General features: G+C 57.6%; 407 protein-coding genes, 3 pseudogenes and 6 riboswitches (1 of these 416 only partly in view). Of the genes and pseudogenes, 97 read left to right on the top strand and 313 right to left on the bottom strand.

Going from position 1 to position 461,373, the window contains the following annotated elements; genetic code table 11:
- Nucleotides 1-12,692, top strand: partial view of a non-ribosomal peptide synthase/polyketide synthase gene (locus EV586_RS06430; protein WP_165898362.1) — the 3' portion only. 124 nt of this gene lie to the left of the window's left edge; 12,692 of the gene's 12,816 nt are visible here — the last part of the coding sequence; its start codon lies off the left edge, out of view; the stop codon is at nt 12,690-12,692.
- Between the two features lie 4 nt (nt 12,693-12,696).
- Nucleotides 12,697-26,250: a non-ribosomal peptide synthase/polyketide synthase gene (locus tag EV586_RS06425; RefSeq protein ID WP_132944247.1), complete on the top strand. Its 13,554-nt coding sequence runs from the start codon at nt 12,697-12,699 to the stop codon at nt 26,248-26,250.
- A 227-nt stretch (nt 26,251-26,477) separates the two neighbouring features.
- Here the strand turns inward: EV586_RS06425 and EV586_RS06420 are convergent, their stop codons facing one another.
- Nucleotides 26,478-32,771, bottom strand: coding sequence for an amino acid adenylation domain-containing protein (locus tag EV586_RS06420; protein ID WP_132944246.1), 6,294 nt, complete (start codon nt 32,769-32,771; stop codon nt 26,478-26,480).
- Between the two features lie 153 nt (nt 32,772-32,924).
- A complete protein-coding gene (gene helD / locus EV586_RS06415; RefSeq protein WP_132944245.1) occupies nt 32,925-35,234 on the bottom strand; it encodes an RNA polymerase recycling motor HelD in 2,310 nt (769 codons plus the stop codon).
- 273 nt (nt 35,235-35,507) lie between these two features.
- Between helD (EV586_RS06415) and hppD the strand changes: the two genes are divergently transcribed.
- Nucleotides 35,508-36,632: a 4-hydroxyphenylpyruvate dioxygenase gene (hppD, locus tag EV586_RS06410; RefSeq protein WP_481937753.1), complete on the top strand. Its 1,125-nt coding sequence runs from the start codon at nt 35,508-35,510 to the stop codon at nt 36,630-36,632.
- A gap of 46 nt (nt 36,633-36,678) precedes the next feature.
- Here hppD and EV586_RS06405 read toward each other — a convergent pair whose 3' ends face one another.
- A complete protein-coding gene (locus tag EV586_RS06405; protein ID WP_243652950.1) occupies nt 36,679-37,530 on the bottom strand; it encodes a M15 family metallopeptidase in 852 nt (283 codons plus the stop codon).
- Nucleotides 37,531-37,711: 181 nt separating this feature from the next.
- On the opposite strand from EV586_RS06405, the gene EV586_RS06400 reads away from it, so the two are divergent.
- From EV586_RS06400 to EV586_RS06380, 5 genes are all read left to right on the top strand, one after another.
- Complete coding sequence (locus EV586_RS06400) at nt 37,712-39,217, top strand: MDR family MFS transporter (RefSeq protein WP_132944243.1); 1,506 nt, start codon at nt 37,712-37,714, stop codon at nt 39,215-39,217.
- Between the two features lie 57 nt (nt 39,218-39,274).
- Nucleotides 39,275-39,976 carry a response regulator transcription factor gene (locus tag EV586_RS06395; RefSeq protein WP_132944242.1) on the top strand — a complete coding sequence of 234 codons (702 nt, stop codon included), beginning with the start codon at nt 39,275-39,277 and terminating at the stop codon, nt 39,974-39,976.
- Nucleotides 39,977-39,978: 2 nt separating this feature from the next.
- Nucleotides 39,979-40,968: a sensor histidine kinase gene (locus tag EV586_RS06390; RefSeq protein WP_132944241.1), complete on the top strand. Its 990-nt coding sequence runs from the start codon at nt 39,979-39,981 to the stop codon at nt 40,966-40,968.
- 92 nt (nt 40,969-41,060) lie between these two features.
- A complete protein-coding gene (locus EV586_RS06385) occupies nt 41,061-41,831 on the top strand; it encodes an ABC transporter ATP-binding protein (RefSeq protein ID WP_132944240.1) in 771 nt (256 codons plus the stop codon).
- Nucleotides 41,806-43,725: an FtsX-like permease family protein gene (locus tag EV586_RS06380; RefSeq protein ID WP_132944239.1), complete on the top strand. Its 1,920-nt coding sequence runs from the start codon at nt 41,806-41,808 to the stop codon at nt 43,723-43,725. The genes EV586_RS06385 and EV586_RS06380 overlap by 26 nt, the downstream gene beginning before the upstream one ends.
- A 33-nt stretch (nt 43,726-43,758) precedes the next feature.
- Here the strand turns inward: EV586_RS06380 and EV586_RS06375 are convergent, their stop codons facing one another.
- From EV586_RS06375 to EV586_RS06365, 3 genes are all read right to left on the bottom strand, one after another.
- Nucleotides 43,759-44,322, bottom strand: a complete 564-nt coding sequence (locus EV586_RS06375; protein ID WP_132944238.1) for a hypothetical protein — start codon at nt 44,320-44,322, stop codon at nt 43,759-43,761.
- A 17-nt stretch (nt 44,323-44,339) separates the two neighbouring features.
- Nucleotides 44,340-46,601 carry an RNA polymerase recycling motor HelD gene (gene helD, locus EV586_RS06370; protein WP_132944237.1) on the bottom strand — a complete coding sequence of 754 codons (2,262 nt, stop codon included), beginning with the start codon at nt 46,599-46,601 and terminating at the stop codon, nt 44,340-44,342.
- A 102-nt stretch (nt 46,602-46,703) separates the two neighbouring features.
- Nucleotides 46,704-47,891, bottom strand: coding sequence for a cytochrome P450 (locus EV586_RS06365; RefSeq protein ID WP_207893861.1), 1,188 nt, complete (start codon nt 47,889-47,891; stop codon nt 46,704-46,706).
- Between the two features lie 196 nt (nt 47,892-48,087).
- Here EV586_RS06365 and EV586_RS06360 point away from each other — a divergent pair, with 196 nt between their 5' ends.
- Nucleotides 48,088-49,233: an MFS transporter gene (locus tag EV586_RS06360; RefSeq protein ID WP_132944236.1), complete on the top strand. Its 1,146-nt coding sequence runs from the start codon at nt 48,088-48,090 to the stop codon at nt 49,231-49,233.
- A 36-nt stretch (nt 49,234-49,269) separates the two neighbouring features.
- On the opposite strand, the gene cls is transcribed toward EV586_RS06360, so the two are convergent.
- The 3 genes from cls to EV586_RS06345 are packed head-to-tail and all read right to left on the bottom strand — an operon-like array spanning nt 49,270 to nt 51,378.
- Nucleotides 49,270-50,709 carry a cardiolipin synthase gene (gene cls / locus EV586_RS06355; protein WP_132944235.1) on the bottom strand — a complete coding sequence of 480 codons (1,440 nt, stop codon included), beginning with the start codon at nt 50,707-50,709 and terminating at the stop codon, nt 49,270-49,272.
- A gap of 13 nt (nt 50,710-50,722) precedes the next feature.
- A complete protein-coding gene (locus EV586_RS06350) occupies nt 50,723-51,037 on the bottom strand; it encodes a DMT family transporter (RefSeq protein ID WP_132944234.1) in 315 nt (104 codons plus the stop codon).
- Nucleotides 51,037-51,378 (bottom strand): DMT family transporter, encoded by a 342-nt coding sequence (locus EV586_RS06345; protein ID WP_132944233.1) that lies wholly within the window; start codon nt 51,376-51,378, stop codon nt 51,037-51,039. Before EV586_RS06345 ends, EV586_RS06350 begins: the two co-directional genes overlap by 1 nt.
- A gap of 65 nt (nt 51,379-51,443) precedes the next feature.
- Nucleotides 51,444-51,558, bottom strand: a riboswitch (guanidine-I (ykkC/yxkD leader).
- Nucleotides 51,559-51,685: 127 nt separating this feature from the next.
- Here EV586_RS06345 and EV586_RS06340 point away from each other — a divergent pair.
- On the top strand, nt 51,686-52,453 hold the full coding sequence (locus EV586_RS06340) for a DODA-type extradiol aromatic ring-opening family dioxygenase (RefSeq protein ID WP_132944232.1): 768 nt from the start codon (nt 51,686-51,688) through the stop codon (nt 52,451-52,453).
- Nucleotides 52,454-52,517: 64 nt separating this feature from the next.
- On the opposite strand, the gene EV586_RS06335 is transcribed toward EV586_RS06340, so the two are convergent.
- The 3 genes from EV586_RS06335 to EV586_RS06325 all read right to left on the bottom strand — a co-directional run bounded on the left by EV586_RS06335 (nt 52,518) and on the right by EV586_RS06325 (nt 56,214).
- Complete coding sequence (locus EV586_RS06335; protein WP_481937752.1) at nt 52,518-54,167, bottom strand: MDR family MFS transporter; 1,650 nt, start codon at nt 54,165-54,167, stop codon at nt 52,518-52,520.
- A gap of 139 nt (nt 54,168-54,306) precedes the next feature.
- On the bottom strand, nt 54,307-55,779 hold the full coding sequence (locus tag EV586_RS06330; protein WP_132944231.1) for a hypothetical protein: 1,473 nt from the start codon (nt 55,777-55,779) through the stop codon (nt 54,307-54,309).
- 12 nt (nt 55,780-55,791) lie between these two features.
- Complete coding sequence (locus EV586_RS06325) at nt 55,792-56,214, bottom strand: acyl-CoA thioesterase (RefSeq protein WP_132944230.1); 423 nt, start codon at nt 56,212-56,214, stop codon at nt 55,792-55,794.
- A gap of 94 nt (nt 56,215-56,308) precedes the next feature.
- Here EV586_RS06325 and EV586_RS06320 point away from each other — a divergent pair, with 94 nt between their 5' ends.
- Nucleotides 56,309-57,433 (top strand): MFS transporter, encoded by a 1,125-nt coding sequence (locus EV586_RS06320; RefSeq protein WP_132944229.1) that lies wholly within the window; start codon nt 56,309-56,311, stop codon nt 57,431-57,433.
- A 24-nt stretch (nt 57,434-57,457) separates the two neighbouring features.
- Here EV586_RS06320 and EV586_RS06315 read toward each other — a convergent pair whose 3' ends face one another.
- Nucleotides 57,458-58,294, bottom strand: coding sequence for a pirin family protein (locus tag EV586_RS06315; RefSeq protein ID WP_132944228.1), 837 nt, complete (start codon nt 58,292-58,294; stop codon nt 57,458-57,460).
- Nucleotides 58,295-58,350: 56 nt separating this feature from the next.
- Between EV586_RS06315 and EV586_RS06310 the strand changes: the two genes are divergently transcribed.
- A complete protein-coding gene (locus EV586_RS06310) occupies nt 58,351-58,710 on the top strand; it encodes a glyoxalase superfamily protein (protein WP_132944227.1) in 360 nt (119 codons plus the stop codon).
- Nucleotides 58,711-58,762: 52 nt separating this feature from the next.
- Here EV586_RS06310 and EV586_RS06305 read toward each other — a convergent pair whose 3' ends face one another.
- Genes EV586_RS06305 through efeO form a run of 3 tightly spaced genes read right to left on the bottom strand, consistent with a single transcriptional unit; the run spans nt 58,763 to nt 62,681 of the window.
- Nucleotides 58,763-60,526 (bottom strand): FTR1 family iron permease, encoded by a 1,764-nt coding sequence (locus tag EV586_RS06305; protein WP_132944226.1) that lies wholly within the window; start codon nt 60,524-60,526, stop codon nt 58,763-58,765.
- Between the two features lie 16 nt (nt 60,527-60,542).
- On the bottom strand, nt 60,543-61,826 hold the full coding sequence (efeB, locus tag EV586_RS06300) for an iron uptake transporter deferrochelatase/peroxidase subunit (RefSeq protein WP_132944225.1): 1,284 nt from the start codon (nt 61,824-61,826) through the stop codon (nt 60,543-60,545).
- A gap of 3 nt (nt 61,827-61,829) precedes the next feature.
- Nucleotides 61,830-62,681 carry an iron uptake system protein EfeO gene (efeO, locus tag EV586_RS06295; protein WP_132944224.1) on the bottom strand — a complete coding sequence of 284 codons (852 nt, stop codon included), beginning with the start codon at nt 62,679-62,681 and terminating at the stop codon, nt 61,830-61,832.
- A 324-nt stretch (nt 62,682-63,005) separates the two neighbouring features.
- Between efeO and EV586_RS06290 the strand changes: the two genes are divergently transcribed.
- Nucleotides 63,006-63,404 (top strand): DUF4878 domain-containing protein, encoded by a 399-nt coding sequence (locus tag EV586_RS06290; RefSeq protein WP_132944223.1) that lies wholly within the window; start codon nt 63,006-63,008, stop codon nt 63,402-63,404.
- An 18-nt stretch (nt 63,405-63,422) separates the two neighbouring features.
- Nucleotides 63,423-63,854: a hypothetical protein gene (locus tag EV586_RS06285; RefSeq protein ID WP_132944222.1), complete on the top strand. Its 432-nt coding sequence runs from the start codon at nt 63,423-63,425 to the stop codon at nt 63,852-63,854.
- 53 nt (nt 63,855-63,907) lie between these two features.
- On the opposite strand, the gene EV586_RS06280 is transcribed toward EV586_RS06285, so the two are convergent.
- Complete coding sequence (locus EV586_RS06280) at nt 63,908-64,519, bottom strand: class I SAM-dependent methyltransferase (RefSeq protein ID WP_132944221.1); 612 nt, start codon at nt 64,517-64,519, stop codon at nt 63,908-63,910.
- Nucleotides 64,520-64,673: 154 nt separating this feature from the next.
- On the opposite strand from EV586_RS06280, the gene EV586_RS06275 reads away from it, so the two are divergent.
- The gene (locus EV586_RS06275) at nt 64,674-65,393 is read left to right on the top strand and encodes a class I SAM-dependent methyltransferase (RefSeq protein WP_132944220.1); all 720 of its coding nucleotides are present in this window, start codon (nt 64,674-64,676) and stop codon (nt 65,391-65,393) included.
- Nucleotides 65,394-65,447: 54 nt separating this feature from the next.
- Here the strand turns inward: EV586_RS06275 and EV586_RS06270 are convergent, their stop codons facing one another.
- From EV586_RS06270 to EV586_RS06245, 6 genes are all read right to left on the bottom strand, one after another.
- Nucleotides 65,448-71,102 (bottom strand): OmpL47-type beta-barrel domain-containing protein, encoded by a 5,655-nt coding sequence (locus EV586_RS06270; RefSeq protein ID WP_132944219.1) that lies wholly within the window; start codon nt 71,100-71,102, stop codon nt 65,448-65,450.
- A 55-nt stretch (nt 71,103-71,157) separates the two neighbouring features.
- A riboswitch (cyclic di-GMP riboswitch) is annotated at nt 71,158-71,260 on the bottom strand.
- Between the two features lie 204 nt (nt 71,261-71,464).
- Nucleotides 71,465-71,905 (bottom strand): hypothetical protein, encoded by a 441-nt coding sequence (locus EV586_RS06265; RefSeq protein WP_132944218.1) that lies wholly within the window; start codon nt 71,903-71,905, stop codon nt 71,465-71,467.
- A gap of 2 nt (nt 71,906-71,907) precedes the next feature.
- The gene (locus EV586_RS06260; protein ID WP_132944217.1) at nt 71,908-74,103 is read right to left on the bottom strand and encodes an MMPL family transporter; all 2,196 of its coding nucleotides are present in this window, start codon (nt 74,101-74,103) and stop codon (nt 71,908-71,910) included.
- 71 nt (nt 74,104-74,174) lie between these two features.
- Nucleotides 74,175-75,551 (bottom strand): sensor histidine kinase, encoded by a 1,377-nt coding sequence (locus EV586_RS06255; RefSeq protein ID WP_132944216.1) that lies wholly within the window; start codon nt 75,549-75,551, stop codon nt 74,175-74,177.
- A complete protein-coding gene (locus tag EV586_RS06250; protein WP_132944215.1) occupies nt 75,548-76,228 on the bottom strand; it encodes a response regulator transcription factor in 681 nt (226 codons plus the stop codon). Before EV586_RS06250 ends, EV586_RS06255 begins: the two co-directional genes overlap by 4 nt.
- 102 nt (nt 76,229-76,330) lie before the next feature.
- Nucleotides 76,331-76,891, bottom strand: coding sequence for an FAD-dependent oxidoreductase (locus EV586_RS06245; RefSeq protein ID WP_132944214.1), 561 nt, complete (start codon nt 76,889-76,891; stop codon nt 76,331-76,333).
- A gap of 180 nt (nt 76,892-77,071) precedes the next feature.
- Here EV586_RS06245 and EV586_RS06240 point away from each other — a divergent pair, with 180 nt between their 5' ends.
- Nucleotides 77,072-79,399, top strand: a complete 2,328-nt coding sequence (locus EV586_RS06240) for a bifunctional diguanylate cyclase/phosphodiesterase (protein WP_132944213.1) — start codon at nt 77,072-77,074, stop codon at nt 79,397-79,399.
- 265 nt (nt 79,400-79,664) lie between these two features.
- Here EV586_RS06240 and EV586_RS06235 read toward each other — a convergent pair whose 3' ends face one another.
- The 16 genes from EV586_RS06235 to EV586_RS06160 all read right to left on the bottom strand — a co-directional run bounded on the left by EV586_RS06235 (nt 79,665) and on the right by EV586_RS06160 (nt 95,100).
- Nucleotides 79,665-80,747, bottom strand: coding sequence for a toxic anion resistance protein (locus EV586_RS06235; RefSeq protein WP_132944212.1), 1,083 nt, complete (start codon nt 80,745-80,747; stop codon nt 79,665-79,667).
- A gap of 11 nt (nt 80,748-80,758) precedes the next feature.
- Nucleotides 80,759-81,409, bottom strand: a complete 651-nt coding sequence (locus EV586_RS06230; RefSeq protein WP_481937757.1) for a hypothetical protein — start codon at nt 81,407-81,409, stop codon at nt 80,759-80,761.
- A gap of 82 nt (nt 81,410-81,491) precedes the next feature.
- Nucleotides 81,492-82,277 (bottom strand): HAD family hydrolase, encoded by a 786-nt coding sequence (locus EV586_RS06225; protein ID WP_132944210.1) that lies wholly within the window; start codon nt 82,275-82,277, stop codon nt 81,492-81,494.
- Nucleotides 82,274-83,389, bottom strand: a complete 1,116-nt coding sequence (locus EV586_RS06220; protein WP_132944209.1) for a cysteine protease StiP family protein — start codon at nt 83,387-83,389, stop codon at nt 82,274-82,276. The genes EV586_RS06225 and EV586_RS06220 overlap by 4 nt, the downstream gene beginning before the upstream one ends.
- A 22-nt stretch (nt 83,390-83,411) precedes the next feature.
- The gene (locus tag EV586_RS06215; RefSeq protein WP_243652948.1) at nt 83,412-84,788 is read right to left on the bottom strand and encodes a phosphoribosyltransferase family protein; all 1,377 of its coding nucleotides are present in this window, start codon (nt 84,786-84,788) and stop codon (nt 83,412-83,414) included.
- The gene (locus EV586_RS06210; protein ID WP_132944208.1) at nt 84,733-85,920 is read right to left on the bottom strand and encodes an HpcH/HpaI aldolase/citrate lyase family protein; all 1,188 of its coding nucleotides are present in this window, start codon (nt 85,918-85,920) and stop codon (nt 84,733-84,735) included. Before EV586_RS06210 ends, EV586_RS06215 begins: the two co-directional genes overlap by 56 nt.
- Before the next feature lie 79 nt (nt 85,921-85,999).
- Nucleotides 86,000-86,731 (bottom strand): TerC family protein, encoded by a 732-nt coding sequence (locus tag EV586_RS06205; RefSeq protein WP_132944207.1) that lies wholly within the window; start codon nt 86,729-86,731, stop codon nt 86,000-86,002.
- Between the two features lie 25 nt (nt 86,732-86,756).
- A complete protein-coding gene (locus EV586_RS06200; RefSeq protein WP_132944206.1) occupies nt 86,757-88,004 on the bottom strand; it encodes a TerD family protein in 1,248 nt (415 codons plus the stop codon).
- Between the two features lie 65 nt (nt 88,005-88,069).
- Nucleotides 88,070-88,651 carry a TerD family protein gene (locus tag EV586_RS06195; protein ID WP_132944205.1) on the bottom strand — a complete coding sequence of 194 codons (582 nt, stop codon included), beginning with the start codon at nt 88,649-88,651 and terminating at the stop codon, nt 88,070-88,072.
- A 53-nt stretch (nt 88,652-88,704) separates the two neighbouring features.
- Complete coding sequence (locus EV586_RS06190; protein ID WP_132944204.1) at nt 88,705-89,286, bottom strand: TerD family protein; 582 nt, start codon at nt 89,284-89,286, stop codon at nt 88,705-88,707.
- Between the two features lie 36 nt (nt 89,287-89,322).
- Nucleotides 89,323-89,919, bottom strand: coding sequence for a TerD family protein (locus EV586_RS06185; protein ID WP_132944203.1), 597 nt, complete (start codon nt 89,917-89,919; stop codon nt 89,323-89,325).
- Between the two features lie 30 nt (nt 89,920-89,949).
- Nucleotides 89,950-90,726 (bottom strand): VWA domain-containing protein, encoded by a 777-nt coding sequence (locus EV586_RS06180; protein ID WP_132944202.1) that lies wholly within the window; start codon nt 90,724-90,726, stop codon nt 89,950-89,952.
- Nucleotides 90,727-90,930: 204 nt separating this feature from the next.
- Nucleotides 90,931-91,569 (bottom strand): NUDIX hydrolase, encoded by a 639-nt coding sequence (locus EV586_RS06175; RefSeq protein ID WP_132944201.1) that lies wholly within the window; start codon nt 91,567-91,569, stop codon nt 90,931-90,933.
- A 182-nt stretch (nt 91,570-91,751) separates the two neighbouring features.
- Nucleotides 91,752-92,387 carry an ABC transporter ATP-binding protein gene (locus tag EV586_RS06170; RefSeq protein WP_132944200.1) on the bottom strand — a complete coding sequence of 212 codons (636 nt, stop codon included), beginning with the start codon at nt 92,385-92,387 and terminating at the stop codon, nt 91,752-91,754.
- Complete coding sequence (locus tag EV586_RS06165; RefSeq protein WP_132944199.1) at nt 92,384-94,027, bottom strand: ABC transporter permease; 1,644 nt, start codon at nt 94,025-94,027, stop codon at nt 92,384-92,386. Before EV586_RS06165 ends, EV586_RS06170 begins: the two co-directional genes overlap by 4 nt.
- Complete coding sequence (locus tag EV586_RS06160) at nt 94,027-95,100, bottom strand: Fe(3+) ABC transporter substrate-binding protein (protein ID WP_132944198.1); 1,074 nt, start codon at nt 95,098-95,100, stop codon at nt 94,027-94,029. The genes EV586_RS06165 and EV586_RS06160 overlap by 1 nt, the downstream gene beginning before the upstream one ends.
- A gap of 162 nt (nt 95,101-95,262) precedes the next feature.
- Here EV586_RS06160 and EV586_RS06155 point away from each other — a divergent pair, with 162 nt between their 5' ends.
- The 3 genes from EV586_RS06155 to EV586_RS06145 all read left to right on the top strand — a co-directional run bounded on the left by EV586_RS06155 (nt 95,263) and on the right by EV586_RS06145 (nt 98,313).
- On the top strand, nt 95,263-95,823 hold the full coding sequence (locus EV586_RS06155; protein WP_132944197.1) for a methylated-DNA--[protein]-cysteine S-methyltransferase: 561 nt from the start codon (nt 95,263-95,265) through the stop codon (nt 95,821-95,823).
- A 99-nt stretch (nt 95,824-95,922) separates the two neighbouring features.
- Nucleotides 95,923-97,983, top strand: a complete 2,061-nt coding sequence (locus EV586_RS06150; protein ID WP_132944196.1) for an aldo/keto reductase — start codon at nt 95,923-95,925, stop codon at nt 97,981-97,983.
- 129 nt (nt 97,984-98,112) lie between these two features.
- Nucleotides 98,113-98,313, top strand: a complete 201-nt coding sequence (locus EV586_RS06145) for an FDLD family class I lanthipeptide (protein WP_132944195.1) — start codon at nt 98,113-98,115, stop codon at nt 98,311-98,313.
- 106 nt (nt 98,314-98,419) lie between these two features.
- Here EV586_RS06145 and EV586_RS06140 read toward each other — a convergent pair whose 3' ends face one another.
- From EV586_RS06140 to EV586_RS06105, 8 genes are all read right to left on the bottom strand, one after another.
- Nucleotides 98,420-99,100, bottom strand: coding sequence for a YjjG family noncanonical pyrimidine nucleotidase (locus EV586_RS06140; protein ID WP_132944194.1), 681 nt, complete (start codon nt 99,098-99,100; stop codon nt 98,420-98,422).
- Nucleotides 99,087-99,539 carry a DMT family transporter gene (locus EV586_RS06135; protein WP_132944193.1) on the bottom strand — a complete coding sequence of 151 codons (453 nt, stop codon included), beginning with the start codon at nt 99,537-99,539 and terminating at the stop codon, nt 99,087-99,089. The genes EV586_RS06140 and EV586_RS06135 overlap by 14 nt, the downstream gene beginning before the upstream one ends.
- Nucleotides 99,532-100,200, bottom strand: a complete 669-nt coding sequence (locus EV586_RS06130; RefSeq protein ID WP_132944192.1) for a Crp/Fnr family transcriptional regulator — start codon at nt 100,198-100,200, stop codon at nt 99,532-99,534. Before EV586_RS06130 ends, EV586_RS06135 begins: the two co-directional genes overlap by 8 nt.
- Before the next feature lie 29 nt (nt 100,201-100,229).
- Nucleotides 100,230-100,658 (bottom strand): DMT family transporter, encoded by a 429-nt coding sequence (locus tag EV586_RS06125; protein ID WP_132944191.1) that lies wholly within the window; start codon nt 100,656-100,658, stop codon nt 100,230-100,232.
- A 101-nt stretch (nt 100,659-100,759) separates the two neighbouring features.
- Entirely contained in the window at nt 100,760-101,581 is an 822-nt protein-coding gene (locus EV586_RS06120) for a pentapeptide repeat-containing protein (protein WP_243652947.1), read from the bottom strand.
- Nucleotides 101,582-101,635: 54 nt separating this feature from the next.
- Nucleotides 101,636-101,896 carry a metal-sensitive transcriptional regulator gene (locus tag EV586_RS06115; RefSeq protein ID WP_132944189.1) on the bottom strand — a complete coding sequence of 87 codons (261 nt, stop codon included), beginning with the start codon at nt 101,894-101,896 and terminating at the stop codon, nt 101,636-101,638.
- Nucleotides 101,897-102,024: 128 nt separating this feature from the next.
- Nucleotides 102,025-102,813 carry a sulfite exporter TauE/SafE family protein gene (locus tag EV586_RS06110; RefSeq protein ID WP_132944188.1) on the bottom strand — a complete coding sequence of 263 codons (789 nt, stop codon included), beginning with the start codon at nt 102,811-102,813 and terminating at the stop codon, nt 102,025-102,027.
- Between the two features lie 187 nt (nt 102,814-103,000).
- Nucleotides 103,001-104,572 (bottom strand): MDR family MFS transporter, encoded by a 1,572-nt coding sequence (locus EV586_RS06105; protein ID WP_132944187.1) that lies wholly within the window; start codon nt 104,570-104,572, stop codon nt 103,001-103,003.
- Between the two features lie 166 nt (nt 104,573-104,738).
- On the opposite strand from EV586_RS06105, the gene EV586_RS06100 reads away from it, so the two are divergent.
- The 5 genes from EV586_RS06100 to EV586_RS06080 all read left to right on the top strand — a co-directional run bounded on the left by EV586_RS06100 (nt 104,739) and on the right by EV586_RS06080 (nt 109,794).
- Nucleotides 104,739-105,218, top strand: coding sequence for a MarR family winged helix-turn-helix transcriptional regulator (locus tag EV586_RS06100; protein WP_132944186.1), 480 nt, complete (start codon nt 104,739-104,741; stop codon nt 105,216-105,218).
- A gap of 10 nt (nt 105,219-105,228) precedes the next feature.
- The gene (locus tag EV586_RS06095) at nt 105,229-105,855 is read left to right on the top strand and encodes a LysE family translocator (protein WP_132944185.1); all 627 of its coding nucleotides are present in this window, start codon (nt 105,229-105,231) and stop codon (nt 105,853-105,855) included.
- Nucleotides 105,856-105,955: 100 nt separating this feature from the next.
- Nucleotides 105,956-106,828: a PEP/pyruvate-binding domain-containing protein gene (locus EV586_RS06090; protein WP_132944184.1), complete on the top strand. Its 873-nt coding sequence runs from the start codon at nt 105,956-105,958 to the stop codon at nt 106,826-106,828.
- Between the two features lie 22 nt (nt 106,829-106,850).
- Nucleotides 106,851-108,464, top strand: coding sequence for a PEP-utilizing enzyme (locus EV586_RS06085; RefSeq protein WP_165898359.1), 1,614 nt, complete (start codon nt 106,851-106,853; stop codon nt 108,462-108,464).
- The gene (locus EV586_RS06080) at nt 108,457-109,794 is read left to right on the top strand and encodes an MFS transporter (RefSeq protein WP_243652946.1); all 1,338 of its coding nucleotides are present in this window, start codon (nt 108,457-108,459) and stop codon (nt 109,792-109,794) included. The genes EV586_RS06085 and EV586_RS06080 overlap by 8 nt, the downstream gene beginning before the upstream one ends.
- Nucleotides 109,795-109,831: 37 nt before the next feature.
- Here the strand turns inward: EV586_RS06080 and EV586_RS06075 are convergent, their stop codons facing one another.
- The 3 genes from EV586_RS06075 to EV586_RS06065 all read right to left on the bottom strand — a co-directional run bounded on the left by EV586_RS06075 (nt 109,832) and on the right by EV586_RS06065 (nt 114,432).
- Nucleotides 109,832-111,274 carry an MDR family MFS transporter gene (locus tag EV586_RS06075; protein WP_132944182.1) on the bottom strand — a complete coding sequence of 481 codons (1,443 nt, stop codon included), beginning with the start codon at nt 111,272-111,274 and terminating at the stop codon, nt 109,832-109,834.
- Nucleotides 111,275-111,442: 168 nt separating this feature from the next.
- Nucleotides 111,443-113,800: an MMPL family transporter gene (locus EV586_RS06070; protein ID WP_132944181.1), complete on the bottom strand. Its 2,358-nt coding sequence runs from the start codon at nt 113,798-113,800 to the stop codon at nt 111,443-111,445.
- A gap of 20 nt (nt 113,801-113,820) precedes the next feature.
- Nucleotides 113,821-114,432, bottom strand: a complete 612-nt coding sequence (locus tag EV586_RS06065; RefSeq protein ID WP_132944180.1) for a TetR/AcrR family transcriptional regulator — start codon at nt 114,430-114,432, stop codon at nt 113,821-113,823.
- 185 nt (nt 114,433-114,617) lie between these two features.
- On the opposite strand from EV586_RS06065, the gene EV586_RS21285 reads away from it, so the two are divergent.
- The gene (locus tag EV586_RS21285; protein ID WP_207893860.1) at nt 114,618-114,743 is read left to right on the top strand and encodes an FDLD family class I lanthipeptide; all 126 of its coding nucleotides are present in this window, start codon (nt 114,618-114,620) and stop codon (nt 114,741-114,743) included.
- A 61-nt stretch (nt 114,744-114,804) separates the two neighbouring features.
- On the opposite strand, the gene EV586_RS06060 is transcribed toward EV586_RS21285, so the two are convergent.
- Complete coding sequence (locus tag EV586_RS06060; protein ID WP_132944179.1) at nt 114,805-115,665, bottom strand: AraC family transcriptional regulator; 861 nt, start codon at nt 115,663-115,665, stop codon at nt 114,805-114,807.
- 110 nt (nt 115,666-115,775) lie between these two features.
- Here EV586_RS06060 and EV586_RS06055 point away from each other — a divergent pair, with 110 nt between their 5' ends.
- Entirely contained in the window at nt 115,776-116,822 is a 1,047-nt protein-coding gene (locus EV586_RS06055; RefSeq protein ID WP_165898357.1) for an SGNH/GDSL hydrolase family protein, read from the top strand.
- A gap of 97 nt (nt 116,823-116,919) precedes the next feature.
- On the opposite strand, the gene EV586_RS06050 is transcribed toward EV586_RS06055, so the two are convergent.
- The 5 genes from EV586_RS06050 to EV586_RS06030 form a co-directional block, all read right to left on the bottom strand.
- Complete coding sequence (locus tag EV586_RS06050; protein WP_132944177.1) at nt 116,920-121,551, bottom strand: non-ribosomal peptide synthetase; 4,632 nt, start codon at nt 121,549-121,551, stop codon at nt 116,920-116,922.
- Between the two features lie 341 nt (nt 121,552-121,892).
- The gene (locus EV586_RS06045; RefSeq protein ID WP_243652973.1) at nt 121,893-123,158 is read right to left on the bottom strand and encodes an MFS transporter; all 1,266 of its coding nucleotides are present in this window, start codon (nt 123,156-123,158) and stop codon (nt 121,893-121,895) included.
- A gap of 15 nt (nt 123,159-123,173) precedes the next feature.
- Nucleotides 123,174-123,875: a SagB/ThcOx family dehydrogenase gene (locus EV586_RS06040; protein WP_132944175.1), complete on the bottom strand. Its 702-nt coding sequence runs from the start codon at nt 123,873-123,875 to the stop codon at nt 123,174-123,176.
- Nucleotides 123,876-123,888: 13 nt separating this feature from the next.
- Nucleotides 123,889-125,115: a YcaO-like family protein gene (locus tag EV586_RS06035; RefSeq protein ID WP_132944174.1), complete on the bottom strand. Its 1,227-nt coding sequence runs from the start codon at nt 125,113-125,115 to the stop codon at nt 123,889-123,891.
- Complete coding sequence (locus tag EV586_RS06030) at nt 125,112-125,900, bottom strand: TOMM precursor leader peptide-binding protein (RefSeq protein WP_132944173.1); 789 nt, start codon at nt 125,898-125,900, stop codon at nt 125,112-125,114. The genes EV586_RS06035 and EV586_RS06030 overlap by 4 nt, the downstream gene beginning before the upstream one ends.
- A 954-nt stretch (nt 125,901-126,854) precedes the next feature.
- Between EV586_RS06030 and EV586_RS06025 the strand changes: the two genes are divergently transcribed.
- Together EV586_RS06025 and EV586_RS06020 are read left to right on the top strand one after the other, a co-directional pair.
- Nucleotides 126,855-128,018, top strand: coding sequence for a chromate transporter (locus tag EV586_RS06025; protein WP_132944172.1), 1,164 nt, complete (start codon nt 126,855-126,857; stop codon nt 128,016-128,018).
- Between the two features lie 171 nt (nt 128,019-128,189).
- The gene (locus EV586_RS06020; protein ID WP_243652945.1) at nt 128,190-129,392 is read left to right on the top strand and encodes an MFS transporter; all 1,203 of its coding nucleotides are present in this window, start codon (nt 128,190-128,192) and stop codon (nt 129,390-129,392) included.
- Nucleotides 129,393-129,420: 28 nt separating this feature from the next.
- Here EV586_RS06020 and EV586_RS06015 read toward each other — a convergent pair whose 3' ends face one another.
- The 6 genes from EV586_RS06015 to EV586_RS05990 form a co-directional block, all read right to left on the bottom strand.
- Nucleotides 129,421-130,260 (bottom strand): hypothetical protein, encoded by an 840-nt coding sequence (locus EV586_RS06015; RefSeq protein WP_132944171.1) that lies wholly within the window; start codon nt 130,258-130,260, stop codon nt 129,421-129,423.
- Entirely contained in the window at nt 130,257-130,763 is a 507-nt protein-coding gene (locus EV586_RS06010; RefSeq protein ID WP_132944170.1) for a zf-HC2 domain-containing protein, read from the bottom strand. Before EV586_RS06010 ends, EV586_RS06015 begins: the two co-directional genes overlap by 4 nt.
- Nucleotides 130,764-130,788: 25 nt before the next feature.
- Nucleotides 130,789-131,322: an RNA polymerase sigma factor gene (locus EV586_RS06005; RefSeq protein ID WP_132944169.1), complete on the bottom strand. Its 534-nt coding sequence runs from the start codon at nt 131,320-131,322 to the stop codon at nt 130,789-130,791.
- Nucleotides 131,323-131,406: 84 nt separating this feature from the next.
- Complete coding sequence (locus tag EV586_RS06000) at nt 131,407-132,000, bottom strand: undecaprenyl-diphosphatase (RefSeq protein WP_132944168.1); 594 nt, start codon at nt 131,998-132,000, stop codon at nt 131,407-131,409.
- 108 nt (nt 132,001-132,108) lie between these two features.
- Nucleotides 132,109-133,377, bottom strand: coding sequence for a VTT domain-containing protein (locus EV586_RS05995; RefSeq protein WP_132944167.1), 1,269 nt, complete (start codon nt 133,375-133,377; stop codon nt 132,109-132,111).
- A 31-nt stretch (nt 133,378-133,408) separates the two neighbouring features.
- Entirely contained in the window at nt 133,409-134,077 is a 669-nt protein-coding gene (locus EV586_RS05990) for a phosphatase PAP2 family protein (RefSeq protein WP_243652944.1), read from the bottom strand.
- A gap of 327 nt (nt 134,078-134,404) precedes the next feature.
- On the opposite strand from EV586_RS05990, the pseudogene EV586_RS21440 reads away from it, so the two are divergent.
- A pseudogene (locus EV586_RS21440) lies at nt 134,405-134,590 on the top strand (helix-turn-helix domain-containing protein); the annotation flags it as partial.
- Between the two features lie 1,037 nt (nt 134,591-135,627).
- On the opposite strand, the gene EV586_RS05980 reads toward EV586_RS21440, so the two are convergent.
- Both EV586_RS05980 and EV586_RS05975 read right to left on the bottom strand, forming a co-directional pair.
- Complete coding sequence (locus EV586_RS05980; RefSeq protein ID WP_132944166.1) at nt 135,628-136,233, bottom strand: hypothetical protein; 606 nt, start codon at nt 136,231-136,233, stop codon at nt 135,628-135,630.
- A gap of 114 nt (nt 136,234-136,347) precedes the next feature.
- Nucleotides 136,348-137,013, bottom strand: coding sequence for an RNA polymerase sigma factor (locus EV586_RS05975; RefSeq protein ID WP_132944165.1), 666 nt, complete (start codon nt 137,011-137,013; stop codon nt 136,348-136,350).
- 327 nt (nt 137,014-137,340) lie between these two features.
- Between EV586_RS05975 and EV586_RS05970 the strand changes: the two genes are divergently transcribed.
- The 4 genes from EV586_RS05970 to EV586_RS05960 all read left to right on the top strand — a co-directional run bounded on the left by EV586_RS05970 (nt 137,341) and on the right by EV586_RS05960 (nt 140,126).
- A complete protein-coding gene (locus tag EV586_RS05970; protein WP_132944164.1) occupies nt 137,341-138,018 on the top strand; it encodes a hypothetical protein in 678 nt (225 codons plus the stop codon).
- A 406-nt stretch (nt 138,019-138,424) separates the two neighbouring features.
- Nucleotides 138,425-138,751, top strand: coding sequence for a helix-turn-helix domain-containing protein (locus EV586_RS21435; RefSeq protein WP_243652943.1), 327 nt, complete (start codon nt 138,425-138,427; stop codon nt 138,749-138,751).
- Nucleotides 138,634-139,608 (top strand): IS21 family transposase, encoded by a 975-nt coding sequence (gene istA / locus EV586_RS05965; RefSeq protein WP_243652942.1) that lies wholly within the window; start codon nt 138,634-138,636, stop codon nt 139,606-139,608. The genes EV586_RS21435 and istA (EV586_RS05965) overlap by 118 nt, the downstream gene beginning before the upstream one ends.
- Nucleotides 139,605-140,126, top strand: a complete 522-nt coding sequence (locus EV586_RS05960; protein ID WP_132944163.1) for an ATP-binding protein — start codon at nt 139,605-139,607, stop codon at nt 140,124-140,126. The genes istA (EV586_RS05965) and EV586_RS05960 overlap by 4 nt, the downstream gene beginning before the upstream one ends.
- On the opposite strand, the gene istB is transcribed toward EV586_RS05960, so the two are convergent.
- On the bottom strand, nt 140,070-140,843 hold the full coding sequence (istB, locus tag EV586_RS05955; RefSeq protein ID WP_132944162.1) for an IS21-like element helper ATPase IstB: 774 nt from the start codon (nt 140,841-140,843) through the stop codon (nt 140,070-140,072). The two genes, EV586_RS05960 and istB, sit on opposite strands and share 57 nt — an antisense overlap.
- The gene (gene istA, locus EV586_RS05950; protein ID WP_132944161.1) at nt 140,840-142,063 is read right to left on the bottom strand and encodes an IS21 family transposase; all 1,224 of its coding nucleotides are present in this window, start codon (nt 142,061-142,063) and stop codon (nt 140,840-140,842) included. Before istA (EV586_RS05950) ends, istB begins: the two co-directional genes overlap by 4 nt.
- 17 nt (nt 142,064-142,080) lie before the next feature.
- On the opposite strand from istA (EV586_RS05950), the gene EV586_RS05945 reads away from it, so the two are divergent.
- On the top strand, nt 142,081-142,551 hold the full coding sequence (locus tag EV586_RS05945; RefSeq protein ID WP_243652941.1) for an ATP-binding protein: 471 nt from the start codon (nt 142,081-142,083) through the stop codon (nt 142,549-142,551).
- A gap of 34 nt (nt 142,552-142,585) precedes the next feature.
- Here the strand turns inward: EV586_RS05945 and EV586_RS21045 are convergent, their stop codons facing one another.
- A complete protein-coding gene (locus EV586_RS21045; protein WP_165898355.1) occupies nt 142,586-142,738 on the bottom strand; it encodes a hypothetical protein in 153 nt (50 codons plus the stop codon).
- Between the two features lie 302 nt (nt 142,739-143,040).
- Between EV586_RS21045 and EV586_RS21815 the strand changes: the two genes are divergently transcribed.
- Nucleotides 143,041-143,322 carry an IS3 family transposase gene (locus EV586_RS21815; RefSeq protein ID WP_132944160.1) on the top strand — a complete coding sequence of 94 codons (282 nt, stop codon included), beginning with the start codon at nt 143,041-143,043 and terminating at the stop codon, nt 143,320-143,322.
- 217 nt (nt 143,323-143,539) lie between these two features.
- On the opposite strand, the gene EV586_RS05935 is transcribed toward EV586_RS21815, so the two are convergent.
- The 16 genes from EV586_RS05935 to EV586_RS05860 all read right to left on the bottom strand — a co-directional run bounded on the left by EV586_RS05935 (nt 143,540) and on the right by EV586_RS05860 (nt 170,169).
- A complete protein-coding gene (locus EV586_RS05935) occupies nt 143,540-144,697 on the bottom strand; it encodes a hypothetical protein (RefSeq protein WP_132944159.1) in 1,158 nt (385 codons plus the stop codon).
- Between the two features lie 3 nt (nt 144,698-144,700).
- On the bottom strand, nt 144,701-150,505 hold the full coding sequence (locus EV586_RS05930) for an ATP-binding protein (protein WP_132944158.1): 5,805 nt from the start codon (nt 150,503-150,505) through the stop codon (nt 144,701-144,703).
- An 846-nt stretch (nt 150,506-151,351) separates the two neighbouring features.
- Entirely contained in the window at nt 151,352-153,184 is a 1,833-nt protein-coding gene (gene glmS, locus EV586_RS05925) for a glutamine--fructose-6-phosphate transaminase (isomerizing) (protein WP_132944157.1), read from the bottom strand.
- Between the two features lie 437 nt (nt 153,185-153,621).
- Nucleotides 153,622-154,974 (bottom strand): phosphoglucosamine mutase, encoded by a 1,353-nt coding sequence (glmM, locus tag EV586_RS05920; protein ID WP_132944156.1) that lies wholly within the window; start codon nt 154,972-154,974, stop codon nt 153,622-153,624.
- Nucleotides 154,975-155,201: 227 nt separating this feature from the next.
- Nucleotides 155,202-156,410, bottom strand: coding sequence for a CdaR family protein (locus EV586_RS05915; RefSeq protein WP_132944155.1), 1,209 nt, complete (start codon nt 156,408-156,410; stop codon nt 155,202-155,204).
- Nucleotides 156,410-157,234: a diadenylate cyclase CdaA gene (gene cdaA / locus EV586_RS05910; RefSeq protein ID WP_279388272.1), complete on the bottom strand. Its 825-nt coding sequence runs from the start codon at nt 157,232-157,234 to the stop codon at nt 156,410-156,412. Before cdaA ends, EV586_RS05915 begins: the two co-directional genes overlap by 1 nt.
- A gap of 217 nt (nt 157,235-157,451) precedes the next feature.
- On the bottom strand, nt 157,452-158,696 hold the full coding sequence (locus tag EV586_RS05905; RefSeq protein WP_132944154.1) for an MFS transporter: 1,245 nt from the start codon (nt 158,694-158,696) through the stop codon (nt 157,452-157,454).
- A gap of 313 nt (nt 158,697-159,009) precedes the next feature.
- Entirely contained in the window at nt 159,010-159,624 is a 615-nt protein-coding gene (locus tag EV586_RS05900; RefSeq protein ID WP_165898351.1) for a zf-HC2 domain-containing protein, read from the bottom strand.
- A 14-nt stretch (nt 159,625-159,638) separates the two neighbouring features.
- Nucleotides 159,639-160,205 (bottom strand): RNA polymerase sigma factor SigW, encoded by a 567-nt coding sequence (gene sigW, locus EV586_RS05895; protein WP_132944152.1) that lies wholly within the window; start codon nt 160,203-160,205, stop codon nt 159,639-159,641.
- A gap of 181 nt (nt 160,206-160,386) precedes the next feature.
- A complete protein-coding gene (sat, locus tag EV586_RS05890; RefSeq protein WP_132944151.1) occupies nt 160,387-161,559 on the bottom strand; it encodes a sulfate adenylyltransferase in 1,173 nt (390 codons plus the stop codon).
- A 14-nt stretch (nt 161,560-161,573) separates the two neighbouring features.
- A complete protein-coding gene (locus EV586_RS05885) occupies nt 161,574-162,344 on the bottom strand; it encodes a sulfite exporter TauE/SafE family protein (RefSeq protein WP_132944150.1) in 771 nt (256 codons plus the stop codon).
- Between the two features lie 85 nt (nt 162,345-162,429).
- Entirely contained in the window at nt 162,430-163,131 is a 702-nt protein-coding gene (locus EV586_RS05880; RefSeq protein WP_132944149.1) for a phosphoadenylyl-sulfate reductase, read from the bottom strand.
- A gap of 296 nt (nt 163,132-163,427) precedes the next feature.
- Nucleotides 163,428-164,891: a cohesin domain-containing protein gene (locus tag EV586_RS05875; protein ID WP_132944148.1), complete on the bottom strand. Its 1,464-nt coding sequence runs from the start codon at nt 164,889-164,891 to the stop codon at nt 163,428-163,430.
- 687 nt (nt 164,892-165,578) lie between these two features.
- Nucleotides 165,579-166,478, bottom strand: a complete 900-nt coding sequence (rocF, locus tag EV586_RS05870) for an arginase (protein WP_132944147.1) — start codon at nt 166,476-166,478, stop codon at nt 165,579-165,581.
- 50 nt (nt 166,479-166,528) lie between these two features.
- Nucleotides 166,529-169,039 (bottom strand): ATP-binding protein, encoded by a 2,511-nt coding sequence (locus EV586_RS05865; RefSeq protein ID WP_132944146.1) that lies wholly within the window; start codon nt 169,037-169,039, stop codon nt 166,529-166,531.
- Nucleotides 169,036-170,169: a metallophosphoesterase family protein gene (locus tag EV586_RS05860; protein WP_165898349.1), complete on the bottom strand. Its 1,134-nt coding sequence runs from the start codon at nt 170,167-170,169 to the stop codon at nt 169,036-169,038. The genes EV586_RS05865 and EV586_RS05860 overlap by 4 nt, the downstream gene beginning before the upstream one ends.
- Nucleotides 170,170-170,308: 139 nt before the next feature.
- Between EV586_RS05860 and EV586_RS05855 the strand changes: the two genes are divergently transcribed.
- Together EV586_RS05855 and EV586_RS05850 are read left to right on the top strand one after the other, a co-directional pair.
- On the top strand, nt 170,309-170,608 hold the full coding sequence (locus EV586_RS05855) for a hypothetical protein (RefSeq protein ID WP_132944144.1): 300 nt from the start codon (nt 170,309-170,311) through the stop codon (nt 170,606-170,608).
- A 29-nt stretch (nt 170,609-170,637) separates the two neighbouring features.
- On the top strand, nt 170,638-171,030 hold the full coding sequence (locus EV586_RS05850; protein WP_132944143.1) for a hypothetical protein: 393 nt from the start codon (nt 170,638-170,640) through the stop codon (nt 171,028-171,030).
- Nucleotides 171,031-171,103: 73 nt separating this feature from the next.
- Here the strand turns inward: EV586_RS05850 and EV586_RS05845 are convergent, their stop codons facing one another.
- The 39 genes from EV586_RS05845 to EV586_RS05655 form a co-directional block, all read right to left on the bottom strand.
- Entirely contained in the window at nt 171,104-171,799 is a 696-nt protein-coding gene (locus EV586_RS05845) for an acylneuraminate cytidylyltransferase family protein (RefSeq protein ID WP_132944142.1), read from the bottom strand.
- Nucleotides 171,786-172,844, bottom strand: coding sequence for a nucleotidyltransferase family protein (locus tag EV586_RS05840; RefSeq protein WP_132944141.1), 1,059 nt, complete (start codon nt 172,842-172,844; stop codon nt 171,786-171,788). The genes EV586_RS05845 and EV586_RS05840 overlap by 14 nt, the downstream gene beginning before the upstream one ends.
- 23 nt (nt 172,845-172,867) lie before the next feature.
- Nucleotides 172,868-173,935 (bottom strand): N-acetylneuraminate synthase, encoded by a 1,068-nt coding sequence (gene neuB / locus EV586_RS05835; protein ID WP_132944140.1) that lies wholly within the window; start codon nt 173,933-173,935, stop codon nt 172,868-172,870.
- Entirely contained in the window at nt 173,932-175,098 is a 1,167-nt protein-coding gene (neuC, locus tag EV586_RS05830; RefSeq protein ID WP_132944139.1) for a UDP-N-acetylglucosamine 2-epimerase, read from the bottom strand. The genes neuB and neuC overlap by 4 nt, the downstream gene beginning before the upstream one ends.
- Nucleotides 175,085-176,260 (bottom strand): LegC family aminotransferase, encoded by a 1,176-nt coding sequence (locus EV586_RS05825; protein WP_132944138.1) that lies wholly within the window; start codon nt 176,258-176,260, stop codon nt 175,085-175,087. Before EV586_RS05825 ends, neuC begins: the two co-directional genes overlap by 14 nt.
- Nucleotides 176,257-177,267 carry an NAD-dependent 4,6-dehydratase LegB gene (locus EV586_RS05820; protein ID WP_132944137.1) on the bottom strand — a complete coding sequence of 337 codons (1,011 nt, stop codon included), beginning with the start codon at nt 177,265-177,267 and terminating at the stop codon, nt 176,257-176,259. Before EV586_RS05820 ends, EV586_RS05825 begins: the two co-directional genes overlap by 4 nt.
- 119 nt (nt 177,268-177,386) lie before the next feature.
- On the bottom strand, nt 177,387-177,746 hold the full coding sequence (locus EV586_RS05815) for a hypothetical protein (RefSeq protein ID WP_132944136.1): 360 nt from the start codon (nt 177,744-177,746) through the stop codon (nt 177,387-177,389).
- An 11-nt stretch (nt 177,747-177,757) separates the two neighbouring features.
- Nucleotides 177,758-178,162, bottom strand: coding sequence for a flagellar export chaperone FliS (gene fliS / locus EV586_RS05810; RefSeq protein WP_132944135.1), 405 nt, complete (start codon nt 178,160-178,162; stop codon nt 177,758-177,760).
- On the bottom strand, nt 178,159-180,051 hold the full coding sequence (locus EV586_RS05805; protein ID WP_132944134.1) for a motility associated factor glycosyltransferase family protein: 1,893 nt from the start codon (nt 180,049-180,051) through the stop codon (nt 178,159-178,161). Before EV586_RS05805 ends, fliS begins: the two co-directional genes overlap by 4 nt.
- A gap of 21 nt (nt 180,052-180,072) precedes the next feature.
- Nucleotides 180,073-180,864, bottom strand: a complete 792-nt coding sequence (locus EV586_RS05800; protein WP_132944133.1) for an Rrf2 family transcriptional regulator — start codon at nt 180,862-180,864, stop codon at nt 180,073-180,075.
- Nucleotides 180,865-180,942: 78 nt separating this feature from the next.
- Complete coding sequence (fliD, locus tag EV586_RS05795) at nt 180,943-182,469, bottom strand: flagellar filament capping protein FliD (protein WP_132944132.1); 1,527 nt, start codon at nt 182,467-182,469, stop codon at nt 180,943-180,945.
- Between the two features lie 86 nt (nt 182,470-182,555).
- Nucleotides 182,556-183,401 (bottom strand): flagellin N-terminal helical domain-containing protein, encoded by an 846-nt coding sequence (locus tag EV586_RS05790; RefSeq protein WP_132944131.1) that lies wholly within the window; start codon nt 183,399-183,401, stop codon nt 182,556-182,558.
- A 233-nt stretch (nt 183,402-183,634) separates the two neighbouring features.
- Nucleotides 183,635-183,871, bottom strand: a complete 237-nt coding sequence (csrA, locus tag EV586_RS05785) for a carbon storage regulator CsrA (RefSeq protein WP_132944130.1) — start codon at nt 183,869-183,871, stop codon at nt 183,635-183,637.
- A gap of 11 nt (nt 183,872-183,882) precedes the next feature.
- Entirely contained in the window at nt 183,883-184,263 is a 381-nt protein-coding gene (gene fliW, locus EV586_RS05780) for a flagellar assembly protein FliW (protein ID WP_165898347.1), read from the bottom strand.
- A 36-nt stretch (nt 184,264-184,299) separates the two neighbouring features.
- A complete protein-coding gene (locus EV586_RS05775; RefSeq protein ID WP_165898344.1) occupies nt 184,300-184,860 on the bottom strand; it encodes a DUF6470 family protein in 561 nt (186 codons plus the stop codon).
- 12 nt (nt 184,861-184,872) lie between these two features.
- On the bottom strand, nt 184,873-185,763 hold the full coding sequence (gene flgL, locus EV586_RS05770) for a flagellar hook-associated protein FlgL (protein WP_132944127.1): 891 nt from the start codon (nt 185,761-185,763) through the stop codon (nt 184,873-184,875).
- A gap of 30 nt (nt 185,764-185,793) precedes the next feature.
- Nucleotides 185,794-187,341, bottom strand: coding sequence for a flagellar hook-associated protein FlgK (gene flgK / locus EV586_RS05765; RefSeq protein WP_165898342.1), 1,548 nt, complete (start codon nt 187,339-187,341; stop codon nt 185,794-185,796).
- A gap of 13 nt (nt 187,342-187,354) precedes the next feature.
- Complete coding sequence (locus tag EV586_RS05760) at nt 187,355-187,855, bottom strand: flagellar protein FlgN (RefSeq protein ID WP_132944125.1); 501 nt, start codon at nt 187,853-187,855, stop codon at nt 187,355-187,357.
- A gap of 27 nt (nt 187,856-187,882) precedes the next feature.
- A complete protein-coding gene (flgM, locus tag EV586_RS05755; protein ID WP_132944124.1) occupies nt 187,883-188,149 on the bottom strand; it encodes a flagellar biosynthesis anti-sigma factor FlgM in 267 nt (88 codons plus the stop codon).
- A 133-nt stretch (nt 188,150-188,282) separates the two neighbouring features.
- Complete coding sequence (locus EV586_RS05750) at nt 188,283-188,684, bottom strand: flagellar protein (protein WP_132944123.1); 402 nt, start codon at nt 188,682-188,684, stop codon at nt 188,283-188,285.
- A 67-nt stretch (nt 188,685-188,751) separates the two neighbouring features.
- A complete protein-coding gene (locus EV586_RS05745) occupies nt 188,752-189,999 on the bottom strand; it encodes a beta-ketoacyl-[acyl-carrier-protein] synthase family protein (protein WP_132944122.1) in 1,248 nt (415 codons plus the stop codon).
- 19 nt (nt 190,000-190,018) lie between these two features.
- Nucleotides 190,019-190,786 carry an SDR family NAD(P)-dependent oxidoreductase gene (locus EV586_RS05740; RefSeq protein ID WP_132944121.1) on the bottom strand — a complete coding sequence of 256 codons (768 nt, stop codon included), beginning with the start codon at nt 190,784-190,786 and terminating at the stop codon, nt 190,019-190,021.
- Nucleotides 190,767-191,159, bottom strand: a complete 393-nt coding sequence (locus tag EV586_RS05735) for a 3-hydroxyacyl-ACP dehydratase FabZ family protein (protein ID WP_132944120.1) — start codon at nt 191,157-191,159, stop codon at nt 190,767-190,769. The genes EV586_RS05740 and EV586_RS05735 overlap by 20 nt, the downstream gene beginning before the upstream one ends.
- 87 nt (nt 191,160-191,246) lie before the next feature.
- Nucleotides 191,247-191,927 (bottom strand): ComF family protein, encoded by a 681-nt coding sequence (locus tag EV586_RS05730; RefSeq protein WP_132944119.1) that lies wholly within the window; start codon nt 191,925-191,927, stop codon nt 191,247-191,249.
- 35 nt (nt 191,928-191,962) lie between these two features.
- A complete protein-coding gene (locus tag EV586_RS05725) occupies nt 191,963-192,805 on the bottom strand; it encodes a DegV family protein (protein WP_132944118.1) in 843 nt (280 codons plus the stop codon).
- Between the two features lie 118 nt (nt 192,806-192,923).
- Nucleotides 192,924-193,496 (bottom strand): DUF5655 domain-containing protein, encoded by a 573-nt coding sequence (locus EV586_RS05720; RefSeq protein ID WP_165898340.1) that lies wholly within the window; start codon nt 193,494-193,496, stop codon nt 192,924-192,926.
- Between the two features lie 66 nt (nt 193,497-193,562).
- The gene (pnpS, locus tag EV586_RS05715; protein WP_132944116.1) at nt 193,563-195,353 is read right to left on the bottom strand and encodes a two-component system histidine kinase PnpS; all 1,791 of its coding nucleotides are present in this window, start codon (nt 195,351-195,353) and stop codon (nt 193,563-193,565) included.
- 2 nt (nt 195,354-195,355) lie between these two features.
- Nucleotides 195,356-196,048: a response regulator transcription factor gene (locus EV586_RS05710; RefSeq protein ID WP_132944115.1), complete on the bottom strand. Its 693-nt coding sequence runs from the start codon at nt 196,046-196,048 to the stop codon at nt 195,356-195,358.
- A 26-nt stretch (nt 196,049-196,074) separates the two neighbouring features.
- Nucleotides 196,075-198,321 carry an SF1B family DNA helicase RecD2 gene (gene recD2 / locus EV586_RS05705; RefSeq protein ID WP_132944114.1) on the bottom strand — a complete coding sequence of 749 codons (2,247 nt, stop codon included), beginning with the start codon at nt 198,319-198,321 and terminating at the stop codon, nt 196,075-196,077.
- 72 nt (nt 198,322-198,393) lie between these two features.
- The gene (phoU, locus tag EV586_RS05700) at nt 198,394-199,053 is read right to left on the bottom strand and encodes a phosphate signaling complex protein PhoU (protein ID WP_132944113.1); all 660 of its coding nucleotides are present in this window, start codon (nt 199,051-199,053) and stop codon (nt 198,394-198,396) included.
- 28 nt (nt 199,054-199,081) lie between these two features.
- Complete coding sequence (pstB, locus tag EV586_RS05695; RefSeq protein ID WP_132944112.1) at nt 199,082-199,861, bottom strand: phosphate ABC transporter ATP-binding protein PstB; 780 nt, start codon at nt 199,859-199,861, stop codon at nt 199,082-199,084.
- A 27-nt stretch (nt 199,862-199,888) separates the two neighbouring features.
- A complete protein-coding gene (pstA, locus tag EV586_RS05690; protein ID WP_132944111.1) occupies nt 199,889-200,743 on the bottom strand; it encodes a phosphate ABC transporter permease PstA in 855 nt (284 codons plus the stop codon).
- Complete coding sequence (pstC, locus tag EV586_RS05685; protein ID WP_132944110.1) at nt 200,744-201,643, bottom strand: phosphate ABC transporter permease subunit PstC; 900 nt, start codon at nt 201,641-201,643, stop codon at nt 200,744-200,746. It abuts the gene before it with no gap.
- Between the two features lie 140 nt (nt 201,644-201,783).
- Complete coding sequence (locus EV586_RS05680) at nt 201,784-202,680, bottom strand: phosphate ABC transporter substrate-binding protein (protein ID WP_132944109.1); 897 nt, start codon at nt 202,678-202,680, stop codon at nt 201,784-201,786.
- A gap of 204 nt (nt 202,681-202,884) precedes the next feature.
- Complete coding sequence (locus tag EV586_RS05675; protein ID WP_165898338.1) at nt 202,885-204,687, bottom strand: putative bifunctional diguanylate cyclase/phosphodiesterase; 1,803 nt, start codon at nt 204,685-204,687, stop codon at nt 202,885-202,887.
- Nucleotides 204,688-204,879: 192 nt separating this feature from the next.
- On the bottom strand, nt 204,880-206,640 hold the full coding sequence (locus EV586_RS05670; protein ID WP_132944107.1) for a methyl-accepting chemotaxis protein: 1,761 nt from the start codon (nt 206,638-206,640) through the stop codon (nt 204,880-204,882).
- Nucleotides 206,641-207,064: 424 nt separating this feature from the next.
- Nucleotides 207,065-207,160, bottom strand: a riboswitch (cyclic di-GMP riboswitch).
- 70 nt (nt 207,161-207,230) lie between these two features.
- Entirely contained in the window at nt 207,231-207,671 is a 441-nt protein-coding gene (locus EV586_RS05665; protein ID WP_132944106.1) for a glycosyltransferase family protein, read from the bottom strand.
- A gap of 67 nt (nt 207,672-207,738) precedes the next feature.
- Complete coding sequence (locus EV586_RS05660) at nt 207,739-208,434, bottom strand: response regulator transcription factor (RefSeq protein WP_132944105.1); 696 nt, start codon at nt 208,432-208,434, stop codon at nt 207,739-207,741.
- A 14-nt stretch (nt 208,435-208,448) separates the two neighbouring features.
- The gene (locus tag EV586_RS05655; protein ID WP_132944104.1) at nt 208,449-209,594 is read right to left on the bottom strand and encodes a sensor histidine kinase; all 1,146 of its coding nucleotides are present in this window, start codon (nt 209,592-209,594) and stop codon (nt 208,449-208,451) included.
- Nucleotides 209,595-210,042: 448 nt separating this feature from the next.
- Between EV586_RS05655 and EV586_RS05650 the strand changes: the two genes are divergently transcribed.
- From EV586_RS05650 to EV586_RS21035, 3 genes are all read left to right on the top strand, one after another.
- Nucleotides 210,043-211,284: a helix-turn-helix domain-containing protein gene (locus EV586_RS05650; RefSeq protein ID WP_132944103.1), complete on the top strand. Its 1,242-nt coding sequence runs from the start codon at nt 210,043-210,045 to the stop codon at nt 211,282-211,284.
- A gap of 131 nt (nt 211,285-211,415) precedes the next feature.
- Nucleotides 211,416-212,291, top strand: coding sequence for a YitT family protein (locus tag EV586_RS05645; RefSeq protein ID WP_481937756.1), 876 nt, complete (start codon nt 211,416-211,418; stop codon nt 212,289-212,291).
- An 11-nt stretch (nt 212,292-212,302) separates the two neighbouring features.
- A complete protein-coding gene (locus EV586_RS21035) occupies nt 212,303-212,476 on the top strand; it encodes a hypothetical protein (protein WP_165898336.1) in 174 nt (57 codons plus the stop codon).
- A gap of 126 nt (nt 212,477-212,602) precedes the next feature.
- On the opposite strand, the gene metK is transcribed toward EV586_RS21035, so the two are convergent.
- The 6 genes from metK to EV586_RS05615 form a co-directional block, all read right to left on the bottom strand.
- The gene (metK, locus tag EV586_RS05640) at nt 212,603-213,796 is read right to left on the bottom strand and encodes a methionine adenosyltransferase (RefSeq protein ID WP_132944101.1); all 1,194 of its coding nucleotides are present in this window, start codon (nt 213,794-213,796) and stop codon (nt 212,603-212,605) included.
- A gap of 200 nt (nt 213,797-213,996) precedes the next feature.
- On the bottom strand, nt 213,997-214,248 hold the full coding sequence (locus EV586_RS05635) for an alpha/beta-type small acid-soluble spore protein (protein WP_132944100.1): 252 nt from the start codon (nt 214,246-214,248) through the stop codon (nt 213,997-213,999).
- Between the two features lie 109 nt (nt 214,249-214,357).
- Nucleotides 214,358-215,290 carry an LCP family protein gene (locus EV586_RS05630; RefSeq protein WP_132944099.1) on the bottom strand — a complete coding sequence of 311 codons (933 nt, stop codon included), beginning with the start codon at nt 215,288-215,290 and terminating at the stop codon, nt 214,358-214,360.
- 76 nt (nt 215,291-215,366) lie between these two features.
- Entirely contained in the window at nt 215,367-215,867 is a 501-nt protein-coding gene (locus EV586_RS05625; protein ID WP_132944098.1) for a hypothetical protein, read from the bottom strand.
- Nucleotides 215,868-215,949: 82 nt separating this feature from the next.
- Complete coding sequence (locus EV586_RS05620; RefSeq protein ID WP_132944097.1) at nt 215,950-216,684, bottom strand: WecB/TagA/CpsF family glycosyltransferase; 735 nt, start codon at nt 216,682-216,684, stop codon at nt 215,950-215,952.
- Nucleotides 216,685-217,539 (bottom strand): LCP family protein, encoded by an 855-nt coding sequence (locus tag EV586_RS05615; RefSeq protein ID WP_165898335.1) that lies wholly within the window; start codon nt 217,537-217,539, stop codon nt 216,685-216,687.
- A gap of 588 nt (nt 217,540-218,127) precedes the next feature.
- On the opposite strand from EV586_RS05615, the gene csaB reads away from it, so the two are divergent.
- From csaB to EV586_RS05600, 3 genes are all read left to right on the top strand, one after another.
- Nucleotides 218,128-219,264, top strand: a complete 1,137-nt coding sequence (gene csaB / locus EV586_RS05610; RefSeq protein WP_132944095.1) for a polysaccharide pyruvyl transferase CsaB — start codon at nt 218,128-218,130, stop codon at nt 219,262-219,264.
- Nucleotides 219,265-219,362: 98 nt separating this feature from the next.
- Nucleotides 219,363-219,557, top strand: coding sequence for an aspartyl-phosphate phosphatase Spo0E family protein (locus tag EV586_RS05605; protein WP_132944094.1), 195 nt, complete (start codon nt 219,363-219,365; stop codon nt 219,555-219,557).
- Nucleotides 219,558-219,612: 55 nt separating this feature from the next.
- Nucleotides 219,613-219,930: a hypothetical protein gene (locus EV586_RS05600; protein WP_132944093.1), complete on the top strand. Its 318-nt coding sequence runs from the start codon at nt 219,613-219,615 to the stop codon at nt 219,928-219,930.
- Nucleotides 219,931-219,980: 50 nt separating this feature from the next.
- On the opposite strand, the gene EV586_RS05595 is transcribed toward EV586_RS05600, so the two are convergent.
- The 13 genes from EV586_RS05595 to EV586_RS05540 form a co-directional block, all read right to left on the bottom strand.
- Complete coding sequence (locus EV586_RS05595) at nt 219,981-221,096, bottom strand: copper amine oxidase N-terminal domain-containing protein (RefSeq protein ID WP_165898333.1); 1,116 nt, start codon at nt 221,094-221,096, stop codon at nt 219,981-219,983.
- A gap of 32 nt (nt 221,097-221,128) precedes the next feature.
- A riboswitch (cyclic di-GMP riboswitch) is annotated at nt 221,129-221,214 on the bottom strand.
- Nucleotides 221,215-221,281: 67 nt separating this feature from the next.
- The gene (locus tag EV586_RS05590; RefSeq protein ID WP_132944091.1) at nt 221,282-222,877 is read right to left on the bottom strand and encodes a stalk domain-containing protein; all 1,596 of its coding nucleotides are present in this window, start codon (nt 222,875-222,877) and stop codon (nt 221,282-221,284) included.
- A gap of 105 nt (nt 222,878-222,982) precedes the next feature.
- Nucleotides 222,983-223,951: a lysylphosphatidylglycerol synthase transmembrane domain-containing protein gene (locus tag EV586_RS05585; protein ID WP_132944090.1), complete on the bottom strand. Its 969-nt coding sequence runs from the start codon at nt 223,949-223,951 to the stop codon at nt 222,983-222,985.
- A 16-nt stretch (nt 223,952-223,967) separates the two neighbouring features.
- Complete coding sequence (locus tag EV586_RS05580; RefSeq protein WP_132944089.1) at nt 223,968-224,705, bottom strand: SDR family oxidoreductase; 738 nt, start codon at nt 224,703-224,705, stop codon at nt 223,968-223,970.
- Nucleotides 224,702-226,069: an FAD-binding oxidoreductase gene (locus tag EV586_RS05575; protein ID WP_132944088.1), complete on the bottom strand. Its 1,368-nt coding sequence runs from the start codon at nt 226,067-226,069 to the stop codon at nt 224,702-224,704. The genes EV586_RS05580 and EV586_RS05575 overlap by 4 nt, the downstream gene beginning before the upstream one ends.
- A 19-nt stretch (nt 226,070-226,088) precedes the next feature.
- Nucleotides 226,089-226,982, bottom strand: a complete 894-nt coding sequence (locus EV586_RS05570; RefSeq protein WP_243652940.1) for a decaprenyl-phosphate phosphoribosyltransferase — start codon at nt 226,980-226,982, stop codon at nt 226,089-226,091.
- The gene (locus tag EV586_RS05565; protein ID WP_132944086.1) at nt 226,979-228,343 is read right to left on the bottom strand and encodes a glycosyltransferase family 39 protein; all 1,365 of its coding nucleotides are present in this window, start codon (nt 228,341-228,343) and stop codon (nt 226,979-226,981) included. The genes EV586_RS05570 and EV586_RS05565 overlap by 4 nt, the downstream gene beginning before the upstream one ends.
- A 175-nt stretch (nt 228,344-228,518) precedes the next feature.
- Complete coding sequence (locus EV586_RS21030) at nt 228,519-228,665, bottom strand: hypothetical protein (RefSeq protein ID WP_165898331.1); 147 nt, start codon at nt 228,663-228,665, stop codon at nt 228,519-228,521.
- Entirely contained in the window at nt 228,662-229,948 is a 1,287-nt protein-coding gene (locus EV586_RS05560; RefSeq protein WP_132944085.1) for a tetratricopeptide repeat protein, read from the bottom strand. The genes EV586_RS21030 and EV586_RS05560 overlap by 4 nt, the downstream gene beginning before the upstream one ends.
- A 129-nt stretch (nt 229,949-230,077) precedes the next feature.
- Entirely contained in the window at nt 230,078-231,724 is a 1,647-nt protein-coding gene (locus EV586_RS05555) for a CPBP family glutamic-type intramembrane protease (RefSeq protein WP_132944084.1), read from the bottom strand.
- Nucleotides 231,725-231,794: 70 nt separating this feature from the next.
- Nucleotides 231,795-233,093 (bottom strand): ArnT family glycosyltransferase, encoded by a 1,299-nt coding sequence (locus EV586_RS05550; protein ID WP_165898329.1) that lies wholly within the window; start codon nt 233,091-233,093, stop codon nt 231,795-231,797.
- A 239-nt stretch (nt 233,094-233,332) separates the two neighbouring features.
- A complete protein-coding gene (locus EV586_RS05545; protein WP_132944082.1) occupies nt 233,333-234,808 on the bottom strand; it encodes a S41 family peptidase in 1,476 nt (491 codons plus the stop codon).
- 59 nt (nt 234,809-234,867) lie between these two features.
- Nucleotides 234,868-238,524 carry an S-layer homology domain-containing protein gene (locus EV586_RS05540; protein WP_165898327.1) on the bottom strand — a complete coding sequence of 1,219 codons (3,657 nt, stop codon included), beginning with the start codon at nt 238,522-238,524 and terminating at the stop codon, nt 234,868-234,870.
- A 290-nt stretch (nt 238,525-238,814) separates the two neighbouring features.
- Between EV586_RS05540 and EV586_RS05535 the strand changes: the two genes are divergently transcribed.
- Nucleotides 238,815-240,836, top strand: a complete 2,022-nt coding sequence (locus tag EV586_RS05535; RefSeq protein WP_132944080.1) for a fibronectin type III domain-containing protein — start codon at nt 238,815-238,817, stop codon at nt 240,834-240,836.
- 413 nt (nt 240,837-241,249) lie between these two features.
- Here EV586_RS05535 and EV586_RS05530 read toward each other — a convergent pair whose 3' ends face one another.
- From EV586_RS05530 to EV586_RS05515, 4 genes are read right to left on the bottom strand one after another with little or no spacing between them, the layout of a single operon-like run.
- Nucleotides 241,250-241,387: an XkdX family protein gene (locus EV586_RS05530; protein ID WP_132944079.1), complete on the bottom strand. Its 138-nt coding sequence runs from the start codon at nt 241,385-241,387 to the stop codon at nt 241,250-241,252.
- Nucleotides 241,387-241,689 (bottom strand): hypothetical protein, encoded by a 303-nt coding sequence (locus EV586_RS05525; RefSeq protein WP_132944078.1) that lies wholly within the window; start codon nt 241,687-241,689, stop codon nt 241,387-241,389. Before EV586_RS05525 ends, EV586_RS05530 begins: the two co-directional genes overlap by 1 nt.
- Nucleotides 241,690-241,704: 15 nt before the next feature.
- Nucleotides 241,705-243,255 carry a discoidin domain-containing protein gene (locus EV586_RS21570; protein ID WP_132944077.1) on the bottom strand — a complete coding sequence of 517 codons (1,551 nt, stop codon included), beginning with the start codon at nt 243,253-243,255 and terminating at the stop codon, nt 241,705-241,707.
- Nucleotides 243,248-243,742 (bottom strand): hypothetical protein, encoded by a 495-nt coding sequence (locus EV586_RS05515; RefSeq protein ID WP_132944076.1) that lies wholly within the window; start codon nt 243,740-243,742, stop codon nt 243,248-243,250. Before EV586_RS05515 ends, EV586_RS21570 begins: the two co-directional genes overlap by 8 nt.
- A 129-nt stretch (nt 243,743-243,871) precedes the next feature.
- On the opposite strand from EV586_RS05515, the gene EV586_RS05510 reads away from it, so the two are divergent.
- The 4 genes from EV586_RS05510 to EV586_RS21025 all read left to right on the top strand — a co-directional run bounded on the left by EV586_RS05510 (nt 243,872) and on the right by EV586_RS21025 (nt 246,374).
- On the top strand, nt 243,872-244,540 hold the full coding sequence (locus EV586_RS05510) for a hypothetical protein (protein WP_132944075.1): 669 nt from the start codon (nt 243,872-243,874) through the stop codon (nt 244,538-244,540).
- A gap of 143 nt (nt 244,541-244,683) precedes the next feature.
- Nucleotides 244,684-245,805, top strand: a complete 1,122-nt coding sequence (locus tag EV586_RS05505; protein ID WP_132944074.1) for a hypothetical protein — start codon at nt 244,684-244,686, stop codon at nt 245,803-245,805.
- Between the two features lie 13 nt (nt 245,806-245,818).
- Nucleotides 245,819-246,199, top strand: coding sequence for a hypothetical protein (locus EV586_RS05500; RefSeq protein WP_132944073.1), 381 nt, complete (start codon nt 245,819-245,821; stop codon nt 246,197-246,199).
- Between the two features lies 1 nt (nt 246,200).
- Nucleotides 246,201-246,374: a hypothetical protein gene (locus tag EV586_RS21025; RefSeq protein ID WP_165898325.1), complete on the top strand. Its 174-nt coding sequence runs from the start codon at nt 246,201-246,203 to the stop codon at nt 246,372-246,374.
- 213 nt (nt 246,375-246,587) lie between these two features.
- Here EV586_RS21025 and EV586_RS05495 read toward each other — a convergent pair whose 3' ends face one another.
- The 12 genes from EV586_RS05495 to EV586_RS05445 all read right to left on the bottom strand — a co-directional run bounded on the left by EV586_RS05495 (nt 246,588) and on the right by EV586_RS05445 (nt 261,088).
- Complete coding sequence (locus tag EV586_RS05495; RefSeq protein WP_132944072.1) at nt 246,588-247,130, bottom strand: hypothetical protein; 543 nt, start codon at nt 247,128-247,130, stop codon at nt 246,588-246,590.
- A gap of 25 nt (nt 247,131-247,155) precedes the next feature.
- Nucleotides 247,156-248,445, bottom strand: coding sequence for a helix-turn-helix domain-containing protein (locus tag EV586_RS05490; protein ID WP_132944071.1), 1,290 nt, complete (start codon nt 248,443-248,445; stop codon nt 247,156-247,158).
- 174 nt (nt 248,446-248,619) lie between these two features.
- Nucleotides 248,620-248,757 (bottom strand): hypothetical protein, encoded by a 138-nt coding sequence (locus EV586_RS21020; RefSeq protein WP_165898323.1) that lies wholly within the window; start codon nt 248,755-248,757, stop codon nt 248,620-248,622.
- Nucleotides 248,757-249,938 carry a helix-turn-helix domain-containing protein gene (locus EV586_RS05485; RefSeq protein ID WP_132944070.1) on the bottom strand — a complete coding sequence of 394 codons (1,182 nt, stop codon included), beginning with the start codon at nt 249,936-249,938 and terminating at the stop codon, nt 248,757-248,759. Before EV586_RS05485 ends, EV586_RS21020 begins: the two co-directional genes overlap by 1 nt.
- Before the next feature lie 314 nt (nt 249,939-250,252).
- Nucleotides 250,253-250,711, bottom strand: a complete 459-nt coding sequence (locus EV586_RS05480) for a DUF4376 domain-containing protein (RefSeq protein ID WP_132944069.1) — start codon at nt 250,709-250,711, stop codon at nt 250,253-250,255.
- A gap of 16 nt (nt 250,712-250,727) precedes the next feature.
- A complete protein-coding gene (locus EV586_RS05475; protein ID WP_207893859.1) occupies nt 250,728-252,935 on the bottom strand; it encodes a glycoside hydrolase family 78 protein in 2,208 nt (735 codons plus the stop codon).
- Between the two features lie 18 nt (nt 252,936-252,953).
- Nucleotides 252,954-253,289 carry a hypothetical protein gene (locus EV586_RS05470; protein ID WP_132944068.1) on the bottom strand — a complete coding sequence of 112 codons (336 nt, stop codon included), beginning with the start codon at nt 253,287-253,289 and terminating at the stop codon, nt 252,954-252,956.
- 157 nt (nt 253,290-253,446) lie between these two features.
- A complete protein-coding gene (locus EV586_RS05465) occupies nt 253,447-253,950 on the bottom strand; it encodes an SLAP domain-containing protein (RefSeq protein ID WP_165898321.1) in 504 nt (167 codons plus the stop codon).
- A gap of 124 nt (nt 253,951-254,074) precedes the next feature.
- On the bottom strand, nt 254,075-257,440 hold the full coding sequence (locus EV586_RS05460; RefSeq protein ID WP_165898319.1) for an S-layer homology domain-containing protein: 3,366 nt from the start codon (nt 257,438-257,440) through the stop codon (nt 254,075-254,077).
- Nucleotides 257,441-257,895: 455 nt separating this feature from the next.
- A complete protein-coding gene (locus EV586_RS05455; RefSeq protein ID WP_132944065.1) occupies nt 257,896-259,032 on the bottom strand; it encodes a glycosyltransferase in 1,137 nt (378 codons plus the stop codon).
- A gap of 20 nt (nt 259,033-259,052) precedes the next feature.
- Nucleotides 259,053-260,402, bottom strand: coding sequence for an O-antigen ligase family protein (locus EV586_RS05450; RefSeq protein WP_132944064.1), 1,350 nt, complete (start codon nt 260,400-260,402; stop codon nt 259,053-259,055).
- Entirely contained in the window at nt 260,402-261,088 is a 687-nt protein-coding gene (locus EV586_RS05445) for an S-layer homology domain-containing protein (RefSeq protein ID WP_132944063.1), read from the bottom strand. Before EV586_RS05445 ends, EV586_RS05450 begins: the two co-directional genes overlap by 1 nt.
- A gap of 141 nt (nt 261,089-261,229) precedes the next feature.
- Here EV586_RS05445 and EV586_RS05440 point away from each other — a divergent pair, with 141 nt between their 5' ends.
- On the top strand, nt 261,230-261,889 hold the full coding sequence (locus EV586_RS05440) for a YigZ family protein (protein ID WP_132944062.1): 660 nt from the start codon (nt 261,230-261,232) through the stop codon (nt 261,887-261,889).
- Here EV586_RS05440 and EV586_RS05435 read toward each other — a convergent pair.
- Nucleotides 261,873-262,406, bottom strand: coding sequence for a hypothetical protein (locus EV586_RS05435; protein ID WP_132944061.1), 534 nt, complete (start codon nt 262,404-262,406; stop codon nt 261,873-261,875). The genes EV586_RS05440 and EV586_RS05435 overlap by 17 nt on opposite strands.
- Before the next feature lie 264 nt (nt 262,407-262,670).
- Here EV586_RS05435 and EV586_RS05430 point away from each other — a divergent pair, with 264 nt between their 5' ends.
- A complete protein-coding gene (locus EV586_RS05430; RefSeq protein WP_132944060.1) occupies nt 262,671-263,249 on the top strand; it encodes an RNA polymerase sigma factor in 579 nt (192 codons plus the stop codon).
- 34 nt (nt 263,250-263,283) lie between these two features.
- On the opposite strand, the gene fabZ is transcribed toward EV586_RS05430, so the two are convergent.
- The 33 genes from fabZ to EV586_RS05265 all read right to left on the bottom strand — a co-directional run bounded on the left by fabZ (nt 263,284) and on the right by EV586_RS05265 (nt 292,798).
- A complete protein-coding gene (gene fabZ, locus EV586_RS05425) occupies nt 263,284-263,727 on the bottom strand; it encodes a 3-hydroxyacyl-ACP dehydratase FabZ (RefSeq protein WP_132944059.1) in 444 nt (147 codons plus the stop codon).
- Nucleotides 263,728-263,901: 174 nt separating this feature from the next.
- Nucleotides 263,902-264,414, bottom strand: coding sequence for a CDP-alcohol phosphatidyltransferase family protein (locus tag EV586_RS05420; RefSeq protein WP_132944058.1), 513 nt, complete (start codon nt 264,412-264,414; stop codon nt 263,902-263,904).
- Nucleotides 264,415-264,420: 6 nt separating this feature from the next.
- On the bottom strand, nt 264,421-265,257 hold the full coding sequence (locus EV586_RS05415) for a flagellar hook-basal body protein (RefSeq protein ID WP_132944057.1): 837 nt from the start codon (nt 265,255-265,257) through the stop codon (nt 264,421-264,423).
- A 19-nt stretch (nt 265,258-265,276) separates the two neighbouring features.
- On the bottom strand, nt 265,277-266,086 hold the full coding sequence (locus tag EV586_RS05410; protein ID WP_132944585.1) for a flagellar hook-basal body protein: 810 nt from the start codon (nt 266,084-266,086) through the stop codon (nt 265,277-265,279).
- A gap of 13 nt (nt 266,087-266,099) precedes the next feature.
- Entirely contained in the window at nt 266,100-267,134 is a 1,035-nt protein-coding gene (gene mreB, locus EV586_RS05405) for a rod shape-determining protein (RefSeq protein ID WP_132944056.1), read from the bottom strand.
- 98 nt (nt 267,135-267,232) lie between these two features.
- Nucleotides 267,233-267,541, bottom strand: coding sequence for a sporulation transcriptional regulator SpoIIID (spoIIID, locus tag EV586_RS05400; RefSeq protein WP_132944055.1), 309 nt, complete (start codon nt 267,539-267,541; stop codon nt 267,233-267,235).
- 196 nt (nt 267,542-267,737) lie between these two features.
- Nucleotides 267,738-268,628 (bottom strand): M23 family metallopeptidase, encoded by an 891-nt coding sequence (locus tag EV586_RS05395; RefSeq protein ID WP_165898317.1) that lies wholly within the window; start codon nt 268,626-268,628, stop codon nt 267,738-267,740.
- Nucleotides 268,629-268,733: 105 nt separating this feature from the next.
- Nucleotides 268,734-269,756 carry a stage II sporulation protein D gene (gene spoIID, locus EV586_RS05390; RefSeq protein WP_165898315.1) on the bottom strand — a complete coding sequence of 341 codons (1,023 nt, stop codon included), beginning with the start codon at nt 269,754-269,756 and terminating at the stop codon, nt 268,734-268,736.
- 97 nt (nt 269,757-269,853) lie between these two features.
- Nucleotides 269,854-271,575, bottom strand: a complete 1,722-nt coding sequence (locus EV586_RS05385) for a LysM peptidoglycan-binding domain-containing protein (RefSeq protein WP_132944052.1) — start codon at nt 271,573-271,575, stop codon at nt 269,854-269,856.
- Nucleotides 271,576-271,683: 108 nt separating this feature from the next.
- Nucleotides 271,684-272,994 (bottom strand): UDP-N-acetylglucosamine 1-carboxyvinyltransferase, encoded by a 1,311-nt coding sequence (gene murA / locus EV586_RS05380; protein WP_132944051.1) that lies wholly within the window; start codon nt 272,992-272,994, stop codon nt 271,684-271,686.
- A 41-nt stretch (nt 272,995-273,035) separates the two neighbouring features.
- Entirely contained in the window at nt 273,036-273,794 is a 759-nt protein-coding gene (locus tag EV586_RS05375) for a YwmB family TATA-box binding protein (protein WP_165898312.1), read from the bottom strand.
- Nucleotides 273,795-273,879: 85 nt separating this feature from the next.
- Nucleotides 273,880-274,128 (bottom strand): DUF1146 family protein, encoded by a 249-nt coding sequence (locus tag EV586_RS05370; RefSeq protein ID WP_165898311.1) that lies wholly within the window; start codon nt 274,126-274,128, stop codon nt 273,880-273,882.
- 114 nt (nt 274,129-274,242) lie between these two features.
- Nucleotides 274,243-275,760: an NADH-quinone oxidoreductase subunit N gene (locus EV586_RS05365; RefSeq protein ID WP_132944048.1), complete on the bottom strand. Its 1,518-nt coding sequence runs from the start codon at nt 275,758-275,760 to the stop codon at nt 274,243-274,245.
- Nucleotides 275,761-275,763: 3 nt separating this feature from the next.
- The gene (locus EV586_RS05360; RefSeq protein ID WP_243652939.1) at nt 275,764-277,284 is read right to left on the bottom strand and encodes a complex I subunit 4 family protein; all 1,521 of its coding nucleotides are present in this window, start codon (nt 277,282-277,284) and stop codon (nt 275,764-275,766) included.
- On the bottom strand, nt 277,281-279,182 hold the full coding sequence (nuoL, locus tag EV586_RS05355) for an NADH-quinone oxidoreductase subunit L (protein ID WP_132944047.1): 1,902 nt from the start codon (nt 279,180-279,182) through the stop codon (nt 277,281-277,283). Before nuoL ends, EV586_RS05360 begins: the two co-directional genes overlap by 4 nt.
- A gap of 39 nt (nt 279,183-279,221) precedes the next feature.
- Nucleotides 279,222-279,527, bottom strand: a complete 306-nt coding sequence (gene nuoK, locus EV586_RS05350) for an NADH-quinone oxidoreductase subunit NuoK (protein ID WP_087455916.1) — start codon at nt 279,525-279,527, stop codon at nt 279,222-279,224.
- A 3-nt stretch (nt 279,528-279,530) separates the two neighbouring features.
- A complete protein-coding gene (locus tag EV586_RS05345; RefSeq protein ID WP_132944046.1) occupies nt 279,531-280,058 on the bottom strand; it encodes an NADH-quinone oxidoreductase subunit J in 528 nt (175 codons plus the stop codon).
- The gene (locus tag EV586_RS05340; RefSeq protein ID WP_132944045.1) at nt 280,058-280,495 is read right to left on the bottom strand and encodes a NuoI/complex I 23 kDa subunit family protein; all 438 of its coding nucleotides are present in this window, start codon (nt 280,493-280,495) and stop codon (nt 280,058-280,060) included. Before EV586_RS05340 ends, EV586_RS05345 begins: the two co-directional genes overlap by 1 nt.
- A gap of 19 nt (nt 280,496-280,514) precedes the next feature.
- The gene (gene nuoH, locus EV586_RS05335) at nt 280,515-281,507 is read right to left on the bottom strand and encodes an NADH-quinone oxidoreductase subunit NuoH (protein ID WP_132944583.1); all 993 of its coding nucleotides are present in this window, start codon (nt 281,505-281,507) and stop codon (nt 280,515-280,517) included.
- Nucleotides 281,508-281,515: 8 nt separating this feature from the next.
- Nucleotides 281,516-282,619, bottom strand: a complete 1,104-nt coding sequence (locus tag EV586_RS05330; protein WP_132944044.1) for an NADH-quinone oxidoreductase subunit D — start codon at nt 282,617-282,619, stop codon at nt 281,516-281,518.
- 15 nt (nt 282,620-282,634) lie between these two features.
- Nucleotides 282,635-283,273: an NADH-quinone oxidoreductase subunit C gene (locus EV586_RS05325; protein ID WP_132944043.1), complete on the bottom strand. Its 639-nt coding sequence runs from the start codon at nt 283,271-283,273 to the stop codon at nt 282,635-282,637.
- The gene (locus EV586_RS05320) at nt 283,274-283,780 is read right to left on the bottom strand and encodes a NuoB/complex I 20 kDa subunit family protein (RefSeq protein ID WP_132944582.1); all 507 of its coding nucleotides are present in this window, start codon (nt 283,778-283,780) and stop codon (nt 283,274-283,276) included. It lies immediately after the preceding gene.
- A 32-nt stretch (nt 283,781-283,812) separates the two neighbouring features.
- Nucleotides 283,813-284,181 carry an NADH-quinone oxidoreductase subunit A gene (locus EV586_RS05315; RefSeq protein ID WP_087455921.1) on the bottom strand — a complete coding sequence of 123 codons (369 nt, stop codon included), beginning with the start codon at nt 284,179-284,181 and terminating at the stop codon, nt 283,813-283,815.
- A gap of 215 nt (nt 284,182-284,396) precedes the next feature.
- A complete protein-coding gene (locus EV586_RS05310) occupies nt 284,397-284,807 on the bottom strand; it encodes a F0F1 ATP synthase subunit epsilon (RefSeq protein ID WP_132944042.1) in 411 nt (136 codons plus the stop codon).
- Nucleotides 284,808-284,838: 31 nt separating this feature from the next.
- Nucleotides 284,839-286,248 carry a F0F1 ATP synthase subunit beta gene (gene atpD / locus EV586_RS05305; RefSeq protein ID WP_132944041.1) on the bottom strand — a complete coding sequence of 470 codons (1,410 nt, stop codon included), beginning with the start codon at nt 286,246-286,248 and terminating at the stop codon, nt 284,839-284,841.
- A gap of 23 nt (nt 286,249-286,271) precedes the next feature.
- Nucleotides 286,272-287,147: an ATP synthase F1 subunit gamma gene (atpG, locus tag EV586_RS05300; protein ID WP_132944040.1), complete on the bottom strand. Its 876-nt coding sequence runs from the start codon at nt 287,145-287,147 to the stop codon at nt 286,272-286,274.
- A 50-nt stretch (nt 287,148-287,197) separates the two neighbouring features.
- Entirely contained in the window at nt 287,198-288,706 is a 1,509-nt protein-coding gene (gene atpA / locus EV586_RS05295) for a F0F1 ATP synthase subunit alpha (protein ID WP_132944039.1), read from the bottom strand.
- An 18-nt stretch (nt 288,707-288,724) separates the two neighbouring features.
- The gene (locus tag EV586_RS05290) at nt 288,725-289,258 is read right to left on the bottom strand and encodes a F0F1 ATP synthase subunit delta (protein WP_132944038.1); all 534 of its coding nucleotides are present in this window, start codon (nt 289,256-289,258) and stop codon (nt 288,725-288,727) included.
- Nucleotides 289,255-289,740 (bottom strand): F0F1 ATP synthase subunit B, encoded by a 486-nt coding sequence (atpF, locus tag EV586_RS05285; RefSeq protein WP_207893858.1) that lies wholly within the window; start codon nt 289,738-289,740, stop codon nt 289,255-289,257. The genes EV586_RS05290 and atpF overlap by 4 nt, the downstream gene beginning before the upstream one ends.
- Nucleotides 289,741-289,827: 87 nt before the next feature.
- Nucleotides 289,828-290,040, bottom strand: a complete 213-nt coding sequence (gene atpE, locus EV586_RS05280; protein WP_132944037.1) for a F0F1 ATP synthase subunit C — start codon at nt 290,038-290,040, stop codon at nt 289,828-289,830.
- A gap of 95 nt (nt 290,041-290,135) precedes the next feature.
- Entirely contained in the window at nt 290,136-290,855 is a 720-nt protein-coding gene (atpB, locus tag EV586_RS05275; RefSeq protein WP_165898309.1) for a F0F1 ATP synthase subunit A, read from the bottom strand.
- Nucleotides 290,856-290,938: 83 nt separating this feature from the next.
- Nucleotides 290,939-291,325, bottom strand: a complete 387-nt coding sequence (locus tag EV586_RS05270; protein ID WP_132944035.1) for a hypothetical protein — start codon at nt 291,323-291,325, stop codon at nt 290,939-290,941.
- Nucleotides 291,326-291,613: 288 nt separating this feature from the next.
- Nucleotides 291,614-292,798, bottom strand: a complete 1,185-nt coding sequence (locus tag EV586_RS05265; protein WP_132944034.1) for an acetyl-CoA C-acetyltransferase — start codon at nt 292,796-292,798, stop codon at nt 291,614-291,616.
- 227 nt (nt 292,799-293,025) lie between these two features.
- Between EV586_RS05265 and EV586_RS05260 the strand changes: the two genes are divergently transcribed.
- Complete coding sequence (locus EV586_RS05260; protein ID WP_132944033.1) at nt 293,026-294,339, top strand: helix-turn-helix domain-containing protein; 1,314 nt, start codon at nt 293,026-293,028, stop codon at nt 294,337-294,339.
- Nucleotides 294,340-294,585: 246 nt separating this feature from the next.
- Here EV586_RS05260 and wecB read toward each other — a convergent pair whose 3' ends face one another.
- From wecB to EV586_RS05225, 7 genes are all read right to left on the bottom strand, one after another.
- A complete protein-coding gene (wecB, locus tag EV586_RS05255; protein ID WP_132944032.1) occupies nt 294,586-295,728 on the bottom strand; it encodes a non-hydrolyzing UDP-N-acetylglucosamine 2-epimerase in 1,143 nt (380 codons plus the stop codon).
- Nucleotides 295,729-295,775: 47 nt separating this feature from the next.
- Entirely contained in the window at nt 295,776-296,405 is a 630-nt protein-coding gene (gene upp / locus EV586_RS05250) for a uracil phosphoribosyltransferase (protein WP_132944031.1), read from the bottom strand.
- 95 nt (nt 296,406-296,500) lie between these two features.
- Nucleotides 296,501-297,751: a serine hydroxymethyltransferase gene (locus EV586_RS05245; RefSeq protein ID WP_132944030.1), complete on the bottom strand. Its 1,251-nt coding sequence runs from the start codon at nt 297,749-297,751 to the stop codon at nt 296,501-296,503.
- Between the two features lie 80 nt (nt 297,752-297,831).
- Nucleotides 297,832-298,398, bottom strand: coding sequence for a TIGR01440 family protein (locus EV586_RS05240; protein ID WP_132944029.1), 567 nt, complete (start codon nt 298,396-298,398; stop codon nt 297,832-297,834).
- Complete coding sequence (gene rpiB, locus EV586_RS05235; protein WP_132944028.1) at nt 298,392-298,862, bottom strand: ribose 5-phosphate isomerase B; 471 nt, start codon at nt 298,860-298,862, stop codon at nt 298,392-298,394. Before rpiB ends, EV586_RS05240 begins: the two co-directional genes overlap by 7 nt.
- Nucleotides 298,863-298,895: 33 nt before the next feature.
- The gene (locus EV586_RS05230; protein ID WP_132944027.1) at nt 298,896-299,609 is read right to left on the bottom strand and encodes a hypothetical protein; all 714 of its coding nucleotides are present in this window, start codon (nt 299,607-299,609) and stop codon (nt 298,896-298,898) included.
- Nucleotides 299,603-300,841: an AAA family ATPase gene (locus tag EV586_RS05225; protein ID WP_132944026.1), complete on the bottom strand. Its 1,239-nt coding sequence runs from the start codon at nt 300,839-300,841 to the stop codon at nt 299,603-299,605. The genes EV586_RS05230 and EV586_RS05225 overlap by 7 nt, the downstream gene beginning before the upstream one ends.
- Nucleotides 300,842-300,947: 106 nt before the next feature.
- Here EV586_RS05225 and EV586_RS05220 point away from each other — a divergent pair, with 106 nt between their 5' ends.
- Nucleotides 300,948-302,720, top strand: a complete 1,773-nt coding sequence (locus EV586_RS05220; protein ID WP_132944025.1) for an ABC transporter ATP-binding protein — start codon at nt 300,948-300,950, stop codon at nt 302,718-302,720.
- A 45-nt stretch (nt 302,721-302,765) separates the two neighbouring features.
- Here EV586_RS05220 and EV586_RS05215 read toward each other — a convergent pair whose 3' ends face one another.
- The 12 genes from EV586_RS05215 to EV586_RS05160 all read right to left on the bottom strand — a co-directional run bounded on the left by EV586_RS05215 (nt 302,766) and on the right by EV586_RS05160 (nt 311,865).
- A complete protein-coding gene (locus EV586_RS05215) occupies nt 302,766-303,452 on the bottom strand; it encodes a low molecular weight protein arginine phosphatase (RefSeq protein WP_165898307.1) in 687 nt (228 codons plus the stop codon).
- A gap of 54 nt (nt 303,453-303,506) precedes the next feature.
- Nucleotides 303,507-304,247: a ZIP family metal transporter gene (locus tag EV586_RS05210; RefSeq protein WP_132944023.1), complete on the bottom strand. Its 741-nt coding sequence runs from the start codon at nt 304,245-304,247 to the stop codon at nt 303,507-303,509.
- 13 nt (nt 304,248-304,260) lie between these two features.
- Nucleotides 304,261-304,827: a manganese efflux pump MntP gene (locus tag EV586_RS05205; RefSeq protein WP_132944022.1), complete on the bottom strand. Its 567-nt coding sequence runs from the start codon at nt 304,825-304,827 to the stop codon at nt 304,261-304,263.
- A 149-nt stretch (nt 304,828-304,976) separates the two neighbouring features.
- The gene (locus EV586_RS05200) at nt 304,977-305,366 is read right to left on the bottom strand and encodes a hypothetical protein (RefSeq protein WP_132944021.1); all 390 of its coding nucleotides are present in this window, start codon (nt 305,364-305,366) and stop codon (nt 304,977-304,979) included.
- A 153-nt stretch (nt 305,367-305,519) separates the two neighbouring features.
- The gene (locus EV586_RS05195) at nt 305,520-305,924 is read right to left on the bottom strand and encodes a hypothetical protein (RefSeq protein WP_132944020.1); all 405 of its coding nucleotides are present in this window, start codon (nt 305,922-305,924) and stop codon (nt 305,520-305,522) included.
- Nucleotides 305,925-305,932: 8 nt separating this feature from the next.
- A riboswitch (cyclic di-AMP (ydaO/yuaA leader) is annotated at nt 305,933-306,084 on the bottom strand.
- A gap of 92 nt (nt 306,085-306,176) precedes the next feature.
- Nucleotides 306,177-307,199 (bottom strand): L-threonylcarbamoyladenylate synthase, encoded by a 1,023-nt coding sequence (locus tag EV586_RS05190; protein ID WP_132944019.1) that lies wholly within the window; start codon nt 307,197-307,199, stop codon nt 306,177-306,179.
- A gap of 99 nt (nt 307,200-307,298) precedes the next feature.
- Nucleotides 307,299-307,796 (bottom strand): GNAT family N-acetyltransferase, encoded by a 498-nt coding sequence (locus EV586_RS05185; RefSeq protein WP_132944018.1) that lies wholly within the window; start codon nt 307,794-307,796, stop codon nt 307,299-307,301.
- Nucleotides 307,797-307,968: 172 nt separating this feature from the next.
- On the bottom strand, nt 307,969-308,556 hold the full coding sequence (spoIIR, locus tag EV586_RS05180; protein WP_132944580.1) for a stage II sporulation protein R: 588 nt from the start codon (nt 308,554-308,556) through the stop codon (nt 307,969-307,971).
- A gap of 268 nt (nt 308,557-308,824) precedes the next feature.
- A complete protein-coding gene (locus EV586_RS05175) occupies nt 308,825-309,004 on the bottom strand; it encodes a hypothetical protein (protein WP_132944017.1) in 180 nt (59 codons plus the stop codon).
- Between the two features lie 5 nt (nt 309,005-309,009).
- Nucleotides 309,010-309,900 carry a peptide chain release factor N(5)-glutamine methyltransferase gene (prmC, locus tag EV586_RS05170; protein ID WP_132944016.1) on the bottom strand — a complete coding sequence of 297 codons (891 nt, stop codon included), beginning with the start codon at nt 309,898-309,900 and terminating at the stop codon, nt 309,010-309,012.
- Nucleotides 309,900-310,976, bottom strand: coding sequence for a peptide chain release factor 1 (gene prfA / locus EV586_RS05165; RefSeq protein WP_132944015.1), 1,077 nt, complete (start codon nt 310,974-310,976; stop codon nt 309,900-309,902). Before prfA ends, prmC begins: the two co-directional genes overlap by 1 nt.
- Nucleotides 310,951-311,865, bottom strand: coding sequence for a DUF1385 domain-containing protein (locus EV586_RS05160; protein WP_132944014.1), 915 nt, complete (start codon nt 311,863-311,865; stop codon nt 310,951-310,953). Before EV586_RS05160 ends, prfA begins: the two co-directional genes overlap by 26 nt.
- Before the next feature lie 150 nt (nt 311,866-312,015).
- Here EV586_RS05160 and EV586_RS05155 point away from each other — a divergent pair, with 150 nt between their 5' ends.
- From EV586_RS05155 to EV586_RS05145, 3 genes are read left to right on the top strand one after another with little or no spacing between them, the layout of a single operon-like run.
- Nucleotides 312,016-313,620: a spore germination protein gene (locus EV586_RS05155; protein WP_165898305.1), complete on the top strand. Its 1,605-nt coding sequence runs from the start codon at nt 312,016-312,018 to the stop codon at nt 313,618-313,620.
- Complete coding sequence (locus EV586_RS05150) at nt 313,617-314,786, top strand: GerAB/ArcD/ProY family transporter (protein ID WP_165898304.1); 1,170 nt, start codon at nt 313,617-313,619, stop codon at nt 314,784-314,786. Before EV586_RS05155 ends, EV586_RS05150 begins: the two co-directional genes overlap by 4 nt.
- Nucleotides 314,783-315,895, top strand: coding sequence for a Ger(x)C family spore germination protein (locus EV586_RS05145; RefSeq protein WP_132944011.1), 1,113 nt, complete (start codon nt 314,783-314,785; stop codon nt 315,893-315,895). The genes EV586_RS05150 and EV586_RS05145 overlap by 4 nt, the downstream gene beginning before the upstream one ends.
- Nucleotides 315,896-315,969: 74 nt before the next feature.
- Here EV586_RS05145 and EV586_RS05140 read toward each other — a convergent pair whose 3' ends face one another.
- The 3 genes from EV586_RS05140 to rpmE all read right to left on the bottom strand — a co-directional run bounded on the left by EV586_RS05140 (nt 315,970) and on the right by rpmE (nt 317,636).
- Nucleotides 315,970-316,629: a YhcN/YlaJ family sporulation lipoprotein gene (locus EV586_RS05140; protein WP_165898302.1), complete on the bottom strand. Its 660-nt coding sequence runs from the start codon at nt 316,627-316,629 to the stop codon at nt 315,970-315,972.
- 128 nt (nt 316,630-316,757) lie between these two features.
- Nucleotides 316,758-317,369: a thymidine kinase gene (locus EV586_RS05135; RefSeq protein WP_132944009.1), complete on the bottom strand. Its 612-nt coding sequence runs from the start codon at nt 317,367-317,369 to the stop codon at nt 316,758-316,760.
- A 69-nt stretch (nt 317,370-317,438) separates the two neighbouring features.
- Nucleotides 317,439-317,636, bottom strand: coding sequence for a 50S ribosomal protein L31 (rpmE, locus tag EV586_RS05130; protein ID WP_132944008.1), 198 nt, complete (start codon nt 317,634-317,636; stop codon nt 317,439-317,441).
- A gap of 268 nt (nt 317,637-317,904) precedes the next feature.
- Between rpmE and EV586_RS05125 the strand changes: the two genes are divergently transcribed.
- On the top strand, nt 317,905-319,194 hold the full coding sequence (locus EV586_RS05125) for a helix-turn-helix domain-containing protein (protein WP_165898300.1): 1,290 nt from the start codon (nt 317,905-317,907) through the stop codon (nt 319,192-319,194).
- Between the two features lie 283 nt (nt 319,195-319,477).
- Nucleotides 319,478-319,699 (top strand): hypothetical protein, encoded by a 222-nt coding sequence (locus EV586_RS05120; protein WP_132944006.1) that lies wholly within the window; start codon nt 319,478-319,480, stop codon nt 319,697-319,699.
- 37 nt (nt 319,700-319,736) lie between these two features.
- On the opposite strand, the gene EV586_RS05115 is transcribed toward EV586_RS05120, so the two are convergent.
- From EV586_RS05115 to glpX, 3 genes are all read right to left on the bottom strand, one after another.
- Nucleotides 319,737-321,011, bottom strand: a complete 1,275-nt coding sequence (locus tag EV586_RS05115) for a radical SAM family protein (RefSeq protein ID WP_132944005.1) — start codon at nt 321,009-321,011, stop codon at nt 319,737-319,739.
- Nucleotides 321,012-321,068: 57 nt separating this feature from the next.
- Nucleotides 321,069-322,361, bottom strand: a complete 1,293-nt coding sequence (gene rho, locus EV586_RS05110) for a transcription termination factor Rho (RefSeq protein ID WP_279388271.1) — start codon at nt 322,359-322,361, stop codon at nt 321,069-321,071.
- Nucleotides 322,362-322,487: 126 nt separating this feature from the next.
- Nucleotides 322,488-323,456, bottom strand: a complete 969-nt coding sequence (glpX, locus tag EV586_RS05105) for a class II fructose-bisphosphatase (protein WP_132944004.1) — start codon at nt 323,454-323,456, stop codon at nt 322,488-322,490.
- A gap of 150 nt (nt 323,457-323,606) precedes the next feature.
- Here glpX and EV586_RS05100 point away from each other — a divergent pair, with 150 nt between their 5' ends.
- The 3 genes from EV586_RS05100 to EV586_RS05090 all read left to right on the top strand — a co-directional run bounded on the left by EV586_RS05100 (nt 323,607) and on the right by EV586_RS05090 (nt 326,278).
- Nucleotides 323,607-325,109, top strand: a complete 1,503-nt coding sequence (locus tag EV586_RS05100) for a M1 family aminopeptidase (RefSeq protein ID WP_132944003.1) — start codon at nt 323,607-323,609, stop codon at nt 325,107-325,109.
- 64 nt (nt 325,110-325,173) lie between these two features.
- Nucleotides 325,174-325,824 carry an ankyrin repeat domain-containing protein gene (locus EV586_RS05095; RefSeq protein ID WP_132944002.1) on the top strand — a complete coding sequence of 217 codons (651 nt, stop codon included), beginning with the start codon at nt 325,174-325,176 and terminating at the stop codon, nt 325,822-325,824.
- Nucleotides 325,817-326,278, top strand: a complete 462-nt coding sequence (locus tag EV586_RS05090) for a hypothetical protein (protein ID WP_132944001.1) — start codon at nt 325,817-325,819, stop codon at nt 326,276-326,278. Before EV586_RS05095 ends, EV586_RS05090 begins: the two co-directional genes overlap by 8 nt.
- A gap of 45 nt (nt 326,279-326,323) precedes the next feature.
- On the opposite strand, the gene EV586_RS05085 is transcribed toward EV586_RS05090, so the two are convergent.
- The 24 genes from EV586_RS05085 to EV586_RS04975 all read right to left on the bottom strand — a co-directional run bounded on the left by EV586_RS05085 (nt 326,324) and on the right by EV586_RS04975 (nt 351,998).
- Nucleotides 326,324-327,448 (bottom strand): N-acetyldiaminopimelate deacetylase, encoded by a 1,125-nt coding sequence (locus EV586_RS05085; RefSeq protein WP_132944000.1) that lies wholly within the window; start codon nt 327,446-327,448, stop codon nt 326,324-326,326.
- Nucleotides 327,448-328,158 carry a 2,3,4,5-tetrahydropyridine-2,6-dicarboxylate N-acetyltransferase gene (gene dapD / locus EV586_RS05080; RefSeq protein WP_132943999.1) on the bottom strand — a complete coding sequence of 237 codons (711 nt, stop codon included), beginning with the start codon at nt 328,156-328,158 and terminating at the stop codon, nt 327,448-327,450. Before dapD ends, EV586_RS05085 begins: the two co-directional genes overlap by 1 nt.
- A 48-nt stretch (nt 328,159-328,206) precedes the next feature.
- Complete coding sequence (gene fsa / locus EV586_RS05075; protein ID WP_132943998.1) at nt 328,207-328,851, bottom strand: fructose-6-phosphate aldolase; 645 nt, start codon at nt 328,849-328,851, stop codon at nt 328,207-328,209.
- Between the two features lie 26 nt (nt 328,852-328,877).
- On the bottom strand, nt 328,878-329,735 hold the full coding sequence (fba, locus tag EV586_RS05070) for a class II fructose-1,6-bisphosphate aldolase (protein WP_132943997.1): 858 nt from the start codon (nt 329,733-329,735) through the stop codon (nt 328,878-328,880).
- A gap of 62 nt (nt 329,736-329,797) precedes the next feature.
- A complete protein-coding gene (gene kce, locus EV586_RS05065) occupies nt 329,798-330,613 on the bottom strand; it encodes a 3-keto-5-aminohexanoate cleavage enzyme (RefSeq protein ID WP_132943996.1) in 816 nt (271 codons plus the stop codon).
- Nucleotides 330,614-330,618: 5 nt separating this feature from the next.
- Nucleotides 330,619-331,014 (bottom strand): 3-aminobutyryl-CoA ammonia lyase, encoded by a 396-nt coding sequence (kal, locus tag EV586_RS05060; RefSeq protein ID WP_132943995.1) that lies wholly within the window; start codon nt 331,012-331,014, stop codon nt 330,619-330,621.
- An 18-nt stretch (nt 331,015-331,032) separates the two neighbouring features.
- Nucleotides 331,033-331,404: a response regulator gene (locus EV586_RS05055; protein WP_132943994.1), complete on the bottom strand. Its 372-nt coding sequence runs from the start codon at nt 331,402-331,404 to the stop codon at nt 331,033-331,035.
- Between the two features lie 207 nt (nt 331,405-331,611).
- On the bottom strand, nt 331,612-331,788 hold the full coding sequence (locus EV586_RS21015) for a hypothetical protein (protein WP_165898298.1): 177 nt from the start codon (nt 331,786-331,788) through the stop codon (nt 331,612-331,614).
- Nucleotides 331,789-331,864: 76 nt separating this feature from the next.
- Nucleotides 331,865-332,362, bottom strand: coding sequence for a peptide deformylase (def, locus tag EV586_RS05050; RefSeq protein ID WP_132943993.1), 498 nt, complete (start codon nt 332,360-332,362; stop codon nt 331,865-331,867).
- Between the two features lie 18 nt (nt 332,363-332,380).
- The gene (locus tag EV586_RS05045) at nt 332,381-333,145 is read right to left on the bottom strand and encodes a type III pantothenate kinase (protein WP_132943992.1); all 765 of its coding nucleotides are present in this window, start codon (nt 333,143-333,145) and stop codon (nt 332,381-332,383) included.
- A gap of 16 nt (nt 333,146-333,161) precedes the next feature.
- Nucleotides 333,162-334,004 carry a carboxylating nicotinate-nucleotide diphosphorylase gene (nadC, locus tag EV586_RS05040; protein WP_132943991.1) on the bottom strand — a complete coding sequence of 281 codons (843 nt, stop codon included), beginning with the start codon at nt 334,002-334,004 and terminating at the stop codon, nt 333,162-333,164.
- 1 nt (nt 334,005) lies between these two features.
- Nucleotides 334,006-335,625 (bottom strand): L-aspartate oxidase, encoded by a 1,620-nt coding sequence (gene nadB / locus EV586_RS05035; RefSeq protein WP_132943990.1) that lies wholly within the window; start codon nt 335,623-335,625, stop codon nt 334,006-334,008.
- A 55-nt stretch (nt 335,626-335,680) separates the two neighbouring features.
- Entirely contained in the window at nt 335,681-336,625 is a 945-nt protein-coding gene (gene nadA / locus EV586_RS05030; RefSeq protein ID WP_132943989.1) for a quinolinate synthase NadA, read from the bottom strand.
- A gap of 169 nt (nt 336,626-336,794) precedes the next feature.
- Complete coding sequence (locus tag EV586_RS05025) at nt 336,795-338,495, bottom strand: formate--tetrahydrofolate ligase (RefSeq protein WP_207893857.1); 1,701 nt, start codon at nt 338,493-338,495, stop codon at nt 336,795-336,797.
- 14 nt (nt 338,496-338,509) lie between these two features.
- On the bottom strand, nt 338,510-339,592 hold the full coding sequence (locus EV586_RS05020) for an HD-GYP domain-containing protein (RefSeq protein WP_132943988.1): 1,083 nt from the start codon (nt 339,590-339,592) through the stop codon (nt 338,510-338,512).
- Between the two features lie 71 nt (nt 339,593-339,663).
- On the bottom strand, nt 339,664-341,571 hold the full coding sequence (gene ftsH, locus EV586_RS05015) for an ATP-dependent zinc metalloprotease FtsH (RefSeq protein WP_132943987.1): 1,908 nt from the start codon (nt 341,569-341,571) through the stop codon (nt 339,664-339,666).
- A gap of 49 nt (nt 341,572-341,620) precedes the next feature.
- The gene (gene hpt / locus EV586_RS05010; RefSeq protein WP_132943986.1) at nt 341,621-342,160 is read right to left on the bottom strand and encodes a hypoxanthine phosphoribosyltransferase; all 540 of its coding nucleotides are present in this window, start codon (nt 342,158-342,160) and stop codon (nt 341,621-341,623) included.
- Between the two features lie 24 nt (nt 342,161-342,184).
- Nucleotides 342,185-343,618: a tRNA lysidine(34) synthetase TilS gene (gene tilS, locus EV586_RS05005; RefSeq protein ID WP_132943985.1), complete on the bottom strand. Its 1,434-nt coding sequence runs from the start codon at nt 343,616-343,618 to the stop codon at nt 342,185-342,187.
- Nucleotides 343,599-344,066 (bottom strand): threonine/serine exporter family protein, encoded by a 468-nt coding sequence (locus EV586_RS05000; RefSeq protein ID WP_132943984.1) that lies wholly within the window; start codon nt 344,064-344,066, stop codon nt 343,599-343,601. Before EV586_RS05000 ends, tilS begins: the two co-directional genes overlap by 20 nt.
- A complete protein-coding gene (locus EV586_RS04995) occupies nt 344,067-344,840 on the bottom strand; it encodes a threonine/serine exporter family protein (protein ID WP_132943983.1) in 774 nt (257 codons plus the stop codon).
- A gap of 86 nt (nt 344,841-344,926) precedes the next feature.
- Nucleotides 344,927-345,865, bottom strand: a complete 939-nt coding sequence (locus EV586_RS04990; RefSeq protein WP_165898296.1) for a protein kinase domain-containing protein — start codon at nt 345,863-345,865, stop codon at nt 344,927-344,929.
- Complete coding sequence (locus tag EV586_RS04985) at nt 345,837-346,583, bottom strand: vWA domain-containing protein (RefSeq protein ID WP_132943981.1); 747 nt, start codon at nt 346,581-346,583, stop codon at nt 345,837-345,839. The genes EV586_RS04990 and EV586_RS04985 overlap by 29 nt, the downstream gene beginning before the upstream one ends.
- A 601-nt stretch (nt 346,584-347,184) precedes the next feature.
- Nucleotides 347,185-349,716, bottom strand: a complete 2,532-nt coding sequence (gene spoIIE / locus EV586_RS04980) for a stage II sporulation protein E (RefSeq protein ID WP_132943980.1) — start codon at nt 349,714-349,716, stop codon at nt 347,185-347,187.
- Nucleotides 349,717-350,018: 302 nt separating this feature from the next.
- A complete protein-coding gene (locus EV586_RS04975) occupies nt 350,019-351,998 on the bottom strand; it encodes a DNA/RNA non-specific endonuclease (RefSeq protein ID WP_132943979.1) in 1,980 nt (659 codons plus the stop codon).
- A gap of 81 nt (nt 351,999-352,079) precedes the next feature.
- Here EV586_RS04975 and EV586_RS04970 point away from each other — a divergent pair, with 81 nt between their 5' ends.
- Entirely contained in the window at nt 352,080-352,517 is a 438-nt protein-coding gene (locus EV586_RS04970; RefSeq protein WP_132943978.1) for a deoxycytidylate deaminase, read from the top strand.
- 62 nt (nt 352,518-352,579) lie between these two features.
- A complete protein-coding gene (gene cmpA / locus EV586_RS04965) occupies nt 352,580-352,717 on the top strand; it encodes a cortex morphogenetic protein CmpA (RefSeq protein ID WP_132943977.1) in 138 nt (45 codons plus the stop codon).
- Nucleotides 352,718-352,751: 34 nt separating this feature from the next.
- Here the strand turns inward: cmpA and meaB are convergent, their stop codons facing one another.
- The 7 genes from meaB to EV586_RS04930 all read right to left on the bottom strand — a co-directional run bounded on the left by meaB (nt 352,752) and on the right by EV586_RS04930 (nt 361,127).
- Nucleotides 352,752-353,693 carry a methylmalonyl Co-A mutase-associated GTPase MeaB gene (meaB, locus tag EV586_RS04960; protein ID WP_132943976.1) on the bottom strand — a complete coding sequence of 314 codons (942 nt, stop codon included), beginning with the start codon at nt 353,691-353,693 and terminating at the stop codon, nt 352,752-352,754.
- Nucleotide 353,694: 1 nt separating this feature from the next.
- Nucleotides 353,695-354,843, bottom strand: a complete 1,149-nt coding sequence (locus EV586_RS04955; protein WP_132943975.1) for an acyl-CoA dehydrogenase — start codon at nt 354,841-354,843, stop codon at nt 353,695-353,697.
- A gap of 28 nt (nt 354,844-354,871) precedes the next feature.
- Nucleotides 354,872-356,017 carry an acyl-CoA dehydrogenase gene (locus EV586_RS04950; RefSeq protein WP_132943974.1) on the bottom strand — a complete coding sequence of 382 codons (1,146 nt, stop codon included), beginning with the start codon at nt 356,015-356,017 and terminating at the stop codon, nt 354,872-354,874.
- Between the two features lie 17 nt (nt 356,018-356,034).
- Nucleotides 356,035-356,817: an enoyl-CoA hydratase-related protein gene (locus tag EV586_RS04945; protein WP_132943973.1), complete on the bottom strand. Its 783-nt coding sequence runs from the start codon at nt 356,815-356,817 to the stop codon at nt 356,035-356,037.
- Nucleotides 356,818-356,843: 26 nt separating this feature from the next.
- Complete coding sequence (locus EV586_RS04940) at nt 356,844-357,695, bottom strand: 3-hydroxybutyryl-CoA dehydrogenase (RefSeq protein WP_132943972.1); 852 nt, start codon at nt 357,693-357,695, stop codon at nt 356,844-356,846.
- Between the two features lie 91 nt (nt 357,696-357,786).
- Complete coding sequence (locus tag EV586_RS04935; protein ID WP_132943971.1) at nt 357,787-358,974, bottom strand: acetyl-CoA C-acetyltransferase; 1,188 nt, start codon at nt 358,972-358,974, stop codon at nt 357,787-357,789.
- Between the two features lie 119 nt (nt 358,975-359,093).
- A complete protein-coding gene (locus tag EV586_RS04930) occupies nt 359,094-361,127 on the bottom strand; it encodes a (Fe-S)-binding protein (RefSeq protein WP_132943970.1) in 2,034 nt (677 codons plus the stop codon).
- Between the two features lie 336 nt (nt 361,128-361,463).
- Between EV586_RS04930 and EV586_RS04925 the strand changes: the two genes are divergently transcribed.
- From EV586_RS04925 to EV586_RS04900, 6 genes are all read left to right on the top strand, one after another.
- A complete protein-coding gene (locus EV586_RS04925) occupies nt 361,464-362,183 on the top strand; it encodes a PH domain-containing protein (protein ID WP_165898288.1) in 720 nt (239 codons plus the stop codon).
- 16 nt (nt 362,184-362,199) lie between these two features.
- Entirely contained in the window at nt 362,200-362,820 is a 621-nt protein-coding gene (gene kynB / locus EV586_RS04920) for an arylformamidase (protein ID WP_132943968.1), read from the top strand.
- Between the two features lie 318 nt (nt 362,821-363,138).
- The gene (locus EV586_RS04915; protein WP_132943967.1) at nt 363,139-363,351 is read left to right on the top strand and encodes a hypothetical protein; all 213 of its coding nucleotides are present in this window, start codon (nt 363,139-363,141) and stop codon (nt 363,349-363,351) included.
- Between the two features lie 91 nt (nt 363,352-363,442).
- The gene (locus EV586_RS04910) at nt 363,443-364,915 is read left to right on the top strand and encodes a hypothetical protein (protein WP_132943966.1); all 1,473 of its coding nucleotides are present in this window, start codon (nt 363,443-363,445) and stop codon (nt 364,913-364,915) included.
- 148 nt (nt 364,916-365,063) lie between these two features.
- A complete protein-coding gene (locus tag EV586_RS04905; RefSeq protein WP_132943965.1) occupies nt 365,064-366,131 on the top strand; it encodes an ABC transporter permease subunit in 1,068 nt (355 codons plus the stop codon).
- A 1-nt stretch (nt 366,132) separates the two neighbouring features.
- Nucleotides 366,133-367,656, top strand: coding sequence for an ABC transporter permease (locus tag EV586_RS04900; RefSeq protein WP_132943964.1), 1,524 nt, complete (start codon nt 366,133-366,135; stop codon nt 367,654-367,656).
- Between the two features lie 90 nt (nt 367,657-367,746).
- Here EV586_RS04900 and EV586_RS04895 read toward each other — a convergent pair whose 3' ends face one another.
- From EV586_RS04895 to EV586_RS04880, 4 genes and pseudogenes are all read right to left on the bottom strand, one after another.
- Nucleotides 367,747-368,292, bottom strand: coding sequence for a peroxiredoxin family protein (locus tag EV586_RS04895; protein ID WP_132943963.1), 546 nt, complete (start codon nt 368,290-368,292; stop codon nt 367,747-367,749).
- Nucleotides 368,293-368,302: 10 nt separating this feature from the next.
- Nucleotides 368,303-368,872, bottom strand: a complete 570-nt coding sequence (locus EV586_RS04890) for a MauE/DoxX family redox-associated membrane protein (RefSeq protein WP_132943962.1) — start codon at nt 368,870-368,872, stop codon at nt 368,303-368,305.
- Nucleotides 368,872-369,627 (bottom strand): annotated as a pseudogene (locus EV586_RS21810) (ABC transporter ATP-binding protein); the annotation flags it as partial. The pseudogene EV586_RS21810 and the gene EV586_RS04890, both read right to left, overlap by 1 nt.
- 1,299 nt (nt 369,628-370,926) lie before the next feature.
- On the bottom strand, nt 370,927-371,412 hold the full coding sequence (locus EV586_RS04880) for a hypothetical protein (RefSeq protein WP_165898285.1): 486 nt from the start codon (nt 371,410-371,412) through the stop codon (nt 370,927-370,929).
- 279 nt (nt 371,413-371,691) lie between these two features.
- Between EV586_RS04880 and EV586_RS04875 the strand changes: the two genes are divergently transcribed.
- A complete protein-coding gene (locus tag EV586_RS04875; protein ID WP_132943959.1) occupies nt 371,692-372,792 on the top strand; it encodes an ABC transporter permease subunit in 1,101 nt (366 codons plus the stop codon).
- Nucleotide 372,793: 1 nt separating this feature from the next.
- The gene (locus EV586_RS04870; RefSeq protein ID WP_132943958.1) at nt 372,794-374,230 is read left to right on the top strand and encodes an ABC transporter permease; all 1,437 of its coding nucleotides are present in this window, start codon (nt 372,794-372,796) and stop codon (nt 374,228-374,230) included.
- A 66-nt stretch (nt 374,231-374,296) separates the two neighbouring features.
- On the opposite strand, the gene EV586_RS04865 is transcribed toward EV586_RS04870, so the two are convergent.
- From EV586_RS04865 to EV586_RS04820, 10 genes are all read right to left on the bottom strand, one after another.
- Nucleotides 374,297-375,493, bottom strand: a complete 1,197-nt coding sequence (locus EV586_RS04865; RefSeq protein ID WP_132943957.1) for a DUF2515 family protein — start codon at nt 375,491-375,493, stop codon at nt 374,297-374,299.
- Between the two features lie 106 nt (nt 375,494-375,599).
- Nucleotides 375,600-376,376 (bottom strand): lysine 5,6-aminomutase subunit beta, encoded by a 777-nt coding sequence (gene kamE / locus EV586_RS04860; RefSeq protein WP_132943956.1) that lies wholly within the window; start codon nt 376,374-376,376, stop codon nt 375,600-375,602.
- Nucleotides 376,373-377,944, bottom strand: coding sequence for a lysine 5,6-aminomutase subunit alpha (gene kamD, locus EV586_RS04855; RefSeq protein WP_132943955.1), 1,572 nt, complete (start codon nt 377,942-377,944; stop codon nt 376,373-376,375). The genes kamE and kamD overlap by 4 nt, the downstream gene beginning before the upstream one ends.
- Nucleotides 377,941-379,662, bottom strand: coding sequence for a lysine 5,6-aminomutase reactivase ATPase KamC (kamC, locus tag EV586_RS04850; protein ID WP_132943954.1), 1,722 nt, complete (start codon nt 379,660-379,662; stop codon nt 377,941-377,943). Before kamC ends, kamD begins: the two co-directional genes overlap by 4 nt.
- Nucleotides 379,663-379,668: 6 nt before the next feature.
- Nucleotides 379,669-380,697 (bottom strand): lysine 5,6-aminomutase reactivase subunit KamB, encoded by a 1,029-nt coding sequence (gene kamB, locus EV586_RS04845; RefSeq protein WP_132943953.1) that lies wholly within the window; start codon nt 380,695-380,697, stop codon nt 379,669-379,671.
- A gap of 5 nt (nt 380,698-380,702) precedes the next feature.
- Nucleotides 380,703-382,043, bottom strand: coding sequence for a lysine 2,3-aminomutase (gene kamA, locus EV586_RS04840; protein ID WP_132943952.1), 1,341 nt, complete (start codon nt 382,041-382,043; stop codon nt 380,703-380,705).
- A gap of 16 nt (nt 382,044-382,059) precedes the next feature.
- Nucleotides 382,060-383,100 carry an L-erythro-3,5-diaminohexanoate dehydrogenase gene (gene kdd, locus EV586_RS04835; RefSeq protein WP_132943951.1) on the bottom strand — a complete coding sequence of 347 codons (1,041 nt, stop codon included), beginning with the start codon at nt 383,098-383,100 and terminating at the stop codon, nt 382,060-382,062.
- A gap of 175 nt (nt 383,101-383,275) precedes the next feature.
- Nucleotides 383,276-384,706, bottom strand: a complete 1,431-nt coding sequence (locus tag EV586_RS04830; protein WP_243652937.1) for a sigma-54 interaction domain-containing protein — start codon at nt 384,704-384,706, stop codon at nt 383,276-383,278.
- Nucleotides 384,707-384,801: 95 nt separating this feature from the next.
- The gene (locus EV586_RS04825) at nt 384,802-385,254 is read right to left on the bottom strand and encodes a GNAT family N-acetyltransferase (protein WP_132943950.1); all 453 of its coding nucleotides are present in this window, start codon (nt 385,252-385,254) and stop codon (nt 384,802-384,804) included.
- Between the two features lie 47 nt (nt 385,255-385,301).
- Nucleotides 385,302-385,532, bottom strand: a complete 231-nt coding sequence (locus EV586_RS04820; protein ID WP_132943949.1) for a small, acid-soluble spore protein, alpha/beta type — start codon at nt 385,530-385,532, stop codon at nt 385,302-385,304.
- Nucleotides 385,533-385,964: 432 nt separating this feature from the next.
- Between EV586_RS04820 and EV586_RS04815 the strand changes: the two genes are divergently transcribed.
- The 6 genes from EV586_RS04815 (at nt 385,965) to EV586_RS04790 (ending at nt 395,885) form a co-directional block, all read left to right on the top strand.
- Nucleotides 385,965-387,503, top strand: coding sequence for a M4 family metallopeptidase (locus tag EV586_RS04815; protein ID WP_132943948.1), 1,539 nt, complete (start codon nt 385,965-385,967; stop codon nt 387,501-387,503).
- Nucleotides 387,504-387,688: 185 nt separating this feature from the next.
- Nucleotides 387,689-389,224: a M4 family metallopeptidase gene (locus EV586_RS04810; RefSeq protein ID WP_132943947.1), complete on the top strand. Its 1,536-nt coding sequence runs from the start codon at nt 387,689-387,691 to the stop codon at nt 389,222-389,224.
- A 24-nt stretch (nt 389,225-389,248) separates the two neighbouring features.
- Complete coding sequence (locus EV586_RS04805) at nt 389,249-390,820, top strand: M4 family metallopeptidase (RefSeq protein ID WP_132943946.1); 1,572 nt, start codon at nt 389,249-389,251, stop codon at nt 390,818-390,820.
- Between the two features lie 191 nt (nt 390,821-391,011).
- Complete coding sequence (locus EV586_RS04800) at nt 391,012-392,550, top strand: M4 family metallopeptidase (protein ID WP_132943945.1); 1,539 nt, start codon at nt 391,012-391,014, stop codon at nt 392,548-392,550.
- A gap of 147 nt (nt 392,551-392,697) precedes the next feature.
- The gene (locus tag EV586_RS04795; RefSeq protein ID WP_132943944.1) at nt 392,698-394,242 is read left to right on the top strand and encodes a M4 family metallopeptidase; all 1,545 of its coding nucleotides are present in this window, start codon (nt 392,698-392,700) and stop codon (nt 394,240-394,242) included.
- An 86-nt stretch (nt 394,243-394,328) separates the two neighbouring features.
- Nucleotides 394,329-395,885 (top strand): M4 family metallopeptidase, encoded by a 1,557-nt coding sequence (locus EV586_RS04790; protein ID WP_132943943.1) that lies wholly within the window; start codon nt 394,329-394,331, stop codon nt 395,883-395,885.
- A gap of 50 nt (nt 395,886-395,935) precedes the next feature.
- Here EV586_RS04790 and EV586_RS04785 read toward each other — a convergent pair whose 3' ends face one another.
- The 6 genes from EV586_RS04785 to speE all read right to left on the bottom strand — a co-directional run bounded on the left by EV586_RS04785 (nt 395,936) and on the right by speE (nt 401,016).
- The gene (locus tag EV586_RS04785; protein ID WP_132943942.1) at nt 395,936-396,628 is read right to left on the bottom strand and encodes a hypothetical protein; all 693 of its coding nucleotides are present in this window, start codon (nt 396,626-396,628) and stop codon (nt 395,936-395,938) included.
- Between the two features lie 117 nt (nt 396,629-396,745).
- Nucleotides 396,746-398,320, bottom strand: coding sequence for a methyl-accepting chemotaxis protein (locus EV586_RS04780; RefSeq protein WP_347812665.1), 1,575 nt, complete (start codon nt 398,318-398,320; stop codon nt 396,746-396,748).
- Between the two features lie 267 nt (nt 398,321-398,587).
- The gene (locus EV586_RS04775) at nt 398,588-398,749 is read right to left on the bottom strand and encodes a XapX domain-containing protein (protein WP_481937751.1); all 162 of its coding nucleotides are present in this window, start codon (nt 398,747-398,749) and stop codon (nt 398,588-398,590) included.
- 44 nt (nt 398,750-398,793) lie between these two features.
- Nucleotides 398,794-399,222 carry a YwiB family protein gene (locus tag EV586_RS04770; protein WP_132943940.1) on the bottom strand — a complete coding sequence of 143 codons (429 nt, stop codon included), beginning with the start codon at nt 399,220-399,222 and terminating at the stop codon, nt 398,794-398,796.
- 70 nt (nt 399,223-399,292) lie between these two features.
- Nucleotides 399,293-400,171, bottom strand: coding sequence for an agmatinase (speB, locus tag EV586_RS04765; RefSeq protein ID WP_132944575.1), 879 nt, complete (start codon nt 400,169-400,171; stop codon nt 399,293-399,295).
- Between the two features lie 14 nt (nt 400,172-400,185).
- Complete coding sequence (gene speE / locus EV586_RS04760) at nt 400,186-401,016, bottom strand: polyamine aminopropyltransferase (protein WP_132943939.1); 831 nt, start codon at nt 401,014-401,016, stop codon at nt 400,186-400,188.
- A 169-nt stretch (nt 401,017-401,185) separates the two neighbouring features.
- Between speE and EV586_RS04755 the strand changes: the two genes are divergently transcribed.
- Together EV586_RS04755 and EV586_RS04750 are read left to right on the top strand one after the other, a co-directional pair.
- Nucleotides 401,186-403,294, top strand: a complete 2,109-nt coding sequence (locus tag EV586_RS04755; RefSeq protein WP_132943938.1) for a transglycosylase domain-containing protein — start codon at nt 401,186-401,188, stop codon at nt 403,292-403,294.
- Nucleotides 403,295-403,416: 122 nt separating this feature from the next.
- A complete protein-coding gene (locus tag EV586_RS04750) occupies nt 403,417-404,604 on the top strand; it encodes a pyridoxal phosphate-dependent aminotransferase (protein ID WP_132943937.1) in 1,188 nt (395 codons plus the stop codon).
- A gap of 36 nt (nt 404,605-404,640) precedes the next feature.
- Here the strand turns inward: EV586_RS04750 and EV586_RS04745 are convergent, their stop codons facing one another.
- Complete coding sequence (locus tag EV586_RS04745) at nt 404,641-404,886, bottom strand: hypothetical protein (protein WP_132943936.1); 246 nt, start codon at nt 404,884-404,886, stop codon at nt 404,641-404,643.
- Between the two features lie 122 nt (nt 404,887-405,008).
- Between EV586_RS04745 and EV586_RS04740 the strand changes: the two genes are divergently transcribed.
- Nucleotides 405,009-405,599 carry a hypothetical protein gene (locus EV586_RS04740; RefSeq protein WP_132943935.1) on the top strand — a complete coding sequence of 197 codons (591 nt, stop codon included), beginning with the start codon at nt 405,009-405,011 and terminating at the stop codon, nt 405,597-405,599.
- Between the two features lie 93 nt (nt 405,600-405,692).
- Here EV586_RS04740 and EV586_RS04735 read toward each other — a convergent pair whose 3' ends face one another.
- Nucleotides 405,693-406,091 (bottom strand): hypothetical protein, encoded by a 399-nt coding sequence (locus tag EV586_RS04735; protein WP_132943934.1) that lies wholly within the window; start codon nt 406,089-406,091, stop codon nt 405,693-405,695.
- Nucleotides 406,092-406,243: 152 nt separating this feature from the next.
- Here EV586_RS04735 and EV586_RS04730 point away from each other — a divergent pair, with 152 nt between their 5' ends.
- The gene (locus tag EV586_RS04730) at nt 406,244-406,447 is read left to right on the top strand and encodes a hypothetical protein (protein ID WP_132943933.1); all 204 of its coding nucleotides are present in this window, start codon (nt 406,244-406,246) and stop codon (nt 406,445-406,447) included.
- 45 nt (nt 406,448-406,492) lie between these two features.
- Here EV586_RS04730 and EV586_RS04725 read toward each other — a convergent pair whose 3' ends face one another.
- The 10 genes from EV586_RS04725 to EV586_RS04680 form a co-directional block, all read right to left on the bottom strand.
- The gene (locus EV586_RS04725) at nt 406,493-407,890 is read right to left on the bottom strand and encodes a GerAB/ArcD/ProY family transporter (protein WP_132943932.1); all 1,398 of its coding nucleotides are present in this window, start codon (nt 407,888-407,890) and stop codon (nt 406,493-406,495) included.
- 14 nt (nt 407,891-407,904) lie between these two features.
- The gene (locus EV586_RS04720) at nt 407,905-408,135 is read right to left on the bottom strand and encodes a hypothetical protein (protein ID WP_132943931.1); all 231 of its coding nucleotides are present in this window, start codon (nt 408,133-408,135) and stop codon (nt 407,905-407,907) included.
- Nucleotides 408,132-409,307, bottom strand: coding sequence for a Ger(x)C family spore germination protein (locus tag EV586_RS04715; protein ID WP_132943930.1), 1,176 nt, complete (start codon nt 409,305-409,307; stop codon nt 408,132-408,134). The genes EV586_RS04720 and EV586_RS04715 overlap by 4 nt, the downstream gene beginning before the upstream one ends.
- Nucleotides 409,304-410,821, bottom strand: coding sequence for a spore germination protein (locus EV586_RS04710; protein WP_243652970.1), 1,518 nt, complete (start codon nt 410,819-410,821; stop codon nt 409,304-409,306). Before EV586_RS04710 ends, EV586_RS04715 begins: the two co-directional genes overlap by 4 nt.
- 712 nt (nt 410,822-411,533) lie before the next feature.
- Complete coding sequence (locus EV586_RS04705) at nt 411,534-411,911, bottom strand: DUF423 domain-containing protein (RefSeq protein WP_132944574.1); 378 nt, start codon at nt 411,909-411,911, stop codon at nt 411,534-411,536.
- Between the two features lie 29 nt (nt 411,912-411,940).
- Complete coding sequence (locus EV586_RS04700) at nt 411,941-412,288, bottom strand: toprim domain-containing protein (RefSeq protein WP_132943928.1); 348 nt, start codon at nt 412,286-412,288, stop codon at nt 411,941-411,943.
- A gap of 6 nt (nt 412,289-412,294) precedes the next feature.
- A complete protein-coding gene (locus tag EV586_RS04695; RefSeq protein WP_132943927.1) occupies nt 412,295-413,140 on the bottom strand; it encodes a sulfurtransferase in 846 nt (281 codons plus the stop codon).
- A 102-nt stretch (nt 413,141-413,242) separates the two neighbouring features.
- A complete protein-coding gene (locus tag EV586_RS04690; protein ID WP_132943926.1) occupies nt 413,243-414,064 on the bottom strand; it encodes a ComEA family DNA-binding protein in 822 nt (273 codons plus the stop codon).
- A gap of 124 nt (nt 414,065-414,188) precedes the next feature.
- Nucleotides 414,189-415,934 carry an ABC transporter ATP-binding protein gene (locus EV586_RS04685; RefSeq protein ID WP_132943925.1) on the bottom strand — a complete coding sequence of 582 codons (1,746 nt, stop codon included), beginning with the start codon at nt 415,932-415,934 and terminating at the stop codon, nt 414,189-414,191.
- Nucleotides 415,891-417,690, bottom strand: a complete 1,800-nt coding sequence (locus EV586_RS04680; protein WP_132943924.1) for an ABC transporter transmembrane domain-containing protein — start codon at nt 417,688-417,690, stop codon at nt 415,891-415,893. Before EV586_RS04680 ends, EV586_RS04685 begins: the two co-directional genes overlap by 44 nt.
- A 425-nt stretch (nt 417,691-418,115) precedes the next feature.
- On the opposite strand from EV586_RS04680, the gene EV586_RS04675 reads away from it, so the two are divergent.
- Both EV586_RS04675 and EV586_RS04670 read left to right on the top strand, forming a co-directional pair.
- On the top strand, nt 418,116-418,733 hold the full coding sequence (locus tag EV586_RS04675) for a GNAT family N-acetyltransferase (protein ID WP_132943923.1): 618 nt from the start codon (nt 418,116-418,118) through the stop codon (nt 418,731-418,733).
- Between the two features lie 15 nt (nt 418,734-418,748).
- On the top strand, nt 418,749-419,624 hold the full coding sequence (locus EV586_RS04670; RefSeq protein ID WP_132943922.1) for a carbon-nitrogen hydrolase family protein: 876 nt from the start codon (nt 418,749-418,751) through the stop codon (nt 419,622-419,624).
- 33 nt (nt 419,625-419,657) lie between these two features.
- Here EV586_RS04670 and EV586_RS04665 read toward each other — a convergent pair whose 3' ends face one another.
- Nucleotides 419,658-420,500 carry an aldo/keto reductase gene (locus EV586_RS04665; protein ID WP_132943921.1) on the bottom strand — a complete coding sequence of 281 codons (843 nt, stop codon included), beginning with the start codon at nt 420,498-420,500 and terminating at the stop codon, nt 419,658-419,660.
- 56 nt (nt 420,501-420,556) lie between these two features.
- Nucleotides 420,557-420,709: pseudogene (locus EV586_RS04660) on the bottom strand (MFS transporter); the annotation flags it as partial.
- Nucleotides 420,710-420,836: 127 nt separating this feature from the next.
- Here EV586_RS04660 and EV586_RS04655 point away from each other — a divergent pair.
- Both EV586_RS04655 and EV586_RS04650 read left to right on the top strand, forming a co-directional pair.
- The gene (locus EV586_RS04655; RefSeq protein WP_132943919.1) at nt 420,837-421,448 is read left to right on the top strand and encodes a DsbA family oxidoreductase; all 612 of its coding nucleotides are present in this window, start codon (nt 420,837-420,839) and stop codon (nt 421,446-421,448) included.
- A complete protein-coding gene (locus EV586_RS04650; protein WP_132943918.1) occupies nt 421,445-422,638 on the top strand; it encodes an MFS transporter in 1,194 nt (397 codons plus the stop codon). Before EV586_RS04655 ends, EV586_RS04650 begins: the two co-directional genes overlap by 4 nt.
- 39 nt (nt 422,639-422,677) lie before the next feature.
- On the opposite strand, the gene EV586_RS04645 is transcribed toward EV586_RS04650, so the two are convergent.
- The 5 genes from EV586_RS04645 to pxpB form a co-directional block, all read right to left on the bottom strand.
- Nucleotides 422,678-422,914, bottom strand: a complete 237-nt coding sequence (locus tag EV586_RS04645) for a type II toxin-antitoxin system HicA family toxin (protein WP_132943917.1) — start codon at nt 422,912-422,914, stop codon at nt 422,678-422,680.
- 2 nt (nt 422,915-422,916) lie between these two features.
- Nucleotides 422,917-423,204, bottom strand: a complete 288-nt coding sequence (locus EV586_RS04640) for a type II toxin-antitoxin system HicB family antitoxin (RefSeq protein WP_207893856.1) — start codon at nt 423,202-423,204, stop codon at nt 422,917-422,919.
- 52 nt (nt 423,205-423,256) lie between these two features.
- Complete coding sequence (locus EV586_RS04635) at nt 423,257-424,000, bottom strand: LamB/YcsF family protein (protein ID WP_132943916.1); 744 nt, start codon at nt 423,998-424,000, stop codon at nt 423,257-423,259.
- Between the two features lie 151 nt (nt 424,001-424,151).
- Nucleotides 424,152-425,165, bottom strand: coding sequence for a 5-oxoprolinase subunit C family protein (locus EV586_RS04630; protein ID WP_132943915.1), 1,014 nt, complete (start codon nt 425,163-425,165; stop codon nt 424,152-424,154).
- Nucleotides 425,162-425,881, bottom strand: coding sequence for a 5-oxoprolinase subunit PxpB (gene pxpB / locus EV586_RS04625; RefSeq protein WP_243652936.1), 720 nt, complete (start codon nt 425,879-425,881; stop codon nt 425,162-425,164). The genes EV586_RS04630 and pxpB overlap by 4 nt, the downstream gene beginning before the upstream one ends.
- A 113-nt stretch (nt 425,882-425,994) precedes the next feature.
- Between pxpB and mscL the strand changes: the two genes are divergently transcribed.
- Nucleotides 425,995-426,492 carry a large conductance mechanosensitive channel protein MscL gene (gene mscL, locus EV586_RS04620; RefSeq protein ID WP_132943914.1) on the top strand — a complete coding sequence of 166 codons (498 nt, stop codon included), beginning with the start codon at nt 425,995-425,997 and terminating at the stop codon, nt 426,490-426,492.
- 44 nt (nt 426,493-426,536) lie between these two features.
- On the opposite strand, the gene EV586_RS04615 is transcribed toward mscL, so the two are convergent.
- The 5 genes from EV586_RS04615 to EV586_RS04595 all read right to left on the bottom strand — a co-directional run bounded on the left by EV586_RS04615 (nt 426,537) and on the right by EV586_RS04595 (nt 429,843).
- A complete protein-coding gene (locus EV586_RS04615) occupies nt 426,537-426,971 on the bottom strand; it encodes a DUF350 domain-containing protein (RefSeq protein ID WP_132943913.1) in 435 nt (144 codons plus the stop codon).
- Nucleotides 426,972-426,996: 25 nt separating this feature from the next.
- Entirely contained in the window at nt 426,997-428,232 is a 1,236-nt protein-coding gene (locus EV586_RS04610) for a glutathionylspermidine synthase family protein (protein WP_132943912.1), read from the bottom strand.
- A gap of 12 nt (nt 428,233-428,244) precedes the next feature.
- A complete protein-coding gene (locus tag EV586_RS04605) occupies nt 428,245-428,733 on the bottom strand; it encodes a hypothetical protein (protein WP_132943911.1) in 489 nt (162 codons plus the stop codon).
- The gene (locus EV586_RS04600) at nt 428,733-429,197 is read right to left on the bottom strand and encodes a hypothetical protein (RefSeq protein WP_132943910.1); all 465 of its coding nucleotides are present in this window, start codon (nt 429,195-429,197) and stop codon (nt 428,733-428,735) included. Before EV586_RS04600 ends, EV586_RS04605 begins: the two co-directional genes overlap by 1 nt.
- A 172-nt stretch (nt 429,198-429,369) precedes the next feature.
- Nucleotides 429,370-429,469: riboswitch (purine riboswitch) on the top strand.
- A gap of 203 nt (nt 429,470-429,672) precedes the next feature.
- Complete coding sequence (locus EV586_RS04595) at nt 429,673-429,843, bottom strand: hypothetical protein (RefSeq protein ID WP_132943909.1); 171 nt, start codon at nt 429,841-429,843, stop codon at nt 429,673-429,675.
- Between the two features lie 112 nt (nt 429,844-429,955).
- On the opposite strand from EV586_RS04595, the gene EV586_RS04590 reads away from it, so the two are divergent.
- From EV586_RS04590 to EV586_RS04580, 3 genes are read left to right on the top strand one after another with little or no spacing between them, the layout of a single operon-like run.
- On the top strand, nt 429,956-430,834 hold the full coding sequence (locus EV586_RS04590) for a serine/threonine protein kinase (RefSeq protein ID WP_132943908.1): 879 nt from the start codon (nt 429,956-429,958) through the stop codon (nt 430,832-430,834).
- A gap of 38 nt (nt 430,835-430,872) precedes the next feature.
- Nucleotides 430,873-432,189: a hemolysin family protein gene (locus tag EV586_RS04585; RefSeq protein ID WP_279388267.1), complete on the top strand. Its 1,317-nt coding sequence runs from the start codon at nt 430,873-430,875 to the stop codon at nt 432,187-432,189.
- A gap of 58 nt (nt 432,190-432,247) precedes the next feature.
- Nucleotides 432,248-432,796, top strand: coding sequence for a DUF3231 family protein (locus EV586_RS04580; RefSeq protein WP_132943906.1), 549 nt, complete (start codon nt 432,248-432,250; stop codon nt 432,794-432,796).
- Between the two features lie 63 nt (nt 432,797-432,859).
- On the opposite strand, the gene EV586_RS04575 is transcribed toward EV586_RS04580, so the two are convergent.
- Nucleotides 432,860-433,042, bottom strand: coding sequence for a hypothetical protein (locus tag EV586_RS04575; protein ID WP_132944571.1), 183 nt, complete (start codon nt 433,040-433,042; stop codon nt 432,860-432,862).
- A gap of 229 nt (nt 433,043-433,271) precedes the next feature.
- Here EV586_RS04575 and EV586_RS04570 point away from each other — a divergent pair, with 229 nt between their 5' ends.
- Nucleotides 433,272-434,498, top strand: coding sequence for an MDR family MFS transporter (locus EV586_RS04570; protein ID WP_165898243.1), 1,227 nt, complete (start codon nt 433,272-433,274; stop codon nt 434,496-434,498).
- Nucleotides 434,499-434,534: 36 nt separating this feature from the next.
- Here the strand turns inward: EV586_RS04570 and trhO are convergent, their stop codons facing one another.
- The 3 genes from trhO to EV586_RS04555 form a co-directional block, all read right to left on the bottom strand.
- Nucleotides 434,535-435,515 (bottom strand): oxygen-dependent tRNA uridine(34) hydroxylase TrhO, encoded by a 981-nt coding sequence (gene trhO, locus EV586_RS04565; protein WP_132943904.1) that lies wholly within the window; start codon nt 435,513-435,515, stop codon nt 434,535-434,537.
- A 70-nt stretch (nt 435,516-435,585) separates the two neighbouring features.
- Nucleotides 435,586-436,818: a PAS domain-containing sensor histidine kinase gene (locus tag EV586_RS04560; RefSeq protein WP_132943903.1), complete on the bottom strand. Its 1,233-nt coding sequence runs from the start codon at nt 436,816-436,818 to the stop codon at nt 435,586-435,588.
- Between the two features lie 113 nt (nt 436,819-436,931).
- The gene (locus tag EV586_RS04555; RefSeq protein ID WP_132943902.1) at nt 436,932-438,422 is read right to left on the bottom strand and encodes an amidase family protein; all 1,491 of its coding nucleotides are present in this window, start codon (nt 438,420-438,422) and stop codon (nt 436,932-436,934) included.
- 352 nt (nt 438,423-438,774) lie between these two features.
- Here EV586_RS04555 and EV586_RS04550 point away from each other — a divergent pair, with 352 nt between their 5' ends.
- On the top strand, nt 438,775-439,455 hold the full coding sequence (locus EV586_RS04550) for a TerC family protein (protein WP_132943901.1): 681 nt from the start codon (nt 438,775-438,777) through the stop codon (nt 439,453-439,455).
- A gap of 50 nt (nt 439,456-439,505) precedes the next feature.
- Here the strand turns inward: EV586_RS04550 and EV586_RS04545 are convergent, their stop codons facing one another.
- Entirely contained in the window at nt 439,506-440,630 is a 1,125-nt protein-coding gene (locus EV586_RS04545; RefSeq protein ID WP_165898241.1) for a phosphotransferase enzyme family protein, read from the bottom strand.
- 69 nt (nt 440,631-440,699) lie between these two features.
- On the opposite strand from EV586_RS04545, the gene EV586_RS04540 reads away from it, so the two are divergent.
- Nucleotides 440,700-441,578: a GNAT family N-acetyltransferase gene (locus tag EV586_RS04540; RefSeq protein WP_132943899.1), complete on the top strand. Its 879-nt coding sequence runs from the start codon at nt 440,700-440,702 to the stop codon at nt 441,576-441,578.
- A gap of 49 nt (nt 441,579-441,627) precedes the next feature.
- Here the strand turns inward: EV586_RS04540 and deoD are convergent, their stop codons facing one another.
- Nucleotides 441,628-442,341, bottom strand: coding sequence for a purine-nucleoside phosphorylase (deoD, locus tag EV586_RS04535; RefSeq protein WP_132943898.1), 714 nt, complete (start codon nt 442,339-442,341; stop codon nt 441,628-441,630).
- A 141-nt stretch (nt 442,342-442,482) separates the two neighbouring features.
- On the bottom strand, nt 442,483-443,202 hold the full coding sequence (locus tag EV586_RS21565; RefSeq protein ID WP_132943897.1) for a D-Ala-D-Ala carboxypeptidase family metallohydrolase: 720 nt from the start codon (nt 443,200-443,202) through the stop codon (nt 442,483-442,485).
- Nucleotides 443,203-443,509: 307 nt separating this feature from the next.
- Between EV586_RS21565 and EV586_RS21010 the strand changes: the two genes are divergently transcribed.
- On the top strand, nt 443,510-443,671 hold the full coding sequence (locus tag EV586_RS21010) for a hypothetical protein (RefSeq protein WP_165898240.1): 162 nt from the start codon (nt 443,510-443,512) through the stop codon (nt 443,669-443,671).
- Nucleotides 443,672-443,730: 59 nt separating this feature from the next.
- On the opposite strand, the gene EV586_RS04525 is transcribed toward EV586_RS21010, so the two are convergent.
- Entirely contained in the window at nt 443,731-445,113 is a 1,383-nt protein-coding gene (locus tag EV586_RS04525; protein WP_132943896.1) for a glycine--tRNA ligase, read from the bottom strand.
- A gap of 396 nt (nt 445,114-445,509) precedes the next feature.
- Between EV586_RS04525 and EV586_RS04520 the strand changes: the two genes are divergently transcribed.
- Nucleotides 445,510-446,094: a GNAT family N-acetyltransferase gene (locus tag EV586_RS04520; RefSeq protein WP_132943895.1), complete on the top strand. Its 585-nt coding sequence runs from the start codon at nt 445,510-445,512 to the stop codon at nt 446,092-446,094.
- Nucleotides 446,095-446,131: 37 nt separating this feature from the next.
- Here the strand turns inward: EV586_RS04520 and pdxR are convergent, their stop codons facing one another.
- Nucleotides 446,132-447,553: a MocR-like pyridoxine biosynthesis transcription factor PdxR gene (pdxR, locus tag EV586_RS04515; protein WP_132943894.1), complete on the bottom strand. Its 1,422-nt coding sequence runs from the start codon at nt 447,551-447,553 to the stop codon at nt 446,132-446,134.
- A gap of 71 nt (nt 447,554-447,624) precedes the next feature.
- Here pdxR and EV586_RS04510 point away from each other — a divergent pair, with 71 nt between their 5' ends.
- Entirely contained in the window at nt 447,625-447,957 is a 333-nt protein-coding gene (locus EV586_RS04510; protein ID WP_132943893.1) for a hypothetical protein, read from the top strand.
- A gap of 45 nt (nt 447,958-448,002) precedes the next feature.
- Here EV586_RS04510 and EV586_RS04505 read toward each other — a convergent pair whose 3' ends face one another.
- Nucleotides 448,003-449,397: an amino acid permease gene (locus tag EV586_RS04505; RefSeq protein WP_132943892.1), complete on the bottom strand. Its 1,395-nt coding sequence runs from the start codon at nt 449,395-449,397 to the stop codon at nt 448,003-448,005.
- A gap of 110 nt (nt 449,398-449,507) precedes the next feature.
- On the opposite strand from EV586_RS04505, the gene EV586_RS04500 reads away from it, so the two are divergent.
- On the top strand, nt 449,508-450,134 hold the full coding sequence (locus EV586_RS04500; protein ID WP_132943891.1) for a pyridoxamine 5'-phosphate oxidase family protein: 627 nt from the start codon (nt 449,508-449,510) through the stop codon (nt 450,132-450,134).
- Nucleotides 450,135-450,173: 39 nt separating this feature from the next.
- On the opposite strand, the gene EV586_RS04495 is transcribed toward EV586_RS04500, so the two are convergent.
- The 3 genes from EV586_RS04495 to EV586_RS04480 all read right to left on the bottom strand — a co-directional run bounded on the left by EV586_RS04495 (nt 450,174) and on the right by EV586_RS04480 (nt 452,690).
- On the bottom strand, nt 450,174-450,674 hold the full coding sequence (locus EV586_RS04495; protein WP_132943890.1) for a metallophosphoesterase family protein: 501 nt from the start codon (nt 450,672-450,674) through the stop codon (nt 450,174-450,176).
- Nucleotides 450,675-450,680: 6 nt separating this feature from the next.
- Nucleotides 450,681-451,772 carry an isochorismatase family protein gene (locus EV586_RS21415; protein ID WP_243652934.1) on the bottom strand — a complete coding sequence of 364 codons (1,092 nt, stop codon included), beginning with the start codon at nt 451,770-451,772 and terminating at the stop codon, nt 450,681-450,683.
- Between the two features lie 84 nt (nt 451,773-451,856).
- A complete protein-coding gene (locus EV586_RS04480; protein WP_132943889.1) occupies nt 451,857-452,690 on the bottom strand; it encodes an aldo/keto reductase in 834 nt (277 codons plus the stop codon).
- A 76-nt stretch (nt 452,691-452,766) separates the two neighbouring features.
- Here EV586_RS04480 and EV586_RS04475 point away from each other — a divergent pair, with 76 nt between their 5' ends.
- Nucleotides 452,767-453,042, top strand: coding sequence for a hypothetical protein (locus EV586_RS04475; protein WP_132943888.1), 276 nt, complete (start codon nt 452,767-452,769; stop codon nt 453,040-453,042).
- Nucleotides 453,043-453,068: 26 nt separating this feature from the next.
- Here the strand turns inward: EV586_RS04475 and EV586_RS04470 are convergent, their stop codons facing one another.
- From EV586_RS04470 to EV586_RS04455, 4 genes are read right to left on the bottom strand one after another with little or no spacing between them, the layout of a single operon-like run.
- Nucleotides 453,069-453,407, bottom strand: coding sequence for an Mpo1-like protein (locus tag EV586_RS04470; RefSeq protein ID WP_132943887.1), 339 nt, complete (start codon nt 453,405-453,407; stop codon nt 453,069-453,071).
- A 37-nt stretch (nt 453,408-453,444) separates the two neighbouring features.
- Nucleotides 453,445-453,876: a GNAT family N-acetyltransferase gene (locus EV586_RS04465; RefSeq protein WP_347812664.1), complete on the bottom strand. Its 432-nt coding sequence runs from the start codon at nt 453,874-453,876 to the stop codon at nt 453,445-453,447.
- Nucleotides 453,877-453,880: 4 nt separating this feature from the next.
- On the bottom strand, nt 453,881-454,177 hold the full coding sequence (locus EV586_RS04460) for a carbon-nitrogen hydrolase family protein (protein WP_132943885.1): 297 nt from the start codon (nt 454,175-454,177) through the stop codon (nt 453,881-453,883).
- A complete protein-coding gene (locus EV586_RS04455) occupies nt 454,159-454,506 on the bottom strand; it encodes a hypothetical protein (RefSeq protein WP_132943884.1) in 348 nt (115 codons plus the stop codon). Before EV586_RS04455 ends, EV586_RS04460 begins: the two co-directional genes overlap by 19 nt.
- A 373-nt stretch (nt 454,507-454,879) precedes the next feature.
- Between EV586_RS04455 and EV586_RS04450 the strand changes: the two genes are divergently transcribed.
- Nucleotides 454,880-456,838 (top strand): hypothetical protein, encoded by a 1,959-nt coding sequence (locus EV586_RS04450; RefSeq protein ID WP_132943883.1) that lies wholly within the window; start codon nt 454,880-454,882, stop codon nt 456,836-456,838.
- Between the two features lie 804 nt (nt 456,839-457,642).
- On the opposite strand, the gene EV586_RS21005 is transcribed toward EV586_RS04450, so the two are convergent.
- The 5 genes from EV586_RS21005 to EV586_RS04435 form a co-directional block, all read right to left on the bottom strand.
- Nucleotides 457,643-457,786: a hypothetical protein gene (locus tag EV586_RS21005; protein WP_165898239.1), complete on the bottom strand. Its 144-nt coding sequence runs from the start codon at nt 457,784-457,786 to the stop codon at nt 457,643-457,645.
- Nucleotides 457,787-457,841: 55 nt separating this feature from the next.
- On the bottom strand, nt 457,842-457,979 hold the full coding sequence (locus EV586_RS21000; protein ID WP_165898238.1) for a hypothetical protein: 138 nt from the start codon (nt 457,977-457,979) through the stop codon (nt 457,842-457,844).
- A gap of 57 nt (nt 457,980-458,036) precedes the next feature.
- A complete protein-coding gene (locus EV586_RS04445) occupies nt 458,037-458,759 on the bottom strand; it encodes a zeta toxin family protein (RefSeq protein ID WP_132943882.1) in 723 nt (240 codons plus the stop codon).
- Between the two features lie 200 nt (nt 458,760-458,959).
- The gene (locus tag EV586_RS04440; protein WP_165898237.1) at nt 458,960-460,105 is read right to left on the bottom strand and encodes a C39 family peptidase; all 1,146 of its coding nucleotides are present in this window, start codon (nt 460,103-460,105) and stop codon (nt 458,960-458,962) included.
- 146 nt (nt 460,106-460,251) lie between these two features.
- Nucleotides 460,252-461,193, bottom strand: a complete 942-nt coding sequence (locus EV586_RS04435; protein ID WP_132943880.1) for an ATP-grasp domain-containing protein — start codon at nt 461,191-461,193, stop codon at nt 460,252-460,254.
- Between the last annotated feature and the right edge of the window lie 180 nt (nt 461,194-461,373).

The following is a 461,373-nucleotide window of genomic DNA, read 5'->3' as shown; positions in this document are numbered from 1 at the left end:
GACCGCTTCAGACCGCCGCGCTGGGAGCTGCCCTGCAGGAGATCGTGCGCCGTCATGAGACGCTGCGCACGACCTTCCGCCTGCAGGATGACGAACTGATGCAGATGGTGAAAAGCGAGCAGGAGCATCACCTGCCCCTGCACGACCTGACTCGGCTCGACGAGTCGGAACGGGAAGCTCAACTGATCGCCCTCGTGCGCGAGGCGGCCTGCCTGCCGTTCGACCTGAGCGCAGGCCCGCTCTTCCGCACCGACCTCTATCAAGTGCAGGACGAGGAGCATATTCTGCTCCTCAACCTCCACCACATCATCTCCGACGGCTGGTCGATGGGCGTGCTCGTCCGCGAGCTGTCGGCGCTGTACGGCGCATTTGTGGACGGCAAGCCTTCCCCGCTGGAAGAGCTGCCCTTCCAGTACGCCGACTACGCCCACTTCCAGCGCGACTGGATGCAGGGCGAGGCGCTCGACGAGATGATTCAATTTTGGAAAAACGAACTGGGCCTCGAACCGCCCGCCCTGCAACTGCCGACCGACCATCCGCGTCCACCCGGCCCGAGCGTCAGCGGCGAGACGATTGCTTTTGCCCTGCCCCGCGAACTGAACGAACCGCTGCAAGCACTGTGCCAGACGGAACAAGCTACCCCGTTCATGGTGCTGGCGGCGGTATTCCAGACGCTGCTCTACCGCTATACCGGCCAAACCGATCTCCGCATCGGCACGCCGGTCGCCGGACGCGATGCCGAAGAGGTCGAACCTTTAATCGGATTCTTCGTCAACAACGTCGTGCTGCGCGCCGACCTGACGGGCGCCCCGACCTTCCGCGAAGTGCTGCAACGCGTGAAAAAATCGGCCCTGGCAGCCTATGAGCACCAGGAAGTGCCGTTTGAGAAGCTCGTCGAAGAGCTGCAGCCGGAGCGCGATCTGAGCGTATCGCCCCTGTTCCAAGTGCTCTTCGTACTGCAAAACACGCCACTGGCCAATTTAGAGCTGAAAGGGCTCGAGTGGAGCCTGCTCGACCTGCACAGCGGCACGGCCAAATTTGACCTGACGCTGTCGATGAGCGAGACGGCAGACGGCCTGCGCGGGGAGTTGGAATACAAGACCGATCTGTTCGAACGCGCCACTATGGAGCGGATGGGCGGCCATTTTGGCAACTTGCTCGCTGCCGTCCTGCAAGACCCGTCGCGCCCGGTAAGCGAAGTGCCGTTCTTGTCGAACGCGGAGCTGGAGCAACTGTTGGTGGCGTTCAACTCCACCGACAAAGACTATCCGCAGGAACACGGTCTGCATGAGCTGTTCGAACGCCAAGCGGAACGCACGCCTGACAGCATCGCGCTGATCGACGGCGAAACGCGCCTGACCTATGCCGAGCTGAACGCGAGCGCCAATGCGATCGCTTCTCTTTTGACTGCAAAAGGCATTGCGCCGGGCAAGCTGGTCGGTCTGTACATGAACCGCTCGGCCGCCCTCGTTGCAGCTCTGCTCGCCGTGCTGAAGACGGGCGCCGCTTACGTGCCGCTCGACCCGAACTATCCGGCGGAGCGCGTGCTGTTCACGCTGGAAGACGCCAGCGTTGCCCTGCTGATCACCGAGACCGCTCATGCTGATCGCCTGCAAGGGCATGGCTGTGAGCTGCTCTGCCTCGATGCGGCCGAAGCGGAACTGGCAGCTTTTAACGGTGCAGGCAACCTGCCGGCCAGCTCCACCCCGACTGACCTCGCCTACGTCATCTATACGTCCGGCTCGACAGGTCGCCCGAAAGGTGTGGCAATCGAGCACCACAGCGCCGTGACGCTCGTGCATTGGGCGCATGAAGCGTACGCGCCGGACGAGTACGCCGGGGTGCTGTTCTCGACGTCGATCTGTTTCGACCTGTCGATCTTCGAGTTGTTCGTCCCGCTCGCGGGCGGCGGCAAGGTGATCCTCGCCGAAAATGCGCTGGCGCTGCCAGAACTGCCAGCCCGTGATGAAGTGACCTTGATCAACACCGTGCCCTCAGCCATCGCCGAACTGCATCGGATGCAAGCGATCCCGTTAAGCGTCCGCGTGATCAACCTCGCCGGGGAACCGCTGAAAGGCTCGCTCGTCCAGGCGCTGTACGGCGTGCCGACCGTCGAGAAAGTCTACAACCTCTACGGCCCGTCCGAAGACACGACCTACTCCACCTACGCCCTGATCGAGCGGGAGAGTCAAATGCAACCGCTGATCGGCCGTCCCCTGCCGCGCACCAAAGCCTACGTGCTCAGCCCGGAGCTGCAGCCCGTTCCGCTCGGCACGCCCGGTGAACTTTTGCTCGGCGGCGGCGGTCTGGCCCGCGGCTATCTGAACCGCCCGGAGTTGACGGCAGAAAAATTCATCCCGAGCCCGTTTGCGGAAGGCGAACGCCTTTACCGCACCGGCGACCTCGTGCGCTATCTGCCGGACGGTTCGCTCGACTACCTCGGCCGCCTCGACCATCAGGTCAAAGTGCGCGGCTTCCGCATCGAGCTCGGCGAGATCGAAGCGGTGCTGCTGGCGCACCCGCAGGTGCAAGAAGCGACCGTCATCGTCCGCGAAGACCTCCCGGGCGACCAGCGCGTCGTCGCCTACGTCGTCGCGGCAGGCGAGGCGCTCCCGACCGCGAGCGACCTGCGCACCACCGTCAAACAAAAGCTGCCCGACTACATGGTGCCGTCGGCGTTCCTGTTGCTGGATGCGCTGCCCCTGACTCCGAACGGCAAGATCGACCGCAAAGCGCTGCCTGCGCCCGATCCTGCAGGCGCGACGGCCGAATACATCGCGCCGCGCACCGAGACGGAAACCAAGCTGGCCGCGCTCTGGTCAGAATTGCTCGGCGCAGACCCAATCGGCCTGCACGACAACTTCTTCAGCCTCGGCGGGCATTCGCTGCTGGCGACGCGGATGATCTCGCGCGTCCGCCAGCAGTTCGGCCTCGACGTGCCGCTCTCTCTGCTGTTTGAAAAACCGGAGCTGGGCGACTTCGCCCAACATCTGGCCGGAGCAGCCGCTGCCGCCCTGCCGCCGATCGTGAAAACACAGCGCGGCGCGAACGACCTCCTGCCGCTGTCAGACGCCCAGCGGCGCATGTGGTTCCTCGACCAGCTGCTGCCGGGCCATCCCGTCTACAACATGCCGGGTGCGGTGCGCCTGCAAGGCGCGCTCGATCAACAGGCGCTGGAGCAGAGCCTGCAGGAGATCCTCCGCCGCCACGACGTGCTGCGCGCCACCTTCCATCAGGCGGACGGCTCGGTGCAGCAGCAGATCGGTGAACCGGCGCTTATCCTGCAGCAGATCGACCTGAGCGGCGTGCCAAGCGAACGGCGCGAAGAACAGGCGCACCAGACTGCCGCCGAAGAAGCGGCCCGCCCGTTCGACCTCGCCCAAGGTCCGCTGCTGCGCACGACGCTGGTCAAGCTGGCCGCCGACGATCATCTGCTGCTGATCACCTTCCACCACATCGTCTCGGACGGCTGGTCGATCGGCCTGTTTGTCGAGGAGTGGATGCGCCTCTACGCGGCGTTTACGAACGGTCAGCCCTCGCCGCTCGCGGAGCTGCCTCTGCAATATGCAGACTACGCGCAGTGGCAGCAAGAGCAGCTTTTGCCGCATGTGCTGCCGGAGCAGCTCGCCTACTGGAAACAACAGCTCAGCGGCGACCTGCCGCTCCTGCAGCTGCCGTTCGACCGTCCGCGCCCGGTCGTGCAGACCTACGCCGGCCGCCTGCACCGCTTCACCCTGCCGGCTGCGCTCACCGCCAAGCTGCACGAGCTGAGCCGGCAGGAAGGCGCGACGCTGTTCATGACCCTGCTCGCTGCGTTCAACACGCTGCTCCACCGCTATTCCGGCCAGACCGACCTGCTCGTCGGCACGCCGGTCGCAGGGCGCGGGGCGGCGGAGTTGGAAGCGCTGATCGGCTTTTTCGTGAACACCTTGGTCGTGCGCACCGACGCTTCCGGCAACCCGGCGTTCCGCGAGCTGCTCGGCCGTGTGAAAACGGCTGCGCTCGGCGCCACCGCGCACGCAGATGTCCCGTTTGAAAAATTGGTCGAAGAGCTCCAGCCGGCCCGCGACATGAGCCATTCGCCGCTGTTCCAGGCGATGTTCGCCATGCAAAACGCGCCGCTGCCGGAGTTCGGCCTGCCAGGGCTGACTTTGCGCCGCCTCGAGGTGGACAGCAACACAGCCAAATTTGACCTGACCTTGTTCGTCGAAGAGCAGGACGGGGCGTTGAACGCTGTGCTGGAGTACAACACCGATCTGTTTGACGCGGCGACGATCGAGCGCATGGCCGGACACTTCACGCAGCTGTTGACAGCGGTGACCGCCGACCCGAAGCGCTGCATCGGCGAGCTGGACATGCTCGGCGCGGAAGAGCGTGCGCTTCTGCTCGACGAGTGGAACCAACATGCGTCCGGCCTGCCCGCGACCACCCTCGTCGCCCTCGTGGAAGCGCAGGCGGCCAAGACGCCCGACCGCACCGCACTGATCGCAGGCGATGAGCGTTTGACGTACGCCGGGCTGAACGCGCGCGCCAACCGTCTGGCCCACGAACTGCGAGCGCAAGGCGTCGGCCCGGAAACGCTGGTCGGGATCTGCCTCGAACGCACCGCCGAGCTGCCCGTCGCGATCCTCGGCGTGCTGAAGGCGGGCGGCGCCTACGTTCCGCTCGACCCGAACTATCCGGCCGACCGCATCGGGTACACGCTGGAAGACGCCATGGCCGCCGTCTTGCTGACGCAAGCGAGCCTCGCCGACCGCCTGCCCCAGCACCCGGGCCAGACCTGGTGCCTCGACGCGGCCGAACTGGCTGAGCAGATCGCCGCGCACCCGTCCTCCAACCCGGACAGCGCCGTCCTGCCGCACCATCTGGCCTATGTCATCTACACCTCCGGCTCGACCGGCCGACCGAAAGGCGTCGCCATCGAGCACCACAGCGCGGCAACGATGGTGCAGTGGGCGCACAGCGTGTACACGCCGGACGAGTATGCGGGCACCTTGTTCTCGACCTCGGTCTGCTTCGACCTGTCGATCTATGAGCTGTTCGTCCCGCTCGCAGGCGGCGGTGCGGTCATCCTCGCCGACAACGCCCTGCACCTGCCTGAGCTGCCGGCGCGTGACGAAGTGACGTTGATCAACACCGTCCCGTCGGCGATCGCCGAGCTGCTGCGCCTGTCTGCCCTCCCGGAGCGCGCCGGCGTGATCAACCTCGCCGGCGAGCCGTTAAAAGGGGCCTTGGTGCAGGCGCTCTACGGAGTGCCGACCGTGCAGAAAGTCTACAACCTGTACGGCCCGTCCGAAGATACGACCTACTCCACCTACGCCCTGATGGAGCGGAACACCGCACATCCGCTGATCGGCCGTCCGCTGACCGACACCGCAGCCTATGTGTTGAGCCCGCAGCTGCAGCCGGTGCCGATCGGCGTGGCGGGCGAGCTGTTCCTCGGCGGCGCCGGACTGGCCCGCGGCTACCTGAACCAGCCGGAGCTGACCGCCGAGAAGTTTATCCCGAATCCGTTTGCCGCATCGGGCCATGAACGCCTCTACCGCACCGGCGACTTGGTGCGCCGCCTGCCGGACGGGTCGCTCGACTACATCGGCCGCCTCGACCAGCAAGTCAAAGTGCGCGGCTTCCGCATCGAGCTCGGCGAGATCGAAGCGGTGCTCAACGCGCTCGACCTCGTGCAGGAAGCGGTCGTCATCGTCCGCACCGACCTACCGTCCGACCCGCGCATCGTCGCCTACTGGGTGGCGGCCGACCGCGAAGCGCAGCCGAGTCCGGCCGACCTGCAGAGCGCCGTGCAGCACAAGCTGCCCGACTACATGGTGCCGTCCGCCTTCGTCGCGCTCGACGCCCTGCCGCTCACCCCGAACGGCAAAGTCGACAAAAAAGCGCTGCCCGCCCCGGAGGCAGGAGCGCAAGCGCAAGCGTACACCGCACCGCGCACCGCAACAGAAGCGGGAGTCGCCGCGATCTGGGCGGAGGTGCTGCACGCGGAGCAAGTCGGCGCCTGCGACTCCTTCTTCGAGCGCGGCGGCCACTCGCTGCTCGCCGCACAAGTGCTGGCGCGCCTGCGCAGCCAGTTTGGCGTCGAGCTCAAGCTGCGCGACGTGTTCGAGCACCCGACGGTGGAACGCCTCGCCGCGCACATCGACGCGCTGGCGGCAGAAGGTGCCGCACAGGAAGCGGAGCGCCTCGCCCTGCAAGAGCTGCAGGCAGCCCGCAGCCAAGCGGCCGCTGTCGCTGAAGCGGACGAGCTCGACGTCTACCAGCTCCCCGTCTCCTACGCCCAGCGCCGGATGTGGCTGCTCGATCAGCTGATGCCGAACAGCCCGGTCTACAACATCCCGGGCGCGGTGCGCCTGACCGGGCAACTGAACGAAGCGGCGCTGGAACTGGCGCTTGGCGAGATCATGCACCGCCATGAAGTCCTGCGCTCCTCCTACCTGCCCGTCGGCGAAGAGCTGCAGCAGATCGTCGCCCTCCGCGCCGAACTGCCTCTGTCCCGCGTTGATCTGACCGGGCATCCGCAAGCGGAGCGCGAAGCGCTGGCCCTGCAACTCGCCGCCGCAGAAGGCAGCCGTCCGTTCACGCTGGCAGCAGGCCCGCTCTTCCGCGCGACCTTGCTGCGCCTGGATGCGGCAGACCATCTGTTCCTGCTTACCTTCCATCACATCGTCTCCGATGGCTGGTCGATGGGCCTCTTCATCCGCGAGTGGGCGGCGCTGTATCAAGCGTTCGCCAGCGGACAGCCGTCGCCGCTGCCGGAGCTTCAGATCCAGTATGCCGACCTCGCCCACTGGCAGCAGGAACGTCTGGCCCACGGCGTGCTGGCGGCGCAACTGCCATATTGGAAACACGCCCTCGGCGGCGAGCTTCCGCTGCTGCAACTGCCGACCGACGCGCCGCGTCCGTCCGTGCAGCGCTATGCCGGCGCGACGTATCGCTTTGCCCTGCCGACCGAACTGCATGCCGCGCTGCAAGCGTTGAGCCGCCGCGAAGAATCGACGCTGTTCATGACCCTGCTCGCCGCCTTCAAAACGCTGCTCCACCGCTACTCCGGACAGGACGACCTGCTCGTCGGCACGCCGGTCGCAGGGCGCACGCATCAAGAGATCGAGCGCTCGATCGGCTTGTTCGTCAACACGCTCGTCCTGCGCACCGACGTCTCCGGCAACCCGACGTTCCGCGAGCTGCTCGGCCGCGTGAAAGAGACGACGCTCGGCGCTTATTCACACGATGAAGTGCCGTTCGAGAAGCTGGTCGAAGAGCTCGGCGCGGCGCGCGACAGAAGTTACACGCCGTTCTTCCAAGTGATGTTCGCACTGCAAAGCGCCCTGCTGCCCGACTTCGAGCTGCCGGAGCTGCACGTCTCGCGCGTCGAAGTCGACAACGGCACGGCCAAATTTGACCTGACTTTGTTCGTGGAAGAGCGCGCCGACGGGCTGTGCGCAGCGCTCGAATACAACACCGACCTGTTCACCGCCGCGACGATCGAGCGGATGGCCGGCCACCTGCTGCACCTGCTGACCGCAATCGTGCAGCAGCCGGAGACCACGCTTGGCGAACTGCCGATCTTGAGCGCGCCGGAGCGGCACCAGCTGCTCACCGCGTGGAACGACACCGCATCCGGCAGCCCGCAACTGACGCTGTCCGCGCTCGTCGAAGCACAAGCGGCCCAAACGCCGCACCGCATCGCCCTGATCGACGGCGAAACGCGCCTGACCTACGCGGAGCTGAACGAGCGCGCCAACCGCCTCGCGCACCTGCTGCAGCAAAAAGGCATCGGAGCGGAATCCCTGGTCGGCATCTGCCTCGAGCGCACGCTGGAGCTGCCGGTCGCCATCCTCGCCGTGCTGAAAGCGGGCGGTGCCTACGTGCCGCTCGACCCGAACTACCCGGCGGAGCGCATCCTGTACACGCTGGAAGACGCCAACGTCGCCCTGCTGCTGACAGAAGCAAAGCTGCTCGACCGCCTGCACCACCACACCGGTGAACGGCTCTGCCTCGATCAGTTCGGCGCAGCGCTGGCCGCTGCGCAAGCGGACAATCCGCACAGCGACGCCACGCCGAACAGTCTGGCCTATGTCATCTACACGTCCGGCTCGACCGGCCGTCCGAAAGGCGTCGCCATCGAGCATCACAGCGCGAGCACGCTCGTGCACTGGGCGCGGGATGTCTACACCGCCGACGAATACGCAGGCGTGCTGTTCTCGACGTCGGTCTGCTTCGACCTGTCGATCTTCGAACTGTTCGTGCCGCTCGCGTGGGGCGGCAAGGTCATCCTCGCCGAAAACGCCCTGCACCTGCCACTGCTGCCGGCCAAAGACGAAGTGACGCTGATCAACACCGTCCCGTCGGCGATCGCCGAACTTTTGCGGATGGAAGCGATCCCGACGAGCGCCCGCGTGATCAACCTCGCCGGCGAACCGCTGAAAGGCTCGCTCGTGCAGGCGCTGTACCGCGTGTCGACCGTGGAGAAAGTCTACAACCTCTACGGACCGTCTGAAGACACAACCTATTCGACCTACGCCCTGATCGAACGCGAGGCAACCGGACATCCGCTGATCGGCCGCCCGTTGGCCGACACGCAGGCCTACGTGCTGAACCCGCAGCTGCAGCCCGTTCCGACAGGCGTGGCCGGTGAACTCTTCCTCGGCGGCGACGGACTCGCCCGCGGCTACCTGAACCAGCCGGAGCTGACCGCCGAGAAGTTTATCCAAAATCCGTTCGACCCGAGCGGCACCGGTCGTCTCTACCGCACCGGCGACCTCGTGAAATACCTTCCGGACGGCTCGCTCGACTACCTCGGCCGCCTCGACCACCAAGTCAAAGTGCGCGGCTTCCGCATCGAGCTCGGCGAGATCGAAGCGGTGCTCAGCCAGCACCCACAGGTGGCGGAGACGACGGTCATCGTCCGCGAAGACCTCCCCGGCGACCAGCGCATCACCGCGTACGTGGTCGCCGTTGGCGACGCGCTGCCGACCGTGTCCGAGCTGCGCCGCACGGTCAAGCACAAACTGCCGGAGTACATGGTGCCGTCCGCCTTCGTGCTGCTCGACGCCCTGCCGCTCACCCCGAACGGCAAGATCGACAAAAAAGCGCTCCCCGCGCCGGCCTACACCCGCGACGATGCGGAGCAGGCGTTCACCGCGCCGCGCACCCCGCTGGAAGAGCAGCTCGCCGCGATCTGGAGCGACCTGCTCGGCGTGCAGGAAGTCGGCGCTTTTGACAGCTTCTTCGCCCTCGGCGGACACTCGCTGCTCGCGACGCAGATGATCTCCCGCGTCCGCCACCAGTTCGGCATCGACCTGCCGCTTGGCGTCTTGTTCGAGCGGCCGCAGCTCGCCGAGTTTGCGGAGCGCATCGCAGTGGAAGCTGACGCGGCAGATCGCCAAGCGCTGCTGCCGCCGATCACCGCCGGCCCGCGCGACAAGGCGCTCCCGCTGTCGTATGCACAGCAGCGCCTGTGGTTCCTCGACCAGCTCGACGCGGGGAGCAGCGCCTACAACCTGCCGACCGTCGTGCAGCTAAACGGGCCGCTGAACCGCCCGGCGCTGGAAGCGACGTTCCAAGAGATCGTCCGCCGCCACGAAGCGCTGCGCACGAACTTGATCTCCGTCGACGGCGACGGGCAGCAGGTGATCCAAGCGGACGTCCACCTCCCGCTGCCGCTGCGCGACCTGAGCGGTTTTTCCAAAGCGGAGCAGGAGGCGGAACTGAAGCGGATGATCGCGGAAGAAGCGGAGCGCCCGTTCCAACTCGCGCTCGACCTGCTCGTGCGCGCCGCCCTGTTCAAGCTTGAGGACGAAGCGCACGTGCTGGTGCTGACCATGCACCACATCGTCTCCGATGCCTGGTCGATGGGCGTGATGCTTCAAGAGGTGACCCTGCTGTACGAAGCGTTTGCCGCCGGCCATGCTTCGCCGCTGCCGGAGCTGAGCATCCAGTATGCCGACTATGCGCTCTGGCAGCGCCAGCATCTGACCGGCGCAGTGCTCGACGAGCAGCTGTCCTACTGGAAACAGGTCTTCGCAGGCGACCTGCCCCTGCTCGAACTGCCGACCGACCGCCCCCGTCCGCCCGTGCAGACCTACCGCGGCGCGGTGCGGCCGTTCACACTGTCGGCCGGGCTGACCGGAAAGCTGCTTTCCTTCTCGCAAGGAGAAGGCAGCACGCTGTTCATGACTTTGTTCGCGGCGTTCAACACCTTGCTGCACCGCTACAGTTCGCAGGAAGACCTGATCGTCGGCACGCCGATCGCCAACCGCCGCCAAGCGGAAGTCGAAGCGCTGATCGGATTTTTCGTGAACACGCTGGCTCTGCGCACCGACCTGACCGGCAACCCGACGTTCCGCGAGCTGCTGCAGCGCGTGAAAAGCAGCGCGCTCGGTGCGTATGCGCATCAGGATCTGCCGTTTGAGATGCTCGTCGACGAGCTGAAGCTGGAGCGCGACATGAGCCGCACCCCGCTGTTCCAAGTGATGTTCGTGCTGCAAAACGCGCCGCTGTCCGGTCTGCGGGCGGGCGAGCTGAACTTGCAGCCGCTCGAACTGGAAGCCAACACGGCCAAGTTCGACCTGCTGCTCTCGATGATGGAGACGGAGCAGGGCATGACGGCACAGTTCGAATACAACACCGACCTGTTCGACAGCGCGACGATCGATCGCATGGCTGCACACTTCACCGCCTTGCTCGAAACGATCGTCACGTCACCCGACACGGAGATCGGCCGCCTGCCGTTCCAAAGCGCCGCAGAGCTCGACCAGCTCCTGCACGGCTTTAATGAGACAGCGAAAACGTATCCGGACATGAATCTCCCTCTGCACTTGCTGTTTGAGGCGCAAGTGGAGCGAACGCCAGACGCACCGGCTCTGATGTTTGCAGGCGAAACGCTGACCTACGCCGAGCTGAACGCCCGCGCCAATCAGCTCGCACACCATCTGCGCGCGCTCGGCATCCGGCCGGACGACAAAGTGGGCGTCTGCATGGAGCGCTCGTTCGAGATGGTGATCGCCCTTTACGGCATCCTGAAGGCGGGCGGGGCCTACATCCCGCTCGACCCGACCTATCCGCCGGAGCGCCTCGCCTACCTGTTCGAAGATTCGCAGGCGGACGTGCTGCTCACCCAGTCGCATCTGCTCAGCCAGCTGCCGCCGCACTCCGCGCAGGTGCTGTGCCTCGACACAGAGTGGGATCAAGTGGCCTTGGCTGCAGCGAGCAACCCGGAGGTCAACGTCACCCCGGACAACCTCGCTTACATGATCTACACCTCCGGCTCGACCGGCAACCCGAAAGGCGCGATGATCCCGCACCAAGGCATCGTCAACCGCCTGCTCTGGATGCAGGAGATGTACGGGCTGGACGCGACAGACCGCGTTTTGCAGAAGACGCCGTTCTCTTTTGACGTGTCGGTCTGGGAATTCTTCTGGCCGCTGTTTACCGGCGCCTGCCTCGTCGTCGCCTTGCCGGAAGGGCACAAGGACAGCGCGTACCTGCGCGATCTGATCTCCACGGCGCGCATCACCACCCTGCACTTCGTGCCGTCGATGCTCCAAGTGTTTCTCGACGAGACGGGCCTCGAGGAGCTGAATTCGCTCCGGCGCGTGATCTGCTCCGGCGAAGCGCTGCCGTTCGATCTGCAGGAGCGCTTCTTCAGTCGCCTGCCGCTGGTCGAGCTGCACAACCTGTACGGCCCGACCGAAGCATCGGTCGACGTTACCTACTGGGCCTGCACGCAGGACAGCGGACGCAAGAGCGTGCCGATCGGCTACCCGATCGCCAACATCCGGCTCTACGTGCTCGACCGCTTCCTGCAGCCGGCGCCGATCGGCGTCGCCGGAGAGCTGCACATCGGCGGGATCGGCCTCGCGCGCGGCTATCACAACCGCGCTGAGCTGACCGCCGAGAAGTTCATCCCCAACCCGTTTGGCGCAGGCAAGCTGTACAAGACGGGCGACCTGGCGAAAGTGATGCCGGACGGCGTGATCGAATACCTTGGCCGCCTCGACCATCAGGTGAAGATCCGCGGCTTCCGCATCGAGCTTGGCGAGATCGAAGCGGCGCTGAACGACCATCCGCACGTCCGCGAGGCGGTCGTGCTGGTGCGCGAAGACCAGCCGGGCAACAAGCGCGTCATCGCGTACGCCGTCGCCACGAGCGACACCCCGCCGACCGCTGGCGAACTGCGCCAGAGCGTCAAAGACCGCCTGCCCGAATACATGGTGCCGTCGGCGATCGTCCTGCTCGACGCGCTGCCGCTCACCCCGAACGGCAAAGTCGACCGCAAAGCCCTGCCCGCGCCGGAACTGTCGCGCGACGAGCTGAGCACCGCTTTTGTCGCCCCGCGCAACGCTGTAGAAGAACAGCTGGCGGCGATCTGGACGGAGCTGCTCGGCGTGCAGGAGATCGGCGTGCACGACAACTTCTTTACGCTCGGCGGGCATTCGCTGCTCGCCACCAAGCTGATCACCCGCGTGCGCGGCCAGTTCCAAGTCGAGATCGGCATGCGCTCCCTGTTTGGAGCGACGACGATCGCCGAGCTCGCCGCCCTGATCGACCACGCGGTGCAAGAAGCGGCGCAAACGGCCGCACCGACAGCAGCAACCGACGCCGCTCCCGCTCCCGCCTCGGGCGGCAGCAGCGGCCTGACCAAGCGCTCCCGTGCGGGATACCGAATGAAGAAGGAGAAATAAACTCATGACCACCCAAGATCAAGACATCACGCTCCTCTCCGAAGCAGAGGATGAGATTTATGCGATCCCGGCCTCCTTCTCGCAACAGAGGCTGTGGTTTTTAGAACAACTGAATCCGGGGAGCACCTACAACCTTCCGGCCGCCCTGCGGCTGGAAGGCCCGCTCCACATCCCCGCCTTGGAAGCGAGTCTGCAGGAGATCGTGATGCGCCACGAGACCCTGCGCACCGCGTTCCAGGAGCACGACGGCGAGCTGATGCAGATCATCCGCCCCGACTCCGATTTTTCGCTGCCGGTGACCGACCTCGACGCCCTGCCCTCCGATGATCAGGAGGCGCAAGTCGCCGCCTTGGTGCTCGATGCGTCCAAGCGCCCTTTTGATTTGGCCAAAGGCGGTCTGTTGCGCGCCTCGCTCGTCCGCCAGTCGGACGACCTGCATGTGCTGATCCTGACCATGCACCACATCGTGTCGGACGGCTGGTCGATGGGCGTGCTGATCCGCGAGTGCGTGACGCTCTATCAGGCTTTTCTGGACGGCGAAGAATCGCCGCTTGACGAACTGCCTCTGCAATATGCCGACTACGCGCTGTGGCAGCAGGAGAACTGGGAAGAGCAGGTGCTGAACCAACAGCTGCCCTATTGGAAAGAGCAGCTGCAAGGCGAACTGCCCGTCCTGCAACTGCCGGCCGACCGTCCGCGCCCGTCGGTGCAGAAGACGTCCGGCAAGATGCACCACTTCACCTTGCCCGCGATGACGGCGCAGAAACTGAACGAGCTGTCCCAGCAGGAAGGCGCGACCTTGTTCATGACTTTGCTGTCGGCGTTCAAGACGCTGCTCTACCGCTACACCGGGCAGAGCGACCTGCTCGTCGGCACGCCGATCGCCGGGCGCAACCAGGCGGAGATCGAAGACTTGATCGGCTTTTTCGTCAACACCCTGGTCGTGCGCACCGATGCGGGCGGCAACCCGACGTTCCGCGAACTGCTCGGCCGCGTCAAAGACTCGACGCTCGGCGCGTACTCCAACCAGGACGTTCCGTTCGAAAAGCTGGTCGAGGAGCTGCAGCCGGCCCGCGACATGAGCTACTCGCCTCTGTTCCAGGTGATGTTCGTCCTGCAAAACGCCGATCTGCCGGCGTTCAGCCTGCCCGGCTTGACGTTCCGCCCGCTGAAGATCGACACGGGCACGGCAAAATTTGACCTGACCTTGATCATGGTCGAAGAGGCGGACGGCCTGTCCGCGACGCTCGAATACAACACCGATCTGTTCGACACGGCGACCGTCGAGCGCATGGCCGGCCATTTCAAGCAGCTGGTGACGAGCATCGCGGCCCATCCGGATCTCCCGCTCAGCGCGTTCAAGGTGCTCAGCGACCTCGAGACCCGCACGCAGCTGATCGACTGGAACAACACCCGCACGCCGTTCGACGAGCGGCCGGTGCACGTCCTGTTCGAACAGCAGGCGGAGCGCACGCCGGACGCGACGGCTGTCGTTTTCGGCGACACGGCATTGAGCTATGCCGAGTTGAACACGCGTGCCAACCGATTGGCGCACAAGCTGCGCCGCTTTGGCGTCGGGCCGGAAACGCGGGTCGGGATCTCCGTGCGCCGCTCGCCAGATATGGCGGTCGGCCTGCTCGGGATCTTGAAGGCGGGCGGCGCGTATGTGCCGTTGGACCCCAACTACCCGCAGGAGCGCCTTGCGTTTATGCTGGAAGACTCGGGCGTGCCGGTGCTGTTGACGCAGGAAGCGCTGCAGGACAAGTTTTCTCTCCGGCCGGAGGTGCTGTTCTGCCTCGACGCGCAGGCTGATGAGCTGGCGGCGGAAAGCGGCGCGAACCCGGAGCTCTGCACCGAGCCGCAGCACCTCGCCTACATCATCTACACCTCCGGCTCGACCGGGCAACCGAAAGGCGTGCAACTGGAGCATCGCGGGCTGACCAACCTGACCCATGCGCAGATCAAAGCGTTCCAGATCGACAGCGCGACCCGCCTGCTGCAGTTCGCCTCGTTCTCCTTTGACGCGTCTGTGTCGGAGATCTTCACCGCGCTGGTGGCAGGCGCGACCTTGTACATGGCCCCGCAGGAAGAGTTGATGCCAGGACCGGGCCTGATCTCGCTAATGCAGCAGCACGAGATCAGCGTCGTCACTTTGCCGCCGTCCGTCTTGGCGCTGCTGCCGGCAGCGGAGTTCCCCGCGCTGAAGACGATCGTCTCCGCCGGGGAAGCCTGCTCCGCCGAGCTGGTCAAACTGTGGGCACAAGGGCGGCTGTTCATCAACGCATACGGCCCGACCGAAGGCACCGTCTGCGCCACGCTGACCCAGCTGACGGCCGGCCTCTTGCAGCCGCACATCGGGCGTCCCATCGACAACGTGGAACTGTACATCCTCGATGAGCAGCTTCAGCCGGTGCCGCTCGGCGCTTCCGGCGAGATTCACATCGGCGGGATCGGCGTGGCGCGCGGCTACCTGAACCGCCCGGAACTGACCGCCGAGAAATTCATCCCGCACCCGTTCCGTCCGGGCAGCGGCGCACGCCTGTACAAGTCGGGCGACGTCGGGCGCTTTTTGCCGGACGGATCGGTCGAATACCTCGGCCGCCTCGACCATCAGGTGAAGATCCGCGGCATCCGCATTGAGATCGGCGAGCTGGAAGAGGCGCTGCGCGCGCTGCCGGGCGTGCAGGAAGCGGTCGTCCTCCCGCGCGAAGACGTGATCGGCGGCAAAGTGCTCGTCGCCTACCTCACCGCCCAGTCCGGCCAAACGCTCGCGGCGGCCGACCTGCGCGAACAGCTGGAAGCGAAAGTGCCGGCGCACCTCGTGCCGTCCTTCTTCGTGCTGCTCGACGCGATGCCGCTCACCTCGAACGGCAAGATCGACCGCAAAGCCCTCCCTGCGCCCGACCCGCGTGCGGCGGCGAAAGAATATGTCGCGCCGCGCGATGAGACGGAAGCGAAAGTAGCTGCGATCTGGGCCGACCTCTTGAACGCGGAGCAAGTCGGCATCTACGACAACTTCTTCGAGCTCGGCGGCCACTCGTTGCTGGCCGCCCAGTTGACCGCCCGCGTCCGCGACGCATTCACGCTCGACCTGCCGATGGCGGTGCTGTTCGAAGCGCCGACCGTCGCCAAGCTGGCAAAGAAGATCGCTGAGTTGCAAGGCGCAGGCACGGTTGCACTGCCGCCGCTGCTTCCGGCCAAAGACGTGCAGAACGTGCCGCTCTCCTACGCCCAGCAGCGCTTGTGGTTCCTCGCGCAGTTGGAGCCGAACAGCGGCGCGTACAACATCGCAGGCTCGCTGCGCCTCACCGGGTCGCTCGACCTGGCGGCGCTGGAGCAGAGCTTTGCCGCGCTCCTCGCGCGCCACGAGACCCTGCGCACCAACTTCATCGCCGTCGATGGCGTGCCGCAGCAGGTGATCCGCGAGCAGTCCGCGTTTGCCCTGCAGCAGATCGATCTGAGAGCTCGCCCCGATGCAGAGCAGGCGGCCGCACCGCTCGTGCGCGCAGAGATCGCCCGCCCGTTCGATCTGGAACAAGACTCCCTGCTGCGCGTGCAGCTCTTGAAGCTGACGGCGACCGAGCATCTTTTGCAGATCACGCTGCACCACATCATCGCCGACGGCTGGTCGCTCGGCGTGTTTATCGGCGAGTTCTCCAAGCTGTACGCGGCGTTCGTCACCGGCGCTGCATCTCCGCTCGCCGAGCCGGTGTTGCAATACAAAGACTTCTGCGTCTGGCAGCGCGACTGGCTGCAAGGCGAAGTGCTGCAAACCGAGCTGTCCTATTGGAAGCAAGCGATGGCAGGCCCCCTGCCGGTGCTCGACCTGCCGTCCGACAAAGCGTTTGGCGCAGCGCCGGGCTTGGAAAGCGGCACGGTGTCGGCACAGCTGCCTGCAGAGCTGACCGACCGGCTGAAGCGATTGTCGCAGCAGGAAGCCGCGACATTGTTCATGACGCTGAATGCGGCGTTCAACCTGCTCCTCAGCCGCTTGTCCGGCCAGGAGGACATCATCGTCGGCACGCCGATCGCCGGACGCAGCCATTCGGAGACGGAAGGGATGATCGGCTTCTTCCTGAACACGCTGGCCCTGCGCACCGACCTGAGCGGCAACCCGAGCTTCCGCGAGCTGTTGGCGCGGGTGCGCGAGGCGACCGTCGGCGCGTTTGCTCACCAGCACCTGCCGTTCGAGAAGCTGGTCGAAGAAGTCCAGCCCGACCGCACCGCCGGGCGCAATCCGCTGTTCGACGTGATGATCAACCTGAACAACACGCCGCAACAGACGCTCGCGCTGCCCGGTCTGACCTTAGAGCCGCAAGAAGGCATGGAAGCGCCGTCCAAGTTCATGATGACGTTGTACCTCGACGAGCTGGCAGACGATCTGCACCTGCGCCTGTCCTATCGTCAGGACCTGTTCTCGCCTGCGCGGATGCACGTGTTCCTCGAGCAGTTGACCGGCCTCTTGGAGCAGATCGCAGCAGCGCCCGAGGCCAAGGTCAGCGACTACTCGCTGGTGACGGCGGCGACACGTTCCCTTTTGCCCGATGCAAAAATGGAGCTGGACGCGCCTGCCCACCTGTCGATCCAAGCGATGCTGGCGGAACGCGCCGCCGAAGCTCCGGCACACACCGCCGTCTCCCAAGGGGAGCGCCGGTGGAGCTATGGGGAGCTGATCGCGCGCCGCGACGAACTGACTCGCGCCCTGCTGGCGGCCGGCGTGCAAAAAGGCGACACGGTCGCCCTGTACGGCCAGCGCTCCTTCGGCCTGATCGCCGCCTTGTTCGCCGTCCTGCAGAGCGGCGGCGTCCTGCTCAACGTCGACCAGAACCAGCCCCTGCAGCGCCAGCAGACCCTGCTGCAGGAAGCGAACGCCCGTCTGCTCCTGCACATCAGCGAGCGCAGCGTGGAGGAACTGGATGCGTCGCTGACAGCCTATCCGCTGCTGGCGGTCGATCCGCACTCGGGGCACGTTTTGACTGGATTGGCGGCAAACGATGCGCCATCTACCAGCCACGCGGAAGAGCTGCCCTTCCCGGAGATCGACCCGGACGACCCGGCATACCTGTTCTACACGTCCGGCTCGACCGGCGTTCCGAAAGGCGTGCTCGGCACGCATCGCGGCCTGAACCACTTCATGAGCTGGCAGCGCGAAACGTTTGCGCTGACCCGCGATGACCGCGCCGCGCAGCTGATCCATCTGTCCTTCGACCCGTTCCTGCGCGACGTGTTCCTGCCGCTCGTCTCCGGCGCCACGCTTTGCCTGCCCCGCGTCCTCGACGACCTCGGCGCCGACACCGTGCTGTCGTGGCTTGCGGAAGAGGGGATCACCGTCCTGCAGACCGTCCCATCGGTCGCCCAGTCCTGGCTGACCTATAAGACGCAGGATGTCGCGTTGCCTTCCTTGCGCTACGCCTTCTTCTGCGGCGAGAAGCTGAACGACGTGCTGGTCGCCCGCTGGCGTCAGGCCTTCCCGAGCGGGCAGGTCGTCAACCTGTACGGCCCGACTGAGACGACGATGGCCAAACTGTTCCACCTCGTACCGGACCGCCTGCTCGCCGGCACTCAGCCGGTCGGTTTCCCGCTGCCGAACACGCAGGCGCTCGTGCAGACCGCATCGGGTGCGCTGGCCGGCGTCGGTGAACCGGGCGAGATCGTCATCCGCACGCCGTTTTGCACCAAAGGCTACCTGAATGCGCCGGAAGAAACGCACAAGCGCTTCCTGCCCAACCCGGCGCGCGCAGTTGCGGCCGACCTCGTCTACCTGACGGGCGACCGCGGCCGCTACCGCCCGGACGGCGCGCTGGAAGTGCTCGGCCGCCTCGACAACGAAGTGAAGATCCACGGCGTCCGCATCCAGACCACCGAGATCGAAGCGGCGCTGCTGCACCATCCGCAGGTCGAACACGCGGCGGTCGTCGACTGGCAAGATGCCGATGGTCAGACCTATCTCGCCGCCTACGCGGTCACCCGCGCAGAAGTCACGGCGACCGAGCTGCGCAAGTTCCTCGAACAGCGCCTGCTCGCCGCGATGGTGCCGAGCGCCTACGTCTTCCTCGCCGAGCTGCCTTTGACCGCAAGCGGCAAAGTCAACCGCAAAGCGCTGCCTCAGCCGGAGCTCGGCACAGCGGCCAGCGAGACGGCCTATGTCGCCCCGCGCACCGCCACAGAAGAGCAGCTCGCTGCGATCTGGGCCGACCTGCTGAACGCAGATCAAGTCGGCGCTGACGACGACTTCTTCAGCCGCGGCGGCCACTCGCTGCTCGCAACGCAGATGATCTCTCGCGTCCGCGCCCAGCTCGGCGTCGAACTTCCGCTCGCGACGATCTTCGAAGCGTCCACCGTCCGCCTCTTCGCCGCCCGCATCGAGGCTGCCAAGCACAGCGGACAGACCGCTTCCGTTCCGGCGATCGTCCCTGCCGACCGCCAAGGGCACCTGCCTTTGTCCTTCTCGCAGCAGCGCCTGTGGTTCCTCGACCAGCTGGAGGCCAGCACCGACGCCTACCACATTCCGCTGGCGGTGCGATTGAGCGGCGCGCTGAACACCGCTGCGCTCGAACAGAGCCTGCATGAGATCGTGCAGCGCCACGAAGCGCTGCGCACCAACTTCCTGACCGCAGAAGGCACGCCGCAGCAAGTGATCCGCGAATCGGCCTTGCTCCCGCTCCTCGTCTTCGATCTGAGCGGTCTGGCGGAGGACGTGCAGGCCGCGGAGACCGAGCGGCTGATCGAAGCGGAAACGCGCCGTCCGTTCTCCTTGGCGGACGACCTGCTGATCCGCGCCGGGCTGCTCAAACTGGCCGATGACGATCATGTGCTGGTCTTGACCTTGCACCACATCGTGTCGGACGTCTGGTCGATGGGCGTGCTGATCGGGGAACTGACGGCCGTCTACGCGGCCGTTGCCGACGGCAAGCCTTCACCGCTCGCCCCGCTGCCCGTGCAGTACGCCGATTACGCCGTCTGGCAGCGCAACTGGCTGCAAGGGGACGTGCTCGCCGACCAGATCGCGTTTTGGCAAGGCGAATTCGCAGGCGAACTGCCCGTGCTGGAGCTGCCGACCGACCGTCCGCGCCCGCCGGTGCAGACGTTCCAAGGTGCGACGCACCGCTTCGAGCTGCCGCGCGAGCTGCATCAGCGCCTGCTGAGCTTCTCGCAGGCGGAAGGCGCAACGCTGTTCATGACCCTGTTCGCCGCCTTCAACACCTTGCTCGCGCGCTACTCGAATCAGGAGGACGTCATCCTCGGCACGCCGATCGCCAACCGCCAGCGCGGCGAAGTCGAAAGCTTGATCGGCTTCTTCGTCAACACGCTGGCCCTGCGCACCGACCTGAGCGGCAACCCGACGTTCCCGGAGCTGGTCGCCCGCGTCCGCCGCACTGCGCTCGGCGCGTACGCCAACCAGGACCTGCCGTTCGAAAAGCTGGTCGAGTCGCTGCAGCTTGAGCGCGACCTGAGCCGCCACCCGCTGTTCCAAGTCGTGTTCATGCTGCAAAACGCGCCGCTCACCGAAGCGGTGTCGCAAGGTCTGACCTTCCGTCCGCTGCCCTTGCAGCGCGGTGCGGCCAAGTTCGACCTGTCGCTGACCGTCACCGAGCATGGGGACGGCATGGCGGCGGCGCTGGAGTACAACACCGACCTGTTCGATGAAGCGACGGTGGCCCGTCTGGCGGTGCACTACCACAACCTGCTGGAAAACATCCTCGCCCATCCGGCGATGCCGATCGGCGAGCTGTCCTTCATGAGCGAAAGCGAGCTGCACCAAGTGCTCACCGCGTGGAACGACACCGGCATCGGGCACCCGCAGCAGACGCTCCCCGAGCTGCTCGCAGCGCAGACCGCCCGCACGCCGGACGCCATCGCGCTGATCGACGGCGAGCGCCGCCTGACTTTCGCCGAGCTGAACGCCCGCGCCAATCAGGTGGCACACTACCTGCAAAAGCGCGGCATCGGCACCGAGTCCTTGGTCGGCCTGTGCATGGAGCGCTCGGCTGAGCTGGTCATCTCGCTGCTCGGGATCTTGAAAGCGGGCGGCGCCTACGTACCGCTCGACCCGAACTATCCGACCGACCGCTCGCTGTACACGTTGGAAGATGCAAAAGCGTCCTTGCTGCTGACCCAGTCCCGTTTTGCCGAGACCTTGCAAGGGCATGGCGGCGCGACGGTCTGCTACGAAACGGCGCAGGCGGAGATCGCAGCGGAGAGCACGGCCAACCCGGTCACCGCGACCGAGCCGCACCATCTCGCCTACGTGATCTACACCTCCGGCTCGACCGGCCGCCCGAAAGGCGTCGCCGTCGAGCACCGCAGTGTGTCGACGCTCGTGCATTGGGCAAAAGAACTGCTCGCGCCGGAAGAATATGCGGGCATGCTGTTCTCGACCTCGGTCTGCTTCGACCTGTCTGTCTTCGAGCTGTGGGTGCCGCTCGCATTCGGCGGCAAGCTGATCCTCGCCGACAGCGCCCTGCACCTGCCGCAGCTGCCTGCGAGGAGCGAGGTCACGCTGATCAACACCGTGCCCTCCTCGATTGCGGAACTGGCGCGCACCGCGGCGATCCCGCCGAACGTGACCACCGTCGTGCTCTGCGGAGAGCCGCTGAAGCGGGCTGTCGTGCAGCGTTTGCACGACGTGCCGACCTTGCAGAACATCTACAACATCTACGGCCCGACCGAAGACACCGTCTACTCCACGTTCGCCAAGATGGAGCCGGGCCAGACCGGCGCGCCGGTGATCGGCCGTCCGATCGACGACACGCAGGCCTACGTGCTGAACCAGCACCTGCAGCCGGTGCCAAGCGGCGTGGCGGGCGAACTGCTGCTCGGCGGTGCCGGACTTGCCCGCGGCTATTTGCATCAGCCGGAGCTGACGGCCGAGCGCTTCATCGAGAACCCGTTTGTGCCGGGCACCCGCCTCTACCGCACCGGTGACCTCGTGCGCTGGCTGCCGGACGGCACGCTCGACTATATCTCGCGCCTCGACCATCAGGTCAAAGTGCGCGGCTTCCGCATCGAGCTCGGCGAGATCGAGATGGTGCTGACCGAGCATCCGTCCGTCAAAGAGACCACCGTCATCGTGCGCGAAGACCAGCCGGGCGACCAGCGCGTCGTCGCCTACGTGGTGCCCGCGCCGGCAACAGGCGAAGCGCTGTCGGCAGCCGACTTGCGCCAGATCGTGCGCCGGAAACTGCCGGAGTACATGGTGCCGTCACACTTCGTCGTGCTCGAGGCCCTGCCGCTCACCCCGAACGGCAAGATCGACAAAAAAGCGCTCCCGCTGCCGGAGATCGGCCGGGCCGAACAGGAAGCGGCTTATGTCGCGCCGCGCACGGCGACCGAACAACTTTTGGCGGCGATCTGGTCCGAGCTGCTCGGCGCAGAGCAGGTCGGCGTGCATGACAATTTCTTTGCGCTCGGCGGGCATTCGCTGCTCGCGACGCAGATGATCTCCCGCGTCCGCCAGAGCTTCCAGATCGAACTGCCGCTCAGCGCCCTGTTCGAAGTCTCCGTCCTCGGCGACTTCGCAGCGCGCATCGACGCAGCGCGCCAGCTGTCGGCAGGCACAGCCTTGGCTGCGATCGCCCCGGCACCGCGCGGCGACCGGCTGCCGCTGTCTTTCGCTCAGCAGCGCCTGTGGTTCCTCGACCAGCTCGACGCAGGCAGCAGCGCCTACCACATTCCGCTGGTCGTGCGCCTGAGCGGGCCGCTCGACACCGCTCTGCTCCAAGACGTGTTCCAAGCGGTCGCCGCACGCCACGAAAGCCTGCGCACCAACTTCATCACCACCGGCGGCGTCGCCGAGCAGGTGATTCAGGAAGAGGTCGATCTGCCGCTGACCGTGACCGATCTGTCCGCTCTCGACCCTGACGCACAGGAGCAGGAGACGGAGCGCCTGATCGCCGAAGAAACCGGCCGGCCATTCAAGCTGGCGACCGATCTGCTCGTGCGCACCGCGCTGCTGAAACTGGCGCCCGATCAGCACATGCTGATCGTCACCATGCACCACATCGTCACCGACGCCTGGTCGATGGGCGTGTTCATCCAGGAGATCTTCGCGCTCTACGATGCGTTCCGGCACGGGCAACCTGCGCCGCTGCCGAAGCTCGCCATCCAGTACGCCGACTACGCCGTCTGGCAGCGCGAGCATCTGCAGGGCGCTGTGCTCGACGCCCAGATCGAATTTTGGAAAAACCAGTTCAGCGGCGAGCTGCCGACTTTGGAACTGCCGACCGACCGCCAGCGTCCGCCGGTGCAGTCCTTCCGCGGCGCGGTGCATCGCTTCGAGCTAAGCCAAGAGCTGCGCGATCGGCTGCACGCGTTCAACCAGCAGCACGGCGCGACCGTGTTCATGACGATGTTTGCCGCATTCAACGCGCTCTTGCACCGCTACAGCGGGCAGACCGACCTGATCCTCGGCACGCCGATCGCCAACCGCCACCGGGCGGAAGTCGAAGGGCTGATCGGCTTCTTCGTCAACACGCTGGCCCTGCGCACCGACCTGAGCGGCGCACCGAGCTTCGCCGAACTGGTCGCCCGCGTGCGCGACACGGCGCTGGGGGCGTACGCCCATCAGGACCTGCCGTTCGAGCATCTGATCGACGAGCTGCACGTGGAGCGCGACTTGAGCCGCCACCCGCTGTTCCAAGTCATGTTCACCTTGCAAAACGCGCCGCAGCAACGCGCAGCCTCCTCCGACCTGACGTTTGAGCATGTCGAGCTGCAGCGCGGCACGGCCAAATTCGACCTCGAGCTGACCCTGATCGAGCAGGAGACCGGGCTGCAGGCGCTCTTCGAATACAGCACCGACCTGTACAACGCCGCGACCATCGAGCGCATGGCGGTGCACTTCCAAGTCCTGCTCGCCTCCCTGTTGGCCGACCCGGCGCAATCGATCGCCAAAGCGGAGATTCTGCCGCCAGACGAGCGCGAACTGGTGCTGTTCGGCTGGAACGACACCGCAGTCGACTTCCCGCAGGACGCCTTGCTCCACGAGCTGTTCGAAGCGCAGGCCGCCCGCACGCCGGAGCGCGTCGCCGCCATCTATGGCGACGACACGATGACCTACGCCGAGCTCGAAGCGCGCGCCAACCAGCTTGCGCACTACCTGCTGCAGCACGGCGTCGGGCCGGACACCCCGGTCGGCGTCTGCATCGAGCGCTCCCACGAGCTGGTGATCGCGCTGATCGGCATCCTGAAAGCGGGCGGCGCCTTCATGCCGATCGACACGGAAGCGCCGACCGCGCGCATCGCGCAGCTCGCCGAAGAAGCCAGCGCCCCGGTCGTGCTGACCCAAGCGCACCTGCGCGACAAGATGCCGGAGGACGTCTCCACGTTCCTCTGCATCGATGCGCAGTGGCCGGAGATCGCAGCGTGCCCGGCGACGAAGCCGGAGCTCGACCTGCAGCCGGAGCATCTCGTCTCCATCTACTACACTTCCGGTTCGACCGGCAAGCCCAAAGGCGTCGCTTCGACGCACCGCGGCTGGGTCAACCGCATGTGCTGGATGCAGCGCTATCACCAACTACAGCCGGATGAGACCGTGCTGCAAAAAACGACCTTGACCTTCGACGACTCGGCGGTCGAGTTCTACTGGCCGCTGATGGTCGGCGCGCGCATCGCCCTGATGGAGCCCGGCTTGCACCGCGACCCGCGCGCCATCCTCGACGCCGCGATCAAGTACCAGGCGGCGGCGATCCAGTTCGTCCCGCCGATGCTCTCGCTGGTCGTCGAAACGATCACGCCGGAAGACCGGGCGCAGCTCCAGTGCCTGCGCAACGTCGTCTCCTCCGGCGAAGGCTTGCGTCCGGAGCTCGTGCGCCTGTTCCAAGAGCGCATCGGCTGCCGCTTGCACAACACGTGGGGCGCGACCGAAGTGTCGATCGACTCCACCGTGCAGACCTGCACCGCGGCCGATGCGACCGATGAAGGATTCGTCTCGGTCGGCCGCCCGATCGACAACAACGGCGTCTACGTGCTGGACAGCAGCCTGCAGCCTGTGCCGATCGGCGTCTACGGCGACCTCTATCTGACCGGGGTCGGCCTCGCCCGCAACTACCACAACAACCCGGAGCGCACCGCCGAAGCCTTCCTGCCCGACCCGTTCGTGCCGGGCGAGCGGATGTACAAGACGGGCGACCGCGGCTACTTCCGCCCCGACGGCACGATCAAATTCGTCGGGCGTCAGGACAACCAGATCAAGATCCGCGGTATGCGCGTCGAGCTCGGCGAGATCGAAACGGTGGTCGGCCAGTACCCGGACGTGCGCGAATCGATCGTCATCGCCCACGAAGTCACGCCGGGCGACAAGCGCCTCGCCGCCTACCTCGTTGGCCCGCAGGGCGTCGAGATCGACATCGCCGATGTGCGCAACTTCATGCAGGCCAAACTGCCCGAGCACATGGTGCCGTCCTTCTTCCTCGTGCTCGACAAGATGCCGCTCACACCGAACGGCAAAGTCGACCGCCGCGCCCTGCCCGCGCCGAGCAGCGACCATTTCGCCCGCGCGGACGATTACGTCGCGCCGCGCGACGAGCTGGAAGCGCGCATGGCGGCCGTCTGGGAAGAAGTGCTCGGCGTCTCGCCGATCGGCATCCGCGACAACTTCTTCTCGCTCGGCGGACACTCTCTGCTCGCCGTGCGCCTGATGTCGCAGCTGCAGAATCAATTCAAAGACGACCTGCCGCTCGCCGCGCTCTTCCAAGGCGGCACGATCGAACATCTGGCCGAGCTCGTGCGCCAGGATCAGGCGTCCGACCACGTCTCGCCCTTGATCGGCTTCAAGACGACCGGCTCGCGCACCCCGTTCTTCGTCGTCCACGAAGGCACCGGCGGCGTGCTCGACTACGTCGACCTCGCCCAGACCATGGACGCCGAGCAGCCCTTCTACGCCTTCCAGGCGCAAGGTCTGCAAGACGACCGCGACGCCCACGCGCAGATCGAAGAAGCGGCTGCTGCCTACATCGCCGAGATGCGCACCGTCCAGCCGGCCGGCCCCTACTACATCGGCGGCTACTGCTTCGGCGGCGTCATCGCCTTTGAGATGGCCCAGCAGCTGATCGCCAGCGGCGAAAAAGTCGAACTGCTCTCGCTCTTCGACACCTACGTGCCGAAGATCGCCGAGCACGGCGACTACACCGATGAGAAGACATTCGCGATCTGGTTCGTCCGCAAGACGGCGCGGGGCAAAGGCTTCACCCTCCCGCCGGAGATCGACGAGCTGATCCACCTCGACACCGAGGAAGTCCACCGCCGCATCTTCGAGGCGGCCCAAGCGATGGACTTGCTGCCGCCAGACGTGGAACTGCTTCAGTTCAAACGTCTCCTCAAAGTCTATCGTGCGATCAAAGACGCGCACGACCGTTACACGCCCGCGACATACCCGGGCACGGTCACGCTCTTCCTCGCCGAAGAGCAGCCCACCGACATCACAGACCAGACGCTCGGCTGGGGCGCCTGCTCCGCGAACATCAACGTGATCCCGGTCCCCGGCGACCACGAAACGATCATGAAACAACCGAACGTCAAACTCCTCACCAACCACCTCAAACAACACCTCCCCCGCTAAAAAAAGACCTTGGAATGGAAAAACCACCATTCCAAGGTCTTTTCTCTGTTCTTCACTCTTTCAAAAACCTCCACCAAACACCAGAGCCCCTCGGGGGAGGGCGGGAGATGCGGAGTGGTGAAATTGAAATCTTATACCCTTCCTCTATAACGGTTTTACTCAATCAAGGGTTCAGATTTCACCGTGAACCCGGAGCATCTCCCGCCCAGACCCGACCACCCATCCCCCTACAAAAACAACTCATCCAAAGAACTTTCTTGCATCTCCAACGCCGCAATCCGCGTATCCGGAGCAGCCACAATCCCTTCCAGCAAAGCGACGAGCTGGTCGATCATCCACCCCACCGTCCCTTCCGCAAACAGTTCCGTACTGTACTCCATCTGCCCGTACAGCACGTCCCCGCCATCTAAAAACGACAAGGTCAGGTCATACTTCGCCCCGCCATGATGCGACACTTCCGGAGCGACCTCCACGCCGGGCAGTTGCAACACATCGGCCGACACGTTTTGCAGCACGAACATCACCGAGAAAAACGGCGATTGGCTGGCCGACCGCTCCGGCTGCAGCCGCTCGACCAATTTTTCAAACGGCACCTCCTGATGAGCAAACGCCTGCAAGCTCATCTCGCGCACCCGGCCCAGCAGTTCCCGGAACGTCGGGTTGCCCGACAAGTCGCTGCGCAGCACCAGCGTGTTAACAAAGAATCCGATCATCCCTTCCACCGCCGACTGCGTCCGTCCCGCCACCGGCGTGCCGACCAACAGATCGGTCTGCTCCGTCAAGCGGTACAACAGCACATCAAACGCCGCCAACAGCGCCATAAACAGCGTCACACCTTCCGCCTCGCACAGGTGCTTCACCGCTTGCGACAACTCTGCCGACAGCGCAAACCGCCGCATCGCCCCGCGCTGTGCCGGCAGCTCCGGACGCGGGTAGTCGAACGGCAGCCCCAGCTGTGGAATCGGCCCGCCGAGGAACTCCCGCCAGAAGCTCAACTGCTCCTCCAGCACCTTGCCCTGCAAATAAGACCGCTGCCAGACCGCAAAGTCTGCATACTGCGCTTCCACCGCCGGGAGCGGCGACCCGATCCCGTCCACAAACGCCGTGTACAGCGCGGCCAGCTCCTCGGCAAACGTCCCAAACGACCAGCCGTCAAACACGATGTGGTGCACATTCACGACCAGCACGTGCTCCTCCGCGCCGAGCCGCACCGCCAGCACCCGCAACAGCGGCCCTGCGCTCAGATCGAACACATGCTGTCCTTCCGCCCGGACGATTTCTGCCGCCTGTGCCTCATCGCTCGCCTCCCGCACCGCAAACGGAACTTTCACTTCCGGCAAGATCCGCTGCAGCACCTCGCCCGCGCGCTCCACAAACACCGTGCGCAGCGCTTCATGGCGCGCTGCGATCTCCTGCACGGCCCGCTCCAGCGCATCCAGCCGCACCGCACCGCGCAGACGCAGAGCCAGCGGGATGTTATACACCGGATTCTCCGGTGCCAGCTGGTTCAAGAAATACAGCCGCTGCTGCGCAAACGACACCGGCATCTCCTCCGTCCGTTCGACGCACACCAGCTTCGGCACCTGCCCTTTGGCCAGCCCGTCCTCGATGATCCGGGCCGCCACGCCAGCCGCCGTCCGATCGGCAAAAAACGCCGGCAGGGGCAGCTCCACATCGAGCAGATCGCGCAGGCGGGAGATCACCTGCGTCACCAAGAGTGAGTGCCCGCCCAGATAGAAGAAGTCCTCATGAATCCCGACCTTCTCCACCCCGAGCACTTCCGCAAACACCGCCGCCACTTTCGCTTCCACCTCATTGCGCGGCGACGCGTAGCCGCGCCCGGATTCCGCAGTCAAAACAGGCTCCGGCAGCGCGCGCAGATCGACCTTCCCGTTCGGCGTCAGCGGCAGCGCTTCCAGCACCACAAACGCTGACGGCACCATGTAGCCCGGCAGTTTCGCTTCCAGCCCGGCCCGCACCTGCTCCACCGCCAGACCCGTCCCTGTCACGTAGGCCACGAGGCGTTTTTCCCCGTCCCCGCGCGCCACGACGACGACCGACTCGACAAGACCCTGCTGCAGAATCGACGCTTCGACTTCACCGAGCTCCACCCGATGTCCGCGAATCTTCACCTGGCCGTCCAAACGGCCCAGGAACTCCAAGTTCCCATCGGCCAAAAAGCGCACCCGGTCGCCCGTCCGATACAGCCTGCCCTCCGCCCGGAACGGATGCGCCACAAAGCGCTCCGCCGTCAAATCGGGCCGCCCGCGATACCCGCGCGCCAAGCTGTTCCCGCCGACATACAGCTCTCCTGCCACGCCGAGCGGCACCGGCTGCAACCGCGCATCCAGCACATACAGCTCAACGCCGGAGATCGGCTTGCCGATCGGCGGCACCGTGCCCGCCTGCACGTCTGCACAGGTCGTGACCACCGCATTCTCCGTCGGCCCGTAGTGATTGACCAGCGCAAACGGCAGCTCCTGCGCCACCGGATGCAGCAGATCGCCGCCGGTCAGCATCCGCCGCAGCTTCAGCCCCGCCGGCATCTCCAGCGCGATCACCCGTTCCGCCAGCGGCGTCGGCAGGAAGCACAGCGTCACCTGTTGTTCCGCCAAAAACGCCAGCAGCTGCCCCGGAGACAGTCGGGTATCCTCATCGGGGATCACCAGCGTTGCCCCTGCCGCCAAGCCCGGCCACAGCTCCCACACCGAAGCGTCAAAAGCCGTCCCGGCCAGCAGCGTCGTCCGGTCTTCCCGCGTCAGCCCGTGCGCCGCGTTGTTCCACTGCACGAGGTTCCACAGCGCCCGCTGCTCCACCTCGACCCCTTTCGGCGTCCCTGTCGAGCCCGACGTGTAAATCACATACGCCAACTGATCGGCTGCGACCGTGCGGCCCGGATTCTCCTCGCCGCGCCACTGTGCTTCCTGTTCAAACACCAGCACCGGAACTGCAAGCGAAGACAGCGTGCCCCGCAGCGCTTCTGTTGTCACCAGAACGGCCAGCCCCGCATCCTCCGCCAAAAACGCCAAGCGCTCCTGCGGATACGCCGGATCGAGCGGCACATACGCCCCGCCCGCCTTCGCCACCGCCAGCACCGCGACGACCAGCTCCACCGAGCGTTCCAGCAAAATGCCCACCGTCCGCTCCGCACCGACGCCGAGCTCCATCAAGCGATGCGCCAAAGCGTTCGCCCGGCGGTTCAATTCCCCATACGTCACCTGCTGCCCGCCGTGGACAACCGCCACATGATCGTGGAAGTTTGCCGCCTGCTGTTCGATCAGCGCCAGCACACCGCCCTGCGGCATCGCCTGCGAACCCAACTCGCCAGCGCCGGAAAACTCCGTCAGCAGCCTCTCCCGCTCCCAAGCGTTCAACAGCGGCAGCTCCCCGACGGCCGTCTCCGGCCCGGCCACAGCCGCCTGCAGCAGTTCCTGATACTGCGCGATCATCCGCGCCACCGTATCCGCTTCAAAGAGATCGATGTCATACTCCCACGAGATCGTGATCCCATCTCCCGCCTTCTGCTCCTTGCGCGGCAGGACGATGATGTTCATGTCAAACTTCGACGTCTCATTGCTCAGCCCGTCGGTCAGGCGCACCGCTTCCAGCCCTTCCATCTCCAACGCCGGCATCCGCGAATCGTGGAACGAAAAAGACACTTGGAACAGCGGATTGCGGCTCAGATCCCGATCCGGCTGCAACGCCTCCACCAGCTTCTCAAACGGCAGACCGACATGCGCAAACCCTTCCAGCGCCGCCTCCTTCACCTGCCCGAGCAGTTCGCGGAAGGTCAGATCGCCCTGCACCTGCGTCCGCAGCACGATGTTCGAGACCAGCATCCCGATCATCGGCTCCATCTCCTTCAACCGCCGATTCGCCAGCGCCGAACCGACCAGGAGATCCTCCTGTCCCGTATGGCGGTGCAGCAGCACGTTAAACGCCGCAAACAGCGTCATGTACAGCGTCACGCCCTCACGCTTGCTGAACGCCCGCAGCGCATCGCACAGTTCCGCGTCCAGATCGAAGCGGAACACCTTCCCTTTGAACCGCTGCACCGGCGGGCGCGGCCGGTCGGTCGGCAGGTCGAGCACATACTGCGCTCCGCCCAATCGGTCCGTCCAATAGGCCAGCTGCGCCTGCGCCTCTTCGCCTTGCATCCAGCGCCGCTCCCACTGCGCAAAATCGGCAAACTGCACCTCGAGCTCCGGCAAGGCCGCCTGCTCGCCGCGCACCGCCGCCTTGTACAGCTGCTGCAGCTCATCCACAAACACCGTCAGCGACCACCCGTCATGCACCAAGTGGTCCTCCACATGGATCAGCACATGCTCCTCGGCGCTCAAGCGCAACAGCTTCCAGCGCACCAAGGGCAGCGCAGCCATCTCAAACGCCTGCGTGACCTCCTCGCGAATCAGCCGCTGCACTTCCGCTTCCCGCACCTCAGCAGGCACGCCGGTCAGATCGACCACCGGCAACGGCACTTCCCAAGGCTCATGGATCTGCTGATACGGACGTCCGTTCCGCTCCGGGAACGAAGTGCGGAAGATCTCATGCCGGTCGATCATGCCCTGCAAGCTCTGCTGCAGCGCGTCCACATTCAGCTGCCCCAAGTAGCGGAACTCCGCCTGAAAACTGTACGACAGATTCTCCGGCGCCAACTTGCGCAAGAACCACACGCGCTCCTGCGAAAACGACAGCTCGAGCAGCCCGTCGCGCGGCACCGGCACCAGCGCATGACCCGCGCGCGGCCCGGCTTCCGCATCTGTCTGCCCCTCGATCCGTGCCGCCAATTCCGCCACCGATGACGCCTCAAACAGCCACTGCAGCGGCACCGCCACCGGCAGCGTATCGCGCAGGCGCGCCGCGATCTTCATCGCGATCAGCGAATGCCCGCCCAGCTCAAAAAAGTTGTCGAACACCCCGATGCCTGCCACGCCCAGCGCCTCTTCATACAGCGCCGTCAGCGTTTGTTCCAGCTCTGTGCGCGGCAGCACAGCCTCCGCACGGCCGCGCCATGCCTCCGCATCTGCGGCAGGCGCCGGCAGTTGCTTGCGATCCACCTTGCCGTTTGGCGTCAGCGGTATCCGCTCCAGCTCCACAAACGCCGCCGGCACCATATACTCCGGCAATCCGTCCGCCACATGCGCCCGCAGTTCCGCCGCAGTTGATACCGCGCCTTCCTCCGGCACGACATAGGCGACCAGACGCTTGTCGCCCGGGCGGTCTTCGCGCGCGATCACCACCGCCTGCTTCACCGCCCCGTGCAGCATCAGGCGATGTTCGATCTCCCCGGTTTCGACGCGGAAGCCGCGGATCTTCACCTGCCCGTCGATCCGCCCGAGGAACTCCAGCACGCCGTCCTCGCGCAGGCGCACCAAGTCGCCGGTGCGGTACAGCCGCCCTTCGCCAAACGGATTCTGCACAAATTTCTCCGCGCTCAGCTCCGGCCGCTTCCAATACCCCGTCCCCAAGCCTGCACCGCCGATGTACAGCTCGCCCGCTTCGCCTTGCGCTGTCTGGTTCCCTTTTTCATCGACCACAAACAGCACCCGCAGTTGCAGCGGATAGCCGATCGGCACGCCGGACGTAAACCGCTCCTCCCGCGCCGGGCGGTAGTACGTGCTGAACGTCGAACACTCTGTCGGCCCGTACACGTTGATCATCTGCGTCTCCGGCAAATGCTCCAGCACCGCGTTGACGGCTGTCGTCGACAGCACGTCCCCGCCGGACAAGAGGTCGCGCACCCCGCGCAGATCGTCCAGATGATGCGCCGCCATCTCCGCAAACACGCCGGCCGTCAGCAAAAGCACCGTCACACCGTGCGTCCTGACCGCTGCGCCAAGCTCGGCCAGCGACGGCACCTGCGACGGCATGACGACCAGCTTCGCGCCGTTCAACAGCGCCCCCCACACTTCGAACGTCGTCGAGTCGAACGACACCGACGCGCAGTGCAGCATCACATCGTCCGGCCCGATCGTGCAGTAGTTCGGCTCGATGACCAGGCTCTTGATGCTGCGGTGCGGGATGCAGACCCCTTTCGGCTTGCCGGTCGAGCCGGACGTGTACATCACATAGCCGGGGTCTTCCACGTCGACCTCCACGTCGAGATTGTCTGCAGACAGCAGCGCAATCTCTGCAGCTTCCGCATCCAAGGGCACCTGCACCGCCGACGTCGCCAGCTCCAAGTGGTCGCGAAACAGCACGACCTTCGCAGCAGCATCTTCCAGCATGAACTCCTGCCGCTCCTGCGGATAGCCCGGGTCGAGCGGCACATACGCCCCGCCCGCTTTCAAAATCGCCAGCATCGCGACCACCATCTCGACAGAACGCTCCAGGCGCACCGCTGCCAGCTGTCCCGTGCCAAGCCCTTTGTTGCGCAAATGACGAGCCAATCGATTGGCCCGCCCGTTCATTTCTGCGTATGTCAACGTCTCCTGCGCCCCGACCAGCGCGACCGCATCCGGGCGCTGTGCCGCCTGCTGCTCGACCAGGCGGTGAACCGATTGATCACAAACTTCATTCATTTGCGCACACCTCGCTCCTGTAATTATCAGAGCTATTGTAACATATTAAATTAACATCGAGACACGAAAGATTGAAAAATTCCAAGATTACAATTTTTACAATTTGATAGAAACCGAAAAAGCCTCCCGACCGCACCGGTCAGGAGGCTTTGTTCACGCTAAAAACAGACTGGGTTCCCCGATGTAAAACAGATGCAGCTCATGCATCGCCCGCGTGCAGGCCGTGTAGAACAGCCGGCGCTCGCTTTCCCGGCCGTACCGCTCCTGTGAAGCGTCATAGAGGATCACCGCATCGAACTCCACGCCCTTCGCCAGATAGGCCGGGATGACGACAAGGCCCGGTTCGAAATGCACCGTCTCCTTGCCGATCAGCTTCACCTCGACCCGCCCCTGCAGCCGCTCATAGGCCGCCCGGCTTTCCTCTGCCGTCTTGCAGATCACCGCCACCGTCCGGTGCCCTTCCGCCTGCAGCTCGTGCAGGCGGTCGAGCACTTTCGCCGTCAGATCGTCCGCATCGGCCGCCCGCGTGACGGTCGGCTCCTCCCCTTCGCGGTTGAACGGCTGAATCTCCTCCCCGCCCGGCATCATCTTGCGGGTGAAGTCGACGATCTGGCGCGTCGACCGGTAGCTCTGGCGCAGCACGATCAGCTCCCGCTCCTCTTCCGGATACAGATCGGCCAGCGGGCCGAAGCCGTCCGCCTTTTGCGCATGCGCATAGATCGCCTGATTCAAGTCGCCGAGCACCGTCATCCGCGCGTGCGGGAACAGGCGCTTCAAAAAAGCGAACTGGAACGGCGAATAGTCCTGCGCCTCGTCGACAAACACATGGCGCACCTGCGTGTTCATCTCCACGCCTTCGAGCAGCTCTTTCAGATACAGATACGGCGTCGCATCCTCATAATACAGCTCGCCTTCCCGCATCTTTTCCACCGTCTGGCGGGCGAACTCGGCAAACTCCGGCGGCAGCTCCGCCCCGAGCCGGCCGGCCAGTTCCGGGTCGGCAAACAGCTGGCGGTACATCGCCGTCACGTCGAGGTGCTTCAGGCGCTTCACGCCTGTGCGCAGCGGCTTGAACTTCTTGCGCACCACCATCTCGCCGAGCACCTTGCGCTCGCGGTCAAAATCATCGAACGTGTTTTCCCGGAAGCGCTTCTGGCGGCGCAGGTGCTGGTACGCTTTCAGATACTCCTCGTTGTCGAGCAGATCGATCTCCTCCTGCACCCAGTCCTTCTCGATCTCCGCTTCGGCTGCCGTCTCCAGCTCCAGCAACAGCCACTCGGTGAGCAGGCGCATCCGGTTGGGGATCGACATCGCCGTGTCATACTCCGCATATTTGGCGGCGATCTGCTCCGCCGAGATCACTTGCTCACCGCGGAACTTGAGGTTTTTAAACACCATCCCGCTGTCGCCAAGCTGCTTGGCATAGCGCTCCAACAGGCGCATAAACCCGACCGACGCTTTATATTGAATCCCTTCTACGCGCGCCGCATAGCCCGGCTCCTCCATCGCGGTCAGCACATACTCCATCTGCAAAAACGGGTCTTCCAGCTCGAACTGGCGCCCCAAGCGCCGCTCCAGATATTCCTGAAACGTCGTCTGCTGCATATTTTCTTCGCCCAGCTCCGGCAACACGGTGGCGATGTAGCTGTTGAACATGTCGTTCGGCGAAAAGAGCACGATCTGATCGGCGCTCAGCCACTCCCGATAGCGGTAGAGCAGATACGCCACCCGCTGCAGCGCCGCCGACGTCTTGCCGCTGCCCGCCGCGCCCTGCACGACCAGCAGGCGGTTGCGCTCGTTGCGGATGATCCGATTCTGCTCCTTTTGAATCGTCGCGACGATGCTTTTCATCTGCGCGTCCGAATGGCGCCCCAGCACTTGCTGCAGGAGCTCATCGCCGATCGTCACGCCCGTGTCGAACAGGCTTTTGATCACCGCGTCGCGGATGATGAACTGCCGCTTCAATTCCATCGTGCCTTCGACGGTGCCGCCCGGCGTCTCGTATGTGGCCGGACCCGGCGAGTAGTCGTAGTACAGGGAGGAGACCGGCGCGCGCCAGTCAAAGACGAGAAACTGCTCGCTCTCCTCATCAAAATACGAGGCGGTGCCCAGGTAGATCTCCTGCAACCCCTCGCCCGGCTCGGCAAAATCGATCCGGCCGAAATACGGATTCTCCTTCAGCCGGAGCAGGCTCTTCAGCTCCTTTTGCGCATGGCGGTGCTGGCGTTCGCGCTCCCCGAGCACTTCCGACTGCTGCCGCATGCTGGCCACCGTCTCCGCCGCTTCCACCGCATTTTCAAAATTCACTTTGACGTCATCCCAGAAGTTTTTGCGGATTTCCACGATGTCCGCTTTGACGAGGCCGACCTGTTCCTGCAGCTGCTCCGTGCGTTTTCTGATCTCCGTCGTCACCCGGTCGACGCGCTGCTGTTCCTTTTGCCACTCTTGTTCGGTGATGCTCATGCCATCCGCCCCCACTTCTTTGTCTAAAGGTTTGACAAACTCTGGCGTTTTGTGGTAAGATATTATTGGGTAAATCTTTTTTAAAAGTAATTTCTTGGTGACCAACTTTCATTTTAGCATAGCATCCTGTCAAATACAAGCAACGGAGGCGCTGACGCGTCTCCGTTTTTTTGTGAGTCAAATCGTTTATCGATAAAGTTAAATTCAATCATTTAGGTTGACCGCAATATAGTAGATACATATAATTAAAATTAATAATCAGGGCAGGAGGAATTGCTTATGTCTTCGCATGCAACTCTTGATCTTCAGAAAGGGCAGGACGTGCTGCCGATCGAGTGCATCGACTATCTGGAGCTGTATTCGGGCAACGCGAAGCAGACCGCTTTTTATTTATGCAAGCTGTTCGGCTTTGACATCATCGCCTACAGCGGCCTGGAGACGGGCAACCGCGAGCGCGCCTCCTACGTGCTGGCACAAGGGGACATCCGCCTCGTCATCTCCTGCGCGTACAAGTCGGACCACCAGATCGCCCAGTTCGTGCACAAAAAGGGCGACAGCGTGCGCGACATCGCCTTTCGCGTCAAAGACCTCGAAGCGACCTATGCCAAGCTGATCGAGCGCGGCGCCACCTCCGTCCAAGCCCCGACCGAAGAGCACGACGAGCACGGCGTGTACAAAAAGGCGACCGTCGCGGCGTTTGGCGACACGGTGCACACCTTGATCGAACGGGAAGCATACCAAGGGATCTTTGCACCGGGCTATGTCGAGCAGTTTGAAAAAGGCAGCGACACCAATACCGGCATCGTCGCGTATGACCATCTCGCCGTCTTCGTCGAGGACAACGACGAGTGGGTGGCGTTTTACGACAAGGTGTTTGGCTTCCAGCTGATGAGCTCGTTCAGCAAAGACGACATCTCCACCGAGCGCTCGTCCTTGATGACCAAAGTCTCCCAGAACAACAACTCGCGGATCAAACTGCCGATCAACTCGCCGGCCGAGGGCAAAGGGCGCTCGCAGATCTCCGAGTTCATCGAATACAACGAGGGTCCGGGCATCGGGCATATCGCCTTTTTGACGCATGACATCATGGCCTCGATTGAGCATATGCAAAACAACGGCCTGCGCTTCCTGTACACGCCGCAGTCGTATTATGACCTGCTGCCGGAGCGCGTCGGCGAGATCGACGAGCCGTTCGACAAGCTGAACGAATTGAACGTACTGGTCGACCGCGATGACGAAGGCTACCTCCTGCAGATCTTCTGCCACCCGGTGCACGACCGCCCGACCTTGTACTTCGAGCTGATCCAGCGCAAAGGCTCGCGCGGCTTCGGCGACGGCAACATCCGCGCCCTGTACGAAGCGATGGAGCGCGAACAGGCCAAGCGCGGCAATCTCTAACCGCGCACAAGAAAGCCGATGCCCAGGGGCATCGGCTTTCTTGCGCTTATTTTACTTTGTAGTACTCTTCCATCGTCGTGTTTTGCGAGTAGATCGCCGTCGCCGCGTCGACGCCCAGATAGCGCAGGTGCCACGGCTCGTAGGCATAGCCGGTCACCGCTTCTTTGCCTTTCGGATAGCGGATGATGAAGCCGAACTTGTGCGAGTTCTTGGCCAGCCATTTCGCTTCCGGCGTGTCGGCGAAGCAGTCTTCCACCGCGCACTTCCCATCGCGGCCCGACACGTCGACCGCCAGTCCCGTCTCATGTTCGCTGTGGCCGGGCACGGCGCTGTAGCGGCGCGCTTCCGCCTCGCCCTGAGTCTGGACGTAGTAGTTGAACAGCGAGGTCTGCGTCGCATGCGAGCGGTACGCCGACGCCACGCTCAAGTACTGGCCGTCTTGCTCGGCCGCCGCAAACAGCTGCTTCAGCGCGGCGGCGACTTCGGCGCGCATCAGCCGCTTCTCCCCGCCGCCCCCGGCCAGAAAATGCAAGTTGGGGTCGTCGATCAGGTTCGAGGGCTGGAAGTCGTCCGGCAGACCGACCTGCTTGTTGACCAGCACGGTCAGCGAGTTCGGCGCTCCGGCGACCGGCTTGCTCGGCTGCTCGGGCGGTTTTTGCGATCCTGTGGGCTCGGTCGGCCGCTTGGACGGATCTTCTTTGGCAGGCGATTCCTCCTGCGATTGATGTTCTGCGGGATCGGTCGGCACCGGCGTCTCGGTCGGCTTGTCGTCAGGCTTCTGCTGGCCGACCGGAGGAGTGGGCGGTTTGGTCTGGGCGGTCAGCGTGTCGCAGCCACTGACCGCCAGGGCGGCGAGCAGCAGTGCGGACAGTCCGGCCGTGCGCATTCTATAGGTCAAGGTCTGGTACCTCCTGTTTGATTCGGTGTGTTGTCATGTCTAATAGGATACCAGTAAAAAGCTAGTTTTACCACGTCCGCGGCAGTTGCAGGCACATCTTGGCAAAGGCTATAATAAATCGTCTGGAAATCGTACCCGTTTTTTTCCTCTATACAACTACGGAATGAGAGGTCGTTATCTTATGGTGGCAAGAGAAAGCAAAATGAGCTTTGTCGTTGCAGGCCTGCTGCTCGGCATTTTGATGGCTGCGATGGACAACACGATCGTGGCGACGGCGATGGGCAGCATCGTCGGAGATCTCGGCGGTCTGGAGCAGTTCGTCTGGGTCACGTCCGCCTACCTCGTCGCTTCGATGGCCGGCATGCCGATCTTCGGCAAACTGTCCGACATGTACGGCCGCAAGCGCTTCTTCATCTTCGGCCTGATCGTCTTCCTCGCCGGCTCGATCCTCTGCGGTCTCGCGCAGACGATGACGCAGCTCGCGGTCTACCGCGCGATCCAAGGCATCGGCGGCGGCGCCTTGATGCCGATCGCCTTCACGATCATCTTTGACCTCTTCCCGCCGGCGCAGCGCGGGAAGATGACCGGCCTGTTTGGCGCGGTCTTCGGCACGTCGAGCATCTTCGGCCCGCTGCTCGGCGCCTGGATCACCGAAGGCATCTCCTGGCACTGGGTGTTCTACGTCAACATCCCGGTCGGCATCCTGTCCCTGATCCTGATCGCCGTCTACTACAAAGAGTCGGTCGAACACTCCAAGCAGAAGATCGACTACTTCGGCGCGCTGACGCTGATCGGCGCCGTCATCTGCCTGATGTTCGGGCTCGAGCTCGGCGGCAACCAGTACGCCTGGGGCTCGGCGCAGATCCTGTCCCTGTTCGCCGGCTTTGCCGTGCTGACCCTGCTCTTCCTGCTCGTCGAGCGCAAAGCGGAAGAGCCGATCATCTCCTTTGGCATGTTCAAACGCCGCCTGTTCTTCACCTCGAACATGGTCGGCGTGTTCTCCGGCGCGGCGTTTATCGTCGCCACGATCTACATCCCGATCTTCGTCCAAGGCGTCATGGGCGGCTCGGCGACCAACTCCGGCCTGATCCTGCTGCCGATGACGGTCGGCTCGGTCATCGCCGCATCGCTTGGCGGCGTGATCACCGGCAAGCTGCCCTACCGCACCGTGATGGTCTTCTCAGGGCTTTTGTTCCTGCTCGGCACGTACCTGCTGTCCACGCTGAGCCCGGACACGACCAACCTGCTGCTCACCTTGTACATGGTGATCACCGGTTTCGGGGTCGGATTCGGCTTCTCCGTGCTGCCTGCTGCGGCCGTGCACGGCATGGATATGCGCCAGCGCGGGCAGGCGACGTCGACCAACTCCTTCCTGCGGACGCTCGGCATGACGCTTGGCATCTCGATCTTCGGGATCATCCAGCGCAACGCCTTCACCGCCAAGCTCGAAGAGACGTTCGCCGGCATGGGCCAGGCCCCGGGCGGCACCAGCAACGACCCGCGCGCCATCCTCTCTCCGGCAGCGCGCGCAGAGATCCCCGCACCGATCTTGGATAAAATCACCGACGCGCTCTCCTCGTCGATCGCCACCACCTTCCTCTGGACGGTGCTGGCCGCAGCGCTCGCGTTCGCCTTCGCCCTGGCGATGGGCAATGCGCGCCTGCTCGATCAAAAACGAGACAGCTAAGCTGAAGACCGGCCCTGTGCCGGTCTTCTTTTACAAGCGGCGGAAAGGAGATGTCCGATGTTCAAAATCCTCATCGTCGAAGATGACAAAAAAATCGCCGGGCTGCTGGCCTCCCATCTCGAAAAATACGGCTATCAGGCCGTGCAAACGACCGATTTCAGCGCCGTGCTCGCCGTGTTCGAGCAGGTGCAACCCGACCTTGTTTTGCTCGATGTGAACCTGCCCAAGTTCGACGGCTACTACTGGTGCCGCCAGATCCGCCTGCTCTCGCGCTGCCCGATCCTGTTCCTCTCCGCCCGCGACGGCAAGATGGATCAGGTGATGGCGCTGGAGAACGGCGCGGACGACTACATCACCAAGCCCTTTCACTATGAGGTCGTGCTCGCCAAGATCAACTCCCAACTGCGCCGCGCCTACGGCTCGTACGCTTCTGTGCAGAAAGAGCAGACCGTGGCGGCGGACGGGCTGCAGCTCTTCCCGGAGCGGCTCAAACTCAGCTTCGACGAGCGGTCGGTTGAACTGGCCGCCAAAGAAGCGCTGCTCCTGCAGACCCTGCTCGAACGCCGCGACCGCGTCGTCTCCCGCGACCTGCTGCTCAGCCAGCTCTGGGACGACGGGGTCTATGTCGATGACAACACGCTGAACGTCTACATCACCCGCGTCCGCAAAAAACTCAAAGAGCTCGGCATCGAGAACGCGATCGAAACGGTGCGCGGCAACGGCTACCTGCTGCGGGTGAACTGGACGGCAGGGGTATAGCGATGAAGCTATTTCTCCGCGACCACGCCCCGCTCTGCCTGCTCTACCTCGCCCAGCTCGGCGTCACCTTGCTCCTGCTCGGTCTGTCCGGGCGCCTCGACGTCTGGCTGGCGCTGTATGATGCGCTGTTGACCTTCTGCCTGCTCCTGCTCTATCTCGCCTGGCGCTACTGGCGACTCGCCGCCTTTTACCAGCGGCTGCAAAGTCCGGTCAGCACGCTCGACCACTCGATTCAAGATCTCGGCGACGCTCCGGCGGCCGAAGCGCTGGACGAGCTGCTCCGCACCCAGTACCGCCAGTACCAGAGCGAACTGCACAGCTACGAGCGGCGGATTCGCGACCATGTGACGTTTATCAACCAGTGGGTGCACGGCATGAAGACGCCGCTCTCGGTGATCCACCTGACGATTCAAGAGGAGGACGAGCCGATCTTTCACAGCATCCGCGAAGAGACGGAGCGCCTGCGCCAAGGCTTGGAGACGGTGCTGTACACCTCGCGCCTCGACGCCTTTGAGCACGACTTCCACGTCGAGCCTGTCTCCTTGCAGCAGCTCGCCCGCAACGTAATCAACGAGCACAAAGCGTACTTCATCCGCAGCCGCATCTTCCCGGAATTGCAGATCCCCTCCGATCTGCTCGTCTACTCCGATGAAAAATGGCTCGGATTTCTGCTCGGCCAGCTCGTCACCAATGCCGTGCGCTATTCGGCCGACACGGGCGGCAAAGTCACGCTCCGCGCACACCGGCTCGGCCGGATCGCCTTTCTGGAAGTGGCCGACCAGGGCGTCGGCATCCCCGTGCAGGATCACAAGCGCGTGTTCGACGCTTACTTCACCGGCGAAAACGGCCGCCGTTTTCCCGAGTCGACCGGCATGGGGCTGTACCTCGTCAAACAGATCTGCGACCGCCTCGGCCACACCGTCGAGCTGGACTCGGAGCCGGGGCAGGGCACGACGGTCCGGCTTTGCTTTCACAACCTTACACCGATGTAAGGTTGTTGCAAGGTTGCTCGATAGTTCCAGACCGTACATCTCCTGTACAGTAGAGCTATCAACCGGAACCATTCCGGAAAGGAGCTGGAAAGATGGAACTGCTTCACGTGCAAAACGTCAGCAAAATCTACGAAGGCAACGTCTCGTACCGCGCCTTGTCCGATATCACTTTCTCCGTGCCAAAGGGTGAGTTCGTCGGCATCATGGGCCCGTCGGGCAGCGGCAAGACCACCTTGCTCAATCTGCTCTCGACGATCGACACCCCGACGTCAGGCGATGTGCTGATCAACGGCAGCAACCCGTACCACCTGCGCAAAAACAAGCTCGCCGTGTTCCGCCGCCGCAACCTCGGCTTCGTCTTTCAGGACTTCAACCTGCTCGACACCCTGACCCTGGCCGAAAACATCGTCCTGCCCCTGACGCTCGACCGCCACAACGTCCGCGACATGCAGACCAAGCTACATGAGATCGCCGAGCGGCTGAACATCACCGACATCCTGAACAAGCGCACCTTCGAAGTCTCCGGCGGCCAGCGCCAGCGCGCCGCGATCGCCCGCGCCGTCATTCACCGCCCGTCGCTGTTGCTCGCCGATGAGCCGACCGGGGCGCTCGACTCCAAGTCGTCGAAAAGCGTGATGGAAGCGATGGCGACGATGAATCGCAGCGAAGGCACGACCACCCTGCTCGTCACGCACGACCCGTTGGCGGCGAGCTACTGCCACCGCGTCTTGTTTTTAAAAGACGGCCAGTTGATCAACGAGATTCACCGCGGGGCGAGCCGGCAGACCTTTTTCCAAGAGATTCTCAACATGCTGTCGTTTTTAGGAGGGGACGCCCATGAATTTTCTGCAGTTCGCCTCTAACAACGTCCGGCGCAACCTGCGCGCCTACTCCGCCTATCTCTTGAGCAGCGCGTTTGCGGTGATGATCTTTTTCATGTATGCGATGTTTTACTTTCATCCCGGCCTCGAAGCGTCAAACATTGGCGGCAGCGCGAAGCTCGGGATGAAAGCGGGCGAGTATGTAATTTTTGCCGTCTCATTTTTATTTGTCCTCTATTCGATCTCCTCGTTTCTGAAAGTGCGGCAAAAAGAGTTTGGCGTCCTGACCATTCTCGGCGCTTCCGGGCGCCAGATCAACACGCTGCTCTTGCTGGAGAACCTGATCATCGGCGCCGCCTCGATCGTGATCGGCATCGCGGCCGGGCTGGTGCTGTCCAAGCTGTTTCTGCTGCTCGGCGCCTATGCGCTGGAGATGAACGAGCTGCCGTTTTACCTGTCCTGGGAAGCGGTGCTGTTGACGGCGGGCGCCTTTTTCGCCCTGTTTCTTTCGATCTCGCTGCTCGCCGTCGCTTTGGTGCGCAAGTCGAAAGTGCTCGACCTGCTCCAAGGCAGCCACAAGCCGAAGCCGGAGCCGAAAGCGTCCTGGTTCTGGTCGCTGCTCTGTGTGCTGGCGCTCGGCACCGCTCTGTATCTGCTGACCACCGACCTGACCGGCATCACCCTCCTGCCGATCCTCGTGCTGGGCATGTGGGGCACCTATCTGTTCTTCAGCCAACTCAGCGTCTTTTTCATGCGCCTGCTGAAGCAAAACCTCCGTTTCGTCTGGGGCGGGGCGCACCTGCTCTGGGTGTCGGAGATGGCGTACAAGATCAAAGACAACGCCCGGATGTTTTTCCTCGTCACGATCGTGATGACGATGGCCTGCTCCTCGTTTGGCATCGTGCTCGCTTTGAAACAGCAAAACGAAGAAGTCTACCGCAAGAATCCGGTCGAGCTGACCTATCTGGCCAACTCGCCGGATGCCTGGGAACAAGAGGTGCAACAGCTCAAAGCCAAGCTGGAACAGGCCGGGCTCGAGTATCAGGCGATCCCGGTCAACAGCTTCCATGCCCGGGTGGTCGAGGTGGACAACCTCTACCCGGAGTTCCTGTCCGTATCGGAGTTCAACAAGCTCGCCGCCGCGCTGGACTACCCGCCGCTTGCGCCTTTGCGCCACGGGGAAGCAGCGCTCGTCCAAGGCGCTTCCGATAACGCCATCGAACCGCCCGACCGGGTGACGACCAGCCCGGGTGATCTGCAGCTGCAGATCACGGAGCGATCCGCCGCCAAGATCGAGCAGTACGGACTGTATCTCATCCTGTCCGATGCCGACTTTGCCAAGCTGCGCGATGCCGCCCTGGAGTCGGAGTCGCGGGACAGCCTGACGATCTACTTCAACATCCCGGCCTGGTCGACGGGCAAACTGCCCGCATCAGACGCGCAGGAAGTCGTGCTCGGCAAGCGATGGGTGCAGGAGAACCGCGACTTGCTCGACCAAGACGGAGCGCACGGCTTGCTGTTCTCGCGCGCCGAGACGTACATGGGCGTGAAGGAGCTGGCCAGCCTGCTGATGTTCATCGGGTCATTTATCGCCGGCATCTTCTCCTTGTCGACCGCCTCCTTCCTGCATTTCCGCCTGTACACCGACCTGCAGCAGGACCAGATCTCCTACCGCGCCCTGTCGAAGATCGGGGTCAGCGTCCGCGAGATGCAGCGCGCCGCGACCATCCAGATGGCCGCCCTGTTCTTCATCCCGGTGCTGATCTCCGCCCTGCAGACGCTGATCTGCCTGAACCTGCTCAAAAGCGAATTCAGCCTGACCAGCATCATCGGCTCCGCGCTGATCGGCATCTGCTTCTTCGCCGCCGCGCAGTTGCTCTACTTTTTCCTGATCCGCGGCCGCTATTTGTCGCAGTTGAAAAAAGTGATGCTCTGACCACCGCAAGAAAAAGCCCCCTGCGCATCTGCGCTAGGGGGCTATGGCGGCTTCTACTTTTGTATACCAGTCGACCAGACGCTGATCTTGCAAAAATCCGATCTCGCGCAGTTCATCCCACTGCTCACTGGTCAGGCCCGAGTCGAAGTTGTACACCTCGCGGGTGACGGCGTTGATCTTGTGCAGTGTTGCTTTTATATCCGCAACATACTCTTGCCCGCCCCCGTCGATCATCGCCGAGAGCTGGCGGTCGGTGCGGAGCATGAAGTCTGTCAGATGGGACGGGTGTTTGAACGCGTCCTCGTCGAACAGGTAGGAACGGAAAGTAACCACCTCCTGCAGCGAGAGGGCTGATCGCGAGAGTGAATCCCGATTTGCTTGCAGGATTTCAGGGGGGAATGGCATGCTGCTGTCCAGCCGGGCTTCCCAATCCTGCAGATAAGCGAGCGCTGGAAAAAACTGATTCGCTTCGTTTTGGTTCATCAGCCACCACAACTTGGCATTTTCCGAACGCTCGGCGAAGTACAGCCCGCCGAACAAGACGGTCAGCACCAGCACCAGCAAGAGCGCCCACCGTTCGCGTTTTTTCACTTCCATCAGCCCCCACCTTTTCTTTATAAAAGATCCAACAGCTGCGTCTTCCCGGCCATCGAATAGACAAACATGCGGTGCAGAGGTCGGGTCATCGCGACATAGAGCAGCTTCACATCGAGCTCAGCGGTCGTGTACTCCTCGTCCAGACTGACGATAAACACCGCGTCAAACTCCAGCCCCTTCACCACGTATGACGGCACGATGACCAGATCGTGGCCGGAATAGTCTTCCTTCTCATCGAGCACGGTGACCGACAGCTCGGTGCCGAGCGCATCGATCCATTTTTTGATCTGCTTGCACTCCGCCATCGTTTTGCCGATCACGGCGATCGAGTTCATCCCGTCCGCCTTCAGGTGCGCCACGTCCGCAAGCAGCTCTGCGACCAGCTCTTGTTGCTCCGCGAACACCGCCTGGCGCGGCTCGTCTCCGTGGCGCACGACCGGCTTGGCGAGCACGAGGCCAGGGGTCTGTGAATGCACGATCACACGGTTGGCGAGGTTCATGATCTCCACCGTCGTCCGGTAGCTCTGCTCCAGCACGAGGTACTGGCAGTTCCCGCCCGGGAACACCGTCTGCAGCACCGCCTCCCAGCTTTCCACGCCGCGGTAGGAATGGATCCCTTGCGACAAGTCTCCGAGGATCGTGAACATCTCCGAGCCGAGCACCGCTTTCAAGGCGAGCAGTTGGAAAATGCTATAGTCTTGCGCTTCGTCGATCACGAGGTTGCGCACTTTCATTTCGGTCAGCAGCCCGTACAGCTGATGCTGCAGGTACAGGAGCGCTGCCGTGTCTTCCAGCTCCATCCGCTTCTTGCCGAGCAAGCCTAGGGAATGCTCCTGCAAATAGCGCAGCTCAGCTTCTGACATCTCCGTGGACAGCAGGTCGTCCCGCTGCAGAAACTCCCGGTAGTGCGCGGCCAGGTCCATTTTTCCAAACTGCGCCATGTACTCTTTGACCAGCGTTTTGGCGTCCGCTTCCACCCGTTTTAAGAGCTTCTCGCGGTCGTCCATCAGCTTGACCACTTTCGCTTTGCGCCGGGCCGGATCTTGCAGCGAGAGGGCGACTTCCAGCCGCTCGTCGTAGTGGTCGTGGATGTCTTTGAGCAGCTGCTTCTTTTTCACTTTCAAGCGGTCCTGCAGGATCTTGCGCACTTTCTCTACCCGCTTGTAGAGCGGCATGTGCGCATAGTCTTCGCGGATGAACTTCGCGACTTCTTCGGCACCGGCGATCACGCGCTTGCCGAGCTTGCAGTCCCGCTCCGGCTTCGTGCGCAGCACCACGTCTGCGAGGTAGGTGTCGATCAGTTGCTTGTACACGGCCGACCCTTTGAAGCGGGAGACGAAACGCAGCAGATCGGCATCGCCGCCGCCTTCCAAAAAGCGGAACAGCCTTTCATTCGGGTCGGTCAGCTTGAGCTTCTTGCCGATGTTCTCCTGCACAAAATCGAGGTAGGTGGTCTGGCGGACCGCTTCCACGCCCAACTCCGGCAGGACGTCGGCGATGTATTTCAGGAACAGCTGGTGCGGGGCCAAGATCATGAACTGGTCGGGATTAAAACGATCCCCGTACGTGTAGATGAGGTAGGCGATGCGATGTAAGGCGATGGTGGTCTTTCCGCTCCCGGCCGCCCCTTGGACGATCATCGGGCGGTGCATGTCGGCGCGGATGACGCGGTTCTGCTCTTCCTGGATCGTCGACACGATGTCTTTCAACCGGCTGTCCGCACTGCCGCCGAGCGATTCCTGGAGCAGTTCGTCGCGCGTCGTGATGTCGATGTCGCGGAAGTCGTGCAGTGTGCCGTCTTCGATGGTGTATTGGCGTTTCAAGTGCAACTCGGCCTGCTCCGTGCCGGTGGCCGTCTCGTAAGTGACCGCGCCGATGCGGCCTTCGTAGTAGACGTTGGCGACCGGCGAGCGCCAGTCGACGATGACCGGCTCCTGCGTGTCCGGGCGGAACAAGGACGCCTTGCCGATGTAGAGCGGCTGGACGCGCTCCGTGTCGTCCGGCTTGATGTCGATCCGGCAGAAGTAAGGCTTCTGCTGCACTTGTTGCAGTTGGCGAATGTTGCTTCTCGTCATTTCAAAGAATTGCACGTTGGTCAGCAGCGCGATATAGCCTTCCGACCCGTCGAGCGAGTTGAGATTGGCGTAGGCCTCCTTGATGTTTTCGCGAAACGCTTTCTCGTTGTGCTCGCTCTCATGCAGGACGTACTCAATGTAGCCTTTCGTATCAGCCAATCGAGTACATTCCTGACCATAATCGCGGTGGAGTTTAATCGTCATACCGATTCACTTTCCCCCTTTAGATATCTGCAGTTTTCCAAAAATCGCCTATTCAGTATATCAAAAAAGCACCTGTGGCAACAGGTGCAATTCGCAATTTGATTAAAATTGAACCTGCAGGTTCTTAAACCCGTACACGATCGGCGACGCGATCTTCTGCGGCTCCTGCCCATCCACGCGGCGCAAGTTCGGCAGCTTCGTCAAAATCGCGTTCAGCGCGATCTGCGCTTCCAAGCGGGCCAGCGGCGCGCCGAGGCAGAAATGCACGCCGTGCCCGAACGCCAGATGCTGATTCGGCGTGCGGTCGATGCGGAAGGAGTCTGCGTCCGGGAATTTGCGCTCGTCGAGGTTGGCCGACCCGATCCAGGCGATCAGCTCATCGCACTGCTTGATCTGCCGGCCGCCAAGCTCCAGATCGGCTGCGGCGATGCGGCTCATCGACTGCACCGGCGAGCGGAAGCGCAAGACTTCTTCGATCGCGCCTGTGAGCAGCGAGCGGTCGTTCAACAGCTGCTCATAGCGGGTGCGGTCTTCGAGGAAGGTGTAGATCGAGTTGGTGATCAGGTTGGTCGTCGTCTCGTTGCCTGCCACGAGCAAGAGGAAACAGAACGAGAGCAGCTCCGGCAGCTCCAGATGCTGATCATCCACTTTGGCGTCGAGCAGGGCGGAGATCATATCCTGTTCGCGCCGGATGCGGCGCTCCTGTATGATCGCGCCAAAATACTGGTGGAGCTCCCCCATCGCTTGTTGCTTCGCCCGCATCAGCGTCTGATAATCTTCACCCGCCGAGAGATCGACGCCTTGCACCATCAGATCGGACCAGTGTTTGAACTTGTCGATGTCCGCCTTCGGCACGCCCAGCAGCTCGGCGATCACGATGACCGGCAGCGGGAAGGAGATCCTCTCCACAAGGTCGATCTCGCCTTGGTCCAGCACTTCGTCGATCAGCTCGCGGGCCAGCTCTTCGATGCGCGGGGCGAGATTCTGCACCGCTTTCAGCGTGAACGCCTGCGAGACCAACGTGCGGTAGCGCATGTGCTTTGGCGGGTCCATGTTGATCAGCGTTTCCTGCTGGCCTTGGAGGTTGCGCGCCGAGGAAAAGCGCTTGTAGTCGGACAGCACCGTCAGCACATCTTCATACAAAAACACGTCCCAACAGCCGCGCGCTTCATCAAAATGCACAGGAGACGCGGCGCGCATCGCCTGTTGCCATTCCCCCGGCTCTTTCGCCTGGACCAGCCCTTGCGGTGACAGCATCAGCCCGCGGCGTCGCAGTGGTGCGTTGTTCATCAGGTTTCCTCCCTCTGGTGCTTCATATGTCGCTCCCATTTCCAATAAACTCCATTCGGAGCTCCCTGTCAATCCCTCCGATTTTTCGGCCGCACCGACAGATACTAGTACTGTGTCGAAGCACACTTGCGGCTCACCTTGAATTCCTATATATTTATGTATGTTTAGTATATCGAAATAGTTATGGAGGCTGACTATGAACCGTTTATGGACGCGGAATTTCGTCAGCATGACGCTGGCGAATCTGCTGTTGTTTACCAGCTTTTATTTTCTCATCCCCACCTTGCCCTTATTCGTGACCGAGCTTGGCGGCTCGCCGTCGCAGGTCGGCATCGTCATCGGGCTGTTCACCCTGTCGGCCGTCGTGATCCGCCCGTTTGTCGGCGGGCTGCTCGACCAGGTTGGGCGCCGACCGTTTGTGCTGTACGGCCTGCTGCTGTTTGCGTTGACGATGCTCTTGTACGACTGGATCGCAGCGATTGGGCTCCTGATCCTGCTGCGCATCTTCCACGGCGTGTCATGGGCCGCTTCGACGACGGCGATCGGCACGGCGGTCACCGACATCATCCCGCCGCAGCGCCGCGGCGAAGGCATGGGCTGGTTCGGCCTGTCGATGACGGTCGGCATGGCGCTCGGGCCGATGATCGGGCTGTGGGTATTGGACACCACGTCGTTCGACACCTTGTTCATCGTGACGACCGTGTTGGGACTGGGCGCGTTTGTGCTGGCTTTGCGCACCAAGATGCCGTTTGAGCGGCAAGGCGCCAAGGGCAAGATCGTGCTGTTCGAAAAATCGGTGCTGCCGATGATGGTGCTGACCTTTTTCCTCGCGGTGACCTATGGCGGCATCACATCGTTCCTGCCGCTGTTCGCCGAGTCGATCCGCGTGAATGCCGGGACGTTCTTCCTCGTCTACGCGATCACCCTGACCGTGACCCGCCCCATCGCAGGCAAGCTGTCCGACCGCCATGGCGAGCCGGTCGTGCTGGTGCCGGCCGTCGTGCTGATGATCCTCTCGCTGATCGTGCTGTCGCTGGCCGGCGGGCTCGGCGCGGTGGTCACGACGGCGATCTTGTACGGCATAGGCTTCGGCTCGGTGCAGCCGATCCTGCAGGCGGCGACGATCCGCCTCGCCCCGGCCGACCGCAAAGGCGTGGCCAACGCATCCTTCTTCACCGCGTTCGACCTCGGGATCGGGCTTGGCACCGTCATCCTCGGCTTCGTCTCGCAATACCTCGGCTACCGCTGGCTGTTCGGCGTCTGCACCGCCTCGGCGGTGGCCGGACTCTTGATCACCTTGGTGCTGTTCAAGCGCCTGTTGCCGCAAGCGAAAGCCGCATAAAGCAAAAAGCCCCTGATCGGGGCTTTTTCTCTGTCCTTACAAGAGCGGCGCCAACAGCCTCGCCAGCGATTCGCGAATCCGGTGCAGGCGAGAGCGGTTTTGATACTGCAGAAAGGTGTAGGTGATGCAGTCCTGCAGGTCCGCTTCGAACAGCTCGTGCAGCTTGCGCGCTTCCGCTTCGTCATACAAGAAGGCACTGATCTCAAAATTCAGCCGAAAGCTGCGATTGTCGATGTTCGCCGTCCCGACGGCGGCGACTTTGCGGTCGACGACGATCGTTTTCGCATGCAGGAAGCCCCGGTCGTACAAGTGGCACTCGACCCCGACTTTAAGCAGCGCGCCGACATAGGAGTGCGACGCCCACTGCACGAGGCGGTGATCCGCTTTCAGCGGCAGCATCAGCCGGACTTTCACGCCGGAGAGCGCGGCGATGCGCAATGCGTTCAGCACGTCCTCATCGGGGATGAAGTACGGCGTCTGCAGGCAGATGCTCTCTTTCGCTTCATAGATCAGCTTGAGATAGGCGTTGCGGATGTGCTCCAGCTCCGAGTTGGGGCCGCTGGCGACGACTTGGACGGCCGTTTGGCCGGCCGGGTGCAACGTCGGGAAAAAGCGCCGCTCCAAGCGCACCTCTTCCCCGGCGGCGGCGAACCAGTCGAGGAAAAACTGCCCCTGCAGCTGATAGACGGCGCTGCCGTTCAATTTCAGGTGCGTGTCCCGCCAGTAGCCAAACCGCTTGTCCAGCCCGAGGTATTCATCGCCGATGTTTAAGCCGCCGACAAAGCCGACCCGCCCGTCGATCACCGCGACTTTGCGGTGATTGCGGAAGTTCAGGCGCAGGTTGAGGTAGGGGATCTTCGAAGCGAAGAACGACCGCACCTCGCCGCCCGCTTCGGTCAGCCGCCGAAACGTGCGCCGCGAGATGCCGCCGGAGCCGACATGATCGTAGATCAATTTGACCTCGACGCCTTCCCGCGCCTTTTGGATCAGCAAGTTGAGCAGCTTCATCCCGAGAGCATCGCGTTTGATCATATAGTAAAGCAGATGCACATGCTGTTTCGCATCGCGAATCTCCTGCATCAAGCTTTCAAATTTCTCCTGCCCGGAAGAATAGATCGTCACCGCGTTGTCCTGGGTCAGAAACGAGTAGTTGCTGACCAGATTGAGATGCACGAGCGAGCGGTACTCCTGCAGCCCCTGGTAGTTGTCCAGATGGCTGGCTTGGATCAGCACGCCTTCGAGCAGCTTCGACTCGGTGATGTTTTTCACCCGATAGACTTTCTGCCGGTGCAGGTTCTGCCCGATAAACAAGTACAGCAGGAACCCGAGCCCTGGCAGTACGAACAGCACCAAGAGCCAGGCCCAAGTGGCCGACACATTGCGCCGTTCCAGAAAAATGACGGCAAACGCAAAAAACACATTCAACAGCGGCAGCCAGGAAAATACGTCTGACGCCACTGCCCATCCCCACCCCATGCCAACACCTCAGTCAGGAAATCAATTTCAGTCCCACAGCGGCCGCCAGCACCATGCTCATGAACAGCAGGCGGCGCCATTCTTTAGATTCCCCATAAAACAGCATGCCTAACAGCACGCTGCCCACCGTGCCGATCCCGGTCCAGACCGCATAGGCGGTACTCATCGCGATCGACTCCATCGCCAGCGTCAGGAAGCCGAAGGAGACGAGGAATCCTACCATAAGGATAGCATAAGATTTCCAATCTTTCTTCCGATTCACCCGGTTGATCCCGGCCACGCCGACCACTTCGCCGATGCCGGCCAGAAGCAGATAGATCCAGCCCATTACGCGTCCCCTCCTTCGCTTTGCTTCGCTCCCGTAACAGCTTTCAAGCCGATCACGCCGCCGAGCAGCAGCAGGATCAGCAGCATTTTCACGATATGGAACGGCTCGCCAAACACCGCCATCTCCATGATCACCGTCCCCGCCGTGCCAAGTCCCGTGAAGACGGCATAGGTCGTGCCGACGGGCAGCGTTTGCGACGCTTTGATCAACAGCCACATCGAGATCGCGATGGCGACCGCCGTCCCTGTCCATTCGAGCGGTGTCGCGGCGTGCTTCAGCCCCATCACCCAGCCCACTTCGAACACCGCCGCGATCAGCACCAGCATCCATGTCCGATTCATCTGTTCGCCACTTCCTTTCTTCTTTTACCATGCAAAAAAGCCCGGCCGAATATCAAAAGTCGATATCCTCCCGGGCTTTTATCCCTCCGTGTACACGGCAGGCGAACGCCTGCGGTGCGTTCCCTCTCGGACCAGCCCGATTGAAATCCTCCCAATCGCGGAACCCTAGAGAACGGGTGAACCATGCAATTTTCACTCTACTATAGCCACTCCTGCCGCTCCTGTCAACCACTCTTGACGCACAGTCTGTTTCTTTTGTAAACTAACTATATGAAGGAAACAAATTATCCCCCAAGGAGGAACTTCCATGGTTCCAGCACTGTTTCTGGCGCACGGTTCGCCGCTGCTTGCCATCCAAGATAATGAATACGCCCGCTTCCTGACCCAGCTCGGCGCTCAATATACCCCCAAGGCGATCGTCATCTTCACCGCCCATTGGGAACAAGAGACTCTGACAGTGTCCTATCACAATGACGTGTACGACACGATCTACGACTTCTACGGCTTCCCCGAAGAGATGTACAAGATCAAGTACCCGGCCAAAGGCTCGACTGCGGTCGCCGATGAGGTCATCGCGCGTTTTGAACAGCAGGGCATCCCTGTGCAAAAAGACACCGCGCGCGGCCTCGACCACGGGTCGTGGGTGCTCTTGCGCCGGATGTACCCGAACGCCGACATCCCGGTCGTGCAGATCTCCGTTCACCCCTTTTTGCCGCCTGACGCGCAGTTCAAAATTGGCGCGGCGCTGCAAGGCTTGGGTGCGGAAGACATTCTCGTCATCGGCAGCGGGGTCACGGTACACAACCTGCGCATGATCAAGTGGGACCAGACCGAGCCGGAGCCGTGGGCGGTCGAGTTTGACGACTGGCTGCTTGCGCAGTTCCAGGCGGGCGACCGCGACGCGCTGCACCGCTACGAGTCGCTTGCTCCGCACGCCCGCTTCGCCGTGCCGCGTCCGGAGCATTTCGTGCCGCTCTTCCTCGCCGCCGGTGCGGGCGACCACTCGTCCGCCCCGCAAGTGATCCACCGCAGCTACGAGCTCGGCACGCTGAGCTACTTGTCGCTGGCGTTCTAAGCAAAAAGGAGTTCTGCCTGAATGCAGAACTCCTTTTTCTTGCCAGCTTGCAGCTGTATGATGCTTATACTTGCGGCGCTTCCTCTGCTTGCACAGCCGCTTCTTTCTTGCCTTTTTTCGCCGGCGCGGAGAGCTTGATCTTGCCGGTGAAGAACGCGGCGATCAGACCGGCGGCGAGGAACCAGATCGACACTTCGAACACGTTGTGCAGCGACGAGAGCAGCGCGTCTTTCAAGACTGGCACCACCTGTGCGGAGAACATCCCGGCCACCTGCTCCGGCAGGCTGCCGAGGAAGGTGTCGGAGAGCAGCGAGGAGTAGAGTCCCTGCGGGTTGCTGTGCGCCATGTCGAGCAGCGCCGCTCCTTGCGGGCCGAAGCCTTGGAAGGTCGCGTCGAGCTTGTTGCCGATCAGGTCGATCGACTTGCTGTTGAACAGCGTGCCGAGGATGGCGATCCCGACGGTGCCGCCGATCGAGCGGAAAAACGTCGTCGCCGAAGTGACCGTCCCGCGAATCTCCGACGGGAACGACTCCTGCACGGCGATCCCAAGCGACGGCATGATGACCCCCATCCCGGCGCCCATGATCACCATGTAGACAGATGCACGCAGCTGGGTGGTATCGAAACCGAGCGACAGGAACAGCGCGAAGCCGGTCAGCATGATCCCCATCCCGGCGATCAGCATCGGGCGCAGCCCGAATTTGAACAGGAGACGGGAACCGATGATCGACGCGATCATCGAGCCGATCATCATCGGCGTCATCACCGTGGCGGTCTCGGTCGGCGACATGCCGACCACGCCTTGCATGAACAGCGGGATGAACATCATCGCACCAAACATGCCGAGGCTCATCAGGAAGCCGATGATGTTGACGGTGGTGAAGATGCTGTTCTTGAACAGCCCCATCGGAATCACCGGATCTTTCGCTTTCAGCTCCACAAACACAAACGACACCAGCGCGACGAGCGACAGCCCGAACAGGCCGAGAATCTCCGCCGAATCCCACGCGTACTTGTTGCCGCCAAAGGACAGCGCGAGCAGCAGCGAGACGATCCCGGTGACCAGCGTGCCGATGCCCGCCCAGTCGATGATGACTCTCTTTTTCACATGCGCGTTTTTCAGCCCCATCGCGATGAACACCATCGCCAGCAGGCCAAACGGCAGGTTGATGAAGAAGATCCAATGCCAGTTCAAGTGGGCGACGATCCAGCCGCCCGCCTGCGGGCCGGCCAGCGACGACAGGCCGAACACGGCCATGAACAAGCCTTGCATCTTCGCGCGCGATTCACCGGTCGTCAAGTCCCCGATGATCGTCATCGCCAGCGGCATCAAGATCCCGCCGCCCAGGCCCTGAATGGCGCGGTAGATCGCGAGCTGCGTCATGCTCTCCGCCATCCCGCACAGAGCGGAACCGATGATGAACACCGCCATCCCGATCAGGTAGATCACGCGGCGGCCAAACAGGTCGGCCAGCTTCCCGGCGATCGGCACGACGGCCGTCGAGGTCAGCAGGTAGGCGGTGGTGATCCACGTCAGCAGATCGAGCCCGCCCAGTTTCCCGATGATCGTCGGCATCGCGGTGCCGACGACCGTCTGGTCGAGCGACGCAAAAAACAGCCCCAGCATCAGGCCGATGATCACCAGCGTCCGCTTGCGGCTCGGCTGCGTCAAATCCATTTTATCGACAGTTGCTTCTGCAGCATTTGTTGTCATGTCTCTCACCTCTTCTACATACGTTCGTAATGACTGACGGGTCAGTCACGGCATGCAGAAATCATACAATGACCCGCGGGTCACTGTCAATCACCAAACGCGAAACAGGCGGCGTCCACTTTTTGACACCGCCCTCCGTTTAGTGCGTATGGGCATGTTTATGCCCGCCGACGCTGTCTTTGACCTTTCGTTTCCGTTTCCGCTTTTTGATGTTTTCCCGGATGCGATCGTAAGCCGTGTCATCGAGCTCCGACTCGGAATCGGCCTGGCGGTCAAACGTGTATTCGCCGCTTTTCGTTTTCCCGCGGCCCATCTTCACGTCATGCTGATCGATCATCTGCTGATACTGTGTGGCGAGCAGCTTGGCCACCGTCTCCAACTCTTTGCCCAGCGCCCCGATCTTGATGCCTTTTTCCAGCTGGGGCAGCAGTTGCGTCGACAAGGCGGAGTTGGTCACCCACAGCCCGCCCATTCGATTGCCCGTGTCGTGGCCGGAGGAGTGAAAATACAGCCGGCAGCCCATGCAGGGATATTTAGTGCCCGTCGGCAAACGATAGTCGTCTTTGTTCCACTGCGCGCTCTTCTCAATGCGAATCTCCGCATGCCGGCCGTCGAATTTTACGTCGACATCGGCCGGCACGGTGACGGTCGCGTCATCGTTCAAATAATTTTTCAGCCGGTCGTACAGCTTGAGCGCATGGCGCATCACATGGTCTTTCATCGCATCCTCGCGCTTGGTGCTTTCCAGATTGTGATGTTCCAGCAGGTCGGCCGCCAAGTCGAGGATGTCTTCCGTGCCGGTGATGCCGAGCTCGCTTTCGATCTTGCCATTCTCCGCGTTCATGTTGGATGACACCAGCACGTCGCTTTTGTTTTTCGCCAGCGCAGCCTGCACTTCGATGCCGCCCGGAAGCTCGTGCAGGAGCACGGTGGAGAGCTGCTTTTGAATCTGATCCTCTTTCGACGTCGCCGGGTCATAGCTGAACTTGGACAGATCGTCGTCTTTCATGATCATCATCGGGTTCTTCGGGCTGTTTTTGAAAATAAACCGCTTTTCCTTGCTCCGCAGATGGGCGAGCATTTTTGAAGTCTCCCCGGAGCGCTTTTGAAAGCCGGCCTGCGACTTTTTCGACCGCACATAGCGCTTGGCCATCTCCTGAGCCAGCTCTTCTTGGTCCTCGAACATGTTGTACGATTGATTCTCATCTTTGGCGACCTTGCCCCAGATGTCCTGCAGCTTCTTCTCCTCGACCCCGGCGTACCCCATCTTATTCAACACCGCCTCGGCCAAGCCGTGGGTATCCCATGCCCTTTTTTTCATCGCTTTGGATTTGAGTTTGAGCATGCGCGTCCACGTGCTGGGATATTGATGCTTTTCCTTCGTCGCACTGTCCGGATCGTACTCGATCACACGCTGGATCGGCTGCGAACTCGTCGCGGATTGCTGCGCCCGGAGCAGTTGCAGCACGGCTCGGTTGCCGATCGTCTTTTGCAGTTGCAAGATCTTCAGCTGTGCGGCGTGTCCCGCACCCCCTGACCGACTGACTGTCCTCGCGCCAGGCGTCGAAACGCCCGGCTTGCTTCCCGTTCGTCTGCTCCCCGTCTCCAGCATGGCGCCCCTCCGCTAGCTGCGCATCTCCGGAACGCCGTCCGGACCTGCGCTGTGCGCTGTCAGTTTCGCGCGGATCTCGTCCGACATCTTCACCGCTTTTTTCCCGTTAAAATCATACCCGAGCAGCGTCGCTTTCCCCCGCGCCACCCAGTTGCCCTGCTCATCGGCGATCGCGTGCTCCACCTCGAAGCTGGACGAGCCGAGCTTGCCGACCCAGCCGTAGACGGTCAGAGTTTGCGCGTACACCGCTTCGGCCAGAAAATCGCATTTGGTCGAGGCGACGATCAGGTTCCAGTTGTGCGTGTCGAGCTCCGGGTTGAACACGCGGAACAGCTCTTTGCGGCACTCTTCAAAATATGTAAAGTAGACGGCATTGTTCACATGCCCCAACGCATCACAATCGTTAAAACGCACAGCCACTTCCAGTTGGTACACAGACATTTCCTCCTTGGGTGATCAGCTCTCTCTATCATACCCTTTATGCTACAATAACGTAACAGTTTGTCATCTCAACACAAGGAGCCTGCAGATGTATTCCTTACGCGCCTTAAAAACGTACAACTACGCCTACTTCTCCCTGCTCTCGCTGTTCATCTCCTTTCTGCCCGTCTACCTCTCCGAACAGGGCGTGTCGGCCGGCGAGATCGGCGGCATCATCGGGACAGGTTCACTGATCGGCATCCTCTCCCAACCGTTCTGGGGGTATGTCAGCGACCGCACCCGCACGGTCAAAAAAGTGCTCTTGCTCACGCTCGGCCTCTCCGTGCTGCTCGGCACGGCCGCGTTTTCCCTGCCCCAAGGGGCCTGGCTGGCCGTGCTGGTGCTCCTGCTCTATTTCTTCTACCTGCCGACCGACCCGCTGACCGAAAGCATGAACTACCGCCTCGCCGACCGTTTCGGCGTGCCGTTCGGATCGGTGCGCATGTTTGGCGCGATCGGCTATGCCTCGACGTCGCTGCTCGCCGGGGCGGTGTCGACCTATCTTGGCATCGGCAGTTTCGCCTGGCTGTTTTTCGGCTACGGCGCGGCGGCGCTGTTGATCGCGCTTCTGCTGCCCGATGTGACGGCGAGCTCGCAGAAGTTCGCGTGGAAAGACTTCCTGACCTTCCTGCAAAACCGCGAGACGCTGGTCTTTTTTGTACTGGTGATGATCACCGCCTTGCCGCACCGGATGAACGACAGCTTCCTCGGCGTCTACCTGCACAGCCTCGGCGCTTCGACCGGGCAGATCGGCGTGGCGTGGTTCGTGGCGGCGGTCAGCGAGATCACCTTTTTCGCCCTCTCCGCCCGGCTTTTGAAAGCGGGCAGCGAAACCAGGTGGATCGCCTTCGCCGCCCTGCTCTACACCGTGCGCTTCCTGCTCTGCGCGCTGCTGCCGACGCCTACTGCGGTGATCCTCCTGCAAGTGATGCAAGGCGTGACGTTCGTCATCTTCTACACCGCCGCCCTGCAGTACCTCAACCGCACCGTCCCGCCGGAATGGCAGGCGACGGGGACGACGCTGCTTGCGATCCTGTTCTTCGGCTTCTCCGGCATGATCGGCTCTTGGCTCGGCGGCTGGATCTTCGGCTGGCTGGGCGGGCCTGCGCTGTACGTTGTGATGGCCGCACTGTCGTTTTGCGGACTGCTGTACGCGCTGATCACCCGCAAATAAAAAAGGAGCCGGCCGGCTCCCTTTTTATTTCCCAAACTTCCCGGCGTGAAAATCATCGAACGCCTGCTTGATCTCTTCCCGCGTATTCATCACAAACGGCCCGTGTTGCACGACCGGCTCGCGCACCGGCTCTCCGGCATAGAGCAGCACGCGCAGCGGCTCGATCGCGGTGACGGTGATTTCGCTGTCGCCTTGCCCGTCCCGGCTCAGCCAGAGCACCTGCTGCTTCCCGCCGCGCGTCTTGTCGCGGCCGAACTCGCCTGTGCCTTCCAACACGTAGCAAAATCCATTGTAGCTGCCAGGCAGATCCTGCGTGACCGTCGCGCCCGCTTCGAGCCTCATCTCGACCATCGTCACCGGCACATGGTTCAGCGTCTGGGCTGCGACCCCTTGGGAGGAGCCGGAGAAGACGCGGATCTTTGCGCCCGGCTCCTCGCGCAGCGGCATGTTGGCCGACTTCAGGTCCTGATAGCGCGGTGCGGTCAGCTTGTCCGCACTCGGCAGGTTCACCCAGAGCTGCAGGCTGTGTACCGTTTCGCCAGGCAGCGGATCTTCGGTGTGCAACACACCGCGCCCTGCCGTCATCCATTGCACGTCGCCCGGTTCGAGCACGCCGTAGCCGCCGTTGTTGTCCTCATGCTTCAACTTGCCTTCGATGACGTAGGTCACCGTCTCCAGACCCCGATGGGGGTGAAAATCGAACGTGCCCTGCTGAAACCAGTCTTCCATCATGATCAAAAACGGATCAAAGTCCGCCCAGCGCCCCGGCGCCAAGACCTGTCCGACGCGCAGGTGCGGCCCTCCGCCCGCTCTGGCGATGACGTCATAGACTTCGCGAATGCCGCGCTGCCAGTATTCCATCAGAAAACGCCTCCTTTTATGGTAAAATATACCCGAAACAGAAGGAGGGTATCAAGTTGACGCAAAAGACGAAATTCAAAGGGGTCATTTCGATCATCATGGTGGAAGACCTCGACGCGGCGATGGCGTATTATACCGAAAAGCTCGGCTTCAACGTGCAGTTCGTCTCCGAGTGGGACTACAATGGCGTGGAACGCGACGGCTTGCAGGTCCACATCGGGAAAGGCAAGCCGAACCCGGTGACTGCGCACGGCGTGCACTTCTACATCCACGTGGAGAACATCGACGATTTGCGCGAAGAGTTTCTGGCATCCGGTGCGATCACCGAAGACGTCAAAGTGGTCGACCAGCCCTACGGCCAACGCGAGCTGTATGTCCGCGACCCGTTTGGCTACCAGCTGGGCTTCTATCAATAATAAAAACACCACCGGTCGCCGCTTTGGCAGCCCCGGTGGTGTTTTTTTATGATCATGCTGCCACGCTTTGTTTCAGCCGCGCATTCTTGCGCTCGGTGCGCACCACGTTCCACAGGACGACCACGAGGACGACCAGCTGCGGCACGGTGGTTTCCCACGTTGCGTAGATGCCGAGGGACGGCGCTTGCAGCAGCGCGTCCGACAGGTGCGACGGCAGCTGTCCAGACACTTGCAGCGCGTGCACGCTGACGCCGATGAACTTGAACGCGAGGTAGTACAGCAGGAGGCTGGCGACGAGGAAGAACGGGCGGACCGGAATCCGCGCGCTCAGCTTGAGGATCGCAAACGCGATCACCGCCAGCACCGCCAGCGCCCCGCCGATGCCGATCAACAGCTGCGACAGGCTGATGCTCGGCGCCATGCCGAGGTAGAAGATGATCGTCTCCGCGCCTTCGCGCAGCACGGCGAGGCCGGCGGTCGCCGCCAGCGACCACAGCGCGCCGCGCGCCAGCACGGCGCCGAGCGTCTTCTCGATAAACTGGTTCCAGAGCTTGAGGTTCGACTTGCTGTGCAGCCACGCCCCGACCGTCAGCATGAAGACGACGGCGATCAGGCCCGTATAGCCTTCGATCAGCTCGCGGGAGCTGCCGGCCGTCGCTGTGTTGAACACGAGACTCAGCACGACCGCCAGCACGCCGGACAGCACGATGCCCGTGCCGGCGCCCGTCCAGACCCATTTGCGCTTGTCAGCGTTGCCGCTCCTGTTCAGGAACGCGAGCAGGGCGGTGATGACGAGGATCGCCTCCAAGCCTTCGCGGAACAGGATCAGCCCGGCATCCCACGCCGTGTACGACGCCGCATCCGCATACGGCTCCAGCTCCGTCTGCAGATCGCGGATCATGCTCTCCGCCTTCTTCAGATCGGGCGGCGAGGAGAGCAGGAAGCTCGGCACGGACGTCATCTTCGTTTCAATCCGCGCATACGCTTCCGGCGAACGGGTCAGCACTTGTCCTTCCACCGACGGCCAGGCAGCGATGATCTCTTCGAGCTTCGCCGCCGCAGCGGCCGCTTTTTCGTCCTGCACATCGGTCAGCGCGCCGCTGAGCAACTGCTGCAGGTCGGCGACCGAGCGGGATTCCCCGGCGGCTGCGTCGGACGTCTGCACCTTGCCGGCGACGTAATCTTCGAGCAGCCGGATCACATCCTGCAGGCTCGCCTTCGCTTTTTCCGCGTCCGGCGGTGCGGTGTTCAGCGCGATGCGCGCACCGCTGATCTTCGTTTCCACTTTGCCGTACAGTCCGACGTTTTCCTTGCGCAGCGGGCCTTCCGCTTTGGCCCAGCCGCTGATAAACGAGCTGTACGCCGCTTTCGCCGCCGCAGTATCGCCCGCTTCGGTGGACGACAGCGCCCGTTTCAGATGCGGCAGCAGCGCTTTGACATTTTCCTGCGCCTTCGCCCCGCCTTGCTCCGCCTCATGGGACGAGACGTATTCATCGACCGCTTTGGCCAGCGCCGAGACCGCCTTGTAGGCCGCGGCGCGGTCAAACGGCGTTTTGCCTGCCGCCGTTTCGGCTGCCGTCAGCGCTGCGCTGACCGCTTGGCCTGCCGCGGAGGTGTCATTCGCCTCCGCCCAAAGCGTGTTCATCTCGGCGAGATCCGCTTTCGTGCGGTCCCAGTCGTCGCCGCCCGCATTGACCAGCGCGTCGCTGGCCAGCGCGATCAGCCGGTTGTCCTGCGGGGTCGCCGCGTACGACGCGGTGGCGGTGAAGAGCAGCAGGCCGATCAAAAGAGTAGATAGCAATGATTTCAGATTCATGTCCGCTTGCCCCCGTTTAGAATAAAGTCTCCCCGATGTAGCCGCCCGCTTTGGCGCCCGGCAGGCAGGCGAAGATCGCACTGCCGACGTGCACGATGTACTCATTGAGTTTGTCTTGGGCAGCCAACGCTTGCTGCATCGGGATAAATTGACGGCGGGGGTCACGGTTGAAGCAGATGAACAAGAGTCCCGCGTCGAGCTGGCCGGTCTTCAGGTCGATGCCGCTCGAATAGGAGTAGCCACGGCGGAGAATCTTCACTTTGCCGCCCATGTTGGCGACGGCGACGTGCGAGTTCATCGGGATCATCGGTTTGCCCTTGTCGTCCTGCTTTGTAAAATCAAGCGGGGCGAATTCATCTTTCTCGCCCAGCGGCGCTCCGCTGTCGCGGTGGCGTCCGAATGTCGCTTCCTGTTCATTGAGATGCGTGCGGTCCCAGACTTCGATGCGCATGCGGATGCGGCGCATGATCATGTAGGTGCCGCCGTCCATCCAGCTCGGGCCGTCCGCCCCTTGCGCCCAGACGATGTCGTCGGCGACATCCTGCTTTTGCACATCCGGGTTGTTCGTGCCGTCCTTGAAGCCGAGCAGGTTGCGCGGCGTGGCACCGTTCGGATCGGCTGTGCGCGTGCGCTGGAAGCCGTCCTGCACCCAGCGGAGCACCGCCTTGCCGCGCGCGATCCGCGCCAGATTGCGCAGCGCGTGGAACGCGACTTGCGGATCGTTGGCGCAGACTTGCACGGCGATGTCGCCGCCCGTCCATTCCGGCTGCAGCTCGTCCCCGCCAAACGCCGGCAGGTCGACCAGCGCGGCCGGGCGCTTGCTGCCAAGGCCAAAGCGGCCGTCGAACAGCGAGGCCCCGACGCCAAATGTGATTGTGATCCCGGCCGCGTTCAGCCCCATCGCTTCGCCGGTGTCGACCGGCGGCAGGACCGGGTTGCCGCTCTCCTCGCCCACGCCTTGGCCTTGGGCAAGCTTTGCAGACGCTTCCGTCCATTTTTGGAACAGCGTGCGCAGAGCGGCGCGGTCGGTGGTGGTGACATCAAACGCGCCGAGGCAGATAAAATCCTGCGCCGGGGTGAGAATGCCCGCCTGATGCTTCCCGTAAAAAGGGACGGTGCCGCTCGCCGTTTGCGCGGCGGTGGCCTGTGCAGAATCTTTCAGCATGCCCGTGCCGGCCAGCACGCCGGTCAGCCCTCCCGCGCCAAGCAAAAGCCCGACGCCACCTGCGGCGCCGAGCTTCAGCATGTCACGACGGGAGATGGGCTTTTGCAACAAGTCGTCTTTTGTCGCGTCGCTCATCGTTTATCCCTCCAGTACGGTGCCCATTTGCGAAAGCGGTTCGGCCAGCGCGTCGACCGCTTGGCTGAGCTTGGTGGTCTGTTCCTTGCTCAGTTCGGTGTACAGCACATAGCCGTCGCCTTTGCGGTACGGAGCGAGCGATTCTTCCAGTGCGGCGAATTGCTTGTCGATCTCCGTAGCAAGAGCTGCGTCTTTTTTCTCCAGCTGCGGACGGATGACCTTGAAGATCTCCTTCGCGCCTTCCACGTTCGCAGCAAAATCATACAGGTCGGTGTGCGAGTAGCGTTCCTCTTCGCCGGTGACCTTGGTCGCAGAAACTTCGTTCAAGAGCTCCACCGCCCCCGTCACGAGCAGGTTGGCGTCGATCTCCACGCTTTCCACTTTGACGCGGAGCATCTTCACGTCTTGCAGGAGCTGGTCGGCGACCGCTTCCTGGCCTTTGACGCTGTTGTCGACCCACAGCGCCTTCTCCAGCTTGTGGAACCCGCGCCATTCGCTGTCCGGCACGTCGTTCTCGCGCGCGTCGATCCACGGATCGAAATCGCCGAGCGATTCGGCGATCGGCTCGATGCGCTCAAAGTACATGCGCGTTGGGGCGTAGAGCGCTTTCGCCTTCTCGATGTCGCCCGCCTTCACCGCAGTGGTGAACGCTTCGGTCGATTTGACAAATTCGTCCGACTGCGCGATGACGAACTTGCGGTATTCATCGACCACGCCGTTCAGATCGGCCGCAGCCTTTTGTTCCTGCTTCACCGGCTCCACAGCTGCCGGTTCCTTCTCCGCGCCGCAAGCGCCCAGCAGTACGGAAGAGCCGATCAACAGAGCCGGCAGTGTCAGTTGCATCTTTTTCAACACAGTAAATCCATCTCCTTTTATCCTACAGGCGGACTAAGCCTCACCCTATATCTCGCTCACTGAAAACCATTCTCACTAATCCTACACCCATTCTGCACCGCTGACAACAGGGTTTTTTAGGAATGGAGAAGGAGTTGGACGAACTAAAAATTTTGATGATGAAAAGGGAAAAACTCCCGAACCCAGATCTTATCTACTTCCTCAACTTTATAACTTTCATAAATAATTATATAATCTGTATTTTTTGTTGACTTAGTATAATAGTTGGGGGTATTTTATGCGTAAGATATATTTATCATTTTATCCTTTTTGGAGGTGTGTGAAATGAATCTCTCGAAGGCTGTGGTTTCATTTACTCTCGCAGCAGTGCTAGCTGGTTTTGCATTCGTATCGACTCCAACAGATGCCGCTCAAACTGCTGAAATAGAAGCAAAGCAAGCTGTCACCCATTACCTGAATGCTGTTTCTTCCGGTAATATCAACGAAATCATGAAATACAGCAAAGACGAACGAATCCCGGACGAAACGCAGAGAAAGGAAATGCTGCAACGTTTTCTCCAGAAACATCCGGTGAAGAAGTTTGAGGTTCTTTCAATCAACTATGTGAATGATGAAAACATCACGGTCACACTCACGGGCCAATTTGGAGACAACACTGAGACTCAAACCCTTCCACTTCTTAAAGAAAACAATCAGTGGAAAGTATTGATCGAGGACAAATAAACCCGGGAGGCCAAGACTATGAAGAACAAAATGTACATTGCGATTGCCGCTGCAGCAGGCTGCTTTCTTTTGAGCGGGGGCATTGCTTCCGCCGCTCCGGCAGTCGCTTATTGGGAGTTTACCGGCGCCTGGGGGACTGGCGGGAATACATATGCCATCAAGACCAACTGGTTCACAGTAACAAACAGCGCGCAGGTGGTGACGATCGCGGGCTGGCAAGATGTCACAAGCCTCGGCAACGCGAACATCGATTATACTTTGGTTCGCTATGGATTTCTCGGCAACACACCGGTTGGGATGAAGAATTTCAATACCAACTACCCCAAAAGCGGCGTTTGGTATAACTACACGTTCACGAACGCTCGAAAAGGCGAAGATCACCGCATTGAATTGATCCCTCACAGTTCTGCCGGTATGATTGGTGCCGGAAATGCCTACGACGGCTACTAAACCAATAAACAGCAAAAAAGGCTGCCTGCGCGAAGATTCGCTGCAGACAGCCTTTATTTTTTGCACACCGCAATCCCAAACGGGTAGCGGACGCCTGCGCGTTTGGGTTCGAACAGGACGCCGTGCTGGTAGTAGAACTCCACCTCGCGGAAGGCGCCGAACAGCGCGTGGAACTCGTCCTCCGTAAACTGGTGCACATGCCAAGGGCTCAGGCACGGCTTGCCGCGGCCGGCGCCGAACGGGGAGGAGAGCACGAGGGTGCCGCCGGGGGCGAGCAGATCGTAGCAGTTCGTAAGGAACTGCGCTTCGTCTGCGATGTGCTCGATCGTCTCGAAGGACAGGATGGTGTCGAACGGGCCGATCTTCTGCGGCAGGTCAGGGTCGAGCACGTCTTGGACGTCATACTTGACCAGCGGATGATAGTAAGTCTGCCGCGCATAGTCGACGACCGCCGGGTCGAGGTCGACGCCGAGCACGGAGTCGATGCGGCTTTTGCACAGCTTGGCGATCATGTGCGCGCCGTAGCCTGCGCCCGTGGCGAAATCAAGCACGGTGCCTTGGACGTAGGGCGCTGCAAAATAATAACGGGCCAGATGCTCGAGGAGCATGCCGTTGGTTGGTTTCATCAGTTCAGGAATGATGCGTTCCCCGGTATCTTCGAGCACGTGTTTCCCACCTTTTGCTAGTGAATCCTCTCTTCCCTATCCTACAGGAATTCGCCCCCCGGTACAAATTCGGTTGACAAGAAGCAAGCTGTGCGCCGAAAATTAATTATCATCACCTTTCGTAAACGAGTTAAATGAACAGGAGGCGTTCAAGATGAGCTCGCCGGAAGCGAATTGGAATCGGGTGTGGGATCGTGCAGCGCAGTCGGGCAGCTACAGCTACCTGCACTCGCGGCTGGAGCGGTCGATGGATAAGGTCGGGTATTTTATCTCGAACGGGGTCTTGTTTCGAGACGGCGACCGCGTGCTGGAAGCGGGCTGCGGGGACGGGCTGGTGCTGCTGAGTTTGCTGCGGCTGTTTGAGATTCAGGGGCACGGGCTGGACATCTCCGTCTCCGCGAAGGAGCGGGCGGAGGAGCTGATGGAGATCGAGGGCAATCGCTTTTCGTTCGACATCGGGGATATTTTGGCGATGCCCTATCCGGATGATCATTTTGACAAGATCGTGTGCCTCGGGGTGATCGAGCATTTTCACGACCCGACACAGTCGCTGCGGGAAGTGTACCGCGTGCTGAAGCCCGGCGGGCAGGTGATCATGATGACGCCGAACAAAAAGTCGCTCGGGGTGCTGGACCGCAAAGTGAAGCAGTGGATGGGCACGTGGCCGTTTGGTTATCAGACGGAGTATTCGCCGGCCGAGTTGGAGGGCTTGATGACCGCGCAGCATTTTCAGATTCGAAAGCGCGAAGGGCTGTTGCGCCGGCGGTTGCCGCATGACAACCGGACGGTGCGGGTGATCGGGAATTTTGACCGCTTGATCAATCTGTTCGTGGAGGATTGGGGATTTTTTTCGTACGTGTTTGCGACGAAATAGAGGACAGAAAAGAGGCGCTGCAGCGGTCTGCAACGCCTCTTTTTTGATGCGGAGTTACTTTTGTGTTTTGACGGTCGTTTTGCCGACGAACAGCTCGCCGTTCACGTAGCCGCGGAGTTCGACCTCCACGGTGGAGTTGGACGGCCAAGTGAAGTCGTTGCGTTCGAATTTGAACTGCCCGTTCTTCGCTTGGTTGTAGTAGCCGTTGTTGCTGGTCAGCGCGTTGACGCCGTTCAGACGCACGGTGTCGAGGTCAAAACCTTGCGTGCTGTAGCCGTTCGGCAGAGAAGCGCGGACGGTAAACACGCCGTTGTTGCCTTTGATGATGCCCGGTGTCACTTCAATCGTAGCTGTGAGGTAGACCGTAAACGATTTTTGGATCGTCGTGGTCAGGCCTGCTGCGTCGGTCGCCGTGACGGTGACGGTGTAGCGGCCCGGCTTGTTCAAGGTCAGCGAGGTCGGGTCGACCAGCACGCTGCCTGTTTGGCCGGGGAGGGCGACGGTCAGTTTCTGTACGGCGATGCCGGACAGGCTGTCGGTCGCGGTGTATTTGAGTTGCAGGGTTGTGCCAAGCGCATACTCCTGATTCAGGTCGAACGAGAGAAGCGGAGCGGTCTTGTCGATCTTGACTTCCACCATCTTCGCCTGCTCTTGGTTGCCCGCTGCGTCAACCGTGTAGAAGGTGACTTTGTTGATCCCTTCTTTGGTCACGGTGAAAGCATTGCCTTCCACGTAGCCGGAACCGTTAACGGAGTAGAACGTTTTCGCCACGCCGCTGGTGATGTCGGTTGCGGTCAAGGTGACTTTTACGTCATCCTTCGACCAGGTGGTCGGCGCGTTGGACGTGGTGGTCGGCGCGGTTTTGTCGATCTTGATTTGGATCGACTGGGCTTGCTCTTTGTTGCCTGCTGCGTCGACGGTATAGAAGGTGACTTTGTTGACGCCTTCTTGCGTCACGGTGAAGGTCGTACCTTCTGCGAACTCAGAACCGTTGACGGAGTAGTAAGTGGTTGCGACGCCACTGTGTGCATCGGATGCTGCCAAGGTGACTTTTACATCCTCTTGCGACCAGGCGGTCGGGGCATCCGAAGTGGTGGTCGGTGCAGTTTTGTCGATTTTGACTTGGATCGACTGGGTTTGCTCTTTGTTGCCTGCTGCGTCAACGGTGTAGAAGGTGACTTTGTTGACGCCTTCTTGAGTCACGGTGAAGGTCGTACCTTCTACGAACTCAGAACCGTTGACGGAGTAGTAAGTGGTTGCGACGCCACTGTGTGCATCGGATGCTGCCAAGGTGACTTTTACATCCTCTTGCGACCAAGCGGTCGGGGCATCCGAAGTAGTGGTCGGCGCGGTTTTGTCGATTTTGACTTGGATCGACTGGGTTTGCTCTTTGTTGCCTGCTGCGTCGACGGTGTAGAAGGTGACTTTGTTGACGCCTTCTTGCGTCACGGTGAAGGTCGTACCTTTTACGAACTCAGAACCGTTGACGGAGTAGTAGGTGGTTGCCACGCCGCTTTGCGCGTCGGTTGCTGCCAAGGTGACTTTTACATCATCTTTCGACCAGGCGGTCGGGGCATCCGAGGTGGTGGTCGGCGCAGTTTTGTCGATCTTGACTTGGATCGTCTTGGTCTTTTCGATGTTGCCGACGCGGTCGACGGAGTAGAAGGAGACTTCGTTGATGCCTTCTTCTGTCACCGCGACCACCGTGCCTTCCACAAAGGCGCCGCCGTTCAGGGCGTAGAACGTTTTCGCGACGCCGGTGTCGTTGTCCGTTGCGGACAAGGTGACCACGGTGCCTGCGTTGATCCACCCGGACGGTGCCGCTGCGGTGGTGACTGGCGCGATGTCATCTTGGATCAGTTGCGCGATCACGCTGTTCGACGGGTCGGACTCGCCGAACGAGTTGGAGTACGATGTGACAAGATACGTATGGTTCGCGTACGACAGATTGTTCAGCGTGTAGGACAGGGCGTTCAGGTTCTGCACCAGCAGCACCGGCTTGCCGTCGATTAGTTCATACACGTTGTAGCCGTTCGCGTAGGTGATGAAGTTCCAGGACAGGCGCGCCGAGTTGGTGCTGAGCACTTTCACGCTGGCCGTCGGTGCCTGCATGACCGGGTAGACGATCGTGACCGTCTCGCGGTTCGAAGCTGCCGATTCGCCAAAGCGCGTGCTCACCGCCGTCACTTCATAAGAGAAGGTGTCTTCCTTCAGGTTGTAGATCTGGAAGCTCGTCGCCGTCCCTTTATAAACCTGTTCTCTCGCGTTGCCATTTACTTTGTACACTCTGTATTCGTTGGCCCACGTCACCGCCGGCCAGGAGAGCGTCAGGTTGTTCGCGTTGACGATCGTCGCCGTCAGCACCGGCGGCTGTACCACCGGCCAGACGAGGTCGAACGTCAACGTGTTCGCAATCGGCGATTCGCCAAAGCGGTCGCTGTATGAGTGCACCTCGTAGGTGTACTCCCCTTGCGGCATGTTCACGAACGACAAGCTCGTGCCGGTCTGGGTCTTCGTGAGCACTTTCTCGCCATTGACGACCTGATAGATCTTGTAGGCGGTCGCGTATTGCGCAGCGCTCCAAGCAAGGGAGATATCATTGCCGTTGACGATCGTTTTCGTAAACGTCGCCGGCTTCTGCATGATCGGATGCACGAGGTTGAAAGTCAGCTCGCTGCCGACCGGCGACTCGCCAAAGCGGTCGCTGTACGCGTGCACCACATAGCGGTACTCGCCCGCCGGCATGTTCGTGAACACGGTGCTCAGCGCCGCCTGCGACTTCTTGAGCACTTTTTCACCGTCGACGATCTGATACAGCTTGTAGGCGGTCGCGTATTGCGCCGCTTCCCACTTCAAGGTGATGTCGTTGCCGTTGGCGACTGTGTTCGTCAAAGTGCCCGGCTTCTGCATGACCGGATGCACGAGCTCAAACGTCAGCTCGCTCGCTTCCGGCGATTCGCCAAAGCGGTCGCTGTAGGAATGCACCACATAGCGGTACTCGCCCGCCGGCAGGTTGGTGAACGTCACCGTCGCGCCGGCCTGTGATCTTTGCAAGACTTTTTCGCCGTTGATGATCTGATAGATCTTATACGCTGTCGCATATTGCGCCGCATCCCATTTCAAGGTGATGTCGTTGCCGTTGGCGACCGTCTTGGTCAGGTTGTTCGGCTTTTGCATCGTCGGGTGGGTCAGCGTCAAGGAGACGATGCTGCCTGCCGCCGATTCGCCGTAGCGGTCGCTGTAGGTGTGAATCACAAGCTCGTAGTCCCCGGCCGGCATGTTGGTCAAGGTGCCGGTGACGCCGGTCTGCGTTTTCAGGAGCTCTTGTGCACCGTTGACGACGCGGTAGATTTTATACGCGGTCGCATATGGCGCTGCCGTCCAGCGCAGCACGATGTCGTTGCCGTTCGCGATGCTGTACGTCGGAGCGGCCGGCGCTTGGAGCGTCGGGAACTCGACTTGGACGGTCAGGCGGCTGCTCGGCTCGCCTTCGCCAAAACGGGTGCTGACGGCGCGCACTTCATAGGTGTGCTCGCCAGCCGAAACGTTGGTAAACGTGTTGGTGAGCGTGGTGACCGTTTTCAGCAGCACCGCTGCTCCGTCGACGATCTCATAGATCTTGTAGCTGTTTGCATATTGCACCGCGTTCCATTTCAAGACGATGTCATTGACGTTCGACACGGTGTGCGTGAGACTTTCCGGAGCGGCCATCGTCGGATGCACCAGAGTGAAGCTGACTTCCGCACCCTCCGGCGATTCGCCGAGCAGCGTCGAGATGCCGGTCACCACATACGTGTACTCGCCGGCCGGCATGTTGCTGTAGGTCGCAGAGGTGGCGCTGGTCGTGCCTTTCAGCACGCGCTGGCCGTCGATGACCTGATAGATTTTGTAGCTGGTCGCATATTGCGTTACATTCCATTTCAAGGTGATGTCGTTGCCATTTGCCAGCGTGTAGGTCAGGTTGCCCGGCGTCGGCATCACTTGACCGTTCATCGTGAAGGTCAAAACGGTGCCTTGCGCCGATTCCCCGAAGCGGGCAGAAACGGAACGAACTTCATAGGTATACGTGCCAGGCGCTACACTGCTGTAGGAGACGCTTGGCGTCGTGACCGTGCTCTTCAACGTCTTCTGACCGTTGACGATCTGGTACACTTTGTAGCTGGTCGCAAACTCAGCCGGTTGCCAGTTCAAGGTGAACGACGTGGCGCTGGTGACCGCCTGCACCAAGTCGGCCGGTGGCTGCATCGTCGGATGCACGAGGTTGACCGCCACTTGGCTGCCCGTTGCCGACTCGCCGAAGCGGGCCGAGTACGAGGAGACTTCGTAGGTGTAATCGCCCGCTGCCGAGTTGGCAAACGTGACGGTCGCGGCGGTCGGCGAGCTTTTCAGCACCTTTTGACCGTTCACGATCTGATACACCTTGTAGTTGGTGTTGTTGGCAACCGCATCCCATGTCAGGACGATGTCATTGCCGTTGACGATCTTCGCGGTCACGTTCGCCGGCGCGGCCATGTCCGGGGCGTCGACTTGGAATTTGACCTGGCTGCCCACCTGCGACTCACCGAAGCGGTCGCTGTAGGAGTACAGCTGGTACGTATAGTCGCCCGAAGTCATCTTCAGGAAGGAAGTGCTCGTCCCGGTCAGCGTGCTTTTCAGGACTTTGTCACCGTCGATGACTTGGTAGAGCTTGTAGCTCGTCGCGTACGTCACCGCTTCCCAGGTCAGCGTCACGTCATTGATGTTCGTGATCGTCGACTTGAAGTTGTTCGGCGCGGCCATCGTCGGGTGGGTCAGCATGAAGGAGACGGTGCCCGCCTCTTCCGACTCGCCAAAGCGGGTCGAAGTGGTGGTGATCGCATAGCTGTACTCCCCCGCCGGCTGGTTGGTCAGCGTGACGGTGGTGCCGGTCGCAGTCTGCTTCAGCACTTTCTGCCCGTCGATCACCTGATAGACCTTGTACCCGGTGGCGTACAGAGCAGCGTCCCATTGCAGACGCACATCATTGCCGTTCAGGACGGTGTACTTCACGTTTTTCGGCGCGGTCAGTTTGACTTCGCCGACATCGACGGTCGCCGTTTGCGACAGCGCCGATTCGCCGTACAGCGCGTGCACGGCCGACACCGCGTAGGTGTAGCTGCCGCCCGCAGCGGAGGCGTTGGTCCATGTAGCTCCGGTCACGGTCGCCACTTTCGTCTGCGAGCCGTCTTCGGATACTTGATAGATGTTGTAGTTCTTCGCGTACTGTGCCGCGGTCCAAGTCAGGACGATGTCATTGATGTTGCTCGTTTTGGCGCTGAGCGTCGCCGGCGCCGCCATCTCCGGGTAGGAGATCTCGACGGTGACCGGTGCGCACGGACCCGATTCGCCATCCGGGCCCAGCGTCGAAACGACATAGCTGTACGATCCTTCGGGCATATCATTGGCGATAAAAGAGTTCGTGTTCGCTTTGCCCAAGAATCGCAGTTCCCCGTCATAGATGCCATAGATGTTGTAACCGGTCGCGCCAAAGACGGCGCTCCAGGTCAATTTGACATCGCTTGGTGTCAGGAACTGAGTGGCGAGGTTGCTCGGCGGCAACATCGTGCTTTCCGAGAGCGTGGTGACGCTCCCAGATTCTGCGGCTGCCAGTGTCTGCACTGCCGGCATCAGGAGTTGAAATACCAGCAGGAACATGGCGAGCAGCGCGATTTGGCTGTACCTTTTCCCCATGCTCTTCGTCCTTCCTTTCTTTGTGAAAAGAGGGAACCTTCTTGCGATGAATCCCCGTGGTAACCGGCTGCCATCTACACTTCCAGAATATTCCGCACATGCAGTTCAGGCCCTTGGCTTTGCGTCTCATGGTTTCCCATGATTTGCCCTTTTCACTTGTTTATCTCTCTCATATCAATGATATTTCATTTCAGACAGGTTGTGAATAAGAATCTTTTACGAACCTATTAGTTTCGTTGCAAAATGAACATTTGTGGGGGTTATTGTTTTACTATTTTTTCAGCGTGCCGTCTCGCCACTTTGCCGTTTGCAAACAACAAAAAAAAAACCTCCTTTCCAATAGAAAGGAGGTTCTGCGCGCATCAGATCAATTTCGCGCTGACCACAAACAGCACGCCGGTCACAGCGAGCGCGAAGACGCTGAGTGCGGCGGCATACCAGCCGGCGACTTTGGAGCGACCGGCCGCTTCGGCCAGCTGTTTGACGGCGCGGCGGCTCTTCCAGGTGAAGACGAGGATGAACAGCAGGATCACCGTGCCGCCGGCCTGTTCCATAAAGGACAGCCAGAACGGCTTTTCCATCCCGCGGTAACCGAGCAGCTCGATCAGCCCGACGCCGCTCGCCAGCACGACCAGTGCGGCGACGCTGGTCACACGGTTCACCAAACGCGTGCAGAAGAGCAAGAGCTTGCTTTCCTGCAGGGACTCTTTTTTCAAATACGCGAACAAGATCATCAACAAGACCGCCGACCCCAGCCACACCGACAGGCCGGACACATGCAAGAACAACAGTGCATTCGCCATCATCACACACTCCCCTTTTCCATTTCCGTTTCGAGTTCCAGTTCCAGCTTGCCCGGCCGCCAGTTCCAACGGCCCAGCAGCATCATCAGCGACGGCATCAACAGCCCGCGAATCAAAAATGTATCGAGCAGCACACCCAGCGCCACCATCGTCCCGAACGCTTTCAGCTCCAACAGAGGTTGCGTAATAAGCACCACGAAGGTCGCAACAAGAATCAACCCGGCCGATGTGATCACCCGGCCCGTCTTCACCACGCCGCGACGGATCGCTTCCGTCAGCGGTACAGCTTGCGCTTCTTCGCGGATGCGGGCGAATAGAAGCAGGTTGTAATCAACCCCGAGCGCGACCAGAAACACAAATCCGTACAGCGGGATGCGGTAGGACAGCGCTTCATAGCCCAGCAGGTGGTGAAACAATAGCCACGTCAACCCCAGCGTTGCGCCGTAGGTCAGCAAGATCGTCCCGATCATATACAGCGGCGCCACCCACGAGCGCGACGCCAGCGCCAGCAATACGGTGATCAGCGCGATGACGAGCCCAATCACGACCCACGTATCACGGCCGTTCAGCGCCCGGACATCCACTTGGGTCGGCGTTTGCCCGCCGAACAGCAGCTGATGTGTCGCCGGATCGAACCCGTTCTCCGCCAGCAGCTTTCCTCCCCGCTCGCGCAGGTCTTCCACCAGATCCAGCCCCTTCGCCTCATACGGATGGGCATCGAGCACCAGTTGCCAGCGCGCCGTAAGCTTGTCGCTCGCGAGCAGCGTCTCCCCCGGCGGAACGGTGACCTGATGCACGCCCGGCTCTGCTGCAAGCGCTTCTGAGAGTGACCGCAGCCGCGCTTGCAGCTCCTCCGAACTCAGCTCCTGCTCCGAGCGGAGCAGCACGGTGACCGGCGCCAGTTCCCCTTGCGGAAACGCACCTTCCAGCATCTCAAACCCCTGGCGCGACGAAGCGTCGGCCGGGAATGATTTCATCAGATTAAACGAATACTCGATCTGAGTCAGCACCGGGAACATCGCCATCAGCAGCAGCAGCAAGGTGAAAAACGTCCGCTTCGGCTTGGTCGTCACGACCCGGGCCGCTTTTTCCCACAGCCGGTCGCGCTTGTCTGTCTGCACGCCGACTTGGGGCACAGACGGCCAGAACGCCCGGCGTCCGAGCAGGGCGAAGACGGCCGGAATCAGCGTGATGCTCCCAAGCAAGATCACCGCCATCGCCGTGACAAAGACCGGCGCAAAGCTGCGGTACGGCTCATAGACGGCAGCAAACAACGTCGCCACAGCCAGCAAAATCGTCCCGGCGCTGAAAAACACCGGTTCGGCCACCCGCGCCACCGCCTGCTGCATCGCGGCAAATTGCGACTCCGTCTTCGTCAGCTCTTCTTTGTAGCGCGAGAAGACAAACATGCTGTAGTCGGTCAGCACGGCGAACAGCAGAATCAACATGATCGACAGCGCCTGGCTCTGCACTTCCGCCCAGCCGGATTCACCAAACAGCCCGAGCAGGCGGTTGGTGACTGTAAACAGCACACCGGCGATCAACAGCGGCGTCACTGCGAGCAGCAGCGAGCGGTACATCACGAGCAGCAAGACCAGAATCAGCGCCACCGTCGCGAGCATCAGCACCACGTCCGCATTGCGAAACGCATCCAGCGTATCGGCGGCGATCCCGGCCGGACCGGTGATCGCAACTTCGGCCTTACCGTGCAGCGCCGCCTCCACGTACGCGCGCACCTCTGCTACAGCATCATGCACCTTGTCCTGCTCCAAGCCCGGCTGCAGGCGCAAGGGCAGCATCAGCGTCGTTTTCTGCTCATTCAAAAAGCCGTTCAACGCCGCTGGCGGCATGTTGTGCAAAAGCGCCGCGCTGCTCACCCCGGCAGGTTTTTGCGGCGAGTCCAGCCAGCGCGTGACAGAAAAGACAGCGTCCCAGTCCGCCTGATCCAGCCCCTGCCGATCTTGCACGACCACCAGCGCGCTCAGCCCGTCAGCAGATGGAAAGCTCGCTTCCAACACCTGCTGCGCCTGCGTCGCCTGCGCATCATCCGGCAGCCCGGTCCCTTCCGACACGGCAATGTCGTTCGCAGACGGCGCGACGATACTCAGCACGATCGCCAGCAAAAGCCAGATGCTCACCGCCCATTTCGCACCTGCCGACGTGGCTGACCACGCCGCGATGCGTCGGATCATCTTCATCGGATCACCCTCCCTTTCGATCTTCTATTCGCATCATAAGCAAGCCAGATGAATAGAAGATGAACGGAAGATTACAAATGCGGCAGCCGCACCCGGAACGTCGTCCCCGCGCCCGGTTCGGAGGCGGCTTCCACCGTCCCGCCGTGCATTTGCACCACTTTCAGCACGATCGCCAGACCCAGCCCGCTGCCCGCGCGCTGGCGTTGGCGCGCTTTGTCCGCTTTGTAAAACCGCTCGAACACATTTTGCAGATCATCGGCCGCAATCCCGATCCCCGTGTCGGCGATTTCCACCGTCACCTCGCGCGGGCCGCGCTGCATCGTGATCCGGATCGCGCCGCCCGGTTCGGTAAATTTGATGCTGTTCGCCAGCAGATTCACCCAGACCAGATGCAAAAAATGCGGCTGGCCGGACACCGTCACCGGCAGCAGTTGCAAGTCGATGCTGAGCGCTCCTTCCGACCACTGCCATTGCAGCGACCGGACCACGTCGCGAATCTGCTCATCGAGGCGAAACGAGCTCGCCTCCCGCGCTTCCTCCGCATGGTCGAGCGAGGCGAGCGTCAGCAGCTGCTGGCTCAGCGAGGAGAGGCGTCTGCTTTCCGTCTCGATGATCGCCAAATACGCTTCCCGCTCCTCCTCCGACATCCGCTCCGTGCGCAAGGCCTGCGAGAAACCTTGGATCGAGGTCAGCGGCGACTGGATCTCATGCGACACGTTGGCGACAAACTCCTGCCGCGTGCGGTCGAGCTTGCGCAGCGACTCGGCCATCCGCGAAAAGTCCCGCGCCAGCCGCCCGATCTCATCCTGCCGCTTCACATCCAGCTCCGGCGCGAAGTCCCCTTCCGCGATCCGCTTCGTCGCCGCGGTCAGCAGTTCCAGCGGCTTGACCAGATAGCGGGTGCAAGCCAGGATCAGCACCAGCGAAAACAAAAACGTAAACAAGAGCAGCCGGGCGAACAGCACCCGGACTTCGCCAAACATCCGCTCGATGTTCGGGCGCAAAAAGACAGCATACGTCTCCCCGTTCGCCCGCAGCGGCACGCCGACCGAGTTTTGCAGCGTATTTTCAAAAAAGCCGGTCACAAACAGGCTCCCCGTATGCTCCGCCCCGCGGTACGCTTCCCCCGCCTGCACCTGCCGAATCATCTCCGCCGGGAGCGTCGTCTCCCGAAATGCATCCCCGTAGGTCCGTACCTGCATCTGCTCATCGACGACATAGAGCTGGTAATTCAGCTTCGCAATGCTCGTCAAATACGCCTCGAGATCCTGCTCCGGATTCCGCTCGTACAGGGCGGCCGTCTCGGACGCGATCTCGTAAATTTTTTGTTCATTGTAGCCTTTCATATGCAGCTGGTAATACAGGTTGGACAGCCAAAAGCCAAACAGCGCGCTGACCATCACGATCACCACCGTCATCAGCACGATCCGCACATAGAGTGATTTCACGAGGCGGTCACCTCAAGCTTGTAGCCGATGCCCCGGACGGTCGTGATCACAAAGTCTTGCTGCTGCCCGGCGAACCGTTCGCGCAGCCGTTTGATGTGCACGTCGATCGTCCGCGCATCGCCCTGATACCCCGCGCCCCAGACCGAATCGAGCAGCTGATCGCGGGTAAACACGCGGTCGGGCGCCGATGCGAGCTGAAACAGCAGCTCAAACTCCCGCCTTGGCAGCAGCACCTCGCGCTCGCCGATCCGCACTTCAAACCGGCCCCGGTCGATCACCGTCCCGCCGATGGCGACCGCATCATCGGCAGCCAACTGATAGCGCCGCAGCAGCGCTTTGATCCGCAAGACCAGCTCGCGCGGCTCGAACGGCTTGACCACATAATCGTCCGTCCCGGACAAAAAGCCGCGCTCCTTGTCTTCCGCCGCGCCTTTCGCAGTCAGCAGGATCACCGGGATGTCATAATGATCCCGGATCTCGCGGCACAGCTCCAGCCCGTCCTTGCCCGGCATCATCACATCGACGATCGCCACATGCACGCGCTCTTCCTCCAGCAAACGGGACGCCGCCGTGCCGTCCTCCGCCTGCAGCACGCGATACCCTTCCTTTTGCAAATAAAATCCGACCAGTGTGCGCAGATGCGGATCATCATCTGCGACCAGAATTGCGATTCTCATCGGTCTCCCTCCATCTCCTCTCTATGATAACAAATAAGCAGCTGGCCTATCGCAAACAAAAAACCATCGGGCTCGATCTCACCCGATGGTTCTTGGCCGTTCTTACTTCATCACATCATGCCACACATAGCGCTCGCCGTTCAGCTCGCTGACGACGTTGATCCCGACGCGGGCGCCGTCGCCGGAGGTGACGATGGTGTGGACGCTGACCCCGGCGATCGTGCCGGCCGCCCAGATGCCCGGGATGCTGGTCTTGCCGTCGCGGTCGACGACGACGTTCGTCTTGATGCGCGGCTCGCTGCCTTCGCGCGTCTCCACGCCGATCTTGTCCGCCAGATCGGCCATCGCGCCGGTGGCGAGGATGACATGTTTGGCTTCATACTGCCCGTTGTCGAGCTCCGCGCGGAAGCCGTGCTCCGTCCGGACGATGTTTTCCACTTTGCCGGTGACCCGTTCCGCTCCGAACTTCTCCATCTGCTTGCGGCCCGTCTCCAGCATGTCGGGGCCGCTGATCTCCAAGACCGCAAAATGGTTCTCCATCCACGCCCGCTTGGTCATGCTGTGATCGCTGTCGATCACCAGCGTCTTCTTCCCGGCATGAGCCGTAAAAATTGCAGCGGCCGCTCCGGCCGGACCTGCGCCGACAATTATGACATCATACATGCTCCGTAACTCCCTTCAAATGGAACTTCGATTCCCACTTTCCAGTCTGCACTTCTTATTCCAAAAGTAATCGCCGCGACCGACCGCGGAATTTTATACGAAGTAAGGAGGAATTACGTGCCATATTCAAGAATATTTGACTCATAATAAAGATTCCATTAAACGACAGTGGGTGCTCGCGTGAAACTTCGCAAGAAGATGTTTCTGCAATTTTCGATCTTGCTGGTCGTCTGCCTGTCGCTGCTGCTGCTGTTTGTGAAACAGACCTTGCTGAGCAGCTACCTGCGCATCGACGAAGCACATGCCAAACAAACGATGACCGGCGTGCTCTACGCCATCGATGATGAGATAAAAAACATCAGCACCAACCTGTTAAATTATTCGGCTTGGGACGACACCTATCAGTTCGTGCAGGGCCATGATGCGCCCGACTATCTGGAGAGCAACTACACAGTCACCACCTTTGAGACCAACCGCCTCGACCTGCTCCTGCTCATCGATGAGCAAGGCAACATCAGATACGGGCAGGGCTTCGATCAGCAGCAAAAAGCGGCCCGGCCTGTGCCCGACTACTTCCGCCAGCCGGATCAAGTGCGCAAACTGACACAGTTCGCCGATGTGAACGACGTCCATCAGGGCCTGCTCCAGATCGACGGACAGCCGATGATGGTCGTTGCGCAGCCGATCCTGACCAGCGAACGGCAGGGTCCGATCCGCGGCGCGCTGATCGCCGGCCGCTTCGTCTCCCCGGCCGAAGTGAAGCGGCTCAGCCTGCGCACCCAAGAACAGCTCTCGATCCGGCCGGCCGACCGGCAGATGCATCTGGCGGCCGGACATCCTGACGTGTGGGTTGAACATCTCTCCGGGTCGGAGAGCCGGGTCTATGGCATTGTGCATGACTGGGACGGCGGGCTCTGCTTCTTCGTCTCGCTCGATCAGGAGCGCCTGGTCTATCAGCAGGGGCTGAAAACGGTTCTCTACTTCTCGCTGTATCTGGCTGCCATCGCCATCTTCGCCATCGCCGGCGCGGTGTTCGCTTCTGAGCGCCTCGTGATCAGCCGCCTGAAGCACCTCGTGGACAACATCCGCTGGATCTCCCGCAACCAGAGCTTCTCCGCCCGGATGGAGCCGAGCGGCCGGGATGAGATCGGCGAGCTGGAAGCGGAGTTCAACCTGATGATGTCTTCGCTGCAGCAATCGCAGCAGGCGATCCGCGAGGCGGCCCTGCTCGATCCGCTGACCCAGCTCCCGAACCGCGTCGCGTTTGCGGAACGGCTGGCCGAGGCGATCGAGCGCGCCAAGCTGACCGGTGAATCGCTCGCCGTGCTGTTCGTCGACCTCGACCACTTCAAGCAGATCAACGACACGTGGGGCCACGAAGCGGGCGATCGCCTGCTGCTGACGATCGTCGAGCGGATGCAAGGCGCCCTGAGCACAGAAGCGCTGATCTCGCGGATGGGCGGGGACGAGTTCACCGTGCTGATCACCGGCTTCGCTTCGAATCAATCGGTGCACGACCTCGCCGCGCGGGTCGGCGCGGAGCTGTCCCGGCCGCTCTTCATCGCCGACCGCGAGCTGAAAGTGACGGCGAGCATCGGCTACAGCTTCTACCCGCACGACGGGTCCGACGCGGAAAGCCTGATCAAAAACGCCGACCTCGCGATGTTCACCGGCAAGGGGCAAGGCCGCAACGAGATCCTTCCCTACCGCGACGAAATGCGCCAGATGATCGAAAAGCAGGAGAAGCTCACAATGTACCTGCGCTCGGCGGTCGAACAGGAAGAGCTGTTCCTGCAGTATCAGCCGATCGTCGACATCTCCACCGGCGGCACGGTCGGCGTCGAAGCGCTCGTCCGCTGGCAGCATCCGGTCATCGGCCGCGTCTCGCCGCTGGAATTCATCCCGCTCGCCGAAAAGACCGGCCTGATCCACAACATCGGCAACTGGGTGCTGAGAAGAAGCTGCGAAGAGATGCTGCTGCTCGGCCGAAGCGACCTGCAGTTGTCGATCAACGCCTCGGCGGTGCAGTTGGAGCAGACCGGCTTTGTCGACGGTGTGATGGACATCCTGCAGGAGACGGGGTTTGATCCGCGCCGCTTGAAGATCGAGATCACCGAGAGCGCCTTGATGTCGGACATCCACGGGGTGACCGACAAGTTGCAGCAGTTGCGCAACGCCGGCATCGAGATTTCGCTCGACGACTTCGGCACCGGCTATTCCTCCCTGCACTACCTCAAGAAGTTCCCGCTCGACACGCTGAAGGTGGACAAGAGCTTCATGGACGAGATCGCCCGCGCAGAAGGCGACAGCACGATCGCCAAAGCGATCATCGACCTCGGGCGCAACTTAGGGCTGACCGTGATCGCCGAAGGGGTGGAAACGGCTGAGCAGGTGGCATTTTTGCGCGAGCAGGCCTGCTACTTCGTGCAAGGGTACTATTTCAGCAAACCGCTCGACTTCCCGGTGCTGGCCGCATTTTTGGAAACGCAACAGCTCCGCGCAACATAGCGAACCCTCCTGAATACTCAGGAGGTTTTTTGTTTGGCCGTGCTATTTGCGCTTCAAGAGCTTTGCAATCCCTTCCGCTCGTTCATAACTGCTGACCAAGATCAGCACGATGATCAGACCTCCCATACATATCGCCTCTGCCACTGAGAGAGCCCTCCTCAATGTTCGTTCTGAAGATCGTATCTGCTGACAGTCTATGTGGAAAAACGGTTCCTCTAGACCACAAAAAAGACAGCCGTTGCCGGCTGTCTACAAATCCTCGATCTTAGTCCAAAAAGCTGTTCACTTTACTCGGCAACGCTTCTCTCGCCGCCGACTGCAGTCCAAGACGATCCCCCAGTTGCTGGTTGATGACCGTCATCTTGGTGGTGTACTCTTTGCAGCTGGCGATGATTTGCTGGTTGGAACGCTCGGACAGATCCAAAGCTGCCATCAAATCGCCGATTGCCTGATTAACGCCTTCCAGCGACATCGACGGTTTGCTCAACAGCTCATTGGTCCGTTCTGTCGTCGTCTTCAGCAGGCGCGCATTCTCTTTGAATTGCTCCTCCAGCGTTTTGTTCGTGGCATCTACAGCGGCGATCACTCGCTCCTGATCCCCCAGCGCCATGGCGATCATCGCCGATACGGTGATCAAGTTGGCCGTCTTATCGATGGCGTTGTTGATCGAATCGATCAATTTGTCGTTGTTATCGTTGATCAGGTCGGTCGCTGCGATCGCCTGATTGTAGAGCATGATCATTTCTGTCATCGACTGAATGCGCGACACCACTTTGCGCAAGCCGCGTTCCAAGTGCGCCTTGCGAGACTCGTTCTCCGCCTTCGCGATCTCCAGCTCAAACAGCTCTCTCAGCTTATCGCCAAACGCGATCTTGGTCTGCAGGTTATAGATTTCTTCCATGGAGGTGCGCTTCAGTTGACGCATGTAGGCGATGTTTTCTTGCAACGTGTCTTTCCCGTCTCGAAGCCCGCTCAGGATCGCATCGATGTTCGTTTTGACAGACTGATATTTGTGAACGTAGTTCTTAAAGGGGCTTTTGCGCAACAGTTTGCCAAACACCCCTACGTTTTTGCTTTGCTGAAGCCCTTCACACTCATCGCGGAGCTTGAGAATCATGTTCGACACTTCCGCCCGCTTCCCTGACATGAGATCATTGACCGGTCGATCAAGCATCTGCAGAGTATTGCCCGCCTTCTCCTGCGTCTTCATCCCCAGCTTGCCGATTTCGTCCATCAGAGAATCCAACGTCATCGTATCGGTGTTCGATACTTGTTGAATCAATTGAGTCGCTTCCTGGACAGCTTTCTGCTCGTCCTCTTTTTTGAGCTCAATGGCCATTGTAGACATGCTCTTCCTCCTTACATATGATCAGTTTCATGATAGCGGTTATGGATCAATTCTGCCTTGGTCTGCAACTCGATCAGATCTTTATGTTCAATCGTTTCGACGATCGACGTAATCTTCATATTAATGTCTTTCAATCCGTTCAGGAGCATCCGTCGATTTTTCGTCTTCGTTTCACCGCTCAGCCGTAAGAAGGGAGTGATAAAACTGTTTAGATCTTTCAGCACCAATCTGCGAATCATATGATTGATCGATCCGTTGTTCATTTCTTGCAACAGCGGGATGACCCGTTGCAGTCGCGCAAACAACGCGAGCGATTTATCCACAATCTCATCGTCCAGGCTGTTTTTCTGCCCTTCTGAGATCACCATATCTTCTAAGATCTCTAAGTACTCCAACACCGGCGCGAATTCAGAGTCTGCCTGGACGGCCGCTTCCTGACGTCTTTCGCCCGGCATCGGCTCGACAGACGCAGAAGGCGTGGTCGGCTCCGCTCTGACCTCCGGCACGACATCCCGGATGTTTGCCTTCTTTTTGTCGCGCATCGCCCCCATCCACATGCCCGCAAAGGGGATCAACAGCGAGATCAGTTCCGGCAACAGCGGACTCGTAACCAGTGCAATCAGGTATCCGGCGGCTGCACCGGCTAACACTCGTTTCGTCATCATTTGCAGATCACCTCCAGCTTGTTGAAACTAGTATCAAAATTATAGTTTATTTTGTCGTTTTTTGCCAGTCCCTACACACTTAGGAACACAGTTCGGCCGCCAGGAGCAGGATCTCAACGGCTGCAGACACTCCTGCATCACGTGTCATTCGGTACTCCGCCTGTTCGCGGTACAGTTCGCCATGCCGCGGGATAATGGCATGTCTGGCGAAATCCAACATCCCGCGGTCGAGCAGCGAGTCCCCCGAAGCCAATCGAACTTCTTTCCCGGACAACTCCTCAAGATGCGCCAAGGCTGCCCTTTTGCTGACGGCGTGCGGTACGAGATACAGCTTGCGCCCCTGCACGGAGAGCTCCCAGCCTGAGGCTTTCAGCCGTTCCGCCACTAGCATCACCTCATCGGTCGGCATCAATTCGCGACGGATGATGATCGCATAATACATCTCATCGCAGAATCGCTCGCCCAGCACCCACTGCGGCGAGGCGATCGCTTGGAACACCGCATACGCCTCGCGAGCAGGCAGACACGTCTCCCGAATGAGACGGTGCAGATGGCGGTTCCATTCCGGATCAGGCTCGCCGTCGAACAGAATATTGCCACCGTTGCTGGTAACCGCATATTTCGGCAGAATCTGTTCCTGGAACAAGTGAATCCGGCGATATTGTTCCACCGTCCTCGTCGTGACCGGGACAAACGCCGCGCGTTCAGCTACTTCCCGCAACAGTTCCAACGCCTGCTTCGGCATATAAGAAAATGGCGTTCCATCTCTCAGCTCCACAGGGATGAGCTCACAGCTGTCACTTGCGCCCCCGAGCGATCGCTGCGAATAGATGAGCGTTTGATCAAGGTCGCTGGCAAAGATCACTCTGCATCACCCTTTCGCGACCGGATGAGCCCGCAGCATGAATAGCTGAGCTCGGGCGATACTTCCACCGGGACTTGCCGGTCGGCAGCAAGCAGCAAGATATGTTTCAGGTTGGGATTGTCCAGGGAATCGACGAGGATTTTCCAGGGAACTCTCCGCAGCAGCACCCGTGTCGTCTCGCCAACTCCCGGTTTCACCAAATTGATGTCATCAATGCCGAATTGCGCCTGCAAGCGCCTGATTTCATGCAGCCCCCGCCAACTAGCTTCTACCTGCACGCTTTGGTGCTGATCCGCTTGCCGTCTGGCCGCTTCTGCGATGGCCGGGAAATGTCGGCTTACCGTATCCACAAAAAGCCGCGATACGTCTTCACCTGCCCACTCTTCATAATATTTCGCTCCATGAAAATCATCTGGCCCAATCAGGTCCTCCCTCAGGACGGTACGACTGATCAGCCCCGATACTGTCGAATTCAAGCAGGCGCTTGGGATCAGGAAATCCTCCCTTGTCCCAAACGTTTCTGTGCATGCTCCCGGGTCTGCCAACACGGCAAGATCGCTGTTTAACTCGATGTGATGCCGCTTCGCAAAATCTGCGCATGACTCCGCCAACACCTGAGCGATCGCGCCTTTCCCCGTCCAGCCATCGACAAATTGAATCTCACAATCGGAATGCGTTTGCAAGATATACAAGATCGCGTTTTCATCGATCCCTCTTCCCCGAATGATCGAGATGCTGTAATGAGGGAGCGAGATCCCGTAGACCTGCTGCAAGTAGCGTTTGATCAGAATCCCCGCCGGCGTGCCAGCTCTCGCCAGCGAAGCAAGAACGACCTTCGTGCCGCGTTTGCGGACGATCAGCTCCGCTGCCGTTCCTGCCGCCAGCGCGACCTTTTCGGCCGTTTGCCGGAGCGTCTCATGAAACAGATCAAGGTACTCAGGAGTTGGCCGATACTCTACCGGAAGCATCTCCGAATAATGAACGCCACCTTGTATGGCTTCCTCCCGGTCTTCTGTGGACGTTTCCAAGGCGACGTTTTGCAGGTTTTTCAACAAAAAAGTGACATCATCAGGTGCATAACTTCCCATCGGTTGAGGGGCGGATCTCTTCATACAACGGCTCCTTCTCCTGCTGTCAGGACAAAATAACCACGCGAACGCACTTGATCCCCAACCTGCAGAGCTGATCGACAAACGGCTTCAGTCGTTCCTGCTCCACCGGCCGCTCCAGAAAGACAAAGAGATCGTCATAGCCGTACCGCGTCACATTATAGAGAAAATGCGGAACGTTCGGATCATCCGGACTCGGATAGGAAAACGCCTCCCAAATCGCATAGGACGGATCGACATGCGGGTGGATCGGGCTTCTTGTCGTCGACTGATACCAGACGCCCTCCCCCATCTCCGCTGCGATGCGCATCGGAAGGTACATAAATTCGCCCGTTCCGAGACAGAGCGTCTTCGTACCGGAGCGCATCTCCCTTAATCTTGCTGCCGCCTGGCGAACCTGAGTATTCGTCTGCCGATTCTCTGCTGATGCGATGCCAAAGCGCCCGGTGGCCAAGAGGTAGGGCGCAGGGTTCCGGTGCCCGGCCAAGTCAAGCGAAGACACGTCCACCTGCTCAAACAGATCTTGGAGGCGAATGACTTGCAGATCGACAGCTGAGTGCGGTTCCGATTGATCGGTTGCACCTGTTGCGAAGTTCGCCAAATCCGGGTTTCCCACTGCGCTCATTTCACCGGTCAGCACAGCTAGCACTTTGATCGAGATCCCCAGTTCCCGCTCCAGTTCAGCAAAGCGGTCACGATGCTCCGGCGTTCTCCAGTCCAGAAGCGATGCCACATAGAAGTCGTGACCCGGATGCTTGCGATTCAGTTCCCGAATGATGTTCAGCACCGTGTTTCCTGTCGTCAGTTCATCATCGACCAGGACGATCGCTTCCTTGTTTTTCGCGGGTGCTGCTGTGTAACAGCGATGTGAGGTGGCATGGGAATGCTCTTCTTCAAAATTGACAGAGGACTCGATTTCCGGAATCCATTCCCGGGTGGTGTGCACATAGCGGCAGTCTGATGAAAAAGCTGCATACATGCTGTGCCCCAATGCGGTCGCAGTTTCGGCAAATCCGATAAACGCGAGCGGTCGCGGCGGGGTCAACGTGTGCTCTTGCAAGCGCAACCATGCAGCTTTCGCCTGGTCTGGGTCACGCAGTCCTTCCAGAGCATCCGCCGGACGGAACGAAGGACCCTGCAATTCCTGTTGCAGCAGCAACGCTAACACATAGCCGCCTAACAGGCTCACTTCCGGCTGAACGGGCAAATGCTTACCCAGTATCTTGCTGACAAACAGAAACGAGCGTTTTTTATTGATCCGGGCAGCCATCGAAAACAGCGACTCCGGCGGAATCTCAAACGGATTGTTCGTCACGCGGATCTGAACTTGCAGATCCCCTGTGATCTCATACGTATGCTTGTCCGGAATAGACGACTCTTGGTTGAACGTTTTCTTGGTCATGTAACACCCCGTAGACAGCAGCTTGTGCCAGGATTCTTTTCGCCCAATTCAGATGCGGCTTAATCTCGTTCATTTTATTGGCGTGATCGCTGCGAATCACACCTCTGTTGCCGTCGCAGTTCTCCAGAATGTTGACCGCGTCCTGGTACTCTTCACAGGTAACCGCATACAGCGATTGCACAATTTTGAGTTGGCTGGGATGGATGATCGTCTTGCCGATCAACCCGTTTTCCTTATCGAGCAGCACCTCGCGAATCAGACCATAGTCGGACTGCGTGACCGGCTGCAAGCCATAGTGGCCCGCAATGCGCTCAATCCGTTCGTCTCGCACGCCTGCGCCGCTGTTTTGCCGGGAAAAATACTCCCATACCGGACCGGAAATCACGTACCCGTCTTCCGCTCGCCCCAGAATGTTCACAATGTCGGAGATGCAATTGCGAATTGTCGTGATGTCATATATCGTATGGTGAACACTTCGCCGCACTCCGAACAAGCTGGAGAAGTCGGTAGCACCGATCCGCACGTTTAAGACACGCTCTTTGTTGCGGTCCAGAATCGCTTTGATGCCAAGCAGAGTGGGGAGGCGCTGCTCCAAATACATGATTTCGCTGCTTTCCAAAATGGGTGATCCATACAAGACGGGAGCTTCCGGCGCCTTGTGCTGTTGATAGGTTTCAAGAATCCGGAAATACCGCTCTCCGTTCTCCAACGAGAATTTGGGAAAGAAGAATCCGGTGATCAATACGATCCGCTCCGCCAGCCTTTCGATCAGCGTTTCGAGTTGCTCTGGATGTCGCACTCGGATAAAGATCAAAGGGAGACTCTCCTGATCCAGCGTTCCAATTTCCAGATAGGAATCCAATTTGAACAGCTGCTGAAGCAACACTTCCTCCGCCATCTCCACCTGATGATCCCCAATCGCATCTTCCAGATCCAACACGATCGAGACGAGACCTTCATGTTTTTGATTCAGGATGTCTTCCGCAACTGTGAGCCTTGTCGCAGGCGTGTACAGAGCTGCTCCTGCGGCATAGGACAGAATGTCCCGGCTTGAAGTATTGTTAAAGTAGACGGGCGCTTGATGGAACTTCGCCATCTCTTCCTGAGTAGACAAATAGCTGAAATATCGCAAGGCTAACCCTCCCCTCGGGGGCAGAAAGTATCACTCGATTGAAAAAAAGAATCCCTCCGTTCTAGAGGGATTGGATCTGTTATTGTGCAGTCTTTTTCTTCTTCATCGAGCTGTAGTAAATCGTCCCTGCAAAAACGCCGATCAAAACGCCGAAGAAAGCAAGATGCGGAACATGGATGCCGAATACTCCGAGCATCATCTTCGCCGCAATAATCGCGATCAGAATAAACGCGGCCATCTCCAGCTCCGGGAATTTCTCGATGAGCTTCAGGAACACTTGTGCAACACCGCGCATCATCAGGACGCCGAGCAGTCCGCCCAGGAACAGCACCCACACCTGGTTGCTCAGGCCAAACGCTGCGACAACGCTGTCGATACTAAAAGCGATATCCATCAATTCAACCATCAACACCGTTTTCCAGAACGACATCGGTTTGTTTTCCGCTTCGCCCTCGTCTCCGCCTTTAAAGAGTCCTTTATAAGCGATATAGAAGAGATACAATGCCCCCGCGACTTTGACGGCAGTAAACGACACGAGATAGGTGCCAAGTCCGATGGCGAGGAAACGAAAGACATACGCGCCCAAAATCCCGTAAAACAACGCTTTTTTCCGTTGCTTTTCCGGCAGGTGTTTGACCATTACGGCCAGAACGAGCGCGTTGTCTGCGGAGAGCAAACCTTCGAGCAGGATCAAACTCGCGATGATCCCCCAGCTGACAGGATCGGAAAGCGTGCTGGTGATCGCATCCCACGAAAAGAACTGCCCGTAATTCTCAACAGCGCTTTGTATAAAGTTATAAAGCCAATCCATTGCCTAACTCCTCCAATACTTTTCTTTACTTGCTGCCCGCCTTCCAGCGCATGCCCCAGCCATAAGCACGATCAAGCTCAACGTGCCCCGCATAATACTGCACGAGACGTTCGATGCTCAGCGTCTCATCGTTGACGTTTTGAATCATCGCGATTGCACACATCGCTTTTCTGTTGTTGTGTTCATCCAGATTCACGATAATATCCGGGCCGCCCTCTTGCTTGATCGTCACCACGCCGTCCGCTTCTGACCAACTGGTAACGCCTTCGTAGATAAACGTAAAGACGAGCAACCGTTTAAACTCCTTGATCTTGTTGCCGTTAATCCGCAGATTTTCTCCTGATTTGACCGCCCCCGTGCGATCATCTCCGTCTAAGGAGATAAAGGGCAATCGGTTGAGCGAGCCAAAGCTGTTGCCCAGTGCCTGAATCAGACCTTTACTTCCGTCTTTCAATTCGTATAAACAGGCCAGATCCAAGTCGATCCCCGAGCTTCTGCGGAAGAATCCACCGCTGCTCTGTTTTTGGTTCCAATTGAGATTGACGAGAATCTCGCCCAGTTGCCCGGACTTCTTTTGCAGATTGATCTTGTCGCCGCGTTTCTCCAGCACGATCTTGTTTAGATTGATCGTCGGAACAGGTTTGGGCTCAGGCGGTACTGGCTTGGGTTCAGGCGGTATTGGCTTAGGCTTCGGTTCAGGCGGAAGGGTTTGTTTCGGCTGCTCTTGCACTTCGATGCCAAAATTGCTGCATAACGCTTGCAGTCCATCCGCGAAGCCGGAACCGATCGCATTAAACTTCCAGTCACCCTGATGCCGATACAATTCGCCAATGACGACAGCCGTCTCCGAAGTAAAGGATGTATTCTCGAGATGGAACCTCAACAGCTCTTCCCCTGTCCGTTCGTTTGCAACGCGGATGTAGAGGCTGCGCACCGAGTGAAAGTTTTGACCGCGCTTCTCCCCCTCGTAAATGGTCAGGGAAAATGCGATCTTTTCTATAGTTGACGGGATCAGGCTCAGGTTCATGCTGAACTGTCGCTGATCTCCTTGGATTTGCCGATCTTGGTAAGTGATAAAGGCGGTAGACGGATTGTTGTAAAAAATCAGGTCTTCATCTTTCGAAACTTTCCCATTGCTTCCTAACAGAAATGCGGACGTATCAAATTCAAATTCTGCAGGGCCGTGCCATCCGATCCCAACGGTGATCTGCGACAACCCTGGTACCAGCTTGGTCAAATCGGCGCGCTGGCCTTTCACGACTGTAATCGCCATAGCCAATCACCCTTCCAATCGTAATGCAGGGGTGGCCGAAACACCGGCCATCCCCGCGATGATCGTCATTCGGCGTCCAAACCGTAGTTTCTGCAGAGTGCTTGCAGCCCTCCGGAGAATCCACTGCCGATCGCCTGGAATTTCCACTCGCCTCCGTGACGATACAGTTCGCAAATGACAACCGCCGTCTCGACCGAGAACTCTTCCCCCAGATCGTAACGCAGTACTTCCTGGTTCGTTTCCTCGTCCACGATGCGCACAAACGCATTCGAGACCTGACCAAAATTCTGCCCGCGTGCATTTGCATCATGTACGGTGACGGTAATGCCAATGCGATGAATGTTGGACGGAACGAGACTCAGATCTACTTTGATCTGCTCATCATCCCCGTCGCCTTCTCCGGTCCGGTTATCACCGGTATGTTCCACCGAACCGTTCCCGCCGATCAGATTGTTGTAAAAGATGAAATCCTGAATGCCTTTCGCCTTGCCGTCTTCATGCAGCAAAAAGGCGGAAGCGTCCAAATCGAAATCATGGCCGCCGGTGTACTTGTTTGTGTCCCAGCCCAACCCGATGATCGCTTTTCTCAAGCCCGGATTGGTCTTGGTAAGATCAATTCTCTGCCCTTTGGCAAGGCTAATCGTCATGGATATCCCTCGCTCTCCGTAATTCAAACGAATCTGACGTTTAAGATGCCCATTTATCCAATATCCAGACCGTAATCACGGCACAAGCCGGCCAGTCCGTCTTTATAACCGCTGCCGATCGCGTTAAACTTCCACTCCCCGTTGTGGCGGTACAATTCACCGACCACGACAGCCGTCTCCACCGAGAAATCTTCCCCCAGGTCGTAGCGAATCAGCTCTTCGTTGCTCTCTGCGTTCAGGATGCGGGCAAACGCGTTCGACACTTGTCCAAAATTCTGACCACGAGCAGCCGCTTCGTGAATGGTGATGCAAAACGCAAGCTTTTCCACGTTTGCCGGTACGGAGCTCAGCTCAATAACAACTTGCTCGTCATCGCCGTCACCTTCGCCGGTGCGGTTGTCGCCCGTATGTACCACAGACCCGTTTTCATTTTTCGCATTGTTGTAGAAAATGAAGTCTTTCTCAGAATTCACTTTACCTGCTGCATTCACACAGAAAACGGAAGCATCGAGGTCAAAATCATTGCCGCCGTCATATTTGTTCGTATCCCATCCGAGGCCAACGACGACCTTGGTCAGACCGGGATTCGATTTCGTCAAGTCGACTTTTTGACCTTTTGCAAGAGAAATTGCCATTGTCTAGTTCCCCATTTCTTATCGAGTTGAGTGCGGTTAGACGTACTTTCTTGCCAACAGATTGATATGGGCGGCATATGCGCCTTCACCAATCGCGTTAAACTTCCATTCCCCGTTGTGACGGTAAATTTCCGCCACGATCAGCGCAGTTTTCCCCGAATAGTCGTCCGAGAGATTGAAGCGTACCAGTTCCTGGTTGTTGGCTCGGTTGACCACACGGATGAAAGCGCGTTCGATCAAGCCAAAATCTTGCTTCCTGCTTTCACATTCGTAGATGTTTACCACCATCAAGATCTTGTGCACATCGGCCGGCACTCGATTCAGATCGACAAAGATCTGCTCGTCATCGCCATCCCCTTCGCCGGTCAGGTTGTCACCGGAGTGCACGACAGAACGGCATCCGCTCGCCAGGTTATAGAAGCACACCAGATTCTCTTCCTTGGTCAACCTTCCGTTGACGTCGAGCAACAGCGCAGACGCATCGCAGTCGATATTCACATCCGGCTTCATAAAGCCGAAAAGTCCTTTTTTCGGTTGAACCGGGTCCCAGCCCAGACCAATGATCAAATTCGTCAGACCTGCATTCGATTTCGTCAGGTCTATCTTCTGACCCTTTACCAGAGAGATCGCCATCTTTGGTCACCTCCTTTCCATCCGTAACGTTTAACCCTTGATCAGACGTTTCGCTTTGGCTTCTCGCAACCAGTCGGGAAACTCATGTAATAAGCGGTCGTACAGCTGGTCATCGCTAAGCTGAGCTAAAGATGAGACCTTGAAGAAATTGGCATTGTCAACAAAGCGACCTGCCAGGTTGTCTAATTGCTCCAAATAGTGAAAATAACTTTCACCTACGCCGACGAACTGCCAAAAAATCCCCAACTTCGCTACTTCAGTCAGAATTTCTGTAGCTTCGGCCTTGTCATAGTTATCCCCGTCGGTGATAAACAATACATACACCGGCTCTGCTTCGCGATACTTCGATACATCCACCGCAAGCGCTTTCTTCGTACCCATGCCCAGAAAGCCCTTTTTCTCCACAACGGTAGTCAGCGCGCCCGGGAAGTAGTGATCGGCGATCTTGCGGATGACTCCTGCATAGTTGGTGCTGTTTTCTAAGGGAAAGCGGGATGTGATCTCCCGGTCCACAAACTGATAGAAGTTCGATTGCTCAATTTCACCAATTTCATGATGCCGAGCACCAAACAAAAACACATCGGCTGCACCGTTATCATCGAAGTTCATGGCAAGCGCCAACAACTTCTCCGTTACTTCTTGAACGATGCCAGAGCGGTACAAGCCATTCATGGAAGCGGAAATATCCAAACAAAGTGCTACACGGGCCCGTTGACCGCCCAATCCGTTTTTGGAGAGTGAGATCGTAGCCTTTTTGCTCAGATCGATGAGCTTTGTCTCTGCCTGTTGACGCAAATCAATACTCATTCGACATCCCCCTTCTGAATCAAGGTCTTGTTTAATAACTCTATCGTACTACATTTCTCTCGACAAACATACACTAATTATGTCATAAATTTAGGATAATCGCATTAATTGGAAGTTTATCGGTGATTTTATTTCGCGATTCTGTAAGAAAACTTAAAATGCCACGTCCAAAGTTGGAGATGGCATCTCAATAGATAGAAAGAACTAGGTCCTTTGACCGAACTTTTGCAAATGCGGGATCAAAAACTTGTAGTACGCTTCCGAAAACGGCACCATGTCGGCAAATGTGATCGTGCGTTCCGCCGCCTCCCAGCTCCCTTGTTCCGCAAGCTCGATCCCGGTGGCTTGCGCGCTTCCGGCGCGCGTCTCCAGCATGGTGAGGAACGCCTGCAAATCGATCCGGTACAGCCCGGTGACTTCCTCTTCCTGCAAGGAGAACGCGGCAAACGGCATGCTTGCCTCATAGTAGTACACGAAGCAAAATTCATTATCGAGCAGATCGGGCGGGATCACCGCGCCTTCTTGGATCATGCCGAGGAAGGTCAGCTTGGCCGGATCGACGTCGATGCCAAGCTCTTCCTTGACTTCGCGCAGCCCGTCCTCCACCGTCTCCCCGGCCAGCAAGTGACCGGCCGCCGAAATGTCGTAATAGTTCGGATAGGTGTCTTTGTCAGGGTGCCTTTTCTGCACCAGAAGATAAGGGATCCCGTCTTGCTCGTCCCGCCCGCCGACCCAGCAGTGGATCGACTGGTGCCAGTGCCCTTCGCGATGCACCACATGACGCGGCAGGATCTCCGTCGGGTTCATCTGTTCGTCAAAGCACTGAAACAGTTCGGTCTTCATCCGCAAGCACTCCTCTCAAGTATTCCCAGTCTAGCATGCAACAACCGGGACTGCCAGTTGTCCGCCCGCACGCTGTCGGAATCTTGCTGTCCCATTCCCGTTCTATTCTCAGCAGCCGAGCGACCGTCTATAATGTGAGCCAAGAGAAGCTGATGGCGGGACGACGAGAGGCTGCCAGCCGTCTAGAGTTCGATCGTGCGGTCGCAGATGGCGTCCACGTCCTGCTGGTCATGCGTGACGAACAAGCAGGTCATCTCCGATTTTTTCAAGATCTCGCGCAGGTCGCTGCGAATGGCCGCTTTCAGCCCGGCATCGAGGTTGCTGAACGGCTCATCCATCAGCAGGATGACCGGCTGCGGAGCGAGCGCCCGCGCCAAGGCGACGCGCTGTTGCTGACCGCCACTGAGCTCATGCGGATAGCGCTTTTCGAACCCGGTCAGCTCGACCAGCTCCAGCATCTCTTGCATCCTTGCTTTGCGCTCCTCCCGCCCGAGGCGGTAGAGACCGAACTCCACGTTTTTCGCCACCGTCAGATGCGGGAAGAGGGCGTAGTCCTGAAACACCATGCCCACGCCCCGCCGTTCCGGCGGCACGAACGCTTCCGCTCCGGTCACGATGCGGCCCAGGATGGAGATCGTGCCTGCCTGCGGTGTTTCGAGGCCTGCGATCAGGCGCAGCAGCGTGCTTTTCCCGCTGCCGCTCGGTCCGGCAATGCCTACGATCTCCCCTTTTTGGATCGAGATCGACACGCCGTCCAAGATGTTGGCCTGCCGTTTGGCGTAGGCAAACGAAAGGTTATGCGTCTCCACGATGCTCATTTCTCCACCCGCTTTCCGATTTGATGAAAGACAGCGACCGAAAGCGAACTTACGGCAATGATGCAAATCGCCGGCACCGCTGCTTCGAAGATGCGTTCATCGCTGGCATATTGATAGGTTTTGGTCGCCAGGGTCTCAAAATTAAACGGGCGCAGGAGCAGCACCAAGGGCAGTTCCTTGATGATCTCGACGAACGTCAAGACCGCCCCGCTCAGCACCGCCCCCTTCACCAGCGGCAGATCGACTTTGAAGAAGGTGGCGGTCAGTCCCCGCCCGAGCAGCCGCGACGCTTCCGTGTACTTCGGCCCCGACTTTTCGAACCCGGTCTCCACCGCCTGATACCCGGTCGCCATAAAGCGCACCACATAGGCGAAGACCAGCATCACGAGCGACAGGCTGAGCACGATCGGCGCCTGTTCCATCCCGAGCGCCGCATAGCATGGGGCCAGCACTTCATCCAGCCAGATGAACAGCGACAAGGTCCCGATCGCGAGAATGGCGCCAGGAATCGAGTAGCCGGCCGTGACCAGCTTGGAGAGGGCGTAGGTCATCCCGTTTTTCTGCATGCGCGCCGCATTGGCGACGATCACCGACAGCACGATGACCGCCACGCTGGCAAGCATTGCGACTTGGACGGTGTTCAGCGCCATCTGCACAAATTCCGGGCTCCAGACGTCCTGCCAGCTCCGCACCGCCCACTGGATCAATTGCAGCACGGGAATGGCGAACGAAACGGCAAATACGCCCCCTGCGCACAGTGTGGCCAAAGCGGCGCCAGCACCGCGCAGGCGCTTCGGGACGAGCGGATTGAGCTTGCCGGTCGAGGTGCTGTAGCGCTGCTGCCGGCGCAGCATGCGCTCGATCAGAAAGAATCCGATCAAGCCCGCCATCAGCCACGCGGCCAGCCGCACGGCCGAGTTGAGATCGTACAGGCCGAACCACGTCTGGAAGATCGCCGTCGAAAACGTGCTGACGCCGAAATAGCTGGAGACGCCATAGTCGCTGATCACTTCAAACACGACCAGGGACACCCCGCCGATCACCGCCGGGCGGGCGATCGGCAGCACGACGCGGAAGAAGATCGCCCAAGGGCCGCGTCCAAGCAGCCGGGCATTTTCCAGATACGTGCCGCTCTGCCGCTCCAGAAACGAGCGGGTGATCAGATAGACGTACGGAAAGAGAAACATCGTGAAAATAAATACGGCACCGCGCATCGACAACAGGTCGATCAGTCCCGGCTTGACCACCACGCCCCACTCGCGGAGCGTCACCTGCACGAGACCGGTGTAGCTGAGCATCGTGCTGTACGTATAAGCCGCAATGTAGGGCGGCACCGCCAAGGGCAGCACGAGCGCCCAGCGGAGGAATCGCTTGCCGGGGAAGTCGTACGCTGCGACCAGCCAGGCCAGGCCCACGCCGATCAGCGTGGTGAACAGCGCGGTCAGCCCGACCACCGTCAACGTCTCCAGCACATAGTCGGCCAGCAGATAATCGCGGATGTGCGCCCAGTTTTCGCTGGGGGCAGAAAACATCGTCAGCAGAATGGAAAAAATGGGTAACAGTATCACTGCTACCCCTGCCAGGCTGATCAACCACCAGCCGTTTGCGTATTTCCGGAAGTTGCGCCGCCAAGCAGCCATTACTTCCAGCCCACTTTGTTCATGATCAGGAGCGCCTGCTTGTTATGAGCGCCCAGTTTGGAGAAATCGATCTTCTGGGTTTTGAACTCGCCCCACGATTTCAGCAGTTCCGGCAGTTCCGCTTTCGCGTTGACCGGGAACTCATAGTTGGTTTGCGTGATCATGGTCTGCGCTTTGACGTCGGTCATGTATTCGATCAGCTTGACGGCGTTTTCCTTGTTCTTGCTGTGTTTCGCCAAGCCCATGCCGGAGATGTTCACGTGCGCGCCGGTCGTTTCCTGGTTCGGGAAGAAGACGCCGACCCCTTGTGCAGCTTTCACTTCTTCCGGCTCTTTGGAGTTCAGCATCGCGCCGACATAGTAGGTGTTCATGATCGCCACATCGCCAACACCTGCCGCGATCGCCTTCACTTGGTCGCGGTCGCCGCCTTCCGGATTGCGGGCAAAGTTCCCGACCACGCCTTTCGCCCACGCTTCCACGTTCTGTTCGCCGTTCAGTTCGAGCAGCGAAGCGACCAGCGACTGATTGTACAGGCTCGTCGAGGAGCGGACGAGCAGCTTGCCTTTCCACTTGTCGCTGGCCAGATCTTCGTAGGTGGACAGCTGTTCCGGCTTCACGCGGTCTTTCGAATAGACGATGACGCGAGCGCGGGTCGCGATGCCGATCCATTGGTTGTCAGCGTCACGCAGCTCTGCCGGCACCTGCTCGTCCACTTTTTTCGATGCGACCGGCTGCAGTACGCCCGCTTCCTTTGCGTTGTTCAGCACGCCGCCGTCGACGGTGACAAACAGGTCGGCCGACGTGTTTTGCCCTTCGCGCTTCAGGCGCTCAATCAGCTCTTCCGCTTTGCCTTCGACGAGGTTGACCTTGATGCCGGTCTCCGCGGTGAAGTCTTTGTAGATCGTTTCATCCGCTTCGTAGTTGCGCGCGGTATAGACATTTACAACCTGTTCTTTTTTCGCATCGGACGCTGCGTCTTTCGTATCGTTCGCTGTGTCAGCGCCGCAGCCTGCCAAGAGGCCTGCGAAGAGCACGGCGGTCAAGATCGTCGGGATTTTCATGTAGCGTTTCATAAGTTGTATTAGCTCCTTTATTCAACATCTGCGATTGATAATCATTATCACTGACTACAAGTGCTATTATAGTCCAGCGTCTTGACCTCGTCAATAAGCTTTATTCTCTGACTTGAATGATAGAAAATTAGTTCAATTCAACCAATAAGGAGCCATGCCCATATGAGCCAGCCCCAAACAACTGTCTACTGGTCCGCTTTCTTCCACCCCGCGTTTCAGAACCGCCCGCTCTATCTGGCCGCCACCGAACAAGGGCTGTGCCGGATCACCTGGCCGCAGGAGTCGTTTGACGCCTTGCAGGCATGGGTCGGGAAAAAGCTGCCCGGCGCCGCGCTATGCGAAGACGCCGCGCAGATGGCACCTTATCTCGCGCAGCTCGGCGAGTACTTCGCCGGCGGCCGCACCGCTTTTACCCTCCCGCTCGACCTGCGCGGCACCCCGTTTCAGACCTCGGTCTGGCGGGCGCTGACCGAGATCCCGTTCGGCGAGACTCGCAGCTACTCCGAGCTCGCCGCCGCCATCGGCAGCCCGCAGGCGGTGCGCGCCGTCGGTACGGCTAACGGAGCCAACCCGATCCCGATCATCGTCCCCTGCCACCGCGTGCTCGGCAAGAACAGCGCCCTGACCGGCTTCCGCGGCGGCCTGCAGATCAAAGAGACCCTGCTCAAGCTGGAAGGCGTTGAAGACTTTTCGGGCAAAGGGCACGCCCGGTTTCAGTTTTAACTCAACACCCTTACTATTGTTAAAAACATTTGACATCATCAACCTGTGTTCCCTAAGATCAAAGCATAGAGTACGTGATCGAGACAGGGGAGATACAGGATGCATACACAGGTTACCCCAACACCCGTTAACGCGGCCGATGCTGCGCAATTCGCCCCGGACAAAAGCCGGACTGCCACAGCAAGGACCGGCAGCCCGTCCGGCGCGCTCAGCGCTTCCTACATCCTGCAGATGCAGAAAGCGGTGGGCAACCGCGCCGCGATGCAGCTGCTTCGCGCCCGGATGCAGCCGCAGTCGACCCGGCAGCGGAAGGCAGCGCCCCGCCTGAGCGGATCGCCGCTGCAGATGGCTTGGGAGCCGGCCGAGAACAAGAAGCTGAAGTGGGACGATGTCTCGGACGGGCTGCAATGGTTCTTCGATCCGGTGACCGAATTGATGTATTTTGCCATCCTCGACATCAGTCCTCCGTATATGGAAACTCTCGCACCCTATGAAAACATGCCCCGCCCCTACAGCGAATGGACCGAAATCTGGCGGAAACAAGACTGGACGGACGATCTCCCCCCGCAAGAGGAATTGGAGCCCAGACCTGTCTTCGGCACCGACTTCCCCAAAGACCGCGATCCGTCTGTTGAAGACCTGGAAGTGATGATCGATAAGCCGGCCGCAGAGAAGCTCAACATTTTGAAAAACGCGCTCCGCTCCGGCTACCGCGTCTTTGATACGGCCGAGCTGTACGGCAACGCGGCCGACTTGATTTTTCAAGCGGCCAGAGAGCTTGAGATCCCGTTTGACGAGATCGAGATCATCTATAAAGTCGAACCGGAAAACCCGGACACCAAAGGCAGCAACCGCTCCAAACACGAGAGTCTGGGCTTCCGGCTGACCGACATGGGCAAACGCCTGCGCCATCACATGGAGACCATCCCCGAATCGGCGCACAAAGTGATCATGCTGCATGAGATGCCAGACAACCCGGACCACATTTTTGACTATCTGCAAGCGCTGTACGCGGAGATGGTCTCCGGCACTCTCGGAGCGGTGACCGGGCTTGGGGTCAGCAATGTCAGCTTGAAGCAGTTGCAGGCGATCCACGACTTCACCGTGGAGAAGAACATGATGCGCCTGCGCTATGTGCAAAACCGCTTTTCCCCGTACAACCTCAACCTGGAGATCGTCAACTTCTGCCAAAGCAACGACATCACATTTATGGGGTACGGCATTCAAGGCGGCGCAGGGCTTGGCGCCTGCAAGCAAGGCTATGCAGTCCCGCAGAAGCAGCTGCAAGTGCTGCAGGATCAGCGCTTTTTGGCCTTGGCTGAAGAATTCGGCATCGACCCGAGCCAATTGTTGCTCGCCTGGTCCAAAACGCTCGGAGTCAGCGTCGTCATGTATTCCGGCGGACACGCTGAGGAGAACTATGAAGCGCTGTCGATCCAACTGAGCGCCGGGCAGATCAGGCAGATCAACGCCCTGTTCGCCTATGACCAAGACACGACCCGCTCCGCATTCAGCGGAGTCGAGCAGGTACAGGCGCTGTACCAAGCGGCGCTCGACCCGACCGTGTGGTACATCCTCGACGGCCTGATGGCAAATCCGGACATCCGCGCGCTGATCGGCGCTGTCGTCACCAAGATCTGCACTTCTGAAGATGCGGATCAGGTCGAGCAGGAGCTCGAGAACTTTGTACAAAAGCTGGTCCGCTTCGCCACGCACATGCAGGTGCTGAAAAAGTCCAGACTGGTGCGAGACTGGCGAAGTGGCATGCAGGACGCGTTCGAAGGGCTGATCGGCCAGGTGGAGGAAGTGACCGATCTGGCCAAGGGCATCTACAACTGGAGCCAATCCGACCATCTGGAGATCGGCGGCGCGCTCCATGCGCTCGAAGAACTCAATCAGCACGTTCCGCAGCAGGAAGAAGCGGACGAGGGTGCGGAACAAGCGCCTGCGCTGGACCCGGGGACGCGGCTGACGATCACCAAAGCCACCGGCACCCTGATGAACATGGATAGCCTGCTCATCGACGCCGAATACTCCACCCTCGCAGCCGGCGACACGGAATACATCCTCTATTACGAGAAGCAAGCCCTGATCGCCAAAATCACCAATCAGTTCGGCGACGGCCGTTTGGAAGTCGAAATTCTCCGCGAGATGGAGTAAGAGCAGTAAACACCATTGCGTGTTTACTGCTCTTTCTTTTTCGGAAATTTTGTAAACAACCGCTGTTATTTGACAACATTAGTAAATATTTATAAAATAATAGATAAGAAACAAAGGGAGGTGCTCCGCATGAAATATGACCTTTTCGACCTCGACGTGCAGGTCCGCTCGATTTCTTCCTCGCAGGCTGACTCGCTGTTGCCGGCGACGACACTATGTGTCCAAACCCGCGAGGCCACCTGTTACGAAACGGTGGGCTGCGCTCCGCAGACGGTCGACTGCCTGCATACCCGGCTCAACTGCTTGACCTATACCTGCCCGACGCTCTAACACAGAAAAAAGGCTGCCCTCATCATGTGAGGGCAGCCTTTTCTGTACGGACGATCAGTAACGGCCCGGCCACGAGGACGGCGGGTTGAAAATAAAAACGATAAGATCACGTTCCCAAACAGCCCTTCAAAGCGTCCAGTCTGTCGATTTCAAACGTCGGCACAATCCCGGAACCATTTTGCTTCCCCAACGGATTGAACCAGCAGGTATCAAGGCCGGCCCATGCCCCGCCTTGAATATCTGCGCTGAGCGAGTCGCCGATGATCAGCCCCTGCTCTGCCGAGAACCCGTCCATGCGCGCAAAGACGTGCGCGAAAAACTCTGGCATCGGCTTCTGGTACCCCGTATCCTCCGAGACAAACACGCCTTTGAAATACGGGAGCAGCCCGGAGTTGCGCAGCCGGATGTCCTGCGTTTTGGACACGCCGTTGGTGACGATGTACAGGTCATACTGCTGTTGATGCAAGTCCTGGATCAGCTCCAGCGCCCCCGGCATCAACTGATGCCCGGTCTCCAAAAAGCTGCGGTACTCCCGCTCCAGCAGCACCCCGTCCGCCCCGGGGAGCAGGCGCGCAAACCGGGTGTTCACCACCTGATCACGCGACATTTTGCCCGCTTCAAACGCCTGCCACAGCTCGCCATTGATCCGTTTGTACTCCCGCTCCGCCTGCTCCGTAAGCGGAAGGCCCTGCGCGGCAAACAGCATCTGCAAAGCGGCCCGTTCCGCCGCGCGGAAATCGAGCAGCGTGTCGTCCACATCAAAAAACAGCGCCTTATACCTGTTCAACCTGCTTCGCCCCCCCTTTGTACACCAGCACTCCGCCGATGATCACCAGCACGCCGATCAGCTGCCGGCCCGTAAACGGCACCTGCTCCAGGCCAAACCACCCGAGCGAGTCCCACAGCACCGCACAGAGCAGCTGCGAGGTCAGCGCGATCGACACCGCATAGGTCGCCCCAAGCCGTCTGACCCCTTGCACCAGACTGGTCACCACCCCGACGCCGAGCAGCCCGCTGACCCAGTGCCAAGGCTTGGGATTCTCCAGCACAAACAAGGCGCGTCCTTCCAGCGCCAGCCCGATCAGCAGCGATGCCAGCGCGCCCATGCCGAGCACCCACGCCGTCGTCACCCACGTCCCGGCGCGCTCGCTGACCTTGCTGTTGAATATGTTTTGCAGCCCGACCAGCGCCCCCGCCACCAGCGCCAGCAGCAGCCCGCTACTCATACAGCTTCTCGCTGGCCAATGCGCCCAGCGCCTCCCGGTCTTTCACCACAATCAGCCCTTTCTGGCGCTCGACCAGCCCCTCTGTGCAGAACTGGCGCAGCACCCGGTTCAGATGGCGGTAGGACGTGCCGATCAGATTCGCCGCGTCCTTCAGCGAAACAGCGCGGGTCTGTTCGTTCAGCAACAGGTAGCTCGCCAGCCGCACTTCCACCGGGTACATGATGTTGAAGCTCATCGACTGCGACTTGACCAGAAATTTCTTCGTGACGATGTCCAGCAGAAACTGCAGCAGTTTGGCATCGTCTTGCGCGTACTGATGCAGCCAGCGGTGCTGAACCCCCAGCACATGGACGTCGGTGACCGCCTCCACCGTATTGAGAATCTCCGCGCCCTGCACATATTCGAGATCCCCGATCACTTCCAGCGGCGTCTTGAAGGACAGGATCAGCGTCTTCCCTTCCGCCGAAGTGGTGTAGATCTTCACTTTGCCGTCGACCAGCACGTACAGCGTGTCGGCCGCTTCCCCCTGCCTGCAGAGCAGCTCGCCCGGCCGGCAGCGGTACAGCCCGACATGCGGCAACAGCCGCTCATTAAAGATCCCGGTGATCTCATGCCGCTCCAGGTATTGCATCAAAAGTCCCCGCTCTCGCATCTCTTCCATGTCCGGATTCACCTCCCGCTTTCCTCAGCTCACAGTTTCATAATCATAACGCCCGCGATCATCATCCCGATGCCGATCACCTGCCGCCAGCCCGTCTGTTGCTTCGCCACGCCGAACCAGCCGCCTTTGTCGATCCAAAACGTCAGGCACAACTGCGCGATCAGCACGGCGGCGACCGTCACCGTCACGCCGATCTGCTGAATCGCCGCGATGTTGCCAAACACGACCACCGCACCAAACGTACCGCCCGTCAAGTACAGCGGACGCACCTGCTTCAGCCCGTGCCAGCTCCCGTCCCGTTGCAGCAGCAGCACGAACAGCAAGGCGGCCAGGCAGCCGGTGAACTGCGTCATGGCCGCCGCCTGCCACGCGCCGACGTCTGCTGATATGCGCGCATTCGCCACGCCCTGCAGCGTGATCAACGCCCCGCCGGCGAACGCGAACAAGATACCTCTCATCGTTCCTCACCTCTTCCCCTCATTAAAAGGCAGATCGGCAGGAACGAGGTAGGACATATGTCTCACATGCAAAAAAGGATGCTGAATCCAGCATCCTTCCCCTACTTCCAATGCATCGGACGAGCGAGCGACGGCGGCAGCTCTGTGTGCCGGTCACCTTTCGCCGCGTTGAGCTGCGACTGGGTCAGAAACAGGCTCCCGGTCAGATTCGCCCCGCTCAAGTCAGCATCCCGCAGGTCTGCGCCGATCAAGTCTGCCTGGCGCAGATCGGCGCCGCGCAGGTCGGCAGCGATCAGATACGCCCCGCGCAGGTTCGCGCCGCGCAAGTCGGCCCCCCGCAGCTTCGCCCCGATCAGATCGGCGCCGCGGCGGTTCAGCCGCTGTCCGCCCGCGCCTTCACGCACCCGTTCGCTGGTCCGCAGCAGCAGTCGGTTCACGTCCGCCCGGCAGGCTGCCACGTCCACGCGCAACAGCTCCTCCGCACCGAGCAGCGTCAAGCGCTCCGTCTCGGCATAAGCGGCCCGGAGCTCTTCGCAAAGCTCTGCTGCCGTCTCCAGCCGTTCCGCTTCCTGCAGGTAGCGGAGCAGTTCATGCAGCTGGCGCATCACCGGAAAAACGTCAAACATCTGCCCGGCCGATTCTGGCGCGCTCCGCCAGTCCACTCCTCCGTACGTGACCTGCGCGACTTTCTGCCCGGCGCCGAAGCATTCATAGACGGTGCACCCGCGATAGCCGCGCTTGCGCAGCGTGTCGTGCACCCCGCAGCGGAAGTCGGCCTGCAGGTTGCGGCACGGTTCCCCGCCCGCCTTGTCGACCGCAAAATCGGACGAAGCGGCATACGGCAGCGCCACACAGCACAAGCCAAAACAGTTCGCGCAGTCATCCTGCAGACTGCGCGGCACTTTCATCTGATCCAACGCCATAACATGTCCCCCTCTTTCTTCCATTTTCTCACGAGGGCATGCTTGCGGTAAACCCTATCGGCTCTTGACGAGCATTTCGACCGCTTCTTTGATCACTTTTTCCGGGACATTCCCTTTTTCGAGCTCTTCGCGAATGCAGGCCTCCAGGTTGGAGCCCACCACATAGCCGATCGTGCGGTCGATCGCCGAACGGATCGCCGTCAGCTGCGTGACGACATCCCGGCAGTCTTTTTCTTGTTCCATCATGCTCAACACCCCGCGGACCTGTCCTTCAATGCGCCGCAGCCGGTTTTTGACCGAATCGTTATAGTCCATTGGAATCGCTCCTATTAGACAAAGTAAATCGCTAGGAAATCAAGGAGTTAGAGACGCTTTCCAAGATGGTATCATGAATTCGCAATGCCTGTCTATCCGCTCATCAGGGTTGGAAGGTCGCGACAACGCTACAGGGATGTGTGCAACAGATCCGACCAGATCTTGAGTGTCGTGCCGACGATCAACAGCGACAGGATCGCTTGCAGCAGGCGCGGATTCACCTGCCGGCCGAACCGGGTGCCAAGCGGTGCCGCCAAGACGCTGGCGGCGACCAGAACGAGCGTCGGCTCCAGCAGAATGGGACCGGACGCCAGTTTGCCCGCGACCGAGCCGATCGACGAGAGAAACGTGATCGCCAGCGAAGAGGCGATCGTCACCCGGATCGGGATCTTCAAGATCTTTAGCATCACCGGCACCAGCAAAAACGCGCCGCCTGCGCCGACGATTCCGGAGGCGGCCCCGACGAGAAGCGCTGCGCCAGCCGCGAGCCCGCGATTGAACTCGACTTGCTTCAGCGGCCGCTCGATGCACCCGCGCTGCGGAAGCAGCATCATCACCGCCGCCAGCGTCGCCAGCACGGCATAGACCAGATTCACCGCCGTGCCCGGCAGGAGCATGCCGCCATACCCGCCGGCAAAACTGCCGATCAGGATCGCCGTTCCCATGCAGAGCACCAGTTTGACGTGGATGACCTTCTCTTTGCGCAACATCATCGCTCCGGCGAACGTGGCCGTAAGCACCTGCACGGCGACCATGCCGGACACTTCATGAGCGGTGAACGCACCGACGCCGAGCAGGGCCGGCAGGAATAACAGCAGCGGGTAGTTGATGATCGCTCCTCCGATCCCGAGCATCCCGGACAGAAAGGCCCCGGCAAAACCGATCAAGAACAGCGTGATGATCAACCCGATCTCCATCCTGCAACTCCCCTCCCCGCGCACTTCCATACCCCTCTAGGTATCATTTTCTACGTATAAAAAGGAGCGGCTGCTGCGCGCAGCCTGACTCCTTACGAAAGATATTGCCCTGTTTTCATTTCATGATGCATATACCGGCAAGGGTATATGGCATTTGTTTTTCATTATACGCCCATCTGCGCAAAAATCAACGTCCGCTATCGGCGGAGGAGCGCAAGGGGATTTCTTTCAACAGGAAGACCAGCACGAACGCCACACCCAAGATCCCCGCTGCGTAGAGGAAGACGGTGGACAATGTGTCCGACAAGACGGAGCGCAGCATCGTGAGCATGCTGTCGAGCAGCGACTGCAGCTGATCTGGCATCGCAGCGCGGATCGAAGCCAGCTTCGGCTGATCGAGCAGGATCTGCGGGTTGAGGAACGCCGACATCTTCTCGGCCGTCTGCGGATCGACCTGCGCGAGGCCCGCCACGGCGCCTGCTGCCATCTTTTCTTCCAGATGGCGGGTCAAGGACGAATTCATCACCGAGCCGAGCACGGCCAGCCCGATCGTCCCGCCCAAGTTGCGGAACAGCGTGGTCGTCGCCGTCGCCACGCCGAGTTGATGCATCGGAACGGCATTTTGCACCGCCAGCATGAAGACCGGCATGCTGAGACCAAGGCCAAGGCCAAACACGATCATGCTCGCCACCGCCATCGCGATGGAGTTCATGTACGCCATCATCACCATGCCGACGATCATCACGCTGATCCCGATCACCGCATAGCGCTTGTATTTGCCCGATTTGCTCATCCAGCGCCCGACCAGCGAGCTCAACACGATCATCGTCAGCGACATCGGCATGTTGACAAAGCCGGACTGGGTCGGCGTCAAGCCTTGCACGCCCTGCACGAAGAACGGCAGGTACACCATCGCCCCCATCATGCCGGCGTTCATCAGGAAGCCGACCGCGTTGGAGATGGTGACCACCCCGTTTTTAAACAAAGACAGGGGCAGCACCGGGCTTTTCACTTTGCGTTCGATCAGGACGAGGATCACAGCGAACACGACGGCCGCTGCGAACAGCCCGATGATCTGCGGCGAGCCCCAGTCGTATTTGGTTCCCGCCCACGAGAAGCCGAGCAGGAGCGCCACGATCGACAGCGACAAGAACAAGGAGCCCAGGTAGTCGATCGATTCGCTTTTCCCTTCTGTCTTTTTCGGGAACATGCGCCAGATCATCAGCATCGCCACAAAGCCGAGCGGCAGGAAGGCCCAGAACAGCCAATGCCAATCCATGTGGTCGATCATCACGCCGCCGAGCGTCGGGCCGATGACGCTGGAGAAGCCGAAGATCGCCATCATCAGCCCCGTCCATTTCGCCCGTTCACGCGGTGCGAACAGGTCGCCGACCGCCATCGTCGTCACCGACATCAGCATCCCGCCGCCAATGCCTTGAATCCCCCGGAACATGATCATCTGCACGATATCATTCGAGAGGCCGGTCAGGAACGAGCCGATCATGAACACCAAGATCCCCGACAGCAAAAACGGTTTGCGCCCGTAGATGTCGGACAGCTTGCCGACCAGCACGGTCGCCACCGTCGAGGTGAGCAGGTAGATCATGATCACCCACGAGTAATATTCCATCCCGCCAAGCATGGCGATGATTCTCGGCATCGCCGTGCTGACCAGCGTCTGGTTGATGGCCGCAAAAAACATCGATGCCATTAAGGCGATCATCACGGTCACTTTTTGTTTCTGAGATAAATGTTCCATCCCGATCCCCCTGATTTTATATTTAGGTAGGTAACCTATCTAACAGCTTATGCGAAGAGCTGTAAAGATGCAATCCTCAAAATCCGCCTTGATTGACGATTGCAGACCGTTTCCTTATCATGAAGGTACATAAGCAGACGAATCCAGTCAGACGGGCGGTGAAGTGATGGATCAAAATACGCAAGCACTACAGTTGATGGAAATGTTTTCGCGCTTTTCGCGGTCCGACTGGCGCCGGACCACCAAATGGGGGCTCAAGGCAAGCGAAATCCGCGTCCTGCTGGCGGTCAAAGAAAGACAGGACCGCGGCTATGACCGGGGCACGACCGTTTCCGAATTGAGCAAACGGCTGAAGATCACCTCGCCGTCCGTCACACAGATGATCAACTCGCTGATCAAAGAAGGCTACATCGAGCGCACCGCGCATCCCACCGACCGCCGCGTCTCCGAGATCACCTTGACGGAGCAGGGTCGGGAGATGGCGAACACCGCACACGACGCCTACCGCGTCCTGTTCAACGGCCTGATCGATCATTTGGGGCGCGAGCAGAGCGAGCAGCTGATCGACCTGCTGCACCAGACGTTCGCCTATTTTCAAGAGGTCGGCACGAAGTCGCAGCAAGAACACCCAGACTCTACACCATGAGGTGATGCAGATGTTCGATCTGTCCACAATGATCACGTTCCTGACGGTCGTCATCGGACTCTTTTTGATACCGGGCCCCGCGGTGCTGCTCACCGCCACCCGCACCGTGCAAAGCGGACGCACCGCCGGGATCATGGCCGGCATCGGCATTGCCGTCGGCGACTGCCTCCATGCCGCCTTGGCCGCTTTGGGCCTCTCCGCGCTGCTGCTCTCGTCCGCGCTGGCCTTTCAAGTCGTCAAATTCGCCGGCGTCGCCTACCTGCTCTACCTTGGCATCCGCGCGCTGCGCGAACGTCCGGCCGATCCGCAACTGCCGGCGGTCGCACCGGCCCATCCGGTCAAGTCATTCGGACTCGCCATTTTGGCCGAGCTGCTCAATCCGAAGACCGCACTGTTTTTCCTGGCCTTCCTGCCCCAGTTCGTCCACCCGGAGCGCGGGGCTACCGTGTGGCAATTTTTGATCCTCGGCCTGCTGTTTGCGCTGCTCGGCGCCGTCTACACGTCGCTGATCGCCCTCAGCATCAAGCCGCTCAGCCGGCTGGTCAAGCGCATCTCCTGGCTGCACCGCTGGAGCAGCAAGATCATCGGTTCGATCTACATCGGTCTTGGGCTGAAGATCGCCTTCCAACAGCGCTAAGCGAAAGTCTCTGAACGTTTGTTCAGGGGCTTTCTTTTTTTTGCCCGAATTAATTTTCACAAAACCTTATATAAATCTTAACGAATAAGGAGGTGACAGCATGAACGCACTCAGCCTCACCGCCTTGCAACAGGTGTCTGTGCAAACGGCCGGCTCCAAAGCGCGCCATCTCGGCGCGATGCTGGCGCAGGGCTTGCCCGTACCGCCAGGCTTTGTCGTGACGACCGATGCGTTTCAAGCTTTCTTGCGAGCCAATCCTGACGTCCAAACGGAAGCCGACTTCCTCTCCGCACCGCTGCCTGCAGTGATCGCAGAGGAGATCGCCGCGCAGTTCAGCGCGTTGCAAGAGCAAGGGGTAACGGTCGTCGCCGTGCGTTCCTCCTCGGCGCTGGAAGATCTGAACCACGCGTCTTTTGCCGGTCAATACGAGACCTATCTCAACGTTTGCAGCCTGGACAGCGTGCTCCTGCACATCAAACGCTGCTGGGCGTCCTACTTTTCCCCCGCCGTACAGCACTACGCCAAGCAGCACCAGATCTGCTTGGACTCGCTGGCGATGGGCGTGCTCGTGCAGGGCATGGTCGAAGCGGACGTCTCCGGCGTGATCTTCAGCAAGCATCCGGTGACCTGCGACCCGGACGAGATCGTGATCAACGCTTCCTACGGGCTCGGGGAAGCGGTCGTGTCGGGGCTCGTGACGCCCGACAGTTTTATCGTGTCCAAACGGACGGGCGAGATCTGCAAAGAGCTCGGTCTGAAAGAAGTCAAAATCCTGCCGGCCGCCACCGGTACCATGACGGTCGAGACCTCGGCTGCGGAACAGGAAGTTTTTTGTTTGGGCGATGGGCACATAGAGGATTTGGCAGCGTTGACCTGCCGTGTGGAGGCGTTGCATGGCCGTCCGGTCGATCTGGAATTTGCCATCCAAGCCGGGACGGTCTATCTGCTGCAGGTGCGTCCGATCACGACCTGATGAGAAGAGGGAGGCTGTGCGCATGAAGTTCGTACAGGAAGATCTGTTTTTGACGGAGGAAGACAAACAGCAAGGCTTTTGGGTGCAGGATGATACGCATCTTGCCGATCCGTTCACGCCGCTGTTCGCATCCTATTTCATTCCGGCGATGAACGAAGGGACACGGCGGGCGTTTGCCGGGATGAAGTTCCCGGTGCAGCAGTTCCGGGCGAAGATCGAAAACGGCTACTATTACCAATGGGCGATCCCGTTTGCCGGTGATCCGCAGGCGCAGGCGGCCGAACATCTGCAGTGGGGCATGGAGCGGATCCCGAAGATGCTGGCGCTGTTTCAAGGCTATGTGGAGAGTGAGCTTCTGCCGTTCTACGCCAGGCTCGATGCGTTTCGCGTACAGCCGTTTACCCGTGCGGAAGCGGCCGAGATGCTGCAAGAGCTCTACGCGTTTTACCAGCGGGCCTGGGAGCTGCACTTCGAGATCGTCATGCCGCGCATGGTCCTGCTCACCGCCTTGACCCAGACGTACGCAGAACTGAGTGGCACTGCCAACACGGCGGTCGTCTATGACTGGCTGGTCGGCGTGATGAACAAGTCGCTGGAGACCGACCAGGGCCTGTGGCAGTTGAGCCGACGGGCACGGCAATCGCCCGCGCTGCAGGAACTGCTGCTCAACACGGAGCCTCAGCAGCTTCTGGAAGCGCTCGGGCGGACCGAAGAAGGCTGCGCCTTCCTCGCCGACGTTCAGGACTTCCTCGCCGAATACGGCTTTCGCGCGACCAACTCGCATGAGTTCGTCGAGGCGATCTGGGTGGAGAATCCGACGCCTGCGCTGACCGCGATCCGGCGCTTTTTGGAAAGCGGCTACGACTTTCAGGCGGAGCTGCAAAAGACGGTCGAGCGCCGTCAGCAGGCATTCGATTCTGCCATGCATGAGCTGCCGGAAGGAGAGCAGAAGCAGCACTTCCTCAGCTTGTACCGGCACGCGTTGGAATCCTGGGGCCTGGATGAAGACCACCACTTCTACATCGACGCGATGCTTCCCGCCAAATCGCGCCTGTTCCTGCTCGCCATCGGCGATCGGCTGGTCGAAGCGGGTGTGGTCGCGGCGGCGCAGGATGTGTTTTTCTTCTATCTCGATGAACTGCTCGATGTGCTGCACGAGCCGTCTGCGCAGCAGGAGTTGATCGCCCGGCGCCGTGCCGAGTGGAAAGCCAGCCAATCCCGCAAGCCTGTCCCCGCGTACGGAGTGCCGCCGGAACATGGCCTCAATCCGGCGCTGGAAGAAGTGATGGGGCCGTCCGCACCGCAGGTGGAAGCCGCGCAGATCAAAGGGGCGGCCGCCTCGCAAGGCGTCTACACCGGCCAAGTTCGCGTCGTGCACAGCCCTGGCGATTTTTCCAGCGTGCAGCCCGGGGACGTGCTGGTCTGCAAGACGACGACCCCGGCGTGGACGGCGCTCTTTTCGGTCGTCGGGGCGATCATCACCGATGCGGGCGGCATCCTCTCCCACGCCGGAACGGTCGCCCGCGAATACCAACTCCCGGCCGTGCTGGGCACGAAAGTGGCGACTTCCCTGTTCCGCGACGGGCAGACGGTGACGGTCGACGGCACACAAGGAGTGGTGCGCTTCCATGAGTGAAGGGAGCGTGAGTGCAAGCAAAGTCCGGCTGCTGACTGCGGCGATTTTGCTTGGCACTTTCCTCGTCCCGGTCAACTCGACGATGATCACCGTGGGGCTCGGCACGATCTCGCATTCCTTCGGAGAGACGCTGGCGCAGACGTCGTGGATCATCACGATCTACCTGATCGTGATGGCCGCCACGCAGCCGGTGGCCGGGAAGCTCGGTGACATCTTCGGCTACAAGCGGATGTTCCTGACCGGGATCGCGCTGTCGCTCGCCGGGGCAGTCCTCTGCGCGTTCGCCTTCAACCTGCCGTCGATGATCGTCTTTCGCTCGATGCAGGCGCTGGGCGGCGCGCTGGCCTTGCCCAGCGGGACGGCGCTGATCCGGCATGCGGTGCCCAAGGAGCAGATGGCGTCCGTCTTCGGGCTGTTCGGTCTGCTGATGGGGCTCGGCGCTGCCGTCGGGCCGCTCGCCGGGTCGTTTCTGATCGAAGCGTGGGGCTGGCAAGCGATCTTTTGGATCAACCTGCCGTTCCTGCTCGCCTCGTTCCTCGCCGCCCTCTTCGTCATGCCTGCCACGCCGACGCGCAAGACGCCGGTCGATCTGCTCGGGTCGCTGTATCTGGCGCTCGGACTCTCCTTGATCGTGCTGTTCATCACGCATGCCGAGACGATCCACTGGTGGAGCGTGCTGCTCTTGCTCGGCTGTCTGGTGCTGTTTTTCTTCCGGGAAAAAGGGATTCCCCATCCGCTGATCGAGTTCGGGCTGTTCCGCAGCCGTTCCTATCGCAGCGCCAATCTTGCCGTGCTGACCAGCAACTTCATCATGTATGGCACCATTCTGGTGCTGCCGCTGCTCCTGCAGGAGCGCGGGGTGGATCTGCGGATGATCGGCACGCTGATGTTCGTCTATTCCCTGGCGATGTCGTTCTCCTCTTGGCTGGGCGGACAGCTGTCGAAGAAGCTCGGTCATGCGAAGATGATCGGGCTCGCCTTCGGTGTGCAACTGCTGTCGGCGCTGCTCTACCTCGGTTTCGCGCAGCAGGTCGCCATCTGGTACATCGCCTGCGCCCTGCTCATCGGCGGCTTGGGCTCCGGAGCCGGGCTGCCTGCGATGCAGACGGCCAGCCTCGAAGCGGTGTCCCCGGAGAAGACGGGCGTCGCATCGGGCGTTTTTTCCACCTTCCGCTACATGGGCAGCATGGTCGCTTCGGCGCTGACCAGCCTGATGCTCGGCTCGCTGTTTTATGTGATGATCGGCGTGGCCGTGGCCGGGATGCTTTTGGCGCTGCAGATGAAGAATGCCGATCAGCAAAAGGCATTGTCCCCCCACGAACCGGCATAAAAAAGACGCCCTCCACCGAAGTGAGGGCGTCTATTTTTTAGTGCATGGTATTCAGTTCTGCCCGCTCCACCACGACGCGGCGAATGAAGAACGCGATGACCAGGCTGAGAATCGTCACCAGCATCGCAAACCAGAAAACGCTGTGCGATCCGTTCGTCATCGCATTGGCCAGCTCCGCCGGACTGGTCGGCGCGGCAGAGCCACGCAAATACTGCTCCGATCCGCCCATCAGCAGGGAGACCGCCACCGCCGTGCCGATCGCACCGGCGACTTGCTGCAGCGTGTTCATCACCGCCGTGCCGTGCGGGTACAGCTCCGGCGGCAGTTGATTGAGCCCGTTGGTCTGCGCCGGCATCCAGACCATCGAGATGCCGATCATGATGCCGATGTGCAGCGCCACGATCATCGCCACGGAGGACGCCGTGGAGATCCCGGTGAAGCACCACATCATGGCCGCCACGATCACCAGACCCGGTATCACCAGCCATTTCGGGCCGTAGCGGTCGAACAGCCGCCCCATGCGCGGCGACAAGATCCCGTTCAGCACGCTGCCCGGCAGCATGATCAGCCCGGTGGTGAAGGCGGACAGCATGATGCCCTTTTGCAAGAACAGCGGCAGAATGATCATGCTGGACATCATGATCAGCATGCAGGACAGCACCATCAGCAGCCCCAAGATATACATCGGATACTTGAACACGCCCAGATTCAGCATCGGATCGCGCATCCAGATCTGGCGCAGAGTGAACAGCACCAGCGCGACCAGCCCGACGATGATCGAAGCGAGCACCAAGGTGCTGCCCCAGCCGCCTGCGCCTTCGCCCGCTTTGCTGAAGCCGAACACGACGCCGCCGAATCCGATCGTCGACAAGATGACCGACAGCAGGTCGATCCTCGGCTTGGTGACTTCGGTGACGTTTTCCAAATACTTCAGCCCGACCAGCAGCCCGATGATCAGGAACGGAAGCGACAGCCAGAAGATGTATTGCCAGGACAAGTATTCGATCAAGATCCCCGCCACCGTCGGGCCGGTCGCCGGCGCAAACATGATGACCAGCCCGACGAAGCCCATCGCCTCGCCGCGCTTTTCCAGCGGATAGATCACGAGGATCGTATTGAACATCAGCGGCAGCAGCAAGCCCATCCCGATCGCCTGCAGCACGCGCGCGACCATCAGCATTTCAAAATTGACGGCCAGCGCCGCGACCAAGGTGCCCACGATCATGCTGACCAGCGACCCGGTGAACAGCTGGCGCGTCGAAAAGCGCTGCAACAGCAGCCCGCTGACCGGCATCAGAATGCCGAGTGTCAACAGAAACCCGGTCGTCAGCCACTGCGCGGTCGCCGCCTCAATCTGAAACACGTCCATCAAGTTCGTGATCGCCACATTGAGCGCCGTCTCGCTGAAAAAGCCGACAAACCCGCAGATCAAGAGCGACGCCAAGATGGCACGCGTATTGTATTGCTTCTCTGTTTCCATAGTTTCTCCCCTTGCCAATCGTATGAAGTCATCCTACCACAGAATCCCCCTGGCATCCGTTACGATCCTGTAATTTTTCGAGGGAAGGCCGCTCTGCCGACACACTTGCTCCCGATCAAACTGCAAGTGAAGCCCCTGAATCCAATTCAGGGGCTTCGCAGTGCCTGCTTATCGATCAGAATTTCCCTTGGTTTTCAACTCGGCGATCAGTTTGTCGCCTTCCACATCCAAATTCGGCAGCATGCGGTCCAGCCATTTCGGCAGCCACCACGCCTTGTCGCCGAAGATCGCCATCACGGCCGGCACCAGCATGATGCGCACGATGAACGCGTCGATCAGGATGCCGACAGCCAGTGCAAATCCGATCTGTTTGATCATGATGTCATGCGCGAAGATAAACCCGGCGAACACCGAGACCATGATCACGGCAGCCGCCACGACGACGCGGCTCGCCAGCCCGTACCCGTGAATGACGCTCTCACGTCCCCGATGCCCGTGGACGTACGACTCGCGCATCGAACTGACCAGGAAGACCTGATAGTCCATCGCCAGCCCGTACAGGATGCCGGTGACCATGATCGGCATAAAGCTGAGCAAGGGACCGCCCGTGTCGAAGCCGAACATCGCGTGCAGCCAGCCCCACTGGAACACCGCGGTGGTGATCCCGAACGTCGCCAGCACGCTGAGCAGGAAGCCGACCGTCGCTTTGATCGGAACGATGATCGAACGGAACACCAGCAGCAGGATGATCACCGAGAGGATGACGATGATCCCGATGTAGAGCGGGAACACCTCCGTCAGCTTCGTCGACATGTCGATGTTGATCGCGGTGAAGCCGGTCACGCCAAGCGTCACCTTGTATTTGTCAGCCACGTTGAAGTCAGGGTCGCGCAGCTGTGTCACCAGATCTTTCGTTGCGGTGTCGGTCGGCCCCGTCTTCGGGATCAGGCTCAGGATCGCAATGTCGCCCGACTCGTTGACACCCAGCGGCGAGACGACCGACACGTTCTCTTGCTGTTGGATGTCCTGCACCAGACCGTACAGCATTTCCATCGTGACCTTGCCGGAAGTGTCCTTCGGCTCTGCGACCAGCAGCAGCGGCCCGTTAAACCCTTCGCCAAAACCATCCGAGATCGCATCATAACTCTGTCTTGACGTCGTATCCAAGTTCGCCGTCGCGCCGGAAGGGATGCCCATCTCCATCTCCGCAACCGGGATCGCCGCAACACCGAGCACCGCGATCACGCCGACGATGACGAGCCAGCGAAACTTAACAACGCCTTTCGCCCAGCCGCGCGCTACGCCGTTGCGGGTTTCCTTCGACTGTGCCCGGCTCTTCTCGCGCACCTTCTGCGAGCAGATGCGCTCTCCGACCAACCCCAGCAGCGCCGGGAGCAAAGTCAGGGCGATCAGCACGTTGAGGAAGACGGTCGCCGCGGCGACCAGCGCCATGGTCGACAAGAATTCGATGCCGATGACCAGCATGCCGCACAGCGCGATGATCACCGTCAAACCGGCGAAGAAGACCGCACTGCCCGCCGTGCCGACCGCCCGGCCGACCGCTTCGCGCGCGCTCAAGCCCTGCTCGAGAATGATGCCGCGCTGCCGGTTGACGATGAACAGGCAGTAGTCGATGCCGACCGCCAGCCCGACCATCAAGGCCAGAGCCGGCGTGATGTCGCTCATGTTCACAAAATTCGAGATCGCAAACGCGCCGCCCACGCCGATGCCGACCCCGAGGATCGCCGTCAAAAGCGGCAGGCCGGCTGCGACGACAGAGCCGAGCGTCATGAGCAGCACAACGGCCGCAACGACCAGACCGATAATCTCCGTCGGGCCGATCACCGAAGGCTTGCCTTTGATCGAATCGCTCGGCAACGCCGTGATGTCGGTGTCATCCTCGACACCCATCACCGCCTGTTTCACCGAGTCGATGACCTCTTGCGGCAACGACGTCTGCTGCTCCGTGAACTGGAACTGGAACAGCGCCACATGCCCGTCCGCCGAGATCATCACCCCCGGCACCGGCATCCCGTTGACCATCAACGGTCCATACGGAGCCTTTACGGCCGAAGCGGACTGCTGTTGTTGCTGTTGTTGCTGTTGTTGCTGTTGTTGCTGTTGTTGCTGTTGTTGCTGTTGTTGAGCCGCGCCGCCTTGGGCACCCTGTGCACCTTGACCTGCTGCAGCCGCCAAATCTGCGGGATTGATCACATACTCCTGACTGTAAACATCCTCCACAGCTTGCAAAATCGCCGGCAATCGCTCCGGCGCATCCAACCGCTCGCCTTCAGGCACCGTGAAGACCACGCTCGCCTGCCCGCCGGAAGCTTCCGGCAGCTCTTCGGCCAGCCGATCCAGCACCTTCTGCGACTCCGTGCCTGCAATTTTCATCTCCGAACTCACGTGCACGCCATTCACGCCCAGCATCGCGAGCACGATCGCAAACACCGCGATCCACGCGGCGATAAAATACCATGGTTTGTCGAACGCCCGTTTCCCCAGCTTGTACAAAAACTTAGACATGTCTAGGTGATTCTCCTTTACTAAAATCCGTTTTGCAAATGCCTGAACACAGTATCGACATATTGATCAAACGCCATCGCTTCCGGCGCTTCTGCCAACGATTGACCGGGCAGCCGTACCTCAAGGCTGTCGAGCAGCGGAAAGAAAGCTCCGCAGACCGCCCCGGCCAGCAAATGGGTGTACTCTTCGGGATAACGCCCGCGAAACAAGTCGCTCAACGCTTGCTGCGCCAACCGCTGCAACCGGTGAAAGACGCTGAGAATATACGGTTCCAGCGTCGGGTATTCTTTGGAAAGCGTCACCAGCACGCGCAATTTCCGCAGATACTCCGCCGTGAGCCGCATCTTCATCAAATGGTGCAACACTTCCAGCGGCGAGGCGCTATCCGGCAGTTCGTCGAGCAATACCCGCACTTCCTCGTCGTCATGCGTGGTCTCCACCGCCATGACCACCGCTTCCTCTTTACAAGAATAGTGGTTCGCAAACGTTCTGCGCGAGTACCCGGCGCGCTGCACCACATCCTCGACAACAAAGCCGTCCAAGCCCCGCTCCAGCGCCAGCTCAAACGCCGCATTCGCCAACGCCTGGGCCGTCGCCTCCCGTTTTATGATTCGCAAGCTGTTCTTGTTCATCGTTCCACGCATCCGCCTCTCGTTGCTTGGTTGCGAAGTTCCTCTTACTCGATCTACAGTATCACTTCGTTACCCTTTGTGCAATTATGCATTTTGGGAAGAGATATGAGCATTTGATGACATTCCGAAATTGACAATTGAAAATATTATTTATATAATAAATAAAAAGAGAGGGGGCATTCAAAATGGCGAAAGATTTCTTCGATCTCGACGTCCAAGTCAACGCAGCATCCACGCAGGAAGCGAACTCCCTGCAGCTCTTGACCCAAACCTGCACGCTGAAGCTGACCGTATGCGGAGAGTGCAACTAACCGCTGCTTCCACACACAACACAAAAAGCCAACTTTCCCCCAGCGGAGGAAGTTGGCTTTTTCAGATGTTCGTTTTTTTCACGATCGGAATCCAAGCCTCGCAGCGATAATCTTCCGCCTGTGCATCGCCCGGCAAATACACTTCTAGCTCCGGCAAACCTGCGTGCTCAAATTCGGTCGCGGGAAACCACACCTTGTAAATGTTGCGCAATCCGCTCTGCATCACCCCCGGCAGCGGTCCCGCCAAAGGGAAGATCGCCCAAGTGGCTGCCGGAATCGTTTGGACTGACCACCCCTGTGCCAACACCACGGAAGCGGCGTTCGCTTCCCTAGCGATCATGTAGGTGAACTCTTCCTCAAAACTCATGGTCAGCCCAAGCAAAGGCGTCTCCGCGGAGAGCGAACTCAACTTGTCAAACGTGCCGTCCTTCCGGCTTTCCCCCCAGAACCATGGCCTGGTGCGCCCTTCAGCGCCGCATACGAGCTCTGCCGACCTTCCGACGACGGTGAACGCTTCTTTTTCCACGATGTGATACTCCACTTCCGCGTCGCCCGGCGTGTGCGGCTCGAACGAAACGCGGGGGAAGGCTTTGATCGACACACCCGGTTTGCGAGCTGCCGACGGGGAGACACCGTGGAGCTTTCGGAACGCTTTACAGAATGACTCCGGGGTATCGTAGCCATATTTAAGCGCGACATCGACCACTTTCGTCGAGGAGACGGCCAGCTCTTGCGCGGCTAACGTCAACTTGCGCTTCCGCACATATTCGCCCAGCGTGATCCCCGACCACATATGAAACATCCGCTGAAAATGAAAGGGCGACGAATACACCGCCTTCGCGATCGTCTCCACAGGCAGCGATGCTTCCAGATTGCTTTCGATAAACTCCAGCGCTTCCTCTAACCGTTTCTGCCACTCCAAGCCGCATCACCTCACACCCATTTTACAACAAAGCATGAAAAGACAGGATCGTTTCCCTCCCCGTTGTTACACTGTGATCACATAAGAATCACACACGAGAGGTGATGGAAATGAAAAAATGGCTGTATGCTGTCGGCATCTTATGCATGGTCGCCACCCTTCTTACCGGATGCCAAACCGGCTCCAAGTCTGCTGCAGAGGAGAAGAAGCTGATCGCACCGACCAGCCCCGAGTGGCTCTATACGCATGGCCCTTGGAAGCAAGTCAACGAGCCGGAATGGGGCGACGTGATGAAGGGCTGGATGAACAGCACCGACCGCCCGCAGTTCGGCAGACGCGCCTCCATCGAAACGGACAGTCCCTTCGCCATCCTCAAACAGCGTCCCATCGGAGGCACCGTCACCATCTTGGTCGACGGCAAGCCGGCAGTCGAACAATTGATGAGCGCAAAGACGCAGGAAATCCCGATCTACAGCGGCAGCACCGGCTGGCACAAGATCGAAGTTGTCTTCTCCGCCCACAGTGAAATCGACGGGCTCTACATCAGCCAAGACGCCAAAGTCAGACAGCCTGAGCACAACCAAAAGAAGCTGGTCGTCATCGGCCACAGCTACATCGACGGCACCGGCTCCAGCAATCGGGGCTTGACCTCGATCACCCCCGTCTTGGGCGACATCCTCGGCGTGGAAAGCATCAACCAGGGCATCGGCCGAACGGATGTCGACGTGTCCGTCCCGGCCAGCGCAAAGAACAGCGGATTGGACCGGGTGCAGACAGATATCATCCAGCTCAAGCCCGACTATGTGCTTTCCGTCTACGGGTTTAACGCTCGGGGGATGACTCCCGAACAATTTCAGGCAGATTACGTCACATATTTGAAAACGATTCAAGATGCCCTGCCCGCGACTTCCGTTTTCGCCAGCGGAATGGTCTCCGTCCCCTCCTTGTCCAAAGAATCGGAGCTCACCTACAATGCCGCGATCAAAAACGCCTGTGCCAGCGTCTCGAATTGCACGTTCATCGATCTGGCAGGCAAATGGAACGAAGGCAATTACGATCAATATCTCTCGAATGACGGCGTTCACCCGAATGACGCGGGCTACCGTTTCTTGGCCGAAGAATATGCGAAAGTGATGTCCGGGGTGATCAAAAAGTAAGTTTCACACGTCTGCTCCCCACAACAATTTCAAGCAACAGAAAACGGAACCTCGTTCAAGAGGTTCCGCTTTTTTTTGCGATCAAACATGCAACCAACTAGAAGAGATCATCGAGATCGATCTCCTCCGACTCGAACAATTGCACTTGCGACAAGCGCAGATGCGGGTCGGCCGCCATCTGGCTCAACACATGCTGCAGCTGCTGCAAGAACTGTTCCACCGTCTCCGCCCGGAAGCGCAGCGGATGATACTGCGTGCTGAAGGTCAACACCCCGTCGCGCTCGATCATCTCCATGTGCAGATCGAACTGCACGGTCGGGTCCTCGCCCACGCCGGCAAACAGATCCTGTTGATCGGCCAGCAATTTCTCCAGCGGATACACGCGCACACAGACTTTTTCGTCCAGTTCCCAGACCCCGCTGTGTGCGTTCTGCCCGACGAAGACCACCGAGTACGGCGTGACATTGCTGCCGCGCAGGGCTCGCAGCTCATTGAGCACAAAATCAAACGGATAATCCTGATTCGCATAAGCGCCCAGCGCCGACTGCGTCACGCGTTCCAACGCCTGCGCAAAACTCGGATTGTCGGTCAGATCGGTGCGCATCACCACCGGGTTGACCAACAGCCCCATCAGCCCGTCGAGATCAGGATGCGTGCGCGCCGACAAAGGGGCGCAGAGCGTGATGTCCGTCGCGCCGGACACCATGGCCATCCACATCTTCAACCCGGTCATCACCGTCAAATACAACGTGTTGCCCTGTGCGCGCGACAGTTCCTTCAGACGTTCGGTCAGCGCCGCATCGAGTTGCAGGTGCACATAGCTGCTGGCATCGTGTTCAGCAGGCGGTGTCGCGAAATCATACGGCAGCGGCGGTGCCGCGACGTCGCCTGCGAGCTGCTGCAGCCAGTACGCTTTTTGCACATCGAGCTCACCGGAAGCCAGGCGTTTGTTCTGCCAGTCGGCGTACTCGACATATTGCAGCGCCGGCGGCAGTTGCGGCAGATCCGCCCCTTTCGCCAACGCCTCATAATAGGTGCGCAAGTCCTTCATGAACACGCCGGCCGTCCACCCGTCATAGGCGATCTGATAGACGCTGAGCACCATCATGTGCTGCTGCTCCGCGAGCGCGAACAGGTTCATGCGGAACAGCGGCCCCGCGCTCAGGTCATACGGAGTCAGCGTATCGGCCGCTGCAAACTCTGCCAGTGCCGCCCACTGCTCCTGTTCGCTGCGCCCGGTCAGATCGTGGAACTGGCAAGGGATCGCCATATCGTCCTGCACGATCTGATAAGGGATGCCGTCACGCTCTTCATAGGTTGTGCGCATCACGCCATGCCGCGCCACCACCGCGGCAAACGCTGCGGCGAACGATTGGCGGCAAAGCGGTCCTTCGATCAAGTACGGCAGTGTAAAGCCATACGCATGTTCCGCGTCATATTGATACTGGAACCACAACCGCTGCTGAGCGTTGGACAGCTCATACGCCGCTTGCCGCGGCAGGCGCGGGATGCCCTGCTCGTTGCGGCTGCCCGCGCTGCTCTGCTCCTGCTCGACGCGCCGGGCCAGCCCGCCGATCGTCGGCTCCTCGAAGAAAACACGCAAAGGCAGCCGCGTTTGAAACTCGCGGTTGATCCGCGAGATGATGCGCGTCGCATGGAGCGAATGTCCGCCGAGATGAAAGAAACTGTCGGCCAGACCGACCCTGTCCACACCCAAGATCTCCTGCCAGACCGCGGCGATCTGCTGCTCCACAGCTGTGGACGGCTCGATAAAGTCGGTTTGCAAGTCCGGACGGTCATCGCCCGGGTCTGGCAATTGCTTGCGGTCGATCTTGCCGCTGATCGTCGTCGGCATCTGCTCCAGCAGGAGGAAGCGCCACGGCACCATGTAGTCGGGCAAACGCTCAGCCAGATAGGCACGCAGCGCTTCGGCGGTCGTCTGCTCGGCGTCGCGCAGCACGTAATAAGCGGCGAGACGATAGCCGTCCTGACGTTTAAACGCGACCACAGCACAGATCTGCAAGGACGGATGGGTCGCCAGCACCGCTTCGATCTCGGCCAGCTCCACCCGCTGTCCCCGCACCTTGACCTGATCATCGCGGCGTCCGAGGAACATGATGCAGCCGTCCTTGCGCAAATAACCGCGATCCCCGGTCTTATACATCCGCTCCCCCGGGAAAAACGGGTCGGGCAGAAAAGCTTCCCGCGTGCGCTCCGGATCGTTCAGATAATCGCGCGCCAATCCGATGCCGGCCAGATAGAGATCCCCGGCCACGCCGAGCGGCACCGGCTGCAGATGCTCGTCCAGCACATAGCAGCGGTTGTTGTCGATCGGCCGTCCCACCGAGACGATCTCCGCTTCGAACGCATCTGCTTCCGTACAAGTATGAATCGTCGAGTCGATCGACACCTCGGTCGCGCCCCACGTGTTATGCAGGCTGCAGCCGATCCGCTCTTGGAAACTGCGCACCAGGTCCGAACGCAGCGCTTCGCCGCTCGACCCGACATGCCGCAGGCACTGCAACCTCTCGCGGTCCTCCGGCGTCACCGCATCGACGAACAGCGCCAGCATGCTCGGCACAAACGTAAGAAAAGCGGCTTGGTAGCGAATCGCCGCATCGAGAATCGCCCGCGGGTCTTTGTGCAATCCCGGTTCCAGCAGCGCGATGCGCGCCCCCACCATCAGCGGCCAATAAAACTCGCACGCCGCATCGTCGAACGTCAGCGTGGTCTTCTGCAGCACCGTCTCCTGCGCTTCCAGCTGATAGGCGCGCTGCATCCAGATCATGCGGTTCACCCAGCCCTGATGCGTGCTCGACACCCCTTTAGGCTTGCCGGTCGAGCCGGATGTGTAGTAGATCGACACCAGATGGTCAGGCGTCACCGCCACGACCGGCGCCGTCGTCGGCCGCTCCGCGAGCAGATGCGCATCGCGGTCCATCAGCACATACGAGACGACCCCTTCCGGCAATCTCGCCATCAGGCTGCTGTGCGCGACACAGACGGGAGCTTGCGCATCTTCCAGCACTTGGCGCATCCGGGCTGTCGGCGCATCCGTATCCAGCGGCAAATACGCGCCGCCCGCTTTGAGAATCCCGATCAGCGCCACCACCATGTCGAGCGAGCGCTCCAAGCACAGACCCACCGGCACGTCCGGGGCGACCCCAAGCGCACGCAGCTGGTGTGCCAGTTGGTTCGCCCGTGCCTCCAACTGCGCATAGGTCATCGTCTCCTCGCCGTAGATCGCCGCCACATGGTGAGGCGTTCGTGCCGCCTGCGCCTCAAACAAGTGGTGCAAACAAACGGGTGGGACCTCGGTCGCCGTCTCATTCCACTCATACACCACCTGCCGCTGCTCCGCTTCGCTTAACAAGGGCAGCGTGGCAATCGACCGCTCCGGATCGGCGACTGCAGCCTCCAGCAGCTGTTCAAAATGCTGAGCCATCCGCACAATCGTCAGTTCGTCGAACAGATCTGTGTTGTACTCAAACTTGGCCACCAATCCGCGATCCTCTTGGGAGATCCAGAGCGTCAGGTCGGTCTTCGCCGTCTTGTTGTCGATCACATACTGGGTCAGGCTGAGACCTGGCATCTCCCGTCCCTTTGTAAAATCGCGCTCCGAGAGGAACATCACCTGAAACACCGGCGAGTAGCTGGGGTCGCGCTCCTGCTGCAGTTCCTCCACCAATTTATCAAACGGCAACTCTCCGTTCGCATAGGAAGCGCGAGCACTTTGATCGACATGAGACAGCAAGTCACGGAACGACATCTCGCCCGACAATTGCGTCCGCAGCGCCACAGTGTTTACAAAACAGCCGATCAAGCCATGCGTTTCCTCTTGGTTGCGCCCCGCCACCGGTGAGCCGACCACGATGTCCTGCTGACCGGAATAGCGGTATAGCAGCACATTGTACGCTGCGAGCAGCGCCGTATTCATCGTCACGCCCGCCTCTTGACGCAACGACTTCAACTGTTCCACCAACGCGGGCGGCAATACATGCGAATAGCGCACCCCGTCAAACGTCTGCACCGCCGGGCGCGGACGGTCGGTCGGCAATTTCAGGAACGGCGGAGCTCCCTCGAGATGCTGTTTCCAAAAATCAAGCTGTGCCGCCACGACAGCACTCTCCATAAACTGGTTGTGCCACACCGCATAATCGGGATATTGAATCGGCAGCTCAGCGAGTTGCGGCTCCTGCCCGGTTGCAAACGCGGAATAAAGGGCGCACAGCTCCTTGCAAAACACGCCCAACGACCAGCCGTCGAAGATGATGTGATGGATGATGAACACCAGCACATGTTCCCGTTCTGCCAACTTGAACAGCGTAAACGTAAACACCGGGCCTTCGCGCAGATCGAACGGCCGGCGTGCGACCTCGGTCACCATCCGTTCCAGCTGCGCCTCGCGCTCCGCTTCCGCCACAGCGCTCAGATCGAGGATCGCCAGTTGCGGCTGCAGTTCGGAAGCGATCACCTGCACCGGCACCCCGTCATCCGAACGATATGCAGCGCGCAACATCTCGTGACGTTCGACGATCACCTCCAAGCTCCGCGTAAGCGCCGCCAGATCCAACTCCCCCTGCAACCGCATCGCCCGAAACGTGTTGTACATCGGATGCCCCGGCTGCAATTGGTCGATAAACCACATGCGATGCTGGATCGATGACAGCGTGCCGGTATCGCGATGCTCCTTTCGCTGAATGGTCAGTTCCTTCTCCAAATGGTTCATTGTTTACCTCCCGCGCAGTGCTTTCGAAACGATATTTTATTTGTTCCGGTTTTATCATCTGTCGAATTATTTCATTATAAAGCGTTGTATTTAAAAGTTTGACAGTTAGCTCCTGTTTCCTTTTCCTAAACTTGGATTTTTCGTTTCAAACATTGCGCCTCCGCTGTAACAGAAAAACCGCTCTATTTCTCCACAGGGAAATAGAGCGGCTCCGATAGGGGCGACTGGACGGTATTGCTATAGTAGCGTCGTATTCGACACGACACATTTTTTCGTGCAGTGGTAGTACGGTCCAATCAAAGTTCATGGAGTCCGAGCTACATCCGATGCGAACTGATTTTTCATGTCTTATATACTTGTTCAATCTGAATCGGTCCCTGTCTTTCATTTCTACGCACAGTTGCTACAAAGTAGAGCCCGAAAGCCACCTCCAGCAAGCCGATGACGACTGGCACGTACGTTGTTCCCAGCTCTGTCATAATGACCCCGGTGAGAAATGCACCAATTTGGATCGAAAGGGTAGTCAGTGATCCCCATAATCCAAAAACTCGTCCTCTAAATTCTGCAGGCACCTCTGTCTGCATCGTCAGCCGCTCATACGGAACATTAAAAGCTCCTACCAGTCCATATAGCGCCAAACACAGAGCACCGATCCAAAGATTTTGCGAGAAGCCGAACAACACCCAAGTCAGTCCCCAAAGCGCGTATACATAACCGCTGGTCACACGTTTTTTAAACATAAATTTGCTGTTCGCCAACCAATATCCGATGAGTACAGAGACGATACCTTCCACGACGTACAAGACGCTGAGTCCGTAATGGTCCACACGATAGATCTCAGAAACATACTGCTGCAGCATCAGGTTAAACGACCCGATCATCACACCGCATGTGACCCCCGCCGTAAGCACCATTCGCACCCACACATTTTTTTGGGACAACTGTAATCCGGCTTTAAAATCTTCGCCAAAGTTTTTCTTCAAGCTCACTTTGCGTTCCGTTTCAAAATTCTTGCTTGCGCTGTATAACAACCAAGCGGAAACGAAAAAGGCAGCCCCGTTAACAACCCAAAGCGCATTCATGCCGGTTACCGTTAACAAGATGCCGCCCAAAGAAGCGCCTGACAATCGAATCGCGCTGGTGATCGTGTAATTTAAAGAGTTGGCAACGGTGAGGTCCTCTTTTTTGATAATGTCAGGAATCACTGTCTGGCGAGCCGTAGCGTTAAACTGCTGCAATACGCCAGTGAAAAAGCGGAGCAACAGAAACAGCGCCCACGCTTTGTACCCATCCAACATCGGGACGAACACAAACCCGAAGTACGCAACCGCATGCAAGATCTCAACGATGACCATGCTTTTTTTGACATCGATCCGATCGATCCAAACACCGGAAAAAAAGTTGAAGATCATCGGCACAATGCCGCTCACGGCCCACAACAATCCAAATTCAAAGCCGTTGTCCGTAATCTCATTGAGCAGGACAAGCATCGCCAAAAATGCACCCCAACTTGTGAAACCCGTCAGGATATTTGAATATTGGAACCTTGCAAAAGCCGGATACTGTTTCCACACTTGAAAAACAACTTGTCTACTTGGTTTCACCATCACATTCACACTCGCTTACTCACTCGATTTTATCCCAACGCTATATAAGTACAGAGGAAATTCATCCGGTCCCAAGTTAAGGGTCTCCGATAACAAGTCATCATGAAACCCTCCAATCGCACAAGAACCGGCATCGCACAGTTCGCTGTTCAGTGACACGTTTTGTCCGATATGCCCACACTCCAACAACGCATAGCGATAGGCTCTTGCTCCGTACTTCAAGATCATCGATGTGAGATTTCCAGTCATGATAATCAAGAAAGAAGCGGATTTCGCAAATTGATTGACCGGTGTAAGAAATGGAAGATCACCGTGAACTTCTTTTATATATGTCAAACTTTGCATTTCACGATGGTAATGATAATAGCCCGCCTCTGCTTGGTCCACATTGAGCAGAACCAGATACAATTCTATCGGAAGTAACGCACCGGCCGATGGTGTGGTAGAGTGAGCATTTCGTACACAGAAGGAATTTTGCAAGATAGTAAACATGGTAGATTTTTGCATTGGGCACTTACTATATTCTCTTATCGAACCAATGCTTGGGAAGCGAGTTTTGCAATCCGTTTCCGGCTGCAGATCAAATGGATGTGCCGGGTAATTTTTGCTTATGGAGGTGGCTTGATAATATTTTGTTGGCGCATGTTTTCCTATTGCAGGATAATAACTGGAATTTGAGTGAAAAAGATGTACCAATTTGTTCTCGTCTAGATACATGACGAACCCTCCTTTATGGAAACGGATGCGGGAGCAAATTCATAGGTCGGCTGGCTTTCTCGCATTTCTCTTGCAACCTCTCACACTGCAACATGGTTGGCCCCACCGGTAGAAAAACGAGTGTCGGTGTTACGATTCGAATCACATTCATCCCAAGCTCTTTAACATCTGCTGTGGTCAATTCGGCAGAATATACGGGATGTCCTTGCCGTTCGAGCACATCGACAACTTCTTCAAATGTTGTACATTGGTCAGGTATGTAGCAATCCAACTGTTCAGGGATCAATTCGCAAAGAATTTCATCCAAAGCGCCAGATAAGTAATAGGCAGTATGATCCTCCAACGTTCGAATCTCCTGATAATGGTCGGGTACGTTCATCCCGTGTTGATAAATTCTTTCAAAAAACGCTGTTCCACCGCTAATCGCTTCTTCCATTGACTTTCGAATCGCCGTAGGGGAATTGAGATGTGCTGCACAGCCAAGGTAAAATCCCCGGCGCCCCTTGAATTTTAATACAGTTAAGATTGTGGTGACGGGAAATTCCGGTTGAGAAATATCATAGACAGACAGTTCGACATTGGCTTCACGGGCTACTTTCAACAACTGAAGGAGATAAGAATCGTCTATCGATGTCACATTTACTTGAGCACGTACCATACCCAGTGTCCAAAATAACATAAAGGCATCACGCTCTATGCATTCTAATAAGCCACTTGTCAAAGCCTGCTCTAGTGAACTTCCGCAGGCTAGACCTGTTGAAATCACATCGCGAAAAGGTTTGATAGCCGGGATTTTCAAATACACAGTCTCAAATGGAAGCCATGCTTCCTCTCCGGTTCGAACTCGTTTACCCTTTGTCCAGTATATTGGTGTTTGATGATCAACTGAGCGAACCTCTGATAATTGAAGATATTGCTCTTCGTGATACCTGCAAAAAACTGTGGGATCAACCCCTTGAACGGTAAGTTCCTCGTAAGTGGATCGAATCAGTTGAGACTCCACATAAATGGTTGCACTGTAGCGCTCTATAGCTTCCCCTACAGCAGACATCTGTGAGTTTCCCTTCATCAAGGAAAAGCCTGAGCCGGCAATCTCTTCACTTGAACCATCGAGTGGAGAAATAAGCGCCACATAACTATACGTTAGTGGCGAAAGAAAAGGAGAGTGGACTCGAGTCAATGTTCGTATCAATCCGCCTCTTGAATGCACGATCTCGCTTAATAACACTTCAACATTCATACAGAGGCCTCCTGTTCCTGACAACTCGGACAGTTCGGAATTCGCAGTACGCGATACGTATCAACTTCATACTGCGACAAATTTATTACTGCTTCCCTCTCGAATAATGTGATTCTAGCGTTCGTTTTAATAAATTTTAAAAGTTCCCGAACTACAAAAGGATAGATCAGTTTTTCGATTTGACCGTAACCGCCAAACATTTCTGAAGCGGAGTTAAATTTTGTGTTAGTTTGAATTCGAGTACGGCTGCAGGTATAACAGGGTCCTCCGTCCGGAAAGAAAAATGGTCCCAACAAGAGATGCGGCTCTTGCAACGAGACTTTGAACCAGGGAGTTTTATGGTGGAACGACTTTTTTTGAATTCCGTGGAAAAAGTCGTAGTTACTATCAAAATCTATAGCAACGATTAGATCGTCAGTTTCCGAAATTTGATGAGGTGATTTGATCTGGCAAACATCAACGAGTTCTTCTTGCAGCTGAATGGCTTCCAAAACTGAATCAGGCAAGGATTGTGTAGTCAGCACAATCTTCGAGTTGACTTTTTCCTTTAAAGTTACGATTTTATGGGACTCCAACAAACGAGTAACTTCATATAGCATTTGTACATCGAGATCTAAAATCTGCGCAATCCTGGAAACGGTTAGTGTTCCCGTGAAAAGCGGGACCACTCTTTTCAAAACTTTTGCATCTTCGCCGAATATTTGAAAGGCTTTCCGCTCAAACGGATCAATAAATATCAAATCTTCACCCTTACAAAGAATATCTCCGATCAGTTCAACGTACAAATGACTCCCTCCTTCGTGAAGTAAGAGACCGAAGACGATGGCGTCTTCGGTCCGTAAATCAGCAATGTGACTATTTCAGCGGGGCTTCGGAGCCGCCGCCGCAGCAACAACCGTTTTGCACGCCACACACTACTTCATTGTTGTTTTGGATTGCTTCTTCAAAATTCACAGCTTTGATTTCGATGGTCATTTGTTTCCCCTCCATGAAATGTTTTTACAAACAAAATTGATGAAAACACAAGTGGATCCAGCTTGTTATCTCTTCAAATTTGTTTGTATATTTTTTATACCACATTCCATGTGGAATTGTATACCATAATTTCTATTTTTTAAAATACAATATATTTATTCCCAATTCCGAAATATTGGCTGAAGGATGAATCATGACTACAAAGTAGGGCAATAAAGAACAGCAGTAAAATAGCAAAGAGGCAACATCTCATTAACGATACAATATGCTTGGATAAAAAAGATCTTAACTGAAAAGTTCGATGAATCCTTATTACATCGATCTCACCAACTCATCTTATGACAAGAGAGTTTTTCCTGTTATTGCAGCATCAGCTCGTGTCACGATTTTTCTGGGGGATAATGTTCATTACTGGGCATAACAAACTCTTCATGGCTAAAGGAGTTACCAATAGTTGACCGGGCTTCACCACCTGAAGAGACTCGTGTTTGAATCTCCCTATGAAGCTCCACTAGATAAGCAATGCTTCTTGCTGACCATATTGTGGACATCCCTCGGTATGGTCTTTTCTTCCACTCACCAATGGAAGACGATCACGCTTGGATTTCGTTCACTTTGGCAGTAAGAAAGCGCAGTTGATTTCCCAACTGTTGTTGATTAATTAAAAACAATTCCGCTGTGCACCCGTTTCTCCACGTGCGGGTATGCTATTTTCTTAACAAATCTATGGTAGCCTTATGAGGAGAGGAGGTTTTCTTGCATTCATGTTTCGTAACCTGCTTGAAATCTTGTTGGTATCGACAAAGCTAGGACTGACTTCGTTCGGTGGCCCGGTCGCTCATCTAGGCTATTTTCATAATGAATACATCAAGCGCCGTCGCTGGATGGACGAGCGCAGTTACGTCGATCTCGTGGCGCTCTGTCAGTTCTTGCCCGGCCCGGCCAGTTCGCAGGTTGGCATCGGTATAGGTCTGATGCGGGCGGGTCTGCTCGGCGGTTTGGTAGCGTGGATCGGGTTTACTCTGCCTTCTGTGCTCATGCTGATCCTGTTCGCGCTCCTGCTCCAAGGCAATCCGGTGGCAGATAGCGGATGGCTGCACGGCCTGAAAATCGTCGCCGTCGCCATCGTTGCACAAGCGATCTGGGGCATGGGACGCTCGCTCGCCCCTGACCGGAGCCGTGCAACCATCGCCATCCTCGCAACCGTGGTATCGCTCGCTTGGCCCAGTGTTCTGACCCAAGTCGTAATCATTGCCGTCGCGGGAGTTCTGGGCTGGTTCCTCTTCAGGCAGAACATGAACATCGACATCCCCCAGATAAACGTGCCTGTTTCACGTGGTGTAGCCGTAACAGCACTGCTTCTCTTCTTCACTCTGCTGGTCTCGCTTCCGATGATAAGTTCCCTCACCGACAGCCAGACGGTCTCGATGTTCGACAACTTCTACCGATCCGGCTCGCTTGTCTTCGGCGGCGGACATGTGGTGCTGCCCCTGCTTGAACGGGAAGTCGTGCTCACCGGCTGGGTTAGCCATGAGGACTTCCTCGCCGGATATGGTGCGACGCAGGCGGTGCCGGGCCCGTTGTTCACCTTTGCCGCGTATCTCGGCGCGATGATCAACGGGTGGTCAGGAGCCTTGCTCGCGACGGTGGCGATCTTCCTCCCCGCGTTCCTGCTGGTCGTCGGTGTCCTGCCATTCTGGGACGCGCTGCGCCGCAAATCGCAGGTGCAAGGAGCTCTGCTCGCGATCAACGCCTCCGTGGTCGGCATCCTCATCGCCGCCTTCTATACGCCGATCTGGACGAGCTCAATCCTCGCCCCGCTCGACTTCGCACTCGCCGCCGTCTTGTTCGGGATGCTCGTCCATTGGAAGCTTCCGCCGTGGGTGATTGTTCTGGCCGGGGCGCTCAGCGGGTTTTTGATTGGGTAACGGGATACGCAAAAAGCCCTCTGTCCAACGCCGGGACAGAGGGCTTTCTCCACAAAGAGATGCATGTTGTCGTATCTTCACGTCTGAGATGCACCTTGAATGTTTTTTGTGAGCCATTCGTTTATGATATAGGTAATCACATTAGCCAAAATTCGAGGTGAGCGGCTTCTTATGGATCAGACTCCGCAGCATCGTCTCTTCGGAATGAACCGGATTATTTTCGTTATCGGATTGGTTAGCTTTTTGACCGATCTTTCAAGCCAGATGATTGTACCGATTCTCCCGTTATATCTCACTACGGTTCTACACGTTCAAGTAGCAACTGTAGGTGTGATTGAAGGGATCGCAGAAAGTATCGCCAGCATTCTAAAATGGCTGTCTGGCTGGGCATCGGATCGATACGGCAAGAGCAAACCTTTAATGGTCGCAGGATATGCTCTGTCAAATCTTGTGAAGCCGTTGTTTGCCTTGAGCACGACTTGGGGGCAAATTCTCGCAATTCGACTAGCGGACCGTTTTGGTAAAGGGGTGCGAAGCACTGCCCGAGATACACTGCTGGCGAATTCCACATCAAAAGAGGAGCGAGGTCGAGCATTTGGCTTCCGACGGTCGATGGATGCACTTGGAGCTGCTATCGGTCCCTTAGTCGCAGTCGGCATTCTTGGTTGGTCAGGTGGTAATTATCAGGTCGTCTTTTGGGCGTCTGCGGTCCCAGGCATTCTCGCCGTGCTGTTGCTTATCTTCTTTTTAAAAGAGCGCAGCCGAGAGAAACTGCCTTCTACACGCAGGACGTTGCCAAAGATCACGTTTAAAAACATGAATACACGGGTGATTGGGTTTACCCTGATTGCGACGCTCTTCTCCATCGGCAATTTCTCTGATGCGTTTCTCGTCTTGCGAGCACAAGATGTAGGAATGGCCATCGCATTGATACCGCTGGCGTATTTAACGTTCAACCTGACAAGCAGCCTCTTCTCTGTACCTCTGGGGATCCTCTCGGATCGCTTAGGTCGTAAACCCCTCATCGTCTCCGGATATCTGATCTTTGCCGCCATCTATCTCGGATTTGGTCTTGTCAAAAGTGTTGGTTGGATTTGGGTCTTGTTCGTGCTCTATGGGCTTTACTATGCTGCTACTGAGGGCATACAAAAAGCGTACATAGCAGATCTGGTTCCAGAGGAACAACGCGGCACGGCTCTAGGGACATTTAACGCGTTGACAGGTATGGCGGCCCTTCCTGCCAGTGTGCTCGCCGGTCTTTTTTGGCAGAACTTCGGGCCTCTTGTTGCCTTCGGTAGCAGCTCCCTTCTTGCAGTACTGGCTGCGATTTTGTTGCTCATGCAAAAAGATGATCGTCAAGTAGAAAAGTCATGACCAAGCGGTCATGACTTTTCTCGCTCCTCTACCGCCTCGCCTTCCATTGCCACAACCACACAGTGGAAATGCCGATGGAGAGCGAGATGACAAGCAAGAGCAAGATTCCACCAAACAACGGAATGTTACTCATCGCCACGATCGCGACAGCTCCAAGGAATGTTGGTCTCCACACTCCATTGGAAAAAGGACGATCCCCCGCGATCATCTTCCCTACGTGAAACGAGACCACCGTATAACCTGCCGCAAAGAGAAGAAGTAGGACGATTATAAACAGGAGTGCAATCGGTGCACCGAGAAGCGAGAGGGCGAGCATCAAGCTGATCCCCAACCCGCCGACCAACACCACCATTCCAACCGCTCCTGTCCTCGCAATGGCAATTCGCAGGAAGGCTACCGGTTTTTCCAGCCGGTCACGCAGGGCCAACGCCAGCAGAACAGGAAGGACGACGAAAATCAAACTGAGTGTAAGCCGTACCACCCACAACCCGGCCACAACGACCAGAGCCAGCAAGGAATTGTTTAGCAGCGCATTGTCAAACGTGACCTCTGCCACTCCGTCCTCCACGTACGCCCCGTTTTGCTGTTGCACATGGCCCCCAAGCACCACGACAACCCCGGTCTTCGATGTTGAAGTCAACTCTACATCACCGTTGTACACAAACACAACATCGGTTACCCTGCCTTCGATCTTCGCATCGTGGTTCAGAACCACCAGCGTTTGCAGCGTTTGCTCTTGCGGGACAGAGGTCGGCGTATTCTTCACAATCACTTCGTTATCTGTTGCCATCACGCCAACTGGCAACAGCGCAATACAAGCGATGATGAGTACTAAGAGGCTTACTACTTTCCGGTTCAGCCTTTTCATACCATTTCACCTGTCGAAAAACCGGTTACGAGTTTTCGAACACTCCACACACTGCCAACCAGCAGACAGACTGCTACAACCAACGAACCGCCTACTACGTAGGGCGAGAGGGTAACCACAGCAGCCAAGACCGACAATCCCGTCCAAAGCCACCCGATCATGGCAAAGACCGAACGAGACAGGATCACTCCCCACGGCGAGAACAAGAATCCGGTAATAAGCAGCAGGCAGGCGACCAGACTTCCCATGCTCACCCATGCAGATTTCCGTTCTCGGCTGTTTTCCACTGCTTGTATGGTGAGCCAGATACGATCGTCGAGATCCGCCGATGGTTCAAGCGCCCCCCATTGCTGCCGAAAAGCAAGAGAAACGGCAGACAGCTCTTGATATACCTCTCTGCAAGATGCACACTCTTCCAGATGCGATCTTACTCGCGCCTCATCCTCGGGTAGGAGTTCCTGATCCATATAGGCCGACAAGTCGTCCAGCACGTGTTGCTCCATCTCACAATCACTCCTGCTTCACAGTTTATTCCGGCGCCAGGTGTTTTCTCAGATGCAATCGACCCGCGTGCAACCTCGACCGTACAGTGCCTATGGGAATCCGCAGAATCTCTGCAATCTCTTGATAATCGAACCCTTGGAGTTCCCGCAACACCAGCACTTCCCTCATCTCGGGAGACAGTCTGCCCAGGGCCTCCTCAATCGTTAAGCGTTCGAGCGAGCGGGATAGACCAGACGCTGAATCTCGCTGCTCCGCGACCTCCTCTATCCGTTCAGACGCCAAGCTGTAACGCCTTCGCTTCAAGCGATCCAGACAGAGGTTGGTGACGATTCGAGAAAACCAGGAATGAAAGGCATGCGGAGATTGGAGTTTGCCGATGGAAAAATACGCTTTGGTAAATGCCTCCTGCACCACATCTTCCGCATCCATTCGATCCTGTAAAAAACCATACGCCGTTTGGAACGCATACGTCCGAAACCGCTCGATCAGCCGGGCGAATGCTTCCTTTTTCCCCTGCATCGCAGAGAGAATCAACGACTCAAGCTCTATGTCGGTCATGACTACTTACCTCTGCAGGAAAATTTTACTATACCTCTGTAGTATGAACACAAGTGGAGTTTCTCACAACTGACTTCTTGCCCATCATTTCGTAGCAGATTGGGATGTTCGTTCAAAACCAAACAACCGGCATCCCAAGCGGGTCACGGGCAAAATCAGCGGAGAAAACTTCCAAGCGACTTTGCTCGCCACAAAGCCCACCACCACGCTTGCGAGCACATCTGTCGGGTAATGAACCCCGCAGTAGACGCGCGCGATCATCACAATCACCGCGATGATCATGAAGCTAGTCGATACCCATTTCTGCGTTCTCCCTTTTGCGCCAAAGGCGAACGCAAAGCTGCCGGAGGTGTGATCACTCGGGAACGACGCGTCCGCATCATGCGGAATCAACTTCGTGTAGGTCCCTTCATCCAATGTGACAAACGGCCGGGGGCGATACCAGACGTGAGAGATGACAACGTTCAGCAGCAAGGCCAGAATGCCTGCGACGCCAGCAACGACGAGAGCGTGCCGCTTGTTGAATTCTTTTTTTGGCAAAGTGAACCAAGCGATCACAAACAGTACCGCATATAACTCAAGCGCATACTGAGCAAAAAACGACATCACTGCATCTACGATAGGCATCTGCCCGGCAAACTGATTCAAAAAATGATAGACCGCAAGATCTACGTCCATGAATCTTCCTCCAATCTCGTCCTTACGTGTTGTGCAAGACATAGAGAAAGGACGACCGCGTGGCCGGAAAAGTTCATTGGCAAAAAAAGAGCCTGCACAGTTCCCTGTTCAGGCTCTTCGCAAATTCCGAAAGATTTCGAGCAAGAGTATGTTGAGAGTGAGCCACACGCCGCCGAAAATGTAGCCTGCGGCCACGTCGCTGGGGAACTGAAGGTTCAGGGCGATGATGCTGATCCCTGAGTAAAAAGACAGGGCCAACACCAGAACACCTAGAACGGAGCGCATCATTCCCCGCCCGCGATGGCGAACGAAAAGATACGCTGCAAACCCATAGACCGAGAGAACCAACAAAGTTTGTTCGCTCGGAAACGTGTAGACCAGACCGTCAGGACCCGACCTGTGAAAAAGTCTCCGCAACCCTTCGTCCAAAAGCTCACCGCCAAACAAAACCAGCAGCATGAAAAAGACTTCGAGTCGCCGATCCTGACCCTTTTTCCAAATCCACAACAAGGTGATCGCGAGCAACGGCACCAACACGTTGTAGGAGGCCAGATGCGCGCCCAACGTTACCCAAGTCGATTCGACATTTTCAAAGATTGCATGCACCACAAACGCTGTGACCTGATCGAATTCGAGAAACTCGTTCGCCAGCAAGTCTTGGATCATTCCTACCATGAGAGCAAACAACGCTAAAAACACCACCGCAACCCCGACCACAAAGAATCGAACCCGCCCCAAAGAGTGAAACGTGTGAAGTGCCCAACTTATAACCTGTCTCGTGATTGAGAAAATCTGCTGGCGGTATTTCCGATACAAATACACAAGCAAGACCGCAAAAGCGGCGTTGATACCTGCTAGGATCAAGTATTTTGTGATGGTGTGGTGAAACTCTTCCCACTTTGGCCCTAGTACCTTGCCCAACGTGATAAAAATACCGGTAAACAGAAAAGCGCCCAGATACGCGTTGAGAGCAAACGTGCGAAAGGAGATTCGTGTAATCCCGGCAAAATACCCGGTAATGTGTCGCACCCCAGGTATAAAATAACCGACAATCAACATTTTGTTCCCATACCGTTGAAACCATTGCGATGTTTTCTCTAACTTGTCTGGGCCCATGTGGAAACGTCTGCCGTATTTTTCAAAAAAGGGCTTCCCCAGTCTGTAGCCGATCAAGTACGAGACCGTAATCCCGGCCGAAGCCCCCAAGCCCGCAATCAGCATGCTCACCAGCCAATTAAGGTGACCCTGAAAAACAAGCAATCCAGTGTAGCTTAGCAACACTTCCCCAGGCACAGGCAGAGCGAGTAATTCTAGGAACAGGGAGCTGAACAGCACCACGTACCCGTACTGTTCAAGCAGAGTTTTTACATCGATCATGATACTCGTCTTCCCCTCCCTTTCAAGCAGATCAGGTGAGCGATTTACTCTGTTCGTATTTTTGCTCCGCAATCGATTGATAAACCCAAATGGACGCAGCCAGCCAGAAACCTCCTGCCAGATAACCTCCAATCACGTCACTCGGGTAATGGACACCCAAATAGACACGACTTATTCCGATCGCAAGCGTGATCACGACCCCAATCAATATAATGATGGTTCGACCCCATCTGCTTGGAGTATGACGCCACAGCAGAAACGTAAGCGCCCCATACATAGCAAAGGCTGTCATCGAATGTCCACTCGGAAAACTATAACCCGTGACTTCGATCAACCGATGAGTCTCCGGGCGCGGTCGATGGAACACCAGTTTAAAAGCTTGGTTTAAGACCGCTGCACCGGCAATGACCGCGAACAACAGAACGGACTCTGCGCGATGATGCAGGACAAAGTACAGATACCCTAAAATCAAACATGCAAGGATGCTAACGGATATCGTTGAACCTGCATCTGTGAAAAACTTCATCACCTGTGTAAGTTCAGGCGATTCCAGACCTTGGACCAAATGGATAGTGGCAGCGTCAAACTCATTCAATGTCTCTTTCAGCATCATGACAGTCAGAATCCCAAATCCTACGATAAAGACCAGACTGATAAAGAATGCCTTAGTAAGTTGTAGTTTTAAGTTGAGCTTCGGCAAGTGTCTTCATCCCTTCTCTCAAAATCGACTCTCGACCTAAAGGACCTTCTTAGTATCACAAAAGTTCGCTTTCTCATAAGGAAAATGTTGTTGGAGAACACAAATAACAATGTCCTCATGCGAATGTTCGCGACCATGGCACCTTCTCGCCGTCTGTGAGCAGTTCACTGACACGCTCATGGGTCCAAACAGGAGCGCTTGTAGAGACATTGTCCTTAATACATAAGTAAAAAGGAGACTGCATCTCCACAAATGTTGTCGCAAAAAATTATCTTTACTCAAAACCATCCCTGATTGTACGACCAAAATTACCCCCATTAAATGGTAGCAAGGCGTCTGTTGTTAGAAGAGTCCACCTATGCCACTGATTCCGCATTTCAGGTGGGGTATGAGAGTGCGTCTTAATTTAGCAGGGAATATTCTCGGATGTTTGGATTGCCGCCGAAAGAGGATATAAGGCGGATGTCTGGGGTCTGCAAAAAAGAAGTATGTAATCATGGATGGCGTATATGAGAATTAGAAAGTTCATTTCCAAAACTTGTACAACTCTTCTTACTACCAGTATGTGAAAGGGATGATTAATTAGTAATAGGAAAAGTGGCTGATAGTAGTTTCTCAACCGCTTTTTATTGCATTGATCGATACAAAAAAATTGACATCACTTCGTTAATTAGTCTTGGAAATATACTGCGCTAGTTCATCTTTTTTACTAGAAAAAAGAACCCACCAACTGTTTTGCCATGCCTGAATACTGCTTATCTGGTCTAGTATAATTGTGAAATTTGTCACAATACATTTTTAATACCCCGCGACATTCTGCATTTTCATTATGCGATAAACAAGTTGGTTCAATTTGAGGTGGTGCACAAGACCGTCATAACAACAGCACATAAAACAGGCCTCTATTTACCGTTTTATGACGTATTTCATGTGATTCGAATACTAGAGGCACCCCTTCATATTACAATTCAATTCCAACTGTTGCGTTATTTTCAAAGCAGAGGCGTGCCAGATTACCGCGGAACTTTGTGCTCGATCGACAACGACCTTGTTTTCGAATATATTATCAAAATTTTTCCATTAACTATATAACCCCCACTTTAAACCCTTATTTAAAGTATAATTGCATCCTTAGAGGGAAGTAATGATAACATTAGATATGTTTATTTTACACATCATATAATTACAGAAAAACACACCAATTCAATTATTGGTGTGTTTTTCAAAATCGTATGCTGCTGTAATTTCCTTACCCCATAAATGATGATCGGAAGTATTTTTCACCGTCGACCACCAAATCGATCACTTGCCCTGTACATAGTTGTTGTCTGTTACTTCTCAATTAAGTTCACTCATGAACAAATATGATCATTCGTGAACAATTTGTTTTATGAACTTACCACCTCTCTATGTGAGAGCCGCAAATCAAACACTGTTTTTGCAAGTTCGTATCACAGATCGTCTGTTAATGATTTGGTCGTTAACTCAGTTGATTCTCGGGGGTCAGTAGTTCTGTCAGCAATATCCTGTAGACAATGGTACACTTATCGCTAAATCAATCGTAGGAAATTCATTCTTCGAACTTCCTCTTGTTGTAAAAACTCCTCGAGTCGTACTTTCCTATAAGTTGGATCGATGTCATCGAGAGTCTCTAGCTCAGCAGGGGAGTAATGCAGCTTTTCCACTAAATCTTGATCAATATCGTGCTCTGCAATTATTCGCTTCGTTTTTTCGGGATAAAGATTTAATCTTTGATTCAAGTAAAGAATAAAGTTTGACGATAACTCCCAAGGCAATATTTCATCCTCAAGGATTCGATCCACGTATTCCCGGCATAATTCCGTTTCTTCCGCGATATGTCGTGGATAAATGGACATTGCAGTCATTGCCTCGTAAAGATATTCTCCAAAACTCGTATTCCACTCACAATCTTCATCCTCTGAAATCTGATTAACAGTCGAGAAACCCATCATACATTCAGCCCCAGCGATATCCGGAGCGTGGAAAGAACCCCCTCTCACTAAAAACACTTTTGCATCGACGCGGCCAACCGGCCCTCTTACTCCGCCATCCAGCAGCGCAGTTGTTATAGTTGCAAATAATTGTCGCCCACCCTGCGAACCAGAACCAAACGACATGTTTTTATAGGATTTCATTTCCACGCCTCCATCCTCGCCCATTATTAGTTGTCCCTGTTCACTTCCGTTGACAGAGGATGACCGGCTCGCACTCCCCTATTAGTGCGAGCCCTCTCCCCAGCCGCGTCACGATTACGACGTTTTCGAGTACCCCAATTCTTCAAGAAGGGGTATCATTTTTCTGCGAAATTGGTAGATCAAGTCGTCGACTTGTTTATCAGTCTTTCCCATTACCTCCGCAATTTCTTCACTACTCATGTTTCTCTGAATCCGGCAGATCGCGGCATTCAGCTGATTTTCAGACACATTGTCTGCACAGAGATTCCAGATATCGTCCACCGAAATCCCCGACAAAACTTCGCGCTCAACCGGATTGCACGTGCCCAGGAACTTATGACTGTCCCAATCCCAAACTTCGTTCTTCTTACCTTCACTTACATCAGCATCATGTCCCGTTGACGGTTGAACCCGCGGAAAGTTTTCTTGCTCACGGTCACGCCGCTGTTTCTCTTTGAAGACCACGCTTCTAACAATCCTGTTGGTCAGCCAAGATTTCAACGAGAACTCCTGATCGTAGCTGGAGCAATCCGTCGAAATTCGCAGATGAACCTGAGCTACGAGATCTTCCACATCATTATCATTGAGTTGAAGCCCGATTCGGCGAGCTTTTTTTGCAATGATGGGTGCAACATACCGGCTGACGACATCTCGATGTTGAAAATGAGTTGCCTGTCCCGTTTTCTGACCCCCGAGGTCTTCAAAGAGACGTTGATAAGCGGAGTTAACGTCCAGACTCATCTTTTAACCACGATCCTTCCATACAATATGGTGTTGCTCACCCTATTTATTGTCGTGATCTCACCGAAATCTCGTATGAAAAAGAAAAATATTTTTCGCTATGTCCATACGAGATTCTGTTGTGAGGGTGACAAGTAATATGGGCGTCAGGGTTGCTAGATGCGCATCGGCCCCAGCCTGAACCACTTTCGCACGTTGCTCTCCAAGAGCTCTGGAGACAACATGCGCACCTCTCTATTCTACACGATGATGTCGAAGTCTTTCAAATTTTCAACTAGGACGACTTCCAGATCAACGTCAAACCAAACCAAGAAAGGTTGTGCTTTTATGTCCAACGCACTGAAGCTGCAAGATGTGACCGCTGTGATCAATGGTGTCTCCCGATACAATGGTGGGGCGTTTGACACCGTGACATTCAAAACCCTCCTAGTGTCCGAAACGCCGATTGAGGACGAGTACTATGTGCCGGTTGGTGTTTCGCCGACTCCGGCCGCAGTTGCTCTCCTCAAAGAAGCGAACCTGAAGGTCATGCCGTACAAGGCTTCCACCTTGCTGGAGGGTACCGAAGACATCCAAACTGAGGCCCAAGAAGGTGACACTGCGGCAACGCAGTTGGACGCTGCGCGACTCATCTTGCTTTCCCTGCTGAAGCGCACCCGTCTCACCCCGATCAGCGCTCAGCCCGGCATGTATGTCTACGAATTGTCCTACGAGCAAAAGATCTATCCGGTAGATGGTCCGTCCGGCAACGCATATGAGGTAGAGTTCGTGGTCCCGTTCGATCAACTGGCTGTTTCTCCGAACGCGGGCAAAATCGAGGTCACAGTTCTTCTCCCGCGTCAGACCAACCTGCTGCAGGCTACCGGCGTAGATCCGAACGGCGGTGCGGTTTCTCAGCTGGTATCTCAACTCTCCAACGTTTCGCGGACTGCGGTTACCTTCGAGTACCACATTGACCCGGTCTTCAACATCCAGTACCAGCACACTGCAGGGATTCAAGCGTAGCTAGAAAAAGGGCACCCACTTTTCTGTGGGTGCCTTTTTTCTAGCTATCGAACATTCATTTTGAAGCAGATAAATTGATCAATGAGCGCCGCGGAATCGGATCACACCCCGGCTAATGCAGGCTGGTTGCAACCGCCATGCCTACTTATGACATCGCTGCATCGGCAACTCGATCTCGCTGAGCGTTAGACCGCACACCTGTCGGCTCCGTTCTGACGCCCACAATCGGTCGATCATGTCCGCTTGTTGAACCGTGGGGACGTGACATCAGCACCAGATCACACCGTAGTAAGATCTGAAATTCACTTTTACCGACTACCTGTGAACAACGGTTGTAAAATACCCAATATAAACGCTTGAAAATTCCCCACTTCCAACGGACAATCTCTCCGAGAGGAGAGAAATTATGGTCAAGAACGGGGAATTTTTTGTGCTTAAAGAGATGAAACAACGAGGAATGAGCATCACGGCCATTGCGAAAGAGCTTGGCTGTGATCGTAAGACGATTCGTAGGTGGTTACGCGAGGAGTATCCAAAAACTTACCAGCGGATAACAGTAAGACCTGAGAAATTGGCACCTTTCAAAGCTTACGTTCGAAAGAGGATGGACGAAGGATGTTTGAATGCGATTGTTATTCTGGACGAGATTCGAGCCGCAGGCTATACCGAACGGTTCGATTTGAAACCCCGCCTGGAAGACAAGCACAAGTGGACTGGGGCGAGTTTCGTGTAGATTGGCACGGTAAGAAGAAACGTCTTTATGCGTTTGTTATGGTGTTGGGTTACTCTCGAATGATGTACGTGGAGTTTACGGAGGATCAGCGTCTTGATACTTTAATCGGCTGCCATGAAAGGGCGATGAGATACTTTGGCGGCGTTACTGAAACGTGCCTCTACGACAACATGAAAACGGTCGTTTCGGGGACTGACGATCAAGGGGAAGTTGTCTCGAATGACCGTTTCGCTCGGTTCGCTTCCCATCATGGTTTCTTGCTGCGACGCTGTCGCCCCTATCGGGCTAGAACGAAGGGAAAGGTAGAGAACGGAGTAGGCTATGTACGAAACAACTTCTGGCAGAGGGTTCAGACATTCACGGATCTCCAGAACCTTAATGAACAAGCGCTCCAGTGGCTGAATACAGTTTCCAATGTGCGCCTGTACGGCACCACGCAAGAACGACCTGTTGACCGTCTCATCCGTGAGCATTTGAAATCGCCCGCAGTTGAACCTTTTGACTACGTGGATTATCAGGTTCGTAAAGTGTCGTCAGACACGCTCATTTCCTACGAAGGAAACCGCTGCTCGGTTCCAATTCGCTTTGTAGGTCACCTTGTACGTATCAAGGATGATCGTCGCGGCGGCATTCGTATCTATCACGAAGGTAAAGTCATCGCTGAGCACAGAAAGGCTACTGGACACCGAGGAGTTGTACAAAATAAAAACCACTTCGATGGAATTCGAAAAGACAGCGTCGAGAAACCGGTCGGCCAACCATCACCTCTACTTATGTCCAATCCAATACCTGAAATGGCTGTGCACCCTCTCGCCGTCTATGATCAGCTTATGGACGAGGGGGTGATGCGCTCATGATCATAAAAGAGCGCCTGCAGGCTGCCTTTCAACAGTTTGGATGGGTACGGATTCCCGACACCCTCCATGCCCATGCGGAAGAAGCAGCTAAACACAATCTAACGTATTTAGAGTTTCTAGACAAGCTTCTTCAAGAGGAGTTAGCGGCGAAACACGAGCGATTTCTTAAGACTAAGACACGCTTAGCGAAACTGCCTTACCATAAGACCATGGATCAGTTTGATTTCGAATTTCAACCATCCATTGATGAACGGCGGATTCGGGATCTGGCGACCTTACGGTTTGTGGAGCATCAGGAGAATATCATACTTCTGGGTCCACCCGGTGTAGGGAAGACTCACCTAGCGGTAGCTTTGGCCATGGAAGCGATCAGCCGACGTAAGACGGTCTACTTCACGTCTGTCAACGCCGGGGTTAAATTGACCCACTATCGCCGTTTCGAAAATGACCCCCCCGGCGATTTATTGGTCCACACTCTTTGGCATCCCGTAAGCACCAGACTTCATCTTTTCCCGTAGGCGATAGCTGTTCCCACGAATATTCACGATGTGAGCATGGTGTAGTAGACGGTCGAGAATCGCTGTGGCTAGTATCGAATCCCCGATAAGCTCTCCCCATTCCCCAAAGTTCTTGTTACTCGTCATTATGATGCTCCCACGTTCGTATCGAGCACTAATCACTTGAAAGAAGAGATTCGCTGCCACTCGATCCATCGGCAGATAGCCCACCTCATCGATGAGAAGGAGTTTGGGCCGAGTATACACTCGTAGTTGCTTGTCTAATCGGTTTTCCTCGTGAGCTTTACGTAGGTCTTCAATGAGATGCGAAAGCGTGACGAAATATACGGATAGACCATGAGTGATCGCTTCCATAGCTAACGCCACCGACAGATGGCTTTTGCCGACGCCTGGCGGCCCAAGGAAGAGGATGTTTTCTGTGCGTGTTGCAAAGCTCATGGTGGCTAGTTCACGTATCAGCCGTTCATCAATGCTTGGCTGAAATGAAAAATCAAATTCGTCAAATTTCTTGCGATAGGGGAGGTTGGCAAGTTTGGTACGCACCTCTAAGTTACGTTGCTGACGTTGTGTGATCTCTTGACCCAGAAGGTCATTCAGGAATCCGATATAGGTAGGTTGCTCTAGCGTTGCACGTTCGAGGCAAGCATCCAAGGCGGCAGCCCCTTGATGGATTCCGAGATCTTCAATTCGAGCGCGGACTTGTTCCAACTCGATCATGCTCCCACCTCCACCAGTTGCTCATACACATCGAGTGATCGTACCTCGACCTGTTCGGATGAAACCTGTATAGCCGTTGGTTGAGGATATGTCCTGCCGTTGGCAGCGGAGAGACCGGCATACTGTTTGGGACAGTTGCGAATGGCTCGTGAACGGTGAACGGCTTCATGTCTGGCGACTTGAAGGTGATCGACCCAAATCTCGATCCAACCATTACAGTCTCGGACTGCCACTTCACGCCCACTGTCTTGCCAGGGCACACCGTAGCGAACACCATCATAACTTACGAAACCGTCCCGACTAACACGTCGGGCTTCTCGACGGTACTTGGCCCAACGATCGTTCGAGGGAAGGGACTGAAGTTCCTCGCTGGAAAGTCGATCGCAGGGACGTTCGCCGGTCGTACCATGAATACGACGATTGACCTCTTCACACCAGACTCGTGCTTGTCGGTTCAGATCGCCAATATCAACAAACTGACGCCCCGGAATGAAGTTCTCCTTTACGAAGCGGACGGCTCGTTCAACTTTTCCTTTCGTCTGCGGTCGACGTACGCGGCATACTTTGGTTAGTAACCCGATGCTTGCAGCGAAATCCTCGTAGAGCGGGTGCCAGCGTGGCTTTTTGTCATCACCCATCCCAAGAATGACCGTCTTCATGTGATCGGTTAGCATGACGCGAGGAATACCATTGAAGTACTCGAAGGCATGAATCATGCAACGCAAGAAACTATGAATGTCGCAACGTTTCGTGAATTCGATGTACGTGGATCGCGAGTAACCTAGCACCATAACGAAAACGGCAACCTTACGCCTCTCTCCGTTCTCTTCCACGTAATCACACAGCCCCCAGTCTACTTGCGCATGTTCACCCGGTTTGGTTTCGTAAGGTAGAACGGCTTGCGCCTGTCTAGGCGGGCGATAGCCGCGTACATAGTCCTTGAGTATTGTTCTGCCCCCGTCGTATCCTTTCTCACGTAAAAGACGCAGCAATACTTCGCAATTGTAGATTCCGTTCGTAAAACACTGCTTCAAAAAGGGCTTGAACGGGTCAAGTTTCGACGGCCGTTCCGCAGTATCCTTAGATCGCGGAAGTTCGCGATCTCTCAGGTACTTTCGGATTGTATTACGCGAGAATCCCGTTTCTCTGGCCATGGCTCGAATGCTCTTGCCCATAGCCTTCATTTCGTGTAAATTAATCACAGTCCCACCTCTTAGCATTTGGATGTCTCCCCTCGATGACTTGGCCGTTTTCGAGGAGATATTCGCTATTTGGTGGGTCATTTCTTTTTCGGCTATGCCGGGTCAATTATACTCCGGCGGTGACAACGTCAGCTCATGACCTTGTTCAGACACTCCAAGACGCACATCGCAGTGGTTCAATTCAGCAGAAGATGCGAGCCTACACCAATCCTAACATGCTCTTGATTGATGAAATTGGGTATCGAAAAATGGATGAAACAGCTGCCCACTTCTTCTTTCAAATCGTCTCGGAGAGGTATGAAAAAGGATCCATCGTGCTAACATCCCACAAGTCCTTCGGAATGTGGGGAGATATCTTTGATGATACCGTCTTGGCGACAGCCATTCTAGACCGCCTCCTCCACCATTCCAGCACCATCAACATTAAATGGGAGAGTTATAGAGTGAAGGAAAAGAAAAAAGCGGGGTTCTTTAGGTCAGAGAATCAAGCGGATCAGAATGAGTAATCGTTCGCGCTAGATCGGCGAAACTGGGGAATTTTCAACTGATGTTGACACCAAACAGCAAAGAAAACAACTGCCACTGCAGACGCGTAGCAAAAGAAACCAGTGAAACGAGCAGAGCATTGCCGGTCAGCGTCGCCGCAAGCCACGGTAATGCGTTAAATGTCAGTCCGTCCCCCATGCTCGTCATCAGCGTCTACCGCCTCATGAAGGAGATGGGCATTCAGTCAAAAGTATGAAAAAAGAAACGTTGGTTTGATAGACAATCAGCAGGTACTACAGTTCCCAATTATCTCAACCGAGACTTCAAAGCCACCGGCCAAATGAAAAATGGGCAACGGATATCACGTATCTTTTGTTCAATAATCAGAAGCTGTATTTGTCTGTCGTCTACGACTTGTAAAACAAGGAAGTTGTTGCCTACAAGATCGTGGAAAAGGACGACCTCAAACTTGTGCTCGATACAATCCGACAAGCCAATAAAAAAGAGATGTGACAGGCACCCTTCTTCACAGTGATCAAGGGCTCCAGTACACATCTCACCAATATAACGAATTGCTCCAAACATACAACATAAAGAAGAGTATGTCCAGAAAGGGAAACTGTTTGGACAATGCTTGCGTAGAAAACTTTTTCAACCATCTAAAAAAAGAGCTGGTATACCTCAACAACTATAGAACCAAAGCAGAGGTTAAGAAGGCAAAAACCAGCTATATTCGATTCTATAATCAACGTAGACTGAAGCGGAAACTAAATGACCTGAGTCCGGTGTAATACCGAACTCAGGTCTGTGCCTAACCCGTAGGGGGGCTTATTTTCGCTGTCTACTTGACAGGGATATGTTCAAACTGGGTGCTTTTTCTTCTTTTATCCACTTTTTATCCCGCAGTCACTTCAACAAATACATCATTTCTCTCTCCTGATCTTTCACGAACACATTGCTACTCCCTTGTTCCAGCCAGTCCAACAAACAACTAGAAACTCGTAATAATCAGTCAATCATTCGTTCCAGATCATAGATTCGAGCAATCAAGTTCAAATGACCTCCTTTTACTGTCCGTAAATGAGCTAACATATTCCGAATTTCGCGCATGTTACGAACAGCGTCTCTAATATCTTCACGAATCTGACCTTGAGATCGAAGCTGATAGTAAATATGGCCAATCTCAAGATCAAATAGATCTAATATCACGAAATCTTTGTCCTGATGGGGACGGAACGGAATGGCCAACTCATCTCGAAATTTACGAATTAAAGCTTGTCTACGTTCTTCCATATAGGGAAATAGAGTTGCGAGTTGTCCCTCCCAAACACGCCTATCAAGTCCAGTTTCCTTACCTAGAATCACCAGATATGCAGAATGGATAACAGTTCGCCCTTCTATCAACTGAGTTATCCCCATTTGCCAACGATCATCCTCAGAACATTCACTTACCCAGCCTCGTTCCTCTGCGATCCTTGAAAGCACATCCCACGGACTCATAATCGTTTCCAGATTTGAAATTGCCAGTCTCTCTGCCACATGACGATCCCACTGTGCGATCTCAGTTATAACCGAGACAGCCATTTTCCTGATCAAAGTATTGTAAGATGAATCCTGAAGTAAGTTGGACACATATAACATCATGTCCAGCTTGCTTAAAACCCCTTCCCACTTTATAATTTTCAAACATTCCGCTTCTCCGGGAGCGAGAGTGGTCTGTTCCCCTTCTAGAACGATACAGAAGAGTGATCGTTCAAAAATTCTAGTTTCCTTACAGAAATGTGAATATTCCTGTATAAATTCATTCCACTTCGACAACCGTTCTACCGTCATCCCATATACCCAAACGATTTTCCCGCAAAACGAATCATCCTTAGCAAGATTTTCCGCATTGCGAATTGTTTCAGTAGTAGCAGAGGGAACAAATCTGTCATACAAGAGTTGTGCTGGAGACTTAGTTCCTGAGTCTTCCAAACGAACGTTAACATATTCCCAATCTAACCACGTATCACCATTTTCCTCCACCAATCCTCTAAGAGCTTCTTGTGGATTATCACCGGTATGGTCAGGAAAAAGAAGTACCGTATTGTTACCCGCCCGAAACTCCTCCTCCAATTGCCGTAAGTACTTTGCAGGTCCCGGAAGTTTCCACCAAAGTCTTTGCATCGACTACTCCTCCAGTATCTCGAACAGCCTGATGATCATAGGATCTAACCCCCACATGTTGTTACCCCGATTGACCACTACGCTCATTAGTTCCCCCCATTTAAGGGAACACTCTATGATCGCTTGATCTACACCCTTGCAATAACTTAGCAGTTCATCCAAACTGACTTTTTCATCGAGCCACAAAGCGCTGTATACACGGGTGATTTCAGGAACACTCAATCCGAACTCCTTAATAAGTTGTTCAGTTACTTCCCTACTTTTTATTTCACATTCAAATGTCGTCAGGTGGTTCTGTAATAAATGTGGTGACGATTTAGTGATCTCGTACAAACGGTAAAGCAGGTTCGGCCAATTGCCGGTCATGGCTTTAATTTGCTCCAAGTCCTGTTTGCGGTTCCCAAGTTCACAATCGTCCATCCATTGACCCAGTGAAGATTCTTGCCACGGTTTCAAGGTAAAGAATTTGACTCCACGCTGGAGCCAGTCATCAGTAAGCCTCGGGTTCGCTTTTAACATTGTCCAAGCCCGTTCAGGTGGGGCGACGAAAACAAACTTAATTTTTCGTTTAAAGTGCTTGTTAGCAAATTCCTCTGCTTTACTCACCCATTCTTTCCCCCATGGACAAGTAAATGGAATAAGCACTAGCATCTGTTGATCCATTTTCCTCTTTTCCATCTCTTCTTGTATAAGCCTACCGAAGGCAACTACGTTAGTTACCGATTCCGGAATATTAACCAGATGCCCATCTACACGCTTATAGAATTGGATGAAAAACTTGGTCATATAGGGAAGTCCGGCAGCAAGACTCCCAAAGATAACGGAGATTCTCTGTGTCGAGTTTTGTAAATCAAACTCTTGCTCAGCTGTCAACGGATTACGAATATGTGCCTCATCTCCTGTTGCAGAAAGCGCGGTACGAAAAGCAGATGGCTCATACTCACGAATCACGTGTCCTTTTGCGTCAAGTAGTCGCTCTACTACTTCATCTTTCGAGCCCATCAGCGACAGGAGGTTCGTGCTTCGGAGCGCATAACGGCCTTCACTAACCATACGAAGCACTCCAAGTCCACACATCTCTTCAAGCAAAATACGGAACGAGTCTGCCCCACAGTTCTTAAAACCTTCTTCCCACCAGCTGACCGCCTCTTCACGGATCCAACTGACTTCGAATCCACGCAACGCTTCTTCATGGTTCTCCAGCGATTCAAAGGCGATCACATACGAGATCAGTTCATATCGGGGATCAAGATGCAAGGTAAGGTTTAAGAACCTGTGCTTGATCTCCTTTTGCAATTCTCTGTTTTGATATGCCTCATTCACATGTTTTGAAGTGATCTTATACGGGGGAGAAGTTGCAGGGTCGAAAGATGTTGCTACCGTTTGATCAACCATGTGTCGCAAAAGCTGTTTGCAATACAACTGAAGTAGCAACGGGTAGTAGTTCGTTTGTGACAAAATCCGGGTTACCAGATCCTTTGATTCAAAATAATATCCGACGCTCGCCAATGGCTTCTCTATCAGATCCCTTGCTTGCGTCCACTCATCGCTTGACAACAGCGGACCAATACAAATAGGTTCGCCGTAATGAGCGAGCGGATCGTTCTCGTTGCGAACAGTCCTCTGAACGTTGTGAAGACCTGCAAATACCACTTTGAATCGGCGTTGGGTTCGATCCATTAGCCCCTTCAAAGAAGAACAGCGAACAAATCCGGAGCGGGATGAGTTGTCACTGCTCTCGCACCTAGCATCGATCTCAAGAAAACGATCCGCTTCATCGAGAAGAAGAAGGACTTTCCGTCGATCATCTTGGTCCAGCCATCTTTGAATGCTCGTCATCAACTTTTCAGCAGTAATAGAAGAGCTGCGCGAATCGATAACCTTAAAAGATCGAAGCTCCCGAGCAATAACGTTCCAAATATCGTCAATATTGCGATTTTCCCCAATCCCTTCCGATTTCAGATCGATCCAGACCGCGATCCGCCCTTCTTCAGGTTTATGGAACCTTCGCTCTGCTTCACGTAACAATGCCGTTTTACCCAATTGCCGACCGCCGTAAATGAACCCACCAGATGAATCCATAATCGACTGCAACTCGGCTGCCCGCCCATAAAAAATTTCCGGCGGTACCAAACCAGCGGTTGTGGTATAAGGGTCAAGGTAGGTAAAAGGCATAGTACAATTGAACATAATTGGTAATCGTAAACCAGACTGCCCGGCCAAATAGATCATAAGCAAGTCATCGACAACCAAAAACGTACTGCGTCGGTCACGACAAAGACGGGCCATATCTCGACGCCGTTTCTCCTTCATTCGACCAAAGTAAAGTGCAATGACAGGGGACCCTTGTTCTGTTTGTCCGATCTCATTTAAGATACGATCCTCCGTTTGCTGATCCCAGAAGCAGAAGATGCGATATCGCCCGTTAGCCTCAGATCCGTATTTGGATACTGGGCAGCGGTTTTGATCGACGATTACCTCAGTGCTCAACTCATAGTACTCACGGTTATGTTGGTTCTTTTGTGCTACTTGCAAAACGTTAAACCCCATGTACTGAAAAATTTTACTCAGTTCATCTCGCTTAACATTTTTACGCCGCTTTACCTCATACCACACCGAAAGCATCTCAACTGTTTGATTGGCTTGTTCCGGATCGATCTCACTCAAATCAATTGGGCCAAGTTCCTTACGGTGTTGGATAGCGCGAAAGATCTCATGCGGCTTTACTCCATTCAGGTAACTTTCCAGCAATGCATATTTCTCAATAAAGAACTCCTTAAAGGTATCAGTTACCTCATCTTCCTCAGGGATATCTTGGAAGTTCTGAATCCGAGCCAAATATTCATTGGCCGAATGAATATCCCCTTCTTCCAGTACTTTTTGAATGCGCGCAAAGGCTGGATGATGTTCATCTACACCGACCTGCTTGAACAGTGACCGGGTCTTTTGTACCGCCTGCTGCTTCAGTTCCTCAATCTCTTGCAAAATTGCTGCCAACCGCTCATGTTTATCTTGGAAAAAGTAGGTTTCTACTACGAAGTTTTCCATATGATCCACTTCATCTACGAAACTCGTACGCTCATGGTCAGTCAGCAAGTTGAAGGTGAACGATTGCTCGATCTGTTTTCTAGCATTCTCAACCGATCGTTTCAACGAATCGCGGCAATCTTTAAGATGTTTTTCTTGTTTGACTTTTAAAGCGTCGATGTCGACATCAGTAGAGTACTCCTCGTTCTGTTCCATCAACCGTAAGATCAATCGAGTGCCTTCCAAGTCGCGTAATTCATATTTCTTATCAAACGCTTTCAATAAACTAATGTCACGCACGAGAAGATGAAGGATACCGTCCTTAATGACCTTGATATCCTTTTTATTCAGCATCCAGTCCGATTTTACAGGAACAGCGGGAACTCTTAACAAAACAGCATTAAGAATTGCTCGGTGATCCGGTTCTTTAAAAATAATTGGCACATTCGGATCGAACAACTTATAGAGATTGTCGATAGCTCTCCGAATTGCTGCATACCCTGCCTGCTCAGCAACCGTCGTACAACCCTCGATCAACTCATCCACTTCCCGAATAACCTCTTTATATTGGGAACGTATCAATTCATGCAACTCTACTGCCTTTTTTTGATAGAACTCGTTATTCTGTCCCGGTCGTGAACTTAAAATTTCAATCCATTCACGAGCAAGTTCCAAAGTTTCATCTACTTTCGTATGAAACTGAGTAAAAGCACGGGCAGTTATATCTCGACCTCCGTGGCGTTTCAATTCTTGTCTGTCAGTAAACTCGATTTTACGACGAACTTCAGAGGGATCCGAATACTGTTCAACCAACCCCTTAACATCTTCCAAAGCACTTTCGTCGTTTCGCATGATGGGATCTAACATCCGATTGATTATTCCATCTGTTTCAAGCCACTTCCTCCAAACCTTCGTAGCTGGTGCAAACAGCATGGTCTGAGCAGGAAAAGAGCTAAAGGTCTCTTTGACTCGCCTACGAAGATCTTCCAAGCCCGAATCCCATGCAGAGTGGCCTCGAGCAATTTTGATAGAACTGAGGTCCAAGGCTGTGAAGCTTTTCCCGAACTCTGCAATTACTTTGCACAATTCATATATCTGTTTAGGTAGCCACTTCGGATTATACACAGACAAATAGTGCGGAGCATTCGTATTTGGAGCCAGCACGGACGGCCTTAACGTGGCCGCTATCACCATATATCTCAGTCCAATGCTCGATTCTACCTTCTCCAAACGATCCAATTTCTCGAAATCCTCTTTAAGTACCATAGAAATCGCACCCACGTTATGGCGAACATCACGAGCAAGCAAAGTGTCCTTCACTAAGTAGGAGGGGAGTTCTACCTCCTCCGGATACTTTTGTTCGATAAACTCTGCAATCCAATACGCCATTTCAAGTTTATCTTCTTTGATCAAACACCAAAGCAGAAGTTGAAGAGAATTGAAATTCTCTTCAATTTCTCCTTTTAAAATACCGTCGGCAATAGAAAAAGCAACATCCGGCAACGGAAACTGCGCCACAAATTTCTTATCGGATAGATTTGCATTTGCCTCCTCTTTCATCTCTTTTGTCAGTTTCGTTTCAATCTCACCAGATTCAGCGACCTTTTTCATTTGAATATTTCCACTCTCAAACGTATTCAAATGGTCGATGCTATCAACAACAAGTTCAAGTTGATCCACTGTAGTACCTTGCATAGCCTCGTTCAGTACACCAACTTGGATTTCCACAATTTCATCAACATGGTCCGTAATACAAGAATTATTATCTTCAGAGGAAGAGATCCCATCGAGATTGTCTTCAGCATATTCAGAAATCGAAACAGCTGCATTTTCCACTTTCTCGAAGTCCGATACTTTGTATTCTTGGCTACAAAACTGACTCTCATTTACTTCAGACACTACAGAGATTAATGATTCTACATAATTTCGACAAATCGGATTGTTTCCAACCAATTTCGTGGGTAATGTCGTTAAAGCCAATACATTTGAATATTCGATCCGATCGGAATTTACATATTCCAATTCTTCATCTGCCTCATTTACATCGTCTAAAAGTACATCTGTCGATTTAAGTGCTTCGTCTTGAAGTTCAACATGTTCTTTCGCCACTTCTACCATAACAGACTGTTGTGTTGCGGATGTGTCATTGACCAAATTAGTATGGTCTGACATTGAAATAGAATCGAGATAAAGTCGCCCGCGTTTAAAAGGGATATCCAAATGAGGGAAATTCTCCGTGAAAATTTTGTAATAAATTTCCCATATGTGATCATCAAGCGCACGTAATGGTTCAAGCAACGAAAGAGTAGCTTTATATGGTTCAACAGCAGCAAGTAACGACTGCCAATTTTCCGCAGTATCTTGAAGACATTCTTCCCGCAGTGATACTGCATTACGACGAATTTCTTGAAGGATTTCCTCATCTTGAATAGACCTTGAACGAACGAAGTTAAATCTCTCCAAATCAAGCAGAGCATCAGCAATTTGTTGCTTTTGCTTTAACGTTCCTTCAATTTGAAACATCGCGTTTTCCAGATCATCTAATGTTGACCAAGTTACATCTTCAGTCATCATAATACCATTGACAACCATAAGCGATTGCAATTCTTGTGTTATTGAATCGAATGTAGCGTACACATGAATCAATTTATCAACAAGTTCTCGGTCAGGAATCCTCCTTTTCTCGTGAATGTTTGTAAACGAAAGATGAATCATGTCAGCTAAACCCTCAAGAATGTTGTTTAACTCCTCGATATTCCTTTTAAAATGTTGGACTGTCATCTAATGATCTCCCTTACTTTTGTTAAAATCATTCTCACAAAACATATTCTACATCATAACTCATTTTTTGTCATTGTCTACAATAGTACTTGGACGTATTTCATATTTTAATACATGAAATTACGTCCTTGAGTATTGCTATTTCTTATGACATAAACAAAAGGACTGCACCTCAAAGTGCAGTTGTTGCATGACAAGAATGTTCTTTCATAATGGACTCAGGAAGCCACATTCTACCGTTGACTTGTCACCGTTTAGCGACAATAAAGTTCTTTCATTTTGTCTCTGCTACTCAATATTGAGCCAATAATGGTGACTTTTTCGTTTCGTCTACAATATAAAAAGATCCGATCTTCACCTGCCAGCTCTTTGTAAGACTTCCTCCAACTTATCAAATGTCAACAATCTCGCTCGTTCAAACGTCAATTTCTTGTACTCATTACAGTCCCAGTTTGTTGTTTGGAGAAAATATACTCCATAGCCACTGTTTATGTATAGGCTTTTCATAATCGTGGAGTGGTAATCCATACATTTCAACGTGAAGTTGCCCTTGCTGATAAGCTGCCAAGCTTTCCTGAGTCATTTAATCGAAAGTAGGAATTACCGAGTTTATTATAGGTATCACATAATATTTCTTCATCTATTGTCTGCTTACTTTCTTGTTGCTCCCAAAATGGACGCAGAACGTTCACTTGCTTATAGAACTTCATTCCAACCTTGAGATCGCTTCGCCAAAAAAGCCGCCCGTTATAAAAAAGACTGTATGCCGTGATTGATTCACGGCATACAGTCAAAAAGAAAGAACTTTTTGTCAGTCTACAGAAATAGCCTCTTTTGTTAAATCAACTACTCCACCGTCACCGACTTCGCCAGGTTCCGCGGATTATCCACATCATTCCCACGCACAACAGACGCATAGTACGCCAACAACTGCAGCGGAATCACCGAGATCACCGGCGACAGGAACGGATTCACTCTCGGGATCGCGATCACCTGATCGACCGACTTCTTGATCTCCTCATCGCCCTCAAACGCCACAGCCAGCACAAAAGCATCGCGCGCTTTGACTTCTTTGATGTTCGACAGAGTCTTCTCATACAGCTGCTCCTGAGTCACAACCGCGATCACCGGGATATCCTCCACGATCAGCGCCAGCGTACCGTGCTTCAGTTCGCCTGCTGCATACGCCTCGGCGTGCATGTAGGAGATCTCTTTCAGCTTGAGCGACCCTTCCAGCGACACGGCATAGTCCATGCCGCGGCCGATGAAGAAGGCGTGCTCTTTCTCCGCCCAGTTCTTCGCGAACGCTTCGATGGACGGTGCGGTTTGCAGCGCCATGTCGGCCAGCTCCGGGAGTTGCTTCAGGCCGCTCAGGATGCTCGGTACTTCGGTCACCTGTGCGGACTTGCGCTCTTGTGCCAGCCAGCCTGCGAAGAGGTACAGGGAGATGAGCTGGGTGGTGTACGCCTTGGTCGAGGCAACGGAGATCTCCGGGCCTGCCCAGGTGAAGATGACATCGTCCGCTTCACGCGCTGCAGAGGAGCCGACCACGTTGGTGATCGCCAGTACGCGCGAGCCTTGCTGTTTCGCTTCACGCAGCGCGGCCATGGTGTCGGCCGTCTCGCCGGACTGTGTGATGACGATGATCAGAGTGTTCTCCGTCACGATCGGATCACGGTAGCGGTACTCGGACGCGACCTCGCAGTCGACCGGGATGCGGGTCAGGCGCTCGATCGCCTGCTTGCCGACCATCCCGGCATGCCAGGAGGTGCCGCACGCTACGATGTGGATGCGGTCGATCTGATCCGCGTAGCCAGCCGGCCATGCGATCTCGTCGAACACAACTTTCTGGCCATCTTCGGAGATGCGGCCGGTCAGGGTGTCGCGGATCGCGCGCGGCTGCTCGTGGATTTCTTTGAGCATGAAGTGCTCGTAGCCGCCTTTTTCAGCGGCGCTGGCCGACCAGGTCACTTCGTAGATCTCTTTGGTCGTCGGGTTGCCTTCCAAATCAAACGTCTCTACCTTATCTGCAGTCAGAACGGCCATTTCGCCGTCGTCCAGAATGTACACGTTGCGGGTGTACTCGAGAATCGCCGGGATGTCGGACGCGATGAAGTTCTCACCGTCACCGAGACCCACGATCAGCGGGGACTGTTTGCGCACGGCGATCAGTGTGCCCGGCTCATGCTTGGTCATGATGCCCAGCGCATACGCGCCGTGGATGCGCTTCGAGATGGCAAGCACAGTGTCGAAGAAGTTGCCCGTCCACATGTCGTCGAGCAGGTGTGCCACGACTTCCGTATCCGTTTCGGACAGGAAGGTATGACCTTTCGCTGTCAGTTCATCGCGCAACTGCATGTAGTTCTCGATGATGCCGTTGTGGACGATGGTGAAGTTGCCTTGGTTGTCCTGATGCGGATGCGCGTTTTCATCAGACGGACGGCCGTGCGTCGCCCAGCGGGTGTGACCGATGCCTTGAGAGCCGGAGATGCGGTCCGGGCCGTCGACCAGTTCGGCGAGGTTCGCCAGGCGACCGACCGACTTTTTCAAGGACACGCCGCCGTTGTCAAAAACTGCGATGCCCGCGGAGTCATAACCGCGGTATTCCAGCTTGGACAGACCGTGCAACAGTACGTCTTGCGCTTGCTTGTTCCCGATGTAACCAACGATTCCACACATGTATGAAAATCCTCCTCGATTGTGGGACAGCTCACTGTTTGAACGCCTATCTAAGGCAATAGGAAATCAGGCTTATGAAAACGGTTCATAAGCAGCCACAAACAGTTTGTCCTGTTTTTTGTTAAACGCTCAGTTGTAGCCAAAGCATCTCTTGTCCCGCCAGTCACCTGCCGGATTTCGAAAACGCTCTTTCGGTGCGGCTATACACCGGGAGGCATCCGCCGATTTTCGATACTCCTCCACCTCGTCAACTGGATCGCTGTTTCCGTCCGTGCGTCCAGTTCAGGCGCTTTTTGAAAAATAGGTCTTGCTGTCTTGCACAACGCTCATCTCTCGCCCCGCATCACCTCCTACAAAGAATATATGCACGAACAGCCAAAAGGGTGGTTCGGTGTGCACCGGAAGCGGGTACACACCCTGCCCTTTTTCCATCTCTTCTATTTCTCGCCTTGTTCCTCGCGCACCACATCGGCAATTTCGTTCACGTAGCGGCGCAGGGACTCTTCTTCCGGGCCTTCTGCCATCACGCGAATCAAGGGCTCCGTACCGGACGGACGCACCAGCACGCGGCCGTCCGCGCCGAGGATCTCTTCGACGCGCTGGATCGCCGCGGCGATCTTCGCGTTCTCTTTCCAGCCGTCTTTGGTCGCCACACGCACGTTGACCATGATCTGCGGGAAGCTTTGCATGACGCTGCGCAGCGCGCTCATCGGCCGCTTGGACTCAACCATGATGTCGGCCAGGTGCAGCGCGGTCAGCAGACCGTCGCCGGTGGTGTTGTGCTGGAGCATGATGATGTGGCCGGACTGCTCGCCGCCGAGGACGAAGCCGTCCGCCTTCATCGCTTCCATCACGTAGCGGTCGCCGACTGCCGTCTTGACCACGTGGATCTCCTGTTCGCGCATCGCCTTCAGGAAGCCGATGTTCGACATCACCGTCGCCACCACCGTGTCGCCTTCCAGCTCGCCGCGCTGTTTGAGCGCGGTGGCGAGGATCGCCATCACGTAGTCGCCGTCGACGATGTTGCCGAGCTCATCGACTGCGATCAGTCTGTCAGCATCGCCATCAAAGGATAGGCCGAGCGCCGCTTGGTGTTCGAGCACCGCCTCGCGCACCACTTCCGGGTGCGTCGAGCCGCAGCCGACGTTGATGTTCGTGCCGGTCGGCTCGGAGAAGATCGAAATGACTTCTGCCCCGAGCGAGCGGAACACGTCGGCCGCCACGAAGGACGCAGCACCATTGCCGCAGTCGAGCACGACCTTCACGCCGTCAAAACGGTTGCGGATCGTCGACTTCTGAAACTCGGTGAACAACCGGCCTGCATCTACTTCTTCGTAGACCCGGCCGACTTTTTCGCCCGTCGGACGGGGCAGTTCGTCGACCGCCGCGTCGAGCAGGCGCTCGAATTCCGCTTCTTGCGCGTCGGTCAGTTTGTAACCGTCGCCGCCGAAGAATTTGATCCCGTTGTCCGGCACCGGGTTGTGCGATGCGGAGATCATCACGCCCGCATCCGCCTCCAGCGAGCGGGTCAGGTAGGCCACGCCCGGCGTGGGGATGATGCCGAGGCGCACAACGTCGACGCCGACCGACATGATACCTGCGATCAGTGCTGCTTCTAACATATCGCCCGAGATGCGGGTGTCTTTGCCCACCGCGATCTTGGCGCGTTCTTTATCGATGCCTTGTGTCAGGACGTGCGCACCGGCACGGCCCAACTTATATGCCAATTCAGGGGTCAGTTCGAGGTTGGCTACACCGCGAACTCCGTCAGTTCCAAAATATTGCGCCACGAAACGATAGCTCCTTCACTGAGAAAATGGTACTCACTCTCAATTTATTTATTGTCACACAGAACGGCGTTCTGCACAATACCCTATCTTTTCCTCCACCTTGCCCGTGCAACGTGTCTCTGAATGTATGAACTTTCAACCTCTTATATGACGCACGAGCCCAACGTTTGGTTGCACCCTTTCTGAAAAAAAGCGCCGGAGGGACCTTACCGGCTCCGGCGCACGATCTACTTTTGGATCTCCAGCTTCAAGGTTGGCGGGGTGACTTCCAGCGTTTTGACGAAATTCGGCGAGTTCACTTGCACGCGCATCTCGCCTTCGCCGCCCGGCTGGTTGGTCAGGTCGAGGAATGCGTTGATGTCCTGTGCCGTCAAAGCGTCGAGCTTGCTCTTCGCTCCTTCGACGGTGACCGACACGCGTTCGGTGGTGCCGAGGACCTTGTAGCTCTCCCCTGCTTTCAGCCCGGTGACTTTGACTTCGATGTTGTCAAACGTCCGCTTGGCAGCTGCGACGACCACGACTTCGACCTGCACTTCGGTCGGCTGCACCTCGGTCACGCCTTCCACCTGTGCGAGTTTCAGCGTCAGTTTCGTCGTCTTGTTCATCCCGGTCAGGTCGATCACCGGCGCCGGGTAGGAGTCGATCTCCGCCAGCGCGTTCGCCGTGCCGAAGATCGTCACCGTGCCGGACTGCTTCACTTCCTGCACCGCATAGCCCGGCGCGAGGTCGCCTTTGAACTGCAGTCGCAAAGGCACCGACTTGGACGGCTTGACGATCGGGATGTTCACTTCCACCCGGTCGCGGGAGAGGCGCACGCCTTGCACCGGGTCGCCTTTCTTGTTCACCGCCGTCAGCGGCACCGAGGTCTGGATCACTTCTTTCGCTTCATCCAGCGAAATCGTCGCGACCACCTGGTCGATGCTGTTCAGCGCCGACTTGGCCCCGGTGACGATCACCGTCTTCGGCGAGACGAGCGCGTCGCCCGCCACCATGCCTTCGCCCGGCTTCCCTTCCATGCGCAGCTCGATCGGGAACTCGCGGTTCTCCACCGCCTCCAGCTCGATCTGCACGGAGGCGCTTTCGATCGACACCCCTGCCGGCGCCCCGTGCACGTAAACGGGCACCTCATGCGTGCCGACGCCGAGCTTGGACGCATCGGCGACCGCCTTGATCGCGTCGCCTTGCGCCACAGCGTTCATGATGTCGAGGTAGGAGCCGCGCAAGGTCAAGGTGACTTTCGGGGCTTTGACCAGGTAGTAGTTCTGCTCGTCGTACAGCACGACCACGTTTTTCTCCAACTGCTGCTGCGGCTGGGCGGTCAATCCGGACTGTGTGCCGGTCTCGTCCGACTGCTGCACGATCAGCCAGAGCAGGATCGCAAGCACCGCCGACAGGATCTTGACCACCGTGTTGTTGCGCAGAAAACGATCCATCATCAAGACCCCGCCTTTCTGCCAAACAGCGAGAAGCCCGACTGTTTCGCCGGCGCCAGATGCGTGGTCAACAGCTCGCGGAACGACTGCTCATCGAGGTTGCGCGTGATGTCGCCGTTGACGGCGACCGAGATGGTGCCAGTCTCCTCCGACACGATCACGACCAGCGCATCGGAGACCTCGGTGATCCCGATCCCCGCGCGGTGGCGCGTGCCGAGCTCCTTGGCGATCCGCGTTGAGTCGGACAGCGGCAGGAAGCACGACGCCGCCACGATCCGATTGCCGCGCATCATCACCGCTCCGTCATGCAGCGGCGTATTCGGGATGAAGATGTTGATCAACAGCTCCGACGAGACGACCGCACCGATCGGAATCCCCGACTCGTAATAGTCGCTGAGTCCCGTTTCGCGCTCGATGACGACCAAAGCGCCGATCTTGTTTTTCGAAAGCACCTGCGTGGCTTTCGTCACTTCGGAGATCATCTTCGGGATGTCCTCCTCCTCCAGCATCGCCGTCGAGCTCCAGGAGAAAAACTTGCCGCGTCCGAGCTGCTCCAGCCCGCGGCGCAGCTCCGGCTGAAACACGACCGGGATCGCAAACAGGCCGATCGTCAAAATCTTATCCAGCAGCCAGTTCAGCGCATTGAGCTGCAGCGCGCTGCTCACCCCGGTAGCCAAAAGGATCACCACGATCCCTTTGAGCAGTTGCACCGCTCTCGTGCCGCGAATGAGCTGGATCATCTTGTACAGCACAAAAGCAACGATCAGGATGTCCAGCGCGTCAAACAGGCTGAACCCGCCTATCAGTTGTGAAAAGGAATTCTGCAAAGGAGCCACCTACTGCCTTTCAAAATCTCTTGCTTACTATGTCCGTTCCCATGCCAAACATTGCATGCATAATCTATTCTATTTCATTCGCTAGAGGGGTAGTATCTCCTTTTACAGGTTTTCGAAAAATTGTCATGCCCCCAGAGCCTTGGCCCGCGTTGCGTATCTACTAATAAGATGAACAAGAAATTGAAAAAACAGCCCCCGAGGGAGCTGTTTACGAGATGACTTTGGCTTGGCTGCTGAGCAGATCTTCCTGCAGCTGCTGCTGCGAGAAGCGGAAGACCGGGCCGCGCAGAATGATCAGAAGCGGAATGATCGATAATGAGACCGCCGTGATAAAAGCTGTTACCGAACCGAAGAACCCGGTGATCGAGCCAAGCATCGACGTGGATAGCGGGAAGGTGATCAGGATCAGCGTGCGCATCGCGCCATTGACCCGGCCCAGCATATCGTTGGGCACCGACTCTTGAATCAAAACCGTATAGGCGATGTGCAGCATCATGCCGCCGATCGAACCGGTGAACAAAGCAAACGGTGCGATCCACGTGACGGGCAGCAGGAACATCGCCACCCCGATATTGTTGATCAACAGCGCTGCGAACATCATCTTGCCTTTGGCGAGCCATTTGAACTTCTGCGGCACAAACGTGCCGACCAGCATGCCGAGGCCGTTGACCATCAGCACGAAGGATATGTAATTGTCGGGCTTCGTCAGCTCATGTTTGAGATGGAACAGCACCACAGTTAAGATGCCGCTGTCCGCAAAATTGGATAGCCCCATCACCAGCGCGATCGAAACGAGGATCCGGCTGCTGAGGATGAAGCGCAAGCCGTTTTTCGTGTCGGTCAGCACCTGGCGGGCCGAGCGCACCCCGCCCATATTCTCATGCGGGATCCGGCTCCACAAGCAGAGCAGGATCGGTGCGAAGTAGGTCAGCGAATTGATCACGAGCAACGTCGGATATTCAAGCGATGCGATCAGCAGACCGGCCAGCAGCGGCCCCATAATCGTCGTCGCCGTAAAGCAGGACGAAAGCCCTGCACTCGCTTCCAGCTTGCGGTCGGGAAACATCGCCGGCACTGCCGCGAATTCGGCGGAGCGCAGGAAGATCTGCCCGATCGACAGCATCGTGCCAAGAATGTACAGCATCCACACCTGTAACAGGTCTGTGAAATACAAGATCGGAATCATCGAGCAGCACACCGCTTGGAAGCATAGCGCACTGAAGATCACCGTCCGCCTGGACAGCCTGTCGACCAACGCCCCGGCAAATAAGGATAAAAGCACCTGTGGCAGCGCTTCACAGACGGCCATCACACTCATGTTCAACGCCGAGTGTGTCATGCTGTAGACCATCAACGGCAACACCAGAAAATACAGCTGGTTGCCGAGGTTGTTCACAATACTCCCCGTCGCGTAGAACAGGAACCGCGGCGTCCTCCAGATACTGGTAGCCATAAGTACCCACCTACTTTTCAGTTTTCTTTCTTACTTGTATCCCCAACGACCCCGTCAACACATTTGCAAACTTGTGAAAATATTTTTCAAAATTTCCCAAACAAGTAAAGCCGACGTTAAGATGGTTTCTTCTTGCATTTAAAATTATACAATAGAAGGGACGAACCTGTCATCCTTTTTCCACAGGTCTGCATAAACCCTTTTCTTTAATTATAAGTACGATCTGAACTATTAGACTTCCTTCCTAAGAAATCTTGAATGAAAATAAAAATCCCCTCCGCCCGCCGATGCAGGAAGAGAGGATTTTTATGCGTTATCGGCCTTTTCCGAACAGGTCGCGAAAGATTTCTTTCAAATAATAGCCGATCTTCTCAAACGCTTCGTCCACTTCGGCCACTTCGCCGGAGATGTCGGCCCCGGCGCTGCGGGCGAGATGCACTTGGCCGTTCAGTGCGGTGACGTTGCCGTTGACTTTGCCGCGCACTTCGATGTCGCCGTTTTGGATGACGAGATCGCCGTTGTATTCACTGCCTTCGGGCACGATCACTTTGCCGTCCGTGATGATCAGCCCGTCGGTGTGGTTGGCTTGCAACGCGAACTCCTCCGGCGTTGCAAACGATGCGCCGAGCCCGAACACGAGCAGGACGGCCGCTGCGATGCCGCTGTACTTCATGATCGGCACGCGCCAGTTGCGGCGCGGCGGCGCGACGTGCTCCAGCTTGGCGAGCACGCTTTCCGTAAAGCCGGCCGGCGCCTTGTGCCATTCGCCGCCTTCGAGGCGTTGGATCGTCGAGCCCACCTCCGTGAAGTGGGTCAGGCAGCGCTCGCAGGCGGCGAGGTGTGCTTCAAAATCGGTGCGCTCGGCTACGCTCATCTCTTCATCCAGATACCGATGAAGCAGTTCTTCGCTATGTTCTTGGCAGCTCACGTATGGGCACCTCCCTATTGCATCGGCCGGAGACAGGCACGCAGTGCCTCGCGTCCGCGATGGATGCGCGTCTTGACTGTCGAAACCGGCACCTCGAGTATTTCACTGATCTCCTGCAGAGACAGGTCGTGCATATATTTCAGAATCACGGCTGTGCGGTAGTTGTCAGGCAGGGCTTCGATCGCCGCCTGCACCTCCTGACGCGCTTCGTTGCGCACCGCTTCCTGCTCCGGCGTGTCGCCGGGCGCCTTCAGCCGCGAATACATGTCGCCTCCTTCGATCCCGTCCACTTCGGCATCGAGCGAGTAGTCCGCCTTTTTCTTGCGGATGCGGTCGATGCACAGATTGGTCGCGATGCGGTAGATCCAGGTCGAAAACTTGTGATTCGCGTTGTACTTGTTCAGGTGCGCATACGCCCGCAAAAACGCCTCTTGTGCGATGTCTTCCGCTTCCTGCGGATTGCCGAGCATGCGGTAGCCCAGGTTGAACAACTTGTCTTTGTACAGTTCGACCAGCTCCGCAAATGCCAGGCGGTCGCCTTTTTGAGCCCGTTTTACGATACGCTGTTCTATCAGTTCCATTACGTTCCTCCGCCGTCTTTAGTTCCGGCTGTCTGTACATACGAACTCGCGCCGAAAAAGTTTCATGTTCTTTTTCATTTCCCTGCTTGCTAAATAATTCCTGCTACTGAATAGCAGTTCCCCAAGGAAAAAAGACCGATGCCCCAAAAGGACATCGGTCTTTGCACGCAGGTTCAGCGCCTTACTTGACAACAGCTTTTTCACGCAGACCGCGGATCAGCACGTCGGCGACCTCCGGGCGGGTGAACTCGATGGGGAGGCTTTCCCCGGCGCGGAGCTTCTCGCGGACTTTGGTGCCGGACAGCGTGAGGTGGTCCGCTTTCTCGTGCGGGCAGGTCTTGGTCGAAGCCATCGAACCGCACTTGGTGCAGTAGAAGCTGTGCTCGAAGTTCAGCGGCTGGATGCCGAGCTCTTCGGCGGTGAAGTTGCGGAAGATCTCCTGGGCGTCGTAGGTGCCGTAGTAGTCGCCGACACCGGCATGGTCGCGCCCGACGATGAAGTGCGTGCAGCCAAAGTTCTTGCGCACCAGCGCGTGGAAGATCGCTTCCCGCGGGCCGGCATAGCGCATCGCCGCCGGGAACACGCCCAGCGCGACGCGCGCTTGCGGGTAGTAGTTCTCGAGGAGCACCTGGTAGCTTTCCATGCGCACATCGGCCGGGATGTCGTCCGATTTCGTTTCGCCGACCAGCGGGTTCAGGAACAGGCCATCGACGATCTCCAAGGCGCATTTTTGGATGTATTCATGGGCGCGGTGCACCGGGTTACGCGTTTGGAACCCGACGACGCTGCGCCAGCCTTTTTCCGCGAACAAGGCGCGGGTTTCTTGCGGGTCGAAGCGGAACTCCCGGAACTCATGATCGGCCTTCTTTTCGATCAGCCAGACCGGCCCGGCGAGGTAGACGTTCGGACGGGCATACAGCTTCGCCACGCCCGGGTGCGCGGTGTCGGTGGTGCGGTAGACCTTTTGTGCCTCGCGGGTTTTGTCCGGGGTGAATTTCTCGGTGACTTCCAGCGTGCCGTAGGTCACGCCGTCTGCGCCGACCAGCGCGACAGTTTCCCCGATCCCAATTCCGCCCGCCGTCTCTTCAGACACCGGCAGCGTGATCGGCAAACTCCAAACGGTGCCATCGGCCAGGCGCATCGTTTCGACGACAGAAGCATAGTCCGCCTGGCCCATAAAACCGGTCAATGGCGAAAACGCGCCGTTTGCAATCAGTTCCAAGTCGGACAGCGCAAACGCGTCCAGCGCGACTTCTTTCGCGCTGGCGGCGATTTTCAGCTGTTCTGCGCGCTGCTCGCCTCTCAGCACGCGGTTGATCAATGTTCCGCCATGTGGCGCAATCAGTCCATTCACTCGTACAGACCTCCTCAATTAAACAGCATCTTGAATCCGGACAAGAAGATCATCAAAAAGAGACAGGAGCGCACAGCCAGCTCCGGTATTTTCAGCGACATGCGGCTGCCGATCAGAATGCCCGGGATCGAGCCGAGCAGCAGGAAGCCGACCAGCGGCAGGTTGACGTTGCCGATCGCCAGGTGGGCGATTCCGGCGACGCCGGTGACCAGCACGGCCTGCACGATGTCGGTGCCGACCAGACGGGACGCCGCGACCGGATAGATCAGCAGCAGGAAGGCCATGAACAGCGTCCCGGAGCCGACGGAGGTCAGACCGACGATAAAGCCGCCGATCAGTCCGAGCGTGATCATCTTTTTCTTATCCGGCTTGATCGGCTCCCCGTTGTCTGCCGCCGTCTTCTGCTTCTTGAACATGCGGAAGATCATCACGAACGCGATCAGCAGGTAGGTGAAGCCGAGCATGCGGCCGACGATGCCTTCCACGCTGTCCACATATAAACTCTGCAGGTACAGGATCGTCATCGAGCCGAGAAAGGCGCCCGGCACGCTCCCGATCGAGAGCAGCTTGACGACCGTCCAGTCGACCGTCTTCTGACGCCAGTGCTGGTACCCGCCAAATATCTTTGTGATCGACGCGTAGAGCAAGTCGGTGCCGACCGCCACGGTCGGCGACACCCCAAAGAGAAAGATCATCATCGGAGTCATCACCAGACCCCCGCCCATCCCCGTCAATCCGATCAGCAATCCGACGACGAAACCGCCCAACGATACTTCCCAACTCATTCAACAACCTCCTGTCGCAAGGCAAAAACGCAAGGATGTGCAGCGGCGACGGGGTGAGCGCTCTCTCTGGCCGCGTCCGGTGCGTTTATTGGTGCAAGCCGCACTCCGTCTTCTCATGTCCGGCCCAGCGGCCAGCGCGCGGGTCTTCGCCCGGCTTGACCGAGCGGGTGCAGTGGGTGCAGCCGATGGACGGATATCCTTGGTCGTGCATTTTGTTGTACGGCACATCGTTTGCGGTGATGTAATCCCAGACTTGTTTATCAGACCACATGACGATCGGGTTGAATTTGATGAGGTTGAACTTGGTGTCGAGCTCGACGACGCCCGCTTCCGCACGGGTCGGCGACTGCTCGCGGCGAATCCCGGTGATCCAGGCATCCAGCTCGCCCAGCGCGCGCTGCAGCGGCTCGACTTTGCGGATGCCGCAGCAGCCGTTCGGGTCGCTCTTCCACAGCTCGGCACCATGCCGGTCGGACTGCTCTTCCAACGTCAGCAGCGGGGAGTATTTGATCAGGTTGGCGCTGTATTTTTCAAGGATGCGGTCGCGCACCTCGTACGTTTCTGCAAACAGGAGGTCCGTATCGAGATAGAAAATCTTCGCGTCCGGCTTGATTTTGACGATCATGTCGACAATCGCCACGTCTTCAGCGCCGAAGCTGCAGGCAAACGCGATGTTCTCCACTTTTTCAAAAGCCAGCTGCAAGATCTCTTCCGGGCTTTTGTTCAGGTACTCTTCATTCAAGCGTGCTACTTCCTCTGCGGACAAAACAAACGACTTCGTGCTCATCCTCTACACTCTCCTCCTGCAATCTCGATGAATAATCAACCCTTATGTTCCGAATAAGGATTCCTTATCACAGGGACATAAATAGCAGTCCCTTCCGCATCGGGATGACGAATGCCTACCTCCAACCCTGTTTTAACATATACACGACACGGGCGAAGGGTTCCCAAAACGGGCAAGCGTCCAATCCCGCATTTCCGAATCGGATTAATGGTATTTGATAAAACGAGTATAAACCCTCACCCATTTTCCGTCAATCAAAAAAGCACCCATTCCGGGTGCTTTTCTGGTGTTTTCGTTTATTGTACGGTGATCGAGGCCCCGGAAGTGAGGGGAGCGATCTCAGCCCCGGTCGCAGTGGCTGCCGTTCCGCTTTGCACTTCGATGTTGCCGGTGCCTGTGGCGCCAGGTTTGGCTTGGAAGGTCAGCTTGACCAGTTGGCCGGCGTTGACTGCGTTTTGAGACCCGGTATTGGCAAGGGTCAGGCGCAGTTGGCCCGGTGTGGCGGTGTCTTGGCGGACGATCTCGGTGCCCGTGGCTACAGGTACGGCGCTGACGAACTCGAAGAGCGAGCTGTCGTAGCTGACCTTGGCGTCTTCCGCGTGCATGGCATTGCCGTTTGTCACGACGATATAGGATTCAAAAGCGGTACCTGCTGTGACTGTATCTGCTACGCTCTCGATTCCGAGCTCCGGGTGAGAGTCGAGTTTACCGTACATCTCCATTTCACCGACGCCGACATAGGTGGAATGATTGGCTGCGGAGATGTTAATTCGGTACTGTTTGTAGGCATTGCTATTCGGGAAGTCAAAAAACTGCCGAACTCCGGTCAGCCAAGTCGTTTTGTCTTTCTGCGTGTCCAGTACCATCCATTTCCCTTGCGCCTCGTCATAACCTTCGAAGGTCCAGCTTTTCGGCATGTAGCTCTCGAAGCCGACGAGCGTTTGCCACATTAATGAGTATTTGCCGATCCGTTGCGGAATCTTGAAGTCATACATCAGCCAACCTTTATTCACGTACGCGCCTGCATTCCAATAGTAATTAGAGGTGACATCGCCGTCAAAAGCGTAGTATGGCAGATAATACTGCGTCTTTGGATGCGAAGAGCTGGCCGACACGTCTCCGCTTTGCGTGAGGTCGAGGGTGTAGCCGGTGCCTCCGTTCAGGAACGGAGTGGGTTCCAACGCCTGGCTGATCAGGTTGAGGTCGGCGAAGTCGACCGTGCCGTCCTTGTTCACGTCAGCGCGGGCATATCCGGCAAGGGGCGCCCCGCCATGTGCGTAGGCGGCCATCGCCAAGTCGGCCGTGGTGACCGAGCCGTCGAGGTTGACGTCTGCCGTTTTGACATTGACGGTGATCGTTTCACTGCCTAGCGATGCGACGATCTGCGTGCCGGAAGTGAACGTGCCGGAGCCTGCTGTGGTTTCGATACGTCCAGCACCCGCTTGTTCCTTGGCGCGGAAGGTCAGTTTGAGCAGTTTGGTCTCGCCCGTGGTGTTAAAAGCGGCACCCGGGCTGGTCAGGCTGAAGCGTAGCTGCCCCGGCGTGGAGGTGTCCTGACTGGTAATTTGGAATCCGGGCTGTGGGGTGACCGATACGAACTCGTAGAGGTTGGAATCGTATGCCACCGTCGCTTCCTCGACGGCCAGACTGGTCGCGTTGCGCGAGACGACGTACGTCTCAAAGAGCTGGCCACCGTAGATGGTTGCTCTCGTCGTGTCGATGTCGAGTTGCAAGGGCGAGTCCAGCGGATCACCTAACATCTCCATTTCGCCAATCGCGTTGTATGGATTGTATCGATCGTAAGTCGCATAGTTCGAGGCTGTAATATAAATGCGATATACCCTAAAGAATCGTGTATTTGTGATTTGGTACGTGCGTTTTGAACCGGCAACCCAACCCGTAACGGCATTTTGAGTGTCAAGGACCACCCACACACCTGATTCTTCATCCCAAGCTTCAAATCGCCAGGTATTGGGCATGTGGGCAGTCGTCCACTGAGAAACCATAATCGGCCACATCAGCGTGTACGCGCTAACTCGTTTGGGAGATGGGAACTCATATTGCAGCCATGATGTTTTTTCTCGATTCGACTTCCAGATGTTATAGGTACCTGAGACGACATCGTCAAACGCATACTCGGGCTTATAATCAGTATATCCATCTACTGGTGATACCGAGTTTGCTGTGGCGCTGCCGCCTGTGGTTAGATCGACCTGTGTTCCCCCTTCCGCAAAGACAGACGCAGGTGAAAGCAACAGGAACAGAGAAATTGCGGTGCATGTGACTTTGTGACTGGATCTCATTAGAAACCATCCTCCGTTAAAATATTCATACTAATCCAATTAATATTATACAAATATTTCTATTAGATCAATCCAAAGCTGTTTTGATCGTGCTTTTACAAACAAAAAAAGCACCCATTCCGGGTGCCTTTCTGGTGTTTGAAATTACATCACCGATTCGCCGAGCAGCGAGCAGAGCAGGTCGACGGCGGTGCGGGCGGTGATGTTGTGTTCGTCGAGGATCGGGTTGACTTCGACGAGGTCACAGGAGACGACTTTGCCCGACTGGTAGAGCATCTCCATCGCGAGGTGGCCTTCGCGGTAGGTGACGCCGCCGAGCACCGGGGTGCCGACGCCCGGGCACATGTCCGGGTCGATCGAGTCGAGGTCGAGCGACAAGTGGATGCCGTCCGTGCCGTTCGAGGCGATGCGGATCGCTTCTTCCATCACTTTCGCGATGCCCAGCTTGTCGATCTCATGCATGGTGAAACAGGTGATGCCGTGCTTTTTGATCAGTTCGCGCTCATCCGGGTCGATCGAGCGCGCGCCGACGATGACGACGTTCTCCGGGCGCAGCTTCGGCGCGTACCCGGCGATGTTGACCAACTTCTCATTGCCGTCGCCGATGCAGGTCGCAAGCGGCATGCCGTGGATGTTGCCCGACGGCGTGGTGTCTTCGGTATTCATGTCGCCGTGCGCGTCAAACCAGATCACGCCGAGCTTCTTGAAGTGCTTTGCGATGCCCGCGATCGAGCCGATCGAGATCGAGTGGTCGCCGCCCAGGATGACCGGGAAATGGCCTTGTGCCATCGTGTCGCTCACTTTCGATGCGAGGTCTTCCGAGACACGCGCCACTTCCGGCAGGTATTTCAGCTTCTGGTTCTCGATGTCGTGCGTCTCCGCCGTCGGCACATGGATGTTGCCTTGGTCTTTCACCGTCAGTCCGAGGCGTTCGATGCGCTCTTTCACGCTGGCATAGCGGATCGCGAACGGCCCCATGTCGACGCCGCGGCGGCCTTGGCCGAGGTCCATCGGGACGCCGATGATGCTTACCGTCTTCTTCATCGATGTGGTCCCCCTTTTTAGCATGGTGCTGGTATGTAGAACAAAGCTTATTATGTCCTCTTTATCATACCATATTTTTCAACTTTTAAATCGACGAAGCCCGTCCGGCCGCCGCCGAGTTGCTGCAGGCGCTCGACTTCCTGCTCGCGGCAGGTGAAGAGGAAGATCTGGCGGTTGTCCGCCTCTTCCAGCAGCACGTCATACACCGCGTCGAGTCGTCCGTCGTCATAGCGGCGGAACGGCTCGTCGAGCAGCAGCGGCAGTTGCTCGCCGCCCGGGATCATCCAGCCGGAGAGAGCAAAGCCGAGCGCGAAGGTGATCTGGTCCATCGTGCCCGCCGACAAGGAGGATAGCTCCACCGTGTAGCCGGAGTCGGGCGAGATCGTCGTGATCGCCTCTTCGCGGTCGAGGTAGACTTCCTGATAGCGCCCGCCGGTGATCCGCGCGGTCACTTCGGACAACCCGCCGGCAAAGCGCGGCGCGATCGCCTGGTAGAGCTCTTCTTTCACTTCGCTCCACAGCTCCTGTGCGATCAACAGCGCTTCCCGCTCTTCGGCGATGCTTTGCAGCGCCGCTTCGGCCCGCTCCTTCTCCAAGAGCAGATCGGCCGGTGCAGCCGCCCCTTCCTGCAGCGTCTCGTAGCGGGTGCTGGCGGCCGCATAGGTGGACTTTTTCTCCAGCAAAACGCGATCGGCCGTCCGCCATGCCTCGTACCGGCGCTCCACTTCCTCGCCGCTCACCGTCTCCTGCAGCAACAGCGAAGGCGGCGCAGGCCGGATGCCGAGCTGGTCGGCGATCTCGACATAGCGCTGGAGGTCTTTGTCGAGCAGTTGCAGCTCGTGCTGCAAGTCGGCCTGTTCGCGCTCCCAGACCAGAGCCTGCTCTTTGCGGCGGCGGGATTCGGCGAAGCGCGCTTCCCATGTCTCGATCTCGCGGCGCAAGGCGTCGTTGTCGTAGGACGCCGCCTGCGACTCTTCGCCGCCGATGACGCGCAAGACGCGGCGGGCGATGATGTCGCGCTCGGAGTTGGCGCGGTTGAGTTCGCCATGGAGCCATTGGAACTGCTTGTCGTACAAGGCGACTTGCTGGCGCGCTTTGAGCAGGTCGTTCCACTTTTGGCGGAACTGGCGCGGGGTGTCGACGCCGAAGTCGGCGAGCTGCTGCTGCAGGGACGCTTCCAGGCGCTCCTGCTCGGCCGACATCGCCTCCTGCTCCAGCTCGGTGCTTTTCTGCCCCTGCTTCCATTTCTCGATCTCCGCCGCCAGCTTGCCTTTCGATACATAAGACGAGGCGGTGAAAAACAAGGCGAGGAGCAGCAAGATGCCGATGTAGAGCTGCCAAAAAGTCAGCGGGATGGCGATCACCGTGGCGGCCACGCCGAGCAGGAAGCTGCGATGCGCTGTGGTGTGGCGCACTTCGAGGTCTTCCAGCTCTGCGGCGTCGCGCGGGGCGGCTCCCTGCTCGGTATGCGTTTCGTACCACTCCAGGCGGCTGGCCGTCTGTTCCATCTGGGAGAGTTTGCTTTCATCCATTCCCTTGTGCTGGGCGGCGTATTGGGCAGCCGTGCGAGATTCTTCTTCCAGCACTTGCAGGCGTTTTTGGTAGGAGTCGGTCTCCTGCTTCGCGGTGACGAGGCGCTGGAAGTCTTGCTGCACGTCGCGGAAGGCGTCTTCGCCGATGCCGAGCGGCGCGAGGGCAGCGTTGGCTTCTAGCGCCTCCTCCAACTGCAACAGCCGCCCGGCCAGTTCGCCGCGGCGTGCTTCCTGCACGTTGAGGTACAGGGCGAGCTGTTCCCCCAGCTCGCGGCGCAGGCGCTGCTCGTCGTGGACAGCTTCCTGCCACTCCGCCGCTTCGCCTTCTGCGTTCAGGCGGGCGTCGCGCTGGGAATGCTCTTGGGCGAGCGCGTCCTGATAGGCTTTGATCAGCTCCTCGCGCTGTTTGAGCGCGAGGCCGAGCGGTTTCGTCGGCGCGCGCTCGGTGCCGATCGCTTCGAGGCGCTTGGCGATCGCTTCTTCGGCATCGCGGATGCGCGACTGCTCGGGGATGATCAGCTCTTCCGCAGCTCCCCCTTGGGAGTGGCGCACGCTTTCCCGCAGCCACGACGCCCGCTCGCGCTCATCGACCGGCCCGATGCACAGCGTGTTGACAAAAAGCTCCCGGTCCGCGCCGGTCAGCTCTTTGGCGAAAGCGAGCTCTTTGTTAGAATCGACCGCAAAGCGCTTGGTGACCTCTTCGCCGGTGTCCTGCCGATAGACGCGCACCCACTCGTCTTCTTTGCGCAGCGAGCGCTCGATGCGGTAGGTGACGCCTTCCTGCTCGACCCAGAGAATGCCGCCGTAGGGGCTGCCCTGCCAGGGGCGGTATTTGGCTTCTTCTTCTAAGTAGACGGCGCGCTTGCGTCCCGGCTTTTTCATGCCGTAGAGCATGGCGACGAGAAACTGCTGCAGAGTGGATTTGCCCGCTTCGTTCGGGCCGTAGATGATGTTCAGGCCGTGGTCGAAAGAGAAGGTCACCCCGCTGTAGCGGCCGAAACCGTCGATCTGTGCTTTGAGGATCTTCATGTGTTCACCACCTTGCCGCGTTCGTAGGCGAGCAGGCCGAGTTGCAGAGCCCGTTCGAGGGTGCGGCGTTTCGCTTCGTCCGTTTCGCTTTCCAGCCGCTCGCGAAGCCGCGCCACGTAGCGGCCTTGCGCAGAATGCGCGGCAAAGGCGTCGCCGTCGATGTCAGGATGGGTGTCATCGACGAGGCGCAAGTGATAGGCGATGTCTTGCAGGCGCTCGAGGAGATCTTCGCGGTCGAGAATCAGTCCCGGATCGAGTGCCCCGCTCAAGGTGATGTCGAGCAGGTCGCGGCCTTTGGACGCGGCGGGCACCACTGTGTTGACTTTTTCGACGATGTCAAAAAGGGATTGGGCGCCGCTGATGTCGACTTCGAGGCTGCAGTACGCTCGCTGTGCGAGGGGCAGCCATTCGACGCGCGCCCCGCCACGGGTGACTTCGAGCAGGAAGGCGCCGTGTTCGCCCGGTTCGTCGTAGCCGAGCGGCTCCAGCGACCCGGCATAGGCCGCCTGCATCAGACCGGCTTGGTCAAGCAACACGCTGGCTTGGTGGTAATGGCCGAATGCGGCGTAGTCGGCGCCGATGTTTTTGACTTCTGCGGCGCTGATCGGCAGGTACGGAGTACCTTCAGGCGCGTCGAAGGAGCCGTGGATCATTACGATGTGCAGGCCGCCGTCTTCGGGGACGCGGTAGTTGCGGAAGGGATTTTCCTTGAGCCATCTGGCTCCATAGCCGTAGCCGTGTACGGTGAGATGGTACGCTTCAAATGAAACGGCCTCCACTTGCGGGCCGAAGATATGGACATTGTCGGGCCAATCCCCGAAGGAATAGGGGCCGCCCGGTTGCAGACAGTCATGGTTGCCCGGCGTGATCAGCACGGGACGGTTGAGCCCGGCAAGCAGTTGGCGCACTTCGGCGACTTCTGCTTCCGAGACCCAATCGGCTTCGAAGACATCGCCGGTGAGCAGCAACAGCTCCGCCTTCTGCTCCACGACCGCTTCCACCAGTTTGCGGAAGGTGCCGAGCAGTTCGCGCCGTCTTTTGCGCGCCTTTTCGACCGGAAACCCGCTTCCGGAAAACGGCGTGCCGAGGTGCAGATCGCCCGCTTGCATGATTCGAACCACTTCGCGCATCGTCCAAGCTCCTTTCGTTGTGTGTCTCCTTAATGACTTCTCACTCGGGCGTTCGTTTTCCTGTGCGGCAGGGCTAACCGGCGCAAAAATGTGGTAAGATAGATGGAAGATTGGCATTGCAGGAAAGGATGTGACAGACGTGACCGATTCGAACAATACGAACATCGATCCATTGCTTGAGGTGGAGCCGGTTAACGATATCGATCTGCTGCTCTTGTCGTGGGCGCAGATGGAAGCGATCGAACTGATCGTGGCGGATGAGGAAGCGGCCGAGGCGAAAACCGACTTGGTGGCGCTGTTGATGACCGACTACGGGGTGACCGATATCCGGTTGGTGGAACGAACGTATGAATATTATGAAGTAGGGTACCGTCAGGGCGGGGAGGAGCATACGACCCGCTTTGAGACGGTAGAAGTGGAGAGCATTTACGACCTGTAGGGTCGTGGCATGAGGAAGGGTGGTGCAGGATGGGCAGAGGTTTGAGGCGGGGGCTGTACATCGGGCTGATCGCGACGGTTGTCGTAGCGGTGTATGTCTGGATTAAGTATCGGCCGGACGGGTTGGCGAGTTTTGCAGAGCACTTATCGAATTCGCTTTTTCAGATTGGGCTGTTGCTTTTGATCCTCGGTGTGGTGATTTTCTCGCGGCTGTTCTCGTTCCGCAGGCGGTACAATCTGCCGGCGATCATTCCGAAGGGCAAGACGCCGGAGGATGTCGCGGAGCTGCGGGCCGAGGATGAGGAGAAGAACGCGCGGGATAAGGTCGAGCTCGCGGAGAAGGGCCGTGACGCTACGTTTTTGGTGGCGGCGGTCGTGACGATTTTGATCTCGATTTTGCTTACTTTCAACCAGATTCTTTAAAAGAAGGACGCTGCCCATGGGGGCAGCGTTTTTTGGTGGTCAGATTGGCTGGGTGGTCCCGCCCTCCCCCGAGTTACCTTTGAGCCACTCGTTGTTTTAGAAGAGCTTCGGCTAAGAAGAGGTCGAGCTCTGTGTCGATGTCGAAGGAGCGGTCGCTGGGCATAATGTGGGCGACCGTTTCTTCTGTGAGGAAGCTTTTCGTCCGCTTCAGCCACTCCGCTTCCGCCACGTAGACAGCTCCGTTTAAAGCGAACGCCTTAGGGAGGTCTTGGCGGCGGGTGACGAGCTCTTGCTGGATGAGCGGCTGCATGGCGTTGTTTGCCTGCAGGGTGTACATCCAGTAGGGGCTTTTGGCAGGCTCGGTGACGGTGACGCAACAGGGTGCCGCGGCGCGCAGCAGTTGCTCGACACAGGCGTCGATGTCCTCCGCAGTGCGCAGCGGCGACGTCGGCTGGAGCAGGATGACGTAGTCATAGCCGGGCACTTGGCTGAGGGCATGCAGGATCGGGTCGATGCCGGGGGTATCGTCGGCGGCCAGCTCCGCCGGGCGGATGAATGGGACTTCGCAGCCCCAAGCTTGAGCCGTTTCGATGATTTCCGGGTCATCGGAAGACAGGATCACACGGTCGATATACTTGGACTGCCGGGCCGCTTCGATCGACCAGGCGAGGAGCGGCTTGCCCGCAAGCTCGCGGATGTTTTTGCGCGGGACGCCTTTGGAGCCGCCCCGCGCCGGGATCACCGCGAGCACGCGCTTAGCCCCGATCAAGGAACACCTCGGCGAACTCGCCGTTCGCCCGCTCGTAATCGGCGATCTGGCCGATGTCCATCCAGTATTCGCGGATCGGGAAGACGCTCGTCTCGCTCTGCCGCCCGATCAGCTGCTCGAACAGGCTCGGCATGTCGTAAAAGCTGTCTTGCGGGATCAGGTCGATGCACTCCGGCTCTAAGACGTAGATCCCCGCATTGACGAAGAAGTGCTCGACCGGCTTCTCGACGATCCCTTGCAGGCGGTGCTTGTCCGTTTTCACCACGCCGTACGGGATCTGGAAATCGTACTCCCGCACACACATCGTCCCCGTCGCGCCATGCTCGTGATGGAAGTCGAGCAGTTGCTGGAAGTTGACTTTGGTCAGCAGATCCCCGTTCATCACGAAGAAAGTCTCTTCCGGACGCTCCGGCAGCAGCGACAAAGCACCGGCGGTGCCCATGCGCTTTTCCTCGTGGACGTAGCGGATCTCGACGCCGAAGCGCGAACCATCGCCGAAATAGTCACGGATCATCTCCGCCTTGTAGTTGACGGAGAGGTAGAATTTGTGGAACCCGTATTCGATGAAGTTCTGCATGATCGTCTCGAGCAGCGGCTTCGTGCCGACTTTCAACAGCGGCTTCGGCGTTTCGTTGGTCAGCGGTGCCAGCCGTGTACCGAGACCGCCCGCCATCAGGACGACCCAGTTGTCCTTTTGCCCGGCGCGCAGCAGGTCGGCCAGCACCTGCACCCCGATGACCAGACCGTCGCGGTCGAGGATCGGGATCTGCTGCAGGCGGCGCTGCTTCATCGTTGCCAAAATGGTTTCTTGCGTGTCTTGCGAAGACGCGGTGATCGGCGCGGTGTTCATGATCTCCGCCACGTCCCGATCCAGCGCCACGCCGCGCAAGATCCCGCGCCGTACATCGCCGTCGGTCACGGTGCCGAGCAGCCGGCCGGCCGCATCGGTGATCAGCGCGATCTGCAACGCCCCTTGGTCGATCGTCTCGATCGCGCGCAGGATGGAAGCAGACGGGGGGATCAGAATCTGTCTCCAGTTTTTCATGTCAACACTCCCTTTGCTTCCGTTTAGATCGGGTCTTCTTCCTGATAGTCGCGTTCGGCCGTTCGGCCCAGCACGTCCCAGAAGTAAAGCGGCGATTTCCCGGTGCCGGGCCGCTTGACGGTAACGTTCTCGGCGGTGAACAGTTCCCCTTTGGCGATTGCCCGGGCCGCGACGAGGCTCTTGCGCGCCACCGGCTTGTTCTTCAACTCGGACGCGACCGGCACTTTGACGGCGACGCCAAGCGCCGCTTCGATCTGGCGGATGCCGTCGACCATCGCTTTTAACTCATCAGGTTCCAGTGACGCTTGATGGTCCGGCCCCGGCAAGGTGCGGTCGAGGGTGAAGTGCTTTTCGATCAGCACCGCCCCGCGCGCCGCCGCCGCGATCGGCACGGCGATGCCTTGGGTATGATCGGAATAACCGACCGGCAACCCAAACGCCTGCCCCATCGCGTCCATCGCCCGCAGGTTGACATCTCCGTAAGGCGTTGGATATTCGGTCGTGCAATGCAACAGGGTGACTTTTTCCTGCAGCATGCGTTGGCCGGCTTCCGCTGCATAGGCCGCTTGGAACGCCTCGGCGGAAGGCTCATCCCCGCCAAGATAGCCGTATGCCAGCACCCCGAGCGCCGTCTCGACTTCGCCGAGCGTGCTCATCCCGGTCGAGACGATGATCGGCTTGCCGGTGCGCGCCATCTTCAGGAGCAGCGGCGCATTGGTGATCTCCCCGGACGGCGCTTTCAAGCGCGGCAGGTCGAATGTGCCGGCCAGCAGGTCGACGCTGTCCATGTCGAACGGCGTGGACAAAAATTGAATCCCGCGCCGCCCGCAATGCTCGATCAGCACCCGGTGCGCGTCTTCATCCAGCTCTAACTTTTTGATCATCTCGTACTGCGACTCTTGTGCGCCGGTCGTCTCTTTCTGGTACTCCGCTTTCTCGGCGGCTTTGGAGACGAGCTTTTCCGTTTTGAAAGTTTGGAACTTGACAGCGTCCGCTCCCGCTTCGACTGCCGCGTCGATCAGTTGTTTGGCAAGGTCGAGCGAGCCGTTGTGGTTGACCCCCGCTTCGGCAAGGATGTAGGTTCTCGTCATCTCTCCACCTCGTAAAATGTTTTCATCACGATTCCGTCCAGGTTGACTTGCTTCAGGTGCTCTTTGATCTTGACCGATGCATCCCCTGCGCCAAATGGCGAGGTGACGTGGGCAAGTTGCTCCTGAAAAGACGGCGACAATGCCTGCCGGATCGCCTGCGTCACATCGTCTGCCGATTCGCCGCAGTCGATCACCGAATCTGGGCGCAGGCGTCCGCGCTGCCGGTCCCCGATGTTGACCGTCGGCTTCTTGAACAAAGGCACTTCGTACAGTCCACTCGAGGAGTTCCCGATCACCGCGTCGCAGTGCTTGATCGCGCTGAGGTAGCGCAGTTGGCCGAGCGAGGTGGCAACAAATGCCCGGTCGCCTTGCGCTTGGGCATACTCATCGATCAGGTACCCGATGATCCGGCTGTCCGCGTCCGAATTGGGCTTGGTGAACAGGATCTTCGCTTGCGGAAAAGAGTCGAGCGCCGTGAGCAGCTCGGTCATCGCCACTTCCGACCCGCCTGCCGCCAGCGTCGCCGGGTGATAGGTGACCAGCAAGTTCACGTCGCCAAGCCGGAAATCGATCGACGCTTCAAACGCTTCCCGCGAGAGCAAGGGCAGCCGTACGATGTTGTCCAACCCAGGCGCCCCAAAGTTCAGCACCCGCTCCGGAGCTTCGCCCAAACGGATCACCCGCTCGCGGTACACTTCGGCCGCCGTATAGTGCAGGTGCGACATCTTGGTCACCGCATGGCGGATCGCTTCATCGACAGCGCCTTCGGTCAGCTCTCCGCCGTGCAAATGCGCGATCGGAATCCGTGCGACCAGTGCGGCCTGCACCGCCGCCAAGATCTCGTAGCGGTCGCCGAGCACGACCAGCACATCCGGTTGCAAGCGATCGAGCGCATCGGCGAAACCGATGGTAGCCAGCCCCAGCGATTTGGCGATGCCTACGGGCGTGTCGCTCGACAGCAGCATTTCCACTTTTTCGTTAATCGGAAAGCCGTCCTGCTCCATCACTTTATACGTCAATCCAAACTCTGGCGACAGATGCATGCCGGTGACGATCGTCTGCAGTTGCAGCTCCGGGTCGGCTTGAATCTCTTTCATCAGCCAATACAACAAGCCGTATTCAGCGCGGGTTCCGGTGACCACGCAGATTTTACGCTTCGTCATGTCGTCCTCCCAAAAAGGTGCTGCTCGGGATGTTGATCGTGCGCCGCTCCAAACTCTCCGCGACCGCCAAGTCCATGCGCGGACACTGCGCAAACATCGGCAGCTTGTGCATGCCCGTCCAGAACGGACGGGTCATGATGCCTTGCTCATTGGTCGCCTTGAGCAGTTCGTCGCGCAGTTGCGCCTGCGCTTCGTCCAACACGATCGCGTTCAGCCAGTAATTGCTCGTTGCAAAATCAGGCTCGGTGACAAACGTGAGACCGGCCATGTCTTGCAAAGCTTCCTGATAATGCTGCGCAAGCGCCCGCTTCTGCTCCAAAAAGCCGGGCAGTTGCTCCAACTGCGCACAGCCGAGCGCCGCGTTCAAGTTGGGCAGGCGGTAGTTGTAGCCGACCGCATCGTGGTTGTACTCCCACTTGTGCGGCACTTTCGCCGTCGTGGTCAAATGCTTGGCGCGTTGGGCCAGCCCGGGGTCGTTCGTCAATATCGCCCCGCCTCCGCCGGTGGTGATCACTTTGTTGCCGTTAAAGGACAATGCTGCGATGCGTCCGAAACCGCCGGTGTGTTTGCCTTTGTAGAACGAGCCGAGCGATTCGGCCGCGTCCTCGACCAGCTCCAGCTGGTAGCGTTCGCACAGGTCGAGCAGAGGATCGAGATCGACAGGATGGCCGAACGTGTGCATCGGCACGACCGCTTTGATCCTCCGTCCGGTCTGCTTGTTGAAGCAGCCGTCCCCGCGCACCTCGGCGATCTCCGCCAGATAGGCGTCCAGCTTGCGCGGGTCGAGTCCAAGGGTGCGCTCCTCGCTGTCCACAAAATGCGGGATGGCGCCGCAGTAGGTCACCGCGTTCGCCGTCGCGATGAAGGTCAAAGTCGGCATCAGCACTTCGTCCCCCGCTTCGACGCCGACGAGCAAGAGCGAGATGTGCAGGGCGGCCGTTCCGTTGACGACGGCGACCGCATGATGAACGCCCGTGTAAGCGGCGAGTTGTTGTTCAAACAGATCGACATACTTGCCGACCGACGACACCCAGCCGGTGTCGAGGCATTCTTTGACATAGTCCCATTCATGGCCTTGAAAATTCGGCTCGTGCAAGGCGATGAACGAACGGTCTGCAGGCAGCACCGACCGCAATTTTTCGATAAGAAGAGGGATCATCATATGTTGTAGAGATCGGCTTTGTAGCCTTTCAGGTGATCAGGATTGGTGAACCATTCGGCCGTCTCGAGCAGACCGCGCTTGAAGCCTTCGCGACCGCCGTACTTCGGCTGCCAGCCGAGCAGCTCCTTTGCTTTCGCGTTGGCTGCCCAGAGGCGCTCGACTTCCGACTTTTCCGGGCGCAGGCGCGCCGCTTCCGTCTCGATCTCCACCTTCGCGCCCATCACTTCGGCGATCAGTTCCACCGTCTCGCCGATCGAGATCTCGAAGTTGCTGCCGATGTTGATCACTTCGCCGACCGACCGGTCCGACTCGGCGACGGCGATGAACCCGTCGACCGTGTCTTTCACATAGTTGAAATCGCGGGTCGGGTGCAGCGAGCCGAGCTTCAGCGTGCGCTTGCCATTGGCAATCTGCGTGATCACCGTCGGGATGATCGCGCGGGCCGACTGACGCGGGCCGTAGGTGTTGAACGGTCGGATGATCGAGACCGGCGTGTCAAAGGAACTGTAGAACGACATCGCCATCTGATCGGCCCCGATCTTGCTCGCCGAGTACGGCGACTGCCCTTGCAGCGGATGCTCTTCGGTGATCGGGACGAATCTTGCCGTGCCGTACACTTCGGACGTCGAGGTGTGGACAACTTTTTGCACACCCAGTTCGCGGGCTGCCTGCACGATGTTCAACGTGCCTTTGACGTTGGTGTCCACATAGGTGTCCGGCGAATGGTACGAGTAGGGAATGGCGATCAAGGCCGCCAGATGCAAGACGACATCACAGCCTTGCATCGCCTGCTTCACCCCGTACGGGTCGCGGATGTCACCCGCAAAAACATCGAGGCTCCCCCGAATCGCTTGCGGAGAGTGGTCAAGCCATCCCCACGAGTTAAACGAGTTGTAGTAAACAAACGCGCGCACATCATGGCCGCGCCGCACCAACTCTTCGGTGAGGTGGGAGCCGATAAAGCCGTCCGCACCGGTCACCAGAATCTTTTTGTTGTTCAAATCCACCGCTCATCCATCCTCATCGTCTCGTTTTCCACAGTCAATCCACAGTGATCCACGCTTATCCACAGAGTTATGCACATATCCACTGCACTTTTCCACATTACTCACAAGTCTGTGGGGGATTAGTTCTTTTTATCGAAAAACATCGGTTCGTAAACCGTTTCATAGGGCGATGTATATGCGTTGTTCGCTTCCCGCATTTGACCGTCAGTTTGCATTTCTTGCAACAATTGTTGACGTTTTTGCTTTAACAGTGAAGTGATCTTCTGATTAAGGTTGTATCCTTCCCTCATCAGCGCTTGGATTTTTTCAACGTCGGTGCCTTGATGTTCCCCTTCTTCCTCAAGCAGTAAGTATTCGGAGATTGCATGTTGCCGTTTATCAAACAGGTCGACGATTTGCTCGTCCGCATTAACCGCTAAGGCTCGCTGGATGCTTTGAGTTATCTCCAAAATGTACTTTGCAAGATCCAATCGACTCATACGATTGCTCCTCATGCCTGATCGCCAGTGCGGCCGCTTTGCGCACGGACAACCTGTGCAGCCTCGTTAAAGGCTTGATGCAACTCTGTGAGATGGGAGAGCACTTCTTCCAAGATCGTCTTATCTTTCTTTAAATTCGCTTCGATCAGGCGCTGGTTAATATAGTTATAAATCGACAGTAAGTTCACTGCCACTTCCCCGCCCTTTTCTCTGTCGAGAGTCACGATCAACTCGTTAATGATGTTTTGCACACGAATGTTCTTTTCATTTGCAAGTTGGAAATTGTTCTGATCTACTCCAATCATCGCTTCTTTGCAAAAGCGGATCGCACCTTCAAACAGCATCAGCAGAAGACGTTCCGGTGTTGCCGTCTGTACCGATTGGTTTTGATATTTTTGATACGGATTGTTAATCATCGTAGTTTCTCTCCCTGTATGGTTTCTGTCTCCAGACGACGTAGCGCAACTTCCACATGATCTTTCAGCTCTTCTGCAGTTTGCACCATCCCTTGATAGAGTAACTTCGCATTCTCGGTCACCCGCATGGCTTTAGCATGATCGGTCTCATTTTCAGGAGCCTGAGCAAGTCTTCCTCTGGTAACGACTAGCAAAAGGTGTTGCATGGGAGCATCCAGCCACTTCTCTCCATTAAGCCGTTTGATATGTTCTTCTATTCGGTCCAGCATGGCGCTGATGAATGCCACCTTACCCGCACGCAAACGACGCAACTTGTAAAGTTCACGCAGTTCTTGATTTTTGATCAGTGCGAGTTTCGCGAGGCGTCTAATCTGATAAAGCGTACGGCTCATGGTACGCAGTGCCATAATGCTCGGGTTGAGATCGTCGCTTCGTCGTTCTGAAACTTTCTCTATCACGCCCTGAATATCAAAACTCTCGGTGCAATAACGGTCAACGGCTTCACGCAACGTCATGATTTCAGTCCCATGTATCTTGGCGCCGCCTTCCGTGGCATCGACAAAAGTTCTTCCCGCTTCGTATTCTTCAATCTGAACTTCGAACCATACTCGGAATGAGTCAAGCTGCGCATCTGTCAAAACAGGCATTCCGTCGATTCCTTCAACATGACGCATCATGAAGCCATTCTCTACGGTCTTAGTCATTGTCTCAAACATCGTACCCTTTGAGTAAGCTTGTCCTCCTGGATAGGCAAGATCTTGACCGATAAAGATGACAGGATCACATCCCATGCGACAAGCGGTGCTAAACGCTAACGTTGCCACCGATCCTGACACACTGAGCAGTCCCTTTGGTTCAATCTGTTTGACCACTTCAGAGACCAGCATGTCAAATATGTTGGCACTAAAGACACGCTGCCCGTATTCCTCAATGATTTTATGATGCACGTTTGGTACCATGACCAGAGGAATGCCTTCCGGTCTGACACCTGTAAAATGACGATAATTTAATTCTGAACCGTCCAGTGAGAAAATCAGGTCAGGTTGGATCCCTTTTGTCTGCAAAACGCGGTACGCGGTATCTACGCACAAGATGACAGCTTTATCTTTTATCTCATGAAGCATTTCCACATTTTTAGAAAGTGAGGGACCTGCTGACACTATGATCGCGGGCTTCTTATTGAACTTGTTTTGAAGAGCGTTGATGCCCGGATTTTTTAAGATTGCCGGCAGGTTGTACAGAATATTGCGCGGCCATTCGCGTTGAAAGTAAAGTACCGTATTCTGATCGAGTCGCGCATCCCGCATCGAACGCGACAACTCTTTTGAAAACTCTTCCAGATACTCATTTCCGTAAAAACGGCGGAATGCCGGCCATTCTAGCCAATCCATCTCGAACATCTTCTGACCGGCAAGCGCACCCATTTGACGTGCAAGTTGACGCGCAGTACCTCCGATGATCAGGTGGAGGTTTTCATCTTTTAACAGATCGCGAAGATCGACGGCTCCCAATGCAGTATCAAACACTTCCCAAGATGGTTCGAGAACAATGATGCCTTTATCTGCACCAATTGCTTCCCTCAACGCTCGGATCTGATACCCAAGTCCAAACCCAAAAAAGGCAAGATTCTTTGCATTCTTATCTGTGTGTGCAGCTGCCCAACGCTCTGCTTCCACTAGCGGCTGATAACGACTGTGAAACAGTCCGGCGGCCTCCCCACGTGACAAATACAATGTCGGCATGCCGGCTTTGCTCGCTTCTACACGGACTGTCATGTTCTGTTCGTCCAACTGCATCGAAAATAAGGACTCAAACAAGAGCGAACGCGATGCGCGTAACTCCCTCATGTTCTCCTCCCGGATCTTCATCAGTTCAAGGGTTGGATTCATGTCTGATCATGACTCCTTTCCCTAGCTTTTGATTAGATCACGAAGCACCTGCAGGCACTTGAGACCTTCTTCCGTCGTCACAGCTAACTCATATTCGAGTAAATCCGCAAGATCAGTGATGTTTTGCTGCTCCATTGCAAAACTTACCGATACAATTTGGTTTTGGTAGGTACCGGAGACAACAAGTAATTCATGATTGCCCTTCGTTGCAGCCCACTGTCCAAGACCAGCAAAGCAGGAATCTGCCCATTCTAAACCTTCGATCGCTTCAGCCAGCAACGCATGCGCTTCTTGTTCTCGTCCTGCATGAAACTGACTGGCAATCTGAATCATACCGTTTGTTAATTTCGGCAAGTATTCTTCTGCGGTTTCAATCAAATCTAAAGCAAACTCCTCCATCGTTTTTGTGCGAATCACGACTAGTTCTACCTTTTCAGACGGCACATCAAATACTCCATCGGGAAGCACGTTCACTCCGTTTAACGACATCTCCACGATGACTTTTTCTTCCTCATTCAATCGTTTGACCAGATCTGGGTACACAGTGCCAAACGATGCAGCTTGATGTTCCATCGTAATGTCATCAATTTGCAGACACAATGGTTTCACTGTTGGCATAAGGTAATATCCTCCTTTTGGTCCCCTTCTAACTGCAACGAGTTGCTGCTTTTGCAAAACGCTCATCTGCTCCCTAACGTAGGAAGGAGTAATATTTAACGCAACACTGAGGGTTTGGGAATTAATCGGATTCGCATAACAAGAGTGTCGCTCCTGCAACACTTTTATGAGGCTCTCTTGAATAATGGTTCGCACGTCCCAGGCACCCCCTTGTTTACACTAGTCGACATTTATAAGCAATAAAGAGGGGCATTCCCTGCCCCATAAGATGAATTACTGGGCACCCATTCGCGCCATCATGAACCCTGCGGCTGAATTGCTTCGCTGCATCATCATTTCCATAGAAGTAAATTGTGCTTCTAAAGTTTTCCGACGCATTTCCAATCGACGGTTAAACGACTCCATGCGATCGGTGAACCCTTTAATCTGACTATCCATTAATTCCATTCGACTTGGAACGAGACCTTTGGATCCCGAAGTTCTTCCATAAGTAACTTTAGTCGAGTCAGTGAGCATGAATAGTTTACTGTACATCATACCAGCCAAGCCATTCCCCACTCTATCGTCGTTAACGTCTAGCTTATCGTTGGCGTTGCTGTCGACGAAGAAAATTTTCATGACTTCATTGGGGTTTCTTGTCAAAGCATCCTGAAGCTTGGTGCTATCAATTGTCAGTTTCCCGGCCACGCCTTTGTCAGACATATCTACTGTAATCCCGATTGAATTGAGTGTTTTAAACATCTCGCTACCGGTGAATGCTTTACCCGTGATCTCCCGCAGAGATGATTGGATCGAAGAAAGCGCCGAGTCGCCGCGAAGCAGACCCTTGCTGAGCAATGTATCAGACTTTGCATCCGGTACCGACTGTTCATTCATCCGTGCATTCAGAAGTTCCATTGTGCTGTTATACGTATCTACAAATTCCTGAATCACCTTTTGGGATGCTTCCAGGTCTGCCGATGCTTTTAACGATACTGTTGGCTCTCCCTGTTTCAGTAACGTGAGATCAACACCCATGATTACATCGGTCAAACCAGTATTCTTGGTTCGTACGATATTGACGCCATTGACCGTAAACTCGGAGTTCAGACCAGCCACTGCACTCGTGAAAGATGCGGCTGTCGTGTTGCCGTTTGTCATCCCGAGTTTGCCAGCACCAAATATCCCTGACGTATCGTTTAAAATCTGCACTGTGCTTGCTGCTCCGGTCTCGGTGGTGTTAAATATCAAGGTATTATCGACGACCGTTGCCTTTACTTTCATCGATTTGTTCGCGGTGCTGTTTTCCAAGGCGGAGTTGATTTTCGCCGCGATGTCGGTCAGACGGTCGGAGGCTTCAATGGTGATATCCTTGGAAATCTGAGTGGCGGTGCTGTCCGCATATTTGATCTGGAAGGTCCCGGACCAGCCTAGCTCTTTCGTTGTTGGGTTGGCAAATGAGGTGATATTCGCCGACTTTGCAGTCCATGCGGTCGCCAACTGAGTTACGTTGATGCTGTAGTCACCCGAAACGATCTGCCCCGCATTTGCCATCTTAGCGGTAACGACTTTTTCATCGGAAGAGGTCAGTTTTTTGGCAAGTACTTTTTGCTGGTCTGCAAGCGCTTCAACTTTCGAACGAAGTTTAAGCAGTGTGGAGTTGATCTCTTGGTACAATCCCTTGCGTAATTCCGTCTTTTTTTGCTGCTGTTGCATTTTGACAAGTGGCTGTGCTTCAATCAACATCAATTTCTCGATCAGCGTTTTCGTTTCCATCCCGGAAACCAACCCGCCCAGGCTTCCCAATCCTGAAATGCTCACTATCAGCACCTCCTTTTTTATTTCTTAGCAAGTAAAGAAAAGGCTGGCTGGCAATGTGCCAACCAGCCGGAATGTTACGAAACCAATTAGCGGAGCAGGGACAGAACGCCTTGCGGAGCTTGGTTTGCTTGTGCCAGCATGGAAGTACCAGCTTGAGTGAGGATCTGGTTCTTCGTGAACTTAACCATTTCGGAAGCCATATCAACATCGCGGATACGGGATTCAGCAGCGGTCAGGTTCTCAGCAGCAGTTTGCAGGTTGTTGATGGTGTGCTCCAGACGGTTCTGAACAGCACCCAGCTTGGAACGCTCTTTGTTGACAGTTTCGATACCACCGTCAATTGCAGTGATCAGCTTGGAAGCAGCTTTTACAGCGTTCGAGGAGTTAGCATCGGTGATCGACTTGATCGCAGTAGAGTGGATCGAGTTGTGCAGAGCGGAACCGGTCATGGTCTTGATGGTCAGCTTGATCGTTTGGCCGGAGTTCGCACCGATTTGGAATTGCTTGCCGGTAAAGTTGCCGTCCAGCAGTTTTTGACCGTTGAACTCAGTGGTGCCAGCAATGCGGTCGATTTCAGCACGAAGTTGGAGCAACTCGTCTTGGATCTTGCCGCGGTCTTTGTCAGTGTTGGTGTCGTTGACTGCTTGAACAGCCAACTCACGCATACGCTGCAGGATCGAGTGAGTTTCGTTCAGTGCACCTTCCGAAGTTTGGATCAGGGAGATGCCGTCTTGAGCGTTTTTCACACCCATGTTCAGACCGGAGATTTGGCCGCGCATTTTCTCGGAGATTGCCAGACCAGCTGCATCGTCACCAGCACGGTTGATGCGGTAACCGGAAGACAGTTTCTCGAGGGACTTGGACAGGTTGGTGTTGTTCGCTTGCAGTTTGTTCTGAGCGAACAATGCGGACAGGTTGTTCTGAATACGCATGAATTTCATCCTCCTTGATGAGTCGAAAAGTATTTGGGGAGAGCATCCGTGCTTTCCCTTACACTGTTGTTATCGTCGCTTCACAAGAGGTTCTACACCTTCATTTCCGGGGATATTCCGTCAAAATCCGTTAAGGTTCTATATTATCTTCCAATCTCTTCTGCTAGAGTCTCATTATCTTCTTTTTTCAAGATAAAAAATCGACCGATGCATTTTGCGCCGGTCGACAGAGGTCACGATTTACTCAGGCCCTTCAAAAGTGAATTCAGTTGCGTGCGATTTGTTTTCTGCACCGCCGCCTGACGGTTTAGCTCCAGAATCTCTGCATAGACTTCCTGACGATGTACTTTTATCTGCTTTGGCGCTTCGATGCCCAGGCGGATTTGATCGCCTTTCACTTCAAGCACTGTTACGGTCACATCGTCCCCGATGCGGATGCTTTCGCCGGCTTTACGCGACAATACCAGCATCTTCTCGCCTCCTATTCGCCTGTAAACAGCGGTACGCGCGTTTCGTAGCGGCCCTGCGTGTCAATGATCTGGCAGGCGCTGGCATTTCGCTTATTAATGATAATTGGCGCCTTAAGGTTTACACAGATCTCTTCCGGGCGTTCGGCAAGCGTTGCGATGACAAGCACTTGCGCGTCTTCTTCGCTGGTCAGCTCAATGAGATTCAATTCGTTTGCGCTCGCTTCAAAGTGATACTGATGGAAAAAGGCCTCTGGTTCGACCAACACTAACGAGAGGTCGCCCGCTTCTTCTTCCAACACGTAAAACGGCCCTTCCTCGACCCTTTCAACTTGACAGGTGCGCACGTCTTCAAACCCGGGAATTCCCTGCGGAAAAACAATTTTAGTTCTCATTCTTGCCATGTCCCCCTGTGAAAAAACACCCGAGCGTTAGACCCGGGTGTCGTATAAGTTGCCTTTCAATTCAAACTCAATGTCAGGATACTGAATCATCTTGCCGGTGACGGTGCCCCACTCATGCCGAGTGTTCACCGACCACTGTTTATAGTTTACACGCACATGCCCCGGCGTAAACTCCGCCTGCTGCGGGGTGATGTCCACGCTGATCTTCGGCGGGGTGACCGCTTTGATTCCAATTGACACTCCCCCTTGTTGCAGGCGCTGCTCGGCGAGATGCCCAACTCTGGTGCCCTGGTCATAGCGGGACAGCTGATTCCCTTCGCTGACGATGCGGTCAACCCCGGCCAGCCACTCTTGATGACCGCGCGCCGCAGCATCTGCGGCGATCTGCAACACCGGCTTGTAGCCGATGTCGGCACGCATCTGCGAAGAGTCGATGTCGATCCTGACTTGGGCCGAACGCAGAATCTCCAGCTTGGGATCTTGAATCTCCAGCTCGAGCGGAGCGCGGTCGGGATGCATGTCCATCTTCGGCTGCTTGATGATGATCTCATGCTTGGCCGGAATGGAGCGAAACTCAAGGCGCACCATCACAGATCACCTCTAGCGCAAGAAGTCGATCAGGCTGGGCTGGATGATGCTGGCGCCCGTGTTCAGCGAAGCGCGGTACACGTCCTCAGCGATCTTGAACCGGGTGATCGTCTCGGCGAGGTCGGTGTCTTCCACCTTCGTCTGCAGAGTCTGCAGGTTGAGGTCGATGTCAGACAAGCGATTCTCCGCCAGCTCCAGACGGTTCATGCGGGCACCGACTCCGGCTCGGATTTCCAAGATCTCATTGATGCGGTTACCTACTTGGGTGATCGCATTCTGCACGCCCGGCTGGTTGTCGGTCAGCAGCGCATCTCGCAGGTTCTTGAGCGCGGCAAACGCGTTGTCCGGGGCTGTGTTCGCACCAAACACATCCTGCCCCAGCGTGTTCACCTCAATCATCGTGCCCGGTCCGATCTCATAGCGGATCACGCCGCCGTTCGGCTGCGCGGCCTCGGCGTTCGTCTCGTTGTACGGCTGCACATCGGTCAGCATGCCGTTGAAGACGTATGCGCCGTTAAACTGCGAGTTGCCGATCGAGACCATCTGCTTGTACAGCTGATCGACCTCGTCGGCGATCGCTTTCTTCGCCGAAGAATCGAGCGTATCGTTCGCCCCGGCCACCGCCAGCTCTCTGGCGCGCTGCATGACTTGGGTCGCCTGGTCGAGCATCTTGTCGGTGTACTGCACCCAGGAGTTGGCCGAGTCCACGTTTTTCATGAACTGTTCGTTCTGCGCCAGCTCGCTGCGGTAGCGCAACGCGTACGAGGTGCCGACCGGATCGTCGGACGGAGCATGGATCTTCTTCGACGTCGCAAGGTCGCGCTGCCACTTCTCCATCCGGGTCAGGTTGTTCTGAATGTTGCCGATCAGCCTTTGAGTCATCATTTGTCCGGTGATGCGCATGGTGGGTCCTCCTTTCCCTTCCGCTATCTATTAACGGCCTACGAGGCCCATGCGGTTGATGACGACGTCGAGCGCTTCGTCCATCGTCGTCAGCGCGCGGGCGGCTGCCGCATATGCTTTTTGGAACATCATCATGTTGGCCATCTCTTCGTCGAGCGACACCCCGCTGATCATCATGCGGCGGCCGTCGATCTGGCGCGCGATGACGTCGGCGTTGTCCTGGTTGCTCTGCGCGGTCTGCGATTTGACCCCGATCTCGGAGACGATCCCGCGGAAGTAGCCTTCGATCGTCGTGTTGATCACACCGCTGGCGTCGTTAAAGGTGATGATCGCGCTGCCGAACGCAGACATCATGATCGCCAGCGAGTTGTCGCCTTGCACGACGCGGTCGGTCGTGCCATCGTTGTACATGCTCATCGACGAGGCGATGTTGGCCGGGTTGGTCAGCATGTCCGGGTTGAGCTTGATGTTGCCGGCGTTGATCGAGGTGCCGTCGCCGACGAAGAACGCCTTGCCGGTCTCAAGCGGCGAGTTCATCGTGTAGCCGAGCTCATGCAGGCCGTTCAAACCGGCTACCAGAATCTCGGTGCCCTTCGGCAGAACGATGCCCGCGTTGTACACGGTGCCGTCCGCACCGCGCACAGAAACGCCGTTCGGCACGGTGTAGTCGTTCGGCAACTTCATTTTCACGTCGCCTGTCGCCAAAGTCTGGGCGAGCAGGTCGAGCTGGTTCTTGTAGTTCGCGACATCGGTGTTGCGGGCGTCGATCAGACCTTTGATCTCGCCGCCCGCCACAACCGGCGCCGTCTCGTTGAGCAATGTGAGCGCGTTCGCCCCGTCGATCACCACGTTGCCGCCGATCGTCAGCGAGTAGATGTTGTCCTGGTCGGTGACTTTGACATCGACGAGCTTGGAGATCTGGTCGACGAGCAGGTCGCGCTGGTCGAGCAGGTCGTTCGGCACGTCGCCGAGCACACTCAGCTCTTTGATCCGGCCGTTGATCGACTGGATCTCCTCCAGCTTGGCGTTGACCGACTTGACCTTGATCTGGATGCTTTCGGTGATGTCGGCGTCCAGCTCTTTCAGCTGCTGCGCCTGGTGGTTGAACGCTTCCGCCACAGCGACGGCGCGCTGGGCGACGATCTTGCGGGCTGCGATCGCCGCGTCCGGCGTCGACGTCTTGGACAGGTCTTGGAACGACGTCCAGAGCTGGTTGATGACGGTGCGGATGCCGGAGTCCGAAGGCTCGTTGATGATCGCTTCGACCTTGGCGAGGATGTCGGCGCGGGACGTCCACTCACCGAGCGTCTTGTTCTCGTTGCGGAACTGCGAGTCGAGGAACTGCTCGCGAACGCGGTAGATCTTGGTGATCTCGACGCCGGTGCCGACCTGGCCCGGGGCGACCGATTTGTTCATGTTCGGGTATTCGAGCGACGGTGTCGCCACGCGGTTGACCGCCTGACGGGAATAGCCCGTGGTGTTGGCGTTGGCGATGTTGTGCCCGGTCGTATTTAACGCGGTCTGCTCGGCGAACAGGGACCGCTTGGCAATTTCCAATCCGAAAAAGGTGGATCGCATCGGGGACAGCTCCTTACACTTTGGAATCGAACATCCGTCGCGGGCTGCCGTCTCCATAAGGAGACGCGTCCGGACGGCCGTATGTCGGGGTCATCATCGTGTTCTCCCCCGCCATCAGGTCGAGGGTGTTCTGGACGTACTGCAGGGACTGCCCAACCAGCTTTTTGTTCAGCTCGTGCAGGTTCTGCACCTGGCGCACCGTCTGCTGGAGCGCTTCGCCCGCCGCGCGGACCTGCAGGCGGTGCACAGGCCCGGCCACGCTCTGCAGCTTCTCCAGCGTCCAGTCCCCGCCGCTCGCAGCGGCGCCAAATGCAGTCTCCAGCGCGCTTTGGCGCTCCGCCTCCAGCTTCTGCGTCGCCGCCACCGCCTTCAATTCCTCCTGCAGAATGTCGGGCAGGTCGTCGACGCGCCCGGCGATCAGCGCATCGCGCTTCTGCTCCTGGACTTTCAACAGTTCCTGATACGCGGCCACCATCTGCTTAATCACGTCCACAACAGGTGTCAGATCGTTCATGCTGCACTCCCTTTTATCTGAAATCTCTTATCGCATAAAAGACTCGTAGAGCTTCTCCGCCACTTTTTGCAGGTCGACTTGATAGGTGCCGTTTTGGATCGACTCCTTCACCGCTGCGACGCGCTCGGCGCGCACAGCGTGGTCTTCGCCGCGCGAGATCTCCAGCGCTTCTGCTGAGATCGTCACACCGTCGCGCTGGCCGCTCGCTGCGGCCGCGCCTTTGTCCTCGCGGGCGCGCTCGGCGTTTTGGTAGGCCTGCAGCCGGTAGATGCGAGCCGTATCGTTGATTTTCATCCTGCTTCACCTCACAAATAAAAAACCGACACAATGGATACCCCTTGTATCGGCCAAAATCAGTTTTCAATAAGTATGTTCTCGCGCCCTGTCGCAAGATCAGCTGAGCTGATCTCACGGATGCTCTTCCATGCTAGTCCTTGCGTCTATGGTAATACGCACCTCGCTGCTGTTCGCTGTTGCGGTGCTCCGTCAGCTCCTGCTTGGTCTGCTCGAACCCTTTGGTCAGGCGGTCTTTGCACGGTTTGCAATACTTCCCTTCCAAAGTCGGGGCTCCGCAGCTCTCGCAGGGATAATGGAGCTCCGGATGGTCCGAAGTCGAAATGCGCCCTTCGCGAATCCATTTGATGATCAGCGAAACGGGCGTCTCCGTGGAATCGCTGAGCTCATAGATCGTGGAGCGGCGGTGTTCCCGCAAGTAATCGCGCACGGCGTAAAACTGACGCTCCTCTTCCATCCGACACTGCGGACAAACATCTAAGTGCGTTTGTTGGTTGTACAGCCGGCCACAGCCCTTACAGTTGGCAAGTCCCATTGTTAGCTACCCTCCCTCACCCATTACAGATTTATTATAGCAAACACAATTGACAGGTTCCATAAGCTTATTTTCCTAGAAATAGCAGAACCGCGTTGTGTCCGCCAAAACCGAGGGATTGACTGAGGGCGAGGTGTACGTGCCGGCTCCGTGCCCGGTTCGGCACATAATCGAGGTCGCAGTCCGGGTCCTGCTGCCCGTAGTTGATCGTCGGCGGCAAGAAGCTGTGCTCCATCGCCAGCAGACAGGCCACAGCTTCCACCGCGCCCGCAGCACCAAGCAGATGGCCGGTCATCGACTTGGTGGACGAGGCGGGGACGCGGTGCGCGGCCTTGCCGAGCGCCTGGCGCAGCGCCCAGGTCTCCCATTTGTCGTTCAGCCGCGTCGAAGTGCCGTGGGCGTTGATGTAATCGAGCTCGTGCGGGTCGCAGCAAGCTTCCTGCAAGGCGAGCCCGATCGCCGTCCGCAGCCCCTCGCCCGTCGGCACGGTGATGTGCGAAGCGTCATCCGTCTGCGCATAGCCGACGATCTCCGCGCAGGGTCTGGCCCCGCGTGCCCGGGCGTGATCGAGGCTTTCGAGGATCAGCACGCCCGCCCCTTCGCCCATCACATAGCCGTCGCGCGCGGCATCAAAAGGCCGGCACGCGGCGGCCGGATCGTCCCAGCGCTCGCTCATCGCTTTCGATGAGCAGACCCCGGCGAACGACGTCGGGGCAAAAGGGGCTTCCGCGCCGCCCGCGATCACCACCTCGCAGACGCCTTCCCGGATTAGCCGGGCCGCTTCGCCGATCGCGATCGTGCCGGACGCACAGGCGGCGGAGACGGTGCCGACATGCCCGGCCGCTCCCGCCAAACGGGCGATGCTGTGGCTGAGCACGCCGCTGCCCCAGACCGGGAAGAGCAGCTGCAACAGCTCCGGATGCTCCGCCTGTAGGCGCTGCACCCCTATTTGCCGCAGGAGGGCGGCGGCGAGTTCCAGCTCCCGCACGACGCCGCGCGAGGTGCCGAGCAAGACTCCGATGCGGCTCCGGTCCAACTTCTCTTCGGACAGCCCCGACTCCCGCCACGCTTCCTGAAAGGCGTGGGCGGCAAACTGCACGACGCGGGGCACCATGCCCGGCAGCCCGCCGACCGGCGGCATTGCTGTCCGCACTTCCCCGCCGCCTTTCGTCGGGAGCTGCGCGGTGTCGAGCTGCTCCAGCAGGCGGATGCCGCTCTGTCCCTTTTGCAGCGCCTCCAGAAAGACAGGCACTCCGATGCCAAACGGGGTCACCGCACCCCGCCCTGTGATCACCACGCGCCTCTGTTTGCTCATGCTGTCCCCTGCCCCTTCCTTACCATCCGTACTGTCTGTTATCCCCTGTAAACACCTGCCCGGAGATCGTGCCCGCTCCCTCTGCGGTCAGCCAGGCGATCAGCCCCGCCGCTTCCTCCGGCGTCTGCATGCGCCCCAGAGGAATTTTTTGCAAAAGCCGGGCTGTCGCTTCCGCCGCCAGCTGTGCGGTCAGCTTCGACTCTGTGACCGAAGGCGCGACGGCGTTGATCGTGATGCCGTGGGCGATCTCTTCCAAGGCGGCCGTTTTCGTCAGGCCGATCAGCGCGGCTTTGCTCGCAGCATAGGCGGTCTGCCCGATGCGCCCTTGGATGCCCGCATACGAGGTGATGTTGACGATGCGCCCGTACTGCCCCCGCCGCATCGCAGGGAGCACCGCCTGCATCAGCAAAAACGCCCCTTTGAGATTGACCTGCAGCACGTCGTCAAAATCGGCCGCGGTCAACTTCGACAGCATCCGGTCGCCGGTGATGCCCGCGGCGTTGACGAGGATGTCGACCCGTCCGTGCTGCTCCAGCAGCACCTGCACCGCTGCGTCGATGCTCGCTCGGTCCCGCACATCGAGCGGCACGGCCAGCGCAGGGATTCCGTGCTCGGCTTGCAACTGCCCGGCTCGCGCAACTGCCGCCTCGCGCTCCGACCGGTACCCGACAGCGACGATGTCGCCCCGGGCGGCCAGCATCCCCGCCACCGCGCCGCCGATCGCGCCGGAACCGCCGGCGATCAGCGCCACGCGGCGCAGGTCCTGCTCAGTCGCGTGTTCGCGCATACCAGATCACCCCTTCCGCCACGAGGGTCTCGCCTTGCCAGACCCGGCCGTGCCGTTTGCCGATGCCCCTTCTTTCCCCGAGCACCGTCACTTCCGCACGCAGCGGGCGGCCGGGCGACGCTTCGGCCAGCAGGCGCATCCCTTCGATCCCGGTCATCAGCGTCCGCTCCCCTTCCGGCCCTCCCGCGAGCACCGCCAGCGCCCCCGTCTGGGCCAAAAATTCCGCCGCGTACCACAGCGGCACCGTGCCCTCGGCCACGGCAGCCGACGGCAGAGCAGAGATCGCCTCCGCCCGCTCGCCGGGCACGATGTCCACGATCTCCTGCACGAACAGAAAAGGCGCCCGGTGCGGCAAAATGCTTTGCACATCCACAATTGTTAACCTCCCGATCACTCCAAGTAGACAATACCAGTCTATAGCAAAAAACCTCCCCGTCGCAAGGGAGGTTTTACGAGCTTGTTATCTCGCCGCCGTCAGCACGTACACGGCCCGCGCGCCTGCGCTGTGCAGCTTTTTGGCGCAGGCGTTGACGGTGGCGCCGGTGGTGTAGACGTCGTCGATCAGGCAGACGATCATGCCGTCGAGATCCTGCCCGGCCGTCTTGGCGAGGGCGACCGAGTTCTCCATCGATGCGAGGCGCATCGAACGGCCGCGCGACACTTGCGAGCGGGACGAGCCTTGCCAGACCAGGCCGGACACGACGGGCAGGCAGATGCGGTCGCTCAGGCCTTGGGCCAAGCGCTCCGCCTGGTTGAAGCCGCGGGCGCGCTCTTTGTCGGCCGCCATCGGGACGGGCACGAGGCAGTCGATGTGCGTGTCGAACAGGTGCGCGGCATACGCTTCGGTCAGGCAGTCGACGAGCAGGGGGAGCAGTTCGAGCCTGCGCTCTTCTTTCAGCTTGAGGATCGCGTCTTTCAGGCGCCCTTCATAGGGGCCGAACGACAGCGCGCGGTGGAAAAAGCGCTCTTTGCGCCACGAGCAATCTGAGCAGATGTCCGGCTCCGGCATCTCGCGTCCGCAAATACGGCAAAAAGGCGGGATGCCCGCCCGCAGCTGAACCGTGCAGGGGGCGCATACCGCCTCGTTGGCATCGGCCAAAGGCTGCTCGCAGAGCAGGCACTGAGGCCGTTTCGGATACACGAGATTCAGGAGACCGTTCCAGAATCCCTTGTTGCTCATTGCTGGTCGAAGATAAAGCCGAGCAGACCGGGGCCGACGTGCGTGCCGATGACCGGGCCGATCTGGGCGGTGGAGATGTCTGCCTCCGGGAATTGCTCTTGGAACTGCGCTGCGACTTCGGCTGCATCAGACGCGTTGTCGGTGTAGACGATCGCCATGGTCAGTTTTTTGCCGGCGATCTGCTTGGCCTTGATCAGCTCGGCGATGCGGGCGAGCGATTTTTTGCGCGTGCGCACTTTTTCGAGCAGTTCGAGCTTGCCGTCCTCGACGTGCAGGATCGGTTTCACCTGCAGCAGGGAGCCGATCAGCGCCGCCGCGCCGGAGACGCGGCCGCCGCGATGGAGGTGTTCGAGGGAGTCGACGATGAAGTACGCCTTGATCGTCTCGACCATCTCGTTCAATTTGGCGACGATCGTCTCCTTGTCCTGGCCCGCTTCGATCATCTCGCAAGCGGTCAGCACGAGGCGGGCCTGTCCGAATGCGGTGATCTTGGAGTCGATGACGGTGATGTCGCCTTCGACCATGCGCGAAGCGGTCTCCGCCGAATGCGCGGTGCCGGACAGCTTCGAAGACAGGAAGATGCCGATGATGCTGTCATGCGTCTCCAGCAGGCGCTCATACGCCTGCACCATCTCGCCGACAGACGGCTGCGATGTGGTCGGCAGGTTCTTCTCCACCGCCAAACGCGCAAAGAATTGATCCGAAGTGATGTCCACGCCTTCCTTGTGGCTCTCCTGCCCAAAGTTGACCATCAAAGACACCACCGTGATGCCGTATTTATGAATCGTGTCGGTCGGTAAATAGGCCGTACTGTCTGTTACGATCGCAATTTTGCTCATTATGTACCTCCTGAAAAGTAGAGGATAAATTCTGATATCTATTCCCTATTATATCTTAAATACTTCAACCGTCCAATGTGGTTTTCCCCGCATCAAAAAACAGCACCGGCAGGTGCTGTTAATTCGCCTCATACGCCAGCTGCAACAGGCCGCGCAGCTCGTCGTCGAGGTCTTCGCGCTGCTCCAGCGTGAATTTGAGCTTCATCCGCTCGTTGAAACCAAGTCCTTTCGACGGCTCCAGGCGGTCGGAGGACATGCCGTCAGGAAGGGCAACGCCGATGTGGAGTTTGCCTTTGTGGGGCTTGGCGACGGCGAATTGCTTTTTCTTGTAGAATGGCACGTAGGTCTTGCAGGGGCGCGCTTCCACGCCTTCGCCAAGCGCTTCGATCTCCGCTTTCACAAAATCATAGACGTCGCGCAGCGCTGCGTTGTCGCCTTGGAACTGGGCGTCGACCAGCTTGTCCCCGTCTTCGTAGATCGAAGCGATGCTGCCGCCGTCGAGATGGTTGAGGATCAGGTAGGCGGTGCTCTGCCCGAGGCCGTACTCTTCTTTCAGCCACTTCAGGCGGCCTTTGCCTTCCGGGATGCCGTCGCGCTTCGCTTTCTCCAGCCACTCTTCCAAGGTGCGGCCGGTGCGCTTTTGCATGCTTTGGATCATTTTTTCTTCCATGTTGCGGACCGATGAGGACATGATCAGCTCTCCCTTGCGCATTCTTCTCTCCCCAGCATACCGCTTTCCGACAAGAAAAACAGCACCCTACTTCGGTGCTGTTTTCGGCAGTGTGATCGCAAACTCGCTGCCTGCGCCCACTTCGCTTTTCACTTCGACATGCCCGTGGTGACTTTCGAGGATGTGCTTCACAATCGCCAGGCCTAAGCCTGTGCCGCCCGAACGGCGCGCACGTGCCTTGTCCACGCGATAAAACCGCTCGAACAGCCGCGGAAGGTCTTCCGCCGGAATTCCGACGCCCGTGTCGCGCACTTTCAGCACGACCGTATCGTCGCCTTGCTCCGCCACCGAAACGTACACCTGACCGCCCGACGGCGTGTAGGCGATGGCGTTGCCGAGCAGGTTGATCAAGATCTGTGCGATGCGGTCGGAGTCGCCTTCGATGATGAGCGGTTCGGCCGGCAGCGCCGTCTCCACGCTCAGCCCCAAGCTCTCCGCCTGATGGCTGTATTTCTCCGCCGTCCGTCTGACCAGCGCGGCGAGATCGAACGGCTCGAAATGGAACACCGTGTGCCCCGATTCGATCTTGGACAGCTCCAGCAGGTCGGTGACCAGCCGCTTCAACCGCTCCGACTCGTCATGGATGATCTGCAAAAACTGCCGCGTGATCGCCGGGTCGTTCAACGCGCCGTCGAGCAGCGTTTCCGAAAAGCCTTTCACCGCCGTAATCGGCGTGCGCAGCTCATGCGAGACGTTGGCGACAAACTCGCTGCGCATCCGCTCCAGCTGCCTCCACTCCGACACGTCGTGCATCAGCACCACCGCACCGGCGATCCGCCCGTTGTTCGAGGAGACCGGCGTGATGTGCACTTCCACCGTCCGCTCGACGGGGCGGTGCAGCGTGATCTCCTTTTTCTGCGCCGTCCCGACCAGAATCGCTTCGTCGATCATCGCCGACAAGCCGAACGTATAGCCGGCCTCCCAGTGCCACTTTTGCAAAAGTTCGTCTGCCGTCGAGCCGATCATCCGCTCGATCGCCTGGTTGACCAGCGTGATCCGGCCGGAGCGGTCGACGACGATGACGCCGGAGACGAGATGCTTCAAGATCCCTTCCAGCTTGCCTTTCTGCTGGGTCAGGTCTTCGATCTGATCGGACAGTCGGGCCGCCATCGCGTTGATCGAGTCGGCCATCACCCGCAGCTCATCCCGCCCGCGCTGGTGAATCCGCTCGTCGAACGCCCCTTCGGCGATCTTGCGCGTCGAGGAGGTGATCGCTTCGATCGGCGCGGCGATCCCGTGGGCGAAGCGCAACCCGAACAGGCTCGCCACCGCCGCCACGATCAACAGCGACACGCCGATCCGCCCCCACAGCGCCTGCAAGGTCTCGTGCGCGCCTTTCATCGGCACCGCCATCCGCAGCACGGCGACCGGGCCGTGGTCGCCGTAGACCGGCACCGCCATGTGCATCACGTTGTAGGTCGAATACTCTACTTTGCGCACGTGCATCCCGACATTGCCTTCCACCGCCGCCGCGATCTCCGGATAGTCGAGCTGGTTGCGCCGCGTGTCAGCATCGCCCAAGGTGTCGAGCATGACATCTCCCCGCAGATCGAGCAGCGTCACCCTTGAGGAGGCCGACATGCTCGTCTGGCGCAGCATCTCATGCACGTCTTCCTTCTGGCCCGGCGTGTCGTACGTCGCGAGCATCGGGGCCACCCACGTCGCGAGCAGAGACGTCTCTTCTTTTAGTTGCGTCTGCAGATTGTCCATGTACAGCTTCTCGATGAACTGCAGCATATACACCCCGAAAATCGACAGGGCGAGCACGATCAGCACCATGTAGGTCACGACAATCCGCCAGCGGATGCCCCGAATCATCTCTATTCACCCCGGACGAGCTTGTAGCCGACTCCCCGCACCGTTTTGATAAACTCCGGCTGTTTCGGGTCGCGCTCCAGTTTGTCGCGCAGGTGCGAGATGTGCACATCGACGATGCGCGTGTCCCCGGCAAACTCATAACCCCAGACTTTGTCGAGCAGATGGTCACGGCTCATCACGCGGCCCATGTGCTTGGCGAGGTAGTGCAAGAGCTCGAACTCGCGCGGCGTCAGGTCGACTTTTTCCCCGCGCACCGCCACTTCGTAGCGGTTGACGTCGACGACCACTTCGCCGCAGTGGAACACGCCTTCCTCGCTCGAAGCGTCATCGCTCATCCGGCGCAGCACCGCTTTCACGCGCGCCACCAGCTCGCGCGGCGAGAACGGCTTCGTCACATAGTCGTCTGCGCCCATCTCAAGCCCGAGGATGCGGTCGACCTCGTCATCTTTTGCCGTCAGCATGATGATCGGCGTGGTGATGCCGTCTTTGCGCAGGCGCTGGCAGAGCTCCATCCCGCCGATGCCCGGCAGCATCAGGTCGAGCACCATCAGATCCGGGCGCGGCATCTCCGCCATGATCTCCATCGCCCGCGTCCCCGAGTCGGCTGTGATCACCTCAAAGCCTGCCTGCTGCAAGTTGTACTCCACCAGTTTCGAAATCGATTCTTCATCATCTACGACCAGCACACGCGTCATCCCAAGACACCTCCGCAAAAGTATAGCTACGACTCCAGTTCCGCCCGTTCCCTCTGTGGTTCTTGCCCTCGCACCCGCTCCGCCAGCCGGGTATAGCGCCGCTGACCATCCTGGCTCTTCACCGCCGTTTGCAACGCCGGTTTCGTGCCGACGAGCACGACCAGCTTCTTCGCCCGCGTCACGCCCGTGTAGATCAGGTTGCGCTGCAGCATCACGCGGTGCTGCATCACGACCGGCAGGATCACGCACGGGTATTCGCTCCCCTGGCTCTTGTGCACCGTCACCGCATAGGCGAGCGACAGTTCCTCGAGCTCGGTGAGCGCATAGGTGATACAGCGCGGCTCTTGGTCATCCGGATAGGCCACGGTCAACTCGCCTTCTTCCGCATCGAGCGCCGCCACCCGCCCGACATCGCCGTTGAACACTTCTTTTGTATAATTGTTTTTCGTCTGCATCACTTTATCCCCGACGCGCAAGATCCGTCCGCCGTGCGTCAGCTCGGCCTTCTCTGCCGCCGCCGGGTTCAGCGTCGCCTGCATAGCTTCGTTCAGCGCTTCGACGCCGACCGCACCGCGCCGCATCGGGACCAGCACCTGAATGTCCTCGACCGGGTCGGCTCCTAAAAATCCGGGCAGGCGCCGTGCGGCCAGATCGAGCACCAATTGCAGCAGCGCTTCCGGCCGCCCTTCTTCGAGAAAAAAGAAATCGCCGTCCTTCGCCGTCTCCGGCAGGAGCCCGCGGTTGATGCGGTGGGCGTTTTTGACGATCAGGCTCTCCTGCGCCTGCCGAAAGATCGTCTGCAGCCGCACCACCGTCACCGTACCCGATTCGATCAGGTCCTGCAGCACGCGGCCCGCGCCGACGCTTGGCAGCTGGTCGATATCGCCGCACAGCACCAGCCTGGCGCCTGAAGGCAGCGCGCGCAGCAGTTGGAAGAAGAGCAGTTGGTCGATCATCGATGCTTCGTCGATGATGAACACCGCCCCTTCCAGCGGATTCTCTTCATCGCGCTGAAAGCGCAAGCCTTCGCCTTCAACCATCGCATATTCCAGCAGGCGGTGCAAAGTCTTCGCTTCCACTCCGGTGCTTTCGGTCATCCGCTTGGCGGCGCGCCCGGTCGGCGCGGCCAAAGTCGGCGTCACGCCTTGATGTTCGAGGGCGGCGATCATCGCTTTGACGGTCGTCGTCTTGCCCGTGCCCGGCCCCCCGGTGATGATCACCAGCCGTTCGCGCAGCACCGCCGCCACCGCCTGCCGCTGCAGCGGGGCCAGTTCCATGCCCTGCTCCGCTTCGATGTCTGCGATCAGCCGCTCGTCGTCCTGCTCCTCGCCCTCGTCCAGCGCGATCTGCACCGCGCCGTTTTGCAGCGTGCAGATCTTCTCCGCCGATTTCAGTTCGGCAAAATAGAACCCGGTCAGATAGACCAGCCGCTCCGCTCCGACCGGCTCCACGATCACGCCGCCGGAGCGCTCCCCGGCCAATCCTTCCAGCATCGCCGGCAGCAGGTCGCGGGCGGCGCTTCCGAGCAGCGATTCCGCCTTGGCGAACAGTTCGCGCTCCGGCAAGAAGACATGGCCTTCATCGGCGCCTTGGCGCAGCACATGTTTCAAAGCGGCGCGCAGACGCCCCGGCGAATCGGGCGGCAGGCCGAGCTGCAGTGCCAGCTTGTCGGCCGTCTTGAACCCGATGCCGTGCACGTCCTCGACGAGGCGGTACGGGTTATTGCGCAGCACGTCGAGCGCTTCCTTGCCGTAGCGCTTGTAGATCTTCGCCGCGATGCCAGGCGTGATCCCCCGCGCGCTGAGATAGACCATCACCGACTGCACGCCCATCTGCTCGCGCAGCCCTTGGCTGATCCCTTCCGCCTTTTTCTGCCCGATGCCTTCGATCGCCAACAGCCGTTCCGGCTCCGTCTCGATCACTTGCAGCGTGTCCGCGCCAAACTGCTCGACCAGCTTCTTCGCCGTCTTCGGGCCGAGCCCTTTGATCATCCCCGAGCACAGGAATTTCAAGATCGCATCTGACGTGACGGGCAGCACCCGCTCGAACTCGTCGAACAAGAGCTGCAGACCCCATTTTTCATGGCGGCTCCACGTGCCCGTCACCCGAATGTTGTCGCCTTCCTGCGGACCGATCAAAGTGCCGACGATCACCGCGCTGTCCTTCTTGCCGGTCTGCAGCGTGGCGACCGTGTAGCCGTTGTCGTCGTTGTGAAACGTGATTTTTTTCAAAACGCCTTCCAGCGTCACGCGTTCATTCGGGAGCAACCCCATCCGCAAACACCTTCTCTCCGTCCCTAGCCTCTCCAAAAGAGATTCGCGACAGAACTCCCGGTGTCCTGCTCGTTAGTGGTTAAGCTCTTGACGAACGCCGGAGATCATGTAGATCACCCATTCGCCGATGTTGGTCGCATGGTCTGCGATGCGCTCCAGCATCCGGCAGACCATCAAGAGCATCACCGCCTGGCGCACGTTGGCCGGGTCGGCTTGCATCATCTCTTCGAGCTCGAGGAAGATCTGCTTGAACAACGCGTCGACCGCGTCATCCTTTTGGGCCAGCGCGCGGGCGATCTCGAGGTCTTTTTTGACGTACGAGTTCAGCGCGTCGCGCAGCATGTCTTTGGTCATGTCGGCCATGCGCGGGGTGTCGACGAGCGGCTTGAGCAGCTTTTCGCCTTGCAGGCGGAGCGTCGTCTTCGCGATGTCCACCGCGTGGTCGCCGATGCGCTCCAGATCGGTGACGATCTTCATCGCCGTGCCGATCACGCGCAGGTCGGACGCCATCGGCTGCTGCAGCGCCAGCAGGCGCAGGCAAGACGACTCGATCTCCACCATCATCTCATTGACTTTGTCATCGCCGGCGATCACTTGGCGGGCGATGCTCTCATCGACCTGAGCCAGCGATTTGACGGCGAGGAAGATCGCCTCTTCGACCATCACGCCCATCTTCAGCAAATCGCGTTGCAGTTCTTCGAGCGATTGATGAAATCCTTTGCGGGTATCCATATGCATACGCCTCCCTGTTTGCTTTTGATCAACCAAAACGGCCGGTGATGTAGTCTTCGGTGCGCTTGTCGGTCGGGTTGGTGAACAGCTGATCCGTTACGCCGTGCTCGACCATCACGCCGTTCAGGAAGAACGCGGTCGTGTCGGAGATCCGTGCTGCTTGCTGCATGTTGTGCGTGACGATGATGATCGTATACTTGTCTTTCAGCTCCTGGGTCAGCTCTTCCACTTTCAGCGTCGAGATCGGGTCGAGCGCCGAGGTCGGTTCGTCCATCAGGAGCACTTTCGGCTCGACGGCGAGCAGACGGGCGATGCACAGGCGCTGCTGCTGGCCGCCGGAGAGGCCGAGCGCCGACTTGTGCAGGCGGTCTTTCGCTTCTTCCCACAGCGCCGCTTGTTGCAGGGAGCGTTCCACGATCTCGTCGAGCTCCTTTTTGCGGCGGATGCCGTGGATGCGCGGGCCGTACGCGATGTTGTCATAGATCGACATCGGGAACGGATTGGGACGCTGGAAGACCATGCCGACGTTTTTGCGCAGGTGCACCACGTCGGTGTCGCCGCCGTAGATGTTCTCGCCGTCGACGAGGACTTCGCCGGTGATCTTCACGCCGGGAATCAGGTCATTCATGCGGTTCAGCGTGCGGAGCAACGTCGATTTCCCGCAGCCGGACGGGCCGATAAACGCGGTGATCGAGCCTTCCGGGACGGTCAGATTGATATCGAACAATGCTTGGTTCTCGCCGTAGAACAGGTCGACGCCTTGCACGCGGATTTTCTCTTGGGTTGCCACATTCGTTGCAGATTTCATAGCAGTTCCTCCCCCTTTTGGTCGGTCTTATTTCCCGGATGCTTTGCGCTGCAGGTAACGGCTCGGCAGCGCGATCAGCAGATTCATCAGCAGCACGACGAGGACGAGCAGGGCGGCGGTGCCTTCTGCGATCTCCATCGCGTCGGGCACGAGCGCTTCGGAGCGGATGTACCAGAGCTGCACCGACAAGGTCGCCCCGGATGCCATCAGATCGAAGTCGGGTGCAAAACGCGACACCGACACGCCCGCCGTAAAGATCAGGATCGCCGATTCGCCAAGCGCGCGGCCGGCGACGAGCGTAATCCCGGTGACGAGACCTGGCAGCGACGTCGGGATCAGCACTTTGCGGATCATCTGCCACTTGGTCGAGCCGAGTGCTAACGACGCTTCGCGGTACGAATCGGGCACGGCGCGCAGCGTTTCTTCCGTGACGCGCACCAGCACCGGCAGATTGAGCAGCGCCAAGGTCAGCGCACCGCCCAGAATCGTGAAACCAAGGCCAAAATAGGTGACGAAGAGCAGCGCCCCGAACAGACCAAAGACGATCGACGGAACGGATGCAAGCATTTCGGTGGAAAGGCGCACCATATCGGTGAACCAGTTTTTCTTCGCGTATTCGGCAAGCCAGATGCCCGCCCCGATGCCGAACGGCAGCGAGAACAGCAGCGAGAGGATCAGAATGTAAAACGAGTTGAACAGCATCGGGCCGACCCCGCCGCCCGCTTTTACATCTTCCGGTTTGCCAAACATGAAGTCGGGCGTCAAATGCGGCACGCCGGCCGACAGGATGTACCAGAGAAACCAAGCGAGCACGCCGAGAATCAAAAATCCGATCGCCCAAAAGAAACCGGTCGCCAGCTTGTCTGTCAGTTTGGTGTTCATCTATGCGTCCCTCCTGCGTGCGACGATGCGAATGACGAGAATCAAGGACAAGGAGACGAGCAAGAGGATCAAGGACATCAGGAACAGCGAGTTGTTGACCGTCGTGCCGAAGATCGACGCCATCTCTTTAACGATCTGCGTGGTCAGGACGGACGTCGGCTCGCCGAGCCCTTTCGGCAGCACCGGCGCGTTGCCGATGACCATCTGCACCGCCATCGCTTCGCCGATCGCGCGCCCCATCCCGAGGATGACCCCGGTCAGGATGCCCGGCATCGCCGCCGGGAGCAGCACTTTGCGGATCGTCTGCCAGCGCGTGGCGCCGAGCGCATACGAAGCTTCTTCCAGCGCGCGCGGCAAGGTGCGCAGCGCGTCTTCCGAGACGGAGAGGATCGTCGGCAGAATCATGATCGCCAAAATGACCGCCGCCGGTCCCACCCCAAAGCCGGGTTGGCCCGGAAACGTCTTCGCGAACCACGGCACGAAGATCAAGAGACCGATCAAGCCGTAGACGACAGACGGAATCCCCACAAACAGGTCGGCCGCCGGGCGCATGATCTCGCGCATCCAGTTCGGCGCGATCTTCGCCATGAACACCGCCCCGCCGACTGCGACCGGCACCGCCAGCAGCAGCGCAAGCCCGGTGACCAGGAACGAGCCGAGAATGAACCCGGCCGCGCCGTACTCGCCTTCGGACGGCGTCCAGTTCGTGCTGAAGAAAAACTCCGCAATCCCCGCCTGCGGATCGGCAAACGTCTGCAGCCCCTGCTTGCCGACAAAGAGGATGATCCCAAAGATGATCAGTGACACGAAGACGGCGCTGCCCACGAACAGCCAATGCATCATGCGGTCGGAGCGGCGGCGCAGCGCGTTGAAGCTGCCTGCCGTTTCTTTTGTTGCCATGTGTTTACCCCCCACCTAGCTTTGTCTTTCTATAAGTTGTAAATTAACTGAATAATTTGTACAAATTTTACAATTTAGTCAAAACACAGGGGCAGGGACGGGCCTTTGCGCCGTCCCTACCCAGATCCTAATCGGGTGTGTTACTTTTTCAGTTGGCCGATCGGGATGAATTTCAGAGCTTCGACTTCGTTCTTTTGGAACTCGTCAGACAAGATGTAGTCGAGGAATGCCTGGCTGACTTTGTCCGGCGTGCCTTTGGTGTACATGTGCTCGACGGAGAACAGCTTCCAGGTGCCGTTCGCGATGTTTTCCGGCTTGTATTCCACGCCGTCCAGCTTCAGAACTTGGATCTTGGCATCCGCGTACGGTGCGTCCATGTAGCCGATCGAGCCGGACGTTTGTTCCACCGACGTTTTCAGCGCGCCGGTCGAGTCTTGAACCACAGCGTCTTTCGCGAAATCTTTGCCTTTCGGGATCAACGCCGATTTGATGTACTTGCGGGAACCGGAGGATTCCGCGCGGCCGATGATCGTGATCTTCTGGTCTTTGCCGCCGACGTCTTTCCAGTTGGTCACTTCGCCGGTCAGGATCTTCGCCGCCTGTTCGGAAGTGATGTCACCGACGGTCACGTCTTTGTTGGTGACCAGCACGAACGGTGCGATCGCGACTTGGTGGTCGACGAGGCCTGCATCTTTGTACTCATCGCCCGCTTCTACGTCGGAGTTGCCGATATTTACAGCGCCTTCTGCGACTTGCTTCAGACCGGTACCGGACCCGCCTGCCGCAACGTCGATCGTGACGCCCGAATGTTTGTCTTGGAATTGGGATGCCGCGTGCTTCACGAGCGGCAGCAGTGCCGAAGAGCCAGATGCCGTGATTTTGCCGGAGAGTTCTTCCTGCTTCGGAGCGTTCGAATCACCGCCAGTATTTTGGTTTTGGTTCGGTTCTGCTTTACTTCCGCAACCTACCATCAGACCAGCAGTCATCGTTGCGATCAAACCGATCGTCATCGCCTTTTTCGACACAGTTGCAAACACTTGAAAATCCCCCTTCAGGAGTTCGATGTTTTGTTTGGTGTTGCTTACAGTTCTTATCGTACCAGCGCAAGGTAAAGCTAGTTCGGTCGCTGAGTAAAGGGTTTGTAAATTCCGATCGGATGATACGCCCCGCAAGCGAACAAGGTGAATGCAAACAAAAAAGCGCCCTGCCCCGCGACGGGACAAAGCGCTTTCCTGTTCAATTCAATTCACAGCCACCTGCTCCTGTCCGTGCAGGCTGTGCAGCAGAGCTTCAAACTCCGGCGCCGGCACAGGGCGCGAGATCAGGTAGCCCTGCATCTCGTCACAGCCGCGCTCGCGCAGCATCTGCCGCTGCACGTCCGTCTCGACGCCTTCGGCGATGACCTTCAGGTTGAGCGAGTGCGCCATGGCGATGATCGCCGTGGGAATCGCCACGTCCTGATGCTCTTCCGTCATGTCGCGGACGAACGACTGGTCGATCTTCAGCGTCTGGATCGGGAACTTCTTCAAATAGTTGAGTGACGAATACCCCGTGCCAAAGTCGTCGATCGAGATGCCGATGCCGTACTCATTGATCTCGTGCATCGTCAGGATCGCCCGCTCCACGTTGTTCATCGTGATGCTCTCCGTGATCTCGAGATTGAGATATTGCGGCTCTAAGCCGGTCTCCTGCAGGATCTTCTTGATCATCGCCACCAGATTCGGCTGACCGAACTGGGCGGCGGAGAGGTTGACCGACACGCAGACCGGCGGGAACCCCGCATCCTGCCACGCCTTGTTCTGACGGCAGGCGGTGCGCAGCACCCATTCCCCGATCGGGATGATCAGCTTCGTCTCTTCGGCGAGCGGAATGAACTCGCCCGGCGAGACCATGCCCCGCTCCGGATGCCGCCAGCGGATCAGCGCTTCCATGCCGGTGATGCGCCCGGTCATCAGGCAGACCTGCGGCTGGTAGGCGAGAAAAAACTCCTCCCGCTCCAAGCCTTTGCGCAGGTCGCCGGCGAGCAGCAGCCGCTCCGCCGCGCGGGCGTTCATCTCCGCATCGTACAGCTGGTGATGGTTGCGCCCGGCCTGTTTGGCATGGTACATCGCCATCTCCGCATTGCGGTACAGCGTATGCACATCGCTGCCGTCCTCCGGGAAGCGCGAGATGCCGAGCGAGAGGTTGATGAACAGCTCCTGATCGTCCACTTGCAGCTTCTGTTTCATCACGGCAAAAATCTGCTCGGCCGCCTGCAGCGCATGATCGGTAACGCTGGCATCCTTTTCCAAAATGATCACAAATTCATCGCCGCCCAAGCGGTACAGCCGCATCCCGGACGACAGATGCGCGCGGATCCGCTTCGCCACCGCCGTCAGCACTTTGTCGCCAAAGGAGTGGCCGAGCGAGTCGTTAAACATCTTGAAATCATCCAAGTCAAAAAACAGCACCGCACCGCGCGTGCCTTTCTTCTGCGCCGTGTCGATCGCAGCGGCCAGATGCTCCATGAACAAGACGCGTCCGGGAATCCCCGTCAAGTTGTCGGTGGTCAACTGCTGATACAGCTGCTCCGACAACTCCCGCTCATTCTCCAGCCGCTTCTGCACATTGTGGTAGATCATCACCAGCAGATACAAGGCGTACACCGTGGCGGCGACACAGGTCAGACCGATCACGTCGACCACCGCTTCGGCCTGGCGGAACCTATCACCCTCAAAAAACTTTAAGAAAAGTGCGATCAACGAAATCAAAAAAATATAGCCATTCGCCAGATAGACTTTCATTCGCAGCCGGTCGGTCACCACATCATACTCGGCAAACAGATACCGGACCATCAAACTTGCCATCACGAGCGCATAGATCACCAGAACCCGCAGCGTGACCACTTCCTGATTCGGCTGCGGCCCCCACGACCAGCCAAACAACGCGGCGGCGCGTGCCGCTTCCAGCATCCACACGACCGCCATCACACACCCAAAAGAGAGCACAGCGCTGGTCACGATGCGAAACACCGAGCGGCTGACTCCCATCTGCTTTTCGATCACCCGTTCACCTCCAGCCCCCATTGCCAGCTCCATGCATATTTACGCTTCATCTACATGAATTTGAGAGTTTACAGAATCTTTGACACTACTATTATAGTAAAAATATCTGCGAAATACCAGTATCGCTTTTACACAGCGTTAATACTCTTTATTTTTCTATAAAATTATTTTGGGAAAAAATCGGGCAGAAGCTTATGACGCTTCTGCCTCGACTTGAAACCGCGATATCGAACGTTGGAGCTCCGCCGCCATTTTGCGCAGGCGATCGGCCGATGCAAACACGTCCTCCATGGAAGCCAGCTGCACGACCGACGCTTCAGCGCACAGTTGCGAGGAAGCGGCCGATTCCTGAGAGATCTGCTTCACCACGTCCACGCCGGCTGCCACTTCTTCCGAGCGGCGCGACATCTCCTGCGAGGCGTTGGTGATCTTCTGCACTTGCACCGCGACATGCTCGGCCGCCTGCAAGATGCGCTGGAACGTTTCGCCTGCCCGGTCGACCAGCACGATGCCGGCCTGCACCTCTTGGGAACCTGCGCCCATCGCCTGCACGACGCGCTGTGTCTCCGCCTGCATCTCGCGAATCAGTTCGGTGATCTGCCGGGCTGACCCTTGTGACTGCAGGGCCAGTTTCGACACTTCGTCGGCGACGACGGCGAACCCCTTGCCGTGTTCACCTGCGCGGGCCGCTTCGATCGAGGCGTTTAAGGCGAGCAGATTGGTCTGGGCGGCGATCCCGGTGATCACTTCGACGATCTTTCCGACCTGCTGCGAGCGCTTCTCCAGCGCCTGCACCGCCTGAGCGGTCGTGCCGGCCGTCTGGTTGATGAAGTTCATCTGGCGGATCGTCTGCTGGATCGCCAGGTTGCCTTGTTCCGCTTCCTGCGCCGTCTGGGCCGATTCTGCGGCGACACCGTGCGAGCGTTTGACGATGCGGGCGATCTCATGCGCCATCGCGTCCATCGCCCCGGCCGATTCCACCGCCGACTCCGCCTGGGCGTCCGCGCCGGAAGCGACCTCTTGGATCGTCGCTGCCACGTGGCGGATGCCTTCCGACGTGGTCTCCGCGTTCCGGGACAGCGCTTGCGACGCGACGGCCACCTCGCCGGCGATCGCCCCGACCTGTCCGATCAGGCGGTGCAGGTTGTCGATCATCGAATTGACCGCTTCGCCCAAGTCTGTGATCTCTTTATAGTCATTCCGGCTGCCATACCGGCTGTGCAGCTTGCCGCCGGCCACTTCCCGCATCAGCTTGCGAATCGCCAGCAGCGACTGCTGAATCTTCCGCGTGTAGAACCAGACCCCGAGATTCCCGATGACCAGTGCGGCTCCTGCCAACAGCAGCGTCAGATTGCGCAGTTCGGTAAGCGATGCAAAAATCTGCTCGTCCGACACCGCCGCCACATAGACCAGATTCCGCTCCGGCACAAATTCAAACGCATAGGTCCCACCCGCGCCGAATCCGCCATCGGCCATTCCCGCCGCTGCTCCTTCGTCCCCTTGAGCGCCGGTTCCACCTGCAGATGCATTCCCTGTTCCAAAGTCGCTGCTCTGCAGAATCCCCGACTTTTGCTGGATGATCTTCGCTTTCAGCTCTTGCCCGATCTGCAGAGCATTTCCCCGCTCCAGCGCAGGTTCGCCGTCGGGGCGGAGCAGTGTCGACTGCACGTGCCAGCCGATCTGCTCGAAGGAGCGGAGCCCGTTTTCCACGACGTATGTTGCTTCCCGCTCGAACATGCGGGAGTCGGACGTCTGCAAGAGAATCCCCACTTGCTTCGCCGTCTGTGCAGCGTGGCCTTGCAATTGAAAATCGGCGCTTCGCTTCAAGTCTTTCGCCAGCACCGCGTACACCGTGCCCCCCATCGCCAAAACGACAAGAAGCAAGAGCGCGGACACAAACAGCGTGAGCCTAGTTTGCACCGAAACGCCCTTGCTTCTCTTTTTCTTCACCATGATGTAAGCCCTCCCCCGGATGGTTGCTACTTCCAGTATGGCAAAACAACATGAAGAAATGATGAACCTTTTGTAAAGCCTGCATCAAACACCAGATGCTGCATATACTAAAGTACGGACGACATCACCAGTGTTGCGAGTGACTTTTTCATTACATGACCTCCTTCTTTTCTAATAATCGACTCCTTCCACCCGGAAGGAGTCCTTTTTTCGGTGTAAAACGCAAAATCCCCACCATGCAAAAGAGCCCTCTACGAGTTGGGGACTCGTAAAGGGCTCCTTTGTGTGGGGGGTAGGGGGATTACAAAAAGGGTAAATGAGTTATGCTACCCGATGAGTCACTGCTGATAAAAAAATCCACCTTCGGTGGGTTGCCGAGGCGGATACTTTGCAGACTGTGGGGTAACAGTCCGCGACCGTATCAATCAGCAACCTGGCAATCATGGTCAACTTAGGGAGAGTTGACGTTAGACCCATGGCTTTGCGTCGCCGCTTTTCAGCGGGTTTGCCTTTATTGATTGACTCATCTTATGGCTTTATTATATGCTCGGGGCATCCCGCTCGTACATAGGTCTAAAGTCCCGTTTTGTTCAAACCGTTTCATCGCTCCAAAACGCTGCCAGCGTCGGCACCACTTCCAGCGGCGAGACTTTGCCGCGCAGGTCGAACAAGCAGTGCACGCTGCGCCCGCGGCTGCCGAACAGCGCCGGCAAGGACAGAGCCGGGTCTTCGCCGCCCGCGCGGATCAGGCTGACCGTGCCCCGCTTTTGCGCGATCGACTCGACGATCTTGACCGTCTCATCGCGCGACCCGCAGTCGATGACGACCACTTCGAGCTCGCGTCCGCAAAACGGTTCGGCTGTCGTCAGCGTCCGGAGGATGCCTTCGATGTAAGAGGCCCCCTCCCGCACGATCAGGATTGCTGTCACCGGCACTCCCCGCCGGTTTCTCTGCGCCATAAACCGCACAGCTTTCCACAGCGCCATAAAGATGCCATACAACGCAAATCCCCAAATGAAAAGAGCGAGCACTCTTGACACCTCCTTGCAGGGTTGTAGTGTCAATATATGCCGCTCCGTTCGCCCACGTGCTTTTTGCCTATAATTTCACCCAGCAGCGTTTTGCCGCGGTGATCACCGCCTGTGTGCGGTCATCGACCGACAGTTTGCCGAGGATGGAAGAGACATGATTTTTCACCGTCTTCTCGGAGATGAACAGCGTCTCGCCGATCGTGCGGTTGCTTTTGCCTTCCGCCATCAGCTTCAGGATCTCCATCTCGCGCTGGGTCAGAATGTCCTGCCATTCGGAAGACAGTTCCGGTTCCCCCTGCTCGAAGTCGCCGTCATACACCTGGTTGGACAGGCGCTTGAACTCGTCGAGCAGCTTGGTGGTCACTTGCGGATGAATGAACGAAGAGCCGCCTGCCACCTGGCGCACCGCTTCGACCAGCACATCCGATTCAACGTCTTTCAGCAGATAGCCGTTCGCGCCGGCGCGGATCGTCTCGAAGATGTACGCTTCATCATCGTGGATCGACAGGATCAGAATGCGGATGTCCGGGTCGGCCTCCTTGATCAGCCGGGTCGCTTCCACGCCCGTGCGCTTGGGCATGTTGATGTCCATCAGCACGACCTGCGGCTTGATCTCGAGCACCAGACTCACCGCCGCTTCACCATCGCTGCATTCGCCGACGATTTCCATATCATCCTCCAGCTCAAAAATGCGACGCAGCCCCTGGCGAAACAGCGTGTGGTCATCCGCCAAAAAAAGTTTGATCTTCTGATGTTGCTCCATGACGATCGCCTCCCTTAATCCGTGATCGGTAACGTGATGTGTACGCGGGTTCCCTTGTTCGGTGCGGACTTGATCTCCACCTTGCCTTCGAGCAGTTGGATGCGCTCCTTCATTCCGATCAGGCCAAAATGCCCGTCTTCGCGGCTCTGCATCGCTTCCTCCACGGCAAACCCTACGCCGTCATCATCTATATGCACTGCGATTTGCTTCTCGGTTAGTTCCAATTTGACATTGGTCACTTTGGCCTTGGCGTGTTTCCAAATGTTGTTCAGCGCTTCCTGCACGGTGCGGAACACCGCCACTTCCAGCGCGGAGTTGAAGCGCCGCTCGCGTCCGAACACCTTGAGCTCGGTGATCACCTTGTGCTTGTCCTGAAAATCGGCGAGATAGCGGCGCAAGGTCGGCACGATGCCCAAGTCGTCGAGCGCCATCGGGCGCAGGTCGAAGATGATCTGGCGCACTTCCGACAGCGAGGCGCGCACCATCTCCTTCAGTTCGCGCAGTTCCCCGCGCACCTTGTCCACATCGCGGTCGAGCATCCGCTCGCAGATCTCGGCGCGCAGCACGACGTTCGCCATCATCTGCGCCGGCCCGTCGTGGATCTCGCGGGCGACGCGCTTGCGCTCCTCTTCCTGCGCCTGGATGACGCGCATGCCGAGGTACTGGCGCTGTTCGGCGTTTTTCAGTGCGGTGCCGAGGTTCTGCAAGTCTCCGGAGAGATAGGAAAACGCGATCGACAGCTGGGTGACCAGCGCTTCCGCCTTGTGGATCGTCTCCTCCAAGTTGCGCAGCCGGCGGTCGAGATCGTCGCGGCGGGCGCGCAGCGCATCCTCCCGTTCGCGGGTGACGAGCAGTTGCGCCTGCAGCACGTGCGCGGCGTCATACGATTCCTTGATCGTCGCCTCTGTATATTTTCCAAAGTCCTGGCTGACCTCCACCAGCGTGCGGCGGGCGAGGCGGTATTGCGCCTCCAAGCGGTCAACCTCCTGGATCGTCTCCTGCACTTGTCTTTGCACGATCGCAGATTCATCGCGCAGGGCTTGGTGTTCCTTGCGCGCGCTTTCGGCGATCTCAAAGACCTGATGTTTCCCTTCCTCGATCGCCAGCAGGGTGCCCTGTATGGCCTGGTCGAGAATCTTGGTGTCAATATCGTGCGCCAACGCAGGCGACCCCCTCGAGTGCTTCAAAGCGGTGATCTATAATAAATTCCATGTGTACGATTATATTCCTGCTAATAAAAGAAAAGGGGGGCGCAGTTGGGTAGGACTGCGCCCCCAGTGCAATGGGGTAAGGGTGATATATCATAGGGTACGATGTTCCCCCCGTTTTTATGGGGGAGTCGCTCAAAAACTCGCAAAAATTTTTTTGAACTATACTCAATCGACTTCTTCCGTAATTTAGGCTGTAAGTTTCGACAAATTCCAACTTATTTTTCTCTTATAACGTAAAATAACTATCAAAACGGAAGAAAACAAATGCGAATCCTCGCGTGAGAATCCCCACCGCTCCCGGAATGCCTCTCGGTCTTTTGATTATAAATTATCAGATTGATACGATAAATCTAAAGGTTCCTATCGTGATAAATATGGATTAAGGGAGGCTCATTTCATGAATAACTCCTCATTGGGAGAACGCATAAAGAAAGCCCGCAAAGAATCGGAGATGACCCAAAACGACCTCGCGCGCGGCATCGTCACCTCCAGCATGATCTGCCAGATCGAAAACGGCAAAGCCTATCCTTCTTATAAAGTGCTGGCTGCACTTGCCGATCGCCTGGCCCGTCCGATCGAATATTTTGTCTCCGATACGGAAACGAACGTCCGCCAACGCTCTTCCTTCACCCTCGCCAAAGCGCTGATGGCTTCCGGCTCCTATGCGAAAGCGTATTCATTGCTGAAGAGCATGCAGGATTTCGGCCAAGGGGAAGCGGAAGAGTTTCATATGACCATGGCAAAATGCTGCCAGGAGCTGGGCAAATACGACGAAGCGATCGAAATGCTCGACCGGCTGCTGGCCGAGTCGCACGGTAATCTTCATCAGGTGTTTACGATCTACCTCCGCCTCGGTGAAGTCGCCGAGCATTCCGGCCAGTACCAGCTCGCCCTCTATCATTGGAAAAAAGCGTACGAGATGCTCGACCGCGTGGAAGCCGATCCGTTCGACCGCGCACAGCTCTTGACCTCGATCGGCAACACCTACCACCGGCTCGGCGTCTCTCAAGAAGCGGTGCTCTATTTGCAGCAAGCGTTCGAGGAGCGCAAGGAAAAAGTGTCGCTGGAAGACCTCGGGCAGATGTTCCTCACCTTGTCGCTCACCTATCACGATTCGAACAATTTCGATCAGGCGTCTTTGTTCTCCGAGCGGGCGCATGCGATTTTCAGAAGTCTCAACCACTTCGACCTCGCCACCGAAGTCAAGCTTTCCCTGGCGGTGCTGATGGCGAAGCAGCACGGCAAGATCGACGAGGCGCTGCAGATCCTCGATGAGTGCACCGAGCGCTACATGAAGCAGGATGACCGCTACAACATCGGCCTGACCCAGCTCGAGACCGCCTTTGTGCTGCAGATGGCCGGCGAGACGGGCACGGCGATCAGTCTGGTCCGCGAATCGCTGGATCTGATCACAGGCGACGACTTGGAACTGGCGCGGGCGCATCGCCTGCTGGCCGACCTGTACCGGGCGGAGCACAGATTGAAAGACGCGATCAACCATCTGTCGCAGTCCTTGCACCTCTATCAAAAGCACGGCCATTCGGTCGGCATGATGGAAGCGATGCATCTGTCGGTGTCCTTGTATCAGGAGTGGGAGCAGTTCCGCAAACACTCTTTTGGCGAGCTGATTACCGCCTAATCAAAAAAAGTTGCCTAAAGCCGAGAATTTTTCTCGGCTTTTTTTAATCCGAGTAAAAAAGTGTGATATACTATCTACATGCAGAAAACTGAATAAAGGGAGTTTTGGGAGACATGGAAAACAACTTGCAAATGAATTTCCAGCCGGTCAGCCGTACAAAACCGTCATTGGCGAAGATCCTACAGCGCGTGTTCTTTATTATCTTAGGCGCTTCGCTAGTGTCGGTCGGTTTGGAAATCTTCTTGGTGCCCAACAAGATCATCGACGGCGGGATCGTCGGTGTCTCCATCATCGCATCTCATCTTTCGGGGTGGAGCATTGGTGTGTTCTTGCTGCTCTTCAACTTGCCGTTTCTGATCCTCGGCTATAAGCAGATCGGGAAGACGTTCGCATTGTCGACGCTGCTTGGCGTTATCGTGATGTCGATCGGCACAACGCTGTTGCATCCGGTGGAAGTGCTGACCGATGACACGCTGTTGGCGTCCGTATTTGGCGGGGTCATCCTCGGGATTGGCGTCGGGATGGTCATCCGCTACGGCGGGTCGCTGGACGGAACGGAGATTGTGGCGATTCTGTTCAACAAGAAGCTGCCGTTCTCGGTCGGCGAGATCGTGATGTTCTTCAACTTCTTCATCCTCGGCAGCGCCGGGTTCGTGTTTGGTTGGGATCATGCGATGTATTCCCTGATCGCGTACTTCATCGCCTTCAAGATGATCGATTTGACGATCGAAGGGTTCCAGGAATCCAAGTCGATCTGGATCATCTCCGAGAAGCACCGCGAGATCGGGGATGTGATTTTAGCCCGACTGGGCCGCGGCGTTACCTACCTGAATGGGGAAGGCGGTTACTCCGGGGATGAGAAAAAGGTCATCTTCTGCGTGGTAACCCGTCTGGAGGAAGCGAAACTGAAGCTGATCGTGGAAGAGATCGACGATCAGGCGTTCCTGGCGATCGGCTCGATCGCAGAAGTGCGCGGCGGACGTTTCAAAAAGCGCGACATCCACTAGGAGGTCCGGCCATGAAAAAGACCTGCCGTGTCTGCAAAGGAAGCGGCAAGATCACCGTGAACATTCCGATGCACATGACTGTCTTCTGTGCCCTCTGCAACGGCACAGGCACGGTCACCCTGCCCGACCACATCGTCAAGAAGCTCAAAGCGAGACGGGAGAAGTTCCAAAAAGGCGAGCAGTAGGCAGAACGCGAAAAGCCATGTATGCAAGCAGCATACATGGCTTTTTCTATATGCCCGACGGGCAAAAACAAAAGGCACACTGCCACACCTAACAAGGTGTGCAGTGTGCCTTCTGCATGACAATTCTTACAGACCAGCACCTTGGCGGAGGATCTCAGCCTTATCGGTGCGCTCCCACGGGAGGTCGATGTCGGTGCGGCCAAAGTGGCCGTACGCTGCCGTTTGACGGTAGATCGGGCGGCGCAGGTCGAGCTCACGGATGATGCCAGCCGGACGCAGGTCGAAGTTCGCTTCCACCAGCTCGACGATCTTCTCGTCAGCTACTTTGCCGGTGCCGAAGGTGTCAACCATGACCGATACCGGGCGGGCAACGCCGATCGCGTACGCGAGCTGCACTTCTGCCTTGTCGGCCAGACCTGCTGCGACGATGTTCTTCGCCACATAGCGGGCTGCATACGCTGCGGAGCGGTCAACTTTCGTCGGATCCTTGCCGGAGAACGCGCCGCCGCCATGGCGAGCGTAACCGCCGTAGGTGTCGACGATGATCTTGCGGCCGGTCAGACCCGCATCGCCTTGCGGGCCGCCGATGACGAAACGGCCGGTCGGGTTGATGAAGTACTTGGTGGAGTCGTTCACGAGATCGGCCGGCAGCACCGGCAGGATCACGTGCTCATGCAGGTCTTTCTTGATCTGCTCCAAAGTCACTTCTTCCGCATGCTGCGTGGAGATGACGATGGTGTCGATACGAACCGGCTTGTCGCCTTCGTACTCGACGGTCACTTGCGTCTTGCCGTCCGGACGCAGGTACGGCAGGGTGCCGTTCTTGCGAACTTCCGACAGGCGGCGCGCCAGCTTGTGCGCCAGCGAGATCGGCAGCGGCATCAGCTCTTCGGTCTCGTTGACCGCAAAGCCGAACATCAGGCCTTGGTCGCCTGCGCCGATCGCTTCGATCTCAGCGTCAGACATTTGGCCTTCACGCGCTTCCAGCGCCTGGTCGACGCCCAATGCGATGTCGGCAGACTGCTCGTCGATGGAGGTCAGCACTGCGCAAGTCTCCGCGTCAAAACCGTACTTCGCACGGGTGTAGCCGATCTCGCGGATCGTCTCGCGGACGATCTTCGGGATGTCCACGTACGTGGAAGTGGTGATCTCGCCTGCTACCAGCACAAGACCGGTGGTGACAGACGTTTCGCATGCCACGCGCGCGTTCGGGTCTTTTGCAAAGATCGCGTCAAGCACGGAGTCGGAGATTTGGTCGCAAATCTTATCCGGATGGCCCTCGGTTACGGACTCCGAGGTAAACAGGTAACGCTTAGCCATAAAACTGTACCTCCCCATTATGTATTGAAATCCCAAGCCACAACTGTCTGGAATCTCCTAGGATGTTCGGTTTCAAAGAATCAAGCACATATTACTGCATTTCATAGTGTGTGTCAATGATTTCTGCTTGATACATCCTAAGAAAAAAGCTCCGGGAACACCGGAGCCCTTAATAAGTTATGAAGTTTTGATTGAAAATATTAACCTAAATTGTTGTTCGCTCCCGGTTCCTGCCCGGACATCATCGCCTGAGAGTACGCGACCATCTTGCGCACCATGTGACCGCCGACCGCGCCTGCGTCGCGGGTCGTGATGTTGCCCCAATAGTCCTCACTGCCTTGGAAAACCGGAAGACCCATCTCCGATGCAATCTCGTATTTCATGTCATCCAGTGCTTTGTGTGCTTGCGGGATCAATTGGCCTTTGTTCTTGCGTCCGCTGCCAAGTGCCATCGGTACATGCACCTCCAAGGAAGATTTGAGCGACTCTAGCGTTTCGCCCGGTAAGTCTATTGTGTGCCCTTCCCGGCGTGCGTACCCTGCACAATGCTTGTCACCGCTTCTAGTTTTTCATCTGAGAGACAATCTCTTGCAACTTCGCCGGATCTGCCTTCCAATAGGAGATGCCGTATACTTCTAAGAACGTCCCCGGCACGGTGTGCGTCTCGAACTGCGCCCCTTCGCCCTGCATCGCCGTCGCCAGCTTGCCCATCTCGGAGATCGACATGTCGGTGCGCAAAGATTGGCTCATCTTGCGCAGCGAGTTCATCCAGTCCACCACGTTGGTCTGTTGTATTTTGCTCAAATACGCTTCCACGAACCGCTGCTGGCGCTCCACCCGCGCGATGTCGCCCATCGCTTCATGACGGAAGCGCACGGCGGTCAGCGCCTCTAAGCCGTTCAGCAGCTGCTTGCCAGGTTGGAGATGCACTCTGCCTTCCGGATCGTACAGCTCCTTGTCCACTTCGAACTCCACGCCGCCGACCGCGTCGATCGCCTGCTGAAAGCCTTGGAAGTCGATCATCACATAGCGGTCGATCTTAAGCCCGGTCAGCTCTTCCACCGTCCGGGTCAGCCGGTCCATCCCGCCGATCGAATAGGCCGCGTTGATCTTCTCCATCCCCGTCGGCAGCTGCACCCGCGTATCGCGCGGGATCGACAGCAAAGCCGCCTGCTTCCCGGCCGGGTCGATCTGCGCCACGATCAGCGTGTCGGTGTTCATCCCCAAGCGCCGCTGCTCTTCGCCCGAGCCCGGATCGCGGTCCATCCCGATCAGGAGCACGTTGACCGGCTCCCCTTCCACCAGCGGTGCGGTCGCTGCGGTGCGCTCGACAACCTTGCGCTCCAGATAAAAGCCGTACCCGGCGAGCCCGGTCAGGCCCATCACGATCACAAACACGAAGAGGATCAGCAAAAAGCGCCCGATGCGCAGCTTCTTTCTCGGCTTTGGCTGCGGCTTGACCTGTTTGCTGTACGATTTGCCTTGGTATGCCATTCTTTCACCCCTTAAATACCCATTGCGCGAGAGATCAAAACAGGCACTGCGAAGAATTCACAGTGCCTCTCGTCTTCTATTGAATGGTGTAGGTGCCGCGCACCATCACATACGGATCGTTCGCCACCGCCTTGATCCCGCGCCCGTCGTTGCGCGGCACGAGGATCAGATGGTTGGACGGAACGGCTGCGCCGTCCGCCAAGTCGGTGCTGTTCGACACGTCAGACAGACCGCCGGAAGAAGAAGCGATCGCCGACACCGTGCCGGAGCGGACGATGATCTCCGTGCCTTCGCCGCCTTTCAGCGTCTGGCCCGTCCGCAGCTGAATGACCTTAAACGTGTCGATGCCCGCGACCGGCGTCGTGCTGCCGCCGCCGGTGTTGCCGCCCGTATTCCCGCCGGTGCCGCCGCCTGCGCCGAGGCTTGCGATCTTCGAATCGACATAGCTCTTCGTCACGATCGGGTCGTCGGCAGAACCCGGCGTCGAACCGCTGTCCGCTTCCCCGATCTGTCCGATCATCACCCCGACTGCAAGCGTCAATACCATGGTGCCTGTAAAGGCGATGCTTCTCTTCATCTCTGTGAGTCCTCCATCCACTACGCGTTCTTTTGCGACTCACTTCGACAAAAAAGCAACCTATTCCTGCCAGACCAGAGTCCTATTTCCGCTCTTTTCCACGGTTTTTGTCGGTTAAGACGGTGATCACGAACCGGGGCAGGACGAGCTGCCGCCGCCAGCGGCTGGGCTGGGACAGCAGGCGGTACAGCCATTCGAGGCGCATGTTCTGCCAGACTTTCGGTGCGCGCTTCACCGTGCCGGCGAAGATGTCGATCACGCCGCCGATGCCGATCATCACCGGCGCGGCGAGCTCCGCCTTGTGCGCGGAGATGAACAGCTCCTGACGCGGCATGCCGAGCCCGACGAGCAACAGCGACGGGCCGAACGCCTTGATCTCGCGGAGGATGAAGTCGGTGTCCTCATCCTTGAAATAGCCGTCATGACCGGCCACGCGCAGGCCGGGGTGCTGTTTCTGAAGATTGGCGACGGCGAGCCGGTTCGAGTACTCGGACGCGCCGAGCAGAAAGACGCCGAGGCCCTCTGCAGCGGCGTGTTCGATCAGCGCGGTCGACAGCTCCGCGCCGGTGACGCGGTCGTGGAGCTTCGTGCCGTAATACTGCGACGCCCAGACAGCGCCGATGCCGTCCGGGGTCACAAGGTCAGCCTCGTGGAGCAGGCGCATCACCGTTTCGTTTTCCTGCGCGATCATGATGATCTCCGGGTTGGCTGTGATGATATGCCGGGGGTCATCCCCGTTTGTCATCGCCGTCTGCAGACGGGCGACGGTCTCTTCAAACGTCAAGGTGGAAAAAGGCACTCCTAAAATGTTTACCATCTATGCATTCCCTCGCCTCAGTTGTTCCAAAACGCCCCGCATGCGCCGACGCTCCCCCTCTCCCACAAAAAAGTACCAGAGCTGGTCCCGTTCGGAGATGGAGTTGACGCCGTCGATCTGCAGCGTTTTGATTTGATCCGGTTGGTTGTAGGCGTAGGACATCACCAGACGCACCCACTCGCGGGGCGGAACGTCTGTCTTCACATGTTCGCCGACGATGTCGGCCAGCTTAAACATGCGACCCCAGTTGTCCGGTTTGCCTCCTTGTTGAATCATAGCACGAATCACCTGCTGCTGTCTGCGCATGCGTCCCGTATCGGCCTCAGCATCGTTGCGGAAGCGGGCGTAGTCGAGCGCCAGTTTGCCGGTGGCGAGCTTTTGGCCCTGTTCGATGTGGATGGAGGTGCCGTCGGACGGGTCGTCATAGTGCATCGTCTTTTCCGCTTTCAGGTCGAGCCCGCCGATCAAGTCGACCAGTTTGCGGAAGCCGACAAAGTCGACCAGCACGGTGTGATCGACCGGCACGCCGAGAAAATCCTGCACCGTGCGCTTGAGCAAGGGCAGCCCGCCATAGCTCATCGCGTGGTTGATCTTCGTATACCCGTGCCCGGCCACGCTGACATACGTGTCCCGCGGGATCGACATCAGATGCACTCGTCCCCCCGCTTCCGGCACTGTCGCCAGCATGATCGTATCGGCCCGCGCCTGCTCCCCCTTTTTCCGCGAATCGACACCTAAGAGCAGGAACGTCTCCACTTTCTTCGTTTTCTTCTCCACAATTGCCGACCGGCCGGCAGCCTTTGGAAAGAGCGTGCGTTCGCCGGATGGACTCCCCAATCCAGACGCACGGTTCACGAATCCCGGTTCTGGATTTGAACGTCTGCCGTTCCGATCATCCGTCAGATGGCCGGCGGAATCACCGTTTCGTTGACCGGACAGACTGCCAGTTTGACCCTCAGTCTGCCCGCCTGTCAGGTTGCCGGCGGTGCCATCGTCTATGGAACCAGCGCGTGGGCCGCTCTGGAGGTAGTGCAAGTATCGGGTGGAAGTATCACTTAACTTCGATTGCGGGCTTGCGTTTGGACCCGCGATCTCGGTGGGGGGAGGCTCGTATATTTGCGTTGCCACGCGGTAAAACTGGTAGAGTCCGCCTGCTGAGAAGGCAACTGCGATACAGAGAACGACCCAACTGGCCACCCAGAAACGTTTCCGGTTCGGACTCCTTTTGCTCATCTCTGTCACTGCCCCTTTTTTCTGGTCTCCTCAATTAATATGGAGCGGGAGACCGCCTTTTACCCGCTGCAGGTTTTGCCAGCGGGGGAGGGGCGCCGGACGCTAGGTTTTGCTTTCCAACGGGGTAGCAAGCTGTTATACTAGTTCTGTATTTTCAGGCGCAGAATGGCAGAATTTGCCCGCGCCCGACAAGTAAGGAAGTGACATGCTATGCCTCGCATTCTGGTATCCGGCTATTACGGATTTGACAATTTAGGGGACGACACCGTCTTGTACGGGATCATGTCCAGCATCCGCAAACGGCAGCCTGACGCGGAGATCATCGTGCTTTCCAACCAGCCCGACCGAACCGAAGCGCTTTTTGGCATCAAAGCGGTGAATCGCTGGAACTTCGGCGTGATCATCCGGGAGCTGATGAAATGCGACATGCTCGTCATGGGCGGAGGAAGCTTGCTGCAGGACGTCACGGGCGGCCGCAGCATTCTCTATTATTTAGGTATCTGCAAACTGGCTCAGTTCATCGGCAAGCCGATCGTGTTCTATGGACAAGGCATCGGGCCGATCACCAAGCCGTTCTCTGAAAACTTGATTCGCCGCGTGGTCAACAACGTCAACCTGATCACCGTCCGCGATGAGAAATCCCGCCAGGACCTGCTCCAATACGGCGTGACCAAACCGGAGATCTACGTGACGGCCGACCCGGCGTTTGCGATCGACCCGGAACTTTTTTCAAAAGACGCCGGAGCGAAGATGTTAAAGGAATTCGGAGTGAAGACGAGCTATTTAGGCGGCATCAAGAAGGTCGCCGGGATCGCCATCCGCAACTGGCCGTCGAACAATACGTATTATAAAGTGCTGGCCGAAAATGCGGACGCGCTCGTTCGCGACGGTTGGCAGGTCGTGTTCATCCCGATGCAGTATCCGGGCGACGTCGGCGCTTCGCAGCGCGTGCTGTCTTATATGAAAGAACGCGCCGTGCTGCTCAATCGCCAGTTTTCGTTCCGCGACATCGCCAACATCATCGCCAACACCGACCTGATCATCGGGATGCGCCTGCACTCGCTGATCCTCGCCGCGCACTGTGGCGTGCCGTTTGTGTCGCTTTCCTACGATCCGAAGATCGACCGCTTCGTGCAGCGCGTCGGCTACGACTATGAGATCGACTCGGTCGCCAGCGTCACCTACGACTCACTGCGCGCCCGCATCCTCGACTGCATCGAGAACATGGAGCATTACGAAGTGATGATGCAGCCGCACGTCGAAGCCCTGCGCCAGGAAGCGGAAACGAGCGGCGAACTCGCCGTCGGCCTGCTGGGCAAACGTAAGAGCCATCCGCAACGCGTCTAGTCCTTGCTTCATTCCCGTTGAAATTTACAGTTGTTAATTACGCTGGAATCTTCTAAAATAAGGGTATGGCAAATTAATAGAAAGGACGATTTAGACGCATGCAAATTCACCTAGAGGAAATTGAGCGTTGTCGGCAGCAATTGGAAGACGTTGTGTCGAAACACCAAGGGAATCTACTCCATCCGATCGTCCTCCAAGCCAGCCAGCAGCTCGACTCGTACATTGTGAAGTACCAACACTTCAAACATAATAGAAGAAAAAGCCAAGGACAGCATACGTTCAGTCACCAATAACGACCTCCGCCTGCAGCTCGGAGGTTTTTTCTTTATCGGGAGGATGTGGGACGAGATGAAAAAGGTGTTGCTGATTGCCGCCGCCATCATTTTCTTAAATTTCTTTTTGATCGCCGGAGAGGACGCACGCACGACCAGCACCACGGCCCAAGTGATCGTGACCGCGAAGACGCCGGGCGGCCCGAAGGAGCCTTACCGGGTTACGGTGCAAAATCAAACGGGGCAGCAGACAGAACTCACCGTCGAGCGCAATGTCTGGAACCTGGTCGATCCGGCCGGCGTGTACCAAGTCAACTACACGCAGGAAGGCGACCAGCCGGCCGTGCTGACAGCGATCGCACGGGCGGTCATGGCACAGACGTCGCCGTTATAAGCGCAGCAAAAAGAGAGGGAGCGGCTCCCTCTCTTTTTCTGTGCCGTTCTTTATTTCAATGTTGCCATCTGCGAAGCGTTCTCCCAGCCGACGGTGAGGCCGAAGAAATCACCGAGGGCGCGGAGCGGTACCATGGTGCGGTCGCCGATCGTTTGCGCCGGGACGTCGAGCTTGATCTGCTTGCCGTCGACGATCGCGATGTTGTTGCCGAGCTTCAGCGTGACGTTCTTGCCGCTCTTGTTGATCAAAGTGACCGTTTTCGTCTTCTCGTCCCAGAGCACTTGCGCGTCGAGCGATTCACCGATCGCGCGCACCGGCACGAGGGTGCGGCCGTTTTGGACGACCGGTTTGACGTCAAAAGACGGCTTGGCACCTTTGACATAGACTTTTACGCCTTTGTCGCCTTTTTTGGCGAGCTTTTTGGCGAGCTCGGTGTAGACTTCCTGGTGGTTGTAGTCGAGCAGCAGGGCGCGCTCCAAGGTGGAGACGGCAGCAGCCGTGTCTTGGAGCCGGTCTTGCGTCTCCGCGAGGATGATCAAGTCGTCCGGTGCTGCTTCCCCGACCTCTTCCTTCGCCTGCAGCGCTTCCAGGATCGCCAGCAAGGCATCGCGGTCCGACTGTGAGCCGTTTTCCGACTTGGCCCACAGCGTCAGTTCGGCCAGCTTTTGCTGCAGGTTACCGACTTTTTTGCCCGCTTCGAGGTGCTTCAAAATGTTCTTGATCTTGTTCGACCAGCCTTTTTTCTTGCCTTCGATGCTGCCGCAGGCAGAGGTCGCATCGTCATCCTTGGTGCCGCCGTTCTTCACGCTGCCTTTGGAATCTTTGCCGGATTGGCCTTTGCCGTTTTTGTCAGCGTTTCCTTTGCCCGGTGCGGAGCCGCTTTTACCGGGGGAGCTTTTACTCGCTTGCGGCACGGTGGTGCCGTCGTCAGTAGCGCCATCATCCGTGCTGCCATCGTCTTCACCTGTATCGGTATCATCCTCAGTATCGTCTTCATCCTGATCGTCGTCATCTTGCGGATCGCACGCCGTCGGCGGCGGGGTGGTCGTCTCGTCTTCCGCAGGAGCGGTCGGCGGGGTGGTGGTGCCGTCAGTGGCCAGCGCAGCCGCCGGAGCGGTGGTCAGCGCAACAGCCATCAACAGCGCTAGAAAAGCAGACTTTTTCATGTGATACTTCCTCCTTTTATCGTGTCGAAACATTCGGCAGCCCGGCCGCCATCGCATTCCTGCAGTAGGCCCGTGGCTTTGCGCCCTTGCCTTTCGGTCAAGTTTGCCAGTAGGGGAATATAGTGCTACTAATGCAATTAGTATAAACAGAAAAGGACCTCCTTGACAGAGGTCCTAAGCACTATTTAATGAATCGCTTTTATATTTACGATCTCCACCCCGAGCACGCGGTTCGTCTCCGGGAACTGGTCGTTGCCGTTCGAATCGGTCTTCCAGACGTTCAGGAACGCATACTCGCCAAACGAATCCATCAGCGCCGCACCGGCATACTCGATGCGCTTGCCTCCTTCGGTGACCGGCACATCGGGCTCCATCGCAAGGAACACCATGTTGGTCGTCGGGTCGCTCTCCCCGATCGCATCCCGGACGGTCGCGCCTTCCAGCCGGCCGTCTTTGTAGATGCGCAGCGTGTGCTGCCCTGGCGTCAGGTTGAACAGCTTCCACTGGGAGCTGTTCTGCCCGAGCACGGAGAAGGTGCCTTGAAACTGACTGGTCACGTTCAGCGTCACTTCCACGCCTTTGCTCTGCTCCTGCAGCTCCTGTGCCAGCTTGCTGCGGAAGGCGTCGCCAAACTCGGTCATCGACAGCCCAAACTCGCCGCGGAAGTTCGCATCGGCCGTCCCCGTCCCCGCAAAGCGCTTCAGGTACGCCTGCACCTTGTCTTGGCCATACTGCGCCTTTAGCTCCTGCATCGCCAAGTAGTCCTGCAGTTCGAGGTTGTAATTCGCCTCGCCCAGCGCGACCAGCTTCGAGTAGCTGCCGTTGATCAGCGGCCGGTACGCCCCGTTGTTCAGCGCGCCGAGCACTTCGTCGCGAGCCAGCAGGTCCTGACGGCCGCGCAGCACTTGCGGGCCGTTTTCAAAGGCGATGTCGAGCGACGCCTGCCACGCGAACCCTTCGTTCACCCAGCTCGGCAGATCGACTTCGTTCTGGTTGAACAGCACATGAGACAGCTCATGAGCGATCGTGCGCACGCGCCCGTAGTCGGACTCCTGCTTGTGCAGCGGCAGCACGATCGTGTCGCCGTACGCCACGCCGTTCGCCCAGCTCGCCATCTGCGCCGCTTCGGTCGACGAAGCGCCCGTCTCGCGGATCAAGGCGTCCTTGTAGCCCGCATCGCTGTTCGACAGGTAGACCCAGACCGGGCCGTTGAACGAGTACCCGGCCATCTGCTGCACCTTCTGCACGATCCCCTTCTGGAGGATCTCCTGCTGCACGCTGTAGACCTGGCCTTCGACCAGCTTCGCGTCGCTGCCGATCACGCGCACACGCGGCGAGTTGAACGACGTGATGTCCACCACGCCCGCCGGGTCCCACTTGACCAGATTGCCAAACGACTCGTTGATAAAGCGCACCGGCACCATCGTCCGGCCGTTGATCAGCTTGGCCGGCACGTCGAGCGTCACCGTCTTGCCCCCGACCGTCGCCGTCTTCTTGCCGATCGGCAGGCGCATCGTCACGCCGTCGCGCTTGCCGACCACCGTCGACGTCTTCGCTTCCCACGTCACTTCCGCGCCGATGCTTTCAAAGATCATCCGCAGCGGCACCAGCACCCGTCCGTGGTCATTCACCGCTTGTACATCGAACGGCAATTTCACGCCGTCCACATAGACATCCGGCTGCGAGCTCGTGCCCGCATACGCCGGCGAATATATTCCAACTGTCAGCACGGCCAGGCCAAGCACAGCCCCGGCTAACAATTTATTCCAAAGTTTGCGCATCAAAGTCACGACTCCTCTCTCCACTCTATCATCCTACCTTCTCATTTACGAGAAAGGCAATTCATAAAGAATGGAAAAAAGAGCCTCTGCGCGAGACTCCTTCCGCTAGCCCATATATCCTTTGCGTTTCACAAAGAAGATGACGATTCCGATCAGCACCCCGAGCCACAGCGTCACGAGGCGGATCAGCAGCGTGATCGACACGGCGGTGCCTTTGGCGAGACCAAAGTACATGAACATCCCGGTCATGCTGCCTTCCGCGATGCCAAGCCCGCCGGGCAGCATCGACAGAGCGCCCGCCACCGTGCCCAGCGAGAAGATGAACACGACGTGGGTCAGCGTCAAGCCGAGGTCGAGGTTGACGATCAGCACATAGAGCGAGATGCACTCCATGAACCACGCGATCACCGACAGCAAGGTCGCGAACAAGAGCGGCTTCCAGCGCAGCAGCTCAAACGTGCTCTCGTACAACGTCAACATACTGCCCTTGTGCTTCGTCAAAACGGGAATCCGCGCCAGCCACTCGATCACCCGCAGCGAGATCGGCTTTGACTGCAAGACCAGCGTGATCACCAGCAGTCCGCCCAGCACGATGAAAAAGGCCAGCTTGCCAAACGCGAACAGGGAGATCCCGACCCCGACCAGGCAGAGCATCGCAAACAGGTCGGTCAGCCGGTCGGTGAAGACGGCGGGGGCGGAGCGCGCCATCTCCACCCCGGCCGTATTTTTCAACAGATACGACTTGAGCAGCTCGCCGAGCTTGCCCGGCGTGATCGACATCGACAGGCCGATGAAATGAATGTTCAGCGAGTCTTTCCACGGCACCTTGATCTGCAGCACCTTCAAGAAGAACTGCCATTTGAAAAAACGGACAAAATACGAGGCCAGCGTGGTCACCACCGCCAGCACGTACGTGTACCACGAGATCGAGAAGATAACATCCTTCACGTCGCGCACATCGCCCCAGAGGAAAAACAGCACCGAGACGACCACCCCGACCATGATGCCGGTGATGATCCGCGACGTGAGCTTCTGCCCTTTCCCCGCCATCAGCTCCTGCGATTTTGCTTTCATCCCGCCGCCGCCCCGCTTACAGGCTCAGGCGCTTGAAGATGCGCTCCGGAACCGATTTGATGATCAGCATGATGTAGCGCCAGAAAAACGGCGTGTAGGCGACGTCCTTTTTTTTCAGGATCATCTTGTAGATCGCTTTCGCCACCGCTTCCGGCTGCGCGACCAAAAACATGCCCGGCTGCCCGAACGTCATCTTGGTGTCGACAAAGCCCGGCTTGACGGTCAGCACGCTCACGTTCGATTTGCTCAAGCGGTTGCGCAGGCCTTGCAGGTACAGGGACAGGCCTCCTTTGGCCGAGCCGTACATGAAGTTGCTCTGACGCCCGCGGTCGCCCGCCACCGAAGACAGCACGCAGAGGAAGCCGTCCTTTCTCGTTTCAAAATAGTTGGCGGCGATGTTCAGCACCGACACGGCGGAGAGGTAGTTGGTCTCGATCACGCGCCGCGCTTCGGCAAACTCGTTCTCCGCCCGCTTCTGGTCGCCGAGGTAACCGTAGGCCAGCACGAGACCGTCCAGCTCGCCCGCCGCTTCCAGGCAGGTGGTGAAGAAATCGGCGTGGCCGTCATAATCGAGCGCATCGAACTTGTGCACCGTCACTTCCACCCCGTGGCGGATGTTGATGTCCTGCGCGATCAGCTGCAGCTCCTCCAGATCGCGCCCGGCGAGCAGCAGGTTGTGCTCTTGTTCCGCAAAATAATAAGCGAGCGCCTTGGCGATGCCCGAAGTGGCGCCCAGGATCAGTACGTTTTTCATCGCGATTCCTCCACAATCCCGAGTCTCCGCGCCTGTGAGGAGGAGAACACGTTGTTCGGGTCGACGCTCGCTTTGATCTGCTGAAACTTGCCGAGCGTCGGGTACATCTGCGCAAACGTCGCCGGGTCGGCTTCCGAATCTTTGGCAAGGTAGATGCGGCCGCCGTGCGCCATCACCATCTCGTCGAGCTCGCGCAGGAACGGGAACAAGCCGTCGTCATGGACCGGGATGTCGAGCGCCAGCGTGTAGCCTTTGAACGGGAAGGACAGGAGTCCTTTGCTCTGCTCGCCGGAGCTTTTCAGCACGGCGAGGAACGACGAGCGGCCCGATTCGCTCAAGCGCTTCAGCATCTCCGTCAAGCCTTGGCGGCTCGTCTCCGGCGGAAACACCGCCTGGTACTGCACGAACCCTTTTTTGCCGTACGCGCGGTTCCAGTTGTGAATGCTGTCCAGCGGGTAGAAGAACGTGTCATAGTCGACGATCTTGCCGACCGCGTTCTTGTTCAGGACGTTGTAATAGCCGAAGTTGAACGCGCGGATCGACAGCTGGTTCAGCACGAACGACGGGAAGTTGAACGGCACGTTCAGCTTGGGCTTCTTCTTGATCCGCAACGGGTCGGCCTGCTTGACTTTCGACGCCGGCGCATGGTTGCCGAGCATCAGCACGGAGCGGCCGAGGCGGTCGCCTTTGGACAGGCAGTCGATCCACGCCACCGAGTATTGGTACTGGTCGTTCGTCTTGGCGAACAGCTCAAACGCATGGTCGAGGTTGCGGGCCTTGATGTAATCGACTTCGATGTACGCCGACTCCACCGGGATCAGCTTGAAGCGTGCCGACAGGATCACCCCGGTCAGGCCGACGCCGCCGATCGTCGCGTAGAACAGGTCGGCATTCTCCTCCCGCGAGCAGTGGACGATCCGGCCGGACGCGAGCAAAAGCTTCAGGTCGAGCACATGCTCGGAGAACGTGCCGTCGACGTGGTGATTCTTGCCGTGCACGTCATTGGCGATCGCGCCGCCGACGGTGATGAACTTCGTGCCCGGTGTGACCGGCAGGAACCAGCCGCGGGGCAGGAAATGCTCGATGATCTCTTCGAACGACACCCCGGCCTCGCACTCCAAAATGCCCTGCTCCTCGTCAAAATGCAAAAAGCGGGCAAACTGCGTGTGCAGCAAAACGCCCGATCCTGCATTGAGCGCGGTGTCGCCGTAGGAACGGCCCAGCCCGCGGGAAATATAATTGTGTTCTCCTCCCGCCGCCAGCAGTTCGGTGATGTCCCGCACCCGGTCCGGACGATAGACGTGGCAGACTTCCGCCGGATGGTTGCCCCAGCCGGCGATCAGGCTTTCCTTCTGTTTCAGCATCGATTGTGTCCCCCAAGGATTACTCAAAATACTTCAAGATCACGACCACGGCGAGCCCGTACAGCAGCACGGTGACCAGGATGTGCTTGTCCTGAAACAGGTCGCGCTCCGGCTTCCCGCCCTTTTCCTCCATGAAGATCAGGTACAAGTAGCGGAAGATCCCGTAGATGACCAGCGGAATCGTCCACATCAGATGGATCGTGCGCCCCGAAGTAAACGTGAACAGGGCATAGCTCATGATCGTCGCCGTGATCACGATCGAGTTGAGCTGGTTGAGCAGCTCCGGCGAATAGCTCTCCAGCACTTTGCGGTGCGAGCCTTTGTTGTTCTGCAACAGCAGCAGCTCATGGCGGCGCTTCGAGATCGCCAGGAACAAGGCGAGCAGCATCGTGCAGAGCAGGAACCACGGGGTGAACGGCACCTCGATCACCAGCGCCCCGCCGATGGCGCGAAACACGAAGCCGGACGCGATGATCATCACGTCGATGATCACAACGTGTTTCAGCCTGAATGAATAGGCAACGTTGATCACAAAATAGACGAACAGCAGGATGCCAAACAGCGGCTCCAGATACAGCCCCCAGGCGATCGACACCGCCAAGAGCACCAAGCCGAACGTCAGCGCCAGATACGGATTGAGCGCACCTGACGCCATCGGACGGAAACGCTTCTCCGGGTGCTGCCGGTCCGCTTCGCGGTCGACAAAATCATTTAAGATATACACACACCCCGACACAAAGCAGAACAGGAAGAACCCGACCACCGAGCGGAGCAGCAGATCGACATTGGCAATCTGAAAGGAAAAGATCAAAGCTGCAAAGACCAGCAGATTCTTCGTCCACTGTTTCGGACGCAACTGCTGGAACAACAGCAGCACGACGTTCGCGTCGGCGCGAACCGCTTGTTGTTTCAATTCTGACACCTCCAAGATGACACACCCCGCCAGATGCTATGCAGCGCCAGCACGGCACAGACGGCCAGCAAGAACAGCACCGGGAAGTTATAGCGGGCCTGACCTTCGAACACAAAATAGACGAGGATGAAAAAGCTCACGTTCACCGTCGGCAGGATCATCCCGACCGGCAGTTTCTCCTCGCGCCGGAACAGGGAACGCAGGACCGGAAACGCCGCCAGCAGCACAAAAGCAAACGCCAGCCCGTTCATGCTGTTCAAGATCGCATCCGACACAGCCCGGAACGCTTTCAGATCGCGCTCCAGCTCGACCGTCCACTGCGGGACGCCCGGATACAGCCCGTTCATCGCCCAGCTGCCGATGTCCCACGCCCCGTTGAAGAACGTGGTCTGTACGCGCAGCATACCAAGTTTCGCAAAGTCCAGCGGATGCGACAAGATCCAGCGCTTGCCTTCCGCCTTCAGCAGCGGGTCGAGCTCATAGGCCAATTTTTCGCTGCGCTGGCCGTGCTCGAGAATCTCGTCGATCTGCGCGCGCAGCTCCGGCGACGCCGCCGCGTCTTTCAGCGGCATCCAGCCCCCATTCACATTATTGGCATTGTTATTCAGGTATAATACATAGCCCGAATTGTACGACACCGGGATGAACGAGTCATATTTCTGGTAGTTGCGATACGTCCAAGGCGCCACCGTCACCATCATCAGGAGCGCGGTGGTCAGGACGAAGGCCAAAGTGGATTTGAGATTTTTTTCACGAAGATAGTGTACGGCAGCCGCCACCACCGGATAGACGAGGAACACCGGCTTGGTCAGCGCGGCCAGCCCGATGAAAATGCCGAGCAGCGGCCAGCGCACCCATTTGTTGAACGATGCCAGCTGCAAATAGACGACAGCCGCAAACAGAAACGCCAGGAACACTTCCGCCCCGATCACGCTGACATACGCGATATAGTTCGGCAAAAAAGCGATCAGTGCGTAGGCTGCGATCGAAAGTTTCCAGCTGTTCGTCAACTTTCGAAAGATCGGATAGGTCAGCAGCAGTGTGGCGGTCGACAAGAGCAGGTTGAACGCCTTGCCCCAAAGGACGGACGTCTCCCCGGTCAGCTTGTAAAACAGGCCCAGCGCGGTCGGATAGCCCATGCCTTGGAAGGCGATCGGTTCGCCGAGGAAGGTATGCCCGTACCCGGTGGCGATGTTGACCGCAATCTCATGATACGTTTGAAAATCATAGACCGGCGCGTTCGGCACTTTCAACATCCACAGCATGCGCAGCAGAACGGCTGCGATCGTAATCAGCAAAAAGAGTACCCATTCGGTCGTGCTCCGCGTAAAGAGCGGTTTTCTTAGCTTGATCATAGGCATATGTACGTTGTCCTTTTCTTCCTATTCTACCAAATTTCCGATTTCCCGCAAAAAAAATCGCCGAGATACACCCGGCGATGGTAACATTCAGCGATTATTCAAAAATAAATGAGAGCAGCATACATCCGAGTCACTCGACACTGTGACATACGGAATCATTCTTCAGACACCTAGATTAATCAGCGATCGGAGTGGTGATCGAAGATTGAACTACGCTGTCCAAGACAGGTGTGGTAATGGATGCCGCTTCGTGAGTTTGCACGTTCACGAAAGCTACGCCAAGTGCCAATACCGCCAGAACGGAAAAGATCACTTTTTTCACAGGTAAAGCCCCCTCACCCTTAGTCCTTCCCGCATAGTGGAAGTCATTTTTTGCATGTACTCAGACGCCTTATCTAACTCTCCGCGCGCCTCGTAGATGCTTACAATATGAGAATAACATTTGGAGGCCTCGACGTGCAAGCCGTATTTTTCAAAAAGTTCCACAGAACTTAACATATACTCCAATGCTCTTTCGAAGTTTTGAAGTTCTTGATACATCACGCCCATCGTGCGGTAGACGAACGCGCGTTCACGATGTTCTTTGCCGAGCAGTTCGAGGGCGCGGAAACACCATTTTTCAGCTTCTTGATAGTTCTTTCGGCGGAAGTAAACGGTCCCGATCTCCCCGTAGACGTTCGCTACGAGATCCATTTCTTCCATCGCTTTGAACTCTTCGGCGCACTCTTCGAATTGGGCGATCGCATCGTCATACTGCCCGAGCTCGTACTGCAGAATGCCGTAGTTTTTCTTCGCCACCACTTCGTCGTAGCGGTTGTTGACGCTGCGGAACATCGTGATCGCCGTGCGGGTGGTATCTGCTGCTTGTGCGTATTCGTTCATATGGTAGTAAGCGGTCGCCAAAGCTGTATACGTTCTGCCCATCTGGAGCAGATTCGGTGTGCCTTGCAGCGCCGTGATCGCTTTTTTGTAATACTCGATCGCTTCCTGTACCTCCCCCAGGTACGCAAGCGTGGCCGCAAAGTTGTGGTACAAGGAACCTTTCGTGCTGTTGTCGAGCGATTCGCTTTTCGCCAGTTCCTTCATCGCCTGTTGGAAATAGTGCTTCGCCATGACATAGTCATGCTGCTCCATCTTGGCGCGGCCCAGCCAACGCAGGAGTTCCACCGCATGGGAGCGGTCTTTGTCGAGCGCGACTTCTTCGAGCATCGATTCGAGCAGACGGGTGGCGTTGTCGAATTGCTTGGCATAAATATACGCCGATGCGAGTTCTTTGCGCACTTCGTTGCGGTCAACAGCCGGTTCGTCCGCCAAGCCTTCGAGGACTTGGATGGCTTTTTCATATTGTTTCGCGGAAATCAAAGACTTCGCCAGCTTGTGGCGAGTGTCATGTTCCAGCTTATCCTGCATATCCATCAAGAACTGATCGATCGGCACGTCCAGTTTGCGCGAAATGCCTTCCAGCAGTTTAAAGGAGGGATTCGCTTTGTCGCTTTCGATCTGTGAGATCATGCTCGGAGTCACAAGACCCTCTGCCAGTTCGGTCTGTGTAATCCCTTTGCGCATGCGCCATTCCCTTATTTTTTGCCCCAGTGTCTTATTCATATCCGTTCCTCCCCCAGGCGGTCTATCATTCACGAAGTAGTTTACTTAACGTTAATCTTATACGATGCTTACGATAAATAAAAGTATATAATGCACATTCTGCCCACATTTTCGAAAGGCAAACCAACTTTACGCAAAATCGGACTGTTCCCTTCGCATTTTCATTAATGAAACGCCATATCCAACGACCAAGGGCAGAAATAAGAAGAAAGTGGCAGAAGCCACTTGTACAGCTTCTCCAGACAGGAACAAAGGAATGCACATCAGCACCGTATCGAACGTCACATGCGCGAAGATCACCGTCTCCAACCCGTAGTGCAAGTAGCAGTAGCCGATGATCACCCCAAAGATCGTCAGCTCGATGAAGCGGGTGTAGATCGGGTAGATCGGGTACAGCGTATGCCCGAGCGCCCAGACCATCGCCGGGAGGAGAGCGGCGATGAAAGAGTATTTGAGATAGCGCTTGAGGAACGTGACCCCGAACAGACGGTAGGTGATCTCTTCGGAGATGCCGGCGAACCACGCCAAGAGCGGGAACAGGGCGGGCACCCACATGTTGGCCGGCGACATTGAAAGGTCGTTTTCATACCAGACCCCGAAGTAGTTCTCTCCTATAAAATAGAACAGACCTTGGAACCCCATCCAGGCAAACGCGAGCGCGTAGCCCCGTTTGGCTGCCGAGCGCATGCGGTCACTCCATTCCGGGTCGCGGCGGTTCAGCCACAACGACGGCTTGACTTCGCGCACCAACATGCCGCCGGTCATCGTCAGCGGGTAGTTGCTTGCGCCGACCCAGAACGAAGTGATCACCGCCATCACGATCGCCAGCGCGCCGGTCAGGAGCAGGCCGAACATCCCGCCGCCTTCGCCGAGCGCCTGCGCCCGCAGCACCGGCCATTGGTTGACATTGCTGATCGCGTAGAGCACGAAGACGAGCAGGGACAGCCACAGGCTCGACCAGTACGGGCGCTTCTGCTGGATCAGGAACAGGAAGACGAACGCGAACACCAGCAAGAGAAACGACCCGAGCAGGCTGACCCCGGTCAGCAGGCCGGCGTACAACGTCTGGCGGTCGTGCCACTCGGTGAACGAGTCGGGCACACGATAGTCGCTCGTGACCTCATCGACCTGATCGCCGGTGAGGGACACTTCATAATAGAGCTCCGAGTCGCCGACTTGGTAGCTGCGGTCCTGCCAGGAGAAACTCATCCGATTCGAGCGGTACTCTTCATCGCCTTCCAGCACTTCCGCCTCGTCGATGATCTCCCCGTCTGTGCTGAGCAGCTCGAGGCGGCTCATGTCGACACCGAGGTCTTGCAGCGCTTGTTCGGCGCGCTGCCGGCCGGCCGTTGTTGAGATCTCAGTATTGGTTTCAGGCGTCGGGCGGGAGAAGCCGATCAGCTTGCCGCTTTTTACATCATGGTAAGTTTCGTACGTGAGGCCTCTCGAACTGTAATCATTGTAAAAGATGACATGCCAATAGGTCACAGGGGCCGTGTCCGGGGCTTGTTTGCCAAACTCCTCGTGCAGATCTTCTTTGCCGAGGTAGCCGTCCAGACTGTCGGCGCTTTCCATCACAGCGCTGGTCTTGTACTCCGACAGGTTGATGTTCTCCTGTTTCCAATGTGTCTGCGCCTTGGCGATCACTTCGTCGCGGGAGAGCATCTTCCACTCCTGCGCGGCGAACAGGTCCTGCCACGAGAAGACGAAGTACATCACCAGCCCTACGATGCCGATCATCCATAACATGCGGTCGCCCCGCTTTTTCACGCCCATGCTGTTCCTCCTTGATGCGGTTTCTTTTCTGCCAGTTTATACGGTCTGGCGCTGCCCCATGCTTTCGCTCTTACAAGACGTTATAGTTCAAAGCGAGTTCCTCCAGCCACAAGCTCAGCCCAAAGACGGCTGCAAAAATCGGCACGGCGGCTCGCGGGCTTGACCCCATCACGCGCAGCACATAGGCTGCTAACAAAATGATATACGGCATTGCCGGCAATTGGTAGCGCGTCTGCACGAAAAAGACGGAGATCGCGCCGAGGAAATACCCGGCGACCAAGACGGGCAAGAGCGCTTGGCGGTCACGCCAGCAGGCGAGCACGACGCCGACCAGCCCCAAGGACATCAAGGTCCATTGGTAGCGGGCATGGAAAGTGTCCGAGTACAGCGGGATGCGCTCCCACTCGTGGGTGGCGGCGACCCAGTCTTTTTTCGCAGACAGATACATCTGGAAGCGCATCCAGGTCAGTTCGGCGAAGTGGCCGGGATGGTCGAGAATCCACTGCTTGCCGGCAGCTTTCATGATCGCGTCGCGTTTTGCGTCCGTTTTGGTGCCGGCCATCGCTTCTTTGAACGCGGGCAGGCTGTAGATCTTATCGCTAAAAAATCCGTTGGCGTAGTCGTTGTTGCCGATCAGCAGGTTCAGCCCGGCCGTGGTGTCGACGAGCACGAATTGTTTTTGTTCCATATAGTTTCGAATCGACCACGGAGCGATCACCGCCGCCATCACCAGTACCATCAGCCCGAGCCTGATCCATGTCGGGCGGGGCAGGCGGAACGTCTTGTTCGCCAGCATTAGCCAGACGACGGCGATCACCGGCAGCAGCAGCGCGATCGAGCGGGTCAGCGTGGCGAGGCCAAACAGCAAGCCGGCGATCAGGTATCCGTACAGGTTGCCGTCTTGCGACCCGACAAGAAATGCGTAAAGAGCATAGGTAAAGAGCGCGAGAAACAGCGACTCGGTCAGCAACACGCCCGAATACCCGATCAGCGGCACATACAGAGCACCGATCAGCAAAGCCAGCATCGCGACCTTGGTGTCAAACAACCGCCTGCCGATGAGATAGACCGCAAACAGCGTCGCCACCGACAGGAGCGACTGCACGCCGTAGACCATGCGGTATTTGTGCCCAAACAACTCATACAAACCGCCGAGGAATATCACGTATCCGGGGGCGCGATAGGTGGCACCTTGTACATGATCGGTCGCAAACGTGCCTTCCTCCGCCAGCTTCACCGCCCGCTGATCATAGTCCTCCATATCTGAGACAGGCTTCACTTCCAGCCCGGCAATATAATCAAGTCGAATCCACAGGGAAAACAGCAAAATCAGTGCGATCCCAACCGGAACCCCCATCTTTCGCAGCACCGTATTCTCCCCCTCTGCAGTTCTCATGGTACTTTTTGTAAGCATACCCTATTTCACGTATATTTCCAAGGAAATAAAAAACGCACCTGACGACAGGTGCGTGTCGAAAAAGATAGGATGGCCACCGCCAATAGTACATGGCTGACGGCGGAAATGTGTGTCTTGCCTGTCTTGCATGATCTCCCCCAATAAAGGACGTCAAAAAACGATCCCTGACAGGGGGGCGTGCAACAAGTCGCTTAATCCGCCGTAATCGTGATCGCGGCACTCGTTGCCGAAACACCGCCATTCAGCACTTTCTTCAGTGCATCCACAGACAAATAACTGACACCGTTACGCACCAGAACCTGCCCTTTCAGACCGGTATCCCGCTTATCGAGGTACACGTTCCCGCTGTTCAAGACGACGCGGACCGCTTGGCTTTCCAGTTTGAACTCGACGGAGTTGGTCTTGGCCACCCAGTTGACTTCAGAGCCAAACGCTTCGGCCACATAGCGCAACGGCAGGTAGTCGCGCCCGCGCTCGGTGAGCAGCTTCGGCACATCGAGCAGTTGGATGCCGTTCAAGTTCCCGACTCCGCCCTGTTTCTGCAAGGTCAAAGTCTGCACGCGGTTCGGCAGCAAGTGCTGGATCCCGGCGTTGACCATGACGCTTGGCGAGGTCAGACGAATGTCGGGCGTCAACCCGATTTTTTGGATCGACGTGCCATCGCCGAGCTCCCAGGCATCGACGGAGACTTTCAACACACCGCCGTTGGGCAGCGTCACCGGCTCCTGCATCGTCCCCTTGCCGAACGTCTGCGCCCCGATCAACGCCGCCCGTGCGTTCACCTGCAGTGCACCGGCCAGCATCTCCGACGCACTCGCCGTCTGCTGATCCACCAGCACCGCCAGCGGCATCTCCTCCGTGCCCAGCTCGTCAGCCCCGATCACCTGCTGACCGCCTTCTTCATCATGCATGATCAGCAGAGTGCCTTCCGTCAAGAAATGGTCTGCAATCTCCAGCGCCGACAGCACCGACCCGCCACCGTTGCCGCGCAGATCGAGCACGATCCCGTTTGGCGACGTGGCTTCCAACTGCCCATAGGCATCGAAAAACTCCTTCGACGTATTCCCGCCAAACGTCAGGATGCGCAGATACCCCACGCCATTCCCCAGATCCTTCGAAGTCACAGTCGGCAGCGAGATCGCCTCCCGCACCACCTTCACTTGGCGCGGCGCTTCACTTCCGCGGGCGATCATCACCATCGTCTCCGTCCCGGCCTTCCCACGCGCCATCGACGCCACCTCAGCTGCCGTCTTCCCGGTTGCCGCAACTCCGTCGACCGCCACAATCCGGTCGCCCGCCTGCAAGCCCGCTTTTTCCGCCGGGGAGCCAGCGTAGACCTCGGTGATCAGCACTTCCCCCGACTTCGCCGCCTGCAGCGCCGTCCCGATCCCCGCATACTGATTGTCGAGCGCCCGCGTGAACGCCGCGTATTCCTCCGGGGTCATGTACGACGTAAACGGATCGTCCACCACGTCGAGCATCCCTTTGATCGCACCTTGCAGCACCTTGTCTGCATCCGGATGTGTATAATGACTGCCGACGAGCAACTGATACAGCTCGAGCAGCGTATCTGCATGCTGATCGGACTCCGCCGACACCGCGCCTGCCGGTCCCAACAGCAGCGACAAGCTCAGCGTCGAAGAGATCAGCAATGGTTTCCAACGCATGAAAAAACCCCCTTTCCAGCTCTATTCGAGCCAGACAGGGGGTTTCCTGCACTACGTCCTTACAGACGCTTCATTTTGCGCATCACTTTTTCGGTGATGATCGCCGCGTCCGCACGGTTCAGGAACGCATGCGGGTCGAAGCGATAGGTCGGCTTCTTCTGCGTGCCGGTCAAGCGGTTCGGAATCCCGACGATGATGCCTTCCTTCGCGACAGCTGTGATCGACGAGACTGCATAATAGTCGACCGTGCCAGCGTCGGTGAACAGCTTCTGCAGGTTCGGAACCTCCTTATCCGTATCCGGGTTGACCTTGAGGTTCATCGCCCGCGCGATCATGACTGCCGCTTGCTCACGGGTCAAGCTCTGGTTCGGAGCGAACAGGCGCGGACCGACACCGCGGATCAGACCGCGTCGTACGGCCGTCTCGATGTAGCGGTAGTCGTACAGCGAGCCTGCGATGTAATCTTTCGGAACGTCGTTAAACGTCAGGTTGTTCGGATCATACGACAGCGGCAGGTCCAGCATCTTGACCATCATCGTCGCGAACTCGCCGCGCGTGATGTTGTCATAGACGCCAAATTCATTGTTGTTCTTCGGCAGCATGACGCCTTTCGCAAACACCGTCTCCAGTTGGTTGCGCGCGTAGCCATGGCCGATCACATCGTTGAACGAGTAAGCGTCATAGAACACCGCATAGTAGCCAAATCCGTCAAACGAAGCGGTGACCGTCTTCTTGCTGGTGTCCACGATGCCGCCGAGGTTCTTCCACGTGTTGTTGTAGAAGCGCCAGACCGACAGCTTCGGCGCCGTCACGTTGCGGATGTCCGCATCGTACTTCAAGGTGATCGTGCCGCGCTGCGACGGTTCCATCCACTTGTTCGCAGTGCGGGTGTAGAACTCATAGCCCGTGTTGTACGGATGTTGGCCGTGGACGGTCGACCACTGCGTCGGGGTCACCGCATCGAAGTAGCCCGCATCCATCCAGAACAGCTTAGACGCGTAGCCGAAGTGCGCCGGTACGGTCAGCAGGTCGGCTGCGATATCCATCGGCGAGATGTCGCGGATATCACCGTCATTGTTGTACTTCTTCACTGTGCGGCCGTCATTGCGGTCCGCGATACCAAACAGGATGTTCTGCGAGTCGAACAAGTCCACCGTGCGCGCATCTTGGCCCGGGGTCTGGTTCACTTGGCGCAGGAACGTATTTTTCGGCAGGGTCAGGGTCAGGTCGCTGTTGAACACCTTGACCGAACCGGTCTTCGGCACGGTGGTCTTGAACTGGCCGCCGACCGTGTTCGAAGCTGCATAGTTCACTTCAAACTCGCCGTCCAGCTTCTGCGTGCCGCGCATGACGGTGAATTTGACCTTGTTGATGCCCGCCTTCATGTTGCGCAATTCATAGCGGAAGATGTCGTTCGCTTCCTTCTTCATCGCTTCCTTGCCGATCAGGACGCTGTCCGCGCCTTCCGCGAGGATCGCGATGTTCAGGAAGTTCTGGTTGATCACGCGCTCATTCGGCAGCTTCGGCGACAGGACGATGTACGGCGACAGCTCGCGAGTGATCGACAGGGTCGATGCGACGCTTGCGCTTTCCAAGTGCGCCTGGATCGTGATCGAGCGCAGGCCGGTCTTCGGCAGCTGATGCTTGACGAGACGCAGCGTGTAACGGCGCTCCAGCGGGTCGTGCGAGTCGATGTGCAGCACGCGGTCGTCATCGGAGACGAGCGTGCCCGATGCATCGTTTCCTGCGGTGATCAGTTGCGCGCCATCAACGGTGATGACCACCTTGTCCACGTTTTGCACATCGAAGACGATGTCCGCTTCCTTCTCATTGGTCACGTATTGCAGCGTACCCGTGTTCACGAACTTCAAGTTCGTGTCGTCGAGCAGCGGGGACAGCGGATCATGCGGCACCGGCTTGACATTCTTGACCACCGGTACATGTTCCGAGAACAGGTAGACGGTGACGTTCGTCGTGACCGGAACACCGTTCGCCACGCCGGAGAGGGTGATCTGGTTCGGACCGTTGACGAGCTTCATGTCGTTCGGAACGATAAACGTGAAGTTGCCTTGCGCGTCGATCGGCGTGCCGCCCAGATTGTCAATCAGGCGCACCGTGCGGCCGTTGATCTTCACTTGCACGGTCGACTGGTCCGGATCGATGCCCATGTTGTTAAAGTTGACCAGGCGGCCTTTCAACGTGGTGAATTTGCGCGGATCATTTTCATCCGCCGGGTAGGTCCCGTTGGTGTTGAACACCTTGCCATTGTACAGGTTGTTGAGCTGAATGAACGGAGCCGGAACGTAGTTCACGCGCACCGCTTGCGTCTCCGTGCCGCCCGCCGAAGTGACGGAGACGGTCAGGACTTGCTCGCCAGCCGGCATGTTGTTGATCTTGAGTGCCACGGTGCCTTTATCGGTAAGCTTCTTGCTGTAGTTGAAGACAGAAGCCGGAACCGGCGTACCGTTTTGCGTGGACGTCAAGGTCACATTGTTGATGTCGAACACGTTCTCGATCTTCGCTTCCAGCCAGATCGGCAGTTCGAAGATTGTGGTGTTGTCCACAAAGACGGTGCTGGAATCATAGACAACGCGGGTCGCATCGAGATCGCGCACGTTGTAGATCTGGTTCACCGCCGAAATGTACGCGGTGTTCGAATTGCGATAGTTGAACAGAATCGGATAGTTCGCACCTTGCGTGCCATAAGTGCCGCGCACTTTCAGCTGCCACGGACCGTTCGTCGCGATATTCGCGTTGGTCGTGGACGTATACGAGAAGATGGTGTGGCCCGCCGTCGTCGTCCCGCGAGTGACGGTGGTCGCAAGCGTGATCGGGATCGGGTTGGAGCCCTCGTACAGCTCCAGCGTGATCGTCGGGTCCGGCGGGTTGGTGTTGTCGGTCGCGAAGATGATCTGGCCGGTGATGAGGCCGTTCAGCGTACCGCCGCTGTTCGGGCCGACGGTCGGCTTGTTCTCCAGCACGACCGGGTTCGGCGTGCCCGCGCTGTTCTCAATCTGCGTGTTGTACGCCGTCGGGTAGCCGTTGAAGTAGACGAGCTGACGGTTCAGCGAATAACTCATCGTCGAGTTGCTCGCCACGATCGCCAGCGGGTTGAGACCCGGTTTCAAGTTGAGGTCGGAAACGATATACGCATCCTCGCCCGCGGAGTACGCGATGATTCCGTTGACGGTCACGCGGTCCGAGTTAGGAGCTTTCAGCAGGATAACAGCGTCAGGAGACGTGACGATCTGCGGCTGTCCCGCCTCGAGCACGCGTCCGTCGACGAGCTTGATGTCATAGAGTACAGGTACATTCGAGAAGTTTACATAGCAAACACCCGGAACTTGGTTGCCGCTCGGGTTGATCCCGAAGACGGTGATCTTGTTCAACCCTTGGAACAGCTGCACGTTCATGAACTTGAACATACTGCCGTTTTCGATGATCGGGTTGACGCCCGTTCCCCGTGAGATTTGCACAGATTGACCATTGATGATCTGTTCGACCTGATAGGTGATCGAGTTGGCCGATACGCCGTTAAACGATCCGGCCAGTTGCACCACATTGGTGTTGACCTGTGTCGGATCTGCCATGTTGGTCGAGAAGTTGGTAAAGCGGAAATATTCCGCATCCGCCTTCGCCACGCCCATCGGCAACAGCGTGATGACCATTGCCAGGATCATGAACAAACTGAGCAACTTGTGTTGCAATGGTTTCACCCTTGTTTCCTCCCTTGCACGATATTTCATGTGATAACAGATTTCGACAAGATCAGGGAGACTCCTGCCTTTTGGGACTAGTTCCTTGTTCCCAAATCTAGTTGCCTACTCTCTTTATGTCGGTCGAAATGAAAAAAAGTTTATAGCAGATTGATGGAAAGTGAAGAAAAAATAGTCTTTTTTACCAATAACAAGATAATTTGAAGAGTTTCTGGTTTTGCTATTAGAAAATATTACCTGTATTATTATATTTGTTTATATTAAAGAAATTAGAAAATGGAGGTCTTATCATGAATCGCAAAAGCTTTTCCCTGCTGCTCGTGTTTGCGCTCCTCCTGCAGATGTTTTTCGTCACAGGGGTGTCGCAGGCGGCGACCTTGCTGCCGGCACCGGGCTATGTAAGTGATTCCAATGTCACCTCGACGACGATTCCCTTGACATGGGGCTACGTCAATGGCGCCGACCTGTACGCGATCCGCGTCAACGGTTCCAACATCTATCTTTCCAATACGACTTCGTACACCATCACCGGCTTGACCCCGAACACCACCTACACCGTTGAAGTATCCGGCGTCGCCCCGAACCAGCAAGGCTGGCAGACCTGGTCGGCTCCGAAGGTGATCAAGACCGCGTACCCTGCTCCGACCGGCCTGTACATCGCCCGGGCAAACGGCACTTCCGCCCAGCTGAAATGGAATTCGGTTGCTCCCGGTGCCCTCTACATGGTCAAGATCAACGGCCAGATCTCCAATTTCATGACCGATCAGACGGAGATCACCGTCACCGGCCTGACGCCGAATACCCCCTATACCCTGTCGGTCTGCGCGATGCCGCTTGGCAACGGCTATATTGGCGACCCGGCCAACGTCTCACTGACCACCGGACTCGCCGCACCGACCGGCCTGCAAGTGACCGGCACCACCGATAAGACGGCGACCCTTGCTTGGAACGCCGTGCCGAATGCCTCCTGGTATCATCTGTTCGTCAATGGCAACTTGACCGCATCGACCGATACGACTACCTATACGCTGCAGAACCTGACCGCTCAGACGTCCTACACGATCCAAGTCGCAGCCACCACCAATGCGCCCTCCACCTACATCGGCGACCTCTCCACAACGGTGACCGCGACGACGAAAGCTCCGGCTCCGGTCGGCCCGGCTACCCCGGCGAACCTCAAGACCACCGCGAACGAAAGTAGCATCACCTTGACCTGGGATGCCGCAGCAGGCGCTGACTCGTACAAGGTGTATCAAAACGGCGCGCTCGTGACCACCGTCAGCGGCACCTCCTACACGTTTGCGAACCTCGGCGCGAACAAAACCTACACGCTCGGCGTTGCCAGCTACGACTCCGTGGCGGGCAAAGAAAGCGCAGCGGCGACCGTAAGCGCGCTGACCGCACCGTTTGCACCGAGCGACCTGACCGCTACGACCACCGAAAACAGCCTCACACTGAGCTGGGCACCGGTTGTCGGCGCAACTTCCTACAAAGTGTCCCTGAACGGCACCACCGTCAACACGACGGCCGACACGTCCTATACCTTCACCGGCCTGAATGCAGACACTTTGTACACGGTAGGCGTCTCCTCGGTCAACGCAGGCGGCACGTCCACTCTCGCGACGATCAAAGCCACCACGGCGAAGGTCGTCCTGCCGAAACTGTTCCTCGACACCCCGGTCGACGTTTCCCTGCCGGCCGGCAAGAGCCAGTCCTTCATCTTCACCCCGTCCACGACCGGCCTGCACCGCATCTACACCGGCCCGTACGGCGGAACTGGCGGCAGCAATGACACTGTGCTCGAACTGTACGCCGATGCCGCGATGACCCAGCAGATCGCGAGCAACGACGATTTTAACGGCACTCCCTTCTCGCAGATCTCGGCGAACCTGACCGCAGGCGTTTCCTACTACGTCAAGCTGAGAACTTATAGCTCGGACGTGGCACTGAACGCCCGGCTGACCGTCTCCAACGAGATCACAGTCGGCTCGACACCGATCTCGCTGAACAAGCCGATCGACTTCGACGTGGCAACCGGCTCTTCGAAAGTGTTCTCGTTCGCAGCAACGACGACCGGTGTGCATAACATCTACACCGATTACTACGCAGGAACGTCTTCGAGCGGCGCCAGCGACACCGTGCTGTACGTTTACAGCGATGAGGCGATGACCTCGCTGGTGGCAAGCAACGATGACTTCAACGGCACCTTCTCCAAGGTCAGCCCGACGCTTACGGCGGGCAAGACCTATTACATCAAAGTTGTCGGCTACAACAGCGGCAGCGTGCATGCGCGTTTGGCAGTGACGCTGTAAACGTGTACGTAATAAGCCACGGCAAGTCTTCACTTGACGTGGCTTCATTTTTTCTCGGACGTAACTTGGTAGAGCGGGTCAAGAGAGACGAGTTCAAACAGTCTGCCTAACGATACCTCCACAAATAAACGGCTTTGCCAACTTTGAAGAGATAAAGACGATCTTTGCTTTGTTTGCCTGGAATCGTAGACTTCATCGAACATTGTGGTACTCGATCACAGCCTAAACTTTTGTAGCTAGGTACTTCTGTCTATCTAATCCCGATCATGACCACTTCACATGATCAGCTGTTCGTACCACTCTACATCCAACTCAGCATTCAACTTAAAAAAGCCCCGCCATTAGGCAGGGCTAGGTGAATAAAAAAGAGACCGCTTCAACGCGCTCTCGCTCTTTTCGTCTAGTTTCTATTGTCACGAGGTGTAGGCCACTCCAACGATCTCCTCGTACTCCTCTTCCACCAGCTCGCCAATAACAACGGCTTGCTTCATATCAGACTCTGTAGCCCACTTCTCTTCCCAGCACATTTTCCAGAAGTCAAAGCTGCTCATTACTTAACACCTGCCAATCGTGCCCGGACGGCGAGTTGTCCGAGATAGTTGAGGCGTTCCTCAGTGGTTGTCTTGTTCTTCACAAAGTTCAGATGATCCACCACGTCCTTCTCAGTAAAGCTATCCAGCAGGTCATCAACACCCACCAGAAAGACGCAAGGGGCTGCCTGGATCGGCAGGCACGTAACATCCTGGAATGAAACAAAATGCGTCTCGTCTGTTAATCCTAGCTCTGCGAGCCTCACCCGAAGCTCCCGACTACGCACGTCATGCGGATTCTCGATGAAGATCAATTTTACCATTTTAAATCCCCCTTATTAGTTATTGAGGTTGTAGACAGCGATGCTTCCAATGCCTCCTGCAGATCCATTTTGACCATTCGGGGCGCCTACTCCGCCTACTCCACCTGCAGATCCATTAACAGTGATGGTCCCCAGGTTAGAAAAGGTGCCTTTGTGGATGATGGTCACGGTTCCGCCACCTGCTCCGCCACCGCCGCCACCGCCGCCGCCATCGTTGTTAGAATCACCATAGGCGACACCTACGCCTCCCACACCTGCGCTCCCTGTCGCGTTGGCATCTATTACTCCTGTACTCGAAATGGTGATGCTACCTCTCGCAACTAAAATTAACGCTCCGCCTCCTAGATTTCTGCCGATGCCACCGTCTCCAGCGGATGTAGAATTGTAATACGTGCCGAGTCCACCACCGCCGCCGCCACCGCCACCTTGAAGGCTTGAGCCCCCGTTACCACTGTTCGCAATGACACCTGTGTTACCGATTACAAGACCACCAGAACCACCGGCACCAATACCGCCATTGTTCCCTTGTAAGAATACCGGGCCAACACCCTGTACGAATCTAGTGCTTGCAGATCCTGGTCCGGATGAACCTTCGCCGCCGTTACCTCCGTAACCCCACTTGTACGTAACATACTCAAAACCGCGACCGCCGCCGCCACCTCCTCCAACCCCGCCTCCGTACCACGTCCCGAATCCACCTGCCCCCCCTCTGCCTGTGGTGGGTGCGTAACCACCACCGTTACCTCCAGCACCACCATATCCACCCTTTGGGATTACGATGAATTTGTTGCCGGATGGATCGAATTGCATGATCTTTTTAACAGCCAGCGGGAGGATCATTTGGAGTGTGGTTTCTGGATTTACAAACGCAGCCTTTCCCGAAACATCGATCACCCCGTCAAGCGTGACATCACCCTGCGAGTAGAGGAGGATGCCGCGGCATCTTTTATCTGGTGCCAAGACGGCATCTTTATTAATTGTGATGCTTCTGTAATTCATGACCAGTGTAGTTTCATCTTGATTTTGAACGGGCAGGTAGGTATACCGCATTTGTGCACTTATTTCCGCGATCTTGTAAGTTCGTCCGACATCGTAAGTGTGGACAAGTCGCCAGTAGCGAGCACTCACGGGCTGTGCTGTAAGGGCATAATCCTTTTCGACCGTCGCCGAGGTGTTGTTGACAACATTGTTTCCGAATACCGTCCAACTCGTTCCGTTATTTGAGTACTGGAGTTTCGCGGTCTCTACGCCAATTACGTTTGATCCTGTCGTAAGTTTTTTAAGATTGAACACATCGATGTAGACGCTCTGACCAAAGTCAATTTGAAACACTACTCCGTTGGTGGCCGGTACGTTAGTGGTCTGAAAGTACGTGGCAGAATCACCATCAACGAGATTAGCGACGGCACCTCCGTATGCTGTTGTAATTTGCGCTGGAGCTATCGGAACCGGATTGACATCTACAACTAGATCACCATCAGCACCTGTACCAAAGTAGGGTGCAACTGAAGCACCCGTTAGCGTATTGACGCCATGTTCCCTGAGCACTCCGGTCAACTTACTCATATGCCATCACCTCGCTTACGATTTTATTGTTGGAATCATACGTGATCGTCCATCGGATGGTGGTTGTTACAGCAGTACCTGCACCGTTGTAGAACTGCCACAGCGCAGTGCCGTAATTGAAGTTGGCGTCCGGTTTGCTGAGCGTTGACCTCATATGCAGAGTGCCGTCTTCTCGTTTATACTCGACCACCGTGTATTGTCCCATTTCGTCCGGTGCGCTGCGGTAGGCGCTGTACCCGCTCAAGTCTCTTTTCAGATCCGCAATATCAGCATTGATTGCTTGTTGTAGCAGTACTACCTTCTCTTGCGCCCCGGCGGGGGTTTCTGCTCCAATCTGTGCCGCTGTCACTCCATGAGGGTTATTCTTGTCAGCGGCATGGGCCACAACAAGTTGCTTTCCCTCTGCAATGCCTTCTTCAATCCGATTCATATCCTTCTCAGAAAGTACATCGTTGTATTTCCAATCTGTCTTTGGAACATACGGCAAGCTCGACACCTCCTAATTGGTCTTAAAATAGAACCGCTCAAGTATCTGAAAGTTGAAGACAATCTTTATGAATTCTCACCTCAAGTTCCACCTCCATCATCGGCTATACAAAGTAAGGAGGTGCTTCTCATGCCATATATCCCCAAAACCAACTGGCAATACAACGACGTGTTAACCGAAAAGGACATGAACCGCATCGAAAGCGGTCTCATCGAAGGAACTCAGCTCCTTGAATCCCACGCGGCTGACAAAAGCAACCCGCACGATGTCACTGCCGAACAACTCGGTGCGGCCAAAGTTTCCGACCTTGACGCCTATGTCAAAGCGGACGGCACGACCAACTTCACCGCAAATCCCACCATCAAAAAGCCGACCCCAGCGCTCATCTTAGACGCTTCTCGCCCTCAGAAGTCCCAGTTGCGCTGGAACGCCAATGCAACCACCGACTTGGGCGTAGAAGTTCTTGTCGACGGGGTCGTCGCCGGTACTTTCAAAAGCGACCAATCCCTGACCATCGGCAAGCTCAACACAACAGACGAACGCCTGCAGCGCTATTACGAACGCATCGACCAGGCCAGCGTGGACACGAATGGTTTTTACAAAGTGTGCGACTGGCTGCGGGAGGACGGCTCTCTGTACCTCAAGACGACGCTGTCCAATCCCGATGTAAACGGCTACTACCAGACTGACACCTGGAAGTACTACAACGCAGCGGGCACTTCGGTCGTCAAAACGGAGACCTACGCCTATACGTGGAATACGCGGGGAATAAAACTGACGGAGGTGCGCACCTCATGATCACTACCGACCTGACCCTGCGTGCCAGAGGCTTCGGTAGCGGCGGCTACCGCACCGGTGACTTCGTTCCCAGCAGCAATTTGAGCACCTTCCAAGCCACGAAATTGGCTCCTCTGCTCACTCTGTCCACGGCCCCCCGCGGGATGTGGGTCGTCAACGAAGGGAGTACCGTTACCGATGCCAACTTGCGCATCGTCGTCTTCCTGAACAACAACAGTTCGATCCTCGAAGTGAACGGGAGCGGTGCGGTGACGAGAAGTGTCAGCCTCGTGGGCAAATTCAGCGGCTCCATCACCGCCGTGAAAATGCCGACGACAAGCAGCACGCTGGAAGTCGACTGGGTCTACTTCACCACCTATGACAGCGTTGCGACGGCGAGATTCTACGCGGTCGACATGACCAACGGCAATGTCTACAACCTGTACACCAACACCACCATGCCCACCGCAGGCTGGAACTACATCGGCGTGATCGGAGACGGCACTGCGTATAACAAAGTGCTGCTCGCCTGCACGAATGTGACCCTTGAAAAAACGTCCGTCTACCCCATCGTCGCCATGAACATCGCCAAAGGTGCGCTCGGTGGCACAACTGCTCCCGCCCTCTCCAACCTGCAGACCTGCACCGTGCAGCGGCTGATGGCGGCCGCCCCGACAACCCATGGCACCGTGGCAACCCTCTACGCCTGTGAAGCAGGTGTCCTCGGTGTTACCGCCGCCTGGTCGGGCACCCAGTATTACGGCTCCAGATATCATTGGGCCATCGGGAACAACAGCACCACCCAGCCGTACGGTGGCACGTTTGGCAGTTCGCTCACTTCCACGCCCAGCCATGTCTTTTCGAATTATAGTGAATACGGGATGTATGTATTTGAGCGAAGCGACAAAGCAACCGGTTCCTTATTTTCGGTCGGCCAGAGCACCTCGGGAGCGCTTGGCGAATCCGACAAGTATTACATCGACCGCTTAGGAACAGAAGCCTATACAGGACGCCCGAAATTGGGCTCGCGGGATCTCTATCAAGGACTTATGGGCGATGTGTTTCAGATCTCTACCAGTCAAAGTTATGCCACCAACTATACCAATGGGCTTGTCGTGCAGTCCGACATCAAACCCCTCCAATTCTGGAGCCATGTCGGTCTCTTAACCACCGTGCCCGAGCCGCTGCTCAACGGCGTCTCCTCGCACCGTAATCTCTGTACCATTGCCGTCAAAGGCACCCAGCTCTACAAATACGACGGCACCTACGGCCGCATCATTCAATAGGAGCGTGAACCCTGTGGAGAAAAAACTGATCTACGTGCAAGCCGAAACCAACATCGTCACCGCTTGGATTCCGGTCGCGGCAGACGCAAAACTGGAAGACTACCAGATCGAAGGCACCGCCCAAAAAGTCTACATCGTCGATGACGTGCCCGTCCCCTCGATGGAACTGGCTGAACTGGAGACACCTGTCATCTACTTCGATGGCACCACCTTCACCCACGGCAAGACCGTCCGCGAAAAAACGATGCACGAAAAGCTGCAAGACTTCACCACCTCCCTCGACGAGCACCTGACCAATGCGAAGAAGTCCAAATCCCTCGTCGAACTACAGGCGCAGCAGAGCGCCGACTTTCAAGCCCTTATGGACTACTTAGCAGAAAAAGGAGTGTTGTAACATGACCATCCTGACCTTCCGCACCAGCACTTACGCGCGTAACATCTACATTTACGGCACCACCAAGTTCTCCGACATCCCGGCCGAGTACGTGCAGCCGGTCAAAGACTATGCCGAAGCGAATTTCAGCCGTGAACAGCTCGAACACGCCCAAGAGATGGGCTATCTCTCTTAATGAATGCCCTGCACGCTCTGGCTGCACAAAACGGATCACTCGAATCCACATAAGTGCTCCTTGCTTCGAGAAGCGACCATTTGGCCAGAGATACACCCGCAAAGACAACATTGGGCATTGCAAAGGGAAACTATCAGAATAGAATTGTAAATTTGTTCAAAAATAACGAAAAGACCTGAGTCCGCAGATCAGCGGTGCTCAGGTCCTTTTTCATTAATAATGCCAGCTAAATACCGAGTCATACCTGTAATAACAGGTTCCCTCAAACTCAATCTCTTTCTCGCTTCTGAAACCATAAATCTCATGCCATTTCTCTTGAACACCAGATACCTGCCGTGTCATCTCTTCCTTGGCACAGACAACGATCACAGCCCCCGCATGAACAAGCGCTGCGATTTCTGTTTGGTCGGTTCCTGCCGCTAGTTCCAATCGTTTCAACAGATACACTGAGCCGATCGGTATAAAGTTCCCGTCAACAGTCCCGAGAAAATCAATAAATGGCTGATTCTTTTCCAGCTCTTCCAAACTCTCCATCTCCAGAGCAAGATGACATTGCTCACCCTCTATCAATGAGATCTTGAACTTTGAGGCTGTCCAATACCATCTTCTTGATTCCTCGAGCACGGTAAATTGGAGCTGGATTCGCGAACTGTCATACGAATAAATCGACTGCAAATAGCTGCGCAGTTCGTCAAACTCCTTTTGATACCGTTGCTCCGTAACCGTTTTCCAATCTTCTTCTTGAGGTGCTGTCATCAGATCCCCCTTGATAGCTCCACCCTTATAGAGCGATACCTCGTTCGTGCAAAGCGTGAATCAAATATTCGTCCAATGACTTCATCTGCTCAAATGCCTCCTGAATGAGCCCTTGCTGATTCAACCGCTCGCATCGTTCATTGACCGCTTCCCGCAGCTCGGCCAGCATGGCGTGATTCATAAAAATACGGATCGACTTTTCCAAAGCCTTGTCCCCTTGCTCGTGATGCTCTTTGGAAAAATGAAGTCCGGCGAGCAAGCGAAAATAGGTACCCATCGCGGCATGATGCGGCGGCAACAGCTGCTTTGCTTTTTCTAAGCACGTTTCCGCTTCCTGCAACGCCCCATTCTCAACCTGTATCGTTGCCGCATCCAGCAAGACTGCGCCTGCTTCTTCCTTCTCCTGATTCGCCTCCAGTATCGAAGCGATGCTCAACAGCTCGTCCACCGTTTGCTGCCGGTTCCCTTTGCTTCGTTGCAACATGAGCAGTTTCTGCTTCCATGCGAGGAGGGTGTGCTGATCGCTTAGTTCGCCGATTGCTGAACTAGAGCGTTCTGCGTACTCGGCCGCTTTTTCAAAATCATTTTGGCGGTAGAATGACTCGGCAAGACCGAGATAGGTTTTGGCTTTCTCCTTCAAGTTGTGCAGACCTTCACTGATCTCCAAGGCTGTTTCGTAGAGGTCAGATGCGATTTTGACTTCTCCAATGTTCTCGTGAATCTCAGCCAACTGCGTGAGGATCTGTGCATACAAAAACGGGTCATGCGCATCCAGTGAGCGCATGGCATCCAGAGCCTTATACCCGTGGTGCTTGGCGATCTGGTATTCCTTCTTCCGATTCGAGAGGTCGGCCAGTTGCAGCAACACTTGCGCCACCAGATCTTGCTCCTGGCGCAGGCTGGCAGCATCCGCCATCTTGTTGAACAGCAAGGATGATTTTTCATATTCGCCGGTTTCCATATAGCACTTAGCCAGCTCGAACTCCACCTTAGACGGAGAGACCTTCGTCAATGCACTCTCCGCCAGTCGTTCCAAAAGAGGGAGCGCTGCACCATACGCTTTCGCCTTTGTCATACTCAACGCCATCTTAAATTGACTTGCTTGCTCCAAGTCCAGTTCAACATCCTTCAAAAGGTTCTCCAGCGGCGTCTCCAACTTCAGTGCCAGCCCATACAGCATCTTATAAGATGGCCGCGCCCGATTCGATTCCACCTGCGAGATCATACTCGGCGTGCAAAGCCCGGCGGCCAGTTCGATTTGGGTGATGCCTTTTCGCAATCGGAGCTCACGGATCTTATCACCAAGGGTATTCATGTCAATACCTCCACACCTTAGATTACCTTATATAAACATAATAAAACGACACACTTATCGAGAGCCGGTTTTATTGGTAATCCACATGTCTATGGAAAATAAAAACATGTCAAACGTACAATTGACATTATTAATCCCTCGTCAACCAGCAACGAGGGAGCTTTGAAGTAGTTCTTATGGGGTTTTGATAATACTCAACGGAGTGGGCGGTACTGTTTGAGCAACCTTCGCCTGATTACTACCCAGATCAATTACGAAAGACCCCAGAAGCACACCCACAGCCAGAACCGTTAGTCCCCATTGCTTTTTCATTACAGATCCCCCTCATGAAATTCGTTTCTATTATTGGAAAGCATGCGCCCCAGCTTATAATACTTTAGGACGGAATCAGAGTCATCTTTAACGCTGTAGTAGCTGGTCAGGTACTTACTTGCCATGTACCGAACTTCTTTATCGAGTTGATCGTTTTCACAGACTTTGATGGCGTACTCTGGAGTCTCCTTAGCAATGGAATACAAGAGTTGAAGCTTCCCATGCAATTCGGGATAATCCTGCGCGGGTGGGAGATGTTTTTCAATTAAAGAACTCGCTGCTTCATACTCTTTTAAGCGGACAAGCGTTTTTACGTATTCCTTTACTGCGATCAGCATGAAATAATCATGCATGATCAGTTTGTCAATCGCGGTCAGCAAAAGTTCTGCAGCTTTCTTGTAGTTCTTCGTCAAAAATTCGAAATGAGCAGTGTTAATCAAAGCCTTTCCTATTTGCTCATCGTTAGTTTGCTCGAATTGTTCAAGCGACAAATACGCATATTTTTTTGCTTCTTCAATTTCTCCCCGATCTTCACATACCTTCATGCGGGTATAATATGCTAACCCCATTGCCTCCGGAAAGTCAGCAAGTGCTTCTTCAACGACCGCAAGCATTCGCTCAATATCGCTGTACTCCCGCCGTATGGTATACGTCAACATTAAATTTGAGGTAATCAGATGGAGTTGATCGCCATCTCCATAAAGTTTCATAATCTCCTCAGCGTATTCCAGTGCCAGAGACCATGCTTCATGTGCCTCATTATATCGAGACTGAAGAAAACAGACTTTTCCGTAGTAGTTCAAACTAATGGCACGCTCAGTTGCACCAACTGCACTTTTGACCAGTGAATCAGCCAATGTGCTTGCGTGCATTAGCATCACCTTGGTCTGTCGTCGTGCTTGAAGTAAGGTGAATAGCTCTCTCTCGATCTTATATGTATCGGCCTGTTTAAGACGATCAACGCTTAAGCCTAACCCCTCTGCAATCGCCTCAAGTTGCGAAGGCTGAATCAGACGCCCTCCTGCTATCATAATACGTAAAGTTTCTCGGTTCATACCGATGTGCTCAGCAAATTTACGAATTGAGAAGGCTTCCCCCTTCTCGTTTAAGATCTCGCCAATGCGTCTACCCAAGGGGATTCTACTTACCCCTGTTGTTGCTGTATATTGAAGCGTCGACATGAGTGTCCCCCCAAATGAGCAAAGTGCAAATAGATAAAGAAATCTAAAAGTTACTCACTTGATAATTATATGTTATGCATTTGTAATTGTAAACAGAATCAATTGATACTTCCAAATTTATTGTTAATACTAAGCTCGTAGATGAAGGCATGCACCTCCGTGCGTCTGTATTTGTGCTGTTACAACAAATAGAGCCCCGCCAATAAATGGCGGGGCATGGTCTTCTCACGATAGCCCATCTCTTGGTCGAGATCGAAGAATAGCGCTTTGGTGAAGTTAGCTTGCGTATCGTCTTTTGACCGGTGCTTTAAAACCTACCAAACAATCGAAACAACTTCTTGCACATTCTTGGCTTGTTCCACTTGAGTACGAAGGAGCTCCCTCCGAATGATCATGTTCTCGCCATGATCGAAACCGTCATTCAATACCTGTCGTAACTGCTCAAGCGTGTGGGGGAGGAACCCAGCTTCCATCGTCTTGAATATTACAACTTCTTTGCTTGGTTCGTTCTCCAATCGCTTGATTGAACTCTGCAGATTGGCCTGTGCCTCCATATCTGATGGGTAGGTATGTGCCGTTCCGAGCGCCTTAGATATGAACCCTTGCCGGATGGAAAAATCACAGAGATAAACAAGTTGTGCATCTTTTGCCGCTTTGACTTCTTCCAGCGTCGCCATTTTTGTATCCAGCTCCTGAAAAAGTTGATCTGCATCCAACACAGCAGTTTTTTCTTCTCGAAGCTCTTTTAAATCTTTCGATACTAAGACTCGCATTTTGAGCTCCCCTTTCTTAGTCAAAACTGATTCCGATCGCGTCCACCTCAATCGGGCCCAGGCTGTCATTCGCTTTTATCGTAACCCGGTAATTGACAGCCCAAGTGTCCGCGTTCTTCACCGTGTTTGCGAATCTGTGGTACTGTCCATGCAAATATGCCTGTGTGCAGTCCTCCCATGAAGGTTCTGCATCGTGTCCGTTGTTACAAGCTTCAATCTTGATCGAGGCAGGCAATTTGCCATCGTTTGGTACATTCATTACGGCACTGAACACGATTCGTGCCGCTGGCAATGTTGTCGAAATCGATGTTTTCCCTTGGAACTGCAACACATTTCCGCAACGGATCTTCCTCACGGGAGTCCAAACACTAGATGCTCCGGTGGTCGCATCGATGGAAGCCATTCGCCAATAATACGTCTTCCCTTCTTGTAAGTCCGTTTGCCACGTATAGCGTACAGCTCCAGATTCATACGTACTATCCGCACCGGTGGCTGGCAGGGAAACAAATTCACCAGCAGCCGTTTTCACTTCCCAGCCGACAAGTGCCATTTCTGAGCATCTTACCTGCAGACCAGAAGTAAAAGCCTCATCCTCCGCGATCTCGATTTTATAATGCTGCGCGTCATCTTCCGGGTCATCTTCTATTGTCGCCGTAAAAACAGGTCGCTTGCCTGTTCTTATAGTGTCCCTTGGTGATACAAGTCTCGGAGTGCCTGGCGGATGATTCGTCAAGAAATAGTAACCATTGCTAAACGGACTATCCAACCCGGTGCTGTCGATCACTCTGACTTTCCAGTAGTACGTCACACCGGAAACCAAGATGTCTACCGGGACATCGTAGTAAGGAGTGGCTGAGCGAATGACTCCGCTTCCCAACACCTTCAGATCATCGAGCGCACGAAACACTTCAACCTCGTATGCGGACTGAGCATGTTGGTCTGGATCACTGTAAAACCACGTTAATCGCGGCACCAGACTTGTTCCCGTTGGCGATGAAAAGGGATCGGCAGTTCCGAATGTGGGGGTCGCAATCGGCGCATTAGAGGGCATGAAATAATTCATGGCGCTAACCGCACTGTCATCCGCCTTGTCCCATACCGTGACCGTGTAAGAATACAGTGTGTTCATTGTCAGCAGGTTTCCCGGCAACGTATACGTGTTCGTAGCACCTGCTAGCTTACCTGTATCATGCACGATGGAAGCGTCTTGTTTTCGCACGATAATCCGAAAAGCATGTTGGGTGTCGTCAGGATCCGGATCACTAAACATCCACGAAAAAGTGGGATTTAGTGTTTTTAACATCGCCGGTATCGTCGATGTTCCTTCTGGGGACAAGTTGTTTGGTGAATTGGGGGGAAGATTGATCGACAGAACGGTCATGACGATCTTTCCGTTGGCTGCCATTGGATTCGCCCCGGTAACTGTCGAGCCATTGCTGAGCGCTATCTGATTGGGATGCGCTTGCGGACATGAAGGATGGCCGGCAATGTAAGATGATCCACCACCGCCTGGATTGTAACAGTCGACTCCTGCTGGATCGCCGTCAGAAACACCGCCAGCACCTCCATACCAGCCGCCACCTCCACCGCCGCCATGATATGTACTGGCGGGTGAAGATCCTCCCACACCGAATGAACCTGCTCCTCCATTTAGCGGCGACATATCGGTCCCACCGTTTGATCTACCACCAACCCCCCCCGAAATTTGTGAACCGCCACTCGCTGCCTGATAGCAGTTTCTTCCCATGCTACCCGTCACACCTGTAAACCCACCGCCATCTCCCGCTTGATAAGAACCACCACTAGTAGTAGCACCGCCTCCTCCTGCTACGATCAAACGGGAGTTCAGTGATGTAGCGTTGTTCCATGCACCACCTGTCCAGTCTGTTCGAACATCTGTTGCACCGCCTCCTATTTTGGAGCCACTTCCTCCGCCATTAAAGGTGTTCGCATACCCTCCAACGATGCAATAAAGCATAGTGGTACCATTCTCACGTAAGTTCTTCGTGTTGAGTTCGCCGACGACATATCCACCTTTTCCACCGCCTGCTGGGGATGATTGTCCATCATGCTGACCACCGCCACCCCAACACTCGATTTTGAGAACTCCGACCTCACGATATGTCCCAATATTTAAAGACTGCATGGCACCAGTAAAGTTGATGGTAATCGTATCACCAATTGCAAATTTCGCTGGCAGATTTGATAATGTGTAATTCGCCACAAGAGCGCCCTCCTTCCATTAGGCTAAAAAAATCTTTCGTTGCTCTACATCATACTTCAGCGCCCCGTTACAGCTGGTAATGTCGTTGACATCAAGAAACGTCTCCACCAAAATGTTGGCGGTAACCCCTGTCAACTGCGCTTTTTTCATCGTTTCCACTTCAATGGCGAGATCAAGGAAGTTAAGACGTAATGAGCGCAATGCATCTTCTGCCATCTCCTGCAGCCCCACGACCTCCCGGCCTACATCCCCGATCATGACATGCGCCGCTTCAATTCCACTTTCAATGCGATTCATATCATCTTCCGTCAAAACTTCGTTATACTTCCAATCTGCCTTGGGAACGAATGACATTGTCCGACACCTCCTTTTGCGTTTACTTACTAGCCGCTCAAATCGAGAAAAGTTGAATGAAATGCAAAAAAGCCTATCTCCCAGATCTTGAGCATCGAGAGACAGGCTTGGCTTCATAATAGCGTTGACAAGTGATCTCAGCGCTACAAGTCCTATATTATTCAAATGCAACTGTGAACTGAGTAAGATCAACTTCCTTCTTTAGTACTTGTTCAGGACGCCATGCAAATGTCCAGACTCTAGATTCGCCAAAACGCAATGTACCAAAGTTTTGCGGACGAAAAACTCCTCCTGCTACCTTCTCACCTGAGGCGTCAATAAGAAAAAGGGGAAGCTCATTTAAAGTAAATTCCTCAAGTAGATCTCTTCCCTGTCGTATAAAGACACGTACAAAGTAGCCTCCAAATAAAGAGCCCGCATCAAATGGTACGAAGTTTATTTCACCCAAACGCAGTGGCGGAAGCTCCAAAAGTTTTTTTTGCAAATCTTCTTTTTGTTCCTCTGTAAACTTCGCTTCTTGTTCTTCAGTGAACGCAATCAAAGTATGAGGGAGCGTCTGAGCGTTCATCGGAATTGCAGCTTCATCAATCGCTGGCTCCGATTGTTCTTCTACTTTACGCGCAAAAAGTCGCGTGAAAAAGCTTTCTTTCTTCATTTCCATCTTTTTGCCCTCCATTGGCTTTAGATCCTGACATCAGTATATCTCATTGGAGCAATATCTTCAAAAAATGTAACACACAAAAAAGGAGTCCGGGAATCGGACTCCTTTTCGGTATAACCTCTTATTAGTTGAGGCCGGTTACTGCGAAGGTAGCAGTTGCAGAAACGTTGCCAGCTGCATCTTTAACCTTGGTTGCTACGGCATTTACCAGAGCGCCATCAGTCAGTGCTTCAGATACTTGCAGAACAACAGACTTGGACTTAGCGTTGTGAACTGCGTTAGCGATTGTAGCAGTACCTGCACCACCATCGGTGAGTACAAAGTCAGTTGCGTCGAGAGCAGCACCATTTTCGTCGGTTACGCCTTCAGAGAAGGTAACTGTTACGTAGTGGTTGCCACCAGATACACTGTATACAGCGCCGGTGATGAATGCTGCGATCGAGTCGGTTGCAGCTACAGCTGCTTGAGCGCCCAAGGAGTTACGTTGTGCGGAGTTGTCAGAAACAGCGCCAACCAAGGTAACTTTCGGGGTAGCATCAGCGTCGATCACAGAGTTCTCTTTTACAGAGATGGTTACAACATTACCTGCACTCAGAGCAACACCAGTGATGGTGTAGCCTTCAATAGTGAAGTCGGACTCTTGTACGGAAGCAACGTACAGGTCTTCGGAGAAGGTCACGGTTACTGCATCGATCTTACCATTGTTGTTAGCATCTACAGTTGCGTAGCCGGTAATTTCCGGTGCAACAGTGTCCTTAACAGTGGCTTTCGCGATGGTAACGGTACCGGAGTTTTGAGTACCGAATGCGGAGGTTACGCCATTAGCGGAGATAGTGATTGCAGAAGCGTTCAGGTCGGACAAGTTAGTAGCAAACTTGCTCGCAGCCGGAGCTTTTACAGTCACAGTTGCTTTTCCATCGTTATTCACGTAAGAAGCAGCAGTTGCAGCAACACCGTTAATCGTGAAGTTGGCAACGTTAATTGCAGTCAGAGCCGTGTTCAGCTGGAACTCGATGGTGTCTCGAGCAGTAGCTTTCACAGAACCAGCAACAACGTTTGCCAGAGCAATGTTGTCGGTGCTCAAGGTAACTTCGTTTTGGAAGCCCTCGGTTTTGTTACCAGCCAGGTCAGCCAGTTGAGCTACGAACACCTTCGAAGTGCCAGAAACGAGGCCGGCCTGAGCGGACGGGAAGGTGATAATAACGGAGCTCTTGCTTGCACCCCAAGTCACAGTCGAACCAGTCGGCAGGGACTGCTTGGCAATGCCGTTGTACGCGATCAGGTAGTTGGACGCGTTCAGAGCAGCATCTGTCATTGCTTCGGAGAAGTTGATTTGTACTTTCTTCGTGTCAGAAGCGAATACGCCAGACGGCATTACTTCCGGAGCAACCTTGTCAGTTACGCTAACAGTAGCAGTGTACGCAGCAAGTTTGTTCTTGTTGTAAGAAGTGTCCTTGATCAGGTCAGCACCAATGCTCAGGGTGTAGGAACCACCGTTCAGAATTGCAGTGTTCAGACGGTAAACGTTGGTGTTACCTTGCTTAGTTGCGGATTTGACTTCAACAACTTCGCCGTCAGCGTCTTTCAGCACATAGTTAGATGCAATGTTTGCACCTTCTACTGCTTTGCTGAAGGTTACATCGATGTTGGTGCTGTCAACTTGCTTCACGGAAGTAACAGTCGGAGCAGTCACATCAGAAGCGACAGTTGCAGTCAAAGTGGTGCTTGCAAACTTGTTGCCCCATGCATCAGCAGCAGAGCCAGCAGAAGCGTTGTTCACGAAGATCGTTGCAGTGCCAACAGCCAGCGGAGCGTCAGCGAAAGTAACGGTCAGAGTTTTGCCATCCACGCTCCACGAAGAAGTACCGCGGTAGTTAAAGATGTTATTGTAGGTGTGATATACGGAAATCGCACCAGTGTTAGTGATAGCTTTGTTGAACTTGATGACTACTTGGTTTTGAGCAACGCTGTCAATAACAGCAACCGGAGCAGTCTTATCGACAGTGTAAGTGAACTTCACATCTGCAGTCGGAACAACGAAACCAGCAAAGTCTTTCACTTGGTTAGCCGGATCAGTGCCAGCCGGGTTGATCTTGATGGTGTGTTCACCTTCCGGCAGTGTAGCGCCGATGGTCAGTTCAACCTTGTTCGGCTCGCCTACAACTGCAGTTGCAGAGGACAGGGAGTAAGTGTTGCCGTCCAGAGAGAATGCAGAAGCGTTGAGGGCACCAGCAGTTACCGGCTCGGAGAACTCAACAGTTACTTTGGACGGGCCAGTTACAGTTGCAGTGGTAACAGACGGAACAGTTGCATCGAAGAAGGAAACGGACTTGGTCACTTCTGCGAGCTTATTGTCACCAGCTACCACGTCTTTGATCTTAAGGGTTGCGGAAGCTTGTTGCGCTTCAGCGTTCAGAAGAGTGATGATAACGGATTTCTTGTCAGCCGACAGCACGAATGCGCCTTCAGCTGCATAACCGTTGCCGACAGCACCAGTGTAGGTGTAGTTAGCCGAAGCAGTTGCGGAAGCAGCGTCAACAGCTTGGTTGAAGTCTACTTTGATTTGCTTCAGGTTCAGCGCAGTTACGTTCGTAACTTCTACTGCGTTGGTAGCAGCAGTAGTTACTTCTGCAGATTTGCCACCGTAGGTAACGGTGTAGGTGGTGCTGCCTGCGAAGTCAGCGGTGAAGGTAGCGGATTTCTTGTCAGCCGACAGGGTCAGACCGGAAATAGCTACTTCAGTGTTGGTGCCTTTAACTGCAACTTTGATGTCAGCAGCGGTGAGGGACTCAACAGCTTTGGTGAAGGAGATTTCAACGGTCGAGTTGTCCTTCAGAGTAACTGCCTTCAGTTGAGCAGCCTTGTAAACTTCTTGAGCTTTCAGGAAGTTGGAAGCAACTACTGCAACTTGTTGGCGCTCAGCGTTAGCAGCCGGGTTGAATTTGTTGTTGTTGTCGCCGGACAGAAGCTTCGCTTCAACTGCGAATGCTACTGCGTCTTTCGCCCATGCGGAGATGGAGGAAGCGTCAGCGAACTTCAGGCCAGCGCCCAGGCCGGATACGTCAACGCCCAAAGCGTTTACGAATACTACTGCCATTTGTTCGCGGGTCAGGTTGGTGCCGAGGCCGAAGTTGCCGTTGCCGGTACCGGACAGCAGACCTGCTTTTACAGCTGCTTCAACTGCAGCGTAGGAGTAGTGCGTGGTCGGAACGTCGGAGAAAGTAGCTGTCTTCGGAGCGTTGGTCAGGTCAAGCTTCAGAGCTTTCGCCATGATGATTGCGAAGTCTTGACGCTTGATGTTAGCGGACGGGTTGAACTTGCCGTTTTCGCCAACGATGATACCAGCGTTCGCCAGTTCGAGGATTGCATCTTTCGCGTAAGAACCGTTGATGTCGGAGAACGACACGGACGCGGATGCAACCGGTGCTACGATTGCGGATGCTACTGCGGTTGCAGCTACAGCAGCGGTGAGTTTCTTGCTTTTGTTCACAGAGACTTCCTCCTTCTGATTGGCGAGACCTGTATGAACTCTGGCACGAAACCTCTGCAACAGTTCAGAGATTTCGACAGCTTTCATCAAATCTCTCTTGTTGAAAAATTGTGATTACCCTTGAGGTTATATTTGCTCCCATCGATCGAGCAATCGATAGGCTGGCTAGCAAGTTGTGGTTCTGGTGGCGCCAGAACCACTCCCCGGCGAGGCTCTCATGACAGCCTCACGGCGGTTAGGTTTCTCAAGGGCTCGAGCCTATGTCTGTTATATTAGCAAACTAGCATTGGTTTGTCACTACTTAGGAGACATTTTCTGACTACAATTAATGATTTAGTTCTATTTCTGCCACATCTGTTTTTGACAAACACGATCTGCTAGTTTCGCAATTTCGACATCTGCCCATAATATAGACCCCTACTCAAAGTATTCAAGCAGGGGTCGCGATATTCGTCTTATTCTGTTGGCTCCAGCAGATCTTTGTATACTTTTGTCGTTTCGTCGACGAGGCGGCGCATCGTGAAGCGCCGGTAGACCATGTCCTGCCCCGCCTGCGCCAGTTCGAGGCGGCGCGCTTTGTTCTTTACCAGGAGACAGATGCTCTCATACAGCGCCTGCGGGTCGGCCGCGGGCACCAGCAGGCCGTCTTCCTCGGTGGTGATCACTTCCGGTGAGCCGCCCACCGCCGTTGTCACGACGGGCACGCCGGCCGCCAGCGCCTCGAGGATCGACAGGGAGAGCCCTTCCGACAGCGAGGGCAGGCAGAACACATCGAGCTGCGGCAGCAGATCCGGGATGTCTTTGCGGAATCCGAGGAAGCGCACATACTGCTCAACGCCGAGCTGCTTCGCTTCCGCCTGCAGTTCGTCGAACAGGTCGCCGTCACCGAACCACGGGAAGATGACGTCTTGACGCTCCTGCACGATCTTCTGAATCGCCTGCAATAAATACGTATGCCCTTTTACGGGATGTAGACGCGCAACCGTGCCGACGATCGTCACGTCTTCGCCGACGCCGATCAGTTTCCGCAGCGCGGTCTGCGGCACGTGCTTGACCGGCTCGTCGGGCAGCTCGATGGCGTTATGGATCACGCTCATCTTCGCTTCCGGCAGGCCGATCTGCAGGAAATCGCTCTTCATCGCGTGCGACACCAGTATGAAATGATCGACGTACGGCCAGGTGATCTTCTCAAAGGTCCCGAACAGCGTGCGCTTCCACGCCGCCGGGTAGTCGAGCGCCAGGTTGCTGTGCACCGTCGTCACCGACTTGGCCGGGTAGCCTTGCGACTTGTTGGCCAGGCGGCCGATCATGTTCGCCCGCACCCCGTGGGTGTGCAGCACATGGGGCCGCCAGTCGCGAATCAGGTCTTTGAGCGGATTGAGCCCGCCGACCGACTTGGCGTCGCTCTGCAGCACGGTCGTGGGAATGCCCAGCTCCCGCACGCGCTTGGCGAACTCGCCTTCGTAGAAGGCGGCCACCTGCGGGTGAAACCCGTGTTCATCCAAATAGTTGACCAGTCCGAGCAGGTGCTGTTCCGCACCGCCGAACTCGCCGCCCCCGATCAGATAGAGGACGCGTATCGGCTTTTCCACAATGCATCCCCGCCTGTCGTCTATGCTTTCGCCTTCCGGGCCTGCAGGCGGATGCTCACGTAGAGCAGCGCGATCAGGGTCCAGAAGTGCGTGATTACGTTGAGGTCTTCAAAGATCGCGGCGGTGAAGTTCTCGACCAGCATCCCGGTCAAGGCCGCGACGATCCCTGCGTTCAGCGCGAACAGGAACGTGTCGCGCTGCTTGTTGAAGAAGACGTTCTTCATGCCGTTGATCACCGGGGTGAACACCATCGCCACATAGGTCAAGGTGCCGATGATCCCCGTCTCCGCCAGCAGCTTGAAGTACTGGTTGTCGATCCACGTCGCGCCCGGTACGCCGTTGCGCGTCGCGACGGAGTCGCCGACAGTGCCGATGCCGGTGCCGAAGACCGGATATTCGCTGAAGATTTTCAGGGCACGCGCCCAGAATTCGACGCGGCCGCCCTCCGATGCCTTCGTCCAATACTCCGGCGTGAAGGCGAGGGTCAGACGCGCGACTACCGTATCGGCAAAAATTGCGGCGGCTGCCAGCACGGCGATGCCGGCCAGCGCCAGCCATTTGTTGCGGGTGATGATCGTGTAGATGACCATCCCGGCCAGGAAGCCGAGCCATGCGCCGCGCGAGTAGGTCAGGATGAGGCAGTAGAGCATGATCAGGGACGCACCGCCGTACAGAATGCGCTGACCCCACTTTTTCGCCCACAGTGTCAGGGCGATGGCGATCGGGGTGATCAGCACCATGAAGCCGCCGAGGGCGTTCGGGTTGCCGATCGAGGAGAAGACGCGGATCTTGATGCCCTTCTCCACTTCCGAATAGGTCCAGGACGGCGGAGTCTCCCACCCGGCCAGCTTTTGGTAGATCCCGAACGCTGCGACCAGCGTCGCCGCCACGATCATGCCGTGGATCATGTCTTTGATCGTGTCTTCATCGTCGATCAGGGCGTTCAGCACGAGGAAGTACAAGGTCGCTTCGAGCAGGGTGCGCAGGCCGTCGATCACGATCGGCAGCGTGGCGGTCACCTGCACCCAGTGGTAGGTCGGGGAGATGTCGAGCACGTACGGCTTGAGAATCCAGTTCGAGGCGGCCGACAAAAGCGTCGCGATAAAGGTGAACAGGATCAGCCAGTGCAGGCGGCTCGCCTTCCAGTCAACGCGGCCCTCCGCCTTGGACTTCAGGTAGAACATCAGGTAGAACAGGAAGATCAGGCCTTCCTTCCACGCCGGGATCAGCGATCCGAGCAACGGAAGGTCTCCAAACAGTTCGCGCAACATGTAGTTGATGATCGAGAAGAAGGAGAGGATCAGCAGCAGGTAGTAGGTGATATCACGCACCCGATCTGCGCGCAGTCCGAGCTGAGGTTGTGTCTGCATTATTTATTCTCTCCTTTCTTCCCGTTCGCCGCCTTGGTCTCAGGGCGCAAGTCTTTCAGCGCTTTGGCGAACATGTAGGCGGTCGCCGCACGGTCGGCGTTGTCATCCGGCTTGAACAGGCCGTCGGTGTTGCCTTTCGCATACTGGTTCGACACCAGCGTGCGAATCTGTTTCTCATACGGATGCCCGACGATGTCAGGCAGCGGAGAGGCTGTCTCGGGGTTCAGCGGAATCTGCAGCGCCCGCACGACCGAGTTGGCCAGCTCGCCGCGGGTGATCGGCTTGTCCGGCTGGAACCCGTCCTTCGTATCGAACGGAATCTGGTTGCGCTTGAACGCTTCATACACCGCTCCCGCTGCCCAGTGTTCGACCGGCACGTCCGGGAACAGGTTTTCGGACGGCTTCTGCAGCTCGTCGGGCTTCACCCCGTTGACTTTCAGCATCAGCGCGACCAGTTCGGCGCGCGTCATCTCTTTCTCGGGGTAGAAGTTCCAGACCGTATCATCGCGGCCTTTCATGTAGCCTTGGTTAAACATGTATTCGATCTCGTATACTGCATAGTGTCCGCTCGGGACGTCTTTGAAAACTGTCGACCCGAAAGGCAGCTGATAGAAAAAGACCAGCGTCATAAGATACAGGGCTGCCATGGCGGTGGCGAACCACTTGAACGTCGATTTCCTGCGCATGTTATTCCTCCATCATTCCGTCATTCAACTCAATTATTGTAAGTCTCCTGCTCCCCTGCGTCAATTCACAGCACTTGGACATTCTGTTACGATAAGGTGATAACAAAACTGAGAACATCATCCAAGAGGGAGGTACACGCCGTGCTGCCATCCTACCGCACGCTGCTCGCCCCGGGCGAGGAAACGATCATCATCAAAAAATCACGCTTCATCGGCTACGCAACGCCTGTGAACTCTGAAGAAGAAGCGCTCCAGTTCATCCACGCTCTGCAAAAAAAGCACTGGGACGCCACCCATAACTGCTATGCCTACGTCGTCGGTCCGCATCAGGAGATTCAAAAGGCCAATGATGACGGCGAACCGTCCGGCACGGCCGGCAAACCGATCCTCGAAGTGATCAAGAAGGAGGACCTGCGCAATGTCGCGGTCGTCGTCACCCGCTATTTTGGCGGCATCATGCTCGGCGCCGGGGGCCTGATCCGCGCCTATTCGCAGACGGCCGCCGCCGGACTGCACGCGGCCGGCATCGTCACGCGCAAGCTGTTTCAGGAGATCGCGATCGACATCGACTATTCCTGGCTTGGCAAAGTGGAAAATGAACTGCACGCCGTGGAAGACTTCCATATCGACCGCATCGAGTATCTGGAGCGCGTCAGTGTGTTTGCGCTCGTGCCCGCCCATGAGACGGAGCGCCTGCACAAGCTGATCACCAACGCGACGAACGGTCAGGCGGTGCTGCTCGACTTGGAGCAGAAGTATGTATTTGAACAAGACGGCAAACTGGTCAAAGCGGAACGGTAATGCCGAAATTCATCGTCTCTTTATAAAACGTCTGTACGATCCGCGCATTGCGCAACTGCTGCACGACAAACTCCCCGCTCTGCAAACACGCCACCTTCTGCCCGCCGCGCAAGTGCAGCGTGCAGGAGGTCGTTCTGCGCCCCGGTACCACGCGTTCGATCTGATGGGTCGCCACGTAGCCTGTCGTCCCGTCTTTTTGCACCCGCGGCAACCGCATTTTCACCGGCACCAGGGTCAGCCGCGGCGCGAACGGCAGCGGCACATGCAGCCTTCTCCCCAGTATATCCCCATACCGCTCCCGGACAGCCGTCAGATCCACGCCAAAATGCCGTGCTACCCCTTTCAGCACGACAGGCACCGGCCGCGGGTCATTCCACATCTCCCCGCCTTGGGTCACCACTCTCGTCATATCCCCGCCGCCTTCCACATACACAGGGGCGAGCACCGCCAAGTCTCCGATATAGGATTCGACGGGCAACGTCTGCATTTGGTCACAGTCCAGATGAACAATTTCCATGTTCTTTGCTCCTTCCATCACCAGTTTACTTTTGTTTAACACACCCCTCGTTATAGTATTTTAGATATGCAAATAAGTTCAGTCAACCTAAAATTTGACAAAATTTGACTCGTCTGTGATTTAAGCTCAGTCGGCATGCAGACAGGCTCCGTCCCTTGCGACTGGGCAGCAGGTGCTTTTTTTACGAACGCTCCCCCTCCCCCTATGCTGAAATTGCGTATACGACATCGCAGGGGACCGGTCCCCGCTTAGGGGAAATCCGTGATGACAGGAGAAGACCGCTTTGCCGACATCGTCCGGCAGGCGCAAGCGCAGGACAGCGGGCAATTGCTCGCGCTGCTGCAGGAATTTGAAAATGTGATCGCAGGGGCGGCGAAGCGATTCTATGTCCCGCCTGCAGAGCGCGGCGATCTGCTGCAGGAAGCGTACATCGCCTTTTTGCTGGCGGTGCAGCAGTTTGACCCGGCGCGCGGTGTGCCTTTTGCCGCCTATGCCAAACGGAAGACGCACGAGCGAGTCTGGCAGTACATCCGCGTGCGGGGCCGGCATCGGTCGCGGGAGCTGGCCGACAATCCGCTGAGCGACAGTGAGGACGCAGCGGGGACTTTGCTCAGCTCTTTGCCCGATCCGGCTGCCGAGTCGCCGTTTTGCGAACTGGGGTGGCGTTCCCTGCTTGCCTCGCTGTCGGAGCGCGAGGCGCTGGCGGTGGAGAAGATCGTCATCGACGGGCTGTCGATGGCCGAACTGGCGCGGCTGGAAGGTGTGTCGGCCGGCACGGTGAAGACTTGGAAGCAACGGGCGCTGGTCAAAATTCGCGAGGAAATCAAAAAGACCCGGGGCTGAATCCCCCGGGTCTTGCATCTGCCCTTACTCTTGCCTACTCTTGCTTGGCGCCGAGCGCAAAGGTCAGCTCCGCCTCGCAGACCAGCTTGCCGTCGACGAGTGCGCGCGCTTTGCCTTTGCCGACCGGGCCCTTCAGGCGGGTGATCTCCACTTCGAGGCGGAGCGTGTCGCCCGGGCGCACCTGGCCGCGGAAACGGCAGCCGTCGATGCCGCCGAAGAAGGCCAGACGGCCCTTGTTCTCTTCCTTTGCCAGCATCGCCACCGCGCCGACTTGGGCGAGCGCTTCGACGATCAGCACGCCCGGCATGACGGCATAGCCTGGGAAATGCCCTTGGAAAAACGGCTCGTTGATCGTGACGTTCTTGATGCCGACCGCGCTCTGCCCGATCTCCAGCTCGACGATCTTGTCGACGAGCAAAAACGGGTGGCGGTGTGCGATGATGCCTTGGATCTCTTCAATGTTCAGAACTGTCTCCATGCGCAATAACCTCCTATGTATTCCAGTCTCTCTATTTTACCAAATGTAAGAAATGGAGCCAAACCGCATAGTCAAACTCCGACCGTGCATACTACAGGTACACCTTCCGCTGCCGCTGTCTGTGCAGTTGGAAGTTCATATAAAAAGCACCTCTGCCGTTGCAGAAGGTGCTTTTTATATGTTCATCGCATTGAAGCGGCGGATGTAGTGGAACGACGTCACAAACGACAAGATGATCACGCCCCACAGGTAGCCTTCCGCGTACGGCCAGCGGAACATCAACGCGAGCAGTGCCAGGTAGTACAGCACGGTGTTGGCTTTGCCCCAGACGGTCGCCGGCACTGTCTTCTTGCCTTGGGTGACAAAAAAGACGGAGGCGAGGATCATCCCGAGATCCCGGAAGATCAGGAGCCCCGCCATCAGCCATGTGATGCGGTCGTCGATCACGAACGAAAGAACGACCGACAGCATCATCAGCTTGTCGGCCAACGGGTCGAGCATACTGCCAAGCTCGGTGACCAGCCCGTACGTGCGCGCCAGATACCCGTCGAGGATATCGGTCGCGCCCGCCAGGAAGATCACGAACAGGGCCAGCTCCATGTTGTACGCAAAATCGGAAAAAAACACGAGGAAATAGACTGGTATCAGTCCGAGTCGAAACACCGTTAAGATGTTCGGTACATTCATTCGACATTACCCATTTCGCAAGTTGTTTGCCATCCCCATCATCTGATCGATCGTCTGAAGCGCACGCGCGTTCATCGAGTACGCGCGCTGGGTCGCGATCATGTCGGTCATCTGCTGAATCATATCAACGTTCGACTGCTCCAGAAACCCTTGTTTCAGTGTTGCCCCGTTCGGCTGATTGTACGCACCGCGCGTCAACGCATTCGGTGCGGCGTTTTGCTTCAGCGCGAACATGTTGTTCCCCATCGCTTCCAGGTTGCTGTCCGGATTGTCGATGTTGACCAGCTCGAGCTGTCCGATCGCCGCGCGCACCCCTGCTGCTTCGGCGGTCATCACACCGTTCTTCTCGATCTTCAAAGTCGCGAGGTCGAAACCGGCCAGCGAGATCGGCTGGCGGGCGGTGTCGAGCACCGGGTTGCCTGCCGAGTCGGTCAGATAAGGCGTGTTGTTCGCGTCATAGCCCACCGCAAACGAGCCGTCGCGGGTGTACGCATTGCCGGTGAGCACGCCGTTGTTGTAGACACCGACTTCGAAAAATGCGTTCTCGCCGTCGATCGCCACGTCGAGCAGGTTCTCCGTCGACTGCAGCGGTCCTTGCGTGAACAGCTGAGAGATGCCGACCGCCAGCACGCCGTGACCGATGCGAATGCCGCTCGTGGTCTGACGCCCTGCGAGCGTGCCGGTCCGCTCCGTCTGCACAATCTCCGCATAGAGCATGTCCTTGAAGTTGACGTCCTGCTGCTTGTACCCGGTCGTGTTGACGTTGGCGATGTTGTTCGAAATCATGTCCAGGCGCGTCTGCTGACCCGCCATCCCGTGTGCAGAAGTCCAAAGTGCCCGCATCTCGTCAGCCTCCCTCTATCTATCCCAGCCGTCCGACCGAGATCGCTTTCTCAAGTGTCGCATCCAGCGATTTGATCATGTGCTGGTTGGCTTCATAACTTCTCATCACGTTAATCATCGAGACCATCGAGCCGGCGAGGTCGACGTTCGACTGCTCCAGCTGCCCTTTTTCCAGTTGCGCGGTGCCGCGCACCGGCGCCCCCGCCGAGGTGAAGTAGGAGTCGCCGTACTTCTCCATCTTCGTTGCGTCGACGATGTCGACCGCGCCGAACTGCGCGTTGCGCGGGTACGGCTGGCCTTGGGCGGTCGTGTACTCATAGGCGCCGTTCGGAAGCACGCGGATGCGCGCATCGTTCAGCGGCAGGCCGGTCGCGCCGTCGATCGGCACCACCGGATCACCCGAAGTGGTGACGAGGAAGTTCGTCCCCGCCTGCACCTTGAAGTCGCCGTCGCGGGTGTACATGAGCTGGTTGCCATTCATCACCGGGAAAAACGCGCGGCGGTTCGGCTGGCCGGCCGGAGCCGGATTGTCGAGCAGGGCGTAGGCATGCGGGTTGTTCGACTTTTGCAAGCCGCCCTGCACGAAGCGGGGCAGCGCTTCTTCCAAGAACGTCCCGTTGCTCATCCGTCCCACCGTCTTGTTCTCGGCCCCGACGCCGCCTGCGTAGTCGTTGATGCGCAGGATCAGCTCCTCCGGAAACGAGCGGATCACGCCTGTATCGGACTTGTAACCGATCGTATTCGCGTTGGCGATATTGTTCGAGATCAGTTCTTGCATCCGTTCATTCGCATGCATGCCAGAATTGGCGATATAGAGTCCGCGAATCATCGGTCACGCCTCCTCAAGAATTTATCGTGTTCTGCTTGCGTCCGAAGCCGAACAGCGACGGCTTGGACACTTTATCCATATAGTCGAGCGCCATGCCCGTGCCGTTTACCACGCAGGACATCGGGTCGTTGGCGATATGCACCGGAATCTGCAGCTCGCGGATCATCAGCTTGTCCAATCCGTAGAGCAGCGCACCGCCCCCCGTCAGGACGATGCCTTTGTCGAAGATGTCGGCCGCCAGCTCCGGCGGCGTGACTTCGAGCACCTGCTTGGTGGCGGCGACCAGCATGTCCACCGTCTCCTCCAATGCTTCGCGCATCTCTTCGGAGCGCACCGTCACCGTCTTCGGCAAGCCGCTGATCATGTCGCGGCCGCGAATGTCCATCTCTTCGTTGCGGGCGCCCGGATAGACGGACACCACGCCAATCTTGATATCTTCAGCCGTTCTTTCGCCGATCAACAGGGAGTATTCTTTCTTGATGTAGCGGATGATCGCTTCGTCGAACTTGTCCCCCGCGACGCGGATAGAATTGGCGGTTACGACATCCCCGAGCGAGAGAACCGCTACATCGGTCGTGCCTCCGCCAATATCTACCACCATGCTGCCGGAAGGTTCATAGATGTCCAATCCGGCTCCGATCGCTGCTGCCTTGGGTTCCGAAATCAGGTCGACCTGCTTGGCCCCTGTGCGGGTGGCCGCTTCGATGACGGCCTTTTGCTCGACCGACGTGATCTCGGACGGAACACAGATCATCACGCGCGGGCGTTTGAACGGGCTCTTGCCGATCGCGCGCTGGATGAAGTGACGAAGCATGATCTCCGTTGTATCAAAGTCGGCGATGACTCCTTCGCGCAGCGGGCGCGTCGCCACGATGTGACCGGGCGTGCGTCCGAGCATGCGACGTGCTTCTTCGCCGACTGCTACGACTTTTTTAGTCTGACTGTCAATTGCAACTACGGAAGGTTCATCGAGAACGATGCCCTTTCCTTTGACGTGTACCAGCACGTTGGCCGTGCCGAGATCCACGCCGATATCGATTCCGAACATGCGTGAGAGTTCCTCCTTAGCCCCATCTAACTCATGGAAACAGCGAAATCTCATGCTCGGTGTCTCGAAGAATTACAGAGAAATCGCCCTAATAACTTCTACATCGGGGTCGAGACTCCTCTTTCAGCTTGCAGATTTTTCGCCACTTTTCGCTTTGTTTCGTCCTTGCGGTACTTCTTTTTCGTTGCCTCTCCTCCCCGCAGATGCCGGATGGATTTGTGGTATTCCAAGATCTCTTTTACTCGATTGGCCAAGTCAGGATTAATCTCGGGCAGCCGTTCGGTAAGGTCTTTATGCACGGTGCTTTTGGAGACCCCGAATTCTCGCGCGATCGTACGGACCGTGTTTTTCGTTTCCACGATGTACTCGCCGATTTTCAGGGTACGTTCTTTGATGTAATCGTGCAATCCCCTCGCCTCCCCATGTTCATCGGATTGTCTGATAACATGTATATGAGAGGGGGAAGAGCATATTCCAAAATTACGGCTTGTCGAGCCCTGACAGCTTGTTTGCACCGATTATCTCTCTCTATCTTACTTTTTCTTTTTCGAGTAGAGTATAAAAAAACCGCTCCTGTGTTCAGGAGCGGTCCGGGGGTCACGCTTATTCGGCAGCTTTGTCAGCGTCAGACTTCGAAGCGTCTTGCTTCTCGCCGGCCGGCTTGGTGTCAGCGTCTGTCTTCTGCGCGTCTTTCGGCTCTTCCGTCTTGGCCGCATCTTTCTTCTCGTCCGCTTTTTCAGCGGGAGCGGTTCCGCTGTTCGGTGTGGTCGCGCCGTTTTTCTTCGAGGTTTCATAGGCAGACGGCTTCTTCGGCAAGGTGCCGTTCGGGTCGATCGCCACGCCGTCTTTGCGCAGCTCGAAGTGCAGGTGGTTCTTCTCTTCCTTCTCGAAGCGGTTGTTGCCCGACTTCGCGATCGGCTGGCCGGAGATCACTTTCGTGCCTGCTTTGACTTCGACTTTGGACAAGGATGCGTAGTAGGTGGAGTAGCCGTTGCCGTGCTCGATCTCCACGGTGTAGCCCATCAGCGGATCTTCTTTGACCGCCTTGACGGTGCCCATCGCCGCTGCGACGACGGTGAACGGCGCATCGCTCTTCAGACCGATGTCGACGCCTTCATGCGGAGTGAAGGTCGATTCGTAGGAGACGACAGCCATCGCGTTTTCTTCTACGGAGCCGGCGTCTTTGAAGAAGTCGAGCGAAAGCGCAGCGTCTTCGCCGCCGTCGCCGACCGGCCAGACGAAGCTCGGCACGGAGTTGGCCGGAGTGGCCGCCTTGTCAGACGGGAGCACCGGGCCTGCCTGTTCGCCGGTGTTTTGCTTCTCGATCTCGTACGGAGCTGCGTCCTGGCTTTTTGCGTACATCAAACCAACGATGAGGACGGAAGCTGCGAGATAGATCACCGGGAACGTCCAGCGTTTGCCCCAAAAGGATTTCGTTTGCGGTGCAGAATTGCGGGTTTCTTTTTTCTCTTGTTGTTTGTTTTCGTTATTCATTATCATCACCTCAGTAGCACATTCTCGACCGTTTGAAAGGGTCATATACATCGCTGGCTGAGGGATTGCAAATTTTTTTCATAAAAACCGGCCCGGTTGCGCACGCTAATCCTTTTGCAGCACCGCAGACACTTGGCCGAGCGTCACGCCCTGGTAGTAGTGGCGGACGATCTCGTCCCACCGCTTTCCGTCCTGCGCCATGCCGTTGGCGCCGTATTGGGAGAGGCCGACGCCGTGGCCGTAGCCTTTGGTGAAAAAGGAGATCGTGCCGGACGCCGCGTTGACCTGCCAGGTGAACAGGGTGGAGCGCAAGCCCAGCTTGCCGCGGAAGTCCGGTCCGCTAAACATCTTGTCGCCAACCTGGATCTTTTTGATGTGCTCGGTGGCGGAGCGTTCGAGCGGCTTGATCAGGCTGCCGATGCTGGCCGCCGGGATCGCCTGCAGGCCGAGCTTCTGGTAGAACTCGCTGAGCGGGATGTCTTGAGTGGCGGTGAACTTGTCCGATTGAGCGTCCCACGGCGAGTCGACGGAGCGCAGATAGGGGACGGTGCTGCCCCAGTAGTCTTCCGAGTTTTCCGTCTTGCCGCTGGAGGTGGAGAAGAACAGGGCTTCGATCGGCTTGCCGTCGTAGAGCGCGATCTGGCCTTTGGTGGCGTTGACGGCGGCGTTGATCTTGGAGAGGTTCTTTGGATAGTCTTTCGCGCCCCAGCGCGTTTTCAGCTTGTCTTCCCCGGAGTAGGCCTGGCCTTCGTTGTGGTCGTCCGAGACGTCGGCCGGCGGGTGCAGCTCCGATTTCTTGCCGTTCGCCATGCGGCGCACGATGTAGGTGCGGGCGGCGACCGCTTGCGCCTTCAGCGCCTCCGCTTCGAAATGGACGGGCATCTCGGCGGCGACGACGCCGCGCACGTAAGCTTCGAGTGGCATGGTGACCACTTTCTTCTGCGCGCTGACGTAGACGTCGACGGTGGGGTCGTCCGGCGCGATGTCGAGTTCGACGAGGGTGCTGTGCGCAGGCGTTTTGGCCGGGTCTTTGTCCGGCCAGACGGCGATCAGGGCGGCCGGCAGCAGGATGGTCACCACGAGCACGGAGAGGATCAGTGCGAGGATGGCTAGGACGTTTTTTTTCATGTGTGGGAGGGCCTCCATTTCTTCGTATGCTGCTTGAAACTCTATGAAAGCATATGAGAGGGATGGAAGTGATATGATCGAAAAAAGAAGCCCGCTGCTAGTGGCGGGCTTCCCAGTATTTGAGGATCTGGTAGGCGTTGCGGGCTTCGAAGCCGGTCGCGTTGTCGTAGAGGCCGAAATGCAGGTGCGGGACGAATTGGTCCTCGGTGCCGACCGGACCGTAGCCGGTGCTGCCGACATAGCCGAGCAGCTGTCCCGGTGCGACGCGCAAGCCGTTGGCGAGGCCGGGGGCGTAACGGTCGAGGTGGGCGTAGTAGACGCTGTACTGCGAGTTGTCGAGGCGGATCGTGACGCGCCAGCCGCCGAGCTCGTTCCAGCCGTAGTTGGTGATCACTCCTCCGCCGACAGAGACGACCGGGGTGCCTTTTGGCGCCATGATGTCGGTGCCTTCGTGGGCGCGCACCGCCGTGCCGTCCGGATTGTAGGCACGCGATTCGCCCCACGTGTCGCGGAACGGGTCGTAGGAGCCTTTCTGCGGAAACGGGAAGACGAAGCCGGGCTTGGTCAGCTGCTCGGCGATCGCCGGCTCCATCTGCGAAAGCCACGACTCCGCCGGCAGCGGCGGTGGCGGCGAGTAGTTCGGCACGAGCAGGCGCTGCCCGACGCGCAAAGCATCGCTGGTCAGGCTGTTCAAGCTGCGCAAGGCGGCGACCGTGGTGTTGTAGCGCGCGGCAAGGCCCCAGAGCGTGTCGCCGGACCGCACGATGTACTCGCCGGTGGCGGGAGTTGTTGTGCCTCCTGTTGTGCCTCCTGTTGTGCCTCCTGTTGTGCCTCCTGTTGTGCCTCCTGTGGTTCCTGACGACGGTGCTGGAGGCACCATAATAGGAGGCAGTTGGACTCCCGCTTGCGGGATGGTCAACACCTGACCGATGTACAACGCGTCGGTGGTCAGCCCGTTCTCCGCGCGTATGGCGTCGACTGTTACGCCGTTCGCCTGCGCCAGTTTCCAGAGCGTGTCCCCCGATTGGACGATACAGGTGGTCGCCGGGATTGGGATCAGGAGCTGCTCGCCGGGGTACAGGGTCGGGTCGGACATGCCGTTTAGCTGCAGGATGTCTGTCGCCGTCGTCTTGTAGGCACGGGAGAGTTGCCACAGCGTGTCGCCGCTGGCCACCTCATGGACGCGGGTCGGCCGGTTGGACACGACTACTGCCGGGCGGAACGGGTCCCACGCCACTTTCGCCTGCAGCGACTCCGAGAGGAATCGCACCGGTACATACATCACATCCCCGACGATCACCGCCGGCGCCTCCAAAGTCACTGAGCGCCCGTTGACCACGGCGGCCGTCGTGTTGCTGGACAGCACGATCCGGTTGACCCCGTGCCGCACCACCGCCCGCTGCGCCGCCGCATCCCAGGTCACCGTCGCGCCCAATCCCTCCGCGGTCACCCGCAGCGGCACCATCACCCGGTTCTGCTGTAAAAAGGGCGGCCCGCCTGCGATCACTTTGCCGTTCACAAACAGAGCGATCGCCGCCGCCGCATACGCGCTTTTACTGCCCGTCTCCGCCATCGACGGCAACGACAGCGTCGCCACCAGCATCGTGCCGAGAAACACGCGCACCGCTTTCGCATTCGACCCGGGATACTTCTTCTGCACATATTGCAGGATCGTGCCGCGCAGCCGATCGTTGCGGGTCTCGCCCGCGCCGAGCTCCGCGCCCATCTCCTCCATAAACTCATAGCTTCGCAAAGAAAGGTGCAGTTCACTCCCGTACGGGGTCTGCACCCACCTTTCTCTCAAGAACGGGGATTGCATCGCAGAGTTCCCTCCTTTGCCAGTTCCCCCTAGCCTTCCCCAATCAAACGCAAAAAAAGACGGCCTATCGCGAGGCCGCCTGTCTCATTTTTCAGTTCGAACATGCGCTTACAGGTACGCTTGACCCAGCGCCTGCTCTTCCGCTTTCACTTCTTCGATCTCCACGCGCTCGATCTGTGCGCCAAGGTCGGCGAACTTCTGCACGATGTCGACGTAGCCGCGGTCGATGTGATGCACGCCGTGGATCTCGGTGTGCCCTTTCGCGACCAGACCGGCGAGAATCAGGCACGCGCCTGCGCGCAGGTCGGTCGAAGTCACCTTCGCTCCGTGCAACTGCTCGACGCCGTTGACGACAGCCGTGCGGCCCTTGACCTTGATGTCCGCCCCCATGCGGCGCAGCTCCGCCACATGCATGAAGCGGTTCTCAAACACCGTCTCCGTCACGTACGACGTCCCCGGAATCACCGTCAACAGGGACATCATCTGCGCCTGCAAATCGGTCGGGAAGCCCGGATAGACCAGCGTCTTCACTTCCAGCGGACGCAACGGCCCTTCCGCCTTGACACGCACGCCGGTCACATCGTCGATCACCGTCGCGCCCGCCTCTTTCAGCTTGGCGATCAACGGCGCCAGATGGTGCGAGATCGCCCCTTCGACAAACACGTCACCGCCGGAGATCGCAGCCGCCACCAGGAAGGTGCCCGCTTCGATGCGGTCCGGGATGATCATGTGCTCTGCGCCCTGCATCTCCTCAACGCCGTTGATGCGGATCGTGTCGGTGCCCGCGCCGCGCACATCAGCGCCCATCTTGTTCAGGTAGTTGGCGAGATCGACGATCTCCGGCTCCTTGGCCGCATTTTCGATGATCGTCTTGCCTTCCGCCAGCACGGCCGCCATCATGATGTTTTGCGTCGCACCAACCGATGCGAAGTCGAGGTAGATCGTCGCCCCTTGCAGGCGACCGCCCGGCGCGACCGCTTCGATGTACGATTCGCCCTGTTCGACGATTGCGCCCATCGCTTCGAAACCTTTGATATGCAGATCGACCTTGCGCTCCCCGATCGAGCAACCGCCCGGCATCGAGACGCGCGCCCGGCCAAAGCGGCCGAGCAGCGGCCCAAGGACAAGAAAAGAAGCCCGCAGTTTCCGAACGAGTTCGGCCGGTGCTTCCGTTGTTGTGACCAGTTCCGCATTCAGGCGCAAGAGCCCGGGTCCTTCCTCGCCGGTCTCCACGCCAAGCGACTCCAGCAGTGCGCAGATGTTCCCCACGTCGGAGAGATTCGGAACTTCTTCCAAAATACTTTCGCCTTTGCTCCCGAGCAGGGATGCGGCGATTATCGGCAATACGGCGTTCTTCGCGCCGTGAACTTTTACAGTGCCCATGAGGCGTTGTCCGCCCTGTACGACAATCTTAGCCATGTTGTAATATACCTCCACAGGCAGGGCGAGGCAGCTAGCCCTTAATACTCAATGGTCACGATCGGCGTTCCTACCAGCACGCGCGTCTTGCCGAGCGTCTCGTCAAAATGCGCTGCGACTTGCAGGTTCATCTTGTTCCCATTGGTGACTATGTAATCCTTTGTGAGAGGAGAGTATCCGGATACAGAGGTTACCAGTTCGGAGCGAACTCCTTCGATCTCTTTGGCCTTCACTTCTTGAAACACAGCTTTGACCATTGAGTTTCGTGCAACGTTATCCATTTTATCAGCACGCAAACCTTTGATACAAGTGCTAATTTGTGGGGTGGTGTTCGCCAGCTTCGCCGTTTCGCTGACACGCTTGATCGCAGCCGCGTAGTCGCCGAGATCTTTTGCGTCGCGTTCCACGCGCAGCACGAGCACCGTCTGGGGAGCGTGATTCTGGAATTTCATCGAAGTCAGCGTCAGTTGGGCTGCGGCGCCGTTCTGCCACTTGCCGCGCAAAGTGAAGGACGCCTGGTCGCCTTGTGCCTGCACCGACTCCTGCGCCTGCTGGATGGCGAACGTCTTGTTCAAGCTCAAGCCCAGCGCTTTCAGGTCATCGGCCGACTTGTATTCCTTGTCGAGCGCCGACCAGTTGTGCACCTGCCAGCCTTCCACGTCCGCGCCGGTCTCGGCGAACGCCATGTTCAAAAAAGCGCCGGTGTCGGCCTTCTCCGCGATCGTCTCGCGCGCGGAAAACAAACTGAATGCTGCTGCGATCAAACAACAGATGATACCGAGAATCCCAATTTTCTTCATCGTCTCTCTCTCCCTGCCCGTCGAATGGATGTTACCCATTCTGACCGCATCAGGGCGAGGATATACGAGTTGCTAGAAAAATAGTTTAGAAGATTTGCTTGAGCATCATCGTGGACATCATGTATTCATTGGCGAACTTCGCCAGCTGATAGCCGAGCAAAATGGACAGCAGCAGGCGCAGGACGGCAGCAGGACGCCCTTTCGCATCCTTGAGAAACACATCCCAGCGCACGACTTGCAGCGCATACCAGGCGATCAGCACGCCAAACAACAAAAAGGCCAGATTGAACAGGGACATCCAGCCCATCCCAGTCTCTTGGGAGCCAAAATACACGGCACATCCCCCGCCTCTCTTCACATCTCGTAACATCGTACCATAATTGACGCAAAAAGACTCCGAGACTAAAGTCCCGGAGTCTTGCGTTTGTTGACAATTGTTCAGCTCAGTTTACATCCCGAACCAGTTCAGCCCGTTGAGCACATCGAGGTACAGGTTTGGCAGCACGCCGAGGATGATCGTCCCGATCAGGCCGACGCCGGCGATCAGGCCCAGCGACCACGGCAGCGCCAGTTTTTGTTCGGTGACCGGTGCTTCGCTCTCTTTCATGAACATCGCACGGAGCACACCGAAGTAGTAGTAGAACGCGATGGCCGACGTGACGAAGAGCAAAGCAGCCAGCCAGTACATCTGGGTATTGATCGCGCCGAGGAAGATGTAGAACTTCCCAAAGAAGCCGGCGGTGATCGGCATCCCCGCCATGGACAGGATGAACACGGACATCGCCACCGCTTGGAACGGGGAGCGCTTGTAGAGGCCGCGGAACGCTTCCAAGGACTCGTTGCCCGCTGCGCGCGTCACGTTGGTCAGGATGGCGAACGCGCCCATCGTCATGAACAGGTAGGCGGTCAGGTAGAAAGTGACTTCGCCAAACGCCAGCCAGATGTTCTCCTGCGCGTTGCCGGCGCCGAGCACCGCGAGCGGGATCAGCAGGTAACCGGCTTGTGCGACCGAGGAGTAGGCGAGCAGGCGCTTGATGTTCTTTTGTACCAGCGCCGCGATGTTCCCGATGACCATGGTCAGGCCGGCGAGGATCGCGAGGTACATGTAGATCTCGTTGAACTCCGGGCCAAACGCCCAGATGAACACGCGCAGCACCAGCGCGAAGCCGGCTGCTTTCGAGACGACAGACAGGAACGCGGTGATCGGGTTCGGAGCGCCTTCATATGTGTCCGGCGCCCACATGTGGAACGGCACCAAGGCGATCTTGGCCCCAAAGCCGATCGTCATCAGCAGGAAGCCGAGCACGATCAGCGGCTTGAACTCGATCCACATCTGCGCGATCATCTGCGAAGCCTGCGCGATGTTGGTCTGACCGGTCACGCCGTACAGGAAGGACATCCCGTACAGTGCGAACGCTGTGGCGATCGAACCCATGACGAGGTATTTCATCGCCCCTTCGCCGCCTTTCGCATCGCGGCGGATCGCGACGAGCACGTACGACGAGATGGAGAGCAGTTCGAGACCGACAAACAGGGTGATCAGGTCATACGCGGAAGACATGACCATTGCGCCGACGGTGGCGAAGATCAGCAGGTAGCTGTATTCGGCCACTTTCACCGACGGGTTGTGGCGGAAGAAATCGATCGACATCAGGAGCGTGAACGTCGTGCCCAAGATGAAGATCACTTTAAACACGTTGCCGAAGTCGTCGAGCACGTAGAGCATGTTGGACAGCTCTTTCAAGCCGCCGTCCGCGACTACGCCGAAGTTGCGCAGCACGAGCGCGAGCGCGACGAGCAGACCGGCCACGCCGATCCACGGAGAGATGCGGCGGGAGGTTTCTTTGGAGACGAACAAGTCGAACGCCAGCATCCCGAAGCCGAGCAGGACGAGGATGACTTCAGGAGCCATCACGTCCCACACGCCGGAGAAGCTGAGCGTAGAGAACGATTGTACCGGATTCATGTGCTACCCTCCTATCCTGGTGACGAGCGTTTGGATCGACGGGTTCACCAGGTCACTGAGGATTTGCGGGTAGACCCCGATCAAAATGATCAGCGCGAGCAGAACGATCGCCGGAACAAATTCGATCGGACGGGCGTCTGTCACCCCTTCAAGCTGTGCAGACGTCGGACCATAGGTCGTGCGCTGCATCGCCCAGAGCAGGTAGACAGCCGCGAGGATGATCCCAAGCGCACCCACAGCCGAGAGGACCGGGAATACTTCAAACGAGCCCATAAACGCCAGAATCTCAGAGATAAACCCGCTCATGCCCGGCAGGCCGAGCGAACCGAGCGCCGCTGCCAGCAGGAAGCCGGCGAGGATCGGCATCGGCTTGGACAGACCGCCCAGACCGGCGATCAGCGCCGTGCCGGTGCGCTCCTTGATCGCGCCGATCAGGAAGAACAAGAGCGCGGAGAGCAGACCGGAGGAGATCGTCATGAAGATCCCGCCCTGGATGCCCGCCTGGTTCATCGCAGCGACGCCGAGCAGCACGATCCCCATGTGCGAAATCGCGGAGAACGCCAGCAGGCGGCGCCAGTCTTTTTGCACCATCGCGATCAGAGCCGCGTAGACGATGTTGATCACACCGATCACGGCGATCAACACTGCGTAGTGCTGCACCGCGTCCGGCAGGATGCCGACGGCGATGCGGAACAGGACGTACGCGCCGATTTTCATCAGCACGCCGCCGACGATCATCGAGACTGCGGACGGCGCTTGTTCATGCGTGTCCGGCAGCCAGGTGTGGAACGGGAAGAACGCTTCCTCGATCAGGATCGCCAGGAACAGCACCAGGAAGATGCCGTTTTTGAAGGCGGCCGTGATCAGGTCGGGCGATGCCTTCGAGAACGCATCGGCGATCGTCAGCATGTTCAGGGAAATCACGCCGGTTGCGTCGGCCGCTTTGAAGGCCATCGCGATGAACGCGACCAGAATGAACGCAGACGCGATCCCACGGTAGACGAGGAACTTCGTCGCCACGGGGCCTTTGCGCTCGCCGCCCCAGATGCCGATCAGGAAGTACATCGGGATCAGGGTCAGCTCAAGGAACAGGAAGAACAGGAACAGGTCGAGGGCCACGAAGCAGCCGTAGAGACCGGTGACGAGCAGCAGGAACCAGATGTAGTACTCCTTCGCCCGGTGCTGGATCCGTCCGGATGCCAGAACGGCGAGGAAGGAGACGATGCCGGTGAGCAGCAGGAACGGCATCGACAGGCCGTCGACGCCAAGGTCGTAGCCGATGACGAGCGCCTGATCTTTGTAAGCGTTCGCGATGTTGATCCACTCAGCCGATTCGGTGTACTGCATGCCCTTCGCGCCAAAATCAAAGCCCGCGTAGACGATGCCTGCAAACAGCAGCGACAGGAAGGTCGCGATCAATGCGATCGAGCGCGCCTGTCCTTGGCTGCTGCGCGGAACAAAGCCGATGATCAGTGCGGCCAGCAGCGGGAGGAAAACGATGATGGTCAGCAGGTTCCCCATCATTTCACAACACCTCCCCAGATCAATGCGCCGGCGATCAGCGCAATGGCGCCGAGAACGGAGATCAGACCGTACGTCTGGACTTGGCCGTTCTGGCTGTATTTCAGGCCAAGCGCTCCGACGACTGTCGCTTCGCCAAAGAGATGGACGAGGCCGTCGACGATCCACTTGTCGATAAAGTTGAGCACGCGGCCGATGAAGACGACCGGCTTGACGATCACATAGTTGTAGAGTTCGTCAAAATAGAACTTGTTGTAAGACAGCTGGTACAGCGGACGCAGCGCGCCCGAGCCCAATTTGGCCGGATCGATCGATTTCGACTTGTACATCAGGTATGCAAGCCCGATGCCAAGCAGCGCGACGACCGTCGCCAAGACGGCGATCCACAGCTCCGGCGTGTGTACTGCACCGATCTCGCCGTCATGCAGCATGAAGTGCTCAAACGCGTAGCCGGTGACCGGCGAGTTGAGCAGACCTGCGACGATCGCCATGATCGCGAGCAGGACGAGCGGGATGGTCATCAGCGGACCGGATTCATGCGCGTGCTCATAGACTTCCTTCTCACCGCGGAACTCGCCGGTGAAGGTCATGAAGAACACGCGGAAGATGTAGAACGCAGTGCAGAAAGCGGCCAGCAGACCCAGCACGAACAGCACCGTGTTGCCGGAGTGGTACGCTCCGAGCAGGATTTCATCTTTCGACCAGAAGCCGGCGAACGGCGGAATCCCGGACAGCGCGAGCGCGCCGATCAGGAACGTCCAGCCGGTGATCGGCAGCTTCTTCCACAGCCCGCCCATCGCACGGATGTCCTGGTTGTGGTGGATCGCATGGATGACCGAACCTGCTGCGAGGAACAGCAGGGCTTTGAAGAAGGCGTGCGTCATCAGGTGGAACGTCGATGCCACATACGCCGAAACGCCGAGCGCCATCACCATGTAGCCGAGCTGCGAGACGGTCGAGTAGGCGACGACACGCTTAATGTCGTTTTGCGTCAGACCGATCAGCGCCGCGAGGATCGCGGTGACCGCACCGATGATCGCGATGACCATCAAGGCATCCGGAGATGCTTCGAAGATCGGGAACGCGCGTGCGACGAGGTAGACGCCGGCTGCAACCATCGTGGCGGCGTGGATCAGCGCGGAGACCGGAGTCGGGCCTTCCATCGCGTCCGGAAGCCAGGTGTGCAGCGGGAATTGTGCCGATTTGCCGATCGCGCCGATGAAGATCAGGATCGCGACGAGCGTGATCAACGCTTCCGGCGAGATCCAATCGATCAGGAACGTCTTGGTCTCGATCGCTTGGAAGATGCCGGCATATTCGAACGTGCCGGTGGCGATAAAGAGCAGCACGATCCCGATGAAGAGACCGACGTCACCGATACGGGTGACGATAAATGCTTTTTTCGCTGCGGCAGCCGCTTCCGGCTTGAAGTACCAGAAGCCTACGAGCAGGAAGGAGCACAGGCCGACCAGTTCCCAGAAGATGTAGACTTGCAGGAGGTTCGGCGAGATGACCAGACCGAGCATCGAGAAGATAAACAGGTTGAGATATTGATAGAACACCGGGAAACGCTCATCGCCGTGCATGTAGCTCTTCGAGAAGAGCAGCACCAGCGTGGAGATGAACGTGACCACCACCAGCATCATCGCGTTGAGCTGGGTGACTTCATAACCCATCGACAGCGTTGTTTCGCCGACGGAGAGCCAGTGGAAGATGTAAGGTGCAGACGCACCGTTTGCTTTCACATCCGACAAGATGAAAAGCGATACCGCGAAGCCCGCCAGCGCTGCCAGCACGCTGATCGCAGTGACAATACCCTCTTGCGCCCGCCGACCGAGCACGAACAGAAGCACATACGCCACCAGCGGGAAGAGGGGAACTAACCAGGCATATTCGACCATACGATCACCTTTCTCCGTAGTTCTTTAGAAGACCCCGGATTACCATTTCATGAGGTCTTGATCCCGAACGTCGCTGGTATTGCGGTTCCGGTACAACGAGATCAAAATTGCGAGACCGACAGCCACTTCCGCCGCTGCGATCGTCATCGCAAAGAGGGTAAAGATCTGGCCGTTCATCGACGGCATCAGACCGAAGCGCGCAAACGTCAGCAGGTTGATGTTGACGGCGTTGAGCATCAGCTCGACCGAGACGAGGACGATGATGATGTTGCGCTTGGTCAGCGCGCCGTAAAGACCGATACAAAACAGAATCGCGCCGAGCGTAATAAACTGTTCAACCGACATCGATTACTTCTCCTCCTTGTTTGCAAGAGTAATCGCGCCAACGAGTGCTACGATCAGCACCACCGAGACCAGCTCGAACGGAATGACGTATTGGCCGAACAAGGATTCGCCGATCAGCTTGACGTTGTCCTGACCTTCCCACGGGGAGTCGGTCGGAGACGGCCAGCGCAGGCCTGCGAATTTGGTCACGTAGAGAATGATGCCGCCAAGACCGATCGCAGCGATCGCCGCCCACACCGGGTGTGCGGTGACCTTTTGCGGTTTTTCGATTTCGTCATGCCGCGTCAGCATGATCGCGAAGAGCATCATGATCGTGATGGCGCCTGCGTAGAGCAGGATTTGGATGAAAGCGAGAAACTCCGCTTCGAGCATGATATAGATCCCCGCGACGCCGATGAACACGCCGCCGACAGCCAGTGCCATGTACAGCACTTTGCGAAGCGAGAGCAGCAGGACGCCGCATGCGATGACGAACAGCGAGATCAGAAAAAACGCGATGTTCTGCCCGGTAAATTCAATGCCACCGAACATTACTTTTCACCCCCGAAAGCAGAACCGTCATGTTCGAGGATGCCTTCGGTCTTCTTGCGGTTCTCGTCGAGCCAGAACATGTTTTTATACAGGTCGACCCGGTTGTACGTCGCAAGTTCGAAGGTATCAGTCATCTGGATCGCTTCGGTCGGGCACACTTCGGTGCACAGGTCGCAAAGGATGCAGATTTCGAAGTTGATGTCATAGGTGTCAATGTGCAGCTTCTTGTCGCCGCCGCGCGTGCCCGAAAGCGAGATGCAGGAGGTCGGGCAGACCCGCGCGCACTGGTTGCACACGATGCATTTCTCAGGCGAGAACTTGTGAACCCCACGGAAGCGTTCGCCGAAGTCCGGCATCTCATCCGGATACATCAGGGTGACCTTCTTATGCGTGAGTTGGGCGAAGGTGACTTTCAACCCTTTAAGGAAACCGAACATGATTTCACCCCACTTTGTATTAGATCAGATATTTGAGGACTGCTGTGAGCACCAGATTCAGCAAGGCCAGCGGAATCAGCACTTTCCAGGAAAAGACGAGCAGCTGGTCGGTACGAATCCGCGGCATCGTTGCACGCACCCAGAAGAAGAAGAAGATAAACGCCGATACCTTGATCGCAAACCACAGCCAACCCGGGAGGAACGGACCTTCCCAGCCGCCGAGGAACAGCGTGGTGCCAAGCGCAGACATAGCGAATACGTACACATATTCTGCCAGCATGAAGAAGGCGAAGCGGAAGCCGGTGTACTCGGTGAAGTAACCTGCGACCAGCTCAGACTCAGCTTCCGGCAAGTCGAACGGCGTGCGGTTCAGTTCTGCAGTCGCCGAGATGATGAAGATGATGAAGCCGAGCGCTTGCGGCACGACGTACCAGACGTACGGGAATTCCTTTTGCGCTTCGACGATATCCACCATGTTCAGCGAGCCTGCCAGCAACACAACGCCGAGCATCGACATCGCAAGCGGTACTTCATAGGAGATCATCTGTGCTGCCGAACGCATCCCGCCGATCAGCGAGTACTTGTTGTTCGACGCCCAGCCGGCAAGCACGACGCCAAGGATCGACGTCGCCGAGAGGGCGATGTAGTACAGAATGCCGACGTTGCTCGCCGCCGTGAAGATGTGCGTCGCGGAGAACGGAATCACTGCGAGGACCATGAACGACGGGAAAAAGGCGATCAGCGGCGCGATCAGGAAGATGTTGCGGTCCGCTTTCGCCGGGACAATATCTTCTTTGATCAACAGCTTCAGAACGTCCGCGACCGTCTGCAGGAGCCCGAGGGGACCTACGCGGTTCGGACCGATCCGCCATTGCATCCAGCCGATGACTTTGCGCTCGAAGTAGATCGTGTAGGTGACCACGCCGAGAATGAAGGCGAGGACGATCACGGCGCCAATCACCATATTCAGGAACGTTGACAGTTCCATCGGCTTATCCAGCCAGGAAAACATCTCTGTCATTACGCGTCAACCTCCCCAAGCACGATATCGACGGCGCCGAGGACCGCGATCAGGTTGGACATGGACTGGCCTTCCAGCAGCTTCGGCAGAAGCTGGAGGTTGATGAAGGACGGACGACGCCATTTGATGCGGTACGGTTTGTCTTTGCCTTCGGAGACGATGTACAGGCCGAGTTCGCCGCGCACGCCTTCGACAGCGGAGTAGTATTCGCCGGCCGGCACGCGCAGGATCTTCGGCACTTTGCCCATCACCGGGCCGTCCGGGATCTGCTGAGCGGCTTGCTCGACGATCTTCATCGACTCGACGATCTCTTCCATGTGGCACATGTAGCGGTCGTAGCAGTCGCCGTTTTTGCCGGTGACGACGTTGAAGTCGAAACGGTCATAGATCGAGTACGGCTTGTTCTTGCGCAGGTCCCAGTTGAAGCCGGTCGAGCGCAGGTTGATGCCGGACAAGCAGTAGTTGATCGCAGTGTCCGCATCGTAGACGCCGACTCCCTTGACGCGCTCCAAGAAGATCTCGTTGCCGGTGACCAGTTCATGGAACATTTCCATCTCTTTGCGCAAGTGTGCGATGAAGTCGAGCACATCTTGCACCCAGCCTTCCGGAGCATCCCACTTGACGCCGCCGACGCGCATGTAGTTGAACGTCAGGCGGGCGCCGGAGATCCGGTTGAACAGGTCGGTGATCTTCTCGCGGTTCGCAAAGGCGTACAAGAACGGGCTCATCGCGCCCAAGTCGAGCAGGTAGGTGCCGAGGAACACCAAGTGCGATGCAATGCGGTTCAGTTCGACGACGATGATGCGCAGGTGTTCTGCGCGCTCCGGGATTTCCAGGTCCATCGCGCGTTCAACCGCATTGACGATCGCATGGTTGTTGACCATCGAAGCCAGGTAGTCCATGCGGTCGGTGTACGGGATGATCTGCGTATATTGCAGGTCTTCTGCCAATTTCTCGGTTCCGCGGTGCAGGTAGCCGACTACCGGTTCCGCATCGCGGATGATCTCGCCGTCCACCTTGACCACAACACGCAGTACGCCGTGCGTACTAGGGTGCTGAGGACCGATGTTCATTAAGAGTTCTTCAGTGCGAATTTCAGCCATCGCTTTCCTTTCCCCCTAGTCCTTCACAACGTAATCTTTGCGCAGCGGGTGCCCTTGCCAGTAGTCTTCGAGCATGATTCTGCGCATGTCCGGATGCCCCGGGAAGTTGACGCCGACGAGGTCGTAGATCTCGCGCTCCTCCCAGTTCAAGCCATTGAAGATGTGTGCGATCGACGGAACGGACGCTTCGTCGCGCGGGGTGCGGACTTTCAGCGCCAGGTCCATGTCGAGCACGAAGGAGTGCACGTTGAGGTACACTTCGCAGTAGCCTTTGGCCATGTGGTCGGTGCCGGCCATCACTTCGGCGTAGACAAATGCCAGGTCGTCGGTGACTTTGAGGAACTCGACGACAGCCGGCCAGTTTTCGTTTTTGATCACGAACGTCGGCTGAAACTTGGCGAGGGCTGCTTCTTCGATCACCTCTTCGCCGAATTGGGCCACGATGCGTTGTTTGATCTGCTCCAGCTTCGCGTTGGCCGCTTCTACGCGCGGGTCAACAGTCTCTGGCGTTTCTTCTTTGGCAGCTGCCGGCTTCGCTGCTGCCGCCGGTTTCGCCGCTGCTGCAGGTTTGGCAGCCGCTTCGGGCTTCGCTTCTGCTTTCACTTCAGCTGCTGCTTCCGGTTTTGATTCAGGCGCTTTGGTTTCTTCGCTCATCTATCGCACCTTCTTCCCTTTGGACTCCAAACGGATCTTATCCTGGAGTTTGTTCAGCCCGTAGATCAGAGCGGGCGGAGACGGCGGGCAGCCCGGGATGTAGACGTCGACCGGGATCACCTGGTCTGCACCTTTGACGACCGAGTAAGCGCGTACATACGGGCCGCCTGCAGTTGCGCAGGAACCCATCGCCACGACCCATTTCGGCTCCGGCATTTGATCATAGAGGCGCTTCAAGATCGGCGCCATCTTCTTGGTGATCGTGCCGGCGATGATGATGCAGTCCGCTTGGCGCGGGGATGCACGGAAGATGATCCCGAAACGGTCGAGGTCATAGTTCGCAGCACCCGTGCCCATCATTTCAATGCCGCAGCACGCGGTCGCAAAGGTCAACGGCCACAGCGAGTTCGAACGCGCCCAGCCCTTGATCTGCTCCAGCGTACCGATGATGATGCCTGCTTTGGACAGTTCTTGCGACTCCTCTTCTGTGAAGCCCTCGAACTGCATGTAAGCCGGCTGTTGGTTGTTGTTCGCGTTTGTCATTTCCATTCCAACACCTTCTTTTTCCAGGCATAGACGAGACCTAATACTAACAGTCCAAGGAAGATCAGCATTTCGACCAAACCAAACAAGCCGAGGCTGTCGAACGATACAGCCCATGGATACAGGAACATGATTTCCACGTCAAACACCACAAACATGAGTGCAAACAGGTAGTAGCGGACGTTATAACGGACGTGCGCTTCACCAAACGGCTCGACGCCGGACTCGTAGGTCGTGAGTTTTTCCGGCGTGGGGTTCTTCGGACGCAGGAACGGTCCGGCTACCCACAACGCTCCGATCGGGAGCAGCAAGCCCAACAAGAGGAACAGGGAGATAAAGACGTAGCTGTTCCAATACGAGACCATAGTAGCCCCTCCATCTTCAAAAAGATTTCACAGTTTTGCCCCCAACATTATAACAAAGTCAGGAAGCCATGTAAAACCATGCTTCAAGCGCCAGTACAGGGCAAAAAACAGCTTCCCCATAGCATTTTCCAAATCCGCCTGTTTTTACTCGAAAACAAGCTTTCTCAAACAGGAAAGCTCCACACGTACAACGTGTGGAGCTTCAGCTGCATCAGTTAGCGATGGTTTTTGTTCGTCGCCACTCGGAGTCGGTTGATGGCACGCTCAAGAGCAATTTCCGCACGAACTTGGTCAAAAGATTCGCCGCGGTCCGCCAGACGGCGTTCCGCACGCTCTTTCGCACGGGTCGCACGATCGACGTCGATCTCCTCCGGCAGCTCTGCCGCTTCTGCGAGCACAGATACCTTCTCCGGCTTGACTTCCAAGAAGCCGCCGGCCACGGAGATCACATCTTCGCCTTGATCCGTTTTCACGCGGAGGGTGCTGATCTTCAAGGTGGTGACGAGAGGCGTGTGCCCGGCCATGATGCCGAGGTCGCCGTCGCCGCCGCGCGCGATGATCAGGTTTGCCTCATTTGCGTACACCTTGCGTTCAGGAGTGACGATTTCGATAGGCATTTTGTTCATATCGGTTTCCTCCTAAGCCCAAGATGGAGCTTTAGGCATTATTCTTCGCACGCTCGACAACTTCGTCGATCGTGCCCGCCATGTAGAAGTCACCTTCTGCAATGTCGTCATGCTTGCCGTCGAGGATTTCTTTGAAACCGCGAACGGTGTCAGCGATCTTCACGTAACGGCCCGGCTTACCGGTGAACTGTTCTGCAACGTTCATCGGCTGGGTCAGGAAACGCTGGATCTTACGGGCACGGGAAACGGTCAGCTTGTCTTCATCGGAGAGCTCATCCATACCGAGGATCGCGATGATGTCTTGCAGTTCTTTGTAGCGCTGCAGGACGGACTGAACGCCGCGAGCTACCGCGTAGTGCTCTTCGCCTACGATGTCCGGGGACAGAGCGCGGGAAGTGGAAGCGAGCGGGTCAACAGCCGGGAACAGCGCTTGCTCAGCGATTTTACGCTCAAGGTTGGTCGTCGCGTCCAAGTGAGCAAACGCGGTTGCCGGAGCCGGGTCGGTGTAGTCGTCGGCCGGAACGTAGATTGCTTGGATGGACGTGATGGAACCTTTTTTGGTCGAGGTGATACGCTCTTGCAGCTGACCCATTTCTGTTGCCAGGGTCGGCTGGTAACCTACTGCGGACGGCATACGGCCGAGCAGTGCGGATACCTCGGAACCTGCTTGGGTGAAGCGGAAGATGTTGTCGATGAAGAACAGTACGTCGCGCTCTTCAACATCGCGGAAGTATTCAGCGATCGTCAGACCGGTCAGTGCTACGCGGGCACGTGCGCCCGGCGGCTCGTTCATCTGGCCGAAGACCATGGCGGTCTTCTCGATAACGCCGGAGTCGGTCATCTCGTGGTACAGGTCGTTACCTTCGCGGGTACGCTCACCAACACCTGCGAATACGGAGAAACCGCCGTGCTGTTTCGCGATGTTGTGGATGAGCTCCTGGATGGTAACGGTCTTGCCTACACCTGCGCCGCCGAACAGACCGATCTTGCCGCCCTTGATGTACGGTGCGAGCAAGTCGATAACTTTGATCCCGGTTTCGAAGATCTCAACCTTGGTGGAGAGGTCTGCGTATTCCGGAGCCGGGGAGTGGATCGGATCGCGGCGGTCGATTGCAACCGGGCCCGCTTCGTCGATCGTTTCACCCAGGATGTTGAAAATGCGGCCCAGAGTCGCCGGACCTACCGGTACGGAGATCGGAGAACCGGTGTCAACAACTTCCATACCGCGGACCAGGCCGTCGGTGGAAGACATTGCGATCGTACGAACGACGTTGTTACCGAGGTGCAGCGCGACTTCAAGCGTGAGGTTGATGTCGGTTTCACCTTCGTTTTGAGCTTTATACGAAATGGTCAGAGCGTTGTTGAGTGCCGGAAGCTGGCCTTCCGGGAAACGAACGTCTACAACCGCGCCCAGAACCTGACTAATACGTCCAGTGTTCACACGTTTCCCTCCATTCGTGCGTTCTATGATTCAAGCGCTGCGGCGCCGCCGACAATCTCGGTGATCTGCGTGGTGATCGCTGCTTGGCGCGCACGGTTCAGTGCGAGCGTCAGGCCGTTGATGATCGTCGCTGCGTTATCGGTTGCAGCGCCCATCGCAGTCATGCGGGCACCGAACTCGGAAGCTTTCGATTCCAGGACGGCGGAGAAGATCAACGTTTCAGCGTACTTCGGCAGAAGATTGTCGAGGACTGCTTCAGCAGACGGCTCGTAATCGTATTTGGCTGTGATCGTTCCAGGCGCCGGCTTTTCCTGTTGGCCGCCCACATCTTCGAGCGGGAGCAGCTTGCGGGAAACCGGGACTTGGGTAAGCGCGTTTACGAACTCGTTGTACATCACGTACACTTCATCATACACGCCGTCTTGGAACAGTTGCACAACTTGAGATGCTACAGACTTAATATCCGCGTAGGTCGGATTGTCCGACAAACCAGTAACTTCACCGACAAGCGGGTATCCACGACGCTTGAAGAAGTCGCGAGCCTTCCGGCCGATCGCAAACACTGCATACTCGTTTTGCGACTTGCCGCGCATTTCGTTCACAGCAGTACGGATAACCTGTGCGTTGAACGAGCCTGCGAGGCCGCGGTCGGAGGAGATGACAACATAACCGGTCTTCTTGACAGGGCGGGAGACCAACATCGGATGGTTGGTCGAGCCGCTGCCGGAAGCGATGCTGCCGATTACTTCTTCAAGCTTGGCTGCGTACGGGCGAGCTTGTTCAGTGCGCTCTTGTGCCCGGCGCAGTCTTGCCGCAGCTACCATTTTCATCGCTTTGGTGATTTGCTGGGTGTTCTTCACGGAGCGAATCCGTTGACGAATGTCGCGGGTATTTGCCATGATTCCACCACCTTACCAGATGAAATGGTTAAGCTAGACGACAGTTTGGATTACCCAACGAAAGTCGTTTTGAACTTCGTTACTGCTTCTTTGAGCAGAGCTTCGGTCTCTTTCGAGAGGTCTTTGGTCTCGATGATCGACTTCGCGATCTGCGGATAGTTGGTGTCTGCGAACGCCAGCCATTCGGATTCGAAGCGGCGAACGGAGGTTACCGGAACATCATCGGCATGGCCGTTAACAGCTGCCCACAGGGAGATGACTTGCTTCTCAACGGTCAGCGGCTGGTATTGGCCTTGCTTGAGGATCTCGGTCAGGCGAGCACCGCGGTCGAGACGCGCTTGGGTCGCTTTGTCGAGGTCGGAACCGAACTGAGCAAACGCTTGCAGTTCGCGGTATTGCGCGAGGTCAAGACGCAGGGTACCTGCAACTTTTTTCATCGCTTTGATCTGTGCGGAACCACCGACGCGGGATACGGAGAGACCTACGTTAACTGCCGGACGTTGGCCGGAGTTGAACAGGTCGGACTCGAGGAAGATCTGACCGTCGGTGATGGAGATTACGTTGGTCGGGATGTACGCGGAAACGTCACCCGCTTGCGTTTCGATGAACGGCAGTGCGGTCAGAGAACCGCCGCCACGTGCATCGGACAGCTTCGCGGAGCGCTCCAGCAGACGGGAGTGCAAGTAGAAGACGTCACCCGGGAATGCTTCGCGGCCCGGAGGACGGCGCATCAGCAGGGACATTTCGCGGTATGCTGCTGCTTGCTTGGACAGGTCATCGTATACGCAGAGGACGTGGCCGCCCTTGTACATGAAGTACTCGCCCATTGCGCAGCCTGCGTACGGAGCCAGGAAGAGCAGCGGAGCCGGATCGGAAGCCGATGCGGATACGACGATGGTGTATTCCATCGCGCCGTGCTTGCGCAGGGTCTCTACTACTTGTGCGATGGTGGATTGCTTTTGGCCGATCGCTACGTATACGCAGACGACGCCTTGGCCTTTTTGGTTGATGATCGTGTCGAGCGCCACAGCGGTTTTACCCGTTTGGCGGTCACCGATGATCAGCTCGCGCTGACCACGGCCGACCGGGATCATCGCGTCGATCGCTTTGATACCGGTTTGCATCGGTTCGTGAACCGATTTACGGTCGATAACGCCCGGAGCCGGAGACTCGATCGGACGGAATTCTTTGGTTTCGATCGGGCCGCGGCCGTCGATCGGTTGACCGAGCGCGTTAACAACGCGGCCGATCATCGCTTCGCCGACCGGAACTTGTGCGATACGGCCGGTGCGCTTGACTTGGTCGCCTTCTTTGATACCCATTACGGTACCGAGGACAACCGCACCAATGTTGTTTTCTTCAAGGTTAAACGCCATACCCAAGGTGCCGTTCGGGAATTCGAGAAGTTCCCCGGCCATCGCTTTCTCAAGACCATGGATACGAGCAATACCGTCACCAACTTGGATTACGGTGCCTACGTCATATACTTGAACCTCAGATTGGTAGTTCTCAATCTGCTGTTTGATCAGCGAACTGATTTCTTCAGGACGAATGCTCATGATCTCACCCCTGTCGTACTAGTATTTGAGCGTTTGACGGAAACGGTTGAGCTGGCCGGATACGGAGTAGTCGAGGACACGGTCCCCGATCCGCACGCGCAGGCCGCCGATCAGTTCCGGGTTGACCTTTGTCGTAAACTCCACCTGCTGGCCGTTTGCGCCAAGCTTGGATTTCAGTTCGTTCAACTCTTCATCCGAGAGCGGAACTGCCGATTCTACTTCACCTTTGATGCGACCTTTTGCAGCGTCAGCCAGTTCGGTGAACGCTGTGTACACATCAGCCAGCGCATCTTGACGACGGCTGTCGAACAGCAGGTTGAGGAAGTTCAGGACCAGTTCGGAAACGCGGCCGTTGAACAGCTCGTTTACCTGCTTTTTCTTCGCGTCGATCGAGATGCCCGGGTGCTCAAGAATGTTCGTGAGCTCCGGATGAGACTTGAAGACATCAAGGATCCCAGCCAATTCTTGTTCGACCGAATCGGCTTGACCGCGTTCGCCCGCAACACTGTACAGAGCTTCAGCGTAACGCTTTGCAACTACGGTGTTCTTCATACACGAACACCCATTTCTTTAACCGCTTCTTCGAAGAGAGCTTTGTGGCCTTCTGCGTTCAGCTCTTTGCTGACGATCTTGCCCGCGAGGAGAACGGAAAGGTTGCCCACTTGCTCACGCAGTTCTGCGATCGCTTGTTCTTTTTCACGGTTGATATCAGCAACTGCTTCTTCTTTCAGACGGCGAGCTTCGGTTTCTGCAGCTGCGATGATGTCGGCAGCTTGCTTTTCACCGGTACGGCGTGCGTTCTCCATGAGTTCGTGCGCGTCTTGCTTCGCTTTTTCGATCGCGGTGCGATGCTCGGAAGCCAGACGGTCCGCTTCTTCACGGTTCTTTTCAGCCGTGTTGATTTGATTCTCGATATATTGAGCACGCTCGTTCATGACGCGCATGAGAGGACCAAATGCGAACTTTTTCAGCAGCAGGAAGAGGACGACGAAGACCCCCAACTGCACTAACATGGTTCCCAGTTGCAATTCCAATGAAATTCACTCCTTTCGGGGTGGACAAAAGGAAGGCGCAGGCGTTCTGAACAGCGCCCCGCCAACCTGCTGGTCGTCCGGAATGGTTTAGCGAGTTGCGTACAGGATCAAACCGATTGCAACGGAGATAACCGGGAGTGCCTCTACGAGACCCAGACCGATAAACATTTGAGTTTGCAGCATACCTTTTGCTTCCGGTTGACGAGCGATACCTTCGATGGTGCGACCAACTACGAGACCGTTACCGATACCAGCACCAACTGCTGCGAGACCAAGGCAGAGACCGATTGCGATTTCCATTTTGAAAAGTACCTCCTTAAGGTAGAGAGATAGATTTTATTGTGATTGAAAGGGTGTTACATGGTGTTGCAGATTGCCTGCCGTGCCAACAACTCCTAGTGAGCTTCGTTGTGCGGCAGTTTTTGCGAGATGTAAACCAGTGTCAGGACTGTAAATACGAACGCTTGGATCGTACCTACGAAGATCGAGTACGCGATCCAGACGATCATCGGGATGCCGCCAAGCGGGATGATACCGAACAGCAACGGGATTCCCAGCAGGATGGCAATCAGGACCTCGCCCGCGAAGATGTTCCCGTAAAGACGCAGACCGAGCGTCAGGAACTTCGCCACTTCATCGATCAGGTGAAGGATGAAGAAGGCCGGGTTCGGTTCGAAGTAGTGCTTGAAGTATTGGCGCGGGTTGCGCAGACCAATGATGTGCGTCATGCCGACGATCCCGATCGACATCGCCATCGCGACGCTCAAGTTCGCGGTCGGGGACATGAACCAAGACACGTGACCTTCGCCATCGTGTTCAGCCAGCGTTCCCGCCGAGATGCCGAACATCGGTTCATGCACATGCGTTACGACGTTGGTGATCAGACCCATTTGGTTCGCGACGAACAGGTAGATGATCAAAGTGAATGCGAGCGGAACATACGTCATCGCACGGTCACCGATCGTATCCTTCGCGAGGCCCGTGATGAAGTCGACCACCCACTCGAAGAAGTTCTGGATGCCGCGCGGTCTGCGCACATCGATGTTTGCCACTGCCAGACGCGCCAGAAGCAGCACAACGAGAGCGGCCAGCACGCTGGTTCCGATTGCGGTCAAGTTGATTGCCCACAAGCCTTCTCCGAGGGTAGGAAAAATGTGATCCATTCCAAATTTCACCCCTTCCAAATAGCGTGATGGTACTATGAAGTTTTGATTTTGTTGTATAGGAAGCCTGCCAAGATCACCAGTTGATAAACGAAGAAGCCTATCAACAATCCCGGAAGACTCACATACCCGATTCTGGGTTCCAGCGCTTGTACGAGGAGCACGGCGCCAAGGATCATCACCATGCGGTACATCATCACGACACTGGGGCGTTTCTTCACATTCCGCAAAGCGACGTCGGCCGCCATCTCGGTCTGTTTGGAAGCGCTAACAGCGAAGTACAAACTAACTGCCGACCCAATCGTTAGGCCGGCAAATATCGACTTGAGGCTTGGCAACAGGGCCCAGAGTGCCGCGAAAACAAGCGTGATAATCAGCGTGTACTTGACTGTTGTTCTGGCCAACCGATTAAATTCGTTCATTTCGAGACTCCCATCTTTGCCTCAAACTGGTACCCTTAGATACGTTCACCCTGAGGCTGTGTATTTATGTATGAAAGTCCACAAAAATGGTCTCTAGGCAACGGAAGTTTCATCAGTCGAGACACCAGTCCCTTGTATGAAACCCCAACCCAGAGACCATACTACTACATCCCCCCTTGGGTTGTCAACGAAACGGAGGGGTGCTAACTCCTGTGGCGACGCAAGTTTTATACGCCGTTCATAAAACCGACAAAGAATTGTTAAAAGTCGCCACAAAGCCGAATTTTCTTAGCGTTCGAACACCAGCGCCACGCCTTGGCCGCCGCCGATGCAGAGCGTCGCCAGGCCGCGTTTTGCATCCTGTTTCTCCATCTCGTGGATCAGGGAGACGAGCACGCGGGTGCCCGATGCGCCGATCGGATGGCCGAGGGCGATCGCGCCGCCGTTGACGTTCAGCTTCTCGCGCGGGATCTCGAGGTCGCGGCCGACAGCCAGCGACTGGGCGGCAAACGCTTCGTTCGCTTCGATCAGGTCGATCTCGCCGATCGACAGGTTGGCGCGCTCCAGCGCTTTCTTGGTCGCGTAGATCGGACCGAGGCCCATCACGTTCGGGTCGAGGCCGGCAGACGCGTAGGCGGTGACGGTGCCGAGGATCTTCAGGCCGAGCGCTTCCGCCTTCTCACGGGACATGACGAGCACAGCTGCTGCGCCGTCGTTGATGCCCGACGCGTTGCCGGCGGTGACGGTGCCGTCCTTCTTGAAGGCCGCGCGGAGTTTGCCGAGCGACTCAGCCGTGGTGCCTGCACGCGGGAACTCGTCTTTGTCAAACACGATCGGGTCGCCTTTGCGCTGCGGGATCTGCACCGGCACGATCTCATCTTTGAAGCGGTCGGACGCCAGTGCCGCTTCCGCTTTTTGCTGCGACCAGGCGGCGAACTCATCCTGCTCCTCGCGGGTCAGGCCGTAGCGCTCCGCCACGTTCTCCGCGGTGATGCCCATGTGGGTATCGTCAAAAGCGCACCACAGGCCGTCGCGGATCATGATGTCGGTCACTTTCTGGTCGCCCATGCGGTAGCCGGTGCGAGCGCCTTCCAATAAATACGGCGCGCGGGACATATTTTCCATGCCGCCGGCGAGGATCACGTCTGCGTCGCCCGCTTTGATCGCTTGCGCTGCCAGCATGACCGCTTTGAGGCCGGAGCCGCAGACCTTGTTGATCGTCATCGATGCGATCGTGTTCGGCAGGCCTGCTTTTACCGATGCCTGACGAGCCGGGTTCTGGCCGAGGCCCGCCTGCAGGACGTTGCCCATGATCACTTCGTCAACCAGGTCTTTCGACACCCCTGCGCGGTTGAGTGCTTCATTCAAAACGATAGCGCCGAGCTCCGGTGCCGGAATGCCGGCCAGCGCCCCTTGAAAGTTGCCGATCGCTGTGCGGACAGCGCTTACAATCACTGCATCACGATTTGCCATTGTGTGTAACTCCTTTCGAAAATGAAGAGTCATTCAGTCTCTATTCAGACTATATATTCTCGTCTTTGCTACTTTTCCCTGCTCGCTGCATCCTAGACCCGCCATCCGCGTCATTTTTTCCCGCCTGTGAATCGCAATTCGCCTCTTTTCACTTGGGTTGACGGCGTGGTAAATTATCATCAATAGAATGAATTTCAGGATTCCGTCACGGAATAGGAGAAACGATTATGCAATATTTGACCCTCGGGCAAAAGCTGCGCTTGAAGCGCAAAGAATTAGATCTCACCCTTAAAGATATCGCGGGGGATTATATCTCGCCGGCGACGCTCAGCCTGGTCGAGCGCGACCTGCAGGTTCCATCTGAGGAGCTGCTGCGCTACCTCGCCGAACGTCTGGAGACGCCCTACAGCTATTTTAAAGAAACGCCGGAAGAAACGCTGGGGCGACGGGCGAAGACCTTGCTCGCCGAATCGGAGGCGCTCCTGCACCGCAAGCGCTACTCGATGGCGACACGGTTTGCCGAAGAGATCATGAATGATGCGAAGGAGCTTCGTTTGCACCACTACATTGCGCAGTCAGCCTTATTGCTGTCGCGCATTGCCTTAACACAGGAAGAGTATCACCGAGCGAACGAATACCTGTTTGAAGCACAATCTGCAGCCCACCTGTCCGGACATCATGAATGGCTGCCGAGCATCTATTTCCAATTTGCCCAGGTGTCGTTTCGCCAATCGTTTTATCCGCAAGCGCTCGACTACCTCAAACAAGCGGATCAGGCCACGGACGATACGATGGATGACGAGTTGCACCGCAAGATCCTCTCGCTCCTCTCGCAGACCCACCACAAGATGGGCAACTACGACCAGGCGCTGGACTACGCGGAAAAAGCCACCAGCCTCGTCTCGCGCATGAACAACCTCGAAGCATACGCCGAATCCCTGATCATGCTCGGCGCCAACTACCGCGAGCAGGAACAGTACGACAAAGCGCTCGAACTGTTCCAGGAAGCGATGCGCATCTCCCGTCAGCTCGAAACGCAGCACGAGCTGTCCGAAGCGGAGCGCAACCTCGCCGAACTGTACGTCAAAACAGGCGACCATGCCCAAGCGCACCAGCACTTCGAGCTGGCGATCGAACAAAAGCAGAAGCTCGGCGACGCCAGCCTCTTCACCACCATGCTCGACCTCGTCGAAGCCCTCCTCGACGCCGGAGATGTCTACAAAGCCCAGAGCCGCCTCCAAGACGCGCTCGGCTACGACATCCCCTCCGCCGAAGAGGACAGAGCTCGCGCGCTCGCCCTCTCGTACCAGATCTCCTGCTTCCTCGGCGACGAGGCTGCCGGCCGCAGAGCGCTTGAAGAGAGCCTGACGCTCGCCCGCAGCCACTCCGTGCAGACCCGCATGCCCGACCTGCTCGTCAAGCTCGGGCGCATCTGCGCCAAAGCGGGCGACCAGTCCATGGCGACGCAACTCTTCGGCGAGGCGCTCGCCGGCTACGAGAGCCTCGGCCTCATCATGCGCACCAATACCAAAAACGCCTAAGGTCTTGTGACCTTGACCCTACCTAAATAAGTGGCCCCGTCCCCCCAACTCCCTCGGGGGAGGGCGGGACATGCGGAGTGGTGAAATTGAAATCTCATACCCTTCCTCTAAAAATCTTTTACTCAATCAAAGGGTTCAGATTTCACCGTGAACCCGCAGCATGTCCCGCCCGGACCCGACCACCCAACCCTCACCAGCCACCAACAAAAAACCACCGTACCCTCACAGGACACGGTGGTTTCCCATTTACACCAAAAACTCTTCCGGCTTCTCACCCTTACCAAAATGATAAAGGATCGCTTGCACGATCCGCTCCGAAGCCTTCCCATCGCCATACGGGTTCGCCGCGATCGACATCGCGCGATGCGCCTCCGGATTGGTCAGCAGCTCCTTCGCCATCTCATAGATCACCGCTTCATCCGTCCCGGCCAGCTTCAGCGTTCCCGCCTTGATGCCTTCCGGACGCTCGGTCGTATCGCGCAGCACCAGCACCGGCACGCCCAGCGACGGCGCTTCCTCCTGAATCCCGCCCGAGTCGGTCAAAATCAGGTAGGCCCGCGACATAAAGTTATGCGTATCGAACACATCCATCGGGTCGCTCAGATGAATCCGCTCATGTCCGCCCAGAATCGCCCTTGCCGGCTCCTGCACCGCCGGATTCAAGTGCACCGGATAGACGACCACCAGATCCTCATGCTCGTCCACCAAACGGCGCACCGCCCGGAAGATGTTCTCCATCTTTTCGCCCAAGTTCTCCCGACGATGCGCCGTCATAAACACCAAACGCTGACCCGGCTGCAGCCCGTCCAGAATCGGATGCGCATATGTCTCGCGTACTGTGGTCGCCATCGCGTCGATCGCCGTGTTGCCGGTCACATAGATCGCTGCTTCCGGCTTGTTTTCCGCCAGCAGATTGCCTTTCGACTGCTCTGTCGGCGCAAAATGCAGATCGGCCATCACCCCGGTCAACTGACGGTTCATCTCCTCCGGGAACGGCGAATACTTGTCGAACGTCCGCAGTCCGGCCTCCACGTGGCCGACCGCCACCTGCTGATAAAACGCAGCCAGCGCCCCCACAAACGTCGTCGTCGTGTCGCCGTGCACCAGCACGATGTGCGGCTGCTCCTTCTGAATCACATCCTGCAGCCCGGCCAGCGCTTTGATCGTCACGCCGGTCAGCGTCTGGCGCGGCTCCATGATGTCGAGGTCATAATCGGGCGTCACTTCAAACAGCTCCAGCACCTGATCGAGCATTTGCCGGTGCTGCGCCGTCACACAGACGCGCGAGTGAATCTGCTCGCCCGCACGCTCCAAAGCTTTTACCAGCGGAGCCATCTTGACCGCTTCAGGACGAGTACCAAACACCGTCAGTACGCGAATGGGTTCCATCTTGTTCATCGCTCTCCTTTTCTTCTACCAACCCTGGCTTGCCACAACTACTTCGTGCCATACAGGCGGTCGCCTGCATCGCCGAGGCCCGGCGTGATGTAGCCGTGGTCATTGAGGCAATCATCGACGGCCGCCACGTAGATATCCACGTCCGGATGTTCGCGCTGCACCACTTCGATGCCTTCCGGAGAGGCGATCAGGCACATCAGCTTGATGTTCTTCGCGCCGCGCTGCTTCATAAACGTGATCGCAGCCGCTGCCGAACCGCCCGTCGCCAGCATCGGGTCGACGGCGATCAAGTCGCGCTCCGCCACGTCGGACGGCAGCTTGCAGTAATACTCCACCGGCTGCAAGGTCTCAGGGTCGCGGTACAGGCCGATATGTCCGACCTTGGCGCTCGGAATCAGGTTCAAGATCCCGTCCACCATGCCCAGGCCCGCCCGCAAAATCGGCACCACGCCGAGTTTTTTGCCAGCCAGGATCTTCGTCTTCGCCGGCGAGACCGGCGTGTCGATCGTCGTCTCCTTCAGAGGCAGATCGCGGGTCGCTTCATAGGCCATCAGCATAGCCACTTCCTCCACCAGCTCGCGGAACTGCTTCGTGCCGGTGTTTTTGTCGCGTATGTAGGTCAATTTATGTTGGATCAACGGGTGATCAAAAACGTAGACTTTGCTCATGACAGTTATCTCCTTTGCCGGATGTCTTCGTCCATTATAGCAAAAAAAGTCCGCCGTCCATAACGGCGGACTCTTTTGTCGTTTTTCCTTCACGCTTAGAGATACGTCAGGCCTTCGTACATCGGGAACTTGTCGCACAGCGCCTTCACGCGGCGCAGCGCTTCGTTGATCTTCGGCTGCTCGTCCTTGTGCTTCAGGGTCAGCGCGATGATCTCCGCGATCTCGACCATCTCCGCCTGGCCGAAGCCGCGGGAGGTGACCGCCGGGGTGCCGATGCGCACGCCGGACGTGACGAACGGCGACGCCGGGTCGAACGGAATCGTGTTCTTGTTCGTCGTGATGCCGATCTCGTCAAGCAGGTGCTCCGCTTCTTTCCCGGTCAAGCCGAGGTTGCGCACGTCGATCAGCAGCAGGTGGTTGTCGGTGCCGCCGGAAACGATGTTCAAGCCGTTTTCGGTCAGCGCGGATGCCAGCGCCTGCGCGTTGTCGACCACCTGCTGGATGTAACCTTTAAACTCCGGGCGCAGCGCTTCGCCAAACGCCACCGCTTTCGATGCGATCACGTGCATCAGCGGGCCGCCTTGGATGCCCGGGAAGATCGCCTTGTCGACCGCTTTCGCATACTCTTCCTTGCAGAGGATCAGGCCGCCGCGCGGACCGCGCAGCGTCTTGTGCGTGGTCGAAGTCACGAAGTCTGCGTACGGCACCGGAGACGGGTGGTGACCGGTCGCGACCAGACCTGCGATGTGCGCCATGTCGACCATCAGGTACGCGCCGACTTCGTCTGCGATCTCGCGCAGCTTCTTGAAGTCGATCGAGCGCGGGTAAGCCGATGCGCCGGCGACGATCATCTTCGGCTTGTGCTCCTGCGCCAGTGCACGCACGTTGTCATAGTTGATCATCGACGTGTCTTCGTCAACGCCGTACGGGACAAAATTGTAGTATTGGCCGGAGATGTTCACCGGGCTGCCGTGGGTCAGGTGACCGCCGTGCGACAGGTTCATGCCGAGCACGGTGTCGCCCGGTTTGAGGAAGGCGAAGTACACAGCGGTGTTCGCCTGTGCGCCGGAGTGCGGCTGCACGTTGGCGTGCTCTGCGCCAAACAGTTCCTTCGCGCGGTCGCGGGCGAGGTTCTCCACGATGTCGACGTGCTCGCAGCCGCCGTAGTAGCGCTTGCCCGGATAGCCTTCCGCGTATTTGTTCGTGAGCACCGTGCCCATCGTCTCCATCACCGCGCGGGACACGAAGTTCTCCGACGCGATCAGCTCGATCTTGCTGCGCTGACGACCCAGTTCCAGTTCCAGTGCTTCTGCTACTTCACGATCTGCCATTCTCAAATAACTCATCCAAGGTCTCCCCTTTTCCAGTGCTGAAAACACGCTATTTCCGAACATTATAGCATAAAAGCGAAAAAAAGTTCGTGTTTTTAAGATTCCTGATCAAAAAAATACACCGCCCGCGCGCCGCCGATCAACTTCGGGCGCGTGCGCGCCATCGTCACGTGCGCTTCCCCGATCTCGCGCAGCGTGCCGCGCACCGGCACGGCGACGGGACGCAGGTGCATGCCGATCAGCGTATCGCCGATGTCGAGGCCGGCGTGGGCTTGGATGCGTTCGACCATCGCCGGGCGGTTCAGCTTGCGGTAGGCGGTCGAAGCGACGGCGCCGCCCGCCGTCGGCACCGGCACGACGACCACTTCTTCGAGGCCGAATTGCCGGAGCGTGTCGCGTTCGACGACCAAAGCTCGGTTGAGATGCTCACAGCATTGAAACGCGACGTGGAAGCCGTATGTTGCCCGGGCTTCCAGCACCGCTTCCACGATCATTGCGGCGGCGTTAAGCGAGCCGCCCGAGCCGATCCTCTTCCCGACCACTTCGCTCGACGAAGCGCCGATGACGAGGATGTGCTCCCCGGTCAGCTGCGCCTGGGCTTGCAGGTCGCCGATCGCTTGCAGCGTCTGCGCTTTGACGGCCGCCAGCTCCGGGGTCAGCATCCGGTGACACCTTCTTCGCGCCCGTAGCGCTTTTCGATGTCGCCGATCTTGCCGACGCGGGCGGCATGGCGTCCGCCGCTGAACTCGGTGCAGAGCCACAGCTCCACGATGTCATCCGCGAGGCCCGGGCCGATCACGCGCGCGCCCATCGCCATCACGTTGGTGTCGTTGTGCTCCCGGGTTGCTTTTGCCGAAAACGTGTCGTGCAGCAAGGCGCAGCGAATGCCCGGCACCTTGTTGGCGACGATCGACATGCCAAGCCCGGTGCCGCAGATCAGGATGCCGCGGTCATATTCCCCCCGCGCCACCGCTTCGGCGACCTGAATGCCGTAGTCCGGATAATCGACCGACGCTTCCGAGTATGTACCAAAATCATGGTAAGACAGCCCCATGCTCTCCAGCTTCTTCTTGACCGACTCCTTCAGCGTGAAACCGCCATGGTCGGCTGCGATTGCCACTTTCATGATCAGACCTCCGTTGCGTTTGGAATGATAACGTTATAATGCCGCTAACATACGGTACGTGGGCGCAAAGTACGCGGTGCACGTTTGCGCGACAACGTTTGGAACAATCTGTTTTAGCATAGCAGAACCGTTCGATTTTTTGCTATAGCGATCTCCGCAAAGGGTGACGATGTCTTGAATCTGCGAGCTGATCTTCGACGTGCAAGCCCCGTTGGCAAGCGGCCCGCCATAGTGTTCAAGGTTGGAAAAAGAGGCGTCGTCGCCGAACATCTTTTTGATCTCGGCGTGCAGAGCGTGCTTGATCTGTTTATACTCTTTCCCAAATCCATTGCCCCAATCGGCCAGGAACCAGCCTTCGATCTCCGGCGAGGCGAGCAGCACATAGAGCGGGACTTCCCGGCGGAGTGTGCGGTTGATCTGTGCTTGGAGTTCCTCGACCCATTTTTGGTAAGCCTCAAGGTCTCCGTCAAAACGGCAGTCGGCGTCGTCGATGAAGAGGATGCAGTCGTAGTCGCAGCCGTATTTTTGCAGACGGTCGATCATCTGTGTGACCAGTTGCTCGCCGGTTATGCCATTATGCGATACCACCGGGGTCGGATCTGGACGCTTCAGTTTAGGACTTGGTTTCGTGACAGCGGGAAAACATCGCTTCCACGTAACCTGATCATTCACTTTGTGCAAAAACTGATCCATCCCGCCCGTCTCCGTATACCCTCCTGTGCAATAATAGCCTACGGTCGTCACCACGGCCACCCGCCTAACTGCGGTTCGCCCACGCGGTAGAGGTCGCCCAGTTCCCAGCCTTCTTCGAAGAAGCTGTCGAGCTTGTCCGGCATGATGCGGGTGACCGTCTGCTCCCCGTCGAGGTTGCAGACGAGCAGCGCGACTTCCCCTTGGCGATAGAGCTCGGTGAAGCGGTCTAAGAAATCGGGCGAGTGCGTGGAGATGAAGTATTGCTGCGCTGAGGTGGAGCGCGTTGTCCACTCGGCGATCAGCTTCAGCCAGGCGGGGTGCAGGTTGACTTCCGGCTCGTCCAGCGACAGGATGCTCATGCGCTCCGGCGTCCACAGGAGCAGGGTCAGAATCATCGCTTGGATCGTGCCTCGCGACATCTCCGAGAGTTTGTAGGTCTTGCTGTCGATGACGAGTTGGAGCTGACGTTTGCTCTCGGTGATGTGGATCAGTTTCAAGCGTTTGAGATTCGGAATGAGTTCCTGCAAACGCTCGGTGTAGTCGTCGAGGAAGTTGTATTTGTCGTCGAGGTAGCCGAGTACATTGACGAGGTTTGAAGCGTCTTCCTCGAGGTGGTTTTGGTGGAGCGTGATGCCAATTGGTTCTGTGACACGCTGATGACTAAAACTAGCGCAGGAGTACCCCTTTTGAACGAAAAAATAGTCTTTAAGACTACCAGACACCTCTTGGTATAAAGGGTATAGTTCCACCCTGAATTTCTCCTGCTTCAACAAATCATGTTCTTGTTGAAAAATGGAGTCACGATCATGAGCAGCAAAGTCTCCGCCTGCTCCCTTGCCATTTTTCTTGTTCTGGTACTTTGCACTGCTTGACAAGATGCCGTTCTCTACTAAGTAAGCGAATGTATCATCGTCATACATAGAAGCAGTTTCCTCGAGAATGTAACACCCAACGGGAATATGATCTGCACCGCTGACATGAAACGAGATTTTATAAAGCATCTTATAGCCTTCATTCGCAATCTCCCAAGTTAAATCGATTGACCGATCACGCTCATGCACCCCTCTTCGTAACATTTCATCCCATCCATGATCCCCCATCACCTGATAAAAAGCACTCTCATCCTTCGACTTCTCTGCCAGCAACAGTTCAGAAGCAAACCCCATCGCCTTCAAAAGATTGCTCTTCCCCGAGTTATTCGGCCCGACGATCAGGTTGATTTTCGCCAGCGGAATCTCATCGATCATCACATTCCGGAAATTTTTCACAGAAAAAGTTTTAATCATCCCGTTTTTATCCTCTTTTCTGCCAGAAGATTGTCTATAATTCTAGTATAGCCTTTCTTTTGGAAGAATGTACGACTCCAAACAAATTACGGAGAGCGGGTGCCTTATGAACGACGAGCAACAAGCACAACCCAAAGCGATACGAAAAGACCAGTGGCGCGCCTTCCTGCGCCTGATTACCAATACCAATCCGCCGAAGCTCCTGCTGGCAGCCATTCTGCTGCTGAGCCTGATCAACACCGGAGCGTCGCTGATCGTGCCGTGGTTCACGAAGAACCTCGTCGATGTCGTCAGCGTGTCGGCTTTGAACACGTCGGTGATCCTGCTCCTGATCTTCGCCTTCTTGCTGCAGGGCGTCTCGGCGGCGTTCTCCCATTATATGCTCTCCTATGTCGGGCAGACGGTGGTCGCCAACCTGCGGCGGCGGCTGTGGCAGAAGCTGCTGGCGCTGCCGATCCCCTATTTTGACAAGCACCGTTCCGGGGAGACGATCTCGCGGATGACCAGCGACACGGGGATCATCAAAGACATCATCGTCACGCACATGATCTCCTTTTTCACCAGCATCATCTCCATCGTCGGGTCGGTCGTCATCCTCCTGTACCTCGACTGGCAGATGACCCTCGTCATGCTGTCGGCCGTGCCGATCACCTTCCTCGTCATCCGGCCGATGGGGCGCAAGATGTACCTGATCTCCAAAGGCCTGCAGGACGAGATGGCCTCCTTCACCGCCCTGCTCACCCAAGTGCTGCAGGAGATCCGCCTCGTCAAATCGTTCAACGCCGAAGCCCGCGAAAACAAAAGCGGCGAAGCGGGCATCCGGCAGCTGTTCCAATTCGGCCTGAAAGAAGCGAAAGTCCAAGCGGTTCTCGCGCCGCTGATGACCTTCCTGATGATGGCGATCCTCGTCGTGATCATCGGCTTCGGCGGGGTGCGCGTGGCGACCGGGGCGCTGAGTGTGGGCGAGCTGGTGGCGTTTATCCTCTACCTGTTCCAGATCATCATGCCGTTCGGGCAGCTGGCTCAGTTTTTCACCTCGATCCAAAAAGCGATGGGGGCGACGGAGCGTTTGACCGGCATTCTCGAGCATGAAGAAGAAGACCACACCAAGCAGCAAACGGTGGACAGCACCCACCTGCCGATCTGCGTGGAGGACTTGACCTTCACCTATCAAACTGGCGACGAAGTGTTGCACGGGGTGGACATTACGTTCCTGCCCGGCAAGGTGACGGCGATCGTAGGTCCCAGCGGTTCCGGGAAGACGACCCTGTTTTCGCTCTTGGAGCGCTTCTACCTTCCGAACGGCGGGACGATCCGGCTGGGGGACACGCCGATCGACGCGTTCAGCCTGAAGTCATGGCGCGAACAGCTCGGCTATGTCTCGCAGGAGAGCCCGCTGATGGCGGGGACGATCCGCGACAACATCGCCTACGGGGTGGAACGCGCGGTGACGGAGGAAGAGCTGCAGCAGGCGGCTGGCATGGCCTATGCGGACAGTTTCATCCAAGAGCTGCCCCAAGGCTACGACACCGAAGTCGGCGAGCGCGGCATCAAGCTCTCCGGCGGTCAGCGCCAGCGGATCGCCATCGCCCGCGCGCTGCTGCGCAACCCCAACATCCTGATGCTCGACGAAGCGACTTCCGCCCTCGACTCCACTTCGGAAAAAGTCGTCCAGGACGCGCTGGCCAACCTGATGCACGGTCGCACCACCCTCGTCATCGCCCACCGCCTCTCCACCGTCGTCGACGCCGACCAGATCGTCGTGCTCGAAAAAGGCCGCGTGACAGGCGTCGGCACGCACGAAGAGCTGCTGGCGACACACGAGCTGTATCGGGAACTGGCCACGCAGCAGTTCCAGCTGGAAGAAGCGCAAGCATAGACAAAAGCCACAGCATCCCGCTGTGGCTTTTCTCGATTCTGCCCCTTACAGCTCCTCTTGCAACCTCTGCACCAGCTTCTCCAGCAGCACGTCGATCTCGGCTGCCGTCGCATCATAGACGCTCTGCGGGCCGCCGTACGGGTCGGCGATGTCGTAGCTGGGCAGTTTGCCCATCAGGTCGACCATCTGCTGGCTCTCCGCTTTGACGGACGCTTCGAGGCGCGCCTGCAGCTGTTCGAGGTCGCCGGCTGCGCTGGCATCTCCCGCTTGGTAGCGGGCTTGCAGCGCTTCCACTTCGTCGGCGTGGTCTTGCAAAAACTGGCCTTGCTTCAGTTGCGCCGCTTCCTGCACCTGCGCCATCGCATCGAGGATCGCCAGGTTCGCCGGGTCGTCATCGACGAACTCTTTCAAGGTGAACGTCTTGTCCAGCGCATCGAAATGCTTCTCTACGATCGCCCGCTTGTGCGATTCGCCCATGGTCAGGATCAGGTCGGCCCAGTTGACCAGCTCACGATCGAGCAGGGACGCCATGTGGCCGGCGCCGTCCATCCCCTTCGCGTTCAGCACATGCGCCGCCCCTTGCGACGCCGGTGCGCCCGGCATCGCGGCGACGCCTGCCGAACGCACTTCCACCCGGTCGCCGAGACCGGCCGTATCCAGGCGGCGGCGCATGAGCGGTTCTGCCATCGCGCTGCGGCAGGTGTTCCCGGTGCATACAAACAACAGTTTCATCCGAATCCTCCTCATTCCGTTCGCTTGCTCCCTCTCAGTATAGCCGCCAGTCCCTCACCCGTGCAAATGCAGGTGCCCGGCGATCAGGAGCAGAGCCGCCCCAAGGATCGTGCCGCCCGCCGTGATCAGCTTCGACGAATGCCACGCTTCCGGCCACAAGTCCCGTGCCACCACATAGCCCATCGCGCCCGCCGCAAAGCCCATCGACATCGAGATCAGCTGCGGTGACACCTCAAACAGCAAGATCCCGACCAGCGTCCCCAGCGGCGTGAAGAAAGCGGCCAGCGTGATGATCCCCAGAATCTTCTTCCCCGGGATCCCCGCCATGCGCAGCGGTACGGCGATCGACATCCCCTCCGGCAGGTTGTGCAGCCCGATCGCCAGCGCGAGCAGCATGCCGAGCTCCGGATGCAGCATGTCACCCGCGCCGATCGCCAAGCCTTCCGGAATGTCGTGCAAGGCGGTCACCACCGCGATGAACCAGCCGAGCCGCAGATAGTGAAACGACGCCCCTTTCGCCAAAGGCGACCTGCGCAGCACCGCCGTCACGCAGCGGCGCATCACCATCATGAACAACCAGCCTGCGGTCACCCCGTACAAGACCGCGTTCGCGCCCCCGCCCGCATAGGACGCCGGAATCAGGTCGGCGCAGACCACCGCCAGCATGATGCCCGCCGCCAGCGCCAGAAAAAAGGCCAGCCCGTGCCGCGTCAGCTTGCCGATGCGCAGCACCAACAGACCGCCCAGCGTCGTTGCCAAGCCCGACAGTAAACTCACCAGCAAGATTTGCGCCACAAAGCCACCCTCCTCACAGCAGGAATTTCACGCCAAACGCCACCAGCACCGCCCCGCCGATCGCTTCGCCGTACTCCCCGAACAGATGCGAGGCACGGCTGCCGATCGACAGTCCCGTCGCCGCCATCATCGCGCCGCAGATGCCAAACAAGGCCACGGCGACCCCCACATTGGCCCCGAGCGTCCCCAGCGAGAAGCCGACCGACAGCGAGTCGATGCTGACCGACAGCGCAAACAGGATCAGACCGAGGCCGGTCGTCCGCGACCCGCCGCGCAGTCCGGCATCCTCGTCATCCCCTTTTAGCGAATTCCACACCATATGTACACCTAGCCCAATCAACAGCAGGGCGCCGATCCATTTGGTCATCTCGCCCACCGCTTGCGCCAGGTACAGGCCGGCCGCCATCCCGATCAAAGGCATCAGCACATGGAATAATCCGATCGTCAGCGAGATCTTCGAAATCTCCCGGGAGTTCAGCCGCAGCATGCCCATGCCAAGCCCCAGGGAGAACGCATCCATGCCAAGGGCCAGCGCCATCAGCAATAGCGTCATGAACTCTCCCCACTGTATACTGGTCATCAAAACGACTGTCCCTCCCCCCGGTTGTCCGTCCCTCTCATGTGTATGCAACCTGTCCCCCGTTCTGAACCACATGCGGAGCAGCCAAATCGGACAAGGCAAAAAGCCCCGGCTTTTCCAAGCCGGAGCTTTCTGCACACTCTCTGCGATTACCAGAACATGCCGCCGAACGGACGGCCAAACCCGAACGGACGTCCGAACCCCACCGGACCGCCGAACCCCACCGGACCACCGAACCCGAACGGACGGCCAAATCCGAACGGACGGCCAAATCCCAACCCGGCGCCTAAGCCGACGCCCGCTCCGACACCGAGGCCAACCCCGAGGCCCGCTCCGCCAAAACCGCCAATGCCGCCATACGGATAAAAACCTCCACCGAAGAAGACATGCTCGACATCGAGGCCCTTGCGGTCCTTTTTCGGCAACTCTCTCAAAGTGACACCTTTCGCGCTTACCTTCTCGACGATGCCCACCTTCGGGCCGTCTTTCGTATAAAGAGTGACCGCTTTGCCAATCAGTTTTTCAAACTGCTTTTGCATTCCTGCTTCCACCTCCGAAAGAATCATCCTTGCTGATGTTTGTACTCCATCGTATGTAGACCGGAGCGAAGAGGTGTGGACAAGTGCCCTTTGCCAAGAAAAATCCATAAAAAAAAGACCTGAGCCTGATCGATCAAGCTCCGGTCTTTCCGGTTATACAGCGCTCAGCACGCGCAGCGAATCGCGGTTCCAGCGGCGCACGCCAACCACCCGGTCGGCGCCCAAGGCGCGGTAGGAGCGCATGAAGCTTTGATTTTGCGCGACGACGACGACTTTGCCAATTCCGGCCAGCTTCAGCGCCTGAACGATCAGCGCGCTTTCCAGCCACGGCCCTTCGAAGACGACCGCCGTGTCAAACGAACATGCCCGCAGTCTGTCTACGACATCCTGCTTGTGCGGGCCGACCTTGATCACGGGTGCCTCCACTTTCTGCTCGCGCAAAAATTGGGACGTTTGTGCGCAAAAATCCAAAAAAGCGCAGTCCAGCCCCAAGGTGTGCAGCGTTTGAACGAACGGCACGGCCGACTCGTCCATGGTGACGATCAGACAACGGTTCACACGTTTCACCCTCTTCTCGCATCGGCTTACGAAGTTAGCTGTCGGGTTCGGGTGGCAAGAGAGATCATGTTCACCCTTTCTGCCCCTGCAGGCAGAATTCACCCCATGTTGATTGGGTCCTCCGCTTCCGGATCAAGCCGGAACTCAGCCATGGATCATGCAATTGTCTCTTCTCATTATACATGATCCACTGAGAAAAGATGAAGCGGAGACGAGCCCATCTTTCAGGCTCCTCTCCGCCATTTTCAGACATTAGGCACGGATAACTCGATGGCTCGCCGCTTTGCGCAAACGGTTCATCACCGCCAGCCCCACGCCCGTCTCCGGAAACACTTCCGCGTAGATCACATCGGCCCCGGCGTGGTCGAACTGCCGGATCGCCTCATACAGTCCGGCCGCCACGGTGGATAGATCGCTGCGCTTGCCGCAGGGAATCACCACGTCGGCCCGGTACTGCCCGGCGCGCTCGGCTGTCGTCAGCACGCCGACGCGGCGCCCTGCCGCCTGCGCGTCTGCCGTCAGCGCGGCGATCTTGGCAGCATCCTGCTCGCCTTCGACCAGCCACATCTCGCCTTGAGGCGCATAATGCGTGTATTTCACTCCGGGCGACTTCGGCGTGCCGACCCCGCTCGCCAAGGCCGGGTCGATGCCGACCTCGCCGATCACGTCCTGCAGCATCTCGCGAGTCACGCCGCCCGGACGCAGGATCATCGGCCGGTCCCCGGTAAAATCGAGCACGGTCGACTCGACGCCCACACCTGCCGCCCCGCCGTCGACCACGCCGGCGATGCGCCCGCTGAGGTCTTCCAGCACATGCTCCGCCGTCGTCGGGCTCGGGCGGCCGGAGCGGTTCGCGCTCGGCGCGGCCAGCGGCACACCGGCCGCGTCGATCAGCTGCAGCGCCGTCACATGGTCGGGCATCCGAATGCCCACCGTGCGCAGCCCTGCCGTCACGTTGCGCGGCACGCCGTCCACACAGGGCAGCACGATCGTCAGCGGCCCCGGCCAAAAATGCTCCATGCACAGGGCCGCCCCTTCCGGCACCGCCTGCGCCAATTTGTCCACATCCTGCCGGTGCGCAATGTGGACAATCAGCGGGTTGTCGGAAGGCCGCCCTTTCGCTTTAAAAATCTTATCCACAGCCGCGGCATCGAACGCATTGGCGCCCAGCCCGTAGACCGTCTCCGTCGGAAAGCCGACCACTTCGCCGTCTTGCAGCAAGGCGGCCGCTTCCGCAATCTCCTGCTCGGTTGTTCCAAATCGTTTTGTCTCCATCTGCTACCGTCCCTGTTCGTATGGATTGTGTCCTTAGTATAGCAAAAGAACAGGGAAAAATATGAATCATTTTGTCGAAAAAAAGAAGAACATAGGTTCCTATTTATTCACACTATCCACATGCGGGTGTGGATAACTTGTGGATGTATACGTTTTCACCAAGCAGACCGCCGCCTGATTTTTATACGCCAGGAAGTGTGGGCTCTGGGCTACCGCTTCCGGCAGCTGCTCCCTGTGGATTGTGGAAAACCCGATGTGGATAAACAGGGGGGCCGCTGTGGATTGTGTGAGTAAGTACAGCTGCCGAATCTCGGTCGTCTCCACATAAGCCACAAACAGCCGGATCAGCTCCGCGCCGAGGTCGGCGGTGTTCGCCCCTTTTTTGATCACCAGCGAGCGCATCACCCCGTATTGGCCGTCGATGATCTCCAGTCCCACCGTGCCGACGGCCGACCTCTGCCCCCCGTCCACCGCCTCGACCAGCAAAAAGCCGTCCACCTGCTCTTCCACGCCCTGCGCGCTGACTCCCGCTCCGAGCAGCAGCCCTTGGATCGTCTCCCGATCGCTCTGCTCCGCTTTGCGTATCACGATGTTCATCCTTCGCACGTCCTCTCCGCAATTGGTTACTCTATCTCTATGAGCGAAGATGTTCGAATATGCTAGAGTATGCACAAAAAAACCCACACCCCGGAGTCACATGCTCTCAGGATGCGGGCTTGTTTCACACACTATGCACAGAGGGGATGCTGTGTGATTCGCTTGCCGAAAATTAGGCGAAGAAACCGCCGATGCTGTCAGTGAGGCCGTCCCACCAGGAGGCGATCTTGTCGAACAAGGCGGAGCGGACTTCCACTTCCTGCTCGCCGCCGGCCGCGTCTTTCACCGCGACGGTCGTGATCGCAGCCGTCTCCATGTCTTTCGCCTTGACTGCGTCGCCATTGCTCATGTCCACAAAGCACAGCGGCGGGAACAGCACGCACCACCAGTTTTGGCCTTTCGCCTCCCCAACTTGGATGCGCAGCGCTTCGTACTCGCCGGCCGGGTAGACTTCGGTGCCGTACATCTTGGTCGGGAACGGCACGAGGCCAAAGTCGGTCGCCACCGGGTAGGAGTAACCTTGCTCTTCGATCACGCGCTTGGCGATCTCGTTCATCTCCGGCACGGCCGCACGGATCTGTTCCCGCGCAGCTTCGGCCGTCTTCAGCCCTTCCACTTCCACCGCGATCGCTGCGATGATCTCGTCGCGAATGTCGCGCTTCAGCTGCTGGTCTTCCGCCGAGTCGCTGTTGGCGATGATGCGCAGGCGGATCGCGTCGCCCGGGATCGACTGCCCGGTCTGCACCTGCTCTTGCATCATCTCGTCGTCGATCACCACGTTTGCCGCGACCGGTCCGAGGTCTTGCGCTTCGGTCGGGCCAACGCCAATCCCGATCATCGCCGCCGCGAGCAGCAGCGCGATCGCCGCCCGTTTGTTCACTTTCTCGACCGCTTCCCGCACCATCGCCAACTCTTGTCTCATCGCTTGCATCCCCCTCGTAACTGGTCATCTCTTATGCTACGAGTATGGACGCGAGATTGCGAGTTTAAACCTAGCAGCAGAAAAATTCTAGCAAAAAAATGCTAGACTAGCGTTTCCGCCTGCTCGCCGTGCGGGTGATGCCATAGGCGATGCCGTAGCAAACGACCGCGCCGCCCCAGCCGATCAGCGGCGCGTGCTCTACATAGTCGCGCCCGAAGGTGATAAACAAGGCGAACAAGAAGCCCAAGAAAATAAACAACAGCATCCATTTCTTATCTGCAGCCATCTGCGTCACTCTCCCCGTCTGCCCCAGATCACGCGCCCGATGCCTTGCCAGTCCGGCACGATGCCCGTCTCACCTGATTCCCCGGCGGGCAGCGCCGCGCGAATCATCGCTTCCACGTCGCGGTCTTGATGAATCCCCACTTCATACGCCACAAAAGCCGGCCCGTCGTCCGGCCATAGCTTTGGCAGCGCCCCGCAGATCACGCGGTACGGATACAGCCCGTCCGCGCCGCCGTCGAGCGCAAGGCGCGGTTCATGATCGCGCACTTCCACGTCGAGCTGTTCACAGTCGGCCGTCGGGATGTATGGCGGGTTGGAGACGACGATCTGCGGCCGCAGCCCGCGTGCAGCCAGCGGCTGCACCAGATCCCCTTGCAAAAATTCCACCCGGTCGGCCACGCCCAGCCGCTCGGCATTGCGCCGTGCCATCTGCAGCGCTGCCGGGGAGATATCCACAGCGAACACTTGCGCTGCCGGCCATTCCAGCGCCAAGGTCAAGGCGATCGCCCCACTCCCCGTCCCGATATCGACAATGACAGGCGCGTCAAACGCGCCTTGCTCCTGCAGCACGCGCTCGATCAGCAGTTCCGTCTCCGGGCGCGGGATCAGCACATCCCCCGACACGTAAAAGGGACGTCCGTAAAACTCCTGCTCGCCGGTCAGATGCTGCAGCGGCACCCCGGCGCCGCGCCGGGCCAGCAGACGGTCGAACGCTTCCCGCTCCGCCTGCGGAAACGGCTCCTGAAACCGCACCAGCATCCTGGTGCGGTCGATGCGGAGCACATGCTGCAGCAGCAGCTCCGCGTTGAACTGCGGCGCGCGCACCCCTTTTTCTTCAAAGAAACGGGAAGCCCGCAACAGGGCTTCCCGAATCGTTTCCATCGTCCCGTGAGACATTATTCTTCCTCGTTTTGCGCTTTCAGCGCGTCGGTGCGCTCGACTTGGATCAAAGTGTTGATGATCTCGTCGAGGTCGCCGGCGAGGATGTAGTCCAGCTTGTGCAGCGTCAGGCCGATGCGGTGGTCGGTGACGCGCGATTGCGGGAAGTTGTAGGTGCGGATCCGCTCGGAGCGGTCGCCGGTACCGACTGCCGATTTGCGGGCAGAAGCGGCCGCTTCCTGCTGTTTCTTCAGCTCGATCTCGAACAGGCGGGCACGCAGGACTTTCATCGCGCGCTCTTTGTTTTTGATCTGCGACTTTTCATCCTGGCAGGAGACGGACACGCCGGTCGGCACGTGGGTGATGCGGACGGCCGACTGGGTGGTGTTGACCGACTGGCCGCCTGGGCCGGACGAGCAGAAGGTGTCGACGCGCAGGTCTTTGTCGTGAATTTCCACTTCCACGTCTTCCGCTTCCGGCAGGACGGCAACGGTCGCCGTCGAGGTGTGGATGCGGCCGCCGGAGTCGGTGGTCGGCACGCGCTGCACGCGGTGCGCGCCCGATTCGAACTTCAGCTTGGAATAGGCGCCCTTGCCGATGATCTGGAACACGACTTCGCGGAAGCCGCCCAGTTCGGTGTAGCTCGCCTCCACCGTCTCGGTCTTCCAGCCTTGACGCTCCGCATAGGCGGTGTACATCTTGAACAGATCGCCGGCAAACAGGGCCGCTTCGTCGCCGCCTGCCGCGCCGCGGATCTCGACGATAACGTTTTTCTCATCGAGCGGGTCTTTCGGCAGCAGCAGGATCGTCATGCGCGCCTGCAGATCTTCTTCACGCTCGGACAGCTCGTCGATCTCCATCTTGACGAGGTCGCGCATTTCGTCGTCGAGCTTCTCGCCGAGCATGCTCTTCGCGTCGGCCAGGCCCTGCACGACCTCTTTGTATTCACGGAAGACGTTGACCGTCTCTTCCAGGTCGGACTGCTCTTTGCCGTAGTCGCGCAGCTTCTTCGGGTCGCTGGCGATCTCCGGGTCGCAGAGCAGGTCACTCAGTTTGTTATATCGGTCTTCAAGCGCTTGTAAGCGGTCGATCATCGTTTTCACCTCTACTGGAATCTGACGCCGGAATCACGCATTTGACCGAGAGGATCGCCACTTCGATCATCTCGTCATGCGGTTCGCGGGTCGTTACTTTTTGCAAGAGCAAGCCTGGCGATACCAGCCAGGTCACAAATCTATTCGTCGTGCCGCCCGAATAACGGATCAGTTCGTATGCCAGCCCGGCCACGACCGGCAGCAGCAGGAGGCGGAACAGCGCCATCTCCCACAGGCTGAGCCAGGTGCCGGACAGAAACGAAAACAGCACGATCGAGATCAGCATCACAAACAGCAGAAAGCTCGTGCCGCAGCGCTTGTGGATCAGCGTGTGCCGGCGGACATTCTCCACCGTCAATTCCTCGCCCGCCTCATAGCAGTTGATCGTCTTGTGTTCCGCACCGTGGTACATGAACACGCGCCGGATGTCGCTCATCCGCGAGATCAGCCAGACATAGAGGAAAAACACGCCAAGGCGCAGTCCGCCTTCCACCGCGGCAAACAGAGCGCCGGCGCCTTCGCCGGTCAGCCATTTCGCCCCGTACAGCGGCAACAGCAAAAACAGTGCAACAGCGAGCAGGACGGACACCAGAAGCGACAAGGTGACCTCCCACTGCGACAGCTCTTCATCCTCGTCTTCCGCTCCGGACAGAGCGGCCGATCGATTTAACGCTTTGTATCCTGTCAGCAGGGAATCGTACAGCACCGCCGTGCCGCGCACGACCGGCAGCGCCAGCAATCGGGAGCGCTTGGTAAGAGGCGAGCGCGTTTCCTCTTCCACATGGATCGTATGGTCGGACTTGCGCACGGCGATCGCCACTTTGTCCCCGCCGCGCATCAGCACGCCTTCGAGCAGCGCCTGACCCCCGATGTACAATTGCGGTTCCATTCCGACCGCCTCCCTGCAATTCGGGTATCGTATAACATTCTAAGTATAATAGAGAACTTTAGTTCCGTCAAAATGGGAACTCCTCATAAAAGAACCAAAATGTGCAAATGGTATGGGGAAGAATTCCCTTTTTGGAAGGAGGGAACCCCGATGATGAAACTGTTTCGCCAACTGCTCAAGAAAGCGCACCGCAAGCCTTCATACGATGATTCTGCTCCGCAATCGAACAATCTGCCCCAAGGCAAGCTCGGCTCCTACGCGGAGAACGTCAAGCAGATCAGGGAGATCTTCCAAGAGGCGATCGACGTCAAAATGCGCGACCTGCCGCCGGGGATGATCACCGATTCGGAAGTGTTTGTCGTCTATATCGAACCCCTGATCACACTGGACATGGTCGAAGCGGCCTACGGGTCCATCGCCGCTCTCACCCAAAAGCAGCCCGATCTGAGCGCCGATCAAGTCTCCGGCGCGATGGACATCAAAATCCTTGAGCATCTCGAGGATGCCACCAAATACATCTTATTCGGCTGGACCGTCTTTTTCATCAAAAAAACGAGCTCCGCATATGCGGTCAACACCTACCAGCCGCCCGTGCGCAACATCGACCGCTCGGAGACGGAAAGCGTCATCTTAGGTCCTCAGGAATCGTTTAACGAATCCCTCCAGATCTCGCTGTCGATCCTGCGCCGCCGCATCCGCACGCCCGATCTGAAAGTCAAATTCGTCACCGTCGGCAAATTCACCAAGTCGACGGCGGCGATCGTCTACATCAACAGCATCGCCCAGCAGGAATACATCGACTCGGTCGAGGAGCGCCTGCAGGCGGTCGAGATCGACGGCATCTCCGACGCGGGCGATCTCGTGCAATTGATCGATGACAATCCCTATTCGCCGTTTCCGCAGTTTCACATGACGGAGCGGCCGGAGCGGATCAGCTCGCACCTTCTGGAGGGAAAAGTGGCGATCCTCATCGACGGCTCGCCGTTCGTGCTGTCCGGGCCCGCATCATTTATCGAGTTTTTCCAAACCGGCGAAGACTACTCCAACCGCTGGGTGTCCGCCTCGGTGATCCGCACCTTGCGCATCGTCGGCGTCGTGATCTCGATCTCGCTGTCCGCCTTGTATGTCGCCGTCGTCACCTATCACTATCAGATGATTCCAAGCGACATGCTCGTATCCTTGACCGAGTCGCGGGCGCGCGTGCCGTTTCCGCCGCTCTATGAGACCTTGCTGATGGAAGTCACGATCGAACTTTTGCGCGAGGCGGGCGCGCGCCTGCCGACCAAGGTCGGGCAGACGATCGGTATCGTTGGCGGTATCGTCTTGGGCCAAGCGGCCGTTTCGGCCGGCTTTGCGTCTAACATCCTGATCATCTCGGTCGCGCTGTCGACGATCGCCTCGTTTATCACGCCATCGTACATCATGTCCGGCGCCCTGCGCGCCCTGCGCTTTTTCCTGATCATGTTCGCCGGATTCTGGGGGCTGTACGGCCTGTTTATCGGGCTGTTGCTGATCATGATCCACTTCCTGCATCTGACATCGCTTGGCGCGCCGTATCTGTCGCCGTTTGCGCCGATGCGGATCAGCGACTGGAAGGACACCTTTATCCGCGCCCCGCTGCCGTTTATGAAGTTTCGGCCGACGAACACCCGGCCGCGCGAAACGCAGCGCCAGCCGTTTAAGCAAGAAACATCACAGCGCGCCACGCCGACCGAAGCGGCAGTCGACAGCAACGAAGGGGGGGAACAGCCTTGAAGCAGAAGCAGCGGAAGCAACTGAATCAGCAGAAGAATCACACTTTCTTCTCCCTGCGCTCGCTGGACTTTTCGCAAACGATTCTGTTTGTGCAGACCTGTCAGGTCGGCGCCGGACTGTTCAACCTGCCCCGGCTGGTCTCCGAAAAAGCGGGTCACAGCGGGTGGATCGCCATTTTGATCGCCGGCATGATCATACAGGTGGCGGTGATCTTCATCGTCAAGCTCCTGCACCGCTTTGGCAACCTCGATGTCTATCAGATCATGAACAAGCTGTTTGGCCGATGGCTCGGCAGCACGCTCGGCGCTGTGTTTGCCCTGTACTTCGTATTTGTGGCGGCTGTCGTCACGCGCAGCTACATCGAAGTGGTGCAGCAGTGGCTGTTTCCGACCACCTCGACCTTGATGTTCTACATTCTGCTGATCATGCCGACCGTCTACTGCGCGCTGGGCGGCGCGCGGGTGCTCGGTCAGTTTGCGGTCGTCACTTTTTTCGGGACGATCTGGATGATGGCGCTGCTGGTCGTGCCGATCCAAGACCTCCAGACCGACTATTACCGGCCCCTGTTCCATGTGAAGCTGATCTCGCTGCTCCAAGCGACTTGGGAAGTTGGCATCTCCGCGGTCGGCTTCGAGCTGCTGCTGGTGATCTACCCCTTTTTGCAATACAAAAAAAAGGCGCTGCTCGCTTCTTCGATCGGCACCTGGATGACCACAGCCATATACCTGATCGTCGTGCTGATCGCGATCGGCTTTTATTCACAGGAGCAGATCAAATCGATGCTTTCGCCGACTCTGCACCTGTTCAAGATCGTCATGCTGCCGATCATCGAGCGCATCGAGCACATCGGGATCGTCACCTGGTCTTTTCTGATCGTCAACACGGCCGCCTCCTACATCTGGGCGGCCAGTCGCTATCTGGCCCACTTTAACAAATGGAGACCGACCACCTGCGTGCTGGTCTTGGCTCCGATTGTTTATGGGATCGGCATCTACCCGAGAAACTTGATGGATTTGACGACGATGCAGGAGCTGGCCGGGATGATCGGCGCTCTGGTGTCGGTCGGGCTGCCTCCGCTCTTGCTGCTCATCGCCCTGATCTTCCACAAGAAGGCGGACGAGCAGCCGCCCTCCGATACGCCGAAGCAGGAGGTGCAGGCTTCATGAAGCGCTCACGGCAACTGCTGCTCGCCCTGCTCGCCGCCGCCGTGCTGGTCACCGGCTGCGCGCGGCAGAACGTGCTGGAAGACCTCGGACTGATCCTCGTCGTCGGCTATGACGTCGACAAAAGCGGCATGCTCAAGATGACCGTCGCCATGCCGGAAGTCTCCGAGGAGGCCACAGAGAAAGTGCAGATCATCACTTCGAAAGGCGACCTGTCCAAAGAGGCGCGCAGCAACATCTCGATGTCGACCGACCGCCAAGTGGTCTCCGGCCAGCTGCGCACGGCGATCTTTTCGGAAACGCTGGCCCGGCAAGGCGTCTTGCGGGTGCTCGACACGCTGCAGCGCGACGTGAACATCACCTCTTCGCTGATCCTCTGCATCTCCGACGGCACAACGCAGGAGCTCATCAATGGCAGTTATCGAGACCGCCCGCAGATCGGCAAATACATCTTTGAACTGCTGCGTAAGGAAGCGAAAAACTACACCGTTCCCCGCACGACGCTGCACGATTTTATACGTCAGTATCACAGTTACGGCGCCGACCCGATCGTTCCTTATGTGAAGAAGCTGGGCGGCAACGTGTCGGCGGCCGGCACCGCGCTGTTTCGCGATGACAAATTTGTCGGCTCGCTGTCGCCGGAGGAGACCAAAATGCTTTTGCTGCTGCGCGGTTCGGGCGAAGGAGGGGATATCAAACAGGCGCTGCGCACCGGCAAGAACAACAAGGTCACGGAGCAGATCATGCTGACGTTCGTCCGCGCCGATCACCGCTACAAAGTCTCGATGAAAGACGGCAACCCCGTGGTGGTGTTCGAGGTCGAGGTCGCCGGGCAGGTCGTCGAATACACCGGCCCCAAGCCGCTCTCCGAACCGGCCCAGTTGAAAAAAGTGGAGCGGGCGATCGAACGGGGGCTGACCGTGCGCATGAAAAATTTGCTGGATGATCTGCAAAACAAATACCATAGCGACCCGATCGGCATCGGTGAACACATCCGCGCCAATGCGCTGTATCCGAAATGGAGCCGCAAGATCTGGCGCGAAAGCTATAGCAAAGCGGACGTCCGAGTCAACTTCAAGCTGAACATCATCCGCACCGGGATCATCAAATAAAAAGCGGAGCCGGCAGCTCGGCCGGACTCCGCTTGCAGCATCGGATAAGATCGCAGGATTACAGGATTACAGGTTTACCGGTTCGTCGCCGGCATCAGGTTCGGACCGACCGCCGGCACTTTTTTGGTCAGGTCCATAAATTCATCGTTGTACACAGACAAGGAGTGCCCTTTGCGCATCTCATCGGCGAGGCGTTGGATCTGGCGGGTCTGGGCGCGGTCGGTGGTGATGTGCACGCGCTCAAACACCGGCGCCTGCACCAGAATGCGCTGCCGGACGAAGTTGACGATGTCCGCCTTTTGCGCCGGGCGCACGGTGCGCTCCAGGTTCAGCCCCAAGACCACGGTGCGGCCGACGACGACCGCGCGGGAGTTGGCCACTCCGTCTACGGAAGACGCCAAGTCCTGAATGCGGTCGGCCGTCGAGGTCGGATAGATGCCCTGCGCCGCGTTGGTCGTGCCCGGATAGGTAAACGAGCGCAGGTCGACCGACGGATTGTTCACATCGTTGGCACCGGAGAGATGCTCTTTGTCCCCGTCGCCGTCCACGTCGATGTTTTTGTTGTCGAAGCGCGGCACGTCGACCTTTTCCTGCCCCGGCGCCACATTGTTCGTGTTGACGCCATAGCGCTGCTGGTTGCGCGCCAGGTCGTTGGTCGGCGTACACCCTGCTGCCAGCGTCATGGTCAAGATCGCGGCTGTGAGGCCTGTGATCCATTTGAAACGTTTCTGCATCAAGGTCACCTCCTCCTCGGTGTTGTGCTTATCTTGCCCGCGAGGAGGGGCGCTGACACTGGAAACGAAAAGCAAGCGGCCCTTCCCGTCGGAAGAGCCGCTTGCCGCTTTGCATCTCATGCAAAAGATCACGTATTGGAAATAGCCGGAAGCGATACGGATGTGCCGAGCGGAACTTCGTGACAGTGGCGGCAGCGCGCTTCATACGACTCGGAAGCGCCGACCAGAATCACCGGATCGTCGTACCCGGCAGGCTTGCCGTCGATCAGGCGCTGGTTGCGAGTCGCCGGATCTGCGCAGACCGTGCAGATCGCCTGCAGCTTGGTGACGTATTCGGCCGTCGCCAAGAGCATCGGGGTCGGCCCGAACGGCTCGCCGCGAAAGTCGGTGTCCAGCCCCGCGACGATGACGCGGATGCCCCGCTCCGCCAGCTCCTGGCAGAACGGCACCACATCGGCGTCCAGAAACTGCACTTCGTCGATCGCCACCACCGTGGTCGCTGCGTCGAGATGGGCGCGAATGTCGGCCACATCGGTGATCGCGACCGCATCGACCTTGTCGCCGCCGTGCGAGGCGACCGCCGTCGCATGGTAGCGGTCATCGATCGCCGGTTTGAACACTTGCACCTGCTGGCGGGCGATCTTTGCCCGTTTAATACGTCTGATCAACTCTTCGCTCTTGCCGGAGAACATGCTTCCGCAAATCACTTCGATCCAGCCCGGCTGTTTCGTAAAGTACAAGCCTGATCTCTCCCTAATAAAAAAACAGGGCATTGCGCCCTGTTTTTTCTATACTGTATAGATCGCGGACTACAGGTTGTATTTCTTCTTGAACTTGTCGACGCGACCGCCTGCATCTACAAACTTTTGCTTACCAGTATAGAACGGGTGGCACTGCGAGCAAACGTCGACCTTGAGGTTTTCCTTAGTGGAACCCATTTCGAACTTGTTGCCGCAAGCGCAGGAAGCAGTAGTAACGAAGTACTTCGGATGGATATCAGCTTTCATTCTAGTCACCTCTTTCCTGGTCATAGATTTTGCCATGACCCTTTGTTCATACACACTGGTAGCTAGTATACCATACACTCGTTTTCAGCCGCAAGATTTTCAAGGGCAAGGGAAAAATTCCCTGATTTTTCACATTAGTAATGTAAGAAGGCTTTACAAACTTCAAACGAGGGTGTACCTTAAATATGTGGAATCAGGTAATAATCAAACACTTAACTATAATACGCGATCAATCATAACTAAAATTAACCATTCAGGAGGGTTTAATTTGATCTCTTTAGGACAAAAGATACGCGAGCTGCGGGTGCAAAAAGGACTGACCCAGCAAGAGCTGGGCTCCGGGATCGTCACGATCTCGATGATCTCGCAGATCGAGTCGGACAAAGCATATCCTTCCCACAAAGTGCTGGAGCAAATCGCCGAGCGTCTGGAGACGCCGATCGAATATTTTATTGCCGATATGCAGACACAGATGGAGCAGACCAGCACCTATAAGCTGGCCAAGGCGTATCTGGCCGCCAGCAATTTTGAACAGGCGATTCCCCTGTTTCGCGAGCTGATCGGCAACCCGGCGCCGCATCTCCCGGTGCACGAAGTGCAATTTGATCTGGCAGAAGCGTTTCTGATCTGCGGCGAGACGGAAAAAGCGGTCGAGCTGTTCGAGCAGGTCTATGACACGGTGATTCGCAAAAATGATGACCATACCGCCCTGCTCTGTTTGAACAAGCTCGGCGAAGCGCGCTATGCGCAGGAGAACTTCCCGCTGGCGCTCTATCACTGGCGCAAAGCGTATGAGACGTTCTCCCGGCTGAAAGAGATCGATCCTTATACGCGCGCCCGCATCGTCACCAATCTGGCTCATGCGCATTATCAGCTCGGCGAGTTCGAAGACGGCATCCGCTTCTACCGGGAAGCGTACAACCTGCTGCGCGGCACGACCAACCTGCGCCAGTTGGCCGATGTCTATCTCGGGCTCGGGGTATCCTATAAGAAATTGCGCGACTTCACGCGCGCCATCGATTATTGCCACGATGCGCTGACGATCTATGAGAGCTTGCAGAACAGCAAGCAGGCGATCGACGTCAAAGCTAATTTTGCCTTGGTCGAAGCGGAGCAGGGCCGGATCGAGCAGGCGATCGACCTGCTGCACGAATGTCTCGCCGAATACCGCAAGCTGGAGATTCCAAGCGATGACGCGAAAATTCACGGCGAGATCGCCAAGCTCTACGTGCAGGCCGGCAAGCTGCAACAGGCGGAGGCGTTCTGCCAGGAATCTCTGTTTCTGCTCCCGGACCACGCCCAGAATCTCTCCGCCGTCTACCACGCCTTGGCGATCGTCAAGCGCGAGCAAGGCGATGTGGCGGCTGCGGTCGACTGGTACGAGCGCACGATCGGCACGCTCAGCGAGCAGGAGCACCTGCGCGAACTGCGCTTCGTCTATCAGGAGCTGGCCGACCTGTATGAAAAGCAAAGCGACTATATCAAAGCGACCGACACCTTGCGCCGGATGCATGTCATCCTCGATGAAACGTTGCGCAAGATCGGGATCATGGTCTAACCAAAGCTCTGTGCAACCCTTGAAACATCACGGCCTGTCCGCCTTGGACGGGCCTTTTTTGTCGATCCATAACAGATCGTGTAGCATCTTGTTACAAATTGTAGATAATTTTATACTCACTTTTTTTCGAAACACGGTTGTATTTGTAACTTTCTTCTGTATAATAATTTATAGCGCAGACAGCAACACCATTATCAAACCTTAAACCTAACATAAGTCCTACCACTACATTACACTAGGGTTCGCAGCACGATGATTCTACTTTCTCGGGAGGCACAAACTCATGAAAAAACTCATCGGCATCATCTTCCTCTCTACCGTAGCGATGGTTACGGTACTGGCAGCTCCGCAAGGCAACGCAGAAGCTTGGTGGACCGACTTCGGTCCGAACATCGTATCACCGGATGGAGATGGCACAGGTTCCATCGGAACGGGTCTCGTCGAAGTCGAAATCGACCCGCCGGTGACCAACCTCTGGTGGACCGACCACGGCCCCAACCACTAAGTTTTACGTGCAATAAAGAAAAGCCCTGACCATATGGTCAGGGCTTTTTGATCGTGTTGCGGAACTCGGACGGCGGGACGTGCGTGTACGAGCCGATCACCGTGTTCGGGCATTCGCTCTTGAAGATGTCGAGCATCGTCTTCATGCCGAGCAGGTCGCCTTTCGCTTTCGGGATCGTGCCGAGGTACAGCTCCGGGTCGATGTTCAGGTTGCGCATCTGTATCAGCTTGACGTCATTTTGGTTGATGAAGTCGACCATCGCTTCGATCTCCTCTTCGCGGTCGGTGACGCCCGGGAAGATCAGGTAGTTGATCGACGTGTAGACGCCTTTGTCGGCCGCATATTTCAAGGAGCGTCCGACGTGCTCCACCCCGTACAGGCGCGGGCGGTAGTACGCGTTGTAGTGGTCGTCGAGCGCGGAGATCGTCGAGACGCGCATCAAGTCGAGCCCGGCGTCGGTGATCAGTTTGATCATGTCGACGAGCCCGGCGTTGGTGTTGATGTTGATGAATCCGCGTCCGGTCTCGGCGCGCACGCGGCGGATCGCTTCGGCGATGTCGACGCCGCGCGTGGACGGCTCGCCTTCACAGCCTTGTCCAAATGAGATGATCGCGTCGTCCGACGCTTTCAGGTGGTGCAGCATCAGCTCGACCATCTCTTCGACGGTCGGCTTGAAGTCCATCCGCACCTGCGGCGACGGGAACGGCGAATCGTCCGGCTGCTCTGAGATGCAGCCGACACAGCCCGCGTTGCAGGTCGACGAGACGGGCAGCGCGCCTTCCCAGCGTTCGAGGAAGGTGTTGCGCGAGGTCAGGCAGCCATAGCCGAGCGCACAGTTGGTCAGATGCTTCCAGATGCGGTTGTCCGGATACAGCGTAGTGATCTCCTGCACCTTCTGCTCCACTTGCGCATCCGGGAAGATCATCGGGTTCCAGCGGTACGGGTCGTCGGTCGCATCGGCGGCGACGTAGAAGCTGTCGTCTTTCCAAACCACAGCGGTGTAGCCGAACAGCGGGAACGGCTCGGCGTCGTCCGCCTTGGCATAGCCCGGCAGGAGCAGGCGGGTGAAGCCTTGCGGGAGCAGGGCGCCGACGGCGGTGTACTCCTCGCCCGGCAAGGAGATCGTCTTGCCCGTCTCCGGATCGAAGCCGAGCGCTTTCGTGCCCGGCAGCGAGACGAGGGTCGCGCCGTCCGGGAGCGGGATCAGCTCTTCTTCGTAAATGTCGGTCAGAAATTCCCCGTTGCGCCCGAGGGCGAGCAGGTCGGGATGGTCGTAGATCTGGCCTTTTTTATCGGCATAAACGAGATGCATCGCTCATTCGTCCTCTCTGGTGGTGATCTGTCTTATGATAACACAAAAAGGGACGGATTAACGTGCGTCCGTCCCTTTTGCTTCCTCTTTGTTCAACTGCTTCGCTTCTTTGGCTCCTTCGATCGTGGCGAGGAACTCCTCGTTCGTCTTCGTTTTCTTGAGCGTCTTGAGGAAGAGATCGGTGAAGTCCGGGTTGTCGCTCATCGACTTGCGCATGCCCCAGATCTTGTCGAGATGTTCCTGAGAGACGAGCAGCTCCTCGCGGCGCGTGCCCGATTTGCGGATGTCGATCGCCGGGAAGATGCGCTTCTCGGCCAGGCGGCGGTCGAGTTGCAGCTCCATGTTGCCCGTGCCTTTGAACTCCTCATAGATCACATCGTCCATCCGCGAGCCGGTGTCGACCAGCGCGGTGGCGAGGATGGTCAGAGAGCCGCCCTCTTCGATGTTGCGCGCGGCGCCGAAAAAGCGTTTCGGGCGATGAAGCGCCGCCGGGTCGATACCGCCGGACAAAGTGCGGCCGGACGGCGGGATGACGAGGTTGTAGGCGCGGGCGAGGCGGGTGATCGAGTCCATCAGGATCACGACGTCCTTGCCGTGTTCGACGAGGCGCATCGCGCGCTCCAGCACCAGCTCGGAGACCTTGATGTGGTTCTCCGGCAGCTCGTCGAACGTCGAGGCGACCACTTCGGCGTTGACCGAGCGCTGCATATCGGTGACTTCTTCCGGGCGCTCGTCGATCAACAGCACGAACAGCTCCACTTCCGGATGGTTGGTGGTGATGCTGTTGGCGATCTCTTTGAGCAGCATCGTCTTGCCCGCTTTCGGCGGGGCGACGATCAGACCGCGCTGGCCGAAGCCGACCGGGGTCAGCAAGTCGATGATGCGGGTCGAATATTTCTCCGCCGCCGTCTCCATCGTGAACTTGCGGGTCGGGAACAGCGGGGTCAGCGCCGGGAAATGAATGCGCTCCGCCGCGACTTCCGGGGAGACGCTGTTCACCGCTTCGACCTGCAGCAGGCCGAAGTAGCGCTCGTTTTCTTTCGGTTTGCGCACTTTGCCGGAGACGCGGTCGCCGGTGCGCAGGTCAAAGCGGCGGATCTGGGACGCGGCGACATAGATGTCTTCGCCGGAGGGCGAGTAGCCGACGGGACGCAGGAACCCGTAGCCGTCCTGCATGATGTCGAGCACCCCTTCGGCAAACATGAACCCTTCCTCTTCGGCCTGGGCGCGGAGGATGGCGAAGATCAGCTCGCGTTTCTTCAGCGTGCCGTAATAAGGAATCTCGAACTGTTTCGCCAGTTTATACAGCTCGGTCAGCTTCATCAGTTCCAACTCTGCGATAGTATGCAAGGACCGTTCACCTACAATCATCATGATGAATGCAACACATTAAAGCATTATACCATAGTAGCCGCATTCTTCCTACTTTATGCAGGACGAATGCGGACTGCTCAGGTACGCAACTGTGTAATACGCTTACACCATGACGAGGTGAGGCTTCAGGTTGAGCTTGTGGCGCGCTTCGACGAAGCGCACGGTGCCGGTCTTGGCGCGCATGACCAGCGAGTGCGAGGTGGCGATGTTGTGGCCGAGGAAGCGCACGCCTTTGAGCAGTTCGCCTTCGGTGACGCCGGTCGCGGCGAAGATCGCGTCGTCGCCTTTGACGAGGTCGTCGAGCATCAGGATGCGGCTGTGGTCGGTGATGCCCATCTTGATGCAGCGTTCGATCTCCGCATCCGACTCCGGCTTGAGCCGGCCTTGCATCTCCCCGCCCATGCACTTGAGGGCAGCGGCAGCCAGCACGCCTTCCGGAGCGCCGCCGGTGCCGAACATGATGTCCACGCCGGTCTCGTCAAAGCAGGTGTTGATCGCCGCCGCCACGTCGCCGTCGGAGATCAGTTTGATGCGGGCGCCTGCGGAGCGGATCTGCTCGATCAGCTCTTGGTGGCGCGGGCGGTCGAGCAGGATGGCGACCACTTCGGAGATGCTTTTGTCGGACGCTTTAGCGACCGCTTCGAGGTTCTCCTTGACGGTCGCGTCGAGGTGCACACGGCCTTTGGCGCGCGGTCCGACCGCGAGCTTCTCCATGTACATATCCGGCGCGTGCAGGAGCGACCCCTGCGGTGCGACGGCGACGACCGTCAGGCCGTTCCAGAGGCCTTTGGCGACGATGTTCGTGCCTTCGAGCGGGTCGACGGCGACGTCGAGCGCCGGACCTTCGCCGGTGCCGAGCTTTTCACCGATGTAGAGCATCGGCGCTTCGTCCATTTCGCCTTCGCCGATCACGACGGTGCCTTGCATATTGACAGAGTCGAACATCGCGCGCATCGCAGTGGTTGCAGCGTTGTCCGCCTCATTTTTCTTGCCGGTGCCCATCCATTTGGCAGATGCCAGCGCTGCCACTTCGGTGACGCGCACAATCTCCATTGCTAATTCGCGTTCCATGTTGAATATAACCCCTTCCGTACTCAAAGTTCGGGTATATTATATCACAATGGTTGTATTGTGTTATACTGTTTTCTTTTTGAAGGAACCTCCGCATGTTTGTCGAAACTTGTAACATTTGGTATCGGAAACGGGAAAGGGGGTTCTGCGGTGAAGCGGAGGAAGCGGTTTTTGAAGCTGTATTCGGTGATGCTGACCTTGTTGGCCACCATGACCGTGCTGGCGGTGGTGCTGCGGCCTGTGGACGGCTGGATGCCGCTGCTTCGGCAGCAGTACACACTGCACTTCGGTCCGCAGGTCTTGAACCTGCACCCGCTGGCGACACCGACGCCGACAGAGCCCGTGTATGAGATCAAGGCCGCTTTTCAAGATTCGGGGGAGATCGTGGGTGAGATGAGCGTGACGGTGCCCGAGCTGCGGCTGGACGGGCTGCCGCTCTATCTCTACGTCCCGATGCAGGTGACCGGTGTGAAATTGAACGGAGCGGCGGTCAAGGCGCAAGTGACGGCGGAGCAGGTGCTGATCCCGGCGAAAAAAAGCGCGGAGCCGCAGACGGTGACGCTTGCGTTTCGCACGCAGCTGCCCCAAGCGCCATCGCGCACCGGGTATTGGAAAGGCGTGGCGACCGTGTCCTACTGGTACCCGATCGTCGGAGTCGAGCGGGACGGCGAGTGGATGGAGCGGCCGGCGACGCTGGGATTTGGCGATCCGTATTTGATGGACTTGGGGAATTATCAGGTGGAGTTGACGACGCCGGGGAATCTCAAGTGGTATGCGTCCGGCCTGCAGACCGGCGAGAAGAAGCTGGAGGGCGGACGGCGGGCGCTGACGTTTGAGGCGAAGAAAGTGCGGAATTTTGCGCTGGTCGGCGGGGCCGGTTTTGTGGAGACGAAGTACAAGACGCCGGCCGGGCTGAGCGTGACGGTGGCGTCGGTCTCCAAGGCCGATCTGGGCCGCGCCGAAGCATTGACTCGTTCGGCTGTGGCGACCTATACGGAGCGCTTCGGGCGCAATCCCTTCCCCGTGCTGAGCGTGCTGGAGCTGCCGGCCGGGACGGTCTACGCGCACGAGCTGCCCAACTTGGCGCTGTTTGCCCAAGACCTGTGGACGTATGACGACCCGGAGCATTGGATCGTGCACGAGATCGCCCATGCCTGGTTCTACAACGCCGTGGGCAACTACGAAGTGGAGACTCCCTGGCTGGACGAAGGTCTTGCCGACTACGCCGCCTTGCTGGATACGGAGCGGCGCGAAGGAACGGGGGCGTATCAAGGACGGATCAACGAGGCGTGGAAGCGATTCGCGCACAATTACACGTATACCCCGTACAAGTACGGTACTCCCAACCGCGTGAAGACCGGCAAATCGGCCGTTCCTTACGGGACGTATCAGACGTCGCAGGCGCATTATTATTACACCTACCAGCGGATGGTGCTGATGTATCACGATCTGCGCAAGGTGCTCGGCGATGATGCGTTTTTCAAGTTCCTCCAGCAGTACTATTTGAAGAATGCCGGCCGTACCGCAACGAGAGCCGATCTGGAGCGAGCCCTGGCTGACATCGAGCCGAAAGCGGTCGGCCGGATGAAGATGTGGCTGGACACGCCAAATGATGAGCTGATCGGGCAAGTGGCGGGGCGGTTTTCGAAATAACAGCCTTGGAAATTTTTTACGGATGATATATGATTCTCTTACCCTAGTACGAGGAGGCTCTTGAATGAGCGCACAAGACTTTTTGCAAGCCTGTGCATCGGGCGATCTCGATGCGATCAAAGAGATGGTGAAAGGAGACGCTGAGCTGTTGAATTTGCGCGGCACGACCGGGCAGTCGCCGGTGCTGACGGCGGTGTACCACGGCAAGCCGCAGGCGGCGGAGCTGCTGCTGGAACTGGGCATCGGACTGGACGTGTTTGAAGCGGCGGCGCTGGGCAAAGAAGCGCGCGTGCGCGAACTGGTGGCGGCGGACGAAACGCTGGCGAAGGCGTTTGGCAACGATGGCTTCACGGCGCTGGGACTGGCCGCTTTTCTCGGGCATCTGCCGGTGGCGGCGTATCTGTTGGAGAAGGGCGCGGAGGTCAACTCTGTCTCGAAAAATAACTTCCAGGTCATGCCCCTGCATTCGGCGGTGGCGAATCGTCATGTCGCGATCGCCGAGCTGCTGCTGAAGCACGGTGCGGAAGTGAACGCCCATCAGCAGGACGGCTTCACCCCGCTGCATGAAGCGGCGCAAAACGGCGACACCGCGATGATCTCCCTGCTCCTCACCCACGGCGCCGACCGCAGCATCACCAAAGACGACGGCGAGACTCCGCTGCAAACGGCGCTGCGCCACGACCGTGCTCAGGCGGCAGATCTGCTGCGTGGCTAAGCACAAGCTCATTGTCACGGCGGGTCTGCTGTTGGCATTGGTCATGCTCTACTGGCTGTGGCCGGGCAGGTATGCGATGGAAGCGATGCCATCCTTGGCCGAACCATTTCAGGCGACGTTGCAACTGGCTCCCGGCGAGAGCACGGTGCTGAATCTGCCATATGAGTATGACACGCTGCTGGTCGTCCCGCCGTACACCCCAACAAAATCCTTGCAGTCGCTGCACCTGTCGTGGAAGCTCACCCGGCAGGTCAGCGCCAACTTTACGCATCACGAGAGCTACCACTTCTATGTGATCAAAGACGGCGACCTGCAAGGCTATGCGCTGCTCCAAGCGGATTTTTCCACGACGAACTCCGGGGCCGATCTGGTCCGCATCGATGCTCCTGCACAACTCGAAGTCACGCATCAACCGAATCGGCACCGCCCCTTGGAAATCGGGCCTGCCTCGTAAGAAAAAGGTCTTCCGCTCGCAACTGCGAACGGAAGACCTTTTCGATTATGCCTGCTGTGCTTTCCACGTCAGGTAGTTGCTCATCAGCCGAACGGCGACGTCGATCGCCTGCTCGCTCGGTTCGATCTTGGCATGGTGCAGCCCATACGGGGTATCGGCGCCGAGCCAGAACAGGAAGCCGGGGATCGCTTCGAGGAAGTAGCCGAAGTCTTCGCCGGTCATCGCGGGCGGGCATTCGATCAGGTTGACTTCGCCCGTCTCGCGCACCCAGTCCATGAACTCGGTGGTCAGCGCCTCGTTGTTGAACACCTGGCAGTAGTTCGACCCGTAGTCGATCTGCGCCTCGCACTCAAAACCGGCCTCGATCCCTTTCACCAGCGCCTCGATGCGGCTCTTGACCTTTTTCATCGAGTCGAGCGACATCGTGCGGATCGTGCCTTCCAGCCGCGCATGCTCGGCGATGATGTTCTGGCGAGTGCCGCCGGTGATCTTGCCGATCGTCACCACCGCCGAATCGAGCGGGTCGACGTTGCGCGCCACGATGCTCTGCAATTGCGTGGTCAGATGCGCCGCCGCCACCACCATGTCGTTAGCGGTATGCGGGAACGCCGCATGGCCGCCTTTGCCTTTCAGGTCGATGAACAGCTCCGACGTGTTCGCAAACAGAATGCCCGGCCGCAGCGCGATCGTGCCGACCGGATACTCCGGCGCGATGTGCAGGGCGAAGATCATGTCCGGCTTCCACGCTTGGAACTCTTCGCTCGCGATCATCGGCTGCGCGCCGCCCGGACCTTCTTCGGCCGGCTGGAAAAGGAAGATCAGGTCATCGTCCACCGGATGCTCCACAAAATGCGTCAGCACGCCGAGCCCGATCGTCATGTGCACATCATGCCCGCAGGCATGCATGTAGCCTTCATGCTCGGAGCGGAACTCGTACGACGTATCCTCCGTGATCGGCAGCCCGTCCATGTCGGCGCGGTAGGCGATGCGGCGCGTCGGGTTCAAGCCTTTGACTTTCGCCAAGATGCCCGTGCGCCACGTCTTCAGTTCCAGCCGCTCCTGCGGGAGCTGCTGCAGATAGCGGAGCAGAAATGCCTGTGTCTTAAACTCTTGGAAACCCGGCTCCGGGATGCGGTGCAGGGCACGGCGAATGTCAGCGAACTTGCTCATTACAGTTGGCGGAGCTCCTGCATGATCTCCGTTTTCGACTTGGTCTTCGCATCGATCTCTTTGATGATGCGCGCCGGTGCGCCGGCGACGACAACGCCCGCCGGGACGTTTTGCGTGACGACTGCGCCTGCTGCGACGACAGAGCCTTTGCCGACGCGCACGCCTTCGAGGATCACAGCGTTGGCGCCGACCAGCACGTCATCTTCGATCACCACCGGGTCTGCAGACGGCGGCTCGATCACGCCGGCCACGACCGCGCCCGCGCCGATGTGGCAGTTCTTGCCGATCGTGCCGCGGCCGCCGACGACCGCGTTCATGTCGATCATCGTGCCTTCGCCGATCACCGCGCCGATGTTGATCGATGCGCCAAACATGATGATCGCATTGTCGCCGATCGTCACCTGATCGCGGATGATCGAGCCCGGCTCGATGCGCGCCTTGATGTTCTTCATGTCGAGCAGCGGGATCGCCGAGTTGCGGCGGTCATTCTCGACCACGAAGTCTTCGATCTTGTCCGCGTTGCCGGACAGCACCGGCTCCACGTCTTTCCAGTCGCCGAACAGCACGCCGACATTGCCTGTGAAGAACGTCTTGATGTTCGCGCCAAAATCGATCGCGTCGAGCTGGCCTTTGATATGTACTTTCACCGGGGTCTTCTTCTCGCTCTTGCCAATGTATTCAATGATCTGTCGTGCATCCATCATTTCCAAAATATCCAATCTCCTTTCAGTATGAGAAAAAGCACCTGTAACAGGTGCTTATTTCATCGCTTTGTTCCAGTCGGCCAGGAAACGCTCGATCCCCTGGTCGGTCAGCGGGTGCTTCACCAGCGACTCCAGCACTTTCAGCGGCAGGGTGCCGATGTGCGCGCCAGACAGCGCCGCCTGATGGACGTGCATCGGGTGGCGGATCGACGCCGCGATGATCTCGGTGTCGATGCCGTGGATGTCAAAGATCTCGGCGATGTCGCGGATCAGTTGCATCCCTTCCATCGAGATGTCATCGAGGCGGCCGAGGAACGGCGAAACAAATGTCGCGCCGGCGCGGGCGGCCATCAGCGCCTGGTTGGCGGTGAAGATCAAGGTGACGTTCGTCTTGATCCCCTGTTTGGCAAAGCGGTGTACCGCTTTCAGTCCTTCCAGCGTCATCGGGACTTTGATCACGATGTTTTCATGCATGGCGGCCAGCTTCAAGCCTTCTTCGACCATGCCGTCCGCATCGAGCGAGATGACTTCGGCCGAGATCGGGCCGTCGACGATCTCCGTGATCTCCTTGAGCATCGCGGTGAAATCGCCGCCTTCTTTCGCCACCAGCGACGGGTTGGTGGTGACGCCATAGATCACGCCGAGCTCAGCAGCGCTTTTGATTTCAGCTACATTCGCAGTATCGAGAAAAAATTTCACGAACCACTACCTCCTCCACAAACAGCTTACGCGCGGCCGGAAGAACCGAACAGGCGCATCTTCTGCTTGACGGTCTCTTTGATCGCTTCACGAGCCGGTTTCATGTATTTGCGCGGGTCGTAGACGTTGGCGTCCTTGCCCAGCACTTCGCGGATGACAGCGGTCATCGCCAGTTGGTTCTCGGTGTTGACGTTGATCTTCGCAACGCCCAGCGAGATAGCTTTGCGGATGTCTTCATCCGGAATCCCGGAACCGCCGTGCAGCACGAGCGGGGTGTTCGGCAGCAGGTCGCGGATCTCCTGCAGACGGTCGAACGCCAGCTCCGGCTTGCCTTTATACGGGCCGTGCGCAGAGCCGATCGCCGGCGCCAGCGCGTCGATGCCCGACTCCTGCACGAGGCGCACCGCTTCGGCCGGAACGGCCAACGTCGCGTCGCGCTCATCGACAGTCAGGTCGTCCTCGGTGCCGCCGATGCGGCCGAGCTCGCCTTCCACCTCGATGCCGACCGGATGGCACAGATCGACGATCTCTTTGGAGAGACGGATGTTCTCTTCCAGCTGATAGTGCGACGCGTCGATCATGATCGAGGAGAACCCGGCCTTGATGCACTTCATGACGAGGTCGCGGTTCGGACCGTGGTCGAGGTGCAGGATGACCGGAACTTTCGACGTTTCCATCGCCACGCGCGCCATCGCCACGGTGTACTCCAGACCCATGTACTTGATCGCGCCTTCGGACACGCCAAAGATGACCGGAGATCTTTCTTCGTTTGCCGCTTCGATGATCGCTTGCGTGAACTCCAGGTTGTTCATGTTGAACTGGCCGACAGCGTAGCCGTTCTTGTAGCCGTCGAGCAACACTTCTTTAAAGGATGCAAATGCCATTATGTACCCTCCGTCCTTCCATCGATTGCATGCTGGTGCTTTCCATTCCCCATCATACCAAATTACAGAGGGAGTCCCAACATTTTTCTCGCTTCGTCGGGCGTTGCCACTTCGCGGCCCAACTCACCGGCCAAACGCACGATGCGCTCCACGAACTGCGCGTTGCTTTCGGCCAGAACGCCCTTCGTGTAGTAGATGTTGTCTTCGAACCCGACCCGTACATGGCCGCCGAGCAGAATCGCCATCGTCGAGAGCGGCAACTGGCTGCGTCCGACGCCTGCGACCGACCAGGACGCGCCTGCAGGCAGCTGTGAGATCAGGTGCATCAGATTCTCCGGCGTCCCTGGAATCGCGCCGGGCACGCCCATCACCAAGTCAAAATGAAGCGGTTCGGAAGCCAGGCCTTTTTTGACCAGCCGCATAGCATTTGTTATCATGCCCACCTCGAAAACTTCAAATTCGGGGCGGACGCCATGCTCTTGCATCGTCTGCGCAAACGTCTCCAGATCTTTCGGTGCGTTCATGAACACATCGTCGCCAAAATTGACCGTGCCGGTGGTCAGCGTCGCCATCTCCGGCTGCAAGGTCACCGGCTGCAGGCGCTCTTCCGGCGTCATCCAGACGGCGCCGCCGGTGGAAACCTGCACGATCACCGGGCACAGCGCCTTGGTCTTCTCGATGATCTGGCGGTAGACCTCTTTGTCCTGTGTCGGAGTGCCGTCGTCCTTGCGGGCGTGCACGTGCACCATGGCGGCGCCCGCCTGCCAGCACTCGAAGGCTGCCTGTGCGATCTCGTCCGGCGTGACCGGCAGGTGGGGAGTGTGTTCGCGGGTGACTTCCGCGCCGGTCAAGGCGACGGTGATGATCAATTTCTCCATGCTGCTCAACCTCCCAAACGCTGCTTGTCTTTCGGCGTCACACAGGTGCCGCGCGCATAGCAGACCAGCATCGGCTCCTGCAGCACATCGGCGGCCGACGGGTTGGCCGGATCGACGTTCGCCTGGATCACCTTGTAGGCGTGAAACTCCATCTGGCGGGACGTGTTGCCGATTTTCGTGATCTTGCCGTGCGCTTCAATGTAATCACCGGCAAACACGGGCGCTTTAAACTCCACACAGTCATAAGCGACGAACAGACCTTCGTCGCCATCCAATTGGATCAACAGCTCTGTCGCCACATCACCGAACAGACCGAGCATGCGTGCTCCGTCTACCAGGTCGCCGCCGTAATGCGCATCGTGCGAGCTCATGCGCAGGCGGATCATCGAAGTGTGTTCCATGTTGTACGTACCCCTTTCTTACGAGACCAATTGCTGGTTGACCGCTTCGCGCAGTTCATCGATATCAAACGGCTTGGTAAAATGCGTGATCGCGCCGAGCACGGTCGCTTCCTTGATCAGGTCGAGCTCGCCGTACGCGGTCATCATGATCACTTTCGTCTCCGGCTCGATGTTTCTGATGTGCCGGAGGATCTCCAAGCCGTCCATACCCGGAATCTTCATGTCGAGCAGGACGAGATCCGGCTGCTCATCCTTGACGATCTGCAACGCGGTGACGCCGTTTGGCGCCTGGAAAATCGTGTAGCCTTCTTTATCCAGAACTTCATGCAACAATACGCGGATGCCGTACTGGTCGTCGACGATCAAAACCTTTTTATCCTTGCTGCCCATCGAGTGAGTCCCCTCTCTTCAGATCGTTCAGTTTCCATGAATGTACAGTTTCGCGTCCCACTTGGAAAATCCTTTTCCGCATTGATCAATAACTGACTTTCCCTTAAATTTCGACTATATGCGACAAGAATTCTTTTACAATGTGTAAAATTTCGGGAGTTCAGATCGAATGATATGTGGCAGAAGGGGGGGGGATAGAACGAGCTGTCAGTTCAGCCGCTGCTGTTTCGGGAGGTCTCTGGGATCGAGGGTGTCGAGGCGGCGCTGCAGCTCCTCCACTTGGGAGGTGACCGTTTCCAGCTGTTGCACCGTCCGGTCTTGCAGATCGACCATGCGCTCGATGATCGACATCAGGTTGCGAATCATATCGTCTTGGCCAGCCATACGCTCATCTCCTGTCTTGTCCCACTTGCTTTCATTATGAAAAAACCCTTGCCGATTCGCAAGGGTTTTGCTCTGCTTATTCGGTTTCCTGCACTTCCGAGACTTCCGATTCTTCGATCGGGTAGGTGTCGATCGCCTTGTCGGTGTACAAGATGCCGTCGAGGTGGTCGATCTCATGCTGGAAGACGCGGGCGAAGTAGCCCTCCGGTGTCAGCTCGTAGGTGTTGCCGTCGCGCTGCTGGAAGCGCAAGGTCAGCTTCTCGAAGCGTTCGACGTTGCCGCGCAGTCCCGGAATGGACAGGCAGCCTTCAACGTCGACGACCGAGCCCGATTTTTCAACGATCACCGGGTTGATCATCTCGATCAGGCCGCCATGCTCATCGCCATAGTCGACGACGATCACACGCTGCGAGACGCCGACCTGCGGCGCGGCAAGGCCGATGCCGTTGTAGTCGTACATGGTGTCCGCCATGTCATCGAGCAAAGTGAACAGCTCTTGGTCAAACTTGGTCACCGGTTCTGCGATCGCGCGCAGCACCGGGTTCGGGTCAAGCACAACAGGTCTAACTGCCACAGGCTTATCCTCCCTTTTTTACTGGTTGCGGTCCCAGATGATCCGCAGCCCGTCGAGCGTCAAGTTGTCGTCCTGAATCTCGATCTCAAAAGACTCGGCGGAGATCAGGCTCGCCAATCCTCCGGTCGCGATCACTTTGAACGGCAGGTTGAACTCTTTCTTAATTCGCGAAACGATGCCATCCACCTGCCCGGTGAAGCCGTACAGCACGCCGGACTGCATCGAGGTGATCGTGTTGCGGCCGACGACGCTCGCCGGGCGGGTGATCTCGATGCGCGGCAGCTTGGCCGCATGGCGGAACAGCGCCTCGGTCGAGATGTTGATGCCCGGCGCCACGACGCCGCCCATGTAATCGCCGACATCGTTGATCACGCAGAACGTGGTCGCCGTGCCGAAGTCGACGATGATCAGCGGGTAGCCGTATTTTTCGATCGCAGCGACCGCGTTGACGATGCGGTCCGCGCCGACTTCCCGCGGGTTTTCATACTTGATGTTCAGCCCGGTCTTCACGCCCGGCCCGATCACGATCGGCTTGTGGCCGAAATACTTGTTCGACATGCGCTCCAAAGCAAACATCAGCGGCGGCACGACCGAGGAGATCGCGATGCCGTTGATCTCGCCGACGGCGATGCCTTTGTCGGCGAGCAGGCTTTTGACGAGAATGCCGAGCTCGTCTTCGGTGCGCTCGCGGATCGTCGCGATCCGCCAGTGGTACAGCAGGTCATTGCCCTTATAAACGCCAAGCGTAATATTCGTATTCCCTACATCCAGAACGAGTATCATAGTCTCTTTCTCCCGGTTATTTCGCGAGGATATCAAGCGAGATGTCCAGCGCTTTGATCGAATGGGTCAAAGCGCCGATCGAAATGTAATCGACGCCCGTCTTGGCGATGTCGACGATCGTCTCTTCCGTCACGCCGCCGGACGCTTCGATCAGCGCGCGGCCGGTGATCTTCTCGACCGCTTCCCGCATCTGTTCCGGCGTCATGTTGTCGAGCATGATGATGTCCGCTTTCACTTCCAGCGCTTCGTCAATCTGCTCCATCGACTCGACTTCCACCTCGACGCGCATCGTGTGCGGGATCTGGTGGCGAGCCGCCATGATCGCCTGCTTGACGCCGCCGGCGATCTCGATGTGGTTGTCTTTGATCAGCACCGCATCGAACAGGCCAAAGCGGTGGTTGCGTCCGCCGCCGACGACGACCGCGTATTTTTCCAAGGCGCGCAGGCCCGGCGTCGTCTTGCGGGTGTCGACGATCTTGGCGTTGTAATAGCGCACCAGCTCGACGAACTTCGCCGTGCGGGTGGCGATCCCGGACAGACGCTGCAAGAAGTTGAGCGCCACGCGCTCAGCGATCAGGATCGAGCGGGCCGAACCGGTCACTTCCATGATCGGCGTGCCTTTGGCGACCGCATCGCCGTCTTTGACCAGACGGTTTACTTCCAGCGCCGGATCGACCAGTTTGAAGGCGACTTCCGCCACGTCAAGCCCGGCGATGATGCCCGGCTCTTTGGCGAGCAGGGTGCCGTGGCCCCCTTTGTCCTTGGGAACGATCGAGTTGGTGGTGATGTCACCCGAACCGATATCTTCTTCTAATGCAGCGCGAACTGCGCGTTCAATCACACGCTCATCTAGCAGCATGTCAGCACCTCTCTTCGATTACACCCACATCCTTTTGGAAGATGGTGTGTTTGAGCCAGGAGTCTTTTGCTTTGGGAAAATCGTTGCGGTAGTGCCCGCCGCGGCTCTCTTCGCGGAGCAGGGCCGCTTGCGTGGTCAACAGCGCCGACGTCAGCAGGTTGATGAACTCCCAGTCGCTTTTTCTGCTGTAGGTATGGGAGAGCATCGGGACGTACTTGCCCAGTTCGGACAAGGCGCGCTCCAGGGAATCGCGGGTGCGCTTGACGCCGACGTGGCGCACCATCACCTTCTGCAGGTGCAGGCGGCGGTTGTCAATTTTGTCGATCGGGCTCTTCATCACGTGCTCCGTCTTCGGCAGCGGGATGAAGTCGCCAGTCTCCGTCTGCAGGAACGCTTCGATGCGCTCGGCGATGCGCTTGCCAAACACGATCGCTTCCGACAGCGAGTTGGAGGCGAGGCGATTCGCGCCGTGCACGCCGGTGCAGGAGACTTCGCCGCAGGCAAACAGCCTTCTGACATTTGTTTCGCCATAGAGATCCGTTTTTACACCGCCCATGACGTAATGCGCAGCCGGGGCGACCGGAATCCAGTCGGTGGTCAGGTCGAGGCCGTACTGCAGGCAGAACTCATAGATCGTCGGAAAACGCGACTTGATCAGCTCTTCCGGTTGATGCGTGATGTCGAGGTAGATGAACGTCGCCTTGGTCTTCTCGATCTCCGAAACGATGGCGCGGGCGACGATGTCGCGCGGAGCCAGTTCGGCGAGCTCATGGTAGGCGGGCATGAAACGCTCGCCGGCGATGTTGCGCAGCACCGCCCCTTCGCCGCGCACGGCTTCCGAGATCAAAAAGCGCGGTGCGCCCGGATAGTTCAGCGTCGTCGGATGAAACTGGATGAACTCCAAGTCCTGCAGCCGGGCGCCGGCGCGGTAGGCCATGGCGAAACCGTCTGCCGTCGTGACGTCCGGGTTGGAGGTGTAGCGATACATGTTGCCCGCGCCGCCGGTCGCAAGCACGGTCGCCTGGGATCGTATGTAGTGCAGCCGCTTGCCCTTCTCGTAGAGCACACCTTTGCAGGAGCCGTGCTCCGACGTGATCAGGTCGATCGCAAACGCGTCTTCGATCACTGTGATGCGCGGGTTCTTGCGCACTTGCACGGCCAGCGCGCGGACAATCTCCGCACCGGTCGCGTCACCGTTGGCGTGCAGGATGCGGCGTCTGCTGTGCGCCCCTTCGCGGGTCAGGGCGAGATGCTCGCCTTCCGCATCATGTTCGGTGTCGAACTGGGTGCCGAGGCGAATCAGGTCGTTCACCAGATCGGGCCCTTCGTTGGCGAGGACTTCGACGGCGGTGAGGTCGTTCAGTCCGGCCCCGGCCATCATCGTGTCTTCTCGATGCAAGTCAGGGGAATCGCCTTCGGCGATGGCCGCGGCGATTCCCCCTTGTGCCCGGTTGGTATTGCTCTCGGTGAGACCTTTCTTGCAAAGGATGACGACGTTCGCATACTCGCTGATCTTCAGCGCCGTATACATCCCGGCGATGCCGGTGCCGATCACCACGACGTCGGTGTCTTGGGTGGTAACGTCTTCTGCCTTAAAGTTGGCTATGAATCGTGAGAACATCTGGATGTGTCTCCTTCACCGAGTTGCGTAGTTCTAACGTGTTGCTCGCTTCGTCTTACTTCGGAACGATTTCCAGCATGCGGTCGAGCGAACGGCGGGCTTTCTCCGCCACTTCCGGATCGACTTCGATCTGTGGCTGCATCGTTTCCAGCGCGCGGACCATCTTCTTGACGTTGTGGACTTTCATGTTCGGGCAGACCATGTAGCGCGAGGCGAAGTGGAACGTCTTCTCCGGCGATTCCTTCTCCAGCATGTAGCGTACGCCTTCTTCGGTCGCGACGATGTAGTCCTTGAAGTTCGACTCGCGGCAGTATTTGAGGATGCCGGTCGTCGAGCCGACATAATCGCCGAGCGCCACCACTTCCGGGCGGCATTCCGGATGCACGACGATCGGCGCGTCCGGGTATTCCGCCTTCAGCGCGAGCACTTCTTCCGGCGTCAGCAGGTCATGCGTGTTGCAGTAGCCTTGCCAGATGATCATCTTCTTGTCGGTGAACTGCGAGACATAGTGCCCGAGGTTCTTGTCCGGGACCCAGATGATCTCGTCAGACTCGACGGAGTTGATCACTTTCAACGCGTTCGAGGAGGTGCAGCAGATGTCCGTTTCCGCTTTCACTTCTGCCGAGGTGTTGACGTAGGCGACGACCGTCGCGTTCGGGTGCTCCGCTTTCAGCTTGCGCAGCCCGTCGCCGGTGACCATGTCGGCCATCGGGCAGCCGGAGCGCTCGTCAGGCATGAGCACGATTTTATTTGGATTGAGAATTTTTGCACTTTCTGCCATAAAGTGAACGCCGCAGAACAGGATGACGTCCGCATCGGTGTCTTTCGCCTTTTGCGCGAGGCCAAAAGAATCCCCGATATAGTCGGCCACTTCCTGCACCTCAGCCCGCATGTAGTAGTGGGCGAGGATGATGGCGTTGCGTTCCTTTTTCAGTTGGAGCAGTCGTTCTTTGTATTGGTCGAGCTGTTCACGATTCGGTACAGCTTGGATGGTAGCCATCGCGGACAGTGCCCCCTTCTATTTGAAAATGGGCTGATTATGCCTATTTTCTGTCATTCTAACTCTGATCGAGTGAAGTGTCAATTTGACAAAAACTTGTCACAAAAGTTAGAAAGTGCGGCTTTGTTCTAGTATGCCCGTGGCAGCTTTATCTGTTGCGTGGCAAGTTCTAGAACAGCCCGGTGACCTTGCCTTCTGCGAGCAGATCCATGTTCATCGCGGCCGGCACTTTCGGCAGGCCCGGCATGGTCATGATGTCGCCGGTGATCGCGACGATAAAGCCGGCGCCGGCGGAGATTTTCAGCTCGCGGATCGTGATCGTAAAGCCTTCCGGACGGCCGCGCAGGTTCGGATTGTCGGAAAACGAGTACTGGGTCTTCGCCATGCAGACCGGCAGATGGCCGAGCCCCATCTCGTCGATGCGTTTCAGCATCGTCTGCGCTTTCGACGTGTACTGCACAGCATCGCCGCCGTAGATTTCGCGGACGATCGTTTCGATCTTGTCAGGAATCGTGTCGGTCTCATTGTAGAGGAACATCAGGCCGCCCGGACGGTTGTTGACGATCTCCAGCACCTGCTTCGCAAGGTCCAGCCCGCCATCGCCGCCGTTCGTAAACACTTCGGACAGCGCGACCGGGATGCCGTTCTCCTGGCACCAGTTGGTGACGACGGCGATCTCTTCGTCCGTGTCGGTCGGGAACTTGTTGATCGCGACGACCGCCGGGATGTTGAACATCTGCACATTTTCGATGTGCTTGGACAGGTTGGACAAGCCTTGCTCCACCGCTTCTGTGTTCGGGGTGCCGAGGTTCGCTTTGTCGACGCCGCCGTGCATCTTCAGCGCCCGCACCGTCGCGACGACCACAGTGGCCGCCGGGGACAGGCCCGCTTGGCGGCTCTTGATGTGGAAGAACTTCTCCGCGCCAAGGTCGGCGCCAAAACCGGCTTCGGTGACGACGTAGTCGGCGAGCTTCAGCGCCATCTTCGTCGCGATCACCGAGTTGCAGCCGTGCGCGATGTTCGCAAACGGACCGCCGTGGACGAGCGCCGGGGTGTGTTCCAGCGTCTGCACGAGGTTGGGCTGAATCGCATCTTTGAGCAGCACGGCCATCGCGCCTTCCGCACCGAGGTCGGCGACGGTGATCGGCGCCTTGTCGGTGTTGTAGCCGATGATCATGCGCTTCAGCCGCGCTTTGAGGTCTTGCTCGTCATGGGCGAGGCAGAGCACCGCCATCACTTCCGAAGCGACGGTGATGTCGAAGCCGCTCTCCCGGGGCACGCCGTTCGCCGGGCCGCCGAGACCGACGACGATCTGGCGCAAGGCGCGGTCGTTCATGTCCAGCACGCGGTTCCAGGTGATGCGGCGCACGTCGAAGCGCAGCTGGTTGCCCTGGTGGATGTGGTTGTCGATCAGCGCGGCGAGCAGGTTGTGCGCCGAAGTGATCGCATGGAAATCGCCGGTGAAGTGCAGGTTGATGTCTTCCATCGGCACGATCTGCGAGTGGCCGCCGCCGGCCGCGCCGCCTTTCATGCCGAAGGACGGGCCGAGCGACGGCTCGCGCAGGCAGATCATCGCGCGCTGGCCGCTGTCTTGCAGCAGTTTGCCCAGCGCTTGTCCGAGGCCGACGGTCGTCGTCGACTTGCCTTCACCCGCCGGGGTCGGCGAGATCGCCGTGACGAGGATCAGCTTGCCGTCCGCCTGGTCTTGCAGGCGGCGGTAGACGTCCAGCGAAATTTTCGCTTTGTACTTGCCGTATTGCTCAATATCTTCAGGGGTCAGGCCGACCTGGGCTGCGATCTCCTGGATCGGACGCAGGGTGGCCGCTTGGGCGATCTCGATGTCTGATTTCATGCGCTGTTCGGTTGACATGGTATCGACTCTCCTTAGCACTCACATGCAGTGATCAATGTGGTCAGATGCTCCATCAGGTTGATTTCGTACGCTTCTACCGGCCGCCCCGCTGCGTCTTGGAGCACGCGGATCACCGGACGCTGGGGATGTGTCGGGTTCTGGCGGATGATCACACCCGTCTCCCCCGAATTGAGCCGGACGGTCAGTCCGGTCGGGTAGATGGCGACCGTCTTCAGAAACAGCTCGACGATCTCGCGGTCAAAATGCGTGCCGCACGCGCCGAGCAGCAGCTCTAACGCTTCATGCGGCAGCTGCCCTTTGCGGTAGACGCGGTTGGCGGTCAACGCCTCGTACACATCGGCGACGGCGGTGATTTTGCCGAAGATGTGCATCTCCTCGCCTTTGATGCCGCGCGGGTAGCCCGTGCCGTCGACCCGCTCATGGTGCTGCAAGGCCACATGGGCGGAGACGACGGAGATGTCGTCTTGCAGGCGAAGCATTTCGTAGCCGATCATCGGATGCTGCTTGATGATCTCATACTCTTCCGGGGTCAGCCTGCCCGGCTTGTTCAAGATGTCCTGGGGCAGGCGCAACTTCCCGATATCATGAAGCAGGGTGCCGACGCCAAGGTCGAGCAGCTGCTTTTCTGTCAATCCGTATTCGATGCCGATCGCCAGCGCCATCAGCGCGACGTTGACCGAGTGGTGGTAGAGGAATCCGTCGCTCGTGTAGATGTTGGAGACGCTGAGCAGCAGATTGGGCTTGCCTTTCATCTCGTGCAGGACGGTGTCGAACAGGCGGCGGATGTTCCGTCCGTTCAAGTCCTGATAAAATTGGCGCGGGTGCTGCTCCGAGGTCTGCACGCTCTGCAGCGTGGTGAAGACGAGCTGCAACGCTTCCTGCCGTGTCTCCTGCGAGATGACCTCCTCGATCACCACGTCTTCCGTGCGTACATCTTCAATATAGACCGAGGTGATGCCCAAGTTCAGCAGTCGTTTGGCCAGGCTGTCTGAGAGCACGACTCCTTTGTTCAGCAAAACCAGACCTTTTTCATCTAAGAGTGGCTGAGCGAGCCTGGTTTCTGGTGTGATGTTCTGCAGCGATGCGAGTCTCAAGTTGTTTCATCCACCCTCCAAAAAAACACCTGCCGTAGGAGCGACAGGTGTTTTTTCTAAAGTCTCCAGTTTTACTGATCGTTATTCTCCTCGTCAGCCGGAACGGAGGAGTCGGAGTTGATGTTGACTTTTATGCCGGTCACAGAGCCGTCCGGCAGTTTGCCCGTCTCCATCAGGGAATCGATCGTCTCTTTGTCGATCGTTTCCTTTTCAAGGAGCACGTTCGCCAACAGATCGAGCTGGTCGCGGTGCGTGGTCAACACTTCTTTCGTGCGGTTGTAGCACTGGTCGACGATGCGGCGCATCTCCTGGTCGATCTCCAGCGCTACGGTGTCGGAGTAGTTCTGATCGGACGCGATGTCGCGGCCGAGGAACACGTTGCCGCCTTGACGGTGGCCGTATTGCAGATTGCCGAGTTTGTCGCTCATCCCATACTCGGTGATCATGCGGCGGGCGATGTCGGTCACGCGCTCCAAGTCATTGTGCGCGCCGGTCGAGATCTCACCTAACACGATCTCTTCCGCCACGCGGCCGCCGAGCAGACCGGAGATCTTGTCGTACATCTCGGAGCGGGTCATGAAGAAGCGGTCTTCACGCGGGATCATCACCGTGTAGCCGCCAGCCATGCCGCGCGGCACGATGGTGACCTTGTGCACTTCATCCGCATGTTCGAGGTGGTAGCCGACGACTGCGTGGCCCGCCTCGTGGAAGGCGACGAGCTTGCGTTCGTGCTCGGAGATCACGCGGCTCTTCTTCTCGGGGCCTGCGATGACGCGGTCGATCGCTTCGTCCACTTCCTGGGTTTCGATCAGCTTTTTATTCTTGCGGGCTGCGAGCAGCGCCGCTTCGTTGAGCACGTTTTCGAGGTCCGCGCCGGTGAAGCCCGGCGTGCGCTTGGCGATCGCGCCAAGCGGAATGTCCTCGGAGATCGGCTTGTTGCGGGCATGAACTTTCAGAATCGCTTCCCGGCCTTTGACGTCCGGACGGTTGACCGTGATCTGGCGGTCGAAGCGGCCCGGGCGCAGCAGCGCCGGGTCGAGGATGTCCGGGCGGTTGGTCGCCGCAACGATGATGATGCCTTCGTTCGCACCGAAGCCGTCCATCTCGACGAGCAGTTGGTTCAAGGTCTGCTCGCGCTCATCGTGTCCGCCGCCGAGGCCTGCGCCGCGGTGACGACCGACAGCGTCGATCTCGTCGATGAAGATGATGCACGGCGCGTTTTTCTTCGCCGTTTCAAACAGGTCGCGCACGCGGGATGCACCAACGCCGACAAACATTTCCACGAAGTCGGAACCGGAGATCGAGAAGAACGGCACGCCTGCTTCGCCTGCGACGGCGCGCGCCAGCAAGGTCTTACCGGTGCCGGGCGGCCCGTTGAGCAGCACGCCTTTCGGGATGCGTGCGCCGAGCGCCGCGAACTTGCGCGGGTCTTTCAGGAAGTCGACAACTTCGACCAGCTCGTTTTTCTCTTCGTCTGCGCCGGCGACATCGTCGAAGGTAACTTTCTTCTTTTCTTCGTTGTACAGCTTGGCGCGGCTCTTGCCAAAGTTCATCACTTTGGAACCGCCGCCCTGCGCCTGGTTCATCAGGAAGAAGAAGAGGATGAAGATGACGATGAACGGAACGATCGACGTGAGGAAGGTGAACCAGATCGACTCTTTTTGCGGTTCGTTGATCGTGACGTTGGCGGTCTTCAGCTCTTCGTTCAGCTGCTGCGAGAACTCTTCGCTGAACAGGGCGCGGGTGATGAACTCCTCTTTCGCCCCGTTGTCGCCCACCATCGAGCCGGTGAGCCGCAAGGTCAGCCCTTCGCTCGTGACGGTCAGGTCCTTGATCTCACCTTTCTCGACTTTTTGAATGAACTTGTCGTACGTGATTTCCAGCTTTTCCTGTTTTTCACCCGTGATGAAGTTTACAATCCCCACGGTGATCAGGAAGATCAGCAAATAAAAACCGGCATTGCGGAAAAATCTGTTCATTCCTTACCTCCTCTCGGCACCCCAGGTACCACATACGCCAGACAAGCGTTTAGGATTGATAAACTTCCGGTTTCAAAACCCCGACATAGGGGAGGTTGCGGTATCGCTCGGCATAATCCAGACCGTAGCCGATGATGAAGTGATCCGGCACGGAGAATCCGAGATAGTCCGGGGCAATCTCAACTTGGCGGCGCTCCGGCTTGTCGAGAAGTGCGGCGACTTTGACCGAAGCGGCGCTTCTTTGCTCCAGCAGGTTCTTTAAATAATGCAGGGTCAGCCCCGTGTCGATGATGTCTTCCACGATCAGCACGTGACGCCCTTCAATGCTCTTGTCGAGGTCTTTGATGATCCGCACGACGCCGGAGGACTCGGAGGACTTGCCGTAGCTGGAGACCGCCATAAAGTCCATCTCCACCACCATGTCGATCCGTTTGACCAAGTCGCCCATAAACATCGCGGCGCCTTTCAAGATGCCGATGACGAGCAGATCCTGTCCCTGATAGTCACGGGTGATCTGTTCGCCCAGCTCGCGCACTTTGGCGGAGACTTCTTCTTCGGTGAAGAGAATCTCTTGCACATCTGTATGCATAGGTTCGTGTACCCCCCTGAAAAATTAAGAGAGCCGCACCGCCCGGAGGACGAGCGTTCTTTGAGTCTTGTCGGTGACCATTGCCTGCTGTCCCCGCCGGATGCCAACCACCCATGCGATCTCGCTGTCGATACAAAAGAGCGGCCACGCCATGCGCTTATGTTTAGGCACTTTGGCGTCAACGAATACATCGCTGATCAGCTTCGTGCCTTGCATTCCGAAGGGCCGGAATCCGTCGCCTTGTTCCCATGTCCGTATGTATATGCAGGAGCCGGACAATTCATCAGCATCGAATTGGGCTTCCCAGGCGTCTGTCGGACGAGGCGGCACCCCTGGTGTCACTTCTGCCTCCAAACGAATGGCAAACCCCGGCGGTTCTACCGTAAACTTCAACGCGCCGGCTATGAATTCCTTGCCCAGCACAAACTGCTGTACGGGCGCAGGAGCCTCGCCGGCCAGAATTGGCTTGTCAACGCTTACATAAGCGTCGTTGTACTCGCGCCAGGCGGATACCCCGCCAGGCAAGGTCAAACGGCCGCTCGGCGATGAGCTGACCAACAGGGAGCGGATGCTCTCGATATGTACTTGCTCCCATTGGATGGTATGTCCGCACAGATAATATAATATTAGTGTAATTACCCGTCGTTGTAAAGGAAGCGGACTTTCAACAAAATGTTCACAATTGACTTTTAAACGGCCTGCACCCGCCGGCAAGACAGCTTCGGAAAAGCGCGCCTGCGCCAGTTCCTCCAGATAGCTCTCGTCTTCCCGCGCCAGTTGGGAGAGCTGCAGCAGCGCAGCCTTCACCTGTTCATTGTAGCCACGGGTGAGTTCGGGGAAAAGTTGTAATCGTATCTTATTACGAATGTATTTTAATGATGCATTGGAAGCGTCTTCCCGATACAGGATGCCCTGTGCCGCCGCATAGCTTTCGATCTCTTCCCGCCAGATGTCGAGGAGCGGGCGCACGTAAGTGAGCCCGTTCTCTTCGCGCTTGACGGGGATGCCGGCCAGCCCCCGTGTCGAGGTGCCGCGCAGGATGCGCATCAGCACCGTTTCCGCCTGATCGTCCGCATGGTGAGCGGTGAGAAGCCGGGCGCTGGCGGTCTGTTTGGCGACTTGCTCGAAAAAGCCGTACCGCACCTTCCTGGCGGCCGTCTGGATCGAGAGCTTGTGCTGTTTCGCATACGCCTCGACATCCAATCTTTGAACGAACACAGGCAGTCCGTGCCGCTCAGCCAGCTGCTTAACAAACCGGGCGTCGCCCGCCGACGCTTCGCCGCGCAGGCCGTGGTCGACGTGCACGACGGCCAGCTGCAAGTCCCACGCCGCGCGCAGCTTCAGGAGCACATCGAGCAGCACGCAGGAGTCGACCCCGCCGGAGACGGCGACCAACACCCGGTCCCCCGTTTCCAACAGCCGGTGGCGGCGGATCGTCTCATTCACGTTTTCCAGCACGTTTCCCCCTCCAATCGAGGCGCAGCAAAGAGCCGGCGAGCACGAGTCCCGCCGAGATCGCCGAGGCGATCAGCAGGGTCAGCGTCCCTCGCGACAGTCCTTCCAGATAGTCGCCCATCACAAATTCGCGCATCGTCGCCATCGCCGACGACCCCGGCACCAGCGGCACGATCCCGCCGACGACAAAGACGGTGACCGGCATGCGCATGCGCCGGGCCAGCTTTTCACTGAGCGCCCCGACGAGAAAACCGCCGAGCAGGGCGGCGAAGACGGGCGAATCGGTCAGCTGCCGGATGAAATACTGCATCAACCAGCCGGAGAAACCGACGAAGCCGACCAGCAGGAGCGCTTTTTTCGGAATCTGATAGAGCACGGCATAGCAAACGGTCGCCGAAAACGCGATCCCCGCGAGCAGCAAGAGCTGCAAGATCTCCTGTCCCGTCATCATCTACCACAACCCCCCGTGCACGCGAATCGCCAGCACCAGCGCAACGGCTGCCGCGATGGCGAACGCGACGAGAAAGCCTTCCGCCGCCCGCGCCACGCCGGCGAGCAGTTCGCCCGCCATCAGGTCGCGCACGGCGTTGGTCACCGACACCCCCGGCACGAGCGGGATGACCGCCCCGATGATCGCCGCTTCAAAATTGGTCGCGACCGACAGCACGACACCGATCACCGCCAGCGAGACGCCTGCGAAGGCAGCGAAGAACACGCTGAGAAAATACGGCATCGCGCCGCTGACCATGCCCAGCACAAAATGCGAGATCCAGCCGCAGAGCGCCCCGACGGCAAACTCCGGCCAGCTGCCGCCAAAGAGCACGGCAAACGCGCCCGACGCAAACGCCGACGCCAAGTGCTGGTAGCGCAGCCGGTAGGTGACCGGCGCCCGTTCGAACTCGTCAAACGAAGCCAGCACCTCCTCGACACTGACCAGACCTGACGCATAGCGCCGCGACAGGTCGTTGACGCGGTGCACCTGGGAGAGGTTGATCCCCGATGATCCGCTGATGCGCAGCATCCCGGTGCGCGTCGTCTCGCCGGCCATTTCCACGGAAATAAAAATACCGGTCGGCGTGACAAAGCTCTGGACCTGATCGACTCCATACGTGTAGCCGAGCCGCGCGATCGTATCTTCGACGCGCGAAGTCTCGGCTCCGCATCTCAGCATGATATTCCCGGCCCGCAGGCACAGGTCCAGCGCCACTTCCAAACTTCTGCTCATTGCGTGTTCACCTGTTCCCCTTCAAAATCGTTTTCACAGAGTTCGCGTTTGGGGCTTGGTTTCCTTCCGTCCTCTGCAAAAGAACGCTACAAAAAAATCAGGCAAACCGCTCCGACGAGCACCGCGGCCGATCCCAGAAGCAGCCAGTCGCTCCAGTCTTGTCGAGGCGCTGCGTCTGCCGCGCGCTGTTCCTGCTGCACGCTCGCTTTGACCATCGGCATCAGCCGTTCCCGGAAGCGCTCCACCGTCGTCACCCGCCCGCTCCACACCGCTCCGAGCAGATCGCGCCACGGGGCGAGCCTCGGGTCGGCGCGGACGCTTTGCTGGAGCAGGGAAAAATTCGGCACGGTGAGCAGTGCGAGCTTGTGGCGCAGGTCGGGGGCGAGCAGGGCGACGGCCATCATCGTCAGCGCAAACACGTCGTACGACTCATCGGCGCGGCGGCTGCCTTGCCCCCACCAGGCGCGGTCATACCATTCGGTGTACTCTTTGACCCCGCGCCCAAACGGTGTGACGCCGCCGAAGTCGACCAGCCGCAGCCGGCCCCGTTTTTCGTCGACGAGGCAGTTTTCCGCTTTCAGATCGCCGAAGCAAAAGCCGAGCTTGTGCATCCGCTCCAGATAGGTGCACAGCTGCAGCAGGAGCACCGGCAGCCAGTGCCCGCCGCGCTTTTTCAGAAACGGGGGCAGGGAGGTGCCGTGCACCTGCTCCATCACGTAGAAGAACGCTTTGCCGCGCGGGGTGTCGGCGTCATCCAAGTCAAAGACAAGCGGCCCGAGGTCGATGCCTCGAGCCACCCCTTGCAACTGGTGCAGAATTTTATGTTCCAGCGCGATGTCGCTCGACTGTGGCGACACTTTCAGCGCGAGCCGTTCGCCGTTTGGCTTGACGACGCGGTATACTTCGCCGTTGGCGCCGCGCCCGAGCATGCTCTCGACGAGATAGCGCTGCTTGTTCCAGACGCCGGTGATCGTGCTGCCCGTCCGAAACAGCGGCTCAAACGACGTAGGCTGCCATGTCGCCATCGCGATCATCCTCTTCGCGGTACGGAGTCAACAGCGGTGCCGAACCGGCTTGGAACAGCTGGACGGCCCGCTCGATCGCCGGTCCTGTCGGCGTGCCGCCCTGGGCGCGCAGGTCGCCCGAGAGCTTGTTCAGGTCGAGCGTGTCGGAAAACGCAGAGAGCACGCGCACATCTTCGGTCGGGGAGCTCGGGAAGGTGAGGATCGCCGCCCGATGCGAGCCTTTGCGCACGTCGAGCCCGATCTGCAGGTCGCGGATCGCTTCGCGCACGGTGGGGAGCTTTTCATGCATCGAGGCGGACGTGTCGATGAGCAGAACGAGCTGGAGCAAGGCTTCGTCGCCCATGCGGTCGACCATCTCAGCGACCTCGGTGCGCTTTTGCGGCGGGAGGCCTTCCGCGTCGGTGCCGAGGAGCTGCTTGAGCTCTTTGTTGACGACCTGCTGGATCGTCATCTGCACGGTGTGTTTGGTCATCATGTGCATCGTCATCGCCAGCTGTTTCGCTTCGACGATCCGCGACAGCCCGCCGCCCGCTTCGGCGATCTCCGCCGCCTCGCGCCGCCCGGCCGAGCCGAGGTCCCCGCCGTCGACGATGCCGATCACATTGACGGCGATTCCTTGCGCGCGGGCCATCCGAGCCGCCTGCACCGGATCGCTGCCTTTGTTCGAGCACCCGTCGGTAATCAGCAAGATCTGCTTCATCTTCATATCCTTCCACATATCGTTCCACCCCTTCTTCGAGCTATGTTACTCCCCATCTTTGCCCGATGCAGCGGGGTCTAATCAAATACGTGCAAGATAAAAACGTTATATTCAGGAAAATCTCGTGGTAAAATAAAAAAAGAACCGCAAGTGTTCCAGCACCTGCGGTTGTGAGTCACAACAGACGTTTCCCTCAAAGGGATCGGCTGTTCAACCTCTAGAAGATGTAAAATACTACTTTAGACCCCCTGCGAGATTGCAGCCTCAAGGGGGTCTAGTTCTGTCTGTTTTTCGCGAAAAGCTTACTCAGCACGATCAACAAGTTCAAAACTGAGATGCCCAGGCCCATCAATGCGATGGCGAACATTCCGATTTGAATCATAAGTTGAACAGACGCGTGCGTACATTCCACGAACTCTCACCCCCTTCCGGAAGGGACACCTTCCAAGGGGAGCGAGCCGACCTCCCTTGAGCGAACCGAATCTGTTCTGTCTCGTGTCTAAGCATATCACCGCGCTGAAACTATTAGCATCTATTAATTTGCATAAGTAAAATACAAAAAGGGCTCTCAACATGAGAGCCCTTTTCCCCAATTTCAGAAAGCATCCCGATCTCATCTCTAGTTCATCGGCACCAGTTTTTCCGCTCCGTCCGCGGCGGCGACCGTCTTGTTGCGTTTGAGCTTTTGCACGCCCGGCATGCGGATCGTCGCCCACTCCGGCTTGTATTTTTCCACTTTCGCCACCAGCACGGTCATGTCGTCGATGATCTTGCCGTGGTTGATCCGCACGGCAAGCTCGACCAGCATGTCGGCGATCTCCTGCGGGCTGCTTGACTGAAACTCTTCGATCCGCTTCTTCAGCCAGCCCTCCTTGTCGTCGGTGTGCTTCGGCGCGTCGAAGATCCCGTCAGACATCAGGATCAGCAGATCCCCTTCTTTCAGCTCCTCCTCAACCGTTTGGATGTCGATCTCCTGCAGGATGCCGATCGGCACGTTCTCCCCTTCGATCGAGAACACCTGCTGCCCGCGCTTGATGAACGACGGGGATGAACCGATCTTCAGAAACTCCGTCTTCGCCGTAAACATGTCGATCAACGCTAAGTCCATCGTCGTAAAAATCTCGTCTTTCGAGCGCAGGAGCAGCACCGAATTCACCGTTTTAATCGCCATCTGCTCCTCAAAGCCCGCTTTGAGCAGCTGCTGCAGCAGCCGAATCGCTGCGCTCGATTCCTGCATCGCCCGCTCGCCGTTGCCCATGCCGTCGCTGACAGCGACGGCGAATTTGCCATTACCCACGTCCAACGTCGTAAAGGAATCCCCGCAATGCATCCGTCCGTCTTTCGCCGCGCTGGCGACACCCGTTTCAATGTGGTACACCTTCGCCGAGGACAAGGTCATCGTCACACTGTTCTCGTCTTCCCAGAATCTCTTGCGCGAGACGACGATGTTCTCCCCGATGATCTCCGACAGCAATGGCGCGATCAACTTCTCCCCTTCGTCGGCCGACGCCGCCCCCGCCGACGTCACTTCGATCTCCACCTTCCCTTCATCGAGCGAGATGATATCGGCCGACCGGATCGAGAGGCCAAGGTGTTCCAATGCTGCTACAATGTGCTCTTCATGATCGACCGACACGTTGTTCTCCTTGCGAATCTCCTGCGCGAGATCCCCCATGATCGTGCCGATCCCCGCCAGTTGCGCCGCCACCATATTGCGGCTGTCCGCGAGCTGGTACTGCCACTGCATGTCCCGTTTGGACATCTCCACCGCCCGGTGCATCGCCGGCAGGATCTGCTCGGTGCGCACACAGAACTTCTTCAGCTCGGCCGGCATGTTCGACCGATTGACCCCGCCGTCGATTTCGATCAGGGTCGCCGTGTCAAACAGCGCGCGATACGTGCCGTAAAAGTTTTTCTCCCAACATTGCGTCCGCTTGAAGCAACTGCCACACACCTCTTTGGCGACCGTATCAAGCGTCTTGTTCATCACATCATCCTGCGGTTTGACCACGGTGCCGGAGATCTGCGAGAACGTGCGTGACAACTCGTCAAACACGCTCGACACCTCGCGGATGCGCATCGCCATCAAGTCGCGGACGCGCCGTGCATAATCCTGTTGCGACAGCGAGTGCTGGTGCGTCCCCGGCACGTAGCGGGAGACTTGATCGATGAAGCTTTTCGGCGTGAAGAGCAGCAGCAGAAACGCCGCCGCCGACTCTTGCAGCGCCATCATCACCGACGCCATGTCATTGACGTAGACCGTCAGAATCGCCGTGCCGAGCACAAATCCGATGCCGACCCCGGCTTTTTTCATATCGCGAAGCAGACCTGCGAGAAGTCCTGAAAATGCCAGCAGCCCGATCTGCGAAGCGGCCAGCATGCTTGCCATCGTCAAAATGATTCCGGTCACCACGCCAACACCTGCGGCGACCCCGGCGCCCCCGATCAGCGCGAACAGCATGATCAGGTAGCGCGAAAATATATTTTCAAACGACATCCCGGCCACCGAGAGATGGTGGAACCCGGTCAGTACGGAAGCGAGCATGATCACCAGGCAGACGATCTCTTCGTTGCGCAGCTCTTTGACCCCGCGCTGGAAGGTGAAGATCGGCAAGGATTGGATGAAGATCAGCGTCAGTACCATGGCGAGGAACCCGTCGACCAGCGCCATCATCAGCGAGTAGGTCGTCGTATCGCCGATCGCCGCGTTGGCCGCCATCCGCACCCCGGCGTCGACGAGGAACACGACAAAAGGCACCATGTTGAGCGTCAGCGCTTTCTTCTTGGTCAGCATGCCGTAGACCACCCTGTAGAAGAGCAGCGCCCCGGCCAGCATCGGCCAGATCGAGAACAGCCCGTTGGCCGTCAAGGAGCCGACGATCAGCGCGAGCAGCACCGGTCTGGCGGCCGACCGCTTCAGCCGCAGGATCACCGCATAGAAGGCGATCGAAAAGGGGGCGAGCTCCCCTAAGATCATCGCCCGCCCGAGGAAGAAGGCCATGATCACCAGCACCAGCGTCCCTCTGCCGGCCACCGCTCCCAACCGACTTTGCAGCCGCTGCCATCGGGAAGTGACGCCGCCAAGCGGCCCCGCCTCAACCTGTCCGCCTCCCCCAAAGGCCAGACGTCCTTCCCAAAACCGTTTCCACATGCTTGTCCACCATCCCGTCTCGTGATTTGAATGGTCTCAGGATAGCATGGATGCTCAGCAATGTTTGTCAAAACGCCGCACCGAAAACAGGGAAATTTCCGACAACTATCGGGGGAAGTCATCGCGGACATACGTTCGCGAAACGCCGGAAAGCCACGCCGTTTCAGCTCCAAAGGATTGCAAGAGGGAACGTTCATTCGCAGACAAAAGGTGCTCTGCCGTCGAAGTCCCCGTCGAATTGTCGGAAAGTAATCGGGTGTTCGACACCTATTTTCACGAGGTTTGGCATACACTGTTACATTTTATACGTCCAGCATGTCGATGTTGAAACCGCCGCTCGTCGATTGGGTAGTGGGACTGTCGTTCTGGTTCTCGGTTTCGAGGTCAAGGCTGCTGCTTGCCTTTCGTTTTTTCCGGTTCGATTCGGTAACCGGTATCGGCCCCTTTAACAGCTTCTGCTGGTTGTACAACTCTTCTTCTTGCAGCGCCCGCTCCACTTTTTCGAAATAGGACAGCACTTCTCCCGGATACTTGCGCGTCCAGCCTTCGAGGGAGGTTTCGATCGTTTCTGCGTCCATCATGTCCATACGGAGCATCATCTGATGCAGCTTCTCTTCCTGCCCGGAGCACTCCACGTCCACCCAGCCAAAGCGGCCCGCCCGGTATTGCGCCAACACACCGGCCTTGCCGGTCGGCGTCAGCGTTACCATCTCGTTGCGGGCAAACGCCTCCTCGCGCATCATCTGCTGCCGGTCATCGTCATGCAGTCCCAACTCCTGATAATTGTCTTCCGCGTATTGATAGCGGGCAAGCGGCGTGCCCGGTATCTCGCTCAAGACGGAGGATCGCACGCGTTCGAGCGTGTCTTGCCACAGCCAGGACACCCGGTCGATCGCTTCCCGATAGGAGGCGACTTTGGACCCGTAGTCTTCAGACAGCTCGATCACCACCTCTTCAAACGCATCGTTGACGCCGTGTTCGTCGGCGATCTTGGACAGCCCTTCGGCGATCTCACGGATGCCCTGCACTTTCAGACCGACATGGTCACCCAACTGCGAAACCGTATCGTGCAACGTGGAGAGCTTCGTTTCGATCTTGCTGATCGAATCGTCCAGCTCTTCATGATCATAACTGCCGATCGCTGCTTCGAGATCGAGCAGCAGATCGTCCATGAATGCCATCGCTTTCTCTTCGTCTTCCGATGCGATCGCCTTGGTGATCCGATTGACTTGCTCGATCACCTGGCCGGCGAGCTCGCTTTGCTCCTCCTGCAGCTTGTTGACCAGCGCGATCGCCTCGATTTTCAGCTTCCACTGCTTTCGCAGCACCTCCGGCGCATCGAGCACCACTTCATCAAATGCGACCTTGGTGACGGCCGTATTGCCGTCCAGCGACTTGCTCTTCGAGCCTCCTGGCTTGAGATTGGGATAGCGGTCGATCTTGCGGTCCTTCACGATGGCCGACGGCGCCGGAATATCGCTTTTCCACGTGCCTTTGGTGCCCGGCACCTCCTGTCCGTCTTCGTCGAGCTGGAACCATTCCGCTTCCAGATGGGAAGCGTATTGGAAATCATGCTGCTCCGGCTTGGGCTTCTTTTTCCCTGTTTTTGGCGGCGTCACCGTCACCGAGTCGTCCTCATAGTCAACATCCACCTGATAGGAGATCCAGCCATGATGGTCGTCGACCAGCGTTTTGACGACGCTCTCCACTTCGGTGGCGAATTTGCTGTTAAAGCCGCGCGGCATCGGCGTCAAGTTGCGCACATCGTTGCCCGGCCCGCCAAGGTGATGGTTCAGCAGGTGGCCGGCGATGTACTCGTTGGAGTCGCCGACGTAGTATTTGAACTCATCGGTGATCTCCTGCGGCCGCCCGGACGGCGTGTCGCCCATCAGATGGTCCGGGCCGAGCGGATTCGCTTTCACGCCTTGCCCCATCTCATCGACAGCCGACTTGAACTTGACATGCGTTTTCAGCGACTTGCCGTTCTGAACATCAGCTCCCAGCCCGTCGACGATACCATGCTTGTTCGCTTTGGTCTTGTGCGGCGTCCACTGCAGGCTGTTCCCTTTCTTTTTGATGTCGTTCCACTTGCGGAGCGTGCGCTGGATCGGAGGCTGGCTGCCCGGCTGCATTTTCGCTTGCAGCATCGACAGGACGGCGCGGTTGCCGACCGTCTTTTGCAATTGCAGGATCTGGTTCGGCGAGACCTGGGCGGATGACAAATCGCTTTTCGAAGATTCCGTCTTCATTTGCTGCGCTTGCTGCGGCCGATGTGTACGCATGGGTCCCCTCCGTCGTTAATATCGTTATTTTCATTATAGCATGGTAGAATATGAGAAGAGGAAAAGCGGAGGAGGGTATGTATGACTTCGACAGATCGCCCGACTTGGGACGAATACTTCATGATGATGGCGCGGGATGTGGTCGCACAGCGGGCGACGTGCACGCGCCGCAAAGTCGGTGCGGTGCTGGTGCGGGACAAGCGCATCCTGACCACCGGCTACAATGGCAGCCCGCCCGGCATGCCGCACTGCACCGATGTCGGCTGCTGGGTGGTGGAGAACCACTGCATCCGCACGATTCACGCCGAGCAGAACGCGGTCGTGCAGGCCGCCTTGCACGGCGTCAGCACCGAAGGCGCCGTCTGCTATGTGACCGCCGCCCCCTGCGTCAACTGCGCCAAGCTGCTGGTCGCAGCCGGGATCAAGCGGGTGGTGTACGCCGACAAGTACACCGACTCGTACGGCGAGCAGGTGCTGCGCGACGCCGGCGTGATTTTGGAGCAGTACACAGGCAAATAGGCACCTTTCCCGTCCCCCTTGCATAGCCTAAGAGCAAATTCTTGCGACAAGGGGGAGGAATGATGCCAAGTTGGCTGCGGAACCAACTGACCCGAGCATTTCGTGACAAAGACAAGCGATCGATCGTCATGCTGAACCGCGTTTTTTATAAATACCAGCACAATCTCCGGCAAGAAGAAGCTGCGGAAGAAGCTGAATAAAAAGACCCCCGAACTTCGTTCGGGGGTCTTTCTGTTACTTGAGCAGTTTTCCGATCATCTCATCGGCGATCGTGTAAGGATCGACCGCCCCTTGTTCCACCTGGGCGATCTTGCTGCTCCAGGCGGCATCGCCGTGCATGAGCTCTTTCAGGCGGCGGGTCATCTGGCCTTCGATGATCGCCACGACCTCATCCTGGCGGCGCTTGTGGCGGCGCTGCTCCCAGACGCCGGAGGAGCGCAGGTACGATTCGTGCTCCTGCACTTTGGACCAGAACTCGGGGATGCCTTTGTTGTCGCGGGAGATGGTGCGGGTGACGGGCGGGCGCCACGGGACGTGGCCCATCAGGTCGAGCATGTTGCTGACTTCGCGGTCGGTCTTGTCGGTGCCCGGCAGGTCGGCTTTGTTGATCACAAACAGATCGGCGATCTCCATGATTCCCGCCTTCATCGTCTGGATGTGGTCGCCGGCCGACGGGTTGAGCACCACGACGGTCGAATCGGCCACATTCATGATGTCGAGCTCCGACTGCCCGACGCCCACCGTTTCGATCAGGATCACCTCACAGCCCCACGCATCGAGCACGCGCAGCGCCTCCTGCGTCGTGCGCGCCAAGCCGCCGAGCGACCCGCGCGTGCCCATCGAGCGGATGAACACGTCCGGGTCGAGGGCGTGTGCGCCCATGCGCACCCGGTCGCCGAGGATCGCCCCGCCGGTGAACGGCGAGGTCGGATCGACGGCGATCACGCCGACTCTCATCCCCAGCTCCTTGCGCAGGTAGGTGATGATGCGGTCGGTCAGCGAGCTTTTGCCCGCTCCCGGCGACCCGGTAAGGCCGACGAGGTAGGCTCTGCCCGTGTGCGGGTGCAGGTCGCGCAGGATGTCGTGCTTTTGCGGCGCATCGTTCTCGATGTGCGTGATCGCACGGGCCGCGGCGCGCTTGTCACCGCTCAAAATCCGCTGAACCAGCTCGTGCATCTTACTTCTCCTTCAGGAGGTGACGCGCGATGACCATGCGCTGGACTTCGTTGGTGCCTTCGTAGATCTGGGTGATCTTCGCGTCGCGCAGGAAGCGCTCCACCGGATACTCGCGGGTGAAGCCGTAGCCGCCAAAGATCTGCACCGCTTCGACTGCGACTTTCATCGCCACGTCGGAAGCGAACACTTTCGACATCGCCGACTGCTTGCCGTACGGCAGGCCTTCCGACTCCAGCCATGCTGCCTGGTAGGTCAACAGGCGCGCCGCTTCGATCTCGGTCGCCATGTCGGCGAGCTTGAACTGGATCGCCTGGAAGTTGGAGATCGACTGGCCGAACTGTTCGCGCTGCTTCGCGTAGTCGGTCGCCAGGTCGAGCGCGCCTTGCGCGATGCCCAGCGCCTGTGCCGCGATGCCGTTGCGGCCGCCGTCGAGGGTCATCATCGCGATCTTGAAGCCATCGCCCAGTTCGCCGAGCATGTTTTCCTTCGGCACGATGCAGTTGTCGAAGATGATCTCGGTCGTCGTCGAGGAGCGAATGCCCAGCTTCTTCTCATGCTTGCCGACGGAGAAGCCCGGGAAGTCCGCTTCGACGATGAACGCAGTGATGCCGCCGCGGGTGCGCTTCTCCAGATCGGACACAGCGAACACCACGTAGATGTCTGCCACGCCGCCGTTGGTGATGAAGATCTTGGAGCCGTTCAGCACCCAGTGATCGTCTTTTTCCACAGCTGTCGTGCGCATGCCGCCGGCGTCGGTGCCGGAACCCGGCTCGGTCAGGCCGTATGCGCCGATCGAAGTGCCTTCCGCCAGACGGCGCAGGTACTTCTGCTTCTGCTCTTCGTTGCCGAACTTATAGATCGGCCAGCCGGCCAGCGAGGTCTGCACCGACAGGGTAACACCGACCGATGCGTCGATGCGGGACAGCTCTTCGACAGCGATCACGTAGGACACATAGTCCATGCCTGCGCCGCCGTACTCTTCCGGCCACGGAATGCCGCACAGCCCGATCTCGGCCATCTTGTCAAAAATCTCACGGGAGAACTCTTCCTTCTCGTCGCGCTCCATCGCGCCCGGCGCCACCTCGTTCAGCGCGAAATCGCGCACCAGCTTGCGAATATCCTGTTGATCTTGCGTCAGTTGAAAGTTCATCGTCTGCTTCCTCTCTTTCCTTCGGTTCCTACAGGCCCTTCATCAGGTTCTTCGCCACGACAAGACGCTGAATCTGGTTGGTGCCTTCGTAGATTTGGGTGACTTTCGCATCGCGCATGTAGCGCTCCACCGGGTACTCTTTCGAATAGCCGTAGCCGCCGAACAGCTGCACCGCATCGGTCGCCACCGCCATCGCCGTATCGGTGGCATAGTACTTCGCCATCGAGGCCTGCTTGGAGACAGGCAGCTTCGCCTGGCGCAGCGTGGCCGCGTTGTAGATCAGCAGGCGGGACGCTTCGATCTTCGTCGCCATGTCGGCAAGCATAAACTGCACCGCTTGGAAATCGGCGATCGGACGGCCGAATTGCTCGCGCTGCTGCACGTAGGCACGCGCCGCGTCAAAAGCGGCCCGGGCGATCCCCAGCGCCTGGGCGCCGATGCCGATCCGGCCGCCGTCGAGGTTGCTCATCGCCACGGTAAAGCCCTGGCCTTCCGCGCCGAGCAGCTGCCCGACCGGAACTTGCGCGTTGTCAAAGATCAGCTCGACCGTGCCCGACCCGTTCATGCCCATCTTGTGCTCTTTCTTGCCGATGGAGAAGCCCGGTGTCCCGCGCTCGACGATAAACGCCGATACGCCTTTCGCGCCCGCCTCCGGATCGGTGACAGCAAAGACGATGAAGATATCGGCCACTTCGCCGTTGGTGATGAAGATCTTCGAGCCGTTCAGCACGTAGGTATCGCCTTGCTTCACCGCGCGCGTGCGGATGCCCGATGCGTCCGAACCGGCGCCCGGCTCCGTCAGGCCAAACGCGCCGATCAGCTCGCCCACCGCCAGACGCGGCACGTATTTCTGCTTCTGCTCTTCCGAACCGAAATTCAAAATCGGCATCGTGCCGACCGACGTATGTACCGCGAGAATGACCCCGACCGACGCAGACGCATACGAGATCTCTTCAATCGCCAGCATGTAGGACAGGAAGTCCGCTCCGACCCCGTCATACTCTTCCGGAACCGGAATGCCCATGAGACCCAGTTCGCCCATCTTGCGGATCAGTTCGCGGGGAAACTCGTCGCTCGCGTCGATCTCCGCCGCCAGCGGCGCGATCTCATGTTCCGCAAAGTCGCGCACCATCTGCTGCAGGTCGCGCTGGTCTTTCGTCAGATTGAAATCCATCTTGCAGACCCCCTCGATTAACGGCCTATAAATTCGGCCGGGCGCTTCGCCAGGAAAGCGGCCATGCCTTCTTTTTGATCTTCCGTCGAGAAGGAGAGGCCGAACAGCTCCGTCTCGTATTGCAGACCGCGCGTGAGGTCCATGTTCATGCCTTCGTTGACGCCTTGCTTGGACATGCGCACCGCCAACTGGCCTTTCGACGCGATCTTCTGCGCCATCTCCAGCGCTTTGTTCATCAGTTCTTCCGGCTCGACCACGTGGTTGACGAGCCCGATCTGGTAGGCGCGTTCCGCCCCGATCACATCGCCGGTGAACAGGAGCTCCTTGGCGATCGCAGGTCCGACCAGACGGGGCAGACGCTGCGTGCCGCCAAAGCCCGGCGTGACGCCGAGGTTGACTTCCGGCTGGCCGAATTTCGCCTTGGTCGAAGCGATGCGGATGTCGCAGGCCATGACCACTTCACAGCCGCCGCCGAGCGCAAAGCCGTTCACCGCTGCGATCGTCGGTTGCGGAATTCTCTCCAGCTTGGAGATGTGCTTCATGCCGTTCGCCGAAAACGCGCGGCCTTCGATCGCGGTCAGAGACTGCATTTCCGCGATGTCAGCACCCGCTGCAAACGCCTTTTCGCCGCCGCCGGTGATGACGACAACTTTGATCTCGTCATTTGCTGCGATGTCATCGAGCAGCGCGCCCATCTCGTTTAACAGTTCCGAGTTCAGCGCGTTCAATGCTTTCGGGCGGTTCAGCGTGATGATGCCGACGCCTTCCTTTACTTCAAACAACAGGTTTTGAAAGTCCATTCGTTATGTCCTCCCGTGCTCTGGTATTAGGAATAGGTGTAGAAGCCGCGGCCGGTCTTCTTGCCGAGCCAGCCGGCTTTGACGTATTTGCGCAAGAGCGGGCACGGACGGTATTTGGAATCGCCAAATCCTTCGTACAGCACTTCCATGATCGCGAGGCAGGTATCGAGGCCGATAAAGTCGGCCAAAGTCAGCGGGCCCATCGGATGGTTCATGCCCAGCTTCATCACTTCGTCGACCGCTTCCGGCGTCGCCACGCCTTCGAAGACGCAGTAGATCGCTTCGTTGATCATCGGCATCAGCACGCGGTTGGAGACGAAGCCCGGGAAGTCGTTGACTTCGACCGGCACTTTGCCCATCTGCTTGGACAGCACTTCGATCGTTTTGTACACTTCATCGGTCGTCGCTAAGCCCCGGATGATCTCGACGAGCTTCATCACCGGCACCGGATTCATGAAGTGCATGCCGATGACCAGCTCCGGACGGGAAGTTACCGCTGCGATCTCGGTGATCGGGAGCGAAGAAGTGTTGGTCGCAAGGATCGCGCCTTCCTGCAGCACTTCGTCCATTTGGCGGAAGATGTTTTTCTTGATCTCCATGTTTTCGGTCGCCGCTTCGATCGCCAGCTGTGCGTCGTGCGCGTCGCCCATGTTGGTCGTCGGGTGGAGGCGGGCGAGGATCGCCGCTTTTTCCTCTTCAGTCTTGCGGCCCTTTTCTACGTCGCGGGAGAGGTTTTTCGTGATCGTGCCCATGCCGCGCTCCAAAAACTCCGGCTTCAGGTCGTTCAGGACGACTTCCAGCCCGGCTTGTGCGGCAACTTGTGCGATCCCGGCGCCCATTTGGCCGGCGCCGATGACGAGAACTTTGCGGATTTCCATTATGTATGTCCCTCCAGTTGGTATGTAGTCGCCCGGGGAATCTCATACGTCCATTCCCCGGGCAATATTTGTCGGAAAAAGTGTACTTGGACTACTCGCCGTGCACGCGCAGCAAGATCGCGTCGCCTTGGGCGGCGCCCGAGCAGATCGCCGCCACACCCAAACCGCCGCCGCGACGGCGGAGTTCGTGGATCAGCGCACCGATGATGCGGGCGCCGGAAGCCCCGATCGGATGACCGAGCGCCACTGCGCCGCCGTTGACATTGACTTTCTCTTCGTCCCAGCCGACGATCTGGCCGGAGGTGAGGATGACGGCAGAAAACGCTTCGTTCACTTCGAAGAGGTCGATGTCTTCCACTTTATATCCTGTCTTATCAAGGAGCTTTTGAATCGCCAAGCCCGGAGTTGTGGCGATATACGGTGCGTCTTGGCCGACTTGGGCGTGGCCGAGGATCGTCGCCAGCGGTGCGATGCCTTGCGCTGCCGCCTTCTCCTCCGACATCAGCACCATCGCCGCCGCGCCGTCATTGATGCCCGGCGCGTTGCCTGCGGTGATCGAACCGTCTTTTTTGAAGACCGGCTTCAGCGCAGCCAGGCCTTCCAGCGTCGTGGACGGGCGGATCGCTTCGTCCTTGTCGACGACGGTGACCGCGCCTTTCTTGCCCGGCACTTCGACCGGCACGATCTCCGCGTCATACTTGCCGCTTTCGACAGCTGCTGCCGCGCGTTGCTGGGAGCGCAGCGCCCAAGCGTCTTGCGCTTCCCGGGAGATCTCGTACTCGGCTGCCACATCGGAGCCGTGCACCGCCATCGGCACGTCGTGGAACGCGCAGCGCAAGCCGTCATACTGCATCAGGTCGACAACTTTGCCGTCGCCCATGCGCAGTCCGTTCCGGGCGCCCGGCAGAATGTACGGCGCGTTCGACATCGACTCCATGCCGCCGGCGACGATCACTTCAGCGTCACCGGCGCGGATGATCTGGTCGCCGAGCGTCACGGCGCGCATGCCGGAAGCGCAGACTTTGTTGATCGTCTGGGTCGGGACTTCCCAGGACAGGCCGGCTTTGATCGCCGCCTGGCGGGACGGAACCTGCCCGGTGCCGCCTTGCAGCACCATGCCCATGATCACTTCCTCGACCTGCTCGCCCTGCACACCGGCGCGGGCAAGCGCTTCCTTGATGACCAGACCGCCGAGATCGGTGGCCACGAGCGGTGCGAGCGCGCCGCCGAACTTGCCGACCGGGGTGCGGGCCGTGCTGACAATCACCGTTTTTGCCATAAAGAACATCTCCTTTGGGCTTGAAATCAAAAACTGACTGATCAGACTAACCTTTTCTGACTGACAGAAAGACACCAGAACATACTCCGGTGTCTTTCCGTTGATTCATGTTGCACAGCTTACTGTTTCGCGCCGAAGACAGACATTTCGAGCAGCTCGACCACGTCGTAGACCGGAAGGTTCTCTTCCACGTTTTTCGCTTTCGTCCCGTCGGTGATCATCGTCATGCAGTACGGGCACGCGGTGCCGATCGCCGTAGCGCCGGTTTCCATCGCCTGCTCGGTGCGCATGACGTTGATGCGCTCGGTGCCGGTGTCTTCTTTGAACAGACCGCCACCGCCTGCGCCGCAGCACATGCTCTTGCCTTTGTTGCGCTCCATCTCGACCAGGCGCACGCCCGGGATCTTGGTGATGATGTAGCGCGGTGCGGTGTAGATGCCGTTGTAGCGGCCCAGGTAGCAAGAGTCATGGAAGGTCAGCAGGTGGTCGACATCGTGCAGCGGCGACAGTTTGCCTGCATCGATCAGTTGAGCCAGCATTTCGGTATGGTGCAGCACGTCGTCCGCTTCAAAGCCGAAATCCGAGTATTCGTTCTTGAAGGTATTGTACGCGTGCGGGCAGGTGGTGACAATTTTCTTCACGCCGTACTCTTTGAAGATCTCCACGTTTGCTTCGGCGAGCGACTGGTACAGGAACTCGTTGCCGAGGCGGCGTGCGGAGTCGCCGTCCGACTCTTCTTCAGCGCCGAGGATGGCGAAGGAGACGCCGGCTTCTTTCATCAGGCGCGCGAACGCCTGGGCGATCTTCTGGTTGCGCACGTCGAACGATGCGGAGGAGCCGACGTAGAACAGCCACTCGACTTCGCCTTCGACTTCTGACATCAAGGGGATGTCGAGGCCTTTCGCCCAGTCGCCGCGGGTGGAACGGTTTTGGCCCCACTCGTTAGACTGGCGCTCGAGGTTTTGGAACGCACGGTTGACTTCCGGCTCGGCCTTGCCTTCGGTGAGGACGAGGTAGCGGCGCATGTCGATGATCTTGTCGACGTGCTCGTTGAACACCGGGCACGCTTCTTCACAAGCGCGGCAGGTGGTGCAAGCCCAGATCTCGTCTTCGGAGTAGATGCCTTGGCCCGGCTCTTCCCCGATCAGCACCGGCAGTTCTGCCGTTGCTGCCACTTCTACGCCGGTGCCTGCTGCGCCTTGCACTTTCGCTTCGAGCAGGGAGTCGCCGACGTCGATCAGGTGGTCTTTCATCTTCAGGATCAGGTATTTCGGAGACAGCGGCGTGCCGGACAGCGTAGCCGGGCAGTTGACATGGCAACGGCCGCACTCGGTGCAGGCATAGCCGTCGAGCAGTTGTCGCCAGGAGAACTGGTCGATGCGGCCAACGCCAAACTCTTCGATCGATTCGTCTTCGAGGTCGAGCTTTTTCAGCTTGCCGGCCGGACGGGAATCGGTCTTGCGGAAGTAGACGTTAAACATCGCACCGATCATGTGCAAGTGCTTGGAGCGCGGGATGTAGACCGTGAAGCCGAGCAGCACGAGCGTGTGGAACCAGAACATGATTTCTTTGATCGCCAGCAGCGCCGTTTCCGACAGGCCGGCGAAGGCGGACGCCAGTGCGCCTGCGACCGGAGCGATAAAGCCCGGATCGTGGCCGGTCAGCGCGTCTGCCGCACCCCAGTAGACGAAGTCGGACAGAATGAGCAGCGCGATCGCGCCGACGATGTAGCCGGCTTCTGCCGTCACGTCGAGGCGCATCGGCTTCAGGATATAGCGGCGAACGGCAGCGATGGCAAGCGCGACGAGCACCAGGATGTTCGCCGTCTCATGCATCGCGGTGAAGAAGCTCGACCCGAGGCCCGGAATGTGATACCCGGTCAGGTGATGCGCAAAGAAGTCCAGCGCACCGATCGAGATGATAATGAAGCCGTAGAAGATGATAAAGTGACCGATACCGGCCGGTTCAGCCAGGACTTTGCCTTGGCCGAGCACGTATTTGAAGAAACCTTTGACACGCGCATCGCTGTCGTCAAAGCGGTTTTCTTCGGCGCCGAGCATCAGGTACTGATAGCGGCGATACAGCGCCTGCATGCTATAGTAACCTGCAACCCCAGCGAGCATCAGGAACAAAAGCACTTTAATCCACGCCATTTCCGTTCAACCCCTTTGCAAATACTAGATGATAGTTTCTACATGAATGAATCATCATTCAAATTTCGACCAAACGGTCGGTTTTACATAGCGAAAATACCTCACCTATACTTATACACGATTTCCGCCAAAAATTCGAGAGTGAATTTCAGGCATTTTGCCCGCTCTGGTGAAACCTCATGCCCATTTCCACGTTCTTGTTATAATAAAGGAAGCAGAAAAGTCAGAACGGAGGCGAGATCCATCGAAAGCACCGCAGGAAATTTTTTCGAAGCGCACCCTGTAACAGGCAAGCATCGCGAACCGATCTGGCTCTCGGCGACGCTGGCCGGGGCCATGATTTTGGTCGTGCTGCTGGCCGATGATATGACGTGGTTCACCATCGCGTTTCTGCTGGCTTGTGCCGGCGGTCTGCTCTACAACGGCTTGTACCGGCCGCCCCGGCAGTTTGTCCGCTACGAGCTGGGGCGCTATGAACTGGTCATCCATTCGGACAAAGGAAAATGGCTCCTGCCCTATGAGAAGGTGAAAGCGATCACCGTGCAGAGCTTTTTGGAAAAGCCGTTCGCCATCGAAGGCGAGATTTACCGCGGCTATGCCTACGGGCTGTTCCGTCTGGGCAGCTACGAAGCGGCGCTGTATGCGACGCGCCGCGACCGGCTCGTGCTGCTCGACACGGAGGACGGACTGATCGGACTGACCCCGGCCGCCGAAGTGGAAGACGCGTTTGTAGCCGAGCTGGCGGCAAAAAGCAACGCGATGCGCGTTCCGGACGGTTTTGCCGTGTCCAAAGGCCGCGGCTACGTTCCCGCGCACGCCAAAAAATCGCCGGCGATCTGGCCGATCGTCCTGTTCGGCTTTCTGCTGAATCTGGTCATTGCCAAGTTCGAAGATGCGTTTGTGTTCAGCGGGTCGTTTTGGTTTGACGCAGGCTCCATCGCGCTGGTTGTGGTCGCAGTGCTGCTCTACCGTCCGCTGTTGCGCCTGCATCGGCTGCAGCCGTGGCTGTTCCCGGTGCTCAGCGCCATCCTGACCCTGATGATGTTTGCCATTTAGAAAGGGAGGTTTCGTCATGAAAATCTACGACATCACCATGCCCGTCTCCGAGCAGACCGCGCCGTTTCCGGGGGACACCCCGTTTGGGCAGGAGTGGGTGTTGACGATGCGGGAAGGCGGTTCCTGCAACGTTTCGAAGATCACGATGAGCCCGCACCTAGGCACCCATGCCGACGCGCCGTACCACTACCATGACGAAGGGGCGACGACCGAGCAGGCCGACCTGAACCTGTACATCGGCGCAGCGCTGGTCGTCGCCGTGCCGCCGATGCCGCTCGTGACGCTCGCGTTCGTGCAAAAGCTGGAGTTGAACGGCGTCGAGCGCCTGCTGTTCCACACAGGTTCCTCCCCCGACCCGCATGTCTTTTGCACCGATTTTACCGCCATCGCGCCGGAAGCGGCGTCGTACCTCGCCGGGCAGGGCGTGCGGCTGGTCGGCATCGACACACCGTCTGTCGATCCGGCCGACAGCAAGACGCTCGATGCGCACAACGCGTTCTTCAAAAGCGGGCTGCACATCTTGGAGAACCTGCGCCTCGACGGGGTGCCGCCTGGCCGTTATGAGCTGATCGCCTTGCCGTTGCACCTGGTCGGCAGCGATGCTTCACCTGTGCGTGCGATATTGCGCCAATTGTAATTCATGTAATTTTCTTAATATTTTAGTAGAAAAGTGTTGACCGCACACACCTCCCCATTTATCATTAAAGTATAAGTGAAAGGGAGGTGTTTCTTTTATGAAAAAAGTGGTGAAAGCAACCGTAAACTCGACTCTCGTTGAGCAAGTGAAGCAAGTAAAATGGATCGGCCGCGTTTCCGAGCTGTAGGAGGCTGACCGACATGAAACCGATGAAGAAGGTTGTCAAAGCTTCGGTGCAAGCTCCGCGCGTGACCGAAGTGAAAGAAGCGATCCACATCACCATCCTGGTCGAACTCTAAGGAGAAGGAGGAATTGATCATGAAAAAAGTTGTGAAAATTCCGGTAACTACCCTGCTTGGCGACAAGTCCCGCATCGCTCCGCCGATCGTGATCGAAGTCAAAGGCACGCACCCGACCGGCATTACCAATGAAATTACGAATGTCAAAGATTTCTTCCCGATCGGCATTCCGGCTGAGTACTTCGAAGAAGTGAAAAGCACCCGCCCGATCGGCATCTCGACTGAAATCTAAGCACGTCCGTGCCCTTTTCCGGACCGGGAAAGGGCCTTTTTCTACCCGTTGACCCTACCTACGAAAATTACTCCGCAAAGGATGAGAACTTATGAACAGCTCAGACCTTTTGGTTCAATATAATAGACTTCGCGCGCTGAGCGACGACCAGGCCGGCTGGTTCGAGACTGAGATCGGCTCCGACCTGTGGGTGGACGGGCTGAACGTCTTTTTGACCGTCGAGCCGGAAGATTTCGAGGCGGCGCTGGAGCGCTTTTTTGCTGATTATGACGTAGCGGACGACAAGCTGACGACCTGGTTGCAGGCGCTGCACCGCTTTTGCATGGAACTGAACGCGGAAGGCGAGTTTGAGCTGTATCAGGCGCTGTCCGTCGGCATGGCCTATCTGTCGGCCCGCCCGGAGATCAACGACCATATGTTCAACATGCCGGCCCGGATTATCAATCATTCCACGGCGCTGCTTTTGTCGCCGACCTATCTGGCCGTCTGGATTCACAGCTACAATGCCGGCTACGAGCTGTTCGTCGACCCGAATGAAAACTCGCAGGACGCCTTCCGCCCCGAGCATGGGCGCATCTATCAGCGCCGGGCTTCGTTTGTTGGCGGCGATGACGGCTCGGTGATCCGCTATCCGTTCCAGAACTACAGCCATGAGATGATGCACATCCTGCTGTTCCATGACCTCTATACGCGCGTCTTGAGCACGCCGGAGGAGGACATCACCTATTTCACGCATATTGAAGGCGCAGTGTCGGTGATGGAAGAGGTGATCATGCGCGAGCTGATGGCGGTGCGCGATGACCTCAACCTGATCGACGACGGCTATGCGGCGGTGACGACGTTCCCGGAATACGGCCTGTACCGTTACAAAGTGCTGCAAGGCGGCGTGGAAGGCGTGACCGACAAGTCGCTGTTCATGTACCGCAAGCGGCTGATGCTGCTCGGCGAAGGCGAGTTCTTCCCGCCGGACAACCCGGTGAAAGAGCAGATCTTGGCGACGCACACGCTGAGCGATCATGAGTTCGAATCGATCCATCCCTGCTTCAATGGCTACCTCGACAACCAGCAGCGCCACGTTCGCTGGGCGAAAAAAGCGGTCGTCCGCAACCGCATCGACGGGTTCCGCGAAGTGATCGAATTGCTGCCGCGCGATGAGTTCTGCGCCCGGAAGCTGACCGAATCGCTCGATCCGAACGCCTGGCACGACTGGCGCGACATGCTCTCCTGCACCGCGCTGCCCGAGCCGGACCCGGAAGTCCGTCTGCGCAGCAAGCAGAAGCTGGCCTGGAAAGAGCTGCTCTACCGCATCGCCGAGATGCGCGGCTACCTCTCCAAACAGGCCGGCGCCGCTGCGGAGCCGGAAGTGCAGAGCGACCTGTACGACTACGCTGCCTATGCGGCCATGCGCTGCCTCCACCCCGACCCGGCCACCCATGACGAAGCGTTCGAAACAACCCGCACCGGAATCCTCGCCGCCGTCTCCCGCCTCGCTGATGCCGAGATGCAGGCCAAGATGAGCTCGATGATCGAAGTGCCGGGCACCTACCTGTTAGAGCCAAAATAAGAACCTGCCGCCCGGTGCATTCGGGCGGCTTTTTCTTTAGAAATTAGAAAGTTGCGACTTTCGAAGAATTTCTGTAACATTTCCTGTAAGAGCGAAGTCTATATAGAAAGATACTGGGGTTTTCGATACAGAGAGAAGGGGATTGACGATGGTAAGGATTTTACAAGGGCTGCTGGTCGCAGTCGGCATCTTGGCCGGCATCCTGCTGATCAGCAACCTCGACAAAGGGATCGACGTGATCTCCAAGACGGAGATTCAGGTTGTCCTGCTCCCGGGCGGCCAGCTGGAACACGTGGTCGAAGCGTTCCCGGGCACCAAAATCACCGATGCAGCGGCCGGGTACATCGCCGTCCCTGCGGGGAAAAAAGAAGTGCTGGAGCGGCAGATCGCCCGCCACAGAGAGGTGCAGCTCACCTTGCCTGTGGTCACGGCGCCCTCCTTTGATTTGGCACGCTACACCAAAGCGTTGCAGGAGCAAATGAAGTCCTATCTCGACGGCGACTTCGGCAAGATCGGCTTCATGTCGCGCCCTCAGCCGATCCCGGTCACCGATTCGCTGCCGGAGATGCTCAAGCGCTCGATGTCCTATCTCGTGCCGGGCCTGTTCCTCGGCATCACGCTCGGCTTCCTTGCCGCGCTGCTCGCCGTCTGGAAGCCCAAGGCGGGCAAAGTGCTCGACACGGGGCAAAGTTTTTTGATGTCGCTGCCCGACTTTTTTGTGGTCGTGCTGCTGCAATTTCTGGCGATCGCGATCAACAAACTGGCCGGGTCGCCGGTGATCATCATCATGCAGTTCGTCAAGCAGACACCGCTGCTCATCCCGATGCTGGCGATCTCGATCCTGCCGGCGGCGCTGATCTACGGGACGCTGCGCATCGCTTTTGAACGCGAATGGGAAGAAGGCTACATCAAGACCGCCTATGCGAAAGGCCTGTCCCGCCCGTCGGTGATCTTCGTGCACATGATGCGCAACACGATGGAAGATTTCCTGACGATCATCCCGCGCGCCGTCTCCATGGCGCTGACTTCGCTTGTCGTCGTGGAAGTTATGACCGGCATCTTCGGTCTTGGCGGATATGCGGTCAACCAAAACATCGCCTATGTCACGTCGCTGGCGACGACCTGCGCGATTCTGGCCGGCTTCTCGCTGCTCGTGCAGGGACTGTTCGCCATCCTGCGCAGCCGCGTCGTCGTGACCACGAAGGAGGGAGCGTAAGATGAACGCCGCCAGAGAAGCCATGAAAGACCGCCTGCTCTATCAGCTGGCCTGGACGCTGCTGCTCTCCCTCGTGTTTGTCGCCGTATTTGGCTCGTACCTGATGCCGCACGAGATCACCGCCGAGCACAAAGTCGGCATCACCTATGAGATGGTCAACGGCGTCAAAACGCCGATCTCGCCGCCGTTTGGCCCGGACTGGTCGCATCCGCTCGGCACCGACCACCGCGGGTATGACGTCTTGTCGCTCCTGCTGAACGGGGCGAAATACACGCTGGGCTTTGCCTTTCTCGTCACGCTCGTCCGCTTCCTGATCGCGCTGCCGCTGGGGCTGTACTCCGGCTCGACCGGGCGCGGCGGCAAGATCATTCAGACGCTGCAGCTGATCACGACGGGCGTGCCGTCCCTGCTGTTCATTTTCCCGACTTTGTACGGGCTGTCGAGGCTGCTCGGGATGAACGAAGGGATGAATCCGAATGATCCGAAGATCATGATGTTTGCGTTTCTGCTGTTCGCGCTGCTCGTGCTGATCGGCGTGTTTCAAGTTGCGCACCAGATGGCGGAGCGCGCCCGCTTCTTCGCCGCCAAAGAGTACATCGGCGCGGCAAAGACGATGGGCGCATCCACGACGCGGATCGTCTTCCGCCACCTGATGCCGCATCTGCGCCCCGACATGTGGTTTGCGCTGTTGACCGATTTCATCCAAGTGCTGTTCCTGCTCGGTCAGCTCGCCGTCCTGAACATCTTTCTCGGCGGCGGGGAGCGCTTCGTCTTCGATGACGGGCCGCCGGCGCAGTTCATGACGCTGACGATGACCGGCGAATGGGGCGGGATGATCTCCTACGGTTCTCGCGCGCTGCGCCAATATCCGTGGATTCTCTTCGGGGCCGGGCTGTTCCTGACCCTGTCGATCCTGATCCTCTCCTTCTTCTCCAAGCAGCTGCAAAAACGCCTGGCGCGCCCGTACTTGTACCGCACCAAGCCGCTTTTGCAAAACAAGCCGGTCCTGGCGCTCGGCACTGCCGTCGTTGCAGCCTGCGTGCTGATCGTCGTCTTCCTGCCGAACAAGTCGCCGACCGTCATCACCGCCACCGCACAGGTGCAGCAGGAGACGGTCGACCCGATCAAACAGGAGTTCGAAAAGCAGATCAAGCGGCAGGAACAAGGTATGAAAGACACGGCGACCGGCATCATCAAGAACTTGAAAGAGGGCAAATGGAACTACGCGCAAGCCTATATCTACCTCGATCCCGGCCGCAGAGGGAGCTATTTGTCGAACTACGAGAAGCCGTTCGCGCCGTTTGACGGCTGGATGGCCAAGTTGCAAGCAGGCTATGAATTTGTAGAGTTCGGCGCGATCACCCGCTCCGACAAACAGTTAGAGCTCAACGAAACCACCAAAATCGACCTGCTCCAGATCGAGATCAAAGTCAAAGGTCCCAACGGCGAGCAGGAGACATGGTACCTCCCGATGAACGGCAACCGCGCCGTCGGCGAACTGACCAAGCCGGAGAACTCGAAGTAAGTGAGAGGTCCGCAGTATGAAACGGTGAATCACATAGGAAAAGGAGAGCCTCGTCGGCTCTCCTTTTTGATTCTTGCGTTTTGTCTCCTACTAACTCGCATGTCTCGTTCGTCCAAAGAGCATTTGTTCAACCTGCTCATAATGTCCAACCGATTCAATGTTCAGGATCGTTCCATATTCGTTGATTACCAGAACCGTTGGGAATTTTGTGATGAAATAATTGCTGATAACCTCATTAGATCTCACAAAATGAATTCCATTTGCAGAGTCTTGGTGCGTGACATTGTCCCCTTCAGCTGCAACCACGATGATTCGCGTGGAAGCAGCCGCTTCTTTCAATGCTGGAAGCTGGTCCAAAAGGTCCTTACAGACCGGGCAAGAATCACTTTTAAAAATCAACAGCGTTTTGTTTCCATCATAATCGGACAACTTAATCATATTGTTATTCTGATCCTTTTCACGAAATAAAGGAGCTTTCTCTCCTGTTTGCAAAGACAGCATCGCAGCTTGACGCCCAGACAGATGAAACCGATTCAGGAATTTTGCCACTAATTTCGCAAAAGTGACGAGAATCGCCAACTGGATGATCATAAACACCCACAATATAGCGTTTGAGATGTACAAAAAGGAATCCATTTTGCGCCTCCTACTCTTCAAATAATTGATTCATTCTTTTGCCGACTCCAATCAAATCAGTCAAGAGAAGATACGTCATCAGCACGACAACTGCCGCTAACAAGATCATAAAGTACTCATACCCATAGATCGCGCTCCACTTCTGCCCTTCCAGCAAAGATTGGACATTTCCTAAAGCGCTGCCGGTATACAAGGCGCTCGCGCTGCCCATCATTAAAACTGCGTTCCTCACGACTAACCACCAGGAAATCTTATGATTACCCGCAACGCCGCCGCAACCGCAAGAAATCTCGTTCCTTCCACGCAGCAAGTTGACAACTATCGCGATTGTATAGGAAGTGAACAGCAGCAATGCGAGGACAAGAGACAAACTGGTAAGTATACCAACGATCAAGAGAACTCCAGCCAATACTTCGAAAGCAATTTCCAATTTCACGAAGCTGGAGACCCATTTTCCTGGGAGAATGCGATACTCCTTGACGATCGCAATGTGTTCATCAATCTGCTTTCGCTTGGAAAGTCCTGCACTTAAAAACATTCCGGCCAGCAACACCCGGACCAACAAAACAAATACGTCCATTATACCACCTCCGCAATTTCGTTCTGCCGCTCATACCAACTAGCTTGCAAGGTAAACATGTGATAGTACTCCCCTTGCAATCGCATGAGTTCATCGTGAGTTCCCATCTCAAGAACTTCCCCCGATTTCATTACCAAAATTCGGTCGGCCATCTTAGCAGCAGCCATGCGATGTGAAATAAAAAAGGCGGTTTTCGATTCGGTCACTTCGCGAAATTTACCAAAAATGTCCATCTCTGCTATTGGATCAAGGGCCGATGTGGGTTCATCGAGCACTATGATTGGAGCATCTCTGTAAATTGCACGGGCTAAGGCAATTTTTTGCCATTGTCCTCCTGACAAATCTTCTCCCTCCGCTAAAAAGCGCCCCAAAGGCGTCTCATACCCATTCGGAAATTTCTCCACGAAATCGTGAACGCCGCTCGTTCGGGATGCCCATGTCACCCTTTCCTCATCCACGTCCCGTTCTACATCCCCTAAGGAGATGTTGTCGTGCACAGAAAACGAATATTTCACAAAGTCCTGAAAGATGACGGTAAAATGTTTACGCAACTCTTGGACCTCAAAATCTTCAATCGGTATTCCGTCGTATCGAATACTGCCTTGTTCCAACGGATATAAGCCGAGCATACACTTCACCAGCGTTGTTTTCCCGGATCCGTTTTCGCCTACGATTGCAATCTTTTCTCCCGGCTCGATTTGAAATGACACATTCTTCAACTGATAACTGTTTGAATCGGGATACCGGAAGTGGACATTTTCAAAAGTAATCCCGCTGTTTAGCGGTTGAGGGAATGCACGCGATTCACCCGCCTTCCTTTCCTCAAACTCAAGTTCAAGAAACTTGAAGAAGTCATCGAGATAAAGTCGATCTTCATAGACAGCCGCCAACAAATGGGTCAATTGTTTTATTGCATTCTGTGCCCCCTGAACCGCTTGTCCAATGGCAATAAAATCGCCAATTTGCAAAGAGCGGAGTCGCAACAAGTAGATAATTAATAGTGCAGAAATGATATAGAAAGCCGCCGACATGGCATCTAATCCAAGATTGGATTTTTGCTGTTTTGTCAATAACGACATCTGTTCACGGGCATTTTTGAGATACCTCGATGACCAGCGTCTCAGCAAATGGTCCACTAACCCAAACAGCCGAATTTCTTTTGCGCTCTGCCGATCAGAAAAGAGGCGAGCGATATAATTTGCTTCCCGGGCTGTCGGAGTTTGCCGCCGATTCAACCAAAATCTTTGGTGACCCAGTTTCGTCTGTATATATAATTGCGGAACAGCCACTACGATCACCGAAAGTGCTAATAACCAATGAATCGACAACATATAGATCATCATCGACACCAAGGTAATAACTGCAGTCAGCACCTGCATGACATTCTTTATCGGAGAGAGAATTCGGCTTCCGCTTCCCTGAATTCGTTCATAGTGATGATGAAACGCTGGCAGGTCATAATAATGGAACGGTACTGCCGCTGCTCTTTTCGTCATCAGTAACTGCACATAATGTCCCATGTGATTCTCCATCCGAAAGTCTGTATACTCTTGGACGTACTTTAACATCGAAGTGAATACCGCCAGAGAAAACTGTCCTATCAAGAAAATGAGAACCAGACCATACCTTGCCTCATTGTCGTTTAGAAACATTACAATGGTGTTAATCAGTTCCTTTGTGAGCCAAATCGCAGCCATCGGCGACAGCCCTTGCAAAACGCCATATAGTACAGAGAGGAACAACCACCACTTTCCCTGCGTCCAAACGAAGAGAAATGCTTGAAGTAGTCTGCGCTGGGCCATTCATGACCTCCTGCTTTCGATAATGTAGGAAAGAGGTCATTTATAAAAATGACCTCACAAGTAAGAAACTGTATAACTGACTAGCAGCCGCACTTGATAAAATTACTGATGTAGCACAGTGCACCGGAAGTGCAATCGAATTGCGCATTATATTTCCCTTTACCCCAGGAAGTGCCACCACAATCCGGTACCGACTGGCATGTTACACCGGTCAACAGGCAGCCAGCACAATCGCTGCCAGCACCCTCCGGACTAACCCCGAAGAACTTCGAAACCAACTTCATCATTACTCTCACCTCCTTTCAAGCTGACGGAAAAGTACTTCCGTACGGCCAACGGTACAATCGTAACTTCCAAGACCGAGTCTGCATCATCGATGACAACAAAGCTGGGCACAACTTCTATTTTCATTTCCTGCTTTGCAAACTTGGTCGGAATTATGCTGATGGGCATCAATTCTTGATAAAACGTGAAGAATTTGCTCGTATCTTCACCTTCATCAGCAAGCAGGAAGCATGAAACGTGTCGTGGTACATCCAAGTCCATTTCGAGCAAGTCTTCGATTCCTTTAAAACAGGAAGGACAATCCGGCGATACGAACAAGAACACTCTGTAACCCTCGCGGCGATCTTCCGGCAAAGCCAGAAAGTCAGTAATTTTCCGTCCCACCAACGGATGTGATTTTTCCAGTTTCGGCATGTCTACTTTCTCAGGAAGTTTTTCAATTTGGTGTTTCATCTCTCTCGTTGTACGCCAAGCAAGTAGAGCGAGTAATACCCATCCAAGAGGAATCAAAAGATCGGTAAATATAAACATCACCCTCGATTAACTTATTCGGAAAATGAAATAACTCCATGACAGGATTATATATTTACAGACAGAATTATACAATACATTTCTTGAGAAAAAAACCAAATTAAGTATTTTCTCACAAACCCATCCCCCATTCATAGTTTCGAATTTCTGTTAATAAAGCCATGGGTTATACCACTTTTTACAATAAATGTGATACAATGCGTGATAGAAAAAGAAAGCATGGTGATAGGTATGAAAACAATGTATTTGAGAGCTTCTCTGGTTGTTGTTTTCGTAATATTAGGAGTTTTCTTCTTAAGCAATCTGCATAAAGGGATCGAACGCTTCGAGCCTGACCAAGTGCGCGTGTCAGTGAAAAAGGGTACTTTCGAAGAATTGCGATCACGGTATCCGGAGATCTCTGTACTTGATGAGACAACAGGATTAATCGGGCTTCCCTACGGTGAGAACCAATCCTATGTCGCCAAATTCCAAAAGGATAACAGCATTGGCGGGGTCACCATGATCCCGGTCAAACCTCACTTTTCATTCAAATTGTACAGGCATGCCGTCACAACCAATCTGCAGGAGATGTTGGATGGGAAGTTTGGCGAGCTGGTCTATGTGGAAAGGCCTGGGCGAGCGTACTCGATCAATCACTTACTTCCGGATATGCTGTTGCGGTCCTTGTCTTATTTCGCTCCCGCCCTGACCGGTGGAATGGTGCTGGGCATCCTCTTTGCCCTGATGGCAACTCGCTTTCACGCTCTTGCCGGGATCTTTGACAAGCTTCACGTGTTGATCATGAGCCTGCCCGACGTCTTTTTGGTGGTTGCCTTGCAGACGGTCGCTATCCTTCTTTCGAAAGCGGCCGGCCATAATGTAATCCTGATCATGCAGTACGTGAATCAGATTCCCTTTCTCATCCCGTTCCTCTCGATCATGATACTTCCCTTTATGATCACATATGGCACTCTGCGCAACGGTTTCGAACGGGAATGGGAGCAAGGGTATGTGAAAACGGCTTACTCAAAAGGTCTTACGAAGCGCATGGTCGTGTTGCGGCATTTGTTTCGGAATACGCTGGACGACCTGTTGTCTGTGATTCCCCGCATCGTTTCAATCAGCGTGGCGAGTTTGGTAATCGTCGAGATCATGACCGGAATCTTCGGTTTGGGCGGTTATGCGATCAATCCTTATATTTTGAGCGTCACGTCTTTGCCCACGACCTGTATTCTGTTAGCCGGTTTCGTTCTCCTGACCCATGGGGCTGTGGCGCTTCTTCGTAATAAGTTGATTATTTCAACGAAAGAGGGGTCGTAGGATGAGCACCTTCAAACACACTCTTCAATATCGTCTCGCTTGGATATTCCTGATCCTTTTGGTGGTGGTATGTGTTTACGGCGGCTATCTCACACCTCACCCTTTGCAAGGAAACAATCCTGTTTTGCTCGAGTACTCCGCCCAGCATGGTCCTCCGCCCTACCCGCCCTCTTCCGTTTTCTGGCTTGGAACTGACCACAGAGGTAATGATCTGTTCAGTTTACTGCTCAACGGCGCCAAGTACACCTTAGGATTTGGACTCTTGATTTGCGTGATTCGGCTTCTCATCGGAGTGCCGCTGGGACTGCTCACCGGAGCCTTGGGAAAGGGGAAGCTGTGGGTGACCATGCTCAGTTCGGCAACCACATCGATTCCGGGGCTCTTATTTATCTACCCTACTATCTACGGTTTTCGAGACCATCTGGACAAATTTTATTTTCTGATTTTCTTATCCGGGCTGATGGTGTTGATCGGAGTCTTCCCACTCGCCTTGCAATTTGCTCAACGTGTCGAAGCGTTGCAGCAAAACTTGTACATCGCTGCCTCTCAGACCATCGGCGCTTCCAAGTTTCGCATCATCACACGCCACCATCTGCCTCATTTATGGCCGGAGCTTGGATATGCATTCCTCGTCGAGCTTGTCCAAATTTATTTCTTGATTGCCCAACTCGCGATTGTCGGCATCTTTATCGGCGCTGATGCTGCGAACTCTTCTGAGGGCGGTGGCAGTTGGGTGATCGCAACCTCCAGTTCGGGTGAGTGGGGCGCTCTCATCGCTTCCGGATTCCGGCACATTATGCACTTCCCCTGGCTGATTTTGGCCCCCATTTCATTTTTGGCTGTTTCCGTTCTGATACTTTCTTATTTTTTGAAGCAGATTCAAAAAAGACTGAGCAAACCATATCTCTATCAAGGAGGCTCCCCTACTTTGACCAAATCTCAACTTGCAATTGTCTGCGGTTCACTTGCTGTAGCCTGTGTATCACTGTATCTGTTCCTTTCCGATAAGGATTCGAATCCCCCTTCCGATACACCGGTTGTATCGACACCTGAGCAGAATGGTACAGGTCACGTTTTGACCAATCAGGAAATCATGCTGAAACAATCCGGACCTGCCATCCAAGACACCGCCGATAAGTTTATGACCTACATGAGTGAAGGGAAGTGGGACTACGCTCAAACTTATCTCGATCCAAATTCTCAAAACGGGACCTCGTCCAAAGATTTGCCCCCGGCGCCATTTGATAAGTGGATGGAATTATTTTCAAAACAAAATTATAAGTTTGGCGGGGTCTCCGACTTGAAGATTGTTTCGAAAGATAATGAAGTTCCCATCTTTGAAGCCACGCTCAGCATTACAGATGGTTCAAACAACCGGCAGGAATGGAAAATAAGACTCAATCATATGCAGCGCGTGACTTCCGGCACAAACGAATAATCCTGCAGTTCTCCAAGAAAAACCCGCATCGGCGCAGATCCCCTCGGTCTGTGCACGGTGCGGGTTTTATTTGCTATTCAGCCAGCTTTCCGCGGCGACCGCTCGTTCGACCAGCCGCAAGGTGTTGCAGTACAGGGCGGTGATCTTGTAGCTGCTGTCCGGCTTGGCGGTGTAAAGCTGTTCGGCCGCATCGGGTACCAGGCACCAGTCGTCCCCGCCGGACGCCTCCGGGTCGGCCACGTCCGGCCAGACATCGGTCAGCCGCGGGCTGTAGATCGGTTTCGCGCCAGGGCGCAGCACGGCGCCATCGACGCGCGGGTAATAGCGCTTGCGTTTCGTGCCGCCCGCCGGAGCTTGATCCGTGTAGAGATGTGGCCAGTAGTCGGCGCGCGACCCGGTGTGCGGCGTGCTTTTGGCAAAGGCGATCACGCCCTGGTGCACATCCGGCCGGCCAAACAGGATCGCGTACAGGCGGCGTCCCGTGTCGATGCGCTCGGTCAGCGAGAGGAACGTGTCGACGACACAGCCGGCGAGCTCGGTGCGGTTGGTCTGCGAGCGATAGGGAAAGGCGACTTGGGTCAGGTTGAGAAAGGTCTGGGCTTGGAATTCGAACGATTCGAGCACCGGCTTGTAGTTCGGATGTTGCACGACGCGGTGTTCGATGTAGTTCTGCTCGTTGATGATCAGCCCCAGCGTCAACAGCTCCGCATCGTGCGTCGCAAAGAATCGCTCCCAGATCACGCGCATGAAGCGGGAGACGCCGAAGTGCGGGAGCAGGTGGAACAGCGGACGGCCCGCTTTGACGCTCGCTTCATAGAGCATCAGCTGCGGGTACGCGTCGCCGAAGATCAGCCAGTTCGCCCGTTCGAGGAACTGAAAAAACGCCTCCGCCTCCCGCTCTTCCATCACCCGTGCGATCAAGTCGCCGCGCAGGTCGGTCATGCAGTATCCTCCATTGCGCGACACCATGTGTGCCAGCAGCGCCCAGTGCAGCTCCGGCCTGCGCTTGTAGACCTCCCAATACGCCGCCGTGCGCGTGATGTTGTTGCGATTGTGCTCGCGGGTCGCACGCCTAATCCGGTCGTACAGCCTGCGGTCCTCGCCTGTCAGCAAAAGCGGGTCGGGGGCAGGGGAATTCCCTTTTTCCAGGGCCAAGCTGAGGATACGGCGGATTTCGCGAACTTCCTTGTCATTCGAGTGCCCGGTCAGACGCGCGCGCAGCCGTTTCCAGAAGTTACGCCAGCGCTCTTGCAGACTTGCCATCTTTGCTCCCTCCTCTCCCTTGTCCCTCTCTTATCATATGATGCACATGCGAAGACCGGTTCCAGACAAAAAAACCTCCCGCGCCGGGAGGTTTTCTGCTGCCTGTTTACTTCAACTCGCGCCGGATCATCTCTTGCACCACGTAGGACGCCACGTCGGGCGCGAGGGTGCCGGGGCCGAAACCGGCATCATAGCCGAGTTCGAGGGCGAGCTCGTGGGAGATGCGGGGACCGCCGCAGATCAGGATCAGCTTCTTGCGCAGGCCTTCCGCTTCGAGGAGCTCGACCAACTGGGCGAGGTTGGGAATGTGAACGTCTTTTTGGGTGACGACTTGGGAGACGAGGATCGCGTCGGCGTTCAGCTCGATCGCCTTCGCCACCATCTCTTCATTCTCCACCTGCGAGCCGAGGTTGTACGCTTCCACCATCGGGTAGCGCTCAAGGCCGTACTCCCCGTTGTAGCCTTTCATGTTCATGATCGCGTCGATCCCGACCGTATGCGCATCGGTGCCGGTGCAGGCGCCGATGATCGTGATCTTGCGGCCGATCTGCTCTTTGATGAAGTCGTTGATCTCATAGAAGCTCATCCGCGGCGAATCGACTTTCGCCACTTTGATCTTCGTAAAATCGACCGTCGCTTTCGTTTTCGCGTACAGCACGACGAACGTGAAGTCTTCGCCGAGGTCATGCTGATGCACCACCGCGGGGTCGGTCAAGCCCATCTGCACGACGAGCTGGCGGGCCGCTTCGGCCGCTTCTTCGCCCGGCGGCACCGGGAGCGAGAAGGACAGCTGGATCATCCCGTCATCAAACGTGTCGCCGTACGGGCGCACCTGCGTGAAATCGCGGTGCTCCCACGGACGCTTTTCTGCCTGAGCGCTCATCGCTGCATCGCCTCCAGACCCAGTTCTGCCCGCAACAGCGTTTCGAACGGATTGAAATAGTCTTCCGCCCGCATCATCACGCCCTGCAGCCCTTTGCCCCCGGTCATCGTCCGCTTCACGTCGCCGAACATGCCGCGCGAGATCGTTTCGAGCAGGCCGATCTCCCGGATGTCTTCCAGCATCACGGTCGCATGTTCCAGCACTTCATGGGCGCGGCGGACGATCTTGCCGTCCTGTTTGTACTCGATCTCATCGCCGAGCGTGCGCATGTTGGAAAAAACGTATTTGGCCGCTTCGATCGCGATGTGGCGGTCGTGAATCAGCGGGGTGTGGATCGCTTCGGTCATCATGCCGAGCAGTTGAATCCCCTGATTGGTCATTGCGCCGACGACGTTGAACAAGGTGTCCTGCACATGGCCTTTGAAGATGTTGCCGGTCATGTGCTTGGTCGGCGGCATGTATTTCAAAGGCGCTTTCGGGAAGATCTCGCGCGCCATCTGCGCCTGCGCCAGTTCGAGCAGGAAGCCGTCCTCCAGGTCCGGGCTCATCTCGAAGGCATGGCCGAGGCCCATCTGCTCTTCGGGCAGGCCGGAGCGCAGCGCCAACTGCTCGTTGATGAACTGCGACGCCAGCACGGACGGTGCCGCTTCCACCGCATCGGCGGTGGTCAGGTAGTTGTCCTCGCCGGTGTTGATGATCACGCCGGCAAAAGAGTTGATCATCCGCGAGAAGTTCTGGTCGACCAGCGTGCGCTGCATGTTGATGTCGCGGAAGAGGATGCCGTACAGGGCGTCGTTCAGCATGACATCGAGGCGCTCCAGCGCGCCCATCGCGGCGATCTCCGGCATGCACAGGCCGGAGCAGTAGTTGCAGAGGCGGATGTAGCGGCCGATCTCTTCGCCCACTTCGTCGAGCGCTTCCCGCATGACGCGGAAGTTCTCCTGCGTCGCATAGGTGCCGCCGAAGCCTTCGGTCGTCGCGCCGTACGGGACATAGTCGATCAAGGACTGGCCCGTCGAGCGGATGACGGCGATGATGTCGGCGCCTTGGCGGGCTGCCGCTTTCGCCTGCACGACGTCTTCGTAGATGTTGCCGGTCGCGACGATGACATAGATGTACGGACGGCGCCCTTCGCCGATCGTTTCCAGATAGTGGTCGCGCTTTTGGCGGTTGGCACGGATCTTTTCGATGCCTGCCTGGGCGAGCTCGTACGCTTTTTTCTGGATCACTTCGTCTTCGAGCAGCGGGAGTTCGAGCAGGTCGAGCGTGCCTGCTGCGATCTCTTCGCCCACTTCCTGCACGGTGAGGCCTTTTTGCAGCACGGCGTTGATCACAAAGCGGGCCGCGCCGCGGTGCAGTTGTCCGCCGTCTTTGATGTGGTCGACCACCACGTTCGGGAGCGGCACATAATCGGCGTCGATGCCGTCCAGTCCGTACAGGCGCAGCACGGTGCGCTCCACCGCGACGGTGGTGCGCTCGGAGATAAATTCCTGCAGGGAATCGGCCACGTCGGACGCCGCTTGGCGCGCCCGGGCGACTTTGGCCTGATCGAGATACAATTTGCTCATGTTGTGGGGCCCTCCTTTCGCTGTAACGCCGCACGGGTCTCATCCAGCACCGCTTGCGGCAATCCAAAACATTCGGCCAGCCGTACGGCGTCTTTCGGAACGTCGCCGGGGCTGCTTTTCACTAACGTATAGTCCATCGCGCTGTGCAGACGGTGCAAGACACCGTCCGGCGCGTTCGTTTCTGCCAATTGGTCGAGCACGCCGCGCTTCAGCCCGGCGACCCGGAACAGCTGCACGCCCGGCACTTCGGTCACGCCGGGGAAGTGGGAGGCGAACAAGGCGGTGTGCCCTGTCGACAGCAGGTAAGACGCGAGGCCGATCGCCAGCGCTTCGCCTTCTTCCGGGTTGGTCGTGCGGGCCACTTCGTCGAGCAGCAACAAGGCGCGCCCTTGACCGTTGACGAGGGCCGCGATGCGCTGCATCTCGGCGCCGAACGAGGACAGCCCGCTGTGCAGGCTCTGCTCATCCCCGCCGGACATGCCGATGCGCTCGACCGGCCGGAAGCGAAAGCGCTTGGCCGGCACGGGCATGGCGTGCTGCGCGAGGGCTTGGAGCAGCCCCAGCGTCTTCAGCACCACCGTCTTGCCGCCCATGTTCGGCCCGGTGATCAGCCCTACGCCTGGCTGCAGTTCCACATCCAGCCGCGTAAATTCGCCGCCCCGCGCTTCGACTGCAGAGCGGGCGACCGGGTGGAACGCGCCTTCGAGAAGCCATGCAGCGGGAGCGGCATCGGCACCTTGCAAGTCACTTGCGGGCTCTGCTACATCCGTTTCTCCAGTGCTCAATGCTGGCGATGCCGTCCAATCCGCCCGGCCATACTCCCACTTTTTCGCCAGCATTGCTTTCGCCAGCGTCAGGTCCAATCGCCCGACCGCCTCCAGCGCCTGTGCCATCGCTCTTGCGTACGGGCGAAACTCCTCCGCCAACGCGTGCAGAGCTGCCGTCTCCTGATCCTCGATCTCGGTCAGCTTCGCCTCGCGCTGCTGCAGCAGTTCGGTCAGCACCGCAGACTCGGCGACGCCAAACACCGCTTCGAACATCGTCTCCTGCACCAAGACCAAGTCCCCGTCCTGCCGCGCCGCGCCCAACACCCCGTCCAGCTTGTCAAACACGAGCTGGCCGTCTTGGCCCGGCCGCCTGCCGTATCGTTCGCGCAGGCGGTCGCCCTGGGCCTTTTTTTCCGCAAACAGCGCTTCCTCAAGCGCCGCCAGCTCTTGGCGCAGGCGCACCAGCTCCGCATCTCCGGACAGCTCGGCCAGCGCAAAGCCCGGCACCAAGTCCCCCGGCGGGTTCAGCTTGCGCAAGAGCTCTTCCCAGGCCAGCCGCTCCCACCACGGGAAGCAAAGCCCCCGCTCCGCCAGCAGCCGCTCCACCGCAAAGCCATGCCACAAAAACTGCTTCACTTCAAAAAAGTCCACTTGGCGCAACGACGCCCCCTGCCCGATCAGCTGCAGCAGCGCGCCGATCTCCGGCACCGCCCGCAGCTCGTCGGACAGCTCTTTCACCCACGCCGCTTCGTCTAGCTCCGCCCGCACCGCGCACAGGTCGTCCATCCGCTCCTGCCAGCGCGCTTCCTCGCCGGGCAAAAACGGCCGCATCCCGCGCTTCGCTTGCAAGCCCGCTTTGGACAGCGGCCGGAGCATCGCCAGGACCTCCGGCCAGCCAAGCAGCTCTTTTGTCGTCTCATCCCAATATGCCATGCCTGCCTGCGAGGTCATCCTGACTCACTCCTTCACATCAAAGACGGGAATCCCGCCCGCCGCCGCTTGGATCGCTGCCACCAACTCACGCCCCGGCAGGCGATACCCTTGCACCGCGTACGGATTGACCGCAACACCCAGCACGTTCACGCTGCGGCGCACGACGATCCTATGCCCGCGCCGCAAAAACTTCCGCCAGACCGGCAGGCTCACAAAAAAGTGGGTCGCATCGGACAGCACCAGCCGGAACCCGCGCGGCATCCCTTCCAGCATCTGCACCAGCCGGTCGGTCACCGCGCCGGTCACCGCCAGCGCCTGCACATCCTCCTGCCCCGGCCAGTGCGGATCGTTCTGCGGATTGGCCGTAAACGACGAGGTCTGGCGCAGCAGCACCGGCTCCAGCCGGTCCTCACGGAGCACGCCCACAGCCAAAGCCCCTTTTTCCGCAGCCAAGTCATACAGCATGGCCAACTCGGCATCCGCTTGCGGCAGTGCAAACCGCTGCAGGAAAAACAGGCTCTTCTGCGCCGCCTCCTGCACCGTCTTCGCCACCACCGCGCCGGTCGCCAGCACCACGCCGTCGGTCAGCAGCGGATGGGCGGCCATCATCCGGTCGAACGCCCCGTCGATAAAACACAGGTCGGCGCCGAGCGCTTCCATCCGCGTCAAAACGTGACTCACCTGCTCCTGATAGCGAACGCCGGCCAGCACCACCGTGCCCGGCTCCTGCACTTCCGCCAGATAGACATCGCCGAGCGTCGACCCGATGCCCGTCGACTCCACGATGCGCAGCGACGCCGTGCCTTCGGTCAGCACATCGCCCGCAGACGCCACGAGGGCGCCCGCCGGGACTCGCACCTCGGGCTTGGGCACCCCCATGATCGCATCGTTTCGCTCTCCGTCAACACCGATCGAGAGCAGACCAAGCTTCCGCCCATGGACGGAAGCCTGACCGATCAGTTCATTCAAAGCGGTGGTCTTGCCGGCGTGTTTGGCGATCCCGACCAGCGCGAGGCGGCGGACACGACCCAAGTCCACTCGTTGCAAAGCCATCGCGATCAGTCTGCCATCGGCAGGTCGATCTTCGTATCCGGCTGTTCGGCCTGCTGCTCTTTCGGACGGCGGCGCTTCAGCGTCTTCGGCTCCAGGGAGAGCTGCTTGTCGTTGAGCAGACGCGCCAGCCCGATCTCGTTGTCGGTGCTGTGGTCGTGCTTGCAGGTCGGCGGGCATCCTGTGTCTTGGTAGGTCGGCTCGTGGTACACCGAGATCACGCCTTCGAAGTTGCGCAGGATCACTTTGCCATGGCCTTGCGAGAGCACGTAGTTCGGCATGACCGGAATCTTGCCGCCGCCGCCCGGCGCGTCGACGACGAAAGTCGGCACCGCATAGCCTGAAGTGTGACCGCGCAGCTGCTCCATGATCTCGAGGCCTTTGGAGACGGTGGTGCGGAAGTGCTGGATGCCTTCCGACAGGTCACACTGGTAGATGTAGTACGGACGCACGCGGTTGTACACCAGCTGGTGCATCAAGTCTTTCATCACGTGCGCGCAGTCGTTGACGCCGCGCATCAGAACGGTCTGGTTGCCGAGCGGGATGCCCGCGTCGGCGATCTTGTGGCACGCCGCTTTTGCTTCTTCGGTCAGTTCATCCGGATGGTTGAAGTGCGTGTTGATCCAGACCGGATGGTATTTTTTCAGCATGGTCACCAGGTTGTCGGTGATGCGCTGCGGGAACACGACCGGCGCGCGGGTGCCGATGCGGATGATCTCCACATGCGGGATCTTGCGCAGGTTGGAGATGACGTACTCGAGGATCTTGTCATTGACGAGCAGGCCGTCGCCGCCGGAGAGCAGAACGTCGCGGATCTGCGGCGTGCGGGCGATGTAGTCGATCGCCGCATCGAGCTGCTGGCGCGGCACCGATTGGCCGACTTGGCCGGAGAAGCGGCGGCGCGTGCAGTGGCGGCAGTACATCGAACATTGGTTGGTGATCAGGAACAGCACGCGGTCCGGATAGCGGTGGGTCAGGCCCGGCGCCGGCGCATCTTCATCTTCGTGCAGCGGGTCGGCCATGTCCCACGGCGAGCGCTGCATCTCATCAGACATCGGCACCGCCTGCAGGCGCACCGGGCATTGCGGATCATCCGGGTCCATCATCATCGCGTAGTAGGGCGTGATGCGCAGCGGGATCGACATCTTCACGTTCAGGATGCCGACGCGCTCTTCTTCGGTCAGGTTGACGACGCCTTCCAGCGTTTCGAGGTCGTTGATGGTGTGGGTCAGCTGCCACATCCAGTCATCCCATTGATCGTTCGTTACGTCTTTCCAGATCTCCACATCACGGAAGTGGCGTTTTTGTTTCCCGTACAGGTGGCGTTCCAAGCGTTCTTGTTGTTCCATGAGTAATGCCCTCCTCTTAGTTCCCGTATTTGGTTTCAAACAGCCCGCGCAGCGCAGCCGACTCGCGCACCAGTTGCAGCGAGAGATCGGCATGCCCTTTCGTATAGCCGTTGCCGATGATCATGTTCACATCTTTGCCGACGCCTTCTGCGCCGAGCGCCGCCGCCGTGAAGGAGGTCGCCATCGAGAAGAAGTAGACCGTCCCTTCATCGCGCGTGGAGAGGATCGAAGCCATCTCCGTGCCCGGGATGTTCACGCAGTTGACCGTCAAATCGGCAAAAGTTCCGCCGGTCGCCTTCTCGACCGCTTCCAGCACGTCGACCGGCTTGGTGCAGTCGAGGTTTAAGACCACATCCGCCCAGCCGAGCTCTTCGAGCTGCTTGCAGCCGGCCTCGCCGTACTCGACGGCGATGATCTTGCCGGTCGGCCCGGCCGATTTGCGCGCCTGGTACAGCACCATCGTGCCGCTTTTCCCGCCGGCGCCGAGCACGACGACCGTGTCGCCCGCTTGGACCAGCTTGGCGGTTTGCGCCGGAGCGCCGCAGACGTCGAGGACGGCGAGCGCGATCCGGTCGGGGAGGTCGGACGGGAGTTTCGCATACAGGCCCGATTCGAAGAGAATCGCCTGGCCTGCGATGTCGACCTGCCCGGTTTTGACATCAAGATGTTTGATTGTCTCGATCGTGAGCGGAGTGAGCGACAGCGAGACGAGGGTCGCGATGCGGTCGCCTTCCTGCAGGTCGATCTGCCCTTGCAGGCGTTCGCCGATCCGGCGCACCGTGCCGATCAGCATCCCGCCGGAGCCGGTGACCGGATTGTGATGCTTGCCGCGCTCCGCGACGATGCGCTGCATGTGCGCGCCGACCTTGACCGGGTCGCCCCCCTCCGCATCGCGGATTTGTACAAAAGAAGCAGAGTCGATGTTCAGCGTTTCCACATCGATCAAAATCTCGTTATCATACAGCTCCATGCTGTTGTCAATCTTCCATGCCGGCTGCGGCATCGTGCCTTGTGGCTCCAGCACACGATGCAAACCGTACCGATGGCCCGGTCTCATGGCGCTCCCCCTCCTTACACACTTTCCTGGATCTGTTGTTGCGTTGCTCACTAGTCATTGCAAGAATCGTGCCAACTTTTATAAAACCACTGCCAACCCCGTTTCCCAAAGGTTCTGCCAATTTTCCGCAACCGCTTACAAAAGAAAAAGTGCCGAATTTTCGGCACTCCCTGTGTCAGTCCTGCTCTTTCTTCTGCCCTTTTTGCAGCCTGTACTGCAGCGTCTGCCTGGGCACTTTCAGCAATTTTGCCGCCTGTTGGATGTTTCCGCCCGTCTCGCGCATCGCCTGCTCGATCAGCGCGCTCTCCACGTTATCGAGCACTTCGCGCAAGGGGCGGACGCCGTGCGGCAGAGTAATGCCGCCTTCCGCCTTGGCGGCGAAATGGCCTTCGCGAATGTGCCACGGCAGGTGTTCCATGCGCAGATACGGCCCGTCGGCGAGGTTCATCGCCCCTTCGACAGCATGCTCCAGCTCGCGCACGTTGCCCGGCCACCCATAGGCATGAAAGCGGTCAAACACCTCAGGCGACACATCGAGCACCTGCAGTCCGAACTTGCGGTTGAACTTGTCAATAAAATGCCGCACCAAGAGCCGGATGTCATCCGGGCGCTCCGACAAGGAGGGCAGATGCAGCGAAACGACGTTCAGCCGATAATACAGGTCGGAGCGCAGATGGCCCTGCTCGATCGCCAGCAGCGGGTTCTGGTTGGTCGCCGCCAAGACCCGTACGTCGACTTCGATCACCTTCGTGTCGCCGACCCGCCGCACGATGCCTTCCTGCAGCACGCGCAGCAGCTTCGCCTGCAGTTCGAGCGGCATCGAGTTGATCTCATCCAAAAACAGCGTCCCGCCGTCGGCCAGCTCGAACAGTCCCGGCCGGTTCTCCGCCCCTGTAAACGACCCTTTCACCGTCCCGAACAAGAGCCCTTCGAGCAGCGACGCCGGCAATGCTGCACAGTTTTGAGCGATAAACGGCTTGTGCCGCCGCGGTGACGCATTGTGGATCGACTGCACGAACAGCTCTTTGCCCGTCCCCGTCTCGCCAAACACCAGCACCGGCGACGAGGTCGTCGCCGCCCGCGCCCCCAGCTCTTTGAGCAGCAGCATCGACCGGTCCTGCGTCAAGATCTCGTCGAACGTCCAGCGCGCCTCGATCGGGCTTTTCTTCTTCCCGAGCGCCTTTTTTTCCACCCCGACCACCTGCGCCTGCAGGTCGATCAGCTTTTCGTTCAGCTCCTTCAGCCGCGTCAGGTCTTTCGCCACCTCCAGCGCTCCGATCACCTTGCCGCCCGAGACGATCGGCAGCGTCGTGTTCACCGTGTGCACCTTGTAACCGCGGTAGTTGGTGTACATCTGTGGCAGGTCGGGAATCCGCTCGCCCGTCTCGATCACCTTGAGCAAGGTGGACGTCCCGTTGTTGAGCGACGGAAACACCTCCAGGATGTGCTTCCCGATCACTTCCTGCGGGTCGAGTCCGTCCAGCCGCGCCACCGCATCGTTGTAATAGATGGTGATGCCGTCCCGGTCGACCGCATGAATCCCTTCATCGATCGACGCCAAAATCGCCCGCAGCATCTCGACCATCTCCCGCGCCTCGCGCTCCATCTCCAGCCCCTCCTTCCCTCGTCCGCTCACCGCCGGAAATTCGGCACTTTTTGCGCCGATTTTCCGGCAGCTCGGCCCAAAAAAAGTTCCGCTGGTTACAGCGGACGCTTAAAAATGATCTGATCCCGGCACGGAATGCCGTGCTCCACAATCGCATCTTCATAAGTTCTTGTAAAATAATCAAACTCAATGCCGGACATCCGAAACCCCTGCTTCTGATAAAACGCCAGATTTCCGATGCTCGAGTTGCCGGTGCGCACGACCACTTCGCGCACCTCGCGCTCCTGCAGCATGCGAAGCACCGCCTGCAGCAGCTGTTTCCCGTGGCCCTGATTCTGATAGCCTTCGCGAACGGCCATGTTTTTGATCTCGATCTGGCCCGGTTCCGACTCCAGAAGATGCAGCACGCCGATCGTCTCTTCCTCTTCGGAGCGCCAGGCGTAGAGCTCTCCTTCTGACAGATAGCGGCGCACCATCGCTTCCGAAGGGTCGGCTAGCAAGAGCAGCGGCAGATACGCGTCACGGTTTCTTTCCACGAGATGAAGCATGGTGTCCCCTCCATTCCTACTGTGAATACCCTACGCAACAGAATACCTTATTTCCTCTTTTTCCGCACATTCTTTTCCTTTTTCCCGCGTTCCAAGAGTATCGGCAGGCGCTTTTTTAATTGTGAACCGATCTTTCCGAGCTCTTTCGATGCGCAATGGCCCCAATATCCGTCGAGCGGAATCTGCATCCCGTATTCGCGGGCCAATTCCATTTTCATGCCCTCGACCAACTGCCGCACTTCCGGATCATTCACGTCCCAGTTTTTACTTTTATCCAACGGGTGTTTACCACCTCTCCAAAAAAATTTATGGTATCACTCCTGCAAAATCACATATTTCCCTTAACCTAAATTACTAACATTTAACAAAAAGTCGAAAAATGTCGATGAACGCCCAAAATATTCGTCGGACACGGTTTCTATTTTTGCCTGAAACCGCTGGAAACAGACCGATCTACCAAAAATCATTTCTTGTCGAAAAAAAGTGCAGTTTTCGGGCAGCCCAAAGAGGGAGAAAGGCTTATGAAATCCGAAATGTGACAATTTTTATCGAAATACACCGATTTCTGAAATTAATCGTTAAAATTATAGTATAAATTGCCTGCAACATTTTCTTAAATAAATATTGACATACCCTTCACATTTACTATAAGATTAGAACACGGACGACAGAAAAGTCCGAATATAAACACATAATGGAGGTCACTTAAAATGAACAAAAAGCTGGTGGCAACTCTCGTATTGTCCTCGGTAGCAGCATCCGTGTTCGCAGTGAACGCAGGCGCAGCTTCGGACAAGCAAGTCCTGAAAGACGAAAAAGGCGCAGTCCACAACGTTGTGGGCAAACTGGGCAAAGTATCGGGCGCAACTGCTGAAGAGCGCGCATTCAACGCACTCGACAAAGTAAAAGGCGACCTGGGCTTCAACAAAGCGAAAGACAACTTCAAGTTCAAGAAGTCCCATAAAGATGAAAACGGCACCACCCACACCAAGCTGTCCCAAACCATCAACGGCATTCCGGTGTTCGCTTCCGAAGTGATCGTGCATGAAGCGAACGGCGATGTTGTCGGCGTAACCGGCGGTTTCGAAACCCTGGCTGCTGACGCTTCCGCAGCTTCCATCTCCGATGCAACAGCTGTAAAAGCAGCAGTTGCAAAGACCGGCTACACCGGCGAACTGTCCCGCCCGTCCAACGCTGAGCTGATGTACTTCCCGCAAGGCGACAAAGCAGCTCTGGCTTACAAAGTCAACGTGAACTACATCAATGAAGCTCCGGGCAACTGGACCGTATTCGTAAGCGCGGTAGACGGCTCGATCCTCGAAGCGACCAACCACGTACATGCAGGCACCGGCACCGGCGTTCTGGGTGACACCAAAACCATCAACACCACCCTGACTTCCGGCCAATACTACCTGGAAGACCGCACCAAGTACATGTACACCCAAAAAGGCTCCACCATCAAGACCTACACCTTTAACAACGGCACTACTTCCCAGTACTACATGACCGATGCGGACAACAACTACAACGCGACCAACCAGCGTGCAGGCGTTGACGCTCACTACTACGCGGGCAAAGTGTATGACTACTACTACAGCCAACTCGGCCGCAACTCCTACGACGGCCTTGGCAAGACCATCATCTCCGGCGTCAACTACAGCTCCCGTTACAACAACGCGTTCTGGGAAGGCACGCAAATGGTATACGGCGATGGTGACGGCTCGACCTTCATCGCTCTGTCCGGCTCCTACGACGTTGTTGCACACGAACTGACCCACGCTGTAACCGAATACACCTCCGGCCTGATCTACTCCAACCAATCCGGCGCGTTGAACGAGTCCTGGTCCGATGCGATGGCATCCGTCATGGATTCCGCTAACTGGCTGATCGGTGAAGCGGTCTACACCCCGGGCGTAGCTGGCGACGCACTGCGTTCCATGTCCAACCCGGCTGCTTACGGCCAACCGGCGCACATGAACCAATACGTGAACACTTCTTCCGACAACGGCGGCGTTCACACCAACTCCGGGATCCCGAACAAAGCGTTCTACAACTTCGCAACTGCAATCGGTTCCCGCACCATCGCAGGTAAGATCTGGTACACCGCTTCCCGCGACTACATGACTTCCAGCACCAACTTCGCAGGCGCTCGCGCAGCAACCCTGCAAGCAACTGCAGCGCTGTACGGTTCCACTTCTTCCTACTACACCGCTCTGCAAACCGCTTGGAGCAACGTAGGCGTAAACTAATCGGCAACCTGCAAAAACCCCTGACACCTGTCAGGGGTTTTTTTACATATTATAAGAGCTGTCGAATAGTATTTAATGATAAATTTGTAAAATTAGTTGACGCTGTTACTCAAAGTCGATACACTTACAACAAGAACTGTTATAAGGTTCTAAATATTCTAAAATTAGAGAGGGGTCATTCAACAATGAACAAAAAGCTGATCGCAACTATGGTGATGACATCGGTGCTTGCGTCCGCATTTGCCATGTCGTCGGCAGGTGCAGCCAACGACAAACAAGTCTTGAAGGACGAAAAGGGCCAAGTGCACAACGTTGTCGGCAAGCTCGGCAAAGTTGAAGGCACTACTCCTGAAGCTCGCGCCCTGAACGCGCTCGACAAAGCGAAAGACGTATATGGCTTTGACAAAGCCCAAGGCAATTTCAAGGCTAAGAAATCCCATAAAGATGAAAGCGGCACCACCCACACCAAGCTCGACCAAGTCATCGGCGGCATCCCGGTCTTCGGCGCTGAGATGATCGTCCACGAAGCGAACGGCGACGTCCAAGGCATCACCGGCTCCTTCAAAGACCTGGCGCCGAAAGCGTCCAAAGCGGTCCTGAAAGAAAGCGCAGCGATCGACAAAGCGGTCGCGCACACCGGCTACCAAGGCGAGCTGTCCGAACCGGCGAAGACCGAGCTGGTCTATGTCGCCCAAGGCAGCGCAGCGGTGCTGACCTACAAAGTCAGCGTCAACTACCTTGGCGAAGCGCCTGGCCGCTGGTCGGTGTTTGTCGACGCGGCCACCGGCGAGATCGTCAACTCCTTCAACCAGATCGAGCATGTCGCCGGCACCGGCACGGGCGTCCTCGGCGACACCAAAACGATCCAGACCACACTGCGCAGCGGCACCTATTACCTGGAAGACCGCAGCAAAACGGCGATGACCGGCCTGATTCAGACCAAGACGTACAAAAACGGCTGGCTGCTCTCTTATAACATGACCGATACCGACAATGTGTGGGACGCTTCTAACCAGCGCGCCGGCGTTGACGCGCACTACTATGCGGGGTATGTGTACGACTACTACTACAACCTGCTCGGCCGAAACTCATATGACGGCACCGGCAAAACCCTGCTCTCCTACGTCAATTACCAAAACGGCTACAACAACGCCTACTGGAACGGTTCCTCGATGACCTACGGGGACGGCGACGGAAAAAACTTCCGCGCCTTCTCCGGCGCGCTCGACGTCATCGCGCACGAACTGACCCACGGCGTGACCGAATACACCTCTGGCCTCGTCTATCAAAACCAATCGGGTGCACTCAACGAGTCCTGGTCGGACGCGATGGGCGCCGTCATCGAAGGCCGCAACTGGCTGCTCGGCGAAGACATCGTCCTGCCGGGCTACGGCAAAGCGGCGTTCCGCTCGATGTCCGATCCGGGCGCCTACGGCGACCCGGCGCACATGAGCCAGTATGTCAACACCTCGGCTGACAACGGCGGTGTGCACACCAACTCCGGCATCCCGAACAAAGCGTTCTACAACTTCGCGACGGCGATCGGCTCCCGCGACATCGCAGGCAAGATCTGGTACATCGCGTCCCGTGACTACATGACGTCGAGCACCAACTTCTCCGGCGCGCGCGCAGCAACGCTGTCCGCTTGCGCAGCTCTGTACGGCACAGGCTCTTCCTACTACTCCGCGCTGCAAAACGCGTGGACGGCGGTCGGCATCTAATCTCGATCTAAGGGGGATTTCGCGATGAACAAAAAACTGACGGCCACACTGGTCCTGACCTCGCTGGTCGCGTCCGCTTTCACGCTGCAGGCAGGCGCGGCCAACGACAAGCAAGTGCTGAAAGACGAAACGGGCGCTGTCCACACCGTGGCCGGCTCCCTGGGCAAAATCAGCGGCAACACGCCGGAAACCCGTGCGTTTGCAGCGCTTGAGAAAGTCAAAGCTGACTTCGGTTTCGACAAAGCCGACAAGAATTTTAAAATCAAGAAATCTCACAAAGACGAAAACGGCACTGCGCACACCAAGCTCGACCGCGTGATCGACGGCATCCCCGTCTTCGGCGAGCAACTGATCGTGCATGAAGCGGACGGCGCTCTGCAAGGCGTGAGCGGCACGTTCGAGCCACTCAGCAAAGGCGCATCCAAAGCGTCAGTCAAAGCGAAAGACGCGGTACAAGGCGCGATTGCCCACACCGGCTACACCGGCGAACTGTCGGAAGCGCCGACCGCCGAGCTGGTCTACTATCCGCAAGACGGCAAAGCGGTGCTCTCCTATCAGATCAACGTCCACTACGTCTCGCCGGAAGCGGCCGGCAACTGGCAGATCTTCATCGACGCGGTCACCGGAAACGTCGTCGACGCGATCAACGCGATCGACTTCGCCCAGCCGGGCACCGGCACGACGGCGACCGGCACCGGCACGGGCGTCAACGGCGACCGCAAAACGATCAACACCTCGCTGGTGAACGGTTCCTATGTGCTGGAGGACACCACCAAGTACATGTACCAAACCAACGGATCGAAGATCACCACCCTCGACTACCGCAACGGCACCTCGTCGCAATATGCGATCACCGACGCCGACAACAACTTTGACGCGGCCGCCCAGCGCGCCGGCGTTGACGCGCACTACTATGCGGGCGCGACGTACGACTACTATTACAGCCAGCTCGGCCGCAACTCGATCAACGGCAGCGGCATGGCGATCAAATCGGGCGTGCGCTACGCGACCCGCTACAACAACGCCTTCTGGGACGGCCGCCAGATGACGTACGGCGACGGGGACGGCACCAACTTCAAAGCGTTCTCCGGCGCTCTCGACGTCGTCGCGCACGAACTGACCCACGGAGTGACCGACTACACCTCCAAGCTGGTCTACCAAAACCAGTCCGGCGCGCTCAACGAGTCCTGGTCGGATGCGATCGGTGCGGTGCTCGACTCCGGCGACTGGCTGCTCGGCGAAGACATCACCCTGCCCGGCTACGGCGCGAAAGCGTTCCGCTCGATGTCCGACCCCGGCGCATACGGCGATCCGGATCACATGAGCAAATATGTGAACACCACCAGCGACAACGGCGGTGTGCACACCAACTCCGGCATCCCGAACAAAGCGTTCTACAACTTCGCGACGGCGATCGGCTCCCGCTCGATCGCAGGCAAGATCTGGTACACCGCGTCCCGCGACTACATGACCTCGCGCACCAACTTCTCCGGCGCGCGCGCGGCGACTCTGCAGGCGACGGCGGCGCTCTACGGCTCCAGCTCCTCCTACTACACCGCGCTGAAAAATGCGTGGACAGCGGTAGGTGTCAACTAAACATCGGAAAGCCCCTTGCCACAGTGGCCAGGGGCTTTTTCATTAAATCAGATTTTCATGATTTATTTCTATAAAACAAAAACAATATCTAAAATACTATTGACTGAATCTTCTTTCTTGGCTTATCATAACATCAGGGTTACTTCCCCTTTTGTAACCCAAAAATAAACTAGATACGGGGGTCATTGAAAATGAACAAAAAACTGATCGCAACTCTGGTGCTGACGACTGTCGCAGCAACCGCTTTCGCGGTGAACGCAGGCGCGGCTGCAGAGAAAAACGTCATCAAGGACGAAAAAGGCAAAGTCCACACCGTCTCCGGCAAGCTGGGCAAAGTGTCCGGCGCTACGGCTGAAGAGCGCGCATTCAACGCACTCGACAAAGTCAAAGGCGACTACGGCTTTGGCAAAGCAAAAGGCAACTTCAAATACAAGCAGGCGCACAAAGACGAAAACGGTACCACCCACACCAAGCTGAACCAGACGATCAACGGCATCGAAGTGTTCGGCCAGCAAATGATCGTGCATGAAGCAAACGGTGACGTGGAAGGCGTGACCGGCGGCTTCGCAGCGCTGACTCCGGACGCTTCCACCGCTTCCATCTCCGATGCAGCAGCTGTAAAAGCAGCAGTTGCAAAGACCGGCTACACCGGCGAACTGTCCCGCCCGTCCAACGCTGAGCTGACGTACTTCCCGCAAGGCGACAAAGCAGCTCTGGCATACAAAGTCAACGTCAACTACATCAATGAAGCTCCGGGCAACTGGACCGTATTCGTAAGCGCAGTGGACGGCTCGATCCTCGATGCTGTCAACCAAGTGCACGCAGGCACCGGCACCGGCGTTCTGGGTGACGTTAAAACCATCAATACGACCCTGAAATCCGGCTCCTACTACCTGGAAGACCGCTCCAAGTACATGTACACCCAAAAAGGTTCCACCATCAACACCTACACCTTCAACAACGGCACGTCCTCGCAGTACTACATGACCGATGCGGACAACAACTACAACGCGAGCAACCAGCGTGCAGGCGTTGACGCTCACTACTACGCGGGCAAAGTCTACGACTACTACTACAGCCAACTCGGCCGCAACTCCTATGACGGCAACGGCAAGACGATCATCTCCGGCGTCAACTACAGCTCCCGTTACAACAACGCGTTCTGGGAAGGCACGCAAATGGTATACGGCGATGGCGACGGCTCGACCTTCATCGCTCTGTCCGGTTCCTACGACGTTGTTGCACACGAACTGACTCACGCTGTAACCGAATACACCTCCGGCCTGATCTACTCCTACCAATCCGGCGCACTGAACGAGTCCTGGTCGGATGCGATGGCATCCGTCATGGATTCCTCGAACTGGCTGATCGGTGAAGCGGTCTATACCCCGGGCATCTCTGGTGACGCGCTGCGTTCCATGTCCAACCCGGCTGCTTACGGCCAACCGGCGCACATGAACCAATACGTGAACACCTCTTCCGACAACGGCGGCGTTCACACCAACTCCGGTATTCCGAACAAAGCGTTCTACAACTTCGCGACGGCAATTGGCTCCCGCACCATCGCGGGCAAGATCTGGTACACCGCATCTCGCGACTACATGACCAGCTCCACCAATTTCTCCGGCGCGCGTGCAGCCACGCTGTCCGCTTGTGCGGCTCTGTACGGCTCCGGCTCCTCCTACTACACGCAACTGAAAAGCGCTTGGAGCGCAGTTGGCATCAACTAATCATAAAGCCCCCTTTACAAAAGGGGGCTTTTATTTGTCACAAATCTGACAAATCATATTGACAGACTATTCACCGTTGTCGTATTATTAAGCCAGCAAGATAAACTTTATAAAAATATACACAAAAGAAACTGGGGGTCATTAAAAATGAACAAAAAGCTGATCGCAACGCTGGTACTGACTTCGGTCGCAGCAACCGCGTTCACCATGAACGCTGGCGCTGCTAACGACACGAAAGTCCTGAAAGACGAGAAAGGCGCAGTCCACAACGTTGTGGGCAAGCTGGGCAAAGTGACCGGCGCAACTTCTGATGAGCGCGCATTCAACGCGCTGGACAAAGTAAAAGGCAACTTCGGCTTCGCATCCGCGAAGGACAACTTCAAAGTGAAGAAAGCCCACAAAGACGAAAACGGCACTACCCATACTCGTATGGACCAAATGATCGACGGCGTGAAAGTATTCGGCCAGCAAGTGATCGTTCATGAAGCGAACGGCGACGTACAAGGCGTAACCGGTGACTTCAAGAACCTGAAAGCCAACGCTAAGAAAGAAAAAGTATCTGCAACCGCAGCTATCGATAAAGCAATCGCACACACCGGCTTCACCGGCGAACTGTCCCAAGCGGCAAACGCTGAGCTGGTCTACTACCCGGTCGGCGACAAAGCAGTTCTGTCCTACCAAGTCGGCGTGAACTACCTCGGCGACATTCCGGGCAAATGGACCATCTTCGTTGACGCGGTAGACGGTTCGATCGTACACGCGGTCAACCAAGTTGAAGGCGTGGCTGGCACCGGGATCGGCGTACTGGGCGACACCAAGACGATCAACACCACCCTGCGCTCCGGCAGCTACTACCTGGAAGACACCACCAAGGCAATGACCGGGATGATCCGCACCCGCGACATGAAAAACGGCACGAACCTGATCTCCAACTTTACCGACGCTGACAACAACTGGAATGCTACCACGCATCGTGCAGCTGTTGACGCTCACTACTATGCAGGCGTTGTCTATGACTGGTACAAAAACAACGTATCGCGCAACTCCATCAACGGCAACGGCATGAACATCGAGTCGCTCGTTCACTACAGCCGCAACTACAACAACGCGTTCTGGAACGGCACCTACATGGTATACGGCGACGGCGACGGCAAGAACTTCCGCGCATTCTCCGCTGGCCTCGACGTCATCGCGCACGAATTGACCCACGGCGTAACCGAGTACACCTCCAACCTGGTCTATGAACTGCAGCCTGGCGCTCTGAACGAGTCCTGGTCCGACGCGATGGGTGCTGCGATCGAAGGCAACAACTGGCTGATGGGTGAAGACCTCACGCTCCCGGCTTACGGTTACGTTGGTTTCCGCTCGATGTCCGACCCGGAAGCATACGGCGACCCGGCGCACATGAGCCAATTCAAAGTCCTGCCGAACACTTCCGCAGGCGACTGGGGCGGCGTTCACACCAACTCCGGTATCCCGAACAAAGCGTTCTATAACTTCGCAACTGCAATCGGTTCCCGTTCCATCGCGGCTAAGATCTGGTACACCGCTTCCCGCGACTACATGACCAGCTCCACCAACTTCTCCGGCGCGCGCGCTGCAACCCTGCAAGCTACTGCTGCTCTGTACGGTTCCGGCTCCTCCTACTACTCCGCTCTGACGAACGCTTGGTCCGCTGTTGGCGTATACTAAGATCTCTCAAGCCCTTGCAACTTCGGTTGCAAGGGCTTTTTACTTTGAGTTAAAATGTAAATATATCAGAAAGGGAGGTATTGAATATGCAGAAAAAACTGACAACGTTAGTGATGTGCTCAGTCACCGCGTCGCTGTTTGCGGTCAGCGTCAGCGGCGCTGCCAGCCCCCAGACCCTGCTCCAAGACGAGCAGGGCAAAAGGCACACCGTGCTCGGCGGGCTGGGCAAAGTCGAAGGCAAGACGGCGGAAGCGCGCGCTTTGCAGGCGCTGGAGAAGGTCAAGACGACCTATGGCTTCACGCAGGCGCAAGGCAATTTCAGCTTGAACAGCTCGTGGCAAGACGAGCTCGGCATCACGCACACCAAGCTCGACCAGTCCATTCACGGACTCCCCGTCTACGGCGCGCAGATGATCGTCCATGAGACGGACGGCCGCGTGCAGAGCATCACCGGCGACTACAAACAGCTCAAGCCCGACACGGGCACCGCTCTGGTCACCGCGGAAGCAGCCATCCAAAAAGCGGTGGCCCACACCGGCTTCCGCGGCGAACTGAGCCGCCCGGCAACAGCCAAGCTCCTCTACTATCCGCAAGGGAAAACGGCCGTCCTCTCCCACCTCGTGAACGTGGCTTACCTCGATGAGTCCGGGCAGGCGGGCAACTGGCAGATTTTCGTCTCGGCCGCAGACGGTTCGATCGTCCAAGCCAACAACGAGCTGCATTTCCTGACCTGTTCGCCCGGAACGCCGGCCGTCGGCACCGGAGTTGGCGTGCTCGGCGACACCAAGTCGATCAACACCACCTACAAAAGCGGCACTTACTACCTGGAAGACCGCACGAAAGCGATGTTCCAGACCACTTGCGGCACCATCGAGACGTATGACTTCCGCAACGGCGTAGGACCGCTCTCTTACGCCACCGATCCGGATAACATCTGGAATGCCAGCACCCAGCGCTCGGCGGTCGATGCTCACTATTACATGGGCAGAGTGTACGATTATTACTATTCGACCTTCAACCGCAACTCGATCGACGGCCGAGGCACCGGGTTCTACGGCGCGGTTCGCTATTCGGTGCGCTACAACAACGCCTTCTGGGACGGGACGCGCATGGTCTATGGCGAAGGGGACGGCACCACGATGCTGCCGCTGTCCGGCGGCTATGATGTCACCGGGCACGAGTTGACGCACGGCGTCGTCGAAGCGATGCTCAACCCGACCTATCTGGTCAACATCCAGACCGATGCCTTGATGGAGTCGATCAGCGATTCGTTCGCAGCCGTGATGGACTCCAAGGACTGGACGATCGGGGAAGACATCTACACGCCGGGCGTGCCCGGGGATTACATCCGCTCCCTGCAGAACCCGGATGTCGGGCACATGAACCAGTACAACTCCTCCTATAACCGCTACACGCTCTCCGGCATCCCCAGCAAAGCGTTCTACAACTTCTCCGTCGCGATCGGTTCCCGCTCCATCGCCGGGAAAGTCTGGTACAACGCCATCCGCAACTACCTGACCTCGTCGCCGAACTTCTCGATGATGCGCATGGCCACCATTGAAAGCGCCAAAGCGCTCTACGGTGCCCCCTCTTCCTATGTCACCGCTCTGACCAACGCCTGGGACAGCGTCGGCGTCTACTAAACGGCCAACGGGCTATGCAGAACCCCCTGTCGTCTCGACAGGGGGTTCTGCTATTTCTCTTCATGCAGCCCGTCTTTCCGGTAGTAAAACTTTTTCGTCACGCCGCCTTCATACTTGGCGATGAACAGGTCATCTTCCATCTGAAACGCGACTTCCTGCGCCCCGGTGGCCTGGTTGATATCGGCGACCTCGAAGCTGCCGTCCGGCAGCTCCCGGTAGATCTTGGACAAACCGCGCAGCCCGAGGGTGGTGATGATCTCCTTTTTGCCGTCGCGGTCCAGATCGGACTCCACCGCGTGCCCGTCGACGCGCAGGAACGGCTTGACCTTTGCCCCGTCGAGCACATAATAATTGGACTGCGGCGCTTTCGCCGCATAGACGCCGTCGATCCGCAGCACGGTGCGCCCGTTCAGTTCGTGGCGGTGCACGAACGCTTCCTCCGCAAACGGCAGCGTCCCCACCGCCCCGAGGTCGTAAAGCTTGCCCTCCCGCTGCCAGGCGGCATACAGATAATCATCCTGCTCGCTCGGCCGCGCGAACAGCACGACCTGTCCTTCGTCAAACTTTTTCCGCTGATAGACCTGCTTCAGCTGCTCCTGGCCGATCTCCAGCACTTCCTGCCGGTTGACCAGCGCCCGGTAGGAAACGGGCAGCACCGTGCCCGTTCCCGCCTCTGCCGCCAGCCCCGCACTGCCACAGAACAAAAGCGCCGCCGCCACTCCGGCAGCCAACCATCTTTTCACGGCCAACACCTCGCTTTTGGCTAGTGTGGCACAAGCCCGCATCCCCAATGCGCCCAACAGAAAGAAGGCAGCGTCTGATCGCTGCCTTCCTGTGTATCCCTGTGCGGGTCTGTTCACCTAGACTTTAAACTTGCCTACCAATGCCTGCAGTTCAGCCGCCATTTCGGTGAGCGACGTTGCGGACTGGCTGATTTCCTCCATCGAAGCAACTTGTTCTTCAACAGATGCTGAAACATTTTGCGTCCCAGATGCCGTTTCTTCCGTAACCGCGGCGATGTTCTCCACCATCTCCACGACGTTCTCTGTGCGGACTGCGATCTGCTGGGCCGTTTGGGAGACCGCTTCAATCTGCACGGACATGTCTTGAACCGAGTTGCGGATGCCTGCAAATGCGTTCCCCGCCACGGTCACATTCTCGATGCCCGTCACGACTTCTTGCGCGGCAACCTCTGTCGATTTCGCAGTTCGTCTCGTCTCGGCCTGAATGTTCGCGATCAGTTCTGTAATCTGCTGAGCGGAAACGGCAGACTGTTCGGCCAGCTTCCGCACTTCATCAGCAACAACGGCAAACCCTTTCCCTTGTTCACCCGCTCTTGCCGCTTCAATCGCAGCGTTGAGCGCCAGCAGATTCGTCTGTGCCGAGATCCCGGTGATCACCTCCACGATCTGCCCGATATCAACGGAGCGGTCCGACAGGATATGCACCGAATTTTGCAGATCCTGTACCGTTTGATGAATCGACTGCATTTGCTCGACAGCCGTTTGAATCGCGCCCGCCCCCTGACTCGCTGCCTCCGATGCGAGACCTGCAGTTCCGGACACCTGCCGGGCACTCGCAGCGATGGTGGCAACGCCTTGGGACATATCGTTCGATGCCTGCACAACTTCCACTACACTTTGCATCTGTCGTTCCGAACCGATGGCCACTTCCTGCATCGTCGCAGCGATCTGATCGGTGCCGGAGCCTGCCTGTTGCGCGCTCGCGGTCAACTGCTCCGAAGATGCTGCCACTTGATCAGCACTCAGTCCCACTTGTTGGATCATCGACCGCAAATTATGCAGCATCGCATTAAACGTCTTGGAGAGGTCGCCGATCTCATCCTTCGACTTTATCTTCAGCTCTTGGGTCAGATCCCCTTCGCCTTCTGCAATCTCACGCATTTGCAGGTTGATCTGACGAATCGGGCGCACAATCGTCCGCGCCAAATAGACGGCCGAAAACACGGCGACAAGCAGCGACACGGTACCAAAGCCAATGATCGCCAGCTTCGCATTATCTTCTTCCTTTTTCGCCGCCTGCCAAGCATCGTTCGTCAGTTTGTCGACATCCGCTTGGATCTTCACGTTCACCGCGCGAAACGCGTCCATCGCTTCTTTTCCTTTGCCAACGTTGAGACGGGCCTCTGCGATCTTGCCCGCTTGCACCAGCTTGATTTGACTTTCAAAATAGTCCCGCAGCTTCACAATCTCAGGATTGGCCTGATTTTCCACCAGATCCTTCATGATCGGATGTCCGGCTTCCAGTTCGCGGATCATGGCCAGATTTTTATCCAACTGTTCCTTGCCAAGACGATAAGGAGCCAGATAGCTATCATCTCCGGTCAACAGATAGCCGCGCACGGCAGTATCTTGATTGACTAAGTCGGTCAACATGTTGAGAGCCGCATCGCCAATCGGAATTGCATCAAGCACAATCGCATCGCTTTTTTGCAAAACAGATGTCAGCGCACCATAACTGATGAATCCGGAGAAAGCGAACAGCACAATAATCAGCAAATACGTAAGGGCAAGTTTTGTAGAGAGTTTGAACCGAATCGCGTTTACCAATTTCTACCTCCACTTTAACCATTTATTTTATTCAATATCATTTTTCGGCATCGATCACTTTACTCCTGCTTAAACGACGAAAACGACGTTCTTGCCTCCCCAGGCAGGAACGTCGTTCTCATGCTGACGCTGTTATCGGAAAAACTCTACGATCTTGGCTCCCAGCCAGATCCCGACGATGCCGAGAATCCCCGACAGGACGGGCGGGGCAGGGAGGGGGAGGCGCATCAGCGTGAAGAGCACGCCGACGACGATCCCGGTGATGAGCGAGAGAATCAATACTTTCAGGTCCATCCGATGGACACATCCTTTCCCAATGTTCCCTATGCCAAACGGCATCAGGCCGTCACGAGCGGGGCAATCTCGACGACCAGCTCCATGCGGCATTTCTCTCCGGCGAGTCGGAGGTTGTAGACGGCTTCGATCCGGCCGCCACTTTCGTTTACGTTCAGCATCAGCATGGAGGTGCGAGTGACCAGTTCGAACGGTCCGTAGGGCGTGTTGTAGGAGCCGCGCTGCTCTTTGCCTTTGACCAGCACTTGGCGCATGTTGGTCTCGCCTTGGCGGATCAGGGTCAGCTCCTGCCCCTGCAGGCGGATCGTGGTCAAAGTTGAGCCCAGCCCGGACTCATCGCTTTCCCGGTAGGCGATGTAGATCGCCTCACCTTTGACCACCAGCTTGCCTTCCGCCTCCGTTTGAAACGTTTGCCGCTCTCCGTTCTGCTGCCGCTGCCGGGACCAGACGTTGACGCGAACCGTCCCTTCCATCTACCCATCTCTCCTTAAAGGTGGACAAAAGCAACTCCGCTCACGCATGGAGTTGCTTTCCCCTGAACCTTTATTTTGTATTCGGAACCAAGCCGAGCAAGACTTCGCGGACAATCTTCGAAGCCAGAATTTGTGTCTTTTCGGACGGATCGTAGACCGGTGCGATCTCCACGAGGTCGAACGCCACGATGTTCAGACCGGCGTCGCGCATCAAGTACAGAGCTTTGAACAGCTCTCTGGCCGTGATGCCGCCCGCATCGAGCGTGCCGGTGCCCGGCGCTTCCGCCGGGTCGACGACGTCGATGTCGATCGTCAGGTAGATCGGACGGCCTTTCAGCTCGTCGATCACGCCTTGCAGCGGTTCCAGCACGTCGAACGGGTAGAAGTTGGTGTTTGCACGGCCATACTTGAACTCTTCGCGGGTGCCGGAGCGGATGCCGAACTGGTAGACGTTTTGCGGGCCGACCACGTCGCACGCTTTGCGCAGCACGGTCGCGTGGGAGTACGGTTCGCCTTCATAGTCTTCACGCAGGTCGGCATGCGCGTCAAACTGCACAACGACCAGATCGTCATACTTTTCTTTGACAGCGCGGATCGGGCCCCAGGAGACGAGATGCTCGCCGCCGAGACCGATCGGGAACTTGCCGTCCGCGACCAGTTGCTTCACGTATTCATACAGCTGCTCCACGGAGCGCTGCGGGTTGCCGAACGCCAGCGGCACGTCGCCGCCGTCGAAGTAGTTCACTTCTTCCAGATGCTTGTCCAGATACGGGGAGTACTCTTCCAAGAGGATCGAGACTTCACGCACGCGCTGCGGCCCGAGGCGGGTGCCGGCGCGGAAGGAGACCGTCCAGTCCATCGGCATGCCGTAGATGACCGCGGTCGCTTCGTCATAGTTCTGCGTCGCGCCGATAAACTCGCGTCCGGAGTACGCCGGGTCGTTTTTCATGCGATGGTTTTCCATTATTTCAACAGCTCCATCACGAACTTCGGCACGTTGAAGACCGACTTGTGCAGGCCTTTGTGGTAGTACTTGGTACCTTCCGGCTCGATCAGCTTGCTGTCGTCAACTTCCAGCGGATCGTGCTTCTTGGAACCCATGGTGAAGGACCACAGGCCGGACGGATAGGTCGGGATCGCTGCGGTGTAGTAGCGGGTCACCGGGAACAGGGAAGAGATGTCCTTGTAGACGCGGCTGATCAGGTCGGCGTTGAAGAACGGGGATTCCGTTTGCGCGACCATGATGCCGTCTTCTTTCAGCGCGTCGTAGATGCCTTCGTAGAAGCTCTTCGCGAACAGGCCAACCGCCGGACCGACCGGTTCGGTGGAATCGACGAGGATGACGTCAAACGAATTCTTGTTGTCGTGAATGTACTGGATGCCGTCGACCACTTGCACGTCTACGCGCGGGTCGGACAGCTTGCCAGCGATCTCCGGCAGGTACTCTTTGGAGACTTCGATGACGCGGCCGTCGATTTCAGCCAGCACTGCCGTTTCGATCGACGGGTACTTGAGGATCTCGCGGATCGCACCGCCGTCGCCGCCGCCGACGACCAGCGCGCGCTTCGGGTTCGGGTGAGTGTTCATCGCCAGGTGGGTGATCATCTCATGGTAGACGAATTCGTCCTTGTCGGTGGTCATGACCATACCGTCGAGCACGAGCATTTTGCCCCACTGTTCAGTTTCGATCATCGCCAGGTCTTGAAATTCGGTCTGCTCGGTGTGCAGAGTCTTGCTGATCTTCGCGGTGATGCCGTAGTTTTCGGTTTGTTTTTCGGTGTACCAGAGTTCCATTTCTCCAGAAACCTCCTTCATATATGTAAGAAAACGCTCTTGCTCATTCAAATGCATAACGCTAGGTATTATACCAAACCTGCTGGAAAAATAAACTGTTTTTCTGTATGTTTTTTCTTTGCAAGGTTCATAATGGTCAAGTACAATCACTGCAAAGTGAGGGATTCCCATGAAATCATCCCATTTTGAACCGGGGACGGATCAGGAACCGGAGCTGATTCCGGCCCGCAGACCGAAGGAAAAACAGAAGAACAAGGGGCTATGGCTCTGGAAAGCCGCTGCGGTCTTCCTGATGTCCACGTTCGCCTTTGGCGCCTTTTTCTATCTCTATCTGCGCTATGCCGACCTGCCGCCCAATGACATTGCCAACACGTCGAAGCTGGTGGCAGCTGACAATACGGTGCTCACCGATCTCCTCGACGGGGGAGAGAACCGGCTGAAAGTCTCACTGCATGACATCCCCCAGGCGGTGATCGACGCGACGATCGCCGTGGAAGACCAGCAGTTCTACAGCCACGGCGGCTTCAACCCGGCCGGGATCGCCCGCGCCTTATGGGTGGATCTCAAGTCCGGTCAGGCGCTCGAAGGCGGCTCGACGATCACCCAGCAGCTCGCCAAGAACCTCTACCTGACCCAGGACAAGACGATCAAGCGCAAACTGCAGGAAGCGCTGCACACCTTGCAACTCGAAATGAATTATTCAAAGGAAGAAATTCTCGAGCAGTACCTGAACGTCATCTATTACGGGCAAGGTGCCTACGGCATCGAGATGGCCGCCCAGACCTATTTTGACAAGCCGAGCAAAGACCTGACGCTCGCCGAAGCGGCGCTGCTCGCCGGCATCCCGAAAGGCCCGAACATCTACAATCCGTTCTTCCACCTCGACGCCGCCAAAGAACGCCAGCGCATCGTGTTGAACCTGATGGCGCACGAAGGCAAGATCACCGAGCAGGAGGCAGACCTGGCGTTCCACGAAGAGCTGAAGTTCGCCGCGCTGAAAACGCCGAAAGGGCGGGCGCCGTACTTCACCGACTATGTCAGCTACCAGCTCAAGCAGGTCTACGGCGTCGCCGAGGAAGACCTCTACCGGGGCGGCTTGAAGATCCAGACCACCTTGGACCCCGCGATGCAAAAAGCGGCCGAGGACGCGGTCACAGCCCATCTGCAGAACCACCCGGACCTTCAGGTCTCGCTAATCGCGATCGACCCGAACAGCGGCGAGATCAAAGCGATGGTCGGCGGACAGAACTACGCGGAGAGCTCTTACAACCGCACGCTCGCCAAACGTCAGCCCGGCTCGGCGTTCAAGCCGTTCGTCTACCTGACCGCCCTGAACAACTCCTACACGCCGTCGACGCGCATCAAGTCGGAGCAGACGACGTTCACCTACGATGACGACAAAGGCGTACCGAAAGAATATGAGGTACACAACTTCAACAACATCTACGCGGAAGACTATCTGCCGTTCCGCGATGCGATCGCCCGCTCCGACAATGTGTTTGCCGTGACGACGAACATGGATGTCGGCCCGGAGAAAGTGATCACCACCGCCAAGGCGCTCGGCATCTCCTCGCCGATGAAGCCGTACCCGTCGCTGGCGCTCGGCGTGTTCCCCGCGTCGCCGCTGGAGCTGGTGCGCGCCTATGCGCCGCTCGCCAACGGCGGACAAAAGATCGAGCCGTACGCGATCCGCTCGATCGAAGACACCTACAAGGAACAGGTCAAGACGTTCCGGCCGCATCGGGAGCAGGTGATCGATCCCGGCGCTGCCTTCATCCTGACCGATATGATGAAATCGGTGCTGACCGATCCGTACGGCACCGGCTACCGCATCCATGACAGCTTCCGGCGCCCGGCGGCAGGGAAGACCGGCACGACCGACACCGACGCCTGGATGATCGGGTACACGCCGCAACTGCTCACCGCCGTCTGGATCGGCTATGACAAAGACCGCCTGCTCTCGGCGACCGAGTCGCATCTGGCCGCGCCGATCTGGGCCGATTTTATGAACGAAGCGCACAAGAGCCTGCCGGAGAAACAGTTCGCCGTGCCGTCCAACGTCATCGAGTCGTTCATCGACCCGACGACCGGGCAGCTGGCCACCGAAAATTGCCCGGTCAAGCGCCGCGAATATTACCTCGTCGGCACCGAGCCGACCGACTGGTGTGAGGAGCATCCTTCGATGAAGAAAAACCCGGTCGACAAGCTGCAAAAGGACGCAGAGACTGGCGGTCGCACGTTCTGGGAGTGGCTCACCGGACGCGGAAAAGGCGAATAGGGTAAAGAGAGGATGATGACGGGTCGAAACGTGCGGCCCGTCATTTGCTTGCCATGCTTGACGGTAGGCGAAAATTGCCTGTATTGTAGGAACTATCAAGGTAATGGAGGGACTGTTCAATCATGGCATGGGGACTTTCTGACCGAGTCAAAAACATCGCGCCTTCGCCGACGCTTTCGATCGACGCGAAGACCAAACAGATGATCGCCGACGGAATCGACGTGATCAACCTGAGCGTAGGAGAACCTGACTTCGGGACGCCGGATGTGGCTTGTTCGGCTGGCAAGGTTGCAATCGATGAGCAATTTACCAAGTATACGGCCGTACCGGGCATCGTGGAACTGCGCAAGAAGATCGCGGCCTTCTTAAAGGATCACGCGGGACTTCACTACACGGCGGACGACATCCTCGTCTCGTCGGGCGCGAAACACTCCCTGTACAACGCATTCATGGCGCTTTGCAACCCGGGCGACGAAGTGATTTTGCCCGCTCCGTATTGGGTGTCCTACCCGGAGATGATCCGCCTGGCCCAAGCAGAGCCGGTGGTGATCCCGACCGATGAATCGACCGGTTTCAAAATCACGCCCGAGCAGCTCGAGCGTGCCGTCACGCCGAAGACCAAGGTGCTCCTGCTCAACTCTCCGAGCAACCCGACCGGCGCCGTCTACACGAAAGAAGAGCTGCAAGCCCTTGCCGAAGTGATCAAGCAGCATGAGTTCTTCGTGATCTCCGACGAAATCTACGACCAACTGGTCTATGATGTCGAACAGGTCTCGATCGCCTCGTTTGGCGAAGAGCTGAAAGCTCGCACCCTGTTGATCAACGGCTTCTCCAAAGCGTACTCGATGACCGGCTGGCGGGTCGGGTACATGGCAGGGGAGAAGAGCCTGATCAAAGCGATGACGTCCTTCCAGAGCCACACCACGGCCAACCCTGCCTCGATCTCGCAGCGGGCCGCACTTGCCGCGCTCGATCACCACGACGAGGAGATGGTGCCGGAATTCCGCTGGCGCCGCGACTATGTGCTCGACCGCATCCGCAAGATGCCGCACCTGACCTGCGACACCCCGAGCGGGGCGTTCTATGTGTTCCCGAACTGCGCGGCGACCTATGGCAAGAGCTACAAGGGGCATGTGATCCACAACTCGGACGATTTCGCCACGCTCTTGCTCGAGCAGGCGAAGATCGCCCTCGTGCCCGGCTCCGCCTTCGCCGCTCCGAACAACTTCCGCATCTCCTACGCCACCTCGCGCGACAACCTCGCCAAGGCGATGGACCGCCTGGAAGCGTTCTTGAACGACGTGCAGTAGCAAAAAACCTCCACAGCGCCTGTGGAGGTTTTTCTTTTACTCCTCGCCGTCGTAGCAGCCTTCGGTGCCGTGGAGGTTGCCGTAAGGGTCGGAGAAGACGCCGTCATTTTGAATCTGGATCATGCCGGCGCTGTTCAACTCGTCGAGGACTTCGAACAGGCTTTCACGGCGTGATTCCGGCAGGTTTCTCACGAAGTTGTTGATCTCTTCGGGCGACGCTTTCTGGGTAAAATGCACCCCGCCGTGGCGGGCGTAACGGTCCTGGCTGTTGGTCTGTGCCACGCTCGAATCCCTCCCCAAAGTCTAAGGTCAGGCTTAGTATCTCTTCCGCCCATTCTCCATATCCGCCCACACGATACGATCAGCTTTTCCATATGTTGATATGGAAAACGGAGGTGTCGATCGTGGCTGTCAAATCAAAAAAACACAGCGCTCTCAAAAAGCACGTGCGGAAACTCGAAGCAGAACTGACTGCCTTGCAAGCCGGCCATCCCTCGTATACACATAAAAAACAGCTGCTGGAGAAAGAGATCCGGCTCATCAAAGCGGAGTTGAAGACCAGGCACAACAAAAAAAGCGGACGGAGCGCCAAAGCCAGCAACGCGGCGTCCCCGGGCGGTCGCAAAATTCCACTGCCCGGCGGGGCCTCCTTCCCCAGCTTTCAACTGCCGAGTCCGAAGAGCCCGACGTTTGTCGAGGACTCGATCAAATCGATCGGCCAGCTGCGCAACTTTTGCAAACAATGTATGGGCTATATGCAGCGCGCCGACCAGATCTTCGACGGGCTGCACGGCGTCGGCTCGCAGTTGAATTCGGCCGGCGTGCTGCCCAAGCTGATGCAAGGCAATGTCAAAGAGCTCACCACCGGCGAATGGGCGGCGCTGTTGATGGCCCTGCTCAACTCGCCGCTTTCCGGCGCCCTGCTTGGCGGCGGCGGAAGCGGGGGAGGCGGCGGGGAAGGGGAGCAGCAAGCGGCAGACGGGGAAGCGAAATAGCCTCCCCGTTTTTTATGCCTGTTTTTGCTGCTTTTTGGCTGCTTGGATACAAAAAAGGAACTGCCCGTGAGAGGCAGTCCCTGCATGCGTCGCTTATTCTTTTGGCTTGATAAATTTCTTCATTTCTTTGACGGTCGCATCGTCAATTTTGCCGTTGCCGTATTTTTTGACAAGATCTTCGACGTTGGCGTTCGGTTTGCCGCCTTTGGTCGCGTCTTTGTAGGCCTTCATGAACTGGTTCAGGCGATCTTCGTTGACTGGGATCTTCAGCTGCTCCGCAAACTTTTTCGCCATGTTTTTGACGTTGTCCGGGTTCTGCCATTGATCCGGTGTCGTTTTCTGCACCTCGTTGAGCATGCCGAGCAAGCCGCCTTTGTTCACCGTCTTGAGTTTATCTTTCAGTTGGTCGCCGAGACTCGGAGTCGTCTTTTGCGGCTGGCTGGCGGCAGTCTTTTGACCGTCATTGCGCGTTTTCTTCCCTTTTTTGGGCACGTTTCTTCTCCCTCCGTTCTCTCCTCGAATCACTATCATACTATGGTTATTTCACGCGAGCGGACACGGGGGAATGCGCCCAAATTACGTTCGATAAAGGATGGAAACGATCCGCTTGGAGACGCTATGGAAACAAGGAGGTGTGGCAGGCGATGAATGGTATCCTGTCCTTTGTCGAGCGCATGAACCTGTTGCTGTGGCTCGCCGTGATCTTCGTGTTCCACCTCGTGCTCTACCTGACGCTCGGCACCGACAACTGGCTGATCGCGACGGTGCTGGCCACCGGGACGTATGCGGCCGTGTTCGTGCTGTTGAAAGCGTATGTGCGCAACAACAAAAAGAGGGGCGTTCGCTGAGAACGTCCCTTTTTTCTGCCCGTTTTCTGCCTGCAACCTTCGCGCTTATCCGGCCCGCCTGCGCTGTTTGGCTTTTTGCTGCCGGCGCACGCTGGCGTAATTGGCCTGTCGCATCTCCAGATAGGACGAAGTATACCCGATGATCAGCGCCAGCAGAATGCCGCCCCCGCCGATCGCTCCTGCCGCCGGTGAGAATTGCCCGAAGTAAGCGGCCAACAGGAAGATCAGCACGGCGGACGTTGCCGCATAGTTGGTGATCCGCTGCCACCTCCTTTCCGGTTGTTGGATCGCCCACTGCCAGATGCCGCCCTTCTGCTTTTTTTGCGGCTGGGGTCTGTCGTCCGCTGCGACGCCCTCTTCGTCGACCACCTTGCGCCTGCGCCCGGCCAGATACAGCAGCAAGCAGATCAGGATATCGGGAGCGGAGATCAACACGGTGCCGTAGTTGGCAAAATTGAAGACCTCGGTGACGCTTTTAAAGGCGAACGACCACAAGAGCAGGAGGAGCCATCCGGCCTGTTTCCCGTACAGCGACAAATTCATCCGCCCGGCGAAAGCGCTGAAAATGTGCAGGATGGCGAGGAATTTGAAGGCGATCTTCAGCAAGAAGATCGGCAGCCAGACCGAAAACATAAAGAGTTCGATCCGGTCCAGGTAATCGGTGATATGAATCTGCTCGACCAGCGAGTAGTTGGGATACATCAGCCGGGCGGCGACCTCGATGCCGAGCACGGCGACGGTGAAAAACAGCACCATCGTCATCAGCAGCGCGGTGCTCATCACGCCGTGGCGCAGCGCGGCGTACAGCTTTTTGCTGCTCCCCAGCATCCCCATAAACGCGCCGACGATCAGGATCTCGTCATACCAGCCCCAGGCGATCAGATTTCCCCCCAGCACCGGGTGATAGCCTTGTCCGAAGATCGGTTCAATGCGTCGCAAATCGAACTCGTTGCCAAGCAGCAGCGGGACGGCCAGCAGCATGCCGAGAAACAGCGGAAAGATCAGGTCGTTGACCCGCACCGCCACTTCGACGCTGCTGCTCGCGAAGTAGACGACCAAGAGAATCATCAACAGCACGATGATCTCGCCCGGGGTGCGAATCAGCAGCGTGGTGTTCATAAAGTCGCTGAACACACCCATATCGCGGATCAGGATGGTGAAGATGTGCAGCAAGAACAGGAAATTGCACAGGCCGCCGCCCCATTTTCCCAGCAGCTCAAACGTGATCTCGAACAGGCTTTTGCCGGGAAAGCGCCGGGCGAGATAATAGAGCAGCGCCGCGATGAACAGCGCGTAGACCATCCCGGCGATCTGGGTCAGCCAGGCGTCCGCTTTGGAGAGTGCGACCAGCGTTTTGGGCGTCGTCAGAAAGCCGCCCGCCGTGAGTATCACCGTCACCATCCAGGCCATCTGGCGGTGGTTGATCTTGATCTTGGTCTCCATTTTCCCCCTCCTCTCTACTGTTGTAAGATCTCGTGCAGCCAGTCAGACCAGGTGTACACTACCCAATGGGTCGGCAGTTCCAGCTCAAATTGAAACAGACGCGCCACATACAGCCCGAGGACGGAGACGGCGAGCGTGTAATAGATCCCTTTTTCAATCCCAGTCGCCTGCTTCAGTTTCGGCATGTCCCATCCCCAAGTTGCCAGATAGAAGAGGAGAAATATGATCAGAAAAATGCTGCTCATTCTTTCTCCCCCTTCTTGGCGAGGTTTTCCGAGGTCAGGCCGATGCGCGAGATGTTGACTTTCGCCTGCACGTCAAACGTGGCTTTCTGCAGTTCATCACCCCACTGCTTGTGGTACGTGTTCCGCCATTCCTGAGGATACTTGCGCGCGATGACCAGTCCCAGCCCGCAGAAGTCTGAATTCATCCTCTGCATGTCTTTGGCCGCTGCCAAGACCGACTCGCGGATGCGCGCTTCCATGGCGCGATTCAATGTCTGAATGCTGTCCGGGGAGCTCAGGTCGATCCCGTCTAGGTTTTCCAGTACGTAGGCGGTGGCGTTGACTTTGACCTGATAATGAAAGTGATCCTTCCTGCGAACGGGCTTGACACTGGAATTGCCTTTGTACACGTTGACCAGCACGGTCTTGTCGCCGTCCATGTACAGCGTAACCGAATAGGGCTTGATCCGCTCTTTCAGCCAGCGTATCCCCTCGATCCCCTCACCTTTGAGCGTACCGGTCATCTTGTCGTCATGGAACGCGGCGTAGTTGCCAAATTGCACCTCTTTGTTTTTCTGCTCGGTGCCTTCGCTGGCGTGAGAGACGACGATCGGGATCAGCGCATCGATGCCCGTCAGGCTCAAATTTTGCGCGACGTCTTTGATCGTGGCGTTGAAGACCGATTCGGCGTTGACGATCTCGCGAATCCCTTCGCTGGAAAAGCGTTCGAAGCGCGGCTGCCGGTTCAGCAGCTCATAACCTTTGCCGCCGGCGATGACGATGGAGGCGGTGAGGCGATTCTCCGGGATCCGCGCCGCGGCGTCGAACACGGGACGAATCCCCGCCCGCGCAAACTCTTGGCCGATCACCATCACCCGGCGGTGCGCGTAGAACAGCTGGCGGGGCATCCGCTGCTGTAGCCGCTCGGAAGCGTCGCGAATGGACACGCCGGTCTCCGAATCGACATAAAAGCTGGTCGAGCCGGAGGTGCCGCCTCCGCCGCCCGTGTTGCCTCCGAGCTGGCCGGGCAGCGGCAACTGTACGGAGACGCGGAACTTGCCGTCCTCTTCGAGATCGTAGGCGGTGGCCAGCACGATCGCAATGTCGTTGACTTCGGTGCGGTCCCAACAGCCGGTCTGGGTCAGCGCCAGCAACAGCGTGATCGCCACGAGCAGAACTCGCTTGTTTCTCATGCTTTCCCCTCCCCGCTTCCATGCTCAATCCATTTACCTTTTTGCCCGTCCTGCCGCTCGATCTCTTCTTGCATGTCTTTCCCTAAGCGATCCGGGTTGGCGGTGGAGAGGAACTCGGGGCGCTTTTTCATCGCGTACCAAGGCGCGCGGATCACCACGTCCTTGAGGTCGCCGACCGAAAGCGGGCCGGTCGGGGAGAGATAGGGAATGCCGAACGAGCGCAGATTGGCAAGGTGCCCGAGGATAAACAGGCCTCCGATGATGATGCCGTAGATGCCAAAGAGCGCCGCCGCGATCATCAACGGAAAGCGCAGCATCCGAAAGGCGATCGACGCGTTATAGCGCGGGATGGTAAATGAGGCGATCCCGGTGACGGAGACGATGATTACCATCGGGGCGGAAACGATCCCCGCTTCAACAGCCGCTTGGCCGACGACGAGGGCGCCGAGGATGGAGACGGCCTGTCCGACCATCTTCGGGAGCCGGATGCCGGCTTCGCGCAGCGCTTCGAAGGCGATCTCCATGATGAACGCCTCGACGACCGCCGGGAAAGGGATCGCTTCCCGGGCCGCCGCGATGCTGAGCAAAAGCGGCGTCGGCAGCATCGCTTGGTGGAAGGTGGTGACGGCGATGTATAAGGACGGTGTAAACAGCGAGATGAGCAGAAACGCATAGCGCAGCCAGCGGACCAGTGTGGCGATCTGGTAGCGTTCGTAGTAGTCCTCGCTGGCCTGCATCAGCTGCCAGAACGTCGTCGGCACAATCAGGACGAACGGAGTGCCGTCGATGAAGATGGCGACCCGCCCTTCGAGCAGGGCGGCGGCGACAGAGTCGGGCCGCTCGGTGTACTGGACCTGCGGGAAGGGCGAGTTGGTGCTGTCCTGGATCAGTTCTTCGACATAGCCCGATTCGAGGATGGCATCGATCTCGATCTTCTGCAGACGGCCGACCACTTCGTCGACGACTTTCGGGTCGGCGATGCCCTCGAGGTAGGAGACGACGAGGTTGGTGTTGCTTTCGGTACCGGCGACCAGCGGTTTCATCTTCAGATTAGGCGTGCGCAGTTTGCGGCGCAGGAGGGCGGTGTTGGTGCGCAGATTCTCGACAAAGCCTTCGCGGGGGCCGCGGACGACCTTTTCTGTCTCCGGCTCGTTGACGGAGCGCAGCTCCCCGCCGCGCAGGCCGAGAACGAGGCCCGTATCGTTGCCGTCGATCAGGATGCCGGTGTCCCCGGCGAGGACCGAGCGGACGAGGTCGCGGAAGTCCCCGACTTCGGTGATCTGCGAAGAGGGCAGCGCAGCCAAGGAGATTCGCTTGGCGGTGCCGGCCTGGCCTTCGTCGATCATCAGCGCTTTCAGCATCAGGTTGACCTGTGCGGTGTCGACAAGGCCGTCGACGAAGATGCAGATCGCCTTCCGCGACTTCTCAATCTCAAACGCCCGAATGACAAAATCGGAGCTGTCTGCGAACAGCTCTTCCAGAAACTTCTGGTTCTCCCGCAGCTTCCGATGGATCGGAGCGGATTGCTCCTCTTCTTCATCAGCAGACCCGCCTTGCGGAGACTCCTGATCTTTCTCCTGATCTTTCTCCTGATCTTTCTCCTGATCTTTCTCCTGATCTTTCTCCTGATCTTTCTCCTGCTCAGCTTGCTCATCTTGAACCGCTTGCTCACTTTGAGCCGTTTGCTCGCCGCGCGCGCCTCGCTTCTCTTTGGCAGCCCGTTTTCGTTTGGCTGCCCGCTTGCCTGACTTGGTCTGCGTTTGGTTCTTGTCCGGGTCTTTGTTTTGGCTTGCTTCTTCGTTTTGGCTCAGCTCTGCATCTTGGCCTTGCACTTTGCTTTGGTTGTGCTCTTTGCTCTGACCCTGCTCTTTGCTCTGACTCTGCTCTTGCTCTCCGCTCTGCGCTTCGCTGTTGTCTGACGGGCGAGGGCGGGCGGGGCGTTTTTGCTTTCTATACTTTTTCGGCTGGGAGGGCCGGTCGGTCTGGTCGGGGTCTTGGTGTTGCTGTTTCTGGTCTTTTTGTTCTTCTTCCGAGGCCGGGGCTTTGTGTTTGTTCCGGTGTCCTTCCAGCTCTTCCGACCGCTTGCTTTTAGAGAGTTTCTTCCCACGGCGGATCATCGACCGCACCTCCTCCTCCTTTTACTGCTTGCTGTGGCAAATTTAGTATGCGTGAAAAGGGCATAAAAATACCGCCCCCTTACACCGGGAGCGGTAGATGGTCTCTCCACTATTTCGTTCGCTTGCCTGCTGCATACGCCAACAGCGCCCAGCCGCTCAAGAAGCAGACCCCGCCAAGCGGCGTGATCGCGCCGAGCACGCCGATGCCGGTCACGGCCAGCACGTACAGGCTGCCGGCAAACAGCACGATCCCCGCTTGGAACAGGTACCCTGCCGCCTTGACCGCTTTCGGCGCGCCGCCCAAATACTGCGACAGCAGCGCCACCAGCAAAATCGCCGTGCCATGCAGCATGTGGTACTGCACGCCCGTCTTCCAGATCTCTAAATAATGATCGGTGATCTTCCCCTCCAGCCCGTGCGCGCCAAACGCGCCCAGCGCCACCGCGAGCAGCAGGTTGATCGCACCGATCCGTACAAAAGTCGACAACATGGGCACTTCCCTCGTTTCTGTGTCTGTTAGAGCATATAGTCCGTTTTGATCTCAAAGTGTGCCTTCACCAACACCTCGATCAGATAATCGATCGGCGTCGTCGCCACTTCCCGATACATCCGCCGCGTGTACAGATGGCGGGCGTTGGGCAGTTCCCGTTTTAACTGCGAGCGCATCTTGTTGCCGGCGTCATCCGCGTCGACCAGAATATAGACGTCTTCCTCCGCTTGCAGCGGCACGATCATGTCTTCGATCTTCTCTTCCGACAACGTGCCGTAGGTGCAGATGACTTCCACAGGTTCCGCGAGCAGCTCCAAGAGCCGCCGTTTGTCCGTTTTCCCTTCGACGATGATCACTTTACGGGCAACATACATCAGGCTCTACCCTTCTTCCTTCGAAGTGGCGATCGGGTTCTCCGGATACGAGCACCAGTCGCTCCACGAGCCGAGGTACAACCGCACCTTGCGATGCCCCGCCTCCTGCAGCGCCAAAATGTTCGGCGTCGCCGTGACGCCGGAGCCGCAGTACACGATCACTTCCTTGTCCGGATCGATGTCTGCAAAACGCTCCCGCTGCTCGTCCGCCGTCTTCCACGTGCCGTCTTCTTGCAGCGAATCCTTCCAGAAGTGGTTCACCGCACCCGGAATGTGGCCGGCCACCGGATCGATCGGCTCCTGCAGCCCTTGGTAGCGCACCGCTTCCCGCGAGTCGATCAACACCGTCCCCGGATCGCCAAGCTTCGTTCTTACCTCATTCATATGCACCAAAAAGTCCGTTTGGCTGTGCGCGATAAACTCCGTCTTGGAAACGGGCGCCGCCTCTGCCGTCACCGGATGCCCGGCCGCCTTCCAGGCCGTGTAGGAGCCGTTCAGCACCGAGACCCGCTCATGCCCAAGGTATTTGAGCAGCCACCAGAAGCGCGACGCCATCGCCCCGCCCTGATCGTCATAAGCGACGATGTGGTGCCCGTTGCCGATGCCTTGTGCGCCGAGCTTCGCGGCGAGCAGCATTGCATCGGGCAGCGGGTGGCGCCCGCCGTGCTCCGCCTTCGGTGCGGACAGATCGCGTTCCAGATCAAAATAGACCGCACCCGGCAGGTGACCTTGCTGATACGCGCTCACCCCTGCGTCCGGCTGCCCCAACACAAAGCGGCAGTCCACCACGCGCACCTCCGGATCGTGCAGATGCGCCAGCAGCCAGTCCATGCTTACCAAATTGGAAGCCATTTTGCATTCACATCCTCTTGATTCATTCTTACACCCATTGTCGCATACGCAAAAACCACCCGCAAGGCGGGTGGCTTCGTGAACTGTTGCGAGATTCGGAACTTATTTCTTTGGACCGATGACGATGTGGTCGCGCAGCTGCTCCGCGACGTGCGGCTTCAAGCCGACCGCTTCCACAAAGTGCTCGACCGATCGGAACGCGCCTTGCGTCTCGCGGATCGACACCGCCTTCATCGCCAGCACGATGCCGACTTTCGGCAGCGACGCGATGCGCTCCTTCGGATCGTTGTTGATGTCGACCGGTCCCTCCGGCCCGCGCTCTGCCGTCACCGGCGGCGCGATTGACGACTTGGTCGCTTCGGCCAGATCCTCCTCCGAAAAATCCTCCAGCTCCGCACCCGGCGCTGCAGGCGCAGCGCTCGCCGCCGTCTGCGCGGCGACTGCCCGGGCCGGCTCCTCCGGTGTGTCTTTGACGAGCCGCTGCGCCCCGTCCTTTGATTCCACCGCTTTGATCAGCTTTTTCGACTGGTTGACCGCGTCGATGTCAACGTCGTATTCCAGTTCGATCTGATTTTTCAGCTCTTCGATGTTGCGGCCTTTCAACTGCGACAAGGCGACGATGCGCAACAGGTATTCCTTGCGCGCCAGCCGCGCGTGGAAGATGCCGACCACCCAGGTCAGCAGGATCACCGGAACTGCCAGTTCCCCGAGCAGCGAACCTTCGTTCTTGGCGTCGGCATACGCAAAGAAAAACACGGTGGCCGCAAAATACACCACGCCCCAGAACGCCCACTTCTTCTGTTTCGTCCGAAACGCGATGTACCAAAACGAAATCCACGTCAACATCCCAAACGGCAAAGTCCAGATCATCCACAGCGACTTGCCCCACTCCCAGGCGCTGCCCTTCGGTGTAATGGAAGCCATATCTGATTAACCCCTTTTACTGGTCATTTTCTTTCTTCTATTTTCGCATAATTCTTAACATCATAAAACCCCCAGCCGTTAGCAAATGCCGGGGGTTTTAGCGCCACATTATTTAAAGAGAAATCTAAACCGCCGCGGTCTCCACCGCGCCTTGCTGAAGGAGGTACATCTTGTGGTAGAGGCCCTGCTCGGCGAGCAGTTCCTGGTGCGTGCCGCGCTCGACGACGACGCCTTGGTGCAGGACGAGGATCAGGTCGGCGTCCTGGATCGTCGAGAGGCGGTGCGCGATCGCGATCGTCGTGCGGCCGCGGCGCATCTTTTCGAGCGCACTTTGGATCATCTCTTCCGTCTCCGTGTCCACGCTCGCCGTCGCTTCGTCCAGCACGAGGATCTTCGGGTTCAAGGCCACCGTGCGGGCGAAGCTGAGCAGCTGTCTCTGACCGCTGGAGAAGGTCGCTCCGCGCTCGCCGACCGGCTCGTCATAGCCGTGCGGGAGCTTCTGGATGAACGGGTCGGCTTGCACAAACTTCGCCGCTTCGAGGATCTCTTCATCGCTGATCTCCATGTTGTGCAGGCGGATGTTCTGTTTCACATCGCCGACGAACAGGAACGGATCCTGCAGCACGAGGCCCAGCTTCTTGCGCAGCTCCGCGTCGGAGAACGACCGCAGCGGCGCACCGTCGATGGTGACCTCCCCTTCGGTGATGTTGTAAAAGCGCATCAACAGGTTGATGATCGTGCTCTTCCCGCTTCCCGTATGCCCGACCAAAGCGACCGTCTGGCCCGGCTTGGCGGTGAAGGAGATGTTTTTCAGCACCGGGTTGACTCCGTCGTAGGAGAAGGTCACGTTTTTGAACTCGATCAGCCCGTCCTGAACGGTCGGGTTGTCGCCGCCTTCCTGCTGCGGTGCATAGCGGTCTTGGTCGAGCAGTTGGAACACGCGCTCCGCTGCGACCAGCGCTTCCTGCAGCTGGGCCAGACGGAACATCATCTGGTTGACCGGCTCGAAGAAGCGGTCGAGGTAGTTCAGGAAGGCGTAGATCACGCCGATCGAAATGGCGGTGGTCAGCGAGTTGTAACCGAAGTAGCCGAGGATCATGATCAGCGCAAACATGTAGAGCAGGTCGACCATCGGACGCAGCAGCAGGCCGTTGATCTTCAGCCGCTTCATGTTCGCCTGGTAATGCTCTTCGTTGGTCTGGCCAAACTCTTCACGCATCCGCTTCTCCTGATGGAACGCCTGGATGATCGTCATGCCTTGGATCGATTCATTTAACCGCGCGTTGAGCTGGCTCAGCTTCTCACGGGAGAGGTGAAACACTTTCGAACTGATCTTGCGGTAGAACCACATCAGGCCGACGACCAGCGGTGCCACGACCAGGAACAGGGCGGCCAGACGCGGATCGAGGATGAACAGGCCGATCAGAATGCCGACCATCAAGACGATGCTCTGCACAAACGCGGAGAGCACGGAGACAAAAAGCTCCTTGACCGCTTCCGTGTCGTTGGTGATCCGGGAGACGAGCGACCCGCCCGGCGTGCGGTCGAAAAATTCCAGCCCTAAATGCTGCACTTTGCTGAACACGTCCATCCGCAGTTGGCGGACGATCCAGTGTGCGATCTTATGGAAGGATAACAGTTGAAAATAGTTGATCGTCACGCCTGCGATGTGCAGGATGAGATAGCCTGCCCCAAGCAGGATCAGCATCTCGCGGTCAAACTGCCGCGGCGTGAGGTAGTCGTCGATAAAAATCCGCACCAGCTGCGGCCCTGCCACATCGGCAGCCGTCGCCAGCGCCAGCATCCCAAAGGCGATGAGGAGCGTCTTACGATGCGGAATCAGGTAGCGCATCAGTCTTCGCATGACCATGGCCGGTTCCACCTCCTTGTTCCACCAGCGACTCCAGCTGCTGGTTGCGATACATCATCGCATACCAGCCGTCCGCCTCCATCAGCTCGTCATGCATGCCCCGCTCGGCGATCTTGCCGTCTTCGAGCACGATGATCCTTTCAGCATGTTCGATCGCTGAGAGGCGATGCGCGGAGATCAGCGTGGTTTTGTTCTGGCGATACTCTTTCAGCGCGTCGAGGATCGCTTTTTCCGTCTTGGCGTCCACCGCCGACAACGAGTCGTCGAGGATCAGCACTTCCGGGTTCATCAGCAGCGCGCGCGCGATGGAAATGCGCTGCTTCTGCCCGCCGGACAGCGTCACGCCGCGCTCGCCGACGACCGTTTTGTAGCCGTCTTCAAAGCGCAGGATGTCGTCGTGAATACAGGCGATCTTCGCCGCCATGATCACGTCGTCCATCGTCGCGTCCGGCTTGCCGAATGCGATGTTTTCCGCGACTGTGGCCGAGAACAGGAAATGATCCTGCGGCACATAGCCGATCGCCGCGCGCAGCCAGCGCAGTTTGTAGTCGTAGATCGACGTTTTGCCGATCCCAATGTCCCCTTCGGTCACGTCAAACTCGCGCAGGAGCAGGCGCAAAAGCGTCGACTTGCCTGCGCCCGTCTTGCCGACGATGCCCAGCGTCTGGCCTTGTTTCAGCTCGACGCGGATGTCCTGCAGGGCCGGGGTCTCTTTTTCCGGATAGGCGAAGCTGTCGATGTCGTAGCTGATGTCGCCGCTCGGGACTTCCTTCGCAGCGTCTTCCTTGTTCCAGACTTCCGACTTGATGTTGAGCAGGGCATCGACGCGGTCATACGACGCGCGGCCGCGCTCGACGATGTTGAACAGCCAGCCGAACGCCAGCATCGGCCAGATCAGATGGCCGAGCAGCATCGTGAACTGGGTGAGCTGGCCGAGGGTCAGCTTCCCCTGGACGACGAACCAGCCGCCAAACGAGACGGCAAGGAAAAAGGCGAGTCCGACGACCAGCGAGATCGTCGGGTCGAACAGCGAGTCGATCTTGGCGACTTGGATGTTTTTCTGCGCGGTGTCGCGGGTCAGGTTCTCAAACTCTTTTTTCTCGGCGTCTTCCTGTCCGAACGCTTTGACGACGCGCACGCCGGCGATGTTCTCCTGCACTTTGTCATTCAACGTGGAGAAAGCCTCCTGCGCTTTGTGAAAGCGCTCGTGGAGCAGGTTGCCGTATTTGGCTTCGGCATAGACCATGATCGGCATCGGCAGCAAGGTGATCAGGGTCAGCTCCCAGGAGATCGTCGCCGCCATGGCGATGATCACGGCGCCGCCCATCGCCACCGAGTCGACCAGCGTCAGCACGCCGTCACCTGCGGTCAACTCGATCGCCGAAATGTCGTTGGTCGCGTGCGCCATCAAGTCTCCGGTGCGGCGCTTGTGGTAGAACTGCGGCGACAGGTTGGTGAAATGTTTGTACAGACGGTTGCGCAGCAGCCGGCTCATGCGGAAGGCCGCTCCGAAGATGTAGATCCGCCAGATATAGCGCAGCACATAGATCCCCACGCCGATCACAAACAGCAGGACCAGCCACTTGGCCAGCTCCGCCCCGGTCAGCGTCCCCCCGTTGATGTCATCGACGACCACGCCGATCACATACGGCGGGATCAAGTTGAGGGCGGCGACGAACAGGAGGATGATCACTCCTGTGGCGTACGCTTTCTTCTCCATCTTGAAATACCACATCAAATCTCGAAAAATGCTCATGATTGCTTTCCCACTCCCCTCTTTCCAAACAAAAAGAGTCACCGGCATTGAGAGATGCCTGTGACTCTTTGGGTCTTACAAAAATAGAAAACCACAGGCGCGCAGAATGCTCCTGTGGTGAGTCTCACGAATGAAGGCAAGCGTACGATCGAACAACAAGATCAAAACGTATCGCTTACTGTACCTGTGCTCTCCGAACAGTCAGTTCCGCGTAACTATGCAATTGTTGAGGTGCTGGTTTGCTTGCTTTGGTGACCAAGATGATCGTTTGCATATCACGAAACCTCCCTTCGGAATTTTTTGAATGTATAGAGTATACCGTGCGGACCGATTGGTTGTAAAGGTTGTTTTTACAACTTTTTCTTATTGGCCGATCTGTGCTACAATCTTGAATTGTAACTTTGAGATAGGAGGAGGATCTTCTCGTGACCGTACAAGTTCGTCCCTATTCGCTCGCAGATTATGAAGGATTGCTTGAGGTGCAGCGAGAAGCGTTTCCGCCTCCTTTTCCGGAAGAATTATGGTGGCAGAAAGAGCAGATCGCAGCGCATGTGAACACCTTCCCCCGAGGCGCGATGTGCGCAGAGGTGGACGGCGTGATCGCCGGATCGGCGACGTCGCTTCTGATCAAGTATGACGGCAAGCCGCACACGTGGGCGCAAGTGTCGGACAACGGCTGGATTCAACGCAGCCATCGGCCGGACGGCGACAGCTTGTACGGCATCGACGTCTGTGTGCGCCCGTCGTTTCGCGGCCAGGGCGTGGCCGGGGCTCTGTATCAGGCCCGGCAGAAGCTGGTCGTCGAGCTTGGGCTGAAGCGCTTTTTGGCCGGATGCCGGATTCCAAACTTTCATGAGCATGCCGCCCGGATGAGCGCAGACGAGTATGTGCAGCGCGTCGTGAGCGGCGAGATCTATGATCTCGTGCTGTCGTTTATGCTCAAGCAGGGGCTGCGGCCTTTGCAGGTGCTCGATGACTATCTGGATGATGAAGAGTCGTTACACAAAGCGGTTCTGGTCGAATGGCCGAACCCGAACTTCTAAAGGGAGGTGCAGGAGATGACAACTCCGCTCATAGGTACGGTGACGTACGAACTCAAGCCGCTGCAGTCGTATGAGGAATACTGGCAGACGGTGCAGATGCATGTGCAGTCGGCACAGCGTCAAAATGTAAGACTTTTGGTGTTCCCGGAGTATCAGACCGCGCAGTTGCTTTCGCTTCAGCCGTCGATGACGCATGCGGAAGCGGTGGCGTATCTGGACGGATATACCGAGGAGTATGAGACGCGTTTCTCGCAGCTGGCTCAGGAGAATGAGCTGACTATCCTCGGCGGCACGCATATCGTCAAGGAAGGCGACGGCTATGTGAACAAAGCTTATCTGTTTTACCCGGACGGCCGCATCGAAACGCAAAACAAAGTCCACACCACGCCGGAAGAGCGCAAGGTCTGGCACCTGAAGCCGGGCGAAGATTTTGCCGTATTTGACACGGAGATCGGCAAAGTGGCCATTCTGACGTGCTACGACATCGAGTTCCCGGAGACGGCGCGCATCGTCGCCGACATGGGAGCGGAGATCATCCTCTGCCCGTCCTACACCGATGCGCCGGCCGGCTTCTACCGCGTCCGCTACTGCGCGCAGGCGCGGGCGGTGGAGAACCAGCTGCTGGTCGTGATGAGCGGCCTGGTCGGTTCCGTCCCGGGCGTCGAGCAGATCGACATGGCCTACTCCCAAGGCGCGGTGTTTGCGCCGTGCGACTACCCGTTCCCTCCGGACGGCATCCTCTCCGAAGGCGTGCTCAACGCCAGCATGGTCACCACGGCGCCGATCGACCTCGACCGCCTGCAGGAGAACCGCACGATGGGCAACGTCTCCCCTTATTTTGACCGCAAACCGGAAGTTTACGCCAAGCAAAGCAAAAGCCTGCCTCTCTAAGAGGGCAGGCTTTTTTGTTGTGGCGGCATGAACTTAGAAATTGAAGCTGTCCGGGTCCGGGCCGACGCGCTGATGCTGGTCGAGGCTGTTGATCGTGCCGATCTCTTCGTCGGTCAGAGTGAAGTCGTAGAGGTCGGCGTTGGACTGGATGCGCGCCGGGCGGATCGATTTCGGGATCGTCGCCCAGCCGGTCTGAAGCTGCCAGCGCAGGACGACTTGCGCCGTCGTCTTGCTGTGGCGCTCGGCGATCGCCTGCAGCACCGGTTCGTCGAGGATCTTGCCTTGGGCCAGCGGCGACCACGCCACCGGCAGGATGCCGTGCTGGTCGAGGAAAGACTTCAATTCCGCCTGCACGAGGCGCGGGTGGCGCTCCAGCTGGTCGATCGCCGGTTTGACGGTCGCCGCCGCCAGCAGTTTTTCCAGATGGTGCACGTGGAAGTTGCTGACGCCGATCGCGCCGACGCGGCCGGCCTGATACAGCCCTTCGAGCGCTTTCCAGCTGTCGAGGTATTTGCCTTCGACCGGCCAGTGGATCAAGTACAGGTCGAGTTTTTCCAAGCCGAGGCGCTGCAGGCTCTCTTCATACGCTTCGACTTCGCGGCCGGCGCGGGAATCGTCGTTCCACAGCTTTGAGGTGATAAACAGGTCGTCACGGGTCAGTCCCGTGCGGGCCAGGCCGCGGCGGATGCCTTCGCCGACACCTTCTTCGTTTTGGTAGATCGCGGCGGTGTCGATGTGGCGGTATCCTTGGACGATCGCTTCTTCGACCGACTGGATCACCGTCTCCCCTTCTTCGACGCGCCAGACCCCGAGGCCGAGCCAGGGGAATGGTTTGTTGCCGTGGTTGAGCTGGACTGTGCTGTGCAGGTTGTTCATCTGAGCGCCTCCTCTGTGGTGGTTGCAGGTGTGGTTCTGGCCGACAGCCAGGTGAAGTTGACGACGGCGCCTCCGAGGAGGGAGCCGATGGCGATGCCGATCTTGAAAGCCGCGATGTTCAGCGCCGAAGCGACAGCGACCGCGGATGGCACATCTTTTTCTGCGAGCAGCCCCATCAGGAACACTGCGATCGGACCGGCCGTTTTGAAGCGGTGATTCCATCGCCCATCAACAGTTTACCATTTGTCAGCTAACGGAACATGTCGCGCGTAAGTCCGCTTACTGCAAACGAATGTGCAGGCAGGGTACGCTACTAGAAAAGGAGGCGTTTGCACCATGATTTTTGACATCAAGATTTTCTCCGACTACATCTGTCCGTTTTGCTATGTCGGCAAAGGTCTGGTTGGTCGGTTGAAAGAAGAGTTTACGATTCGTGACGAGTGGATCAACATCGAAATCCATCCCGACACGCCGCAAGAAGGGGTCTTGCTGACCGAAAAGTTCCCCGGGATGACCACGGAGCAGCTGTTTGCCGGGGTGCGCCGGGCAGGTGCCCTGTATGGGATTGCGTTTGGGCAGGTCGACAAGCTGGCCAATTCGCGCCAGGCGATCGAAGCGAGCGAATATGCGCGGGAGCACGGGAAGTTCGAAGAGTTTCATGATCTGGTGCTTCATGCGTATTTCACCGAGGCCCGGGACATTGGCGCGGTCAGCGTGCTGCTGGAACTGGCGCGCCAGGCGGGGCTGGATGCGGAAGAGCTGCAGCGGGCGCTGGAGGAAGGGCGCTATGCGGCGAGCTTGGAAGCGGCGCAGGAGCAGGCTTATCAGTACGGGGTGTCCGGGACGCCGACCTTTATCGTCAACAACAAGTACCGGGTCGTCGGCGCTCAGTCTTTGGAGTCGTTCCGCAGTGTGCTGAAGCGCATCGAGGAGGAAGAGACGGATTGAGTGAGCAGGAACGTGCCGTCGAGCACAATCCGCCGCTGTGGACGAAAGACTTTTTCGCCACAGCGGTGTCGAACTTGTTTTTATTCTTAGGGTTTCAGATGCTGATCCCGACCTTGCCCGTCTATGTCAGCAGCATGGGCGGAGATGAGACGCAGATCGGGCTGGTGATCGGGATCTTCACGATCTCCGCCCTGCTGATCCGCCCGTTTGCCGGCCAATGGCTGGACACGATGGGCCGGCGCAAGATCTTGCTCGCCGGTCTCTTGATCTACATCTTGTCGGTCATCGGCTATGCGTTCGCAGCAGCGGTGACGCTGGTGCTCCTGCTGCGGGTCGTGCACGGGCTCGGCTGGGGCATGACGACCACATCGTACGGCACGATCGTCGCCGACATCATCCCGCCGAAGCGGCGCGGGGAAGGCATGGGCTATTACGGGCTGTCGGGCAATTTAGCGATGGCGCTGGCACCGCTCTTGGGGATCTGGGTGATGGAGGAGTATGGATTCGGCTGGGTGTTCGGGATCTCGACAGGGCTCGCCGTGTTGGCGCTCTTGTTGACGCAGCTGATCACGATCGCGCCGCCGGTGAAGCGCGAGGCGGCAGGAAAGGCTCCGGCGAAGAAGGAAGGGCTGTTTGAGCGGAAGGCGTTTTTCCCGTCGTTTCTCGTGCTGTTTCTGGCGATTTCCTATGGCGGGATCGTCAGCTTCATCACGCTGTTCGCACAGGAAGCGGGGATTGCGAATGTCGGGTGGTTCTTCCTCGCCAATGCGGCGATGGTGATGCTGGTGCGGCCCTTCTCCGGGGTGCTGTTTGACCGCAAAGGGCACCAGTGGGTGCTGTTGCCGGGCGCGGTGTTCACCGCGGCCGGGCTGCTCTTGCTCTCCTACACCCACAGCGTCGCGATGCTGATCGCAGCTGCGGTCTGCTACGGGATCGGCTTCGGCGCGATTCAGCCCTCGCTCCAAGCCTGGACGATCAACCGCGTCCCGCCCCACCGCCGGGGTGCAGCCAACGGCACCTACTTCTCCGCCTTCGACCTCGGCATCGGCGCAGGTGCCATGCTGCTCGGTGCGGTCGCGAAAGTGACCTCGTACGCGCTGATGTACCGCCTGTCGGTGCTGCTGGTCGTAGGCTATGTGCTGGCGTATGTGGTGTATATGCTGAGAGAACGCAAGGTGGAAAAGGCATAAAACAAAGACCTTCTGCTAGTTTGCAGAAGGTCTTTTCGATTACAGCTCATCGAGCAGCGCGATGAACTCCTCAACTGTCAAACCGGCATTGCTGATCTGCCTTTTGAGCAGACCCAGACCAACCGTTTCCTTCCCGTGGTCCGGGATGGATAAAGTAAGAGGGCTGCCCGGTTTGATCAGAATGTGGTGCGATCCTTTGATGCGGGCGACAACCCAGCCCGCTTTTTGAAAGGCTTTAACAGCAAGCGATGCAGGGATGCGTGGAATGGGAGGCACAGTTATACCTCCACTTCATACACATCCACGGTCAAGGGCATACCGAGCTCGCGGCGGGTCTCGAGGCAGGCCTGGATCGCCTCCTTGATGTTGGCCAGCGCGGCTTCAACCGTTTTCCCTTCTGAGACACATCCCGGAATCGTAGGACATTCCACGACATACATCCCGTCTTCATCTTGCGTGACGATCACCTGATATTTGGCCATGAGCGGCTCACCATCCGTAACATAGAGTCTTGTGTTACGTTTATGATGCACATGTTGCACAGATTCCCAGACATTCAGGTTCATGTTGACCGCACCTTTCGTTTCGCTATTTAGTTTTGTATGTTCTTTTCGCTCCTTACAATGCTTTCCCTGCTGCCGTGACCACAATGTTTTGCTCTTGAAGCTGTTTCCGAATCTCCCCTGCGAACGCCAGCGCATGATGCCCGTCGCCGTGGATGCAGACGGTGTCGGCACGGACTGTGCCGTCGCGCACCATGCGGATGACTTGGGCGGCCGCGGTGGCCGGGTCGTCGATCAGGGCGCCGGGGGCGGTGCGCGGGGTCAGGGTGCCGTCCGGCTGGTAGGTGCGGTCGGCGAAGATTTCGTGGGCGGTGCGCAGGCCGATCTGCTCGCCCGCCAGCACGAGCTGGCTGCCGGAGAGACCGTACAGGATCAGTGCCGGGTCCACGCGATACACCGCTTCGGCGATGGCCAAGGAGAGCCCGGCGTCCTGTGCCGCCATGTTGTACAAAGCACCGTGCGGTTTTACATGCTGCAGGGTACCGCCTGCCGCCTGCACAAACGCTTGCAACGCTCCGATCTGGTACACGGTCAGGTCGTACGCCTCCTGCGGCGAGATCGCCATGTTGCGCCGCCCGAAGCCGACCAGGTCGGGCAGGCCGGGGTGTGCGCCGATCGCGACGCCCTTCTCCAGCGCCATCTGCACCGTTTTGCGCATCACCGACGGGTCGCCGGCATGGAATCCGCAGGCGATATTCGCCGATGTCACATACGCCAAAATCTCCTCATCACGCCCCAGTTCGTAAGCCCCAAAACTCTCGCCCATGTCACAGTTCAAATCCACTCGCAAACTCAACATGCCCTCAACCTCCTATCCCGAATTTAACGAAGCAGTACCGGCACCATGATCATGAAGAACACGACGGCACCTACTGCCAGCAGTGAAAAAAGGACGGCTGTACGTTGTTTGGTGTGTGTTTTGCTCATGCTAATCTCCTCCCCATTCCTACTTAAGAGCTGTTTGAATCGCGCAGTTCAACTGCAGTTCGAAACTGCACCAATTCCCGCTCACGACGCAAAAGGGCACCATGCGCCTCCTCCAGCGTCACTTCCTGGAACCGCACTTTCGCACCCGGCTTCACTTGGGCCAATACGGGCAGATCCACCGTGATCACCTGCGCGATGCGCGGATAGCCGCCTGTGGTCTGGCGGTCGGCCATCAGCACGATCGGCTGACCATCAGCAGGCACCTGCACGGTGCCCATCGTCACCGCTTCAGAGATCATCTCGTGCGCCTGAGACAGCGTTAATGCCTCTCCCTGCAAGCGGTAGCCCATGCGGTCCGACTGCGGCGAAACGGCAAACTCCGCCTGCCACAACCGCTCCCGGCTCGCCGCGTCAAACCACTCATACTCCCGTCCCCGCAGCACGCGCACCACCGGGTGCTCCGCGTAGGCAGGCAACAGCCCCGGCGACGGAAAAATCGGCTCGGCCGCAAACGCCGCCCCGTCTGCACGAGCCCGCAGCTTTGCCATCCGCGCCTTCTGCTGCAGGCTAACCTCGCCCACTGCCAGCACATCCCCTTCCCGCAGCGCCCGTCCGGCAGTACCGCCCAGACCGGCCCGCAAAAAAGTGCTCCGGCTGCCCATCACTTCCGGCACATCCACGCCGCCTGCGACGGCCAGATACGCCCGGCACCCGGCCACGGCGCGTTGGAGCTCCAAGACGCAACCCGCCTGCACCCAGACCGGCTGCCAAGACGGTATGTCCACGCCGTCCACCTTGGGGGCAAACTCACCTCCGCATACCGCGACCAACACATCCTGCTGAAACACGAGCCTCGGCCCGGCCAGCGTCACCTCCAGCCCGGCGACCCCTTCCGCGTTGCCGACCAGCAGGTTCGCCACCCGCAGCGCAAACGCATCCATCGCGCCGCCGACCGCCACGCCCTGCTTTTGATACCCATGCCGCCCCAAGTCTTGCACCGTCGTCAAAAGTCCGGCTTTCTGCACCTCCAAACTCACCGGCCCTCCACCTCCCAGGCAGCAAACTCCGCTTCTGTGATCGCCCGAAAGCGCACCGCATCCCCGGCCTGCAGCAAGCTCGGGATCTCCCGCTCCGGCTGAAACAGCTGTAGCGGCGTCCGCCCGATCAGCTGCCAGCCGCCCGGCGTCGCCAGCGGATACACGCCCGTCTGCTCGCCGGCGATCCCCACGCTGCCGGCCGGAATCACCAGCCTCGGCACCTCGCGCCGCGGTGCCCCGATCTCCTTGGGCATCCCGCCCAGATAAGGAAACCCCGGCGCGAACCCGATCATATGCACCAAATACTCGCCCCCCGTGTGCATCCGCACCACCTCCTCTTCTGTCAGCCCGTTCACAGCCGCCACAAACGCCAGATCCGGCCCCATCGCTCCGCCATAGCAGACGGGAACCTCGACCACTTTGGGCAGAAAAGCCCCGCTTCCAGACAGCGATGCCAAGACCCGTTCTACCTCACCGCACACCTGCTCATACACGCCACCCGTCCCCGCAACGCACAGCGCATCATAATACACCGTCACCGCCACAAACGACGGCACCACTTCCACCAGCCACGGAAACGCCTGCGCCTCAAGCGCCCGCGTCAGCACCTGCACCCGCTCATGCGTCCTCCTGTCGATCTCAGCGCCCAGCTTCACAACTATTGCTGTATCGCCGAGCGGATAGAGTTCATACGCATACCTGATCTCCCGTTCCACACAACCCCTCCTTTCCAACCTCTCCGCATCCGAAGCCGCTCACCGCACCTGTTTGCAGAAAATCTTACCATCTGACCGTCCCACCTGCATAGCAAGTCCCGAACTCTGTTACAATGAAAAGAACTTACAAATGCACTCATTTCCAGCTACGAAAGGAGCCGATTCCCATTTTCCTCAAAGAATTCCGCGAGTTCGCCACCAGAGGCAACATTTTCGACCTGGCCATCGGTGTGGTGATCGGGGCTGCATTCGGCAAGATCGTCACCTCGTTCACCAACGACATCCTCATGCCGCCGATCGGGCTGCTGCTCGGCAAAGTCGACTTTTCCAACCTGTACATCAACCTGTCGTCGACCGACTACGCCTCCCTCGCCGAGGCGCAAAAAGCGGGCGCGCCGACGATCAACTACGGGCTGTTCATCAACAACGTGCTCGACTTCCTGATCATCGCCTTCGCGATCTTCCTCGTCGTCCGCCAGATCAACAAGCTCAAGCGCAAAAAGGACGCCCCGGCAGCCGACCCGACGACCAAAGACTGCCCGTTCTGCCTCGAGAACATCCCGCTCAAAGCCACCCGCTGCAGCCACTGCACCTCCCAGCTCGAAGCGTAAAAAAGCGCGGAGCCAGTCACCTGGCTCCGCGCTCTTCTCTTCCCTTAATACGAAATCAGCGCCGCCATCAAAATCCCCGACGCAATGCTCAACCGGGACGTAAAGATCCCGACCGACACGTTGCCCTTCGGAATCTCCGCGACCACTTTAAACGGCGTCACCAGCTCAAACAGGTAGAACACCGCCACCTGGAACACCGTGCCCAGCACCCCCCAGATCACCAGATCGACCAGCGAGAGCGAATGGAAGACGGCCGAAGCCAGCACGATCGCCAGACCGATCACCTTGCCGCCCAGATCGTGCGCCGCCGCTTTCGCTGCGTTCACCTTGCGCGGTTCATCCGCATCGGCCCCCTCCGCAATCAGCTTGGATTCCTTGTACGGCGTCGTGATCATAAACACGAACAATCCAAAGCCCAGAATCGGCAACGCCACCGCCAAATAGATCAAAAAGTTCAAAATGCCTTCCCACTGCGACATCTGAATGTCCTCCTTTCGCCACTTCCTACTCTTTTATGCCTACGGGCAAAAAGTACGATAAATTCCCTGTGATTCGCCCGCCGATTCTTGCATTGATCGCCGACGCCCGCCCGCCGATCCAAAATGAACCCCAGAGCAGATGCCCCCGATACGGGCCTTTCAGCGTCTCGACTTCGACCGTCTCCATCTCGACCAGCTCCTGATAGATCATCGGCTGCTCCCAATAGAACTCTTCCCCATCTTGTTCAATCGGCTGCCCGTCGGCAGCAAACAGCGACACCGCGCCGCCTTCGCGACCGAAGATCGGCTTGGCGACAAACGCCTTTTGGCCCAGAAAGCGATTCTCCAGATACGTAGGCAACATATACTTCGCAATCGCCGCATGCTCTTCGGCGGTGAAAAACTGCCCCTGCTCATGCAGGTTCCAGATCAGCGCCTGCAGCGCCTTGGTCTGCGCGAGAAACCCGGACGGCGGATTGATAATTGCCACGCGCCCCTCCGCGATCAGCCGCAGCACATGCTCCCCCGTCGGGTAGCCGTCTTCATCGCGATCCTCGACCAGCTTCTCCAGCGCATGCAAGCGATACCAAACATCGACCGGCACCATCTCCTCGCCTTCCAAAACGTACAAGACGTCATCCAGCACGCGCAGATCGGCCAGCGCGACAAATTTTCCTGCCAGGCCAGACTTTTCTAACAAATACTTCGTCGTCCCGGCGTCTTCCTCATGCCAGTCCAGCGCCGCAAACCAGATTCGCTCCGTCGGCCGCCCTTCCCGTGCATACGCCGCCATCACCTCGCCAAACGCTGCAGCGAACTGTTCCGCCGCGCCTGCATTCGGATCTTGCGCCCCGTAATGGGCACAGACCCGCCCGTTGACGTGAAACGCTTCGACGATCCCCGTCGGCGTGTCAGCGTTCAGCTCCAGCATCTTCAGTCCGTCTTTCGTCGGCGCAAAATCAAACCGCCCGACCACCGTCGCATGGGGCACCGGCATCGTCACCCGCACCGCATCGAACGTTTCCGGCGGAATGCCCAGCTCCAGCAGCAGCTCATCGCCGCCTTGCTGAATCACGCCGACCATTTTCGTAAAAATCGCCCCGAGCCGCTCCGTCGCCTCCGCCAGCTCCTGCCGCAGTTCGGCGGAGATCAGGTGCAGGCCGGCCAGCGCGTATTCTTCGCCGTACATCCAGTCCCAGGTAAACACGCCTTCCGCTTGTAAAGGCTGATAGATCTGCTTGCGGTGTGCTTCGTAGTCCATCACCGTCACCGCTTACGACGAGCTCGACTTCGAAGACGACCCGATGCCGCCTTTCGACCCGGAGGAGACCCCCGTCTTCACGCCGGACGACGATTTGCCCGGCGACACGACCGTTCCCGTCCCGGAGCTCGACTTCGGCGGCGTCGGCGTATTGGCGTTCGGTTTCGTTGTGGCGGCGTTTTTGCCCGTGCCGGTGCTTGTGCTGCCGGTGCTGGTGCTGGTGCCCGGCTTGCGGTACACTTTGCCGTCAGTGCCCGGGTAGTAGCCTTTCTGGTAATAGCGCTTGTGGCTGCCGATATAGATAAATCCGTACGAGTGGTCGATCTCCCGGTCGCTGTCATCGCAGTAGCCGTTGTCGTCATCGTCGTAGCAGACGCCTTCCTCAAGCGGCGGCTTCTGCGACTGCTGCGCGACCGTGTCGTCGTCGCCGCACCCGGCGAGCGTGCCCGCGACCAATACCGTCGCTGTAAACAAACTGACCAGCTTGGTCGTTTTCTCCATTATCGTTCCTCCTTCCACTCCGTCGGAGTTCCGTAAAACACGTACACTTTGCGGTCTTCATCCACTTCCGTGGAGGAACGCTCCCATTCGCGCCCGCCGAGATACAGATAGTTCGCCTGCAGGTACAAGAGCACATCTTCTTCCGATTTGAACTCATACGTATGAACCAAAGGATAAATGACAGTACCTTCCTTATATTCTCGAAGCTCCAGACGTATGCCTGCCTGCTGGGCCAACGGGTGCAAGGTCGAATCGATCACCTGCTCATCGTCCGCCTCGTCCACATAGATCACATGCACATCCGCTTCCACCGCTGTCGAAGTCTTGATGTAAATCGTGCGTTCCTTGACAAAATAATCGCAGGCAAAGCGCATCAAAATCTCGCGCTTTTCCACCGCATCATATGAGTAAAGCACGGGAAACCCCTGCGCTTCATCGAACAGCCGATACTCCAGTTTCGCCATCCTTCGTTCCCCTCCTTGTATCTCCCCCTCATATACGTGCGAACGGTAAAAAGGATGCACAGCAATACACACCAACAAAACACGAACATTACAGAAGCCAGCATCCCCATTTGTTCACTTTCCGCTTGTCAACGCTTGCACATCTGTGTTAAATTGTAAGAGCAAAGACAACGTATGACAATCACAAACACCTCGTATAATCGTGGGAATCGGCCCACAAGTTTCTACCGGATGACCGGAATCATCCGACTACGAGTGAGAGCAGATCCCGCTTCAGGCTGTTTACACATGCAACCAGCCCGGAGGGACAGATTTCACTTGTAGCGTACAAGTTGACCTGTCCCTCCGGGCTTTCTTGATTTGTTCGATGTACGTTTGATCAGGTTTGTTACTGAGGCCATGCGTCTCATTAACAATATAGATGCATCCCTCCCCAATGTTGGGCCCTTCCTTTGCGAGAGAGGAAGGGCCATTTTTACGTTTTCGTCATCTTCGTACTGCTCGTCCCATTGTACGTAGCCGCCCCGTCCCCCGTCACACCGCCGCCCGAACCGGACGCCGTCGTCTCGGCCGAATTCGAGTTGATGCTGCCGACATTGCCGAAGATCACGTTGCCGCCGGAGATCGTCTTGATCCTGATCACCATCTGGGTTCACCTTCCTTTCTCTTTCTAGCATCATACGCAGGATTGAGAGGGACAGGCACGGCTTGTACCGTGATACAATAAGAGATAACTAGAAAGACTAGAGGTGAAGCGGATGCGAAGACTGAAAGCATGGTGGCAAGGCGTCTATGCGCGGCTGGTCGACCGCCCGTATGCGGCGGGCACGGTGATTCACGGGCGCTATACGATCGAAGCGGTGCTCGGCATGGGCAGCTACGGCATCACCTATCTCTGCCGGGATGCCGAGGCGAACAGACGCTGCGTGCTGAAACAGGTGCGCCCAAGCAAGCTCGGCAGCAACAAGGGGCAGCCTCTGTACGACTATGAGATCAAGGTGCTGCAAGCGCTCGACCACCCGCAGATCCCCAAGCTGCTCGACCGCTTCACACACGAACGGCAGCTTTTTTTCGCGATGGAACATGTGAGCGGACGCAATCTGGAAGACCTGATCTTTGACGAAGGGCGCACGATGTGCGAGCCGGAGGCGCTGCAGGTGATCCTGGAGCTGCTCGACATCGTCGACTATCTGCACCGAAAGCGACTGGTGCACCGCGACATCCGGATTCCGAATGTCATCTTGCAAAACGGCCGCCTGCATCTGATCGACTTCGGCCTCGCCCGCTATCTCGGCGACCCGGCCACCTACATCGAAGAAGATCTCGGCGCGTATGTATGGGAAAAACAAGTCAAGCGCGAAGTGGCGTTCAAAAGCGACTATTGGGGCCTCGGACACTTTTTGCTGTTCCTGCTCTACACGACGTTTACCGCCTCCGAACAAGCGGATGAGCAAGCGACGTGGGAAGAGGAGCTCGACTTGCACCCGGCGACGCAACGGCTGATTCGGCGCCTGATTCAAATCGATCCACCTTATGAAAACAGCGCGGAGCTGCGCAGCGATTTGCAAGCTGCCCGCTCCCTGTCATCTAAAGTTCACAATTCAGATAGCAAAATACGATATAATAAAACTATCTGAATTCTTAGGAGGTGGAGTCCCGTTATCGGGACGATTCGTTGGACAGTACAGTCTTAGACACGACCTTTAATCTGTTTCTTGTAGTGTTTCTTGTGTTTCTCAATGGATTTTTCGTAGCTGCTGAGTTTGCGATGGTCAAAATCCGGGAGAGCCGGATCCAGCAGTTGGTGATGGAAGGCAACAAGCGCGCGCTGGTGGCGCAGAAGCTGGTATCGAATCTCGATGCCTATCTGTCCGCCTGCCAACTCGGGATCACGCTGGCCTCGCTGGGTCTCGGCTGGATCGGGGAGCCGGCGATCGCGCACCTGATCGAAGGACCGTTGTCGCAGATCGGGGTACCGGCGATCGCCATTCACACCGTCGCGTTTATCATCGCGTTTGCGATCATCACCTTCCTGCACATCGTGCTCGGGGAGCTCGCGCCAAAATCTATTGCGATTCAGAAATCGGAAGGAACGGTTTTAAATATTGCGACACCGCTGATCTGGTTTCATAAGATCATGTACCCGTTCATCTGGGTGCTGAACGGGACGGCCAACTGGCTGCTCAAGCTGATCGGCCTCGAACCGGCTTCGGAGGCGGAAGCGGCGCATACGGAAGATGAGATCCGCATTCTCGTCTCGCAGTCCCACCGCAGCGGCTTGATCGACCAGACGGAGAAAGTCCTGTTTGAAAACGTGTTCGACTTCGCCTCGCGCATCGCCCGCGACATCATGGTGCCGCGCATCGACATCGTGGCGGTCAGCGTCGATGACACGCTGGAAGAGATCTTGGCGAAGGTCGAAGAGGAACAGTTGACCCGCTACCCGGTCATCGACGGGGACAAGGACAACATCATCGGCTTCCTCAACCTGAAAGACCTGTTCATCAAATTCAAGCGCGGCGAGCAGTTCGAGCTGCGCCGCATGCTGCGCAAAGTCACCTTCATCTCCGAATCGACGGAGATCTCAAGCGTGATGAAGCAGATGCAGAAGAACAGATCGCAGCTCGCCATCGTCGTCGACGAATACGGCGGCACGGCCGGGATGATCACGATGGAAGACATCATCGAAGAGCTGGTCGGCGAGATTCAGGATGAGTACGACAACGAGCAGCCGCCGATCGTCTACCTGCCGGAGCAAGGCTACTCCGTCGAAGGGCGCCTGATCCTCGAAGAAGTCCAGGACCTGCTCGGCACGAAGATCGAGCACGAAGAAGTCGACACGCTGAGCGGCCTGATCTACACCCTGCTCGGCAAAGAGCCGAAAGTCGGCGACACCGTGCAGTACGAAGGCTTCGAGTTCAAAATTGAAAAGATGGAATCGCACCGCATCGTGCGTGTGAAAATCTGTCCAATTCAGGAAGCGACCTCATAAGAGGTCGCTTTTTCGTTCATTCTAAAGGCAACAACCTATTTTTCTTGGAGGCTCACACATGGCTGACATCATGGAAGCTGTCGCAAATGCGCTGAAAGCCCTGATCGATGACGACCCCAAACCGCCCTTGCACGTGCTGGAAGTCGGCAATTGCTGGGCCTATCTGGCCTATCTCGGCGATGCGCTCAGCGTCTCGCAGCAGGCGTTAAATATGACGAGTGACGAAGACCTCAGCAGCGCGATCCATGAAGAGCTGGAACTGGTCGAGATCCAGAAAAGCAAACTGCAAGCCTTTATGATCGACGAAGGTATTCCGCTGCCTCCGATGCTGGAACAAGTGCCGAAGTGCCGCCAGGAAGACATCCCGCCCGGCGTCAAACAGACCGACTATGAGATCGCCAACGCCTTGTCGCTGAAGATCGCCTTCTCGATCATCGCCTGTGCCAAAGCGATCTCCGAAGCGGTGCGCGTCGACTTCGGCATCATGTTCACCCAGTTTCTCGGGCAAAAGATCGTCTACGGCACCACCCTGCGCGCCGTGATGAAACAGCGCGGCTGGCTGAAAGTGCCGCCCGCCTACAATCCGCCCGGTCGCCCGCAGGACTAAAGTTGCCGCTCCACGCAAAAGAAAACAAGGCGCCGTAATGGCACCTTGTTTTCTTTTGCGAGCTTACGAGCTGAAGAAGCCGATCGAGGTGAATTTCTTCTTGTAGTGCTTGTGGCCGTAGCCGCCGTGCTTTTTGTAGTCGGACGAGCTGTACTTTTTGTAGCCGTGCCTGCGCTTGTAATCGGAAGAGCTGTAGTGACGGTGATGCTTAGAACCCAGCAAGGAACGGATGATCGCTTTAAACAAACCCATGGATGGAAGTCCCCTCTCAGATTGTGCGTCTTGCCTGCAGGTAGCGTCGCTTCTTCTTTCTCTTGGCGTCCGAGTTGTCGATGATGATGTCTTGTTTCAGCTTCATCCGGTTCTTCTTCTCCCATCTTCTCCCATCTCCGCACAGCTCGCTACCAGAGTTCATGAAAATTTGCGATAATGGGAACAGCTTGCGGACTGCTGCAAGAGTAGAAGGAGGATGAAGATGTTCGCTGCTTTGCGGGCTTACCCGCGCATCATCTGGCTGATGTCGTTTGGCGTGGTCGTGTCGTCGGTCGGGGAATCGTTCTTCTGGCCTTTGACGACGACGTACGTGCATCAGGCGCTCGGACAGACGCTGGCGATGGCCGGCGTCGTGCTGTTGCTTCAATATACGGCTTGCCTGGTTGGGAATCTGGCCGGCGGCATGCTGTTCGACCGCTGGAGCGGGCGCAAGACGATGATCCTCGCCGTGGTCGCGTCCATCGTGCTGCTGATCCTGATGGGCTCGACGACCAACTTTTATCTGTACATGGCGCTGCAGACTCTCCTGGGCTTCTGCAACGGCATCTACTGGCCGATCCAGCGTGCCGTCGCCTTGGCCGTCTGGCCGGAGGGCGGACGCCGTGCCGTCAATCTTATATACGTGGCAAACAACCTCGGGGTTGCAGTCGGAGCGGCGTCCGGCGGACTTTTAGCATCGCTTTCGTTCTCCTACGCCTTCTGGGGCAACGCTTTGACCTATGTCTGCTTCCTGTTCCTGTTCATGGCGGTCGTGAAGAGTCACCACCTGCAGCAGGCACAACAGCCGCGCAAGGACACAGCGGCCGACCCGGTACAAGCCGGTCCGGAGCGGGTACCGGTGCAGGTCTGGGTGACGCTTGGCATGCTCGTCCTCGGCCTGACCATTCTCGTCGTCGCTTACATTCAATGGCAGACCACGATTCCTGCGTACATCCAGCTCTTAGGTTTCTCGATGCCGGCTTACAGTTTTTTGTGGACGGTCAACGGCTTTGTGATCGTTGCGATGCAGCCGGTGCTGGCCTGGGCGATCAAGCGGTTCGCGTTGAGCCTGCACGCGCAGATCGTCATCGGCGCCTTGTGGTTCGTGCTGGCGATGCTGCTCGTCACCTGCTCCGTCTCCTACGGCGCGCTGGTCGTCGGCATGATGATCCTGACGGTCGGCGAAATGCTGGTCTGGCCGGGCGTCCCGTCCCTGGCCAGCGAGCTCGCTGTGCGCGGGCGGGAAGGGCTGTTCCAAGGCATCGCGATGAGCGGCCAGTCGATCGGCCGGATGATCGGGCCGCTGCTCGGCGCGTTTCTCTACGAGCAGTTGGCGCCCGGCGGACTGCTGCTCTCGATGACCGCCCTTTGCGGCGTCGCGGTGCTCTGCTTCACCCTGCACAAGAAAACGCGCCGTCCCAAGCCAAACAACTTCGGCCTCTCCGCATGAAAAAAGGGAAGCGATCGCTCGCTTCCCTTTTCTTCGTTATCGATTGTTTTGCAGCGCCTGCTCTTTCTCCAGGCGATACTCTTCTTCGCGCTGTTTGAGAATCTCATTGTCGAGGTCATAGCGGTTCGCCGGATGCTCGCGGCATTCGTCGGAGCAGGAGCGGCGGAATTTCGTCTCGCACTCCTCGCAGCAGACGTGCTGGAGGTGGCAGAACGGGTTGGCGCAGTTCACATAGCGGTCTTCCGGTTTGCCGCAGTGGTGGCAGGTAGCGATCACTTTGTCTTCTTTCTGGTTGATCGGCACGGAGATGCGCTCGTCAAACACATAGCATTTGCCATCAAAGAGGTCGCCTTGAACTTCCGGATCTTTGGAGTATTTGATGATCCCGCCTTCGAGCTGGTTGACGTCTTGGAAGCCTTCCTGCAGCATGAAGCCGGAGAATTTCTCGCAGCGGATGCCGCCGGTGCAGTACATCAGGATCTTCTTGTCCTTGTGCTCCGACAGGTTCTGGCGCACCCACTCCGGGAACTCCTTGGTCGTCTTCACTTCCGGGCGCAGCGCGCCTTTGAAATGGCCGATGTCATACTCGTAGTCGTTGCGGCCGTCGATGATGATCACATCGTCCTGCTGCAGCGCCTCGCGCCATTCCTGCGGTTTCAAGTGGCGTCCGGTCACCTGACTCGGATCGACGTCATCCTCGAGGCGCCAGGTCACGATCTCCTTGCGGGCGCGCACAAACATCTTGCGGAACACATGATGCTCGGCCGGGTCGATCTTGAACTCGACATCCGCAAGGCGCGGGTCGCTGGTCAGTTGTTTCATATAGGCTTCCGCTTGCGCCACGGTGCCGGACACCGTGCCGTTGATGCCTTCCTTCGCGATCAGCACGCGGCCGCGCAATCCGTTCTCTTTGCACCAGGCGAGGTGTTCAGCTGCGAACTCCTCCGGGTTGTCGATATGGACGTATTTATAAAAGAGCAGGACTCGATAAGGTTGTTGTGCTTGTTGTTCGGTCATCAGCTGTTCCTCCTATCTCCAAAATAGTGTGATCTCTAACCCGATATCTTACACCTTTTTGGACGGAGAATCAAAATGAAATCGGCAATATCACATCGATCGTCGTGCCTTTGTCCACCACGCTGTCGATTCTGACGGCGCCCTGGTGGTATTTGATGATCTTAAACGACACCAGCAGCCCGAGACCGGTGCCTTTGTCTTTCGTGGTGTAAAACGGCTCGCCAAGACGCTCCAGCATCTCGCCCGGTATGCCTTTGCCCTCGTCGATAAAACGAAAGACAAGTCGATGTTGATCTTGCCGGAACACCTTGATGAGCACCTTCCCGCCGCCTTGCATCGCCTCGACCGCATTTTTCATCAGGTTGAGAAAGACTTGCTTGATCTGCGTCTCTTCGCATTTTACCATAGGAAGGTTATCTTCGAACTCCGCAAAAATTTGAACATTGTGTAGCAACGCTTCCGGGCTGAACAGCGCCATCACATCTTCGACCAGCGTCTGCGGCTGTTTCAGCCGGTAATGATCCGCTTGCGGCTTGCCGAGCATCAGCAGCTCGGTGACGATAAAATTGATCCGGTCGAGCTCCTCCAGCATGATGCCGTAGTAGAGGCTGTGCTTGGCCGCCTTGTCCTCGTTCATCAGCTGGACGAAGCCGCGCAGCGATGCCAATGGGTTTCTGATCTCGTGCGCGACACCGGCGGCCAGTTCCCCGATCAGGGAGAGCTTCTCCGTGTTGCGCAGGAGCTCTTCCGTCTTCTTGCGCTCGCTGATGTCGCGCAGGATGTTGGCATAGGCGACGACGTTGCCGTCCTTGTCGCGGATCGGCGAATAGGAGATCGACACGTCGAGCAGCCGCCCGTCTTTGCGTTTGCGCACCGTTTCGAACGAAGAGATGTCCCCGCCGCGCCGCACATGGCGGTGCATCGCCTGCACCTCTTCGAGGTAGTCGTCACTGGGCAAGGTCTGCACTTTCTTGTTCAACTGCTCTTCGATCGAATAGCCGAAGATAACTTCCGAGGCCTTGTTGACGTGGACAAGATTGCCGTCCAGATCAAAAACACCGATCGCGTCGGTGGTGTGGTTGATAAAAGATTCCAGATATTCTTTCGCCGTGCGCGACTGTTCTTCCGCCCGCAGCGCCCGCGAATATAAGATCGAGGTCAGAAACCCCAGCAGGATCGCCAGCACCCCGGCCCCCAGCATCAACGGCGGGGAATGCTGCAGATAGCCGTAGAGGATCATAAACAACAACAGAAAAGGAAGTACAATCAGTATGATCTTCGACAGGATATTGAACTTCAACATTCAATTCACCCAGTTTTCATTATGAATGATAAACCATACTTAAATAATAGCACATTAGCGACAAAAAAGCCCCAACTGCTCGGTCCAATTGAGACTTTTTGTCAGTCATTCCCTTATTCTGTTATCCCTTTGGCCAACACAGGCGCCTTGCGGTGCTGTGTCGCCTGCTCGTACGCATAGGCGAGTTGGAACAGCAGCGGCTCGCTGTACGCACCGGCGGAGAAGGTGACGCCGACCGGTTCGCCGCTCGGCACATAGCCGGCCGGGACGGTGATCGACGGGTAGCCGGCAATGGCCGGGTACATCGCCCCCCAGTTGTTCGGGGCGATCCAGGCATGGAGCCGGTGCTCGGCCATCATCGCATCGAGCCCGGCCTCTTTCGCCCAGTAGAGGTCGCGCTCCCGGGAGAGGATGTAGTCCGGCTCGACCAGCGTTCCGCTCGTCGCTTCCGCCGCTATCAAATGGGCTTGTCCGTATTTCAGCATCCGCTCCGGATCGGCGTCGTTGAAGGCGATCAGCTCTTGCAGCGAGCGAATCGGCGCGGCCGGGCCCAAGCGGTGCAGGTAGGCGTTAAGATCCGACTTGAACTCGTGGACAAACGTCTTCGAGCTGCTCCAGTCCTGATCGAAGTGGGGCAGTTCGACTTCGCACACTTCGGCTCCTAGCTCGCGCAACACATCCAGCGCCGCGTCGATCAGCGCTTTTTTCTCGGCGGGCAATTCGTATTGCGTCATGATGTGCGTTGCCACGCCCAAGCGGATACCTTGCAGGCTGCCCGCTTTCAGAAACGCGGTGTAGTCGTGCTGAGCCGCTTCGGCCGACGTGGCGGTGATCGGGTCGTTCGCATCGACGCCGGTCAGCGCGTTGAGCAGGATCGCCGCGTCGCGCACGGTGCGCGCCATCGGACCGGCCGTATCCTGGCTGTGCGCGAGCGGGATGATGCCGCTGCGGGAGATCAGGCCTACGGTCGGTTTCAAGCCGACGATCGAGTTCTGGCTGGCCGGAGACAAGATCGAGCCGGACGTCTCGGTGCCGACCGCCACCGCCGTCAAGTTCGCGCCGACCGTGATGCCGGAGCCTGCCGAAGAACCGCCGGTCATGAACGTGGCGCCGTACGGGTTGAGCGACTGGCCGCCGCGCGAAGAGTAGCCGGTCGGCATGTTGTGCGCCATGAAGTTCGCCCACTCGGTCATGTTCGCTTTGCCGAGCAGCACGGCGCCCGCGGCGCGAAGCTGTTTGACGACAAACGCATCCTCCGGCGCGATCGAAGCGGCCAGCGCCCGCGATCCGGCCGACGTGTGCATTTTGTCGGCGGTGTCGATGTTGTCTTTCAAGATCACCGGAATGCCGTGCATCGGGCCGCGCGGACCTGATCGCTTACGCTCCGCATCGAGCGCTGCGGCGATCTGCAGCGCGTCCGGGTTGATCTCCAGCACCGATTTTAGCTGCGGGCCCTGCTGGTCATACGCGGCGATGCGCCAGAGGTACATCAGCACGAGCTCATGCGCGGTGACCGTTCCATCTGCCATCCTTTGCTGCATGTCGTCAATCGTTGCTTCGATCAGCCAGGTTTCACTGAGCTGTTGCAGTCTCGGGTTGTTCACAGTCTGTCCCCTACCTTTTCGATTTCAAAATTCTTTAGTTAGATAAAGTATAGTTGCCTTGACATTTCCTCGTCAACTTGCATATACTAGCTGTGTAAGGAACAAATGAATAGCGTCCTCAAAGGGGAGTAGCTGTTACAACAAAAGTCGTCAGTTCGGGACTCATGTCCTCGGCTTTGTTGGCAACGTTTGATAACTACGTTGTTTGCAAGACCTTTGCCATCATCATCACATGATTTGGTAAAGGTCTTTTCTGTGTAGAAGGACCACGACTCTGGCGACCTTTACCAAGGCATGACGGTGAAGGTCGCTTTTCATTTGGGATACCCTATGAATGAGGAGTGGTACACGTATGGAATTCTTGTCGATTGAATTCTTCTCTGCCCTGTTGTCGATCATCATCATCGACTTGGTGCTGGCAGGTGACAACGCCATCGTCATCGGCCTTGCCGCCCGCAACCTGCCCAAAGAACTGCAAAAGAAAACGATCATCTGGGGCTCGGTCGGCGCGATCGTCATCCGCGCCGTCGCCACGCTGCTGGTCGTCTGGCTGCTGGAGATCCCGGGCCTGCTGCTCGGCGGCGGTCTGATCCTGCTCTGGATCGCCTACAAACTGCTGACCGAAGAAAAAGAGCATGACGTCAAGCCGAGCCAAAACTTGTGGGGCGCGATCCGCACGATCATCATCGCCGACGCGGTGATGGGCCTCGACAACGTGCTGGCCGTCGCCGGCGCTGCCCACGGCAGTTTCTTGCTGGTCGTCCTCGGCCTGCTGATCTCCGTGCCGATCGTCGTCTGGGGCTCGACGGTCATCTTGAAACTGATCGAGCGCTTCCCGTGGATCATCTTCGTCGGTGCAGGTGTGCTGGCCTACACCGCAGCGAAGATGATCGTCGACGAGCCGTTCCTGAAAGGCTTCTTCGACAACTCGTGGATCAAATGGGCGGTGATCGCCGTTTCTGTCGTCGGCATCCTCGCTGCAGGATACTTCAAAAAAAACCGCGCCGCGAAAGCTGCCGTCACTAACCATTAATATGCAGAACCGCCTCGGTTGGTCCGAGGCGGTTCTGTTTTTCTGCACGATCAGGACTGCATGAACTGCAGCCCGTCGGCGAGCCCGGTCAGCTTTTTCCCGCGCGCTTCATAAGTGGCGAGGTGGTCGCGGAGCTGAGCGTGGTCGTTCCGCAAGATCTCCGCCGTCTTCTGCACGAAGTTCCAGTTCAGGCAGCCGGACAGCCAGAGCAGGGCCGGAAAACGCGTGTAGTCGTCGCTCTGCAGCAGCTCATGGGCGCGGTAGCCGTACATCAGCGCCTGGGCGAGATCGCCCGACACTTCATGGGACTGGATGCCTTCGGTGCGCGAGTACCATTTCATCAGCCAGGCGAGGTCCTGCACGCGGTCGGAGTAGGAGATGTGTTCAAAGTCGATGATCCCGGTGATCAGTTGCGTCCGCTCGTCCCAGAGGATGTTGATCGAGTTGATGTCGGAGGTGACGATCACGTGATCCCGCTCCGACGGGTCGCGGTGCGCTTCGTCGATCATCCGCTCCGCCGTGTCGAGATAGGCGTCGAGCAGCGCCGCGTCCTCAGGCGCCAGCGGCTGCCCCGCCTGCTCTTCGCGCATGTTGCTCAACATGTAGGTGTCAAGCAGCGCCCCCCGCTCCTCCGGCTGTGTGAGCTTGGCCCGTTCGGCGCGCAGGGAGTTCAGCATCTCGCGGTAACTGTCGGTGTGGATCTTGCGAGGCAAGAAGTCCGATTGGAAGCCGTGCGACGCGTCATGATAGCGCCGCGCCAACTCCCCCATCCGAAACGCCGTCTCCATCGTATGCGCCGTGATGTGGATGCCGTCCAGCCATTCGAACAGCACGCAGCGGCGCACGACGCCATTGTCATCTTTCACCGTGACAAAAGCGTCCCCGTTCACCGGCCGCACCCGGCGCATGAACGGAATGCCCTGCGCCGTCAGATGATCCACGTAACGCATCTGTTCGTGCAGCACGTCGTCCGCCAGATTGGCAAAAGGCGACCCGTCCTCCTGCGACCGCACTTCGGCCATGAACCGAATCCCGTACGCCCGCCCTTCCGCCGCGATCTTGTAATGCAGATCCCCGTGCCAATTGTCGGGCAATTCCCGCCGCACCACCATCGTCTCCGGGTTCAAACCAAAGCCTTGCAACGCCTCGCGGATAAAATCAAATTTGTCACTCATCAAAAATCCCCCTTCCCTCCATCGAATTGCCATGTTATAACATTGTAAAACCATGGGAGGGACACGGCAATGCTCAAATTGAAACAAGTCACCCGCGAACAGATCGCGGAGGTCGCCGCGTACATCGCCCCACTGAATGCGCAGCGTGAACATTACGTAGCGTGGCTGGGCATGAGCGAGGCGCAGATTGAAAAGGAATTGCAGGAATTGCCGTACATTCCGTTTGAAGACTGCTTCCTGCAAGCGGTGGAAGACGGCCGCGTCGTCGGCGTCATCGGCTATTACGGCTTCCCGGAGCGTGGGCATGTGCGTCCACTCGGCCCGTACATCACGCATGACGACTACACCAGCGTGGCGCAGCTGCTCTGGAACGAACTGCTGACGCTCGTGCCGGAAAGCTGCCCCCTCGCCCGCGTGGCGCTCGATGAGCAAAATGCGCAAGGCGTCGCCTTTTACGAAGCCGGGCTCGGCTTCACCGAATACAACGCCGAAGCGATGCTTAAGATGGAGCGCGCCGACTACGCTCCGTCCACCCGGCAACTGCCCGCAGGAATCGTGATTGAACAATACCGCCCGGAGCACTGGGAGGCGTTCCAAGCGCTGCACTTCACGTCCGGCTATTACACCGCCGAGGAGATCGTCAACCTGACCTCCCAAGGCAATCCGCTGTTCATTCTGCGCAGCGGCGACCAGTTCGAAGGCTACGGCCAGGTGCTGCAAGGGGCCACCGCGTTCGACATCGCCTTCCTGCAGGTGAGTGAAGCGTCGCGCGGCAAAGGGTACGGCACCCTGCTGATCGACGCCATGCTGGACTGGGGCTTTGCCCAGGCGCACAACACCCGCGCCGAGATCTGCGTCCGCCTGACCAACTACGGCGCGCGCAAGCTGTATGAGCGCTGCGGCTTCGAGGAAGAGCTGGTCATCCGCGCTCTGGAAAAAACGATCTAAGCTGAAAAAGACCCGGCGCGAGTACCGGGTCTTTTGCTTGTGTGGATATTTAGTTGGTGACCTCTGCCGCCGTGTCCAGCGCGACTTTGATCATTTGGTTGAAGGTCAGTTGGCGCTCTTCAGACGTCGTCTCTTCCCCGGTGATCAGGTGGTCAGAAACGGTGAGGATCGCCAACGCTTTGCGGTCGAATTTCGCCGCCAGCGTGTACAGGGCAGCCGTCTCCATTTCAACGGCCAGCGTGTTGTACGACGCCATCAGGTTGATCACGTCGCGGGTGTCGTTGTAGAACGTGTCGGACGTGAAGACGTTGCCGACCGCGACCGGCATGTTCTCTTTCTTCGCGTTTTCGTACGCGCGGTACAACAGGTCGAAGCTTGCCGTCGGCGCATACTCGAGGCCGCCGAAGCGGTGTTTGTTGACCGCCGAGTCGGTCGATGCGCTCATGGCGAGAATCATGTCGCGCACTTTGATGTCCTTCTGGTACGCGCCGCAAGTGCCGACGCGGATCAGGTTCTGCACGCCGTAGCCGTTGATCAGCTCATGGGCGTAGATCGAGATCGACGGAATGCCCATCCCGGTGCCTTGCACGGAGATGCGCTTGCCTTTGTACGTGCCGGTGAAGCCGTACATGCCGCGCACTTCGTTGTAGAGCTCCGCCCCTTCGAGGAACGTTTCCGCGATGTATTTCGCCCGCAGCGGATCGCCCGGCAGCAAAATCGTTTCGGCGATCTGTCCTTCTTTCGCCCCGATATGTACAGTCATTGTGAATCCTCCCATCAATGTTGTTGGTGCTTAGAAAAATATGTCTCGTTCTAATCTACCACATGAGGCAGACCATTGATACATCGTATGCCCCCCGGAATGCAAAAAACCCCGCCGTGAAAGACGGGGTTTTCATCGATCTTACGGCCAGTAGTAGGACGCTGCGCCGTAAGCAGGATATTCAACACGGCTATCGACATGGGTAAAGGTGCTGTAGATTATAACGCCGGAGAAACCGGAAGATTTCGCGATGTTCGCCACGCCGGTCGGGGAGTACCCGTTGACGACGATGTCGGATGCGATCCCGTAGGTGTGCTGGGAGTTCGAAGCGCCGCCGACCGCTGCGTTGTGCGAGAGAGAGCGGAAGCCGGAGTTGATGGTGATCGAATTGTTGCCCGCTTTCTTGCGGACCGCTTCCAGCTTGTACATCATGCGGCGAACGTTTTCCTTGACGGTAGCCGCACCCACGTTGCCATTGTTGAAGCCGCTGCCGTCTTTGGAGTAGAATTCGCTAAAGTCAAAATTCAAGGTCGAACCATCGGAAGATTCCAAAGAATTCAGTTTCGATTGCGTAGCCGGGCCGACGATGCCGTCAGCAGTCAGGCCGTACGCTTTTTGGAAGCGGATAACTGCCGCCTTGGTGCCCGGACCAAATGCGCCATCGGTTGCCACATAGGTCTGCGCAGCGCCGTCCGCTGCCCAGCCGGCCACACGGATTTGGAGTTCTTTAACGTCTGCACCGGATGCGCCCTCAGACAGGGTGCGGGTCCAGCTGTAGGCAGATGCGTCGCCCGCGCCAAGCACCGGGACGATGACTGCCATTGCCAGCATCGCTGCTGCAATTTTGGTCATGATCTTCATTACATCTCTCCCTTTCTCGTCTCTGTTTCAGGTGCCAATTTAGCTCCCTTGGTAATAGTCTACTAGATTATTAGGTAATATTCAAGAAATTTCAGTAAAAGTTTGATTAATCAACAGATGAGTTACTGAAAATACGCGTGGCTTGTATATACCACTCGCTGAAATTTAAAAAATCCTGTCCTCCGCCGAGAACAAGCTTAGGGGCCAATCACGATGCATCTGGTGTTCCGCCATGATAAACCATGCGGCAAACAACAAAACGGTCACAGCCGGCATACCTTGGTAGAGACAAGGAGGTGACCGTCACATGACTCCGCAGGAAAAAATGGCGGCCTATATCGCCCGCCGCCAAGCTGTGATCGAGCAGCTCGAACAACAGTTGGACAAAGTCCCACCCGCCCAGCGCCCCGTGCAGCAAACGGTGCTGCGCCTGTTGAAAAAGCAGGTCGAGATCCTCTCCCAGAAATAAAAAAAGGGGCTGTGCGTCGCGAGGACGGCACAGCCCCTTTTTTGCTGTTGCATTGCTGCTTAGAACTCGAGCTTGGACTCGATGAACGCTTTCAGGTCGGCGATCGGCATGCGCACCTGTTCCATCGAATCGCGGTGACGAACGGTCACTTGGCCGTCCTCTTGCGATTCGAAGTCGTAGGTGATGCAAAACGGGGTACCGATCTCGTCGTGGCGGCGGTAGCGCTTGCCGATCGAGCCGGCATCGTCGTAGTCGACCATGAAGTGCTTCGCCAGGTCGCCGAACACCGCTTGCGCCGGCTCGGCCAGCTTCTTGGAGAGCGGGAGGATCGCCGCTTTGAACGGCGCCAGCGCCGGGTGGAAGCGCAGCACGGTGCGGGAGTCGCCGCCTTCGAGCTGCTCTTCGTCGAACGCATCGATCAGGAACGCCAAGGTCACGCGGTCTGCGCCCAAAGACGGCTCGATGACGTACGGGATGAACTTCTCGTTCGTCTCCGGATCGAGGTAGTGGAAGTCTTCGCCGGAGTGCTCCATGTGCTGCTTGAGGTCGAAGCTGGTGCGGTTCGCGATGCCCCACAGCTCGCCCCAGCCGAACGGGAACTTGTACTCGAAGTCGGTGGTCGCCGTCGAGTAGTGCGACAGCTCATCCTGCTCATGGTCGCGCAGGCGGAGGTTTTCATCCTTCACGCCGAGGCCGAGCAGCCAGTTGTGCGCGTATTCGCGCCAGTAGGAGAACCACTTGTCATCTTCGCCCGGCTTGAAGAAGAACTCCATCTCCAGCTGTTCGAACTCGCGGGTGCGGAAGGTGAAGTTGCCCGGCGTGATCTCGTTGCGGAACGATTTGCCGACTTGGCAGATGCCGAACGGCAGCTTTTTGCGCATCGTGCGCTGGACGTTCTTGAAGTTGACGAAAATGCCTTGCGCCGTCTCCGGGCGGAGGTAGATTTCATTGGCGGACGACTCGGTGACGCCTTGGAACGTTTTGAACATCAGGTTGAACTGGCGAATGTCGGTGAAGTCATGCGCGCCGCAGTCCGGGCAGGCGATGTTGTGTTCCTTGATCAGACCTGCCATCTCGTCGAAGGACAGGCCGTCGACGATCATCTCGATGCCTTTTTCCTGCAGTGCGTCTTCGATCAGCTTGTCGGCGCGGTGGCGCGATTTGCATTGTTTGCAGTCGATCATCGGGTCGTTGAAGTTGCCGATGTGGCCGGACGCGACCCACGTTTTCGGGTTCATCAGGATCGCCGCGTCGAGGCCAACGTTGAACGGGGATTCCTGCACGAACTTCTTCCACCATGCTTTCTTGACGTTGTTTTTCAGCTCCACGCCAAGCGGACCGTAGTCCCACGTGTTCGCCAGGCCGCCGTAGATCTCGGAGCCCGGGAAGATAAAGCCGCGGTGTTTGGCCAGCGCTACGACTTGTTCCATTGTGATGCTCATCGTTCATCATCCTCTTTCTGAAAGTCTGAAAATAGAAAAAGCTCCCGTCCCCATAGGCACGGAATCATGCCTAGGGACGAGAGCGTTATGCACCCGCGGTTCCACCCTAGTTGATGCGAACAGTAGATACAGCTCCGCATCCTCTTTTTTGAATGGGCAGCTCCGAATCGCCTTTTCCCTGCACCGTGTTCCGGGCTCGCACCATCCCCGGATCGCTGAATCAGTGGGCTGACAGGTACTATTCATTCCTCATCGCTGCTATTACCAAGTATCTTATGCAATCCCCGGCCTGAAAGTCAAGCAAATCGAAACTGACCTCATAAAATTGTCCCAAACTGACACTTTTGATGCACCCACTTTTTCCGTAAAGTGTGGACAAAAGGAGGCGTTGCGAACATGCACGTTCATTTGCAGGGAGAAAAAGTCATCCTCCGCGAGGTGCGGGAAGCGGATGTGGCGCAGATTTATTATTATGAGTATCTGGCGGAAGACCGCGAGCATCAAAAGTGGAACTCGCCGTATTCGCCGCGCGAGGAGAAGACGCTGGAGGAGTTTTGCGCGTTTAAGTACGCCGATTCGCTGGCGCTTGCCGGCACGGACCGGCCGCGCACCCAACTCGTCATCGAAGCGGACGGCAAGGTGATCGGCTCGGTCGGGCGGTATTGGGTATCGGAGAAGACCAACTGGTTCGAGATCGGCATCGCCATTTACGACTCCGCCTACTGGTCGGGCGGCTACGGCACCGATGCCTTCCGCATGTGGATGGACTACCTGTTCACCCACCTCGACACCCCCCGCCTCGGCATCGGCACCTGGTCTGGCAACTTCAGAATGCTCGGCCTCGCCGCCAAGCTCGGCATGATCGAAGAAGCGAGGGTGCGCAAGGCCCGCATTGTAGACGGCAAATACTACGACGCCATCAAAATGGGCATTTTGCGCGAAGAGTGGGAAGCGCTGAAACCTGCGATTTCCCCGGCGTAACGATCACGCATCACGCAGTTCAGAAATAACCTGCTCGTCAACGCTCGTCAGGAAACCAAGCGTGCCGCAACAGTTGGATTCCCTCCCGGATCTCTTCGGGTGACAGCCCGCCGAACCCCAACAGCAGGCGGGGCCAGGCGGGCTTTGCTGCACCGATCCAGTTGCGGGTGGTCGGGTAGACTTTGACCCCGGCGGCAACGGCGATGGCTGCCAGCTCTTCGCCGCTTCTTTCCGCCTTCACTTCCAGAATCAAATGCAGACCCGCCGCCTGCGCCAAGACGCTGACGAGGTCGCCGAACTCCTCCTCCACCGCCTGCAGCAGCGCCGCCTGTTTGCGCTCGTAGACCTTGCGCATCTTGCGGATGTGCCGCTCCCAGTGCCCGTTTTGCAGAAAGAGCTGCAAGGCGCGCTGCTCGATCCGCGACACCGGGTTCGCATACTGCTGATAAAACGCCCGATACCGTTCCATCACCTTCAGGGGCAGCACCATGTAATTCACCCGAATCGCCGGCGACAACGCTTTCGAAAAATTGCTCACATAGATCACCGACCCGTGCTGATCCAGCCCCTGCAGCGACGGTACCGGCTTCACTTTGTACCGAAACTCCCCGTCGTAATCATTCTCCAAAATCAGCCCGCCCGTGCTCCGCGCCCATTCCAGGAGCTGCATCCGCTTGGCGATCGGCATGATCATCCCGTACGGATACTGGTGCGCCGGCGTCACATACACCATCTGCGCCCCGCTCTCCCGCAACAGCTGCACCGACAGCCCGTCCTCCTCCAGCGGGACCGGCACCACTTCCATCCCGTGCTGCTCAAACACCTCACGCACATCCGCATAGCCCGGCTCCTCGATCGCCACTTTTTTCACATCGGCTGCGAGCAGCAGACACAGCGACCCGACCGCCTGCAAGAGCCCCGTCCCGACCACGACTTGCTCCGGCACCGCCTGTACCGTCCGCGCCTGCCGCAGATACCGCGCGATCTCCGCCCGCAGCTCATACTCCCCCAGCTTGTCCCCATAAAATGCCAAGTCCCCCTGATACCGCTCCATCGCCTCCAGCATGCACTTCTTCCACACCCCTAAGGGAAACGACGCCAGATCGATCACCGACCCGTGAAAATTGTACCGGGGCGCCACCGCCGCAACGGGCGGTGTCACCACCTCCGCTTCCCCCTCGGCCGGCAATACGTCCCATCCCGCAAAATCCACCGCCTCGACCACATAAAAACCGCTCCGCGCCCGGCTCTCGAGATACCCTTCGGCCAGCAGTTGCTGATACGCCGTTTCCACCGTGCTTTTGCTAACGCCCGCCGACCTGCACAAATGCCTTACAGAGGGCAACTTCGTCCCTGCCACGATCCGCCCGCTCAAAATTTCCTCCCGAAAAAACCGATACAGTTGCCCGTACAACGACTCTGCCGCCTGCTCATCCAAAATCGGAATCAATTCCGCCATTCGGTCATCACTCCTGTTGCCTTCCATCATAACATGTTATAGTTTTCTAAAAATGACAGGCGGTGCACCTGATGAGCTACGACGTACATATTACCCGTGCGGCTGAGTTTTATGAGTCGGACAACCATCCCATCTCCCTGAGTGAGTGGCAAACGATCATCCAAGCAGATCCCGAACTGGAAGCGCGAACCGAAATCACCATGACCACCCCGTCCGGGGACACGCTTTCCATGTCTGGCGGGCCGGGTCTTGCCGTCTGGCGCTTCGATGGACTTGATTACTATCTCATCTATCGCGACAGCCATATTTCGACCAGATATTCAGACGATGTGATCGACAAATTAAAAGAGCTCGCTGCCCGTCTTGATGCCCGTGTGATCGGCGACGAAGGCGAAGAGTACTAAGCACAGAAACACCCTCTCGACTGCGAAACGAGAGGGTGTTTCTTTTCAGCACTCCTCCTGCGACTGTACCCGTGCCCACAGCGCATAGGCTGCCGAGATCAGCACCGTCAGCCCGGCCGCCACATAAAAGCCCATTCGAAAATCGGCGACGCGAAGACTCATCCCGGCGAGCACCGCAATCGCCGCCAGCGTCAGATAGGCTCCCAGCCGCCCGAAGACGAGCGCCGAGTGATACGTCTCTTCCGTTTTCCGCTTCTTCAGCCAGACCAGATAGGTCAGCAGATTCAACGCCCACATCGCAAACGAAAAATACGACGACGCCGCGACCAGATACTGAAACAGCTTCGGCGGCAGCACAAACGACAGCCCCATGATCAAGAGCCCCGCCCCGCCGACGATCAGCCAGGCGATGCGGTAGCGGCCGTGCGGGCCGGATTTTGACGCGCAGAACTGCGGCGCCTCCTGCGCTTCCGCCAGCGAGACCAGCATCTGCATGCAGGCAAAATACGTCGCCGCCATCACCGAAAACGCCGCGATCATGATGATCACGTTCATCCCCGTCGACGCCCAGCCGAGCCGCAGTGAATCGAACGCCTGCACAAACGGCGACTCCTTCGCATCGACACCGCTCCACGGCGTGACGAAGATCAACACCGCCATCGCCGCCACATACAGCAAGATCACCGCGAGCGCCATGTACCACGTCGCCTTCGGAATGTCCCGCTGCGGGTCCCGCGCCTCCGTCCCGGCCATCGCCACCGCCCCGATGCCCGAGTAGCAGAAGACGACGATCAGCATCGACTCCAGCATCCCGCTCCAGCCTTTGGGAAACATCGCTCCATATCCCGCGACCGGCGACGGCGAGACCAGTGCGTGGCCCGCCGTCAGCACCGCAAAACCTCCGAGCACGACAAACGCCAGCAACGCCCCGACCTTGGCCACCGTCATCCACGTTTCCACCTTGCTGAAATTTTCCACCCCAAACGCATTGAGCCCGATCACGACCAGCATAAACCCGGTCGCCAAGATCGCAAGCGGCATCCCCGGCAGCCAATAGCGCGAAAAGATCCCCATCGCCAGCGCCTCCGAGCCCAAACCCAAAATGCCGGACGCAAACGCCATCCAACCCATCAAGAAACCGCTGTAGCGCCCGAGCATCTGCTCCGTATGCACCCGAAACGACCCTGGCACCACCCGATTGACGGCGACCGACGTCATCGCCCCCAGCACCTGCATCATCACCAGCCCGCCCAGCAAAAAAGCCAGCACCACCGCCGGCCCCGCCTGCTGCACCGCCAGTCCCGACCCGAGCAGGAACCCGGCCCCGACCACGCCGCCGATCCCGACGCCGGCCAGACTGAATACGCCGATCCCCTTCAAATGCTTCGGCTGCCGCTCCTGCTCCCCAGCGAAAACGCGCGCCTTCTTCTGTTTCAGCATGTTCCAATCCCCTTCTGCCGTTTTCCTTACTATGAGGCGCCGGCAGGAAAATCATCCCTCGTCTTTCTCCGGGCTTTGCTGTATCTTGGAGACACAAAGGAGTGATCGCCATGAACTTTCCCAACATCCTGACCGACGAAGCGGAGCTGCGCGAACTGCTCGGACAGCCGAGCCCGCTCGTGCAGAACAAATCGATCTCCCAGCTCGACGCGCACTGCCGGGACTTTCTCGCCAAGTCCCCCTTTGCCCTCATCGCCACCTCTGATGTCGAGGGACACTGCGACGTGTCACCGCGCGGCGACCAGCCCGGCTTCGTCGCGGTGCTGGATGAGCACCGCCTGCTGATCCCCGAGCGCCCTGGCAACAAGCGCGCCGACTCCCTGCGCAACATCCTGGCTACTGGCCAGATCGGCCTGCTCTTCCTGATCCCCGGCCTTGAAGAGACGCTGCGCATCAACGGCCGCGCCTGCATCGTGCGCGACGAGGACTTGCTGAAGAGCGTTGCTGCCAACGGCAAAACGCCCCTGCTCGCCATCGGCGTCGAAATCGAAGAGTGCTTCGTCCATTGCGCCAAATCCCTGAAACGATCCCGGCTCTGGCAGCCCGAAACGTGGCTCCCCTCCGCCGACCTGCCCGTCCCGGCCCGCATGATCGCCGCCCACGTCAACCTGCCAAACGTCGATGAACAAGAAGTCACGGCCCGCCTCCAAGACAGCTACACCAACCGGCTGTACTAACAGAAAAAGGCACCCTGCACGGGTGCCCTTCACTTCACATCACTTCTTCTCCGCATAAAACTCATGCCGCACACGCATACCTTCGCCAATCTCAATCAACCCATAAGAAAACTGAGCCTGCCGCCGCTTATCTGTCGGCGACCCCGGGTTAAACAAAACCGTCCCATCCGCCAGCACCTCATGATACGGAACGTGCGAGTGCCCAAAGATGATCAGATCCAGCTTCTCTCCGGCAAACGCGGCCGCCGCTCTCCGTTCCGTGGTCTTGCCTTTGCCGTCGCCATGGACAAGGCCGATCTTGTACCCGCCGATCGTCAGCACTTTCTGCCGTCCGAACCGGGCAGCGATCTCCTCCCCGTCCACATTTCCGGCCACACCGTCTAGCGGCGCAAACTGCTCGAACAGCTCCACCGCCGCCAGCGTCTGCCAGTCACCGGCATGCAAGATCAGGTCCACATCACGGAGCCCGTCGGCCAGCGCAGGCGGCACTCCTGTGGCCATCTTCGGCATGTGCGTGTCGGAAATCACCGCGATCTTCATCGCCGATCAGCCTTCCCAGTGCTCATTTATGATCGCGTACTGCAGATGATCCTGCCACTTCCCGTTGATCAGCAAATTCTTGCGCTCCGTCCCTTCCCGCTGGAACCCGGCCTTCTCCAGCACCCGGTAAGATGCCGGATTCTCCGGAGCGGCGTCCGCTTGCAGGCGGTGCAGGTTGATGTCGTGGAAGCCGAAGTCCACCACCAGCCGCAGCGCTTCTGTCGCATAGCCCTTCCCGTTGTGCTCCTCATCGAGCGAATACCCGACAAACGCGCTCTGGCACGGCCCGCGCGCGATCATGTGAATCCCGATGTCCCCGATCAGCCGGTCATTCTCCTGCAGGAAGATCCCGAAAAAGTAGCCGCGGTCTTTCACCCATTCTGCACGCATCTGCTCCAGATTGCGGCGCTGGTACTCTACCGTGTATTCATCATCGCTGCGGCTCGTTTCAAACTGGCCCCAGAACGCGCGGTTCTTCACCAAAAGCGCGGTCATCGCCTCCGCATCGCTGACTTCAAACGTGCGGATGTAGACGCGCTCGCCCGCTTTTTTTGCCCCGAACGGCGCGTTCCCGCCCGCTGCAAACTCGATTTCGCTGCTCGGCATCGTCTGCGAATAATTTTCCAGATTGTCCAGCCCGTGCAGGTTCTTGTTGTGATGCGCGATGATCTGCTCCGCCGTCAACACGCCGTTGTCTGTCGTCGAATGCGCATCCTTTGCCACGATCACCTGATAGCCAAGCGTGGTGGCGCGGCGCGTGGCCGTGTCGACGCAATAGTCGGTTTTGCAGCCGCAGACCACGAGCGTCTTCACCCCGTTCGCCGTCAAAAAGGCGTTCAGGTCGGTGCCGTAAAACGAGTCGGTCGCCTTCTTGCGAACGCGGCGCTCCGTCTCCAGCGGTGCGATCGCCGGGTGCACCTGCCAGCCGTCCGAGCCCGGTTCGCTCACATCATCATCCTGCACAAACACGACCGGCACGCCTGCCGCCCGCGCCCGCTCCAGCAGCCCGGCGATGTTTTGCAGCAGCCGCTCCGGCTGGTACACCTGTTCCACCAAGGCGGTCTGCGCGTCGATCACGACCAAAGCCATTTTCCCCATTCATATCTTCCTCCTCATTCTGCTGCACATCTAGCCAAGAGTTCTTCTCCCCTGTGACCCGTCACTTAGCTTTCCCTTGGCCTATCACTTAAAATTAAAATTGTCCGGGTCCGACCCGAAGCGCTGATCCCGATTCAGCCCGTCCAGCGTCGCCAGATCCTCCGCCGACAGCGCAAAGTCGAACAGCTGCGCATTTTCGATCACGCGCTCCTGCCGGATCGATTTCGGAATCGTCACCACGCCGTGCTGCAAGTCCCAGCGCAAGACGATCTGCGCCGGTGTCTTGCCGTATTTCTCCGCCAGCTGCACGATGACCGGCTCTTCCTGGATGCGCCCGCGCATCAGCGGGCTCCATGCTTCGAACTGAATCCCTTCCTGCTGGCAGAACGCGAGCAGCTCCTGTTGCGTCAGGTAGGGGTGGTATTCCACCTGATTGACCATCGGCTTCACAGTTGCCGTCGCCATCAGGTCTTGCAGATGGTGCACCTGGAAGTTCGACACCCCGATCGCCCGCACCAGCCCGTCTCGGTACAGCTTCTCCAGCGCGCGCCACGTCTCTTTGTACTTCTCCTTCACCGCCCAGTGGATCAAGTACAGGTCGACATACTCCAGCCCCAGTTTCCGGCGGCTCTCTTCAAAAGCGGCCAGGGTCGTCTCGTACCCTTGCTCCGTGTTCCAGACCTTTGTGGTGATAAACAGCTCTTCGCGCGCGATACCCGACGCTTTCACCGCGCGGCCGACGCCTTCCTCGTTGCGGTAGATCGCGGCGGTGTCGATGTGCCGGTAGCCGGCTTCGAGCGCGTAGCGAACCGAATTTTCCACCTCGGCGCCTTCCTGCGTCTTAAAAACGCCGAGGCCGAGCCATGGCATTTTCACGCCGTTTGCCAGTACGGCAGCGTCGCTGATGCTTTTGATCATATCTGGTACACCCTTTCGCTTGCTGTTTTTGGTACAATAGCAGTAGCATTCTCAAAATAGCAGGAGTGAAGAACTCATGGCACAAGAAACCGTACCCGCAGCCAAACCGGCTAAGCAAGCGCCCGTCTTCCCCACCCGCTGGCAGGAAGAGCGTTACTATGCAGGCCGTCAGTTTATCAAGGCGATCACGATCGTCATCGTGCTTGCGATCATCCTGTACATCACGCATTTCCTCTCCGGCGGATTTACGCTGCTCTTCGCGTTCATCGGCGTGATCCTGTTCCTGGCGACGGCAACGTATTCCGTTGGGCACTTTGTCCGCTACCTGATCTTCAAGGCCAGAGGGCAATAGACAAAAGGCAGCCCCCTGTGGCTGCCTTACTTCTTTTGTTGATACAACTTCTGCACGCGTGCCACCTCGGCACCCATCTGGCCGGAGATCGTCAGGAAGTACATCTGAAAATCGCCGCAGAGCGACCAGAGCGGATGGCCAAACGTCGCCGGCTTGTTGCCTTCGATGAAGAAGTGTGAGAACCAGGCCAAGCCATAGGCGATCACCGGAATCAGCAAGAGCAGCCACCACTTGCCGGTAAATCCGGCGGCGATCAAGAGCAGAAACACACAGCTCGTGCCCACCGCGTGCCACAGGCGCGTCGCCCGCTTCGAATGCTGCAGCACATAAAAGGGCCAAAACTCCCGATACGAACGAAACTCCACGAGCCCTCACCTCCTCCTCGTCCCTCGAAATGTATGATCAAATCGAATAATTCAGCCAATCGCCTTTCTCTCCACCCATTTTCTCATAAAACCGCTGGGCGCGGCTATTGTCTTTTGCCGTTTCCCATTGCATTAACGCGAATCCGTTCTCCTTCGTATAAGCCGCGCATGCTTGGAAGAGCTTTTCCGCCACGCCCGACCCGCGATACGCTTCCCGCACGTACAGGTCGTTCATGATCACGACCCGCTCTGCCCGCAGCGTGCTGTAAGTGAAGTAAAGCGTCGCAAAGCCCTGATACGCTCCGTCCTGCTCGGCCACGAACTGTAGCCCGGTATCACCTGAGAGCAGCATCGCTTGCAGGCAGTCCAATTTTGCTGCCGGCGGCGCTTCCCGCTGATAGAAATCCACAATGTATTCGAGCATCATCTCCCGCAAGGCGGCCTGATCTGCTGCATTTGCCTGTCGCACCAACTCACACATCCCCTTCTCCCTGATACAAATCCGGGTTGTACCGTTTCGCCAAAAACCAGGTCGCCTGTTCCAGATTCAAGTCGGAGACAAGCAACTTTTCTTCCCCCAGTGGCACAGAGGCCACAAGATTGCCGTCCGGTGCGACCAGCGTTGTCCGCCACTCCTGATGTCCCAGCGCATGGTTGATGCTGGCGAAGTAGGTCGTGTTTTCCATAGCGCGGCAGACCATCGCCATCTCGTAAAACGGCTCGGCAGGACCCAATGCAGCGACCGACCCTGTCACCTGCGAATGGAACACGATCTTCTCCCTGCGTTTCGCCGCCCAGCGTACCGTCTCCGGATAGCGCCAAGCTCCATGTCAGATCGCGATGCCAACCGGAACGCCTTTGTTCGTAAAAATCTTGCGATTCCCGTCGGGAATCTAGTATTTTCCTCCTTGACGGCGATCTGGTTTTTCGCCTGATAACCGAGCACGTTCCCCGCCTCGTCGATCACCATCGCCACCAGATTAGGCCCCCACTCCATGCCGAGGATCACCGCCGTCCCTGCTGCTACTGCCGCGGCCCGCACCAGTTCGAGCGCCGCTTCTTGTTCCGCCTGATCGTGCGGTTCGTTCTCAACCCCCACCTCGCGCATCCCCGGCACAACCCCTTCCGAAAAACACTCCACGTCACAGCGCGCTTCGCCCGCTTTCCGAAATTCAGCCGCATCGCCTGCTCCACCGACTCCTTGCGCGACGCCGTAAATTTCGCTTGCACCAACCCAATCTTCATTACAATTACTCTATTTAGTAATTTATTCCTTAACCCTGTACCATTTGGCAATAGTGTACCACGATATTTTCGAAAAGGTATTACTTTATCCACTGAAACTCTCGAACATAATTTTGATGATATAATTGGTTGTACAGATTTTTCTCTGACCATCCAACTCAGTTTGAATTGCAGTTATATTAACTTTTACGGATATATACAAGACAATTAACATACGGAGGATATACATGAATAAAAAAAATATACGGAAGCTTCTGCAAGGAAATCCAAAATTCAATCCATTCAACGATTCTTTTGACTTCTCGGAACTTACTAGATTGTTGGACTCCGAAGACCAAGAATCTTCAATAGCACTTTCAACTCCTATATTTAATATGTATTACAGGGATATGTACGCAAAACTGGGCGAGTTTGTTAAAAAGTATAACAAATCGAATGAGTATATGTTCAAATGCTTTTTAGGTGCGGTAAATAGTGATTATTTGAATCTAAAAAAGTCCATAGTTGAGCTAGCTCCCAATGAGTACAATCTGCAGGAACTATCGTGTATGCGCATTTCTTCACCTATTAGTCATTTTGGTGAAATGAATATTCTTGGATCGTTTGAAACAGCTGTAGAAACCTTCAATATTATTGTTAATTATCTGCGGTTCTTTAACAACGGAGATATGAGTTTGAATTTCCAGGAATCTGAAATAAGACTAGATGTTTCGAGAACTTATGCAATCGCAAATATTTACTACAATGTTAAGAATGCCTATGATGAAGCACTTTGGGAAGATGGCTATGTTGAAATTAAGGAGAACCTTCTTAGTATTAGGTACAAGGACAAACAGTATCCGCTCAAAAGGCAAGTAGGGGTGTTTAGACAACAACAAAATATTATTAGTTACTTAGTAATATTAGAAGAGTTGCTTAAAGGCACTGGTTCAATATCTATTCGTTCTCGTACGACATTGCTTAGAGATAGCTTTATGGCAAAGAAAAAGCCTGTTGCCCTAATTAACACTTCCGTTAACACAAAAGGGACAATTTCATATCGTCTCTCTACCTCGAAAAGTGATCTTAAGATAAATGATTACATGAAAGAAGGACAATCTTCTATCGCTGCATACTACCCTCACTTTAAGGACATCAAACTACAGAAGTTAAACAACCTCACTATAAGTGATTTATTAGTACTACTTTCACTACTGGTTGAATTGGTTACTGGTATTAACGAGTTAGAGTTAGACACCAAATCACTCCACCTGAAGCAGTTAGCATTCAAGATCAGAGAGAATGATTTGATCAAATTCTTTACCAAAACTACATTCTACTCTGACAAAGATATCAAGGCATTTCTATCACTTGTTGGAGCAACAGGAAGTAGTGACTCAAGAATTAACTTATGGAGAACACCGCTCATTAAGTATAGGGACATATACTATGTGTGTATGCCGAGTATCGCAGCCCCAAACTTCTTATATCTAATAGACGAATGGTTAGAAGTTGGAGGATACGGTATTGAGGCAAGAGGTATTCTATTTGAAAGGTTTGTAAAAAACATCACCAGACAACATTTAAACAAGAGAAAAATTCATTTTACAATACCTTCTAGAGATAAGTTTTACAACGAGATTGGTAAGTATGAAGAAATTGACATGATAATATCCTTAGAAGGTTTAATAATCGTCTGTGAGCTTAAAAACATAAAATATCCTATGGAGCCACGAGATTATCATAATTCACTGAAAAGATTGCGAGCAGGAGCAGACCAAGCAACAAGAAAGGCTAAATTTATTGTTGAAAACCAGAAGTGTTTTATAGATGAATTAGGAGAAATCAAAAATAAGGAAGTATTCCCGATAGTTATAACAAATTTTTCCATTTTTAGCGGAATAACAATTAATAATATCCCTATTATTGATTTATTTCTATTAGAATCCTATATTGGTTCTGGTGAATACAAGAAGATAAAGGTTGCGATATCAGAAAGTCAAACAACCAGAACACAAGTGGAGCTAATAAAATATTATGAGAACTCAGCTGAATTCCTCTCAAATATCACTGGTTTTTTACGATTCCCTTTTCCAATTCAAGATGCCCTTGAGAACGTCTATGTTGAGGATCGAGTAATCACATTGGAATCAGCCTCCCCACAAATATTTGTTGAAGTCGCAGACTACAAAAAGGCAAATGTGTAGTAACTACACAAAAAGACGCCTGTATTATGCAGGCATCTGTTTGTGTGTCCAATAAATTCTTTGTTGGAATTGTTACAGTATTTCTTTCTTACAGTACGGATAGCGCTTGGCGCGGATGGAGATTTACATCGTGCAGGACGGGCACTCCTGCTGGAGCTCGGTGCTGAGCAGTCCTGCCCCGCCGCAGTCCATGTAGCGGATGAGCAAGTAGAAGACTATTGAGTCGAGCAAACAGTCGACCACCGTCACCTAAAATGGTCCGGTTTCAGCGCCGGGGGGCCTGGCCGTATTGACCACCTTCGCCACCGGCGGCCAGAGAATGTCTATGGCCAGCGATTCCACGATGTTCGCACGCGACGAGCCCAACCCCAGAACTACGCCCAGTTCAACACGTTACGCGAAGTCAAAAACTGCTTGTAACTCTGCAGCACAGGCAGCCTTCTTTCGCCTCACCACCAAAAAATGCCTGACCCCTTAGCCGTTTTTTCTGGTGCTCTATCTCCTGCCCGTGCCCATTGAAACCGGGGTTCTCGATCCAGCCGGATTAGTCAACTACGCAGTGCCGTTCGAGTTGTTCGGTCATATCTTTCAATCTACGGACAGTTTCTCCTCCTTCGTCAAACGCTGCGACCGACTCGTTGGTTAGCGCGGTGTTGTTCACATTATCCGAAGGTGACAAAAAGGCAAGCGTCGATACTGAGTATAACCGTGTTGTACGAAGTTATTCGGTCATATACACATTAGACTACAAAAACAAATATCATAAAAAGCATTATCCGTATACGGATAATGCTTTTTATGATATTATTTTGAATTAGTAGCAGCCAACTGACGCTGTGACTCGTAAAATTCAGCAATTGCAAGCTTACGTTTGTTGTCGGCGATTAGCTTTTGAAAAAAGTCCTCTTTGGTTTCCTCGAAGTTCTGAATAAGTTTCTCAAAATCCATTTGTCATCGCCTCCTGACGATATTATACCACACAAGAGGTAACTTTGGGAAGGTGTTACTCATCCTCGGTCTGGTCAGCCCCTTCGAGCTTCTTTTTGTTCTCAGAGATAAGATGCTCGAAGTAATCTGATTTCGTCGCCTCAAATCGTTCAATCAGCTGTTTGAAAACATCTTCCTCCTGTTTCTTATCCAAAAAGAACACCTCCGAGCTTTTTCACCTCCGTTCCATTTTTATTTTTTTTTTTCGTTTTTATACTAGGCCTTTTTGTCTAAACTCTTTTACCTTGTGCAGATCTAAAATACTTTCGTCACCTTTAATTTTTTTGGCAATTATTTCTGGTTTAGTCCCGGAGTTGTCGTATAAAACATACTGATCGAATTCTTCCCTTAGCTTAAAAAATGTCTGCGAGACACCAATATGGCTCTCAATAATCACATCTCTGGGTACCTTTCTTCCAGAAATTATAAATCTATCTTCGGCACGTTTTATCGCAATTTCAATTGGAACATCGATCACAAAAACGTTGGTAGTATAGCCCGCTGCTTTCAACCTCTCAAGCAACTGCGAATACTTACTGAGATTTTTCATTGTGCCATCATACAAGAAGCTTCTTTTTTCTTGTATACAACGATTAATCAGTTTTTCGCTAATATCGCTGCTCTCATCATGAACGTACCTAGCAGCATCTTCTGGGTCGAGATTTTTAATAACTTTGTAATCAGGAATATCCTCTTTGATATCGTCCGCATCAATAATGGTTATGTGATTAATCCCCAAAATCTGCATGTCTGACACTATCTTCTTTCTAACTGAGCTCTTACCAGATGCAGAACCACCACCTAACATCAAAGTTATTACGGGATTTTGCTCACTTGGACCAACTATTAACTTTTCCATTATTTTGTTATGAAGCATTTCTCTTTCAGGTGTATAAAGGCCATTTTTAGAATATTCTTCTTTTGTTGAGGTCATACAAACAACACCTTTCTATAAATTTGGTCGTACGTAGTAGGAGTTTTCAATTCCATCTTTGTTGCATTCCAGTTAAATATATCATATATAAGTCTTCGACTTGCAACAGAATTTGATAATGGAAGAATTCCCATTTTATTTAGAAACATAACGGCCTGACCCCTTGCGGAGCCAAGCCGTTTTTTCTGCTTCTCTGTCTCCTACCAATGCCCGTTGCCGGCCGGAGTGGTCCAGCCTGGCGGGTAGATCAGGTAGGTGGTGCCGTTGGAGTTGTTCAGCCATGCTTTTTCGAATTGCAGGCGGTCATAGGTGATCGTCACGCCTGCGTCGCTTGCTGCGGCCGGGTCGTTGGTCAGGACGTTGCCGGCCGCGTCGAAGCCGCGGATGACGAGCAGGTGCCCGTCGGTGCTCGGGATCGGCGAGTTGTCGAGCGCGCCTTTTTTGTAGGCGATCGAGGCGATGACCGGGACGCCTGCCGCCGTCCACTGCTGGACTTCGGCGAGCGAGCTCAAGCGCACCACTTTGCCGTCCAATCCAAGGCTCGACGCATACGCCGTGTTGAACGGCCAGTTGCCCGCCCCGTCATAGCGGGAGTCCCAGACGCCTTGGACGACGGTCGGCACCGGGATGTCCCACGCGCTGTTGCCGGTGACGTTCGCCCAGTAGGCCATGACCATCGACGTCGAGGTCGGCGAGCACCAGACTTCACCGCCGTCCGGGAAGACCATCTGCGAGCGCTTCGGCACGTCGAGCGCGCTGGTCAAGCCGTTGCCCGGCACCTTGCCCGGCTTGTCGATGCCGTTTGAGAACGTGATGCCGAACTGACGCAAGGACGGCGTTTGGGCCGGGTCGTTGGTGTAGAGGTTGACGCGTGCTTTCACCGCCGTCGCCGATTTGCTGAGGATCAGCGTGTCGGTCGCCACATAGCCGTGCGCGTCGCTCTGTCCGACGATCGAGTGGCGCGCGAACGGCTGGTCACCTTCCAGCCACGCGCCAAGCGTGTACCATTTCGTCCACACACCACCGACCTGTGCGGACAGCTCGATCTCCGTCCATGTGCCCGGCGGCGTGTTGGCCTGCCAGGAGGGGATCGCTTCGGTAAACGCGACCGGGATCACGTCGGTCGTGTAGCTGCCGTAGTAATACGCCCCGCCGTTGTAACGGCCCAGCGAATCGAACCCGGCATACAGCTTCGCACGGTCCACTTGCAGCGCCGCAGCGCTGACTTTCGTGCCGTCGAACTGCCCCCCGCTGAACGAGAGCGGGGATTGCCAATACGATTTGACGCTCGTCGCTGCGCCTGATTTTTTAAGATTCAGATTATTCTCAGCCACTGAAATGTTCATCGATAGCAGCAGACACCCCACACCGAGCACTGCGGTTGCCATCCGTTTCACAAATGTTCCGCTCCGCACATGACCACCCTTTCTCGTTTACTTTGTTACAATCTATTATAAAACAAAAAGCCGGTGCTGTATGCACCGGCTCGGCCTTAGTTGCCCAATTTTTTCAATTCCGCGCCGAGGAACTCGGCGACCGCCTTCATCCCGAAGATGCCGGCCGTTGCTTCCGCGTCGGAGTTGTAGTTGGTGTTGGTGTTGATGTCGTAGGTGAAGATCTCGCCGTCGCGGTTGCGGATGAACTCGATGCCGGCGACGTTGATGCCGTTGGCGGCGAGCACCGCCGCGTATTTTTCGAGGATCGGGTCGTGGAAGTCCTCGAGCAGTTGGAACTTCGGCTTGGACGGCACCTCTTCGCCGACCGGGCAGAACAGGTCGCCGATCTGGCACGCGTCCGCCGGGCAGAGCTCAAAGCCTTCCGAAGTATCGACCTGCACCGCGTAGAGGAATTTGCCGCCGACGAATTCGCAGCGGGTGATGAACGGCTCGGGCGCCTGGATGTACTCTTGAATCAGCGTGATGCCGTCGACCGGCACTTCGAAGTCCGGCGAGTGAAGGTACTGTTCGAGCGCTCCCACTGTGTGGAACAGCTGAACGCCGAGCCCTTTGCCGGCGCGGTTGTGCTTGGTGATGAACGGCTGGCCTTCGAACTTCTTCGCCGCTGCGAGGATGTGCTGCGTGCCGACCGCCGCGACCGTCTTCGGAGTGCGGACGCCGTGTGCGTTCAGCGCCATGTATTGGGCGACTTTGCTGACTTCCAGCTGCAGGGCGCGGGTGCCGTTGAAGACGGTGCGGCCATGCTGTTCCAGCCAGGTCAGCACGCCCGAGGTAAACTCCGGCGCATAGCGGTGGCCGCGCGTGTGCGACGACGCGCTCATCCGCGAATAAAACACCCCTTGCGGCGGTTCGGCCGACAGATCGACCAAGCCTTCGTCGAGGTGCCACTCTTCATAGGGCAGCCCCAGCTCTTCCAAACGTTTGGTCAAGTGGACGGTCCACTCGCTATTTTCATGGATCACATAAATTTTCGCCATGCGAATCCCCTTTTTCCAAGTTTTTCGATCATTATACCACTCTTTAGCGCAATGAAGGAAGCAGGAAAAAGACTTCGCAGTCGCCATGGTCGTAGCCCCGTCAAGTAGACAGTAATAAAGGACACGTATTATGCAGCGAGCGCTTTCCGGTACTCAACGGGGGAGCGCTCGCTTAATTTA

Origin of the sequence: Tumebacillus sp. BK434, assembly GCF_004340785.1 — a bacterium.
In the GTDB taxonomy this organism is placed as follows: domain Bacteria; phylum Bacillota; class Bacilli; order Tumebacillales; family Tumebacillaceae; genus Tumebacillus_A.
Note: the sequence above shows the minus strand (reverse complement) of the source record. Positions and strands in the feature narration are given on the sequence as shown.

What these genes read in the sequence shown, in the direction of transcription:
- speB (WP_132944575.1), bottom strand. Translation starts at nt 400,171, where the DNA reads ATGAAAAACGACCCGGCGTACTCCGGACGCGAGTTTATCGGCGCGACG.
- neuB (WP_132944140.1), bottom strand. Translation starts at nt 173,935, where the DNA reads ATGACGAGAACCTACATCCTTGCCGAAGCGGGGGTCAACCACAACGGC.
- EV586_RS06025 (WP_132944172.1), top strand. Translation starts at nt 126,855, where the DNA reads ATGTTTCGTAACCTGCTTGAAATCTTGTTGGTATCGACAAAGCTAGGA.
- helD (WP_132944237.1), bottom strand. Translation starts at nt 46,601, where the DNA reads ATGACGATTAAACTCCACCGCGATTATGGTCAGGAATGTACTCGATTG.
- EV586_RS06125 (WP_132944191.1), bottom strand. Translation starts at nt 100,658, where the DNA reads ATGAGAGGTATCTTGTTCGCGTTCGCCGGCGGGGCGTTGATCACGCTG.
- EV586_RS21035 (WP_165898336.1), top strand. Translation starts at nt 212,303, where the DNA reads ATGAAAAAGACCTGCCGTGTCTGCAAAGGAAGCGGCAAGATCACCGTG.
- EV586_RS04605 (WP_132943911.1), bottom strand. Translation starts at nt 428,733, where the DNA reads ATGGAGAAAACGACCAAGCTGGTCAGTTTGTTTACAGCGACGGTATTG.
- EV586_RS06135 (WP_132944193.1), bottom strand. Translation starts at nt 99,539, where the DNA reads ATGAGTAGCGGGCTGCTGCTGGCGCTGGTGGCGGGGGCGCTGGTCGGG.
- mscL (WP_132943914.1), top strand. Translation starts at nt 425,995, where the DNA reads ATGAAAAGAACTTACAAATGCACTCATTTCCAGCTACGAAAGGAGCCG.
- EV586_RS05775 (WP_165898344.1), bottom strand. Translation starts at nt 184,860, where the DNA reads ATGGTGCGCCTTGAGTTTCGCTCCATTCCGGCCAAGCATGAGATCATC.
- EV586_RS05580 (WP_132944089.1), bottom strand. Translation starts at nt 224,705, where the DNA reads ATGAAAAACGTACTGATCCTGGGCGCCACTTCGGGCATCGCCAAGGCG.
- EV586_RS06250 (WP_132944215.1), bottom strand. Translation starts at nt 76,228, where the DNA reads ATGAGAATCGCAATTCTGGTCGCAGATGATGATCCGCATCTGCGCACA.
- EV586_RS06215 (WP_243652948.1), bottom strand. Translation starts at nt 84,788, where the DNA reads ATGACCAAGAAAACGTTCAACCAAGAGTCGTCTATTCCGGACAAGCAT.
- fliW (WP_165898347.1), bottom strand. Translation starts at nt 184,263, where the DNA reads ATGAGAACTAAAATTGTTTTTCCGCAGGGAATTCCCGGGTTTGAAGAC.
- EV586_RS04545 (WP_165898241.1), bottom strand. Translation starts at nt 440,630, where the DNA reads ATGAGTGACAAATTTGATTTTATCCGCGAGGCGTTGCAAGGCTTTGGT.
- EV586_RS04695 (WP_132943927.1), bottom strand. Translation starts at nt 413,140, where the DNA reads ATGGCTTCCAATTTGGTAAGCATGGACTGGCTGCTGGCGCATCTGCAC.
- atpA (WP_132944039.1), bottom strand. Translation starts at nt 288,706, where the DNA reads ATGAGCATTCGTCCTGAAGAAATCAGTTCGCTGATCAAACAGCAGATT.
- EV586_RS06005 (WP_132944169.1), bottom strand. Translation starts at nt 131,322, where the DNA reads ATGACCGACATAGAGCTTGAGTCGTTGATTCTCTCTGCGATGCAGGGG.
- EV586_RS06205 (WP_132944207.1), bottom strand. Translation starts at nt 86,731, where the DNA reads ATGGATTGGCTTTATAACTTTATACAAAGCGCTGTTGAGAATTACGGG.
- EV586_RS04715 (WP_132943930.1), bottom strand. Translation starts at nt 409,307, where the DNA reads ATGAGAAACAAGCGAGTTCTGCTCGTGGCGATCACGCTGTTGCTGGCG.
- EV586_RS04590 (WP_132943908.1), top strand. Translation starts at nt 429,956, where the DNA reads ATGCGAAGACTGAAAGCATGGTGGCAAGGCGTCTATGCGCGGCTGGTC.
- EV586_RS06110 (WP_132944188.1), bottom strand. Translation starts at nt 102,813, where the DNA reads ATGGAGATCGGGTTGATCATCACGCTGTTCTTGATCGGTTTTGCCGGG.
- EV586_RS21570 (WP_132944077.1), bottom strand. Translation starts at nt 243,255, where the DNA reads ATGAGTAAGTTGACCGGAGTGCTCAGGGAACATGGCGTCAATACGCTA.
- EV586_RS04810 (WP_132943947.1), top strand. Translation starts at nt 387,689, where the DNA reads ATGAACAAAAAGCTGATCGCAACTATGGTGATGACATCGGTGCTTGCG.
- EV586_RS05825 (WP_132944138.1), bottom strand. Translation starts at nt 176,260, where the DNA reads ATGATGATCCCTCTTCTTATCGAAAAATTGCGGTCGGTGCTGCCTGCA.
- EV586_RS06040 (WP_132944175.1), bottom strand. Translation starts at nt 123,875, where the DNA reads ATGTATCTAGACGAGAACAAATTGGTACATCTTTTTCACTCAAATTCC.
- EV586_RS04525 (WP_132943896.1), bottom strand. Translation starts at nt 445,113, where the DNA reads ATGAGCATCACAATGGAACAAGTCGTAGCGCTGGCCAAACACCGCGGC.
- EV586_RS06350 (WP_132944234.1), bottom strand. Translation starts at nt 51,037, where the DNA reads ATGGGCTGGATCTATCTGCTTCTGGCCGGCATCGGCGAAGTGGTCGGC.
- EV586_RS05120 (WP_132944006.1), top strand. Translation starts at nt 319,478, where the DNA reads ATGAAAAAACTCATCGGCATCATCTTCCTCTCTACCGTAGCGATGGTT.
- csaB (WP_132944095.1), top strand. Translation starts at nt 218,128, where the DNA reads ATGCCTCGCATTCTGGTATCCGGCTATTACGGATTTGACAATTTAGGG.
- EV586_RS06045 (WP_243652973.1), bottom strand. Translation starts at nt 123,158, where the DNA reads ATGGTGAAACCAAGTAGACAAGTTGTTTTTCAAGTGTGGAAACAGTAT.
- EV586_RS05805 (WP_132944134.1), bottom strand. Translation starts at nt 180,051, where the DNA reads ATGAATCCAACCCTTGAACTGATGAAGATCCGGGAGGAGAACATGAGG.
- EV586_RS05495 (WP_132944072.1), bottom strand. Translation starts at nt 247,130, where the DNA reads ATGACAGCACCTCAAGAAGAAGATTGGAAAACGGTTACGGAGCAACGG.
- EV586_RS04750 (WP_132943937.1), top strand. Translation starts at nt 403,417, where the DNA reads ATGGCATGGGGACTTTCTGACCGAGTCAAAAACATCGCGCCTTCGCCG.
- EV586_RS05155 (WP_165898305.1), top strand. Translation starts at nt 312,016, where the DNA reads ATGATGAAACTGTTTCGCCAACTGCTCAAGAAAGCGCACCGCAAGCCT.
- EV586_RS06220 (WP_132944209.1), bottom strand. Translation starts at nt 83,389, where the DNA reads ATGAAGAGATCCGCCCCTCAACCGATGGGAAGTTATGCACCTGATGAT.
- EV586_RS05505 (WP_132944074.1), top strand. Translation starts at nt 244,684, where the DNA reads ATGTGGGTCGTCAACGAAGGGAGTACCGTTACCGATGCCAACTTGCGC.
- EV586_RS06090 (WP_132944184.1), top strand. Translation starts at nt 105,956, where the DNA reads ATGAACGCACTCAGCCTCACCGCCTTGCAACAGGTGTCTGTGCAAACG.
- EV586_RS04935 (WP_132943971.1), bottom strand. Translation starts at nt 358,974, where the DNA reads ATGGCAAAAACGGTGATTGTCAGCACGGCCCGCACCCCGGTCGGCAAG.
- EV586_RS06080 (WP_243652946.1), top strand. Translation starts at nt 108,457, where the DNA reads ATGAGTGAAGGGAGCGTGAGTGCAAGCAAAGTCCGGCTGCTGACTGCG.
- EV586_RS05935 (WP_132944159.1), bottom strand. Translation starts at nt 144,697, where the DNA reads ATGCAAAGACTTTGGTGGAAACTTCCGGGACCTGCAAAGTACTTACGG.
- nuoL (WP_132944047.1), bottom strand. Translation starts at nt 279,182, where the DNA reads ATGGTCGAATATGCCTGGTTAGTTCCCCTCTTCCCGCTGGTGGCGTAT.
- EV586_RS05175 (WP_132944017.1), bottom strand. Translation starts at nt 309,004, where the DNA reads ATGGCTGCAGATAAGAAATGGATGCTGTTGTTTATTTTCTTGGGCTTC.
- EV586_RS06000 (WP_132944168.1), bottom strand. Translation starts at nt 132,000, where the DNA reads ATGGACGTAGATCTTGCGGTCTATCATTTTTTGAATCAGTTTGCCGGG.
- nuoK (WP_087455916.1), bottom strand. Translation starts at nt 279,527, where the DNA reads ATGTCGGTTGAACAGTTTATTACGCTCGGCGCGATTCTGTTTTGTATC.
- EV586_RS04610 (WP_132943912.1), bottom strand. Translation starts at nt 428,232, where the DNA reads ATGGACTACGAAGCACACCGCAAGCAGATCTATCAGCCTTTACAAGCG.
- flgL (WP_132944127.1), bottom strand. Translation starts at nt 185,763, where the DNA reads ATGCGCATCACCGGACAAATGATGACTCAAAGGCTGATCGGCAACATT.
- EV586_RS06105 (WP_132944187.1), bottom strand. Translation starts at nt 104,572, where the DNA reads ATGGAACATTTATCTCAGAAACAAAAAGTGACCGTGATGATCGCCTTA.
- EV586_RS06420 (WP_132944246.1), bottom strand. Translation starts at nt 32,771, where the DNA reads ATGAATGAAGTTTGTGATCAATCGGTTCACCGCCTGGTCGAGCAGCAG.
- EV586_RS06425 (WP_132944247.1), top strand. Translation starts at nt 12,697, where the DNA reads ATGACCACCCAAGATCAAGACATCACGCTCCTCTCCGAAGCAGAGGAT.
- EV586_RS06120 (WP_243652947.1), bottom strand. Translation starts at nt 101,581, where the DNA reads ATGGCGTTGGATCAGATGAAAGTGCCGCGCAGTCTGCAGGATGACTGC.
- EV586_RS05385 (WP_132944052.1), bottom strand. Translation starts at nt 271,575, where the DNA reads ATGCAATCCCCGTTCTTGAGAGAAAGGTGGGTGCAGACCCCGTACGGG.
- EV586_RS05530 (WP_132944079.1), bottom strand. Translation starts at nt 241,387, where the DNA reads ATGAGCAGCTTTGACTTCTGGAAAATGTGCTGGGAAGAGAAGTGGGCT.
- EV586_RS05585 (WP_132944090.1), bottom strand. Translation starts at nt 223,951, where the DNA reads ATGAAAGCAAAATCGCAGGAGCTGATGGCGGGGAAAGGGCAGAAGCTC.
- EV586_RS04805 (WP_132943946.1), top strand. Translation starts at nt 389,249, where the DNA reads ATGAACAAAAAACTGACGGCCACACTGGTCCTGACCTCGCTGGTCGCG.
- EV586_RS05565 (WP_132944086.1), bottom strand. Translation starts at nt 228,343, where the DNA reads ATGCCTATGATCAAGCTAAGAAAACCGCTCTTTACGCGGAGCACGACC.
- EV586_RS05625 (WP_132944098.1), bottom strand. Translation starts at nt 215,867, where the DNA reads ATGAAGAGAAGCATCGCCTTTACAGGCACCATGGTATTGACGCTTGCA.
- EV586_RS21005 (WP_165898239.1), bottom strand. Translation starts at nt 457,786, where the DNA reads ATGGATTTTGAGAAACTTATTCAGAACTTCGAGGAAACCAAAGAGGAC.
- EV586_RS06115 (WP_132944189.1), bottom strand. Translation starts at nt 101,896, where the DNA reads ATGGACTATAACGATTCGGTCAAAAACCGGCTGCGGCGCATTGAAGGA.
- EV586_RS21415 (WP_243652934.1), bottom strand. Translation starts at nt 451,772, where the DNA reads ATGGGGAAAATGGCTTTGGTCGTGATCGACGCGCAGACCGCCTTGGTG.
- kynB (WP_132943968.1), top strand. Translation starts at nt 362,200, where the DNA reads ATGAAAATCTACGACATCACCATGCCCGTCTCCGAGCAGACCGCGCCG.
- EV586_RS06075 (WP_132944182.1), bottom strand. Translation starts at nt 111,274, where the DNA reads ATGGAAACAGAGAAGCAATACAATACGCGTGCCATCTTGGCGTCGCTC.
- glmS (WP_132944157.1), bottom strand. Translation starts at nt 153,184, where the DNA reads ATGTGTGGAATCGTTGGTTACATCGGGAACAAGCAAGCGCAAGACGTA.
- EV586_RS05905 (WP_132944154.1), bottom strand. Translation starts at nt 158,696, where the DNA reads ATGGCTACCAGTATCTGGAGGACGCCGCGGTTCCTGTTCTACGCGACG.
- EV586_RS06145 (WP_132944195.1), top strand. Translation starts at nt 98,113, where the DNA reads ATGAAATATGACCTTTTCGACCTCGACGTGCAGGTCCGCTCGATTTCT.
- EV586_RS06335 (WP_481937752.1), bottom strand. Translation starts at nt 54,167, where the DNA reads ATGACAACAAATGCTGCAGAAGCAACTGTCGATAAAATGGATTTGACG.
- EV586_RS06085 (WP_165898359.1), top strand. Translation starts at nt 106,851, where the DNA reads ATGAAGTTCGTACAGGAAGATCTGTTTTTGACGGAGGAAGACAAACAG.
- EV586_RS06235 (WP_132944212.1), bottom strand. Translation starts at nt 80,747, where the DNA reads ATGTCTACAATGGCCATTGAGCTCAAAAAAGAGGACGAGCAGAAAGCT.
- EV586_RS04905 (WP_132943965.1), top strand. Translation starts at nt 365,064, where the DNA reads ATGGTAAGGATTTTACAAGGGCTGCTGGTCGCAGTCGGCATCTTGGCC.
- nadB (WP_132943990.1), bottom strand. Translation starts at nt 335,625, where the DNA reads ATGTTCTCACGATTCATAGCCAACTTTAAGGCAGAAGACGTTACCACC.
- rocF (WP_132944147.1), bottom strand. Translation starts at nt 166,478, where the DNA reads ATGAAGAAGACGGTAAGCATCATCGGCGTCCCGATGGACCTCGGCCAA.
- EV586_RS05635 (WP_132944100.1), bottom strand. Translation starts at nt 214,248, where the DNA reads ATGGCACTTGGCAGCGGACGCAAGAACAAAGGCCAATTGATCCCGCAA.
- EV586_RS06055 (WP_165898357.1), top strand. Translation starts at nt 115,776, where the DNA reads ATGAAAAAATGGCTGTATGCTGTCGGCATCTTATGCATGGTCGCCACC.
- pstB (WP_132944112.1), bottom strand. Translation starts at nt 199,861, where the DNA reads ATGAAATCTGCAACGAATGTGGCAACCCAAGAGAAAATCCGCGTGCAA.
- EV586_RS04600 (WP_132943910.1), bottom strand. Translation starts at nt 429,197, where the DNA reads ATGGCGAAACTGGAGTATCGGCTGTTCGATGAAGCGCAGGGGTTTCCC.
- EV586_RS05860 (WP_165898349.1), bottom strand. Translation starts at nt 170,169, where the DNA reads ATGCGCGAAGTGGTTCGAATCATGCAAGCGGGCGATCTGCACCTCGGC.
- EV586_RS05000 (WP_132943984.1), bottom strand. Translation starts at nt 344,066, where the DNA reads ATGATGACGGGACAGGAGATCTTGCAGCTCTTGCTGCTCGCGGGGATC.
- EV586_RS04815 (WP_132943948.1), top strand. Translation starts at nt 385,965, where the DNA reads ATGAACAAAAAGCTGGTGGCAACTCTCGTATTGTCCTCGGTAGCAGCA.
- upp (WP_132944031.1), bottom strand. Translation starts at nt 296,405, where the DNA reads ATGAGCAAAGTCTACGTTTTTGATCACCCGTTGATCCAACATAAATTG.
- EV586_RS04950 (WP_132943974.1), bottom strand. Translation starts at nt 356,017, where the DNA reads ATGGATTTCAATCTGACGAAAGACCAGCGCGACCTGCAGCAGATGGTG.
- prmC (WP_132944016.1), bottom strand. Translation starts at nt 309,900, where the DNA reads ATGTCTCACGGGACGATGGAAACGATTCGGGAAGCCCTGTTGCGGGCT.
- EV586_RS05815 (WP_132944136.1), bottom strand. Translation starts at nt 177,746, where the DNA reads ATGAGTCGATTGGATCTTGCAAAGTACATTTTGGAGATAACTCAAAGC.
- EV586_RS04640 (WP_207893856.1), bottom strand. Translation starts at nt 423,204, where the DNA reads ATGAACCTGAATGTCTGGGAATCTGTGCAACATGTGCATCATAAACGT.
- EV586_RS04480 (WP_132943889.1), bottom strand. Translation starts at nt 452,690, where the DNA reads ATGATCAAAAGCATCAGCGACGCTGCCGTACTGGCAAACGGCGTGAAA.
- EV586_RS21015 (WP_165898298.1), bottom strand. Translation starts at nt 331,788, where the DNA reads ATGGCTGGCCAAGACGATATGATTCGCAACCTGATGTCGATCATCGAG.
- EV586_RS05525 (WP_132944078.1), bottom strand. Translation starts at nt 241,689, where the DNA reads ATGGTAAAATTGATCTTCATCGAGAATCCGCATGACGTGCGTAGTCGG.
- EV586_RS04770 (WP_132943940.1), bottom strand. Translation starts at nt 399,222, where the DNA reads ATGGAAGGGACGGTTCGCGTCAACGTCTGGTCCCGGCAGCGGCAGCAG.
- EV586_RS04825 (WP_132943950.1), bottom strand. Translation starts at nt 385,254, where the DNA reads ATGCTTCATCTCGTGGAAAGAAACCGTGACGCGTATCTGCCGCTGCTC.
- EV586_RS05970 (WP_132944164.1), top strand. Translation starts at nt 137,341, where the DNA reads ATGTCCAACGCACTGAAGCTGCAAGATGTGACCGCTGTGATCAATGGT.
- atpE (WP_132944037.1), bottom strand. Translation starts at nt 290,040, where the DNA reads ATGGAAATCGCAATCGGTCTCTGCCTTGGTCTCGCAGCAGTTGGTGCT.
- EV586_RS06380 (WP_132944239.1), top strand. Translation starts at nt 41,806, where the DNA reads ATGAATTTTCTGCAGTTCGCCTCTAACAACGTCCGGCGCAACCTGCGC.
- EV586_RS05930 (WP_132944158.1), bottom strand. Translation starts at nt 150,505, where the DNA reads ATGACAGTCCAACATTTTAAAAGGAATATCGAGGAGTTAAACAACATT.
- EV586_RS04800 (WP_132943945.1), top strand. Translation starts at nt 391,012, where the DNA reads ATGAACAAAAAACTGATCGCAACTCTGGTGCTGACGACTGTCGCAGCA.
- EV586_RS04435 (WP_132943880.1), bottom strand. Translation starts at nt 461,193, where the DNA reads ATGGCGAAAATTTATGTGATCCATGAAAATAGCGAGTGGACCGTCCAC.
- fliS (WP_132944135.1), bottom strand. Translation starts at nt 178,162, where the DNA reads ATGATTAACAATCCGTATCAAAAATATCAAAACCAATCGGTACAGACG.
- EV586_RS04450 (WP_132943883.1), top strand. Translation starts at nt 454,880, where the DNA reads ATGAATAAAAAAAATATACGGAAGCTTCTGCAAGGAAATCCAAAATTC.
- EV586_RS05670 (WP_132944107.1), bottom strand. Translation starts at nt 206,640, where the DNA reads ATGGTGAAGAAAAAGAGAAGCAAGGGCGTTTCGGTGCAAACTAGGCTC.
- EV586_RS04880 (WP_165898285.1), bottom strand. Translation starts at nt 371,412, where the DNA reads ATGAAACACCAAATTGAAAAACTTCCTGAGAAAGTAGACATGCCGAAA.
- pdxR (WP_132943894.1), bottom strand. Translation starts at nt 447,553, where the DNA reads ATGGCGGAATTGATTCCGATTTTGGATGAGCAGGCGGCAGAGTCGTTG.
- EV586_RS04510 (WP_132943893.1), top strand. Translation starts at nt 447,625, where the DNA reads ATGAGCTACGACGTACATATTACCCGTGCGGCTGAGTTTTATGAGTCG.
- EV586_RS06400 (WP_132944243.1), top strand. Translation starts at nt 37,712, where the DNA reads ATGGTGGCAAGAGAAAGCAAAATGAGCTTTGTCGTTGCAGGCCTGCTG.
- EV586_RS06245 (WP_132944214.1), bottom strand. Translation starts at nt 76,891, where the DNA reads ATGTATGATGTCATAATTGTCGGCGCAGGTCCGGCCGGAGCGGCCGCT.
- EV586_RS06165 (WP_132944199.1), bottom strand. Translation starts at nt 94,027, where the DNA reads ATGGCTGCTTGGCGGCGCAACTTCCGGAAATACGCAAACGGCTGGTGG.
- EV586_RS05095 (WP_132944002.1), top strand. Translation starts at nt 325,174, where the DNA reads ATGAGCGCACAAGACTTTTTGCAAGCCTGTGCATCGGGCGATCTCGAT.
- EV586_RS05865 (WP_132944146.1), bottom strand. Translation starts at nt 169,039, where the DNA reads ATGAAGATCCTCAAAGCACAGATCGACGGTTTCGGCCGCTACAGCGGG.
- EV586_RS06395 (WP_132944242.1), top strand. Translation starts at nt 39,275, where the DNA reads ATGTTCAAAATCCTCATCGTCGAAGATGACAAAAAAATCGCCGGGCTG.
- murA (WP_132944051.1), bottom strand. Translation starts at nt 272,994, where the DNA reads ATGGCTAAGATTGTCGTACAGGGCGGACAACGCCTCATGGGCACTGTA.
- EV586_RS04940 (WP_132943972.1), bottom strand. Translation starts at nt 357,695, where the DNA reads ATGGAAATCCGCAAAGTTCTCGTCATCGGCGCCGGCCAAATGGGCGCC.
- EV586_RS04970 (WP_132943978.1), top strand. Translation starts at nt 352,080, where the DNA reads ATGACTTCGACAGATCGCCCGACTTGGGACGAATACTTCATGATGATG.
- atpG (WP_132944040.1), bottom strand. Translation starts at nt 287,147, where the DNA reads ATGGCAAATACCCGCGACATTCGTCAACGGATTCGCTCCGTGAAGAAC.
- EV586_RS05605 (WP_132944094.1), top strand. Translation starts at nt 219,363, where the DNA reads ATGCAAATTCACCTAGAGGAAATTGAGCGTTGTCGGCAGCAATTGGAA.
- EV586_RS06035 (WP_132944174.1), bottom strand. Translation starts at nt 125,115, where the DNA reads ATGAATGTTGAAGTGTTATTAAGCGAGATCGTGCATTCAAGAGGCGGA.
- EV586_RS04865 (WP_132943957.1), bottom strand. Translation starts at nt 375,493, where the DNA reads ATGGCAAGTCTGCAAGAGCGCTGGCGTAACTTCTGGAAACGGCTGCGC.
- EV586_RS21010 (WP_165898240.1), top strand. Translation starts at nt 443,510, where the DNA reads ATGACTCCGCAGGAAAAAATGGCGGCCTATATCGCCCGCCGCCAAGCT.
- EV586_RS21025 (WP_165898325.1), top strand. Translation starts at nt 246,201, where the DNA reads ATGACCATCCTGACCTTCCGCACCAGCACTTACGCGCGTAACATCTAC.
- EV586_RS05885 (WP_132944150.1), bottom strand. Translation starts at nt 162,344, where the DNA reads ATGAGTTGGGAAGTATCGTTGGGCGGTTTCGTCGTCGGATTGCTGATC.
- EV586_RS04890 (WP_132943962.1), bottom strand. Translation starts at nt 368,872, where the DNA reads ATGGACGTATTTGTTTTGTTGGTCCGGGTGTTGCTGGCCGGAATGTTT.
- EV586_RS05395 (WP_165898317.1), bottom strand. Translation starts at nt 268,628, where the DNA reads ATGAATAACGAAAACAAACAACAAGAGAAAAAAGAAACCCGCAATTCT.
- EV586_RS05375 (WP_165898312.1), bottom strand. Translation starts at nt 273,794, where the DNA reads ATGAAGAAAATTGGGATTCTCGGTATCATCTGTTGTTTGATCGCAGCA.
- EV586_RS04990 (WP_165898296.1), bottom strand. Translation starts at nt 345,865, where the DNA reads ATGGCGACATGGCAGCCTACGTCGTTTGAGCCGCTGTTTCGGACGGGC.
- prfA (WP_132944015.1), bottom strand. Translation starts at nt 310,976, where the DNA reads ATGATCGACCGCTTACAAGCGCTTGAAGACCGATATAACAAACTGAGT.
- EV586_RS05360 (WP_243652939.1), bottom strand. Translation starts at nt 277,284, where the DNA reads ATGATGGGGAACCTGCTGACCATCATCGTTTTCCTCCCGCTGCTGGCC.
- EV586_RS04635 (WP_132943916.1), bottom strand. Translation starts at nt 424,000, where the DNA reads ATGTTGAGTTTGCGAGTGGATTTGAACTGTGACATGGGCGAGAGTTTT.
- EV586_RS06385 (WP_132944240.1), top strand. Translation starts at nt 41,061, where the DNA reads ATGGAACTGCTTCACGTGCAAAACGTCAGCAAAATCTACGAAGGCAAC.
- EV586_RS05590 (WP_132944091.1), bottom strand. Translation starts at nt 222,877, where the DNA reads ATGCGCAAACTTTGGAATAAATTGTTAGCCGGGGCTGTGCTTGGCCTG.
- EV586_RS05740 (WP_132944121.1), bottom strand. Translation starts at nt 190,786, where the DNA reads ATGCGCGAACACGCGACTGAGCAGGACCTGCGCCGCGTGGCGCTGATC.
- EV586_RS05185 (WP_132944018.1), bottom strand. Translation starts at nt 307,796, where the DNA reads ATGAACATCGTGATACGCAAAGCGGAGCAGAGCGATCGGGAGACGATC.
- EV586_RS04540 (WP_132943899.1), top strand. Translation starts at nt 440,700, where the DNA reads ATGCTCAAATTGAAACAAGTCACCCGCGAACAGATCGCGGAGGTCGCC.
- EV586_RS05790 (WP_132944131.1), bottom strand. Translation starts at nt 183,401, where the DNA reads ATGCGTATTCAGAACAACCTGTCCGCATTGTTCGCTCAGAACAAACTG.
- EV586_RS06365 (WP_207893861.1), bottom strand. Translation starts at nt 47,891, where the DNA reads ATGAACAACGCACCACTGCGACGCCGCGGGCTGATGCTGTCACCGCAA.
- EV586_RS05545 (WP_132944082.1), bottom strand. Translation starts at nt 234,808, where the DNA reads ATGCGTTGGAAACCATTGCTGATCTCTTCGACGCTGAGCTTGTCGCTG.
- flgK (WP_165898342.1), bottom strand. Translation starts at nt 187,341, where the DNA reads ATGCGATCCACCTTTTTCGGATTGGAAATTGCCAAGCGGTCCCTGTTC.
- EV586_RS06050 (WP_132944177.1), bottom strand. Translation starts at nt 121,551, where the DNA reads ATGAACCATTTGGAGAAGGAACTGACCATTCAGCGAAAGGAGCATCGC.
- EV586_RS04495 (WP_132943890.1), bottom strand. Translation starts at nt 450,674, where the DNA reads ATGAAGATCGCGGTGATTTCCGACACGCACATGCCGAAGATGGCCACA.
- nuoH (WP_132944583.1), bottom strand. Translation starts at nt 281,507, where the DNA reads ATGTTTTCCTGGCTGGATAAGCCGATGGAACTGTCAACGTTCCTGAAT.
- EV586_RS04915 (WP_132943967.1), top strand. Translation starts at nt 363,139, where the DNA reads ATGAAAAAAGTTGTGAAAATTCCGGTAACTACCCTGCTTGGCGACAAG.
- flgM (WP_132944124.1), bottom strand. Translation starts at nt 188,149, where the DNA reads ATGAAAATCAACGATACGGCTCGCATCTACCGGCTGCAGGCCTACCAA.
- EV586_RS04670 (WP_132943922.1), top strand. Translation starts at nt 418,749, where the DNA reads ATGACAACTCCGCTCATAGGTACGGTGACGTACGAACTCAAGCCGCTG.
- EV586_RS06265 (WP_132944218.1), bottom strand. Translation starts at nt 71,905, where the DNA reads ATGGCGAATGCACTGTTGTTCTTGCATGTGTCCGGCCTGTCGGTGTGG.
- nadC (WP_132943991.1), bottom strand. Translation starts at nt 334,004, where the DNA reads ATGCTGCTAGATGAGCGTGTGATTGAACGCGCAGTTCGCGCTGCATTA.
- EV586_RS04955 (WP_132943975.1), bottom strand. Translation starts at nt 354,843, where the DNA reads ATGAACTTTCAACTGACGCAAGATCAACAGGATATTCGCAAGCTGGTG.
- EV586_RS21565 (WP_132943897.1), bottom strand. Translation starts at nt 443,202, where the DNA reads ATGAAGATCATGACCAAAATTGCAGCAGCGATGCTGGCAATGGCAGTC.
- phoU (WP_132944113.1), bottom strand. Translation starts at nt 199,053, where the DNA reads ATGGATACCCGCAAAGGATTTCATCAATCGCTCGAAGAACTGCAACGC.
- EV586_RS06160 (WP_132944198.1), bottom strand. Translation starts at nt 95,100, where the DNA reads ATGAAACGCTACATGAAAATCCCGACGATCTTGACCGCCGTGCTCTTC.
- EV586_RS04505 (WP_132943892.1), bottom strand. Translation starts at nt 449,397, where the DNA reads ATGCTGAAACAGAAGAAGGCGCGCGTTTTCGCTGGGGAGCAGGAGCGG.
- EV586_RS04445 (WP_132943882.1), bottom strand. Translation starts at nt 458,759, where the DNA reads ATGACCTCAACAAAAGAAGAATATTCTAAAAATGGCCTTTATACACCT.
- EV586_RS04580 (WP_132943906.1), top strand. Translation starts at nt 432,248, where the DNA reads ATGGCTGACATCATGGAAGCTGTCGCAAATGCGCTGAAAGCCCTGATC.
- EV586_RS06020 (WP_243652945.1), top strand. Translation starts at nt 128,190, where the DNA reads ATGGATCAGACTCCGCAGCATCGTCTCTTCGGAATGAACCGGATTATT.
- EV586_RS06375 (WP_132944238.1), bottom strand. Translation starts at nt 44,322, where the DNA reads ATGGAAGTGAAAAAACGCGAACGGTGGGCGCTCTTGCTGGTGCTGGTG.
- csrA (WP_132944130.1), bottom strand. Translation starts at nt 183,871, where the DNA reads ATGCTGGTATTGTCGCGTAAAGCCGGCGAAAGCATCCGCATCGGGGAC.
- helD (WP_132944245.1), bottom strand. Translation starts at nt 35,234, where the DNA reads ATGAGCATCACCGAACAAGAGTGGCAAAAGGAACAGCAGCGCGTCGAC.
- pnpS (WP_132944116.1), bottom strand. Translation starts at nt 195,353, where the DNA reads ATGATTCGGGGCATCCGCTGGCGGATTGTCGTGACCTACATGGTGCTG.
- EV586_RS04690 (WP_132943926.1), bottom strand. Translation starts at nt 414,064, where the DNA reads ATGGCTTCCATTACACCGAAGGGCAGCGCCTGGGAGTGGGGCAAGTCG.
- istA (WP_132944161.1), bottom strand. Translation starts at nt 142,063, where the DNA reads ATGCTAAGAGGTGGGACTGTGATTAATTTACACGAAATGAAGGCTATG.
- EV586_RS05365 (WP_132944048.1), bottom strand. Translation starts at nt 275,760, where the DNA reads ATGAATCCGGTACAATCGTTCTCTACGCTCAGCTTCTCCGGCGTGTGG.
- EV586_RS05445 (WP_132944063.1), bottom strand. Translation starts at nt 261,088, where the DNA reads ATGCGCAGGAAATCGACGTTCAAGTGGTTCGCCACCGCCATGGCAGCC.
- EV586_RS06230 (WP_481937757.1), bottom strand. Translation starts at nt 81,409, where the DNA reads ATGACGAAACGAGTGTTAGCCGGTGCAGCCGCCGGATACCTGATTGCA.
- EV586_RS05290 (WP_132944038.1), bottom strand. Translation starts at nt 289,258, where the DNA reads ATGAAGAACACCGTAGTTGCAAAGCGTTACGCTGAAGCTCTGTACAGT.
- kamC (WP_132943954.1), bottom strand. Translation starts at nt 379,662, where the DNA reads ATGACCTCGCAGGCAGGCATGGCATATTGGGATGAGACGACAAAAGAG.
- EV586_RS04795 (WP_132943944.1), top strand. Translation starts at nt 392,698, where the DNA reads ATGAACAAAAAGCTGATCGCAACGCTGGTACTGACTTCGGTCGCAGCA.
- EV586_RS06390 (WP_132944241.1), top strand. Translation starts at nt 39,979, where the DNA reads ATGAAGCTATTTCTCCGCGACCACGCCCCGCTCTGCCTGCTCTACCTC.
- EV586_RS04655 (WP_132943919.1), top strand. Translation starts at nt 420,837, where the DNA reads ATGATTTTTGACATCAAGATTTTCTCCGACTACATCTGTCCGTTTTGC.
- EV586_RS05760 (WP_132944125.1), bottom strand. Translation starts at nt 187,855, where the DNA reads ATGAACGATCTGACACCTGTTGTGGACGTGATTAAGCAGATGGTGGCC.
- EV586_RS04790 (WP_132943943.1), top strand. Translation starts at nt 394,329, where the DNA reads ATGCAGAAAAAACTGACAACGTTAGTGATGTGCTCAGTCACCGCGTCG.
- EV586_RS05600 (WP_132944093.1), top strand. Translation starts at nt 219,613, where the DNA reads ATGAAAAAGGTGTTGCTGATTGCCGCCGCCATCATTTTCTTAAATTTC.
- EV586_RS06190 (WP_132944204.1), bottom strand. Translation starts at nt 89,286, where the DNA reads ATGGCAATTTCTCTTGCAAAAGGTCAAAAAGTCGACTTGACGAAATCG.
- EV586_RS06305 (WP_132944226.1), bottom strand. Translation starts at nt 60,526, where the DNA reads ATGAATCTGAAATCATTGCTATCTACTCTTTTGATCGGCCTGCTGCTC.
- EV586_RS05190 (WP_132944019.1), bottom strand. Translation starts at nt 307,199, where the DNA reads ATGGAGACAAAACGATTTGGAACAACCGAGCAGGAGATTGCGGAAGCG.
- EV586_RS05465 (WP_165898321.1), bottom strand. Translation starts at nt 253,950, where the DNA reads ATGGAAATGAAGAAAGAAAGCTTTTTCACGCGACTTTTTGCGCGTAAA.
- EV586_RS04500 (WP_132943891.1), top strand. Translation starts at nt 449,508, where the DNA reads ATGAACTTTCCCAACATCCTGACCGACGAAGCGGAGCTGCGCGAACTG.
- EV586_RS05340 (WP_132944045.1), bottom strand. Translation starts at nt 280,495, where the DNA reads ATGTTCGGTTTCCTTAAAGGGTTGAAAGTCACCTTCGCCCAACTCACG.
- EV586_RS05270 (WP_132944035.1), bottom strand. Translation starts at nt 291,325, where the DNA reads ATGAACGAATTTAATCGGTTGGCCAGAACAACAGTCAAGTACACGCTG.
- EV586_RS06100 (WP_132944186.1), top strand. Translation starts at nt 104,739, where the DNA reads ATGGATCAAAATACGCAAGCACTACAGTTGATGGAAATGTTTTCGCGC.
- EV586_RS05875 (WP_132944148.1), bottom strand. Translation starts at nt 164,891, where the DNA reads ATGTTAGGTGATCCGCTGGACTCGCCCTTGCAACTCGACATCGACACG.
- EV586_RS06015 (WP_132944171.1), bottom strand. Translation starts at nt 130,260, where the DNA reads ATGAAAAGGCTGAACCGGAAAGTAGTAAGCCTCTTAGTACTCATCATC.
- EV586_RS05145 (WP_132944011.1), top strand. Translation starts at nt 314,783, where the DNA reads ATGAAGCGCTCACGGCAACTGCTGCTCGCCCTGCTCGCCGCCGCCGTG.
- EV586_RS04520 (WP_132943895.1), top strand. Translation starts at nt 445,510, where the DNA reads ATGCACGTTCATTTGCAGGGAGAAAAAGTCATCCTCCGCGAGGTGCGG.
- EV586_RS05420 (WP_132944058.1), bottom strand. Translation starts at nt 264,414, where the DNA reads ATGAATGTACCGAACATCTTAACGGTGTTTCGACTCGGACTGATACCA.
- EV586_RS05220 (WP_132944025.1), top strand. Translation starts at nt 300,948, where the DNA reads ATGAACGACGAGCAACAAGCACAACCCAAAGCGATACGAAAAGACCAG.
- EV586_RS05880 (WP_132944149.1), bottom strand. Translation starts at nt 163,131, where the DNA reads ATGAGCACGAAGTCGTTTGTTTTGTCCGCAGAGGAAGTAGCACGCTTG.
- spoIIR (WP_132944580.1), bottom strand. Translation starts at nt 308,556, where the DNA reads ATGATGCAAGAGCAGGTGCAGACCGGGCAGTCGATCCCGGGCGACGCG.
- EV586_RS05960 (WP_132944163.1), top strand. Translation starts at nt 139,605, where the DNA reads ATGATCATAAAAGAGCGCCTGCAGGCTGCCTTTCAACAGTTTGGATGG.
- EV586_RS04900 (WP_132943964.1), top strand. Translation starts at nt 366,133, where the DNA reads ATGAACGCCGCCAGAGAAGCCATGAAAGACCGCCTGCTCTATCAGCTG.
- EV586_RS06070 (WP_132944181.1), bottom strand. Translation starts at nt 113,800, where the DNA reads ATGTCTAAGTTTTTGTACAAGCTGGGGAAACGGGCGTTCGACAAACCA.
- EV586_RS05470 (WP_132944068.1), bottom strand. Translation starts at nt 253,289, where the DNA reads ATGTCATTCGTTCCCAAGGCAGATTGGAAGTATAACGAAGTTTTGACG.
- glpX (WP_132944004.1), bottom strand. Translation starts at nt 323,456, where the DNA reads ATGGAACGCGAATTAGCAATGGAGATTGTGCGCGTCACCGAAGTGGCA.
- EV586_RS04725 (WP_132943932.1), bottom strand. Translation starts at nt 407,890, where the DNA reads ATGGAGACCAAGATCAAGATCAACCACCGCCAGATGGCCTGGATGGTG.
- wecB (WP_132944032.1), bottom strand. Translation starts at nt 295,728, where the DNA reads ATGGAACCCATTCGCGTACTGACGGTGTTTGGTACTCGTCCTGAAGCG.
- kamD (WP_132943955.1), bottom strand. Translation starts at nt 377,944, where the DNA reads ATGAGCAAATTGTATCTCGATCAGGCCAAAGTCGCCCGGGCGCGCCAA.
- nadA (WP_132943989.1), bottom strand. Translation starts at nt 336,625, where the DNA reads ATGGCTACCATCCAAGCTGTACCGAATCGTGAACAGCTCGACCAATAC.
- EV586_RS21045 (WP_165898355.1), bottom strand. Translation starts at nt 142,738, where the DNA reads ATGACGAGCATGGGGGACGGACTGACATTTAACGCATTACCGTGGCTT.
- rpiB (WP_132944028.1), bottom strand. Translation starts at nt 298,862, where the DNA reads ATGAAAGTGGCAATCGCAGCCGACCATGGCGGTTTCACGCTGAAGGAG.
- EV586_RS05490 (WP_132944071.1), bottom strand. Translation starts at nt 248,445, where the DNA reads ATGAATACCCTTGGTGATAAGATCCGTGAGCTCCGATTGCGAAAAGGC.
- EV586_RS05435 (WP_132944061.1), bottom strand. Translation starts at nt 262,406, where the DNA reads ATGGAAATTGTTCATCTGGACTGTGACCAAATGCAGACGTTGCCCGTC.
- EV586_RS06330 (WP_132944231.1), bottom strand. Translation starts at nt 55,779, where the DNA reads ATGCTGGAGACGGGGAGCAGACGAACGGGAAGCAAGCCGGGCGTTTCG.
- EV586_RS05915 (WP_132944155.1), bottom strand. Translation starts at nt 156,410, where the DNA reads ATGATGGATCGTTTTCTGCGCAACAACACGGTGGTCAAGATCCTGTCG.
- EV586_RS05710 (WP_132944115.1), bottom strand. Translation starts at nt 196,048, where the DNA reads ATGACGCGTGTGCTGGTCGTAGATGATGAAGAATCGATTTCGAAACTG.
- EV586_RS04550 (WP_132943901.1), top strand. Translation starts at nt 438,775, where the DNA reads ATGGAATTCTTGTCGATTGAATTCTTCTCTGCCCTGTTGTCGATCATC.
- EV586_RS05485 (WP_132944070.1), bottom strand. Translation starts at nt 249,938, where the DNA reads ATGTCGACGCTTCAATATACAGCAACAACAGGGGTAAGTAGAATCCCC.
- neuC (WP_132944139.1), bottom strand. Translation starts at nt 175,098, where the DNA reads ATGACGAAGCGTAAAATCTGCGTGGTCACCGGAACCCGCGCTGAATAC.
- kamA (WP_132943952.1), bottom strand. Translation starts at nt 382,043, where the DNA reads ATGGAACAACAAGAACGCTTGGAACGCCACCTGTACGGGAAACAAAAA.
- EV586_RS05850 (WP_132944143.1), top strand. Translation starts at nt 170,638, where the DNA reads ATGGGCAGAGGTTTGAGGCGGGGGCTGTACATCGGGCTGATCGCGACG.
- EV586_RS05045 (WP_132943992.1), bottom strand. Translation starts at nt 333,145, where the DNA reads ATGATACTCGTTCTGGATGTAGGGAATACGAATATTACGCTTGGCGTT.
- metK (WP_132944101.1), bottom strand. Translation starts at nt 213,796, where the DNA reads ATGGCTAAGCGTTACCTGTTTACCTCGGAGTCCGTAACCGAGGGCCAT.
- kal (WP_132943995.1), bottom strand. Translation starts at nt 331,014, where the DNA reads ATGGAACACACTTCGATGATCCGCCTGCGCATGAGCTCGCACGATGCG.
- EV586_RS05650 (WP_132944103.1), top strand. Translation starts at nt 210,043, where the DNA reads ATGAATAACTCCTCATTGGGAGAACGCATAAAGAAAGCCCGCAAAGAA.
- EV586_RS04595 (WP_132943909.1), bottom strand. Translation starts at nt 429,843, where the DNA reads ATGGTGATCAGGATCAAGACGATCTCCGGCGGCAACGTGATCTTCGGC.
- EV586_RS05310 (WP_132944042.1), bottom strand. Translation starts at nt 284,807, where the DNA reads ATGAACAAAATGCCTATCGAAATCGTCACTCCTGAACGCAAGGTGTAC.
- EV586_RS05430 (WP_132944060.1), top strand. Translation starts at nt 262,671, where the DNA reads ATGACAGGAGAAGACCGCTTTGCCGACATCGTCCGGCAGGCGCAAGCG.
- EV586_RS05025 (WP_207893857.1), bottom strand. Translation starts at nt 338,495, where the DNA reads ATGTCAACCGAACAGCGCATGAAATCAGACATCGAGATCGCCCAAGCG.
- EV586_RS05345 (WP_132944046.1), bottom strand. Translation starts at nt 280,058, where the DNA reads ATGTTCGGTGGCATTGAATTTACCGGGCAGAACATCGCGTTTTTTCTG.
- EV586_RS06270 (WP_132944219.1), bottom strand. Translation starts at nt 71,102, where the DNA reads ATGGGGAAAAGGTACAGCCAAATCGCGCTGCTCGCCATGTTCCTGCTG.
- EV586_RS05945 (WP_243652941.1), top strand. Translation starts at nt 142,081, where the DNA reads ATGACTTGGCCGTTTTCGAGGAGATATTCGCTATTTGGTGGGTCATTT.
- EV586_RS04910 (WP_132943966.1), top strand. Translation starts at nt 363,443, where the DNA reads ATGAACAGCTCAGACCTTTTGGTTCAATATAATAGACTTCGCGCGCTG.
- EV586_RS04870 (WP_132943958.1), top strand. Translation starts at nt 372,794, where the DNA reads ATGAGCACCTTCAAACACACTCTTCAATATCGTCTCGCTTGGATATTC.
- EV586_RS05720 (WP_165898340.1), bottom strand. Translation starts at nt 193,496, where the DNA reads ATGTCCTCATCGGTCCGCAACATGGAAGAAAAAATGATCCAAAGCATG.
- EV586_RS06010 (WP_132944170.1), bottom strand. Translation starts at nt 130,763, where the DNA reads ATGGAGCAACACGTGCTGGACGACTTGTCGGCCTATATGGATCAGGAA.
- EV586_RS05245 (WP_132944030.1), bottom strand. Translation starts at nt 297,751, where the DNA reads ATGAGTTATTTGAGAATGGCAGATCGTGAAGTAGCAGAAGCACTGGAA.
- EV586_RS05315 (WP_087455921.1), bottom strand. Translation starts at nt 284,181, where the DNA reads ATGGTCTCGTATTGGAACAGCTACGTCTTTATCTCCCTGTTCCTCTTG.
- EV586_RS05415 (WP_132944057.1), bottom strand. Translation starts at nt 265,257, where the DNA reads ATGCGGGCACTTTGGACTTCTGCACACGGGATGGCGGGTCAGCAGACG.
- EV586_RS05995 (WP_132944167.1), bottom strand. Translation starts at nt 133,377, where the DNA reads ATGATCGATGTAAAAACTCTGCTTGAACAGTACGGGTACGTGGTGCTG.
- meaB (WP_132943976.1), bottom strand. Translation starts at nt 353,693, where the DNA reads ATGCACGAGCTGGTTCAGCGGATTTTGAGCGGTGACAAGCGCGCCGCG.
- EV586_RS05410 (WP_132944585.1), bottom strand. Translation starts at nt 266,086, where the DNA reads ATGATTCGCGGACTCTATATCGCCAATTCTGGCATGCATGCGAATGAA.
- EV586_RS06130 (WP_132944192.1), bottom strand. Translation starts at nt 100,200, where the DNA reads ATGGAAGAGATGCGAGAGCGGGGACTTTTGATGCAATACCTGGAGCGG.
- istA (WP_243652942.1), top strand. Translation starts at nt 138,634, where the DNA reads ATGTTTGAATGCGATTGTTATTCTGGACGAGATTCGAGCCGCAGGCTA.
- EV586_RS05265 (WP_132944034.1), bottom strand. Translation starts at nt 292,798, where the DNA reads ATGGCAAATCGTGATGCAGTGATTGTAAGCGCTGTCCGCACAGCGATC.
- EV586_RS06195 (WP_132944205.1), bottom strand. Translation starts at nt 88,651, where the DNA reads ATGACGATTAGCCTTGCCAAAGGGCAGAGAATTGATCTTACCAAGACC.
- EV586_RS05115 (WP_132944005.1), bottom strand. Translation starts at nt 321,011, where the DNA reads ATGCATCTCGTTTATGCCGATAAAAAAGGCCAGATCTACGACCATCCC.
- efeB (WP_132944225.1), bottom strand. Translation starts at nt 61,826, where the DNA reads ATGAGCGACGCGACAAAAGACGACTTGTTGCAAAAGCCCATCTCCCGT.
- EV586_RS06185 (WP_132944203.1), bottom strand. Translation starts at nt 89,919, where the DNA reads ATGGCGATCTCTCTGGTAAAGGGTCAGAAGATAGACCTGACGAAATCG.
- EV586_RS06360 (WP_132944236.1), top strand. Translation starts at nt 48,088, where the DNA reads ATGAACCGTTTATGGACGCGGAATTTCGTCAGCATGACGCTGGCGAAT.
- trhO (WP_132943904.1), bottom strand. Translation starts at nt 435,515, where the DNA reads ATGACCGAACAACAAGCACAACAACCTTATCGAGTCCTGCTCTTTTAT.
- EV586_RS04895 (WP_132943963.1), bottom strand. Translation starts at nt 368,292, where the DNA reads ATGGATTCCTTTTTGTACATCTCAAACGCTATATTGTGGGTGTTTATG.
- EV586_RS06095 (WP_132944185.1), top strand. Translation starts at nt 105,229, where the DNA reads ATGTTCGATCTGTCCACAATGATCACGTTCCTGACGGTCGTCATCGGA.
- EV586_RS06345 (WP_132944233.1), bottom strand. Translation starts at nt 51,378, where the DNA reads ATGAATCGGACATGGATGCTGGTGCTGATCGCGGCGGTGTTCGAAGTG.
- EV586_RS05745 (WP_132944122.1), bottom strand. Translation starts at nt 189,999, where the DNA reads ATGAGCAAACAGAGGCGCGTGGTGATCACAGGGCGGGGTGCGGTGACC.
- EV586_RS05480 (WP_132944069.1), bottom strand. Translation starts at nt 250,711, where the DNA reads ATGCGAGTCTTAGTATCGAAAGATTTAAAAGAGCTTCGAGAAGAAAAA.
- EV586_RS04680 (WP_132943924.1), bottom strand. Translation starts at nt 417,690, where the DNA reads ATGAGCATTTTTCGAGATTTGATGTGGTATTTCAAGATGGAGAAGAAA.
- EV586_RS05330 (WP_132944044.1), bottom strand. Translation starts at nt 282,619, where the DNA reads ATGGCTGAAATTCGCACTGAAGAACTCTTAATGAACATCGGTCCTCAG.
- pstA (WP_132944111.1), bottom strand. Translation starts at nt 200,743, where the DNA reads ATGAACACCAAACTGACAGACAAGCTGGCGACCGGTTTCTTTTGGGCG.
- EV586_RS21020 (WP_165898323.1), bottom strand. Translation starts at nt 248,757, where the DNA reads ATGAAAAAGCAATGGGGACTAACGGTTCTGGCTGTGGGTGTGCTTCTG.
- EV586_RS06170 (WP_132944200.1), bottom strand. Translation starts at nt 92,387, where the DNA reads ATGAGCATCGTGGAGACGCATAACCTTTCGTTTGCCTACGCCAAACGG.
- istB (WP_132944162.1), bottom strand. Translation starts at nt 140,843, where the DNA reads ATGATCGAGTTGGAACAAGTCCGCGCTCGAATTGAAGATCTCGGAATC.
- EV586_RS05450 (WP_132944064.1), bottom strand. Translation starts at nt 260,402, where the DNA reads ATGCAGACACAACCTCAGCTCGGACTGCGCGCAGATCGGGTGCGTGAT.
- kamE (WP_132943956.1), bottom strand. Translation starts at nt 376,376, where the DNA reads ATGAGCGCTCAGGCAGAAAAGCGTCCGTGGGAGCACCGCGATTTCACG.
- EV586_RS04775 (WP_481937751.1), bottom strand. Translation starts at nt 398,749, where the DNA reads ATGGACCTGAAAGTATTGATTCTCTCGCTCATCACCGGGATCGTCGTC.
- EV586_RS06320 (WP_132944229.1), top strand. Translation starts at nt 56,309, where the DNA reads ATGTATTCCTTACGCGCCTTAAAAACGTACAACTACGCCTACTTCTCC.
- kamB (WP_132943953.1), bottom strand. Translation starts at nt 380,697, where the DNA reads ATGGCTTTGCAACGAGTGGACTTGGGTCGTGTCCGCCGCCTCGCGCTG.
- EV586_RS05750 (WP_132944123.1), bottom strand. Translation starts at nt 188,684, where the DNA reads ATGGGACTTGCCAACTGTAAGGGCTGTGGCCGGCTGTACAACCAACAA.
- EV586_RS04685 (WP_132943925.1), bottom strand. Translation starts at nt 415,934, where the DNA reads ATGGTCATGCGAAGACTGATGCGCTACCTGATTCCGCATCGTAAGACG.
- EV586_RS04700 (WP_132943928.1), bottom strand. Translation starts at nt 412,288, where the DNA reads ATGTATGTTGCCCGTAAAGTGATCATCGTCGAAGGGAAAACGGACAAA.
- EV586_RS05725 (WP_132944118.1), bottom strand. Translation starts at nt 192,805, where the DNA reads ATGAGCAAAATTGCGATCGTAACAGACAGTACGGCCTATTTACCGACC.
- cmpA (WP_132943977.1), top strand. Translation starts at nt 352,580, where the DNA reads ATGCCAAGTTGGCTGCGGAACCAACTGACCCGAGCATTTCGTGACAAA.
- EV586_RS06180 (WP_132944202.1), bottom strand. Translation starts at nt 90,726, where the DNA reads ATGAGTATTGATTTGCGTCAACAGGCAGAGACAAAGCTCATCGATCTG.
- EV586_RS04615 (WP_132943913.1), bottom strand. Translation starts at nt 426,971, where the DNA reads ATGTCGCAGTGGGAAGGCATTTTGAACTTTTTGATCTATTTGGCGGTG.
- EV586_RS06285 (WP_132944222.1), top strand. Translation starts at nt 63,423, where the DNA reads ATGAAGAACAAAATGTACATTGCGATTGCCGCTGCAGCAGGCTGCTTT.
- EV586_RS04730 (WP_132943933.1), top strand. Translation starts at nt 406,244, where the DNA reads ATGAATGGTATCCTGTCCTTTGTCGAGCGCATGAACCTGTTGCTGTGG.
- EV586_RS05595 (WP_165898333.1), bottom strand. Translation starts at nt 221,096, where the DNA reads ATGAAAAAGTCTGCTTTTCTAGCGCTGTTGATGGCTGTTGCGCTGACC.
- EV586_RS05535 (WP_132944080.1), top strand. Translation starts at nt 238,815, where the DNA reads ATGAATCGCAAAAGCTTTTCCCTGCTGCTCGTGTTTGCGCTCCTCCTG.
- EV586_RS06260 (WP_132944217.1), bottom strand. Translation starts at nt 74,103, where the DNA reads ATGAAGATGATCCGACGCATCGCGGCGTGGTCAGCCACGTCGGCAGGT.
- fba (WP_132943997.1), bottom strand. Translation starts at nt 329,735, where the DNA reads ATGGCATTTGCATCCTTTAAAGAAGTGTTGCTCGACGGCTACAAGAAC.
- cls (WP_132944235.1), bottom strand. Translation starts at nt 50,709, where the DNA reads ATGGGGTGGGGATGGGCAGTGGCGTCAGACGTATTTTCCTGGCTGCCG.
- pstC (WP_132944110.1), bottom strand. Translation starts at nt 201,643, where the DNA reads ATGGCAACAAAAGAAACGGCAGGCAGCTTCAACGCGCTGCGCCGCCGC.
- EV586_RS05320 (WP_132944582.1), bottom strand. Translation starts at nt 283,780, where the DNA reads ATGCAGTTCGAGGGCTTCACAGAAGAGGAGTCGCAAGAACTGTCCAAA.
- EV586_RS04665 (WP_132943921.1), bottom strand. Translation starts at nt 420,500, where the DNA reads ATGAACAACCTGCACAGCACAGTCCAGCTCAACCACGGCAACAAACCA.
- EV586_RS05660 (WP_132944105.1), bottom strand. Translation starts at nt 208,434, where the DNA reads ATGGAGCAACATCAGAAGATCAAACTTTTTTTGGCGGATGACCACACG.
- EV586_RS05215 (WP_165898307.1), bottom strand. Translation starts at nt 303,452, where the DNA reads ATGAAACTGTTGTTTGTATGCACCGGGAACACCTGCCGCAGCGCGATG.
- EV586_RS04985 (WP_132943981.1), bottom strand. Translation starts at nt 346,583, where the DNA reads ATGTGGAAGGATATGAAGATGAAGCAGATCTTGCTGATTACCGACGGG.
- EV586_RS05240 (WP_132944029.1), bottom strand. Translation starts at nt 298,398, where the DNA reads ATGCTGACCCCGGAGCTGGCGGCCGTCAAAGCGCAGACGCTGCAAGCG.
- EV586_RS05620 (WP_132944097.1), bottom strand. Translation starts at nt 216,684, where the DNA reads ATGGTAAACATTTTAGGAGTGCCTTTTTCCACCTTGACGTTTGAAGAG.
- EV586_RS04560 (WP_132943903.1), bottom strand. Translation starts at nt 436,818, where the DNA reads ATGTTGAAGTTCAATATCCTGTCGAAGATCATACTGATTGTACTTCCT.
- fabZ (WP_132944059.1), bottom strand. Translation starts at nt 263,727, where the DNA reads ATGGAGACAGTTCTGAACATTGAAGAGATCCAAGGCATCATCGCACAC.
- EV586_RS04570 (WP_165898243.1), top strand. Translation starts at nt 433,272, where the DNA reads ATGTTCGCTGCTTTGCGGGCTTACCCGCGCATCATCTGGCTGATGTCG.
- rpmE (WP_132944008.1), bottom strand. Translation starts at nt 317,636, where the DNA reads ATGAAAGCTGATATCCATCCGAAGTACTTCGTTACTACTGCTTCCTGC.
- EV586_RS05555 (WP_132944084.1), bottom strand. Translation starts at nt 231,724, where the DNA reads ATGGGCGTGAAAAAGCGGGGCGACCGCATGTTATGGATGATCGGCATC.
- EV586_RS04755 (WP_132943938.1), top strand. Translation starts at nt 401,186, where the DNA reads ATGAAATCATCCCATTTTGAACCGGGGACGGATCAGGAACCGGAGCTG.
- EV586_RS06275 (WP_132944220.1), top strand. Translation starts at nt 64,674, where the DNA reads ATGAGCTCGCCGGAAGCGAATTGGAATCGGGTGTGGGATCGTGCAGCG.
- EV586_RS21285 (WP_207893860.1), top strand. Translation starts at nt 114,618, where the DNA reads ATGGCGAAAGATTTCTTCGATCTCGACGTCCAAGTCAACGCAGCATCC.
- EV586_RS05975 (WP_132944165.1), bottom strand. Translation starts at nt 137,013, where the DNA reads ATGAGTCTGGACGTTAACTCCGCTTATCAACGTCTCTTTGAAGACCTC.
- deoD (WP_132943898.1), bottom strand. Translation starts at nt 442,341, where the DNA reads ATGACTGTACATATCGGGGCGAAAGAAGGACAGATCGCCGAAACGATT.
- EV586_RS04995 (WP_132943983.1), bottom strand. Translation starts at nt 344,840, where the DNA reads ATGAGCAGAAGTTTGGAAGTGGCGCTGGACCTGTGCCTGCGGGCCGGG.
- kce (WP_132943996.1), bottom strand. Translation starts at nt 330,613, where the DNA reads ATGGAGAAATTGATCATCACCGTCGCCTTGACCGGCGCGGAAGTCACC.
- EV586_RS04830 (WP_243652937.1), bottom strand. Translation starts at nt 384,706, where the DNA reads ATGGAGCGCGAGGCGCGGGAGATGGTCGAGATGCTGCGGGCGATTTTG.
- EV586_RS04925 (WP_165898288.1), top strand. Translation starts at nt 361,464, where the DNA reads ATGATTTTGGTCGTGCTGCTGGCCGATGATATGACGTGGTTCACCATC.
- EV586_RS05840 (WP_132944141.1), bottom strand. Translation starts at nt 172,844, where the DNA reads ATGAAAAACTGGAGACAGATTCTGATCCCCCCGTCTGCTTCCATCCTG.
- EV586_RS04975 (WP_132943979.1), bottom strand. Translation starts at nt 351,998, where the DNA reads ATGCGTACACATCGGCCGCAGCAAGCGCAGCAAATGAAGACGGAATCT.
- EV586_RS21435 (WP_243652943.1), top strand. Translation starts at nt 138,425, where the DNA reads ATGGTCAAGAACGGGGAATTTTTTGTGCTTAAAGAGATGAAACAACGA.
- EV586_RS05980 (WP_132944166.1), bottom strand. Translation starts at nt 136,233, where the DNA reads ATGAAATCCTATAAAAACATGTCGTTTGGTTCTGGTTCGCAGGGTGGG.
- EV586_RS06200 (WP_132944206.1), bottom strand. Translation starts at nt 88,004, where the DNA reads ATGGCGATTACAGTCGTGAAAGGCCAGCGCGCCGATTTGACCAAGCTG.
- EV586_RS04945 (WP_132943973.1), bottom strand. Translation starts at nt 356,817, where the DNA reads ATGGACTTTCAAAACCTGTTGTTTGAAGTAAAGGAAGGCGTCGGCATC.
- EV586_RS05205 (WP_132944022.1), bottom strand. Translation starts at nt 304,827, where the DNA reads ATGACCAGTATACAGTGGGGAGAGTTCATGACGCTATTGCTGATGGCG.
- speE (WP_132943939.1), bottom strand. Translation starts at nt 401,016, where the DNA reads ATGGAACTCTGGTACACCGAAAAACAAACCGAAAACTACGGCATCACC.
- EV586_RS06065 (WP_132944180.1), bottom strand. Translation starts at nt 114,432, where the DNA reads ATGAACAAGAACAGCTTGCGAATCATAAAACGGGAGGCGACGGCCCAG.
- EV586_RS05630 (WP_132944099.1), bottom strand. Translation starts at nt 215,290, where the DNA reads ATGGCATACCAAGGCAAATCGTACAGCAAACAGGTCAAGCCGCAGCCA.
- hpt (WP_132943986.1), bottom strand. Translation starts at nt 342,160, where the DNA reads ATGCATACAGATGTGCAAGAGATTCTCTTCACCGAAGAAGAAGTCTCC.
- EV586_RS06175 (WP_132944201.1), bottom strand. Translation starts at nt 91,569, where the DNA reads ATGAAGACCGAACTGTTTCAGTGCTTTGACGAACAGATGAACCCGACG.
- EV586_RS04440 (WP_165898237.1), bottom strand. Translation starts at nt 460,105, where the DNA reads ATGAACATTTCAGTGGCTGAGAATAATCTGAATCTTAAAAAATCAGGC.
- EV586_RS05575 (WP_132944088.1), bottom strand. Translation starts at nt 226,069, where the DNA reads ATGCTGAAACAGAAGGAAAGCCTGATCGCCGGCTGGGGCAACCATCCG.
- EV586_RS05260 (WP_132944033.1), top strand. Translation starts at nt 293,026, where the DNA reads ATGCAATATTTGACCCTCGGGCAAAAGCTGCGCTTGAAGCGCAAAGAA.
- EV586_RS05160 (WP_132944014.1), bottom strand. Translation starts at nt 311,865, where the DNA reads ATGGAACCGCAATTGTACATCGGGGGTCAGGCGCTGCTCGAAGGCGTG.
- EV586_RS06315 (WP_132944228.1), bottom strand. Translation starts at nt 58,294, where the DNA reads ATGGAATACTGGCAGCGCGGCATTCGCGAAGTCTATGACGTCATCGCC.
- spoIIE (WP_132943980.1), bottom strand. Translation starts at nt 349,716, where the DNA reads ATGTGGAAACGGTTTTGGGAAGGACGTCTGGCCTTTGGGGGAGGCGGA.
- EV586_RS05085 (WP_132944000.1), bottom strand. Translation starts at nt 327,448, where the DNA reads ATGAGCAAGTTCGCTGACATTCGCCGTGCCCTGCACCGCATCCCGGAG.
- mreB (WP_132944056.1), bottom strand. Translation starts at nt 267,134, where the DNA reads ATGTTCGGAATCGATATCGGCGTGGATCTCGGCACGGCCAACGTGCTG.
- EV586_RS06290 (WP_132944223.1), top strand. Translation starts at nt 63,006, where the DNA reads ATGAATCTCTCGAAGGCTGTGGTTTCATTTACTCTCGCAGCAGTGCTA.
- EV586_RS05645 (WP_481937756.1), top strand. Translation starts at nt 211,416, where the DNA reads ATGAATTTCCAGCCGGTCAGCCGTACAAAACCGTCATTGGCGAAGATC.
- EV586_RS05055 (WP_132943994.1), bottom strand. Translation starts at nt 331,404, where the DNA reads ATGGGCAGCAAGGATAAAAAGGTTTTGATCGTCGACGACCAGTACGGC.
- EV586_RS04930 (WP_132943970.1), bottom strand. Translation starts at nt 361,127, where the DNA reads ATGGCGTGGATTAAAGTGCTTTTGTTCCTGATGCTCGCTGGGGTTGCA.
- EV586_RS04720 (WP_132943931.1), bottom strand. Translation starts at nt 408,135, where the DNA reads ATGAGCAGCATTTTTCTGATCATATTTCTCCTCTTCTATCTGGCAACT.
- EV586_RS05325 (WP_132944043.1), bottom strand. Translation starts at nt 283,273, where the DNA reads ATGAGCGAAGAAACCAAAGCGCCTGAATCAAAACCGGAAGCAGCAGCT.
- EV586_RS05200 (WP_132944021.1), bottom strand. Translation starts at nt 305,366, where the DNA reads ATGCAAAAGCAGTTTGAAAAACTGATTGGCAAAGCGGTCACTCTTTAT.
- recD2 (WP_132944114.1), bottom strand. Translation starts at nt 198,321, where the DNA reads ATGGGGTTGCTCCCGAATGAACGCGTGACGCTGGAAGGCGTTTTGAAA.
- EV586_RS05225 (WP_132944026.1), bottom strand. Translation starts at nt 300,841, where the DNA reads ATGATTAAAACTTTTTCTGTGAAAAATTTCCGGAATGTGATGATCGAT.
- kdd (WP_132943951.1), bottom strand. Translation starts at nt 383,100, where the DNA reads ATGAGACCGGGCCATCGGTACGGTTTGCATCGTGTGCTGGAGCCACAA.
- EV586_RS05140 (WP_165898302.1), bottom strand. Translation starts at nt 316,629, where the DNA reads ATGCAGAAACGTTTCAAATGGATCACAGGCCTCACAGCCGCGATCTTG.
- sigW (WP_132944152.1), bottom strand. Translation starts at nt 160,205, where the DNA reads ATGGAACTGATAGAACAGCGTATCGTAAAACGGGCTCAAAAAGGCGAC.
- EV586_RS05560 (WP_132944085.1), bottom strand. Translation starts at nt 229,948, where the DNA reads ATGAATAAGACACTGGGGCAAAAAATAAGGGAATGGCGCATGCGCAAA.
- EV586_RS06340 (WP_132944232.1), top strand. Translation starts at nt 51,686, where the DNA reads ATGGTTCCAGCACTGTTTCTGGCGCACGGTTCGCCGCTGCTTGCCATC.
- ftsH (WP_132943987.1), bottom strand. Translation starts at nt 341,571, where the DNA reads ATGAACAGATTTTTCCGCAATGCCGGTTTTTATTTGCTGATCTTCCTG.
- EV586_RS06150 (WP_132944196.1), top strand. Translation starts at nt 95,923, where the DNA reads ATGCATACACAGGTTACCCCAACACCCGTTAACGCGGCCGATGCTGCG.
- EV586_RS05510 (WP_132944075.1), top strand. Translation starts at nt 243,872, where the DNA reads ATGCCATATATCCCCAAAACCAACTGGCAATACAACGACGTGTTAACC.
- EV586_RS06155 (WP_132944197.1), top strand. Translation starts at nt 95,263, where the DNA reads ATGAGCCAGCCCCAAACAACTGTCTACTGGTCCGCTTTCTTCCACCCC.
- spoIID (WP_165898315.1), bottom strand. Translation starts at nt 269,756, where the DNA reads ATGAAAAAAAACGTCCTAGCCATCCTCGCACTGATCCTCTCCGTGCTC.
- EV586_RS04475 (WP_132943888.1), top strand. Translation starts at nt 452,767, where the DNA reads ATGGCACAAGAAACCGTACCCGCAGCCAAACCGGCTAAGCAAGCGCCC.